The sequence below is a fragment of the uncultured Tateyamaria sp. genome (genome assembly GCF_947503465.1).
Lineage (GTDB): Bacteria > Pseudomonadota > Alphaproteobacteria > Rhodobacterales > Rhodobacteraceae > Tateyamaria.
The window spans coordinates 1,624,107-2,065,000 of sequence record NZ_CANNDN010000001.1; the positions used below are offsets into that span (position 1 = coordinate 1,624,107).

Here is a 440,894-nt window from a genome sequence, read left to right on the forward strand (position 1 = left end):
CCCCCACCAACGACGCCTTCGCAGCCTTGCCTGCAGGCACCGTCGACAATCTGCTGTTGCCCGAAAACCGCGACCAACTGGTCAATATCCTGACCTACCACGTCGTACCGGGCCAGATCACGGCGGGCGACGTGCTGGGCACGCGCCAGAACGTGACCACCGTTCAGGGTGGCACGCTGGATGTGAACGGAATCGTGGGCAAGTTCGGCTCGGGCGTGAAGGTGAACGACGCCAATGTCATCCAGGCCGATATCTTTGCCTCGAACGGCGTGATCCACGCCATTGATCAGGTCCTTCTGCCCTAAATTAACATAATCTGTCCCCGCGGGGACAGATTATGTTAAATCACCACATGGTCCGGGCCGCGCGCTCGGGCCATGCGTCGTCATAGGGTTTGCCACCCTCTTCGCCTTGCGACACCTCGGCCAATATCTCGCCCGGTGTCGGCAGGCCATCGGCATCATTGCGCGACCACAGATCGGCCCGGATCAACGCGCGGGCGCATTGGGTGTAAACCTCGCCCACCTTGATCACGATCACCGTACCGGGGTGACGGCCCTTTTGCTCGAACCGGGCCCGCACATCCGCGTCCGCCGTCAAACGTGCCTGCCCGTTCACCCGCACCACGGTGTTCGATCCCGGCACCATGAACATCAACGACACCCGCCCGTCCGACACGATGTTGCGCAAACTGTCGAGACGCTGGTTGCCCCGCCAGTCGGGCATCGCGAGGGTCTTGGGATCAAGCTGCAACACAACGGGGCCATCATCACCGCGCGGGCTGCCGTCGGTGCCGTCAGGGCCCACGGTTGTCAGCACCACAAAGCGCGAGGCGGCGATCCACTTGGAATAGAGCGGGGTCAGATGATCCGCGACCTTGCGGATCGATGCGGCCCCCGGCGTGCCGTAAAGCGCTTCAAGCGCTGGAATATCTTCAATGAACTCCATCGGGATCAAACCCTCCTTCACGCATCAGCGCATCCGAGCGTGTTTCGACCCGGTCTTCGAGTTGGGCCAGAAATGTCTCTTTGTCCAATCCATCCGGCATGGCTGACAGAAACTCGACAATCGCGGTCCCCGGCTTGCGCAAGATGCCCGTCCGCGGCCAGAACACACCCACATTGGTGGCCACGGGCACACAGGGTTGCCCCAATTGTTCATACAGGACCGCCGTGCCGACCTTGTAGGGCTTCCTGACGCCGGGGGCCACACGCGTGCCCTGGGAATAGATGATCAACTGGCCGGGTGTGGCGCGGCCTGCTTCCACATCCTCGACCATCTTGGCAATGGCCGCGCCGCGCTTGCCGCGATCGACGGGCACGCATTCCAGCCGCTTGGCATAAAGCCCGATGATCGGCGTCCACAGGATTGACCGTTTCATGATGAATTTGGCCGAGGGCAGCGCCGTGAAGATCATCATGATGTCGAGGAAGGACTGATGCTTGGCTGCGATCAGCACCTCGCCCTCGGGCACGTGCCCGCGCACTTCGGCCTTCAACCCCACCATCCAGCGCATCGACCAGAATACATAGCGGCTATAGCTTTTGCAGGCCGACCGCGCGCCATGTTTGCTGACGATGGCGTAAGGCGCCCAAAGCAGCCCGATCACCAGCATCATAACATAGATATGGCCGACAAAGACCAGGGAACGCAGGTATTGGATCATGTGAGGGTCCTCAGGGCGCGGCTGGCGGCATAGGCGGTGGCAAAAAGCGCAACGGCCCCGCAGATGAGCGGCACCAGCAGAGGCACCAGCCACCCGGCGCCCTGAAAACCAAGCCCGGTCAAAAAGCCGGGCGTGTCCCCGCCCGACGGCATCAGCCACACGGCCACCAAGCCGATACTCACACCCGCCGCAGATCCCGCAAGCGCGCGCAAGGTGAACCGGCGCACAAAGGCGTTGGCGATGTAACTGTCGGTGGCCCCCACAAGGCGCAGCACCGCGATCACCTGCGCATTGGCGGCAAGCGCCGCATTGGCCGCCAGCGTCACCATGGCGGCGACCGCCCCCGTGATCAGCAGGGCGACCGTCCAGCCCAGCAGGCGCAAACGGTTTGCCGCTGACACCAAGGGCGCGCGCCACCGCCCGTGATCATCCAGAACGGCCCCCGGCACTTCGGCCGCAAGGCGCAGGCGCAGGCCCGTGGCGTCAAATCCCTGTTCCGTGGCCTCGATCTCGATCAGGCGCGGGACGGGCAGGCTGTTCAACGGCAGGTCCTGCCCGAACCACGGCGCCAGCAGCGCCTGCTGTTCCTCATCCGTCAGTGCCCGGGCCGCGGCGATCCCCGGTGTCGTGGACAACACTTGCAACGCGGCGGTGGTCTGGAGTGCGCGTTGATCTTCGGGGGCAACGATGCGGATGGTTGCGGTACGCGCCAATTCGGCGCCCCACCGATCCGCCAGCCGCCCCGCCGCCAGGGACAAGGCCAGCGCAAAAACCGCCAAAAAGGCCATCGCACCCGACACGAACAAGGTCAGTTGCGCGGTGAATCCGGTGGGTGGCACCACCCGGTCCGCGTGGCGGTCGCCTGCCAGCAGGGCGCGCAGGGTCTGCATGTCGAAGGTCACAGATCGGCCCCCGCAAGCTGCACACGTCTGTTGGAAATGCGCAGGACACGGGCCTGCACCTGCGCCTTGGCCGCACGGATCAGCGACAGGTCATGCGTGGCGATCAGCACGGTCTTGCCCATCTTGTTCAGTTCCACCAGCAGCGTCAGCAGGCGCTGGGACATGTCCCAATCCACGTTGCCCGTGGGTTCATCCGCCAGCACCACATCGGGTGACATGATGACGGCGCGGGCCAGTGCAGCACGCTGGCGTTCCCCGCCCGACAGTTCGGGCGGCATAGCCTGCGCGCGGTTGGTCAGCCCGACCCAGGCCAATAGTTCGGTCAGATCGCCATTTGCCGCCTCGGCCTGTCGTCCAGACACGGTCAGGGGCAACGCCACGTTGTCCGACACATCGAGGTGATCAAGAAACTGCACATCCTGATGCACGACACCCACGCGGCGGCGCACCTTGGCCACATCATCGCGCTCCAGCGACCGCACGTCCCGATCAAAGACCCGGATATGGCCCGCTGTCGGCAGCAAGGCCCCATAGCACAGCTTGAGAAAAGTGGTTTTGCCCGCACCCGACGGGCCGGTCAGGAAATGGAACGATCCCGGCGCCAGCTTGACTGAAATATCGGACAAAAGCTCGCCCCCGCCATAGCTGTAGGCTACATTTTCCAGCTCGATCACGTGTGTCCCCGCCCCTTTGGCACCTGTTGTGCCTCAGCACCATGCCGGATTCAATGTGTATGCGTTCGGCAGGGCGCACGCACTTATGTCTTTTCTGCGCCACGCCTACAACATATGGTGAAACGCAAAACCGAGGCAGGACCCGACATGCGGCTGATATGTCCCAATTGCGATGCGCAATACGAGGTTGTGGATGACGTGATCCCGACCGAAGGGCGCGACGTGCAGTGTTCCAACTGCGGCCAGACCTGGTTTCAGCACCATCCAGACCACGCCCCGGCCGACCCCGAAGAGGTGGACGGGCCCGAGGATCTGGCCCCGGTTGAAGATACGCCCGGCCCCGACGAAGAACGTGCCCCCGCCCCCGAACCACAGCGCCGCGAACTGGATCCGTCCGTGGCTGACATCCTGCGCGAAGAGGCAGAGATCGAAGCCCAGGCGCGCGCCGCGGACGCAGACGTGCTGGAAAGCCAGCCGGATCTGGGCCTTGAAAGCGGCGAAACCGATGCCGACCGTCGCGCGCGCGAGGCCCGCGATCGCATGGCCCGGATGCGTGGCGAAAGCGCCGAACCGCCCGAACAGGTGTCCGAAGCCGTCGCCACCGCAGCCGCCATCGGATCGCGCCGCGATCTGTTGCCCGATATCGAGGAAATCAACTCGACCCTGCGATCCACCGGCGATCGCCAGTCCGGGCCCGGCAATGAGACCTCGGTTGACGCGACCGAGGCGGCCCCGCGCAAGTCGGGGTTCCGCCGGGGCTTTACCCTGATGGTGCTGTTGGCGGTGATCCTGGGGGCGATCTATGTCTTTGCGCCCGATATCGCCCGCTCGGTACCGCAGGCCGATCCGTTCCTAAGCGCTTATGTGGCGCAGGTCGACGCGGCACGGCTGTGGCTGGATGGACAGGTGGCGGCAGGGCTGACCTGGCTGGACAACCTGACAGCCCCGGAAGGCGAATAGGTCCTAGAACCGGTCCAGCAGCCGCTTGAGATAATCCAGTTCCACATCGGGGCGTTCCCCCTCGCCCGAACGGCGGCGGATTTCGTCCAGCAGGTCACGCGCCCTGCGGTACACATCTTCGCCCTGCAACAGCCCTTCTTCGGTGCCGACCGATCCGTTCGAGCCCGGATCGCGCCCCAGCGGATCGCGGGCGTCGGCCCGGCGGTCGCTTTCCGAGGTGCCCTGCCCCTGCTGGGCATTCTGCTGCTCCTGCTGCATCGCCTCGCCCAGCGCGCGCATGCCCTCGCGCAGCGCTTCCATGGCCTGTGACTGGTTGTCGATGGCCTCGGCAAAGTCTTCCTGCCGCAACGCCTCTTCGGCGCCATCCATGGCCCGGCCCGCACGGTCCAGCGCATCACGGGCGGCGTCGCCTTCGGGTGTACCTGCCCCGGGCAGGCTGCCCTGCTGGCGGCGCAGTTCGTCGCGCAGCGCCTGTTGGCGGTCGGCCAATGACCCATTGCCTTCGCCCGCGTTTTGATCGCTGCCGTCGCCACCGCCCTCGTCGGTGCTCTGCTCGCCCTGACCATCGCCGCCCTGGCTGTGCTGGTTGCCGCGTCCCTGGCCGCCGTCCCGGCCTTCGTTGCCCTGGCTTTCACCGGCCTGCGCATTGGGATTGAACTGTTCCTGCAGGTCGCGGAAGGCCTGATCGCTCAGCCCCTGCTGTTCCCGCAAGGTCTCGGCCAGACCTTCCATGGCCTGTTCCCCGGGGCTTTGGCCGTCGCCGCCCTCCCCTTGGGTGACCTGCATGTTTTCCAGCATCTCCTGCAACTGGCGCAGGGCGTCTTCGGCCTCGGCCATGCGGCCCTGTTCCATCAGTTCCTGAATGCGGTCCATCATGCGCTGGATGTCATCCTGCGTCATCTGCATCTGGTTCTGGTTTTGCTGGTTGCGCGGGTTTTCGTCGTTTTCCTGGCGGTCCAGTTCGGCCTGCCGCGACAGTTGGCGCATGTAATCATCCGTGGCGCGGCGCAATTCCTGCATCAGTTCTTCGATCTCGGCAGGGCTGGCCCCGTCCCGCATGGCCTGTTCCAGACGTTCGCGCGCCCGGCGCAGGCGTTCCAGCGCATCCGACAGGTCGCCTTCCTCGATCCCGAGGGCCAGGTCCCACATATCGCGTGAGATATCTTCGCGCTGCTCATCCGTCAGGCCATAGCTGGCCAGCGTCTCAAGCTTGGTGATCACCCGTTTGAGGCGCAGCTGATCCACTTCTCGGCGGAACACGTCATCCGGGCGGTGCGCCACCGCCCGCAGGATTTGGGCGACACGCGTGCTGTTGTCCTTGGACCACAGGATGTCACGGCGTTGTTCGATGATCGACGCCGCCAGCGGGTCAAAGAACCGTCGCCCCGGCAGGATCATCCGGAACGGTTCGGTTTCCGACTGCTGTTCTGCCGCGTCCAGCGCGGTCATGACAACCGTGACGGGCAGGTTGGCCCACGGGTGTTCGGAAAAATCCTCGACCAGCGCCTCTTGAAACTCGGTCCGGTCGCCGGTGAACGGCATGGGCAGCGCAGCGGTGATGTCGGGGCGTGGTTCCGGCGCAATGGCAAGGCCGTGACGGCGGTCCACCTCGCTCAGATCAAGGGCAAAGCGTGCCTCGCCCGCCTCGACGCCGTAATCGTCCGAGGCGGCGTAGGGCAACGTCATCTCACCCAAGGCCGTCGCTTCGGGGCCATCCAGCACTTCGATACTGGGCGCCTCGTCCGGCAACACGGCAACGGTCCATCTCCGGCCACCGGGGCCGTTGATCGCGATTTCACCCGACTGGACAACGGTGAAATCCTGTTCCGAGGCCGAGGCCGGGGGCACATCACCCGTGCGGCCCGATACGGTTTCGGCCACGGTCAGGGCGCCCACTTCGCCATAGATGCGCAGCGTTATCAGCGATCCGGCGGGCACTTCCAGCGGCCCTTCGGCGATGTCGTTCAAATAGATCGTGGGCCGCCCGGTATAGCGGGGGCTTTCGGCCCAGCCTTCCCACACGGGTCCCGTGGCAAGGCCATCGCCCGCACCCGGCGCCATCTCGGCCACCGAACCGACGCGCCAGATCGATCCAAAGATCAGGGCCACGGCAAACACCAGCACCGCGACATAGCGCAGCGCATAAGGGTCGCGGCGCGCGATACGCAGGTCTGCAGGCACGGGCGTGGCCCGTGCCGCCCGTTCGGCCATGCGCGCCTGGTGCGCGCGCCACACCGCGGTGGATGCCGCATCGTCATCGCCGATCGCCTGTTCATCCATCAGCGCCTGAATGGGCCGCCCTGGCAAGGTTTCATCCAGCCGGACCAGCGCCGCCTCGCGCGTGGGAATACGGAATGTGCGCAGCGCATAGACCAGCGCGCCGACGGCTGCACCAAAGGCAACAACGCCCAGACCCCACACCAGTTCAACCATCACGCTGTCCTGAAGGCCCAGCATCAGCACCGCCAGCACCGCCAGAACGACGGTCGCAAGCGGCCAGGTCGCCTGCCAGAACGCTTCGGCAAACATGCCCGCACGGGTCATTGCCAGCGGCCAGCGCAATGCCTTCAGCCCACGTCGCACGTCATGTCTGGAAAAACTGGCCATTCGTCGCGTCCCTTGCCGGTGGCGCGGCGCACCATAGCGCCTGTAACCCATATAGGCGCTGAACGGGTCAGAGCCACCTTGGAATGGTATCGCGATTTATGATTTCGTCAAAGGTGGGCCGTGCGCGGATCACCGCGTATTGATCGCCATTGACCAGAACTTCGGGGATCAGGGGGCGGGTGTTGTATTCACTGCTCATCACCGCGCCATAGGCGCCCGCAGACCGGAAGGCGACAAGATCCCCGGCACGTAGCGGCGGCATCATGCGCTGCTTGGCAAATGTGTCCCCGGATTCGCAGACGGGCCCGACGATATCATAGGGTGCCTGGTCCGTGCCCGGGGCCGGTTCGATGACGGGAATGATGTCGTGATAGGCCTCGTACATGGCGGGCCGGATCAGGTCGTTCATCGCCCCGTCGAGGATCAGAAAATCGCGGCCCTCTCCCGATTTGACATAGATGACCTCGGATACCATCAGACCGGCATTGCCAGCGATCAGGCGCCCCGGTTCAATCTCGACCTCACAGCCCAGATGTCCGACCGTGCGTTTGATCAGCGCGCCATAGTCCGTTGGCAGCGGCGGCGCCTCGTTCGACCGGGCATAGGGAATGCCAAGGCCGCCGCCCAGATCAAGGCGGCGAATGTCGTGGCCGTCCTCGCGCAGTTGCAAGGTCAGTTCCGCAACCTTCTGGTAAGCAAGCTCGAACGGGGCCAATTCCGTCAGTTGCGATCCGATATGCACGTCGATGCCGATCACATCGATATGTTCCATCGCGCCCGCCATGGCATAGACCTCGCGCGCCCGCGCGATGGGAATGCCGAACTTGTTCTCGGACTTGCCGGTGGCGATCTTGGCGTGGGTCTTGGCGTCCACATCCGGGTTGACACGGATGGTGATGGGGGCGCGGGCACCCACCTCACCTGCGACGCGGTTCAGGACTTCCATCTCGGGTTCGGATTCGACGTTGAACTGGCGGATGCCGCCGGTCAGCGCCATGCGGATTTCATCCGCCGTTTTGCCCACGCCCGAGAACACGATCCTGTCGCCGGGCACGCCTGCGGCCTTGGCGCGCGCGTATTCTCCGCCCGACACCACATCCATACCAGCACCGGCCCGGGCCAGTGTCTTGAGGATCGCCTGATTGCTGGCTGCCTTCATGGCGTAGCAGACAAGATGGTCCATCCCCTCAAGTGCTTCGTCAAAAAGGGTAAAGTGGCGCAGCAGCGTTGCCGTCGAATAAACATAGAACGGCGTGCCCACGGTGGCGGCAATGTCAGCCACCGGCACATCCTCGGCGTGCAGAACGCCGTCGCGGTACAGAAAATGATCCATGAGCGCCTGCCTAAATCAGCAGGCGCTCACCTTCAATGCGTCAGATCACTGTTTGCGATCCTTGATGCGCTCGCGGGCCAGCTGGTTGCGTTCATCGCTGATCTTTTTCGAATAGGCAGCGGCGGCGTCAAAGCGCGGCATGTGGTCCGGGTTCATTACACCCCGGCCCGTGGCAAGCTGGTAGAGCATGTGGAACGGGTTGGCGTTGCATTCGATGACCAGCGGGCCGTCCTTGCCCATGGCGATGTCCCAGCCGATGACCCCGAAGTCGGGGAACAGCATATGGGTGTCCGATGCCAGTTTCAGCACCTCGTCCCAATGCGGGATCTGTGCGCCCACGATGGGCTTTTCGCTGACCGGATGTGTGTCGATCCACTCGGCGGCCAGGCCGGTGCCGCGCTTGCAGCGGGTCACGACGCCGTCCGCGCCGATTTCTGCAATCATGGACCCCGCCTGCCAGAAATTGTCCGACATGGCCGAGGGGGACGGCAGCTTCCACACATGGTACAGCGGCGCCGCACCGTTTTCGTCGCGCAGCGTTACCACGCGCAGCGTGCCGACGGCCGGACCCGTGATCGAGGACAGCGCCGCGTGCTGGTCCACGGCGGATTGCAGGATGAACCCTTCGGGATAATCCTCGATCAGCTCGTGGGCGAAGCCCATCAGGTCCACCTCGCGCCCGTTGCCAAGCGTCAACATGTCGCCGCTGCACCCGGTGATCAGGGCCGACCCCACGCTTTGCGACCCTTCGCAGGGTTTGCCAAAGACGGGATAGACCGCGTCATGCGTCATGAAATCGGCAATGGCCTGCGGGTCGCGCAGAACCGGCAGCGTGCCGAAGGTGCGGTTGTCATGCACCACGGCCTGTGTCCGTGTCGTGGGCACGCCCAGACTGTCCAGAAGGGCGGAATACATCACCTTGTCGCGCACAAAGGTACGAATGGTTGTCAGGGCCTTGGGCGACAGCCGGTTGTTCAGCTTATAGCTGCCCGTACGCCCCACGAATTCCAGCTTGGCGGTCATCGGCAGGTCCGGGTTGAACACCCCCGTCGCATGATATTCGTCGCTGCGGATCTTGCCCGTGCTCCGGCGCAGTGTCCACATTTCGCGCAGCTGCCGGAACGGACTGACGCCATGGGCCTTGGCCACATCGACAATAGCCTGAGCCGCCGGAGGGATCGGATGTGCGGGTGGGGCCAGAAGGGCCTTGGGGGCTGTCTGTTCCATGAAAATATCTTTCCTCTGCTCGAACGCATTGTGCCTGCACGCGAAACAATACAAAGGAATGGGGCGAAATTAGGGCCTCGACCGCTGCAATTTTAGGTAACGGGCCGTGACCGCAGGAACAGGTACAGGGGCAGACCGCAACTGACCCCGATGCAGAACGTGGCCGGGATCGCAATCAGGGCGGACCAGTTCCGCCGCACCGACACTTCGGAGATGATCCAGACGGTCAACGCCACGGCCGCAATGGTCAGGTCCCAGACCAGCCCGCTGGTCGCGGTGTTCACGTGCCACGCATCGACCATCGCCATGATGTCCCACGTGTTCGCCTGAAACCAGCTGATGAAATAGTACATAGGGTGGATGGCGCCCCAAATGGCCAGCGCCAGAAAGATCATGCGAACCGGCGCCATATCTCAGAACAGGCTCACACCGACAGACAACGGTCCCCGGCTGACGCCGACCGTACCGCCCGCATGGACACCACCCGACCCGACGCCGATGTTCACACCGGCATGGGGCTGCACAGGCTCACCATCTGCACCGCAGGCCACCAGGGCCAGCAACGACAAGACACTCAAGATGCGGGTCATGCGATCACCTCTCTCCACCGGGCGACCTGCGCGCGCACCTGGGCGGGCGCGGTCCCTCCGTAACTTGTACGCGATGCAACGGAATTTTCCACGCTCAAAACGGTGAAAACATCCGCGGTTATGCCGTCATGCGCCGTTTTCATCTGGTCCAGGGTCAGATCCGGCAGGTCTTTGCCTTCCGCTTCGGCCAGCGCCACAAGGCTTCCGGTGATGTGGTGCGCATCGCGGAAGGGCAGGCCCAGCACCCGCACCAGCCAATCGGCCAGATCGGTCGCCGTGCTGAAACCTGACCCGGCCGCTGCGGCAAGGCTGTCGCGATTGGCCGTCATGTCGCGCACCATCCCGTCCATTGCCGCCAGCGCCATCATCCAGTTGTCGGCAGCGTCGAACACCTGTTCCTTGTCTTCCTGCATGTCCTTTGAATAGGCCAGTGGCAGCCCCTTCATCACCATCATCAACGCCGTGTTTGCCCCAAAGATGCGGCCCACCTTGGCCCGGATCAGTTCGGCGGCATCCGGGTTCTTTTTCTGCGGCATGATCGACGACCCGGTCGAGAACCGGTCCGACAGGGTGACAAAGCGGAACTGGGCCGAGGACCAGATCACCAACTCTTCGGCAAAGCGGCTCAGGTGCACCGCGCAAATGCTGGCCGTGCTCAGAAACTCCAACGCAAAGTCGCGGTCGCTGACCGCATCCAGCGAGTTGGCGGCGGGCCGGTCAAAGCCCAACGCCTTGGCCGTCATCTGCCGGTCGATGGGGAAAGATGTGCCTGCCAGTGCCGCAGCGCCCAGCGGGCTTTCATTCATCCGCGCCCGCGCATCGCGCACGCGCGACAGGTCGCGGCCAAACATTTCGACATAGGCCATCATGTGATGCCCCCAGGTCACGGGCTGGGCGGTCTGCAGATGGGTGAAACCGGGCATGACCCAACCGGCCCCCACCTCTGCCTGATCCAGAAGGGCCGCGATCAGCGACAACAGCGCGCCCTCGGCTGCATCGAACTGGTCACGCACCCACAGCTTGAAATCGGTCGCCACCTGATCGTTTCGGCTGCGCCCCGTGTGCAGACGCCCGGCAGGTGCGCCAATGACCTCTTTCAACCGCGCCTCCACATTCATGTGGATGTCTTCAAGTGCCGTCGAAAACTGAAACGTGCCCGCTTCGATTTCTGACAAGACCGTGAGCAGCCCTTCCCGGATCGCCTCCACATCCTTATCACTCAGGATGCCGGTGGCGCCCAACATGGCGGCATGGGCCCGCGAGCCTGCTATATCTTGGGACGCCATGCGCTGGTCAAATCCGATCGAGGCATTAATTGCCTCCATGATCGCATCGGGACCTGCCGCAAACCGGCCCCCCCACATTTCATTCGCGGTTTTGTCGGACATGAACGTGCCACCTTGAGGAAGATGATGAAAAAGCTTGTTACCGCAGCCCTCTACATGGCCCTGAGCGTGGGCGCAATTCCTGCCCTCGCCGACACGTCGGCAGCCGAAGCCCTGCGCGACGGCGACATGAAGAAACTGATCTTCCACAGCACGCCCGAAGCAGTGTCGAAGCAATCCTTCGACCTGGCAGACGGCGCAGGCACAGCCACGCTGGCCGACTACGAAGGCAAGCATATCCTGGTGAACTTCTGGGCCACATGGTGCGCGCCCTGCCGTCACGAGATGCCGATGCTGGCCGAACTGCAAGCAGAATTTGGCGGCGACGATTTCGAGGTGGTCACCATCGCCACGGGCCGCAACAACCCCGCCGCCATCCAGAAATTCCTGGCCGAGATTGACGCCACGAACCTGCCCCGCCACCAGGATCCCAAGCAGAAGCTGGCCGCCCAGATGGGCATCTTCGGCCTGCCCATCACGGTGATCATCGACCCCGAAGGCCGCGAGATCGCCCGCCTGCGCGGCGATGCGGATTGGTCGTCGGACAGCGCCAAGGCGATTATCGCAACGCTGATCGGGGCCGAAAGCAGCTAGGCTCAGGACCCGTCTTGTGAAGGGGCGATGCGGCAGCTACCCTTGTCCGCACTGCCTTTTGTCCTGTCCAATGCGCAAGTCCGACATATGCCAGTCTGGTATCGCCCTGTCCCGGGCCAGCCCCTGTTTCACGTGATCTATTCCGGTCACATCACATTGAATGACGTTCTGGGGTTCTTTGACACGTTCGAGATGGATTTCCGGCGTCATCCCGACTTTGACGAATTGTGTGATGTGGGACAGGTCACCACGATCGATTTCGAAGATCGTGACGTGCAATCCCTGTTCGCACTGGTGGTCGGCATCTATCGGCGCAACGCCTGCCGCAAGCGGATTGCCTTCGTTGGCGGCAATGACAGTGTGCGCCCGGTGTTGGATCAGATGATCAGGCGCTTTGACATAGACTATCCAAATGTGCGGGGCCGGCTGTTCGATACGCCGGAACAGGCTCACGACTATCTTGGTCTGCCTGCTGCCTTTGTGCCAACCAAAGGGTTGCATTAGAGGCAAAGCCGCCCGCGCGTACTGTGCATTTCCTGAAATTTAACGAATTTTAACAAAGCCTTGCGGTTACCCATGGGTAACCCCACGCGCCCCACCGTGCGCTCTGGCTGACGCCACGCAACACTTGACCTTGGCCCGCGCAGTCCGCTGAATTGCAAGCAGGGAGGATCAGGCCGTGCCATTGCACATCCTGTTGATTTTGGTTGCGGGCGGTATCGCGGGCATCGCGCTCGCGCTGCACCTGCTGGGCCTGTCGCAGGCACCGGCATTCACCCGTTCAACGGCCCGTGCTGCATGGCTGCGGGCCCGCCCGGACGACACCGTCTTGGATGTGGTGCTGACGCGCGACGGCCGCGCGGCCAGGATCACCACGGATCATGGCGCGGGCCTGCTCTGGCAGATGGGGGCCGACAGTTGCGCCCGGCTGCTGACGGGCCAGGAAACGCTGCGCATCAAGGACCGGCACGCGACCCTCCTCCTGGGGGATTATGCGGCCCCCCGGGTGCGCCTCTCCCTGTCGCCTGAAGACGCGAAAGACTGGCAGGATTGGATTGCAAGGACATGATGGCTGACCTCACCTACCCCGACGTCGTGCAACTCGCCGTCCCCTTCTTCATCGCCGCGATCGCCATCGAACTCGCCTGGATCGTGATCAAGGGGCGCGGCGGGCGGTATGAAACCCGCGACGCCGTCACCTCGCTGATCATGGGCGCGGGCAATGTCGCCTCCGGCATCCTCTTGGGGTTCATCGCCTGGGGCTTTTTCATGTGGCTCTGGACCATCACTCCGATTGATCTGGGCACAAGCATCTGGATTGTTCTGCTCTGCTTTGTGCTCGATGACCTGCGCTACTACTGGGTGCACCGGTTCGGGCACCGCATCCGCTGGGTCTGGGCCAGCCACGTGAACCACCACTCGTCCCAGCACTACAACCTGACCACGGCACTGCGACAGACCTGGACCGGCTCCTTCACCTTCATGATGGTGGTGCGGGCACCTCTGATCCTGCTGGGCTTTCACCCGGCCATGGTGCTGTTCGTCGGTGGCCTGAACCTGATCTACCAGTTCTGGATCCACACCGAAGCCATCGGCAAGCTGCCCCGCTGGGTCGAGGCTGTGATGAACACCCCCAGCCATCACCGCGTGCACCACGGGCGAAACGCGCGGTACCTGGATGCCAACTACGCCGGCGTGTTCATCATCTGGGACAGGATGTTCGGCACCTTCGTGCCCGAACTCGACAGCGAAAAACCGGATTACGGGCTGGTTCAGAACCTGGGCACCTTCAACCCGATCCGCGTGGCGTTCCATGAATGGGTCGGCATCTGGAAGGACATCACGCAAAAAGGCCTGACTCTCAAGGACCGGGTGCTTTACGCCGTGGCCCCACCGGGTTGGAGCCATGACGGCTCACGCGATACGTCCGAACAGATCAAGGCCAAACACCTCGTCCGCACGCCCGAGGACAAAGGCACCGCCGGGTTCACTTGAGCCTGTTCTTCTGGCCGAAAATACTTCGGGGTGTTTGAGGGGCAGAGCCCCTCATTCCCAAAAATGAATCGTGTCGCGCGCACGCGCGTCCGTCGGATCACGCCACGTGATTGAGGATCGCCGCCTCGCTCGAGCTCAGGTTCCGTCGGGCATAGCTGCCATAGGTGTGCGGATCCAACTCGAGGTTCGGCATCGCCGCAACCAGCCGCGCCCGGTCATTGTCGTTCAGCATCGACAGCGCCGTGCTGGCGGGATGGAAACTCTCGGTCTCGACACCGTTGGCCCGCAGCACTTCGTGGCGCGGCAACAGCAGGTGCACATAGGTGACAGACCGGGCCTTCAGATCGACGGTGATGTTCGAGCCGTTCACCAGATCCTTTGCCGCCACCAGCACTTCGGGTGTGTTAAAGAGATCGCGGGCCACGTCGCCCCGGACCAGCATCCGATGTTCGGGCGACACCAGCAACTCCTGATCGGGGCGTTCCACCCCCAAAGCGCCGGTGGCGATCCGGATCGGGCGCAACCGCGGCAATGCAAAGAGCCGTGCGCCGGTCATGCGACGGCTGCCCGTCCACAAGATCTCCTGAGCGCCATTGTCCTGTGTCTGGACCTTGTCGCCTTCGCGCAATTCCTCGATCAGGCGCGGGCCGTCCGGCGTGTCGATGCGGGTGCCGGGTGTAAAGCAGATCACGCCGCCCCCACCGTCCGGCGTCGGATCGCCCTGTGCGGTGTTGATGGTGTGATGCACCACCCAAAGATCTGTTTTGCGCGGCGGGATGTCATCCAGAAACATCAGCAAAGGCGGCGCACCGCGCCCCACTTCGATCAGGGTGACGGTGTAGCTTTTGGCCCCGTCGGTCACCACAAAACTGCTGTCGGTCATCAGCGCGTCCGGCTCTGCCGTATCAGGTGCCAAGGGGGTGTTGTCGACCGCTGCGCCAACCAGCCTGTGCACCATGCGCGCCGCGCGGCGCCGAATTGCATCTTCTCCGTTTGCCCTGTCCAAGCGCAATACATCTTGCGGACCATCGACCCGTACGGCGTCCCCACGCCAGGCCCATGCTGCACCCACCGTCAGCGACGGCAAGGGCGCGGCCTCGAGACCGTCCACTTCTGTTTGCGACCAGGAGATGACAAACGTGCCTCGAAAGCCCGTTTCCATTGCCTGTATGCCTGCCTTGTCTTTTTTTATTAACGATAGGTTAACAAGCGATTTCTCGCCTGTGAAGTCCGGAATTGTATCAGATTCCAGTGTGTTGCATGTCGAACATCACGTAAATTGAGACATTTGCCTGACGTAAGACGATTCAACGTAAACTAGAAGGGAACGCGCCAACGGATCGCGCCGACGATTTGGCCTTCGTCCTGACCGTCGAATTCCTCGCCCAGATAGGTGAGCCCGTAAAAGCCGGTGATCCCGGTTTCGCTGCGCCACATGACGCCGGCCCGCACACGTTCGCGGGTGTCCTCATGGGTGATGCCCCGCTCGGCCGGCAGGAATTCACTGTCCGTCACACGGGCGATGTCAGCCCCCAGAACAAAGCTGAAGCCGGTCCAGTCGCCCTGCACCACGCGGTAGCGTTGCCCGCTGACCCCGTCCCGCACAAGCAATTCCCCCCGGCCCAATGCGCCGTAGGTAAAGTCGACGCCCGCGCGCACCATGGTCTCGACCCCGGCGCGTGCCTCGACAAAGGGGCGGATCGACGACGCCTTGCCGATGTCAAAACTGCGGCCCGCCTCGACCACCACGTTGGGCAAGATATCGTTTTCGATCTGCGCATCGCGCACCGCGTCGGACGGGCGCACGATGTTGAACGTGTCGTGGAAGGCATCCTGGAATTCATCCAGCCGCGTTTGCGGCCCCAGGAACACGATGTCACCGCCCACGGAGTATTCCATCGGGCCGCGCGTGAAATGGGTGTGCAGGCCCACGGACAGCGCACCCGCATAGGGCCTGTCACCCGGTGCCGGGGTGCGGATGTCGTCGGGTGCAATGATCTCTGCCGCCAGACGCAATTCCAGCAGCTGGCCGAACCCGGTGGGCGCCACGCCGTCCCAGTCCGGACCCCAGACACGCGAGGACTGGAACCCGCCCGTGCGCCACCTGTCTTCGCCGTCGCCGAAGAAGTCATTGGTGATCAGACGGCCATAGCCCAGGCGTTGACGGTCCTGCGCATCCGCAAGATCCGCGAGGCAAAACGTTGCGCAAAGCGCAACGGCCAGTGTTTTCAGCATCAGGATGCCCCGATAAGTGTGCCCCCCCGGGCTGGTCCGGCATATCGCAACCAGCGGTGGTTTGCCTAGTGCCGTTTGGCCACACTGTGTGAAACTTGACCATCGCGTGTGCCTCATTTCTGCCCTACTTGACGGGCTGATGCGCCAGCGCTGCGACTTGGGGCGTGGTTCTGAAATTTTGCCGGTACTCTGCCGGCGACACCTTGATCCCGCGCCAGAAGGCCCTGCGCATGCGGTCTTCGTCCCCGAACCCGCACCGGTCGGCCACCTGTTTCAAGCTTTGATCCGTTGTCTCAAGCAGATCCTGCGCCATTTCTACGCGCATCGCTTCGACGGCCTTGGCCGGGGTCAGGCCCATGGTTCTGGTATAGACACGCGCAAAATTGCGCGCGCTCATCCGTGCCTGTTCCGCCAATGTGTCTACCGTCAGGTTGCGACGCAGATTGTGCGACATCCAGGTGTGCAGCGCATCGAATTGCCCGGCACCGTCCTGCGCCTGACGGTTGAGCACGGGGCTGAACTGCGATTGCCCGCCCGATCGCACCATCTGTGCCACCATGGATCGCGCCACGGCCATGGCCGACGTCCGCCCCAGATCCTCGGCCACGATGGCCAGTGCCATGTCGATGCCCGCCGTGATCCCCGCCGAGGTCCAGACCGGTCCGTCCTTGATAAAGATCGGGTCCATTTCGACCTGCACCTGCGGAAACTCGTCCGCCAGCATCTTGCAATCGTCCCAATGCGTCACGGCCCGCCGCCCGTCCAGCCATCCGGTCGCGGCCAGGATCAGCGCGCCAGAGCAGACCGAACAGACACGCTGCGCCGTGCCTGCCAGCGTTTTTGCCGCCGCGACCAGCGCGGCGTCCTTTCTGCCCGGGATGGCCCCATCGCCCCCCACGACCACCAGCGTGTGAATATCCCGGTCCACCACATCGCCAACGGCGACCGTCGGGATCGTCAGCACGGTATTTGTCAGCGTCGCCGCACCGGCGACCGAAGCCACGAGGCAGGTGTATCCCGGCCCGCCTGCCCGGGCATCCGGCGCGTGGCTGAACACCTGCAACGGTCCGACAAGGTCCAGCAAGACGATGTCGGGGTAGACCAGAAACACCACAAGCCTTTGCCCGGTGTCTGTTTTGGCAGTTTTTACAGTCATATTGGCATTTCTGCCAGATCATCCCACGCTAATCTAGCGGCATGTGATGAAAGGAGCGTGTGATGCTTGTTCTGAAACCCAATTGCGAATGCTGCGACAAGGATTTGCCACCCACCGCGCTGGATGCGCGCATCTGCACCTATGAATGTACCTTTTGCGTCAGCTGTGTGGAAACGCGGCTGGGTCATATCTGCCCTAATTGCGGCGGCAATTTCGTACAGCGTCCCATCCGGCCAGAACCGATGTTGCGCAAGGACCCCGCCTCGACCCGCCGTGTGACGAAACCGCACGCCGTCTGTGCACAGTGAAGACCGGAGCCACAGCATGACTGACCTGCCCCATATCCTGAATTGGCGCCGGATCACCCCGCGCATCACCACTTCTGGTCAGCCTAGCGCGCGTGAACTGGCCGAGATCCGCGCTCTGGGCGTGACCCACATCATTAATCTGGGCATTCACAACACGGAAGGCGCGTTGCCGGACGAGGCCGGGACCGTTGCGGACCTCGGGATGACCTATGTCCATATCCCGGTCGACTTCGTGGCACCAACGGATCAGGATTTCGAGGATTTCGCAGCCGCGCTTGCGGCGCTGCCGGACACAAAGATCCATGTCCATTGCATTTACAATGCCCGGGTCAGCGCGTTTTTCTATCGCCACGCGCAGGACGATGCGCGCGCAGCCGCCTTTGACACCATGGACAGCATCTGGAGGCCCGGGGACGATTGGGCCGATTTCATTGGTGACCCGAAGGCCAAAGGTCAGCCCAACCGCTATGCCGGAGACGACTACTGACCCCGTGCTGAACCATCCGCCCCACCAAGCGCGGCTTTTTTTTTCACCGCAATGCCGCATTTTTGGGCGGAAACCCGCCTGAAGCTGGGCCACAGTGGTGTTGCCCGGCCCTCTTGTCTTTCTTTCGGTTCGCCAAGTCGCATTCTGTTTTTCCATGTGATGCCAAACCACAGGGGAGACGTCTTTCATGCAAAAACTTGCGCTTACAACGGCCTTGGCCGTATTGCCCTTTGCCGCCATGGCACAGGACCTGACACCGGTCACATTCGGCACCAACTGGCTGGCCCAGGCGGAACATGGCGGGTTCTATCAATCCGTTGCCGATGGCACCTATGCCGCGTGCGGGCTGGACGTCACCATCGTGTCGGGCGGTCCACAGGTGAACAATCGGGCCCTTCTGCTGGCCGACCGCATCCAGTTCCACATGGGCGGCGACATGTTGCAGGCCTTCAATGCCGTTGCCGAAGAGATTCCGGTGGTGGCCGTGGCCGCCATCTTCCAGAAACACCCGCAGGTCATCGTGGCGCATCCGGATGTCACCAGCTGGGACGCATTGAAGGACAAGACCCTACTGATCGGCGACAATGGCTATTCCAGCTATTACCAGTGGATGATTGCCGAACACGGGTTCACGGCCGAACAGCGCCAGCCCTACACCTTCAACCCTGCGCCGTTCATCGCCAACACCGACACTGCCATGCAAGGCTACCTGTCATCAGAACCGTACCTGGTTGAGAAGGAGGCCGGGTTCAAACCCAACGTCTTCCTGATCGCCGACAATGGCTATTCGTCCTATGCCACCACGATCGAGGTGATGCAGGCCACGATCGACGAGACCCCCGAGCAGGTCGAATGCTTTGTCGATGCGTCGCTGACCGGCTGGTACAACTACCTTTACGGCGACAGTGCCGCGGCGGACGCCCTGATCCTTGAGGCCAACGCCGACATGACCCAGGACAAGATCGACTTTGCCAAGAACATGATGCGCGACGAAGGCATCGTGGACAGCGGCAAGACGCTGGAGCTGGGCATAGGCGCGATGTCGGATGAGGTCATCGGTGACTTTTACCAGAAGATGGTCGATGCTGGCGTGATCGGCGCCGATCTTGATTGGAAAGCGGCCTATACGCTCGACTTTACCAACAAGAAGGTCGGGATCGACATCAAACCCTGATCCGCAACACCGTTCGGAAAGAGCGTCCCCGGGTTTGCGGACCCGGGGCAACCGGAGTGTGAGATGGCGCAAATCGCCCCCTTTGCCGCGCGCGATGAGTTGATGCGTGTGAATGCCGTGGACAAGGTGTTTCCCGGTGACGTGCAGGCGCTGCGTGCCATGTCGCTGACCGTCCGCGAGGGCGATTTCATCTCGCTTTTGGGGCCGTCGGGCTGTGGCAAGTCCACCGCGTTGCGCCTGATCGCCGGCCTGTCCGAGCCAACGGCGGGCCGTATCGAATGGGCCAGGCCACGGGCGCAAGGCGATCTGGGTGTGGTGTTTCAGGAACCCACGCTGATGCCCTGGGCCACGGTGGCGCAGAACGTCTTCCTGCCCTTCCGGCTTGAGGGGAAAACCTATGCCACGGTGAAGGACGATATTCTTGAGGTGTTGAAACTGGTAGGGCTGGAGAAGTTCCAGAACGCCTATCCAAGGGAACTGTCCGGCGGCATGAAGATGCGCGTGTCCATTGCCCGCGCCATGGTCACGCAACCCAAGCTGATCCTGATGGACGAGCCGTTCGCCGCGCTGGATGAGATCACCCGCTTCAAACTGAACAACGACCTTCTGGAGATGCAGGCGCGCATCGGGTGCACGGTGATCTTCGTCACCCACTCGGTCTTTGAAAGTGTGTTCCTGTCGGATCGCGTCGTCGTCATGGCCGCCCGTCCCGGACGCGTGATCGAGGAGTTGCACGTGGACGAACCCTATCCCCGGGGCGAGGTGTTCCGCACCTCGGCAGAGTACGTTGCGCATTGCCGGGCCGCGTCGCAGGCGTTGGAGCAGGCGTTGGAGGCCGCCGCATGAGCGTGACAGGCCTGGACCAACCGGCCACCGCAACGGTCGACGCGGAAGAGGCACGCCGTGCCCGTGCCCGCCGCATTGAAAAGACCGCGCGCTGGCTGCTGCCCTTGCTGGTCATGGCGCTGATGATCTGGATCTGGGACCGCATCGTGGTCTGGAACGAGATCCCGCATTTCATCCTGCCCAGCCCTGCCCGTGTCTGGGGCAGCCTGACAGGGGATTGGGCGATCCTGTGGGACAGCGCGCTGTTGACAGGTCGCATCACGCTGATGGCGTTGGTCATTGCCGTTGTCGGCGGCGCGGGCCTTGCCATCCTGTTCAATCAGAACCGCATGTTGGAACTGTCGCTGTATCCCTACGCCGTGATCCTGCAAGTGACACCCGTGGTCGCGATTGCGCCGCTGATCTTTATCTATGTGGAAAGCAAGACGGTCGGCATGTTGTTGTGCGCCTGGCTTGTGGCGTTCTTTCCGGTGCTCAGTTCCACGACTTTGGGCCTGAATTCGGTTGATCACAACCTGCGCGACCTGTTCCGCATTTACGGGGCAACCCGGTGGCAGCGGTTGTGGATGCTGCAATTGCCATCGGCCCTGCCCTATTTCCTGGGCGGGTTGAAGATTGCCGGTGGTCTGTCGCTGATCGGGGCCGTGGTGGCCGAATTGGTGGCGGGCACGGGCGGTGTGGGCACGGGCCTTGCCTTTCGCATTCAGGAAGCGGGATATCGGTTGAACATCGCCCGCATGTTTGCCGCGTTGGCCATTGTGGCCGCCATGGGCGTGTTCATCTTTGCCGCCCTGTCGTTGCTGTCCCATATGCTGCTGCGCAAGTGGCACGAGAGCGCCATCAAACGGGAGTATTAATGGACTTTCGCGCCCTGCCCAGCGGACCCATAACCCTTGCAAATGTCACCGTGCCTGCCTGCCTTGTCGGGCAGGAGGGCGATCTGATCCTTACAGACCTGCATGTCGCCGAGGGACGGTTGACAGACATACCGGGCGCCCGCGTCGACATGGCCCGCGCCATGGTCCTGCCCTGTTTCACTGACATGCATGTACATCTGGACAAGGGGCACATCTGGCCCCGTGCCGCCAACCCCGACGGGTCTTTCCCCGGGGCCCTTACCACGGTGCGCGCCGATCATGCCAACTGGTCCGCGAAGGATCTGCACGCGCGGATGGAGTTCGGCCTGGCCTGCGCCTATGCCCATGGCACCCGCGCCGTGCGCACGCATCTGGACAGCATTCCGCCGCAGCCACAGATCACGTGGCCCGTTTTTGCCGCGTTGCGGGACGAGTGGGCAGGACGCGTCGACGTGCAGGGGGTTTGCCTGATCGGGTGCGACCACTTCTCGGAAGATGGTGATTTCCGTGTGACCGCCGATCTGGTGGCAGAGCATGGCGGCGTGCTGGGCATGGTCACCTACCCGGTGCCGGACCTGCGCGACCGGCTCGAAGGGTTTTTTCGGCTTGCCGCTGCGCGTGGTCTGAACGTCGATTTCCACGTGGACGAGACGATGGACGCGTCATCGGAAACCCTGCGTCTGATCGCAGAAGTTGCGATGCAAACCGGCTTTGACGGCCGGATCGTCGTAGGCCATTGCTGTTCGCTGTCCACCCAAAATGAGGCGCGCGCCATGGACACGCTGGATCTGGTGGCACGCGCAGGCATCCATGTGGTCAGCCTGCCGATGTGCAATCTTTACCTGCAAGACCGCCACGCGCACCGCACTCCACGGGGACGCGGTGTCACGCTGGTGCACGAGATGAAGGCACGCGGCATCCCCATTTCCTTTGCGTCTGACAACACGCGCGATCCGTTCTATGCCTATGGCGATCTTGATATGCTCGAAGTCATGCGGCAGGCGACGCGCATCGCGCATCTGGATCATTCAAGCACCGATTGGGTCACCTCCTTTACCACACAGCCGACCGACACGTGCGGGTTTGACGCACAGGGGTTGAGCCCCGGCGACCCTGCCGATCTGGTGATCTTCAAGGCCCGTGAATGGACCGAACTTTATGCCCGACCCCAATCTGACCGCATCGTACTGCGGAATGGCACCGCCATCGACCGCACGTTGCCCGACTATGCAACCCTCGACCACCTGTGGGAGACATCATGAACCTTGACGCCGCCAAAGCCGCCCTTGCCCATCTGGACATTGATGAGAAGGAAACGAGTATCCGCGCCGCCTCGCGCGATTTCTTCTGGTACTCGCCTGTGCTCAAGGATCGGCTCGACCATGTGGTGGCGGATTTTGTGGTGCGCCCAAGGAACGAGGCCGAGGTGATCGAAATCCTCAGGGTCTGTTACCAACACGACGTACCTGTCACCACGCGCGGCGCGGGCACGGGCAACTACGGACAGGCCATGCCGCTTGAGGGTGGGTGCGTGATGCACCTGCGCTGGATGGATCAGGTCAAGGAGGTGCATCCGGGCCGTGTGATCGTCGAGCCGGGCTGTCTGCTTAAGGATCTTGATTCGGTGTGCAAGGAACAGTCAGGGCAGGAAATTCGCATGTTTTCCAGCACATGGGCGACCGCGACCATCGGTGGCTTTATCGCCGGTGGATCGGGCGGCGTGGGCTCGTGCACATGGGGATCCTTGCGCGATCTGGGCAACATCATCCGCCTGCGCGTGGTCACGATGGAGGAAGAGCCGCGCGTCCTTGAGTTCCGCGGCGAGGAACTGGCCCGCGTCAGTCACGCCTATGGCACCAACGGGATCATCACCGAAATCGAAATGCCGCTGGCCCCCGCTTATGACTGGGTCGAGATGTTCGTGAAGACCACCGACTTCATGGCTGCCGCGCGTTTTGCCGAGGATCTGGCGAATGAGGACGGCATCCTGATCAAGCTGGCCACCGTGTTCGAAGCGCCGATCGCCAAGGACTATTTCCAGCGCGTCGCGCGCCATGTGGAGGCGACCGACAACCTGATCGGCCTGATGGTCGCGCCCCATTCCATGGACGGGTTCGAGACGTTTCTGGGCCGCAGGCCGGAGATGGACCTGATTTACCGCAGCGATGATCACACCTGGGACCGTGCGCCCGGCATGGTCTTTGAGTATGGCTGGAACCACACGACGCTACGCGCGCTCAAGGTCGATCCGTCGATCACCTATTTGCAAGTGCGCTATGGCTACCCCCAACATCTCGCCCTGATCGAGAAGATGCGCGATGCCTTGTCACCAGAGGTGTTGCAACACCTTGAAGTGTTGAAGGAGGGCGGCAAGGTCATGTTTGCGGGGTTGTCCCTTGTCAAGTTCACCACCGAAGAGCGGCTGGACGAGATCGTGAAGATGCACGAGGACGCAGGCGCGATGATCTTCAACCCGCACCGCTACACGTTGGAGGAAGGCGGGCGGCAGACCGTGGATGACCGGCAATTGCGATTCAAGCAGGAGGCGGACCCCAAGGGCTTGCTGAACCCCGGCAAGATGATCGCATGGGATGATCCCGATTTCGATTTCGCCAAGATGTATGCCTATCCCAAGATGCAGATCGCCGAATGACACGCGCGCCGACCGTCCCGGCAGAGCCGCAGCACGCGCTTGTCCTTGCCGCGCACCCAGTGCCGGACAGCTTCAACGCGGCCCTGCATGCGCAGGTGGTTCAGTCATTGCGTGGCCGCGGTTGGACAGTGGATGATTGCGATCTTTATGCCGAAGGGTTTGATCCGGTGATGTCCGAAGCCGACAGGCGCGGGTATCACGACGTGCCGGGCAATACCGGCCCGGTTCAGAACTATGTCGACCGTCTGCGCGCCGCCGACGCGTTGATCATGGTCTTTCCCGTTTGGAACTTCGGCTATCCTGCGATCCTGAAAGGGTTTCTGGACCGGGTGTTTTTGCCAGGCGTGTCGTTCCGGTTGGACGATGGCAAGGTCGTTCCGAACCTGACACGTATCCGGCGTCTTGCGGCGGTGACCACCTATGGCGGCACGCGTCTGCGGGCGATGCTGTGCGGTGATCCGCCTCGTAAATGCGTGACGCGCGCCGTCTGGCATGTGTGCCGCCCGCGCACCACCAAATACCTTGCCCTATACGACATGAACCGGGCCAGCGATGCAAAACGCCGTCAATTCCTGGCCCATGTCGGAGATCAACTAAGGACCTTCTGATGCGTGCGCTTATTGTTTTTTGCCACCCGAAAGAGGACAGTTTCAACGCCGCCGTGCTGAGCACGGTCACAACCCAGCTGGACAAGGCAGGCGTCGAATATCGCCTGCGGGACCTTTACCGGTCGAATTTCATGCCCGTGCTGACGGCGCATGAATTGGACTGTTATCTTGACGAGACCTGCAATGCCGATCCTGTCGCGCAGGACGTGGCAGACGTGCAATGGGCGGATGCGCTGATCTTTGTCTATCCGACATGGTGGTACGGGTTGCCCGCGATGCTCAAGGGGTGGCTGGACCGAGTGTTGTTGCCCGGCGTGGCCTTTATCATGCCGCAGGGTGACGGCGACAACATTCGCCCGGGCCTGACCCACATCAAACGACTGGGGGTGTTCACCACCTGCGGCGCGTCCTGGTGGTTGACCACGCTGATCGGGTCGCCGGGCCGCAAGATGCTGACGCGCGGCGTGCGGGCCATTTGCGCCAAACGCTGCCGCACTGTCTTTGCAGCGCATTACCTCATGGACAGCTCGACAGATGCGTCCCGTGCACGCTATCTCAGACAGGTGGCGGCACGGATGGAGAGGCTGACGGCATGATACCCGTTCTGGACTGGACAGAGGTGCGCAACGACCGCCCCGCCTTTACGGCCAAGCTGGGCCAGGCGGTACGCGAAACCGGTTTCTTCCTGCTGTCCAATGCCGATGTCCCTGCTGATTTGCGGTCAGACGTTCTGCGGCTGGCTGATCAGTTCTTTGACCAGCCCCGCGCGGAAAAGGCCAAACTGTCGATCCTCGACACCCCGCATTTTCGCGGATGGGGCAAACCGGGCGACGAGTCGCTGGATGAAACGCGGCCTGAGGTGGATACGAAGGAAACCTTTAACATCGGGTACGATCTGGCCCCTGACGATCCGCGCGTCCTTGCCAACGAACCCTTTCGTGGCGTGAACCGCTGGCCCGAGATCGCGGGCTTCAGTGCCACGATGCTGGCCTATTACGATGCGTGCCAAGCGCAGGCCTCTGCCCTGCTGAGCATAATGGCAGATGACCTGGGCCTGCATGTCGATCACTTTTCCGACCTGTTTACCGAACCGCTGTCCGCCATGCGCCTTTTGCATTACCCACCCGCGACAGGGGCGGAGAACGAGATCGGGGCCGGGGCGCATACGGATTACGGTGCGATCACATTGCTGATGACCGACGGTGAACCTGGCCTTCAGGTGCGCCCGCGCGGAGGCGACTGGATTGATGTGCCGCATGTGCCCGGCGCCTATGTCGTCAATATCGGAGACTGCCTGATGCGGTGGACAAACGACATCTATGTGTCGACCCCGCACCGTGTTCTGCCCCCCAAACGCCAACGCCGATCCGTCGCGTTTTTCTGCGAAGCCAATCCCGATGCGCTGGTCGCCGCCCTGCCCGGCACGGGCCCGGCCAAGTACCCGCCGATCCGCGCCGCCGACTACCTGGCCTCGCGGCTCGCGGCCACCTATGCCCCGAAGGATACCGAATGAGCGCACGCGATTGGGCCGACCTGAGGATGCCCGAGTTCGAGAATTTGAACCCTGACCGGACAATTGTGATCCTGCCCACGGCCGCCATCGAACAGCACGGGCCGCATCTGCCGGTTGGCACGGACACGCTGATTGCCGAGGGGATGCTGGACGCGCTGCGCGCCGCATGCCCCGCTGATCTGGATCTGCTGATCCTGCCCGTGCAGGCCGTCGGCAAGTCCAACGAACATCTGTGGGCCGCCGGGACCTGCACCTTGACCGCCGAAACCGCCCTGCGGGCCTGGACCGAAATTGGCATTTCCGTCGCCCGCGCAGGTCTGAAAAAGCTGATGATCATCAACTCGCATGGCGGCAACCTGGATCTGATTTCCATTCTCAGCCGCGAGTTGCGGGTGCAGGCCGGGATGCTTGCCGTCAAGGCGCAGTGGGGATCGTTTGGGGCGCCGGAGGGCCTGTTCAGCGATCAGGAAAACCGGTTTGGCATCCATGGCGGCGACAGCGAAACCTCCCTCATGCTCGCCTTCCGCCCTGACACCGTGGACATGGATGCTGCGCGTAATTTTCGATCCAGCGCGGAAACATCTGCCATTTCGCCGATCGGGCCGATTTCCTATGGCTGGATCGCGTCCGATCTGTCCGGCAGCGGTGTCGTGGGCGAAGCGCATCTTGCAACGGCCGAAAAAGGTCATGCGCTGGCCGCGCATCAGGCGGCGGGATGTGTGGCGCTGGCCCGCCAAATGGTAGAGACGCCTGTGCCTGCAGCACCGGCCGTGCGGCCCGTGATACATCCACCCTCGCATTCGTCTTGAACGTCTGATGGCGACCATCCGGACCAAGCAACCGGGTCTGGCGCAAAGCCGAAGGATGCACCCGCGGCACATGGCACGCGTTCAAGCCCGAGCGGTGACCCAGCCAGCCAGGCACACCGGCTGCCGGCAGCGTGCCCGGACCAGAACCGTCACGCGGCAAGGACAGGACTAAACCTTGCGACGGACGTCGCGCATGATGTTGTCCTCAAGGACAGGGTGAGGTTTGATCAGCCCGTTATCGTTTTGGACACGTTGTTCCCGGACACGACGATTTCCTGCGCGTTCAGGGGTGTCATTATCAGGCCTGAGGACCGGGCGCGCCTTGCGATCCGGATCTTCGACATCGGCAATGGAGTCGTCCTTCAGAAATTTGATCGCATTGAACGATGCGTATTTCGCAGGATTGAGACGCGACAGTTCGCCTGCGAGGCACCGCGCGACCTGCGGCGCGGCGACGCTTGTCCCACCCATCGCCACCTGTCCGCCGTTGCGGGTGGCTGCCCCCAGAATACCCTGCAAAACCCCCGATGTCTCAGATGGGGCGAGAAAATGCGGCGCGCTGAGTGTGTCGTCGTTGCCCGCCGCACTGTAGATCGCCGCCCTGTCGCTGTCCCATAGCGCACCGCCGACGGACAGAAGTGGGGTGTCCGGACCGACCGTGTTGGTTGCAATGCCAGACACGGTTCCATCGCGTTTGACGATGCTTTCGGGTCGGCCCGCATCCCTGACCACCACATCGCCGAACCTGTCAAAGCGATTGTTCTCATAGGCGGTATCGTCGAAATAGGCCTGCCTTCCACGCGTTCCGAAACCGCCGACTGCTTCATCCCGCTGGATCCAGGCCCGGACAGGCCCGTTGCCGTGCGTATCGCCTTTGCACGCTACCTTCCAGATGCCGTGTGGGCATGCGGGTTGGTTCGCACCCAGACACGTGCTGGGTCCAAGCGCAAGCAGGACCCGCCAGAAAGGCGTGCAATCTTCTGTGGCGGGATGCTGGTGTGCGTGCCCCGCCCCAGCCGGTTTCTCGTTGGGTCGGTCGATGGAAATTCGCGCAATGACTGTACCCTCTTCAAACCCTGCGCCGCCATCTTGTTTCGGTTCGGCCAATACATAGTCATTGGCCAGCGAAACACTGCTGTCATATGGACCTGAAATGTCGAACGAAAATGTCTTCGACACAGCGCCCGGCGGTGTCACCGTCACTTCGATAAGCTTTGTTTTGGCGCTGAACCAGATTTCTACAAAGCTGGCACTACGATCATCCGGTTGAACGCGCATGTCAAAATCAAGAACCGGCGCACGATCCGCCTGTCCCGCGGGTCCTGTCGCGTGTGTTTTCGACAAATGCCCATTGCCCGCAGGTAGGGCAATCTCGGCTGGGGCCGAAATACCAGGATACGGTGTGTCTGCGATTTTGGCCGTTTCCTTTCGGTACTCCTCGGCCATCGCGCGCAATGTACGCTCGACGATGTGTTTCCCATTTTTGGGGCCGCCGCCAAAACCATAGCTGAAGTTCACCACGACCGGTATCGGGACTTTGTTGGCATCACTCATCTCAAGCGCACGATCGAAGATGTACCGCGCTGCCGCGATGATCGACGTCATCAGGGATGCACCCGACGTGTCCTGCGACGCGAAGGTTGGCAGTTGAACCGCGATTATTCTGTGATTGATGGCTTTTTCGTCATCAGGATCGTAGCCCGCTGCCAAATCAGCCACATGGGTGCCATGAGAGCCGCGCAGCTTGAGCGACGTGGGCAAATATGGCCGATCCGTTGTGGCGATCAGGTCCAGCTGTCGCATCAGCGCATCATCATCATCCGGATGCAGCTGAATGGCCTGGGACGTTACCTCGGAGGTGAATTCACGGCCGAAGGGCACGCTGTTCTGTCCTTCCCACTGTGCATCGTGGATCCAGGCAAAGTCGACGCGGCTTTTTCCATCCGCGTCGCGAAATCTGCGGTGGCCGATGTTGATGGAATCGTCAATCAACCCCGAGATGACGAGTTTATCGGCGCTTGCGGCTTCGGGCAAAGGGGGGACACCACTGCCGAGTACCCTGACACTCCCCGGTGCGATGTCGGGGCCAGCGCTGGCTTCCCGTATCGGGAGACGACCAAAGAACACATCCTCGATCGGAACGGATTCGGAATCAGACGATGAGAGAAAAGGCGGATCGGTGAAGTCAAACCGTTCAGAGAAAAAGTCGACCCTTTCGTCACGCTCAATAACGATCAGGGCAAAGTCAAAGTCAGTTTCGGCCACCTTGGGGATTTCCTCGGTATATGCGAACTGTGCGCCGTGTCGTGCGATCCACTGGGAATAGGCGTCGACAACCCGGACCCTGCCTTTTTTGGCGCCGTCGCCAGGCGTGTCACGCGGAAGGGACACCTTTTTTTCGGACAGATAGGTCACCTTGTCCGGAAACCACGCGCGGGCCTGTGCCATGACCGCCCCCCTTACCGTTTCTTCCATTCAAGAACGGATTTGTCCCACAAGAACTTCAATGGCGCGCTCACCAGCATCGGCGAAGCCGGTATCGGGCTGTCCATATTGGTGACAATGCCGTCGTGTTCAGGTGCACGTACCAACGGATCAGCATGTTCACGCAGGTAGTTTTCCGTTTTGAAATCAACAGTCACGGACGGGCCGTCTTCGGCTTCCGGTGACGTCACCACCTTTGTGCCGTCAAACTGGACGGGATACAGACATCCCGCTCCGGTTGCGCGGGCCACCAGATATTGACCGATCACCAGCCCAAGCATCGCGCCAGCCATCGAGTCAGCTGGAAAGTGTACGCCGGCCACTGTTCTGTTGATCGCGATGCGGGCGGCTTGTCGCATCAGTTGATCGACATACAGGTCGTCTGGGGCGCCCTGGCCCCGTTCGATCTCGATCAACCGGGACAGGACAACGGCCATGGCGAAGGCTTCGGTCGCATGTCCGCTGGGCAATGTGCCATGACCGGGCGTGGGTATCACGGGCTGCACCTGAGGCGAAAAAGCATCTGGGCGATGGCAAGCCAAGGCTTGCTTTGTTGCGAGCACGATGTGGGTCGCAAAGACCTGTGTGATGCCCAGAAGCTCGTGTGTGAATTGTTTGCGGCCCGGGTGAAGATCTGCAATCGCAGTCATGTAAGGCACTGGATATCCCGCCTGAGACAGGATTTCCGGCAACCGATCCGCTCTGAGGTCGGCGTAGTCTCTGACCAGTTCGAGTTGCGCAACGAATTGATCGTGCCCAGGACGTGTGAAGGCCGCCAATCGCTGGGCCTTGATCTTGAACGTGTCTGCCATCGCAGTTGTATCGGATGAGCGGCTGAAGTGGTAAAACGACACCTCGGGCGTGCAGCCTTCGGTGCCGAACGCCACACCGCTGTTCGTCAACAGATCCTGGAGCACGACCATCGTGCGCACCATTTGCGACCAGTCTTCCAGATTTGCCGGTTCATTCAGGCTCCGCTCGGTCGGGTTCAGCGTGGCACCGGCCCACTGACCGACAATGCCATCCCGTGCGAACAACAGGCCGGCGGCGGTGGTCGCGTCATAGTTGCCCGCCGCAGCGGCGTTGCCTGACATTGCCGTCATCGCAGTCATGGCGGTCGAACCACTCATTGCCGTCATCGCTGTCATGGCGGTCATGGCCGTCATTGCTGTCATGGCGGTCCCGGTAGCTTGGCTTGACATGAGTTCGTTCTCCCGATGTTTGGATTTACCGAGCAGGTACGCCCGCGTCTCGTAGGGCGTCGGCCCATTTTCTTGTCATGGGACGGTCGCCGGCCGGATGATTTCTGAGGTAACCTTCGATTGTCAGACCGGGTTCGAGGCGTTTCAGCAGATTGGCCGCTGCGGCGGCCTCCCGATCTCGGCCCATCAAGGATAGCGCGATAACCCGGACCCGGTGCGAAGACGTATGTCGGGGATTGGCGTCGATGGACTTGTTCGCGAGATCCAGCGCATCGACATAGTTTTCGCAAATCGAAAGGGCGCTGGCCCTGATAATATCGAAAAAGTATCCATAGGGATCAATGGGGGACAATACGCAGGCCCGTTCTGCGAAACGCAACGCCAATTCGCCGTTTCCGTCGAACATATGCAGTCGCGAATACATCAGCCATGCCAACGAATTGTTTGGGTCGATCTCGACCGCGCGATCAAATTGCGCTTCGGCCTTTGACAGATTTGCCAGATCGCTGGATCGGATCATGCCATCAAATGTCAGCGACAATGGGCAATGCGGGTTCCGGTCCAAAGCGCGTTTTGTGCTGTCGATCGCGTTTCGACTGTCGGATTTGGGGTCGCTGCTCCAGCCTTGCGCGATGGACAGTACGTACCACTTTCCAAGCCAGGCATGCAGTTCCGAATTGCCGGGCGTGCGCGAAATCAGTTCTTCCAACTGGCTACGTGCACGGGCGAAACCGGCAAGCCGATGTTGATGCATGTTCGAAACGGCAGACATCAGCAGAACATGGCTTGCAACATCGCCGGGTGCCCGCCCCCGCGCCATTTCGACCGAGGCAGACAATATGCCGTGCCCGATCTGCGAACACAGGTCCAGCAAGTCATGTGCATCGTTGAGCAGATCGGCCAAGCGGCCAGAAATCTGCCGCGTCAATTCGATATGGCCGTTTGCCGTTTGGACCAGCTCTGCGTCGATCCGGTAGCGGCCGTCATGCAACCCAACGGTTCCGTAGACGATGTAATCGACGTCCAGCATGTCGCGTATCTTCAAGATGTCCAGAAGCGTCCCATCCACGCGGCGACTGGAGAGGTGCGAGATGACGCGAATGAGCCGCGAACGGGACAGGGAACGCGACACCTCTTGGGCGACCAGATCGCTGAGGTGCAGCTCATCTTTCGCCATATGTCGAGTCGCGAACGGCACAATCGCGATCTTGGGCGCGATGCGACTGTGCGGGGACCGGGATGACAGCAAAAAGTCGTTGTTCAGCAGTTTGCGCTTCTGACCGACCCACTGAACAAATCCTTCTTCGTGGATCTTGATGCCTTCCGCGAATTCTCCATCCAGATGGTTTCCGACCAATTCGAACGCATCTGGATCAAGCTGGATGTCGGCATTGGTCGTTTTGAAAATGCGCTCAAAATCGTCCCCAAAGATCTTGCGCAAGTCCGACAGCGACCGGCGCAGGCTGGCGCGCCCATGCTCTTCACCGGCTCTGCGCCACAGTGTGTCCTGTATCCAGCTGCGCGTGTGTGTACCATTCGGGGCTGTCGCGAGAAGGGCAATGAGGGCGCGATGCTTTGCCCCGCGCACCTCGACCACCTGACCGGTGTTCCAGCGGCAGGAAAAACTGCCGTACAGTCGTATCTGAAGCGTCCGAATAGCCAAAACTGCGCAATCAAATAAGTGAGGTATCAATGAATAATGAGCAGAATAGCAGAGATTGATAGGCCGCTCACATTTTTTTCACGCGACCCGTGCGATCCGCGAAAGGCATATTGGAAGGTGCAGCGTGACAGTTTGAAATTCTTCGTTGGGACAACGACTTGAGCAATCCAGATGACACCGACACCGAAATCTCTGGCCAGAGCGTACGGGACCTGAGCGATTTCTGTGAAGCATGGCCCGAATTGAGACAATCGGTTTTGCATCACATTCAGCGCGATGCGCTGAGAGACCCTGAATTGAAAGCGACCTTGAAATGGATGTGTCTATTGTCTGACCGAATTTGCGCACAGGCGTCGGATTTCGAACTTTGACCAAAACAGACCCAAGTTCTCGGCGGATTAGTCAAATCCGTCGTTCGCGGTCACACTTGCAATGAACAACCTTGTTCGTCGTGCGGAAGCGTGAGCCAAGGCGCGCAATGGAAACACACCTTTATCTCAACCGGTCACGGCGCAAGCTCCGTTCAGCCTAGCCGCATTTGGAAAAACCGCACGACGCGCACGTCATGCAACCTTCGATCATGCGCATTTCGTAGCTGCCGCAGCTTGAGCAGGCTTTGCCTCGTGGCGCGCCCAGGCCCACAACTTCGGCCTGCGGATCGGATTTGAGGCCCATGCCTTCACCTTCGATGAACCCGGTGGCGATCATGTGCTTTTCAATGACACCCCCGATGGCGGCAAGGATCGACGGGATGTACTTGCCCTGCATCCACGCACCACCGCGCGGGTCAAACACCGCCTTCAGCTCTTCGACCACAAAGGACACATCCCCACCCCGGCGGAACACGGCAGAGATCATGCGCGTCAGCGCCACGGTCCACGCGAAATGTTCCATGTTCTTTGAGTTGATGAACACCTCGAACGGACGACGGTGGCCGCCGATGACCAGATCGTTGATTGTGATGTAAAGCGCATGTTCACTGTCGGGCCACTTGACCTTGTAAGTGTTGCCCTCCAGCGCGTTGGGCCGATCGAGTGGCTCGGCCATATAGATGACGTCACCATGGGGTTGCAGCGGTTCGGCGTCGTCGTTGGCGAGGACGGGTGCGTCTTTCGGCTTCTCCTCTGCCACGGTCAGTACCGACCCGGTGACCGCGTTGGGCCGATAGGTCGTGCACCCTTTGCAGCCAGTATCCCACGCTTGCATGTAGACGTCCTTGAAGTCATCAAAGCTGATGTCTTCTGGGCAATTGATCGTCTTGGAGATGGACGAATCCACCCATTTTTGCGCGGCTGCCTGCATCTTCACGTGATCAGACGGGGTCAACGTCTGGGCATTGACGAAATAGTCGGGCAATTCGGCATCCCCGAACGTGTCGCGCCACATCTGCACGGCGTAATCCACGACTTCCTCTTCGGTCCGGGTGCCGTCCTTCTGCAAGACCTTGCGGGTGTAGGCATAGGCGAACACCGGTTCGATCCCCGACGACACGTTCCCGGCATAAAGGCTGATGGTGCCCGTGGGTGCGATGGACGTCAGCAGCGCGTTGCGGATACCATGTTCCGCGATGGCGTCCCGCACGTCCGCATCCATGGCCTGCATTGTGCCACTGGCCAGATAGCCGTCGGCGTCAAAAAGCGGAAAGGCCCCTTTTTCTTTCGCGAGGTCGACCGAGGCCAGATAGGAGGCGCGGGCAATCGCCTTCAACCACGTTTCCGTCCGGTGCGCCGCCTCGTCCGAGCCATAGCGCAGGCCCAGCATCAAGAGCGCATCGGCCAGACCGGTCACGCCAAGGCCAATGCGGCGCTTGGCGGCCGCTTCCCGCGCTTGTTCCTCAAGCGGGAAGCGAGAGGCATCTACGACATTGTCCATCATGCGTACGGCCGTCGTGACCAGATCGGCCAAGGCGGCTTCGTTCAATTCGGCCGTTTCTTCGAACGGGTCGCTGACCAGACGGGCCAGGTTGATCGACCCCAACAGGCATGCCCCATAGGGTGGCAGCGGCTGTTCACCGCACGGATTGGTGGCGGCAATGGTCTCGCAATAGTTCAGGTTGTTCGCGGCGTTGATGCGGTCAATGAAGATCACGCCGGGTTCCGCGTAGTCAAACGTCGACTTCATTATGCCGTTCCACAAGTCACGCGCCTGCACGGATTTATAAACCGTGCCATCAAACACGAGGTCCCAGGACCCGTCGGCCTTGACCGCTTCCATAAAGGCGTCCGTCACCAATACAGACACATTGAACATGCGCAGGCGGGCGGCATCGGATTTTGCGGTGATGAAATCCTCGATATCCGGGTGATCGCAGCGCATCGTCGCCATCATCGCGCCCCGACGGCTGCCAGCGGACATGATCGTGCGGCACATCGCATCCCAGACATCCATAAAGGACAAAGGCCCCGATGCGTCCGCAGCCACCCCTTTGACCCCAGCCCCCTTGGGCCGGATCGTAGAGAAATCATAGCCGATGCCGCCGCCTTGCTGCATGGTCAGCGCAGCCTCTTTCAACATGTCAAAAATGCCTGCCATGCTGTCCGGGATCGTGCCCATGACAAAGCAGTTGAACAAAGTCACCGACCGCGCAGTCCCGGCCCCGGCGGTAATCCGGCCCGCTGGCAGGAACTTGAAGTCCTCAAGCGCCTCGTAAAACGTGTCTTCCCACTGCGCTGGGTCTTGTTCGACTTTCGCCAGATCGCGCGCGATGCGCCGCCAGCTATCTTCGACCGTTGCGTCGATGGGGGTGCCGTCCGCCTCTTTGAAACGGTACTTCATATCCCAAATCTGTTCGGCAATCGGCGCTGCGAAACGTGTCATCAAAGCATCCCCTTGGCGGCTGTCGAATCTTTTGGTCGGCGGAAGATCACCACCGTACCACACCCCAACAGATTGCAGAAGCAGAGATACACGCTACAATATAGAGTGTGGCTTGGGGACGACTCTGTGGATAAGTTTATCAACCTGATCAAACTGTCAGTGGGCAGCGACAGCTATGACGATCTCGTCGCATGGCAGCAGACCAAGCGTGCCCAAACCGCAGATGGTTATCCCCGACATGTGACGCGCATGTGGCCCAAACGCGAAGCCGAGATCCTGAACGGCGGATCGATCTTTTGGGTTGTCAAAGGTGTTCTGACCTGTCGCCAGCGGATCATCCGCCTGGATGAGGTGATCGGCAGTGACGGCATCCGCCGCTGCGCCATCGTGTCGGATCCAGAGCTTGTCCGTGTTCAGTCGGCCTTGAAACGCCCGTTTCAGGGCTGGCGGTATCTGAAACCCGAAGACACGCCGCCGGACCTGCCCAAGGGGCGCGACCGCGAAGAACCGCTGCCTGTCGAACTGAACCGCGCGCTTGCCGAGATCGGGGTTCTTTAACGCGCGTTCAGCCGGTCCAGAAGCGTGTTCAGCGTGGCCTGTTCGTCGCCTGTCATCTCTGCCACGCGGCTGCGCCACAGCGTTGCCTGACTGGCCAGGATCAATCCGTCGTCCAAGACCTTGAGGTGATTGGCGCGCAGCGTCTCACCGGACGAGGTGATGTCGGCAATGGCCTCTGCCGTTTCGTTCGCGACCGTGCCTTCGGTCGCGCCTTGGCTGTCCACAAGCGCATAGTCGGCAACGCCTGCATCGCGCAGGAAATCCCGCACAAGGCGGTGGTACTTTGTGGCGATCCGCAGCCGAAAACCATGCGTGGCCCGGAAGGCGGCGGCCGCCGCGTCCAAATCGTCCGTCAGGTCCACATCCGTCCACGCCTTCGGCACGGCGATGATCAGATCGGCATGGCCGAACCCCATCTCGGCCATCGGTTCGACCTGTTGTTCCCAGAGGGGGAGTTTTTCGTGGATGAGATCGGTGCCAGTGACACCCAGATGAATGCGCCCGGCGGCAAGCTCGCGTGGGACCTCTCCTGCCGACAGAAGAACCAGCGAAACGCCATCGATCCCATCGACCGCGCCCGCGTATTCCCGGTCCGACCCGGTGCGGGTCAGCGTAATGCCGCGCTTGTCAAACCACTGGAATGTCTTTTCCATCAGCCGCCCCTTGGACGGTACACCCAGCTTGATCATGCGGCGGCCTCCAGTTCGACCAGCAGACCGGGTCGGATGACCGCGCCCACCGCCGGGATTTCCTGGCCTGCGCCAAGACGGCGGGTCAACGCGTCATAGCGCCCGCCTGAGGCGACAGGCGGCAGGTCGGGGCGTCTCTCGGCATAGAAACCAAACACAAACCCGTCGTAATACTCCATCGACGTGCGGCCAAAGCTGGCCTCGAATTCCAATGTGTCAACGTCGATGCCGCGTTTGGTCAGGGCCTCTGCCCGCGCGTCCACCCGTTCCACCGCCGTGCGGATCGCGGGCAGGTCGACACACAGGTTGTGCATCTGCGCCAGCGCGAATGGCAGCGTTTCGCGCACGTTCAACAGCGCATCCAGACATTCCATTTGCGCGCCAGACAGGGGTGGTTCGGCCGCGTCGTCGTGCAGCGCCCTGATCCGTGCGTCGATCTCGGCCTGGCTGCGCATGCCGGTCAGGGGTGCGTCAGTCTGCACCTTGCCGGCCAGCAAGGCCGCGCGCGTTTCGGGCACTGGGCTGCGCCCGGAGAAACGGTCAAGCAGGGCGCGGAAGCGGCGCGGGCGCCAGATGTGACGCCGCAGGGCCGCCTTGCGCCGGTCGCTCGTGTCCAGACCGTCCACAGCGGCCATCAGAACCCCAATGTCACCGGTGGCCGCCCGCAAGGCGACCCCCTTCGTGGCGTCCGCAATCAGCGCAAACACCTCGGCATCTGCCGCGGCCGGGCCTGCGCGGTCAAACACTTCGTAACCTACTTGCAGGTATTCGCTCGCGCGGTCAGGGTCTTCTTCCTGCCTGCGAAACACCTCGCCAGCATAGGTATAGCGGGCGGGTTCTGCACCACAGTCCATGTGCATCTGCACCACGGGCACCGTGAAATCCGGGCGCAGCATCTGCTCCCCGCGCATGGCGTCGGACGTCACATAGGCGCGGGCGCGAATGTCTTCGCCATAAAGATCAAGAAGCAGGTCCGCCGGTTGCAGGATCGGCGGCTCGACCACCTGCGCGCCCTGTGCCACAAAACTGTCCCGCAGGGCGTAGGCCCGCTGGCGCGCATGGGTCATTGGTTCAGGATCTCTTTGACCTTGGCGAGCATCTGGTCACGCGGCACTTCAAACTGGCTGGGGCGGTCTTTCCATTCCTCAACGCTGGCTGTTTCGGCGATCTTGGCCCCCAGAACAAGGTCCTTGATCTGCACGACACCACGCTCTTTCTCGTCTGCGCCTTCGATGATGGCGATGGGGGAGTTCCGCTTGTCCGCGTATTTGAGCTGGTTGCCAAAGTTCTTCGGGTTGCCCAGGTAAACTTCGGCCCGGATGCCCGCGCCGCGCAGGTCAGCGACCATGGCCTGATAATCAGCCATGCGGTCGCGGTCCATGACCGTGACGACAACGGGCCCCTGTTCGGCGGTGCCGATGCGGTTCGTGGCGCGGAGCGCGGCCAGCAAGCGGTCGACACCGATGGAGACGCCCGTGGCAGGCACTTCCTGCCCGGTGAAACGCTTGACGAGGTCATCATAGCGCCCCCCACCCGCGACAGATCCGAACTGGACCGTCTGGCCCTTTTCGTTCTGGACGTCGAAGGTGAGTTCGGCCTCGTAGACGGGGCCAGTGTAGTAGCCGAGGCCCCGGACCACGGACGGATCGATGACGATGCGGTCGGAGCCGTAGCCTGCAGCGTCGAGAAGCGCGGCGATCTCTTCGAGTTCCGCAACACCTTTGGCCCCGATGTCAGAGCCTTGAACCAGGTCGTTCAGGCGCGCGACTGTATCGGGACCTGTGTCGCGCTTTGCATCCATAAAGCCCATGATGATTTCCGCCTCAGCATCGGCCAGGCCCGCACCTTTGGTGAAGTCGCCACTTTCGTCCTTGCGCCCCTCGCCCAACAACGCACGGACGCCATCCGGGCCGAGACGATCCAGCTTGTCGATTGCGCGCAAAACGATGCCCCGTTCGGCGTCCTTGTCATCTCCTGCAAGGCCCGCCACCTCCATCACCCCATTCAGCACTTTTCGGTTGTTGATGCGGATCACATAGTCGCCGCGCTGGATCCCCACGGCTTCGAGCGTATCGGACAGCATCGCGCAAATCTCGGCGTCCGCAGCCATGCTTGCCGTGCCCACCGTGTCTGCATCGCATTGATAAAACTGCCGAAACCGGCCTGGCCCAGGCTTTTCATTGCGCCAGACAGGCCCCACCGTATAACGGCGATAGGGGGTGGGCAGATCGTTGCGGTGCTGAGCGTAAACGCGCGCCAGCGGCGCCGTCATATCGTAGCGCAATGCCAGCCAGTCACCATCTTCCTCCTGCCAGGCGAACACCCCTTCGTTCGGGCGATCCACATCAGGCAGGAACTTGCCCAGCGCCTCGACCGTTTCCACGGCACTGGATTCGAGCGCGTCAAACCCGTAGCGATGATACACCCCGGCGATCTTTTGCAGCATCTCGGCCCGGTCGGTGACATCCGTGCCAAAATAGTCGCGAAACCCCTTTGGCGTCTGGGCCTTGGGGCGGGGAGTTTTCTTGGGCTTGGCCATGCTGGCGCTCCGACTGCGGGTTCGGGCGCGTCACTACCTCAGGCATGGGGGCTGGGCAAGCGCAGCCTGAGATGGCAGGAGGGGGGCATGAACAAGCTGGAAGAACAAATCGCACATCTTGAACGGACGGTGGATGACCTGTCTGACGTGGTCGCACGGCAAGAGACCGAGATCGCGCTGCTGACGCGACGGGTGCAGATGCTGATGGAACGCGAGGCGCAGCGCGACGCAGACGGCGGCGGCGGAGTCGTAATCGGAGATGAACGTCCACCGCACTACTGAAGCGGTTGATCTAGGTGGCACATCCGCCGCGAAGGACCGTTTCCCGCTGCCGCCCAGCGTCAGGGCGCTTTGAGGGCGGCCGCAAGCACGCTGCCGTCATGCAAGAGCATATCCGCCCAGCGCCCGTTGTCGGTGAACTTTTCATACGCACTGATGAACGTCGTGTTTCGTGACAAGCGATCAATGCGGTCCCCGCACGGCGTATTGCGCCCGACATTGCACACCTTGCGCTTCAGCTTTTCATAGGCTTCGTCCGTGGTCGAATAGGGGTATTCCTCTGCCGGCAACCCGTACCGCAGCTGTTCATGAAAGGCCGGGTCACCGAACAGGGCAAGCGCAGCCGTGAACTGACGTGGGCAATTGTCGGCAAACCCGGTGACATAGAAGGTCCGAGGTTGCGTGCTTTCGGGTGCCGTATCGTACAGAACATATCCCCGGCCCTTGCGCGCGGCCTTGTCCACGACCTTGCCCAGACCCGCAGGCTTGGCCGTGCAATTGCGGGCGATCTGCCCAAATGGAACACTCATTCCGGGCGCGACATCCACCGCATCGGGGCCATTTCTTGTTTCGGCACGTGGCGCGCCAAACAATCCACGCCGCTTTTCAGGTTCCACGAGATCCGGAGACGCAGATACCGGCAGCGCTGCAACGGTCGTCTCGGCCTCATCCTCGATGGCTGGGGCCGGCAGCGCTGTTTGGGCGTCCGCTGCGTCATCGGGCTGTGCCGCTTGACGCAGCCATGCCAGAACGCCGCCGCGCGCCCTTGGTGCTGGTGCACCGGTTTTGGCGTCGCTGATACGTGGGGCCTCTGTCGCCAATGCCCCATCATGTGCGCCAACCACCTGTGCGCTGGCCAGGGTGTCGGTGTCTTCTGGTTGCGTTGGCACCTGGTCCGGGGTTCCGGCCCGCTGTTCATCGTCAACGCGTGTCTCCGCATGGGCCTGCGGCGCAAAAAGCTCCGCGAGGATGCTGCCCTCGCGCGCCAGTTCCTCCTCGGTCGGCAACGCGCGTGTGCCCGGCTCGGCTGGCAGTACGGCCCCTTCGGAGACGCGGCCGATCCCTTCCAACGGGTCGCCACAAGCGCTCAGACCAAGCAGCAGCACATATGCCAATGCAAGTCGCGTCACGCGCCTGTCCTCCCAAACCGTTAAAAGTGTCCCAAAGCCGTACCTAGCCGGAACAGCCGCTTTGGTCCAGTCGGGCGCGCGGTTGACCGCCTAGATGTCCTGAACCTCGACCACGCCGGACAGCGATTTGATGGCGCCCTTGATCTGGGGCGTAACCGGGAATTCGGCGCCCAGGTCCATTTCGACCTCACCCGGCAGGCTGTCATCCATCAGGCATACGGTGATCGGTCCGCGCCCGGCGCCCCTGGCAGTCTTTGCGGCACCTTCCAGAACGGTGGCGACCGACGCCAGCGCCGTGGGCGCTTCGACGAATATCCGCAGTCCCATGCCCCCGACATCGGCGACAACACTGTCAATCGGCGCAACCGACCGGCCCAGCAGTTTCAACTGGTCCGACTCCATCGTCGCTTCGACCGTCACTATCACCTTGGCGCCTGTCACCAGGGTATCCTGCGCCTTTTCAAGGCTTTCCGAAAACAGCGTGACCTCGTACGCGCCCGTCGTGTCCGACATCTGGCAGAAGGCAAATCGGTTGCCCTTGGCCGATTTACGCACCTGCAAACCGGACACGACGCCCGCCAGCTTTGCAACCAGGGGCTGGCTTTCGGCCTTGGTCGTCACCTCGTCCAACGTGATGACGCCCTTGCGTTTCAATGGACCCATGTAGTCGTCAAGCGGGTGACCGGAAAGGTAGAAACCGACAGCCTTGTGTTCTTCGCCCAGCCGTTCGGCAGGCAACCAATCGTCCAGCGGCAAAAGCCGTGGTTCGGGAAGGTCGTCACCCGCTTCACCAAACAAAGACACCTGGTTGGAGTTCTTTTGATCATGTACCGCAGCGGAGTAGGCAGACAGCGCATCCAACGCGTCAAACACGCGGCGCCGGTTGGGATCGAGTTGATCGAAGGCCCCGGCGCGCGCCAACATCTCAAGCGGCCGCTTTCCGACCTTCTTCAGGTCGACCCGACGCGCAAAGTCGAACAGGTTGACAAAGGGCTTGCTGTCGCGCGCCTCTTGCACCAACCGCATCGCTTCGACGCCGACATTCTTCAGCGCACCCAGCGCATAGACCAGGGCGCCGTCCACCACTTTGAACGTGGCATCCGAGCGGTTCACGCATGGTGGCACCCATGGCAAATCCAACCCCTTGCGCACTTCCTCGAAATACACGGCCAGCTTGTCCGTCAGGTGGATATCGCAATTCATCACCCCGGCCATGAATTCGACCGGGTGGTTCGCCTTCAGCCATGCCGTCTGGTAGCTGACCACGGCATAGGCCGCGGCGTGGGACTTGTTGAAGCCGTAGTTCGCGAACTTGTCGAGAAGATGCCAGACCTCCAACGCCTTGTCCTCGTCCACGCCGTTTTCCTTGGCCCCGGCAAGGAACTTGGGCCGCTCGGCGTCCATGGCCTCCTGGATTTTCTTGCCCATCGCGCGGCGCAGCAGGTCGGCACCGCCAAGCGAGTAGCCCGCCATTTCCTGCGCGATCTGCATCACCTGTTCCTGGTACACGATGATACCCTGCGTTTCGTCCAGGATATGATCAATCGAAGGGTGCAGCGTGTCCCTGTCGCTCAGCCCGTTCTTGACCTCGCAAAACTTCGGGATGTTTTCCATGGGCCCGGGACGGTAGAGGGCGACGAGCGCGATGATGTCCTCGATACAGTCGGGCTTCATCCGCTTGAGCGCGTCGATCATGCCCGAGCTTTCCACCTGGAACACGGCGACCGTCTTGCCCGCAGCATAAAGCTTGTAAGACGCCTCATCATCCAGAGGGATGCCGCCGATGTCATTCTCCATCCCGTCCGCGGGCGTGTAGAGTTCGGTGCCGTCCGCAGCGATGTGCAATGCGCGCCCGGACGCCAGGATCTGATCCACCGCGTTCTGGATCACCGTCAGGGTTTTCAGGCCAAGAAAGTCGAATTTGACAAGGCCCGCCTGTTCCACCCATTTCATATTGAACTGGGTCGCCGGCATGTCGGATCGCGGATCCTGATACAGCGGGACCAGCGCATCCAGTGGCCTGTCCCCAATCACCACGCCAGCGGCGTGGGTCGAGGCGTTGCGCAGCAGCCCCTCGACCTGTTGGCCGTAGGTGAGCAGGCGGTCCACAACCTCTTCATTGCGCGCCTCTTCGCGCAGCCGCGGTTCGTCCGTCAGCGCCTTTTCGATGCTGACAGGTTTCACACCTTCGACCGGGATCAGCTTGGACAATCGATCGACCTGGCCATAGGGCATCTGCAGGACACGCCCGATATCGCGCACGGCGGCCTTCGACAGAAGCGCACCAAAGGTGATGATCTGGCCCACCTTGTCGCGGCCATACTTCTCCTGCACGTAGCGGATCACTTCCTCGCGCCGATCCATGCAAAAGTCGATGTCGAAGTCGGGCATGGAAACCCGCTCGGGATTAAGGAACCGTTCGAACAGCAAGGCGTATCGCAAGGGGTCAAGGTCGGTAACGGTCAGCGCGTAGGCCACGAGGCTGCCCGCGCCCGAGCCCCGGCCGGGACCCACCGGGATGTTATGATCCTTCGCCCATTTGATGAAATCGGCGACAATCAGAAAGTAGCCGGGAAAGCCCATGCCTTCGATGATGTCGAGTTCGAAATCGAGCCGTTTCTGGTATTCCTCCACGCTGGTGGCGTGCGGAATGACCTTCAGCCGTTCTTGCAAGCCATCGTTGGCCTGACGCCTCAGTTCTTCAACTTCGTCGTCCGCAAACTTGGGCAGGATCGGATCACGGCGATACGCCATGAAGGCACAGCGCCGTGCAATTTCCACCGTGTTTTCTATGGCTTCCGGCAGATCGGCAAACAGCGTCACCATTTCGGCCTGGCTCTTGAAATAGTGCTGCGCGGTCAAACGACGGCGCGGTTCCTGCTGGTCGACATAGGCACCTTCGGCGATGCAGATCAGCGCGTCATGGCTTTCATACATGTCCGGCTTCGGAAAATAGACGTCGTTCGTGGCGACCAGCGGCACATCCATAGCATAGGCCATTTCAATCAGCGGCCGTTCCGTCAGACGCTCGGCCTCGGGCTGCCCCCCCTCGCCCGGATGCCGCTGCAATTCGACGTAGAGCCGGTCGGCAAAGATGTCCCTGAGCCGATCCATCAGCGCTTGCGCAGCAGGCACCTGACCGGTTTGCAACAGCATCCCGACAGGTCCGCCCGGCCCGCCGGTCAGGCAGATGACGTCTGCGGAATGGCCCGCCAGCTCCTCCACCGTGACATGGGGCAATTCGGACGCCTCGCGCAGATAAAGGCACGAGTTGAGCTTCATCAGGTTTTCATAGCCCGCCTCGGTCTGTGCCAACAGGACCAGCGGGGCCGGGTCACGCAGGCGTTCGCCGGGGCGCGGTGCGACATATTGCAGGTCAACCTGGCAACCGATGATGGGCTGCACACCCGCCCCCGCCATGCCCACAGAAAACTCCAGCGCGGCGAACATGTTGTTCGTATCGGTCAGTGCAATGGCAGGCATACCTGCATCCCGCACCAGGCCGGGCAGCTTTTTGAGGCGCATCGCCCCTTCCAGCAGCGAGTATTCGGAATGCGTGCGCAGGTGAATGAATCGGGGGGCGTCGGTCATCCGCCCACGATATGTCGTAGCGGGCCCGTCGGAAAGCCCCATGGAGTGTTATCCACAGCCTAATGGTAAGCGAACACGCTAAGTATCTTGACGTGACTCGCCACAGCGTGATACTTAGCAACATGGCTAACAAACTGGACAGCTTTTTCAGCGCCCTGTCGGACCCGACGCGCCGCGCGGTGGTGGAACACCTGATCCACGGCCCCGCCACGGTCAGCACGCTGCACGGCGCGCATGACATGGCGCTGCCAACGTTCTTGCGCCACCTCAAGGTGCTTGAAGACAGCGGATTGGTCACAAGCAGCAAGACGGGGCGCGTGCGCACCGTTGAAATGCAACCCGACGCCCTGCGCACCGGCGCGGAATGGCTCGATGCGCACAGAACCATGTGGGAGGGCCGTATGGCACGGCTGTCCCGTCTGGCCACCCAGATGGAAAGGACACGATCATGAGCACCGATACCGGACATTTTGACCTTACCCGCACCATGCCGCTGACGCCGGACCGGCTGTGGCATCTGCTGACGGATGCCCGGATGCGCGAAACCTGGGGCGCGCCAGAAGAAGGCATGGTGCTGACCATGGAACAGTCCGACCTGCGCGTTGGCGGCTTCGAAACGCACCGATGCGGGCCCGCTGACAATCCCGAGTTTACGGTGGACACACGGTGGTACCGTCTTGACGGCCCGCACGACGCCGCCTTTACCGAAACGGTGCACGTGGGCGGTTCGACCATCGCAACAACGCTTGTCACGTATCGGGTCACCGCAGAAGGTGCGGGCTCACGACTGGATGTTGCCGTGGCCGTGTCCTCTTTCACCGGGCCGGATGCCGACAACGAATTCAGGGCCGGGTGGGAGGCCGGATTGTCCAACCTCGCGGCACTGGCCACGAAAATGGCTGCCTGAACAGGCCGGACAACTTGCCATTGCCTGTCTGACTGCCCTACGCTATCGGCCGACAGCCCGCCCTTCGGTCTACGCCGCATCGACCGAGGGGCCGCACAGGGGCGTTGGTACCGCGGCGGGCACAAGAAAACATGCGCACGACCTTTCTTCTGAATGGAAGCGAGATCACGGCTGAGACTTCTCCGACAACGACATTGCTGGACTGGCTGCGGGACCGCCCCGGCCTGACGGGCACCAAGGAAGGCTGCAACGAAGGCGATTGTGGCGCCTGTTCGGTGATGGTGACGGACGAGATCGGCGCGCGGGCACTGAATGCCTGCATCCTGTTCGTGCCGCAGATTGCGGGCAAGGCGGTACGCACAGTTGAAGGGATCGCCGCCCCTGACGGCACATTGCACCCCGTCCAGCAAGCCATGATCGATCATCACGGAAGCCAGTGCGGCTTTTGCACGCCCGGGTTTGTCACCACGATGGCAACGGCGCATCTGAATGGTGAGACGGACCATGACACGGCGTTGGCGGGCAACCTCTGCCGGTGTACCGGGTATGCGCCCATCGTTCGAGCCGCCGAAGCGGCCCAACATGCGCCGGTCCCGGATCATGTGAACGACGCCCCCCTTCTTCTGGCCCGAAATACTTCGGGGGAGGCTCCGCAGGAGCCGGGGGCAGAGCCCCCAACGACGCCCGATGCCCTCGCGAAATGGATGCATGAAAACCCTGGCGGCACGCTCGTGGCCGGCGCGACGGATGTGGGCCTGTGGGTGACCAAGGACCTTCGCGATCTGGGTCCGGTGGCGTTTCTCAACCGGATTCCAGAATTGGCAGGCGTCACGGTCACAGACGAACACATCCGTATCGGCGCGGCCACGACCTTGACAGATCTGCATGGGATCATGGGCGATCACCACCCGGCCTTTGCCGAATTGATCCGTCGCTACGGATCCGTCCAGGTGCGCAACGCCGCGACAATCGGCGGCAATGTCGCAAACGGCTCGCCCATCGGCGACGGCTCACCTGCACTGATTGCGCTGGGGGCAACAGTCCATCTGCGCTCCGTGGACGGTGTCCGGGCTCGACCGATCGAGGAATTCTTCATCGACTACGGCAAGCAAGACCGCGCACCAAACGAGTTTGTCGAGGCGATCACCATTCCACGGCAGGACGATCACCTGCGGTGTTACAAACTGTCCAAACGGTTCGATCAGGACATTTCGGCCGTATGTGGCTGTTTCTGGATCGACGTACGCGACGGCGAAGTGGCCAACATACGTCTGGCCTTCGGCGGTATGGCGGGCACGCCCAAACGGGCCGTACATGCCGAGGCGGCGCTACGCGGCATGCCATGGACAGACGCGACAGTGGCCTCGGCGATGCAAGCCATGACCCGGGATTTCACGCCGCTCAGCGACATGCGCGCCTCTGCCGGTTACCGCATGGAGGCGGCACAGAACATGCTACTGCGGGCGTGGCTGGAAGATCAGGGTCAGGCCGCCAACGTGTTGGAGGTCACCCCATGAGCGTCGCCAGGCCGCTGCCCCACGATGCCGCGCACCTGCATGTGACGGGCGCCGCCCGCTACGTGGATGACATGCCGACGCCTGTAGGCGCATTGCACCTGGCCTTTGGCACCAGCAGTGTTGCGAAGGGTCGGATCACGCAGATGGACCTGTCTGCCGTGCGCGACGCACCGGACGTCATCGCGGTCCTGACCGCGGATGACCTGCCCTTTGCGAACGATGTTTCGCCGTCCGCCCATGACGAGCCGCTTTTGTCCGATGGCGCGGTGCATTACGTGGGCCAGCCGCTGTTTCTGGTCGTGGCGCGGTCGCATCTGGCAGCGCGACACGCGGCACGGCTTGGCAGGATTGATGTTGCGGAAGAAACGCCGGTCCTGACGATCGACGCGGCTTTGGCGGCGGGCAGTCGGTTCGAGGATGGTCCACGCATCTATGCCCGCGGCGGTGCCGCCCTGGGCCTGGACGGGGCACAGCACCGCCTGACCGGGTCGGTCCATATTGGCGGACAGGAACACTTTTACCTCGAAGGGCAGGCCGCGCTGGTTCTGCCGGGCGAAGACGGCGACATGCATGTCATCTCGTCCACCCAGCATCCGACCGAAATCCAGCACAAGGTGGCCGATGCCATTGGCAAACCCATGCACGCGGTTCGCGTCGAAACGCGGCGCATGGGCGGCGGGTTCGGAGGCAAGGAAAGCCAGGGCAATGCGCTGGCCGTGGCCTGCGCGGTGGCCGCGCGGCTGACCGGCGTGCCCTGCAAGATGCGCTATGATCGCGATGACGACATGGTCATTACCGGCAAGCGGCATGATTTCCGCATCGACTATGACGTGGGGTTTGACGCGTCGGGCAAAATCACCGCGCTGGACGTCCGCCAATATGCCCGCTGCGGTTGGGCGATGGACCTGTCGCTGCCCGTCGCCGACCGGGCCATGCTGCACGCCGACAACGCCTATTGGCTGCCCAATGTGCGGATCGAAAGCCACCGGCTGCGCACCAACACCCAATCGGCCACCGCCTTTCGGGGGTTTGGCGGACCGCAAGGCATGCTTGGGATGGAACGGATCGTCGACCATGTCGCACACCATCTGCGCCTTGATCCGCTTGAGGTGCGGAGTGCCAATTTTTATGCCTCCGGCGGTCGTATTTCGGGTCGGAAGAAGCAAACAACGCCCTATGGGCAAGAGGTCGACGACTTCATCGCGGACGCGATCGTGGCACAAGTGCGCAAGACCTCGGACTATGATGCGCGGCGCGCGGCTGTTGCCGCATGGAATGCCGCCAACCCGGTGCTGAAAAAGGGCATCGCGCTGACGCCGGTCAAGTTCGGGATCAGTTTCACCCTCACGCATCTGAACCAGGCCGGGGCGCTTGTTCATGTCTATGCCGACGGGTCAATCCACCTGAACCACGGCGGGACCGAGATGGGTCAGGGCTTGTTTCAGAAAGTCGCGCAAGTCGCGGCAAGCCGATTTGGCGTGCCGCTCGACGCGGTCAAGATCACCGCAACGGACACGGCCAAAGTACCCAACACGTCGGCCACGGCCGCATCATCCGGCAGCGATCTGAACGGCATGGCCGTCAAGGCAGCGTGTGACACCATCCGCACACGGATGGCAGAACACCTGTCGCAACTGCACCAATGCCGCCCGGATGACGTCGTCTTTGCCGACGGCCGGGTCCGTGCCGGATCCGGGGACTACAGTTTTACCGACGTGGCGACGCTGGCCTACAATGCGCGGATCAGCCTGTCGGCCACCGGGTTCTACAAGACGCCCGATATCGAATGGGACCGTATCAAGGGTCAGGGCCGCCCGTTCTTCTACTTTGCCTATGGCGCGGCGGTCACCGAGGTGGTCATTGATACGTTGACCGGAGAAAACCGCATTCTGCGGGCCGACATTCTGCATGATGCCGGTGCCTCCTTGAATCCGGCGCTGGATATCGGACAGATCGAAGGCGGCTATGTCCAGGGTGCGGGATGGCTGACGACCGAGGAACTGGTCTGGGACGACGCCGGACGGCTGCGGACACATGCCCCGTCGACCTACAAGATACCGGCATGTGGCGACCGGCCCGATATTTTCAACGTCGCCTTGTGGGATGGCGAGAACCGGGCCGATACGATCTACAAATCGAAAGCGGTCGGAGAGCCGCCCCTGATGCTGGGCATTTCGGCCTTTCTGGCGCTCAACGACGCAGCAGCAAGCTGTGGACCACACTATCCGGACCTGCACGCCCCGGCCACGGCCGAAGCCGTCTTGAGGGCGGTGCACACTGCACGTGGCGATGTTTGATCGCGCGGGCCTTATTGCTGCCTGCAACGCCCACGGGCGGGTGGTACGGGTGGTTGTGGCCCATGTGCAGGGATCGGCCCCGCGCGAAGCGGGGGCAGCCATGCTGGTCTGGGACGGCGGGCAATCCGGCACCATCGGCGGCGGGGCGCTGGAATACGAACTGGCCGCAACCGCACGGACGTTGCGACACGACACACGGTCCCGCCATGCGCTTGGTCCCGACCTGGGCCAATGCTGTGGCGGTGCAGTCGACATTCTGTGCGAGGTCTATGATACAAACCGCGCCCGCGCCCTGCCCCACGATCTGGTCGCGCGGGGGCCGGACCCCATGCCGCTGTCCATCAAACGGATGATGAAGGCGGCGCGCAATCAGGGACGACCGCCACCGGCGCAGATGAAGGACGGGTGGATGATCGAACCGGTCCAACCGCCCGATCAGGCGGTGTGGATCTGGGGGGCGGGCCATGTGGGCCGCGCGCTGGTGAACATCCTTCATCACATGCCGGGCTACCGGCTGACCTGGGCCGATACAGCAGCCACACGGTTCCCTGACGACGTTCCGGGCACCGTCACCTCGATACCGGCGGCGGATTTGCCAACGCTGGCCGGGCATGCGCCCCAGGATGCGCACCACCTGATCCTGACCTATGCCCACGATATCGACCTGGGGCTGTGCCATGCGCTGCTTGGGCGCGGGTTCGCATCCTGCGGGCTGATCGGATCCGCCACGAAATGGGCGCGCTTTCGGAAGCGGCTGGCCGAACTGGGCCACCTGGCAACTGATATTGACCGTATCACATGCCCCATTGGCGATCCGTCCTTGGGCAAGGATCCGCATTTGATTGCGATTGGGGTCGCCTATCGGCTAGCACAGTCCACGGAAACCATACCGCAACGACTGGAGACGCGTGCGTGAGCCCCCTTTTGTCCCTGACCGGATTGACCAAGGCCTATCCCGGTGTGGTGGCGAATGACGATGTGTCGCTGGCCATCGCACCTGGTGAAATTCACGCGCTTCTAGGCGAAAATGGTGCGGGCAAGTCGACGCTGGTCAAGATGATCTATGGTCTGGTCAAACCGGATGCAGGTCGGATGCAGATGAACGGCGCCGACTTTGCGCCGGTTGATCCACGGGCGGCCCGTGCGGCTGGCGTTGGCATGGTGTTTCAACACTTTTCGCTGTTTGACGCGCTGAGCGTGGCCGAGAACATCGCGCTGGGAATGGAAACACCACCCCCCATGCGGACCTTGGCGGCCCGGATCAGCGAGGTGTCCGAGACCTACGGCCTGCCTCTGGCCCCGGATCGCATTGTCGGCGACCTGTCAGCGGGCGAGCGCCAGAGGGTCGAGATCATTCGATGCCTTCTACAGGACCCCCGGCTTCTTATCATGGATGAACCAACTTCGGTCCTCACCCCGCAAGAGGTTGATATCCTGTTCGAAACCCTGCGCAAGTTGAGCGCGGAAGGCACCGCCATCCTGTACATTTCGCACAAGCTCGAGGAGATCCGGGCGCTTTGCGATGCGGCCACGATCCTGCGGGGCGGCAAGGTTGTGGGCAGTTGCGTACCCCGCGACACCTCGGCGCGCGACATGGCCGAGATGATGGTGGGCAGCACGCTTGCCACACCCAAGGCAGCAGCCCACAGCGCGGGGGATGTGCTGTTGTCGGTGACCGGCTTGTCCGTTGCATCGCCTTCGGCATTTGGCATGGCGCTCAAAGACATTTCTTTCGATGTGCGCGCAGGCGAAGTGCTGGGCATAGGGGGGGTTGCAGGGAACGGACAGGACGAATTGCTGGCGGTCCTGTCGGGCGAGTTGCCCTGTCAGGTCGGCATGGTGCGGTTTCGCGCACGCGATCTGGCCAAGGACGGTCCGGAAGCGCGCCGCGGGCTGGGCGTGCTGGCCGCGCCCGAGGAACGGTTGGGACATGCGGCGGCGCCCAACATGTCCCTAATCGAAAATGCCATGCTCACGGGGTCCGCCCGCGAGGGGCTGGTGCATCGGGGCCTGTTGAACTGGACCAAGACGCGCGCCTTTGCAGAGCGGATCATCGCGGGCTTTGATGTGCGCACGCCGGGGCCCGAAAACGCGGCACGGTCGCTGTCCGGGGGGAACCTGCAGAAATTCGTGATCGGACGCGAGGTGTTGCAACGGCCCGAAGTTCTGGTCGTGAACCAACCCACCTGGGGTGTGGACGCGGCGGCCGCGGCCGCGATCCGTCAGGCCTTGCTGGATCTGGCCGCAAACGGGTCAGCCGTTGTGGCAATTTCGCAGGACCTTGACGAGTTGATGGAAATCTCGGACCGGTTTGCCGCCCTGAACGAAGGGCGCCTGAGCGATCCACAACCGACCGCCGGTCTGAATGTGGAACACATCGGTCTCATGCTTGGCGGTGCCCACGGAATGGAGGTTGCACATGTTTGATATGGGCCCTCCGGGGGTCGTATTTTGGGTCGGAAGAAACATGCAGGTGTGCCCGTGATCCGCCTTGAGGCGCGGCCGCAACCGTCGGCCATGATGGCCTATGCGACACCGGTTCTGGCGGTTGTGTTGACCATGATTTTTGGCGGTGTCCTGTTTGCCGTTCTGGGAAAGGACCCGTTTCAGGCCATCACCACGATCTTCTGGGATCCGATCTTTGGCGAGTTCGCCTTTTTCTATCGCCCCCAACTGCTGATCAAGGGCGCGCCACTTGTTCTGATCGCCATTGGCCTCGCGCTTGGGTTTCGCGCGGGCATCTGGAACATCGGGGCCGAGGGGCAATACATCATCGGGGCCATCTGCGGCGCGGGCGCGGGGCTGGCGTTTTATCCGACCGAGAGCGTTCTGATCTTTCCGCTGATGGTGCTGGCCGGCGCCTTGGGCGGTTGGGCCTGGGCCATGATCCCGGCCGTTTTGAGGGTCAAGTTCGGCACCAACGAGATTTTGGTCTCGCTCATGCTGGTCTATGTGGCCGAGCAGCTTCTCGCCTCCATGTCCTTGGGTTTGTTGAAAAACCCCGAAGGGTTCGGCTTTCCCGGGTCACGCAATTTGCAGCAATACCCATCAGCCCATAATGCCGAGATCATCGCAGGCACGGGCATGCATTGGGGCGTCGTGGCGGCGCTGATCGCGGTGATCTTTGCCTATGTTCTGCTGACGCGGCACCGGTTGGGCTTTGCCATCCGGGTGACGGGCGAGGCACCGCGCGCGGCCAAGTTCGGCGGTGTGAACCCCGGTCGGCTGGTGCTCTTTTGTCTGGGCATGTCGGGTCTGCTGGCCGGGCTTGCGGGCATGTTCGAAGTGGCAGGACCGTCGGGCCAGATCAGCATCGACTTCAATGTGGGCTATGGGTTTACGGCGATCATCGTGGCGTTTCTCGGGCGGCTCAATCCGCTGGGGATCGTGGCGGCAGGGCTGTTGATGGCGCTGACTTACATTGGCGGGGACATCGCGCAGTCGCAGCTGGGTCTGCCCGCCGCAGCCATTCAGGTCTTCCAGGGGATGCTGTTGTTCTTCCTGCTGGCGCTGGATGTTCTGACGAATTACCGCGTGCGGTTTGGCGGGGCGGAGGTGGCGTGATGCGTCAAATCCATCTGCTCATATCCGCATTCTTCTTAGGGTGTTTTGTTTTGCCCTTTTGCCTGTGGGCGGCCGATCAAGCGGTAGTGATATTGGCACCCGCTATGTTTGGTTTTTTCACGGTCCCAGCAATTGCGGTACTCACCTTCCTTGGTGCACAACGGGGCTTGGGCCGTGTGGCTCGCTTCAGCCAATATGCAGGCGTGACCTTGGCCGGCACACTTTTCCCAAGCGGCCTCCTGCTTCTTGCGTTGGCTATGAGAGGCTAAGAATGGACCTTTCTGCCATCAACCCCATCCTCCTGATCGCTGCCATGATCGCCGCAGCCACACCCATCCTACTGGCCGCCATAGGCGAGCTTGTCGTCGAACGCGCAGGTGTGCTGAACCTCGGGGTCGAAGGAATGATGATCACAGGCGCGGTCTGCGGTTTCATCATTGCCGTCAACACCGGCTCCCCCACAGTTGGCTTCATCGCCGCCGCCATAGGGGGCGCGGTGCTCAGCCTGCTCTTTGCCTTTCTCACCCAAATCGCGCTGGCCAATCAGGTGGCCTCGGGCCTCGCGCTTACGCTGTTCGGCCTAGGGCTGTCGTCGCTCATGGGCCAGAGTTATGTCGGGATCAAACCCCCTCGGGCCGAGGCGACGCCATTGGGGCTGCTGGCCGATCTTCCGGTCATCGGGCCGATCATCTTTGGTCATGATTTGATGGTGTATCTGGGTCTCGGCATCCTTGCCGCGACTTGGGCCGTGCTCAAGTTCACACGCATGGGGCTGGTCCTGCGCGCTGTCGGGGAAAACCACGACGCGGCGCATGCACTTGGGTACAAGGTCAAGCGGATCCGCACCCTTGCCATCCTGTTTGGCGGGGCCTGTGCGGGCTTGGGCGGCGCTTACATCAGCCTGATCCGCGTACCGCAATGGACCGAAGGGATGACGGCCGGGGTCGGGTGGATCGCACTCGCGCTGGTTGTCTTTGCCAGTTGGAAGCCGTGGCGCGTCCTGCTGGGTGCCTATCTTTTTGGCGGGATCACCCAGCTGCAGTTGAACCTGCAAGGGGCAGGCGTTGCCATTCCGGTCGAGTATTTGGCAATGTCACCCTACATCGTGACGATCATCGTTCTGGTGATTCTAAGCGCGGACAAATCTCGCGCCCCCGGCTCACTGGGGCGCACATTCCACGCCTCGGGATAAGGGGCGCACCAAAATGGGGAGAAACCTGAGATGAAATTTACGACACTTTTGGCCAGTGCGGCCATGGTGCTGGGCCTTGGTGGCGCGGTGCTGGCTGACGGTCATGAAAAGACCAAGGTCGGCTTTGTCTATGTCGGGCCCGTGGGCGACGGCGGCTGGACCTACGAACACGACCAGGGCCGCCTCGCGGTCGAGGCTGAGTTCGGCGACGCGGTCGAAACCGTGTTTGTCGAAAACGTGGCCGAAGGGCCCGACAGCGAACGCGTTATGACACAGATGGCGCTCGATGGCGCAGACCTGATCTTTACCACATCCTTTGGCTACATGGACCCGACCAACAATGTGGCGGCCAAGTTCCCGGACGTGAAATTCGAACACGCAACGGGCTACAAGCGCCTGCACCCGAACGTGTCGACCTACTCGGCCCGTTTCTACGAAGGGCGCGCCATTCAGGGCCACATCGCGGGCAACATGACCAAGTCGAACATCATCGGCTATATCGGCTCCTTCCCGATCCCCGAAGTGATCCGCGGCATCAACTCGGCCTATATCCATGCCAAGAAGGTGAACCCGGATGTCGAGTTCAAGATCATCTGGGTCTACACCTGGTTTGACCCCGCCAAGGAAGCGGATGCCGCCAAGACCCTGATCGACCAGGGCGCGGACGTGGTTCTGCAACACACCGACTCCACCGCCCCGCAAGCGGCGGCACAGGAAGCAGGCGGCGTTGTGACCTTTGGCCAGGCGTCGGACATGGGTCAGTACGGCCCCTTCCCGCGCGTCTCGTCCATCATTGACGACTGGGCCCCCTACTACATCGCGCGCACCCGCGCCGTGATGGAGGGCACATGGGAACAGCAGGACACATGGGACGGCATCGGCCCGGGCATGGTCAAGATCGGCGAAATCTCTGACGCCGTGCCAGAGAACGTGAAGGCCGAAGCGCTTGCCATGAAGGCGGCCCTGGCTGACGGGTCCTACCATGCGTTCACCGGCCCGCTGAACAAGCAGGACGGCACGCCGTGGCTGGCCGAAGGCGAGACAGCCGATGATGGCACGCTCGCGGGCATGAACTTCTATGTCGAAGGCATCGAAGGCGACATTCCGCAGTAAGCGGCACGCAAAAGGCGGGGATGTCCCGCGCCCATTGGAACCCCCCGGCCCTGTGTCGGGGGTTTTTCGGTGCACAGGGCGTTTCGACACATGCCCCGTGCCCGCACCTCCGCCCCGTCACACGCCCGCGCTACCGCGCGAAAATCCGCACCATTTGCGCGTCAAAATGCGCCCAGGTCATCGTCGCCTTGTTCCCCGCATAGCCATGGTAATGCGACTTCCCGGTGTCATTGGGCAGACCCGCCCAGATCTTGGCCAGATTGTTCATGAACGCATCGCGCGGCATGTTTCCGGACAGGAAGGACTCCAAACCGGCATCAGCCAACAGGATATCTGCCAACCGATCCTGCACCTCCGGCGAAAAGCGCTGCCTTGGGTCAAGCCCCGCCTGGCGCACCAGTCGGCGCAGCGTCGGCGGGATGAATTGATAGCGGCCAATGGCGTGGGGCTGGCCGGGCGTCTCATCGATCCAGTCATAAATCTGCTGAATGGTCATCTGGGTCGGGGCCGCGTCGGGTTTGATCGTGGCCCCGTACTGTACCGCGTCATAGCCCTTGGCGCCGGCCTCGGCTTGCGCGATCAACGTGCGCAGCCGGGCAACCCGGCCACCAACCGGATAATTGCGCAGCTTTTCAACCTCGGTCGGGTCCGGTGGGGCAAACAGGCCGGTCATGGATCGGCCCGCAAACAGACTGGCACCGGTATGGCGGATCATCGGCTGCCGGGTCTCGAACAACGGGGCCGCCTTGGTCAACAGGCTGGCGCGGGTCGCCATTGGCAACGCCTCGCCCCAGGCAATGGCCGCCTGCACCACCAAAGCCACACACGCCAAAAGGCACCATATCCACCGCATCGCAATCCCATTCTGAAATTATCGCGTGCGGGCGTTTTGGGGCGCGACACCTAAACACCGGGTTGCCGCGCCGCCGGGATATGATCGGGATTTAGTTCAAATGCGACGGATCAAGTCCACCCGTTTCAGGTGTTCAGTCGGTCATAGATCTGATCCTTCAGCGCCATCCGCTGCTTGCGCAAATCCTGCATGAACAGATCCGAGACGGGTTCCACGTCCGTTTCCGCCCGGTGCACGGCGCGGTTCAGGCTGTGATACGTCTCAACCAATCGCGCAAAATGCGCGTCACGACCGCGCAATTCGGAAATGCGTGCGGCATGTTCGGGAAAGTCATTGGCCAGTTCGTGCGGCGTGTTCGACATCGTAACCTCGGGGTTCAGCTTTTGCGGGAGTGCGGGTGACGTGACGCCGCCAGAATGTGCCCGGCCTCGTGAACGGACGTATCGGCATGCTGCACGATCAATGGATCAGGCGGCGTTACCACGCTCAGATCCTTGCCGGGGTAGTCCAGGCTCGCCAGAAAATGCTTCATACAGTTGATGCGGGCACGTTTCTTGTCATTGGACTTGATGACTGTCCACGGCGCATCGGCCGTATCCGTGTAGAAAAACATCGCCTCCTTCGCCTCTGTGTAATCGTCCCACTTGTCCAGGCTGGCCCGATCGATGGGCGACAGTTTCCATTGCTTCAGCGGGTCGGTTTCACGCGCTTCAAAGCGGCGGCGCTGTTCGTCCTGGGTCACCGAGAACCAGTACTTGAACAGATGAATGCCCGACCGCACCAACATGCGTTCGAACTCGGGCGTCTGCCGCATGAATTCCAGGTACGCGTTGGCCGCGCAAAAGGACATCACCCGTTCCACCCCGGCACGGTTGTACCACGACCTGTCATACAGAACGATCTCGCCAGCGGTCGGCAGATGCTTGATGTAGCGTTGGAAAAACCACTGCCCCCGCTCGGCGTCCGACGGTTTGTTCAGGGCGACCACACGGGCCGCGCGCGGGTTCAGATGTTCCATGAACCGCTTGATCGTGCCGCCCTTTCCGGCAGCATCGCGGCCCTCGAACAAAAGCACGAATTTCTGGCCGGTCTCCTGCACCCACAGCTGCACTTTCAACAACTCGACCTGCAAGGCCGCCTTCTCCGCCTCGTAGTCGGCGCGGCTCATCCTTTCAGGATAGGGGTATTGCCTCGTGTCAAAGGCCTGCGCGGCGGATGGGTTGGCATCTACGGTTTGAAGGGGCTGTGCCACGTGACGTCTCCTGCTGTTTCCAGGCAGAATCAAACACCCAATGGCGCGCGGCGTCCTTGATATGCGTCAACTTCACAGATGTTTATCGAATACGGTCCAGACCGGCATCAATTCGTTGATCCGCGACACCGTGGCCTTCAGCAGACCGGTGTCGCGCCAATCGTCCGGCAGGGGCCCGGAAATGGCCAGGGCCTTGCGTTTCAGCAGGTCGGCATGGCGATGGTCCTGATCATAGGGTTTCGGGACGCGTTTCAATGGCTCGGGCCCCCAATCGCTGATCTGCGCGCCCTGCGATGCGATCTGATCCAGCGCGTCCTGCAGGCTGTCACCCCAGGTGTCGACAAACGCGCGGTACCGGGTCAGATGTTCGCCCTGCAATCCCATCACGCCCATGCCCAGGATGAAATAGTCCTGCGCCAGCCCCCAGAACCATGACGGCGCCAGCGGGTCCTTGTCCGCAGGCGTCCACATGATGTGCAGATGCGTGTTCAAGGGCGTCTTGTCCTTGGAAAACCGCACATCGCGGTAAATGCGAAATACCTTTGGGCTGTGGGGTGTGCCGGTTATGCGGGCAATGTCCTCGGACATCAGGTCCGCAAAGAACCCGGCTGGCCCGGCAATGGCATCCTTGTAATGCGCCTTGTGCGGCTCGAACCACGCCTTGGAATTGTTCTTCTCCAACTTGGCGAAAAAGGTCAGCGCCTCGTCCACCATCGCTTCAAACCCGTCAGCCATGCCCTTGCCCCCCATGTCGCACCCTCCTGAACCTATCGCGCCCGTGGGCACAGTCCACCGCATCCAACTGACAGTTTTCGGCAGCGGCAGACGTTTACGCCTTGGTAACGAACGCACCGCACGCCCCGTTAACCATGGATTTGGGGCACAGTCAGTGCACAGGTTGTGCACAGTATGTGTACAGGTTGTGACCCCGCCATATGCCTGTGTTAACGGGCTTTGCGCCGCAAATTGGCGCGGACGATGTTAACCGTTGCGCGTACGGTGCCTTAATGGCACGACTTGACCCATGATTACGTCCCTCAATGGCACCCCGCTTTCCCCCCTGACCTTCGGCACGATGCAGTTCGGCGGTACCGCAGATGCACAGGAAAGCCGCGCGATGTTCGACGCCGCCCGCGCGGCAGGTATCACCCATTTCGACACGGCTTTCGTCTATACTGGCGGCGCGTCCGAGACCCTGCTGGGCGACATGGCACAGGCCGACCGCGAGGGGCTGATCATCGCAACCAAGGCCGCATATGAGGGCGGTTCGGGGCGCGCCAACATCCTCACCGGATTTGCAACCTCGCAACAGCGCCTGAAAATGGATGTGGTCGATATCCTCTACCTGCACCGCTTTGACGACAACACACCGCTGCAAGAAAGCTTCGATGCGCTCGCCACCCTCAAGCACGAAGGGCGCATTCGCCATATCGGCGTGTCCAACTTTGCAGCCTGGCAAGTGATGAAAGCGCAGGCCGTCGCCGCGCAATTCGGGATCAGGATCGACATGATCCAACCCATGCACAGCCTTGTCAAACGACAGGCCGAGGTCGAGATTTTCCCAATGGCCGTTGATCAAGCCATTGAAGTCGTGCCCTATTCGCCATTGGGTGGTGGATTGTTGACGGGCAAATACGCGCAGGGCGGATCCGGTCGCCTGACCGAAGACCACCGGTATGCCGCGCGCTACAATGTGGGCTGGATGCATGATGCGGCGGCCAAACTGTCTGCGCTTTCCGCGGATCAGGGCACCGACCCTGCCACGCTCGCCGTGGCCTGGGCCATGGCACATCCCGCGCGTCCACGCCCCATCGTCTCTGCCAGGTCCGCCGCACAGTTGGCACCGTCGCTGGACGCGCTGAAGTTTGAAATGACGCCGGACCTCTATGATCGGATCACGGCATTCAGTGTCACCCCTCCTCCCGCCACGGACCGGATCGAAGAGGCATGACAGACATCATCGTGATCGGCGGTGGCATCGCCGGGGTGTCAGCCGCCGCGCGATTGTCCGAAGGGGCCAGGGTTACTCTGGTGGAAGGGGAAAGCGCGCTTGGCTACCACGCATCCGGGCGGTCCGCGGCGTTGTTCGAACAGAACTACGGCCTGCCCCCGGTCATCGCGCTGAACAAGGCAAGTGCCGCTTATCACCAACCCTATCTCAGCCCCCGCGGTTTCCTGCTCGTGGCCCGCGCGGGCGAGGATGACGGGTTCGAGGCTGATGCCAAAACCCTGAAATGTCCGGAAATTTCTGTGGCCGAGGCGCGATCGCATGTTCCGATCCTGAACGATCACATCATCCGCGCCGCCTACCACGCCGACGCGTGGGACATCGACACCGACCGCATGATTCAGGATTTCGCAAAGACTGTGCGCGCAAATGGGGGACAGGTGTTGACCGGTCACAAGGTCACCGCGATCACGCGCGGCAAGGCTTGGACCGTACGGTGCGGCGACGTGGTGCTTTCAGCTGATACTCTGGTCAACGCTGCGGGCGCATGGGCTGATCAGGTTGCAACGATGGCAGGTGTCCATCCCATCGGAATAACGCCGCATCGGCGGTCCATGGCGCGCCTGCCTGCACCGGCAGGACATGATGTCAGCGCCTGGCCCATCTTTTTCGGTGTGGGCGAGGCATGGTACGCCAAGCCGGACGCGGGCAAACTGCTCGTTTCCCCCGCTGACGAAGACGCGGTTGAACCCCACGATGCCTGGGCTGATGATCTGGTGCTGGCCGAAGGGTTGGATCGTTACAGCCAACACGTGACATCGCCCGTGGCACGCGTCGAAACCAGTTGGGCCGGCCTGCGCAGCTTTGCTCCGGACCGATGCCTTGTGCTGGGGCGCGATGCCCAAGTGCCTGACTTTGTCTGGTGTGCGGGACAGGGGGGCTATGGGTTTCAGACGGCACCGGCAGCCAGCCAACTTCTTGCGGATCTCGTGCTGGGCGCAGCGCCCGAGATTGAGGCCGCCACCCTCGAATCCCTGTCGCCAGCCCGCTTCTAAGCCGCTAGGCTCGTTTCATGTTGACCCGTATCCTGATCGCCGCACTGGTCCTGTTGACCGCCTGCGCCCCCGCCCCCGCGCCCTTTACTGGCCCCATGATCATTGGCGACACCGACCCGGTCAGGTTCGCCGGTCGCCAACCCGGCACCTTTCCCGTGCGTGGCATGGACGCGGCCCGGTTCCAGACCTCTGTCGATTGGACACGGGCCAAGGCCGTCGGCATCGAATTCGTGTTTCTCAAGGCGACCGAGGGCGGCGATCTGGCCGACCCGAAGTTCCAGGACCATTGGCGGGGCGCAGGTCGGGCCGGCATCAAGCGCGGCGCGTACCACTTCTACTATTTCTGCACCGCTCCCGAAGTACAGGCCCAGTTTTTCATCCGCACGGCCCCCAAGACCCGCGGCAGCCTGCCGCCCGTCCTGGATATGGAATGGAACCCGTTTTCGCCCACCTGCCGACGCCGCCCGGACGCGGCCACTGTGCAGGACGAAATGCGCCGCTGGCTGGACCTCGTGACCGCCCACTACGGCCAACGGCCCATCATCTACACAACCCCCGGTTTCTACGAGGACGCCCAGCTCAACACCTTCAAAGGCTACGAATTCTGGCTCCGTACGACAGCGAAAACCCCGGCCCAGGCCTATCCCGGCCAGCCCTGGCGCTTCTGGCAATACACAGCCACGGGCACGCTGCCCAACACCGCCGGTTCGGTCGACATCAACGCCTTCAACGGATCGACGACCGAGTGGGAGACGTGGCTCGCCCGCCGCACAATCCGCTAAAACCATTTCTTCCGGCCAAAAATATCCCGGGGTCTGGGGCAGAGCCCCAGTCGGTCGCCGCAGCGCACGCGCGGCGAAATCACTCAGCCGTCCTTGCGGATGACCTCGTTCTTGGGATCGTAGGGGCTGTCCTCGACAACCTCTGCATCCCAAAGCTGATCAAACATCTTCACCTTCAACCTGGTGCCCGGCACGGCCAGGTGCGGCGACACGTACCCCATTCCGATGGACGTGCCGAAGGCCACGGAATAGCCGCCCGAGGTCAGGCGACCAACACGGGTGTCGCCGTGGTACAGCACTTCGCGTCCCCAGGGGTCCGCATCCCCGGGCCCATCGACAAGCAGCGTGACGCATTTTGACCGCACACCGATCTTCTCCATCGCCGCTTTGCCATGGAACGCCTTGGACAGGTCCACAAAGCGCGGCAAATCGGCCTCGATCGGCGTGGCGTCCCGGCCCAGTTCGGTCCCGAAAGCACGGTAGGATTTCTCCTGCCGCAACCAGTTCTGCGCCCGGGCTCCCACCAGCTTCATCCCGTGCGCTTCACCTGCGGCAACCAGTTGATCCCACAGGTAATTCTGCATCTCGATGGGATGATGCAATTCCCAACCCAACTCGCCAGTATAGGCCACGCGGATCGCACGTACCGGACACATGCCCAGTTCGATGTCGCGAAAGCTGAGCCACGGGAACCGCTTGTTCGACAGCACGGTCGACGGATCGGCATCCCTCACCAACGCGTTCAGAACATCGCGCGACTTCGGCCCGGCAATTGCAAACACACCCCACCGGGTTGTCACATCCTCTTCGTTGATGCGCCCGAACTCCGGCTCCTTCTCCATGATCGCCTTGTACAGGTAATCCTGATCATAGGCATGCCAGGCCCCCGCCGACACCAGGTAATAATCATCCTCGGCCACGCGCACGATGGTGTATTCCGTGCGCGTCGTCCCTGCCGCTGTCAGCGCATAGGTCAGGTTGATACGCCCCACCTTGGGCAGCTTGTTGGTCGTGATCCAATCCAGAAACGCGGTCGCCCCCGGCCCGGAAATCCGGTGCTTGGTAAAGGCCGTAGCGTCGATCAGCCCGACACCTTCGCGGATCGCCTTGGCTTCTTCGACAGCATACTGCCACCAGCCGCCACGCCGGAAGGACCGCGCATCATGATCAAACGCGTCAGGCGCGTCCAATGGTCCGTAGTAATTGGGCCGCTCAAACCCGTTCACACAGCCAAACTGGGCGCCAGCCGCCTTCTGCCGGTCATAGGCGGGCCCGGTGCGCAGGGGGCGGCACGCCTCCCGCTCCTCATCCGGGTGGTGCAGGATATAGACGTGTTCGTAGCATTCCTCGTTCTTGCGGGCGGCATATTCGGTCGTCATCCAGTCGCCATAGCGCTTGGGATCAAGCGATGCCATGTCGATCTCCGCTTCGCCGTCGACCATCATCTGGGCCAGGTAATACCCCGTCCCCCCCGCCGCCGTGATGCCAAAGGAAAACCCTTCCGCCAGCCACATGTTGTGTAAACCCGGTGCCGGACCAACCAGCGGATTGCCATCGGGCGTATAGCAGATCGGGCCGTTGAAATCGTCCTTCAACCCACTGTTCTCGCAGGATGGCACACGGTGAATCATCGCCATGTATTGCTCTTCGATCCGCTCCAGATCCAACTGGAACAGATCAGCGCGGAAACTGTCGGGCACACCGTGTTCAAACCGTGCAGGCGCGCCGTGCTCATAGACACCAAGGATCCAGCCGCCCCGTTCCTCGCGCACATAGGACTGCGCATCTGCATCGCGGATAACCGGGTGCTCCACATTCCCCTCGGCGCGGAACTTCACCAGTTCCGGGTCCTGCTCCATCACGATGAACTGGTGCTCGACCGGGATGGCAGGCATCTTGATACCCAGCATCTTCGCCGTGCGCTGCGCGTGGTTGCCGGAGGCTGTCACCACGTGCTCGGCCGTGATCACAACCTGCTCGTCCGACGGGACAAGATTGCCGCCCTTCTCGACCATCTTCGTCGCCGTGACCTCCCAGGCCTCACCGGTCCAGTGAAAGGCATCCGCCTGCCACTTCCGCTCAATCATTACACCACGCTGCCGCGCCCCCTTGGCCATCGCCATGGTGACATCGGCGGGGTTAATGTATCCGTCCGTCTGGTGATAAAGCGCGCCTTTCAGGTCTTCTGTCCGGATCAATGGCCACTTGGCCTTGATCTCATCCGGCGTCATGAACTCATAGGGTACGCCACAGGTTTCGGCCGTCGAGGCATAGAGCATGTATTCATCCATGCGTTCATCTGTTTGCGCCATCCGCAAGTTGCCGACCACGGCAAACCCCGCGTTCAGGCCCGTCTCTTCCTCCAGCGTCTTGTAGAACTTGATGGAATAGTCGTGGATGTGGGTCGTCGCGTAGGACATGTTGAAATAGGGCAGCAAACCGGCGGCGTGCCAGGTCGATCCGGACGTCAACTCGTCCCGCTCCAACAGCATCACATCGTCCCAGCCAGCGCGCGCCAGATGGTAGGCAATCGACGTGCCAACCGCACCGCCACCTACGACAAGTGCTTTCACATGGGTTTTCATGTCCCGACTCCCTCGCAAACCGTCCATGACGTTCTAGGCAAAGCGCAATTTCCCCGCGTCAACAGGCCGACCGGTCACGGCGGAAAAACGACGCCGATACGTTCTGGCGCTTCTCTGTCTCAAAAAATCATGGGGGCGCCGATGGCGAGAGCAGAGCCGCTGAAACATGTCGCCGCGCAGCGTCGTCAGACCTGACGGCGCGGGCCAAAGATCTTGCCCGGGTTCATGATGTTCAGTGGGTCAAGCGCGGTCTTGATGGCCGCCATGTACTCTACTGTCGGGCCAAGCTCCTTGACCAGATAGGGCATCTTGCCCTGCCCGATCCCGTGCTCGCCCGTGCACGTGCCATCCATGCGGATGGCCTCTTCGGCCAGAAAGGCAGTGAACGCTTCGGCCCGCTGAACCTCTTCATCGTTCTCCATGTCTATCAGGACAAGCGAATGGAAATTGCCATCCCCCACATGCCCGACAATGGGCGCAAGCAAATCCAGTTCCGCGGCCTTCGCCTGTGCCCCGGTCACAGCCTCTGCAAGGCGGGAAATGGGCACACATACATCCGTCGAAATCCCTTGCGCGCCTGGTCGAAGTTGCAGCGTGGCCCAGTACAGATCATGCCGCGCTTTCCACAGCCTGTTGCGTTCCTCTGCCGTGGCCGTGGTCGCAAAATCGGTGCCGCCCGCGTCCTCGGCGATGGACCCGAACATTTCCGCCTGTTCGATCACCCCACGGTCCGACCCGTGGAATTCCAGCAGCAACAGCGGCGTTTCTGGCAGATCCAGGCCGGCATAGGCATTGGCCGCCTTCACGTTCAATTCGTCCATCAATTCAATCCGGGCCACGGGAATACCGTACTGGATCGTTGTCATCACTGCCTGACAGGCCGCTTCAATCGACGGAAAGGACATACGCGCCGCCGAGATCGCCTCGGGGATGCCTTGCAGTTTCAACGTGATCTCCGTGATCAGGCCGAGCGTGCCTTCGGACCCGACCAGAAGACGGGTCATATCATACCCGGCCGAGGTTTTCTTGGCCCGCTGCGCTGTCCGAATGATGCGCCCATCGGCCATCACGGCCTCAAGGCTCAACACATTGTCCTTCATCGTGCCATAGCGCACCGCATTGGTCCCCGACGCACGGGTCGAGGCCATCCCGCCCAGAGACGCATTGGCACCGGGATCTATGGGAAAGAACAGTCCGCGATCGCGCAAGTAGGTGTTTAACTGCTCGCGCGTCACGCCCGGCTGGACGACGCAATCCAGATCTTCGGAATTGACCGCAATGATCTGATCCATCTGGGTCAGATCAACGGAAATGCCTCCGGCGGGTGCATTCACATGGCCTTCCAGCGATGTGCCCGTTCCGAAGGGGATGACCGGCACATGATGGGTGGCGCAGACCTTGATGATGTCCGACACCTCCTTGGTCGAAGTGGGAAAGACAACCGCATCGGGGGCCTGTGCCCTGATCCAGGTGGTGGTGTGCGCATGCTGGTCCCGCATGGCCTGCCCGGTGTGGAACCGGTCGCCGAACTGTTGCTTGAGGATGCCCAGCGCCGTGGCGATGCCATCCTCGTTCCGTGGCAGATCAATGGCCTGCGGCATTTGCTGTCTCTCCCTGTGTGCGCGGGCGTCAGTCGCCCAACGCAATCCCTTCGCGGCGCGGATCGGCGCCGCCCTGCAATCTGTCACCAATCTCGATCGCGTGCAGACCGGAATTCAACCCACGAATATTCACTTCAAAGCCAAGCGCCTCAAGCGCCGGAGCCAGATCAGCCGCGGATGTGCCTTCTTCGAAGTCATAGGTGCCAAAGCGGTTGACGGCATGGGGCAGGCTGACCGCCTGCTGCACATCCATGCCCCAATCCAGCCACGCAATGATGGACTTGGCGGTATAGCCGATGATCCGGCTGCCGCCCGGCGAACCAATGGCCAGGACCGGTGCGCCATCCTTCATCACGATGGTCGGCGACATGGACGACCGTGGCCGCTTGCCCGGCGCCAGCGCGTTGGCAATCGGCACACCGTCCACATGGGTGCGAAAGCTGAAATCGGTCAGTTCATTGTTCAGAAGAAACCCGTGAACCATCAACCGCGACCCAAAGGCGTTTTCAATCGTCGTGGTCATCGACGCCACATTGCCATAGCTGTCCACGATCGAGATGTGCGAGGTCGAGGGCAATTCGAGGCTTTGGTCATCCGCCCAGTTGCGGCTGTGATCGAACCCGGGACTGCCCGGTGTTGCGTCTGACAAAGCGGTGTCACCGTCCAATTGCGTGGCCCGTTCGGCCAGGTATGCCGGATCGACCAGCCCCGCCGTCGGCATCGGAACATAGTCACTGTCGGCCATGAACCGGCCCCTGTCTGCAAACGCCAGGCGCGACGCATCACCGATCAAACGCCAGCTTTCGGGGTTGTCGGCCCCAAGTGCGGCAAGGTCGTAACTGTCGAGCATCCCCAGGATCTGTCCGACGGTCAGCGCACCCGAAGACGGCGGCCCCATTCCGCAGACGTCATGCGCGCGGTAGGTCACACACACAGGCGGGCGTTCCTTCACCTGGTACACGGCCAGATCCAGTTCCGACAGCACACCCGGGTTGTCCGGGGCAAACCGGACCGTTGCCATGATGTCTTGCGCAATCTTGCCGGTATAAAATGCATCGGCACCCTCAGCGGCCAACGCACGCAGCGTATTGGCGTACGCGGGGTTCTTCAGAACGGTTCCCACTGACAGGGGCGCACCGCCGGGAAGAAAATAGTCAGCGGTCACCGGAAAGGTCCCAAGGCGCTCTGCGTCCCGTTCGATCAGCCCTGCAAGGCGTGGCGACACCTCGAAACCGTTGTCCGCCAGCCCCATCCCCGCATCGAACAAGTCGGACCAGATCCGATTGCCCCAACGCCGGTGCACCTCTTCCAACAGCGCAGGCGTACCCGGTGTTCCAACGGAACGCCCCCCGACAACGGCATCGAAGAAACCCATCGGCTCGCCGTCTTCAGTCTGGAACAGCTGCGGCGTGGCGGCCAGTGGCGCGGTCTCGCGCCCATCCAGCGTGGTCAACTCGCCGCTCTCTGCGTCGTACCAGACAAGAAATGCTCCGCCACCAAGACCTGATGATTGCGGCTCGACCAGACCCAAGACCACCTGAACGGCCACAAGCGCATCTGCCGCCGTTCCACCCTCCGCCAGCACCTCGACCCCGGCCTGCACGGCCAGCGGGTTGGCTGCAGCAACCATGTAGGATTGCGCGTCAACCGGTTGGCCCGCGTCCTTGGCCGCCTGCGCGGCGGCGACCGCTTCGGATGTTGCGGCTGCGGCGCCATCGACACCGGTTTCCGGTTGCACCGCATCAGCCGTTTGCTGCGCAAGCGCAGCGTTCGCGATTAGGGTGAAGGCAACAGTCAGGCAAAAGCGCATGGGGTCCTCCTTTGGCGCGGCAGTCAATTCTGGTCTTGGCCCCGAGGCAGCACTGCCGCCCCACGGTGTCACAGCATGGATGGCACAACCTGGTCGGGTGGCCTGTGCCCATCGTTGAAAGTCTTGATGTTGATGATGACTTTCTCGCCCATCTCGATCCGGCTTTCGCGGGTGGCCGACCCCATATGCGGGAGCAGCACAACATTGGTCAGTTCCCGCAGGCGCGGGTTCACTTCGGTCCCGTTTTCATAAACATCAAGTCCCGCCCCAGCGATCTCGCCCGCGCGCAACATCCGGGTCAGCGCGTTTTCGTCAATCACTTCGCCGCGCGAGGTATTCACGATCACAGCGTCCGGTTTCATCAGCTTCAATCGGCGGGCGTTCATCAGGTGGAAGGTCGATGGCGTATGGGGGCAATTGACGCTCAGCACGTCCATGCGTGCGACCATCTGGTCCAGGCTTTCCCACCAGGTCGCTTCAAGCGCGTCCTCGATTTCGGATCGCAGCCGTCGGCGGTTGTGATAATGCACCTGCATGCCAAACGCAGCGGCCCTGCGGGCAACCGCCTGCCCGATCCGGCCCATGCCAAGGATGCCCAGACGACGCCCCGCCACGCGACCGCCCAGAAATGCGGTCGGCGCCCAACCGTCCCAGTCACCAGACTGCATCGCGGCCAATCCTTCCGGTAGCCGACGTGTCACGGCAAGGATCAGGCCCATGGTCATGTCGGCGGTGTCATCGGTCAGCACACCGGGCGTGTTCGACACCAGGATCCCGCGCTGACGGGCAGTCGCCACATCGATGTTGTCGACACCGGCACCGTAATTGGCAATCAGCTTGAGCCGCTCACCGGCTTGCCCGATCATCGCGCCATCCACGGTGTCTGTGATCGTCGGCACCAGGACATCCGCATTTTTCATGGCGTCCACGATGTCCGTCCGCGACATGGGCGCATCATCTTCGCGCAGGCGCACGTCGAACAGTTCGCTCAACCGGGTCTCAACTTCGGCGGGCAACCGTCGCGTAACGACAACACTCAGACGTTCCTTTGGCATTGCGTCCTCCCCGGCGCTTGGCCTTGCGGCCCTTCTTTGGCATGGTGGCGGATGTGAGCACGAGGCACAAGAACCTCGGCCATATCAAGAGGCGAGTGATGAGCGGAAATTTCCCGATGCGTGCGGTATTGCGGTTCATGCTGTCGATGCTTTTGGTGCTGGGCCTGACCCTGCCCCTGATGGCACGCGATACCGGGCCTGTCACAAACCTGCCCCTGCCCCGCTACGTGTCGATGAAAGCCTCGGAAGGCAATGTGCGCCGGGGGCCGTCCTTGACGCACAGGATCGACTGGGTGTTCAAACGGCGCGACATGCCCCTGCGGATCACCGCCGAACACGGACATTGGCGCCGGGTCGAGGACCGCGATGGCCTGGGCGGCTGGGTTCACTATTCCCTTCTGTCCGGCACCCGCACCGTGATTGTCGAACAGGATATGCTGACCTTGCGCACCAAACCCGATGCGGGTGCGCCCGTGACGGCCGCGCTTGAAGCCGGCGTCGTCGCCCGCCTTGGCAAATGCGGTCCTGAATGGTGTCACCTCAGTTCCGGCGGTTTTCGGGGTTGGGCCCCCAAGGCCCGACTGTGGGGCGTGGCCATGAACGAATTGCGCGACTAGCGCAGCGCCGCCACCACCCGGATCTCGACAACCGCGCCGTGCCGGCGCAAACCGGCCACTTCGACCGCTGTCCATGCCGGATAGGGATCGGCCAGATGCAAGCGGCGGACGCGATCAAACAGATCGAAATGCCCGCGCAAGCCAACGTGGTAGCTGGTCATTTCGACCACCGCATCAAGACCCAGATCCGCCTCGGCCAGCACGGCCGCGATCTTTTCAAAACAGGCGTTGAACTGCGCTTCGTCAGTGTCGGGCATGGCTCCGTCCGGTCCTGCACCCGTGACGCCCGTCAGAAAAACGTGGTTGTGCGACACAACGCCTGGCGACATCCCCGCCTGCGCGCAGGCCGCGCGCAACGCCGGTGGGACAAGAACCTGTCGGGTCATCGGAACTCTCCTTGCTCTTGCAGGGAACTTGGGTAGCATCCACGCCACCGCCTGCGGGCCGACTTGAAGAAGACCATCCTGATGAAATGTATTCAATACGCCCAATTCGGTCCTGCCGCAGATGTCCTTGCGCTGACAGACCGTCCAACCCCCAATCCCGCAGCGGGCGAAGTGCTGGTGGAACTCAGCCATTCGGGCGTTAACCCGTCGGACGTCAAGGCCCGATCGGGATCACGGCCCGGTGTCACGAAACCACCCTTTGACCAGATCATTCCGCACAGCGACGGCGCGGGGCGCATCGTGGCCGTCGGTGACGGGGTGCCCAGAACACGTGTCGGAGAGCGGGTGTGGGTTTGGAACGGACAATGGCAAAGGGCCGCGGGCACGGCTGCCACGCACATCTGTCTTCCCGCCGCGCAAGCCGTGCCGTTGCCTGACGACATAAGCGCTGAAACCGGCGCGGTTCTGGGCATACCCGGCCTGACAGCGGCCCACGCGATCTTTGGCGGTGGGGATGTGGCGGGACAAACCCTTCTTGTTCAGGGCGGGGCCGGTACCGTCGGCCTGCTGGCGGTACAGCTTGCCAAATGGGGTGGGGCCAAGGTCGTCGCGACGGCGCGCGGCGACGGGCTGGCGGCCGCGGAAAAGGCCGGCGCGGATGTCGTTCTGAACTATGCAGACCCCGACTTGGCAGAGCATATCCTTGCCGCGAATGACGGCGCTCCGATTGAGCGTATTGTCGAGGTGGAGTTCGGCCTGAACGTCGCCACGAATGCAGAGGTGATTGCACCCAACGGCACCATGGCCGTCTACGGGTCTGCCCGCGACATGGCGCCCTCACTGCCCTTTGGCCCGCTTCTGTTCAAGGCAGTGACCATCGACATCTTGTTGATCTACCTGTTGCCCCAGGCACAACGCGATGCCGCCATCACGCGGCTGCATGCGGCGCTGTCGACGGGCGGGCTGCACTGCCCCGTTGCCCAGGTGTTTTCGCTGTCAGAAACCGCGCTCGCGCACGAGGCAGTCGAGGCGGGCGGGCGAAACGGCGCAATTCTTGTGGATGTGCAGGCATGATCCGCGCGCTTGCCCTTTTCCTGTGCCTGTGGGCGCTGCCGGTCGCTGCGCAGGATACAAGCCAGCCCCAGGGCACGATCACGGTCCAGGACAGCGCCGATCAGGACGCCGCCATCGCCGTGCGTATTCGCGGCATTCTGGGCGAACTCGAAGGTTTTGACGGTGTGACCGTCTCTGTCTCTTCGGGCATCGTGACACTGCGCGGCACGACGGTCGATACCGCCACGGCCGACCGTCTGAACGAATTGGTCGGTCGGGTCGAAGGTGTCGTCGCAATCGAAAACGAGGTGTCTGAAACGACAGATGTGGTCGCGCGGCTGAACCCGGCGGTCGAGCGGTTCCAGGACCGGCTAAGCCAGGGCGTCGCGCTGTTGCCGCTGTTGGCTGTGGCCCTGCTTGTCTTTGTGCTGGTGCTGTCACTGGGCCTGCTTTTGGCCCGGGCGCGCTATCCCTGGGACCGGATTGCCCCCAACGCCTTCATTGCCAACATCTACCGCCAGGTCGTCCGTATCCTGTTCTTTGTGGCTGGTGTCGTCATTGCCCTGGACATTCTGGGGGCGACCGCGTTGCTGGGCACGATCCTGGGCGCCGCGGGGATCGTGGGTTTGGCCATCGGCTTTGCGGTCCGCGACACGGTCGAGAACTTTATCGCTTCGATCATGCTGTCCATCCGGCAGCCCTTTCGCCCAAATGACGTGGTCGAGATCGAAGGCGACATCGGCAAGGTGATACGCCTGACGAGCCGCGCAACGATCCTCCTCAGCTTTGATGGCAATCATATCCGTATTCCCAATGCGACCGTTTTCAAAAGCCGCATCGTCAATTATTCCACCAACACTGAACGCCGCTTTGACTTTGAAATAGGGGTGGCATCCGATGCGGACCTGGCGGATGTGCGCCAGATGACCGAAGACACCGTGGCGGGCCTGCCCTTTGTCCTGTCCGAGCCGGCGCCGATGTCATGGATCGAACGGATCGGCGACGGCGCGATTTTCCTGTCCGTGACCGGGTGGATTGATCAGGAGGCCACATCGCTTGTTCGCGCCAAGGGCGAAGCGCTGCGACTGGTCAAAGCGCGGATCGAAAGCGCGGGCATCGAAGTGCCGGACACAACCTACCGCGTGCAACTGTTGGGTGGGGCGCAGGCTGGCGCCGAAGCGGCGCGCCTGGCCCCCGCGCCGATGGCACCCGTCCCGCACACTGTCACCAACGTTGATGCAGCAGATGTGACAGACGCGTCCGAGGCAGGCCTCGACAAGCTGGTCGATGCCGAACGCAACGACCCGGACGCCCCGGATTTGTTGACCGAAGCCGCTCCCAAGGAATAGTCCGATTTTTGGCGCAAAGGGGCTTGCGCGCGCGCCAACGCCGCTCTAATTAGCGCGGCACGTTGGGATGTAGCTCAATTGGTAGAGCACCGGTTTTTGGTACCGTAGGTTGTAGGTTCGAGTCCTACCATCCCAGCCATCTTTTCAGGTTCGGCACACAGATCGCCAAGCACGCGCATGTCGCGCGATTCCGTTGGGCTGTTGCGGCTGCACCTGCTACGCCTCGGGTATGAAACACCTTGCCCACACTGACGCTCGGGTTGCAGCCGTCCTTGCCGGTCTTCCAGACATCCCGTGGCCCAGTGCCGACGCCTCACATCCCGCTGACCTGCTGATGCGGTGCCCCGCCGCAGCGCCGACACCGCTGGTACAGTCCCGGGCCTTGGCCCGGATCGCAGGCGTGTCCGAGGTTCACGTAAAGGACGAGCGTGGGCGGATGGGCCTGGGCAGCTTCAAGGCACTTGGCGCGGCCTACGTCATTGCGTGTGACGCCGCAAATGGTCTGGCAGCCGGACGTACCTATGTCACGGCAAGTGCGGGCAATCATGGTCTGTCCGTGGCCGCGGGCGCACAGGCCTTTGGGGCGAAATCCGTTGTCTACCTTGCCGATACGGTCCCCGAGGCGTTTGCAGACCGCCTGCGCAGTCACGGCGCAGAGGTGTGCCGCCAGGGTGCAGTCTACGAGGACAGCATGGCCGAGGCAGCGCGGGTCGCGCAAACGAACGGGTGGGCCTTGTTGTCCGACAGTTCGTGGCCGGGCTATGTCGATGTGCCACATCGGCTGATGGAAGGGTACACCGTCCTGATGCAGGAGGCTGTCGCGGCCATGCCTGCCCCCACCCATATCTTTCTGCAGGCCGGTGTCGGCGGCTTGGCCGCGGCATGTGCCGCCTATGCGCGCAAGGCGTGGGGCGGCGCGCCCCGGATCGTTGTCGTCGAGCCCGACGCGGCACCCGCGCTGTTTGCGTCGGTCGCGGCCGGAGCGGCGCAAGTGACCGAAGGGCCGAGGTCCGACATGGGGCGCCTTGATTGCAAGGAACCATCGTTGATCGCACTCAAGGGGTTGGCGCGTGACGCCAGTGACTATGTCCTGATATCGGAAGAGGACGGCGCATATGGTGCGTCCGCTGCGGCGCAGGCAGGTTTTCCAACGACACCCTCCGGGGCCGCCGGACTGTCCGGTCTGCTGGCTTGCGCTGCAAACGGTGCGGATGTGGGTTTGAACGCCGCCGCGCGCGTGCTGGTCATCCTGAGCGAAGAGGCATCTGAATGAGCAACACCTTGCGCGGGTTCGCGCCCCAGGAATTCATGGACCGTACGGCGCGCGCCCAGTCCATGATGGCCACGGTCGATCTGGACGCGCTGCTTCTGACGACCGAGCCGGAAGTCCGGTACTACACCGGTTTCCTCACCCGCTTTTGGGAAAGCCCGACACGGCCCTGGTTTGTGGTTCTTCCGGCACAGGGCATGCCGATTGCGGTGATCCCGTCCATCGGGGCGCATCTGATGCGGCAGACCTGGATCACGGACATCCGGACCTGGCAGGCCCCGAACTACAGTGATGACGGCGTTGGACTGCTTGCCGATACCCTTCGCGAGATCGTGCCACGGGGCGGTCGCATCGGATTGGCCGACACGATGGAAAGCCATGTGCGAATGCCGCTGGCGGACCTGCACGCACTTCAGGCCGCACTGGCGCCCTGCCAGATCGTAAGCGACACCCAGATCACCCGAAAGTTGCGGACGATCAAATCGGACAGCGAAATCGCCAAGATCCGCGCGGCAGCTCAGGTTGCCGACCGCGCGTTCGACCGCGTGGGTGACATTGCCCGACCGGGCGTCCCGCTTAGCGCAGTGTTCCGTGACTTTCAAGCGCTGTGCCTGTCCGAGGGCGCCGATTGGGTGCCCTACCTTGCTGGTGCGGCGGGTGCCGGCGGCTATGGTGATGTCATTTCGCCCGCCACCGATGCGCCTGTGCAGCCCGGTGATGTTCTGATGCTTGATACCGGTTTGGTGCGCGACGGCTATTTCTGTGATTTTGACCGCAATTACAGCGTGGGCACGCCCAGCGTATCGGTTTCCGGCGCACACGCCCGGCTTGTCGACGCCACCCGCGCGGCGTTCGACATTGCCAGACCGGGCAGCATCATATCGGACCTGTTTCACGCGATGGACCGGGTGGCAAATCCCGGCGGCTCCACTCTGGAAGCCGGACGACTGGGGCACGGGCTGGGCATGCAGTTGACGGAATGGCCGTCAATTGTCGCAACCGATCACACTCCGCTGGTGCCCGGCATGGTCCTGACACTTGAGCCGTCCGTGCTCCTGGGTGAGGATCGGATCATGGTGCACGAGGAAAACATCGTCATCACCAAAGACGGCGCCGCGTGGTTGTCGACACCGCAGGCGCGCGACATTCGGGTGCTGACATGACGCTTCCTTTCGATCTGGAAGACGACCGCCCATTGCAGATGGGCCTCGTGGCGCTTCAATCCGACGAAACCGTCGAACGCGACCTGCGGCGACTGCTGCCGGACACGGTCGAATACATGATCAGCCGCGTACCATCGGCGGCAACGGTATCGCCCGATACGCTGCGCCAAATGGCAGACGACCTCACCACTGCGGCGGCCTTGTTTCCGCGCGGCGCCAACATGGCCTGTGTCGGATATGGGTGCACCTCCGGCACGGCTGAAATCGGGGCGGACAAGATCGCCCACCTGATCACAATGGGCGTCCCGACCCCGCATGTGACAAATCCGGTGACCGCCTTGATCGCTGCCTGCCGCCACCTGCACATCACGCGCCTGGGTCTGATCAGCCCCTATATCGCAAGCGTGTCGGACAGGTTGCGCCATGTCCTGGCATTGGCCGGAATCGAAGTCACCGCCTTCGCCAGCTTTGATGAACCGCTTGAAGAACGTGTGGTGCGGATCTCGACCGGTTCCATCGTCCAAGCGGCGTGCGGCCTGGGCGACGCGGATCAGTTTGATGCAGTCTTTCTGTCGTGCACCAATCTGCGTACCCTGCCCGCCATTCCTGAGATCGAGGCGGCGCTGAGACTCCCGGTCTTGTCCAGCAACCTTGTGCTTGCCTGGCATATGGCTGCGCTGGCAGGACCCGGCCTGCGGCCCGGTCTGCCCTACCGACTTGGCAGGGCACCACAGGATGGTCCAATGCACAAATCCTAAAGTTTCCGCACAGATGCGCGTTCGCTGCCAAGTCGGGCGCATATCTGCCCTCCACCCCCTGTGGTCGTATGGACTTGGACAGGCAACCTCTGGTTTACTGCCCCCAAGACTCGGTCGGAACCATACTGTTGCGACCCGTGCGGCTGGATCGTGGTGTCCACGGATGGCCAAAATTGGGAATATGCACATGAAATTTTTGGCACTGGCGGGTTTTTTCGCTGCGATCACATTCGGCAGCGCTGTATTGGCGCAACAAGGCCCGCCTACGGTCACAGTGGCCAGCCCGGTGGTCAAAACAATCGTCGAAGATGATGAATTTGTCGGCAGGTTCGAGGCGCAGTCCGAAGTCGACGTTCGGTCGCGCGTGTCGGGATACCTTGAAGCTGTGCATTTTCAGGACGGCAGCCTGGTGGGAAAGGACCAGTTGCTGTTCACCATCGACCAGCGGCAGTTCCGGACCGCGCTGCGGCAGGCGCAGGCCCAGATCGACGTCGCGACCGCCACCTTTGACTTTGCCGAAGAACAGCTGGAACGCGCACAGGCCCTGATCGGCAACGGCACCATTCCCCAAAGCGTGCTGGACGAACGCCGCGAGGCATATCTGTCGGCCCAGGGGGCGCTGGAACAGGCGCGCGCGGCCCTGGAACTGGCCGAACTTGATATCGAATTTTCGGAAATCCGCGCGCCGATGGCCGGACGCATCGACAGGTCGCAAATTGATCCCGGTAACCTCGTGTCTGCGGATCAGACCGAACTGACCACCATCGTTTCGAACGATCCGATCTATTTCCTTTTTGACATCGACGAACGGTACTTCCTTGCCTACGCCCGCGACGCGCGGGCCCGGGGCACGTCCCTGCAGGAAGGGGGCGGCGCACTCGAGGTGAAGGTGACGCTGTCCGACAGCCGCATTCCGGCGCAAAGCGGATATCTCGATTTTTCCGAAAACAAGATCGACGCAGACACAGGTACCATGCGCGTGCGCGCTGTGCTGCCCAACCCCGACGAGCTTCTGACACCGGGTCTCTTTGGTCGGGTCAATGTGCCCGGCTCGCTTCCTTATGAAGGCATATTGGTGCCGGACCGTGCCATTGTCGCGGACCAGAACCGCAGGCTGGTGATGACAGTGGACGACACCGGGCTTGTGACCCCGCTGCCGGTACGGCCGGGCCCGCGGATCGACGGGTACCGGGTGATCCGCGAGGGCATGGATGGCAGCGAAACCATCGTGATCGACGGGCTGGTCGCCGCGCGGCCGGGCACTACGGTGAACCCCGACCGGATGGAACTGCCCCTGATCGCGGAAAACTGAGATGGGCCGTTTCTTTGTAAGCCGCCCGATCTTTGCCATCGTCGTGTCGGTCATCATGACGATTGTGGGCCTGATCTCGTATTACCAGCTGCCCATCGAGCAATACCCCGAAATCGCGCCACCCTCGATCGTTGTGCGTGCGGCCTATCCCGGGGCGGACGCCGAAACCATCGCCAACACCGTTGCGACCCCGCTTGAGCAGGAAATCAACGGGGTAGAGGACATGCTCTACCTGTCGTCCTACTCGACCGCCGACGGGTCGATGAGCCTGACAATCACCTTCGAATTGGGTACCGACCTGGATACCGCACAGGTGCTGGTGCAAAACAGGGTCGCCATCGCCGAACCGCGCCTGCCACAAGAGGTGCGCGCCCTTGGCGTCACTACTACAAAATCCTCGCCCGACCTGATGATGGTCGTGCACATGCTGTCGCCTGACGAAACCTTCGATCAGCTGTATGTGTCCAATTACGCGCGGGCGCGGGTGCGGGACAGGCTGGTGCGCATTGACGGGGTCGGCGACCTCATCATCTTTGGAGAGCGTGAGTTTTCCGCTCGGGTCTGGATTGACCCGGACAAGTTGACGTCGCTTGGTCTGACGGCGGGCGATGTCGTTGCTGCCTTGCGCGAACAGAACGTCCAGGTGTCCGGCGGATCACTCGGGGCGCCCCCCAACACGGCTGCCAATGCATTCCAGGTCTCGATCACGACCCAGGGGCGGCTTGAAGATCCGCGCGAATTTGGCCGTGTGATCGTCAAGGCATCCGATGACGGGCGCGTCGTGCGGGTGCGTGATGTTGCGCGGGTGGAAATCGGGGCCCGGTCTTATGTGACGAATTCCTATCTCGACAATAAACCAGCGGTTGCCCTGGGCGTCTTCCAGCGGCCGGGATCCAACGCGCTGGCCACCGCGGCCGAAGTGCGCGCCACCATGGACGCACTGGCCGGGGATTTTCCCCAGGGCCTCGAATACCGCGTCGTCTATAACCCGACCGAGTTCATCAGTGCTTCAATCGACGCCGTCTATACCACCTTGTTCGAGGCGGTGCTGCTGGTGGTGATCGTCATTCTGGTGTTCCTGCAAAGCTGGCGCACCGCGATCATTCCCCTGCTTGCGGTGCCCGTGTCCCTGATCGGCACGTTCGCGATCATGCTGGCCTTGGGCTACACGCTCAACTTGCTGACGCTGTTCGGCTTGATCCTTGCCATCGGGATCGTGGTCGATGACGCCATTGTGGTGGTCGAAAATGTGGAACGGAACATCGACAACGGCATGACCCCGCGCGAAGCGTCCGCGCGCACCATGGACGAGGTGCAAAGCGCCATCATCGGTACGTCGCTGGTTCTGATTGCGGTCTTTGTGCCAGCGGCCCTGGTGCCGGGCATCACCGGTCAATTCTACAAACAGTTTGCCGTGACAATTGCCGTGGCAACCGTGATTTCCAGTATCAACTCGCTCAGCCTGTCGCCAGCATTGGCCGCCGTCCTTTTGAAGCAGCGCAGCGATACACCGTCACGCAATCCGCTGGTGCGGATCGGCGGTGTCTTTGCCAACGGGTTCAATCGCGGTTTTGACGCGATGACCCGCGGCTACGCCGCCATTGTCCGTATCCTTGTCGGGACATGGGGTATGATCCTGGTCACCTTTGTGGTCTTTGCCGGTTTGATTGGCGCGGCGTGGTGGATCAACGAACAGGTGCCGACAGGCTTCATTCCGGACGCCGACCAGGGCTACGCCATCGTGGTTGTGCAATTGCCGGAAGGGGCGGCGCTGGATCGCACCGACGCGGTGATGAAACAGGCAACCGAAATCGCACGCGCAACCCCCGGGGTCGTGAACGCAGTTGCCTTTGCCGGTTTTTCGGGCGCGACCTTTACCAATGCCAGCAACCAGGGCGTCATCTTCACCACGTTCGAGCCGTTCGAGGATCGTATCGAAAGCGGGCTGAACGCCAATGCCATTGTCGGTCAGCTTTTTGGCCGGATGCAAGTGATCCGCGAGGCGTTCATCATCGCCATCGCGCCGCCCGCAGTGCGCGGTGTGGGCACCGGTGGCGGGTTCAAGATGCAATTGCAGGACACCGAAACGTCCGACATGGGGCGGGTCCTGAACACGGCCTACGCGATCATGGGCGCATCACAGCAATCCGACAAGGTTGCGGGCGTGTTCACCACCTTCTCGGCCAGTTCACCGCAGGTGTTCCTCGAAATCGACCGGGTGCGTGCGCAGATGCTGAATGTCCCGATCGGAGAGATTTTCGAGACATTGTCGATCAACCTCGGCTCGGCCTACGTGAACGACTTCAACGCCTTTGGGCGCCTGTTCCAGGTGCGCGCGCAGGCGGACCAGCAATTCCGGTTGGAAGAGGACGACATCCGGTCGTTGCGCGTGCGCACGGCCACCGGGGCGCTTGTTCCGTTGGGCACCCTCGTCTCGGTCGTCGACACCGCAGGCCCGGCCCTTGTCCAACGCTATAACCAGCTGGTGTCGGTGCCTATTCAGGGCAATGCCACACCGGGTGTGTCCACGGGCGAGGCATTGATCGCGATGGAGGAACTGGCGGCCCAACTTATGCCGCCCGGCGTGAATTTCGAGTGGACCGAACTGGCCCTGCAAGAGCGCAACCAGGGGGATGCAGCCAGCTACATCTTTGCGTTCTCGGTTCTTTTCGCCTTCCTGTTCCTTGCGGCGCTTTACGAAAGCTGGGTCTTGCCACTGGCCATTATCCTTGTGGTGCCCTTGGCAGTTCTGTCGGCCCTGTCCGGCGTGATGCTGCGTGGCATGGACAACAACATCCTGACCCAGGTCGGCCTGATCGTCCTCGTGGGACTATCCGCCAAGAACGCTATCCTGATCGTCGAGTTTGCGAAACAGGCGCAAGAGGAAAAAGGCTTGTCGCCCGCCGAGGCGGCGGTTGAGTCCTGCCGACTGAGGCTGCGCCCCATCCTGATGACGGCCTTTGCCTTTATCCTTGGTGTGGTGCCCCTGATGATCGCCACCGGTCCGGGGTCCGAGATGCGGCAGGCCCTGGGTACAGCCGTGTTCTTCGGCATGTCCGGCGTGACCTTCCTTGGCTTGTTCTTTACCCCGGTGTTCTACGTGGCGCTCAGACGGATCTTTCCTGTCACAACGACGGCCCCAGACGGACCAGCAGCCGAACCGGAACCGGACAAGGCCACGGCAAGCTAGTCACAGACCGCTTTGGCGCACCGCCTGCGGGCTGGCACCAAACGCGGCCCGGAACGCACGGGTCATCGCACTCGCATTGTCGTACCCGCACCGTCCCGCAATCTCGGCCACCGGCACATCACTGTGCCGCACCAGACGCAGGGCCGCGTTCAGCCTCTGACGGCGATATACGGCAGCGGGCGTCGCAGCCATGGCCGCACGCATGCGTTGTTCCAGCGTCCTCTGGGTGCACCCGACCCGGCGGGCAATCTCCGGGATGGTCAGGGGCGTTTCAACGTGGTCCTGCATAAGCGCCACGGCACGCCGCACAGTCCGACCCGCAAGCGTCGCACCCGTCATCGGCGTCGCATCCCGCGACATGAAAAGCTGTGCCACCTCCATCGCCACGGTCGGGCCGTGCGCCTCGGCAATCAGATGTGCCACGACGTCGAATGCCGCCATTGCGCCGGAACAGGTTACGCGGTCGCGGTCGATCACATATCTTTTTCGCATCACATCAACATGCGGGAAACGTTCGGCAAAACCGTCCAGCATGTCCCAATGAATTGTGGCGGCATAGCCATCCAGCAATCCCGCCCGCGCCAGCAACCAGGACCCGGTGTCGAAACCGCCCAAGACCTGGGCCCGCCCTGCGGCCCGAACAACGGCACGAACGACATCCGGTCGGTCCAACGTGCGGATACCGTAGGATGGCATCAGAAACAGCGCACGCCCGGTCGCGTCCCCCAACGCCCCGTGCGGTGCAATCTGCAATCCGCTGGAACTGTGTACCGGCGCCCCATCCAACGTCACAAATCGCCAGTGATACGGCTGCCCCCGAACAATCCCGTTTGTTGCACGCAAGGGTTCCACAAAATTGGCAAGGCAATGGTTCGAAAACTGGTCAAACAGCAGAATGTCGACATGCTGCAGCGCGTCGTGGATATTTGGCCAATTGTGCATGATCAACATCTAAACCCGCACAGCGCCGCTGCACAAGCTGCGCTCAGATCGCACCGTTGAACAGGGGACGTTTCACATGCAGTTTGGCCTGACCGAAGAACAGGACATGATCGTGTCCACCGTGCGCAGCTTTGTCGAAAACGAAATTTACCCGCACGAAGCCGAAGTGGAACGCACCGGCCACGTGCCGCACGACCTTGGGCAAGAGATCAAGCGCAAGGTCATCGACATGGGCTTTTACGCCTGCAACTTTCCCGAAGAGGTGGGCGGCGCAGGGCTCAGCCACCTGGATTTCACACTGGTCGAACGCGAGTTGGGACGCGGTTCAATGGCGCTGACCCATTTCTTTGGTCGCCCGCAGAACATCCTGATGGCCTGCAACGACGAACAGCGCGAACGCTATCTTTTGCCCGCAGTCCGCGGCGACAGAATGGATGCGCTTGCCATGACGGAACCCGATGCAGGGTCGGACGTGCGCGGCATGAAATGCAATGCCGTGCGGGACGGCGGCGATTGGGTGATCAACGGATCCAAGCATTTCATATCGGGTGCCGAACACGCCGACTTTTTCATCGTGTTCATTGCGACCGGCGTCGATGAGACACCCAAGGGCCCCAAGAAACGGATCACCACCTTCCTTGTGGATCGGGGCACACCCGGGTTCGAGGTGCGCGATGGATACACCTCGGTCAGCCACAAGGGGTACAAGAACTGCATCCTCTATTTTGACGACTGCAGGTTGCCGGACGCCCAGGTGCTGGGCGAGGTGGATGGCGGTTTCGCCGTCATGAACGAATGGCTCTATGCCACGCGTCTGACCGTCGCGGCCTTCAGCGTCGGACGCGCGCGCCGTTGTTTTGACTATGCTTTGAACTACGCCGCGGAACGCAAGCAGTTCGGCCAACCCATTGGTAAATTCCAGGGCGTCGGGTTCCAGATTGCCGACATGATCACCGAAATCGATGCCGCTGACTGGCTGACACTGGCCGCGGCATGGCGTCTGGACCAGAGCCTGCCGTCGAACCGAGAGATCGCGTCGGCCAAGCTCTATGCCTCCGAGGCGTTGGCGCGGGTCACGGACACAACCTTGCAGATCTATGGCGGTATGGGGTTGATGGACGATTTCCCGATTGAACGGTTTTGGCGCGACGCCCGGGTCGAGCGCATTTGGGACGGCACCAGCGAAATCCAGCGCCACATCATCAGCCGCGATTTACTACGGCCTCTGGGCGCCTGACATGGGGTCCACATCCGAAACGGACAAAGGGGCCGCCCCACGGACCGGGCGCATGTTCGGCAGCCCATCACAGCGACCCGGCACGCCGCGGAACCCTGTTGAAACAGGAAACCGGGATCTGTCCCGACTGTTGCGACCCAAGTCCATCGCCGTCGTCGGGGGCGGGGTCTGGTGCAGGTCGGTTGTGGAACAGGCGGAAAGATTTGGCTTTGACGGTGCCATCTGGCCGGTTCATCCGACCAGGCCAGCCATCGCCGGGCATGGGGCCTTTCCGTCGATTGCGGACCTGCCATACGCGCCTGATGCCGCCTTTGTCGGCGTGAACCGAACAGCAAGCGTGGACGTCGTGGCGGATTTGGCGCGCATCGGCGCGGGCGGTGCCGTGTGCTTTGCCTCGGGCTTTTCCGAGGCGGGGGCAGAAGACGGCCATGCCGCGACCTTGCAAGCGTCCTTGGTGTCTGCGGCTGGCGACATGCCAATCCTTGGACCCAATTGCTATGGGTTCATCAATGCCGTTGATCAGGCACTGCTGTGGCCTGACCAGCACGGGTGCACTCCGGTGGCACGTGGTGTTGCCATCCTGACCCAGAGTTCCAACATCGCGATCAACCTGACGATGCAACAACGGGCGCTGCCCATCGCCTATGCCATCACCTGTGGCAACATGGCCCAGACCGGCCAGGCCGAACTGGCCCTGGCGCTGCTGGACGACCCCCGCGTGACCGCCATCGGGCTCCACATCGAGGGTTTTCAGGACCTGCGCGCCTGGGAAACCCTGGCCGCGAAGGCCCATGACCATGGCGTGCCGCTGGTTGCGCTCAAGGTCGGCGCCTCGGACCAGGCCCGGCACGCGGCTGTGTCGCACACGGCCTCGCTTGCCGGGTCCGACATTGGCGCGCAGGCCTTTCTCAAACGCCTGGGCATTGCGCGGGTCGGTGCGTTGCCGGACTTCCTGGAAACGCTGAAACTGTTGCACATGCACGGCCCGGTGCGCGGACCCGGTATCGCCTCGATCAGCTGTTCAGGGGGCGAAGCAAGCCTTGTTGCCGACATGGCACTGGGCACCGGGTTGCACTTCCCTGCGCTGACCGCCCCCCAGGAACAGGCCTTGCGCGAGGCGCTTGGCCCCATGGTCGCACTTGCCAACCCTCTGGATTATCACACTTATATCTGGGGTGACACGAACCGGATGGCCCGCGCGTGGGCGGCGATGACCGGAGATGCCATCGGGATGACCCTTGCAATCGTCGATTACCCCACCACCGACGCAACCGACTGGGCCTGCACCGTTCAGGCGGCGCTGACCGCACACGACACGACCAAGGCTCCTTTTGGGGTGGTGGCGTCCTTGCCCGAACTTATGCCCCGGGACACCGCGCAAACACTCGCCCAAGGGGGCGTGATCCCCTTCTTCGGATTGCGCGAAGCGTTGGCCGCAATCGATGCTGCCCGCACCGTAGGTCCGCCGCATCCCGAACCTGTGTGTTTGCCCGGAACAGGGGACGACAACGTAGCGCTGACCGAAGCATCCGCAAAGGCACAGCTTGCGGCACATGGTCTGACGGTGCCGAAGAATTGTACGGTCGAACGCGACAGGGTTGGCACGGCAGCGGCGGCGTTTTCCGCACCTCTCGCGTTGAAAGGGGTCGGATTGACCCACAAGACCGACAGCGGCGCGGTGTGCCTGAATGTCGATCCCGATCACGCGCAAGACACCGCCCAAAGTATTGGGACGGACGGTATTCTGATCGAAGAGATGATAACGGACGGTGTGGCCGAACTGTTGATCGGGGTGGTGCGCGATCCGGCCCACGGGTTCGTGCTGACCCTTGGTGCCGGTGGCACCCTGACCGAACTCCTGCAGGACACTGCGTCAATGTTATTGCCCGCGACGGATCAGGACATTGTTGTGGCGTTGGGCAAATTGCGCTGCGCGCCGGTGCTGGCAGGGTACCGCGGCGCCGCCTCTGTCGACAGATCTGCCCTGATCGACGCAATTCTGGCGGTCCAGGCCTATGTTCTTGCGAACGCCGATGCCGTCAGCGAGGTTGAAGTGAACCCGCTAATCTGCACCCCCACCCGCGCCGTCGCCGTTGACGCGCTGATACGAAAGGCCTGACCGCATGACCCCCATCAAAACGCATCGCGACGGTGCGATTCTCGAAGTCACCCTAAACCGCCCCAAGGCCAATGCCATCGACCTGGCCACGAGCCGGATCATGGGCGAGACTTTCAAGGCCTTTCGCGACGACCCCGACCTGCGTGTCGCGATCATTACCGGCGCTGGCGACAAGTTCTTCTCGCCCGGGTGGGACCTCAAGGCGGCGGCGGACGGGGACGCGGTTGATGGCGACTACGGGGTCGGCGGATTTGGCGGATTGCAGGAATTGCCAGGGCTCAACAAGCCGGTGATCGCGGCGGTCAACGGAATTGCCTGTGGTGGCGGATTGGAACTTGCATTGAGCGCCGACATGATCCTAGCGGCCGACCACGCGACCTTTGCCCTGCCCGAAATCCGGTCGGGCACGGTGGCGGATGCGGCCAGCATCAAACTGCCCAAACGCATACCATATCACATCGCGATGGAACTTCTGCTCACGGGGCGCTGGTTCGACGCCGAGGAAGCGCACCGTTGGGGCCTTGTGAACGAAGTTGTCCCCGCGGGGACACTTTTGGACCGGGCACGTGACGTGGCCCGACTGATCGCCTCTGGCCCGCCACTGGTTTACGCAGCAATCAAGGAAGTTGTCCGGGATGCCGAGGACGCGAAGTTTCAGGATGCGCTGAACCGCATCACGACCAGCCAATTGCCCACGATCGAACGCCTCTATAACTCGGAAGACCAGCTGGAGGGCGCGCGCGCATTTGCAGAAAAACGCGATCCGGTCTGGAAAGGTCGCTAGGGATCGATCCGGGGATCCACCGGCAGGCCGCTGGGCACCGACGCGGGGACGCCCAACCGGTCCTGCTGCGCCGTTTCGCCCGTGAGCGCGTGCAGAAACGCAACAATCTGATCGACTTCCGCATCGCTCAGCGTCGTTGGCCGGATCCGCACCGCAGCGCGTTGCCGTGCCATTTCGCGGCTGTCCTGCCACGCCATGAAGTCAATCGCTTCCAACCATGGCGCGGCGGGCAACGCCGCAATGTCCGGCGTCCAGCGTTCCAGCGATGCCAGAGGGTCCAGGTGATGCCGCACAATACCTTCGAGGGTCGGGAACGCCCCGTTGTGTCCATACGGACCCGTCAAGGCCACATTGCGCAGCATCGGCGTTTTGAATGCGTATGCGTCTTCGAGCGCATCGCTTTCCCCCATACGGCCCACATCCCGCACCATCGGGTCAAAACGGCGGGTGCGCCCAGGCCCGAACGGCGGCAGGCCGAGCGCGTGAAAGGCCTGATCCGTCATCAATGGTCCGCTATGACACGTGCCGCATGCAGCCTTGCCATAGAACAAGTCCATCCCCTGTTTCTGAGAAGCGCTTAACGCCTGGCTATCGCCTGCCAGATAGGCGTCGAACGGGCTGTCGGTGCTGGTCCATTCCCAGATCATGAAGGCGCTCAGCGCATTTGCGATGTCCGCAATGGTGATATCCTTGGCCGTGTCGATATGGTCAAACGCGCCTGCGAACCCTTCGGCATAGGCCGGAATGTGGCGAATGCGGTCCGCAAGGATCGGCCAGGCATAGTCCATACGCTGATGAATGGCGCCGGCAACTTCGTTTTCCTTCGGGTTGCCCGCCATTTCGAACTGGGCCACCAGCGGAAAGATGGCTTGGGCGGCCAACAGATTGTCGAGGCCATCAGGCAACCATTCTTCGGCCGGCGAGTTGAAGCCGTTTTCGTACGTGTCGGCGATACTCAGGCGTCCATCGTGAAAAATGGTGTGCAGGTCCTTGGCACCCAGATTCCACAACCCCGGCGCATTGCGTGGAATGCGCTTACGGATGCGCGACTCCCCCGTCCCCGCGGTCCGCTGCGGGCCCAGCCCGTCGCCGCCCTCGCCGATGCCCAGGCTCAACCCGTCACCTGTGCCAAGATCGGGATGATGGCAGGTTGAACAGGCGATATTGCGGTTGCCCGACAAGATGCGATCATAGAACAGAAGTTGGCCAAGCTTGGCTTGCGCCGGGTCCGCCGCGATGAAATCATCCGGAACCAGAGGCCGCGGCGGAGCATCGGCAAAGACCGGAGACGCGGCCAGGAGGATGACATGCGAAAACTTGCCATAGCCCTTTGTTTTCTGGCCATGCCCGCCCTTGCCGAGATCGAGGAAGCGCGCGACCTGATGGAGGCCGGAGCGTATGAAGCCGCCTATGACGCCCTGTGGCCTGCCGCGCGATCGGGCAACGCCGATGCCGAAGAACTGATTGGCGTGATGTATGCTTTGGGACTGGGCGTTGACCGCGATGATGAACGCGCGTTCGAGTGGTACCTGCGGTCGTCCATGAAGGGGCACCCGGGTGCGCAAAGCGGTGTCGGCTGGTATTACGAGGTCGGGCGCGGCATGCCCGCCCCGGATCTTGTGCGTGCCTATATGTGGTACACCCTCAGCGCCATTGGCGGCGATCCTGACGCCGCGATTTCGCTGGAAGAGGTGGTCAAGAAGATGACGCAGGACGAGATTGATCGGGCGCATATTCTGGTCGCTGACTACAAGGTGTGGATGTATCCATTTCGCTGAGTTTGGCACCGGCATGCGCAGTTGGGAAGGGCAAAGACGGCCCTGCCCAACCCGTGGTTGCCGCCTAACTTGCGGCGGCGGCGGTAAACCCATCGCCAAGCTGTTGCATCGCGTTTGCGAACGGACCCGGCCCGTAGCTTGCGCGGGCCACCCCAAGCGCTGCAACCGCGGACACGGAGGCAAGCTTGCCCCGCATCATCACGTTGACGGGCAAGGACACCTGATCACAGATCCGCGCGATCAAGTCGTGATCCGTGAGGCCCGGAATGAAAAACCCGCTGGCGCCGGCCTCTGTATATGCGGTGGCGCGGTCCATAGCCTCGTCCACAAGACCCGCGTGCATATCCGGTTTCGATTTCAGAAACAGGTCCGTGCGCGCGTTGATGAAAAGCGGCACGTTCGCGGCATCTGCGGCGGCTCGAATGGCTTTGATCCGTGCCACTTGAATGTCGACCGGGTGCAGACCACTGCCCCCGACGATCTGATCCTCGAAATTCAGGCCAACCGCCCCCGTCCCGATCAACCGTTCGATGTTTGCGGCCAACGCCGCAGGGCCGACGGCATACCCCCCTTCAAAGTCAATGCTGACCGGCAGGTCGGTTGACGCAACGATGCGGTCAGCCGTGGCCAACAGGATATCAAGAGGGAGCTTTTCACCATCTGCAAATCCCTGTGCTTCGGCCACGGACCAACTGCCGGTCGCGACGGCCCTTGCACCCGCATCCGTAACGGCCCGGGCCGAACCCGCATCCCAGATGTTGTAAAGAACGACCGGCGTACCGGGCACGTGCAGCGCTGCGAACGCTGCGGCTTTGTCTGCTTGGGTCATGTGACACCTCTGATGCAAATTTGCGGCGGTCCCAGCTTTGCCCCGTAGCGGTTGAACCGCAAGGGCATGCGGGCCATCAATCACGGATAGTTTTTGCGCAGGTCCGCGTGTTCGGCCCGTGGTGTGCCGAGGCGCCGGAACGTCCCGTCACTCTCGCATGATGCGGCGAAACTGCCCCGGCGTTGCCCCAACCCGTTTGCGGAATACGTCCGTCATGTGCGCCTGACTGGAAAACCCGATATCATAGGCGATGTCCGCAATCGAATCCTCGCTGTCCTGCAACAGGCTCTTGGCCCGCGCCACGCGCCGTTCGATCACGTATTGATGCGGATTAAAGCCGGTTTCGGCCTTGAACGCGCGCATGAAACGGAATTGACTGATGCCACACATCTCTGCCAGATCAGCCAGGGTGATCCGCGTTGCGATCTTGGCCTCAATGAAATCCACGACACGGCTCATTTGTGCGGGGTTCAAAGAGGACCGTGCCCGACCCACCAGCGCATCGTCCTCAAGCCGGGTCACGTAGCGCAGCAACGCCATCCCGATATCCACCGTCCACTCGTCAAACTCGATTGCCGATGGGCTTGGGGCGTCGCGAATCAGCGCGATGCTGTCGGCGAGTGTCCGGGTAAACTCGGCCTCTCGGCAGCCAAATTCGACAGGGACGACGGCGTTATGTGCCGGCCGTGAATCGATGTCATTCACCAGATCCTGCAGCGTACTCACCGGCAGGTAGAGGTGGGAATAATTCAATTGCCCGTCGCTGTTGAACACGGCCTCGTCTTCGGCCGCCTGCAGAAATGCCATGCCGGGGGTCAGGACGGACTCCATGTCGCTGCGGCGGACAGAGGCTCCGGATTCGTGAAAGCAGATCGTGTGATAATCGTCGCGCGGCGATGTGTGCACCTCGCGCAATTGGCCGCTCCAATGCGCATATTTCACGGTCTTGGCAGAATCGCCGCCCCGAAAATCGACCAATGGCATGCCATTCCGCTCGCGCGCCATTTCAACATGGTGTGGCACCAATCTGTGTTCGATCACATCGTGCATTTGTTCCCACGCGCTTGCCCGCGCTACGCCTTGGCCAATTCGCTGATGCAGATCACCCGCTTGCCCACGGTCCGCATCCATTGCACCAAAGCGTGTGTGCGCCACTGTTACGCGACCCTGGCACCCTGCCCGGACCACCATTTCTTGTCCGTTTTGTTGTGTCACAGCGCTTTGGGAACCGATTCCACATTCTTGCCTGCGTTTCGGGCCGCTGACTGGGGTTTTGTCAGTTCCGGCACCGCGCGATCCGGGACCGTATCGCAGCGACGAAACGTGATATCTGGGGCTATCAAGTCGGGCACAAAAAATGGCCGCCCCGCAACGGGACGGCCACATCGTCAGACGCGGGGTCTGATCAGTTCAGGTCAGCAGCACGCGATGCATTCACATCGGCCTCAGCCGCCGCAACGGCTTCGGTCAACGCGGCAAGGATTTCATCGCCACGGGCGACGTTTGCCACGAACCAGTCGCTGACAGGTGCTGCGGCTTCGGCGAATGCAGCCTTCTGTTCGGGTGTCGGCACATACAGGTCACCGCCACCGGCCACAAAGTCTTCGTAGGCCTGGATCGACTTGCGCTTGGGCGATGCAAATGTCGCTTGTTGCAGCGCATAGAAGCCGTCCACAACAACGCGGCGCATGTCTTCTGGCATGCCCAGGAACTTTTCGTTGTTCATCCACCACAGCGCGCCCATGTAGGCATGCCCGTCCAGCGTGACATATTGCAGACCTGCATCGGGGAATTTCATGCCCATGATGTCGGTGATGCCGTTTTTCGACCCTTCAACAACGCCCGTCTGGAACGAGGTAAACAGCTCGGGCCACGGGATCGGGGTTGGCGAAGCGCCCAGCGCCTTGACCAGTTCCTGCGGCAGGTCGGCAACCACGGTACGGATTTTCAACCCATCCATGTCCGACGGTTCGGCCACGCGGCGCTGCGTGTTCGCAAAGTTGCGCCAGCCGCCAGTGTTGCCCACGGTCATCAGGCGGATCGCGCCACCGGAATCTTCCAGCGCCATGTCGCGCATGGTACGCACAAAGTCACCTTGCAGCACATGTTCAGCAATGCGGTCATCTGCCATCAGGTACGGCAGATCAAGAACCTGCACATACGGGAAGATGCCCGAGGCACCGCCCGAGGTGGAGATGTACACATCGATCGAGCCATCGGCCACGCCTTGCAGGCATTCTGCACCGTTCGAGCACAGCTGTGTTCCGATGAACAGCTCGACCGCGATGGCACCGTTCGAGGCTGCCTCGACGTAGTTTTTGAACACGACCAGACCGTCATAATCTTCGTCGTTGGTGTTCGAGTTGGCGGTCGCACGGATCGTGTAATCCTGCGCTTGTGCCATGATCGCAGACCCCGCGACAAGCGCGGCAGCGGTCAGGGTTTTGAGGGTTGTTTTGAGCATTATGGTAGGTCCTCCCGGTTCAAAGCTCTGGATTAGTTTGCAAACCCCGTCAGGCGGGGAATGGTCATGGAAATGGCGGGCACATAGGTGATCAGGAAGATCACCGCGACTTCGATGGCAAGGAAGGGCAGGATCGCCCTGGCGATGGTTTCGACCTTCTCGCGACTGACGGCGGCCGCCACGAAAAGGACAAGCCCCATGGGGGGCGTTGCCAGCCCCACGGTCAGGTTCACCGACATGATGATGGCAAAGTGGATCGGATCAACACCCAGATCGACAAAGATGGGTCCCAGGATCGGCCCCAGGATGATGATGGCCGGCCCCGCATCCAGGAACATGCCCACGATGAACAAAAGGATGTTGATCAGGAACAGCAGCACCAGGGGGTTTTCCGACAGCGTCAGGATGAAATCGGCAAGGATCTGCGGCGCATAGCTGAGCGATACAACCGTCTTGAACGCCAGCGCCGCACCCACCAACAGCAGGACCACGGCAGAGGTCAGCCCCGCTCGGCTGAGGATTTCGGGCAGGTCCGCAAGCCGCATGGTGCGCAGGACAAAGAAGGCGACAAACACGGCATAGGCCACGGCAACCGCCGCCGCCTCTGTCGGGGTGAACACGCCGCCCAGGATGCCACCAAGGATCAGAACCGGCGTTTGCAGCGGCACGATGGCCCGTTTGCAGATGGTGCGGAATTCATTGCTGACTAGCGTTCTGAGGGCCAGCATAAGGGCGTGCGCCACCACAACCGCACCCGCAAACGTGCCCCACGTGATCAGCGCGGATGTGTCGCCCAATGGCAGGAACGCCCAGATCAGCAGGCCGATGTTCAGCCGCACCAGCGCCCAGGACACCCAGCGTTCTGTCGGGCTCAGCTCGACTCCGTCGAACTTGACCTTGTGCGCGGCGGGCAGGTCGTAACGGTCTGCCGTGACCCGGATCATCACCATCAGGCCAATGCCCACCAACACGCCGGGCACGATGCCGGCAAGGAACAGGGCGGCAACGCTTTCGCCCATCACATACGCATAGATAATCATGATGCCCGAGGGCGGGATGATCGGTCCGATGACAGAACTCGCCGCCGTGATCGCAGCAGCGTAGCGGCGGGTATATCCCTCTTTCTCCATCGCGGGGACAAGCATGGAGCCCAGAGCGGATGTGTCGGCCACGGCCGAGCCCGACAGGCCCGCGAACAGGATCGACGACAGGACGTTCACCTGCGCAAGTCCGCCGCGCAAGTGGCCCATGAGCGCTTGGGAAAACTGGACAAGGCGGATCGTGATCCCGCCCTTGTTCATCAATTCGCCCGCCAGCATGAAGAACGGGATTGCCATCAGCGGAAAGCTGTCCATCCCGTTGTAAACATTGCGGTACAGCAGCGTGATGTCGCGTTCCTGGCCGTTCAGATACAGCAGGATACCGGGCGCGGCGAGCAGACCAAAAAAGACCGGCAGGCCGATCATCAGGAACAGCAGGAACAGCGGAAGGAACCAGATCAGCATATCATTCGCTCCCCGCGGCCATGTCGCCCAGATCGAGATCCGGCAAGCGGTCCCCGCCGCCCATCAATTCGATCAGCTTGCGTAGGATCAGTTCGATATTGACCATCAGCAGAAGGATGACGCCCACCAACAGTGACAGCATCATCCAACTGCGCGGCACACGGAACCAGCCATCAAAGGTAGGCAGATAAAGAGACGCGGTCGCAAAGCGGCCGCCAAAGCCGGTCACTTCCGAGATACCGATAGGCAAAGCAACCAGCAGGATCGAAATGGAAATCAGCAGCAGGACCAGCCCGAGGATTGCGGCCATGGCCCGCGGCAAAACGCCGGAGATCATATCAAGCGCCACAAACCCGCCGCGCCGAAAGGCCGTAGGGGCCATCAGCCCCGTCATCCACAGCATGCAGAAGCGCGCGGCCTCGTCCGGCCAGGGCAGAGCATTGTTGAATAGATAGCGGGCCACGACCTGAATCAGGATCGCAATGACCATCGCCGCAATCGCAGCGATGCCAATGGCACGCCCTATCTTGAGCAGAGCGCCATTCACCCAGCTGATCGGCGCAAGCACCGTCAGTAATAGACCCATGAAGGGCCCTCCCTTTGCGGTCGCCCGGCGGTTAGTCCACCGTGGCCCATTTTCCGCTTTAACCCCGCGGGCGGGTCTTGGCCTGCCCTAGTCGCGCAGGCTGCCGTACTGGCCGGCAAAGAACGTGAGCGGCTGGCCGTCGCGCATTTCGGTGCGCTGGACCTGGCCCACGATAATGACGTGGTCACCCGCATCATGTGCTGCCACCTTGCGGCATTCGAACCGCGCAAGGCAATGATCAATCAACGGAACTCCGTCCGCGTTCAGCAGATGGGGGTGATCGTTCAGCATGTGCGCGTCACGCGCAGCAAGTGTGCAGACATCCTGCTGTTCAGCGGCCAGCACATGGATGGCATAATGATCAGCCGCCTCGAAATATGGAAAGCGGCGGGCGCTTCGGTCCACGGACCACAACACAAGGGCCGGATCCAGCGACACGGACGAAAAGCTATTGGCCACAATGGCGACCGGGCCGTCGACGCTTGGGGCGGTGATCACGGTGATGCCGGTGGCAAACTTTCCAAACGCGTCGCGCAGTTGGCGGCTGCTGTCTGCGTCGGGCGAAAACGTTGTGGGTTGGTTCGGGCTTTGCATTGTCATCAGGCTACCTCGTGTCCTAGGGCCGCCTCGTACAGACGGAACCATGTGGGTCGGTCGAGCGATACCTTGGTGGCAGCACCGATGTTCTTGATCCGGTCGATGTTGTTGGTGCCCATGACCGGGATGATGCGTGCGGGGTGCGCCAGCAGGAACGCCGTCGCGATCGCCGCGCGGTCCACACCGTGGGCTTTTGCCAATTCGTCCATGACGCTGTGCAGCTTGTCATTGCCTGTCATCAGGCCCCCGCCACCCAGGGGCGACCATGCCATCAACGGCTGGCCGTGTTTCTGGTGGAAGGCCAGATCGCCATTGGTGAAGGGGTTGATTTCGCTTAAGGAAATTTCGATCTGGTTGGTGACCAGCTCGGTCTTCATACCCGATTGCAGCAGTTCCCAGTCCCAGGGACGGAAGTTCGACACGCCCACAGCGCCTACCTTGCCCGACGCAACCGCCTCGTCCAGCGCAGCCCCGGTTTCATGGTGATCCATGAGCGGATCGGGCCGATGGATCAGCAGAAGGTCGATATGGTCAATCGCCATGTCCCGGAGCGAGTTCTCGATGCTCTGCATGATGTGCGCGCGGGAGGTGTCGTAATACTTGACCGGTGCATCGGCATAGCGCCCCACCGGGGCCACGATGTCGCATTTGGTCACGATCTCCATCTTTGACCGCAGGCCGGTGTCGGCCTTCAGGGCCTCGCCCAGCACCGCTTCGGCCACGTAACCGCCGTAGATGTCAGCCTGGTCAAAGGTGGTTATCCCCTGATCAAGGCAGGCGTGGATCTTGGCCTGCACATGCGTGGTGGACGTGTCGCTGTCATCGGCCAGACGCCACATGCCGTAGACAATGCGAGAAAAATTCAGGGTATCGGATAGGTGGACGCGATCCATTAGCGGCGCTCTCCTGCGGCGAGTGGGGTTGCAGGTGTCCCCGCGGGGACACGTCCGTAAGCATGGGGCAACGAACAGGTTTTCAAGTGCGGCATGACGCGCGCACCAAAGTGTTTCGCCTCGTCGATATGGGGGTAGCCAGAGAAGATGAAGGCGCGAATGCCCATGTTCTGGTACTCTTCGATCTTCGACATGACCTGATCCGTCGACCCAACAAGGGCTGCCCCACAGCCCGACCGCGCCCGGCCCACACCGGTCCAGAGATTGGGTTCAACATAACCGAACTTGTCGGCCAATTCGCGGGCCTTGGCCTGATGCGACACGCCCAGCGATGTGGAATCAAGCGCGCGGTCTCGGATCAACTGTCCATATTCATCATCCAGCTTCGACACGATGAAATCAGCGTATTCACGGGCCTCGGCTTCGGTATCGCGCACGATCATGTGGACGCGCAGGCCATAGTCCAGCGTGCGGTCATATTTCTCGGCCACCGCATTCACATCGCGCATCCGCCCCTTCAGGTTCTCCACGGGTTCGGGCCACATGAGGTAGACGTCGCAATGCTGGCCGCACAGCTCGAGGGCTGACGGCGAGTAGCCCCCGAAATAAAGAAGCGGGCCGCCCGTCTGGTAGGGGCGCACCGGATCGGTGGTGAGCCCTTTGAAGTTATAGACCTCGCCCTCGTAGTTGATTTCGTCCCGCGTCCACGCTTGTTTCAGGATTTCAACGACCTCGCGCGAACGTTGGTACCGATAGTCACTCTCGGCTTTCTCGCCCGGGAAATCGGACGAAATGATGTTCACCGTCAGTCGCCCCTCAAGCATGTGGTCGAGCGTGGCAATGGTGCGGGCCAGCATGATCGGCTGCATCTCGCCACAGCGCACCGCCGCCAGCAGGTTGATCTTGGACGTGATGGGGGCACAGCCCGCCACGAAAGACAGCGTGTCCTGACCCACTTGGTAGGACGAGGGGCACAGGATGTTGCGAAACCCCTGCGTCTCGGCCTCTTTCACGATGTCCGAGCAATGCGCCCAGCTTGACCGCAAGTCGCCATCCGGCACACCAAGGAACTGGTAGTCGTCCGAACAAAGAGCGGAAAACCAGGACACCTCGGCCGCATCAAGGTCGGGGGAGGTGATCGGAACGACGGTCATCTGCGGTCTTTCATCTGAGTAACTTGGCACTTGCGTAACATTGTCATTGATGTAGATCAATGGTGTATCAATTTCCACATCCATCTGTTCTGACGCCACGTGACACGCGCCCAACAATCCCCCCACTCTCTGCCGATCTACGTGCAGATCGCCGAGCTTCTGACCCGCGACATCGTGGCCGGCCGGCTGATTGATGGGGAACGGCTGCCGCCCGAACGCGACATGGCATCAGAGCTGGGCATAAGTGTGGGCACATTGCGCAAGGCCCTGCGGGACATGGGCGAAAAGGGCCTGATCGAAAGTGTTCAGGGCTCGGGCAACTACATCCGGGCCAGTGGCGATACGGGTACCGTCTATGCGATGTTTCGCCTGGAATTGCTCGAAGGTGGCGGCCTGCCGCGGGCCCAGGTGCTGTCTGTGGACCTGATGGACAAGGCACCTGACCTGCCTGACTTCGGCACCTCTGGTCAGGCCACCCGGATCCGCAGGTTGCGGTCCCTGAATGACACAATCATGGGCGTGGAAGAAATCTGGCTGGATGCGGATGCGGGAATCGTGTCCCAAGCCACCATGTCCGAATCCCTTTACGCCACCTATCGCAAGGAATTGGGTCTGTGGATCCAGCGGGCCGAAGACCGTGTGTCACTGGGCCCCGTGCCTGATTGGGCACCGGACGCCTACGCCCCCCGTCCCGGCGATACCGTTGGCTACATCGAACGCCTGAGCTGGTCAGACGCTGCGGCCCCCATTGAATTTTCCCGCACATGGTACGACCCGGCACGGGCCGTCTATGTGCAACGACTGAAATAAAGGAACACCGCTTGGAACAGGTACGCTACGGCATCATCGGATGCGGCATGATGGGGCAGGAACACATGCGCAATATCGCACTGCTGCCCGAGGCAAGCGTCGCCGCGTACTTTGAACCCGATGACGGGATGGCGGCGCTGGCGGGCGCGATTGCCCCGGCGGCCAGACGGGTTGCCTCGGTGGCCGACCTGTTGGCGGTGGACGAACTGGACTGTTTGCTGATCGTCAGTCCCAACTTCTGCCACGTGGCGCAAATGGAAGAGATCGCGGCGATCCGCCCCTTACCCTTGCTGGTGGAAAAGCCGCTGTTCACGGATCCGGATGATACGATCAAACTGGCGACCTTCCGCGATGCCTACCCGGCGCCGATCTGGGTGGCGATGGAATATCGCTACATGCCGGTGATCTCGGAATTCCTGTCAAAAGCTGACGCTGCCACCGGCGGCGTCAAACAACTCAGCATCCGCGAGCACCGCTTTCCTTTCCTGGAAAAGGTCGGCGACTGGAACCGCTTCAACCGCTTCACAGGCGGCACCTTTGTCGAAAAATGCTGCCACTTCTTTGATCTGATGCGCCTGACAATGGGTGCGGAGCCGGTGCGCATCATGGCATCGGCCAGCCAGTCCGTGAACCACCTGACCGAAGCCTATGACGGCGAAGTGCCCGACATCATCGACAGCGGCTATGCCTTGGTTGATTTCGACAATGGCACGCGGGCGATGCTGGAATTGTGCATGTTCGCCGAAGGCAGCGCCTATCAGGAAGAACTGTCTGCCGTGGGGCCATCCGGCAAGATCGAAGCCTTTGTACCTGGCCCCGGCCGGTTCTGGCCGGACCATCTGGGCCCGGCTCCCGTGGCCAAGCTGGTCACATCGCCCCGCCATCCGCAGGGGCCCGAAACGCACGATATCCCGGTGGACCCGACGTTGCTGGAAGCGGGCGACCACAACGGATCAACCTTCTATCAGCACCAGAAATTCGTTTCGATCGTCCGCGGCACTGGCACGCCGGATGTCACACTTATCGATGGTTGGGCTGCGGTGGCGATGGGTATCGCCGCACAGGAAAGCGCCAGAACGGGTCAGGCGGTCGACCCAATGCGCTGGATGCCCCCGTCCTCCGGCTAAGACTAACGCAGGGTGTTTGCAGGAATTGTCATGGGCGCGAGTGAACCGGGTAACGTCCCTTTGTTCAAAATATGAATCGCGCGGCAAAGCCTCCCCTTCCGGTATCGTCCCGGTCAGCGCAGCATCTTCTGAAACGCATGCCATGATGCCTTGGGGGTCCGTTCCAGCGTGTCGAAATCGACATGGACCATGCCAAAGCGTTTCTCATAGCCCAGCGCCCATTCGTAATTGTCCATCAGCGACCACGCCATGTAACCCTTAACCGGGACGCCCTTGGCGATGGCATCGCGGACAGCTTGCAGGTGGCTTTGGAAATACGCGATGCGGGCATCATCCCGTACCGCACCCTCGACGATCACATCTGCATTCGACATGCCGTTTTCGGTGACGAACAGGGGCAGATCGCCCGTGTATTGCTCTGCCGTGCGCACAAGAAAATCGTGCAAGCCCTGGGGATAGACCTCCCACCCCATCTGCGTTTTTTCCAATGGTCCTTCGACCGCATGGTGATGCGGCCACGGACCGTCGTTCGGGGCCAGGATCGATCGTGTGTAGTAGTTGATGCCGGCCCAATCGAGCGGGGCGCTGATCGTGGCCATGTCGTCCTGCCACCCGGCGGGAAAATGCGGCCCCAGGGCAGTGACCAGGCGTTCGGGATAGCAGCCCTTGAACGCGCCAGAGACAAAGAAATGGTTGTAGTAATCGTCATACAGCGCCGCCGCCTCGACCGCGCCCGCGCTGTCATCGGCGGGCGCCGCCCATTCCATATTGAAGACGGCGCCAAGATTGCCGATCCCCATGCCGCGCATCCGCTCTACAGAGGTGCCATGCGCCAACAGCACATGGTGCATCGCCCGCGCCGTGGCGCGAATGTCACGCAAACCCGGCGCGTGATGCCCGATGAAATGCGACAGCCACGACACGCACCAGAATTCGTTGATGGTCGCGACCGAATAGGTCCGGTCGCCGATCCGTCCCATCACCGCCTCGGTAAAGTCCCCGAACCACCCCGCGATGTCCCGGTTGCGCCAGCCACCAAGATCCGCGAGCGCTGATGGCAATTCCCAGTGATAGAGTGTGACACAGGGTTTGAGGTTCCGCGCCAGCATGCCGTCAACCAACCGGTCATAGAAATCGAGGCCGTCCGGGTTCACCGTCCGCCCATCCGGCATCACCCGCGCCCAGCTGGTCGAAAAGCGATACGCGTCAAAGCCCCCGTCGCGCAACAGGTCCAGGTCCGCCTCGTACCGGTGATAGTGATCGCAGGCGCGCGCGCCATCCTCGGCCCGGACAACATTGCCCGGCGTGGCAGCGAAATCGTCCCACATGGTGCGACCTGCATCGCCATATTGGTGGCCCTCAATCTGGTAGGCAGAGGTTGCAGCCCCGAAAAGGAACCCTTCGGGAAAGTCAGAGCGTTTGTGCGTGAACATGGTCAGTCCCTGGAATGATCCGGCGCGGGGCCGGTTGAGGTGCCCGAGACAAACTCGGCCTCCCACAATTCGGTTTCGTGCGGCGCATGTGGCATGCGAATTCTGTTGATCAACATCTTGGCCAGTGCAGCCCCCGCCGCCCGCACCGATGATTGCCATGCCGTGAACACGGGCGTGTCACCGCCATTGCCAAAATAGCTGAGGCAGTCGTCAAAGGTGACGATGGATACGTCTTTGCCCACGCGCAGTCCTCGTTCATCCAGGGCCCGGCGAACGCCAGCCGCACAAATGATCGAGGCGGCCAGAAACGCCGTGGGCGGCTGGTCGAAATCCAGCATCAGGTTTGCCTGCGCATAGCCATAGGCTTCGGTCATTTCGCCCGTGCTCATCAAATCAGGCACAATGGGCAGCCCTGCAAAACGCAAAGAGGATTCGTAGCCCGATCGGCGGCGAATGGCGAAATCCATGGTTTCCTGCCCATTGATCAACGCAATCCGGCGATGACCAAGGCTGGCCAGGTAGGACGTCGCCTCGGAAAAGGCGCGCGTGTTATTGACGTCCAACCAGGAATAAGGCGCCTTGATCCCCGTCGACCGGCCATGCACCACATATGGGAGCCCGATCTTGTCCAGTAGGGCAAGGCGCGAATCGTTGCGGCGCGGCGCGTGCACCACCACTCCGTCGACGGCGCCCCGCGCCTTGAGATTGCGATACGTGTCCGCCTCGTCCTGGGCGCCCACACGCGTCACCATCATGTCATAGCCGTGCGCGGCATAGCTTTCACCGGCGCCGGCCATGAAGTCGCCAAAGATCGGATTCACCATTTCCGCCGAATCGCTGACAGAAATGACGTGTCCGATGCACTTTGCATGGCCCGTGGCCAACCCCTGCGCCCGCGTGTTGGGGCTGTAGGCATGCGCCTGGGCCGCCTGAACGACGCGGGCACGGGTTTTTTCCGACACCTCGGGATAGCCGTTCAGCGCCCGGCTTACCGTTGTCTGGCTGAGACCCAGCAAAGATGACAGTTCCTTAAGATTCACAGGGCGATCCGTTCCAAAGCGCTTTCAAAGTCGCAGGCTAGCGGTTGGTTGCGCTAACGTCAAAACTTCTGATGGCTCTCGTTTTACGTGTTAAACTAATTTGCATCGACAGACCGAGACCATTTGACAGGACGTGAAAATTCGGCAACGGTCGCGGCATTCCAAAGCGCTTTGGCAATCTTGAAAGCGTACATGATCCGCGCATCAGCCGGGTCGGATTGGACACGAATGGGAGGACGACCAGAATGACCACCAAACTTCTGGCCAGCGCCGCGGCGTTGGCTATCACTGCTGCTACAGCACATGCAGACGGCCACCTGGCCTTTGCCCCGGGCGAAGGCCCGTTTAGCTGGGACAGCTACAACGCATGGGCCGAGGGTGCCCCTGACCTGAGCGGTCAGACCATCACCGTGTTCGGCCCCTGGCTGACACCCGAAGATGGCTATCTGAACAACGCTCTGGCCTATTTCGAAGCTGCCACAGGCGCCGACGTGATCTACACCGGGTCCGACAGCTTCGAGCAACAGATCGTCATTGATGCCGAAGCGGGCTCTGCACCGAACATCGCCGTCTTCCCACAGCCTGGCCTTGCCGCCGTCATGGCAAGCAAGGGCCAGCTGCACCCCCTGCCCGCGGGCATGGGCGACTGGGTCAAGAACAACTATGCCGCCGGTCAATCCTGGGTTGACCTGGGCACGTATGCCGACGCAGATGGCAACGACCAGGTATTTGGCTTTTTCTACAACGTGAACGTCAAATCGCTTGTCTGGTACAACCCCGAGAACTTCGAGGATGCCGGGTACGAAATCCCCGAAAGCATGGAAGAACTGAAGGCTCTCACGGATCAGATCGTTGCTGACGGTGAAACACCATGGTGCATCGGTCTGGGTTCAGGCGCGGCCACTGGCTGGCCCGCGACCGACTGGGTCGAGGACATGATGCTGCGCACGGTCGAGCCTGCGGTCTATGACCAATGGACTTCGAACGAAATTCCGTTCGATGACGAGCGTGTCGTGGCAGCCATCGAAGAGTTCGGCTGGTTCGCCCGTGACGACGCCAAGGTGGCCGGTGGGTCCGGTGCGGTTGCATCGACCGACTTCCGCGACTCGCCCAAGGGCCTCTTCTCGAGCCCGCCGCAGTGCTACATGCACCGCCAGGCGTCGTTTGTGCCTGCCTTCTTCCCCGAGGATGTGGAATTCGGTGTCGACACCAACTTCTTCTACTTCCCGTCCTACGCGGACAAGGACCTGGGTGACCCGGTTCTGGGTGGCGGTACGCTGATGGCGATCACTGATCCCTCGGATGGCGCAAATGCCCTGATGGAGTTCTTCCAGGAGCCGATCAGCCACGAGATCATGATGGCGCAAACCGGCTTCCTCACACCGCATAACGGTGTGAACCTGGACGCCTACAAGGATGACACGCTGCGTGCGTTGGGTGAAGTTCTGCTGGGTGCGACCACCTTCCGTTTCGACGGTTCGGACCTGATGCCCGGTGGCGTTGGTGCCGGTACGTTCTGGACCGGCATGGTTGACTATGCAGGTGGCAAGGACGCGGCCACCGTGGCGGGCGAAATCCAGGACAGCTGGGACGCATTGAAGTAAGGCCACAAGCCACTCACAACACAGACCAGCCCGCGTATTTGCGGGCTGGTCAACCAGACCGGCCAACGCCGCCGGTCCGCGAGAGACCCGACAAAACCGGGCCTCGCCAAAGGGAGGAAGCGTGATGAACCCTGCACTGTTGGGATTGATGACCATTGCACTCGGTGTGGGTGGATGCGTCCTGTACTTCTGGGGGTCGAACCAGATCCTCGACAAGGTGATCTTTCCGGCGAAGGGGCCCCAAGCCGGTCAGAACATCAACCGGGCCAACCAGGTGCGGCCCTGGCTGTTCCTCTTTCCCGCCATTTTCGCACTGGGCCTGTACCTCGCCTACCCCGTGTTCGAAACCCTGCGCCTGTCTGTGACTGACCGTGACCTTGGGGGCGCATTTGTGGGCCTTGCCAATTACAACCAGATGATGGCCGAGCCCAAATTCTGGGAAGCGCTGCGCAACAACATGCTTTGGCTGATTGTGGTGCCCGCGGCCTCGACCGCCTTTGGCCTTCTGGCCGCCCAACTGACGGACCGGATCAAATGGGGCGCCGCTGCCAAATCACTCATCTTCATGCCGATGGCGATTTCCTTTGTCGGCGCAGGCGTGATCTTTAAACTCGTCTACGAAGCGCGCCCCGCAGACCAAAGCCAGATCGGCATTCTGAACGCGGTGTGGCTGCAATTCGAAGGCGGTATCGGATCATTCCTGTTCCTGCAGGCGCTGCCGGGTCTGATGCTGTTGGCATTCGCCGCCATCGTAGCCTATGTCGGCTGGATTTTCGTTCGCCCGATCGCGGAAAGTCGCCAAAACGGCGGAGGTGCCGGATATGTCCCGTTGCGTCTGTTCGTGGCGGTCGCGGCGCTCTACCTGGTCTATCTGTCGCTGTCCTCGCTGATCGGTATTTTCACCTTTGACTATCCATATGGCGAACCGCAGACGTGGCTGACCATTCCGTTCTGGAACAGCTTCCTGCTGATGGTTGTCCTGATCTGGATCCAGACGGGTTTTGCCATGGTGATCCTGTCGGCCGCCCTGCGCGGCATCCCCGAGGAAACGATCGAAGCAGCGATCATTGACGGCGCCAACCCGTTCCAGATCTTCTTCAAGATCAAGGTGCCGCAGATCATGGGCACCATTGTGGTGGTCTGGACCACCATCACCATCGTCGTTCTCAAGGTCTTTGACATCGTGTTCGCGATGACCAACGGCCAGTGGGAGACGCAGGTTCTGGCCAACTACATGTACGACAAGATGTTCCGCGCCAACGATTGGGGGGTCGGGTCCGCCTCGGCCATCGTGATCATGCTGCTGGTGACACCGATCCTTGTCTGGAACGTCTACAACGCCCGTAAGGAGATGAAATAATGGACAATATTGCAGGTTCCAAATCGTCCCTTGGGTGGGCTGTCAACATTTCGGTCGTGCTGCTTGTTGCACTCTGGGTGTTCCCGACCTTTGGACTTCTCGTGTCGTCCTTCCGGACGGCGGACCAGATCGTCGGATCGGGCTGGTGGGCGTCGATGTTCCCATCCGAACAGACCGAGCGTTTCCGCGCATCGGACCCGGACGGTAACCGGGTTCAGCGCGGTGATCTATTCGTGGTCGAAGGCAATATTTTCGAAGAAAATGGCGGCGGCGGTGACATCCAAAGCTGGGGCACCTCGTCCCGTGCGGTCGATGCCTACCAACCCGGCGACGTGGCTGACCTCGGCGATGGCGAGACATTCACTGTGGACGCCGACGGCAACTATGCCTGGTCCGGGAACGAAGAGCAGATCAGCGGACGGGGCCAACGCGCCTTTGTCACGGCCGTGTCTCCGCCAGAGTTCACGACGGAAAACTACGTGAACATCATGACCAGCGGCAATGACACCGACAACATGGCCAAGGCGTTCTTCAACACGCTGACGGTGACCATTCCCGCCACCATCATCCCCATCGTCGTGGCAGCCTTTGCAGCCTATGCGCTGGCATGGATGGACTTCCCCGGTCGGGCGATCCTGATCGCCTGCGTCGTGGGCCTGCTGGTCGTGCCCCTGCAACTCGCGTTGATTCCGCTGCTCAAGCTGCATGTCGGTATCGGCATCGGCAAAGGGTATCTAGGGGTGTGGCTGGCCCATACCGGCTTTGGCCTTCCACTCGCGATATACCTCTTGCGAAATTACATGGTTGGCCTGCCCCGCGACATCATCGAAAACGCAAAGGTGGACGGCGCGACGGATTTTCAGATCTTTACCAAGATCATCCTCCCTCTGTCGTTCCCCGCCCTGGCGTCCTTTGCGATCTTCCAGTTCCTGTGGACCTGGAACGATCTGCTGGTGGCCAAGGTGTTCCTGATTGACGCCACGGGGCAAACGACAGTGATGACCGACCAGATCGTGAACTTGCTGGGCACCCGGGGGGGCAACTGGGAAATCCTTGCCACGGCGGCCTTTGTATCGATTGCAGTGCCGCTGTGCGTCTTCTTCGCAATGCAAAAATACCTGGTGCGCGGTTTGCTGGCCGGGTCGGTGAAATAGGACCTCTCATCAATGAACAAGAAAGCGGAATTCGACATGGCGCGAACTCTGGTGACGGACAAGGACTGGTGGCGCGGGGCAGTAATATACCAGATCTATCCGCGCAGCTTCCAGGACAGCAACGGCGACGGCATCGGTGACCTGAACGGGATCACCAGCCGCCTGCCCTATGTTGCCTCGCTGGGTGTCGATGCGATCTGGATCTCGCCGTTCTTCACGTCCCCGATGAAGGACTTCGGATATGACGTCAGCGACTATCGCGGCGTGGACCCGATGTTCGGGACGCTGGCGGATTTCGACGCGCTGGTGGAAACGGCCCACGCCTTGGGGCTGCGCGTGATGATCGACCTGGTTTTGTCGCATACGTCGGACCAGCATCCATGGTTTGCAGAAAGCCACGTGGACCGGACCAACGGCAAGTCAGACTGGTATGTCTGGGCGGACCCCAAGCCGGACGGCACGCCGCCCAACAACTGGCTCTCTATTTTTGGCGGCCCGGCCTGGACGTGGGAGCCGCGGCGCGAACAGTACTATCTGCACAACTTCCTCACGACGCAGCCTGATCTGAACTTCCACAACCGGGATGTGCAGGATGCGCTGCTGGATGTGACCCGGTTCTGGCTGGACCGGGGGGTGGATGGTTTCCGCCTCGACACCATCAACTTCTACTATGCCGACAAGGAACTGCGCGACAACCCGGCCCTTCCCAAGGACCGGCGCAACGCGAACATCGCACCGTCGGTCAACCCGTATAATCACCAGGAACACCTGTATTCCAAGAACCAGCCAGAGAACCTCGAGTTCCTCGCGCGTTTCCGGTCGCTGCTGGATGAATACCCCGGCTCTGCCGCGGTTGGCGAAGTGGGTGATGCGCAGCGCGGGCTGGAAATCATGGGCGAATATACTGCCGGGGACGACCGCGCGCACATGTGCTACGCGTTCGAATTTCTGGCCAAGGACCCGCTGACGGCCACCCGCGTGGCCGAGGTCCTGAAAAAGGTCGACGATGTGGCCGCCGATGGCTGGGCGTGCTGGGCGTTTTCCAACCACGACGTCATGCGTCATGCCAGCCGCTGGGACTTGACGCCTGCCGCGATACGCGCCTACGCAACACTGATCCTGTGCCTGCGCGGGTCGGTCTGTCTCTACCAGGGCGAAGAACTGGGTCTGCCCGAAGCCGATGTGGCATTCGAAGACCTGCAAGACCCATACGGCATCGAATTCTGGCCCGAATTCAAGGGACGCGACGGGTGCCGCACACCCATGGTGTGGGAACCATCGAACAGCAATGGGGGCTTCACCGGTGGTGAGCCGTGGTTGCCAGTCAGTCGCGAACACCTGCACAGTTCGGTATCCACGCAAGAAGACGACCCGACCGCGCTGTTGCACCATTATCGCAAGGCGGTCGCCCTGCGTCACACGCACAAGGCACTGTCAAAGGGCGATCACAGCGGCGTCACGGCAACGGGTGACGTTGTGCACTTTACCCGCCATCACGACGACCAGACGATTTTCTGTGCCATCAACCTAAGCGACGAACCGGCCACGCTGGACCTGCCCGATGGGGCGTGGGTCACCATCGGGTCGGAATTGGGCAGCACCGCCCCGAGCCCGGATGGGCATGTCCATCTTGGACCCTGGCAGGTGGCGCTGGCTTTGAAGACATAAACGAGGAAACGGGGGGCGGGTCACCGCCACCCCGAAGGGAGGGACCAACCATGGCCGACTTGAAACTGACAGATGTCGAAAAGACATATGGCGGCACGGTCAACGTGCTCAACAACATCAACCTCGACATCGAAAAGGGCGAACTGATCGTCTTTGTCGGCCCCTCGGGTTGCGGCAAGTCCACGCTGTTGCGCATGATCGCAGGGCTGGAGAAGATCACCGGCGGCACCCTGGAAATCGACGGGACCGTCGTGAACGACGTCCCCCCCGCCCAGCGCGGCATCGCGATGGTGTTCCAATCCTACGCCCTGTATCCGCACATGACCGTGCGGGACAACATGACCTTTGCCCTGAAACTGGCAAAGAAATCCCAGTCCGAAATTGACGAAGCGGTGAACCGCGCCGCCCGCATCCTGCAACTTGAACCCTATCTGGACCGTCTGCCCAAGGCCCTGTCCGGTGGTCAACGCCAGCGGGTTGCCATTGGCCGGTCCATCGTGCGCGATCCCAAGGTATACCTCTTTGACGAACCGCTCTCGAACCTGGACGCCGCCCTGCGCGTTGCGACCCGGATCGAGATTGCGCAGCTCAAGGAATCCATGCCCGACAGCACCATGATCTATGTGACCCACGACCAGGTCGAGGCGATGACCCTGGCCAGCCGTATCGTGGTGCTTGCCAACAAGGGCATCGCGCAGGTGGGCAGCCCCCTTGAGCTTTATGAACGCCCGCAGAACGAATTTGTGGCGCAATTCATCGGATCGCCCTCAATGAACCTGCTGCCCGGCGAAATCGTCGAAACCGGCACGCAGACCAAGGTGAAGATGGGCAACGGGTCCATCATCACATCGGCTGTCCCGACACAGGACGGCGACATGGGGATGCAGGTCAACGTGGGCGTCCGCCCCGAAGACATGATTGCCACCGAAGGTGACGCCGTGTTCGAAGGCAAGGTGGACTTCACCGAAGCGTTGGGCGAGGTTACCATCCTGTACTTCGAAGCACCCGAAGGCGAACAGGCCGTGCTGGCGAAAATGCCCGGCATCCACAAGGATCTGCGCGGCCAATCCGTCAAGGTGACGGCGGAACCGGGCAAGGTGCAACTCTTCGCGAACGGAGAGTCGCTCTACTACCGCTAGGGCTCAGCCCTGCTCGAACATGGCGGCAGAGCGATCGAGCAGAAACTGCCCAATGACCGGCCCCGCGGCAGCACCGATGCCGCGGGCATTTGCGCCGATTTGACCCGCAACAGTTTCCGGGCGGATCAGCCCCCGCATATCCTTTGTCGCAAGCGCCGCGCGCGTCGCGTCGACCAGGCGCGCACGGATCGCGGGCGGCATGGCGCCGTCGATCACCACGGCCTCCACGTCGATGACAGCACAGCTGGCAACGCTCGCGATGGCAAGCGCGTCCGCGGTCTGCGCAATCCACGGCGCAACGTGTTGTTCCAGATGGGACCAATCCTGCGGCTGCTGCCACAACTGGCGCGGATTTTCAGCAGCGTCGATCAGGCGCAATTCCAGCGTGCGGATCGATGCCAGATCAATCAGGTGCCCCGGATTGCCCTGCAAGTCGGGCACCGGCATCGTCCCGAATGCGCCCGCATTTTTCTGATTACCCTCGAATACGGCATGGTCCAGCACCACGCCGCCTCCGACAAAGGCGCCGATGAAAAAGTAGATGTAGTCGCGATATTCCCGCCCGATCCCGAATACATGTTCCGCCCGGCAGGCAGCCGTCGCATCATTGACAAGGCGCACAGGCAAGTCGGTGATGCGGGCCACCTCGGCCACAAAATCGGCATCTTTCCAGGCCTCGAACTCATCGGCGGGCGCATCCAGCAACTCATGCCAGCTCCACAACTCGAACGGCGTGGCGATGCCGACACCGCACAATCGCCCGCGCATCGCGTCATCCATATCCGCGTTCAGCCGGGCAAATCCACCTCGCAGAAAGCTGAACACGTTACCGGGCAACGGATAGTCATAGGTATGGCGCAACTGGTGACGCACCTGCCCCATTGCATCCAGCACCAAAAGATCGGCACTGCGGCGTCCGATCTTGAGGCCCACGGAAAACACGCCATCAGGGTTCAGCAGGAAAGGCACCGATGGCTTGCCCACCTTCCCCTTGACCGGCCGACCCTTCAACAGCAACCCATCCTGTTCCAGCTTGCGCAGGATCACCGACGCCGTTTGCGGCGACAGCCCCGTCCGCCGCGCAAGGTCGCTGCCCGGCAGCCCGCCATTGCGCTGCAAGATCGACAGGATAAGCCGCTCGTTATAGGCCCGCACGCCGGTCTGGTTGATCCCACCAGACAAGGTGCGCACGTGGTCCAGTGTCATCAAGCCATTCCTCCCATTGCGATCTTTGCGCGCGTCAATTAATAAATCAAGTTGAATTATTAATTTGACAGCGCTGCAGAATCACGCTTCCCTTGGGGCAGTTCGGATTGCGGGTCCCGTGGTCCGACAAGTTCTGGGAGGACACCATGAAAAAACTACTACTCGGCACCGCATGTGCCCTGACAACCATGGCTGGCGCCGCATTGGCCGATGGGCATGCTGTTTCGGCCTGCTTGATCACCAAAACGGATACGAACCCCTTCTTCGTGAAGATGCGCGAAGGTGCCACCGCCAAGGCAGAAGAGCTTGGCATCAACCTCAGTTCCTTTGCGGGCAAGGTCGACGGCGACCATGAAACGCAGGTGCAAGCCATCGAAACCTGCATCGCCAACGGCGCCAAGGGCATCCTGCTGACCGCCTCGGACACGGCAAGCATTGTGCCGGTTGTCCAGCAGGCGCGTGACGCGGGTCTTCTGGTCATCGCGCTGGACACGCCGCTCGAACCGATCGACGCAGCCGACATGACATTCGCCACCGACAACTTCCTCGCCGGTGAACTGATCGGCGCATGGGCCGCCGCCACATTGGGTGACGAGGCCGCCAACGCCAAGATCGGCATGCTGGACCTCGCCATCAGCCAACCCACCGTGGGTGTGTTGCGCGACCAGGGCTTCCTGACCGGTTTCGGCATCGACATTGGTGATCCGAACAAGTGGGGCGACGAAACCGATCCCCGCATCGTCGGCAACGACGTGACCGCCGGCAACGAGGAAGGCGGCCGCCGCGCGATGGAAAACCTGCTGGCCAAGGACCCGTCCATCAACGTGGTCTACACCATCAACGAACCTGCCGCTGCCGGAGCCTACGAGGCGCTCAAGGCCATTGGTCGCGAAAACGACGTGCTGATCGTGTCCGTCGATGGCGGTTGCCCCGGCGTCCAGAACGTGGCCGACGGCGTGATCGGCGCCACGTCGCAGCAATACCCGCTGTTGATGGCATCGCTGGGGATCGAGGCGATTGCCGCCTGGGCCGCAGATGGCACCAAACCGGAAGCGACGGATGGCAAAGCGTTCTTTGACACCGGCGTGGCGTTGGTGACGGACCAGCCCGCGGACGGGGTCGAGAGTATCTCGGTTGCCGAAGGCAAGGACCTGTGCTGGGGCTGATCTGCAGACGCAGTTGAGACAAGGAGCGTCCGTGTCGCACGGACCTCCCCTTTTTTCACGGAAACACGTTATACTTGGGGCGGGCATCGCGCCTGCCCCTTTTCCTGGCCCAAGGATGGGACCCCCATGACCCAATCTGACAACTACGAGGCCGCCGTCTCCTCTGCTGACGCCACTGTCGCAGAGTTCGACGACCACCGCCGCGGCATCATCGGACGCATCCAGCATACGCTGCACCAGACCCCATCGCTGGTGCCGCTGATCGTGCTGATCTTCTCCATCGCCCTGTTCGGCATCCTGCTGGGCTCACGCTTTTTCTCGCCCTTCGCCCTGACGCTGATCCTGCAACAGGTGCAGATCGTGGGCGTGCTGGCGGCGGCGCAAACGCTGATCATCCTGACCGCGGGCATCGACCTGAGCGTCGGCGCCATCGCTGTCCTGTGCACCGTGGTGATGGGCAAGGCATCTTTCAGCTACGGCGTACCGCCCGCCGTGTCCGTCGCGATCGGCCTGACGGTCGGCACGGCCCTCGGCGCCATATCGGGCTGGCTGGTCAGCCGCATGAAACTGCCGCCCTTCATCGTCACCCTTGGCATGTGGCAAATCGTGCTGGCCGCGAACTATCTCTACTCTGCAAACGAAACCATCCGGTCCCAGGATATCGAGGCAGAGGCGTCATTCCTCCAGTTCCTCGGCACCAAGATCCAGTTTGGTGGCGCAACCTTCACGCTTGGGGTGCTGGGCATGATCGGGCTTTTTGTGGTGCTGGCCTATGCGCTGCGATCCACCGCCTGGGGCCGGCATGTTTACGCTGTCGGGGATGATCCCGAAGCGGCAGAGCTGTCCGGCGTCAATGTCCACAAGACCTACATGTCCGTCTATATGGCAGCCGGGTTCATCTGCGCATTGGCCGGCTGGGTCATGATCGGGCGCTTCGGCTCCATCTCGCCCTCGGCCACCACGGGCGTCATCGGCAACATCCAATCCATCACCGCCGTGGTGATCGGGGGTATCTCGCTCTTTGGCGGACGCGGCTCGATCGCCGGCGCCCTCTTTGGTGCGCTGATCGTGGGCGTGTTCGAACTGGGCCTGCGGATGGCCGGGGCGGACCCGCAATGGACCTTCATGCTGATCGGTCTGCTCATCATCGCGGCCGTGGCCGTCGACCAATGGATCAGAAAGGTAAGCGCATGACCGAGCCAATTCTCAAAGCCCGCAATCTGGTCAAGCGCTACGGCAAGGTCACAGCGCTCGACCACGCTGACTTCGACCTGATGCCGGGCGAGATTCTTGCCGTCATCGGCGACAACGGCGCGGGCAAATCCTCGATGATCAAGGCCGTATCCGGGGCCGTTGTTCCCGATCAGGGTCAGGTCTGGCTCGAAGGGAAAGAGGTCAAATTCCGCTCTCCGATCGAAGCGCGCGAGGAAGGGATCGAAACAGTCTATCAACAGCTTGCCATGTCCCCGGCGCTGTCCATTGCCGACAACATGTTCATGGGGCGCGAATTGCGCAAACCGGGGATCATGGGCAAGGTTTTCCGGCGGCTCGACAAACCGGCGATGGAAAAATTTGCCCGCGAAAAGCTGAGCGAACTGGGCCTCGCAACGATCCAGAACATCAACCAGGCAGTCGAATCGCTGTCGGGTGGCCAGCGCCAGGGTGTCGCCGTGGCCCGCGCCGCGGCCTTCGGGTCCAAGGTGGTCATCCTGGACGAACCAACCGCCGCACTCGGGGTCAAGGAAAGCCGCAAGGTGCTTGAGTTGATCCAGGACGTGCGGTCGCGCGGCATCCCGATCATCCTGATCAGCCACAACATGCCGCACGTGTTCGAAGTGGCCGATCGCATCCATGTACACCGCCTCGGCAAAAGGCTTTGCGTGATCGATCCCAAGGATCATTCGATGTCTGACGCCGTTGCCTACATGACCGGCGCGGCTGTCCCGGAGATGGCCGCCTGACATGACGCTCGACCAGATCTGTGCGCAGATCCTAGACAAACCGCCGGCACCCTATCGCCGGCTGGTGGCCATCGTCGGCCCACCCGCCAGCGGCAAAAGCACGCTGGCCGCCCGGGTGGCACGGCGGCTCACAGCGCAAGGCGAACCCGCTTCGGTCGTGCCGATGGACGGCTTTCATCTGGATGACCGGCTGTTGCAAGAGGATGGCACGCAGGCCCGCAAGGGCGCACCGCATACGTTCGACGCAGACGGTTTTGTGCGGATGATCGAGGCGCTGCAATCCGAGGCCCCCGTCATCTACCCCGTCTTTGACCGCAGCCGCGAAATTGCGATCGCAGGCGCGGGCCGCGTGCCCGCATCCTGCAAGACCGTCGTCGTCGAAGGAAACTACCTGCTGTTGAACACCCCGCCCTGGACACGGTTGCACGACCTTTGGACTTTCACCATTGCATTGCACCTGCCGATGGACGCACTGATCCAGCGGCTCAGGGATCGCTGGGCCGAGCACGGCAAACCAGATGCGCAAGCATGGATAGACACCAATGACGTGCCGAACATCACTACGGTGCGCACTCAATCGGCCCCGGCCGACGTAGTCTGGACGGAGACACAAACATGATCCTTTGTGCGGGCGAAGCCTTGATCGACATGATCCCGAACGCGGATGGCGCATACGTTCCGCATGTGGGGGGCGCAGTGCTGAACACCGCCGTGGCGTTGGGGCGTCTGGGCGTGGACGTGGGGCTGATCACCGGGCTGTCCTCTGACCCCTTTGGTACCATGATTGCGGATCACATGTCGGCCAGCCATGTCGCGACTGCATATGCCGTGCGCAGCGACCGCAATACGACGCTGGCCTTTGTGCATCTCGATCAGGGCAACGCGACGTACACGTTCTATGACGACGCAACAGCAACGCGCGCTATCCAACCCATTGATATTGCTTCTGTCCCCGCGGGGACAAACGCCATGTTCTTCGGTGGAATATCGTTGTGCAACCCACCCGTGGCCGACAGTTTGCTTGATCTGGCCCTGTCCCAGTCCGCCGACCGGCTGGTGATGGCAGACCCCAATATCCGCCCCGGTTTCGTGTCGGATCACGCGGGCTACCGCGCGCGGTTGACCAAGTTGATTGCACGCGCCGATATCGTGAAATTGTCGGACGATGACATCGCCTGGATGGTCCCCGACGGTGATCTGGCAGCCAAGGCGCGCGCGATCCTCGACTTGGGCTGCAAGATGCTGCTCCTGACCGAGGGCGGCGACGGCGCCACGGCGCATCTTGCCAACGGCGCACAGGTCCGCGTGGCTGCGGAAAAGGCACAGGTGGTCGATACGGTCGGCGCGGGTGACACGTTCAACGCAGGCTGCCTTGCCGCGCTGGACCGCGCCGGGGCCCTGTCGCCCGCAGCGATCCAGGCATTGGACAAACCGACAATCACCGACATGCTCAGCCTCGCCGCACGTGCCGCGGCCGTTACCGTTTCTCGCGCCGGGGCAAACCCGCCGTGGCAATCCGAACTGGAGTGATCCAATGAAACGATCCCGCGTGAATGATATCCTTGCCAGCGGCGCCGACTTCTTTGCCCGGCACGGCTGGACCGTGCCGCCCTTCGGCACCTGGACCCCGGACGAGATGCGCAGTGACAAGGCGGCCCATATCCGCGACCGGCGTCTTGGCTGGGACATCACCGATTACGGACAGGGCAGGTTCGACGAGATGGGCCTGTTCCTTTTCACCATGCGCAACGGCGACCTGACCGAAATGGGCCAGCAGGGCGCGATGCTCTACGCGGAAAAGCTGATGATCTCGCGGCAGGATCAACTGTCTCCGATGCACCGTCACGTGCTCAAGACCGAAGACATTATCAACCGCGGTGGTGCCACGCTGGTGCTGGAGCTGTTCACCTGCGACGCCGAGGGACAGATTGACCGCAAGGCGGACGTGAACGTTTTAACCGACGGTGTACCGGTGACCCTGCCCGCAGGCGGTCACCTGAAACTGCCGGTGGGTGCGTCCGTGACGCTGACGCCCACCACGTGGCACGCGTTCTGGGGCGACGGGGGCGATTGCCTGATCCACGAGGTCTCGACCGTCAATGACGACCTGACCGACAACATCTTTGCCGACCCCATCGGGCGCTTTTCAGATATCGATGAAGACGCCACGCCATCGCATTTGCTGGTCAGCGACTACTAGCCCGCTCAAGCGCTGCATCCGCGTCCGGTTTATGCCGGGCGACCGCGTCCGCTTTGACCGGGCCGTAGCCGCGAAATTCAAGCGGTGCGGCAAGAAATTCGTGCGCTGATGCGCGATCAGCGATGCCGTTGCTCAAGCGCGCCAAGCCGTCGACATACCAGTCAATCAACGCCCGCTCTTCCCGCCGTTCGGCCATGTAACCAAAGGGGTCCGCCCACGTACCGCGCAGGCGCTTGCCCCGTGCCAGGACCCGCATCATGGCGTGCATCCAAGGGCCGAAGACCCGTTTGACCGGCCGCCCCCGCGCATCCTTCTTGCGCGACAGGACAGGTGGCGCGAGGTGGTGGCGTACCCGGAAATCACCGTCGAACTGACTGTCCAGACCGCGAATAAAACCGGTCTGCGTATGCAGGCGCGCGACCTCGTACTCGTCCTTGTAGGCCATCAGCTTGTACAGCGCCCGGGCCGCAAGCACACGGCTTGCCTCATCAAAGCCGCGGGTAAACTCAAGCACGTCGCGGTAGCGCGCGGCATAGGCCCTGTCCTGATACGCGGTCAGCAACTCTGCCCGGTGCGCAATGATCTCATCCATCGTCGCCGGCGTCTTTGCCGCGGACGGCACCTCAAGCAGATCGGGATTTTGCGCCCATATCCGACCGATATCGAACGCGCGCGCATTTCGGTCAACCGCCACACCGTTCAACTGGATCGCCTGTTTCAGCGCCATCTCGCTGACAGGTACCAACCCTTTCTGCCACGCAGCACCCAGCAACATGACATTTGCGAACACGCTGTCCCCCAACAGCCGTTCGGCCAATGCGTTGGCGTCCAGCGACCAAAGGTTATCGGACCCGATCACCCCGGCAATCGCCGCTTCACGGTCATCCACGCGCAGGCTGGCGTCACGGTGCAGCACCAGATCGCCCGTCGGCATTTCTGCCCGGTTCAGCACCATGCGCGTGCCGCTGTGATAATGGGCGGACGCCTTGGGTGCCGACGACACAACCACATCGCAGCCGATCACCGCATTCGCAGCGGCGTCTTCGATGCGCACCTGATGCAACGCGTCCGGCGTCTGTCCCAATCGGATGTAACTGAGAACGGTACCGAACTTCTGCGCAAAGCCGGTGAAATCCAGAACGGACGCCCCGCGCCCCTCAAGATGCGCGGCCATGGTGGCAAGCGCGCCCACCGTGACCACGCCGGTTCCGCCGACGCCTGTCACCAGCAAGTCAAAAGGTGCTTCAAGCGTGGGCAGATCAGGAAGAGGCAGATCGCCAAGATGCTGTGCCACGTCAAAGGCTTGCGCCTTGGGCGCTTTGCGCACCGCCCCTTCGACGGTGACAAAGCTGGGACAGAACCCCTTGAGGCAGGACATGTCCGCATTGCAGGTCGACTGGTTGATCTTCCGCTTGCGCCCCAGCGGGGTCTCCAACGGCTCGACGCTCAGGCAATTGCTTTCGACCGAGCAGTCACCGCATCCCTCGCACACCTCGGGATTGATGACGGCAAAGGTTGTGACCGGCGGCAGGCTGCCCCGCTTGCGGCGGCGCCGCTTTTCGGTGGCGCAGGTCTGTTCAAAGATCAGGACGGTGACGCCGGGAACATCGCGCAAAGTGCGCTGTACCGCATCCAGATCATCACGGTCATGGAAACTGGTCCCCGGCGGGAACGCTGCGGTTTTGAACTTGCGCACGTCATCCGACACCAGCGCAATGCGGTCGACCCCTTCAGCGCGGGCGGACCACGCAATTGCCTCGACACTCACCGGCCCATCCACAGGTTGCCCGCCGGTCATGGCCACCGCGTCATTGAACAGCACCTTGTAGGTGATGTTGGTCCCCGCAGCGACCGCCTGCCGGATGGCGAGGCTGCCCGAATGATACCATGTCCCTTCACCGAGGTTCTGGAACACATGTTTGCCGCCGTTGAACTTTGATGCTGCCGCCCAAGGCACGCCCTCGCCGCCCATCTGGGCATAACCGCCCGTATCCCGGTCCATCCAGGCGGCCATGACATGGCAGCCGATGCCCGACGCGGCGCGCGACCCATCGGGAACCTTGGTCGAGGTGTTGTGCGGGCAGCCCGAGCAGAAATAAGGGGTGCGCTTGGCGCCTTGAATGTTCAGCAGCTTGGGCGGGCTTTGCAGCGCCTTGGCCCGCGCGGGCAAGTCCAGATCGGGCACAAAACCGTGCAACCGCTGCGCGATCAACGGCGCCAGCAGTTTCGGCGACAGCTCTCCGGTCCACGGCACCAGCGGCGCACCTGTTTCATCATGTTTGCCCACCATACGCTCTGGTATGTCATGGGACAGGTCAAACAGCGCTTCCTTGAGCTGGCTCTCGATGATCCCGCGCTTTTCCTCGATCACCATCACCTCGCGCTTGCCCCGCGCAAAGGCGCGCGCATCACCCAAGGCAAGCGGCCACACCATGCCGATCTTGTAGATGTCGATGCCACGTGCCTTGCACGTCGCCGCATCAAGGCCAAGCAGCCGCAGCGCCTCCATCAGGTCCAGGTGCGCCTTGCCGGTGGTGACAAACCCAAAGGGCGCGTCGGCCACGTCATAGATCCGCCGGTCAATCGGGTTGGCCCGGGCAAAGGCCTGCACGGCGTCCAGCTTGTGGCCGATCCGCAACTCGATCTCGGGGCTGGGCAGGTCCGAGGGGCGGATATGCAGGCCACCCGGCGGCGCAACATAGTCCGGTTGGGCAAAGACGGGATCGGGCGGCAGAACCAGGGACGCCCCGCTTTCCACGGTTTCCGAGATGGCCTTGAACCCCACCCAGGTCCCTGAAAAACGGCTGAGCGCGATGCCCCACGCGCCGAACTCCAGATACTCGGCCACCGATGCGGGGTTCAGCGTTGGCATGAACCATGCCATGAAGGCCACGTCGGACTGGTGCGGCATCGAGGACGACACGCATCCATGATCATCGCCCGCCACAACCAGCACCCCGCCCAGGGGCGATGACCCGTATGCGTTTCCATGCCTGAGCGCATCCCCGGACCGGTCCACGCCGGGGCCTTTGCCATACCACATGGAAAACACGCCCTCGTACCGGCAATCAGGGTCCAGAACCGCCTGCTGCGCGCCCAGCACGGCCGTGGCGCCAAGATCCTCGTTCACGGCGGGCATGAAGGTGATATCGGCACCGTCCGTCCGATCCCGTGCCCGCCACAGTTCCAGATCAAGCCCCCCCAGGGGCGACCCCCGGTAACCCGATATGAACCCCGCCGTGTTGCGCCCCGCATCGCGGTCACGGCGGGCCTGATCCAACATGATGCGCACCAACGCCTGGGTCCCGGTCAGGAACACGCGCCCCTTGGTCCGGTCATAGCGATCGGTCAGCGCATAGGTGTCAAAGCGGTGGTGTGGGTCAGACATGCGGTTCCTCCTGCCCACAATATGGGGGCTCTGGCGTGACGGGAGATTTCAGATTTTCGCCGCAGCCTGATACCTTTGGATAATCCGGTCGCTAAATTGGTTAATTTTGAGTAAACATTCCTGATGACACTCGACCATCGCGATCACATCCTTTTGCGACAACTGCAAGTGGATAGCCGTATCTCGAATGCGGACCTGGCCGAAATGGCGGGCATGTCGCCCTCTGCCTGTTGGCGCAGGGTCAAGGCGCTGGAAGAGGTCGGGATCATTGACCGCTATGGTGCCATCGTCAATCCACAGGCGGCGGGGTTTCAGTTTCAGGCCATCGTGCATGTGCAATTGGCCCGCCATTCGGAGGACGATCTGTCATCGTTTATCCGCGCGGTCGAGACACGCCGCGAGGTGGTGGAGTGTTACGCGACGACGGGGCAATCGGATTATCAGATGCGTGTCCTGTGTGCCGATCTGGATGCGTATAACGCGTTCCTTGAAACCTTCCTGTTTCGGTTGCCTGCCGTGGCCAGCGCACAAACCAACGTGGTCCTGCGCGAGATCAAACGGAACACCGGCATCGGGTTCTAGCGCAGACGGGCGCGTAAAAAGTCGATCACGGCCCGTACCTTGGCGGGCAGATAGGCACGGCTTGGGTACAGCAACCAGGCGCCCGTGTCAAAAGTTGTGGCCGTCACCTGATGGTCGGGGAACAGGTCGACCAGGCGGCCATCCTTCAGGTCGCGCTGCGTCATCCAATCCGCCAGAAGCGCCGGGCCCAGCCCGTTCCGGGCCGCCGCCCGCAGGGCCAGTGCGTTCGAAATGAGGATGGGGCCTGTGACGCCGACCACTGTTTCCGCCTGCTGCTGGCGAAACCGCCACTCTGTGCGATATTCGGGCAATGTCATGCGCAGGCACTGGTGCGCGGACAGCCCCGCTGGCGTATCCGGCGCGCCGTGGGTCTGGACATAGGCGGGGGCCGCGACAACCCTGTACCGGGTCGCGCAAAGCCGCGCACTGATCAGATCACCCTTGGGCGCGGGTGCCAGCCTGATCGCCAGATCGATCTGCCCCCCGACCAAGTCGACGGTCTGATCGCTCAGGATCAGTTCCAGCGCAATCTCGGGCAAGGCGCTGCGCAGATCCGACAGCAACGGCACGATCATATCGTGCCCGAACGCAACGGACGCCGTCAGACGGACCCGACCCGAGGGGCGCGTGCTGATCTCTGCAGCGGCATCCCGTGCCAGATCCAGGTCGTCCAACAGCGGCCCGATCCGGTCGAGGTACAGCGCACCCGCTTCCGTCAGTGTCAGGGTGCGGGTGGAGCGTTGAAACAGTCGCAACCCCAGCTGCGCTTCGATCCCCGCCACCGTGCGGCTGACCGAGCTGGGATCAACATCCAGCACGCGCGCAACGGCGGCAAAGCTGTGATGCTGCGCGACAAGTTGCACGGTCCGAAGGGCGGCGATGTCCATTCATGCAGTTTATTCACTAATGCCATGCATGCAAGCCGGTTTCTTGCGCAACGCACGGCATCTACATCGTTGGCACACGCAACCCAATTGGAGAGCCTCCATGTTCCGCACCCTGCCCCTTGCCGCCCTTTTGATGGGCACCCTGCCCGCGCATGCCGCCCCGACCGAATGGACCCTGGATCTGGGTCACGCGCATATCGGATGGGAAATCAATCACATGGGCCTAAGCCGCACAGTTGGCCGGTTCAATTCCTACGATGGCACCTTCCTGATCGACGAAGAGAATCCCGCGAATTCGCAAATCACCTTCACCATCGATGCCGCCAGCATCGACAGCAACCATGCGGATCGCGATGGGCACTTGCGCCACGCGGACTATCTGCACGCTGACACCCATGCGCAGATCACCTTTGTCTCGACCGACATCCTGATGTTGACACCAAGTTCGGGCAAGTTGACCGGTGACTTGACCATGCGCGGCCAGACAGCCCCCGTGACGCTTGACTTCACGATGGTGCGCGACCGGGTCTATCCCGATTTCATCCCCAATTATGACGAGGTGCGCGTGGTCGGCTTTGAAGCCACCGGAGAAATCCTGCGGCTGGATCACGGCATGGACTTCATCGCGTTTCTGGACAGCCCGACGGGTTTGAGCGTGGACGTGGACCTGCATTTCGACCTTGTTCAATGTGCAGACGCGCCGGACACCAATATCCCCTGCACCTGGGGACGCTGAGCGATGGAGCATGTGACAGGCAAGACAGTTGTCATCACCGGCGCCAGCAAGGGGATCGGCGCGGCAACCGCCCGGGTCCTTGCGCGGCTTGGCGCGCGCGTGGTGCTTGCAGCGCGGTCAGCGGAGGCATTGGCGGACCTTGCGACCGACATCGGCGGGATGGCCGTGCCTTGCGATGTCAGCGATTGGGCGCAGGTCCAATCCCTGATGTCTCAGGTCGGCGACGTGGATGTTCTGGTGAACAATGCCGGGCTGATAGACCCAATCGCCCGCTTGGCAGACAGCGATCCCGACGCCTGGGGCAGCGTTGTCGATGTGAATGTGAAGGGCGTCTATCACGGCATGCGCGCGGCATTGCCGGGCATGATTGCCCGCGGGTCGGGCACGATCATCAACATCTCGTCCGGCGCAGCCACCGGTGCACTGGAAGGTTGGAGCCATTATTGCGCGACCAAGGCCGCCGTGTTGTCGTTGACCCGCGTCGCCGACAAGGAAGCGCGCGGCGCCGGTGTGCGGGTATTGGGCCTGTCCCCCGGGACCGTCGCCACCGACATGCAGCGCGACATCGCCGCGTCGGGCATCAATCCGGTCAGTCAATTGCCATGGGACGCGCACATCCCGCCCGAATGGGTCGGCCAGACCATTGCGGTTTTGATGGGACCATTGGGCGATGACTATCGCGGGGTGGATTTTTCCCTGAAGACAGAGGAAGGCCGCGCCGCAGCGGGCCTGCCGCCGCTGTAATCGCCGGAAGTCGCGTCGGCCTTTCGATTGGATGACCGCGCTAGACGAAGGGCAAGTAGAAGTCGCGCACCTCGTCCACTGACCTGTCCTTCAGTCGCTTCCATTCATCCTGCTTGAGGAAGATGACTGCATCACAGATCGCTTCCCCTACGGCCGTGCGCAAAGCGGTATCCGCGTCAAGCGCGGCCAATGCCTTGTCCAGCGACGACGGCACGTGGCGCGTCGCGCGGACATTGTCCAAGCCGTCCAGGTCTTCGGCAGGGGCCAACGCATGGCCGTTTTCCATCCCAAGGCGGGCGGCCTGCAATACGGCCGTTACCGCAAGATACGGATTGGTCGCGCAATCCGCCATGCGGTGTTCCAGCCGGGCGGATCGGGGCGACGTCACGCATGACCGGGTCGTGACCAATCGGTGATCGTCGGCCCAGTTCGCCCAGTATCCGGCCATCGACGCAGGCCCCAGACGGTCATAGCTGTTGACCGTCATCGCCAGCAGCCCGGCCAGCCCTTCGTGGTGGTGGATCAGCCCCGCTATGCAAGCGTTGGCGATGTCCGACAACTGCCCGTCAGGCGCAATCACGTTGGCACCCTGCGCATCCGCAAAGCTGAAATTCACGTGCAGGCCGGACCCGCCACGATCCGGAATCGGCTTTGGCAGAAAGGTCAGCAACAGCCCCATCTCGGCCGCCACGTCCCGCGCCATGCTGCGGAACAAAAATGCGTTGTCGCAGGCGGCGAGGGCCCCCTCGAACTTGAGTGTCAGCTCGAATTGGCCGTTGTCATATTCGCCGTTCATGGATTCGATGGGCAAGCCCACGGCATGGGCCGTCGACCAAAGCGCATCCATCAGGCCCGCGGGATCGTTCTGCGGGCCTGTCCCGTAAACGAAGGCCCCCGGCGTATCATAAGGCGTCCAGATCCCGTCGGCATCCTGCTGAAAGACATAAGCTTCCATTTCAAGGCCGACCATCGGGCTCAGTCCCCTGGCCTCCCACGCGGCAATGGCCGCCTGCAAACGCCCGCGGGCACACAACCCGAACGGCGCGCCATCCGCGTGCAACATGCCCAGCGCGATGTCGCTGTTGCCCAGCCAATCGGCGCGCCGATCCCGGTCCAGCACCAGTTCCATGTCCGGGATGCCGTCGAACACACCGGCCCCCGGCACCGGGATCAGGTCGCGGTCGAAAGTGGTGCCAAACACGCCCCGCGCAAAACCGATCTTGCCCCCAGCGGCCACATCCGGCGGCACGAACTTGCCGCGCGGCAGGTTCAGCAGATCACAGAACAAGGTACGCGTGCGGTTCGTCATGTCGGTCACTTCAGGCTTGGGCGGACGGTCAGGGATTTGACCCCGCAAATAAAGTTTGAACGGGTCCAGGTGGGGCTGTCCACAGCCCTGAGTGCGGTGATGCGGCCCGCCAGTTCCTGCAACACGCATTTCAGTTCCAGCTTGGCCAGCCACATGCCCAGACACACGTGCGGGCCGCCCTGTCCGAAGGCCAGATGCCGGTTCGGGCTGCGGTCCAGGTGGGCGGTGTGCGGGTCATCAAACACCGCCTCATCCCGGCTGCCCGATACGAACCACATCAGCACCTTGTCCCCTGCCCGGATCGTTTTACCGTGCATCTGGACATCCCGTGTGGCTGTGCGCCGGAAATGCAATGTGGGGGACGCAAGGCGAATGAACTCATCCGCACAGCTCTCCCATACGCCACCGCCTTGCAAGGTCTCCAGCAGACCTTTCTGCTGTGTCAGCAGATGCAAGGCCATCGCGATGGAATAGCGCGTCGTGTCATTGCCTGCCGCCACCAGAAGGCAAAAGAAATTCTTGAAATCCTGCCCCCGGATCGCGCCATCCTCTGCCCTCAGGACACGGGCCAGAATGCCCGCGTCGTCCACGTGCCGTCTGCCGCTCAGGATCTCTTGGGCATAATCATACAACTCGACTCCCGCGGGCGACCGGAAGGGCATCATGCGATAGGCGTCGGTATCGACCTTGTCGATGACAGTGTCGGTAAAGTCGGGATCGGTGTTGCCGATCAACGCATCGCCCCGGTCCACCAGCCAATCCAGGTCCGCATCGGACACGCCAAGGATGCGCCCCAGCATCAACATCGGCAGCCGCTTGGCGATCTTGTCCACGGCATCGAATTCCACGTGATCCAATGCCTCTGCCACGATATCACGTGCAAGGTCGCGGATCAGGGGTTCGAACTGTGCCACCACGGGTTTGGCAAAAGCCGGGTTCACCGCGCGCCGGGTTGCTGAATGCTCCGGTGGGTCCGTTTCCTGAAAGGTGCGCCGCGCCAGATACTCGGCGCGGCTCTGGTCCTCGATCCGAATGCCCTGCGCGCTGGAAAACACACCCGTATCCTTCTGTGCGGCCATGATGTCGGCATAGCGGGTCAGTGACCAGAATCCCTTGTCCGCTCCATACGCATCCGTCCAGTGCAGGGGATGCGCCGCGCGCATCTGGGTAAAGGTGTCATGCGGCACGCCGTCCACAAAACTGTCGTGATCGGCAAGGTTTTTCATGGCGTGCCCCCGAAAAACCGCGTGACCCAATCGGCCATCAAAGGCCCGTCATTGGTGCGGTTCAACGTGGCTTCGGCCTCCGCCACCTCTTCCGCGCTCAGATGCGGCTTGGTGTAATCCAGCACACAGCGCATGAACGGATCGGAAAACTCGGGATGCGCCTGCGTGGTAAAGATGTGATTGTCCCTGGCAAATCCGGCAATCGCGCATTTCGGAGAGGTGGCATAAGCCACGCACCCGTCGGGCAGCACCGTCACCGCGTCGTGGTGAAACTGGTACAGACCAAGCGACGGCGCGGGCGGCTGCATCCATGGCATGGCCCGTGTCACGCGCACATGATCAATGCCGATGTTCCAGTCCTGCCGCGCCACTTGCCCGCCCAAGGCAACCGCAATGGCCTGATGCCCGAAACACGCCCCGAACAGCGGTTTACGCGCCATATCGCAGGCCCGGATAAAGTCATAAAGCGCTGGCAGGAAGGACAAATCATCCAGTACGCTTAACGGCGAACCGGTGATCAGGTACGCATCCTGTTCATGCAGGTCGCGCGGCACCTCGCCCCCGATGGTCATGTAGACGCGGTAGTTGAAGCGTTGGGCCTGCGCGTCGAACAGGTCCCGGAATCGGTGCGCGTCGTCGGGAAAGGCATCGCCCACCTCGGCCGACCGGTCATGGTTCACTTGAAGGATGCCAAGGTTCAGGCGCGTCATGGATTTTCCTTTGGGAAAGGGGGGCGGCCACGGCCACCCCCGCTGGGGTCAGCGGCCCAGGATCTCGTTGATCTCCGCTGATTTGGCGCGGTCCGCTTCGATGCGTGCCTGCGCCTCTGCCTGACCCTGCCAGTAGACGGCGGCACCGGTCTCGGCCATCAGCTTTTGCGCCGCGTCCGAGGCCATGGTCTTGGCTGCAACTTCGGCAATCGTGTCGATCACCTCCTGCGGCGTACCCTTGGTCACGAACAGGCCATTCCACAACTCGACATCGTTGACGCCTGCCTGCGCGGCAATGGTTTCAACGCCGTCCAGCTTGGCAATCGGGTTCGCGCCGATATTGCCCAGCACGTTGATGTCACCCAGGCAGGGTTCGATCAGGGCCAGCGTGGTGTTGATCACATCCGCATCGCCCGAAGACAGCGTGTTGCAGTCCAGAAGGTCAAAGGCAGAGTCGTCCGCGAATTCAAAGCCCATCTTGGCCGCCGCCGCCATGGACACGGCGGTGGGCGTCAGGCCGGCACCGAAGTGGCCCAGCACGACGTCGTTTTCTTTCGCGTATTCAGCCAGGTCCGCCATGTTGGAATAGGGCGCGTCGCCTGAAGCGGCCAGCACAAAGGGATAGGTCAGAAAGATGCCGATAGGGACAAAGCTGTCTTCTTCGATGCCGATATCGATCTTGGGGCCAACGACCGGCACACCGATCACAAACGACCCGATGACGGACCCGTCATTTGGTGCGTTCAGCACTTCCAGCGCACCGGGGAACGGACCGTCACCGCCACCGGGCCGGTTCACGACAGACGCAGGTTGCCCTGTCGCTTCGGCCATGTCCGCGGCGATCATGCGGGTCAGGATGTCCTCGAAATCTCCGGGGGGCCACGGCACGATGAACTGCACCGGACCGGTGGGATATTCGGCCAAGGCGGGACCGGTAAGGGCAGCCAGCGCAAGGGCGGCCGAGGTCAAAAGCTTTTTCATGTGTACTCTCCCTGAGTGTGTTTTGCTTTTGCGATTAATGTTCAAACCTCTTCGTGCGGAGGCTTTGCGCGATCGTGACACCAATCACGATCAGGATGACACCAAAAAGTGTGCCCGATACAGGCCGGTTGACCAGGTCAAAGACCGTTCTGATCTGCCCCGACCCGGCTGTCAGCTTCTCGATCATGATGGACCCCAGCACGAGGCCCAGCACAATCGGCACCAGCGGCCAGTCAAGGCGGCGCAGGATGAACCCCAGATAACCGAACCCGGCAGCAAACATGCAATCGGCGAACGAGTTGCGGATCGAAAACACGCCGACGAATGCGAGGATCAGAATGAAAGCACCCAACAGGCGGTTGGGGACATAGATGATCTTGGCAATCCATTTCGTGGACACCAGCAGCGTCAGGATCACCAGCAGGTTGATGATCAAAAGCGCGATGAAAAGCGAGAACAGGAAATCCGGATTGTTGTCGAAAATGTCCGGTCCGGGTTTGATGCCGGCATCAAAAAACACAACCATCATCATCGCCGTCAGCGCTTCGCCCGGCACGCCCAGCGCCAAGAGCGGCACCATGGCCGCGGCAGGCACCGCGTTATTGCTGGCCTCGGACGCGATCAGCCCGTCGGGCGCACCCCGTCCAAAGCGCCCTGGGTCGCGCGACATCGCCCGCGCGGTCGAGTAGCTGAAGAATTGCGCCACGAACTCGCCCACGCCGGGGATGATGCCCATGATGGTGCCATAGCCTGCGCTGATGGTGGCCACGGCAGGGTGCTTTTTCAACTCACCGAACCCGCGCAGAAGCCCGCCGTGAAGCCGCGCCTCGGGCGGGTCCGCGTCCTTTCCCGTCAGCAGGAACAGCGCTTGGCTGATGGCGAAGATGCCCACGATCACGACGATCAGGTTGAAACCTGGATAGAGGTATTCGACCCCGAACGTATATCGGTCAATCTGCTTCAGCGATTGCCGTCCGACCAGCGCGATGAGGGCCCCAAGTCCAAAGAGCAGCGCCGCAATCCCCATCGTCTTGCGATGCGCCGCGATCAGCAGAACAGCCCCCAGGGCGGCCGCCATGAAGATGTCCCGCTGTCCGAACAGCGCCCCCAGATCGCGCAGGTAAGGGCCGAACAGCATCAGCGCGCCAAGCCCCAGCAGGATCGAAAAGCACCCGCCAAAGAACGACGCGGAGTAGGCCAGCGACAGGCCGCGCGCCGCCTCGCCCCGCCGCGTCATGGCATAGCCGTCATAGGTGGTCAGCGCATTCACAGGCGTGCCGGGCGTGTTGATCAGGATCGCGGGGATTGCACCGCCATACATGGACGAGCCATAGACGCCCAGCAGCAGGACCAGCGACACCAGATCATCGAGGAACACGGTGGCGGGCAGCAAGATCGCGATGGCGATGGCAGGCCCAATCCCCGGCACGGCCCCGATGGCCAACCCGCCCACCGACCCGATCAGGATCGCAACCAGCACGGGCACGCTGGCAAGGTTATCAAGGCCGGTCCAGAAAGCCTCCATCAGAACCACACCTGCATGAACGTCTCCAGACGTTGCGGCAGTTGGTCATACAGCCAGATATTCACCGGTGTCCTGATCTGCAGGCCCGTGCGGAACACCAGAACGATGGCAAGGCTGGCGGCAAGGCAGATGCCCATCCAGCGCAGCCCGCGATACCCCAGCCGCCAGGGCAGCAAAGTCCCCAGCAGCAGCGTGGACACCAGATAGCCCAGCACTGGCACCAACAGCGTATAGGCCACGAACCATGCGACGTATTCCAGCGCGCGCAACCATTGTATTACCTCGTGACCCATGGCCGTGGGCTGACGGAACCGCTTGCGCCACGCCTGCGCCCGCCACGCACCGCGCAGGTTCCACAGGGCCGCCGGCACCAGCACGCAAAGGCAGATCAACGGTGCGACCCAGCTTTGCTTGAGGATACGGCCCAGCCGCGCCGTTCGCCCGTCCGGTTCCGTCACGCCAAACTGGTCCATCCAGTACCGCGCCATGTTCTGCGGCAACTTGCGATCCTCCCACCCGGTCTGGGAGAAAAAGAACACAAGGAAAAACAACGCCAAGGCCGCCATGAACACGGAAAACACCAAATCCCCCCGCCCGCGGCGGAAATCGGTGATGTCGGTCACGTTGATCTTGGCATCCGCCGGGCAGGCACTGCGAAAGGCACGGGCATGCGGTGTGGACGCGATGGGCCGCGCCGTCGTCGCGCTGCGCAGCGCGGGAGACGTGGCCCGAGAGGTCACGCCGCCTCGGCCATGGCCTTGAGGCCGGTTTCGGTGGCGGACAGGATTTTCTGCACGTGGCCCGCGTCCAAGACAAGGGGCGGCGAGAAGATGGCATTGTTGCCGGACACCCGGATCATCACCCCGTCAGCGTAAGCTGCCTTCTGGAACACCAGCGGCAGCGCCTTGCCGATGGGCGTCTTTTTGGCCCGGTCACTCACCAGTTCAATCGCGCACATCAGCCCCTCACCGCGCACATCGCCGATCACATCGAACCGCGCCTGCAACGCCTCAAGCCCCGCCTTCAACTCAGGCCCCCGGGCGCGCGCAGCGTCCCATGGCCTGATGCGCATCGTCTCTTCCACCGCGGCAACAGCCGCCGCTGCCCCGACGGGATGGCCGGAATAGGTATAGCCGGAATCAACCGACCCCACGCCGCTTTCATCCTCTTCGAACACCGCCGCCACATGGTCTGCAATCATCACGGCGCCAAAAGGGAAATACCCATTTGTGATCGCCTTTGCCGTACACATCAGGTCAGGCCGCACACCCCAATGGCGCGACCCTGTTTCTGTCCCGGCCCGCCCAAAGGCCGTGATTACCTCATCCGCGATCAACAGCACGCCGTGCTTGTCACAAATGTCCCGCACCATCGGCATGAAGCTGGGATGCGGCGGGATGACCCCGCCTGCGCCCTGCACCGGTTCCATCACAAAGGCTGCAATGGTGTTGGCGCCCTGAAACGCTATCTCGCGCTCCAGCATCCCTGCACTGAGCCGGGCCAGTTCCGCGGGATCATCCGTGCCAAACGGATTGCGATACAAGTAGGGCCCCGGAATGTGAAAGCACCCGGCCATAAGTGGCTCGTAGGTATTGCGAAACTTGGCGTTGCCGTTGACCGACGCGCCGCCGAAATGCGTCCCGTGATAGCCCTTGTCCAGACTGATGAACTTGGTCCGCGCACTGTCCCCGCGAATGCGGTGGTACTGCCGCGCCAGTTTCAACGCGATCTCGATACTGTCGGACCCGCCGGAGGTGAAAAAGCTGCGGGTCATCCCGTCGGGGCCAAAGAACTCCGCCAGCAGATAGGCCAGCTCGATCGCCTTGTCGTTCGACGTGCCGCGAAAGGTCGAATAGTAGGGCAGCGCTTCAAGTTGCGCAGAAATGGCGTCCTTCACCGGTTGGCAGGAATAGCCGAGGTTCACGTTCCACAGCCCGCCCACCGCGTCGATACTGCGGTGGCCGTCGACATCGGTGATGTATACCCCCTCACCCCCCGTCAGGATCGTTGGCGGGTGCGCCATGCTGTCTGCGGGATGCGCCATGGGATGCCAGAACTGGCGCGCATTGTGTTCCTTCAGAAAATTGCTGTCCTTCATGACGCGGCCCTTTCGCGGCTCGGGATCCAGAGGTCGAGGATGTGCGGGGGCACGCTGCCACCCATGGCTTGGCTGATCTCTTCACCGCGTTGCATCAGCAGGCGCGCAAGGTGCGCCTCGGTCGCCTTGCCGCCGCGCCCTGTGGGATAGGCGATGGAGCATGTGGCAAAGGCCCGGCTGGCCGCATCAAAGATGGGAATCGCCACCGATGACACGCCCAATCGCAGGGTATCCCGGTTACGGGCAAAGCCTCGCTGCGCCACCAGCTTCAACTCGGCCTCGACCTCCATCCGGTTGGGCGCGGGCGCCCCCGGCAGCCGGGTGCGCGGATCGGCCAGAGCCAGATCCAGCAACCCACCCGGCGAAAACGCCAGATACGCCTTGCCCGACGCAGTCGCAAACAGGGGCGGCAGACCATAGGCGTCAAAACTGACGCGCACCGGATGGTCGTGTTGCTCGGCATGGTGGACATGGACCAGATCAAACCCCTGCAGGCGACTGACATGCACCAGCTCGCCCGCCTCGCGGCTCAGCGCATCAATGACCGCCCGCAGCATCTCGACCTCGGGCACCGTACGCACCCGCATGCCCGCAAGCCGTGTCAGGGCGGGCCCAAGGCGGTAGGCGCGCGTGCCGCTGTCCTGCTCCAAAAACCCGGCCCGTTCAAGCGCCACAAGGTGTCGATGCACCGTCGCCTTGTCCCGTCCGGTCAGGCGCTGCACATCCGACAAGCCCAGCACCGGCTGCGCCGTGCTGAACAGGTCCAACAAACCAAGAGCCTTTGCAATGGTCGACATGGGACAAAGCTTGACGCACCTGAAATCGCCTTGCAATATATTTTTGCATCCACCGGTTCAATATATGAACCAATGCAAGGAAGATCGGCATGTCGGCGCTCGACGAAAACATCGCAAAACTCGCCCCGCACCTCGCCCGCATAGGCAAAAGCGGCATCCTCAATCACATTGCAGGCAAACCTGTCCCTGCGGCCGCTGGCGCATGGTTCGACACGACCTCGCCCATTGACGACAGCCACATCGCCCGTGTCGCGCGCAGCGACGCAAGCGACATCGACGCAGCGGCCCAGGCCGCCAAGGCGGCGTTCCCGGCCTGGCGCGACATGCCCGCCGCCGAACGCAAACGCATCCTGCACGCCATCGCGGACGGCATCGAAGCCCGCGCCGAGGAAATCGCACTATGTGAATGCCACGACACCGGCCAGGCGCTGCGTTTCATGTCCAAGGCCGCCCTGCGCGGCGCCGCCAACTTCCGCTTCTTTGCCGACCGTGCGCCGTCGGCCCGCGATGGTCAGGCGCTGCCATCACCCACGCTGATGAACATCACCACCCGCGTGCCCATCGGCCCCGTGGGCATCATCACCCCGTGGAACACGCCCTTCATGCTGTCGACGTGGAAAATCGCCCCGGCCCTGGCCGCAGGCTGCACAGTCGTGCACAAACCCGCCGAACTCAGCCCCTGGACCGCCCGCATCCTGATCGACATCGCCGAAGACGCAGGCCTGCCACCCGGGGTCTGGAACCTCGTCAACGGCATGGGCGAAGACGCAGGACGCGCCCTGACCGAACACCCCGACATCAGGGCCATCGCCTTTGTCGGCGAATCCAAAACCGGCTCCGCGATCATGGCACAGGGGGCACCCACCCTGAAACGCGTCCATTTCGAACTGGGCGGCAAGAACCCGGTCATTGTCTTCGACGATGCGGACCTCGACAGCGCGCTCGACGCGGTCCTCTTCATGATCTACTCGCTGAACGGCGAACGGTGCACCTCGTCGTCGCGCCTGCTGGTGCAGGATACGATCGCCGACGACTTCGAAACCCAACTCGCCGCCCGTGCCAAGGCGATCAGGGTCGGCCATCCGCTTGATCCCGCAACCGAAGTCGGCCCCCTGATCCACGAGGCGCACCGCAAGAAGGTGATGGCCAGCTTTGACACGGCGCGGACCGAAGGGGCCACCATCGCCGCAGGCGGCACGCGCGTGGGCGACACCGGCCAATTCGTGGCCCCGACGCTCTTCACCCACGCCACGAACGACATGACCATCGCCCGGGACGAAATCTTCGGCCCCGTCCTCACCTCCATCCGCTTTTCGACCGAGGAACAAGCGCTGAACATCGCCAACGACACGGCTTATGGCCTCACCGGCTATGTCTGGACCGCGGATGTGACACGCGCAATGCGCTTCACAGAGCAGCTCGAGGCAGGCATGATCTGGGTCAATTCCGCCAATGTGCGCCACCTGCCCACGCCGTTTGGCGGCATGAAAGCCAGCGGCATAGGACGCGACGGCGGCGACTGGTCATTCGAATTCTACATGGAGCAAAAACACATCGGCATCGCCACCGGGGACCCCAAAATCCCCAGACTCGGAACATAACCCTTCTTCTGGCCAAAATACTTCAGGGAGTTTGAGGGACAGCGTCCCTCATCAACAAGTCAAATCGCGTGCGGCGCAGCCGCCCCATTCAGGACCAGCCATGCCGATCCCCCCGCCCGAGCTTTACCCCCCGTTCAACATCGTCCGGCTCAGCCATGTGGAATACCGGGTGACGGACCTCGCCGCATCGCGCGCCTTCTACGTGGACACGCTGGGCCTTCAGGTCACGCATGAAGACGACGGCACGATCTATCTCCGGGCGATGGAAGAACGTGGCCACCATTGCATGATCCTGCGCCAGGCGGACGCGGCCAATGTCGCGCGGCTCGGCTTCAAGCTCTATGACCAGCCCGACCTCGACAAGGCGGCGCACTGGTTCGCCGAACAAGGCCGCCCCGTCGCATGGGGTGACCGCCCCTTCATGGGCCGCGTCCTGCACACAACTGACCCCTGGGGTGTGCCCCTGGAATTTTACGTCCAGATGGACCGGCTCCCGACCATTGCCCAGACATACGCCCTCTACCGTGGCGTCAAACCGCTGCGCATCGACCATTTCAACCTGTTCTCGACGGATGTGGACAGCGCCGTCGCCTTCTACACGCAGATGGGTTTCCGCACGACCGAATACACCGAAGATACCGAAACCGGCAAAACCTGGGCCGCATGGATGCACCGCAAGGGCGGCGTGCATGACATCGCCTTCACCAATGGCACCGGCCCCCGACTGCATCATTCCGCCTTCTGGGTGCCAACGCCGCTGAACATCATCGACCTTCTCGATCTGATGAGCACGACAGGCTACCGCGAAAACATCGAACGCGGGCCCGGTCGGCACGGCATCTCCAACGCGTTCTTCCTCTACATCCGCGACCCGGACGGCCACCGCATCGAAATCTACTGTTCGGATTACCAAACCGTCGATCCCGATCATGAACCGATCAAATGGGACCTCAAGGACCCGCAGCGCCAGACCCTCTGGGGCGCCCCCGCCCCACGCAGCTGGTTCGAAGAGGGCAGCGTGTTCGACGGCGTTGCAACGTCCGAGCCCCTTCTCAAAGCCCAGCCCATCGTGGCACCGTGACATTGGCGGAGGACATCTCCGCCTGACCCGTAGGGTGCGCATTCATTGCGCACCATCACCCAAAGGACACACCATGAGCTGGGATGATTTTGCAAAACACGCCAGGGACGCAGCCGACTGGGGTGCCGCCTACCACAAGTCCATCCGCGACCGTCCCGTCCGCGCCCAGACCAAACCCGGCGACATCGCGGCGCAGCTGGCCGAAGCGCCGCCAGAGGACGGCACCGCCCTGACCGCCATCATGGCTGACTTCGAACGCATCGTGATGCCCGGTATCACCCACTGGCAGCACCCCCGCTTCTTTGCCTATTTCAACTCGAACGCCGCCCCCGCCTCGGTGCTGGCTGAATTCCTCGTCTCGATCATCGCGCCGCAATGCATGCTCTGGCAGACCTCTCCGGCGGCCACGGAAATGGAAACGCGGATGATGGACTGGCTGCGCCAGGGCCTCGGCCTGCCCGATGGCTACCAGGGCGTCATCCAGGACAGCGCGTCTTCGGCCACACTTGCCGCCGTGCTGACCATGCGGGAACGTGCACTCGAGTACCGCGGCAATATCGAAGGGCTGCATGGACAACCGCAGCTGCGCATCTATTGCTCGGATCAGGTGCACAGTTCCATCGACCGCGCCATCTGGGTCGCGGGCATCGGCCAGGACAACCTGGTCAAGATCCGCACCACCGGCGATCTGCGCCACATGGACCCGCTCGACCTAGAGGCGGCCATTTCCGAGGACCGACAGGCGGGCCGCATCCCTGCAGGCATCATCGCGGTCACCGGCGCCACCGGCATGGGGGCATGCGATGATCTTGAATCCGTGGCGGCCGTCGCAGAAAAACACGGGCTTTATACCCATCTCGACGCCGCATGGGCGGGCACAGCCATGATCTGCCCCGAATTCCGCACGCTTTGGACGGGCGCGGACCGATTTGACAGCATCGTTTTCAATCCGCACAAGTGGCTTGGCGCCCAATTTGACTGCGCCGCCCATTTCCTGCGCGACCCCGACCTGCTGCGCCAGACCCTTGCCATCCGGCCCGAGTACCTGAAAACCCACGGGGCAGAGGACATCATCGACTATTCCGAATGGTCAATTCCGCTGGGCCGCCGCTTCCGCGCGCTCAAGCTGTGGTTCCTGATGCGGCACTACGGGATGGAAGGGCTGCGCGCCCGTCTCCGCAATCACGTGGCCTGGAGCCAGGCCCTGTGCGAGCGCCTGCGTGCAGAAGACGATTTCGAGATCGTTACCGAGCCCATCCTGTCGCTGTGGACCTTCAAGGTGGCGGGTGCCTCGGATGAGGACACGCAACGGCTAGTTGATGCCATCAATGACGACGGGCGCATCTACCTGACCCAGACCCTGGTCGACGGGCAAAAGGTGATCCGCTTCCAGGCCGGTCAATTCGACTGCGAGGAACAGGACTTTGCCACAGCGTTTGACACCCTGACCGAGATTGCGAGGCGGTCATGAAGTTTGCCACCTACACCACGGACGGGGCCACATATTATGGCGCTGTCACAGACGACGGCATGATCCCCCTGTCCCCCAACTTCGCGCAATGGCCGACCTTGCGGGACGTTGTTGCACATGACGGTCTGCACGCGCTGGCCAAGGCGGCGCAGGGGCGCACGGCGACGCATACTGGCGTCACCTACCAGATACCCGTCCCCAACCCGGACAAGATCATCTGCGTCGGTGTCAACTTTCCCGACCGCAACGCGGAATACAAGGACGGGCAAGAGGCGCCGCCCAACATGTCCCTCTTTCCCCGCTTTGCCCGAAGTTTCACCGGCCACAACCAGCCCGTCCTTCGCCCACCAGAAAGCGAAAAGCTGGACTACGAAGGCGAAATCGCAATCGTCATCGGCAAGGGCGGCCGCCGCATCGCCGAGGCAGACGCCTATGACCACATCGCAGCGCTCACCCTGTGCAACGAAGGCACGATCCGCGACTGGGTCCGCCACGCCAAGTTCAACGTGACGCAGGGCAAGAACTGGGATGCGTCGGGGGCGATGGGGCCGTGGCTTGTGCCCTTCACCCACGCCGCACAGCTTGACGACATCCGCCTCACGACCCACGTGAACGGCGCATTGCGCCAGGATGACCGCACGTCCCGCATGCTGTTCCCCATCCGCCGCCAGATCGCCTATATCTCGACCTTCACGACACTGGTGCCCGGCGACATCATCGTGACGGGCACGCCCACCGGCGCAGGTGCGCGCTTTGATCCGCCAAGGTTCCTGAAACCGGGCAACGTGATCGAGGTGACGGCAGATGGCATCGGAACCCTGCGCAGCGAGGTCGCCGATGAGAGCTGAGGATCACAAGGCGGCGGCCCACGCGTTGCTCGACGCGGAACGCAGCGGGCGACAAATCGGCCTTCTGTCCGTCGCACACCCCGACATCACCATGGACGACGCCTATGCCATCCAGGACCAGTTCGTCGCGGCCAAGGTCGCGGTAGGCGATCCGGTGATCGGCTGGAAAATCGGGCTGACCAGCCGGGCCATGCAGATGGCGCTGAATATCGACATCCCCGACAGTGGTGTCCTGACCCGGTCCATGAAGTTCGACACCGGTGCCACCATCCCCGCTGGCCGCTTTATCCAGCCGCGGATCGAGGCGGAAATCGCGTTTATCATGAAGGCCGACATCGGCGGCGACGGCGTCACCCGCGACGACGTGCTGGCGGCCACGGCACATGTCGCCCCCGCCCTCGAAATCCTCGACACCCGCATTCTGCGCGCGGACCCGAACACAGGCCAGCCGCGCAAGGTCTTCGATACAATCGCCGACAATGCCGCCAATGCCGGGATTGTCATGGGCCCCGAGCGGCACCCGCCCGAAAACCTGCGCTGGGTCGGTGCGATCATCACCCGCGACGGCACCGTCGAGGAAACCGGGCTGGGGGCCGGTGTCCTGAACGATCCGGTGGAAAGCGTGGTCTGGCTCGCGCGGCGCATGGCGATCTATGGCAACACGATCAAGTCCGGTCAGGTGATCCTGTCGGGCAGCTTCATCCGGCCCATCGAATGCCCTGCAAACACCGACATCCACGCCGACTTCGGCAACTTTGGCTCTGTCGATCTGCGGTTTTCCTAAGGCGCACTTCATCGCGCCCGGGCAAAAGGCACCTCCGCCTTACGCCACACCCACCGACAGGTAACGCGCACAGCCATACAGCGCGGAAAAGTCATCTGTCAGCAGATAAGTCGGAATGCGGGCCATACGACCATCAAACCCGCCGTCCTGCGTCAACGGGGCAAGGGCGCGCGCTTCGGTGCTGTTATTCAGCAAGGTCCGCGCAAGGCTGCCGTTGAAATAGATGCCGCCTTCGGGAAGGTAGATATAGGCCAGCTCCCGCACAAAGGCCCCCAGGGCATCGGCCATGATGTCCAGGGTCTCGGGTCCGCCCACCGTGCCGCCTACATCCTCGGGCTTGCAGTCGATCCCGGTGCGGGCCTTGTGAAACTTGGCAAGACCACGACCGGACAGCAAATGTTCGACCGTGTCGAAGGCGCGCGCATCATCAACCGCACCTTCGATGATCGTGGCGACGGGATGTGGCAGGCGGGCATGGCCCATTTCCGCAGCATACACCACGCCCGACGGGCGATGGGCAACACTCACGTTGAAACCGGTACCCAGGCCCACGACCATCGCCTGCGGCTCATCCTCGATCGGTTCTCCCGACAGATGCCGCAGCGACCCTTCGCCCAGCACGCAGATGGCATGGCCAAGCGCTTCGAGATCGTTGAGCAAATGGACGCTGTCCAGCGACAGGTCCTGCGCCAAAGCATCTGCATCAAAGTGCCAGTCGCGGTTGGTCAGGCGGCCCTCGCCCTTGCCCACGGGCCCGGCAATGGCAATCGCGGCTGACGTCACACCCGGATGCGCGGCGATATAGCCACGCGCGACCTCGGCAAAACTGCCATAGGCGTCATTGGCAAAGCGGCGCACGGTGTCGCTGCGCACGCCGCCTGCATCGGCCAGGGCCAAACGGCAGTTTGTACCGCCAACATCTGCAACAAGGTGGAGCATCTCCGCCTGGTCCCTCATTTCTACTCGGCCTCTCCGGGCGCCTTGCCCAGAATGATCATTCCCAGCAGGTCATCGTCGGTAACGTCGGCAACGTCAACCGTGCCCACCAGCTTTCCGTTCTTCATGACGGATGCCCTGTCGCACAGGTCCATGACATCGTGGATGTCGTGGCTGATCAGGAAAATGCCGATGCCTTCGGCCTTCAATTGCTGGATCAGTTCGGACACCATCTGCGTCTCGTGTGGACCCAGGGCGGCGGTGGGTTCGTCCATGATCAGGATGCGCGCGTTGAAATACACGGCACGCGCAATTGCCACGGACTGACGCTGACCGCCGGACAGGGCCGACACGGGATCCTTGAACTTTTGAAAGTTCGGGTTCAGCCGCGCCATGATCTTGCGGGTCTCGGCCTCCATCGCGTCATCGTCGACAAAGCCCATGCCGTTGACCAATTCGCGCCCCAGAAACAGGTTCGACGCGGCATCCAGATTGTCGGCCAGCGCAAGCGTCTGGTAGATCGTCTCGATGTTGTAGGTCCGCGCATCCCGCGGGTTGTTGATCGTGGCCTTTTCACCGTTGATCCGGATCTCGCCCGCGTCCATGGCATAGGCACCCGACAGGATCTTGATCAGCGTGGACTTGCCCGCACCATTGTGGCCCAGAAGGCCCACGACTTCGCCCGGCTTGAGGTCAACCGACACGTGGTCGACCGCCTTGATCCCGCCAAAGCTGATCGAGATGTCTTTCATTTCGACAAGAGGTGTCGTCATTTCCAGGTCCTCCCTCAGACGCCAGCACGGCGGCGGTATACGATGTCGACCCAAACGGCGAACACCAGCACAAAGCCGACGACGATGTTCTGCAACGGCGCGTCAACCCCGACCGAGGCCATACCCGATTGCAGCGATTGCATGATTAGCGCGCCAATGACGGCACCATAGATCGTGCCTGCGCCACCCGACAGGGCCGTGCCCCCGATAACGGCGGCGGCAATCACGCGCAGTTCGTCCAACGTACCCAGACCCACGTCCACCGCATTCAGACGGGCCGAGGCGATGATCGACGCGATACCGGTCAGCGCGCCCATCAGGGCAAAGACCTTGACCGTCAGCAGGCGCGTATCGATGCCCGACAGGGACGCCGCCTCGGGGTTGCCGCCCGTGGCATAGACATAGCGGCCAAAGCGCGTGCGCGTGGCAATTACAGTCATAAAGATGGTCACGGCCAACAGGATCACAACCGGAATGGCGACGCCGTGGTTCCAGACCATGCCATCGGTATATTCGATCCCGCGCGCTTCGGTCATGCGGCGCATGGCACCGCGCGGAATGGGATAGCTGTTCATGATCCAGACAAAGGCGATGATCAGGCCGGCGGCCATGGCCATCAGGATGCCCTCGGCCCAGACCGGTTTGACGGTAAAGCCGTGCGTGGACTTGCGACGACGGCTCAGCAGCATGATGCCAACTGCGACCAGCGCGGCAATGGTGCCGAACACCCAGCTCAGCGTTTCGCCCAGCGTGCCCTCGGCCCCACCGCCCAGAAGGCGAAAGACCGGGTCAAGCGGGGCCTGCGTCTGGCCCTTGGTGACCCACCACATCGCCCCGCGATAGATCAGGAAACCGCCCAGCGTCACGATGAAGGCGGGCACGGTCAGGTAGCCGATGACCCAGCCCTGCATCGCACCCAGGATCGCCCCCATCAGGATGGCCGCGATGACTGCGATGACCCAGATCATCGGGTGACCAAGGCCCAGTACGGATGGCAGCCACTGCACCTGCAAGGCCGCGACCGTCATGCCGATGAATCCCAAAAGCGAGCCCACGGACAGGTCGATGTTCCGTGTCACGATCACGAACACCATGCCCGTCGCCATCACGGCAACCGACGCGGTCTGAACGCTCACGTTGAAGAAGTTGCGGGGCGACAGGAACCGCCAGTCGGTGAAAAAGCCGAACACGACCCAGATGACGACAAGCGCCCCGATCATCCCCAAAAGCCGGGCATCCAGACCCAGCTTGTCCATCATTGATTTGGCCTGGTCGTCCATGTGCCCTGCCCTTTGTTCCGGTTGCGGTGGCACAAAGCGTCCGTTGGCTGGCATGTGCCCGCCCGAAATGTGCCTGAATGTCTGATGAATTTTGTGTGGCCCGCCCCGGCGCGGTGGTGCGCCGGGGCGGGGTAACAGGTGGCCTTACTGGCAGACAGCCAGTGACGAGCCCGCGCACAGCGCGTCTTTTTCGATCCAGCCTGCGTCCAGAACGACGTTCAGGTTGTCGGCCGTGACCGGCACGGGGGCCAGGAAGATCGAGTTCATGGTGGTGCCGCCGGGCGACGTCCACTCGGCTGCGCCGTCAACGTCTTCACCCTTGGCCAGGGACACCGCGATCTCGCCCGCGGCCTTGCCCAATGCACGCGCGTCTTTCCAGACGGACACGGTCTGTGTGCCGGTGGCAACGCGGTTCAGCGCGGCGTGGTCACCATCCTGGCCGGAGACAGCGATGCCTTCCATGCCTTGCGCGGTCAGCGCAGCCACAACACCACCCGCGGTGCCGTCATTCGAGGCGACAACGGCGTCGACCTTGTTGTCGTTGGTGGTCAGGATCTGTTCCATGTTGCGCTGCGCGTTCGCAGGCACCCAGCCATCGGTGTAGGCTTCGCCGACGATGGTGATGTCACCGGCGTCGATCGCCGCTTGCAACACCTCTTGCTGACCGCCACGCAGGAAGTCGGCGTTGGGGTCGGTGGGCGAACCCTTGATCATCACGTAGTTGCCCGTGGGCTGTGCTTCCAGCACGGCACGGGCCTGCATCCGGCCCACTTCGACGTTGTCGAACGTCAGGTAGAAGGCGCGCGCGTCTTCGATCAGACGGTCATAGGCGACGACCGGAATGTCTTCGTCGGCTGCGGCCTGGACAGCCGGACCAACGGACGAGGCGTCCTGCGCCAGGATGATCAGCGCGTCCGCGCCCTGGGCGATCAGCGATTCGATGTCTGCCAGCTGCTTGGCCGAGGACGATTGCGCGTCGGCGGAAATGTAGGTGGCGCCGGCGGCGTCCAGCGCGGCCTTGATCGCGGCCTCGTCGGTTTTCCAGCGCTCTTCCTGGAAGTTGGACCAGCTCACACCCACGGTCACCGCGTGACCGTCGGCCAGAACCGGCGAAGTAAGCATGGTGGCAGCCGCGAGGGCGCCCAAAAGCGTGCGTCGTTTCATAAGTGTCCTCCCAAAGACATGCCCGCCGTCATGGTTCGTGCAGCGGGTGTCCCATTGTTAGCGACTTAAATTCGAAAAGCAAATTAAATTGGACAGCTTTCAAAAAAACCGCCATCATCACGATGTCGGGGCGCAGGTACTGCGGCGCGGCGGGAGGAAAAAAGAGAATAAAATCATGGCATTCGGTCACCAAAAGGTCGAAAGCAGGCGGCTGCTTCTGCGCGAGATTTCCCAACGCGGACCGGTTCCGCGCATCGATCTGGCAGAGCGGACTGGCATCAGCCGGGCCACGGTCACCTCGGTCACGGCGGACCTCCTGCGTGGCGGACTGATCGAAGAGGTGCCACGCGAATCACGCAGCGACGAATCGGCCCGGGGGCGCCCGAGGGTCGATTTGAAGGTGGCGGGCGACGCCCACCTGATTGCCGGGCTCAAGGTCTCGAACAGCTCGATCTCGCTGGTGCTGATGGATTTCGACGGCGTCGACGTGGCCGACCACGAAGCGGCAATACCCGCAGGGCGGCTGGCGCCCCAGGACCTGGCACTGCACATTCGTAACGGGCTGTCTGACCTGGCAAGCAAGGCGGGCCGGACGGTGGCCGACATTTCGGCTGCGGGCGTTGGTCTTGCGGGCGTCGTCGATGCCGATCACGGGCTGGTCTACTGGTCGCCATCGCTGGACCAGCGCAACGTGGCCTTCGGGGACGTGCTGCGCGACGCATTGGGGATCGAGGTCTATCTCGACAATGATGCAAACCTGGTGGCCATTGCCGAATTGACCTTCGGCATGGGCAAATCCCATTCCGATTTCATCGTGATCACAATTGAAAGCGGTGTCGGCATGGGCATGGTCCTGGGGGGGCAGCTCTATCGCGGCACCCGCGGGTGCGGGGCCGAATTCGGGCACACCAAAGTGCACCTGGACGGCGCATTGTGCCGCTGTGGCCAGCGCGGATGCCTCGAGGCCTACGTGGCCGACTATGCGCTTGTGCGCGAAGCATCAAGCGTCGGTGGCATGAACCTGACCACCCCGACGAACCAGGCGGTATCCGCGGTGCTGACCGCAGCCAAGGCAGGCGATCCGACGGCGCGCACCGTGGTGGACCGCGCGGGCAAGATGTTTGCCATGGGGCTCGCGAACCTCGTCAATATCTTTGACCCGGAACTGGTGATCCTTGCGGGCGAGCAGATGCAGTTCGACCACCTCTATGCCGACACCGTCATAGAGCAGATGCGCAAAAGTATCGTGGAAATCGACAAGCCTGCCCCGGAGGTGGTTGTGCACAAATGGGACAACCTGATGTGGGCGCGGGGGGGCGCGGCCCATGCGTTGGAATTTGTCCAGGACACTGCCGTGGAGGCACTGGAAGATGCGTGACGCACACAGATCATTCAAACTCCCCGACCTGGGGCGGGGCCTCGTCGCGCTGCTCCTCGGGATCGCGCACCCGGCCCTGGCGGGGACGCCGTCCTTCACACCCGTGGACGTGCCTCTGCACATCTATGATGGCGGATGGGAACATTTCGTGGGCGGCGGTCTGGCCGTGCTTGATTGCAACGGCGATGCCCGCCCCGATCTGGTGGCCGCGGGCGGCACCAATCCTCCGCTTCTGCTTCGGAACGTGTCCGAAGATACGGTGGCATTTGAACCGGTGGCCGATACCGGCTTGGATATACGGGGCACGACGGGGGCCTATCCGCTTGATATCGACAATGACGGGCATCTTGATCTGGTGATGCTGCGCGTTGGCCCCGATCAGATCCTGCGCGGACGCGGCGATTGCACGTTCGAGCCGTTGCCCTACCGCTTTGACAACCGGTGGAGCACGGCGTTTTCCGCCACCTGGGAGAGGGGCGCGTCCGCCCCCACCCTCGCCTTTGGTCACTATGTGGACCGCAGCGACCCCGATGGCCCGTTCGAGGCGTGTGACATCAACCATCTGTGGCGTCCCGACGGGCCGACCTATGCCGTCACCGAACTGGTGCCGGGGCATTGTGCCCTGTCATTGCTGTTCACCGATTGGGCGCGCAACGGGCGGGCTGACCTGCGCGTGTCCAATGACCGGCACTATTATGTGCGCGACGGAGAAGAGCAGATGTGGGCGATGGACCCTGTGCCACGGCTTTACACCGAAGCGGATGGATGGGCGCGGCACACGCTGTGGGGCATGGGTATCGCAACCCGCGATCTGGATCGCGACGGGCGGGACGAAGTGTACCTGTCTTCCATGGGCGACCAGCGGCTGATGAGGCAGATCGGCGATGGCCCCGGTTTTCAGGACGTCCCCTTCGACATGGGTACGGCGGCGCATCGGCCCTATCTGGGCGATGATGGCCGCCCGTCCACGGGCTGGCACATCGCCTTTGGCGACGTGAACAATGACGGGCGGGACGATGCCTTCATTGCCAAGGGCAATGTTCAGCAAATGCCCGGCAATGCGATGGAGGACCCGAACAACCTGTTGATCGCGCAGGCCGATGGCAGCTTTGCCGAGGCAGGTGACATCGCGGGCGTTGCGTCGCTGCATCGGGGGCGCGGGGCCGCGCTGGTGGACTTCAACGGCGATGGGTTGCTGGATCTGGCGGTCGTCAACCGGCGCGCCCCGTTGGAGATCTGGCAGAACGTGACCCGAACGGACGGAAACTGGCTGTCTGTTTCCCTGTCGCAGCCTGCCCCGAACACGCAGGCCGTGGGCGCGTGGATCGAGGTGGATGACGGGGGTGCCGTTCAGTCCCGCGAAGTGACCGTTGGGGGCGGGCATGCGGGCGGCGTTGCCGGGCCGCAGCACTTTGGGTTGGGCGCGGCGCAAACGGTGCGTCTGCGCGTGCGGTGGCCGCATGCGGCGTGGAGCGGTTGGCAAGATGTGGCAGCCGGTGCACCCGTTGTCTTGCGGCGGTAGGGGCGCTGCCCCTCGGCGCATGCGCGCCTCACCCCGTCGTATTTCTGGTCAGAAGAAGCGCACTCATTTGTCGATCGGCAGCCCGCTGGGCACCGCGGACGGAATGCCCAGCGCGCCGCGGATGCTTTGTGGATCGGTCAGCGCGTTGAGAAAGGCGAGAATGTCGTCCACCTCGTTCTCCGACAGCGCGGTCGGGGCCAGGTCGTTGGCAGCGGCGATGGCGTTCAGCTCGTCCTCATCGCTCAGCACCCGCATGTCGTCGGCCTGAAACCCGGGCATCACGGCCTGACCGATGTCGTAATTGCGCAAGCTGGCAACCGGATCAAGGTGGTGCTGCACCACGCCTTTCAGCGTGGCATAGGCCCCGCTGTGACCGTACGGCGCCGTCTGCGCGACATTGCGCAGGGGCGGCGTGCGAAACGCATAGGCGTCTTCTGGGTCTCCGGTGACCCGCATCCGCCCCGTGTCCTGTGCATGGCTTTCAAACCGGGCGGCCTTGCCCGGTCCGATCTGCGGCATGGCAATGGCATGAAAGCCGTGGTCGGTCTGGAACCGGCCCGAATGGCAATCGGCGCACCCCGCCTTGCCGTAAAACAGGTCCATACCGCGCATGGCCGCCGGATCCATTTCGGTTCCGTTGCGCAGATAAAGGTCAAACGGGCTGGCCACACCGCGCCATTCGAAATCGAGGAAGGCGGCCACCGCGTCGGAAATGTCCGTGAAATGGATGGGGTCGTCCCCGATCACGCTGTCAAACCGCGCGCGGTAGTCCGGGATTGCCGCGATCCGTCGCGACAGCAGGTCCCACGCGCCGCCGGTGCCGGTGATCAGCCCCTGCCGCACGGCCTGGGCAATCTCGTTTTCGCTGTAGTGCCCCGCCATTTCGTCCGCCGACAGCACCGGGAACATGGATTGCGCCGACAGGGCCGAGGCAAAGCCCGCCTCCATCTCCGCGCCCAGGGGCGTGCGGATGCCCGACGGGCGGCTTGCGTCCACCTCCAACCGGCCATCGTGGAAGAACACGGTGAATTCTGTCGCGCCCAGATTGAACAGCGGCGGCGCGTTGCGCGGAATGCGCTGTTCCGGCAGGTTCTCGGGATCGGCCACGCGGTCCGGCCCCAGGCCCGTCGCGCCATCGCCCAGACCCAGCGACACCCCGTCGCCTGTCGCGAACCTCGGATGGTGACAGGTCGCACAGCTAACCGTCTTCGACCCAGACAGGATCGGATCATAGAACAGCAACCGGCCCAATTCGACCTGCGCGCTGTTCACGTCTGGAAACACGGGCTCTTCGAACGGCAAATCGGCGGCCCACACCGGGGCCGCCATCACCGCCAAAACAAGCGCCTTACACAAAACGCGAAACATAGTTCTCCAAAATCTCCTGCCGGCCCGAATGGGGCTGCGGCGCGATCCCCTCGGCAATGACACGATCCGAAATCGTCGCAAGATCGCTCTTCAGCATGGCCTGCGCCTCGGCGGTCCCCCACCCGGCATAGCGGGCCGCCAAGGCGTCGTCCAATCCACCATCCTCGATCATCGCCGCCGCAGCTTTCAACCCCCGCGCACAGATGTCCATGGCGCCCACATGGGCGGCGATCAAATCCTCGGCATCCAACGACTGGCGGCGCAGCTTGGCGTCGAAATTCGTACCACCCAGGCCAAGCCCCCCGGCCTTCAGGATGTGGTAGTAACACAGCGCCACCTCGGGCACATTGTTGGGGAACTGGTCCGTGTCCCACCCCGACTGGTAGTCGTTGCGGTTCATGTCGATGGACCCCAGCATCCCTTCCGATGCGGCCACCGCAATCTCGTGCTCGAACGAATGTCCGGCCAGAATGGCATGGCCCTGCTCCAGGTTCAGCTTCACCTCGCCCTCAAGGCCATATTTGCGCAAAAATCCGACACAGGTCGCCGCATCGAAATCATACTGATGCTTGCTGGGCTCCTGCGGCTTCGGCTCGACAAGGATCTGGCCCTCAAACCCGATCTTGTGCTTGTACTCGACCACCATGGACAGGAACCGGCCCATATGGTCCAGCTCCCGGCCCATGTCGGTGTTCAGCAAGGTCTCGTACCCCTCGCGCCCGCCCCACAGGACATAGTTCTGGCCGCCCAGCTTCCGGGTCGCATCCATGCACCCTTTCACGGTGGCGGCAGCATAGGCAAAGACATCCGGGTCCGGGTTGGTTGACGCGCCCGCCATCCAGCGACGGTGGCTGAACATGTTGGCGGTCCCCCACAAACACCCCACCCCGGTCGCTTCCATCTTGGGCCCGAAGTAATCGGTGATCTCGTTCAGCCGATCCAGGCTTTCTGCAAACGTCGCCCCCTCCGGCCGGATATCCGCATCATGCCAACAAAAGAACGGCACACCCAACCGCTCGAACATCTCGAAGGCGACATCGGCCTTCATCTTGGCCCGCCCCATATCGTCCTGCGGATGCCAGGGGCGAATGAACGTCTGCCCGCCAAACGGATCACCCCCCTCCCAAGCAAGGGAATGCCAATAGGCGACGGCAAAGCGCAGATGATCCTCCATGCGCTTGCCCATCACCACCGCGTCGGAGTTGTAGTGGCGGAAGGCCATCGGGTTGGTGCTGTCCGGTCCCTCGAAGGTGGCGGGCGGGACGGCGTCAAAGAATCCAGTGGTCATGGCATGGCTTTCAGTTTGGAGTAAGCGCCTGCAAAGGCAGAATAGGCGTCGTCATAGGCGGCAATCAGGTCCGCCTGCGGGGTTATCACATCAACGACCGGGGGTTTTGTCATCACGGTGCCGGGGTCCGCGCCCGTGTCACCGCACATCGCGATGCGCGCAGCGCCCAGGGCGGCGCCAAAGGCACCCTCGTCCGGGCGTTCCAGCGGAATGTTCAGGGTCGTGGCCAGCATGCGCGTCCAGTACTCCGACCGGCTGCCACCCCCGATGGCAAGGGCCGATGACAGCTGCGCACCGGTGGCTTTCAGGGCCTCGAAACTGTCACGCAAGGCAAAGCTGACACCGGCCATGACAGCCCGGGTCAGGTCCTGCGGGCCCGTGGCGACATCCAGCCCCGTCAGCCCGCCCCGCACAGCGGCATCATTATGGGGCGTCCGTTCGCCCGACAGGTAGGGATAGAATTTCACATCCCCCGGCGCATGCAGCGTATCACCCAACGCAGCGGACAAATCGCCTGCGCCTTGCCCCGTGACCCGGCTCAACCAGTTCAGGCTGTCTGTCGCGGCCAACACCACACCCATCTGGTACCACCGCCCGGGCACGGCGTGGCAAAAGGTGTGAACAGCCGTTGCCGCATCCGGCGCATAGCGATCGCGCCCTGCCAGCACGACGCCCGACGTCCCGAGGGACACGAAACCATCGCCTTCGCCCAACGCGCCCACGCCGCACGCGGCCACCGCATTGTCCGCGCCCCCGGCCACCACCTTGCACCCCGCAGGCAGGCCCAGATCGGCACGGGCCGGCTGCACCTCGCCCACGACGTCGGTGCCCTCCAGAAGGTCCGGCATCTGGTCCCGGCGCAGTCCGCCCAGCGCCAAAAGGTCCTCCGACCAATCCCGCGCGCCCACATCCAGCCACGCAGTGCCCGCCGCATCCGACATCTCCGTGGCAAAGCGGCCTGTCAGCCACCACAACAGGTAATCCTTGGGCAACATGACCCGCGCCACCCGGGCAAAGATCTCGGGCTCATGCACTGCGACCCAGGCCAGTTTGGGCGCGGTAAATCCCGGGAACACGATATTGCCGCTGATGGCGCGCGCCACCGGGTCGGCATCCATGGCGGATGCCTCGGCATGGCTGCGCGTGTCATTCCACAGAATGCAGGGGCGCAGCACAGCGCCATCTGCGTCAACCATGACCGCCCCGTGCATGTGACCCGAAAAGGACAGGGCGCGCACAGCACCATACGCAGCCGGATGCCTGGCCCGCAGCGCGGCCAACGCGGTGCCTACGCCCCGCACCCAGTCGTCAGGGTCCTGCTCGCTCCAACCCGCGGCCGGGTTCGACACGTCATAGGTGGCATCGGCACCGCCGACCGCATGCCCGTCGCCATCGACCAGCAGCGCTTTCACACCCGACGTGCCCAGATCAAGTCCGAGATACATCGACATCCTCCCTGATCCCCACCCTTGCGCCCATTAATTCAATTGTCAAACTAATTATGATGTACGCCCCTCAGAAACCGCCCGGACCTCACGCGCGAAACGGCACATCTTCATTGTTCCTCAAATATGCCCGCCGGAGGCACCTGCCCTTTCCGCCATCCCGGACAGATAGTATAGGGGCCGGACACCAGACAAAGGACAGCGCCCATGCCCTTCGACCGCTCGATCAAGATCGCCCCCTCCATCCTCGCCGCTGACTTCGCCAATTTCGGCGCGGAATGCGCCGCTGCCTGCGACCAGGGCGCGGACTGGATCCATGTCGATGTCATGGACGGCCATTTCGTGCCGAACATAACCTTCGGTCCAGCCACCTGCGCGGCGATCCGCCCCCATATCAAGGGCGTGATGGATGTCCATCTGATGATCGCGCCCGTCGATCCCTATATCGATGCCTTTGCGGATGCAGGCGCTGACGTGCTCACCGCCCATGTCGAGGCCGGGCCCCACATCCACCGCACGCTGCAAGCCATCCGGGGCGCGGGCATGAAAGCGGGTGTGGCCCTCAACCCCGGCACCCCCGCCGCGGCGGTGGAAGAGGTGATGGACATGGTCGACCTGGTCTGCGTGATGACGGTGAACCCCGGCTTCGGCGGTCAGAAGTTCATCGATATGTCGAACAAGATCAAAGCGTTGCGCGCCATGATCGGCGACCGCCCTGTGCATGTCGAAATCGACGGCGGCGTGGACCCGACAACTGCGCCGATCGTGGCCAGGGCAGGCGCAGACGTGCTGGTCGCAGGCTCCGCCGTCTTCCGGGGCGGCTCCGTCAGCGATCCTGCCCCTTACGGTGACAACATCCGCAACATCCGCGCCGCAGCGGAGGGGGTCTGGACGTAACAGCGTTCCTGAACAGAAAGCGGACCGGGACACGCGCCGCGCGCCTGTGCGTCAGACCAACTGCTCCGCAAAGGTCTCGATCAGCTTGTGCTTGAGGATCTTGCCGGTTGGCGCCGCAGGCAAGTGCGAAGCCAACACGTAGCGCGCAGGCCGCTTGTACCCGGCCAGCCGTCCCTTGACGAAGTCGCGCAGGTCATTCTCCATCAATACGCTTCCGTCCGGAACCTGAACAAAGGCCAGCACCTCTTCGTCCCCCCCCACGGCGCGCCCGACCACAGCCGCCTGCACGACGTCCGGATGGTCGTTGAGCGCAGCCTCCACCTCGGGCGGGAATACGTTGAACCCCCCGTGAATGATCAACTCTTTTGCGCGCCCCAGAATGTGCAGCTTGCCAGCCTCATCAATCTGCCCGAGGTCCCCTGTGCGCAACCAGCCATCATCGCTCAGCACCTTCGCGGTCTCATCGGGATTTCGAAAATACCCTTTCATCACATGCGGTCCGCGGGTCAGGACTTCACCCCCCGGAACACGCTCATCAATGGCGATCTCGATCCCCGGCAACGCAGGTCCGACGGACGTGTCGGGGTCCCCAAGCACGTTCCGCGTCGCCGCAGTTCCTGCGGTGCTCTCGGTCATGCCATAGCCGTTCTGGATCGCGACGCCATAAAACGCCTCGGCCTCGCGTTTCCAAGTTGGGTCCAGTGGTGCAGCACCCGAGGACACGTAGCGAAGCGTTCTGGAACCGAGTGCTGTCTCGCCAAGCGCCTTGGCGTGGGCCATCAGAAGCGCGTGCATTTGCGGCACGGCGGAGAAGAGGGTGATGCCGTCGCGGAGCGCGTCGAAAACATCCGCCACGACAAAGCGCGGCACCAGACGCACGGGCGCACCGGCGTGGATGGCAGCGACGACGACCGAACACAACCCGAACACGTGCGTGGTGGGCAGCACGCCATAGATGAGGTCGTCGTGGGTCATGCCGCGCAACTCGGCGCTGGTCTTGCCGCCGAAGCGGACGTTGGCATGGGTGAGCATGACGCCCTTGGGATCGCCCGTGGTGCCGGTGGTATAAAGGAGGACGGCAACGTCGCTGTCCCTGGGGAAACTGTCCCCGCGGGGACAGTGTAGCGATATCTCTCCCCATATGCCGGATATGGTGCTGGCGTCTAAATCTGCGATTTTTTTCTGTGCGGTGATGCTGTGCTTTTTCGCGTCTGGCGAGATCTGTGTGGTGAAGAACACTGCCTTGGGCGCGGCATGGGCATCGACGCGGTCGATTTCGGCGGCGGTCTGGCGGGCATTCACCGGAACGGCGATGGCCCCCAAGGCCCATGTGGCAAAGAGGGCCGCGACCTTGGCGGCGCAATTCTCGGACACGATCATGACGCGGTCGCCTTGTTCGATGCCCTTGGTTTTCAGCACTTCGGCAATCTCGCCTGCGGCGGTGCTCAGGTCTGCATAGGTCAGGCGCGCGCCTGTGACATCTTCCAAGGCCAGCGCATCGGGCCGGGTTGCCACCTGATGGGCAAGGAGGTCATAGACGCTATCCACCCCGGACCCGCTTGTAGACGCCCGTGGACGTGGCAAGGACGGTGCCGCTTTCGTCCTCAAGCCGCCCTTCGGTAAAGATGGTGCTGCGTCCGCCGCCTGCGACCTCGCCCGTGGCGACCACCACTCCGCCACTGGCGGGGGCGAGGTAGTTGGTCGTCATTGTCAGGGTCGCCACCTTGCTGCTGCCATCGTCATTGCCGGTCCGCGCGGCGGCAAAGCCCATGGCGTTGTCGAGCATCGCGGACATGATGCCCCCATGCAGCCCGCCGTGGCGGTTGCCATGCTGCGCGCCGATGTCGAGCCAGCAGCGCGACACGCCGTCCGCTTCGCGGATGTCCACGACATAGCCCAGCAGCGTTTGCGCACCCGTCTCGTCGCGGATGATCCCCGGCCCTTCAGGCGGCAGAGAGGGCAATGAACCGCTCCAGGTGGTAGTCAGTGTCGCCGAACCGGTGGTCGGCCATGACGATGCGCTTGGCGATATGGGCCAGTTCGTATTCCTGCGTCATGGCGATGCCGCCATGCATCTGGATCGCTTCCTCGGCCACCAGACGGCCGATGCGACCAATCAGGTTTTTCGAGGCCGACAGATGCATGTCCGCGCGCGCGTCGTCGATATAGCCGGCGGCGTTGATCACGGCAGAGCGCGCCTGTTCCAGCTCGATCAACAGATCCGCCATGCGGTGGGCAAGCGCCTGGAAGGTGCCGATGGGCCGCCCGAATTGCTTGCGCGTCATCAGATAGTCCTTGGTGAGCGCGGTGGCGGTTTCCATGGCACCCAGCGCTTCGGCGCATTGTGCGATAAGGGCGAGGCGGTTGGCGGCCTCATAGTCGGTGAGCGTCAGGCCAAGCGGCTCGCCGGGCGTGTTGTCCAGCGTGACCTCGGCGGCGCGGCCCCCGGCAAGGAGGGGGTAGCCCTGGATGTCCAGACCTGTCGCATCCTTGTTCACGAGGTAAAGCGCGATTGTATCGCCGTCCTTGGCCGAAACGATCAGGTGATCGGCGGCTTCGGCGTTCATCACGACGGCCTTGCGGCCTGTGAGTGCGTTGTCATTCGCGGTGGTGTTCACGTGGTCGAGGTCATAGCGGCTGTCGGGTTCGCCGTGGGCGACGGCAAGGTGCAGCGCACCGCCAATCACCTGTTCGACGAGGTCCGTCTTGCCCGCCGCTGCGAGGAGGCGACCGCCGAAAAGTGCGCTGTCGAGGATGGGTTCGACGACGCCTGCCCGGCCCAGTTCCTCGAACACCACGGCGATGTCGAACCCTGCGCCGCCAAAGCCGCCCATGTCCTCGGTGAACAGCGCGCCGAGGACGCCGAGGTCCGCCAGTTCCACCCAGATGTCGGGCGAGAACCCGGTGTCCGAGGCGAGGATTTCGTTCCGCCGTGCGGTGCCGTACTGTTCCCGCAGGTAGCGCCGCAACGTGTCTTGCAGCATCTGCCGTTCTTCGGTGAGGTTGAAGTCCATCATGCGCCTCCGCTCATGGTCACTTTGGCGATGATGCCGCGTTGGATTTCGTTGGAGCCACCGAAGATCGAGAGCTTGCGATTGTTGAAGTATTGCCCTGCAACGGGCCCCGCGTCGAGCGGGTCGGGAATGCGGTCATTGGCCCCTTCCACCGCTTCGGAGGCGAAGGGCATGGCATAGGGGCCGACGGCGCGACGCGCCAGGTCGTTGATTTCCTGTCGGATAATGGACCCTTTGACCTTGAGCATGGACGCTTCCAGCCCCGGTGCCTCGCCCGCTGCAGCCTGCGAGATGATGCGCAGATTTGTGGTGGCCATGGCGTGCAGGTCAATTTCCACCTGTGCGACGCGCGCGGCAAAATGGGGGTTTTCGATCAGCGGTTTGCCGTTGTGATTGGCGGCCTTGGCGATGCGTTTGACCGTCTTGAGACCCGCCTGGGAGAACCCGACGCCGCCAAGGCCGGTGCGTTCGTGGGTGAGCAGGTACTTGGCATAGGTCCAGCCCTTGTTTTCCTCGCCCACGAGGTTGGAGGCGGGAACCCGCACATCCGTGAACCAGACCTCGTTCACCTCGTGACAGCCGTCGAGCAGGATGATGGGCCGCACCTCGACCCCGGGTGTGTCCATGTCGATGAGCAGGAAGCTGATCCCTTCCTGCTGTTTGGCATCCGGGTCCGTACGGACAAGGCAGAAGATCATGTTGGCGAATTGCCCCAGCGTCGTCCATGTCTTCTGGCCGTTGACGATATAGTGGTCGCCGTCCCGCACCGCCCTGGTTTTCAGCGAGGCGAGGTCGGAGCCTGCGCCGGGTTCGGAATAGCCCTGGCACCACCAGTCGGTGCCGTCGAGGATACGGGGCAGCCAGTGGTCTTGTTGCTCTTTCGATCCGAATTTTTGCAGGACGGGGCCGAGCATCGAGAGACCGAACGGCACGATGCGGGGGGCGTTGGCGTCGGCGGCTTCGGTGTCGTAGATATGTCGTTGGACCGCAGACCATTCGGCGCCGCCAAATGCCTTGGGCCAGTTCTGCGCCAGCCAGCCACGATTGTTCAGGATCGCGTGCCAGCGTTCCATGTCGTCCTTGGTCAGGTCCGTGTCCAGGCGGACCTTTTCGGCGATGTCTGCGGGCAGTTCGTCAGCCAGGAATTGCCGCACTTCGTTTTGGAAGGCGTGTTCGTCGGGGGAGTAGCTCAGGTCCATATCTCAGCCCTTTTTGTTCAGGTCATCGAAGGTTTTGTCCGCCGCCACCAGTTGTTCCAAGAGGGGCGCGGGGGCCCAGAAGTCGGGGTCTTCGGTGGCGTAGGATTTGATGTCGTTCAGCAGCGGTTCGAGGCCGACGATGTCCGCCCATTTGAGCGGGCCACCCCGGTAGCGCGGGAAGCCGTAGCCGAAGAGCAGTGTCATATCGACGTCGAGCGGGCGGCGCGCGATGCCTTCGCCGACGACCTTTGCGCTTTCGTTCACCATGGCGGCCATGTAGCGGCGCACGATTTCCTCGTGCGTGAAGGCGCGTGGCGTGATGCCCAGCCGTGCGCGGTCGGCTTCGATCATCGGCAACACGTCTGGGTTGGGCACGCGGGCCTTGTTGCCTGCGGCATAGTCGTAGTACCCCTTGCCCGTCTTCTGGCCGAAATGGCCCTGTTCGCAGAGCGTGTCGGCATAAGTTGCGTCGCGTTTGGGGGCGTGCCCCTCGGCGCGTTTGCGTTTGCGCACGGCCCAGCCGATGTCGAGCCCGGCAAGGTCGGCCACCGCGAAGGGGCCCATGGCAAAGCCGAATTCTTCGAGGGCCGCGTCGATGTCGTAGGGGGACGCGCCGTCGAGGATCATCTGGTCGGCGGCCTGCCGGTAGGTGGCAAGGATACGGTTGCCGATGAAGCCGTCGCAGACGCCCGCGCGGACGCTGATTTTCTTCAGCATCTTGCCCAGCGCAAAGCCGGTCGCCGTGACCTCGGGCGCGGTTTTGTCGCCGACCACCACCTCAAGCAGCTTCATGACGTGGGCGGGAGAGAAGAAGTGCAGGCCCAGCACATCGCCGGGGCGCGAGGTGGTCGCCGCGATGGCGTCGATGTCCAAGTAGGAGGTGTTGGAGGCAAGGATCGCGCCCGGCTTGCAGACGCGGTCAAGCTGGGCAAAGACCTGTTTCTTGACGTCCATGTCCTCGAACACGGCCTCGATCACCAGGTCAGCATCGCTCAGCCTGTCATAGTTGGTCACGACGACCAGCGTGTGGGTCAGGATCTGATCGTGCTGGGTGGGGGTGATCTTGCCGCGCTTGACGGCACCCGACAGGTTGCGTTCGATGCGGTCGCGGGCGGCTTGGCCGGCCTCGGCGCTCATTTCCAGCAGGGTGACCTCGAGCCCGGCGAGCAAGGCCGCCGTGGCAATCCCTGCCCCCATGGTGCCGCCGCCGATAACGCCGATATGCTGCACGGCGCGGGGTTTGACGTCCTTCAACTCGGGCAGGGTGCTGACGGCCCGTTCGGAAAAGAACGCGTGGATCATGCCCTGGCGCTGATCGGTCTGCATGAGGTCGTAGAATATCTGGCGCTCGGCTTTCAGCCCCTCGGCAAAGGGTTTTTCGACCGATGCCTGCACCGCACGCACACACCAGGCAGGGGAAATCTGGCCGCGCCCCCTGGCCAGGATCGCCTCAAACGCGGCATCCCAATCGATGGCGGCGGGTGGCGCCATCTCGGACACGGGGCGGCGCGACGCGCCCTGATCCAGCAGCTTCTGCGTGTAGGCCAGGCCGTTGTGCACCTGGTCGCCATCCCTGACGACATCAATGATGCCCAGATCATGTGCCTTGCCCGCACCGATGTGGCGGCCCGTGGTCATCACATCCAGCGCCGCCTCGACCCCCGTCAGACGTGGCAGACGCTGTGTGCCTCCGGCCCCCGGGATCAGCCCAAGATGCACTTCGGGCAGGCCCACCTTGGCGGAGGGCACGGCAATTCGGTAATGACAGCCCAACGCCACCTCAAGCCCGCCGCCCAGCGACACACCGTGCATCGACGCCACCACCAGCAGCGGCGACGCCTCGATCCGGTTGATCAGGTCGGGCAGATGCGGCTCGAGCGGCGGCTTGCCAAATTCGGTGATGTCGGCGCCTGCAAAGAAGGCGCGCCCGTCGCCCACGATCAGGACAGCGCGGACGCCGTCGTTGGCCTCGGCCTGGTCCATGCGGTCCCACAGGCCCTGGCGCACGGCATGGCTCAACGCATTCACAGGCGGATTTTGAACGGTCAGAACGGCGATATCGCCCTCGCGTGAATAGGCAATCTTGTCGCTCATGGTCCCTCCGCCCGTGCATGACATCCGCGCAGGCTCCTCCACCTGGCGCAGGGTTCAGCCTAGGCGTGCACAGAAAAAGGGCAAGCACTTCGACATGCGCCGCAACGTCACTTGGGCGCTGATCCGCTCTTCATCTTGCCGAATAAACTCTCCCCGAAGGGTCGATTTCAGCCAGGCCGGTCGCCGGTCAAACGTCGCGGCGATAGATGAAGCAGCGCCCATGCACCGCACCGTCGGGCAGAGCCTGTTCGACCAGGTGGTCGAAATACATCTTGTCCGAAGACACCATCAGACCGCCCACCGCCAACAGCGGTTCGATCACGGGCGATACGTTTTGCGCAAAGATATCGTTCTTTTTCCGGTTGTGGCCGCCCAGATCGGCATGGATCAGAACAGCCGTAGGGCCAAAACGCCGCTGCGCCTCGGGCAGCGTGTCAAAAACATCGCCCAGCAGAACCCTGTCGTCCGGCGGCGTGCTGTCGGGATGCGAGGCAACGGCCCGTTCAAACACGTAAATGTCACGTTCAGGCATGATATGACACATATGATGATATGTCCGCCCGTTGCCCAAGCCCAGTTCAAAGACCGGTCCCGGCATATCCGCGATCAGCGCAGCCGCGTGATCCAGGCACGCACGCTGGGACACCATGCGGTCGACAAACAGGTCAAGGCGGCTTTGTTGCATGATCGTTTCCTTTGTTTTTACCCTAGATGGGGCAAAACGTGATGGAACGACAGCACATTTCCGCGACTTTCCCGTGTATGGACGTGACAAAGGAAATCGGGTTGAGTGGTATCAGCCTGTGCGCGCTAACAAAGGACCTTGAATGGCCCCGCTTCTGGACGTGAAAGACCTGTCGATCGGGTTTGGCAAAGCCCCGCCTGTTGTGGCGGGTGTCAATTTTTCCGTCGACAGTGGTGAAACGCTGGCCCTTGTCGGCGAAAGCGGGTCAGGCAAGACGCTGACCTGCCGGTCGGTTCTGCGCATCCTGCCCAAGACGGCGCAGCTGCGTCAGGGCGAGGTCATCTTTGGCACCGGTGCGTCGCGCAAGGATTTGCTGACCCTGCCGCATCGCCAGATCCGCGACATTCGGGGGGACCGGATTTCGATGATCTTTCAGGAGCCGATGCGATCCCTGTCGCCGTTGCACCGCATCGGCAATCAGGTGTCCGAAGTTCTGACCCTGCACCGGGACATGACCGCCGCCGAAGCCAAGCGCGACGTGCTTGCCACGTTCGAGCGTGTCGGTTTTGCCGATCCCGAGCGTGCCTTTCGCGCCTACCCGTTCGAGATGTCGGGCGGCATGCGCCAGCGCGCCATGATCGCGATGGCGATGGTGGCCAAGCCCGATCTGCTGATCGCCGATGAACCGACGACGGCGCTGGATGTGACCACGCAGGCGCAGGTGCTGGGCCTGATGAAGGACCTGCAACGCGACACCGGCATGGCAATGATCCTTGTCACCCATGATCTGGGTGTTGTTGCCAACATGGCCGACAGTGTCGTGGTGATGAACAAGGGCCACGTCATGGAAAGCGGACCTGCCCCTGCCGTTCTGGGAGAGCCCGGCCACGGCTATACCCAAAAGCTGTTTGCCGCCGCCCCGATGATTCCCAAGGACCCGAAACCGGTCGATCCGATACCGCAGGAGGATCTGATCCTGGAACTGAACGGCGTGTCCAAGACCTATACCGTGCGCGCCGGTGGCTGGCGGGCCAAGAAACAGGTGCATGCCTGTGTTGACGTCACCCTGAAACTGCCCCGTGGCAAGACATTGGCCGTGGTCGGTGAAAGCGGGTCGGGCAAGACGACCTGCGCGCGCATTGCGTTGGGGGCCGAGGTTCCCGACGCCGGGTCCGAGGTGCTGTTTCGTGCCGACCCGAGGGCCGATCCCGTCTGCATCAACCAGTTGAGCCGCGCCCAGAAGGTCGCCTTTCAGCGGCAGGCCCAGATGGTGTTTCAGGACCCCTATTCGTCGCTGTCCCCGCGCATGCGCGTGCAGGAGGCGTTGACCGAGCCGATGGAAATTCACCGTATCGGCAGCAAGATGGCGCGCCGCGACAAGGCCGCCGAGATGTTGCGATGGGTCGGCCTTGATCCCGATATGCTCAAGCGGTATCCGCACGCCTTTTCCGGCGGTCAGCGCCAGCGTCTGTCCATTGCCCGCGCCCTGACACTGGACCCGGTTCTGCTGGTCTGTGACGAGCCGACATCCGCCCTGGATGTGTCGGTGCAAGAGCAGATCCTGTCCCTGCTGGAGCGCATTCGCGACGGGATGGGGTTGAGTTACCTGTTCATCAGCCACGATCTGGCCGTCGTTGCCCGGATCGCGGATGAGGTGGCGGTGATGCGGCAGGGTGTGGTGGTCGAACAGGCCCCCCCGCAGACCTTGTTTTACAATCCGCGCCACCCATATACCAAGGCCCTGATCGCGGCCCAACCGGAACCGGATGTGCGCCGCCCCATTGATCTGGCCCAGGTGGCCCAGGGTGCGGGATCCTCCGGTTCCTGGCCGGACATGTTTCGCTTCGAGGGCGTGGATGCCCCCGACCTCATTCAGATCGAACCCGGACACAAGGTGCGCTGCCATGTCTAGAGTGACCCGATTGACTGCCCTGTTCGTGGCGGGGCTGATGGCCCTGCCCGTTTTTGCCCAACCCATTGTTCAGGAAAGTGAATTCTGGGCCCCGGAGGTGAAGAAGGGCCAGATGGACGCGGCGGTTGACCGTATCCCCGATACACCGCTGGTTGTCGATCTTGAGGCCAAGGGCCGCCAGTTCGGCACCCAGGGCGGCACATTGCGCACCATGGTCACGCGCACCAAGGACGTGCGCCAGATGGTCGTGTACGGCTACGCCCGGCTGGTGGGCTATGACCATGAGTACGAGTTGCAACCCGACATCCTGCGCGATGTGGAGGTGGAGGCGGGCCGCATCTTTACCCTGCATCTGCGCCCCGGGCACCGCTGGTCCGATGGCGCGCCCTTTACCTCGGCCGATTTTCAGTACTGGTGGGATCATGTGGCCCAGAACGCGGAACTGAGCCCGAATGGCCCGCCCGAGGTCATGCGCATGGGGGACGACATCGCCACCATGACCTTTCCCGACGACGTGACCGTTGTTGTCGAATTTCCCCGCGCGAACCCGAATTTCCTGCAATCGCTGGCCCAGGCCAGCCCGCCCTTCATCTATCGCCCGGCGCATTACCTCAAGCAGTTCCATGTCGACTTCAACACCATGGAGCAGATGGAAGAGATGATCGACGCCAAGCGCGTGCGCGGCTGGGCCCCGTTGCACAACAAGCTTGATAACATGTACAAGTTCGACAACCACGAACTGCCCACCTTGCAACCGTGGAAGCCCGCCTCGACCGGGGCGGCGATGCGGCATCTGTTCGTGCGCAACCCCTATTTCCATCGCATCGACGCGCGCGGCACGCACCTGCCCTATATCGACGTGGTCGAGATGGACATCGTGGGTTCGGGCCTGGTCGCGGCCAAGGCGAATGCGGGCGAAAGCGACCTGCAGGCCCGCGGCCTTGATTTCCGCGACACATCCATCCTGAAAAAGGGCGAGGCCGATGGTGCGCCTTACCGCACCTACCTGTGGTCCAACGGGGCCGCCAGCCAGATCGCCATCTATCCCAACCTCAACTTTGCCGATCCGGTCTGGCGCGAGGTCATGCGCGACGCCCGCTTCCGCCGCGCCCTGTCGCTGGGCATCGACCGGCGCATGATCAACCGGGCCCTCTATTTCGGGCTGGGCAAGGAAGGCGGCATGACCGCCCTGGCCAAGAGCCCGCTGTTTGACCCCGCAAATCTGACGCAGTGGGCCATTTACGATCCCGATACCGCGAACCTGATGCTGGACCAGATGGGCCTGGACAGGCGCGATGCCTCGGGCACACGCCTGCTGCCGGATGGCCGCCCGATGGAATTCGTGATCGAGACTGCGGGCGAACGGCAAGAGGTCGAGAACGCGCTTGCCATCATCACCGATACGTGGCGGGACATCGGCATCAAGCTGATCATGCGGCCGCTGGATCGTGACATCCTGCGCAACCGCGTTTTTTCCGGGGTGACCATGGCCTCGGTCTGGTACGGCTGGGACAACGGCATTCCCGGCCCCAACACGCCGCCCACCTATCTGGCCCCGACGGACCAGGTGTTCTTTGCCTGGCCGAAATGGGGACAGCATTACCAGACCCACGGATCGGCGGGAGAACCCATCGACATGCCCGAGGCCGAGCGCCTGATGGAGCTGAGCAAGGCCTGGCAACGCACCGATGACCGGCAGGAGCGTACCGCCATCTGGCGTGAAATGCTTGAGATTCACGCCGACAACCAGTTCGGCATCGGCATCCTGAGCGAGGCACCGCAGCCCGTCGTCGTGTCGGACCGCCTGCGCAACGTGCCGGAACAGGGCAAGTGGGCCTGGGACCCCGGCGCGCATTTCGGCGTGCACCGGGTCGACGAATTCTTCTTCTCGGATGACGAACAGATCGCGCAGGTGCGCGAATGATGTTCATCCGCTATGCAGCCTACCGGCTGCTGACGATGATCCTGACCTTGATCGTGGTGTCGATGCTGATCTTCATCATCATCAACCTGCCGCCGGGTGACTACCTGTCGAACCAGATTGCAGAACTGCGCGCCACCGGTCAGGCCGAAGGCGTCGCCAAGGCCGAGTTCCTGCGGACCGAATACGCCCTCGACCGACCCTTGTGGCAGCAATACCTGATCTGGGTCGGCGTTGCCCCCGGCCCGCAGGGGTTTTCCGGCCTGTTGCAGGGCGATTTCGGATGGTCCTTTGAATTTGACGCCCCTGTTGCCGATATTGTGGGCGACGCGCTGTGGCTGACGGTTCTGGTGAACCTGGCGGCGGTCCTGTTTGTCTACATGGTCGCCCTGCCCCTTGGCGTGCTGGCCGCGGCCCGGTCGGCCACATGGGTTGACTACACCACGGCCTTTATCGGCTATCTGGGCCTTGCAACGCCCAACTTCCTTTTGGCGTTGATGCTGTTCTACTACGGCCACAAGTATCTGGGCCTGCCCATCGGCGGGCTGATGGCGCCCGAGTTCGAGGGGGAGCCCATGAGCCTTGCCAAGGTGCAAAGTGTTCTGGTCCACCTGATCGTGCCGACCTTTGTCATCGGCACATCCGGTGCGGCCGCCATGATGCAGCGCCTGCGCGCCAACATGCTGGACGAATTGTCAAAACCCTACGTCGAGACGGGTATGGCCAAGGGATTGGCCCCTTCGCGGCTGCTGACCAAGTATCCGCTGCGCATGGCGTTCAACCCGTTTGTGGCCGATATCGGCAACCTGCTGCCCGCCATGGTGTCGGGGTCGGTCCTGGTGTCGGTGGTGCTGGGCTTGCAAACCATCGGGCCTGCGCTTTTGACGGCGCTCAAGTCGCAGGATCAGTTCCTGGCCGCCTTCGTTCTGATGTTCGTGGCGCTGCTGACGCTGATCGGCACGATGGTCTCGGACCTCTTGCTGGTCCTGCTGGATCCGCGCATCCGCTACGGCGCACGGGAAGGATAAGACCATGAGCACCCTGCCCGACGGCCGCTATATCGATGACGCGCCCTATGACCCGAATGTGGACCTGTCCGCGCCCGAGCGGTCGGACATGGATGCGCCCAACTGGATTCTGGTCTGGCGCAAGTTCCGCAAGCACAGGCTGGGCCTGATCTCGGGCATCTTCCTGCTGTTGGCGTATATGGCGATCCCATTCGCCGGGTTCATCTCGCCCTATACGCCCAATGAACGCAGCGCCGATCATCTGTACCACCCGCCCCAGGCCATCAAGTTCTGGCACGAGGGCGATTTCATCGGTCCGTTTGTCTATCCGACAACCGGGCAGGCCGATCTGGAGAACTTTCAGTGGGTGTACGAAACCGACACCTCCCGCCCGATGCCGTTGCAGTTCTTTTGTGAGCGGACGGAATACAAGCTGTTCTTTCTGATCCCTGCCGACCGCCACCTGTTCTGCGCGCCCGAAGGGGCGACGGTGTTCATCTTTGGGTCGGACCGCCTGGGGCGTGACGTGTTTTCACGCATTTCCTATGGCGCGCAACTGTCGCTGACCGTGGGCCTGATCGGCATCACCGTGTCGTTTGTTCTTGGTATCGGGTTTGGCGCCATTGCCGGTTACTTTGGCGGTTGGGTTGACTGGGTGGTCAACCGCGCCATCGAAATCCTGCGGTCGTTGCCGGAACTGCCCCTTTGGCTGGCGCTGTCCGCTGCGGTGCCATCGAATTGGGGGCCGGTGTCCGTCTTTTTCATCATCTCCATCATCCTCGGCCTTCTGGATTGGCCGGGCCTGGCGCGGGCGGTCCGAAGTAAGTTCCTCTCGTTGAGAGAGGAGGAATATGTGCGCGCGGCAGAGATGATGGGGGCAAGACCGTCCCGCGTGATCCGGCGGCATTTGTTGCCGAATTTCATGTCACACCTGATTGCCTCGGCCACATTGTCGATCCCCGCGATGATCCTGGGCGAGACGGCGCTGTCGTTCCTGGGCCTGGGCCTGCGGGCGCCTGCGGTGTCCTGGGGCGTGATGCTGAACGACGCGCAGAACCTGGCATCCATCGAGATCTATCCGTGGACTGCCATCCCGATGCTGCCGATCATCATCGTGGTGCTGGCGTTCAACTTTCTGGGCGATGGCCTGCGCGATAGTCTGGATCCCTACACGTCCTGAACCGGTTTACGCTTTGCGTCGGGGTGGCTGACCGCCACCCTGCGCCGCGGCGCGCCGGGCCTTGTTCTTCTTGCTGCTGAACTTGCCGGCCTTCGGGGCACCACTGGTCGGCTTGCCCTTGCCGCTGGCCTTGTGGCGCGGCTTTTTCGGTGTCGTCACACTGCCGTCCTTGATCGCCTTTTCGAGGGTGGAGGGCGCCTTGGCGTGTCGCGGTTTGCCCTTGGGCGCGTCACCCGGTTTGGGTTTGCGCGGGCGGGGCGCGGGGTCATCGTTCCAATCGACGGGCTTGGTGTCACCCCTTGGTTTCGCGGGGCGCATGTCGTCCCGGACCCGTTTGCCCGAAGGTTTCGGGGCAAAGCGTGGTTTCGGCTGGCTTGCCGCCGCGGGCACGTGATCGAGCCGGGTCACCGTTGCGCCACCCTCGACCTGCATCCCCGCGCCCAGCGCGCGCACGAAGCCATCGGCGCTGTCGGCCTTCAGCTCCACAAAGGAGGTGTCGCCGGTGATGCGGATCGCGCCGATATCGTCCTTGGTGATGTCACCCGCATTGCACAGGATGGGCAGAAGACGCCGCACCTCGACCCCCTGATCGCGCCCGCCCGTGACCGAGAACCAGACACTGGGCCCGAAGGGCGCGCGCGCCTTGGGGGCCGTGTCGCCCGTCACCGGCGACAGGTGCTCTGGCGCTGAATGGCGCAGACCGTGGATGCGCAGCAGGGCGGCGGCAAGCTGGTCCGCCGAGAATTGCGCGGAGAGCTTTGCGACCATGTCCGCCTCGCCCTCGGTCACCGGATCGGTCCAGATCGGATCGCTCAATAACCGCACTTCGTCCTGCGCGCGCACGGCATCGGCCGACGGTGCGTCGATCCATTCGGCTTCCAGTTTCGCGCCCTTGAGGATGCGCAGCGCCTTGGACCGCACCTTGGCCGTGACGATCAGGGCGCTGGTGCCCTTGCGCCCCGCGCGGCCTGTCCGGCCCGAACGGTGCAACAGCGTTTCGTGGTTCGAAGGCAGTTCGGCATGTACCACCAGATCGAGGTTCGGCAGGTCGATCCCGCGTGCTGCCACGTCGGTTGCCACGCAGACCCGCGCGCGCCCGTCGCGCATGGCCTGCAGCGCATTGGTGCGTTCGGACTGGGTCAACTCGCCCGACAGGGCCACAACCGGAAATCCACGGTTCGAAAGCCGCGTGGTGACGCGGTTGACCATGGCGCGCGTATTGCAGAACACGATGGCATTGGGGGCCTCGTGAAAGCGCAGGATGTTGATGATCGCGTTTTCGGCGTCGTGATTGGCCACCGTCATCGCCTGATAGGTAATATCGGCATGCTGGCTTTCGCCCGTGGTGGTCGTGATGCGCACGGCGTCACGCTGGTAGGTTTTGGCCAGCCGTGCGATCTGCGCGGGCACGGTGGCCGAGAACATCAACGTGCGGCGGCTGTCGGGGCATTCGCCCAGTATGAACTCCAGGTCCTCGCGAAAGCCGAGGTCCAGCATCTCGTCCGCCTCGTCGAGAACCACGCCACGGATGGCGGTCAGATCGATGGATCCGCGCATGATATGGTCGCGCAAGCGGCCCGGCGTGGCCACGACGATATGGGCACCGCGGGCCAGCGCGCGGCGTTCATCGCGCATGTCCATCCCGCCGACGCAGGATGCCATGACCACACCCGTCTCGGCGTAGAGCCAGCCAAGTTCGCGCTTGACCTGCATTGCCAGTTCGCGCGTCGGCGCGATGATCAGGGCCAGGGGCGCATCCGCCAGCTCAAACAGCGGCTCGTCGCCCAGCAAGGTGGGGCCGAGGGCCAGACCGAAACCAACGGTCTTGCCCGATCCGGTCTGGGCCGACACCAGCAGGTCCGCGCCGGCAAGGTCGGGGTCGGTCACGGCAGTCTGCACGGGCGTCAGGTCGGTATAGCCGCGCGCGGTCAGCGCGGCCTGAAGGGGAGCGATCACGGGATGTGTCCTGTCATTGGGGCGGTGCGGTCACCAAGCCTGCGCGCCTATGCTCTTTCGCGACGGGTGTCGAGAGGCATTATCGGTCGTCCGCGAAGTCCGCCGCGTCTTCCAGCATGTCTTCCTCCAGCGAGGCCTGCGCCGCCGCGGTGATCGCCTTGCGGTCCTCATCCGTCAAATCCTGGGCTTTCTGACCGTCTGCAAGGCGCACCGTCACCTCGCGGTGAGCGAATTTGATGCCCTCGCGTTCAAAGAGCGCGCGTATCTCCTCGTAGACCTTCTTGCGCACCAGCCACTGATCCCCCGGCTTGGTCATGAACTTGACCCGGATGATCATGGCGCTGTCCTGCATTTCGATCACGCCCTGCGACTTCAGGGGCTGGATGAAGTTTTCACCGATGACGGGATCATCCAGCAGGTCCACACCCAAGGTCTTGATCAGTTTGCGCACCTTTTCCACATCCGTGTCGTAGGTCACGCGCAGGGGCAGCTTCATGATGACCCAGTCGCGGGAATAGTTGGTCAGCACCTGGATCTCGCCGAAGGGGATCGTGTGCAGCGCGCCCAGGTGGTGGCGCAGCTGAAAGCTGCGGACGCTGATGTTTTCCACCGTCCCCTTCACGCCGCCCACATCGATGTATTCACCCTTGCGGAACGCATCATCGAACAGGAAGAAGGCCCCGGAAAAGATGTCGCGCACCAGCGATTGCGAGCCAAAGCCAACGGCCACACCTACGATGCCCGCACCGGCAAAGAGCGGTCCCACATTGATCCCCAATTGCATCAGCATGATCAGAAGCATCGTCACCACGATGACAATCAGGACAAAATTACGAAAGAGCGGCAGCAGCGTCGCAAGGCGCGAGGCCGAGGACCCACCACCTTCATCACCCAGTTCGACCTCTTGCATGTCGCCCTGTTCTTCGCGGATCTTGTCGTCGATCCAGATCCGGAACGTGTTGTAGATGATGTATCCGATGAACAGGATCACGATGATGTCGAGCAGACGATCGGTCCAGCTTTCGCCCATCACCGGGGTTTGCGGGCTCCAGATCGTGACAAATGCATAGATCCCCGCGACAAAGGCAAGGATGCCCGCAACCCGTTGCGCCAGACCTTCGAATGTTGTGATCCGTGGACCGGAATGGACCTGCGGGGGCTCCGGGTCGGGGTCCAGTTCGGCATCGACCACCACGTTGTGCTCGCGCACCAGGCGCGCGCGGGCAAAGCTGCGTTCGATGAAGAAATTGATCACGCCGTAGACAACGATGATTGTGGTCAGAATGCCCCACGCGGCGGCCAGCAGCGGCACACCCAACGGATCGCCAATGACCAGGTGGTAGGTCTGTTCGCCCCACGCAAACAGGAAGTACAGCACCGCCAGAGGCGCCCAGACCCGCGCCAGGCTGCGCAGCACCCAGGTCGCGTCGGCGGCGGATTTGCCATTCAGGATCGCACCGGTGATCGCGCGACCGTTCACCGTGACCAGAACGATGTTGAGGAACATCACGAACAGGCTGAGCAGCGAAAAGAGGAACACATAGACTTCGTTGTTCAGGCCCAGCTCTTCGATCCAGACGCCAAACAGGATGGCAAAGAAGCTGAACGCCGCCACACCCGACAGCCACAGATGCAACCGCCGCGCATCCCGGTCATTCAGCAGCGGGATGCGATATTGCGGCAGGTATGGTGACAGGATCATCCGCCACACCCCGGCCACGACACGTGCCAGGAAATAGCCGATATTGATCAGCGTGACGGTGAATTGCATGGCGGAGTCTTCGAGCGGGCCGAAGATGAGAAAACCCAGCACATAGGCCACCGCCATCGACACCAGCGTGCCCACCACCCCAAGAACAAAGCGAAACACCAAAAAGGGCATCTTTTCGACATAGCCTTCCGGGTTCTGCTGAATGCGGGCCACCACAAATCGCTTGGCGATCCGCTTGCCGAAGATCTGGGATTCAAACACCATCCCGGCCGCAAACAGTGCCAGACTGATGAACAAGGCCTGCACATAGGCAAAGATCGTGCCGTCGGGGCTGGTGGCCCGCAGGATGTAGATCACCTCGTTAAAGGCCGTGGGCAGGTTCAAGAGTCGGTCCACCAGCGCCGTGCGGAACGCCACCGCATCGTCCTGAATGGCCATCAGCGTTGTTCCACTGCCGGGCTCTGATTGCGGTGCAGACGATGACCCGGCTTGTGTGATCACCCGGCCATCGCTGTCGATCACAATGACACTGACACCGTTTTGCGCAGCGGATTCCACCGCCTGGGACAGGTCGTTTTCACTGGTGGTCGCCCCGCCGCCGGGCAGCAGGCTGCCCAATCCCTGGGCGTGCACCGCCCCTGGCAGACAAAGCGCACAGCAGAGGAAAAGCGCCGCCAGACGGTGAAATAGGGAATGTGTCATAATGCGAAACCGCAGCACTGTCAGAGTCAGATGACGCTACGCCACCCGGCCCGGCATGACAATTGTAACCACCTGGAATTGAATGCGCGCGATCAACGGCTTTCGCGTGCCTTTTACAAACTGCCCGAATTTTGCGATAGCGGTAACACGTGCCATGGGTTTTGCACGGAAACGCGGCTCTTGTGAGGTTGGGTCGTGCAAACTCTGTGCTATACGGCTTTGAGGGATTCTGAGCGCGCCAGGGGTGGTACTGTCCGCAAGGGCAGGGGTAAGAGACGACGAATATGGGCAAAAACGCACCTTCTTCGCCAATGTCGCTGGGCGCACGCCCCGGCCGTGTCGTGCTGTACAGCCATGACACATTCGGCCTGGGCCATCTGCGCCGCAGCCGCGCCCTGGCATCTGCCTTGACCCAATCGGGTGTGGCCGAAAGCGCCATCATCCTGACCGGCAGCCCCGTGGCGGGCCGCTTTACCTTTCCGCCCGCCGTGGACCATGTGCGCCTGCCCGGCGTCAAGAAGCTGGCCGATGGCACCTATGTCAGTCAGACCAGCGGCATGGATATCGACGCCACCACGTCGTTGCGGTCCGCCCTGATCGCCTCGACCATCGCGCACTACGAGCCGGATTTGCTGATCGTGGACAAGGAGCCCACCGGCTTTCGCGGCGAATTGTCCGAGACCTTGCAGCGCTTGCGTGCCCGCACTCAGACCCGGCTGGTTCTGGGCCTGCGCGATGTGCTGGACGAACCCGATGTGTTGGCCGCCGAGTGGGCCCGCAAGGGTGCGGTCGAAGCGACGGAGGCCTTTTACGACGAGATCTGGGTCTATGGGCCGCGGTCCGTCTATGACCCGACGCAGGGCTTGCCCCTGTCCGATCAGGCGCGCGACCGCACCGTCTGGACCGGCTATTTGCGCCGCAGCATCGTGGATCCTGCAGATGTGCCCGACACGCCCTATATCCTGGTGACCCCGGGCGGGGGCGGTGATGGGGCGGCCATGGTTGATCTGGTTCTGTCCGCATACGAGCATGATCCCGATCTTGGCCCGCATGCCGTGCTGGTCTACGGCCCGTTCCTGTCGGGCGAAGTGCGCGAGAAGTTCGAGACGCGCGTCGACGCCCTTGGCGGCCGCGTCACATCCACCGGCTTTGACAGCAAGATCGAGCCCCTGTTCGCCGCGGCCCAGGGTGTGATCTGCATGGGTGGCTACAACACGTTTTGCGAGCTGTTGTCGTTTGACCAGCGCGCCGTGATTGTCCCCCGGACCGAACCACGTCTGGAGCAGTGGATTCGCGCCCACCGGGCCGAGGAACTGGGATTGGTCCGCAATCTGGACCGGTTCCGGGACGGGCTGACAACCGAAGCCATGGTGGACGCCATTCGCGCCCTGCCGCATCAGCAGCGCCCGTCCGAAGCCGGTGCGGATGGGTTGCTGGACGGGCTGGACGTGGTCATTTCCCGCGCCCGCGCCCTGATGCAGCAACCGCTGACCGACGCCGCAGAATGACGTCCACGCCTCCTCGGCTTGCCATTGCGGTCAAGGGCTGGCCCCGTTTGTCCGAGACGTTCATCGCCCAGGAACTGGTGGCTTTGGAAGAGGCCGGTTTGGATTTCGCCATCTGGTCCCTGCGCCATCCCACGGACACCAAGACCCATCCCCTGCATGACCGCCTGGCCGCGCAGGTGCACTACTTGCCCGAGTACCTGCGCGATGAACCCGTGCGTGTCGTCCGGGCCGTGCTGTCCACGATGGGCGGGGCCGGGTTCTGGCGGGCGATGGCGCAGTTCCTGCGCGATCTGGCCCGCGACCGGACCCGCAACCGGGTGCGCCGTTTCGGGCAGGCCTGTGTGATGGCCCGTGAATTGCCCGCAGGCACCACCGCGCTTTACGCTCATTTCCTGCACACGCCGTCCTCGGTCGCGCGTTATGCGGCGATGATACGCGGTCTACCGTGGTCTTTTTCCGCCCATGCCAAGGATATCTGGACCTCGCCCGAGTGGGAGTTGCGTGAAAAGCTGGATGCCGCGACGGCGGGGGCCGCCTTTGGCGCGACCTGCACCGCATTCGGGGCGACGCACCTGAACGATCTGGCGCAGGACACGCCGGTCGACCTTGTCTATCACGGATTGGACCTTGGGCGTTTTCCCCCTGCCCCCGACCGCGCGCCGCGCGGACCCGCGGACCCGTTCCAAATGGTGTCGGTGGGCAGGCTGGTGGAAAAGAAAGGCTTTGACCGGCTGCTTGAGGCGCTGGCACTGCTGCCGCTGGACCTGGATTGGCACTGGACCCATATCGGCGGCGGCGCGTTGAAACGGCAGATGCAGGACCATGCCGCCCGACTGAGCGTGTCGGACCGGATCACCTGGCGCGGGGCCTGCGACCAGCCCGAGGTGATCGAGGCGATGCGCGCCGCGCACCTGTTTGTTCTGCCCAGCCGCATCGCGGCAGATGGGGACCGCGACGGCCTGCCGAACGTGTTGATGGAAGCCGCAAGTCAGAAGCTGCCGATCCTCAGCACGCCGGTGTCCGCCATCCCCGAATTCATCGACGACGGCGTGCACGGGATGCTGCGCGACGATGCGCCAGAGCACCTGGCCCAAGCGATGATCGACATTGCACGCGACCCCGCCCTTGGCCCGCGTCTGGCCGAGGCCGCCCACACAAGACTGCATGCCGACTTCACGATGCAGCCCGGCATCACCCATCTGGCGAAACGCCTGCGCGGCATCATGGGGCCCGCGTGACTGTCGCGTTCTACGCCCCCCTCAAGGCCCCCGACCACCCGGTCCCTTCGGGGGACCGCACCATGGCGCGTGCGTTGATCGCCGCCCTTGAACATGCCGGATACACGGCCTGTATCGCGTCGGACCTGCGCATCTATGATGGCGTCGGCGACAGGCAGGTCCAGGATGACCTGATGCGCCGGTCTCAGGCAGAGGTCGACCGCATCCTGGCGCGCCCGGACAGCAAGAACTGGCGCTGCTGGCTGACATATCACAACTATTACAAAGGCCCGGACCTGATCGGGCCAGCGGTCTGCAACGCCTTGGGCCTTCCCTACCTTCAGGTGGAAAGCACCCGCGCGGCCAAGCGTCTGACCGGCCCCTGGGCCCGCTTTGCCGAAGCCGCCGAAGCGGCCAGCGATCAGGCCCATACCATCCTTTTCGTGACCCACCGCGATGCCGAAACCCTGCGCCGCGACGCACCGGACCAACAGGTCCTGACCCATCTGCGCCCGTTCCTGCAGCGTGCTGACCTGCCCGAACAGTCCGACCACAGCGGTGCCATGCTGAGCGTGGGGATGATGCGCCCCGGAGACAAGCTCGCGTCCTACCAGTTGATCGCAGAGACCCTTGCCCGCCTTGATCCGGATATCGCGTGGCACCTTGATATTGCCGGCGACGGGCCAGCGCAGGCCGGGGTGACGCGGCTGATGGCCCCTTTCGGTGACCGGGTCCGGCTGCTGGGCGCGTTGACATCTGACGCGCTGAACGAACGCTATGCCACGGCACGGCTGTTGTTCTGGCCAGGTGTGAACGAGGCGTTTGGCTATGCCTATCTCGAGGCGCAAGCGGCGGGCCTGCCCGTTGTGGCGCAGGACAGGCCGGGGGTGCGCGATGTGGTGTCGGGCATTCAGCCCGCCGTGCCCGATGGAGCGGACGCCATGGCCGCGCGCCTGACTGCGTATCTGCAAGATCCTGCTTTGGTCGAAACAGCGGGGGCGGAAGCGCGCGACATGGTCAGTGCGCAGCACCTTTTGCCAACCGCTGCCACGGTCCTGCGTCAGGCCATCGAGGCCGCGACATGATCCGGCTGGCCCTTTTGCGTCATGGTCACACGTCATGGAACCGCACCGGGCGGTTGCAGGGGCGCAGCGACATTCCGCTGGACGAGGACGCGTATGATGCGTTGTCCAAATTGCGTCTTCCCGCCGCTTGGAACGGCGCGGATCTGGTGTCGAGCCCGCTGCGCCGCGCCGTTGAGACCGCCCAGCTGATCAGCGGCCGCGCGCCCGACATCGAACCTGCGTTGATCGAGATGAACTGGGGCGCTTGGGAAGGTCAGCATGGCGCGACACTCGCCGCCGATGACACCAGCGGGTTCCGCCACATCGAGGATTGGGGCTGGGCGTATTGCCCGCCCCAAGGCGAACCCCCCGCCGCCCTGCGCGACCGGTTGCAACCCTGGGTGACCGGCCTGCGCCGGGACACGGTTGCTGTCTGCCACATCGGGACGATGCGCGTGCTGCTTGCCATGGCGACAGGCTGGAATTTTGACGGCCCCGCCCCCTTTCAGATCAAGCGCAACCGCCTGTTTGTACTGCACATCAAGGAGTCCTCGCTGACCCTGGACCCGGCACCGGTGCGGTTGGAGCTGCGCTGATGCGGGTTGTGATTGTCGTCACACATCTGCTGGGCACGGGGCATCTGGCCCGCGCGCTGACACTGGGCCGTGCCTTTGCCGCCGCGGGGGATGGCGTAACCATCCTGAGCGGGGGTGGCCCGGTGCCGCATTTCGATACGGATGGCATGACTTTTGTCCAGCTGCCGCCCCTGCGATCAAACGGTGTGGACTTTTCCAACCTGTTAATCGGGGACGGAACGACGGCAGACGCGCCCTATCTTGACCGGCGGGCGGCGGAGTTGATCCGGCACGCCATGGCCGCTGATCCTGACGTTCTGATCACCGAATTGTTCCCCTTTGGGCGTCGGTCCCTCAAGCGGGAATTTCAGGCGCTGTTGGAAGCCATGTCTGCCCGGCCGACGCCGCCCTTGGTGGTATCCTCGGTCCGGGACATTCTGGCGCCGCCGTCGAAACCGGCCAAGGTAGCCTTTGCAGACGCTCTTGTCGCCGGTTTCTACGACCGTGTTCTGGTGCATTCGGATGCAGAGGTTGTGCCCCTGGACGCCAGCTGGCCCGTGTCCGACATGCTGCGTGCCAAGTTGGAGTACACCGGGTTTGTGGCCCCTGCCCCCCCGACACCTGCCACGAGGCGAGGCGACGACATCCTTGTCAGCGCCGGGGGGGGATCGGTTGGCGATGCGGTGTTTGACGCGGCCTGCGCGGCGGCGTCCCATGACCCGTCCCGACCCTGGCGGTTGCTTGTGGGTGGGGCGCAGGCGCGACGGGACAGGTATGCCCGACAGGCGCCTGCGCATGTGACGGTTGAAGGCCCGCGCCCTGATTTCCGCGACCTGCTGGCCCGCGCGCACGCGTCGGTGTCGATGTGCGGGTACAACACGGCGCTGGATGTCTTGCAGACCGGCGTGCCCGCCGTGCTGGTCCCCTTTGACGACGGGGGCGAGGTGGAACAGGGGTTGCGTGCCCGCGCCCTCGCAACGCTGCCCGGTATTGCCGTATTGAAGCAGTCGGACCTGTCCGGCGCGGCGCTGGCCGATGCCGTGGCCGCGTTGGCACAGGCCCCCCGCCGCGCGCCACGCGTCGCTGGAATGGACGGCGCCGCCCGCACGGTGGACATTGTGCATCGCCTGCGCGAAGGGAGCGGCGATGCAGATTGACTGGACCCCCTTGCGGACCGAATTGGCCGCCTGCCGACGCGACGCGGTGGTTGTGCCGTTCTGGTGGCGCGACGATGATGCCATCGCGCCGACAGAACCGCTGGACCATCTTGAGACGATCGCGCAGCGGGTTGGACTGTCCGTGCATATGGCCGTGATCCCGGCCCACGCCACGCCTGCCCTTGCCGACCGTATGGACGGGCAGCGGTTGATCCCGCTGGTACATGGCTGGGCCCATCATGATCACAGCGGGCCGCGCGAAAAGAAGAACGAGTTTTTGACCGAACGGCCCGGTCTGGCGCAGGACAGCGCCCGCGCGCTGGACCGCATGTTGGCCCTGTTTGGTGCGGGCGTGCGGCCGATGTTCGTGCCCCCCTGGAACCGCATACAGCCCGCGCTGCTGTCTGGTCTGGCGGACCAGGGATACACCGCTGTATCGACGTTCGGCCCACGTGCCCGTGCCGAGGCGGCACCGGGCCTTGCGCAGATCAACACCCATATCGACCCGATCTGGTGGAAGGGCACCCGCGACCTGGTGGAGCCGGATGCAGTGATCGCGACGGCCTGTGCGCATCTGTCCGCACGGCGACACGGAGCCGAGGACGCCACGGAACCGTTCGGGCTTTTGACACACCACCTGGTTCACACCCCTGCGATCTGGGCTTTTACAACAGGTTTTCTACACGAAATGCTGTCTGGCGGCGCACGGCCGTGGACGATGGAGACGACATAAGATGAGCAGACTGGAATCCATGCGACGCCGATTGACCGCACAGATCGACGGGATCAACTGGGCGGCGGCCAAGGTGGCCGACCTGGACGGCGATGTCCTTGAGATGGGATTGGGGAACGGGCGGACCTATGATCACCTGCGCCAGGAATTGCCCGACCGGCGTATCTGGGTCATCGACCGCATCCTGAAATGCCACCCAAGCTGCGTGCCGCCCGAACAGGATTTTCTCGAAGGCGAGGCGGAACCGATGCTGCAGAGGATGGCTGCAGCCAACCGCAGGATCATTCTGGCCCATTACGACTTTGGCTTTGGCATCAAGGAGAAGGACGTTGAAGAGGGCAAGCGGCTGAGCCCTCTGATCGCGGCGGTGATGCAACCCGGCGGCCTGATCCTGTCGCAACAACCGCTGGTCGGGTTCGACCAGATCACCGGGCCGGATACGATCGCACCGGATCGGTATCTCTTCTACCGAAAGGTGTAGTTTGATCACATTTCCCGACTGTCCTGTTGTCACCGGCTGGCACTGCCACGTACACTCGCGGTGATTCAACGACCGCGCCACAAGCGGTCGGGTCCAACGGGAGTATATGATGAAGATGTTGAAGACGGCCGCTTTGGCCGCCACGGCGCTTGTGCTGGCAACAGCCACCTTCGCCGCCCCCCTGAAACTGACCCCAGCCAATCCGCAACCTTCGGGTTTGAAACCCGGATTGGCTGTCAAATACGCCTACCCGCCAGATGTCAAAAGCCTGAACCAGGCCAACCGCGCCCTGAAACGGGCCACGGCCGGGCCGGCGCTCAAGGGCCTCGACTATCGCGATACGTCGGACGGGGACAAAACGCTGACATCCAAGCAAGCGCACCACGTGGTGGCGGGCATCTCCGGCTATGTCAAATTCGATGCCGCCGGCACCTATAACATCGACTTTCTGACCAATGACGGCCTGGATGCCAAGGTGGGTGGCCAGACGGTCGGGTATTTCGACGGGCGGCAAAAATGCTTTGAAACGCGTGCCGTACAGGTCGAGGTGCCGCAAGCGGGCTGGTACCCGGTCGACATCACTTACTTCCAGCGTGTGGGCACGGCATGCCTGCATATGCGTGCGGGCCAGGGTGCACCCGACTGGATGCCCAACTCGGCCTTCGGGCACTAGGGGTTCTGTCCGAGGTGGGACAGATGGCGCGGCGGCAGCAATGCCCCGCGCCTTTTGCTTGTGGCAGGTCTTGTGAAAAAGCCGGCACACTGAACGCCGAACACAGCGCCGTGGTGGCGGCCATGGGGTACGGTGCCAAGCCCGTCGCCCCGGTGCGCATCGGCGCGGCGACACCCCGTGCCGATGTTGGTCTGTTGCGCGGTGAAGTGTCCTAGACAAGCGAAAGGCGCCAGGTGCGCGAACCGAAATCCGTGCCGTGCCCGAGGACACACCCTGACGCCTCGTTGAACCTCATCATCCCCCCAGAGGGCGACATTTGGCCCAGCTTGCAGGTGGCGTTACCGCCAACCGCCAAGGCAATCCGACTTGCGCCAAACCGCCCCCCGCATCGACCCTGCTGATACCGCCCGTTCGCCACGCCCCTTTCGAAGCCACACGATCCGACCTGCATCCAGTAACCCGTTGATGCGAAACCTAAATCTTGCGATCCATCTTTCGCGTCCCGTGGCCACCGGGGCCTTTGCGTCCACCGCTTTGTTCAAGGAACTCTGCGCCGGTGACCCAAGGTTGGGCGACAACGACCGCTTCAGGCAAACAAAAAATGCCTCAACAGCAAAGTTTTCTGGGGATAAGCTGTTGATTTCACGTGAGGATTCCTTGGGGATAAGTGGGGGAAAAGCCCGAAAAACCGTGCAACGCCCAAAGGTTAACACGGGTCAGATTCGGTGACCTGTAACGGATTTGTAAAAATCGGGTTCAAACGGCGCACGTGGCGTTCACCCGGGCCTGACCGGAACCGTTTAGACAGAGAATCGTACCAATTGCCGCCCGTTTCGTACGAGTCCAGACCGCTGATTCCAGCCCGTTTCGGGACGAATCCACAGGGTCGTACAAAACAGGCGCCGTTTCGTACACACCCCGACACCGACCAAAGGGCGCGACATCATGGCCACCGAAATTCGCAAAATTTCGTATTCCGACTTCCGAAAGCACCTGGGGACAGAAATGAAATTCGTCCACGAAGAGATGGGCCACCTGTGGCTGTTCCAGCACGGGCACCCGCGCGGCGTGGTGATCCCGATGCGCGACGAAGCGGTGCTGCACCGCGCCGTGGGGCTGAACCCGGTCGAGAGCTTTCACCGGGCGATGGTTGCCTGCGACCGGACAATTGCGGCCATCAATGAACGGTCGCGCTGGGTTTCGACCGAGGTGATGACGCAGCCGGGGCACATGTGGCCGGCGCTGGGGATGACGGATGAGAGCTATGCCCAGTGGCGGGCCATGGATCGGAGCCGGGGTTGACCGGTGTGCACACGAGTGGTGGACCATGACAATAACGGTCGCTTGCTCGATCCATTCGGGTCCGTCTGGAAGCGCAGCAATGTCGCCAAGAACCTTTGCCTGCGCCCCCGGCGGCACCGGCGCACTCTGCCACACCCCGGCCTGGATGACCGGATCGGTCAGGGTGTTCCGGTGGCGGGACAGATAGACGGCCACCCGGTCGCGCCTTGCGTCATAGACGGCGTTCGATGCGGCAGCGCCGATGGCACGGGCTGGCAGGGTGAGCGGGTTGCCAAGGTGGCCGGTGTCGCAGGCGACGAGGACCGGGAGGAGGCGTGCCAATCCGTCGGGTGGAGTTTCGGCTTGCCGATGTGGTTGGACATGCAATGGTGGGGTGAACCCGGTGAAGCATGGGGTTGTGGAATAGCCCGAGGCGCAGCTGTTTTCAAGTGTGCATTGGGATGTGTGGTTTCGGGTGGGGGATGGGTTTGGGGGCGCAGGGCGGGGTTTCACCCCGCCAGTGCCGTGCCGATCGGTGGAGTGAAATAGCGCCCTTTGCTCTATTACCTGGTTGGAATTGAAAATTTGCAATTCCCCCAAAGCTCTTCCGCGCAGACTTTTGCATAATCCACGCAATCACCCCCTATATCAAAGCTTGCCCCATTCACCCAACAATAAAGATCTTGAACTACCTGAATAGATACTTTCAACAGATGTTTTTCGTCACCATATTTCATTTTCGGGACGATAGAACTTTGCTCCCTTCTAGTATGAGTTAAGTGGTGCGCCAAGTGATCACGAAGGTTCTTGATTGAGTTTGTTTGCTCTCGGTCAATAATTTCTCTCGATTCTTTGAGCGCACCCGCGAGTCCAGCATGTGCTTTATTTGCTTGATCCTCCGCTATTTTATTTTGAGTGCGAATTGTCGCCTCATCAATTGCTTTTTGAATACCGGGATCATTGCTGGGGTTTAAAGAGCGTGGCTTGAGCGCCATATATGCTGACCGTGTCTCGTCCACAAGCGCAGAAAGTACGCCAGTATCATCAATCAACTCGACCACAGTTGGTATGGAAATCACGTTGTCATCAGCTCGATCCCATAACGCGATGCACTTAATTACTTCAGAAGTATACATTGCATTCTGAAATACCGCGAACGCGCTTGCGGCGTATGATTTTGGGACTTGCTTAGCTAGCTTGTCGCTGAATACGATGATTTTGTTGGCTTCGTGAAGGTCAATCACGTCTAGCACTCTGTAAGTCAGTTCTTTAGTGATTGATTTTGCCCGCTCTATCCTGTCAGAGACAGGCAAATTTCTGATTCTTTCTGAGTACGGTTTTCTTCCCATCCACCTTAAACCCCAAAAGCGCGACACCCCAACCCGGTGCCGCTACGCGCATCGCTGCGCGATACGACTTTCGCGCACTGCTTCCATTTCCGCCCGATATGGACTATCCGGGGCTCCGCCCGTTCGCACCTCAAACGCTCCACTGGAGCGTTTGCCGGGCTAACGCCCGGACAGGCGCTCACCCATCCATCTTCAGTGCCGAAATAAACGCCTCTTGCGGGATATCCACCTTCCCGAACTGACGCATCTTCTTCTTCCCCGCCTTCTGCTTGTCCAGCAGCTTGCGCTTCCGCGTCGCATCCCCGCCGTAGCATTTGGCCGTCACGTCCTTGCGCATCGCGGATAGCGTCTCGCGCGCGATGACCTTGCCGCCGATCGCCGCCTGGATCGGGATCTTGAACATGTGGCGGGGGATCAGGTCCTTCAGCTTTTCGACCATGGCGCGCCCGCGCATCTCGGCCCGGTCGCGGTGGACCATGATCGACAGCGCATCGACCGGTTCGTCGTTCACGAGGATCGACATCTTGACCAGATTGTCCTGCCGATAGCCCGTCAGTTGGTAGTCGAAGGACGCATAGCCCTTGGTCACCGATTTCAGCCGGTCGTAGAAGTCGAACACCACCTCGTTCAGCGGCAGGTCATAGACGACCATCGCGCGGGTGCCGGCATAGGTCAGATCCTCCTGTATCCCGCGCCGGTCCTGGCAGAGTTTCAGCACATCGCCCAGGTAGTCGTCGGGCACGAGGATCGTGGCCTTGATCCGCGGTTCCTGCATGTGGTCCACGACCGACAGGTCGGGCATGTCGGCGGGGTTGTGCAGTTCCATCATCGTGCCGTCGCGCATGTGGACGTGGTAGATGACCGACGGCGCGGTGGTGATCAATTCGATGCCGTATTCCCGCTCGATCCGGTCGCGGATCACTTCGAGGTGCAGCAGGCCGAGGAAGCCGCAGCGGAAGCCGAAACCGAGGGCGGCGGAGGTTTCCATTTCGAACGAGAACGACGCGTCGTTCAGGGCCAGCTTGTCGATGGCGTCGCGGAGGTCTTCGAACTCGGCGCTGTCGACGGGGAAAAGACCGCAGAAAACAACCGGTTGCGCGGGCTTGAAGCCGGGGAGCGGTTCGACGTCCTTGCGTTCATGCGTGATGGTGTCGCCGACGCGGGTGTCGCGGACCTGCTTGATCGAGGCGGTGAGGAACCCGATCTCGCCGGGGCCGAGGCTGTCCACCATTTCCATCTGCGGGCGGAAGACGCCGACGCGGTCCACGTGGTGGACGGTCTTGTTGGACAGGAATTTGATCCTCTCGCCCTTCTTGAGCCGCCCGTCGATGACGCGGATCAGGACGATGACGCCGAGATAGCTGTCGTACCAGCTGTCGACCAGCATGGCCTTGAGATCGGCGTCCGGATTGCCCTTGGGCGCGGGCAGTTGGGTGACGATGGCCTCGAGCGTTTCGGCGATGCCCTGGCCCGTCTTGGCCGACACGGCGATGGCGCCCGAGGCGTCGATGCCGATGACATCCTCGACCTGTTCGGCGACGCGGTCGATATCGCTGGCAGGCAGGTCGATCTTGTTGAAAACGGGGACAATTTCGTGGTCCGCGTCGATGGCCTGGTAGACGTTGGCCAGCGTCTGCGCCTCGACCCCTTGCGTTGAATCCACCACCAGAAGCGAGCCTTCGACGGCGCGCATGGAGCGGCTGACCTCGTAGGCGAAGTCGACGTGGCCGGGGGTGTCGATCAGGTTCAGCACGTACTGCTCGCCATCCTGCGCGGTGTAGTCGATGCGGACGGTGTTGGCCTTGATGGTGATGCCGCGTTCGCGTTCGATATCCATGCTGTCGAGCAGCTGTTCCTTCATGTCCCGGTCGGCCACGGTGTTAGTGGACTGGATCAGCCGGTCGGCGAGGGTCGATTTCCCGTGGTCGATATGGGCGACGATGGAGAAATTGCGGATATGTGAGAGCGGTGTCATGGGTGGGATATGTAGGGGATTTCGGGGTTGGTCAATGGGCCTGAGAGCCGCGCCGCGCAACGCGCGGTGGGGTGTTGCGCGGTGACGTGGGGAATCGAGGGTTAACGCCCGTGTTTCATGGAGAAACGGGGGTGCACAGGGCGTGCACATGCTGTGCACCGTCCGTACACCGGTTGTGCACGGGAGGGCGGGTTAACGGAGCGTGCGGTGTGGTTTGTTACGGTTGGGTTAATGGGGGGTGGGTTCGCGGCCAACACGGAATGTGCGTTTGCGGATGTGGCAGGGCGATGCCATGGTTGGCCGTGGATGGCAGGGCCTGTGGAAATGTTGATTTTTGTGCGAATGAATTTGCTACATGGCTGACGTTGATTTTTCCGATCTTGCAGCGGCCGCGGCTTGGTTCGAACAACAAACGTCGGAAAAGCGCTGTCTTATGTCCGGCCGGGCCGCTTTGCGCGTAATGGCGACCATCGGCTTGTTGGGAGCTGAAGTGAAGGAAAGGCTTGCCCTGGCCGCGCTGCGCGCAACTCTCTCATCCGCGGGACGCGGCGTGGGACGACCCGCAGATGTGGAGGACTTAAGGCGTACCGCCGCCCACTCCGCTCACTCCGCCGCCCGCTCCGCCGCCTACTTTGCAGACTCCGCCGCCCGCTCCGCCGACTCCGCCGCCCACTCCGCCGCCCACTCTGCCGGCTCCGCCACCCACTCTGCCGACTCCGCCGCCCGCTCTGCCGACTCCGCCGCCCGCTCCGCCACCCACTCTGCCGACTCCGCCGCCTACTTTGCAGACTCCGCCGCCCGCTTCACTGCTCACTCCGCCGCCGCAGCTGACGCTGATCTTTCAGAAAAGCAGTTGCTTGAGCGCCCGGTCTGGTCAGGTGTGGATATTCCATCGGCACTGATTTCGGCACACGACATCTGGCTGACCTTTCTGAGCAGCGATGCCGATTGGGCGTTCTGGCACCGCTGGTACAGTCAGATGTGGGAGGGCACGTTCCGCGACTGGGACCTTGCGATTGAAGTGGCGAAGCTGCCGGATGAGCTTTGGGAGGGCGAAGGTGCGTTGGCGAAGGTTGCCGAGGCGATCCGGGAGATTGAGGCGCGCCAAGCCGAAAACATGTCTGACATCGAACCAGAACACGTACCGGTCGACAATGTTCTTCCACTCTTCGACCGCGCGCGTTTTGTTCAAGCGAGTATGACCGCAATGTCCGAAGCGGTTTCCCTGCGTCTTGAGGCATTTTCGTCGATGGCTCGACCGAACGAGCGTATTCAGTTCGTTGAATCACTCAGCAACATGCCTGAAACGGCACAACGTATTTATGACATCCTCGAAAAGGGGCCATCAGTTCCAAATGCTGATACCGCCCTCGCGTTGGAAGTTGGACGGCTTCGGGCAGAAAACGAACAGCTTAAGCGGGATTTGAAATCGGCCCTCGCAAACATAGAGGAACTTCGCAAGAAGCCTTGGTATGGAAAATCAGGCGCATTGTTCGCCGGGGGTATTTTGTCCGCAATCGGTTTGGCGCTGATGACGGTTTCCGATGACGAATTCAGTTTGGAGCAGCGCTGGAAGGACAGCGTTGAAGAGTTGGAGTTCTTGGTGTCTCAGTTTCAGGGTGATGATCAAGTGATTGTCCCTGACGAGTTCCGTTTACGTTTTCCAGACCTTGAAGATGAATAAATCGAGTGAAGACGCCTCAAATGGTCTTCATATTGACTAGCCGCGCATCGGCAGGCCCTAGGCTGTCGATCCAACCTTTGTGCAGCAGCGCTTTATGGCTGCCAAGTACATCTTCCGTTTCACCTGTGTGCCAGGATCGGCCAAATCGACAGGCCGCGGGAGGGCCTGTCGATGCGCGGCGGCCTGCGGCCTTGATTCCGCGCCGGGGTGTGTAGAATGGCGGTTGGATCGGGTTATCGAATTTACACGGCGGGGTGGAACCCCACCCTACGGTCACATCTGCCGCGCGGGTCAGCGTTTCGGCGTTGATTGACAGCATTGCGGTGCGCAGTGAATGCGCACCCTACGGCCTGGGCGTTGGGGCGCGCGCCTTGACCAGGGCGGCGGGGGAACCTGCGCCTTTCCCTCTCGTGCATCGGCTGCGCCGATACCCTGTCGGGGGGGACGCGCGCCGCCTATGGCGGCACGCTCAGATCGCCCGATCCACCGCGTCTGCGGCGCGGGTGATGTCGCGGCCGAAGCCTTTGGCCGTTTCGCAAGCGGTCAGAGCCGTGGCGGCAAGGACGGCCATCAAGATCAGGCGGGTGCGGGTCATGTCTGCTCTCCGATCATTTTGCACAAGGTCATAGCCAGACGGGCGCGACTGGTCAAATGTCGGGGCGGTGGATCGGCGGTGTAGCGCATTTTCCGACGCTGGCCCCTCTCGCGCATCGGCTACCCCGATACTCTGCCGGGGCGACGCGCGCAGCCCCTTTGGGGCCGCGCGCTGGTTCGTGAATTGCCCTTGTGCCCGGTTTCCGGCATATTACCTGCACATCAGAGCGGGCAAACCCGCCAGAGCAGAGGCGAGCGGAGATATGACATTCTCTAAGACATTGATTGCCGGGGCGGCGGCGCTGGGGCTGACCGCATGTGGCGGCGGGACGTCCTATTCAAGCCAGCGGGCCGTGGCGGCCGCACCGGTCCTGTTTGCGACCGGTCCCATCTATTCCGCGTGCCGCGGCGCGGGCCGGTCACAGGCCAGCCGGGCGCGCTGTGGCTGTGTGCAGGCGGTGGCGAACCAGTCGCTGACCAGCAGTGACCAGAACCGGGGCGCAGGGTTCTTCAGCAACCCGCAGCAGGCCCAGGAGGTGCGCCAGTCCGACCGCGCCATCGACGAACGGTTCTGGACCCGCTGGAAGGACTACAGCGACAGCGCAGCCCGGCAATGCACCTGAGCTAGAGGTCCTTGATCCAGAATTGCAGGGGCTTTTCCGTCTCGGCCCCCTGGTCGACATCCTTCCAGGAGAAATGCGCGATCACGCCCGGCATGCGTTTGTATCCGCGTCCTTCCCAGAACGGTTCGAGCGACCGGTAGGCCGTCGGGCGCATCGGATGATCCGGCGGGCGCACCACCGAGGCAAAGCACATCTGGGTGTAGCCAAGCGACCAGGCGTGCGCCTCGCGCGCGTCGAAGAAGGCGTGTCCGACCCCCTGCCCCCGGAACCGGGGCAACAGGACGCTTTCGCCGCAGTAAAAGCACGTATCGATGTTGATCGTCGTGCCCGCGAAGGCCGCAAAGAACGCATCCGCGTGTTCCGAGAGCGGCGCCGCGGTTGCGGCCCCCACCATCCAGTCGCCGTCATAGACGGCCGCGATGATGGCCCGGCTGCTTTGTTCGTAGACTTCGAGGTAGCGCCGTTCGTAGTTGAAATCGCCCTCGTACAGATAGGGCCAATCCCGAAACACCGCCAGCCGCAGCCTGGCCACATCATCCAACGCATCCGTGATGTCCGGGCCAGTCAGCAGGTCGACCTTCATCGGCGAACCTGTCTGATCCAGTCGGCGAGGTTGTAATAGGTCGTCACCCGCGCGATTTTCCCGTCCCGGATGTCAAAGAAGGAGCCGGCGGGCAGGCGGTATGTCTGCCCCGAGGCATCGGGCAATCCTGCGTCGGTTTCCAGGTAGGTGCCGTTCACGATGTATTCGGCGGCGGCGCGCTGTGCGTCCTGGGACACCAGAACAACCATATCCGTCAGCGCTTCGGCATAGCAGCGGTTCATATGCGTGCAAAAGGCCCGGAACTGGTCCTTGCCCCTGCGTATGCCGCCCTCGTTCACATGGTGGGCCACATCGTCGGTCAGGCAGGCCAGCATCCCGTCCACATCGCCGGTGTTGAAGGCCTCGAAATACGCGGTCACGATCTGCATCAGGCGGTGTCCCTGGCGGCGCCCCACCTGTCGGTAAGGCGGGTGATGATCTGGTCGCGCGCGGCGCGGTAGCTTTCCAGCTTGGCCTCGCGGGTTTCGCCCAGCCCCGTTGGATCAAGGATGGGCCAGTATTCCACCTCAAGGTGATAATAGCGGGTCAACTCGAGCGCGCGGCGCTGGCTGGCGGGGCTGAGCGCCACCACCAGGTCAAAGGACGACAGGTCGTCCCCCCACTCCTCCATCTCGTCAAAGCTGCGCGAGCGGTGGCGGCTCAGCTCGACGCCCAGTTCCTGGCAGACCGCGATGGAAAAGCCGTCGATCTCCATGTCGTTCTTGACGCCCACGGACTGGACATAGGTGCCGGTGCCGTAGAACTTCTTCATGATCCCTTCGGCCATGGGGGACCGCACCGCGTTGTGATCGCAGCAAAACAGGATGGATTGCGGCAGCGCTTGCGTCATCTATCCCCCGAAATGCAGCACACAGATCAAGGTAAAGAGGCGGCGGGCGGTGTCGGTGTCGACCTCGGCCTTGCCCTCCAGCCGCTCTTGCAGCACCCGGCTGCCCTCGTTGTGGATGCCGCGGCGGGCCATGTCGATGGTTTCGATCTGGCTGGGCGGCAGCTTCTTGACCGCTTCGAAATAGCTTTCGCAGATCTGGAAATAGTCCTTCACCACCTGACGGAAGGGCCCAAGGGACAGATGAAACTCGGCGGCCTTTTCGTCCGCCTCGGTCGCAACATCAAACACAAGGCGCTTGTCGCGGATCGACAGGCCCACGTGATAGGGCCCCGCAGGCACGGGGCGGTCGTCGCGCGACGGCAGGACAAAGGTGTTGTCCTCAAGCAGGTCAAACATCGCCACCTTGCGCTCCTGCTCGATCTCGGGCGTGGGCGGGGGCAGGTTGGCATCGTCCAGGGTGATGCGGGCAATACGGGTCATGGCAACAAGGGCCTTTGGCAACGAAACAATGTTGCGCAATGCTTAGGGGCTGGCGCAGGGCAACACAATGCTGCGCGCCGGTTTTCTGGGCGCAGGCGCCCCCATTTCTTCCGGCCGGAAATATCCCGGGGGTCCGGGGGCTGGCCCCCGGTCCTACCCGTTCAGCTTGCGCAGACGGGCGGTCACGGACAGGCCGTGTGCCTCGAGGCTTTCGGACGCGGCCAGCCGTTCGGCCCCGGGCCCGATGGCGCGCAGGGCATCCGGGGTCATCCGGGCCAAGGTCGTGCGCTTCACGAAATCCATGACCGACAGGCCGGAGGAGAACCGGGCCGAGCGGGCGGTGGGCAGGACATGATTGGGGCCGCCGATATAGTCGCCAATCGCTTCGGGCGTCCACGGCCCGAGAAAGATCGCGCCCGCGTGGGTGATCCGCTCGGACAGGCGCACGGGATCGGCGACGCACAGTTCCAGATGTTCGGGTGCGATGCGGTCCGTCAGGGTCGCGGCGACGTCCAGATCCGGCACCGTGATGATCGCACCGAAGTCACGCCAGCTGGCCCCGGCGATGGCACGCCGTTCGAGGGTTTCGAGGCGCGCCTCCACCGCCTGTGCCACGGCGCGGCCAAAGGCGGGATCGGTGGTGATCAGCAGCGATTGCGCGCTTTTGTCATGTTCGGCCTGGCTGAGCAGGTCAAGGGCGATCCAATCCGGGTCGTTGTCCGCATCGGCGATGACCAGGATTTCGGACGGACCGGCAATCATGTCGATGCCCACCTTGCCAAAGACGCGCCGTTTCGCGGCCGCGACAAAGGCGTTGCCGGGGCCGGTGATCTTGTCCACCGGCCGGATCGTATCCGTGCCATAGGCCAGCGCCGCCACCGCTTGCGCCCCGCCGATGCGGTAGATTTCGTCGACGCCCGAGATTTGAGCCGCCAACAGCACCAGCGGGTTGATCACCCCGTCCGGGGTGGGCACGGTGATGGCAAGACGGCCAACGCCCGCGACCTTGGCTGGAATTGCATTCATCAGCACCGAGGACGGATAGCTGGCCAGCCCGCCCGGCACATAGAGCCCCGCCGCAGACACCGGCGTCCAGCGCCAGCCCAGCGTCGCGCCCGCATCATCCGTCCATTGCGCATCTTCCGGCAACTGCCGCGTGTGATAGGCGCGGATGCGCGCCGCGGCCAGTTCAAGGGCTGCGCGGTCCTCGGCGCTGACCTTGGTGGTGGCTTGCGCGACTTCGTCGGCAGTGATGCGCAACGTGTCCGGGGTCAAACTGATCCGGTCGAACCTCTTGGTCAGGTCGATGACCGCCGCGTCCCCCCGTGCCCGCACATCGGCGATGATCTCGGCCACGGCGGCATCCACATCCGGGCTGTCTTCGCGCTTGGCAGTCAGCAGGGCCGCGAATTGGGCTTCGAAATCGGCGTCGGAATGGTCGAGGAACTGGGGCATTGGCATTTCTCCGTCTGTCGGGGACATAGCGGGCCGGCGAGGGGGTCTCAAGGCGGCGATGCACAAGGTGCAGTTCTGTGCGCGCCGCCTGCGTCAGGGCGTTGCAAGGATGCGGATCATGATCAGGTCATCCTCGAACCCGTCGGCACCGGCAATCGCGTTGGGTATCTTTCCGGCCAGTTCAAATCCGTGGCGCGTGTACAGGGCGATCGCGGGCGCGTTTTCCACGTAGACCGACAGTTCCAGTTGCCAGATGCCCAGCCCTTGCGCGGCGTCCAGAACCGCCATCAGCAGCCTGTCCGCAATCCCTTGACCGCGGGCGCCGGGCACCACGTAGAGCGGTCCGATTTCTCCGCGATGCGCGGCGCGCGGCACGCCATGGCGGTTCAGGCCGATCAGGCCAACAGGGACGTCGTCCAGATAGGCCAGAAACCGGTCGCCATTGGACAGCCGCACGGCATCCTCTTCGACGGGCACTGCCGCCGCTTCCTCGGCCGAGACGATAAAGGCCTGCGGATGCCGCATGATCCCATCCATCCGCAAAGCGCGCCAGATATGGACATCGTCCGGCGTCGCCGCGCGGATCAGCGGGTCAGTCATCGTGCTTTGGCACGGATTTCGAAGGGGCCACGTAGGGTTTCGTCACGTCCTTGAGCGTCGCCTCGATCGCCTCGACCGACAGGCGGATCGCGCCGTCGCCTGCCAGCGTCAGCAGGATGTCCCCTGCCCCGTCCGCGCCCGCCTCGAACGTGACGGACAAGAGCGACAGGATCACGTCCCTGTCGGACCGGTCCACGCCCTGCGTCGCGACCGCGAGCACCGTGTCAAAGGCGAGTACGGCCTGCACCCGTTCCGGCGCGTGGCGGCCCTTGCCCCCGTCTTCCCATCGAAAGCGGTTCAGCAGGAGGCCAAAGCGGCGCGCCTTGCGGTCCCAGGTCATTTCCGTGACCGGGAACACCGCATCCTGTACCAGCGACGAGATGATTTGCAGGTCATCGCCGTCCAATGCACCCAGATTCAGCGGCGCCTCGCGCCCGTCTTCAAACCGTGCGTCTTCCATCAATCCCCCGCGATCCGTTCGATATTGGCACCCACGCCCGACAGCTTGCGCACCACATGTTCATACCCGCGGTCCAGATGATAGACCCGTGCAACGCGCGTTTCGCCCGTCGCCGCCAGACCGGCAAGGATCAGGCTGACACTGGCGCGCAGGTCCGTCGCCATCACGGGCGCCCCTTTCAGCGTGTCAACACCTGTGACCGTTGCGGTACCGCCGTGCACTTCGATCTCGGCCCCCATGCGGACCAGTTCGGGCGCGTGCATGAACCGGTTTTCAAAGATTTTCTCTTCCAGCACCGAGGTGCCTTCGGCGGTGCAGAGCAGCGCCATCATCTGGGCCTGCAGGTCCGTGGGAAACCCCGGGAACGGTTCGGTTGTGACGTCCACCGCCCGGATCCGCCCGTTCTTGCGCGCGACCTTGAGGCCGTTTTCCGTTTCCGCGACGCTGATGCCGGCGGCGTCCAGCTTTTCGCAGAACGCGCCCACGAGGTCGATCCTGCCGCCCAGCAACTCGACCTCGCCGCCGCAGATGGCAGGGGCCAGCATATAGGTGCCCAATTCGATCCGGTCCGTGACCACCCGGTGGGTGGCGCCGTGCAGCCTGTCCACACCCTGGATGGTGATGGACGGCGTGCCATCGCCCTCGATCTGTGCGCCCATGGCCCGCAGGCACGTGGCAAGGTCCACGATCTCGGGTTCGCGCGCGGCGTTGTTGATGACGGTCGTGCCCTTGGCAAGCGTCGCAGCCATCATGATGTTTTCGGTCGCCCCCACAGAGGCGAAGGGGAAATCGATCACCGCACCCTTCAGCGTGCCGCCGATCGCCCTGGCGTGCAGGTACCCGTCGCGCAGGTCGATCTCTGCCCCCATCTTGGCCAGCCCGTCGGTGTGGATATCCATGGGTCGCGCGCCGATGGCGCAGCCGCCGGGCAACGACACTTCGGCGTGCCCTTCGCGCGCGAGCAGGGGCCCGAGCACGAGGTTCGAGGCCCGCATCTTGCGCACAATGTCATAGTCAGCGCGGGTGTTGATGTCGCCGTGGGTCGACATCGCCAGCACCTTGCCGTCCTGCAACGACGTGACCTCGGCGCCCAGCGAGGCCAGCAGCTGTGTCATCGTCTTGATATCCGACAAACGCGGCGCATTGGTCAGCGTGAGCGGTTCATCACTGAGCAAGGTCGCCGGCATCAGCGTCAGGCACGCGTTCTTGGCCCCCGCAATCGGGATCTGTCCGTTGAGCGGTCCGCCGCCCTTGACCAGAATGCTATCCATCGTCCTGCCCTTTCGGTTTTTCTGCCCCTCCGCGCGCGCGGGCCTGGGCCTTGCGCTTGGCCATATTGGCCTTCAGCGCAGCTTTCAACCGCGCCTCCCGGTCTTCGGCGGCTTTCGATTTGGATGGGGGTTTCTCTGCCATGGCGCTTCTGTAGCGCAGGGCGCATTTGGCGTCCAGAATGGGCTTGCATGGGGGTGCATTTGGGTCTATCCCGCCGCGCACGGCGCTGCTGTAGCTCAGAGGTAGAGCACTCCCTTGGTAAGGGAGAGGTCGAGAGTTCAATTCTCTCCAGCAGCACCACCTTTGCACTGCCCGAAAAACCCACGCTCCCCTGGCCAGCGCCTAGTCTCGACTGACGCGCGCCCCTCGCGGGCCACGCTGAGTGCGAGAGGTCAATTCTCTCCAGCAGCACCACCTTTGCACTGCCCGAAAAAAACCCGCACTCCCGCTGGCCAACACCGGGTCTCGACTGACGCGCGCCCCTTACGGGCCACGCCGCGTGCGAGAGGTCAATTCTCTCCGGCAGCACTACATGGTCCCGTTGATGTGTCGATGCACGTTTGGTGCAGCGGACGTGCGGTGCGCCACCTGACCCGGCGCAGCACCGGCTACGCGACGTGTGGCAGCCAATTCGACGCAGCAGCGGAACAGCGTCGGGTGCCGTCCGACCGTGCGAAGCAGCAATCGCCGCCTCGGTCGGGGGCATAGTGCATCACGTCAGACCGACCGCGCACCATGCCCAGACAGACACGCGTTTTGTGTTGCACCGCAGGCACGGGGTGCTGAGCGGGTGGCGGGTTACCGACCGCCTTCGCCGCCCAGGATCAGCTTGCGCCGCAACAGGCCCGACACCCAGTCCATGAACACCACCATGATGATGATCAGCACGATGTAATACGAGACCTCTTCCCAGTCCTTCTGGGTGATGATGGCCTGTGTCAGCAACAAGCCGATGCCGCCGCCGGTGATCGCGCCGATAACGGTGGCGGACCGGGTGTTCGATTCGAGGAAGTACAGAACCTGGGAGATCAGCACCGGGGTGATCTGCGGGATGACCCCGAAGCGGTACCTCTGCAACGGTTTGGCCCCGGTCGATTGGACTCCTTCGATCTGTTTCTTGTCGACGTTTTCCAATGCCTCGGAAAACAGTTTGCCGAACGTACCGGTGTCCGTGATCAGGATCGCCAGAGCGCCGGTCAGCGGACCAAGACCGAAGGCGCGCGACAGGATGATCGTCCAGATCAGGGCATCCACCCCGCGGATGAAATCGAACAGCCGCCGGGTCGCCATGCGCACAGCCACCAAGGGGGCAAAGTTGCGCGCGGCCAGGAAGGCCAGCGGCAACGCGACAATGGCCCCGCCCATCGTGCCCAGAAAGGCCATCAGGATCGTTTCGAATATGGCCCAGGCCACGTCGCCGTGCCGCCACATCTTGTTGGTCCAGAAGTCCTGTGCGATGGCCTGGGCTTCGCCGCCGAATGCGCGGGCCAGCACCTCGCCAACCCCCATGCCGTGATAGGGGCTGTCGAGGGTGAAAAAGAACAGCTCCCACCCGACGAAGTACCGAAACACCTCTGTGCGGTTCCGGGTGATCGACAGGCGACCGGCATCCGTCGTGATCGCCACACGGTTTTTCGAGGCATTGATCCATTCGGGGATCTCGTCGCTAGGGTAGTTCTGGATGACGCCTTGACTGCGCGACACCTCGAAGGTCATCAGCCCATAGCCCGGCACGTCATAGGTCACGCCATTGTTGTCGGGCAGGTAGGTCACGACGTGCCCATCCCCCAGATCGATGACCGTCCGGTCGCCCAGGGTGACCCAGTCCGGGCTTTCCCCGTCGGGATAGCTGCCCTTGTTCTCGCCTTCGATGGCGACGCTGACGTCGCCCGAGCGGTTGTCGCGCGTCACGTGCACCTTGTGGCTGTACGTGTCGGCCACAAGGGCGCGCGCGTTGTCGCCGCTGGCCTTTTGCAGCAGTTCGGGCACGCCGAACGCAAAGAACACGTATGTCAGGTAGGCGAGCACGAGGGCGGGCAGGACAAAGCTCATCATCCGCTTGCGCGACATGATCCGGTCGGCGCTGCCCTTGAGGTCGGCGGTGTCGAGCATGGTCATTGGCGGCGCTCCGATTTGGACCCGTGGGTCAGGCGATCGCGGTAATGGCTTGAGGTCTGGTCGATCACCACGATGGTGATGAAGAGCAGAAGGAAGATCGCCGCCGCCTCGTCATAGCGGCCCTGGCCCCAACTGATGGCGTTCTTGAGTTCGTAGCCCAGGCCGCCCGCGCCGACGAAGCCGAGGATGGCCGAGGCGCGCACGTTGATCTCGAACCTGAGCAGCGCGTAGCTGAGCCAGTTGGGCGCGACCTGCGGCACGATGCCAAGGGCCATTTTCTGCCCCCACGTGGCCCCGACAGACGCAAGGCCGTCGAGCGGTTTGAGGTCTGCGTTCTCGTTCACTTCCGAAAACAGCTTGCCCAGGGCACCGGCGGTGTGGATGGCGATGGCGATCATTGCGGGCACCGGGCCACCGCCGAGTATGAAGATCAGAACCAGCGCCACGACGATTTCGGGAATCGCGCGGCTGATGTCCATGAGGCGGCGAAAGACGGGGATCAGGGCCGGGAACCGCGCCATCCCGCGCGTCGACAGCAGGGACAGGAAAATCGCGGCCAGAGCGCCCAGCAACGTCGCCGCGGCGGCGATGTTCACCGTCTCGATCAAGGCGGGAAAGAAGCTTACGAAATGGCCGGGAAACTCGGCCAGCTTGCCGCTGGCTTCGATCACCAGTTCCGACGGGTAGTCAAAGAAATTGTCGATCCCGCTCCAGAACGAGCCGGCGTTGCGGTCACCCGCAACGGAAAAGCCGGCCACCATAAGCGCGATGAAAAGGATGAGAAGCACAAGGGAATACAGCCGCTTTTGCCGTGTCAGCGCCATGTATTCTTCGTGAATACCGCCCAGATCGCGCGGACCCGCCGTTGTTTCTGCCATGCCCCTACCCCCAATAAATGACCGGGCCCCCTGAGACAGGGGACCCGGCAGATGCGTGCTGAAATCAGTTGGATTTGGCTTTGCGCGCTTCGATCACGGACACGTACGCCTCGTGGGTGATCGGGTCGAAGCCCAGCGATTCACCGGCCGAGATGGAGTAGGTGCAGTCCTTGTCGGTGTCGAACATGTTGTCGACCAGCGCGATCATGGTGTCCTTGACGTCCTGCGGCAGGTCCTTGCGCAGCACGATGGGGCCTTCGGGGATGGGCTTGGATTTCCAGATCTGGACCAGGTCGTTCATGTCCACCAGGCCCGCATCCACGGCCTTGCGCAGTGCGCCCGAGTTGTAGCCGTCTTCCCAGTTGCCCTGGCCGTCGGCCCAGGTCACACCGGCGTCGATGTCGCCGTTATTGACCGCGACGATGGTTTGTTCGTGGCCGCCGGTGAATTTCACTTCGCCGAAATAGTCACCGGAGTCCATGGTGATCTCGTCCGATTCCTGCGGGATCTCGATGGAGGGGATCAGGTAGCCGGATGTCGAGTTCGGGTCACCGAAGCCGAACACCTTGCCTTCCATCTCGTCGAGGTTGGTGATGCCGCTGTCGGCGCGGGCAAAGCCGATCGAGTGGTAGCCGTAGGAGCCATCGAGGTTGATCTTGACCAGAACGGGCTCGACCGCGTCGGGGTTCTGCAGGTAGGTCGCCGCGTAGGACGAGGCACCCAGCCACGCCATGTCCAGCGTGCCGCCCACGAGGCCCTGGATCACACCGGCATAGTCGGCGGGGGCGAACAGCTTGGTTTCAACACCCAGCGCTTCCTCGGTATAGGCGCGCAGGCACTCGTTCGAGTTCAGGCGGTCCTGGGCGTTTTCGCCGCCCAGCAGGCCGATGCGGAACTCGGTGATCGCGTGGCCGTCCGCCATGGCGGCAGTGGTGAGCGCGGTTGTTGCCAAAGCGGCAGCGATGATCTTTTTCATGTGTCTCTCCGTTGGAACGAAAGAACCCCGCCTCGATCGGACGGGGCGTGAAAGGTCAGACGTAGGCCTCGGCCTCCATCTTGGCTTTTTCCTGGGCGTCCAGTGTCTCGATCTCGGTCGAGGTGGCGCTTTCGGAAAACTCTTCGCCCGCGCCATAGATCTCGCGGGCCATGTCTGTCGTGAGCTTGTCGGGGGTCGCGTCGAACACGATGCGCCCCGCGCGCATGCCGATCACCCGGTCGCAATAGCGGCGCGCGGTGTCGAGCGTGTGCAGGTTGCAGATGACCATGCGGCCATCTTCCTCGTGGATGCGGCGCAGCGCCTGCATCACCACTTGGGCGTTCATCGGGTCAAGCGATGCGATGGGTTCATCCGCCAGGATGATCTTGGGATCCTGCATCAGGGCGCGCGCGATGGCGACGCGCTGCTGCTGTCCGCCCGACAGCGCCTCGGCCCGTTTGGGGGCGTGTTCGGCGATGCCGAGCCGGTCCAGGATGTCGATGGCGCGGTGGATGTCGTCGGTCGGGTACAGGTTGAACAGCGTCGCCAAGGTCGACCGGCGATTGAGGGTGCCGTGCAGCACGTTGCTGACAACATCCATGCGCGGCACCAGGTTGAATTGCTGGAAAATCATGGCGCATTGGCTTTGCCACGCGCGCTTGTCGGCCCCTTTCAGCGCCGTGATCTCCTGCCCTTCGAAATGGATGGCGCCCGAACTGTGATCGGTCAGCCGGTTCAGCATGCGCAACAGCGTCGACTTGCCTGCGCCAGAGCGTCCGATAATGCCGATCATCTGCGGCTTTTCGATGTCCAGCGTTGCCGCGTCCACGGCAACGTTCTGGCCAAACGCTTTGGTCAGCTTATCGATCCTGAGCATCCTGTCCCCCGGCATGTTCGGGCGTTGTATGCGCAGCGCAGGAATCGGAAATGTATCATTCTGGCGAAGGTTTTGTGACGGTCCGGCATGGCGGCCGCCGCGCGTGGTAGGACCGTCTCTTCACCATCCCGCATCTTCGGAACTGTTCAGTCAGGTCAGACACTTGGCCAAAGAGGCAGCGATGAAACCGCCTGTTCGCGGCCCGGCACCGTTACTCTGCAGCCACCGACATCGGTGTGCGCAGGTCGCACACACGGCTGGCAAGCGTGCCGCACAGATGGGTCCAACACCCCGCCACCATCGTGCCTTCGACCTGACGCGTGTCTGCATTGATGATCGCCAGGTCCGCGCGCTTTCCGATATCAAGGCTGCCCCGGTCGCCCAGCCCCATGATCTGTGCGGGTCGGGTCGAGATAATCTGCCACGCGGCCGGCAAATCCATCAGCCTTTTGTCCGACAGGGCAAAGGCCGCTTCGGCCAGCGCCGGATAGTAGTAGTCCGAGACCAGTGCATCGCAGGCCCCTTCGGCAATCAGGACCAGCGCCGAGACATTGCCCGACTGGCTGCCGCCCCGGACCACATTGGGCGCGCCCATCAGGATCGGATCACCCCAGGTCCGTGCCACAACCGCGGCCTTCATCGAGGTCGGGAATTCACACACCTTTGCGCCGATCATCGAATACCGTTCACGCGTGGCCGCATCGTGGTCGTCGTGACTGCCGTAGGTCACGCCCAATCTGTCAAAGGTCGAGGCCAGGTTGCACAGATAGCGCGGCACGTCCTTGTCGCGCGCCTTGGCCGCCTGCACGCGCGCCATATGTTCGTCCGCGCTGCGTCCCGATTTCTGCGCCCAGAACACGAACTGTTCCGGACGTTCCGCCGCCAGTTCAGCGGCCTCGTCCAGGTGGTTGTTGAAGATCACATAGTCGATTCCATACGCACGGATGGCAGCGATCAGACGCTCCTCAAGGTCGCTGGTATGGGTCTCGCACCGGATCTGAACACGCAGGTCCGTCTGCATCCGGGGGCGGAACGCCGCATGGGCCGCCAGAAACCCTTCGGCATAGTCGGGACCGCGATGCCCACCTTCCCAGCTCCAGCTTTGCGCCATCCAGGCGGTTGTCACGCCGTTGGCGGCTGCATCCCGATCGGTGCCGACAAGGCCTGTCAGGAAGGGAAACGGAGCCGACGGGCGGGGCGCCATGTGATGTTCGAACGCGTCGCCATGCAGGTCGATGATCCCCGGCATGACCAGGTACCCCGACAGATCAAGCTGGGTTGCGGCCGCATCCACGATCTTGCCGTTTGCCACGGACAGGGGGCTGCCTGTCATCGCCCCGTCTTGCAATGTGCGGGCGCCAATCATGCAGAGTTCAGGTATGGGTGATGCCATCTGTGTGCTCGAACCAGTACGCGCCAAAGTTGTTTTGTTTGGTGACGGTAGCCTGTGGATATGTCACCGCCGTGACATCACAAATGTTTCACACATCTTCGGCCAGGGTCAGGGTCACGCGGTCGCCGGCAAACCATGTCCGTCCCAGTTCTACGGGCCGCCCGTCGGCATCCACATTCAGGCCCACGCTGCGCAATATCGGCGCGCCTTCGGCAATGCGCAGGTGCAGCGCTTGTGTCGCGGTGGCAGACTTGGCCGTCAACCGGGTCCAGGCCCGCGTATAATCGGACACGCCCTCGGCCCGCAGCGCGGCGGTGACGGACGCGGACGCTGCCAGCGCGGCGGGCAGCGTCGGAAAGGGCTCCGCCGGAAAGACCGAGCGAAAGAGCGCGATGGGGTATTCGTCGGCTAAGCTGAGCCCGTCATAGGCATGGACCTGTGCGGTGGCATCGAGCGCCAGCGCGTCACGTTCGTCGGGGCTGGCCAGGCGGGTCGTGACCGACAGTACCTGTTTGGCTGGCGTGCGCCCCGCCGCGCGCAGGTTCTGGTGAAACCGCACACGCTTGCCAATTGGATAGTCGGTGGGGGTTTGCGCCACAAAGGCCCCCGCCCCGCGCCGCGTGTGAATGGTGCCCGTTTCGACCAGTGCCGACAGCGCGTGTCGGACGGTGTGGCGATTGACGCCAAAGCGCGCGGCCAACTGCGCCTCGGTCGGCAGCTTGTCACCGGGGCGATAATGGCCGTCGGCAATCTCTCCCGACAGCGTGTCGGCTATGGACCTCCAGATCGGCGTGCGTGCCATGATGCTGGCCTCCGTCACGAAACTTTCACAACACACAGATGGACGCGCCGCACCGACTCGCCTATTATTTGTCTAGTTGTATAGTAATCTCGACAACTTCACAAGGTGTATAGATGGACGGATCAACAGACCCGAATGCGGCGCGCAAGGCCTGGCTGTCGGTGCTGGCAAAGGCACCCGCCGACGCTGTTGCCGACCTGTGGACACGGGCCGGTTATGCCCCGGATCACACTGTGCTGCGCGCACCCGAAATCGGGGCCGTCATGGTGCGGGGGCGCGCCGGGGCCGTCGGCGCGCCGTTCAATCTGGGGGAAATGACGGTCACGCGCTGTTCTGTTCGCCTGACATCGGGCGAGGTCGGGCACGGGTATGTGCAAGGCCGGAGCAAGGATCATGCCCTGCACGCGGCGTTGACCGATGCGCTGATGCAGACCGACCGGGCAGCGGCCGTCAATGACGCCATCATTGCCCCGCTGCGGGATGCCCACGACACCCGCAAGGCCGTGCGCGCCGCCAAGGCGGCCGCGACAAAAGTCGACTTTTTCACCATGGTACGCGGAGAGGACTGATGGATCACACACCCCTGGGCGGTGGATTTGCAGATCCGCCCCATCAAAGTGCCGAAGCGTTCCGCAGCATCATGCAGGCGATGGCGCGGCCCGGGCGCATCCTCGAAACCGGTGGCGCCATCGCCCCCGCACCGCTGTCGGTCGCGGCCAGCACGGTGATTGCCACCCTGTGCGACCCCGATACGGGCATTCACCTCGCTGGCGGGCATGACACCGACGCCGTGCGCGACTGGATCGCCTTCCATACCGGTGCCCGGCTGGTCGGGGCGGGTGACGCCCATTTCGTTCTGGGCCCATGGGACGCCATCGACCTTGCCCCCTTGCCGCTGGGAACGGCCGAATATCCCGACCGTTCGGCCACCGTGATTGTCGAAATGGAGACCCTGCACACCGCGGGCGCAACCCTGACCGGCCCCGGGATCAAGGACACCGCCGCGCTTAACCTGCCGGACCGAGTGCTGTTTCAGCGCAACGCCGCGCGGTTTCCGCTTGGCCTTGATTTTCTGTTCACATGCGGGACGCGGATTGCGGCCCTGCCCCGCAGCACAAAGGTGACCTGAGATGTATGTAGCGGTGAAAGGTGGGGAAAAGGCCATTGATGCGGCCCATGCCTGGCTGGCCGAGGAACGGCGCGGACCCACGGATGTGGCAGAGATGTCGGTGGATCAGATCAAGGGGCAGTTGACGCTGGCGGTGAACCGCGTGATGGCGGAAGGGTCGCTCTATGATCCGGATCTGGCGGCGCTTGCCATCAAGCAGGCGCGTGGTGATCTGATCGAGGCCGTCTTTCTGGTGCGGGCCTATCGCACCACGCTGCCGCGTTTTGGCGGATCGAGGCCGCTTGACACCGGTGCCATGGCCTGTGACAGGCGCGTTTCGGCAACGTTCAAGGACGCCCCGGGCGGTCAGGTTCTGGGGCCCACATTCGACTACACGCACCGTCTTCTGGACTTCAAACTGGCCGCCGATGGCGAGGTGCCCGCCGCGCCCTCACGCGATGATGCGCCGGCCCCCAAACCGCATATCATGTCGTTTCTGGACCGCGAGGACCTGATCCAGCCCGAACCCGAAGGCGCGGATGTACCGCCGGATCTGACCCGCGAACCGCTTGAATTGCCGGCGGAACGGTCCCTGCGCCTGCAATCGCTGACACGCGGGGACGAGGGGTTCATACTTGGCATGGCTTATTCGACCCAGCGCGGGTACGCGCGCAACCACGCCTTTGTTGCCGAGTTGCGCATCGGGACCTGTGCGGTCGAGATGGATATTCCCGAGCTTGGTTTCGCCATCGACCTGGGCGAGGTCGAGCTGACGGAGTGCGAAACCGTGAACCAGTTCCAGGGCTCGAAAACCGAACCGCCGCAATTCACGCGGGGCTATGGTCTGGTGTTTGGCATGTCGGAGCGCAAGGCGATTTCGATGGCGCTGGTTGATCGGGCGCTGCGCTGGGAAGAACTGGGCGAAGACAATGTGGGCGCACCGGCGCAGGACGCGGAATTTGTACTGTATCACGCGGACAACATCCAGGCGACAGGCTTCCTCGAACATATCAAACTGCCGCACTATGTCGATTTCCAGTCGGAACTGGAACTGATCCGCAAGCTGCGCCGCGAGGCGATGGGACATGCGCAACAGGAGGCAGCGGAATGACCTTAGTCGCCACCATCGCCGTCGCAGTCCCAGAAGCCGCCGTCGCCACTGCCACCGGAGCCGCCGTCTTTGCTGTGCAGGACCTGGTTGATCCAGTGCGATGCGGGCAGGCACGTGGCGGCCATTTCCCGCAGGACGGCAAAGACGACGATCGCGCCGATGATGGAATACGTCAGGATTTGGTTCGCGTCGCTCATGGTCGCGACCGTTACGCAAACAATGGGGCAAGAGCATGACCGACTACAACTTTGCCTATCTGGATGAACAGACCAAGAGGATGATCCGCCGCGCGATCCTGAAAGGGTTGGCCATTCCGGGCTACCAGGTGCCCTTTGCCAGCCGCGAGATGCCGATGCCTTATGGCTGGGGGACAGGTGGCGTCCAGGTGTCGGCGGCGGTGATGACCGCGGATGACGTGTTCAAGGTGATTGACCAGGGCGCGGATGATACCACCAACGCGGTGTCCATCCGCCGCTTTTTCGAGCGCACCGCGGGGGTCGAGACAACCGAGGCAACCAGCGCGGCGACGGTGATCCAGACCCGCCACCGCATCCCCGAGGAACCGCTGACGGACGATCAGATCCTTGTCTATCAGGTGCCGATCCCCGAACCGCTGCGCTTTCTTGAACCGTCCGAGGTCGAGACCCGCAAGATGCACGCGCTGGAAGACTATGGGCTGATGCATGTGAAACTGTACGAAGACATCAGCGCACATGGGGCGATCGCGACATCCTACGCCTATCCGGTCAAGGTCGAGGGGCGCTATGTCATGGACCCGTCCCCGATCCCGAAATTCGACAACCCCAAGCTGGGAATGGCCGCCATCCAGCTGTTTGGTGCCGGGCGCGAACAGCGCATCTATGCGTTGCCGCCCTACACGCAGGTCGTCAGCCTGGATTTCGAGGATTATCCTTTCGAGGCCACCAAGGCCGACCACGCCTGCGGGCTGTGTGGCGCCACGGACAGTTACCTGGACGAATTGATCGTCGATGACGCGGGCGGGCGCATGTTCATGTGTTCGGACACCGATTACTGCCAGTCCCGGCGCGCGGCAGGTCACGTGGGCGCGCAAGGAACCCCATCGGAGGAGGACGCGGCATGAGCCCGCTGTTGAAGGTCGAGGGGCTGTCGAAGTTCTACGGGCAGCGCATCGGCTGCGCCGATGTGAGCTTTGACCTCTACCCGGGCGAGGTGATGGGCATTGTCGGCGAAAGCGGATCGGGCAAGTCCACGTTGCTGAACTGCATGGCCGGGCACCAGCCCTGCGACACGGGCCGCGTCATGTTCAACACCCGCGCGGATGGCCTGCGCGACACCGTCACCATGAGCGAACCGGAACGGCGCATGCTGGGACGGACCGACTGGGCCTTTGTGCACCAGCATGCACGCGACGGGCTGCGCATGAATGTCAGCGCAGGCGGCAATGTGGGCGAACGGCTGATGGCCGTGGGCGCGCGGCGCTATGGCGATATCCGGGAACAGGCGATCACCTGGCTGGACCGCGTCGAGATCGCGGCCGACCGCATTGATGACCGCCCCAGCCAGTTTTCCGGCGGTATGCAGCAGCGTCTGCAGATTGCGCGCAACCTGGTGACGGGTCCGCGGCTTGTGTTCATGGACGAACCCACCGGCGGGCTGGACGTGTCGGTGCAGGCGCGGCTGCTTGACCTGCTGCGCGGACTGGTGCGCGAGATGGGTCTGAGTGCCATCATCGTCACCCATGATCTGGCCGTGGTGCGCCTGCTGGCGGATCGGTTGATGGTGATGAAAGATGGGTACGTGGTCGAGGCGGGTTTGACCGATCAGGTGCTGGACGATCCGCAACACGCCTATTCCCAATTGCTGGTGTCGAGTGTGTTGCAAGCGTGAGCCCTGGGGGCCAGCCCCCAGACCCCCGTCGTATTTTTGGTCAGAAGAAGATCTGAACATGATTGAAGTCAGTGAAGTTGCAAAATCCTTTGTCCTGCACAATCAGGGCAGTGCCGTGATCCCCGTGATGCGGGGCGCGCACCTGCGCGTGGCACCGGGTGAATGCGTGGCCCTTGTGGGCGCATCGGGGGCCGGCAAGTCGACCCTGATGCGGATGATCTACGGCAATTACACGGCGCAGGCCGGTCGGATCCTGGTGGGCGATGTCGATGTCGCGTCGGCGGCACCGCGCGACATCCTCGGCCTGCGCCGCGACACGCTGGGATATGTCAGCCAATTCCTGCGCGTGGTGCCGCGTGTGCCGACGCTGGATGTCGTGGCAGAGCCGCTGCGCGCCATCGGGGTCGACGCCCCCCGGGCCGAGGCGCGGGCCCGTACGCTGCTGGCCGAACTGAACATTCCCGAGCGGTTGTGGACGCTGAGCCCCACGACGTTTTCCGGTGGCGAGCAACAGCGCGTGAACATCGCGCGCGGATTTGCCCATGATTATCCCGCCCTGCTGCTGGACGAACCCACTGCCAGCCTGGATGCCACCAACCGCGCGGTTGTGCTGTCCCTGATCGAGCAGGCCAAGGCCCGGGGCGCGGCGATTGTCGGCATCTTCCATGACGCCGAGGCCCGGGCACAGGTCTGCGACCGCGAGGTTGACGTCAGCGCCTTCACGCCAAGGCATGCCGCATGACCGGGCGATTGATCGCGGTGGTGGGGCCGTCCGGTGTCGGCAAGGACACGGTGATGGAGGCGATGGCCGCAGCCGAGCCGCGCCTTGCCCTTGTCCGGCGGGTGATCACCCGCCCTGCGACCTCGGGCGGCGAGGTGTTTGACGCCGTCACCCCGTCCGAATTCGAAACCCTGCACCGAAACGGCGCGTTTGCGCTGTCATGGTCCGCGCATGGGCTGTCCTACGGTGTTCCCAAGGCTGTCCACACCTCGTTGGATGCGGGTCAGGACATGCTGGCCAACCTGTCGCGCAAGGTGCTGTCGCTGGCGCAGGCCCGTTTCCCGGGTATGGCCGTGATTTCCCTGACCGCGGACGCTGACATATTGGCCGGTCGGCTGACCGCGCGGGGTCGCGAAACCCGGGCCGATATCGCACGCCGCCTTGCACGCGCCGACACGGACCTGCCCCAAGGGCTTGCCGTCACGCGGATCGACAATTCCGGCGCATTGGCAGACACGGTGCACGCGGCGCTGGCTGCGCTTTACCCGGTCAGGGCATAGCGATGGATCTGATGGAACATGCCCGCGTGATCCTCGCCCAACAAGGTCAAACCGGTGATCCGGTACGGCGCCAGATCAAGCCGCGCCAGCATCGGGGTCAGCGCCGTCTCTGCCTGTGCAGCGGTGCCGGGGTCCAGCTTGCCCGACAGCGTCAGGTGGAACCGGAACTGGTCGAGGACATAAGGATAGCCCCAGCGCAGCAGATGTGCGTCCTGCGCAGGCGACAAACGCGCGGCACGGCGCTTGGTCAACTCTGCATCGGAGGGGGGCGCACGGAACCCGTCCAGCTCCTGAACCGCGCGCGCGGCGAGAGTGCCCAGCGCGCTTGGGTCGCCCGCGGGAACAAGCGCAAGAAAGCGGCCCAGCCGGGCCAGGTGCAAGCCGTCCAGCACCACGGGCGCGGACCGGGCACACAGATTCGCCAGCGCATCGTGCAACGCGTCCACGTCCTGTCCCTGTGCCAGGCGGAAGGGCGGCTTGATGGTGCCGTGAAAGCCGTATTTGCGGGGCGTCTGCGTGATTTCGCCGATCGGCAGGTCCGGCACCTCAGGGTGCGCGCAGACAGAACCGCTGGCGCTGTCCCAGCCCAGCCAGGCCGCGCCGAACCGGGCCAAGGGCGTGCCCGTTTCGGGCGTGTAGTAGACAGCGTAGCGCGTGAACATCGTCCACCCCTTTCCAGTCCGAGATGACAAGCACATGACACAAGACACGATCCTCGCCAACGCCCAGCTTGTCCTGCCGGATGAGGTGCGCATAGGTCACATTGTCCTGAGGGACGGGCATATCGCCGACATCGGGCACGGCCGCACGGTTCCGCCTGGTGCGCTTGATTGTGGGGGTGACTATGTCGCGCCGGGCCTGATCGAACTGCACACCGACAACCTTGAACGGCACATCTCGCCCCGACCAAAGGTGCCGTGGCCCCATGGGCCGGCGATCCTGGCGCATGACCGCGAATTGGCGGGCACGGGGATCACGACCGTGTTCGACGCGATGCGGGTTGGATCGATCCCATCGGGCAAGGGGCGGTACGTGAAATACGCGCGCGCCCTGTCATCGGAACTGTTGGCGATGCGGGCGCAGGGTGTGCTGAAGATCAGCCATTTCCTGCACCTGCGGGCCGAAATCTGTTCGGAAACGCTTATCGAAGAGCTGGCCGAATTCACACCGGAAGACCGCGTGGGCATCGTCAGCCTGATGGATCACACGCCAGGGCAAAGACAGTTTCGGGACATTACGAAGATGAAGGCCTACGTGATGGGCAAGAACAACCTGACCGAACAGGAATTCGCGGATCACGTGGTCAAGTTGCAGGGCTTGCAGGACCGTTTGGGCGCTCGGCACGAAGCGGCCGCCGTGGCCGAGGCCGGTCGGTTGGGGGCTGTGCTGGCCAGCCATGACGACACGACCGCCCCCCAGGTGCGGGTGTCGTCCGGTCACGGGGTTGCGGTGGCCGAATTCCCGACAACGATCGAGGCAGCCGAGGTGTGCCGCGCCGAAGGTATCGCCATTATCATGGGTGCCCCCAACCTGGTGCGCGGCGGGTCGCATTCCGGCAATGTCGCCGCGCAGGACCTGGCAGAGCGGGATCTTCTGGACATCCTGTCCTCGGACTATGTGCCTGCGGCGTTGCTGATGTCTGCGGTGCAGTTGGGCGCGCTCTGGGGCGATATGGCGCGCGGTCTTGCAACGGTCACTCGCACGCCGGCGCGGGCCGTTGGCCTTGGGGATCGGGGCGAGATCGCAGTGGGACAGCGCGCCGATCTTGTGCGGTTTTCGCATGCTGACGGCGTTGTCGCGGCCCGCGAGGTGTTCAGCCTGGGGCGTCAGGTGGCCTGACGGGCGGGGTCCGCGCCGTCACCGACCAATCGCATAGGCCTGCATCAGACGCGGCGTCGCCGCCGCCCGCATCACACCGTCCGATTGGTGTCGTGCCGCACTCAGGCGTCCGACGGTCCAGGGTTCGGCCACTTCCAAGCCGTGCCCCTGCGCGCGCAATGCATCACGCGTGGATTTGGGGAAATGCGGCTCGACCATCAGGTGACCGGGCCGCAGGTCGCGCGGATAAAAGCTGCCTTGCAGATGCGCCGTGTGGAACAGCGGTGCGTCGATGGCCTCTTGCAGATTCAGGCCATGATGCACATGGCGCAGGAAGAAAACCAATTGCCACTGGTCCTGCTGGTCACCGCCCGGCGTGCCAAAGGCCAGCGCATCGCCGTCCGTGTGCACGGCCAGCGACGGGGAAAGCGTGGTGCGGGGACGCCGACCGGGGGCCAGCGTCGTGGGCAGGCCCTCGTCCAGCCAGAACATCTGGGCCCGCGTGTTCAGCGGCACACCCAAGTCCGGCACAACCGGGTTGGACTGCAACCAGCCGCCGGATGGGGTGGCGGACACCATGTTGCCCCAGCGGTCCACCACATCGATGTGCACTGTATCGCCCTTGCGGTTCGCAAGATGCGCCATGGTCGGTTCGCCCCCTCCGACCCCGGCCGACGCCACGGCACCCCGCGCGATCCGCGCATGATAGGCAGCCACCTGCCCTTCGAACCCTGCAATGACACCGGGGCGGTCATTCAGCGACGCGGTTTCGCCGATATCCGCCCTGTGGGCATCGGCATGCGCCTCGGACAGCAAGCGGTCCAGCGGCACATCGGCATGCAGCGGATCACCAAGATAGGTATCGCGATCTGCAAAGGCGCGTTTCAACGCTTCGGTGGCAAGGTGAACAAACTCGGGGCCAACCGGATCCATCTCTGCAATCGGATCATTGCGCAGCATCTGGAGACATTGCAAAAGAACGGGCCCCTGGCTCCAGGCGCCGCATTTGAATACGTCCCATCCGTGGTGCGATACGGACACCGGCGGCTCGTAACTGGCGCGCCACGTTGCCATGTCATGACCGGTCAACACGCCCTTGCGGCGCGCGCCGGCCCCGTCCATCAGACAGGCGTCCGCCAGGAAACGGTCGATGGCCTCGGCCACGAATCCGCTGGAAAAGGCGCGCCGGGCGGCCTCGATCTGGGCCACGCGGCCGGTTTCGGTCTCTGCCGTCTGCAGCAGACGCGACCAGAAGTCGGCCAGCGCCGGATTGCGGAACAGGGCACCGGGCTGCGGGGCGCGCCCACCGGGGGTCCACACCGCGGCCGAGCTGGGCCATTCCTGCGCAAAAAAGGCGGCCTGGGCTGCAATTGTGGCCGCAACGCGGGGCAACAGGGGATGCCCATGGCGGGCATAGTGAATGGCCGGTTCCAACACGGCCCGCAATGGCAGACGCCCATGGTCGCGCAACATCAGCATCCAGGCGTCGAACGCCCCCGGCACAACGGTGGCCAGCAGGCCGGAACCGGGGATCATCTCAAGCCCCTGGTCACGGTAGTGGCTGACGGTGGCCCCTGCGGGCGCAACACCCTGCCCGCACAGGGCGGTCGGCGCCTCGCCCGCCACACGGATCAGGGCGGGCATGTCCCCCAGCGGCCCGTTCAGGTGCGGCTCGACCACATTCAGCGTAAAACCCATCCCAGCCGCGGCATCAAAGGCAGAGCCGCCCGCTTCCAGCAGCTTCATACCCACGGCGGATGCAATCCAGTGGGTCGAGGCGACCATGCCGAACGTGCCGGTCAATTCGGGACGGGTTGTGAATGTCATGGCTGGGCCTTTTTCTGCGATGCACCCCGCCAGCATCGCGCGCAAGGCAGCGCTTTGCAAAAGCAAACGGCGGCCCCGGTCAGAAACCGAAGCCACCGCGCCTGATGACTCACCGTCTTGCGGAAACGGCGGATCATCAACCCTGAAAAACTGGGGGGAAGATCAGGGAATAAGGACCCGATCAATCACGTGGATCACACCGTTCGACGCCAGAATGTCGGCCTGGATCACGTTGGATTTTTCGACTTTCACACCATTGCGGCCGTCAATGTGCACATTAGCACCGTTCACGGTCGCGACGCTCAGGCGCTGGCCTGCAAGGTCCGATGACAGGGTCTGTCCGGGCAGCACGTGATAGGTCAGGATGCTGACCAGTTGATCCTTGTTTTCCGGCTTCAGCAGGTTTTCGACGGTGCCCGCAGGCAGCGCGGCAAAGGCGTCATCCGTGGGGGCGAAGACGGTGAAGGGACCCGGGCTTTTCAGCGTATCGACCAGATCGGCGGCCTGAACGGCGGCGACAAGGGTGTTGAACGACCCGGCGGCGATTGCTGTGTCGACGATGTCGGGCTGCGTGTTCATCTCGGCGCAGGCACCAAGCGTGGCAAGGGCCGCGCCGACGGCGGTCATCTTCATAAAGGAACGGCGTTTCATCATGTGTCTCCTGAAAGTACGGCGCGGGGCCTTTTCGTTGTGTGGGAATATTTCCCACGGATGACGAAGTGACGCAGCACCGGCAAAAATCAAGGATTTGCGTGGAAAAAAATTCCACGCGCAGTATCCTCTGAGCATGGCAAGAGGCGAGCAGTCCAGCGCATCAGACGCATTTTTGCGTGTTCTCAGGGGGTTATTGCGCCCTCTGGTGCGCACGATGATCGCCCGTGGGCTGACGGCACCCGTCATCTACAGCCTGCTGAAACGGGTCTATGTCGAAGTGGCCGAAGACTTGTTTCGCCTTGATGACAAACCTTTGACTGACAGCCGCATTGCCATGTTGACGGGCGTGCACCGCAAGGACATCCGCACCTTCCGTGCGGAAGACGACGGTTCGCGGCAGACCCGCCGGAAAAGCACCTTGCTGGCCACGGTCATCGGTCAATGGACGTCCGCGCCGGACTTCACGGATGGAACTGCGCCCATTCCACTGCCTCGGCAATCGGACACGGGGCCGGATTTCGAATCCCTCGTCCGGTCGGTCAGCCGCGATGTGCGCCCCCGCACCGTCCTTGATGAACTGCTGAATGCCGGGCTGGTGTCCGAAACATCCGATGGTGTGCTGGAACTGCGGCCCGAAGCGGTGGTGGGCACCGGCGACACTGGAGGCAAGGAGGCGTTCTTTGCCGCCAATGTGGGGGATCACCTGGCCGCGGCAACCGAAAACCTGCTGGCCGACACGCCGCCCTTCTTTGAACGCGCGGTGTTTTACAACCAACTCCCACCCGAGGCGTTGGACCAGATCGAGGCTGCAGCCCGCACCAAGGCACAAACCCTGCTTGAGGATCTGAACCGACAGTCCAGCGCGCTGCACCGTGACAATGCGGATACGGATGGTCCTCGACAACGCTACCGGCTGGGCATCTATTTCTATCGCGAAGACACCGCTGCCGATGCAAAGACAGAAGAAGAGGCCCCGGACACGTGACACAGCTGACCAAACGGCACATGCTTGGGCTCTTGGGCGGCACCGCTTTGACGGCATGTGCCCCGGCCATTCCGTCTGCGCAACTGGGCGATGACCCGTTCGAAGGTGGAATAGGCGGGACCGGCATCGTGGGTCTGATGACCGGCAGCGGCAGCGTTCTGATCAACGGCCTGCGGGTCGAGGTGACGCCTGCAACCCGCATCTTTGCAGCCAATAACCGGGTCAGCGACAGTGTGCTGGTGCCGGGGCGCACCCTGACCCTGTTGGCCCGCGCGCGGCTGGGCCGGTTCGAGGCGCGGCGGATCGACATCGATGATCCACTGACCGGCGTTCTTCTGCGGCAGGGGCCCGGATACTCGGTCAACAGCACGCCCGTTCCGGGCCTGTCAGATGCGGCCGCCCGCCGTGTGGGTGAACGGGTGACCGTCAGTGGCCTGTGGCAGGCGGATGGCACGGTGCGCAACAGCCTCTTGCAATCGGCGGTGTCTGATGTGGATGTCGTGTCGGGCGTTCTTGCAGGATCAAGCGCAGACGGATGGCGTGTCGGCCGGACACCGATCACGCCCCCAAATGGACAAAGCCTGATCGCAGGCCAGTTCGTGGTCGCCAAGGGGCAGTTCACCCATGGCACGTTGCAGGTCACCACATTGCGCTTCGGGCGGTTCCGCGAGGGGGGCAATACCCTGCGGCAGCTTGCGGTTGAAGGATATCTTGAAACCGTGGACACCGCACCCGGCTTCCGCCTGGCCGGTTTGGGCCACAGTTTTGACCAGCGCCTGCAACTGGGCGGTTTCGCACAGGACCGCGCCATCTATTTCGGGCCCTACACCGGACGCTTTGTGGCCCGCCGCGCCGTGCTGGTGCCCGACGCCCAGGGCCAGCGCGCGTCGCTCTTGCGCCCGGCAGACGGGAAAAACAGCGCCGCAGCCCTGTCCGGGGATCGCGCCCGCACCGTCCCGACGCGGTAACGCTCAGGACGTGAACATCGGCCGCCGCGCCACGATCCAGTCGCAAATGAAATCGACAAAGGCTCGCACCCGCGCGCTGTGGCGCAGATCACCGTGCAACAAAATCCAGATGCCGCGGCCCGGCCCCACGGGCACATCGGGCACGCGCACAAGTTTCGGATGCGTGTCCGCAAGAAAGGCAGGCACCCACGCCATGCCAAGGCCCGCAGCCGCCGCTTCGGCCTGCATGAAAATCTCGGGCAGGGTGTGGCGCGGCGTGGCCTTGGGCAGGGGCGTTTGCGCAATCCAGGTGTCGTCTCCACCCCACCCGATCCAATGGGCACCCGCCCCTTGCGACGCGGTCAGATCGGGATGGTCGGCAATGTAATCCGGCGTGGCAAACGCCGCGTTGACGTAATCCACGACCCGGCGGCCCACCAGATCCTCGTCAATGCTGTTGGCCGCGCGCACGGACACATCCGCCTCCTGCCGCGACAGGTCCGAAATCCGGTTCGTCGCCACCACATCGATGCGAATGTCTGGGTAGAGTGCCGTGAACTCCGCCAGCACCGCCACAAAGAACCGGTGCCCGAAGGACGGCGGCAGGCTGACACGCACCGTCCCGCTGGGGACAGAGTCGAGCCCCGTCAACCGGCGCTGCACCTCCAGCATCCGGCGCTCCATCTCTTCGGCATGGGGCAACAGCAGCTCGCCGGGTTGGGTCAGGGTCAACCCCCGCGCAGACCGGTCGAACAGGCGCGTGCCCAGGCTCTGCTCTGCCCCCTGTAACGCACGCGCCACTGTTGCATGGTTCACGCGCAGATCGCTGGCCGCCCCCCGCAGGCTGCCCGCCCGATGGATCGCCAACAGAATGCGCATCTGGTCCCAGTTCATCGACGCCCCCATACCACGGATCGTTTGCGATCCACCTTGTCTGACTATTCGCTGCATCGCACCAATTTTCGGCGCGCTACACTTTCGCGTGTGCCCCTGTGGTCTGACCCTGTTCCGAACCCACATCGTTAGGGGCGCACATGCCATCTTGGTCCTCGTCCCGCCCCAAGGAGATTTCCCCCCATGCCTGCCCTTTCCGCCTCCCTCGCGCCAAACGAGGCCCTGGACCTGTTTTCACGCACCCGCGCGCGCACCAATGCGCTTGCCGCCCCGTTGTCGGCCGAAGACATGATGCTGCAAAGCATGGAAGACGCCTCGCCCGCGAAATGGCACCTCGCGCACACCACCTGGTTTTTCGAGGAATTCATCCTGAAACCCCGTGTGCCGGACTATGCCTCCCCGGATGACAGGTTCGCGGTCCTGTTCAACTCGTATTACGTGCAAGCCGGGCCGCGGCACGCGCGGGACAAACGCGGGCTCGTATCGCGGCCCGGCGTGGATGATGTGTCTGCCTACCGCGCCCATGTCGAAGACAGCCTTGCCGATCTGCTGACCGCCAACCGCGACGACAGCGACGACATCGCAGGCCTCGTCGAACTGGGGTGCCATCACGAGATGCAGCACCAGGAACTGCTGGTCACGGACCTCCTGCACGGGCTCAGCTTCAATCCGCTGCTGCCTGTCTACAAGGACCCCGAACCGCTGCCTGTCACGGCCCAGGTCCCCCTGACCTACAGCCGCCACGACGGTGGGCTGGTCGAGATCGGGCATGATGATCCGGGCTTTGCATATGATTGCGAAGGGCCGCGGCACAAGACCTATCTCAACCCTTTCGACATTGCCGACCGGCCCGTGACCAACCGCGACTGGATCGAATTCATGAATGACGGCGGCTATGGCGACACGCGGCTCTGGCTGATGGAAGGACATGCCGTCGCACAGCGCGAAGACTGGGCGCATCCACTTTATTGGTGGCAACAGGACGGACAGTGGTGGACCTATACGCTGCGTGGACCGCAACCTGTCGCGCTCGATGCGCCCGTGGTGCATGTCAGCTATTACGAGGCGGACGCCTTTGCCCGCTGGGCCGGGGGCCGCCTGCCGACCGAGGCGGAACACGAGCTTGCCTTTCGGGACACGGCGATCCGTGGCAACCTGATGGGGGACGCACAGAACACCGGCGCGCTGCGTCCCCTGCCCGGCCCCGGCATCTGGGGAGACGTTTGGGAATGGACCGCGTCCGACTTTGCCCCCTATCCCGGCTTTCGCCCCCCCGAGGGGGCCTTGGGCGAATACAATGGCAAGTTCATGGTGAACCAGCGGGTGCTGCGGGGCGGATCCTGCGCAACCCCGCGCGAACAGATGCGCGCGACGTACCGAACCTTCTTCTACCCGCACCAACGCTGGCAGATGCTGGGGCTGCGCCTGGCGCGGGACGTGTCGTGATGGATGGCACCCTGCAACTGCCCGCCACATCGCCATCGGACACCGATGCGCTGATTGCCGATGCGCTGGCGGGACTGACGCAACCGGAAAAGTCGCTCAGCCCGAAATGGCTCTATGATCATCGCGGCAGCGCCTTGTTTGAACAGATCACGACGCTGCCCGAATACTACCCCACCCGGACCGAGGCAGGCATCCTGCGCGACAATGCAGCCGCGCTTGCCGCTTTGGTCCCGCAGGGCGGTGCCCTGGTCGAACTGGGCTCGGGCGCGTCGGTCAAGACACGCACGGTGCTGGACGCCGGTGCCCATTTCGGTGCGTATGTGCCCATCGACATCTCGCGCGACTTTCTGTTCGAGACGTCAGACGATTTGCGCCTGCGCTATCCGACACTCGACATCCTGCCGGTGGTGGCGGACTTCACCCGACCTGTGGACCTCCCGACCAGCCTGGAGCAGACGGCCAAGGTCGCATTTTTTCCCGGCTCGACCATTGGCAACCTCGTGCCCGAACGGGCGCAGGCGCTGCTGGCCGGGGTCCGGGCATGGACGGACACACGCGCCTTCATCCTTGGCGTCGACCTGGTCAAGGACACGCGCGATCTGGTTGCCGCCTACGACGATGCACAGGGCGTCACGGCAACCTTCATCACCAACATCCTTGAACGTCTGAACCGCGAGGCGGGGGCGGATTTCGATCTGGATGCATTCGCCTATCGGGCCAGTTGGGACCCCGATCTGGCCCGGATCGACATGCACCTTGTCTCCCGCCGCGCGCAATCCGTGTCGCTGGGCGGACAGGTGGTCGCCTTTGCAGCAGGCGAACCCATCCACATCAGTGCTGCGCGCAAATATACGGCCGACAGTCTTGCGACCATGGCGGCGCAGGCGGGCTGGTCCGTGGCGACCCGGTTCACGGATGGGCAAGAACGGTTTGCCGTTGCCGTCCTGACCCCGGATCCGGCGGCCTAGTTCAAGACGGACACCGCCCGCAACCGGTCCTTGGCGAAATCGACAAAGGCGCGCACCTTCGCGGGTGCGCGACGCCCTTCCACATGCACCAGGTGGATGGGCAGCGGGTCGGGCTCGAACTCTTCCAGGACGGTCTGCAATGTCCCGTCCACCAGGTCCGGACCCACCTGATAGGACAGCACACGCACCAGCCCCCAACCTTGCCTGGCCACTGCGATCGCGGCGGCCACGCTGCTCATGCTCAGCCGCGGGCGCACCCGGACCGCGTGTTGCTGGTCGCGACCAAACCGCCAATCCGTGACCGGACTGACCCGACCGGCCGAAACGATGCGATGACCCTTTAGGTCCGCCGGGACCTGCGGCGTGCCTGCCCGCGCAAGATAGCCAGGCGTGGCGCACACGATCCGGCGCACCTGCCCAACGCGCACCGCAGACAGGCCCGACGACGGCAACGCGCCCAGCCGAACAGCCACATCAAACCCTTCTTCGACCATGTTCACGATGCGGTCGACCATCACCACATCGGCCCGCACATCCGGATAGGTATCAAGGAATTCAGTCAACACCGGCGCCACGTAGATTCGCCCGAATTCATTGGAACAGGTGATACGCAACTGTCCCACCGGGGTGATCGCTGCACCGGCCGCCGCCTCGTCCGCGGCCTGCAATTGGGCCAGCACGTGGCGCGCGTCTTCAAGATAGGTCTGCCCGACATCGGTCAGGCGCACACGCCGTGTGGTCCGCGTGAACAGGCGCGCGCCCAGCCGGTCCTCCAGCGCATTCACACCGCGCGTTGCAGACGGCGCGCTCAGCCCCACCGCGCGCGCACCGGCGGCAAAGCTCTCGGCCTCGGCGACGGCAACGAAGACCTGCAGGCTTTGCAACCTGTCCATCGCACCTATTACCTCCAATTTTCAAAATAATAACTTTTACATTCAGCATATTCATTCGTTTTGCAAGGCAATCTAAGTCTTCCCTACAAGGAAAATTCGGACCGCAAGAAGGCCAAGCCATGACTGATACCGACCAACGCCCGCCCCTGCCGCCCTTCACCGCCGACACCGCAGCAACCAAGGTGCGTCTGGCCGAAGATGGCTGGAACAGCCGCGATCCGACGCGGGTCGCGTTGGCTTACACACCCGACAGCCGATGGCGCAACCGTGCCGAATTCATCACGGGTCGGGCCGAGATCGCGGCCTTTCTGACCCGCAAGTGGGCCCGGGAACTCGACTACCGCCTGATCAAGGACATGTGGGCCTTTGACGGTGCCCGCATCGCCGTCCGTTATGCCTATGAATACCACGACGACAGCGGCACCTGGTACCGCGCCTATGGCAACGAAAACTGGGAATTCGATGCAGACGGTCTGATGGCCCACCGCCACGCCAGCATCAACGAACACCCCATTGCCGAGGCAGACCGCAAGTTCCACTGGCCCCTGGGCCGCCGCCCCGACGATCACCCCTCGCTCAGCGACTTCGGCTTTTGACCTCAAGAAAGGACCACGCCAATGACTGCCCCCATCAAACTTTACCGCAACCCGAAATCCGGCCACTGCCACCGGGTCGAACTCATGATGTCGTTTCTGGACGTGCCCTATGAAACAGTTGATCTGGACATGGCGAACGGCGCGCACAAGGCCCCGGACTACCTCAAGCTCAGCCCGCTGGGCCAGGTGCCTGCCATCGACGACAACGGCACCGTTCTGTCGGATTCGAATGGCATCCTTGCCTACCTCGTCGGCACCTATGGCGATGACGCCAAGTGGACCGGCAAGACACCGGTTGAGAAGGCGCACATCCAGCGCTGGCTGTCCATCGCCGCGGGCGAGATCGCGTCCGGCCCGGCGGCCGCGCGGCTGGTCACGGTGTTTGGCGCAGGCCTCGACCATGCAGCGGCACAGGCCCGGGCACACGCCCTGTTCAAGGTCATGGATACCGCGTTGCAGGATCGCACATACCTGGTCGGGGAGCGCCTCACCGTCGCCGACGTCGCGGCCTACAGCTACACGGCGCACGCACCCGAAGGCGGGGTCAGCCTGGCGCCCTACCCGCGCATCCGGACCTGGATCACCCGGATCGAAGGTCAGCCGAATTTTGTCGGCATGGCTCGGTCCCCTGTCCCCGACGCCGCCTGAACCGGCCCCCACGCAAAAGGACACCCCGATGCCAGACGCAGCTTCCCCCTTTCACGCAGGCGAGATTAAGGCGCAGCGGCGCGCGGGAAAGCCTGATGTGCCCACATGGGCATCGGGGTTCATTCGGCCTTTCATGCCCGACCAGCACCGCGCCTTTTTCGAACAGCTTCCCTTTCTGGTGCTGGCCGGGGCGGATGCCGATGGATGGCCATGGGCGACCCTGCTGGACGGCCCCGACGGATTTGTGCAGTCCCCGGACCCCGGCACCCTGACAGTAAGCGCGGCACCCGACGATCAGGATCCCCTGGCGGATGCCTTCGCCGCGGGAACCGACATCGGCATGCTGGGCATCGAACTGGAAACGCGCCGTCGCAATCGCATGAACGGTTATCTCCGCAGACGCGGCGCAGGCCTTGTCATCGAGGTCAGCCAGAGCTTTGGCAATTGCCCCCAATACATCCACGAACGCACCTGGCAGCGTGTCCCCGCGGGGACAACCATGCGGGCAACACGCACGAAAACGCTGAATGATGCGCAGATCGCGCGTATTCGGGCGGCAGATACGATGTTTGTCAGCACCGGACACCATGACGGGACCAGAAACGCATCGAATGGCCATGATGCGTCACACCGGGGTGGCGCACCCGGTTTTGTACAGGTCGTGGACGCCGCCCATCTGCGTATTCCGGATTATGCAGGCAACAATTTCTTCAACACCATCGGCAACCTGATGGAAAATCCGCGCATCGGACTTGTCTTTGTCGACTTTGACACGGGTGGCCTCTTGCATCTGACAGGACGGGCATCCATCGACTGGACGCCCATCCGTGGCGACGACCCAAATGCCTTGCGCATGATCAATGTCGCGGTCGAAGCGGTGCTGGAACGGCCCGCTGCCCTGTCCCTGCGATGGCACACGGACAAAAGTGCCGATCTGGACCTGATCGTGACGGACAAGATCGCGGAAAGCGCTGACATCACATCATTCCACCTGGCCGCGCCCGACGGCAGGCCGCTGCCTCGGTTCGAGCCGGGCCAGCACCTGCCCGTCCTGCTGGACATTCCCGGCCAGTCTGACGTGACACGCCGCAGTTATTCGCTGTCTGGTGCACCCGGTGCGGATCACTACCGCCTCAGCATCAAGCGCGAGGGGCTGGGCCTTGCATCCCGGCACCTGCACGACACCGTCCAGGTCGGCGACAGCGTACGTGCCCGTTCGCCATCGGGCAACTTTGTCATGCCCCGCAGCACTTGCCCCCTTGTCCTCGTCAGCGCTGGCGTGGGTCTGACGCCGATGGTGGCCGCGCTGCATGCGTTGGCCACAGACGGCTCTGACCGGCCGGTCTGGTTTGTACATGGCGCACGGAATCGCGCCCAACACGCCCTGGCATCAGAGGTGAACACATTGGTGCGCAATCGCCCCAACCTGACGCGGCGCATCCTGTACAGCCAGCCCGGTCCCACGGACATACGAGGCACTGATTTTGACGGCACAGGTCGCATCACGACCGACACGCTGATGGACCTGAATGCAGGAAGCGATGCGCATTACATGCTTTGCGGGCCTGCGCCCTTTCTGTCGGATCTGCGCACAGGGTTGGAGGCCGCGGGCGTACCCGACGCACATATCCATTTCGAGACCTTCGGGCCCACGGGCTGACCCGCGCGCACAGGGTCAGGGCGGGTTGGATGCGCTGAGATAGGCGTGCAGTTCCGTCAGCACTTCTGCCCCTGCAAGCGGCATCTCGGGGAACAGGCTGCGCAAGTTACGGGCGCCCCGCATCTCGGCCAACGTGAGCGCGGGCTTGTTTGCACGGCCCCGACCGCTCCAGTCCAGGCCAAGGACATGGTGCAGGACAAAGGCCAGCGGGTCAGGCGCTTGCACCGCCGCCAGTTGGGCGGGCGTGATATCGCCAAATGCGCGTTCGTACAGGGCGACAAGCGCGCCGCCTGTTGCAGGGGCGGCAACTGCGCCGCCTTCCAGTCCGAATTGCGCGCCGGAATGGGGCGTGGGAGGCGGCGGGCGTGCCTTTTGCAGGGCGGTGGCAATTTTGGGAAACGGATGGGTCACGCGGGCCCCGATGACATGCGCACGCGGGCCCGGCGTGTCGGCATCGCCCGGCGGCCCCGCAGTCAAGACAAGGCTGGGCGCGCCCGACTTCTGATCAGTTTGTACCTGTGTTTTGACAGACTGGTGGGCCGAGCTTTTCAGGTGCACCTCGCCCATCAGGCTGGCGCTTGTCTTGCTGCCCGTTGGCACGCTTTTGGACAGGCGGCCCAGATCGCCCTTGGGGTACACAACCTGCAAGGTCACGGCCCGGCAGACCAGCAGCTTTTGCACGGTGCCGACATTGGCGCCAAGCCCGTGGCCGCCGCCCACCGGGATCTGGAAATGGTAGCCACGCGGCACGTTCAATGCCTGATTGGTCGCGGCCTGCACAATGGGATGTTCAAAATACCAGCCGGTTGTCGTGTCGGGGTCCGCCTGGGCAAACGGGGTCGCGGCAACGGTGATCTCAGCGGGGCCATGATAGATGATCTTGACCTCTGCCCTGTCGCCTGAACCGTCATGGGCAAAGAGGTCGCGCGCCGCACCCTTGTTCGGGGCCACCGACACCACCCCGGCCGGGACGGATGCCGCTGGCTTGCCTGCCATGTTCACAACCGTCTGTCCTTTCGCGGTGCGCTTGGCGGAAAAGGTCACCTCGATCGTTGCCGATGATGACAATTGACTGCGGATGTCTTCGACCGGGGGCGAGACGGCAAAGCTGTGCCGCACGACGGTGTTGCCGGTGCGGTCCACCGTGTACATGCCGCTGTGATTTGCGACATCCGGGGCTTGGGTGTTGGCCGCCGCGTCCCGGATGGACCGCGACAGGTTCCACAGCCTGTCGATCTGGCGTGCCCAGTCCTGTTCATGGCCCAGCGCCGCCTTGAGCGTGGGCAAAAAGGTCTGCTGTGCATTGGTCGGCGCGTGCGCAAACAAGGACGCCAGCGGGCCTGACCGAATTTCCGAGGCGGTGAGTGGCGGCAGACCGGCGGCTTCGCGCCCGCTCCAGCGGAAGGCGATCTGGTAGTCAACCACGTAAGTCAGGTTGCTGACGGTCGACGCGCCCAGCGCTGTGGCCGCGGTTTGCTTGTCTGCCGGGCTAATCGGGGCGAACATCGACTGGTAGGTGTTGATCAGTTGCCCCTGCGCCATGCGGGCGGCAATCAGGTGCTTGTTCACATCGGCCTGATCCTTGTCCGTCCAAAGATACGCGGTGGCGCTGATGATGTTGAAGTACCAGGTGGTGAACCCGGCGGTCAGCCGAATGGCCCCACGACTGGTTTTCGATGCAATGGTGTTCAGGAAATTCCACGTCTCGGCGTTGAACGTCCCGAGGTTGTTCCACTCCCACGGAAAATCCCCGACCCCCGAGGTGTCGAGCGGCACGTAATCCACCGGATCAACCTGTGTGGTCTGGCCGGATGGCCCACTGACAGGTGCCAGTTTGCGCGCGGCCTGGGCCGACAGGCGCAAGGACGACACAAGGTCCCGCCTGAAAGCGCCATAGGGGTCTTGCATGTGCCCACCTCGCGTTTTCGTCCCGTGTGCCACCCCAGCATAGCAAAACCCACCCGGCAATCACCTCAGGATCGCCGGGTGGGCCAGGTACTGGTTACCTTACTTGGCGCCGGGCCATGCGCAATCGGCACCGATCACATAGGCCTGGGATGTCATGATGTTGCCCGGAATGACAGCAGGCGGAGGTGTCATGGTCACCGTAACGGTGCCTGCGGTCTTGTCGTACTTGTAGACCGAGCTTTCGTAGCTTTGCGATCCACCACCCAGCGGGATGCCAAGGAAGCTGACGCTCCAGTGCGATTCCTGCGAGAAGTGGGACTGGAACGACTGTTCATCCGCGTTGTGGAACACCATGGTGATCGTCGGCAGGTCACAGATCGCCAGTACGTCCAGCACCCCAAAGTCACCGTTTTCGGCAAAGTTGTAGTTCTGGGGTGTGGTGAAGCCCACGCCGCTGACATTCGGATCGTGGTTGGCCGCCGCCTTGATCAGCGAAGGGTTCCACCAGCCGGTGCCTGTACCGATGTCATAGGCGCTGGCCGACAGTTGCGGGGTGAACTTGGTCACGCCCTTGAAGGACAGGCTGATGTCCACCTGCGTGACGTTGCTGTCGAACGAGAACGCGTTGTAGCTGGCGCTGGCACCGGCCCCGATGTGGAACCAGTCGATCCAGCCGGACACGCCCGCGCCACCTTCGACCGACACTTTGGACGTCGATTGGTCCACCTTGGTCACGGACATCGCGATGTCGAAGCCCTGGCTGCCGTTCAGGCCGTTCTGGATGGTGCTGGTCGCCTCTGCAATATCGAGATACGGCAGGATCGACGTCGCGCCCGTCACGTCAGCGGCGGACATCCAGCCCTTTTTCACTTGTGCCGGTGTCGGGCTCAGGTTCTTGGCGCTTTGCTTGATCTGACCGTTGTAGCTGTTGACCGCGTTCTGAACCGATGCGGCGGCATCCGTTTGCGACAGGTAGGTCATGAAATCGCTGATAAGCTTGGCCGATCCAAGCGGCGCGTTGGGCAACAGCGATGTCGGGTTGGTCGAGGTGCGGAACGTGGCTAGCGTCAGGCCCTGATCACCCCAGGACATGATCTGCTCTGTCACGTAAAGCAGCTTGGCCCCGGCGGTTCCGCTATTGGCCGCGGGGATGGCGCCAAACATCGATGTGTAGTCGCCCACAACTGTGTTCAGAATGCCCGCAGCATTGGTGTTGGCCTTGTTCAGGGCCGCCTGATCTGCCGCGGTCAGTTCGTACGCCATGGCAAGGTACAGGTTGAACAACGCGGTATTCAGCGCAGTGCCGTCGGTTGTCTGCAAATAGCCGTCCGGATTGTACTGCATCACGTTGTTGAACTGGTTCCACGTATCCGTGTTGAAGATGGCCGCGTTGTTCCAGTACCAGAACAGATCGCCCATGCCGGCGCTGTCGACAGGCGACCAGTTTTGGATGTTCAGTGCCTTTTGAACCGGGCCGTCCGCCTTCTTGGCAAGGCTGTCATAATAGGCCTTTTTGATTTGTGCGATGTCTTGGGTCATTTTGATGTCCTCTAAGCTCTGTCAAAAATGATGCTCGTGTCCGAGCGGTTCCCCCCAGGAAAATTCCTTTGGGTGGCAGAAGCGCCAAGGACAGGCTGGCAGGACAGGCGGATCGAAGTCCTGAAACATTCCCGAAATAGTTGTGATTTCTGGCTCACGCGACATTTCGGAAATATTTCGGAAAAGTTTCAGGCCTTTGGCCGTGCACCTTTTGCAGACTGTATCTCGTGCGGCCCAAGTGCGGGCCCGCATGCAAGACACGTGAAAGGCTCGGAACGACGTGACCATGATAACTGCGCGAAACGAGACGATCCGAGAGATCCGAGTGTTTCCATACTACCGGGGTGTACCGCTTGAAGTGGATGCGGTGGGCAAGGCCAGCTCAGGCAAATACGAGGCCGGTTTCTTTGCCGGTCAAACCTACTACACGCTCGAACTTGATGACTGGAACGAATTCCGGGAGGTGCATGTCGGAGCAACCTATACCTGCACGGCGATTTCGAAGGACGGGCGCCCCCTGAAAACCCACTGGATGTTCTGTACGTCCGTGGCAGGCCGGCCCACGTTTTCCATCAGCCGCCACTGGACCAACCCGACCAACTTCGCCCCTGTTCTGCCGCTGTGCGATACCAGCCTCGTTCATCTTGAGGAATTGACGGACATGGTTGCGTCCCTGCCCCGTGCCGTCGGTGACGACAGCCTTGTCCAGGCACAGATCGGTACATCCGGATGGCTGGTCATGACGCGGATCGGATGCCCGCACATGATCGGCATCATGATTGACGACGCGGTGCTGCCCAGCCATATGTGCCAGGGTGCCAGCGATCTTGTCATCACTGCCCGCTCGGTGCGCACGACCCAATCCATCACGCTGGAAAAACTAAGCTGCGTCAGCACCAAAGACAAATCCCTGTTCTTACGGCTGCACGAGGGATGATTGTGCTATGCCGAACCTCTGTTGATCACTACTATAGGTCGCGTAACCAGTCGTGGCCGTTGCCTCGGACGCGCGTATCGGGCGATCTTGCGCCAATGCGCGGGGTTTTGTGCGCGCATGCGGTAGGCAAGCGCACACAGGACCATACGGTGGGTGTGGGTGCGGCTGGCGACACCAGGGGGAAGGCGCCGACGGCACTGAAAATGAACGGTTTTGCGGCTGCGCATATTCGATTGGGCGACGCGCTTTATGACGTGGCCACGGATCGCATTGTCACGTCATGTGGCGAAGATATCCTGTTGCGGTCCCAGTCCGCACTGGTTTTGAAGTATCTCGTGGGGGCCCTTGGCACACTCGCAACACGAGAAGAGTTGATCGCCGAGGTCTGGCCTGACGTTTCGGTCACGGATGACAGCCTGACGCAATGTATCCTCGACATTCGGCGCGCCATTGGCGACGCGGATCGCGTCATTCTCAAGACCGTGCCCAAGCGTGGATTTGTTTTGACCGGGACCCCCGTGCCGGAGGTCATTGAACCGGAAACGGCACGATCCGCACCGCTGCCAGCGTCACCGCTGCACCCTGACAATACGCCTGCGCAGACAGGCATCATCGTGCCCGAGCTTGACCCGCGCGACGTGCTGCCGACCCTGGCGGTGTTGCCTTTCCGAACACAGCCCGACAACGGCCATGGCACACTGATCAGCGCGTTTGTCGGAGACGAGATCGCAGCCGCCATCAGCAGGTCCGAAGACATGAACGTCATTTCGCGCCTGTCGACGCTTAACCTGTCTGGCGGCCCCAATTCGTTGCAGAACGTGGGGTCGATGCTGAACGCGGATTTCATCATCTCCGGCAGCGTGTTCGAACGCGACAACAAGGTGCTGCTGCTGATCGAATTCGCGGAAACGGACCGCCAGACTGTGCTGTGGTCGGACCGGATGGCCCTTGATTCGGTTGAATGGATGCATGACACGGACACGATCGACCGGATTGTGACCCACATCCGCCGCGCCATCATGATCAACGAAGTCCGGCGCACCCGGTCAACACCTTTGACGGACCTCAAGCTGTTCAGTGTCCTGCACGGTGCGGTTGGCCTGATGCACCGGTTTTCGCCCGGCGATTTCAACCGGGCGCAGAACTACCTTGAATATGTGACCGAAAAAGCCCCCGAGCATCCCACACCGCTGGCGTGGCTGGCGCGCTGGCATGTGTTGCGCACCGTGCAGGGATGGGCAGAAGATCCCCGCCACGAAGCGCGCGCCGCGCTGGATTTTACCGCCCGCGCGCTGGATATCGAACCCGATCACACCATGGCCCTGGTGTGCGAAGGGCAGGTGCTGGCGCATCTGCAACATCGTCTGGACGAGGCGCAAGCCCGCTATGACGCTGCACTGGCGCTGAACCCCAATGATGCGCAGGGGCTGGCCTTGCGGGGCATGTTCTCTGCCTTTCGTGACATGGGCGCCGAAGGCAAGCGCGACACGGAACGCGCCCTGCACCTGTCACCGTTCCATCCCCATCGCTTTTTCTTTCTGGCCCAAGCAGCGGCGGCAAACATCGCCGCCAAGGACTTTGGCCGGGCCGTAACACTTGCCAAGGAATCCCGGCGTCTCAACAGAACACATGTGTCCACGTTGCGAACACTTGCGATTGCACAGGTTGGCGCGGGTCAATTGGAAGATGCCCGCGACACCGGCAAGGAACTGTTGCGCCTGCATCCGAACATGCGTGTCAGCAGTTGGCTCAGGAACTCGCCCAGTTCCGGCTACGAACTGGGGCGTTCGGCCGCCGAAAAACTGCGCAGCATCGGGATTCCGGATTAGTGCCGGGACATTCATTAAAGGGAGTATGAAGAATGAGCATTGGACCAGAGAACGCATTGAATGCCTTGAATGCGCTGAATGCACTCAACGCGTTAAACGCCTTGAACGCACTGGGCAGCAACAACGCGCTGGCCGCAGGCGGAAACGAGGGCCCTTTGCTGGGCGAGGCGCTGATCACCAACCGCGACGGCATTGTCGGCACGCAGATCGACCACATCACACCGCCGGCGGCTGGTGTCGTGGACAGCCCGGAAAACCTGCCCCGCCTGGCCAAAAGCGTGCGCGCCGCCATTTTCCAGGCCGAACTGGCGCCAAGCGTGGACCTGACCGTCGATACCGACGGCACGCTGCCGGTGACGACCTTGTGGCGCCGCACATCCGAACGGGATGGCCGTCGACGCAAGGTCACCTACAGCGAAATGGTGGAAATGACCGCACCCACGGTCGAGCAACTGTCCACGCAGCTTAGTCTCGTATCCGGGTATGCGCGCATTCGCCCGGATCGTGCGGCCGAAATCCTGTCTCAGATCGGCGTTCCCACCGCCTTCTTCGGGTCCGTGAATTTCCTGAATGCCGAGCGGACGCCGCACACGATCGAATTGCTGTACACGGCGCTGACATTCGCGTTGCCCGTTATCCAGCGCACCAAATACGCGCTGGCCGTCAAGCGGCCCATTGAATTCTCGCCGCAGGTCCAGCCCATGATTCCAACGCCAACGCATGGAACACTGCCCAGCGGCCACGCGACCGAGGCGTTCCTGATGGCCCGCATCCTGTGGAAGCTGCTGATCGAAAGCGACGCGCCGCAATACAACGACAAGGCCTATTGGGGCAGCATGCTGATGCGGCAGGCCGCGCGCATCGCCACCAACCGCACCGTTGCCGGCGTGCATTTTCCGATCGACAGTGTGGCGGGCGCGACATTGGGCCTGACCCTGGCCGATCATGTCCACGCGATGTGCCATGGCGGTGGCTGGACGTCCGCCACGCTCGACACGCCCAATTTCGACCCCGAGCAGGATTTCGACTGGCACCAGATCTACAGCGCTGAAGGCAACGCGATGGCGGACGAGGCTGTGTCGGATCGCGGTGTGTGGCTGCGCACCCACCATCACAGCGCCCCCGATTGCGAAGGCCCCGCGCCCGCCCTGACCTGGCTGTGGAACAAAGCGCTGGACGAGTGGCGCGACCTGGGCGGCGGGGCATAGGGGCGGACCATGGCACGCTGGATCCCCAACCCCGAACCGGACGCCGCGGACATCATCGATCACATCACCTATTTCCGGCTGTCGCGCGAAGGTCACCACTTTGCCGATGACCGGGAGGACGTGTGGTGGTCGGTCCTGGTCGAGCTGGAAGGCATCAGCATCGACCAGTTCGAACTGCTGTTGCAGGCGTTCGCGGATGACCTGCTGATCCCCGCGGCCTATGATGCAACCGACCGCAGCGCGGTACGCCCGCTGCAGCCCGTGGCCATTTATGCCCGCACCCGGCTGGCCGATCACCTCAATGACCGGGCCAGTGACCTGAACATTGCCTCGGTACTGCTGGGCGCGTCGGTGCCTGCGCGGTTTCTTGACCGGGGTGCCCGCGCCCGCGACCTGCCAGAGGTGATCGTCGACGATGATGCCGTGATCCAGGCCGTCGTCGATGACGGTATCGGAATTGCGCACGAGCTGTTCCGCAGCGGCGCAACAGCGACCCGCATCCACCATGCACGCATCTTCGAAGCCGAACCGCTGCCCGGCGGCGGCACCAGCATCGGGCGCGACCTGACCAAGGACAAGATCGATACGCTTTTGGCCGATTGCACGTTTGACGGCGTGCTGGACGAGGATCTGTTCTATCAGAAATCCGGGCAACTCGACTTTGCCAGGGGTGTATTTTCCACCGTGGCCCTGCGCCGGTCGCATGGCACGCACGTGATGGCGCTGGCGGCGGGTCGCACCATGGCCGAAGACGCCCAGACCCATCCGATCATCTGCGCGGCCCTGCCATCGCGGATCGTGGCGGACACAACCGGACTGGACAGCGTGCCGGTGCTTTACCTTGCCTTCCATATCCTGGTGAAACAGGCGCGCCGGTTTCGCACCCGGACGGGCGCACCGGTGCCCGTGGTGTTCAACTTTTCCTATGGCAATACCGGCGGGCCGCATGATGGCACCGGCATCTTCGCATCCATGTTCAACCATTACTTTGGGCAAGAGGGCGTTCGGGACAGCGCGTTGCTGCATGAAACCGACGAAAACACGCTCCAGCGTGCGGCGTCCCTGACCGACGGTGGATCACAAAAGGCGTGGCTGATACTGCCTGCGGGCAATGCCAACCTCGAACGGCTGCACGCCATCGACGACGGCGAAACCGACCATGACGGGGCGACAACGCTTGATCTGACGGTACAGCCGGATGACCGGACGCCGACCCACACGCAGATCTGGCTGCCGGTCAGCGCACAGGACGCGCAACCGAATTTTGCCACCATCACCGTGCAGGCCCCGTTCGACATGGACGTCGGTGTCATCGAAACCCGGCCCGGCGAACATGCGGCACTGGTCAACAAACAGGGACAGCGAATTGCATGGTTGGCCTATCAATATGTGGGCGGGCACACCCAGCGCGGGCTGGTGACACTGTCCAGCAACCCAACCGCCAACCTGTCGGAGACATCTGACCTGGCCCCCGCAGGGACATGGAAGATCACGATCAAACGGCATGCCGAGGCACCAAGGGACCCGATCCACGTCTGGGTGCGGCGGGATGAAACCCTGCCCGGGCAGATCACCGGCGGGCGGCAGGCCTTTCTGTCGAACCCCGACTACAAGCGCTTTGATCGGTTCGGGGCGCCCTTGGCCGTTGATCCGCCCCACAGCAAAAGCCCGGTGCGCCGCGCCGGGACCCTCAGCGGGTTTGCCTGCGGCGCATCACCGGTGGTCGTCGCCGCCTATACCGAACAGGAGGCGATCGTTTCAGATTACTCTGCCGCCGGACCGCTCAACCCATCGCCGAACGGCCCGGTGCCAGCCCGGGACGGGCCGGACCTGACGGCCAAGGGTGACGACAGCCTTGTGCGCCGTGGCGTGATCTCGGCCGGGTCGCGCAGCGGGTCCTGGGTGCGTCAGGCAGGCACCAGCGTTGCGTCGCCACAGGTGGCCCGCCTGGCGGGCCAGGCGATCCATGACCAGTCGGGCACAGCACGCGATTGGACGGCGCAGGCCGTCCGGGACCACCCGTTTGCGTTGCATGGGCATCCATCCCCCACGCGCGTGGGACATGGTGCCATTCGCCTGCCAAGGGACGACGTCATCGGCTAGTTCCGGAGGGGGGCGGCGCGAAATCGGTTGCTGCCACCCCCGTCTCAACTATTGTCAGCCCATGCAGCTGCCCGGCGACATCGACACAAAGACCCTGATCGCCTGCCCGAAATGCGATGCGCTGTATCGGGTTGGCACGGTGCGCAAGGGCGATCAGGCCCGTTGCACCCGGTGTCACACGCGCTTGTTCACCCGGCGGCGCGATGCGGGACTGATCATCATCAGCTCTGCGCTGGCGTCCACCATCCTGGTGATCGCGGCCCTTTTTCTGCCGTTCATCGAAATCCGGCGGCTGGGGTTCAGCAACGCCGCCACCATCGTGGATGCGGCTCTGGCCTTTTACGGCGGTCCGCTGTTTGCCCTGTCGCTTGCGGTTGTTGCCCTGATCATCGCGCTGCCACTCGCCCGGCTCGTTCTGACGCTGTACACGCTGACCCCGCTGGTCCTTGATCGCCCCCCATGGCCCGGGGCCAGACACCTGTTCCGCCTGAGCGAGGCCATGCGCCCCTGGTCCATGGCCGAAATCTTTCTGGTCGGCTGTGCGGTGTCCCTGATCAAGCTGACGGACCTGGCGCGGGTCGAATTGGGCCCCGCGTTCTGGATGTTTGTCGCGGTGGTGGTGCTGATGGCGGTGCAGAACATGGTGATGTGCCGCTGGTCGGTGTGGAAGGCACTGGAACGATGACCGTAACCGCGCGGGACAAGGGGCTGGTGTGCTGCCGGGAATGCGCGCGGGTCTGGCCCTCGGGCCAGTCCCATTGCGGCACCTGCGGCAACACGCTGCGATCCCGCGATGACCAAAGCCTGCACAAGGTCTGGGCCTGGTGGGCGGCCGGTGTGATCGCCTACATCCCCGCCAACATCTATCCCATGCTGAAAACCCGCACCCTGCTGCACACCTCCGAAGACACGATCATCGCTGGCGCGCTTGAGATTGCGGCACATGGGTCATTTGGCGTGGCCCTGATCATCCTTCTGGCATCGGTCGTGATCCCGCTGGGCAAGTTCTTTGCCATCGCGTATCTCGCGCTTGCGGTGCGGCGCCGGGCGCGCTGGCCCGCGCGGCGCCAATACATCCTCTACGAGGTTGTCGAATATATCGGGCGCTGGTCCATGATTGACGTGTTTGTGGTGGCGATCCTGTGTTCGTTGGTGCAATTGAACGTCGCGGCGTCGATCACGCCGGGTGTGGCGGCGCTGACTTTTGCGTTGTCGGTTATTTTTACGATGCTGTCGGCCCAAAGCTTTGATCCCCGTCTGATCTGGGACCGCATCGACACGCAACAGAAGGCAAGTCCGGTTTGAGTTCCGATATCCCCGACATTCAATCCGAACAGCACACCCCGCGCCGCCCTTGGGGTGGGGCGCAATGGGTATGGCTGGTGCCTGTGGCGGCCCTGCTCACGGCCGTTTGGGTGGGCCTTCAATCCTACAATGATCAAGGTCCCTTGGTGCAGATCGTCTTTGACGACGCGGCCGGTATCCTGCCGGACGAAACCGAAGTCCGGTTTCGCAATGTGCCCGTGGGCCTGGTCGAGGATATCGGCTTTAACCAGGACCTGTCGCAGGTGCTGGTCGAGGTGCGGCTGGACAAGACCGTGGCCCCCTTTGTCGATGATGGCGCCGCCTTCTGGATCGTCCGGCCCGAGGTGACCACCAGCGGCGTGACCGGCCTGGAGACCGTGCTGTCGGGCGTCTACATCGAAGGGACGTGGGACACGGATCCGGGCGGCCTTGTCACGGAACACATGGCGAGCGACCGGGCGCCGCTTGTCACCACGTACCGCGCCGGGACGCTGATCGAACTGCGGTCGACCCGGGCGGCGGGCCTGTCGGAAAACACCCCCATCCTGTTCAAGGGGATCGAGGTGGGACGGCTGGGTGCCACGACAATCTCGGTCAACGGCCAGTGGGTCACGGCCCAGGCGATCATCTATGAACCCCATGACCAGCTGGTCACAACGGCGACCCGGTTCTGGGACACCTCCGGCTTCAGCCTGTCGGTCGGTGCCTCGGGCGCGTCGCTTGACTTCTCCTCTGTCGCCTCGCTCATTTCCGGCGGGATCACCTTTGGCACGCTGGTATCGGGCGGGCAGCCCGTGCGCGAAGGGCTTGTCTACGAAGTACACCCGGACGAGGCGGCCGCGCGCAACTCCGTCTTCGAAGGCAGCAGCGGCCAGGCCCTGCGGCTGACCATGATGTTTGACGACAATGTCAGCGGGCTGACGGCAGATGCCGACGTAGAGTGGCGCGGCGTGCGCATCGGGCGGGTCGCGAACGTGTCCGGCATCGTGGATCCCGACCGTTTCGGGGACGCCCGGGTGCGCCTGTTGTCCACGGTCGAAATCAACACATCGCGCTTTGGCCTCGACGCCGATCTCGACCGGGCGCAGGCGCTGGATTTCCTGGACGCCCGCGTGGCCGAGGGGCTGCGGGCCCGTCTTGTGACCGCATCGATCCTTGCCGGGGGCCTCAAGATCGAATTGCTGACCGACCCGGATGCCGTGGCGGCGACGATCGACCGCACAGGCGATCCGTTCCCGATCTTTCCTGTCACCGAAGGCGAAGTGGCGGATGTGTCCGTCACTGCCGAAGGCGTGTTCGAACGCGTCAACGCCCTGCCCATCGAAGAATTGCTCGACAGTGCCATCCGCTTTCTGGACAACGCGACGCTGCTGGTCGCCAGCGAAGAGGTGCGCGAAACGCCCGCCGAAATCCTCGGCCTTCTGTCGGATGCGCGGGGCGTGATCAGTTCGGACGAGGTGCAGGCGCTGCCTGAAGACCTGCGCGCGATCATGGCCGACGTGCAGGCCGCGAGCGGCGATCTGCGCGGGCTGTTGGCGGACATACGCGACGCGCAGACCGTCGACCGGCTGTTGGCGGCTGTGGATCAGGTGGGGGCCGCTGCGGCAGAGGCGGACGCAGCACTCGCCGGGCTGCCGGACCTGACCTCGCGCATCGCGGACTTCGTGGACCGGGCCAATGCCCTGCCCCTGGACGTTCTTGTCGATCGGGCCAGCAGCTTCGCGCGCGAGGCGGAAACGCTGCTCGCCTCGGACCAGATGCGCGCCATGCCCGCCTCTGTCACGCAGGCCTTTGACGAATTGACAACGGTCCTGACCAACCTGACCGAGGCCGACACCGCCGATCTGCTCAGCACCGCACTTGTGGACACCAGCGAGGCGGCCACCGCCGTCGAAGATGCCGTGTCGGGCCTGCCGTCCGTTGTGGAACGGCTGGACCGGATCGCCGCCCAGGCAGAGAACGTCGAGCTCGACACGCTCGCCCGTGAACTCGAAGCAGTGCTTGCCTCGGCCCGGCAGCTTCTTGGCGACACCAGCGACGCGCAATTGCCCACCGCACTCGCCAGCGCCTTGAACGAGGCAGAGGCCGCGCTGGCAGAACTGCGGGCGGGTGGCGTCATCGAGAACACGAACGCCACGCTGTCTTCGGCCCGCCAGGCGGCGGCGGCCATCGAAAGCGCGGCAGGCGAATTGCCCGCACTTGCCGACCGCCTCAACAGCACGCTGTCCCAGGCGCAAGGCACGTTGCGCGACTACGGCGAAGGTTCGGCCTTTTCCCGCGAAACCCTGACGGCCCTGCGCGAGATCGAACGGGCAGCAAAGGCACTGACCGACCTTGCCCGCACCATCGAACGCAATCCCAATTCCCTTCTGCTAGGACGATAGACATGCGACACGCCCTTGGCCTTCTGGCCCTTTGCATTGCAACGGCCTGCAGCAGCCCCGACCAGTTCATCGCCTCGCCCAAACTGGTGGCGCAGGACCGTATCCCGACCCGGTTTTCCAGCATCGAAGTGTCGGAGGTATCGCTGCCCGCCTACGCTGCCCGAAACGAGGTGACGTCATCGGACGCCGGCGTCCTGGTGCTGTCGGACACTTTGTGGGCGGACGAACCAACGCGCGCGATGACGTTGGCGCTGTCGCGGCACTTGGCCGAAATCACCGGCGCGCGGGTCGCGTCCGATCCATGGCCATTCGACGGCTTCCCCGCCGCACGGGTCGAGGTGCGGGTCGAAGACCTGATCGTAGGCGCCGGGGCATTGCGGTTGTCGGGGCAGTATTTCGTAGTGGACCTTGACGGACGCAGACGCGATCACGCGCATCTGTTCGATCTGACCACGCCCCTGCCCGAGGGCGACCCGTCGGCGGTTGCGCAAGCGCGCGCCCAAACGGTGCTGGACCTTGCCACACTGATCGCGCGGGACGCGCTGTAGGCTGGTAGCAAGGGGCAAAGGTGCGGGCCACCCCATCACTCCAAGCGGCCCAAACCGGCGTCATTCCTTTCGGCAAAGATGCAAAACGACAAACGGCGGCATGTTGTTGTGCGGCACTGCTTCGGGCGCATCCACGCCAGCATCTTCTGCAGGCAAGCGCAGCGCCCACTGCGAAATGGACGTACTTCTGATCGTTTGTTCCTTGAGCAATCGCAGCAGGCCATCGCCTGTCACTGCGTCGCTTGTGTCCGACCGCACCACCAAGGGGCCGACCGGAACCATGTCCCGGGTCAGGATCACTTGCTCGGCGCCGCCCTTTTCGGACAGTTGGCGCGCGCTTAGGAATTCTTCGTTCTCGTCAAAATTCCCTCGCCCAGACCCCACAATCACGCGCCCTGATCCCTCTCGAAAGGTGCTCCAGCCGCTGGGACATCCTCTCGGCGTATCGAAAGCTGCAACAAGACCGGTAGGCACCAGAACCGAGGCGCGACGCTGCGCCTGCACAATTTCGGTTTTCAGTTCACTGATCACCGACTGCAGAGATTGGATGGTTCGAGTCTGCCGCTCTTCGAGCGCCTGCATACACTCGATGATATCGCTTGCCCGTGACGTAGTCGCCAGATCGGATGCGCAAGTGCCCTGCGCGTGACTTGCAAATGGCAAGGCACAAAGTGTCAATGCTACCCAAAAATGTCTCAAGGTTGGCCTCCACTTGGGAAGATTTCATCCAATGTGTCACCGGTTCCCGGTTGGGGTTGGGGTTGTGGCAAACTTGGTTGGATCCGCTCGGCTTGGGCAAGTTGCAATTTGATTTCCTCCAGATCCCGAACGATCTGGATCAACTGACCACCAACACCGACCCCGCCCTGCGTTGCGTTCACGCGGCTTAACGCTTCGTCGACTTGCGCCAGCAATGTCCGCACTTCCACGCGCGTATCGTCGACAAGCGTCGCCGAATTGCCGATCTGTTGGCGCAAATCTTCAAATTTTTCAGCCGTTTCATTGAGCTTTTGCTCTGCGGCACTCACCTTTTCGACAGCGGTTGCAACAGATGCACTTGCGGCACGGCCCGCGGTCGCTTCGATGTTTTCGTAAGCGAGACCTCCAAGCGCCAGAATGGAAACCCCACCCAACGCACCGATCAGTTGTAGGCGACCGCGTCGCTCGGTATCGCGTTTCGCAAGCTCGGCTTCGACTTCCTCCTTTATCGCCAGCTTTTGCTGCGACACAAAGCCTTCATCGCGTCGCTCCAGATACTTCTCTATTTCTTCGCGTGTCTGTTGATCCAATTAAACAACCTCGCAAATGCCAAAAATTTGTCAGAAAATAATGGTGGATTGTGCAACAGGAACGTACGCGCAGCCAGAACTTTGTGATGACTGGCAAAGCCTGGCGATCCCTGAAGGACTCGAACCCTCAACCTGCTGATTAGAAGTCAGCTGCTCTATCCAGTTGAGCTAAGGGACCGCTGGCCCTGTCATGCCGCAGCGCGGGGCACAGGGCAAGGGTTCAGAGCGTACGGGTCATGAAAACGCTCAGCGGATCGACCGTGTAATTCCCGAAAGGCGGGCATGTGGCAAAGCCGTGGGCCGCATAGAGCGCACGGGCCGGCGCAAAAAGGTCCGCCGTGCCCGTTTCAAGACTGAGCCGCGTCACGCCATGATCACGCGCATGGTCCATCAGCGCCTGCAAAATGGCGCGGGCCACGCCGCGCCCCCGCGCCTCGGCGGCGGTGTGCATGGACTTCAACTCTCCATGCTGGGGTCCGATCAAGGTCAGCGCGCCAACGCCCAACAGGGTTTGCCCGTCCCGCGCGGCGTAAAGGACAGCCTCACGCTCAAGAAGCGCGCCCGGTTCCATGACATGGCAGCTTTCGGCCGGTGAAGATGACCGCATCAGTTCGAAATGACGCCCAAGCAGCGCCACGATATCCGCTTGATCAAGCGTGGCGCGGGCAACGGACAGCACAGCGCTCACAGGGGTGGCCCCGCAAAGGTGACATCGAATTCGGCACCCAGTGCGGCTATGTCGGCAGGGTCGGACTGCGGGCCCAGACCGCGGTCGGTCGCCGCCACGAACAGGCCTTCCCCGCCACCAGGCGACAAGGTGATCAGGGCAACCGATCCTTCGGGTGCCGCGCCCTTGAACGCGTGAACCGTGCCCATGGGGATCACAACGGTGTCACCCGCATCGGCATGGAATTGATGCCCGTCCGCTTCGAACAGCAAACGCCCCCGCAGCACGACAAACACTTCGGCGGCGTTGGTGTGGATGTGACGCGGCGGGCCTGCGCCCTCGGGAATGTCCTCTTCCCAGACCGACGGAATGTGGGCATTGCCCTGAACATGGATGCGGCGTGACAACCCGAAGGCATCATTTGGTGCGCCGCCGCCCGCAGGCGTGTGCACCGCACCCGCCATCAGTGGGTCCACGCCCCACGGCGGTTCGTGGCAAAATTCTCGCCATACCCGCCGGCGCGGATATTGGTCTTGCGCCGGTTCGGCTCCTGGACGTGCGCGTCGATGCCGTGTTCCTTGGCATAGTCCAGCGCCGCCTCCTTGGTGTCAAAGGACATGCGGACCTGGGCCTGCGTGTCCGAGGACGACGTCCACCCCATCAGCGGATCCACCGACCGGGCCGAGGCCGGGGCAAATTCCAGCACCCAATGCTTGGTCTTGGCGGTCCCCGACGACATCGCGGTCTTGGCAGGCTGATAGATGCGTGCACGCATGGCATGGCTCCTGATCTGGCTGTGCTCTGTATCGGGAATTCCGCGCGCCCTCGCAAGATGCGAATTGTCTCAACCCGGTCACAGCTTGTTTGCGCACCGGGGCCATCCTAACGTCGCGCAGATGACGGATGACAGACGCACACCGGACCGCGACCGCCCGCCAAACGCCACGTTGCAGGTGTCTGGCCTGCTGATCCTTGGCGTGTTTTTCAGCACATTCCTTGTCGACAAGTCGCAGAACCTCGGTCAGTGGATCGGATGTGCGCTTGACAGCTGCGACAGCAAGACGGCCACCGCCTTTGTCACAGCCCGGGTCGGGGGGCTGGCGATTGGTGGCTTTTTCGCGATCGGGATCACCGCCTATGCGATCGGGCGGGGCACCGTGTCGCTGCGCGACGGGATGGGGGCCGCCATCGGGGTGCTGGCCGGGGCACTGTTCTCGATCCTCGAACTCAGCGTCGGCGACCGTTACGTACCGGTGCCCAAGGCCGTCCTGACCGAACTTTACATCTGGGGCGTGGTCGCGGTGCTGATGCTGGGGCCCATTCTGGCCAAGGGCAGCGCCGTATCGGCCCGCAACATCAGCATGATCTATGGGCGCATGGTGGCCATAGGCCTGACCGGTCTTGTGGCGGCCCTCGGCCTCGAGGCGGCTTATGACACCCTCAGCACGGACACAGACCCGCCCTACATTCTCAAGGCGTATTCGGTTGTGACGCTGCCGCCCATGTGGGCTGCGATGCTTGCCATCCCCTGGATGCCCGAAAGCCGCCATGCCTGGTCGCGGTTCGGGCGTATCCGGTGGGGGGCGGCCATGTGTGTCATGACACTGCTGCTGGCGGGCGGCTACGGGTTGACCGAAAGCATTTTGGGCAAGCCCGGCGTGAACAGTGACCGTGCGACGGGTATCATGACGTCGCTCAGCCTGCTTCTGGTTCCGGTGCTGGCCTGCCTGTTCGGGGTCATCCTGGCGCTCAGGAACCAACACCGGCATTGGCCCATCCTGGCGATTGTTGCCGCATCCTGCGCGGGCGGATCGGCCTATGTGCTGACCGTGCACCACCTGTCGTGGCCCACGTCGCGCGGGCTGAACTATGCCATGGTGCATGGCATGTCGGTGGTCCTCGCCGTGGGGCTGAGCGTGTGGATCGACACGGGGCTGGACGTCTGCAAACAGCGCTGGAACCGGTTTCGCGGGCATCCGGCCACCTGAAGACCCGCACGCCCGAATTGCAACAACGCCCGACCGCGCCATATCGTGCGCTATGACATGGCACGCGCAACCGCATATCGACTGGGTCCTGACCGAAGGGCGGTACATGCCGGACATCAACGCCATGTTTCAGGCCCTCGGCACGCGTCTGCACGAAGGTGGTGCACCGCTTCAGCGGGTCAGGTTCGCCATGCGCACCGTACATCCGCTGGTCACCGCCATCAGTACGATCTGGGACGCTGATCCCGACAACATCGTTGCGGTCCAGACAGCCCATGGCATGGAACAGCGCAGCGGCTATATCGGCAGCCCGCTTGCCACGATCAGAACCACGCAAGAGCCGCTGCGCCTGCGTCTGGATGGTCCGCTGGACACGGATGCGCACCGCGTCCTGCACGAGATGAAGGCCCAAGGCATCGTCGAATATTTTGGCCTGCCGATCACCTTCGCGCACGCGCCTATGGGTGGGGTCGTGGCCTATGGCACGGCACATCCCAAGGGGTTCACCGATCACGACATTGCCCAGATGACCCGCCTTGCCGATGCCTTGGCCCCGGTCATCGAATCCTATGCCCAGCACTACAAGGCCACCGCCATTGCCAAAAGCTATCTGGGTCCGCGCACGGGGCAACGGGTGCTGGACGGGCAAATCACCCGCGGCGACATCGAAACAATCGAGGCGGCAATCCTGTTCTCGGACATCCGCGGCTGGACGGCGCTGAATGCAACGGAACCACCGGACCAGGTGCTGGACATCGCCAACAGGTATTTCGAAGTCATGTCCGACGCCATCGACAACAATGGCGGAGAAATCCTCAAATTCCTGGGTGACGGGGTGCTGGCGCTGTTCCCCTCGGATGGCAGCCCGGACGGCAAGGTCGAAGCGTGCAGGCAGGCCATCAGCGCGGCGCATGCGGCGCTGGGGATCGCGGCACTGGCCGAATTGCAGGTCCCCTTCGGCACGGGCATTCACTATGGCGCGCTGCTTTATGGCAATGTCGGCGCGCGCGAACGGCTGGACTTCACCGTGTTGGGGCAATCGGTCAACATCGCATCGCGGGTCGAAGCCTTTTGCGGACGGCTGAACGAACCCGTCCTGATATCGGACCCGGTCGCCCGGATCGCCGGGCTGCCCACGCGCCGGGTCAGCACCGAGGTGCTAAAGGGGCTGGACACCCCCATGGACCTGCACGCACCCACAGCCATGTAAGCGTCATGCATCCGTTACGTCCTGGGTTCACCCTATACGCGTATTTTCAGCAGAGAGGGCAGGATTGTGCCAGGAACATCATTCACCGCCAAAGTGGACCGCGTCGTGGACGGCGACACCGTCCGCGTTTTTCTGAACGACGGGGACGACAAAAGCGAAAGCTTGCGGATCCTCAGCCTAGACACCGAAGAGGTGAACGCCGGGACAAAGCCCGTCACGCCGCTGGGCCATGCCGCGTCGGACCGGGCAAAGGAACTGATCACGCCCGGCGACACCGTCACCGTGATCCTGCCCGGCAACGAAGACCGGGACGACGCCATCGCCAAGTACCGTGGCAATTTCGGGCGTTTGCTGTGCTACCTCCAGCTTGAGGACGGCACCGACTTTCAGGAACTGATGATCCGCGAAGGCCTGTCGCCCTATTTCCAGAAATACGGGTACGCGCAGTTTTCGACGCTCCACACCCGCTATGCCGCCGCCGAACGCGCGGCGCAGGCCCACAAACTGGGGATCTGGGACCAGATCGCAAACAACGGCTCGGTCCTGCGCGATTACGCGGCCCTTGGCACGTGGTGGGACCTGCGCGCGCGCATCATCGAAGGGTACCGCGAGATCAAGCGCCGCGCGCCCGAGGTCAACCTGTTCAACACACGCCTCGACTATGATCGGCTGGTCGAAATAGCCAAGGCGCGCGGCGAAACCACCGTGTTCATGGAATTACGCGATTTCTCGCCCGTGTCGGGCGATCACGTCGTCTTTCGCACCGGCAGTCTGGCACAGCCGTACCAGCTGTTCATTCCCAACGGGAACTCCGATCAGGCGCAGGACATCATGAACCTGATCCTGACCCGGTACCGCCCGGATGGCGAGGGCACGCCGCGCCGGTCCTATGCCTATGTCACCGGGCCGACCAAGATGTTTCCCGACAATGACACAGGCCGCCCGGAAATCGTCGTGACGGACCCCGATCAGATCACCGACTGGCCTGCGTCGGCTTTGGAACGATCGGGCCTGATCACGGCGTAAGGCCCCGCTCCTGCCACGCACTGACAGCAGCCCCCCTTGCATCACGGGGCACACGCAACAGATAACGAGGCATGGCCTACGCACATACCGATTCCTCCGAACCCGTCACCTACCTCGCCAACCCGGCCGAGGATGTCCGCACCCGGCTGAAGCTGGAAGGCGGCAAGCAACTGGTGATGAACACCGAATTCCAACCGGCGGGTGACCAGCCCACGGCGATCAGGGAACTGGCCCAGGGGGTTCTGGACGGCGATCGCGACCAGGTCCTGCTGGGCGCCACCGGCACGGGCAAGACCTACACCATGGCCAAGGTGATCGAGGAAACCCAGCGCCCGGCCATCATCCTTGCCCCCAACAAGACGCTCGCCGCGCAGCTCTATGGCGAATTCAAGGGCTTCTTCCCCGACAACGCCGTCGAATACTTCGTCAGCTACTACGACTACTACCAGCCCGAAGCCTATGTCGCCCGGTCCGACACCTACATCGAGAAAGAAAGCCAGATCAACGAACAGATCGACCGCATGCGCCACTCCGCCACGCGGGCGCTGCTGGAACGTGACGACGTGATCATCGTCGCCTCCGTCTCGTGCATCTACGGCATCGGGTCGGTCGAAACCTACGGGGCCATGACGCAGGACCTCAAGACCGGCAAGGAATACGACCAGCGCCAGGTCATCGCGGACCTCGTCGCCCAGCAATACAAGCGCAACGACCACGCCTTCCAGCGCGGCTCCTTCCGCGTGCGCGGCGACTCGCTCGAAATCTTCCCCGCCCACCTCGAAGACCGCGCCTGGAAGCTGTCCTTCTTCGGCGAGGAACTGGAATCCATCACCGAATTTGACCCGCTCACGGGTGAAAAATGCGACACGCTCGACCACATCCGCGTCTACGCCAACTCGCACTACGTCACACCCAAGCCCACGATGAACCAGGCCATCATCGGCATCAAGAAAGAGCTGAAAATCCGCCTCGACCAACTGGTGGGCGAGGGCAAGCTGCTCGAAGCGCAACGGCTCGAACAGCGCACCAATTTCGACCTCGAAATGCTCGAAGCCACCGGCGTCTGCAACGGCATCGAAAACTATTCCCGCTACCTCACGGGCCGCGCCCCGGGGGAGCCACCCCCCACCCTGTTCGAATTCATCCCCGACAACGCCATCGTCTTTGCGGATGAATCCCACGTCTCCGTCCCCCAGATCGGCGGCATGTACAAGGGCGACTACCGGCGCAAGTTCACGCTGGCCGAACACGGCTTCCGGCTCCCAAGCTGCATGGACAACCGCCCCCTGAAATTCGAGGAATGGGACGCCATGCGCCCGCAATCCGTCTTCGTCTCCGCCACGCCAGCGGCATGGGAAATCGAACAGACCGGCGGCGTCTTCACCGAACAGGTCATCCGCCCCACCGGCCTTCTGGACCCGCCCGTCGAAATCCGCCCGGTCGAGATGCAGGTCGATGACCTGCTGGACGAGGTCCAAAAGGTCGCCAAACAGGGCATGCGCACGCTCTGCACCACGCTCACGAAACGGATGGCCGAAGACCTCACCGAATACATGCACGAACAGGGCATCCGCGTCCGCTACATGCACTCCGACATCGACACGCTGGAACGGATCGAAATCCTGCGCGACCTGCGCTTGGGCGCCTTCGACGTGCTGATCGGCATCAACCTGCTGCGCGAGGGGCTCGACATCCCCGAATGCGGCCTTGTCGCGATCCTCGACGCGGATAAGGAAGGGTTCCTGCGGTCCGAGACGTCCCTCGTCCAGACCATCGGACGGGCGGCAAGAAACGCCGATGGCCGCGTGATCATGTATGCCGACAAGATCACAGGCTCCATGGAACGCGCATTGGCCGAAACCAACCGCCGCCGCGCCAAGCAGATGGCCTATAACGAGGAACACGGGATCACGCCCGAGACGGTGAAAAAGAATGTCGAGGACGTGCTGGCGGGCCTCTACAAGGGCGACGTCGACATGAACCGCGTCACTGCCCAGATCGACGCCCCATTGGCGGGCGGCAACCTGCAAGCCGTCCTCGACGGCCTGCGCGCCGACATGCGCAAGGCGGCCGAGAACCTCGAGTTCGAGGAAGCCGCGCGGTTGCGGGATGAGGTCAAACGGCTGGAAACGGTCGATCTGGTCGTCGCGGATGATCCGCTGGCGCGGCAATATGCGCTCGAGAAGGCCGTGGATGATGCGCAGAAGGCATCGGGGCGCTCAACGGCAGGGCGGGCCGGGCAACGCGGTGGGAATGTGAAGCGGCGGAAGCGGTAGATGGAACGCCAACCCTAGACTTGCGTTAGAAAGCCTTGATAGGCCGACAAAAGACCTGCGACAAATAGAGCTAAGCCGGTGGCGGCAATCAACACAGAAAGAACGTGAAAGGCAAACCCAACTTTTTCTAACCGTTTTGAGTTCGAGTCATACAGCAATTGAGCAAGATAAGCGAAACCTGCGACTAGTGATGCAGCAACAACTCCAAAGGCAAAAAGTAGCAATGCCTTCGTCAGAAGTCTGAATAACTCATCTCCCTGCTCAGTGTAGCTACCCAAAAAGGTAAGCACGGCAATCGCGGCAGCTCCATTTACCAATACTAAGGTTCTGATCGCTCCTTGGCCGAAGGTAATCACAGCTCGCATCATCTCCAGCCGAGCTTCTTTCCAGAGTTCCATCCTACGATTGTATTTGCGCCATACATGCTCTTTTGAGGCGTCTGAGTTTGATACGATCCTATCTAACTCAGCGGACAACCTGAGCGGATCAATTGTAGCGTCTTTATCACTGGCCAATTCGCGCACGTCGTCACGAAGCAACTCAAGATCTTCTCTAAGCGCCATCTGCAAAACCTACATAATCGTAGGGTGGGCAATGTGCCCACCTGTCATTCGGATCGGTCATATCCCAACGCTTGCAATCTGCCCACCCTCCCCCATAACCAATCGCGCCATACGGTGGGCAGATTGCCCACCCTGCAAAACACCTCACAACCTGTTCCGCAGCCCGGCCCACACCGTCTTTCACCGACCCCACCGCACGCACAAAGCGCACATCGCGCAACCCATCCCATGTGTGTCCCCGACCGGCCCCCACATGATCTGCCACAACTTAACCATTTGATAACAAACAAGGTTTCGCGCGCGAAACCCCGCGAAACGCAAAACGCGGCCCTCTTTCGAGCGCCGCGCCAAATCTCAAACCGTCAGGCGGGGCTCACCCCGCCACCCGCTCACACCAGGGCGATGTTGACCGCGCTTTCGCGCCCGTCACGACCGGCTTCCAGGTCAAACGTGACCTTCTGGTTGTCCGCCAGACCCGTCAGGCCCGAACGCTCAACGGACGAGATGTGCACAAACACGTCCTTGCTGCCGCCCTCGGGGGCGATGAAACCGAAACCTTTGGTGGCGTTGAACCATTTCACTGTGCCATTGGCCATGTGATGTCTTCCTTCAGAAAATACCGCTCGCGACATGCAGCGGTCCGGCCTAGTCGTCATGATCGAGAGACTGGTCGCCGTGAGGAAAATCAGAACATCGAGTAGAATAGCTATGCGAGGCTGGCCTGACAGCTTCCGGCACAAAGCACAAGCATATTCGCACAAGGCGTGTACCCGGACACAAACAGCACTACCATCCCGGCATGCGTATTTTGACCCTTCTTGCCCTTGTCGCCGCCCCCGCCCACGCGTGGGAATTCACCCCGACCCCCGTCTGCACCCTGGCCCACAGCGAGGCCCGGGCCGAGGTCGCGGTGACCTATGACCACGCTACGGCACTTTATGCGATTGCGATCACCAACGCCGATGGCTGGCCCAGCGCACCCGCGTTCTCGATCCGCTTTGACGGCGCGCAGCCCAACACGATCTCGACCACGCGGCACAGCATGGACGCACAAACGCTGACGGTCACAGATGCAGGGTTCGGCAACGTCCTGGACGGGATCGAATTCAACAGCACCGCCACCGCTTTCACCCAAACCGCCGCCGTCACACTGTCGCTCGATGGCGCAGCGCCAGAGGTACAGAAGTTCCGCGCCTGCGCCACCGCCCCCATCGCATGACAGACCCATTCCGGACACCGGATGACGACGCCCGCGCCACGGCGCGGCAGCTTGTTGATGATGCGACCTTTGCGGCGCTGGCCGTCACGGATCCGCAAACAGGTCATCCTTCGGTCACACGCATTGCGCTGGCAACCGACACGGACGGAACACCTGTGTCGCTGATCTCCGATCTGTCGACCCATACGGCGGCACTGGTCAACCAACCCGCCTGCGCCCTGCTGGTGGGCGAGCCCGCCGACAAGGGCGATCCGCTGACCCACCCGCGGCTGACACTGCACTGCACCGCCAGGTTCATCCCACACGCACAAGACGCTCAATTGCGCGCGCACTATCTTGCCGCGCGACCCAAGGCCACGCTTTATGCCGGGTTCACCGATTTCCGTTTTGTCAGGTTCACCGTCGATACCGGCCTCTTGAACGGGGGCTTCGGCAAGGCATTCAAACTGGGGCCGGGCGACCTCTAGAAATCAAAGATATCGCCCAGCAGATCGCCCATCCCCTTTTTCTTCTTCCGGCGTGGATCATGCCCGCGTTCATCATAGCCGCGCTGGGGTTGCGCGGTCGCTTGAGGCGGCGGGGGCGGCGGGCTGTAGGCCGCTGCACGCTCGATGATCTTGTCCAGCTCACCCCGGTCCAGCCACACCCCGCGACATTGCGGGCAATAGTCAATCTCGACCCCGCTGCGGTCGGTGATGACAAGGGGCGTTCCGTCAATGGGGCATTGCATGGGCATCTCTCCGTTAATGGCTCCCCCCAGATATAGGCGTGCCATTCGCCGCCCGCAGGGGCGCGTGGCAAAAAGTCCTGCACCACCCGCGCACTAATCAATTGTTAACCAAGATCAGCCCATGGTCATGCCTCGTTAACCCCTGTCAGGACCCGTGCGATGCGCACCGCCATGATGATCGTCTGCATGTTCTGGGCACAGGTTACCCACGCGGGGGCATGGTTGAAGCCGCACAAGGAAGGGTTCCTGTCCCAAAGCGCCGTCTATGACGACGCAGGCCAGCTCGATGGGACGCTCTTTTTCGAATATGGCGTGCGACCGAAACTGACGCTGGGGGCCAAGGTCGATGTGGACATGACCTCCGGACAGATCGGCGACGGCACCGCATTCGTCTTTGCCCGCAAACCCATCCCAACAAAAGATCGGGAATACAAACTGGCCTACACGTTGGGGATCGGCGGCACCTTCGGGGGCGAAATGGAGCCTCTGTTGCTGACCGGGCTCAGCTATGGGCGCGGGATCAAGGCATGGGACCGGTACGGATGGCTGGCCCTCGACGGCGCGGTCGAATGGGCCATAGATGACGGCCCCGACACCTACAAGCTGGACACAACCGTCGGCCTGACGCTGAACGATCGTTTCAAGGTGATGATGCAGGTGTTTGTCAGCGAAACGGACGGGACGGTGACAACAAAACTGGCCCCTTCGCTGATCTGGCAGCCCAAGCCCAAAGCGCCCAGCTTCCTGATCGGGATCGAGGGCGAAGATGGAACCTTCGCCCTCAAGATTGGCGTGTGGCGGTCGTTCTAGACGCCTTGGATCAATCCTTGTCCATCCGGACAAATGCCCGGACGGACCCGCGCATATCCTCGCTGAACTCCAGCGAAAATGAATCCTCGTTGGGACCAATCCGACCACGACCCACAGGGGCCTCGTACCGGCGCTGGTTCGCGTTGTTGCGCAGATCGCCCGTCAACATGACGGAATCCACAAACTGGCAGAAGCCTTCAAAGGGCAGCTTCTTGGCGGTGCCAACGGTCCACGTGCGGGTGTTGGTCGCCTGGCTATGCTCCACCAGCAGCGGGTTCTCGGCATGCTCGCTCACATTGTGATACGAATTGCCCTTGTACCACACAGACCGGTTCCGGTTGTAATCCAGATCGGCAAAGCTGGTGTCGACGCGCTCGGCCCGGTCGATGCTGCCGTTGATGGACCGGAACCGGTTGCCGGTCACGGTGATGCCGTTCAGGAAATGGCCGGACCCGTGCGGCTTGACCACCAGATAGCTGAACCAGGGGGCCACGTCGCCCGACAGGAACACGTTGTCGGTCAGGCTGAAGGAACTGAAGGAAAACCCGGTCGTGAACTGGGGCGTGGGGTCCCGTTCGTTGGTCCATTCGACAAAGCAGTTGTCGATATAGTTCCCGGTCACCACGCTGGCGGTATAACTGTCCTGCAGGACAATGCCCGCTGTACGGAACCCGTCGGCCACACCGTCGCCCTGGAAAAAGTGATTGCCCTTGATCAGGTGGTTCTGCCCGGCCAGCAGCATGAAGTGGCGGAATTGCGTGGCACGGCAATCGCGGATCTTGGCGTCATTCGAATTCACGTTGAACCCGATGGACGTGCGATCAGCGACGTTTTCGGCCTCTTCGGCGGACAGGAACTGACAGCGGTCGATCAGGATACCCTGGCACCCACCACCGATGGACGTCAGACCACGATCCTTGGGACGGCTGATAAAACATTCCTGCAATTCAAAGGTCGGACCGGCCGGGGCCAGCATGATGCCCGAACACTTGTCGTTACACTGGAACTCGATGTTCGACATGTTGAACTTCGACAACTTGGAAAAGCCGCTCAGGTCGATCAGATAGTCAAAACGGCGGAACGTGTAGGTCTGCGTGCCGTCAGCGTCGAACGGCGGGGCGTTCAATTCGATGGTGCCCGCACCCACATTCTTGCTGCGGACATAGATCTCGCGGCCCACACCATTGGCAGTGACATGCGCACCCACCGGGACGTTTGCGATGTTGGTGACATTGGTCAACGTCCGGCCATTGGACGCCGAATAGGTAGCCTGGCTGGTGACGGTCTGCGTATTCCAGTTGTCGCCCTGCGCCTCGAACTGACCATTGCGGATGACGCGGCGGGTGTTGAACTGGTCGCGGTTGGGCACGGCGGCCTGCATGTCGATGGGCTCGAACACCGCGATGCGGCGGCCACCCAGATCAAGGCTCTCGTGGTCCGAACTGTTCAGCAATGCCTGAAACGCCTTCTTGAAGGCCAGAACCTCGTCGCCAAAGGCCTCGATATAGGTCGGCAGATCATAGCTCTTGCGCAGCAGCAGCATCTTGTCGTCGGGCATGCTGATCGTGCCTTCGAACTTCACCAGTTCCTCAAACGCGACATCCTTGTTCAGGCGGAACACGCCCTCGGGCACCAGGATGGTGCGGCCATTGGCGGCTGCATTGGCCGCGTCAAAGGCGTCGCTGTCATCGGTGGTGCCATCCCCGACTGCACCAAAGTCGCGCACATCGACAACGGCCAGCAGGTCGCGCAAAAAGACGGATGTGATGTCTTCGATGACAATGTCATCGATACGCACGATGCCGCCATTGGGACCGGTCAGGTCCAGGCCGAAATGCGCGTATGCCGCGCCGGTTCCCCAAACCAGGTCCACACCCGACCGGTTGCCGGCACCGATGATGGCGGACACTTCGACGACGTCGCCGTAACTTGTCAGGGTCACGCTGTCCGCAGCGGTATCGACACCGGAAACGGCCTGCCCGTTTGCGCGCGCGGCAAAACCGGCAATGCGGACAGACGGAAAACTGCCGCTGATCGCCTTGATGCGCACGGTCACGCGGACATAGCAGCCAGGCAACAGGGGTGTTTCGCCCATGTAACGGACGCGCGTCGTGTTTGACGTCTTTTGCAGCTCAAGGCAGCTACCAAAATCCTGATCCGCAAACACAACCGCTGCATTGGGCGCGTTCTGATAGGTGTCGGACCCCGGCGTACCGTCCCCGCTTGACCAGACGTTCAAACCCTCCGCAAAGGCGGGGGGCATCAGCACAACACCTTCAGTAATTGCCTTGTTCATCCATTCATCCCTTCTCAAAGGGGCCACTTCAGCCCGTCTTTCGCAGTCAATCCGAACGGGCCCTGGGGGCCGGTCGTCGCGGGCAAGGGAAGTATCAACAAGGGGTTAACGGGGGCCGACAGGACCGTGCGGCGCACATGGCGGGGGCGCAACGGACCGCCAAATGTTACAGCCGTTCACGTCCTTTGACCCGAATGTGGAATAATCGATGGGCCGCACCGACCTATGCTATGTGCAAACGCAGCATATCCTTTGCAACCGCAGCGAGGTCGCCCATGTCAAAGGTCAAGCAAACCCGCCCCAAGGTCGTCATCATCGGCGCAGGCTTCGGTGGCCTTGCCGCCGCCCGCGCGCTGAAAAACGCGCCCGTGGACATCAAGGTGATCGACCGGCGCAACTACCACCTGTTTCAGCCGCTGCTGTATCAGGTTGCCACCGCTGACCTGTCGCCTGCTGACGTCGCCTGGCCCATCCGGGGCATCTTCTCGAACCAGCAGAACGTGACGGTGGCCCTGACCGAAGTGCTGGACGTGGACAAGACCGCGCAAAAGGTCATCACCGAAGAAGGGCAGTTCGACTATGACCACCTGATCGTGGCCTCCGGCGCGCACCACTCCTACTTCGGGCGGGACGAATGGGAAAAGCACGCCCCCGGCCTCAAGCGCATCATCGACGCAACCGAGATCCGCAAACAGGTGCTCATGGCCTTCGAACGGGCCGAAATCTCGAACTCCGACGCCGAACAGCGCCGCCAGCTGACATTTGTCGTGGTCGGTGGCGGCCCCACCGGGGTGGAGATGGCAGGCGCCATCGCCGAACTTGCCAACCACGCGCTCGCGGCGGACTTCCACCGGATCAACTCCCGCGACGCCCGCGTCATCCTGATCGAAGCGGGCGACCGCCTGCTCAAGGCGTTCCCCGAGAAACTGTCGACCAAGGCCCAGAAATCACTGGAAAAGCTGGGCGTCGAGGTGATGGTCGACACGCGGGTCGAAGACATCTGCGAAGACGGCGTTCAACTGCCCGACCAGTTCATCCCCTGCGCCACCAAGGTCTGGGGCGCGGGCGTGGCCGTCAAGAATGTGGGCCGCTGGCTCGACGCCGCCACCGACCGCACGGGCCGCGTGCCGGTGAACCCGGACCTCAGCCTGCCGGATGCGCCCAATGTCTACGTGATCGGCGACGCGGCGCAGGTGCCGTGGAAAGACGGGCTTGATGTGCCCGGCATCGCGCCCGCAGCCAAGCAAGGCGGCAAGTTCGTGGGCAAGCGCATCGCGGCACTGACCGCCGGGCGCAAACATACCAAACCCTTCCGCTACCGCCATGCAGGCAACCTTGCCACCATCGGACGGCACGCCGCCGTCATCGACTTCGGCAGCATCCGCCTGTCGGGCTTTGTGGCATGGTGGCTTTGGGGCGTCGCGCACATCTACTTCCTGATCGGCGTACGCAACCCGGTCTTCGTCGCGATGAACTGGTTCTGGTCGTACCTGACCTTCTCCAAGGGCGCGCGGCTGATCACAGGCCTGCGCCCCCTGCACGAAGATCACGACACCGAACCCAAACCGAAGGTGCACGCGGCGGAATAGGGGTCAGGCGAACACGGCCTGCATGGCACGGTCCAGCTTGTCCACTAGTTCGCCCACCTGTGCGTCCTCCAGGATGAAAGGCGGGGCCAGCAACACGTGGTCGCCCTGGGTGCCGTCCACGGTTCCGCCCATCGGATAACAGATCAGCCCGGCCTCGAATGCCGCGGCCTTCAGGCGGGCATGCACCTTGTCAGCCGGGTCAAAGGGCGCTTTTGTCCCCCGGTCCCGCACCAGTTCGATGGCGCGAAACAGGCCCACGCCCCGGATGTCACCCACATGCGCATGCTGCCCGAACCGATCGGCCAGCGCATCGTGCAGCGCCTCGCCCACAGGCGTGACCCGATCCAGAACGCGATCATCCAGCAACCGCTCCAGCACGGCCAGGGCGGCCGCACAGGCCACCGGATGGCCCAGATAGGTATGCCCATGCTGGAAAAAGCCCGACCCGTCCCGGATCGTGTCGTGAATGCGCGCCGAACACATCATCGCACCAATGGGCTGGTACCCCGCGCCCAACCCCTTCGCGATGGCACAGATGTCGGGCACGGCCCCGTAATGCTCGGCGGCAAACATTGTGCCCGTGCGGCCCATCCCGCACATCACCTCGTCAAAGATCAGCAGGATACCATGCCGGTCACAGACCTCGCGCACCCGGGCAAAGTAATCCGCGACAGGTGGCACCGCCCCCAGCGTCGCACCCACGACAGGCTCGGCGACAAAGGCCAGAACCGTCTCCGGACCCAGCGCGTCAATCTCGGCCTCCAGCTCGGCAATCAGCCGGTCGACATAGACCGCATCGGGCTCCCCCTCCGCCTGCCCGCGATAGGCATAACAAGGCGACACATGGCTCACCTCCATCAGCAGCGGATCAAATGGCGCACGCCGCGCCGCGTTCCCGCCGGTGGCCAACGCACCCAACGTGTTGCCGTGATAACTCTGGCGGCGGGCAATCACGCGGGTCCGTGTCGGTTGCCCACTCTCGATCACGTATTGGCGCGCCAACTTCAGGGCCGACTCCATCGCCTCTGACCCGCCGGACACGACATACACCCGGTCCAACCCCTCCGGGGCCGCCGCCACCAACCGCTCCGCCAACCGTTCCGCAGGGTCCGAGGTAAAGAACCCCGTGTGGGCAAAGGCCACCTGATCCAGCTGTGCCGTGATGGCGCCGGTCACATGAGGATCCCCATGACCCAGACAGGACACCGCCGCATCACCACAATTGAGATAGGATTTTCCCGTCGTGTCATACAGATACGGCCCCTGACCGCGCGCCACCATCGGTGGCGGGGCCTTTGAATTGCGGGGGAAAACATGGCTCATGGTCCGGTCATCCTTGCAGGCGCGGACACAGGCCGCGCGCCACAGCAGAATGTCGCGATTTTTCAGCCCGGAAAAGCCCCCGCGCGCGCCGTGCGTCTCATTTTTGGCGCGCAAAGGTTGCACCCGCCCGGATTCTTGCACAGGGTGTATGCACCAAACCAAGTGCCCGGACACCAACCGGGCCACGTCACACCAAAAATTTGGGAGAAACCATCTATGTTTGCAAAACTAAAACTGGGTGCCGCGGTTGTCGCGGGCGCGCTGATGACAGCGCCCATCGCCACCGCGCAGGAATTCATCTCGATCGGCACCGGCGGCGTGACCGGCGTGTACTACCCCACGGGCGGTGCAATCTGCCGTCTGGTGAACCGGGACCGCAAGGAACACGGCATCCGCTGCGCCGTGGAATCGACGGGCGGTTCGGTCTACAACATCAACACGATCAAGGCGGGCGAACTTGAGTTCGGCGTGGCCCAGTCCGACTGGCAGCACCACGCGTTCAACGGCACCTCGAAATTCGAGGGCGACGCGGCCTTCCCCGATATCCGCGCCGTGATGTCGGTCCACCCCGAACCCTTCACGCTTGTCGTGCGCAGTGACAGCGGCATCGACAGCTTCGAAGGCCTGAAGGGCAAGCGCGTCAATGTCGGCAACGCAGGCTCCGGTCAGCGCGCCACGATGGAGGTTGTCATGGCAGCCTTCGGCATGGGCATGGACGACTTCGCTCTGGCGACCGAGTTCAAGGGCTCCGAAATGGCCAAGGAGATTTGCGACGGCAACATCGACGCGATGATCTACACCATCGGTCACCCTGCCGCAGCGATCAAGGAAGCGTCGACAACCTGTGACGTGAAACTTGTCTCCGTCACCGGCGCGCCCATCGACCAGCTTGTCGCGGACAACCCGTTCTATCGCGTGGCGACGATTCCCGGCGGCATGTATGCGGGCACGGACGGCGACACGACCACCTTCGGTGTGGGTGCCACCTTTGTCACCTCTGCCAGCGTGCCCGAAGACACGGTGTACGTCGTCGCCAAGGCGGTCATGGAAAACATTGACGATTTCCGCGGCCTGCACCCGGCATTTGCCAATCTGGACCCGGCCCAGATGGTTCAGGACGGCCTGAGCGCACCACTGCACCCCGGTGCGGAACGCGCTTACAAAGAACTGGGTCTGATGGACTAATCCAGACCTTGCAAACGCCCGGAGCCATCGCTTCGGGCGTTTCACATTTCATGACGACAGACAGCAGACGGGTGCATAAAGCCCGCGCGGGGGACCCATCATGACCGATCAGAACACAGCCGCACCATCCGCCGACGATCTGGTGGCCGAGGCCGACACCGGCGCACGCACCCCCTCTGCCGCATGGCAGGCCAAGCTGATCATCGGCACATGCATCGCATGGTCCCTGTTCCAGCTTTACATCGCGTCCCAGGTCCCCGGCATCGTGGCGCAGGCCACCGGCGTGGGCATCTTCGCCAATATCGTAGCCCAGGCCCGCTTCGTGCACCTCGCCTTCGCCATCATGCTGGCAACGCTCGCCTTTCCGCTGTTCAAATCCTCCCCCCGCGACCGCATCCCGCTTTATGACTGGGCGCTGATCATACTCGGGGTCAGTTCCTGCCTGTATCTTGTCGTCTTCCGGTTCGAGATTGCAGATCGCCCCGGCCTCTGGAGCACATCCGACATCGTCATGTCCTCCATCGGCATGATCGTCCTGTTGGTCGCCGTCTACCGGTCCCTCGGTCTGCCCCTCGTCATCATCGCGTCCGCCTTCATCGCGTTTGCCTTCTTCGGCGGCTATTCCGAATGGGCACGCGAAATCACGAACTATGGCGGCGCATCCCTGTCAAAGGCCCTCGGCCACTACTGGATGCAGACCGAAGGCGTGTTCGGCGTCGCCTTGGGCGTCTCCACGTCCATGATCTTCCTTTTTGTCCTCTTCGGCGCACTACTCGACCGCGCAGGCGGCGGGTCATGGTTCATCAAGGTGGCCATCGCCCTTCTGGGTGCCCTGCGCGGCGGCCCGGCCAAGGCATCGGTGCTGTCGTCGATGCTCACCGGCATGATCTCCGGCTCGTCCATCTCGAACACCGTGACCACGGGCACCTTCACCATCCCGCTGATGAAGCGCATCGGCTTCCCGGCGGAAAAGGCCGGCGCGGTCGAGGTGGCGTCGTCCACCAACGGCCAGCTGACGCCGCCCGTGATGGGGGCGGCCGCCTTCCTCATGGTCGAATATGTCAACATCCCCTACATCGACGTGGTCAAGCACGCCTTCCTGCCTGCGGTCATCAGCTACATCGCGCTGCTCTACATCGTGCACCTCGAAGCGTTGAAGATGCAGATGCAGGGCCTGAAAAAGGCAGGCCGCCACATCGGCCCGGTCCTCATCCTGATCCTCTTCCTGTCCGGGTTCATCTTTCTTGGGGCCTGCACCTTCCTGATGATCGGCCTGCGCAACGTGCTCGACACCTTCATGACCGAAAGCGTCTACGGCGCAATTGTCGTCGTTGCCCTCCTCTACCTCGCGCTCGTCTACTTCGCCTCCCGCTACCCGGATGTGGCGATGGACGATCCGGACGGTGAACTCGAAGCCCCCAGGCTCACACCCACACTCCTCGGCGGTGCCTACTTCTCTCTCCCGATCTTCATCCTCGTGTGGAACCTCATGGTGCGCACCGACAGCCTCGACCGGCTGTCGCCGTCGCTCTCGGCCTTCTGGGCCACGATCTTCATGATCATCGTCGCACTCACCCACCGCCCGCTCAAGGCGCTGTTCCGGGGCGAGGCATTCAGCCACGCCACCGTCGCAGGCTGGCGCGACTTTATCGAGGGGCTGATCCTCGGCGCGCGCAACATGATCGGCATCGGCGTCGCGACGGGCGCTGCAGGCGTCATCGTCGGCACGATCAGCCTGACGGGTGCGCACCAGGTCATCGGCCAGGTGGTCGAGGTGATCGCAGGCGGCAACATCTGGATCCTCCTGATCCTCGTCGCCATCATGTCGCTGATCCTCGGCATGGGCCTGCCCACCACGGCCAACTACATCGTCGTGTCCTCGCTCATGGCCCCGGTGATCCTCACCGTGGGCGCGTCCGCGGGCTACATCTTCCCCCTGATCGCGGTGCACCTGTTCGTGTTCTACTTCGGCATCCTCGCGGATGACACGCCCCCGGTCGGCCTTGCCGCCTACGCGGCGGCGGCCATCTCACGCGGCGACCCGATCAAGACAGGGGTCCAGGGCTTTGCCTACGACATCCGCACGGCGCTCCTGCCGTTCCTCTTCATCTTCAACACCGACCTGCTGCTGATCGACGTGGGCTTTGCCAAGGCAATCCTCGTGTTCTTCATATCCCTCATTGCCATGCTGCTCTTCGCGGCGGCAACCCAGGGCTACTTCATCGCCAAAAGCAAAGCCTGGGAAACGGTGGCGCTGCTGGTGATCGCCTTCATGCTGTTCCGGCCCGACTACCTGCTCGACCAGGTCAGCGAGAAATACCAAACCGCCTCCGGTCCCGCCGCACTCGAACTCATGGCCAATGCCGAGACGGACAGGGAACTGCGGATCGTGGTCGAGGGCCCGGACTTCGACAGCGGCCAACTCAGGCCCACCACCATCACCCTGCCCGCCATCAACGGTGACGCAACCGGGGCGCTGGACGCACAGGGGCTGGCCCTCCTGCAAGACGGCGACATCCTCGCTATGGACGAACCCTTCCCCGGCACACCCTTCTTCGAAAGCCTCGGGAACGAATACGACTTCTACGGCGACAGCCCGGTGCAGATCACCCAGGTGCAGATCGAAAACGACCGGCTGCCCAAGGAACTCTTCTTCATCCCGGCGCTGCTGCTCTTGGGCGGGCTGGTCCTGATCCAACGCCGCCGCGCCACCCAACCGGCCTTCTAAGGGGACCCACGATGTTCAAAACGCTCCTCCTGGCGGTCGACGTCAACGCACCCGAAGGCTCCGCCCGCAGCGCCCAGGCCGCCATCGCCATGGCCCGCGCCGAAGCGGCCACGCTGCACCTGCTGAACGTTGTGCCGGACACAGGCATGGCGATCGTCGGCGCGTCCATGGCCGCGGACAGCATGCAGAATGCGCTGGCCGCCGCGCGGGCGGAACTGGAACGCTGGGCCAGCACAACCATCCCGGCCGAAGTCGCACATCAGATCCACGTGGCCGAAGGCACGGTCTACGACCAGATCATCCGCACGGCCAACCGCCTGGACATCGACGCCATCGTGGTGGGCGCCCACCGGCCCGAACTGAAGGACTACCTGATCGGACCCAACGCCGCCCGCGTGGCGCGCCATGCCACGCAATCTGTGTTCGTGATCCGGTAAACCCGCACAATCGTCTACATGTTTTCGTGAACGTGGTGCGACATTCTGTCAATACGCCCTAGGTTAAAGCGCGCAAACCTACGCGCTTGGATCACCTCATGGACACCTTCATTTCTTTGCTCATCATCTTGAACATCACACTCGCCATCGCGATTGTCGTCGCGAAAATGGCCCGGCTGGACCGCGCTTATGCCAAACAGGTGCGGGCAGACCAAAAGTGGAAATCCCACTTCCGCCGCGACTAGAGCAGCGCTGCACCAGCCAAGCCTGCGCCGGACCTGATACATGCCGGGTCCGAGCGCAGTTCCAGATAATCTCCGCTCCGCGGCTAGGGTCGGCTTTGAGCCCTCTTCGACTGATGCTGCGCGGTGCGCAAATGTCAGCTTCCACGAGACATCATCGAACGGGCGGCCTATGATCCGTGCATGCGCATTGCTTTTATCGGTACGTCCCACGTTCACACGCCTGACTATCTATCGGTTTGCCGGGACTTGCCTTGGGTTGAGATGGTTGGCGTGGCTCGTGTCGACGTTGAGACACTCAATCTCCTGACAGATTTGCCGCCTATCTTTGATAGGCAGGAGGAGCTTCCGCCACATGACCTGGCCGTTGTACTGACCGATATCCAATCTCACGACGAGGTGTGCGCGCGTCTCTCATCACCAGCGGTTTTCATTGAAAAGCCACTTGGGTTAGACGGTGATCGCGCTGACGGCATTGGCCAAATGCTCAGCAGTGCGGGCAAGCGCGTCGAAGTCGGCTTTTTCCTACGCCACTCCACTGCGCTCAAAACACTCGTTGATGCCAGCAAAAGCCCTGAAATTGGCAACATCCGCTTTGCTCGCTTCGCTTTTGCGCATCCGGGTTTATCAGAGGGTTGGTTACGACACTGGCCAGCTCATATTGCTATTGAGCGTATGGGTGGTGGCGCCTTCACCGACCTCGCGATCCATCTGGTCGACGCAGCGCTTGCAATCTTAGGGCCGCTCCGTGCTACGTCGTGTGTACTGGATAAGGTTGGACCAGGGTATGGCGGCCTCAATCAAAATTTCGATAGCCAAGGGCAGGCAACGCTTACATCGGCGCATGGCGCTCTCGTTCACGTATGGGCCAGCGCAGAAGCACCCGAAGTTATGCTGACAGCGCAACTTATTTGCGAACATGGAGAGATTAGTCTCAATGGCGGGCGGGTTTTGCTTCGTTACCCGCCTGATAATGTGACCGTCCTCCACGATGGTCAGATGCCAACACCCGCAGACGGCTTCCGGGCGGCCTTAGAGGCGCTGCGAAACCGAGAAAACCCAATACTGGAGATTGCCGATGCCGTCTCGGTTAGCCAGATTATGGATAGTATACTTGAAAAGTCTGAAACACGTAGCCTGCGCTGAGCGGTTGTTATTACCAGCCATTGCCGCTCCTGCTTCGAATTCACGGTTTGTCCGCAAACCAGACATCCCACACCCCCAGCAAACACCCAGACCAACAGGCCCCGGCGACGTCCCTCGCAATGAGGTTGCCTCACAAGGCAGACGCACAATAAATTCTAGGTCCGGCGGCCCCGCGATCCCTGCACGCCGCCCGTTCTCATCACGCCCTCATGCGCTGACACCGGGCGCTTCCAAAATCTGCACCCCGCCGATCTTCCAGCCATCGGCCGTCTCGATCATCGCATAGGCCAGGAAATGCACCCCGCCTTGCGCGTCTTCAATCCGCACCGTCTGCACAAACCGCCCCGCCTCTTCGCGCAGGTCCAGATAGGTCACGTCCGCAGGCCGCCACACCATCGGATAGCCTTGGGTGACCATGCGACCAAAATTCTCGGGCGTGCCGAAAATTCCGCGGATGTTGGGCGCGGCATAGGTAAAGGCCTGCGCAAAATCATCCATCTTGAAGGCTTCGATCTGGCTGCCGATCACATCTTCGATCTCGGTCTCCTGCGCCATCGCGGCACCGGCCAGGCCCAGGGCCAAAACGGCCCCCATCATCCATTTGCGCATCTGTGTCCTCCTTGTCGCTGCGAAACAAGCTAGCGCATCGGGGAAAACCGGCAAACGCCACCGACCGGGCACCACCGGAACACGCGGCTGGACCCGCGATCCCGGGCGCGCGGATCGTCGCTTCTCCGGTTCACCCGGAACCTCCCCGCAGGGCAGATTTTCCAGGGAATACATCGCCGCCTGCCTTCGCGCACCAGTTTGCCGGATGGACGGTTAAATTTCCCTGACCCCACCGTGCAAGCGCCAAGCGGTTGATCCCGCTTGGCTTTCACAAAGTGATGAATTTTCAGTGACCTGCCAGAGCAGGCTGTCCCCGCGGGGACAGATCAGTCCACAAGCTCTCCGGCAAGGGCCTGTTCGATCAACGCGGTCGTCTCGGCCACGCCATAAAGCGCGATGAACCCGCCAAACCGGGGACCTTGCGAGGCCCCCAGAAGCACTTCGTACAGCGCCGTGAACCAGCCGCGCAACGGATCAAACCGATCCCGCCCGACGGCATAGACAACCGACTGCAATGCCTCGTCCTCGATTGGTCCGTCATAGGCGTCCAGTTCGGCCTTCAACGCCTCCAGCGCCTCGCGTTCGGCGTCCGTGGGCAGGCGGTACACCTTGGCCGGCTTGACGAAGTCGTTGTAGTACCGCACCGCGTGCCCCACCGCCGTGTCCATGCCCGGATGCGTCTCGGGTCCCGTGTCGGGCGCGTAGCGGCGGATGAAGCCCCAGAGCTTGTCCTTGTCCTCGGCCTGGCTGACCGAGGCGAGGTTGAGGAGCATCGCAAAGGCCACGACCATATCGCTTTCCGGCACGTCGCCCGCATGGATGTGCCAGACCGGGTTGGCCGCCTTGCCCGTGTCGTCCTGACCGGGATAGGCGCGCAGTTGCTGGTGATACTCGTCCACGGCCCTGGGGATGACGTCGAAGAACATGCGTTTCGCCGTCTTGGGCTTCTGGTACATGAAATACGACAGCGATTCCGTGCTGGCATAGGTCAGCCATTCATCAATGCTGACCCCGTTGCCGGATGACTTCGAAATCTTCTGCCCCTGATCATCGAGAAACAGCTCGTAGCTGAAGTGATTGGGCGGCTGCGCCCCCAGCGCCCGACAGATCGCGTCATAGATCTTTTCGTTGGTGGCGTGTTCCTTGCCATACATCTCGAAGTCGACACCCAGCGCCGCCCAGCGCGCCCCAAAGTCGGGCTTCCACTGCAATTTCACGTTGCCGCCGGTGACAGGCAGGGTCATCTCGCCCCCATCGGGATCGTCAAAGGTGACCGTGCCGTTCGCCGCATCCACATGTTTCATGGGCACGTACAGAACGCGGCCGGTGTCGGGATGGATCGGCAGGAAGATCGAGTAGGTCTGCTGGCGTTCCTCGCGCAACGACTTCAGCATGATCTTCATCAGATCATCGTATTTCTCCGCACAGCGCAGCAGGATCTCATCGAACTTTCCGGTGCGATAGAAGTCGCGGGCCGAGATGAACTCGTATTCGAACCCGAACGTATCGAGGAACCGGCGCAGCATGGCGTTGTTGTGATGGCCGAAACTTTCATGGGTTTCGAACGGATCGGGCACCGATGTCAGCGGCATCTGCAGGTATTCCTGAAGCGTGTCGGGGTTCGGCACGTTGCCGGGCACCTTGCGCATGCCATCCAGATCATCCGAGAAACAGATCAGCTTGGTCGGGATGTCCGAGATCGCCTCGAACGCGCGGCGCACCATGGTGGTGCGGGCCACCTCTCCGAACGTGCCGATATGGGGCAGGCCCGAGGGGCCATAGCCCGTCTCGAACAGGACATAACCCTTTTCCGGCGGCGCCTTTTCATAGCGTTTGAGCAAGCGGCGCGCCTCTTCGAACGGCCAGGCTTTGCTCGTCATCGCGGCGTCACGGAAACTCGACATCTCGTATGGTCCCAAGTGGTGGCCTGCGCCCAATGCGCGGCCCTGTGGCGCTGTCCCCGCGGGGACAATCCCGGCGCTACCTATTGCGGGCTGCCTTTGCCGTCAATATTGAGGAGTGAAGCACCCCATAAGGATGACCGACATGGCAGACACGAACCTTTCCCTGACCGCACAGGACGCGCTGGTCGCAATGATGATCGCCGTGTCCGCCTCGGACGAGGACATCCGCACCGCCGAACTGGTCAAGATCAACTCGGCCGTGAACAACCTGCCCGTCTTTGCGGGCTACGATCTGGACCGGCTGAACCGCATGGCGCAGATGGTGTTTGACCTGTTCGAACAGGAAGACGGGCTGGACGCCCTGTTTGGCCTGATCCGCGAGGCCCTGCCCGAGCGGCTGTTCGAGACGGCCTATGCGCTGGCCTGTGACGTGGCCGCGGCGGACGGAACCTTGGAAGAGGCGGAACTGCGTCTGCTGGAGGAAATCCGGTACGAGCTGAACATCGACCGTTTGCACGCAGCGGCCATCGAACGCGGTGCGCGGGCGCGACATCTGACGTTGTAGCCCGCCATGTCGGACCTCCCGCACCATACGCCAGCGTTTGTTTTCCGTGTGATCCCGGTCGGCGCGTCCGACGGCTTTCTGGTGCAGGAGGTGACGGGCCTGGCCACGGCGCTGGACGTTCAGACCGTGCAGGAAGGCGGTGAAAACCGCTTTGACCATCAGCTGCCCAGGACAGCGGAACAGGCGAATGTCGTGATAAGGCGCGGTGTCCTGCCACGCTCGGATCCTACGGCGGTCTGGATACGCGACGTCCTTGAGGACAGCCTGGGCAAGCCCATCACCCCCGGAAACGTCGCCATCGACCTGATCGACCCCGAGGGCCAGACGCGTGCGTCGTGGTTGCTGACCCATGCCTATCCGGTCAAATTGTCGGTTGGCACCTTCGAGACCGAGAAGGACGAGCTGGCGATCGAAGCCCTTGAGATCGCCTATGGCAGTTTGACACGCAGGCTGTAGCCGTGGCGCCGCCATTGCGGTGCAGGCAGGCGCGTCGAAATTCTTGATCCGATGGCAAGGGTTGACCTATGGTCAACGGGTCCGCCGTCCTTGGCCGGCGACAGTGTTTTGACCTGTGCGCGTTTTTTGCCGTAAGCTATTTATCTGCAACCGATTTTTGGTGTCTCCGGCGACGGAGCGTTTCGCGGCGCAGACACCCAATCGTAGACATAAAGTGGGACTATCTTTCATGCACCATTCGATCCGGACCGCCCTTGCCATCGCCCTGGGCCTGGCCCCCGCCCTGGCGGGCGCCCAATCCGAGCAGACGGGCGACGCGATGGACCTGTCCTTTGCGTCGGCGCCATCCCTGTCGACCCGGTCCAGCGGACGCAGCGACATTCCCGGCAGCTTTGCGGTGGCGGCCCCCGACGTGGTCAAGCTGGGGTGGGGATGGAGCGAGCAGCGCGGCGAGGCGATCCCGACGGAGTGCATCCTGTTTTCGGAAGGCAGCGGTGGTGCGCAGACCAGCAACATCACCATCCGCGAAGTGTCGGACAGCTATACGTTGGCGAAGGCAATGGACGTGTCGGCATCCACAACCGTCCGTGCCTTTGGCGCCAAGGTGGATGGCAAGGCGTCGATCTCGAAAAACTCGAAGATCACGTCGATGAGCGTCACCTATGTGGTGCGCGCCGAGGTGTTGAACGACAGCGTGTACGTGGCCCCGCCCGATCTGGTGACCGACACCGCGCCCGCCGAGACGCAGGTGACAGGGGCCCCCGCCCCCGAGGCCGTCGGCCCCGCCGTCAGCCTGACAGATCAGGCCGCGGCGCTGGCGGCATCGGACCCCGACGCGTTCCGGCGCATATGCGGCGACGGATACGTGTCCGCCGCGGTCAGCGGCGCGCGGGCCTATCTGGTGTCTGTCGTCAAAACCTCGAGCAAGGAAGAGCGCGAGACCATGCGCGCCTCGGTCACGGGCGAGGGCTGGGGGCAGAAAGCGTCGGTCGCGGCGGGATCGGACCAGACCGCGTCATCCAGCAGCTATGAGCGCGATCTGACGTTTTTCCAGGAGGGGGGATCAGCCACGCAGTCCACGCCCGTGCCGGTCAACGCCGGAACCGACGAAGAAGACCAACCGGCGGTTGCCCCCGATCCGCTGGCCGACAGCGACCTGCCCGCCGACGCCGATCAGGCCATCGCCCGCATCCGCAAACTTGCCACCGCAGCGCGCGACGCGGGCAAGCTGTTCGAAATCTCGATCAGCCCGTATGAGGCATTGGCAAACTACCCCGCCGCCGACGCCCGCCAATCGGATCTGGACGAACACGAGGATCTTGCGGCCCTGATGGGGGCGTACGAGACATTGTACGACGACCTGACCGTCGCACTGGCCGACCGCGGCGGATACGCGGCGCCGGTACGTGTCTGCGCCGAAACCTGTGCCGTCGAACTGGTCGCGTTGACCGACGCGGCAGCCTTTCGGCAGGTCGAGGATGCCCAGGATGTCGCATTGGTTGCGCTGGACCAACTGGAGCAACTGGCCCAGGCCTGCTTTGCCGCGGGAGACACGTGCGACATTGACCTGCGCGCGGTGCGATCCCCCTATGCGGCCTTTGTCAATGCGCCCATTCCCGTTGGCGCCGACAGTTCCCTGCCGTCCCTGGACGACCACGCCACCATCTTCATGCGCGACCGGTCCGCCGCGCGGTGCCAGTTGGGCGCACGCACGCCCGGGTGCATCACCAACGCGATGATCCGCGCGTGGCAGGACCGGCAGGGCATGAAAAGCGTGCCTGTCGCCGATGTGGCCGAGGCCGTGGGCACGATTGCCGAATGCGAGACCCTCGTGGACAACCGTGTGTACCGAGGTGATGCGAATGACCCGGACAGTTCCCTTGTCTGGGTCAACCCGGCCATGGACTTTGACCGGTTCGGCAACGTGGTGTGCCCGCCAGCGTGACAGAAAGATGACAGCCGGACACGACGTCGTGCGGCCTGTGACAAACCCTTTGCGCGACTCGGGCGTGTTTCCTATGTGAAGCCCAGTCGCAGAGGTCGACATGGGAGAGAGCGGGCCGCGTGCCCGCCGCCGAAGGAGCAACGCCCCGGAAACTCTCAGGCACCACGAACCGTGCCGGCCGCGTCCAACCCGGGATCACCCGGGACGACACATGCGACGATCTGGAGAGTGGTCGGACCTCATGGCATCCGGCCCACCGAAGGAGAAAGCGGCCCCCTAAGGACAGGGCCGTGAAGCTCTCAGGTCTCGCGACAGATGGGGATGCAGGCCCGCGTGGTGCGGGACTGTATCCGTATCATCGCCGTGATCGTGGGAGGACCCCCGAATGACCCATATTGCCGTGATCGGTGCCGGTATCACCGGCATCACAACCGCTTATGCCCTGGCCCGCCGCGGCTATGCCGTCAGCGTGTTTGACCGCAACCGCTATGCCGCGATGGAGACGTCCTTTGCCAATGGCGGGCAGTTGTCGGCCAGCAACGCCGAGGTGTGGACCCGCTGGGGCACCATCTTCAAGGGGTTGAAGTGGATGATGAAATCCGACGCCCCGTTGCTCGTGAACCCCGCGCCCAGCTGGCACAAGCTGTCCTGGATGGCCGAGTTCATGGGCAACATTCCCGATTACGAGCGCAACACCATCGAGACGGCGCGCCTGGCCATTGCGGCGCGCGAACACCTGTTGGCGTTTGCCCGCGAAGTGGGTGCCGATTTCGACATGGAACAGCGCGGCATCCTGCATGTGTACCGCAAGCAGTCCGAGTTCGATCATGCCCGCCGCGTGAACGCCCTGCTGGAGCGGGCGGGTCTGGAGCGGCGCGAGGTGTCGGCGGATGAGGTGCAGCGGCTGGAGCCTGCGCTGAAGGCCGACACCCTCGGCGGTTTTTACACCGAGAGCGATTTCACCGGCGACATCCACCGCTATACCCGCGCGCTGAGCGATGGCTGTGCCCGGATGGGGACCGCGTTTCATTACAAGAGCAACGTGACCGACATCACCCATACCGGTGCAGGCGTGCGCCTGACCTGGGACGATGCGGGGGTTTCGGAAAGCCAGGCGTTCGACGGTATTGTCGTGTGTGCCGGTGTCGGCAGCCGCGCCATTGCGTCCGAACTGGGCGACCGGGTGAACATCTATCCGGTCAAGGGCTATTCCATCACCGTGACCCTGGATGACGCCCAAAGCCAGGCCGCAGCACCTTGGGTGAGCCTTTTGGATGACGAGGCGAAGATCGTGACCTCGCGGCTGGGCAAGGGGCGGTTCCGCATTGCGGGGACGGCAGAGTTCAACGGCTTCAACCTGGATATCCGCGATGACCGGATCCGGCCCCTGCGGGAATGGTGCGAGGCGTTCTTTCCCGACGTCTCGACCGAACATTGCGTGCCCTGGGCGGGCCTGCGGCCGATGTTGCCGTCGATGATGCCCAAGGTGGGTCCGGGTGCCAAGCCGGGGGTCTATTACAACACCGGGCATGGGCATCTGGGCTGGACCCTGTCGGCGGCGACCGCGCAGGCAACGGCCGACATCATTGATCTGAGCCGGATGAAGAACGCGGCCTGATCTTCTTCCGACTGAAAATACGACGGGGTCTGGGGCAGCGCCCCAGCCTAGCTGCCGTAGACCGCGCCCCAGCGTTCGATCAGTTTCTGCTGCATTGCCTTGGCGCGCCGGTTCCAGCTGCGCGCGCCCTGGGGGCGTTCGCGTTCCGCACGCGAAATGCGGCTGCGTGTCGCCTCGTCCGCGGCGAAGATGGCAAAGGCCAATTCGGTGCCGTCCCGTGCCGTCATGTAACCCGCCAGTCCCGATACGAAGTTCAGGGTGCCCGTCTTGGCGTGCACCTCGATGGGGTGGTTCTTGATCGCGCGGCGGTTCGCATCCAGCATGGGGATCGGTTTCAGGATCGGGCGCAACACGTTGCTTTGCCGGGCTTTGACCAGCGCCGCCACCATGTCGTCGGCTGTCATCTCGCTGGACCCGCCAAGGCCCGAATGATCGACCAGCCGCATGTTCGGCGTGCCCAGCGCCGCCTTGGCCCAGCGGTTCATCTCGGACGCCGAAGCGCGCAGGGAGGACGGGCGCCCCGCCCGTTTGGCGGTCGCGGCCATGCCCACCATTTCCGCCGTGATATTGGTGGAAAAGCGCAACATGGCCCGCAGGATCGTGCGCAGGTCATCGCTTTGATGTTGTACCAGCGTGGTGCCTTGGGGCGTGCGGCTGACGACCGTCGGGTTCTTCAGTACGATGCCCTGCGACCGGGCGAGCGTCTGGAACACGTCGCCCGCATACAGCCCCGGCTTGCGCACCGGCAGCCAGCGGGCGCCGCCATTGCCCAGCGCGCCACGCGCAACGGTCCAGGTGTCGGTGCGGCCCCCGTCGGAATAGGTGTAGGTCGGCGCGCGCCGTTCCGTGACCTGCATCCGTGCCATCGCCACCGCCGGGCGGTACCGTTCCGTGCGGGCATCCATTGTCACGGCATAGCGCCCGCCCTGCCGTTTCCATTCGAAATGCACGCGGTTGAAGTTCAGCGCGATGCCCGACAGCGCGGGGCTGTAGCCCACGTGGTCGGGCTGGTCCTTGTCGATCGTGGGCACCTGCGGGAACATGCCATCGGCCACCTTGAAGGCCCCGCGCACCTCGCGGATGCCGCGGGCCTTGAGCGCGGCCGCCATGTCCGCCAGCGCATTGGTGTCAAGCGTCGGGTCGCCACCGCCCACCAGCACAAGATCCCCCTGCACAACGCCGCCCGACACGCCGCCTGTCGCGATGATCCGCGTTGCAAACCTGTGCGTCGGCCCCAGGATGTCGAGCGCGTAGAGCGCCGTGACCGCCTTGGCCACGGACGCGGGTGGCGCGCCGACCCTGGCATTCCCGCCTTCCAGCTTGGCCCCCGTCCTGGCGTCGGCCACCGCATAGCTGACCTGCCCGCCCAGCTTGGCCTGTGCAACGATGGCCTGCGGGTCGGCCACCGCCTTCTTGAAATGGTCGCCGCCACGGACCTGTGGCCGCAACGACGCCGCGGGCGGCGCCGCAAGGGCCGATGTGGCTGTCGTACCTGCAAGAGCAGCAAGAAAGTAACGTCTGGAAATCGTGCGCAACATGGCGGCATGTAAGCGCAGCTTTGGCGGGCAAACAAGCCGCTTCAGATCACAAATCCGAAGACGTGCGCCATCTGCCCTGTGCCCGGATCGCGGTCGAGGATTGCGCCGTCATCGCGACATTCACAAAACACCACGCAGGCGGATCGGCACGGCCAAGCAGCTGGCTTGCCCGCCCCGAGATCCGGTGATGCCGATAGAGCCGTGCCGCCGGGCTCATCCGGGCCGAAATGCGGTCACCGGGGCGGGCCAGAACACCCACGGGCACGTTTTCCATGATCCACGTCCAATCCTGCCAGCGGTGGAACTGCGCGAGGTTGTCGGCCCCCATCAGCCAGACAAACCGCACGCCGGGGCACCGTTGCATCAAAAGGCTGAGCGTTTCGGCGGTATAGCGCGTGCCAAGCCGCGCCTCGACATCCGTGACCGTCACGCGGGGGTGCTGCATGAGCGTGCGGGCACGGTCCATGCGCGTTGCCAGCGGGGCGGGGCCCTTGGCCTTCAGCGGATTGCCCGGCGACACCAGCCACCACACATGGGTCAGTCCGAACCGTTTCATCGCCTCGCGCGTGATATGCACATGGCCGTCATGGGCCGGATCGAAGGACCCGCCCAGAAGGCCGATGATCTGGCCCGGTCGTGCCATGGGGAAGGGTGTGTGCGTCACAAGCTGGTCCGGTTGTGTCAGGTCGGGGGACGGGACGCCAAAGCGGGCCCCTTGTCAATCAAGTGGCGTCACGGCATCGCCCAGGGCGACGGCACCGGGTGTCACCACGTCGGCGCACCATCCGCCATGGCCCCGCATCGCCGCATAGCCCCCGTGGCCCATCAGCCGTTCCATCAGGCTGCAGGGCGCGCAGATCGTTGTCACCTGCAGGACGGCGCTGCCGACCTGCACCGTGCGTCCCTTGAGACCATTGAGGTTGAGCCCCCGCACCATGATGTTGCGCCGCAGCAGGGTGGGGTCGATGCGGTCCCGTCCAAGGCAGGAGGCAATGGCGGGCAGGTGTTCGGCCTGGATCAGCGTGACGGCGCGTTTGCCCTTGCGCCCCCTGTCGCCGTCGATGCCGCTTTCGGTGATGTCGGCCCGGTCCAGGACCTGGATGTCGGCCGCCCGCGCAGGTCGGACCCCGATCCAGTCCACGACGCCGGGCTGCGCCCAGCGCGCCATCATGTCATGCAGGTCGCTCATCTTTCGTCGCGGCGGGCCGCCCGGGCCTCGAGCCCGATATCGGCAAGGTTGGGCAACCGTTCGAGCGGGTAGTTCGGGTGCAGCACCCAGACACCATCGCCGTCCTGATCCAGCGGGCGCAATGTCCCGCCCGGAAAGGCACGTGTGCGCAAGGCCAGCACCACATCCGACAGGACCGCCGGATTGTCCCGGAAATAGGCGTGCCCAAATCCGCCCCGCACCTGTTCGACCCGAATGAAATGCACCAACGCCTCTTTGCGCAACCGTTCGAGTTCACCTTCGCGGAAATCCTCGTTCTGGAGCGCGCCCAGCCGGGTGGACCGTGTCAGGTAGGCCGACAGGCGCAAGGCCCCGTCATTCGGGTTGATGTAGAGATTGATCTGTTCGAAGGATTCCGAGAACCGTTCGGCTTGCAGCCGTTGCCGCACGATGTCGACGTCAAGGTCCGGCGCCGCCATGATCAGCGTCCCGGTCTTGAGCATCAGTTTCGGGTGTATCCCGGCACCGCGTGCTTCGATCATCAATTCGCGCAGGGCGGTTGTCACCACATCCGTGCCGCGCGAGTGGGCAATGATGTCGATGCTATCGACCTCGGGCATCTGCGCCAGCATGCGCAGGAATTCCTTGGTATGGTGGACCGAAAACACGCCCGCATCGCGGTCGCGGAAGTACCCCAGCGGGCCGATCCCGTTGCCTGCGGGCCAGGTGAAGGAAATGGGCACGGATTCACGCCCCGCGAAATGCCACATGTTGGCAAGCGTCGTCAGGCTGTCCTCGAACTCGCTGTTGAAGCCGTGCACAAAGACAAGGACACTTCGATTGCCGGTCTGGCGGATTTCGTCCGCGATGATCGCCTGGAACCTTGCGGTTTGTTCTCCATAGACTTCAAGCGCCTCGGGCAGATGCCGCAGCGCGCCGTCAAAACGGGAATAGGGCAGTGGTGTCGCTTCGAAGCGTACGACTTCTTCGAATTCGGGCACCCACAGGGTCGAAATGTTCTGATCGGAATCCGCGCGTGTACGTTCGAGCAGCTCTGGCCAGTCCAGGTCGCGCCCGAATTTGACCGTCGCGGCGCCGAAGGCCATCGAATCCGATCGCGCCGCACCATAGTTGGCGTCGTTCGGCAGACGGTCGGTCATATAGAAAATCTTGGGCTCGGCGGTGCGCCAGACCTCGGGCACCAGATCATCGGGGTAATTCAGCCCCCCCCGGTAGAGGTTCGGTGGCGGGGCAAGGCCGATGCCGACCGCACAGCCGCCGAGGATGAAACAAGCTGCAAGCAGGATAAACCGCCGCATGTCAGACACTTCCGTAGGTTTCGTCTGTCACCGCTAACACGAGTCCGGCCGCATCACCAAATGGCATTTCCGAGAGCGGCGGCGCATTGCCCTTTGGCCCTGCGCCTTGTAGACGAACCTGCACAGTTTTTTCCGGGAGGATGCCATGGCGGCCTATCAATATGTCTATCACATGTCGGGTGTGTCCAAGACCTATCCCGGGGGCAAGAAATGCTTTGAGAATATCCACCTGAATTTCCTGCCCGGTGTGAAGATCGGTGTGGTCGGCGTGAACGGCGCGGGCAAGTCCACGCTGATGAAGATCATGGCCGGCATGGACAAGGATTTCACCGGCGAGGCGTGGGCCGCCGAGGGCGCCAAGGTCGGCTATCTGCCGCAGGAGCCGCAGCTTGATCCCGCCTTGACCGTGCGCGAGAACGTGATGCTGGGCGTGGCCGAGAAGAAGGCCATTCTGGACCGCTACAACGATCTGGCCATGAACTATTCCGACGAGACGGCGGATGAGATGGCCGCGCTGCAGGACCAGATCGATGCAGAGAACCTGTGGGACCTGGACAGCCAGATCGACGTGTCGATGGAGGCGCTGCGGTGCCCGCCCGATGATGCGGATGTGACGACCCTGTCGGGGGGTGAGGCCCGCCGTGTGGCGCTGTGCAAGCTGCTTTTGGAAGCGCCCGAGATGCTGCTGCTCGACGAGCCGACCAACCACCTGGATGCCGAGACCATCGCGTGGCTGCAACAGCACCTCATCGACTACAAGGGTACGATCCTGATCGTGACCCACGACCGGTATTTCCTGGATGACATCACCGGGTGGATTCTGGAACTGGATCGCGGCCGCGGCATTCCCTACGAGGGGAATTATTCGGCCTGGCTGGAGCAGAAGGCCAAGCGGCTGGAGCAGGAAGCGCGCGAGGACAAGAGCCGCCAGAAGACGCTGGAGCGCGAGTTGGAATGGATGCGCCAGGGCGCCAAGGCGCGGCAGGCCAAGTCCAAGGCCCGGATCAACGCCTATAACGAGATGGCCGAACAGTCCGAGCGCGAGAAGCTGACGCGCGCCCAGATCGTCATCCCGAACGGGCAGCGCCTTGGGTCCAAGGTGATCGACGTGTCGGGCCTGACCAAGGCGATGGGCGACAAGCTGCTGGTCGAGGGGCTGGAGTTTTCGCTGCCGCCCGGCGCGATTGTGGGGGTCATCGGCCCCAACGGCGCGGGCAAGTCGACCCTGTTCAAGATGCTGACCGGGCAGGAAACGCCCGACGCCGGGACCATTGAGTTGGGGGACACGGTGCACCTGTCCTATGTCGACCAGTCGCGCGACGATCTGGCGGCTGGGGATACGGTCTGGGAAGCGATTTCCGGCGGCGCCGAGGTGATCGAGTTGGGCGACGCGCAGGTGAATTCGCGCGCCTATTGCTCGTCCTTCAACTTCAAGGGTGGCGACCAGCAAAAGAAGGTGTCGCTGCTGTCAGGTGGGGAACGCAACCGCGTGCACATGGCGCGGCTGTTGAAAGAGGGTGGCAATGTGCTCCTGCTGGACGAGCCGACCAACGACCTGGACGTGGAGACGCTGCGGGCGCTGGAAGACGCCTTGGTGGATTTTGCCGGGTGCGCGGTTGTGATTTCGCACGACCGGTTTTTCCTGGACCGGATCTGCACGCATATCCTGGCGTTCGAAGGGGACGCGCATGTGGAGTGGTTCGAGGGGAATTTCGAGGACTACGAGGAAGACAAGAAGCGGCGGCTTGGGCCGGATGCCCTTGAACCCAAAAGGCTCAAGCACAAGAAATTCGTCCGCTAAGCGGACGAATTTCTTGTGCAGGCTTTTGGGTTCAAGGCGTGCGCGAAAGAGTGTTTGCACAGCAAACGCGCGTAGCGGCACCCGGTTGGAGTAGTTTTTATAGTTCGACGGGCGGCCAGTTTGTCTGTTTGTTGTTGGTATTGAGCATCAATACGCAACAATTGGTACAAGTCTTACCAGAGAAAGAACCAACTGTGCTTCACGACAGCAGCGCGCAAAGTTTTGCTAATTTTTTGCGGCTGTGGACAAGTGTGAGCACATATTGTGAACATCCCTACTTTATCCACAACATTTTGACCGTCGCACAACAACTGTGGCAAAAAGGACTCTTGATAACTGTCGTGTCAAGAGTCATTTTAACAACACACGACTTCAAGACACGCTGTGTCGAGAACGAAAAGCCCCTGCCGATTGTCGGTGGGGGTTTTTTGTATTAGTCAGTGTGAAAGTGGGGGGATATTGGGGTGATACACCGTAGATAGCGGTAGCGTTCATTGTTCGATCAAAATCTAGTTGACATGCCTCCGGCAGCGAGTCAGGCTGCCGACAGCAGGGGCGTGTCTTGAAGTCGTGTTTGGGATCGCTCTTGCTATAACTGAAACTTAGCAAGGAGAAGCTCAATGCTTACTCAGAACAAAACACGTGCACCCATTGGAACAACAGCCCGCACTGGCGAAAAATGCCCTGAAAGTGGCGTGTGGAAGGCAATGTCAACGCCCTCCACCACGGCACCGATTGCGAAGGGCAACGTGATGCCGCCGTACAACCGGCAGGCGGTCACGTGGAAGTTGATCCAACACGCGTGAACTGAGGGGGCGGGCCATCGGTCCGCCCTTTTTCGTTCCCACATCTACAGAGGCAAAAAACATGCCATACGTAAACTCGTCAGCGATTTCCCAAATCGACTGGTCCAACGGAACTCTATCGATTTGGTTTCGCCAAAGCGGACGATACGACTACTTCGGAGTGCCAAAAGCTATCTATGAAGCCTTTCTTGCAGCACCATCCAAAGGCGGCTTCTTCAACGACTACATCCGTGATCGCTTTTGAATCCCAAGACCGCGGGTCGGAGGCCGTCTGGCAAACGCTCCAGTGGAGCGTTTGAGGCCGCAGAGGGCGCAAGCCCCGGGGGTGACAACGTCGCCCCCGCCCATGGGGGCGGTCGGGGGCGGCACAGACGCGGGGCGTCTGCGCAGGGCACAAAAAAGGCCGCCTAAACAGCGGCCCTTCCAAATTAAAGGTCGCTCAGATCAAAGCAAATACGCCCAAACCAGCACCACCGGCAGCCCAAACGCGAACGCGATCATAAACAGCTTGGCCGCGTGGCTCACCTTGCCGAACAGCCCATCACCCAGCGACCCTTCGCCATAGTTCATCGCCGCTGACATCACCACGTAGCCGCTCTTTTCCCGCGCCACCTTCTCGCGCTGGATCGACGCCATCGCGGCCTGGTACCGCGCGTCCAGGCGCTCTTGCTCTTCGAGGTTTGGTTGCAGATTTTCCATACGTGTCATGTGGTGCGCACTCCCTGATTTGGCAACAAGATGGGGCGAAACCCGCGCATATCCAGCATATGCGACAAAAAAGGCCAGCCCAAAGGCTGGCCCGTACCGATCCGGTAAAAACCGTTTTTAATTCAGCGCCTTGTCCGTGATCTGGTGCGTCCAGGCGCCTGTCGGCGCGGCAGAGATCACCGGGTCCGACCCGCCCGACAACAGCGACGCCACCGTGCGTTCGTAATCCGCAGGCTCCAGCGCGCCGTTGGACCCGGCGGTCAGCTTCGCGACCTCGCCCATCATCCGCTTCTGGTGCTTTTCGGTCTGGGCACCGGTTTCGTCATATTCCAGCACGATTTCGGCGGCTTCGTCCGGGTTCTCCTCGGCGTATTTCCAGCCTTTCATCGAGGCGCGGACAAAACGGACCATCTTGTCCTCGAACGCCGGGTCTTCGAGGTTTTCTTCCAGCACGTAAAGCCCGTCTTCGAGCGTGGCGACGCCGTTGTCCTCGTATTTGAACACGGTCAGGTCCTCGGGTGTCAGGCCCGCATCGATGACCTGCCAGTATTCATTATAGGTCATCGTGGACACGCAGGCCGCCTGCCCGTTCAGGATCGGATCGACGTTGAAACCCTGTTTCAGCACTTCGACGCCTGCGTCCGATCCGTCGGTGGGGATCTCGAGCTGGCTCATCCACGACAGGAACGGGAATTCGTTGCCGAAGAACCAGACGCCCAGCGTCTTGCCGGGGAAGTCGTCGGTCGTTTCAACGCCCGCATCCTTTCGGCAGGTCAGCATCATGCCGGAGGACTTGAAGGGTTGCGCGATGTTGACCATCGGCAGGCCCTTTTCCCGGGCGGCAAGGGCCGCGGGCATCCATTCGACCGTGACGTCGGCTCCGCCGCCGGCCAGGACCTGCGTGGGCGCGATATCGGGGCCGCCGGGCTTGATGGTGACGTTCAGGTCCTCTTCGTCGTAGAACCCCTTTTCCAGCGCGACGTAGTAGCCCGCGAACTGCGCCTGCGTGACCCATTTCAGTTGCAGTGTGACGTCATCCGCCGCCCATGCGCCCGTTGCGGTCAGCGACAGTGCTGCCAGAGTTGCTTTGATCTTCATGATACCCTCCGAGGTTGGTTTTGTTATCCGCGTTGTGATGGGTGCCAAAAAGTCACCCGTTTTTCGATCCATGCCACGATGCCATAGAATGCCGTTCCCGCCAAAGCGGCCACGGCGATCTCAGCCCAGACAAGGTCGATGCTCAAGCTTCCCACGCCGGTCGAGATGCGGAATCCCATCCCGCGCGTGGGAGAGCCGAAATATTCGGCAACGATGGCCCCGATCAGCGCCAGCGTGGTTGCAATTTTCAGGCCGTTGAAGACAAACGGCATGGCCGCGGGCAGGCGCAGACGGAGCAGGGTTTGCCAGTAGCTCGCCGCATAGGTGCGCATCAGGTCGCGCTGCATGGCACTTGCCTCGTTCAACCCCTGCACCGTGTTCACGAGGATGGGGAAGAACACCATGACCACGACCACGGCCGCCTTGGACTGCCAGTCAAAGCCGAACCAGTTCACCATGATCGGTGCAATGCCCACGATGGGAAGCGCCGCCACGAAATTGCCGATGGGCAAAAGGCCGCGTGTCAGGAATCGGGATCGGTCGATCAGGATCGCCGCGACGAAGGCCGCACTGGCCCCGATAGCAAAGCCGCGCAGCGCGCCCTTGACCACGGTCTGCTGGAAATCGATCCACAGCAGATCGGTCGACGCGGCAAAGGTTTGCACAACAACCGACGGCGCGGGCAGGATCACGGGTGAGACGCCAAAGCCGCGCACCAGCGCCTCCCACACCGACAACAGCGTCAGACCGAAAACGACCGGCACAATGATGCGGATCGCGCGGCTGTCGCGGCGGCCGGCCAACCAGACGTTCAGGGCCCAACCGCCCAACCAGACCAGAAGTGCAAGGGCCAGCCACATCATTGCGCCATCCCCATGCGCCTGAGCGTGACGCGCTGGATCAGGTCAAGCAGGGTGACCAGCGCCCCGGCCAGAACGGCGGCGGCGAACAGCGCCGACCAGATGGCCAGCGGCGTCCCGAACTGGTCGCCGATCAGAATGCGCGCGCCAAGCCCCGAAATGGCCCCTGTTGGCAATTCACCCACGATGGTGCCGACAAGTGCCGCAGCGATGCCCACCTTGAGCGATGTGAAGAGGTACGGCACGGACGCAGGCAGGCGCAGACGCAGAAAGCTTTGCAGTCCCGTCGCGTTATAGGTCCGCAGCAGGTCAAGCTGCGCAGGCTGCGGCGCGCGCAACCCTTTCACCATCCCGACCAGCACCGGAAAGAAACACAAGTAGGCCGAGATGATCGCCTTGGGCACCCCCCGCTCTTCTATGCCGACCTGGCTGGACAGCACGATGATCATGGGGGCCAGTGCAACGATGGGAATGGTCTGGCTTATGATGGCCCAGGGCATCAGGCTAAGCTGTGCGGTGCGCGAATAGACAATCGCCACTGCCCCGACAATGCCCAGCGCGGTGCCCAGCGCAAAGCCCCACAAGGTGGACTGCAAGGTGATCCACCCGTGATAGATCAGCCCCCGCTTGGAAAAGGGCCGCCCCTTTTGCACCATCTCTCCGGTGGTCTTCCACACCTCCCGACCCACCTGCCCCGGTGTCGGCAAGCGCGGACGCTCCAGCGCATAGCCCAGACCCACATGATCCGAATTGTCGATCATCAGCCGCCAGACGGACACCCCGCGCCGCGGCACCGACCCTTCGGGCACCACGACCTCACCGGCCCGCTCCGCCTGATCCAACGCGACCCTGACATTCATGGGGGCGACGGCCAGATACCAGATGCCGACAATCACGGCCAAGACGGTCAGAACTGGCAGGACCGACCGCATCATGCGCACCTACGTGTTTCATTGTTCCACAAATATGCAAACGCAACGCCCGTGATCCGGCGCAGGTTTTTGCATATTTTAAGAACAATGAAAGGAATTTGGTGTGGTCTGTCGACACGGTACAGGCAGGCATGCCGATGACCGTGAACGATGAAGACGGGGGTGGCCGCGCCCTCAACCTCAATGCGGTTCGGTAGCGGGAGGTGGTTCATGAGCGCCTCCCGCGCCGGTGAAGGCATTGCGTCAGTCATAGGCATGCCCTGCCCGCAGCCCGTCGCGCACCCGGTGCGCGATCTCAAGGAATTCGGGGCTTTCTCGGATGTCGAGTGGCCGCTCGCGGGGCAGCGTGCTTTCGATCACATCCGTGATGCGGCCCGGACGTGGGGACATGACGACGATGCGCGTCGACAGGTACACTGCCTCGGGGATCGAGTGGGTGACAAAGGCGATTGTCTTCTCCGTACGCGCCCAGAGCTGCAAAAGCTGCTCGTTCAGGTGGTCGCGCACAATCTCGTCCAGCGCGCCAAAGGGTTCGTCCATCAGCAAAATGTCGGCATCAAAGGCCAAGGCGCGGGCAATGGAGGCGCGCTGCTGCATACCTCCCGACAACTGCCAAGGAAACTTCTTCTCGAATCCCGACAGCTCCACCAGTTCCAGCGTCCGCGCCACGCGCTCAGCCTGTTCGGACTTCGAATATCCCATGATCTCCAGCGGCAGTGCGATGTTGCCACCGATGGTCCGCCATGGGTAAAGGCCCGCCGCCTGAAATACATAACCATAGGCGCGGGCCTTCCGGGCCTCCTCCGGGCTGGTGCCGTTCACGGTGATGGTACCGCCTGTAGGTGTTTCCAGATCCGCCATGCAGCGCAGGAACGTCGTCTTGCCACAACCGGAAGGGCCGATGAACGACACGAAATCCCCCTTCTCGATGTCCAGAGACACGCCCTTGAGGGCGTGCACCGGGCCGTCGTTTGTTTCGAAGGTCAGGTCCAAATTGGTAGCGCCAACTACCGGGGAATCGCTTTTTTTCCGCACGCTTAAGGCTCGTCTGAATTGTTGTATGTGCGATCCCAATCGAGGTCCCGATCAACCCAAACGCCGGAAAGGTGACCCAAGAAGTAAAGGATTGGAGCGCAAACCCACACTTGCCAAAGTGGTGCCCACCAACCTCCGGCAAGAATCGCTGTGACCAGAACAGCTACCGCAGCAAATCCACGCCTCATTCCTTTGAGTTGTTTGCTGTAATTGACCTGTCGTTGGTCCACTTAAATCCCCGCCGGAATGTTCAACGGATCGCGTTCGATCATCTTGGGCGCCGTCAGCGCCTTCCACTTCGACAGCGCCACCGAGGCGCTCGCAAACGCAGGCCGCGGCACGAACTTGCCCCGACCGGGCGCGGGCTGCGAATTCTGACCCCAGGCCCAGATCACCTCACCCCGGCTCAACGTGTAGCGCGACTGCGCCCGCACCTCGAACCCTTCGAACACGTTGTAATCCAGCACCGAATGGTGGTTCGCGGGCGAAATCGTCTTCGTGATCTTCGGATCCCACACCACGATGTCCGCATCCGCCCCTTCCACCAGCGCACCCTTCTTCGGATATATGTTCAGGATCTTCGCCACATTGGTCGAGGTGACGGCAACAAATTCGTTCGGCGTCAGCCGCCCCGTCTCCACCCCTTCGGTCCACAGCACGGCAAGCCGTTCCTCCAACCCGTTGGACCCGTTGGGGATGATGCGGAAATCATCCCGGCCCGCGCGCTTCTGGTCGGTGTTGAAGGCCGCATGATCCGTCGCCACCACCTGCAACGACCCGGCCTGCAACCCGGCCCAAAGCGAGTCCTGGTGATCCTTCGACCGGAAGGGCGGCGACATCACCCGGCGCGCCGCGTGGTCCCAATCTTTGTTGAAATACTCGCCCTCATCCAGCGTCAGGAACTGGATCAGCGGCTCGCCATAGACGCGCATGCCCTTCTGCCGCGCCCGCCGGATCGCCTCATGCGCCTGCTCGCAGGACACGTGCACGATATAAAGGGGCACGCCGGCCGCATCCGCGATTGTGATGGCGCGGTTCGCCGCCTCGCCCTCGAACTCGGGCGGACGGCTATAGGCATGACCCTCCGGCCCCGTGATCCCCTGATCGAAATACTTCTGCTGCATCTCGGCCACCAGGTCGCCGTTTTCGGCATGGACCATGGGCAGCGCACCCAACTCGGCACAGCGCTTGAAGGACGCGAACATCTCGTCGTCCTCGATCATCAGGGCCCCCTTGTAGGCCATGAAATGCTTGAAGGAATTGACGCCCATGTCGACGGCATCCTTCATCTCGTCAAAGATATTCTCGTCCCAGCCGGTGATGGCCATGTGATAGCCGACATCGGAACAGATCTGCGGCGCGGATTTGCGATGCCATTCGTTGATCGCGTTCTTGATGGACCCGTCAGCCCCCGGCAGGCAGAAATCCACGATCATCGTGGTGCCCCCCACGGCGGCGGCCCAGGTGCCGGACTCGAATGTCTCCGCGGCGGTCGTCCCCATGAACGGCATCTCCAGATGCGTGTGCGGGTCGATCCCGCCAGGGATCACGTATGCGCCCTCCGCGTCGATATACTCGTCGCCCGACAAATCCTCGCCAATCTGCTTGATGGTCTCGCCCTCGACCAGCACGTCCGCTTTCCACGTCCGATCCGCCGTGCAGACCATCCCGCCCTTGATCACCTTGGTCATGTCATCTCTCCTGTCTCAGCCTCTTCTTTCGGCTAGAAATATCCCGGGGTCTGGGGCAGAGCCCCAGTCAAACAGATGCAAAACACCCCAACGCCGGCCCATGCACGCCAATGTCCAAAGGCCCGAAATCACTCTCCACGCACAGCGAAAAATACCCCGCGCGGGGCAAGTATACCACGCGATAGGCGCCATCGCTGCGCGTCACGGTCCAGCAGCGTTGCGTGATGCCGCCGCTGAAATTGACGGTTGTCTCAAAGGGCTGCACCAGCGCGTCCTCGAACGCCTGCACGATCGCCCGCTCGGCTTCGGTGCCGCGCGGCGCATCCAGCGCTTCGGTCGCGACAAGGTCGGCGATGCGATCGGCCAGGCTCAGGTCCGGATCAATCACATCCGCCACCCGCAGCGCGATTTTTCCGACAATCGCCACCGGTTTTTCATCAGGGAAAACCTCACCCGACGATCTCCGCCGTCTCGACCACCGCGTGCATCAGCACATCGGCCCCCGCCGCGGCCCACTCCTTCGAAATCTCCTCGGCCTCGTTGTGGCTCAGCCCGTCGACGCAGGGGCACATCACCATCGCCGTCGGCGCCACCTGGTTGATCCAGCACGCATCGTGGCCCGCGCCCGAAATGATGTTCTGATGCGAGTATCCCAACCGCTCCGCCGCCGACCGCACCGCACTCACGCAGCCCTCGTCAAAGGCGACCGGATCGAACCCGCCCACCTTCTCGAAGCTGATGGCCAGCCCCATCTCGTCCGCGATCTTCTGCCCTTCGCTGCGCAACCGCGCTTCCATGTCCTCGATCACGCTCAGATCCGGCGACCGCAGATCGACGGTGAACACCACCTTGCCCGGGATCACGTTGCGCGAGTTCGGGTAGACGTCGATATGCCCCGCCGCGCCCACGGCGTGGGGGGCGTGGGACCACGCGATCTCGTCGACCTTTTCCAGCACCCGCGCCATGCCCAGACCCGCATTCTTGCGCATGGGCATGGGGGTCGAGCCGGTGTGGCTGTCCTTGCCCTCAATCGTCACCTGCGTCCACGACAGGCCCTGCCCGTGGGTGACGACGCCGATATCCTTGCCCTCGGCCTCCAGGATCGGACCCTGTTCGATGTGCAACTCGAAAAATGCGTGCATCTTGCGCGCGCCCACCTCCTCGTCCCCGCGCCAGCCGATGCGCGCCAACTCGTCGCCGAAGGTCTTGCCCTCCGCGTCGACGCGGTCATAGGCCCAGTCCTGCGTATGAATACCCGCGAATACGCCCGACGACAGCATGGCCGGGGCGTAGCGTGTGCCTTCCTCGTTGGTGAAGTTGGTCACTACGATCGGATGCTTTGTCTTCACATCCAGGTCGTTCAGCGTGCGAATGATCTCCAGCCCGCCAAGCACACCCAGAACCCCATCATATTTTCCCCCGGTGGGTTGGGTATCCAAATGCGATCCGACATATACGGGCAGCGCATCGGGGTCGGTCCCTTCGCGCCGGGCAAACATGTTGCCCATCTGGTCAAGGCCCATGGTGCAGCCTGCCGCCTCGCACCAGGACTGGAACAGCGCGCGGCCCTCGGCATCTTCATCCGTCAGCGTCTGGCGGTTGTTTCCGCCTGCCACACCGGGGCCGATCCTGGCCATCTCCATCAGGCTGTCCCACAACCGCTCGCCGTTGATCCGCAGGTTTTCCCCCGGTGCCGCCATGTGATGTCCCCTCTTGCCGATGGCCGTTCACTTTTTGACCAATTGGTAAAGCCACGATTGCCAGCCAACCCATTTCTGTCAAGAACTGCTTTGAACAGAATTGCCCAAGCGACACGCATCTGCCTAGACTTGCAGCAGACCCAAAGGACCGATCCCATGCCCGATGGCACCGAGAAAAAGCCAAGCCGTATTCAGCTGCGCAACCGCAGCCTGATCCTGGATGCCGCGCTGGACGTGTTTTCGGCCCATGGCTATCGCGGGGCGACGCTGGACCAGATCGCCGAGGCGGCAGGCCTTTCGAAACCCAACATCCTTTACTATTTCGGCGGCAAGGAAGAGATCCACGTGACCTTGCTCAACCAGTTGATGGAAACGTGGCTGGACCCGCTGGTCGAAATGGATGCCGCGGGTGATCCGCTTACCGAATTGCTGGATTATGTGCAGCGCAAGCTGGACATGGCCCGCGAACTGCCCCGCCAAAGCCGCCTGTTTGCAGGCGAGATCATCCAGGGCGCGCCGCGCATGCTGCCCCATCTCGAGGCCGACCTGAAACCGCTGTTCGATGAAAAATGCGCCGTCATTCAGGCCTGGATGGACGCAGGCAAGCTGGCGCCGGTCGATCCGCGCCACCTGATCTTCTCGATCTGGGCCACCACGCAGCACTATGCGGATTTCGCGGTCCAGGTCGGTGTCCTGATGCGCAGTGACGAGGCCGCCCCCGGTGCGGACGCCTTTTTGCAGGACCTGTTTACCAAACTGCTCACACCTGCACCGCGTTAACACCTTGGCAACCGGCGTTACCGGTTGAACCTGGCTGTTAACGCCCTGTTCAGCTTTGCCCGTCAGAACCCTCTGCGGGTGAGGGCGCAAGCCTATGAGTGGAACATGAGTATCTTATCGATCATCGGTGGCGGCGGAGGCAGCGCGCAACCGGTTCAACAATCAAGCAATCGGACACAACCGGACGACAGCGCCGCGCAAACCAATGCCAACGAAAGTCAGGACAGCACCGCCGCGCAGTCCGGCAACGCAACCCAGACACAGGACACAGCCGCACCGGCCCCGGCAACCGGCGCGGGCGACATACCCGCCAGTGCCGCGGCACCGCCAAGCAATCCAGAGACAGAGGCGGCCAGGGTCGCCCTGCAAGGCGAAGGATCGACGGCGCAATCCGTCGTGCAGGCCGCAGTGGCCGAAACGCCGGACCAGATCGAGGCGGATGCCCGTCGCATGGCCGAAGCCGCGCAGCAACAGCAGAGGCTGGAATTGCTGATCGAAGCGGTGAACACGCCCGTTGAACACACCACCCTGTCCGCACCAACTGCGCAACAGGAACAGGCGGGCCCGGTCGAAACCGAAGGCACGCCTGTCTAACCCCCTACTCGGCGGCGGTGGCGGCCGGGTTGTTCGGGTGCGTGGTCCAGTTGGCATAGTCCGGATCAACCACCTTGCCCGTGCGCGGGTCGGTCTGGCCGGCCGCCATCTCTTCCATCGTGATGCAGTTTTCAACCGGGCACACGTTCACACACAGGTTGCAGGCCACGCATTCCGCATCGATCACCTCGAACACACGGTCGTCGGACATGGAAATCGCCTGATGCGAGGTGTCCTCGCAGGCCGCGAAACAGCGCCCGCAGGAAATACACAGGTCCTGGTTGATCTTGGCCTTGGCCACGTAGTTCAGGTTCAGGTACTGCCAGTCCGTCACGTTCGGGACCGCGGCGCCCCTGAAATCATCAATGCACGCGTGGCCCTTCTGATCCATCCAGTCCGACAGCCCGCTGATCATCTCCTGCACGATCTTGAAGCCATAGGTCATCGCCGCCGTACACACCTGCACGTTGCCACAGCCCAGCGTGATGAACTCTGCCGCGTCACGCCACGTCGTGATGCCGCCGATGCCCGAGATGGGCAGGCCATGCGTCTCGGGGTTGCGCGCAATCTCGGACACCATCGACATCGCAATCGGCTTGACCGCAGGGCCGCAATAGCCGCCATGCGACCCCTGCCCATCGATCGACGGTTCGGGCGACATCGTGTCAAGGTTCACAGAGGTGATCGAATTGATCGTGTTGATCAGGCTGACCGCATCCGCCCCACCCGCATGCGCCGCCGCCGCCGGCTTGCGAATGTCGGTGATGTTGGGCGTCAACTTCACGATGACAGGCTTGGAATAGTATTGCTTGCACCAGCGGGTGACCATTTCGATGTATTCGGGCACCTGCCCCACGGCCGACCCCATGCCCCGTTCGCTCATCCCGTGGGGACAGCCAAAGTTCAGTTCGATCCCGTCGGCCCCGGTATCCTCCACCAGCGGCAGGATGGCTTTCCACGCCTCCTCCTCGCAGGGCACCATGATCGACACGATGACGGCGCGGTCCGGATAGTCGGCCTTGACGCGCCTGATCTCTTCGAGATTGGTGTAAAGGTCGCGGTCGGTGATCAATTCGATGTTGTTGAGGCCCAGCAGACGGCGGTCCGCGCCATAGATCGCGCCATAGCGCGGGCCGTTCACGTTGACGACGGGCGGGCCTTCGGACCCCAGCGTCTTCCAGACGACACCGCCCCACCCGGCCTCGAACGCGCGGCGCACATTGTATTCCTTGTCCGTGGGCGGGGCCGAAGCGAGCCAGAACGGATTGGGGGATTTGATCCCGACGAAGTCACTTTGCAGGTTTGCCATCGTTCTCTCCCTATGCTCAGCCCATCAGGCTTGCATGAATGTCCATGGCCGCGTCGCGCCCCTCGGCCACGGCCGTCACGGTCAGATCATCGCCGCCCGCGGCGCAATCGCCCCCGGCCCAGACACCCGCGACGGATGTCCGCCCGGCCCCTGTCACCGCAATCTTGCCGCCATCCAGATCAGGCAGCGCTGCGCCATCCAGTGTCTGACCAATGGCGCGCAAGACCTGGTCGGCCGGGATGCGCACCGTCTCGCCCGTGCCGGTCATGTCCGGGTTTACATACTCGAATTCGATCTCGCGCACCGCACCGTTGCCATGCAGCGCCCTGGGCACCACGTTCGTCATGATCCGCACACCCCTGGACGCGGCGAGGTCCTGCTCGAATACGCTGGCATTCATGCGGTCGCGGCCCCGACGATAGGCCAGCGTCACGTTCAACGCCCCCAGCAGCCTGGATTGCACCGCCGCATCCACCGCCGTCATGCCGCCGCCGATCACCACGACGTCACGCCCCACGGGCAATGCCCGCATGTCATCGGCCTGCCGGAGGTCCGCGATGAAATCGACAGCATCACGCACGCCATCCTTGTCACCCCCATCCACGGAGAGCGCATTCACACCGCCAAGCCCCATACCAAGGAAAACCGCATCGAAATCGGCCTTGAGCTGATCAAGGGTCACGTCAATGCCCAGCGCGGTCCCGTGTTCAATCGTGATGCCACCGATCTGCATCAGCCAATCCACCTCGGCCTGCGCGAAGCCGTCGGGCGTCTTGTAGGCCGCAATCCCGTATTCGTTCAGACCGCCGGGCTTGGGCCGGGCATCATAGACGGTGACATCGTGGCCCAGCATCGCCAGCCGGTGGGCACAGGACAAGCCCGCAGGCCCGGCCCCCACCACGGCCACTGTCTTACCAGTGACCGCAGCACGGGAGAACGGGTGCACACCCTGCTGCTGCAGGTGATCGGTTGCGTAGCGTTGCAATTGCCCGATCTTGACCGGCTTGCCTTCCGCCATTTCGCGCACGCAGGCTTCTTCGCACAGGGTCTCTGTCGGGCAGACACGGGCGCACATGCCGCCCATGATATTCTGGCTGAGGATCGTCTTGGCCGCTGCATCCGGCGTGCCGGTTGCGATCTGGCGGATGAACAGCGGAATGTCGATATCGGTCGGACATGCGGTCACGCAGGGCGCGTCATGGCAGAAATAGCAGCGATCCGCCGCAACCAGCGCTTCGTGGGGGTCAAGCGCCGGGTGCAGGTCCGAAAAATTCTCCGCCAGCGCATCCGCATCCAGGCGGCCCGCCGCGACACCCGGTGAGAAAGGAGATTGCGTCATGTCCGCTCCATCGCAACAATCATTCGCCTGAAACGGTCTCACAGGTACAAAATTTTATCAACTGGTAAAAAAGTGTTTGCCCGTGAGAATACCGTCACCTGCACAAAGAAGCGGCAGGCCGCCGGAATCGGGAAAAGCACCCTTAAAACCTTGCAATGAAGCGAAACAATGCCATATCTCGCCCTGCTACCTCATCTATCGACCCACTGCTCCTTTCGGCTCAGTCACTTCGATCTTATGACAGCGCCAAGGCTGCCGCATGCCGCGGGCAGCACATTTTAGGAGTACCGACGATGGCAAACGGCACCGTCAAATGGTTCAACACCACCAAAGGCTACGGCTTTATCGCCCCGGAATCGGGCGGCAAGGACATTTTTGTTCACATCTCGGCAGTCGAGCGTTCGGGCCTTACAGGCCTGGCCGACAACCAGAAGGTCACATTTGACCTCGAAGCCGGCCGTGACGGACGCGAAAGCGCCGTGAACATCGCGCTGGCCTAAGCCACCAGCGATATCCAGTTTCGGGGCGGTGCACTTCACGGTGCGCCGCCCTTTCCTTTTGCACCCGCCACAGCCTCCGGCGGGGGCTGGTTGAAACACAGAAGACTGGGCGCCGCATCGCGACAGGGGCGCCGGACTGCCCTGGCTTCTTCCGACCCGAAATACGACGGGGAGTCGCGACAGCGACGGGGCAGAGCCCCTGAAAAATGGTGTCGCTGACAAGCGGCATTTGGGTCACGGGCCGTCCCAGTTCACACCGGTTGCCTCTTCGATCTGCAACCGTCCCTTCGGCCAGGGCACCATCAGCGCCTTTGCGGCGTCAAGATCATCGCCCATCCATGTCCCGAGATCGCCGGCCTCAAGCAAGACGCCCATCCGGTGGTGGATGGGTTTCACGTCCGCGTTCGGCGCGCACGTCACCGCCGCCACTTGCGGGACGGTCAATCCGCCCGGCGCCGTCCACACATCCGTGATCGCCGCAAAGTACAGGAACCCGCCGCCCCTGGGCGCGATCCGCCAGGCCGTCTTCTTGCGTGTCTCGCCGGTCCATTCGTACCAGCCATTGACCGGGATCACGGCGCGGCCCACGCCGTCGAACGCGGTCTTGTCGAACACCGTTTCGGACCGGGCATTGATGATCTGTTCCATGACCGGCCTGCCCCGCGCGTTCACCCGTCCCACGGGCACAATGCCCCAGCGCATGCGCGTCAATGCGCCGTCAAACACGATGATCTCCTGCCCGGGTGCGATGTTCTGGCGGGCCGGTTCGTTGCCCACTGTCCCCGCGGGGACACCCAGCGCCCCGGTCAGGTCCGACAGCGGGTCTGTAAAGAAGAACCGCCCCGGCACCGCTAGTCGACCCGCGCAATCAGCGCCTCGACGCTGGGGCCAAGGCCCTCGACGATACGCGCCACGCCATCGGCGTTGGGATGGATGCCATCGGCCTGCATGAACGCCCGCACCGCTGCGGGGTCCGTGCCCGGACCGCCAAGGCCCGCAAAGAAACTGTCGAGGTAGAGCGTCCCATAGGCCTCGGCGATTTCGGGATACATCGCATCAAAAGCCTGCTTGTAGTCCGGGCCGTAATTGCCGGGGGCCTGCATACCCACGACCAACACCTCGACACCCGCATCGGTCGCGGCTTGCACGATCCCTTCCAGATTGGCGCGGCTGACCTCCGGGCCAATCCCCCGCAGCAGGTCGTTGCCGCCCAGCGTCACGATCAATGCGTCCACCTCGGGCGTCAGGGTCCAGCCCACCCGGCTGAGCCCGCCCTGGGTCGTGTCGCCCGACACACCGGCGTTGATGATGTCCACATCGTGGCCCCGGCCTTCCATCCACCCTTCAAGCTGCGGGACGAACCCCTGCTCGATCGGCAGACCGAAGCCCTGGGTCAGGCTGTCGCCCAGCGCGGCAATGGTCACCGTCTCGGCAGACGCAACACCCGACCACAGGGAAAAGACAATTGCACCTGTTACCTTGCCCATGCTGATCCGATCTCCATATGACCTCGTAGACGACAATAAAGGCGCGCCGCGATGTCCGATCCAGTCCTGTCCCTGAATAATGCGGCACTCAGCCTCGATGGCAATGCCGGGCGGGTCGATATCCTGCACGGGATTACCCTGGATGTGGCAAAGGGCGAGACCGTGGGCCTTGTCGGCCCGTCCGGGTCGGGCAAATCCTCGTTGCTGATGGTCATGGGCGGGCTGGAACGTGCAACAGGTGGCACGGTTGCGGCCCTGGGCCAGGACCTGACCGCGATGAACGAAGACGCCCTGGCCCGTTTTCGGCGCGGGCATATGGGCGTGGTGTTCCAGAGCTTTCACCTGATCCCGACCATGACGGCGCTGGAAAATGTGGCGACGCCACTGGAACTGGCCGGGGCGCGCGATGCCTTTGACAGGGCGGGCGCAGAGTTGGAGGCCGTGGGTCTGGCCCATCGCGCAGGACATTACCCCAGCCAGATGTCGGGCGGCGAACAGCAGCGTGTGGCGCTGGCGCGCGCATTGGTCACGCGGCCCGAGATCCTGTTGGCCGATGAACCCACCGGCAACCTTGATGGTGCCAATGGGCAGGCGATCATGGACTTGCTTTTCGCCCTGCGCGACAGGCACGGGGCCACGCTGGTCCTGGTCACCCATGCCCCCGATCTGGCCGCGCGGTGTGACCGCGTGATCCGTCTGGCCGATGGCCGGATCCAGCCGCCCGCACGGGCCGCCGCAGAATGACCCTTGCCACCTCTGCCCGTTTTGCCCGACGTGAATTGCGTGGCGGTCTGCGCGGGTTTCGCATCTTTCTGGCCTGTCTCGCCCTGGGCGTCGCCGCCATTGCCACCGTTGGGTCGGTCCGCTCCGCCATCGAGGCCGGACTGGCGCGCGAGGGGGCGGCCTTGCTTGGCGGCGATGCCGAGCTTGATTTCACCTACCGCTTTGCCAGCGAGGACGAGCGGGCGTGGATGGGCAGCGTCGCCGGGGCCGTGTCCGAGATTGCCGATTTCCGGTCCATGGCGGTGGTCACCCGCAACGAAGAAACCGAGCGCGGCCTGACCCAGATCAAGGCCGTCGACAGCGCGTACCCTTTGATCGGCGCGGTTGAACTGTCGCCCGATGTACCGCTGCCCGACGCCCTGTCGGGTCGTGATGGCCTGCCGGGCGCCGTGATGGAGCGCGCGTTGATCGACCGGCTGGGCCTGTCGGTGGGCGACACCTTCCGCCTTGGCACGCAGGACTTTGTTCTCATGGCAACACTGGTGCGCGAACCTGACAGCGCGGCGGGTGGCTTTGGCCTTGGGCCCCGCACGATCGTCCTGCGCACGGCGCTTGAAAACGCGCAGCTGTTGGCGCCCGGCACGCTGTTCAACTCGAAATACCGGCTTGATCTGCCCGAAGGCGTTGACCTGGCCACGCTTGAAACCCGGGCGCGCGACCGGTTCGAGGCGACCGGCATGCGCTGGACCGATGCGCGCAACGGCGCGCCGGGTGTGGCGGAATTCGTGGACCGTCTGGGCGCCTTTCTGGTGCTTGTGGGTCTGTCGGGTCTGGCCGTCGGCGGCGTCGGCGTGTCGGCTGCGGTCCGCGCCTATCTTGCGGGCAAGACCAGCGTCATCGCCACCCTGCGCACCTTGGGTGCCGAGCGAAGCACGATTTTCCAGACCTATTTCATCCAGATCGGGGTCCTGTCCCTGGTGGGCATTGCCCTTGGCCTGGCCCTGGGTGCGGTCGCCCCGCTGGCCCTCGCGCCCATCATCGAAGCGCGCCTGCCCATTCCCGCCAGTTTCACGATCTATTCCGCCCCGCTGATCGAGGCCGCGATCTACGGCCTGCTGACCGCCTTTGTGTTTACGCTGTGGCCGCTGGCCCGGGCCGAAGACGTGCGGGCCGCCACCCTGTTCCGCGATGCGCTGGACAAGGCCCGGCTGTTGCCGCGGATCGGGTATCTTTTCTGGATCGGCCTGGGGCTGGTTGCACTGATCGGCCTTGCGGGGCTGTTCTCGGGTACATGGTGGCTGACACTTTGGACGTCGGGCGGGATCGCCTTTGCCCTTGGACTGCTGGCCCTGGCCGCCACGCTGATCCGGTGGGTGTCGCGCCACGCGGCCCCCCGCGCGCGCGGCCGCCCCGCCCTGCGGTGGGCGCTCGGGGCCATATCCGGCACCCGCGAGGGCGCCGCATCCGTGGTCCTTTCCCTGGGTCTGGGCCTGTCGGTGCTGGCCGCCGTGGGCCAGATCGACGGCAACCTGCGCAACGCCATCACCGGCAACCTGCCGGACATCGCGCCCAGCTATTTCTTTGTCGATATCCAGCGCGACCAGATGCAGGGCTATGCCGAGCGGTTGGAAAACGACCCCGCCGTCAGCCGCGTCGACAGTGCGCCGATGCTGCGCGGCATCATCACCCAAATCAACGGCCAGCGGGCCGCCGACGTGGCAGGCGACCATTGGGTCCTGTCCGGAGACCGGGGCATCACCTACTCCGAGAGGCCCTCGGAAAACACCCGCATCACCGAAGGCAACTGGTGGCCCGCAGACTATGCCGGTCCGCCCCAGATCAGCTTTGCCGCGGAAGAGGCAGAAGAGATGGGGCTGTCCATCGGCGACAGCATGACGATCAATATCCTGGGCCGTGACATCACCGGCACCATCACATCCTTCCGCGAGGTCGATTTTTCGACGGCAGGCATCGGGTTCATCCTGTCCATGAACCCGTCGGCTCTGGCGGGGGCGCCGCATACCTTCATCTCGACCGTCTATGCGACGGAAGGGGCAGAAACACAGATCCTGCGCGACATCGCCAACGCCTATCCCAACGTGACCGCCATCCGTGTGCGCGACGCCATCGACCGGGTCAGCGAGGTGCTTGCGGGTCTGGCCGCCGCCACCTCCTATGGTGCGGCTGCGACCCTGTTGACCGGGTTCCTTGTCCTGATCGGCGCGGCAGCGGCAGGCACCCAGGCCCGCACCTATGAAGCGGCGGTGCTGAAAACGCTGGGGGCCACCCGCAGGCGCATCCTGATCAGCTTTGCCACCCGCTCGGCCCTGTTGGGCCTTGGGGCGGGGGCCGTCGCGCTGGCGGCGGGTATCGCGGGCGGATGGGCCGTCAGCTATTACATCATGGACACGGATTTCACGGTTATCTGGCCGTCGGCCCTGGCCATCGTGATTGGCGGCGTGACGGCGACCTTGCTGGCGGGCCTTGCCTTTGCCTGGGGTCCGTTGGCCGCCCGGCCCGCGCAGGTGCTGCGGGGGCGCGAATAAGTCCCGTTGCGGCAGTGCAGCAAGGCATGGCAGACCTGTGGCAAGCAATGGAATCAAGGATCCCGCGATGACCACCCAGTTGCCTATGCCCGTCACGGCGCCCCTGACGCAGGCCCAGAAAACCCAGATCATCAACCTGATCCGCCGCGCCGCGCGGGCAGAGATCATGCCACGCTTTCGCCGCCTCGACGCAGGCGAGATTGATCAGAAGAAAGATGAAAACGATCTAGTGACCCAAGCGGACATCGCCGCCGAGGCGATGATCACACGCGGGCTGCAAATGGCCTTTCCCCACGCGCTGGTGATCGGGGAAGAAGCCGTGTCCGCCAAACCGGACCTGCTGGACGGCGTGGGCGAGGCCGAACTGTCCTTCATCATCGATCCGGTCGACGGCACATGGAACTTTGCCAAGGGCATGCCCCTGTTTGGGACGATGGTGTCCGTATGCCGGTTCGGGCAGCCGGTCTTTGGCCTGATCTATGACCCGGTGGGCGACGATCTGGTGATGGCCGACAACACCAGCCCGGCCACCTGGCACACCCAAACGGGCCGGACACGCCGCATTCACACGGCCCCGGACAAGCCGCTCGATGCGCTGGCGGGATACGCCCATATCAGGTTGATGCCGCCCGCCGACCGCGCCCTGATGTGGACCAAGGTCGGCGCAGTGGCCTATGTGGGCAGCTTGCGCTGTTCGGCCCATGAATACCGGATGCTGGCAACCGGCGCGGTGGACTTTGTCCTGTCCGGTCACCTCAACAGCTGGGACCATGCGGCCGGTGTGCTGATCTGCCAGCAGGCGGGTGGCAAGGCCGCGATGCTGGACGGGTCGGACTATACCGCAACGGTCAGCACCGGCTATCTGCTGGCCGCCGCATCCGACGCCGTTTGGGACACCGCCGCCACGCATTTTGCCGATTTGCTGTCGGACACATGACGCCCTGGTTCTTTGGGTATGGCAGCCTCGTCAACCGCGCCACCCATACCTATCCCCATGCGCAACCCGCCACACTGAACGGTTGGCGCCGGGTCTGGGTCCGCACGGCCCTGCGCGATGTCGTGTTCCTGTCGGTACACGAGGCGCCGGGGCACAGCATTGACGGCCTGATCGCGTCGGTGCCGGGCGCGGACTGGGCCGCGCTGGACCTGCGCGAAACCGGGTACACCCGGATCAGCGCCACAGACGCGGTGGCACACAGCGCGGACGCCGCGGACATCGCGGTCTACCAGGTGCCGCACACGGCGCAGCGCCCGGGCGGCGATTACCGCATCCTGCTGAGTTACCTCGACGTGGTGGTGCAGGGGTTTGTCCGCGAATTCGGACAGGCCGGGGCAGAACATTTCTTTGACACGACAGACGGGTGGGACACACCGGTGCACGATGACCGTGGCGCGCCGCTCTACCCGCGTGCGCAACGGCTTTCGCCGCAGGAACAGGCACTGACGGATCGCCTACTTGCGCAGGTTCAATAGGGACAGAAGCCGCCCTTCACGATCAAACCTGTCGCGGGTGACGGCCCCGCCTTCGGCTCCAATGACGCGCAGGGCCAGCACCCACGACAAACAGCCGAACACGACGCCCGCCAGCGCCTGACCGATCAGGACGCCGGGCGCGCCAAACAGCTGTGCACCGATCCAGACCAACGGGATCATGGCGACCGTGTTGCGGCCCCAATTCATACCTGTGGAATAGAACGGGTGGCCCAGGTTGTTGAATGCCGCGTTTGCGACAAACAGCACTCCGTTGAAGAAAAAGAGCAGCGCAAGCGGCCCGCAAAACAGAAACACCAGGTCGCGGGTCAACCCGGTGGCCGCGAAAAGGTCGGCGATGGGCCCCCGCAGTACAAAAAGCGCTCCTGCGATCACGAAGATCACTGTTCCCGCAAAGATCAGCGCGGCATTGAAGCCCGCGCGCACGCGGTCGTGGCGGCCCGCGCCAAAGTTCTGGCCAAGGATTGGGCCAACGGCGCCCGAGAGCGCAAAGATCACGGCAAAGGACAGCGGCATGAGCCGCCCGACAATGGCCATGCCCGCCACCGCCTCAAGCCCGTATTGCGCCATGGAACGCGTGACGATGGCCTGACCGACCGGCGTTGCGAACTGGGTCAGGATGGCCGGAAACCCGATGGTCACCAGGGGCCGCAGATCGCCCAGCATGCCCCGAAGATCCGGGCGCGGCAGGCCACCGTGATGCCGCAGGATCGGCAACAGCGCGGTGGTTGCGATGGCAACGCGCGCGGCAACCGAAGCCAGCGCCGCCCCGGTCAGGTCCAGCCCCAGCCCAAAGATCAGGATCGGGTCCAGCACCGCGTTCACGCCGCCCCCCCAGATGGTCGCCATCATGGCCCGGCGCGCATCCCCATGGGCACGCAGAATGCCGCTGCCCATCATGCCAACCACCAGAAACGGCAGGGACGGGATGATGATGGCAAGATAGCCCTCGGCCAACGCCGCCGTCTCTCCCTGCGCCCCGATCCAGCGCACAAAGGTCGGAATGTTCCACCAGACAAAGGCAGAAAACAGCACGCCAAACCCGATGCCGTAGGCCAGCCCATGCGCACTGCGCACCCGCGCGCGATCGGACTCCCCCGCGCCCAGATCGCGCGCCACCAATGCGCCCACGGCGATCGCCATCCCGATGGAAAAGGACGTCGTGAAGAACAGGATCGCCCCGGCATAGCCCACGGCCGCGGCGAGTTCGGCCTTTCCCAGCATCGAGATGAACACCATGTCGATGAAATCGACCAGAAACACCGCCATCAACCCGACGGTCGAGGTCAGCGACATCACCGTCACATGGCGCAAGAGCGACCCCGACAGAAACTTCGCCTGCGCCTCAGCCATCACCGGCTCTCTTCATCTTGCCAGAAAAACTCCCCCCGGAGGGCCGCCCTGCACAAGCGCCCCCCGCCGACATCAGGGGCGCGCCTTCACAACCTGCAAAAGCGGCATCAGTGACGCCATGTCGGGCCCGTGCCGTTGCCCCGTCAGCGCCAGCCGCAGCGGCATGAACAACCCCCGCCCCTTGCGCCCCGTCGCCGCTTTCACGGCTCCGGTCCAGGTGGCCCAGGTCTCTGCATCAAAGGGCGCGTCAGGCAGCATCGCCATGGCTTCGGCCACGAAGGCCGCGTCGTCATCCTCGATCACCGGATCCGCCCCGTCGCGGCACAGCTCCCACCACGTGGCGATGTCGGCGCGGGTGTGGATGTTTTCACGAATGACGGACCAGAACGCCTCTTGCTGATCAGCGGGCACACCGGCGGCATCCAGATCGGATTGAACAGAGGCCACCGGCAGCGCCTGTAGATAGCGGGCCGTCAACGGGTCGATATCGGCCGCGTCGAACTTGGTCGGCGCGGTGCCGAAGCGACCCACCTCAAAGCCGTCGATCAGGCTTTCCATGTCCATGCGCAATTCCACCGGGTCGGACGACCCCAACCGCGCCAGCAGGCTCAGCACCGCCATCGGTTCGACCCCGTTCTCGCGCAAATCGCGCAGGGCCAGCGTGCCCAGACGTTTGGACAAGGCCTCGCCCTGTGGGCCGGTCAGCAGGGAATGGTGGGCAAAATGGGGGGCTGTGCCGCCCAATGCCGCGATGATCTGGATCTGGGTCGCGGTGTTGGTCACGTGATCGGACCCGCGCACGACATGCGTCACGCCCATTTCCGTGTCGTCCACAACCGAGGCGATGGTGTACAGCACCTGTCCGTCGCCGCGGATCAGGACCGGGTCGGACACGCTGGCGGCATCGATGCTGACATCGCCAATGATGCCATCGGTCCACTCGATCCGCGTGTGATCCAGCTTGAACCGCCAGACCCCTTGTCCGCGTTCGGCCCGCAGCGCGGCCTTTTCTGCATCGCTCAGCGCAAGCGCAGCGCGGTCATAGACCGGCGGCTTGCCCATGTTCAGCTGCTTCTTGCGCTTCAGATCCAGCTCGGTCGGCGTCTCGAACGCCTCGTAGAACCGGCCGATCTCGCGCAGCTTGTCGGCCGCGGCGGCATACCGGTCCAGACGGTCAGACTGCCGCTCGACCCGGTCCCAATGCAGGCCCAGCCATTCCAGGTCCTGCTTGATCGCGTCAACATATTCTTCCTTCGACCGCTCGGGGTCGGTGTCGTCAATGCGCAGGATAAAGGTGCCGCCCGCCTTGCGGGCAATCAGGTAATTCATCAGCGCGGTGCGCAGGTTGCCGACATGGATATAGCCCGTGGGCGATGGGGCAAAGCGGGTGGTGGTCATGGGTGTCTCCGAAGGTTGCGCCTGCCTTGTCACAGGGGCCGCAACTTGTCCAGTTATGCGCGGTCCCGCACGGGCCAACGGGTGGCCAGATCGTGCAGGCCCGCGACGACAAGTTCCCCCAGAACGGACATGTCCACACGCGCCAATCGGGTGATGTAAAGACAGGACTTGCCCTTGGCATGCGGCCCCAACCGGTCAAGGATCGGCCCGAAATCCGTGTAACCGGGCATGATATAGATGCTCAGCTTCGCCTTGCGCGGGGCAAATCCGGTCGCCATCCAGGTGCCCGACCGACCCGACGCATAGGTGTAGTCATAGGCACCATAGCCCACGATGCCACCGGTCCAGACCTGCGGATCGTACCCCGTCACCTCACGGAACAGTGCGTCCAGCATCCGGGCCTCGGTGCGGCGCGTGTCCGGGTCCACACTGTCGACCCAGACGGAAAACGGGGTATCGGACACCTGGGTTTTTGCTTCTGCCATCGCACCTCTCGCAAAAATGAACATGTGCCCGTGCATTGTGACGCGTGACACTGCGCACAGCGCGCTATGTCATGGTTCTCTGACAGGAAGGATAGCACCCATGTCCACATCCCCCAAATTCAACCGCCGCACCGCCCTGATGGGCGCGGCTGCCCTGCCCCTCGCGGCAGCAACTGCCACCCAGACGCGGGCCGCTGCGCCCATGCTGGGTGTGGCCCAGGCCCCGTATCGCAGGGTCAAGGTCGGCACGTTCGAAGTCACGACCCTGCTGGCCGGAACCCGGTCCGTCGAAGGCCCCCACAGCATCTTCGGGCTGAACGTGGATGCCGACACCTTCAACACCGTATCGGCCGAGGCAGGCCTGTCCACCGACGCCGCACAGTTTTTCTTCACCCCGACGCTGGTCAACAACGGCACGGAGCTGGTCCTGTTTGACACCGGCCTGTCCGGCGCAGGCACCGTCGCCGCGATCGAGGCGGCAGGCTACACCGCTGATCAGGTGGACAAGGTCGTCATCACGCACATGCACGGCGATCACATCGGCGGGCTGTCGACCGATGGCACGCCCACCTTCGCAAATGCGGCCTATATGACCGGCGCGGCAGAATTCGATGCCTGGTCCGGCACCGGAAATGAAAACTTTGACGGCAAGGTCGCGCCCCTGGCCGAACAGATGACCATGCTGGACGATGGCGGGTCCGCCGCATCGGGCATCACGGCCATGGCCGCCTTCGGCCACACGCCCGGCCACATGGTCTACATGGTCGAGGATGGTGGCACGCAACTGGTGATCGGCGCGGATTTTGCCAACCACTATGTCTGGTCCCTGGCCCACCCCGATTGGGAGGTTCGGTTCGACATGGACAAAGAGGCCGCCGCCGCCACACGCAAGCGTTTGCTGGACATGATGGCAACCGACCGCACCGCGTTCATCGGATACCACATGCCGTGGCCCGGCATCGGCTATGTCGTCAGCAACGGCGAAGGCGGCTATCGCTACGAGGCACACAGCTACCAACTGATGTGATCACCCGGCAGATGGGCCAAGGACACCTCTGCCCTGCGACTGATCGAAACCGGGGCGGGCCATGCGGTCCGCCCTATACCTTTCCGGCCGCCGCCAGCCGATCCCAGGCATAGCCCAGAAAGCTGCGCCGGAACGAATGCCCCCCGGGAAACGTGCAGAACTCAAGCACATCGCCTGCGGCGTTTGCCTGACGCGCACACTCCAAATCCTCCAGCGCGCGGGCCGGTTCGGAGGGGCCGTACGCGCCCAGCGCCCGGTACATCCTCAGCACCTCGGTCACATCGCCCTGCCGGGTCGATGCAATGGCACGCCCGGCCAGGGGCACGGTCCGGTCCTCGGTTCCGTGGATGTGAATGACACTGGCGGGGGCGACGCAGGTGTCGGGCGGGCCCTGCCAGAAGGTCCCCGATACTGGCGCGAAACCTGCAAACAGATCGGGGCGGTTGCAGGCCAGTTCCCATGTCACCATCCCCCCGGCCGAAAAGCCGGACATCATGATCCGGTCCGGATCAATGGCAAACCGTGTGGTGGCATCCGCGATCACCGCATCAAAATACGCCATCTCGGCCTTGCCGGTGCTGGTGACATTGCTGGGCACACCGGGGATGTCCCAATCGGGACCGGCCGATTTCACCGCGACAAAGGCAAGACCCATATCCGACACCATTCTGCGCATGTTCCTGTTGCGCATCGCGCCACTGGCCGACCCGCGATAGCCATGGGCAAACACGATGGCCCCCACGGGCGTGACGCCATCATGCCCCTCTGGCATGGCGATACGGTAATGCCGGTCGCCCAAGGGGCAGTTGGTGTCGGGGCCACAGGCCAACGCAGGCGACGCAAGCCCCAGCGCAGCAAGCAACAGGGATATTCGAAGGAACATGGTGCACTTTCCCAAAGGTCATCTGTGCGGTCAGGATGCGCAGCGAAGGCGTCGGCGCAATTCACATGGCCGTGTACGGCTTCACGCCGCGTAGAAGAAACTGGGCGGGGTTTGCGTCGGATCCACCGCATTCAGCCCCAGCCACTTGCGGATCAGCGGCGCATCCCGTTTCCGCACGGCCCGCCGCGCCATCTTTTGTGCGCGGCGGTGCGGGAATCGGCCGCCAAAACTGGCTTCGAACTGCTGAAAGGCGCTGCTGGACATCACGCCGCGCATGTCGTCCCCCAAAAGCAGGCTTTCGCTGTCAACGCCCTGGGCGGTGATCACCTCGTGCCGTTCAAACAGCAGATGAAAATAGGTCACGACCCGTTGGGTGCGCTTTTGAACAGTTTGCCCGTCGACAAGATGCGCGGCGGGTATCAACACCTCAGGCGCACCAAAATGCGACTCGCATCGGGGATCGCGGATCAGAATGCGGTGCTGCGGCGACACGGTCACAGGGGCCTCTGCCCCCAGAAACCCCTCCGCCAGGGTCACGGGCGCCGCCCGGCCCAGTCCCGGCACGGACGACGAAGCAACCCACAACACAGGCTCCGGTCCGCCATCGCGGGTGGGCACAAGGTCACCCGGCACAATCCGGTCCACGGGGACGGGCCCGTCCACCGTGTCGATCAAGGTGCCACTGGCAAAACAGGCAAAGCTGTAATCCTCTTCCACACGGTCATAGGTGTAGAAGCCCGGCGACTGGCCGTTGTTGAAATTGTTGAAATACCATTGCTCAAGATCGAAATTGGGCGACCACACCACCTGCACGACCTCGCCCTGGGGGTTCAGACCCTCGAACACGATCGCGCCTTCATTGCCGCTCAGCGGATCACTTCGGATCACGGTCGCATTTTCGATCGACGTGCCCCCGTTGCCCATGAAGGACAACGAATACACCTCACCCACTTCAAACAGGCGCGGGTCGTCATCATCCGCGCTGGACGTTATGACCAGATTGCGGGTCGACGTGGGCGGATAATCGAACGTGCTAGTGCCGTTGCCAGAATTGACGTTGTTGCCGGTAGAGGCGGCAAACTCATTGTTTTCGGCATAAAACGTAAATGGCATCGGGCGCGGATCCTTTCCCGCGCACCAAAGCCTCGACGGTGCTTAGCTTTCATTAAGCACTCCGTCAGCGCCGCCAAAATCTGCCGACAATTCGCCGAAAATCAGCTTGGATCACGCCACCGGTTCACGATGGGATAGCGGCGGTCCAGCCAGAAGGCGCGCTTGGTCAGGCGCGCACCGGGGGCCGATTGAAAGCGTTTGTATTCGCTCAGATAAATCAACCGCTCGACCTTGCGCGCGACATCGGCGTCAAACCCGGCGGCCACGCAATCGGCAATGGACCCGTCCTGATCCACCAGAATATCCAGCAACGCATCAAGGTCCGGATAATCCGGCAGGCTATCGCTGTCCTTCTGGTCGTCGCGCAGCTCGGCCGAAGGCGGCTTGGTGATGATCCGGTCCGGGATCACCTCGCCCGGATTGCCCATCATCCAGTCGCGGTGATTGGCGTTGCGCCAGCGGCAGGTTTCAAACACGCGGGTCTTGTACAGATCCTTGATCGGATTGTAGCCACCCGCCATGTCGCCATAGATCGTGGCATAGCCCACCGCGACCTCGGACTTGTTGCCGGTGGTCAGCAGCATCTCGCCAAACTTGTTGGACAGCGCCATCAGCAGCAGACTGCGAATGCGGCTTTGGATGTTCTCTTCGGTCAGCCCCTCGTCCAGCCCCTCGAACAGCGGCGCCAGGGTCGATGTCACGGCCGCCCGCGTTTCGGCAATGGGAACATAGTCATAGTGACAGCCCAGGGCCTTTGCGCAGGCCTCGGCATCCTCCAGCGAATGGGACGACGTGTACTCGGACGGCAGCATGACACAGCGCACATTCTCGGGGCCCAAGGCGTCGGCTGCAATTGTCGCCACCAGCGCCGAATCCACGCCCCCCGACATGCCCAGCAACACCTTCCTGAACCCGGTCTTGCCGCAATAATCGCGCAGGGACGTGACCATGACGCGGTAATCCTGCTCCCAGGCGTCGGGATGAAGGGCCTTCTCGCCGGCGACCACGCGCCAGCCCTCCCGGCCGCGTTGCAGATCCACGTGGGCCACCATCTCGTCAAATACGGGCAGTTTCAGGGCCAGCGCCCCACCAGGGTTCAGGGCGAAACTGCCGCCATCGAACACCTGATCATCCTGCCCGCCGACCATGTTCAGATAGATCAGCGGCAGACCCGTCTCGACCACACGGGCGACCATATGGTTCAGCCGCGTCTCGAACTTGTCCCGGTAATAGGGCGATCCGTTGGGCACGAGCAGGAACTCGGCCCCCGTCTCCTGCAATGTCTCGGACACTTCGGGGTGCCAGGCATCTTCGCAGATCGGGCTGCCCACACGCGTGTTGCCCACGGAATAGGGGCCGCCCAGGGGACCGGCATCGAAAATGCGGACTTCGTCAAAAACGGTCTCGTTGGGCAGGTTGTGCTTCAGCAGACGGCTGACGATCTTGCCACCGCGACAGATCAGGTAGGCGTTGTAAAGCGCGGCACCCTCGGTCCAGGGGCACCCGATGGCAAGGGTCGGCCCCGCGGCACAGTCAGCGGCCAGCGCCTCGACCGCTTTCATGGCCGCGGTATGAAAGGCGGGCTTCATGACCAGGTCCTGGGCATTGTAGCCGGTGATGAACATCTCGGGCAGAGCGACGATATCGGCCCCGGCGTCCCGCCCCGCCGCCCAGGCGGCACGCGCCTTGTCCGCATTGCCTGAAATGTCACCCACAACCGGGTTCAACTGGCCCAGGGTAATGCGAAATCGTTCGGCCATATGGCAGCTCCTTCAACGTCCCGGCTGATGTAGCAGAAAGCAGGTCAGAGGGAACCCACCCGCGACATCGGCACCACGCCCCCCTTCTTCTGGCCGGAAATACTTCGGGGGTTTGGGGGCTGGCCCCCAATCGATCATGTCGTCGCGGCACGCGGCCTTTGGATCACGGCCCCTTGAACCCCATTGCCCCCCGCCGCCCCCTGTCCTACGCTCTGGGCGCCTGCGATGGATGGGGCAGGCCAACGAATCTGAGAGGTGAGCCATGTCCGTGCGCGGATTGATCTTCTGCCTATGCCTTGCACCGGCGGCTGTGCTGGCCCAGTCGGGCAACGTGCTGACCAAGCAATATGACGATGGCGGCGTGTACGAGGGCACCTTTCGCGGGGGGCTTCAGCACGGGACCGGCACCTACCGGCTGCCCAACGGCTATGAATATTCCGGCGAATGGGTAGACGGAGAGATCAAGGGGACCGGCACCGCACGCTTTCCCAACGGCTCAATCTATGAAGGCACGTTTGCCAAGGGCAAACCCGACGGCTTTGGCAAGATCACCTTCGCCGATGGCGGCACCTATGAAGGTGATTGGCAGGGTGGCGCGATCCTTGGAACAGGTGTCGCCCTCTATGCCAACGGGGTCCGGTACGAAGGCCAGTTTCGCAATGCCAAGCACCATGGCAAGGGGGTCATGCAATCGCCCGGCGGCTACGAATACAAGGGCGACTGGATCGACGGCATCAAACAGGGCATGGGGGTCATCACCTATCCCGACGGCTCGGTCTATGACGGCCAGATCGAGGCGGGCAAACGCCAGGGAGAGGGCAAGCTGACCACACCTGACGGGCTGGTCTATGTGGGCCTCTGGGCCGATGGGCAGATCGACGGCACCGGCACGCTGACCCAACCCAATGGCGACGTGTACGAGGGCGACCTCGTGTCGGGCAAACGCGAGGGCAAGGGGCGCGTCACCTATGCCAACGGCGACGTCTACGAAGGACAGTTCACCGATGACCGCCGGCAGGGTCAGGGCACCTTCATCGGCAATGACGGCTATACCTATATCGGCGAATGGGCCGAGGGCCAGATCGAGGGCACGGGCCGCGTCACTTATCCCGATGGCTCGGTCTACGAAGGACAGTTCGTGGATGACTTGCCACAGGGAACCGGCAAGATCACCTATACCGACGGCTCCGTCTACGAAGGCGCGTGGATCGCCGGTGTGATCGAAGGCCAGGGCAAGATTACCTATCCCAACGGCATCGTCTACGAGGGCGGGTTCCGGAATGCCCGCAATCACGGCACTGGCGTGATGACCTATGCCGACGGCTATCGCTATGAAGGGGCATGGGTCGACGGCAAACGCCAAGGCACCGGCACGGCCACATATCCCGATGGCACGATCTATACCGGAGAGTTCCTGAACGGGCAGCGTCACGGCCAGGGCAAGATCGTTATGGCCGATGGGTTCACCTATGAAGGCGCCTGGGAAAACGGCGAAATCAATGGCCAGGGGATTGCCACCTACGCCAGCGGTGACGTCTACGAGGGCAACTTCCAGAACGGCAAGCGCCAGGGTGTGGGCACCATGCGCTACGCCACCGGCGAAGAGGCCACCGGCGAATGGAACAGCGGGGCGCTGAATGAAGACAGCTGAGGCGACCGGCGTCGTCCTGTGCCTGCTGGCCACCACGGCAAAGGCGGATTGGCATTTTGTCGAGGACTGGACCGACCCGGTCAACGGGTTCGAGGCCAAGGCGGCGGTCAGCACCGCTGACGATGGCACAGCGCTGCATCTCTACCGCAATCCGATTGGACGGGTATATGCCCTGATCACCCTTCCCGACGGCACACCCGACATCGTCCGCGAAGGCATGGTGGCGTCCCTTGCGCCCGAAGGGTTCGACCCCAAGCAGATCGAGGCGCGCACCGAACAGGGGCGCGTCATCGAATTTGCGACCAGCACGGGCCGGGCCCTGCGCGACAGGCTGTGGCATGGCGAAGGGTCGGCCCCTGCCTTCGGCACCCTGCACGACATCGTCGAAGCCCCCAGCCTCACCGCAACCCTGTCGCTGGTCGACGGGACCCAGCACAGCGCCACGTGGTCCATGGACGGTGCCGGTGCGCCCATCGCGCAGGCCATCGGCATCACCATCGAAGGGGCCGCCGCGGGCGACGCATGGGACGATGCCGCGGCCCAGGCCCTCCTGGCGGCCATGACGATTTGCCAGTTCCCCAAGCTTGACGTGACCTGCGTGCAAAAGGTCACCGCCTGTTCGGACAAGATCAGCGTCGACCGCGACATCGACGGTTTTGACGCCTGCATCGCACAATAAGCCCCGCGCGCCTGCACCGGCATGCAACCCCTGACCCGCCACCTGTGCGCGCAGGATCACAGGCCCGGCGCATCGGCGCCAGACTCATAAATTTTACGATTTATTCACACTCATGACACCATCCGTCTTGGTAAGGTTACCCCGGAAAACGCCGCAGACGGCACATAGTGGGGGAACGCGATGCGTGTCACGACACAGAACCTGACAGGGTCGGCCACCGGGTACAAACCGATGACCGCCCATGATCTGAGGGACTTCCAAAAACGCTGGGCCGCGTTCCATCCCATCGCCAAATCCATGTACGGTCTGCCGGACCTGTCTCAGGATCAGGCCGAAACGCTTTATTGGCTGATCGAACTGTCCAACCAGGCGTGCACGGATACCCGCCAGCCCCTGCCGCCCTGTCCGGTCGCAGCCTTCGACCTGGCACCGCCCAGGCTATCAGCCACGCACAGCCGCCCCGACGGCTGATGTGGTGATCCGGTTTCGGGGCGTTTCCTTCCAGTACGCCCCGAGATGGCCGGACATGCACCCGCGTATCCTTGAGGTCACCCGCGTTTCGTTCTGGTGACACCGGTGCACGTCCGGCCATCCCAACACATCGCGGGTCAATGCCCGCTAGACCACCTTGCCCGCCGACATCCGGTCCAGAAACGCCTCGGCCTCCGCCAAAACGGTGGCACGCCGGTCTTCATCCATCCGGTCCCACGTCCGGTACATGTTCCCCATCCGCGCGTTGTTCGAAAACCGGTCCCGGTGCCGGTCCAGAAAATGCCAGTAAAGCAGGTTGAACGGACACGCCCCCTCGCCCGTCTTCACGCTCACCTTGTAATGACACCCCTTGCAGTAATCCGACATCCGGTTGATGTAGGCGCCCGACGACACATAGGGCTTCGACGCAATCACACCCCCGTCGGCAAACAGCGACATGCCCACCACATTGGGTGCCTCCACCCACTCGAACGCATCGGCATAGACGGCCAGGTACCACTCCGACACCTCGGCAGGGTCCAGCCCCGCAAGCAGGGCAAAGTTCCCCGTCACCATCAACCGCTGGATATGATGGGCATAGGCTTCGGCCCCGGTCTGCGCCACCGCTTTGGACACGCACCGCATACGCGTCTCGGCACCCCAGTAGAACGCGGGCAACTTGCGCTGATGATTCAAGACATTGCGGCGGGGATACTCCGGCCCCTCATGGAAATAGATGCCGCGCACATATTCCCGCCAGCCGATGATCTGGCGAATAAACCCTTCGGCGGCATTGATGGGGGCATCGCCGTCCTTCCACGCCTGTTCGACGGCGCGGCACACCTCCAAAGGGTCCAGCAGGCCCACATTGATGTAAAGGCCCACGACCGCGTGATACAAGAACCGGTTCTCGGCCAGCATCGCATCCTGAAAGTCGCCAAATTTCGGCAGCGCGTGCGACACGAAATGGGTCAACGCGCGCCGCGCCTGCCCCTGATCGGTGGCAAACCAGAACGGGCGCAGATCGCCAAAATGGTCGCCAAAGCGGCGCTCGACCATCGCCAGCACGTCCTCCACCACCGCATCCGGCGTGAACTGCATCGGCCCACCAAAATCGACATCATCGGGTGCCGGCTTGCGATTGTCGTGATCGTAATTCCACTTGTCCCCGGCAGGCTGGTCGCCCTCCATCAACAAGCCGGTCTTGCGGCGCATCTCGCGATAGAAATATTCCATGCGCAGCGCCTTGCGTCCCTCGGCCCAGGCCTCGAACGCGGCATGGGATGCAATGAACCGGTCATCCTCCAACAGCGTGACCGTCAGCGGGCAGTCCTCAAGGGCCGCAATCAACCGGTACTCCCCGGGCCGCGTCGCAATCACCTCGGACACGCCATGCTGGTCCGCCCGGCGCAACAGCTCGCCCGCAATCGACTGGCTGTTGTCGGTATCATCCAACTCGGAATAGGCCACCTGCCAGCCCGCATCGCGCAAGCGCGCTGCAAACTTGCGCATGGCGGCCAGAATGAACGCGATCTTCTTGGGATGATGGGGCACATAAGACCCCTCCTCCGCGACCTCGGCCATCACGACGATGTCGCGGTCCTTGTCGGCAGCCTTCAACGCCGCCACACCCTCACTCAATTGGTCCCCAAGGACCAGGATCAACCGGCTCACCACGGCACCTCCGCGCCCGAATAGTCAAGGAACCGGCCGGTCTGCTCCGGCCCCAACCCATCCATGACATCCATCAATTCACCCGCGGCCTGACCCGGTTCCACCGCCGGGTGCCGCCCCAGGTATTTCCGTGTAAAGGCCGTCTTCACCGTGCCAGGATGCAACGCGACCACGGCGGCCTGCTTATGCGTCCGCGCCAGCTCGATGGAGGCGGTGCGCACCACCTGGTTCACCGCCGCCTTGGCGGACCGGTAGGACATCCAGCCCCCGATCCTGTTGTCGCCAATGGACCCCACGCGCGCCGACAAGACCGCAAAAACGGACGGCGCATCCCGGTCCAACAGGTCATGCGCATGGCTCAACACCAGCGCAGGACCCACGGCATTCAACGCAAACTGGTCCAGCATCGCGGCAGGATCGAGGCCCTTGATGGTCTTTTCCGGCACAGCCCCATCAATCTCCAACGCCCCCGTCGCCATCACGACGCAGGAAAAGGGCCCACGCCCCGCCAGATGCCGCGCGACCGACCCCGCGTCCGTCACATCAAACCCGTCAACCGACCGCGACAGCCGGTCCACCTGTGCCCCGCGCGCCTCGAACCCGGCCGCCAACGCCGACCCGATCCCGCCCGAAGCCCCTAAAATCAAAACCTTTTCCATACACACGCAGCTAGATCACCGGGCGCGCCCTTCCACCTTCATTGTTCCCCAAATATGCACTGCAACGCTGGTGGAAATCCGGACTTCCCATTTTGAGCGCAACGCGTATTATCCGGGTCATGATCAACGCCACGCATATCCCGAACGCACGCCGCTCCGGCGCGCCCTTGCGTGGCCTCCTGCTCCTAATCCGCCTCTGAGCGCAGCCCAGGCGCGACCGCTCAGAGGACGCCTTTCGCGCCAAGGCCTTAGGACAGAAAAAGAGAATTCACATGACCCAAGATCAGACCTCTCAGGACCGCGTTGTCATCTTCGACACCACCCTGCGCGACGGCGAACAATCGCCCGGTGCCACCATGACCCATGCCGAAAAGCTCGAGATTGCCGGGCTTCTGGATGACATGGGCGTCGACATCATCGAAGCGGGCTTTCCCATCGCCTCAGACGGCGATTTCAACGCAGTCAGCGAGATCGCGAAAAACGCGACCAATTCGGTCATCTGCGGCCTCGCCCGCGCCCAGATCGGCGACATCGACCGCTGTTGGGAGGCGGTGAAACACGCACGTCAACCGCGCATCCACACCTTCATCGGCACCTCGCCGCTGCACCGCGCCATCCCGAACCTGACCATGGACGAAATGGCCGAACGGATCGAACAGACGGTCACCCACGCCCGCAACCTGTGCGACAACGTGCAATGGTCGCCCATGGACGCCACGCGCACCGAACTCGACTACCTTTACCGCGTGGTCGAAATCGCGATCAAGGCCGGGGCCACGACCATCAACATCCCCGACACGGTCGGCTACACCGCCCCGCGCGAAAGCGCGGACCTGATCGCCAAGCTGCTCGAAAACGTGCCCGGCGCGGATGAGATTGTGTTCGCCACCCACTGCCACAACGATCTGGGCATGGCGACGGCCAATTCTCTGGCGGCCGTCGAAGCAGGCGCACGCCAGATCGAATGCACGATCAACGGTCTGGGCGAACGCGCAGGCAACACCGCGCTCGAAGAAGTGGTGATGGCGCTCAAGGTCCGCAACGACATCATGCCCTACCAGACCGGCATCGACAGCACCAAGATCATGAACATCTCCCGCCGCGTGGCGGCCGTGTCGGGCTTCCCCGTCCAGTTCAACAAGGCGATCGTGGGCAAGAACGCCTTTGCGCATGAAAGCGGCATCCACCAGGACGGCATGCTCAAGAACGCCGAGACGTTCGAGATCATGCGCCCCGAGGACGTGGGCCTGTCCGAGACAAACCTCGTCATGGGCAAGCACTCGGGCCGTGCGGCGCTGCGCGACAAGCTCGAACAGCTGGGCTTCGAGGTGGGCGACAACCAGCTCAAGGACGTCTTCGTGCGGTTCAAGGCGCTGGCCGACCGCAAGAAGGAAATCTTCGACGACGACCTGATCGCACTCATGCGCACTTCGTCGGACCCCGAGGACGAACGGCTGAAAATCGAAAAGCTCGCGGTGCGCTGCGGCACCGAAGGCCCGCAAGTGGCCGATCTGGTGATGGAAATCGACGGCGAACGGCACATGACCACCCAAACCGGAGACGGCCCGGTCGACGCCACCTTCAACGCGGTCAAGGCGCTCTTCCCGCACGAGGCCCGGTTGCAACTCTACCAGGTCCACGCCGTGACCGAAGGCACCGACGCCCAGGCCACCGTCAGCGTCCGCATGGAGGAAGCGGGCCGCATCGTCACCGGCCAGTCGGCGGACACTGACACGGTGGTGGCATCGGCCAAGGCCTATGTCCACGCCCTCAACCGCCTGCTGGTGCGCCGTGGAAAATCCGGGACCGACAAGGCCGAGATCAGCTATAAAGACGTCAGTTGATTTCGTAGGGTGCGCGGTCTCCGCGCACCTTCTATGCTGGCTCCATGCAATACCACCTCAACGGCTTCCGCCCCGGCGATCCGGCGCACCATCCGGCGACCGATACCAAATCGGACACCGACGTCCTGATCGTCGGCACCGGCCCCGCCGGGCTCACACTCGCGGCCTACCTCGCGCAATTCCCCCACATCCGCACACGCATCATCGAACGGCGCGACGGCCCGCTGGTCATGGGCCAGGCCGATGGCATCGCCTGCCGCACGATGGAAATGTTCCAGGCCTTCGGCTTCGCCCACCGCGTCGCGCACGAAGCCTACCATGTGAACGAAACCACCTTCTGGAACCCGGACGACACCGGCCAGATCACGCGCACGGGCCGCATCGACGACGTCGAAGAGGGGCTCAGCGAACAGCCCCACGTCATCCTCAGCCAGGCGCGGGTGCACGACTTCTACCTCGACCTGATGCGCAAGGCGCCGACCCGGCTCGAACCGGAATACGGCACCGAAATCACCGGGCTGACCATCGCGGACACGGTCACGGCGCACACAAACAACGGCGACATCGAAACCCGATACGTCATCGGCTGCGACGGTGCGCGCAGCGCGGTGCGCCGCGCCCTGAACATCCCGCTGCAGGGTGCGGCGGAAAACGCCGCCTGGGGCGTCATGGACATCCTCGCCACCACCGATTTTCCCGACATTCGGCTCAAATCCGCAATCCAGTCCCGCGATCAGGGCAGCCTTCTGATCATCCCGCGCGAAGGCGGCTACATGGTCCGCTTCTACATCGAACTGGCCAAGCTGAACCCGGATGAACGGGTCGCAGACCGCGACCTGACGGCGGATGACCTGATCGCGGCGGCGCGGCGCATCCTTGCGCCCCACACGCTCGACGTCAAAGAGGTGGTCTGGTGGTCCGTCTACGAAATCGGGCAACGGGTGACGGACCGGTTCGCCAACACCGCCCCCGGGGACACGACACCACCACAAGTCTTCATCGCCGGTGACGCCTGCCACACCCACAGCCCCAAGGCGGGGCAGGGCATGAACGTGTCGATGCAGGACGCGTTCAACCTCGGCTGGAAACTCCAAGGCGTGATCGAAGGACGGGCACCGGCATCCCTCCTGCACAGCTACTCCGCCGAACGACAGGCGGTCGCACAGGACCTCATCGACTTTGACAGGGATTTCGCCCGCGCCTTTGCGGCCAAAGGCAAGGACCCCAAGGCCTTCCAAAGTCACTTCCAGAAACACGCGCGCTACACTGCGGGGGTCGAAACCCGGTACGCACCCAGCCAGCTCACCGGGCCTGCCGACCACCAATCGCTGGCCACCGGATACACCATCGGCAAACGGTTCCATTCGGCCCCGGTGATCCGCTGGGCGGACGCGCACAAGATGCAGCTTGGGCACACGATCACCGCAAATGGACGTTGGCGGCTGTTCCACTTTGTGGGGGACACCGACCACACCGGGGCGCTCGGCACGCTTATCGCCACCTACACACCCGCAAATGCAGACCCCGACGCCATCATCGACCTGCGCACCATCGTGCAAACGCCCCACCGCATGACAACGGCAGGTACCACGCACGCACCCGTCAAGGGCACGCTTGGCCTGCAAGACATGGAAAAACTGTTCTGCCCCGACCCATCGGCGGACATCTTCGACACCCGGGGCATCGACAGAAAAATCGGGGCGCTCGTCCTGGTGCGCCCCGATCAGTACGTGTCACATGTCCTGCCACCGGGGCAGCAGGACGTACTCGTTAACTGGCTGAACCAAATCCTTGGCAGCGGGCCCTAGCCGCTGGCACCGTCCGCATCGAACATCAGGCGCAATGTGACAGGCACGGCGCGCACAATGTTGGGCAGGCTGGCAAGCTCCATCAGCGTGTCGATGCCCGGATCAATCTCGGCGTCGGCTGTGGACAGGAACATCATGCTGTCGGTGGTGACCATGACCTTGTCTTCGGTCAGGCGCATCACGAACATGTCGCCATAAAGCGGCACTTCAACACCCAGGAGGTCAAGGTCACCTTCGACCTCCATCACCTTGCTCTGGCCGACCGCCAGACCTTCCATCGCCGCCATGTCGATCTGCGCAGACACCGTGGCGCGAGGGGCATACTTGAACACATGCTCGACCATACGTTCGTTGCGAATGTCGATATTCGTCTCAACCGATGACAGATCGATGCCCAGGGTCACCGCACCATCTGCGGCCACCTTCCCGTCAATCGAGGTAAAGCTGTGCGCCTCGCCCGTGTCGTTGAACTTGATCGACCCGAACGCCAGGTTCGATGCGCCCGCATCCAGTGTCCAGCTGTCCGCCGATGCGGTTGTCGCTGCCAGGGCCAGGCCAAGGCCCAGTGCGGCCATCCGAAATGTCATAAGGTATCCTCCCGATATGTGATCAAACGCGGGCGGAGCGGCCCGATCACACCGTCAACACGGCAGTTCCCGATTTTATTCGGCCCCGGTCGAAAAAAACTTTCCAAGGCCCTGCCACAGGTTGGCAGGACCCCGCCGATCACCCCTTGTTTTCGGGCCTTTCGCCCACCCGCACGCACTCGTATAAAGCGTTCGGCCCGCGCCTCACCCTGAGTCGCGGACCCAACATCATTGGGGCCATGCAAAGGCAAGGGTGACGGGCATGTCAGTATTCGGAAATCTCGGGGGTCTCTTCTCGTCAGATATGGCGATTGACCTCGGCACCGCCAACACGCTGGTCTACGTCAAGGGGCGCGGCGTGATCCTGTCGGAACCGTCCGTGGTGGCCTACCATGTCAAGGACGGCGTCAAGAAAGTGCTGGCCGTGGGCGAAGACGCCAAGCTGATGCTGGGCCGGACGCCCGGCAGCATCGAGGCCATCCGCCCCATGCGCGAAGGGGTCATTGCCGACTTCGACACCGCCGAAGAGATGATCAAGCACTTCATCCGCAAGGTGCACAAGCGCTCGACCTTCTCCAAACCCAAGATCATCGTCTGCGTGCCCCACGGCGCGACACCGGTTGAAAAACGCGCGATCCGCCAGTCGGTTCTGTCCGCCGGCGCGCGCCGCGCGGGCCTGATTGCCGAACCGATTGCGGCAGCCATCGGCGCGGGCATGCCCATCACCGATCCCACCGGCAACATGGTCGTGGACATCGGCGGCGGCACGACCGAGGTGGCGGTGCTGTCGCTGGGCGATATCGTCTATGCCCGGTCGGTCCGCGTGGGCGGCGACCGCATGGACGAGGCGATCATCAGCTACCTGCGCCGCCAGCAGAACCTGCTGGTGGGCGAAACCACCGCCGAGCGGATCAAGACCAGCATCGGCACCGCCCGCATGCCCGATGACGGGCGCGGCACCTCGATGCAGATCCGGGGCCGCGACCTGCTGAACGGCGTGCCCAAGGAAATCGAAGTCACGCAGGCCCAGATTGCCGAAGCGCTGGCCGAACCCGTGCAGCAAATCTGCGAAGCGGTGATGACCGCGCTTGAAACCACCCCGCCCGACCTTGCGGCGGACATCGTGGACCGCGGCGTGATGCTGACGGGCGGCGGCGCGCTGCTGGGCGATCTCGACCTGGCCTTGCGCGAACAGACCGGGCTGGCGGTTTCCATCGCTGACGAAAGCTTGAACTGCGTGGCCCTTGGCACCGGCAAGGCGCTGGAATACGAAAAACAACTGCGCCACGCCATCGACTACGATAGTTAATGCATGTTAACTTTTGCTCAAACCTAAGTATCTGATAAGGTTGGTCAAAAGGGAAGTGTCCCCGCGGGGACAGATTTGGCCGCTTGCCTCCCTCTGGCAAATGTCGGACCATCCACGGAACGGACCAAACCTTGAGGTGACATAAGCCTTGGCCAAGGACCGCGCACAGATAGACTACGGTGGCCCGCTCCGGCGGCTCGTCTTGGCTGTGCTGGTGTTGGTGCTGGCGGGCACGTTCCTGTTGTGGCGGATCGACAGCCCTCGGGTGGAACGGTTCCGCGCCCAGGTCACGGATCGGATCGTGCCCAACATGGACTGGGCGATGGCGCCGGTGACGGGCACCATCAACCTCTTCCGCGATTTCCAAAGCTATCGGCGCATTGCCGAACAGAACACCGAACTGCGGCGCGAACTGCGCCAGATGCAGGCCTGGAAAGAGGCCGCGCTTCAGCTCGAACAGGAAAACGCGCGGCTGCTGGACCTCAACAATGTCCGGCTCGACCCGCGGCTGACCTACATCACCGGCGTGGTGCTGGCGGACTCGGGCTCGCCCTTCCGCCAGTCCGTCCTTCTGAACGTGGGCGCCCGCGATGGCATCGTCGAAGGCTGGGCCACCATGGACGGCATCGGCCTCGTCGGTCGCATCTCGGGCGTGGCGCAGAATACGGCGCGGGTGATCATGGTAACCGATGCCTCCAGCCGCGTGCCCGCCATCATCCAGCCCTCGGGCCAGCGCGCCATCGTGGCGGGCGACAACTCCGCAGCGCCCCCGATCGACTTTCTGGAAAACCCCGATCTCGTGCGCCCCGGCGACCGGGTCATCAGTTCGGGTGATGGCGGTGTGTTCCCCGCGGGGCTGCTGATTGGCCAGGTCGCGGCCGACCCCGGTGGACGTCTGCGGGTGCGGCTGGCGGCCGATTACGAACGGCTCGAATTCCTGCGGGTGCTGCGCCACTATGGCAACGAACCCGTCACGGACGACAGCAACGTGCTGGCCCCCGGCGGCGCAGCCCTGCTTGAGACAGAGGCGACGGAATGAGCGACATCGCCCCCTCCTCGCGTCTGTGGACCATGCGCATCGCGTTTTCGGCGCTGGTCATGGTGATTGTGTTTCTGCACCTCCTGCCCCTGCAAACCGCGACGGGCGGGCTGATCTGGCCGGACTTCCTGCTGCTCTTTGCGCTTGCGTGGTCCGTGCGGCGGCCCGACTATGTGCCTGCCACGCTGCTGGCCGTGCTGTTCCTGATGGCGGACCTTCTGCTGCAAAGGCCGCCCGGGCTTTGGGCTTTGCTGGCCCTGATCGCGTGCGAGCAGATGAAAATGCAATCCCGCAGCCTGCGAGACGCCAGCCTCGCGTCCGAGATCGTTTCGGCCGTGCTGTGGATCGTGGGCATCGGCATCGCCTACCGCCTGGTCCTTGCGATCATGCTGATCGGCGTGCCCCCGCTGGGACCGGCGCTGATCCAGATCGTGGTGACAGCCGTTGCCTATCCACTGGCCATTGCGATCACCCATATGCTGATGGGCGTGCGCAAACCCACACCGGGTGACATCGACGGCAAGGGGGTGCGGTCATGAAACGGCCCCGCGTCGATCTTGAGGCCAACCACCGGCTGCTGACACGTCGGGCCGCGATCCTCGGTGGCGTGCAACTGGCCTTTATCGGTGCGCTGGGTGCGCGGATGCAGTTCCTGCAGGTCGATCAGGCCGATCAGTTCCGCCTGTTGGCCGAGGAAAACCGGATCAACATCCGCCTGATCCCCCCCTCGCGGGGCGAAATCTTTGACCGCAACGGGGTCCCGCTGGCGCGCAATGTGCCCAGCTACCGCATCGTTGTCGTGCGCGAGGATGCGGGCGATATCGAAGAAACCATTGCAAAGCTTGGAAAAATTGTCCCCCTGGACCCCGACGAGGTGGAGCGGGCGATGGCCGAGATGAAACGCTCGGCCCCGTTCCTGCCCATCACCTTTGCGGATGAAGTCCGTTGGGACGACCTGAGCCGGGTGAGCGTCAATGCCCCTGCCCTGCCCGGGGTCACGCCCGAGGTGGGCCTGAGCCGCGTCTACCCGTTGGGGTCGGACTATGCCCACGTGCTGGGCTATGTCGGCCCCGTCAGCGACTTTGATCTGGAACGGATCGAAGACCCGGACCAGTTGCTGCGCATCCCGCGCTTCCAGATCGGCAAGGTCGGCGTTGAAACCAAGCTGGAAGAGAGTTTGCGCGGCAAGGCGGGTGCGCGCCGGGTCGAGGTCAACGCCGCGGGCCGCGTCATGCGCGAACTGGACCGCAAGGAAGGCGTCGCGGGGGCGGACCTGCAACTGACCATCGACAGCAAGCTGCAAAGCTATGTGCAGGCGCGGCTGAATGGTGAAAGCGCCAGCGCCGTGATCATGGATGCGCAGTCTGGCGATCTGCTGGCGATATCCTCGGCACCGACCTATGACCCGAACCTGTTCGTGCGCGGGATTTCCAGTCGCGATTACAGGGCCCTGACCGAAAACAAATACCGGCCGCTGGCCTCGAAATCCGTGCAGGGCACCTATCCGCCGGGATCGACCTTCAAGATGATCACGGCCATGGCCGCGCTTGAGGAAGGGCTGATTGGCCCGGACGAGACGGTGTATTGCCCCGGCCACCTGGAAGTGGCGGGCCGCAGGTTCCACTGCTGGAAACGGGCCGGGCATGGCTGGGTCGATCTGCAAAACTCGCTCAAGCAGTCCTGCGACGTCTACTACTACGATCTGGCCGTCAAGGTCGGGATCGAGAAGATCACCGCCATGGCGAACCGCTTTGGTCTGGGCGAACGGCACGACATTCCCATGTCGGCCGTCGCCGAAGGCCTGACGCCCACCATGGATTGGAAACAGCGGGTGCACGGGCAGTCGTGGGTCGTGGGCGACACGGTCAACGCGTCCATCGGCCAAGGCTTTATGCTGGCCTCGCCCCTGCAACTGGCGGTGATGACGGCGCGCCTGGCGTCGGGCAACGCGGTGCGCCCGCGCCTGATCAAGACCATCGACGGGATCGAGCAGCCCTCGGGCCGGGGCGAGAGCCTAGGCATGAACGAAAACAACCTGCGCAAGATGCGCCGGGCGATGTACGAGGTCGTGAACGACCGGCGCGGCACGGCCTATGGCAGTCGCATCATCGAGGATGCGGTGCGTATGGCGGGCAAGACCGGCACCAGCCAGGTGCGCAACATCACCGCCGCCGAACGCGCGCGCGGCGTGACCCGGAACGAGGATTTGCCGTGGGAGCGCAGGGACCATGCGCTGTTCGTGAACTTTGCCCCCTATGACGACCCCAGGATCGCGGTTGCCGTGATCGTGGAACATGGCGGTGGCGGGTCCAAGGCCGCTGCGCCCATCGCCCGCGACGTGACCCTTCAGGCGCTCTATGGGGGCGAGCCGCCGCTGGACGCCTATCCCACCAAGGACCGGGACCGCATCAAGACCCAGCAACAGGTGCTGCGCGGCATCCAGCCCATCGCCAACATTGCGGGACGCGATCAGGCATGAGTTATCTTGAGTATACGGTCAAACATGTCCCCGCAGGGCCCCGCAAGATCCTGTATTTGAACTGGCCGCTGGCCGTGCTGCTGGCGGCGGTTGCCGGTGTCGGGTTCCTGATGCTGTATTCCGTGGCGGGCGGATCGTTCTCGCCCTGGGCCGAACCGCAGATGAAGCGGTTTGCCATGGGCTTTGTCCTGATGATGATTGTGGCGATGGTGCCGATCTGGTTCTGGCGCAACATGGCGGGCCTTGCCTTTGCGGGCACATTGGTGCTGCTGTTGGGGGTCGAATTCTTTGGCTCTGTCGGCAAGGGTGCGCAGCGGTGGATCGATCTGGGGTTCATGCGGTTGCAGCCATCGGAACTGGCCAAGGTCACCCTGGTCATGATCCTGGCCGCCTATTACGACTGGCTGCCCAGCCACAAGAAATCGCGCCCGTTCTGGGTGCTGGTTCCGGTTGTGCTGATCCTGCTGCCCGTCGCGCTGGTCTTGCGCCAGCCCGATCTGGGCACGTCCATCCTGTTGTTGGCCGCCGGGGGTGGAATGATGTTCGTGGCGGGGGTGCACTGGGCCTATTTTGCCGCCGTGATCGGGGCCGGTGTCGGCCTGATCACCGCCGTGTTCCAGTTTCGCGGGACCGAGTGGCAGTTGCTGAAGGACTATCAATACCGCCGGATCGATACGTTTCTGGACCCGGCGTCCGACCCTTTGGGCGCGGGGTATCACATCACCCAGTCCAAGATCGCATTGGGTTCGGGCGGCTGGACGGGCCGCGGGTTCATGCAGGGCACGCAAAGCCGCCTGAACTTTCTGCCCGAAAAGCATACCGATTTCATCTTTACCACGCTGGCCGAGGAGTTCGGGTTCATCGGGGCGTTTTCGTTGCTGGCGCTGTATGCGCTGATCATCCTGTTCTGCGTGGTGTCTGCGCTGGCCAACAAGGACCGGTTTGCGTCGCTGTTGACCCTGGGCATCGCCTTGAACTTTTTCCTGTTCTTTGCCGTCAACATGTCGATGGTCATGGGGCTGGCCCCGGTTGTGGGTGTCCCCCTGCCGCTGGTCAGCTATGGCGGGTCGGCGATGCTGGTTCTGATGCTGGCCTTTGGACTGGCCCAGAGCGCGCATGTGCACAGGCCGCGCCAGAGCTATTGATCGCGGGCGTTGACGCGGCCCATCACGGATCGCCGTTTTGCAATCGAGCATGGGCACGGTACACCCCCGGTGACAGACAATGACCGGAGGTGCCCCATGGCCTTGTTTCACCTTGCCTTCAACGTGTCCGACCTGGATGCGACACGTGCGTTTTATGGCGGCCTTCTGGGCTGTGCCGAGGGGCGCAGCACCGACACGTGGGTCGATTTCGATTTCTTCGGGCACCAGTTGAGTTGCCATTTGGGCAAGCCCTTTGACAGCGCGCCCACGGGCAAGGTGGGCAAGTGCGCGGTACCCATGCCGCATTTCGGGGCCGTGCTGCCGATGGCCGCGTGGCGGGCGCTGGCAGACAAGCTGGTGGCTGCGGGCGTGGATTTTGTCCTGGAGCCGCAGGTGCGGTTCGAGGGGGAGCCAGGCGAGCAGTCGACCATGTTCTTTATGGATCCGGCGGGCAATCCGATCGAGATCAAGGGCATGGCCGATCTGGACGGGGCGTTCGCCACATGAGCGTGAATGTCCTGTTCGCGGCGACCGAGGACCGGTGGGCCGAGTACGAAGACCCCCTGCGCAGGGAGATTGCCGCCGTGGGCGTCGACGCCCGTATCGCCACCGACATTCCGGCGGCCGAGGTCGATTACATTGTCTATGCCCCGAATTCCCAGGTGAAGGATTTCACCCCCTTCACCCGCGCCCGGGCCGTGTTGAACCTGTGGGCGGGCGTCGAGGCCATTGTGGGCAACCCGACCCTGCACCTGCCGCTGGCCCGCATGGTGGACCCTGCCCTTACCCAAGGGATGATCGAGTGGGTGACGGGCCACATCCTGCGTCTGCATCTGGGCATGGACGCGCATATCGGCGCGCCTGCGGGGACATGGGCGCCGGTGGCGCCGCCGCTGGCCTTTGACCGGCGCGTGACGGTGCTGGGTCTGGGGGAATTGGGCGCGGCTTGTGCCGTGGCCTTGGCAGCGCTGGGGTTTCAGGTGACGGGTTGGAGCCGGTCGCAAAAGGACATTGCCGGCATCTGCTGCCTGTCGGGCGACAACGGACTGGAGCAGGCCCTGCGCGTGGCGGAGTATTGCGTGCTGTTGCTGCCCAAGACACCCGCGACGGAAAACATTCTGAACGCCCGGACGCTGGCCTTGATGCCAGGCGGCGCGCGCGTTCTGAACCCGGGGCGCGGACAATTGATCGATGACGACGCGCTGCTGGCGGCCCTGGATGCGGGACATATCGATCATGCAACGCTGGATGTGTTCCGGGTCGAGCCATTGCCGACCGATCATCCCTATTGGACCCATCCGCGCGTGACCGTCACGCCGCATGTCGCGTCAGAAACCCGTGCCGCCTATTCCAGCAAGACCATTGCCGAAAACATCCGGCGCGGAGAGGCCGGAGAACCCTTTTTGCACCTGGTCGACCGCACCACAGGCTACTGAGACGCATTGTTTCAATCGCGTCACGCCCTGTTGTTTTGAACCATACGGTTCCAATCCCCATCTGTGGGTCAATCGAACGCTGCCACACACAGCCTGACCTATCGGAGTAACCGACGTGACCCATCTTGTGACGCGCAAGCTGCATGCGCTGATTGACTATCCCGTGGCCCTTGGCCTGATTGCCGCCCCCTTTTTGCTGGGCATAGGCATGGACAATGCCATCGCCTTTACCCTGTCGATCGCGACGGGAATTGCCGCCCTGTTGATGACCGCCATGACCGACCATGAAGCCGGTCTGCTGCCGGTCCTGAGCTACCGGGCGCATCTGGCCATTGACGGTCTGGTCGGGGCCAGTTTTGTCATGGCGCCGCTTGTCTTTGGATTTGTCGGGATCGACCTGGCCTATTACCTGATCGTTGGCGCGACCGTGCTGGCCGTTGTTGCCGCACATAAAGAGGACGACGTGCCCGTCGCCCATCCCGCCGAGTAACGACCTGCCCGGATTGGCCGCCGCCTAGGCGGCCAATCCCCGTCCCTTAAGCAGCGCCTCAACACCGGGCAAGCGGCCCCGGAACGCTGTATAAAGTTCCGCCGCATCCACACTGCCGCCCGTGCTGAGGATATGTTCCTCGAGCGCGGCGGCCTTTTGGGTGTCAAAGGGCCCGTCAGCTTCCTCGAACGCGGCGAAGGCGTCGGCATCCATCACTTCGGACCACATGTAGCTGTAATAGCCCGACGAATAGCCGTCGCCTGCAAACACATGCGCAAAATGCGGCGTGGCGTGGCGCATCCCGATGGCACGCGGCATGCCAAGGCTTTCGAGCACTTCGGCCTGTTTCTGCATCGGATCGGCGGGGGCCGGACCGTCGTGGAATTCGAGGTCCACGAGGGCAGAGGCCACATATTCGACCGTGGCAAACCCCATGTCGTAGGTTGCTGCCGCCAGCACGTTGTCAAGCATGGCTTGCGGGATCGCCTCGCCCGTCTCGGAATGCACCGCGAATTCGTGCAGCACCTGCGGCACTTCGAGCCAATGTTCGTACAGTTGGCTGGGCAGTTCCACAAAGTCGCGGGCCACGGACGTGCCGCTGATCGACTCGTATGTCACATTGGACAGCATCTGGTGCAGGGCGTGGCCAAATTCGTGAAAAAGCGTGCGCGCATCGTCATAGGACAGCAGCGCCGGGTCACCCTTGGCAAAATTGCACACATTGATGACGATCGGCGTTTGCGGTTTCGGAAACTTGGCCTGCGCCCGCATCGCGGAACACCACGCGCCCGAGCGTTTGGAGCCGCGCGCAAAATAGTCCCCGATGAACACCGCCACATGGGCACCGCCGCGCGTCACCTCCCACGCGCGGCAATCGGGATGATAGAGCGGAATGTCCAGGGGCTTGAATTCAAGGCCAAAAAGCCTGGTCGCGCAATCGAATGACGCGGCGATCATCCGGTCCAGCTGGAAATAGGGTTTGACCTCTGCCTCGTCCAGATCGTGCAGGTCCTTGCGGCGGCGTTCTGCATAAAAGCGCCAGTCCCACGGTTCGAGCGGGCCGTCGATGCCATCCGCCTTGAGCATCTGTTCCAGAGCCCAGGCATCCGCGTTGGCCTGGGATTTTGCGGGTTCCCACACGGCCATCAGCAGGTCACGCACGGCCGCCGGCGTTTTTGCCATCTCGGTTTCCAGCTTGTAGGCGGCGAAAGTGTCGTAGCCCAGCAGCTTGGCCCGTTCTTCGCGCAGCTTGAGGATTTCCGCGGCGATGGCGCGGTTGTCCGTGTCGCCCCCGTTGGCCCCACGGGCGGTCCAGGCGCGGTACGCCTTTTCGCGCAGGTCACGGCGGGTGGAGAATTGCAGGAAGGGAACGATGATGGACCGTGACAGCGTGACAACGGGGCCGTCTGCATCCTTTTCCGCGCCCGCAGTCCGGGCCGCGTCGACGACGAAGGCGGGCAGGCCTGCCAGGTCGCCCTCGGCCAGCGGCATGAACCAGTCCCGTTCATCCGCGAGCAGGTTCTGGGTGAAGGCGGTCCCGAGCTCGGCAAGCCGCCCCTTGATCTTTTTCATCCGCGCCTCTTCCGCGCCGTCGAGGGCGGCGCCGGAGCGGACATAGCCGCGATGCGTCAGCATGAGCACACGCTGCTGTTCGTCCGTCAGGTCCAGATCATCGCGCGCGTCCCAGATCGTTGCGATCCGGGCAAACAGCGCCTTGTTGCTGGAGATATCGGCGAAATGCGCGGCCAGCCTGGGCGAAAAGTCGCGTTGCAGCCCTTCGCGCACCGGGTTGCTGTCGGCCCCTGCAACGGTGAAGAACGTGCCTAGGACCTTGTCCAGCCCGTCGCCTGCGGCTTCCAGTGCTTCGATCGTGTTGGCGAAGGTGGGCGCGTCATCGGCGTTGGCGATGGCGTCAATCTCGGCCTTGTGCGCCTTGAGCGCTGTGTCCAGCGCCGGGGCGAAATCGTCATCGGTGATGGCGTCAAAGGGGGCGATCTGGAACGGCGTGTTCCAGTCTTGCAGCAGCACGTTGGTCATGGGCAAATCTCCTTTGAACATGATGTAGGGTGGGGTTCACCCCGCCGCTATGTCTTTGCAGATGTCACAGTCGTTTCGACGGGCCAGCGCGATCTTGCGGCTTTCGCCATAGAGTGCGTCGTAGATCACCATTTCGCCGCGCAGGGGCGTGCCTGCGCCGGTGATCAGCTTGATCGCCTCGACCGCCATCATTGATCCCACAACCCCCGGCAGCGGGCCGATCACGCCTGCCTCGGCACAGTTTGGCGCAAGTTCGGGTGCGGGGGCTTCCGGAAAAATGCACTTGTAGCAGGGGGCATCATGGGCGGGATCGAAGACGCTGACCTGCCCTTCCCACTGTGTGAGCGCGCCCGAGATCAGAGGGATGCCCGCCCGCACCGCAGCCGCATTCACGCGGTAGCGTGTGTCGAAATTGTCGGTGCCGTCGATCACCAGATCATATTCCGCCACCAGATCGTTCGCGATGTCGTCCGTCAGGCGGCGATGATAGGGGCGCACGGTGACAAAGGGGTTCTGCGCTTCCATCGCGCCTTGTGCCGAGAACACCTTGGGCATGCCGATGCGCGCGTCGGTGTGGATGACCTGGCGCTGCAGGTTGGTGTTTTCGACCGTGTCGTCATCGACCACCCCGATGGTGCCGACACCGGCTGCCGCCAGGTATTGCAGCACCGGTGCGCCCAGACCGCCCGCGCCGATCACCAGCACCGATGCGTCCTTGAGCCGCTTCTGGCCCACGCCGCCGACCTCGCGCAGCACGATGTGGCGGGCGTAGCGGTTCAATTCGGTGTCCGTGAACGGACCCTGAGGCGCTGGCGCGACCCTGGCCTCTGCCTCCTCGGCGCGGCCTTTCAGCTTGCGCAGGATGGCCCGGTAGCCAACCGCGAGGGCCGCAAAGCCGCCGATGATCAGCCACAACGCCGGGCTTTCGCCGGTGGCCATCCGGAACGGGTGCCCGTCCGGCAGCGCAACCTGGAGCGCCAGCACCAACACGTAAAGCAGGCCAATCATCAGCCAGCGGGCCCGATACGGCGCCTTCATGGCGTGGCCTATGCCCCAAAGAAGTCCCGCAAGCACCAGAACCAGAAGCATCAGCCGCGCCCCGTGGACCCAAAGCCGCCCGCGCCGCGGGCCGTGTCATCCAGCGTTTCGACCTGTTGGAACGTCGCCTGGACCACCGGGGCCACCACCATCTGCGCGATCCGCATGCCGTGGGTGATGTCGAACGCCTGGTCGGAGGTGTTGAGCATGATCACCCCCACCTGCCCGCGATAGTCGCCGTCGATCGTGCCCGGGCTGTTGACCAATGCGATGCCATGTTTGAGGGCCAAGCCGGAACGCGGGCGCACCTGCACCTCGAAGCCATGCGGGATTGACAGTGCCAACCCGGTGGGGATCAGCGCGCGCATGGCGGGGGCCAGCGTGACCCCCTGCCGGTCGGGAAAGTTCGCCCGCAGGTCCGCGCCCGCCGCACCATCCGTTTCATAACGGGGCAGGGCAATGGCGGGATCGGACCCGGCGACACGCATGATTTTCAGGGCGATTGTATCCATCTTCACCTTGCCAAATAAACTTGAATCCCGCGACGGCCAGACGCGATCCGCCTAGCCCAGCGCGTTCGCGATCCTCTGGGCGAGCCGTGTCGCCACATCTGCCTTGGACATGCGCGGCCACGGATCAGACCCCTGGTCGGTGATCAGGATCACGGCATTCTCGGGTCCGCCCATGATCCCCGTCTCGGGCGAGACATCATTCGCCACGATCCAGTCACACCCCTTGCGCGCGCGCTTGGCCGTCGCGTGCGCCACCACGTCATGTGTTTCTGCCGCAAAACCCACAACAAGTCCCGGACGGCCCGTGGCCAACTGCGACACGCCGGCAAGGATGTCGGGATTTTCCGCAAATGTGAGAACCGGCAGGCCATCCTTTGATTTCTTCAGCTTCTGATCACTGGCCGAGGCCACGCGCCAATCGGCGACGGCGGCGGCAAAGATGGCGGCATCCGCAGGCAGGGCCGCGTCGACCGCATCCTTCATCTCGTGGGCGGTTTCGACGGCCACGATTTTGACGTCGGCGGGCGGTGCAACATCCGCTGGGCCGGTTACGAAGGTCACATCCGCCCCCAGCGCGACAAGGGCGCGGGCCAGCGCCGTGCCCTGCGCGCCGGAAGAGCGGTTGGCGATGTAGCGCACCGGGTCAATGGGTTCATGGGTAGGGCCAGACGTCACGATGACATGTTTGCCTGTCAGGGGCCTGGGGCCGAAATGCCCTTCGACCGCGGCCACGATCTCAAGCGGTTCAGACATACGCCCCGGGCCAAATTCGCCGCAGGCCATATCGCCGTCATTGGGGCCCACGACAGCCACGCCGTCGCCCGCAATCCGGGTCAGATTGCGCTGGGTTGCAGGATGGTCCCACATGCGCACGTTCATGGCAGGCGCGATCATCACCGGCGTGTCCGTGGCCAGCAGGAGGGTCGAGGCCAGATCATCCGCCCGGCCCTGTGCCATCTTGGCGATGATGTCTGCCGTAGCGGGCGCCACCAGGATCAGATCGGCCGAGCGCGACAACTGGATATGCCCCATCTCGGCCTCGTCCGTCAGGTCAAAAAGATCACGATAGACCTTTTCCCCGGCCAGCGCCGCCACCGACAGCGGCGTCACGAACTGTTCTGCCGCGCGGGTCAGGACAGGGGTCACCGCCGCCCCGCGTTCGCGCAGGCGCCGGATCAGGTCGAGCCCTTTGTAGGCCGCGATCCCTCCGGTCAGGATCAGCAGAATACGTTTGTCTTGCAGCATGTTGGCGCGTCCGGCTGACTGTGGTTGGTGCGACCATAGGCGCAGACCGGCGCGAGGGCCAGAGGGGGGGGACAGCGCCCAGCCCCCGCGGCCCGCAACCGCGCCCCCGGGATATGTCAGAAACAGAGCATGGGAACCGTCCGTGCAATTCTGTGGGGCGCGGGTTCACGTCCTACCGGCGGAACCGCGCACCGGGCCGGGCACGCTGCCGGATACGCTTTGGCGCAAGGCGCGGGGCGTCACATCCCCAAATCAGCGCCCTGCTTCCGGTTCAGACCGGCGCGGGCGCTATTGCCGGAACACGGCGCACGGGTCATCCCGATCCGGGCTGGGCGCGCCGTTCAGTGTCCATGAAAACACCCCGTCCGGCGGTTCCTGCCGTTCGCCCTGGCCCACGCTGGTGATCGCGAGGGCGGGCCGGGCACGCGACAGGTAGAGCGGTACGCCCCAGTCCATGCGGGCATGCCCATTGCCGGTGATCAGCAGAACGGGGCGGCCATAGGTGTCGAGGGCCTCGATCACAGTGCGGGCAAAGGCCGCGTCGCGCAGGCGTTGTGCCTCGACCATGCCGCCCATCATCTCAAGCGGCATCGCCTCGCAATGGGCGTCGAACTGGTTCAGTTCCCGGATCGCCTGTTCGTCTTCGGGCAGTGCCTGGTCAAGGCCGTAGGTGGCGGCACCGTCGCCAAACACGACCGCCGCACCGTCTGTAAACGCGTCACGCATGTCGGCGCGGGGCAGAGCGGCCCCGACGATCACGGGACTGGCCGACAGAATGCCGGCATAGTCCGAAATGTTCGACCAGTGAAACCCTTGCGTGGCAGCAACCATGCTGTCCGGGTCGCGTGGTGTTTCGCGAAGTGCTTCGGCCTCTTCCGGGGTCAGCATTTCGAACACGACCGCCTTGGGCATGATGATGCGGGTGGCCTTGGCCTGTTCCGCGTGATGCGCGGGGTTGTCGTGGACTTCCCCCAGGATCAGCACGTCCCCGGAGAAATCAGACCAGTCGGTCGCGCCAAACAAAACTGCCGCCGGCGACAGGGTCGCGACGGCGGCAAGCAATGTGGTTCTGATCCATGTCCTCATACGAGGAAATGATGGACCTCGCGGCTTTGGTTTTCCAGAGCCTTGCGCATCTTTGTGAACGCCGCTGCTTCAAGCTGGCGCACACGTTCCTTGGACAGGCTCAGTTCCTGGCCCAGGCTTTCCAACGTGCGGGGGTCTTCGCGCAGCTTGCGTTCACGGACGATGAACCGTTCGCGTTCGTTCAGGCCATTGAGGGCAAGAAGCAGCCATTCCCGCAGCTGTTCGGTGTCATGCGCATGTTCGACCGCCTCGGCCGCCTGTTCGCTGTCATCCTCCAGCGCATCAATCCATTCGCGTCCTTCGTCATCGACGGATTGCGTGGCATTGAGCGAATAGTCGGACCCCGACAGGCGCCCTTCCATCATCTCGACATCATGCAGGGGCACGCCAATCTCGGTCGAGATCATCTGGCGCAGCTGGTGCTTGTCGAGCGTTTCGCCCGCCGCTGCGCTTTCACGTTCCAGCCGGGCCTGCACGCGGCGCATGTTGAAGAACAGCGATTTCTGGCTGCTGGTCGAACCTGTGCGCACCATGGACCAGTTCCGCATGACATAATCCTGGATCGACGCCTTGATCCACCACACCGCATAGGTCGAGAACCGGACCCCGCGGTCGGGATCGAATTTGTCCGCCGCTTTCATCAGGCCAAGGCCCGCTTCCTGGATCAGGTCATTCATGGGCGCACCATAGCGCTTGAACTTGGACGCCATCGAAATCGCCAACCGCATATAGGCCGTGATCAGGCGGTGCAACGCCGCCTCGTCGCGGTCATCCCGCCATGCATAGGCGAGCCTGAGTTCCGTTTCCGCGTCAAGCAGTTCAGCCTTCATGGCCGTGCGGGACAGGGACATGTCGCGGGCAGTATCCAATGGCATTTGGTCATCCCCCTGGATGGTTATGCTTGTTTTGCGCACTTGATCTCTTTACGCGTGAGCGCCGCAATTGGTTCACTTGGAAGATGAAAAAATGTTGCCTGACCTTACCCTCGTGCTAGGTGGCGCTGCTTCGGGCAAGTCACAGTGGGCAGAATCTCTCATTCTTAACAGCAGGTTAAATCCGATCTACCTGGCGACATCACGAATTTGGGATCAAGAGATGCAAGCCAAGGTTGATCTGCACAAGGCGCGCCGTGGCGCGGAATGGGTGACGTTGGACGCATCTGCCGGAGTTTCGGGCGGGCTGGGCGCCGTAACTGTGGACCAATGCGTGCTTCTGGATTGCGCCACGATGTGGCTGACGAACCTGATGATGGACGAGACCGACATTGATGCGGCGCAGGCCCGGTTGCTGGACGACCTGCGCCGCTGCGCGGCACCCGTTGTCGTCGTGTCGAACGAGGTGGGTCAGGGGATTGTGCCCGACAACGCCCTTGCACGCCGGTTTCGCGAAGCGCAGGGGCGGTTGAACATTGCGTTGGCGGCACAGGCGAATGCGGTGTGGCACGTGCTGGCGGGCCTGCCCCAATTGCGCAAGGGGGACAGCTCGTGACAACCTGGCATTGGGTGCGGCATGGGCCCACCCATCAAAAGGCCTTTACCGGGTGGCGCGATGTGGGTGCGGATCTGGGTGACACCAGCGCCATTGCCCGGTTGGCGGCGTATCTGCCCCGGGACGCGCTTGTCATATCCTCTGATCTGACGCGGTCGGTGGAGACCGCGACCGCCCTTCAGCAAGACCGCCATCGTCTGTCCCATGACCCGGCCCTGCGCGAGTTTCATTTTGGCGTCTGGGATGGCGTTCATTTCTCCACCGTCGCCGAATGGCATCCAGAGGTCAGCCGCGCCTATTGGGAAACCCCGGGGGACGTGACACCGCCCGGCGGCGAAAGCTGGAACACCTCTGCCGCGCGTGTCGCGATGGCAGTCCGCAGGATCGAAGCGGCCCATCCGGGTCGCGATATTATCGCGGTGGCACATTTCGGGGTCATCCTGACCCAGGTTCAGGCGGTGCTGGGCATCACGGCCCAAGACGTGCTGGCCCACACCATCGACCCCCTATCGGTCACCAGGCTGAACCGGGCGACCGGGCAGGCAGAGGTCATAAATCACCGCCCGTGATGCCTGTCCTCACAAATCAGCGTTGGGCAAAGGACGCGCCGAGCGCCTAGCCTGCGGGCCATGACCTATGACCTCTATATCGGCGACCGCACCTTCTCGAGCTGGTCGCTTCGTGGCTGGCTGATGCTTGAGAAGTTCGGCCTGCCTTTTCGCAACCATATGATTGGGCTGTATTCCGGGACCATGGCGGACGACATGACGCCGCTGGCCCCTGCGAGGCTGGTGCCCGCCTTGCAATTGCCCGATGGCACCGTGGTGGGCGAAAGCCTTGCCATGGCGGAAACGCTGGCCGAGCAGAACCCGAAAGCAGGGATGTGGCCCGCTGACCCCGCCGCCCGCGCCACGGCCCGGTGGCTGTGCGCCGAAATGGTGGCCGGGTTCACCGCGCTGCGCGGCGCCTGCCCGATGCAGTTGCAACATGTGAACGAAGGGTTCGAGGTGACGGATGACGTGCGGGCCGATCTGGACCGTATCGAAACGCTCTGGACCCATGCGGCCGGGTTCCGGACCGATGGCCCATGGCTGTTTGGCGCCTATTCCTTGGCGGACGCGTTCTATGCCCCGGTCTGCGCGCGGATGATCGGGTACGATCTGCCAGTGTCCGACATGGCCCGCACCTATTGCCGGACCACGATTCAGGACGTCGCATTTCAGACCTGGCGCGCCGAAGGGCAAAAGATCACCTATGATCCGTTCCCCTATGACATGGGATTGAACACGCGGCCGTGGCCTGCCTAGCGGCGCCTTCAGACGCCACTCGTCCAAGAAACACAAGACGCGGCAGTGCACCCCCAAGGCCCGTTAACCAATCGTAAACCGTGCGGCGCTAGCCATTAACCATCTTGGAAGAGGTGGTGATATGGTCGCACGGGCCTATACGGTGGCATTTCAGGGCGTCGATGCGCGCGAGGTCGAGGTGCAATGCGCCATGACGCCGGGGTTGCCTGCCTTTTCCATCGTGGGACTGCCGGACAAGGCCGTATCCGAGGCGCGCGACCGGGTGCGCGCGGCGCTGACCGCGATGTCCATCGCGCTGCCGTCCAAGCGGATCACGATCAACCTGTCGCCCGCGGACCTGCCCAAGGAAGGGTCGCATTTCGACCTGCCCATCGCCCTGGCCCTTCTGGCCGCCCTTGGCATCCTGCCCGAAGACACGGTGGAAGGCACCGTGGCCCTGGGGGAGTTGTCCCTTGACGGCACGCTTGTCCCTGTCCTTGGCGCGCTGCCTGCGGCAATGGCCGCCGCCGAACAGGATCGCGGATTGCTGTGCCCGGCCGGATCAGGGGCCGAGGCGGCCTGGGTCGATGCCACCCGGGTCATTGCGGCCGCGTCCCTGGGTGACGTGGTGCGACATTACACCGGGCAGGTGCCGCTGGAGCCCGCCAAGGCGGGACAGATCGCCAGTGGCACCGGCCTGCCCGATCTGCGTGATGTCAAAGGACAGGAACGGGCCAAGCGGGCGATGGAAGTGGCCGCCGCCGGTCGACATCATTTACTGATGGTGGGCACGCCCGGATCGGGCAAGTCCATGCTGGCCGCACGTCTGCCGGGCATCCTGCCGCCGCTGTCGGCGATGGAGGCCCTTGAGACGTCGATGATCCACTCGTTGGCCGGACTGCTGGATGCAGGCGGGATTTCGATGGATCGCCCGTTTCGCGAACCGCATCACACGGCGTCCATGGCTGCCATCATCGGCGGCGGGCGCGGTGCAAAGCCCGGAGAGGTGTCATTGGCCCATAACGGCGTTTTGTTCATGGACGAGTTTCCCGAATTTCCACGCACGGTCCTGGAAACGCTGCGCCAACCGATCGAGACGGGCGAAGTGATGGTGGCGCGCGCCAACAACCACGTGAAGTACCCCTGCCGGTTCATGCTGGTCGCCGCCGCAAACCCTTGCAAATGCGGCTACCTGTCTGATCCAAGCCGGGCCTGCGGACGCGCCCCGGCCTGCGGAGACGACTACATGGGCCGCATTTCGGGCCCGCTTATGGACCGCTTTGATCTGCGCGTGGATGTGCCGCCGGTGACCTATACGGACCTTGACCTGCCTGCGACAGGCGACAGTTCGGCCACGGTCGCGGCGCGCGTGGACGCGGCGCGCAAGGTGCAGGCCGGGCGGCTGGAGGGAACCGGGATGCGAAGCAATGCGGATCTGTCCGGCGCAGCCCTTGATACATTTGCCGCCCCAGACGCCGAAGGTCGCGACCTGCTGACCAAGGTGGCCGACCGGTTCGGGCTGTCGGCGCGCGGCTATCACCGCGTTCTGCGGGTGGCGCGGACCATTGCCGACCTTGATGGGTCGGATGCGGTCCGCAAACCGCATGTGGCCGAAGCGGTCAGCTACCGTGTGGGTGCCCTGGCCCCTGTCTGAGCCCTGATCCATGTGGCCAGTGCGGACAGCGTCGCGCGCGCCTCGGGCAGCGTGTTTTGGAAGATGGGCCAGACATGGGGCAGGTCACGCTCTTCCACATAGGTCGTGTCGACGCCCTGGCCCTGCAACCGCGCGGCCATGCGGCGGCTGTCGTCCACCAAAAGCTCGGTATCGCCGGCCGTGATCCAGACCGGTGGCGCGCCGGTGAAATCGGCAAAAAGCGGGCTGGCGCGTGGGTCATCCCGGGCCGCACCGCCAAGATACATGTTTGCCATGTCATCGACCCGCTCGACCGGCAGTTCGACCTCGGATTGTGCATTGTCGCGGATGCTGGCCCCCGAGAAGGTCAGATCGGTCAGCGGGGACAGGGCAAAGACAGCGCAAGGCAAAGGCGCCCCGTCGGCCAGCAGCGTGGCAAGCAGCGACAGGGCCAGCCCCCCGCCCGCGCTGTCGCCACCGATGACAAGGGCCCCGTCCCTGGCGCGGCAGGCGTCATATGCGGCGCGCGCATGATGCAGGGCCGCGGGAAACGGATGTTCGGGGGCCAAAGGATAGCGCGGCAGAACGGCCTGGGCCCCGGCGTGCCGCGCCAGGGCCGCGAGCATCGCGCCATGGGTGCGCGGTGAGCCGAACACGTAGCCACCGCCGTGGAAATAGAGGATCGTCAGGTCGCTTGGCTGGCGGCGCGGCGTGGCCCACAACGCCTCTGCATCGGCCAGCCTGTCCCAGGTCAGCTGCATGGACCAGGGCGCGTGAAAAAAGAGGCGCGCCTTGGTTTCAAAGCTGCGGCGCAAAACCTCCGGGCTGGCGGCGCGGCGAAGATGCGGCTTTTCCGTCAGACGCAGGTACTGGTTTAGAAGGGGGCGCAGCAGGCTCAAGCGATCTTGGCCTCGATCGCCTGCCAGATCTTTTCGGCAATGTTGACCCCGTCAAAGCGCTCGAGTTCCTGAATGCCGGTGGGCGAGGTCACATTGATTTCGGTCAGGTAGTCGCCGATCACGTCGATACCGACAAAAACCTGGCCCTTTTCCTTCAAAAGCGGTCCGATGGCGGTGCAAATCTCAAGGTCGCGATCCGACAGGCCGATCTTTTCCGGGCGCCCGCCGACATGCATGTTGGACCGCGTCTCGCCTTCGGCCGGAACGCGGTTGATTGCGCCGACCGCCTCACCGTCCACCAGGATGACGCGTTTGTCGCCATTTGACACGTCGGGCAGGAATTTCTGCACAATCAGTGGCTCGCGGCTGAACCCGGTAAACAGCTCGTGCAGCGAGGTGAGGTTGCGGTCATTGGCGTCCAGGCGGAACACACCGGCGCCGCCATTGCCATAAAGCGGCTTCAGGATGACATCGCCATGCCTGGCCTTGAACGCCTTGATCGTGTCCAGGTCGCGGGCGATGGTCGTGGGCGGGGTGAGGTCCGGGAAATCGAGGACCAGCAATTTTTCGGGATAGTTGCGGACCCAAAAGGGGTCATTGACCACCAGCGCCTGCCCCTTCAGACGATCGAGCAGGTGGGTCGAGGTGATGTAGTGCATGTCGAACGGCGGGTCCTGGCGCAGCCAGATCACGTCGAACTCTGCCAGATCGACCTCTGTAAAGGGCCCCAGATGCGCATGGTCGCCTTGCACACGCTGGACCGTGAAGTCGTGGCCGCGCGCGGTGATCCGTCCCTCTTGATAGGCCAGTTGATCGGGCGAGTAGAAAAACAGGGAATGGCCCCGTGCCTGCGCCTCTTCGGCAAGGCGGAAACTGCTGTCCGCATTGATGTCCACGGCCCCGATCGGGTCCATCTGAAAGGCAATCTTCATGGCGCAACTCCGCAAGTCTGTGCGCCCTAGATGGCGCAGCGGGCGCGGTCACGCAATGGCAAGGCGATGTGCAGGTGCGCAGAACAGGGTGCGCGGCCCCTGGGGTCAGGCGGCGAAGGCGTTTTCCAGAATGTCCAGTGCGCCCGTTTGATCAACGAGCGCGACATCGAAACGGACATCTGTCAGCGCCCCATTGGGCGTGGTTGCCAGATATTCTTCGGCAGTCGCGTATAACCGCGTGATCTGGGCCGGGGTCAGATGTGCGGCGGCCGATGCAAAGCTTTTGCTGGCTTTGACCTCGACCATCACAACGCCGACGGCGGTCGAAAAGATCAGGTCGATTTCACCGCGCCGACCGCGCCAGCGGTCCGCGACAAGGCGATAGCCTGCGGCCACATAGGCGCGCGCAACGATATCTTCGGCTGCAAGGCCGGCATGATAGGCAGTGTGACCGCGTGCGACGCGTGTCCCGACCGGTTGTGCGGAGTCAAAACCGCGTTCGTGGCGCGCCATGGCGATCCCCTGCCTTGTGTTTACATGTCGCGGGCCAGTTCAAGCGCCCGCTGATAGACACGCCGCCGTGGCACATTCAGGCTTTCCGCCACGAAAGACGCCGCATCCTTGACCGACATATCAGTCAGGGCCGAGCTTAGCGCCTGATCAATGTCTTTTTCGTTAACGGCCGACTTGTCGGCCCGGCCGATCAGAACGACGATCTCTCCCTTGACCCGTTGGTCTGCGTAGTGATCCGCCAGTTCTCCCAGTGGGCCCGACCGCACTTCTTCGAACCGTTTGGTCAGCTCGCGGCACACGGTCGCGGCGCGGTCAGTCCCGAGGACAGCCGCCGCATCCGCCAAGAGAGCCCCGAGCCGCTTGGGCGATTCGTACAGAACCAGCGTGGCTGCCAGACCGCCCAACCCCTGCAGCGCCTTTGTCCGCGCGCTGCGTGTCGCTGGCAGGAAGCCGCCAAAATGGAAGGCATCCGTCGGCAATCCCCCGACCACCAGCGCCGTCAAAACCGCCGAAGGACCCGGCGCGCATGTCACCGGAACGCCCGCTGCGCGCGCCGCCCGCCCCAACTCGAATCCCGGATCAGCGATCAGCGGCATGCCTGCTTCAGACGCGTAGGCCACGCTTTTTTCCACGGCCTGTGCCACCAGCCGGGCCACCTGACTGCCCTTGGAATGCTCATGCAGCGCTTCGATGCGGCGCCCGTTCAGCGGCACCGCGTGGATGTCCATCAGCTTGCGCAGGCTGCGCGTATCCTCGGCCACCAGCACATCTGCCGACGCCAACACATCCAGCGCCCGCAAGGTGATGTCACGGGCGGTGCCAATGGGCACCCCAACGAACCACACCCCCGGTGCAAGGGGAATTTTGACATGATTCAAAGCTGGACCCGCCTAACCTTACGTCTATTATCCGCCCGAAATGACCGGGCAGGCCAATGTCATGCCCTGCAATGTTGGGAGTGACAGTTCATGTTTGCGTTTTTCAATAGGCTGCGCAAGGCAGCGCGGCGGGCGGTGTTGCCTGTTGCAGCCCTGGCCTTGGCCGCATGCGACCCCGCGGCCCTCGGAGGCCTGGGCGGTGTTGCAGGCGGTGGTGGTGGTCCCCGCATCGATACGGCCAAGCCGGTGCCCGTGGCCCTGCTTGTTCCGCGTGGCTCGGGCCAACCCAGTGACGAGCTGCTGGCCAACAACCTGGAAAACGCGGCCCGGCTGGCGATGCGTGATCTGAATGGTGTGCAAATCGACCTGCGCGTCTATGGCACCGCGGGCAACGCCCAAACAGCGGCAAGTCAGGCCGCGCAGGCCGTGAATGACGGCGCGCAGATCATCGTTGGTCCGCTCTATGCCGAGGCCGCCAATGCCGCAGGTGTCGCCGTGGCCCCGCAAAACGTGAATGTGCTGGCCTTCTCCAACAACACGACCATCGCGGGCGGCAACGTCTTTGTCCTTGGATCAACCTTTGCCAACACGGCCAACCGGCTGGTCAGTTACGCCGCGAGCCAGGGCAAGGACCGGGTCGTGGTGGTACATGCACAGGACGTCGCGGGCCAGTTGGGCCGCAATGCCATCCAACAGGCCATTTCGCGCAGCGGAGCCACGCTGGTCGGAACCGTTGACTATCCGCTGTCCCAACAGGGCGTTGTGTCCGCCGTCCCGCGCGTCAAGGCCGCCGTAGATGGTGCCGCCGCCAACGCGGTGTTCATGACCGCGACCACTTCGGCCGGTCTGCCGCTGTTGTCACAGCTCTTGCCCGAAGCAGGCGTCACCCCGGCCACGACCCAGTTCGTGGGCATCACACGTTGGGACATCCCCCCCCAAACGCTTGAGTTGCCGGGCGTGCAGGGAGGGTGGTTCGCGCTGCCTGACCCGAACCGTGCGGGGGCCTTCAGATCGCAATACCAGGCAGCCTATGGCAGCGCCCCGCACCCGCTGGCGGGCCTTGCCTTTGACGGTATCGCCGCCATCGGCGCCCTGGTTGCCCAAGGCAATGCGGGGGCCTTGACCGGGTCTGCGTTGACGCAGGGATCGGGATTTCAGGGTGCATCGGGCATCTTTCGTCTGCGCCCTGACGGCACCAACGAACGCGGTCTGGCCGTGGCCACGGTGCGCGACAACCAGGTCATCGTGATTGACCCGGCTCCGCGGGCCTTCGGGGGCGCGGGCTTCTGAGGATGCCCAAACGGAGACCGATTTGAGCGACACCGCCCTGCAGGCGCCCCGTACGCCTGACCAGCATCTGATCTGCACCGCTGCCGAGATTTTCGACAGCGGTGCATTTGACCTGTTGATGAGGACCCGCCCGGATCGTGCCGCCGTTGTCAGCCACCTCAAGGCCGCACAGAAAGCAGGCCGCGACACGATTGCCTCCGCCTTTCGCGCGTCCCCTTTCGCCTCGCGGGCCACGACGCAGGCCTATGCGTATCTGACGGATTGCCTGGTGCATGCTGCGCTGCATACGGCGCAGACCCTGATGCATCCAAACCCGACACCGACCCGCAGCGAGCGGCTGGCCGTGCTGGCCGTGGGCGGGTATGGCCGGGGCGAAATGGCCCCGTTTTCCGACGTGGACCTGTTGTTTCTGACCCCCTACAAGATCACCCCCTGGGCCGAGAGCGTGATCGAAACAACCCTCTATATCCTGTGGGACCTGAAGCTGAAGGTCGGTCATTCCAGCCGTACCGTGCGCGACTGCCTGCGCCTTGGGGCCGAAGACTTCACCATTCGCACCGCGATGCTCGAGCATAGGTTCCTGTTCGGTGACGCCCCCCTGGCCGCCGAGTTGGACAGCAAGTTGCGCAGCGACCTGTTCCAGGGCACGGAACGCGAGTTCATCGAGGCCAAGCTGGCCGAACGTGACGCCCGCCATGTGCGACAGGGCCAACGCTATGTGGTTGAACCCAACGTCAAGGAGGGCAAGGGCGGCTTGCGCGATCTGCAATCGCTGTTCTGGATCGGCAAGTATATTCACAAAGTCCAGGACGCCGCCGAACTGGTCCCCTTGGGCCTGTTTACCGAGGACGAGTTTGACAATTTCGTCGCGGCCGAGGATTTCCTGTGGGCCACGCGCTGTCATATGCATCTGATTACGGGCCGGGCCACGGATCAGCTGACCTTTGACATGCAGGTCGCCGTGGCCGAGGACATGGGCTATGAAGATCAGGCCGGGCGCCGTGGGGTGGAACAGTTCATGCAGGACTATTTCCTGCATGCCACTGCCGTGGGCGATCTGACCCGTATCTTCTTGACCAAGCTTGAAGCTGTCCACCTCAAGGCCGAACCCCTGTTGGAACGGTTGTTCAAACGCAAACCCCGCACGCGCGCGGGGTACGAGGTGATCCACAACCGCCTTGCCATCGCGGACGAGACCGCCTTTTTGTCCGACAAGCTGAACCTGCTGTGCATTTTCGAGGAAGCACTGCGCACCGGCATGCTGATCCACCCGGATGCCATGCGCACGATCAAGTCGAACCTGCATCTGATCGACGATGACATGCGCACCACGCCCGAGGCGCAACGCATCTTTCTTGACCTGCTGTTGAAACACGGCAACCCCGAACGGGCCTTGCGGCGGATGAATGAATTGGGGGTCCTGTCGGCCTTCATCCCCGAGTTTGAGCCCATCGTCGCGATGATGCAGTTCAACATGTACCACTCCTACACGGTGGACGAACACATCATCCAATGCGTGGCCCAACTGGCCATGATCGAGCGCGATGAACTGGAAGAAGACCTGCCTGTCGCCTCTTCGATCCTCAGGGAAGGGGTGAACCGCAAGGTGCTGTACGTGGCGCTGCTGTTGCACGACATCGGCAAGGGGCGACCCGAAGATCATTCCATCCTGGGCGCGCAGATCGTGCGCAAGGTGGCCCCCCGGCTGGGTCTGAAACAGGACGAGGTCGACACGGTCGAATGGTTGGTGCGCTATCACCTGCTGATGTCCGATATGGCCCAGAAACGCGACATCGCCGATCCGCGCACCGTGCGGGACTTTGCCAAGGCGGTGCAGACTGTGAAGCGGCTGGATCTGCTTTGTGTGCTGACGGTGTGCGACATTCGCGGCGTTGGTCCAAATGTCTGGAACAACTGGAAGGCCGTGCTGATCCGCGCCCTGTACCGCCAGACCCGCCGTGCGCTTGAAGACGGGATGGAGGCGCTGAACCGCGACAATCGCGGCACCGAAGCGAAAAAGGCGCTGCGGGCCGAACTGGCCGACTGGCCGCGCAAGGAGCTTCAGGCCGAAACGGCGCGGCACTACGATCCCTATTGGCAGGGCCTGCATGTCACCGCCCATGTCGTCTTTGCCCGCCTGTTGCGCGACATCGGCGAGAACGAGATCGCGGTGGACCTGCACCCGGACGAAGACCGCGACGCGACCCGCGCCTGTTTCGTCATGCCGGATCACCCGGGCATCTTCGCCCGGCTGACCGGGGCGTTGGCCCTTGTGGGGGCGAACGTCGTGGATGCGCGCAGCTACACCACCTCGGACGGATTCGTGACGGATGCGTTCTGGATCCAGGACGCCGACGGCAACCCCTATGACGCCGCGCGCCTGCCGCGCCTGCGCAAGATGATCGAACGCACGCTGGCGGGCGAGGTGGTGACCCGCGACGCCATGAAGGACCGCGACAAGGTCAAGAAGCGCGAAAAGGCGTTCAAGGTGCCCACGCACATCACCTTCGATAATGACGGGTCAGACATCTACACCATCATCGAAGTGGACACGCGCGACCGCCCCGGGCTGTTGCACGATCTGACGCGCACGCTGGCGGCCTCGAACGTCTATATCGCGAATGCGGTCATCGCGACCTATGGCGAACAGGTGGTGGACACGTTCTATGTGAAGGACATGTTCGGGTTGAAATACTATTCCGACGCCAAGCAGAAGACGCTGGAAAAGCGCCTGCGCGACGCGATCACCGAAGGGGTCGAACGCGCCGCGCGGTGATCAGGTGATGACGTCCGGGCCATTGCGACCGGTGCGCACCTTGATCTCGGCCAGCGAACTGGCGGCCGCGATAATGCCCGACAGCGCGTCTTGCGGGTCGCGGTGCAGCGCGGCGGGGTCGGTTTCCAGCTGTTCAAGATACACACGCAGCGTCGCCCCATCGGTGCCAGTCCCCGACAGGCGGAAAACGGCGCGCCCGCCCCCTTCGAAATAGATGCGAATACCCTGTCCCGACGACGTCGCGCCATCCACCGGATCGTCATAGGAAAACTCGTCCGCCGCAGATACGATCATACTCCCGGCGGTTTGCCCCGGCAGATCGTCCAGCCGCCCGCGCAGGTGGTCCATCAGATCGTTGGCCGCCGTTGCATCCACGGCCTCGTAATCGTGCCGGGAATAGTAGTTGCGGCCATAACGCGCCCAGTGATCCGCCATCAGGTCGGACACGGATTTGCCCGTGGCGGCCAGGATGTTCAGCCACAGCAGAACCGCCCAAAGCCCATCCTTTTCCCGCACATGGTTCGACCCGGTGCCCGCGCTTTCCTCGCCGCACAGCGTGACCTTGCCGGCGTCAAGCAGGTTGCCAAAGAACTTCCAGCCCGTGGGTGTTTCGAAATGCGCCATGCCCTTGGCGTCCGCCACGCGGTCGGCGGCGGCGGATGTGGGCATGGACCGCGCCACACCGGCCAAGCCACTGGCATAACCGGGGGCCAGTTCGGCCTTGTCAGCCAGAAGGGCCAGACTGTCAGACGGGCTGACGTAGCACTGCGCACCCACAATCATGTTGCGGTCGCCGTCGCCATCCGACGCGGCGCCGAAATCGGGCGCGTCATCGGCATACATCACATCCATCAATGCCTTGGCCCAGACCGGGTTCGGGTCGGGGTGCCCCCCGCCGAAATCGGGACTGGGGATCCCATTCATGACGGTGCCTGCAGGTGCGCCCAACCGGTCCTCAAGGATCGCAATTGCATAAGGTCCGGTGACCGCATGCATCGCGTCAAAGGCCATGCGGAACCCGCCCTTGAACAGGGCCGCAATGGCGTCGAAATCAAAGAGGGTGCCCATCAATTCGGCATAATCGGCAACAGGGTCCACAATCTCGACCTGCATGTCGCCAAGGCTGCTGGTGCCCAGCGCATCCAGATCGACATCCCCACCGTCCAGAATGCGGTACGCGTCAATCTCAAGTGTCCGGGCAAAGATCTTTTCCGTCACTCCTTCGGTGGCGGGGCCCCCGTTCGGACCGTTATATTTCAGACCGAAATCCGCGTTCGGGCCGCCGGGATTGTGGCTGGCCGACAGAATCAGGCCGCCGTCCGCACCGCGTTTGCGGATCAGGTGCGAGGCGGCCGGCGTGGACAACAACCCACCCTGCCCCACGATGCACTTGGCCGCACCGTTTGCTGCCGCCATGCGCAGGATGGTCCCGATGGCCACGTCATTGAAGTAACGCCCGTCACCCCCGACGATCAGGGTCTTGCCCGCAACACCGCCGATCCCGTCAAAGATGGATTGGGTATAGTTCTCAAGGTACCCCGGTTGCATGAAGACCGCCGTCTTCTTGCGCAGTCCGCTTGTTCCGGGCTTCTGCCCGCTGATCGGTGTGGTTGCGACGGTCTGAACTGTCATGCGTTGACCTTTCTGTCTTGCGCGGCCTGTCCACTCTTGGACGTGCCGCCAATCGGGCAGAGCTCAAGGGCGACAACGCTGTTGGGTGCAACGGACACTTCGCCTGTCTTCGCCGCCTCGGCTGGCTGGCCCGAGGTGTCGATGACCCGTTGCCAGCGATGGCCCGGCAGGGTTTCGGGAAGTGTCGCGCCGGTCTTGGCCCCTGCGTTGAACAGGATATAGATGGCGCCAAGGCGCGGCTCGTAGGCGGGTGTGCCGCGCGCCATGCGCATCTCGACGCCAAGGAATTTCAGTTCGGGATTGCCCCAATCCTCTTCCGACATGGCTGTGCCGTCTGCCTTGCGCCAGAACACGTCCGGCTTGCCATCAACCGCCCGCTTGCCCGCATGCAGGAACCGCTTTTGGCGCAGGATGGGGCTGGATTTGCGGAAGGCGATGATGTGGCTGCAAAAGGCAAGGAAATCCGGGTCCGCCTCGTCCCAGTTGACCCACCCAATCTCGTTGTCCTGGCAATAGGCGTTGTTGTTTCCCTGCTGGCTGTTGCCCAATTCGTCACCTGCCAGGATCATGGGCGTCCCTTGGCTAAGCATCAGCGTCGCCAGCATGTTGCGGCGTCGTTGCGCGCGCAGTGCCACGATCTCTGGATCATTTGTGGGCCCCTCGACCCCGCAATTGTCAGAGCAATTGTGGTCATGCCCGTCACGGTTGCCTTCGCCATTGGCGGCGTTGTGCTTTTGGTTGTAGCTGACGGTGTCCATCAACGTGAATCCGTCATGGGCGGTGATCAGGTTGATCGAAGACGTCGCAGGCCGCCCGTCATGATCAAAGCGCAAGGCGCTGCCGGTCACATGACCCGCCAGCTTGCGGGTGATGCAGGCATCGCCGCGCCAGAACTTGCGCACGTTGTCGCGGTACTTGTCGTTCCATTCGGTGAAAGGCGACGGGAACGCGCCCAGCTGATAGCCGCCCGGGCCAACGTCCCATGGCTCGGCAATCATCTTGACCTTGTTCAGCACCGGATCCTGTCGGATCGCGCGGCAGAACGGCCCGTCGCGGTCAAAGCCACCCGACGTACGCGCGAGGCTTGAGGCCAGATCGAACCGGAAGCCATCCACGTGCATGATTTCGACCCAGTAGCGCAAGCTGTCCATCACCATGCGCAACACGAACGGATGGTCCAGATCCAGCGTGTTGCCGCAGCCCGTATCATCCACGTAATAGCGCGGATCATCCGCCAGACGGTAGTAGCTGGCGTTGTCAAACCCGCGAAAACACAAGGTCGGCCCGCGTTGGTCGCCCTCGGCGGTGTGGTTATAGACCACGTCCATGATCACCTCGATCCCGGCAGCGTGGAACCGGGCCACCATCTGCTGGAATTCGGAAATGTCATGATTGCTCAGGTATTTGGGGTCAGGTGCAAAGAACCCGTAGGTCATGTAGCCCCAGTAGTTGCTAAGCCCCTTGTCGACCAGAAACCGGTCGTCCACGGCGGCTTGTGCCGGCAGCAATTCGATGGCGGTCACACCGAGGTTCGTCAGATGCTCCAGCATCTGATCGGACGCCAGCCCAAGGAACTTGCCCGCATGCGGCACGTCCTTGCGCTGCGCCGTCAACCCTTTGACATGTGCCTCGTACAGGATCGTGTCAGACCACGGCGTGTCCAGGCCCACCCGCTCGGCCCGGCCCCAGGTAAAGGCAGGGTCCACCACGACGGACCGGGGCATGTATGGGGCGCTGTCGCGGGTGTCGACACTCAGGTCCTTGTCCTTGTGCCCGATCTCGTAGCCGTACAGCGCGTCGTGCCATTCCACCTGTCCTGACAGGCGCTTGGCGTAGGGGTCCATGAGCAGCTTGTAGGGATTGAACCGGTGCCCTGCGGCCGGGGCATATGGCCCATGCACCCGGTAGCCATATTGCTGCCCGGGCCGCAGCCCGGCGATATAGCCGTGCCAGATGTGCCCTTCCCGCTCGGCCAGGTCGACAAGGTACACCTCGCGCCCCTGGTCGTCGCACAGGCACAGGACCACCCGTGTCGCATGTTGCGAGAACACGGCAAAGTTCACGCCCTCGCCATCGAACGTCGCGCCCAGGGGATGCGGCCTGCCCGCAGTCAGTTGGAATGGTGTCATCCAGAAGCCTTCAGGTCCGAGTACAGCGCAGCATAGGCCGCCGCCGATGGTGCCCATCCAACCGGATGCGCCATGGCGTTTCGCTGCATCTTTGACCACATCTTGGGACGCTCGAAAAGATCGCACAGCTGTGTCAGCGCATTTGAGAGCGCATCGGCGGTGATGGGGTGAAATTGCAGGCCCGTGGCAACCTCCTTGGCCAGTGTCGCGGGGGTCGCGGGCACCACCGTGTCGGCCAGCCCCCCTGTCAGGGCAACCACCGGCAATGTGCCGTATTGCAGCCCGTAAAGCTGCGTGAGCCCGCACGGTTCAAACCGAGACGGCACCAGGATCGCATCCCCGCCCGCCATCATGCGGTGTGACAGCGCCTCGTCATACCCGATGCGCGCGGCCACATGTGGATGGTCATAGTCGGCAAATGCAGCCTCCAACCCCGGGTCGCCGGACCCAAGCAGCGCCAGTTGCCCGCCCCGATCCAGCAGCGCAGGCAACGCCTCCAGAAGCAGATCAAGACCTTTTTGCGATGTCAGCCGGGATACCACCACGCAGAGCGGCCCGTCAGCAGACGGCAGGCCGAATTCCTCGCGCAGGGCGGCCTTGTTCGCCACTTTTCCGCGCGGGGTCTTGTAGGATCGGATGTGGCTGTCCACCGATGGCGACCACACGTCCAGATCGATACCGTTCAGGATACCCGACAGATCGGCGCGCCGGGCACGCAGTACACCGTCAAGGCCCATGCCGAAATCCGGCGTCATCAGCTCGCGGGCATAGGTCGGTGACACGGTTGTCAGGTGATCGGCATAGATCAACCCGGCCTTCAGCGCCGAAATCTGTCCCCAATATTCGACCCCTTCGCGTGTCAGATCAGCTTGGGCGATCCCCAGGGCCTTGGCCCGGTCCATGGGCACCAGCCCCTGAAAGGCGATATTGTGAATGGTCAACAGGCTTGGCACCGGTACCGCGTCGCGCCTGAGGTAGTAAGGCACCAACCCGGCCTGCCAGTCATGGCAATGCACAAGGTCAGGACGCCAATCGCCCACAGCACCGGCAGCAATATCCGCGGCAACCCGGCACAACGCGGCAAAGCGTTCGGGGTTGTCGGGCCAGTCCACGCCATCTGCATTCAGATATATACCAGCATCCCGGTCAAACAGATGTGGCGCGTCCAGAACCAACAGATCAAGGTCTACCGCCCTACCGGACACCACCCGTGCCGCACCGCCGAAACAGTCAAATGACGCGACCACCTGCTCCGCCTCCAGCGCGGACATCACCGCCGGATACCCGGGCAACAGCGTCCGCATCTCGACCCCCAGGGGCGCCAGAGCGGCAGGCAATGCGCCCGCCACATCCGCCAGACCGCCGGTTTTCACAAGCGGCGCACATTCCGAGGCTACGGACAGAACACGTGTCATTGGGCGGCCTTCCACGCCTCCACCATCGGTTTGGTGATCAGGGTCGTACCCTTTTCCGACACACGGAAGAACTTGGCGTCTTCGGTCGGATCCTCACCGACAACAAGGCCGGTTGGTATCTCTACCCCCCGGTCGATCACGCATTTGCGCAACCGGGCTGACCGGTGAATGGTCACATTGGGCAGCACCACGGAATGATCCAGCACCGCATAGGAATTGGTGTGCACGTCCGTGAACAGCAGTGAATTGCGCACCTCGGTCCCCGAGATGATGCACCCGCCCGACACCATGGACGAAATGGCGACGCCGCGCCGGTCCTTTTCGTCATGGATGAATTTGGCGGGCGGCACGCTTTCCGAATAGGTCCAGATTGGCCAGCTTTGGTCCCAAAGGTCCAGTTCGGGGGTAAAGTCGGTGAGGTCGATATTCGCCTCCCAAAAGGCATCGATCGTGCCCACGTCGCGCCAATAGCTGGGCGCGCCATCGGCCCGGACACAACTGTCGTCGAACCGGTGGGCGACGGCCTTGCCGTTCTTGACGATCTCGGGGATCAGGTCGTGACCGAAATCGTGGCTCGAATTGGGATCCTCGGCATCCTTCACCAGCAGTTCGCGCAGGAATTTCCAGCTGAAGACATAGATGCCCATCGACGCCAGCGCCTTGGTGTCATCCTCGGGCGTGCCGGGCGGATCGGCGGGTTTTTCCAGGAACGACGTGATGCGGCTGTTGGTATCTACGGCCATGACACCAAAGGCTGACGCCTCCGCGCGTGGTACGGTCAGACACCCCACGGTCACATCCGCGCCCTGTTCGACATGCTGGCGCAGCATGACCTCGTAATCCATCTTGTAGATGTGGTCGCCCGCAAGGATCACGATGTATTCGACGCCGTAACTGTCAACGATATCAATATTTTGCGTAACCGCATCGGCGGTTCCACGATACCACATCTCCTCGGACACACGCTGCGAGGCAGGCAGGATATCCAGAAATTCATTCCGCTCCGCCCGGAAAAAGTTCCAGCCGCGTTGGCAGTGGCGGATCAGGGAATGCGCCTTGTACTGCGTGGCCACAGCCATGCGCCGAATGCCGGAATTGACCGCGTTGGACAGGGCGAAATCGACAATCCGCGTCTTGCCGCCAAAGAACACGGCGGGCTTTACACGCCGGTCCGTCAGTTCCTTCAGCCGCGACCCGCGCCCGCCCGCCAGCACAAATGCCATGGACCGTTGCGCCAACCGTGTGGTGTCCGCCATATCGTTTCCTCCCTAAAGTTTCAGTCGGAACATCACCGTCGCCAATGGCGGCACGACAATATCCACGTGGTTGGGCAGGTCGTCCCAGTCGCCGCTGTGGCTTTGGACGTCTCCCCCGTTGCCCCGATCGCCACCGCCATAAACGGCCGCGTCCGAATTCAGGACCTCCTCCCAAAGGCCCGGAACCGGCACACCGATGCGCCATTGACGCATCACAGGGGTAAAGTTGCAGACCACGATCACGGGTGCATTGCCCTCTTCGCCGAAACGGGCGAAGGCGGTCAGTGACTGATCAGGGTCATTTGCGATCCAGCGAAAGCCCGACGGATCGCAATCGCGCCGATGGAGCGCAGGCGTTGCGCGATAAAGTTGGTTCAGATCACGCACCAGCGTCTGCACACCCTTTTGCTGGTCCCCGTGCAGCGCATCCCAATCCAGGGGCACGTCGTGGTTCCATTCGGACCATTGACCAAACTCGCAGCCCATGAACAGCAGCTTCTTGCCGGGGTGCCCCCACATGAACCCGTAGTAGGCGCGCAGGTTGGCAAACTTTTCCCACTCATTCCCCGGCATCTTGTCGATCATCGACCCCTTGCCGTGCACCACCTCGTCATGGCTGATCGGCAGGATGAAGTTTTCCGAGAAGGAATAGTCAATCGGGAAGGTCATCAGGTGGTGATCGTATTTGCGGTGAATGGGGTCCTTTTCGATGTAGCGCAGGGTGTCGTTCATCCAGCCCATGTTCCACTTGTAGCCAAAGCCAAGGCCACCCGCGTCCACGGGCGACGACACGCCGGGAAAGGCCGTGCTTTCCTCGGCCACGGTCATGATGCCCTCGACCTCACCGTAGGCAACGGTGTTCATTTCCTTCAGAAAATCAATGGCCTCGTAATTCTCGCGCCCGCCATCCCTGTTCGGTATCCACGCGTCGCCATCACGCGAATAATCGCGGTACAGCATCGATGCGACCGCATCCACGCGCAGCCCGTCGATGTGATATTCCTTGAACCAGTAAAGGGCATTTGCCGTCAGGTGATTGCGCACCTCGTTCCGGCCATAGTTGTAGATCAGCGTGTTCCAGTCCTGATGAAACCCCTCGCGCGGATCGGCGTGTTCATACAGATGCGTGCCATCGAACTGCGCCAGCCCATGGGCATCCGACGGGAAGTGCCCGGGCACCCAGTCCAGGATCACGCCCAACCCCGCCTTGTGCGCCGCTTCCACCAGATCGCGGAATTCATGCGGCGGACCGAACCGGATGGTGGGCGCATAAAGGCCCAAGGGCTGATAGCCCCACGACCCGTCAAAGGGAAACTCGCTGATCGGCAGGAATTCCAGATGGGTGAAGCCCATCCAGACGGCATAATCCACAAGCTCGGTCGCCAGTTCCTTGTAGCTCAGCCGCCGCCCGTCCGGCGTATGCCGCCACGACCCCAGGTGCACTTCGTAGACGGAAATGGGTTTGTCCCGGCTTTGCAGGGCGGCTCGCGACGCCATCCAGTCCGCGTCATCCCAGCCATAGCCCGTGATGTCGCGCACGACCGAAGACGTCTCGGGCGGATGCTGCGACCCAAGCCCCATGGGGTCCGCTTTCAGGAACGGCGCGCCGTGGCGCGGCGCGATCTCATATTTGTAAAGGTCCCCATCCGCGATCCCGGGCAGGAAAATCTCCCATACCCCTGTTGATCCCACCCGGCGCATCGGATGACGGCGGCCGTCCCAGACGTTGAAGTCTCCGACAACGGATACCCGCGCCGCATTGGGGGCCCACACCGCAAAATGCGTCCCGGCCACGCCATCGACGCAGGTCACATGCGCGCCCAGCGCCTGCCACAACTGCCTGTGGGTGCCCTCGGCGATCAGGTACTGGTCCAGATCGGTCAGAACAGGCCCGAAACGATAGGGATCGTCGAAGGACCATTCGGTGCCGTCCGAAAACGTGGCCGTCAGCGTATGCGTGAATTTCGAATTGGGAACTTTCGCAGCAAACAGCGGCCCTTCGATGCGGTCCAGAACGACTGTCTTGCGTCCCACAGTCGCCACGACCTGCACCGCATCCGGCACCAGGGCCACGCACCACGCGGCACGGCCCGTCTTGTGCACGCCCAGCACATCAAATGGCCGGTCATGGCGCGCCTCAAGCAGCGCGGCCACGTCCGCGCCGGTCATATGTGGCGGCAAGGCCGTGGTATCCGCCGCGTTCATCAGGCCAACTGTCCGATCAGAAACCCGCTGCCGCCCAAGGTCACCCGGCCCCCATTCATGTCTGCCGCTTGCGACAGCGCGGGCGTCACCATCCCCGGCAGGTCAACGGCCACGGGATTGGGGGACAGGTTGTAGATGCACATCATGTTATCTCCACGCGTGAACCCTAGCACGGGTTCCGGCAGATCAAGAAATTCAGTTTTGCCACGGCGCAATGCATCCGAGCCACGCCGCAGGGCCAGCATCTCGCGGTAGAACGCCAGAACGCTGTTGTCGCCCTGTTCGGACACCGCACGTGCTTGCTGTGGCGCCTTGACAGGCAGCCAGGTGCGGTTGGCTTTTGAAAACCCGCCATTGGCCGATCCGGCCTCCCACACCATCGGGGTGCGGCACCCATCGCGGCCCTTTTTCTCGGGCCAGAAGTTGATGCCTTCGGGATCGGTCAATTCGTCGAACCGCAGTTCGGTGTCGACTTGCCCCAACTCTTCCCCCTGGTAGAGACAGACGGACCCCTCAAACGCCAACAGCATCGCGGCCGCTTGCTTGGCCAGCGCATCCTGATCCGCCCCGTGCTCCAACCAGCGACCCACATGGCGGGGCACATCGTGGTTGGAAAAGGCCCAGCACGGCCAGCCTGCGGGCGCGTCGCGAAAGAACGCCTCGATCCGCTCGCGGAAGTGTTTGGGCGAGAAATCCGGCCCCAGCATTTCAAAGCTGTAGGCCATGTGCAGGCGCTGACCGGAGGTGTACTCGCCCATGATCTCGATGGAATGATGACTGTCCCCGACCTCACCCACCATGGTCCGGTTGTCATATTCATCCAGCAGCGCGCGCAGCTTCTCCAGGAACGCGATGTTCTCGGGCCGGTTCTTGGAAAACAGCGTGTACTGCATCTCGAACGGGCGGACGGCATCCTGCGCCCAATCGGACGGGTTGGCGGCATTGTCGCGCAGCAGGTGATCGTGGACATAGAAGTTCACGGTGTCGAGCCGAAAGCCATCCACACCCCGGTCCAGCCAGAAGCGCACGCAGTCCAGCAGATAGGTCTGCACATCAGGATTGTGGAAATTCCAGTCCGGCTGCTCTTTCAGGAAGTTGTGCATGTAGTATTGGCGGCGGCGCGCATCCCAGGTCCAGGCCGGACCACCAAAGATCGAAAGCCAGTTGTTCGGCGGCGTGCCATCAGGCCTGGGATTGGCCCAGACAAACCAGTCGGCATGGGGGTTGTCCCGGCTCTGACGGCTCTTTTCAAACAGGGCGTGCTGGTCCGATGCGTGGCTAAGCACCTGATCGATAATGACCTTCAGACCCAGATCATGGGCCTTCTCCACCATCGCATCGAATTCGGCCAAGCTGCCAAAAGTCGGGTCGATGTCGCAATACTCCGATACGTCATAGCCCATATCGGCCATGGGCGACGGGAACACCGGGCTCAGCCAGATGGCATCGACACCCAGGGACGCCACATGATCCAGACGGTCGATGATGCCCTTGATGTCACCAATGCCATCGCCATCCGCATCCATAAAGGACCGGGGGTAGATCTGATAAGTCACCGACCCGCGCCACCAATCTTGTCCATCTGCCATCTTGAAATCCCTTGTCCAAGGAGTGTTAGCCCTAACATTCAAAGCGCTTTGATATGCGCCAAACGGGTGGAAAGCAAATGATTCAGGGCGTGGTCGTGCGCAGACGCAGCATAAAGTGTCGGCCCGTCCACGCAGTAACAGGTTTTGGTCAGAAGTGGCTTGGAAATGCAGGAAGCGTTTCGCCTGTGTCTTGGGGATGGCTGGTGTGCGGACAAAACTGCCTTTTATTACAACTAGGCCAATGTCAGTTTTTGAGAGACATCGACGTTACAGTGTGTAACGTGTAGCGGTCTCCGCTGAAGTTTGGGTTTCTCAGTTGCCTAGGAATATGGGGAGAAAACCAGGACAGGTGCCGACAGCAAACGGATTCTGTCTTAATTTTTGTTGTTTGAGTCGAGCATGGGAGCTACTGATGAAAAAAATCCTTCTTTTGATCAGCATGGCATTAGTGGGACCAACTGCTACAGCACAAGAATCCTTTGATGAAACAAAGATTGATATAGTTCTTAAAAACACTCTGCCCGATCCTTTGTTTGGAGGGGCAAACCTTTTTTTTGATCTAAATAATTATTCCTCTTACGTAGGAGATGTTTTGTTCTGGATTGAACAAGACGGACGAGAGTTTTGCGTTCATGTCACAGATGTTGCAGCTCAGGCTGGCTACAACATGAAAATGAAGTGTGGAGAACTTCGTAGTGGCAATTTCCGCATTCTCTACACGCACCCAGCAACCCGACCTCGTTTGGCTAGGCGAGCGAAGCGGAGCTAACAGTCCAGGTTATCATTTAAAGTGCGCGTGCCTGAATTTGTCTATACGTGAACCATCTCACCAAGCATCACTCGCTGCTGACGCGCACGTCTAAAATCTGTTGAACGCAAATACTCTGGTTACCTTCTTTGACTTAAAGCCATTGATGACCAATAAAACCTTTTGATATCAAAGCGCAGTAGAACTGTGTCTATTTTAGCGTGCATTTTTGACCGCACGCAGAAGAGCGGACATTAGGGTGCAGAGCAGCATCCGCCACTCCGGGCTCATAGCAGACACCTATCGATCTTAGATGCCTGCTTCCTGCGTCCCGTCGATGCCATAGTACTGTGTCGCTCCAATCCGCGCCTGCCAAGCCAACACCAACATAGCCCCATTGCGCGCGGCGCGGCCAGCCGCTACCCCATTTGCAATGAAACCGGTCCGCCTTATCAGCGGCTTCCTGACCGTGGGCGTCTGGACGCTGCTTTCCCGCATCTTGGGCTTCGTGCGCGAGATAATGATCCTGTCGCTGATCGGTCCCGGCCCGCTGATGGATGCCTTTGTCGCCGCGTTCCGCCTGCCCAACATGTTCCGCCGCTTCTTTGCCGAGGGCGCGTTCAACGCCGCATTTGTCCCGATGTTCTCGTCCAAGCTGGAGGGGAAAGAGGACGCCGCGCGGTTTGGGCAGGATGCGCTGAACGGTCTGGCGCTGGTGACCCTGATCCTGACAGCGCTTGCCATGATCTTCATGCCTGGGCTGGTCTGGGCCACGGCGGGCGGCTTTGGGGCTGAACGGTTTGACCTGGCCGTGGGCTTTGGCCGGATCGTCTTTCCCTATATCTTCTTCATGTCGCTGTCGGCCCTGTTTTCTGGCGTTTTGAACGCCACGGGCCGGTTCGCGGCGGCAGCTGCCGCGCCTGTCCTGCTGAACGTCATGGTGGTCGCCGCCATGGCCCTGGCCTGGGCCACAAGGGGCGAGGCGATCACATGGCTGATCTGGACCATCCCGCTGGCCGGGGTCGCGCAGCTTGGGCTGACGTGGGGGGCCGCGGCGCAGGCGGGGTTTGCCCTGCGCCCCGCGCTGCCGCGCTGGACCCCGGATATGCGCCAGATGCTCCGCACAGCGGTGCCCGCCGCGCTGGCCACGGGTGTCATGCAGATCAACCTGGTCATAGGGCAGCTTGTCGCCTCGACCTACGACAACGCGGTCAGCTGGCTGTTTGCTGCGGACCGGCTGTACCAATTGCCGCTTGGCGTCGTGGGCATCGCGGTGGGCATTGTTCTTCTGCCTGACCTGTCGCGCCGGTTGAAGGCCGGGGATACGGAAGGCGCGCGCGCCGCCTATTCGCGCGCGACCGAATTTTCCATGGCGCTCACGCTACCCAGCGCCGTGGCGTTGATGGTCATCCCGTTGCCTCTGGTGTCGGTCCTGTTCCAGCGCGGGGCCACGGGTGCAGACGATGCTGCGGCCATCGCCGTCGCGGTCGCGATCTACGGCGCAGGCCTGCCGGCCTTCGTGCTGCAAAAGGTGCTGCAACCGCAATACTTCGCACGCGGCGACACACGGCGGCCGTTTCACTACGCGCTGATCGCCATGATCATCAACGCCGCCATCGCGGTTGGCCTGTCGCCCGTGATCGGCTGGATCGCGCCCGCCGTCGCAACGACAGTGGCCGGATGGGCCATGCTGGGCCTGCTCTATTGGGGGGTAAGCGGCATGGGGGACGTGGTGCGTACCGACGACCGGTACCGCACCCGCCTGCCCCGGATCATTGCGGCATCCGTGGCAATGGGTCTGACGCTCGGCATTGTGGCGACACTTCTGAAACCCGCGCTCGGGACAGAGGGCGTGCGCTACATCGCCCTGCTGGGGCTGATCATCCTTGGGGCCGGCAGCTACTTTGGCATTGCGCATGCCATCGGCGCCATGCGCCTGTCGGACATCAAAAGCGCGGTGCGGCGTGGTTAGCGACGGCGCAAGGCGGCCAGAACCCGCACCCAACCGCCCGGCATGACAAACGCGGTGAGGGCGAACCCCGCGCAAAAGCCGGACAATTCCGCCACCCAGGCATAGCCAACCTGAAAGAACATCCCGAACAGCAGCTGCAGGCCCATCAGCACCCCGATCAGGGTAAAGGCCTGGGCCTGCGGCCCTCCGGTCGCGGCCTGTTTCTGCCAGTACAGAAACGTGAACACCCCGATCAGGCCATAGACGCTGGGATAGGCCCCGATCAGCCACGCCTGATCCGTCACAAGGGCAAAGACCAGCGCACCAATGATGCCGCACAGCACAAACATCAGGATCACGGCCCACCCGCCCATGACCTCGCCCACCAGCTTGCCCATGGCCAGCAGGATCACGCCCGCAAACACGGTCGAGGTGAAGGTGCCGTGCACAAAGGGATAGGTCACGAAACGCAGCACATGCTCGGGCAGCAATCGGCCCGTTTCCAGCATGAAATCGAACGCCTCACCGGAAAACGCGTAATCATTCAGGGCCTGCAACCGCCAGCCCACCGCGCCCGGTCCGCCGATCAGATTGGCCTCGCCCAGCGAGAACGCCAATTCCGGCAGTGCCACGGCTGCAAACAGCAGCCAAACGGCGGGCGGCAACGGGTTCACGGGACTGGGATCATACTGCTCGGACATCGGGCCTGCCTGCTTGACGCGTGTTGACCCCATGGGTAAGCCAACCCGGCATATTTGCCCAGAGGTTACCCATGTCAGACAGCCAATTCACACCCCGCGTGTTCTCGGGCATCCAGCCATCGGGCGGGCTGACGCTGGGCAACTACCTCGGGGCCATCAAACGCTTTGTGTCCATGCAGGACGCCGCGTTCGAGACGGTCTATTGCATGGTCGACCTGCACGCGATCACCGCCAAGTTCCTGGACCCCGCCACGCTGCGGCACAACACGCGCGAACTGGCGGCCGGGTTCATCGCGTCGGGCATCTCGCCTGACAAATCGATCCTCATCAACCAAAGCCAGGTGCCCGAACACGCGCAACTGGCCTGGATCTTCAACTGCGTGGCCCGCATGGGCTGGATGCAGCGCATGACGCAATTCAAGGACAAGGCCGGCAAAAACGCCGAGGCGTCTTCGCTGGGTCTCTTTGCCTACCCCGCGCTGATGGCGGCCGACATCCTCATCTACCACGCCACGCATGTGCCCGTGGGTGACGACCAGAAACAGCACCTCGAACTGACGCGCGACATCGCGACCAAGTTCAACCACGACTACGGCGTCGACTTTTTCCCGATTACAGAACCGGTGATCGAAGGGGCGGCAACACGCGTCATGTCCCTGCGCGACGGGTCCAAAAAGATGTCGAAATCCGACCCCTCGGACGCCAGCCGCATCAACATGACCGACGATGCCGACACCATCGCCAGGAAGATCCGCAAGGCCAAGACCGACCCCGACGCCCTGCCAAGCGAGGCCAAGGGGCTGGAAGACCGCCCCGAAGCGCGCAACCTCGTCAACATCTACGCCGCGCTGGCGGACATCAGCGTGGACCAGGTGCTTGCTGATCACGGCGGCGCGCAATTCGGCACGTTCAAACCGGCACTCGCGGAACTGGCGGTCGACAAACTCTCCCCCATCTCGGCCGAGATGGCGCGCCTGATGGATGACGTGACCGAGATCGACAGGATCCTCGCCCGCGGCGCCGAGCAGGCGCGCGAGATCACCGCGCCGATCTTGAAAAGGACCTATGAGATCGTGGGGATGGTGGGCAGTTAACCGATCCGAGAAAGGGTGGGTAAGGTCCGGAGTGCGGACGAAGCTGACATTACCTGACTTCTATTCTAACGTTTAGAAGCGGAGGAACAGCAATGTCAGAGCGATTGTCTGGTGGATGCAAATGTGGGTTGGTTCGCTATGAAGGAACCCGAGTGGATGTCCCAATGTTTCGATGTCATTGCCGTGATTGTCAGCAACTCACCGGCTCGGGGCATTCAGAGATGATGCCTCTCGCACGCGACAGCTTTTCGATAACAAATACCTGCAAAACATATGAGATGACGGGTGGATCAGGTCAGTCAACGTTCAGCGGATTCTGTCCGAATTGTGGATCACAGGTTACACGCAACAGCCAACGGATGAGTGATCGAATATACGTGCATGCGTCTTCCCTGGACGACCCAGGCAAGTATGAACCGGCAAAGTCGATTTGTCCGAACGCTGCTCAAGCGTGGGATGAGGCATCAATTATTCAGAGGTGATTTGGGCTCAAAGCCGCCGCCGCCCACCTCCCCAATCTCCAACCACTCCGCCCTACCCATTGGCCGCCATAAACGCCACCGCCGCCCGGGCCAGCTCCTCCCCCACGTCCTCCTGCAAGAAGTGTCCGGCCCCGTCAAAGATCACGTGATCCTGCCCAGCCGCGCCCGGCATCATGCGTTGAAACACCTTCTCCACCCCCGCCATCACCCTGTCCTGCGCGCCAAAGGCGGTCAGCACGGGCAACTCCAACCCCGCCAGCACGCGCCACGCCGCGCGGTTCGGCTCTGCCGCGGGATCGTCGGGGCTGTCCGGCACCAGCATCGGGAACATCCGCGCGCCGGCCTTGTGACTCTCATCCGGGAACGGGGCGTTGTAGGCAGCGACCTCCGCCTCCGTCAGCTTGGTCTCTGTCCCGCCAAAGACAATCCGTCCGGCATCGAACGGATCGACCGTCTGGGAAAAGTCGCGCCACGCCTTGAACGCATCGCTCATGGGCTGGTCGCCCGTGGGCAGGGCGGTATTGGCCACCACCAACCGCCTGAACCGCTCCGGCATCGCCGCCAGCAGGCGCAACCCGATCAGCCCGCCCCAGTCCTGACAGACCAGCGTGATGCCCGTCGCATCCACCTGCCGCAACCAGTCGCTCATCCAGTCCACATGCCGCTGATAGGTGTAGTCCGACTGCGCCACCGGCTTGTCCGACCGTCCAAAGCCCACCAGGTCCGGGGCCAGCACCCGGTGGCCCGCAGCGACAAAGACAGGGATCATGTGGCGATAGAGGTACGACCACGTCGGCTCGCCATGCATCACCAACACCACCTCGCCGTCGCGCGGCCCCTCGTCCAAAAAATGCACCCGCAGGGTTCTCCCTTCGGTGTCATCGACCTCGACATAGTGCGGGGCGAAATCGAAATCCGGCAGCCCGTCAAAGCGGGCGTCATCAGTGCGCAGCACGTCCATGTGATCCTCCTGTGGCAGGCATCCAGCCTAAGGCGCGCTTCGTGCGCCTGTCTACCAATCCTGTGCGCCCATGCGCATGGGCAAGCCTGACATGACCTCCTACAGTCGCGGGCAAAGGAGAGCACGACATGACAGCACAGGTTCCGGCCGCAACGTGCGTTGGCCACATCCATCTCAAGGTCACGGACCTTGAACGCTCCATCACCTTCTACCGCGACGTGTTGGGCTTTGCCCTCGTCCAAAGCTACGGGATGCAGGCGGCGTTCCTGTCGGCGGGCGGCTATCACCACCATATCGGGCTGAACACATGGCACTCGCGTGGGGCGGGGCCCGCACCGGAACGGGCGGCGGGGCTCTATCACGCGGCGTTCCTCTTTCCTGACCGCGCGTCGCTGGGCGCGGCACTCCGGCGTGTCCTCGACCACGGCACCCCGCTCGACGGGGCCGCAGATCATGGCGTGTCCGAGGCGGTCTATTTCCGCGACCCCGACGGCAACGGGATCGAACTGTACCGCGACCGGGCGCAGGCCGACTGGCCACGCGGCGCGGACGGCGCACTGGCCATGGTCAATGACCCGCTCGATGTCCAGGCACTTCTGGCCGACGCGCGTTAACCCTTTGGTCATGTTTCACAGCGCACGCCCCGTTAACCACGGGTTCGGCGCACACGCGGTGTACGGGGTGTGCACAGGGTGTGCACGCGTGGTGTATCGCCCAAACACCTTGTTTTGCGGGCGTTAACCCTGATTCGCGGCGCCATGGCGGATCGGCCCACCGTACGTTGCGCCTGGCCCCGTTTTCCGCCACGGTGCCGCTCGAACGCAGGAGGGGCAGATGAGCACCGGATTCTACTGGGACGAACGCACCATGTGGCATGGCGGTGGCAACTACGCCTTCACCGTGCCCTTGGGTGGCTTGGTGCAGCCTCTCGCCGCCGGTGGCCTGCCCGAAAGCCCCGAAACCAAGCGGCGCATGAAGAACCTGATGGATGTCACCGGGCTGACCCGGGACCTGCACGTCACCTCGGCGGATGTCGCAACCACCGAACAGCTCTTGCGGGTGCATCCACAGGAATACCTGAATGAATTCAAATCGCTATCCGATGCAAACGGGGGCGAGATCGGCCACCACGCCCCCTTCGCGAAGGGGGGATACGACATCGCGGCACTGGCAGCGGGTCTGACCGTGGCCGCGGTCGAGGCGGTGCTGGCAGGCACATATGACAACGCCTATGCCCTCGCACGCCCGCCCGGCCACCATTGCAAAGCCGCAACCCCCATGGGCTTCTGCCTCATGGCCAACATCGCCATCGCGGTCGAGGCGGCCAAGGCCACCCGCCCCGACCTGCGCGTGGCCGTTCTGGATTGGGATGTGCACCACGGCAACGGCACGGAATCCATCTTCTATGACCGCGCCGACGTGCTGACCATCTCGCTTCACCAGGAGGGGAATTATCCCCTGGATACCGGGTACTTAGCCGACCGCGGCACGGGTGTCGGAGAAGGTGCGAACCTGAACCTTCCCCTGCCCGCCGGCGCCGGTCACACCGCCTATCTTCATGCCATGGACAGGGTCGTCACCCCAGCCATCGACGCTTTCAATCCCGATCTGATCATCGTCGCCTGCGGCTTTGACGCAGCCGCCGTCGACCCCCTCGCCCGCATGCTTGCCACGGCCGAGACGTTCCGCGAAATGACGCTCAAAATCAAAGCGTTAGCCGAACGCATCTGCGACGGAAAACTCGTCCTCAGCCACGAGGGCGGGTACTCGGAAATCTATGTCCCCTTCTGCGGCCATGCCACGCTTGAGGCGCTGTCCGGCAGCGCAATCACCGCGGCAGACCCGATGGCCCGCGCCCTGAACACCCGCCAACCGGGGCCAAGGTTCGATGCGTTCCTGCGCGCCGAAATTGACCATATGGCACAACAACTTGGCCTCTAACCCCTTGACGTCGCAGCCCTTCGCCACGACATGACCTTCAACATGTAAAAAGGCGTAACATATGCCCGCACGCAACCAAGCCGCCCTTGACTTTCTGCTCAGCCGCCGGTCCCGCCCGGCCAAGACACTGTGCGAACCGGTGCCTGACCGCGCGACCCTCGAACAGCTTCTGATCGCTGCTGCGCGCACGCCGGATCATGGCAAGCTTGAACCATGGCGCTTTGTGGTGCTGGGCAAGGGCGCGATGCCGCGACTGGCCCAAATCGCAGAACAACGTGGTCATGCACTTGGTCTGGATACGGAACAAATCGCAAAGGGACGCAGTCAATTTGATCAGGGGCATCTGGCCGTTGCCGTCATCGAAATCAACCGTCAGGTCGAAAAAATCCCAACACTTGAAATGACTTACTCGGCAGGCGCCGTCTGTCTCTCGCTCCTGAATGCTGCCTTGGCGGCAGGATGGGGGGCAAACTGGCTGAGCGGTTGGCCCAGCCACGATCGCGGCTTCATGGTCGACGCGCTGGGTCTTGCAAACCACGAACGCATCGCGGGCTTCATCCATATTGGCACCGAAACCTCGGCCCCACCAGAACGGCCACGTCCGGATGTCCCCGCCATCACCACATGGGTCGACGCATGATCCTGACCTCTTTCTTCGCGGCCCTTGGACAGATCAGCGACCCGCGTTTTCGGCGCGTTCTCTTGCTGGGTATCGCGCTTACCATCGCGTTGCTGATTGCGGCGACGTCAGGTTTTGTGTGGTTTATCGGATGGCTGACCGCGGACGGGGTATCTGTTCCATGGATCGGAACGATCACCTGGCTGGGTGATATCATCACCTGGAGTTCGTTCTTCCTGTTCCTTGTCCTTTCGGTCTTTCTGATGATGCCGGTGGCATCCGCGATCACCTCGATGTTCCTGGAAGAAGTCGCGCAAGCGGTTGAAGACAAACACTATCCCCATCTGCCGCCCGCACACAGCATCCCTTTCGGCGATGCGGTCGTGGATACGGTGAACTTTCTTGGTGTCTTGATCGGCGCCAACATTCTGGCGCTGATCCTGTATGTCTTCTTCGCCCCGGCGGCGCCTTTCATCTTCTGGGCGCTGAACGGGTTCCTTTTGGGGCGGGAATATTTCACGCTGGCCGCCATGCGCCGCGTGGGCCGTGCACAGGCCAAAGAGCTGCGTCGCGCGCACAACGGCACCATCTGGCTGGCCGGAACGCTAATGGCGATCCCCCTGTCCGTGCCCCTGGTGAACTTGCTGATCCCCATCATCGGGGCCGCAACCTTCACCCATATCTTTCACTCGGTCACAGCGGCTCAAGCGCCCGGTCAAAGAAGTTCATATCGTCCAGACTGATCCATCCCGACAGGATGATCCCGGCGATGACAATCCACAACACCAGGGCAACCCATGTCACAATCCACGCCTTGCGACGGGTGTGGTGGTGTTCGGGCGCACCGGCATGGGTGCCCGGCTCGACCGCGCCCAGATCACCTTGGGTCTGCACCTTGATCGGCAGGGCAATCAGAAAACACAGCCACCAGATGACCGCATAAAGAACAAGGGCTGATGTGATCCCCATCAGACCTGCTCGAGCTCGGTCAACGTGCCGTTCATGTCCTTGGGATGCAGGAACAGGACCGGTTTGCCGTGGGCCCCGATCTTGGGTTCCCCATCCCCCAGAACGCGCAGGCCGCTGGCCTTCAGGTGGTCGCGGGCAGCGATGATATCTTCGACCTCGTAGCAGACGTGGTGGATACCGCCCGACGGGTTCTTGTCGAGAAACCCCTGGATGGGGCTGTTGTCGCCCAAGGGGTACAGCAATTCGATCTTGGTGTTTGGCAATTCAATAAAAATGACCGTCACGCCGTGATCGGGTTCGTCCTGCGGCTCCCCCACATTTGCGCCCAGCGCGCTGCGATATTGTGCGGCGGCGGCGTCTAGGTCGGGGACAGCGATGGCGACGTGGTTCAGGCGACCGATCATGATTCAGGGCTCCGTTGACGTGTATTTGTGCCCTTATCCCCAACGGACGGGCGACGCGCAATGTGACGTTAACGCGCTGTTAGGCATGGCGACGTAACGATGAGTCGCAAGAGATTTTGGAGGATCTGATGGACACGACGGACCCGTTCAAGCCAACATACCCAGCCCCGACGCCTTTGCGCCCCTTGCTTGGGCTCACAGTGCTGGTGATCGAAGACAGCCGATTTGCCTGCGAAGCGATGCGCCTGCTGTGCCTGCGCAGCGGCGCGCGCATCCGGCGGGCCGACACGATGCGTGCGGCACGACGGCATCTGCAGGTCTACCGCCCCTCGGTGGCTATCGTCGATCTGGGGCTGCCAGATGGCAACGGCGCGGATCTGATCCACGATCTGGCCAATGCCGCGCAACGACCGGACGTGATCCTGGGTATCTCGGGGGATGCAGACAGCGAACATCGCGCGCTTGACGCCGGCGCGGACGGGTTCCTGGAAAAACCGGTTGTTTCACTGGCACAGTTTCAGGAAGCGATCCTGACCCACCTGCCGGAAGACCGGCAACCTCTTGGCCCACGCGCCCTGCCGGATGGAGAGGTCCAGCCGGACCCGATCGCCTATCGCGACGACATGGTGCATGTGGCGGACGTGCTGGAAGATGCGCAAGACGCCCGCGCACTGGATTACGTTGTGCAATTCCTGGGCGGCGTTGCACGCAGCGCACGGGACACCGAACTGTTGCAGGCCACGGATGCCCTGGCGGCCAAACGCGCCCGTGGGGATGCCGCAGCATCGGAAACCGCAGTGATTGCAGGGTTGGTACAGGATCGTCTGGCGGAAAAGATTGCGATCTAGACCGTTGTCTTAGCCGTCGGTCGCAATCAATGGGTCATCGGCAACACGAACCAGCCGGGTCAGATCCGACAATCGTTCCTTCTGATTGCCGTCTGCGTCAAAGTTGCTGTCGGACAGCCATGCGCCAAATGCCTCTTGCAAGGCGGGCCATTCGGCATCGATGGCGGCAAACCACGCGGTGTCGCGGTTCCGCCCCTTGACCACTGTCGCTTGGCGAAACACGCCTTCATAGCTCAGCCCAAGGCGCTGTGCTGCGCGCCGCGACCTGGTGTTGAGCGCATCGCATTTCCACTCGAACCGCCGATACCCGGCTTCAAACGCCCAGGCCATCATGAGGTACAGCGCCTCGGTGGCCGCGCGGGTCTTTTGTAATGCAGGGCTGAAGTTGATGTGCCCGACCTCGATGCTGCCTGATTGCGGCGCAATCCGCAGGAAACTGGCAACCCCCTCGCATTGGCCACTCGCCACGTTGAAGATCGCGTAGAATTGCAACGCGGGATCATGCTCCATATCCCGCACCCACCGGTGATACTGGGCCGAGGATGAAAACGGCCCGTATGGCAGGAAATCCCAAACGGTGTCGTGATCCACATAGGACCGAAACAGCAGCGCGGCATGGACATCTGCGCGCAGCGGTTCCAGCCGGGCATGCACGCCCGTCAGAACAGTTGTCGCATCGGGTACCGCGGGCGGTGTCCAGTTCGGCACAGGGGTCGCGTTCAGGGTGTACATCGCAGTCATGCGCGGACGTTAGGCAAGGAACCGCCCAAGGCCAAGGGGGCATTGGCCCATAGCTACAGCATAACGCCGGGATCGGAGCCCATATCCAGACCGGGGAACACGGCACCTTCCAGAACATGGCGGTCAAGGCCCGTCAGGCTGCGCATGATCCAGGCGGCATGCGCGCGCACATCGCCCGTCGGCATCAGATCGCGGTCCTGATAAAGGTCGCCGTCGCCCAATCTGGGCCACTGCCCGAAAACCCGCCCGCCCTTGATGGCGCCACCGGCAAGGATCATCAAACCGCCGGTCCCGTGATCCGTCCCGCCCGACCCGTTCTGGCGCGCAGTGCGGCCGAACTCCGTCATGGCGACGACAGCCGTCTTGTGCCAGGCATCGCCGCGCATCTTGTCCTGCAGGGTCAGCAGCGTTTCCGACAGCCGGTTCAAGGCGCGTCCCATCAACCGGTCCTGCGCGCGGTGCATATCCCACCCATTGATCGAAAACGCGGCGATCCGCGCATCCTCGGACAGACGGGCCGCAGCGAATTTGGCAATTTCAAGGTGGTCCCCTGCCGGACGTCCCTGCCTGTCGCCGGTCATTTCAGACAGGACCTGCGCCTCTGCCAGAGCAGCATGCAAGGCAGGATCGCTTTGCGTCACCAGCTCCAAAAGGCGCACGGCCTGCGGGCTCAGGTCAAAGTCCGCGTCCGGCGACCAATTCGCGACCTCTGCAGCGCCTTGCATCAGCCGCATATCCCCACGACCAATGGCATAGGCAGTCTGCCCGGTCACGCCGGGCACGGCCTGCAACATGCGGTTCAGCCACCCGTCGCGCACCCCGGCCAAGCTGGTTGTCCCTGCCTCAAGCAGGTCCTGCCCGTCAAAATGGCTGCGTTTGTCACGATAAGGCGTCGACACCGCGTGCACGAAAGACAAATGGCCCGCCTTCCACATCGGGATCAGCGGGGCAAGGCCCGGGTGCATCGCAAAGTACCCATCCAGATCATACGCCTCTTCCGACGGGTCCAGCGCAAGAGACCCGCGCAACCCGGCAAAGCCCGGGTCACCATAGGGTTGCACCACGTCCAACCCATCCATGCCTCCGCGCAGGATAATGACCACCAGCCGAGTGTCCCAGGGCGCAGAGGCGAAGCTGACCGGGGTCAGCAGCGGGCTGGCCGCAAGCGAGCAGCCGATGACACCGGAGCGGGCCAGGAAATCACGGCGGGATATGGGCTGCGGCATCGTTGCCTCCTATCGGCGTTGAAACGCGGGGGACATCAGCACAAGGCCAATCGCCTCGGGCCGGCTTTCGGCCGAAGCCGCGACAAAACGCACCGCATCATTGGCAAAACGGCCCAGCGCCGCATCCGCAAATACGCGGGGATCAGGCAAGGGCGTGATCAGCTGGAAGGGCTGGCGCATGGCCCAATCCACACGCGCGGCCATGCCCTGCGGTGTAATCCATTCCGGGTCTTCTTCGGCCCAGCCATCAGGGCCGATGGGCCGTTCCCACTGCTGGCCCATGCGCACAAGCGGTACGGCCAGAACCTTGCGCATTGCCCGCTCGTCCAGGTCGCGCAAAGCATCGCGCGGCAAGGCCAAGGCGCGCAATGCAGAGGACACGAAATCGATCGGTAGTTTCATATTGGTCAAGGTCGGAGACCATGCCGCGAAATGGGTCAACAGCACCTCATAGACTGGCAGAAGCGCGCCATCATGCCCGACATAGGCCGACTCCAACGCGTCAATCAGGGCAGGATCAGGCGTATCTGACACAAAATGCACGGCAAGCTTCCACGCCAGATGCCGCGCGGTGGACGGATGCGCTGCCAGATCGCGCAGCACGGCGCGGATCGCATTGACGTTCGGTGCGTTGCCATAGCTGACCCCCATCACGGTTTCCGCCCCCGGTTCGGCATAGTCCTTGCGAAACTTGAACCCGTTGCGCGCGTCAAAGCTGAGGCCGGTGAACAGCTCGGCCAGCTGGGTCACATCCTCTTGCGTGTACGGGCCGTCCACCCCAAGCGTGTGCAACTCCATCACCTCGCGCGCGAGGTTTTCGTTCAATCCACTGCGTTTCTTCGGTCCGCGTTTGAGTGCACGCACGCTGTTCGGGCCCATGGACGCTTGCTGGTCCAGATATCCGATCATCAGCGGGTGCATCACGGCCGATTGCAGCAGATCCTCGAACCGGCCTGCGATAAAGGGACGGATTGCATCCTCTACGTAAGGGCCAGTCGCACGGCGGGCGACACCCGCCTTGCCCATGGCGGTAAAATGATCCGCCCAAAAGGCGACGATGCGTTCCCGAAAGGCGGTTGTGGTATGCACACGGCGCTGCATCGCTTGTCCCAACCAGGTGAACATCGCAATGCGTGCCGCGCCATTCAGCTTGTTGCGTTCCTTGCGCGCCTCTTCGGCCAATTCGGTGCCACGATTCTGGCGCCGCACCTTGCGCGCCTCTTGCGCAGCCAGCATGCGCGACCGGAATGTGACGAAGGTTTCGATCGGGAATTCCGCCTGGGCAGTATCCGGGCCCACCAACCCCGATAGCATTTGTGCAGCATTTGCAGGCGCCGCCACATGGGGCGACAGGCCGTATCCAAACCGGATTTCCGCAAGCTCTGGATCAAAATCACGCACGCGCACACCCCTTGGGGTCACTGATTGTCACCCACAAGATAACACTGCTTGCCCAAGGTTTCACCGGGCAAGCAGTCACATCTGCAAATGCTTGCCTAGTCCTGCGGGATGACGCGCAGCCCCAGTTCCATCAGTTGGTCGCTTGTGGGGTCGCTTGGCGCATCCATCATCAAATCCTCGGCCCGCTGGTTCATCGGGAACAGGATCACCTCGCGGATGTTCTGTTCACCCGCCAGCAGCATCACGATCCGGTCAATGCCGGCAGCACAGCCCCCGTGGGGCGGCGCGCCATACTGGAACGCGTTGACCATTCCGCCAAAGCGCTTGCGCACCTCGGCCTCGTCATAGCCTGCGATCTCGAACGCCTTGAACATGATCTCGGGCCGGTGGTTCCGGATGGCCCCCGACACCAATTCATAGCCGTTGCAGGCAAGGTCGTATTGGAAACCAAGCACCTTGAGCGGATCACCCTGCAACGCCTCCATCCCGCCCTGGGGCATGGAAAACGGGTTGTGTTCAAAGTCGATCTTGCCGGTGTCCTCGTCCGCCTCGTAGATCGGGAAATCCACGATCCAGGCAAAGGCGAACCGGTCCTCGTCGATCAGCTTCAGTTCCTCGCCGATCACATTGCGCGCCCGACCCGCGATGGCCTCGAACGCCTTGGGCTTGCCGCCCAGGAAAAAGGCCGCGTCGCCCACCCCAAGCCCCAGTTGCTGGCGGATTGCTTCGGTGCGCTCAGGCCCGATGTTCTTGGCCAGCGGGCCTGCTCCCGCCCAAATCGTATTTGCAAGGGAGCTTTGATATTCGACGCCAGAAGTCTGCTGTGCTTCTTGAATTGCCATCAGCTTCTCATCGGCCGTATCAAATTGCTCTTCGCGCCAAAAGATATACCCCATCCCCGGCAACCCTTCCTTCTGCGCATAGGCGTTCATCCGGTCGCAGAACTTGCGGCTGCCGCCCGTGGGCGCGGGGATGGCGCGGATCTCCGTGCCCTCCTGCTCCAGCAGCTTGGCAAAGATGGCAAAGCCGGAACCAGCGAAATGTTCCGACACCACCTGCATCTTGATCGGGTTGCGCAGGTCGGGTTTGTCGCTGCCATACCACAGGGCGGCGTCGCGATAGCTGATCTGCTCCCACATCTCGGGCGCGTCGACATTCTTGCCGCCGCCGAACTCTTCGAACACACCCGCGATCACGGGGCTGATCGTATCGAACACATCCTGCTGTGTGACGAACGACATCTCCATGTCCAGCTGGTAGAAGTCGGTAGGCGACCGGTCCGCGCGCGGGTCTTCATCGCGGAAACACGGAGCGATCTGGAAATATTTGTCAAAGCCCGACACCATCAACAGCTGCTTGAACTGCTGCGGGGCCTGCGGCAGAGCATAAAATTTTCCCGGATGCAGGCGCGAGGGCACCAGAAAGTCGCGCGCGCCTTCGGGAGACGACGCCGTGATGATCGGCGTCTGGTACTCGCGAAATTCCCGGTCCCACATGCGCTTGCGGATCGACGCAACCACGTCCGACCGGAGTTTCATGTTCTCCTGCATCTTGTCGCGGCGCAGGTCGAGATAGCGGTAGGTCAGGCGCGTCTCTTCCGGATATTCCTGGTCACCAAACACCATCAACGGCAGCTCCGCCGCGTGGCCCAGCACCTCCATGTCACGGACAAACACCTCGATCTCGCCCGTCGGGATCTTGTCATTGACGAGGCTCGCATCGCGCGCCTTCACATTGCCGTCGATGCGAATGCACCATTCAGACCGCACCTTTTCCATCTCGGAAAACACCGGGCTGTCGGGGTCGCACAACACTTGCGTCACGCCGTAATGGTCGCGCAGGTCAATGAACAAGACGCCGCCGTGGTCGCGTACCCGGTGGACCCAGCCCGACAGACGCACGGTATCACCCACATTGGCCGAGGTCAGAGCGGCGCAGGAGTGAGAGCGGTAAGCATGCATGGTCGTGTCCCTTCGGGGCTGCGGATTTGATCGGCGCAGATACACCGGGCAAGGGGTGGAAAGTCAAGGCGACAACGGCCCTGACCCCATGCTATCACGGACAAAAAGGGAGGGTCCGATGGACGACAAATGGGCCAGAGGCATGGGCGTGCGCCGCACGGTGCTGGGCGACGCCCACGTGGACCGGGCGGAGGCGGTGAAAACGGCGTTCGATGCCCCGTTTCAGGAACTGATCACCGAAGGTGCCTGGGGCACCGTCTGGGCCAGCGACGCGATCAGCTTGCGGGAACGGTCAATGTTGACGCTCGCCTTGCTGGCCGCGACCGGCAATTTCGAGGAAATCCCCATGCACATTCGCGCGACCGCGCGCACAGGGGCCACACCCAGCGATGTGGCCGAAGCCTTCCAGCACGTCGCGATCTACGCCGGGGTCCCGCGCGCCAACAGGGCACTCAGGATTGCCAAAGACACCTATGCCGAGATGGAGGCAAACGGTGACTGAACCGCTTAACCGCCGGGATCGCGCCTGGCACCCTGCGCCGCATTTCCCCGACTACAAATCCAGCATCTACAGGTCCCCGCGAAAGCCGTTGGTCATGGCCCCGCCATCAGCCAGCGAAGACAGCGGTCCCGTCTTCGGCCACGATATGATTGGGCCGCTTGACAATGACCTGATCCGCAACTTTGCCGCCCCGGGCGAGATGGCGATCGGCCCGCGCCTGATCGTGCACGGCCGGGTGTTGGATGAAAACGCGCGCCCCGTGCCCGGCACCCTGATCGAAGTGTGGCAGGCCAATGCAGGCGGACGCTATCGTCACGCGAAAGAAGGATACCTTGCCCCGCTTGATCCCAATTTCGGTGGATGCGGGCGCATGATCACGGACGACAACGGCGCGTATCGTTTCACGACAATCAAGCCCGGACCCTACCCGTGGCCCAACGGGCCCAATGACTGGCGGCCGGCGCATATCCACTTCTCCGTCTTCGGGCACAGCTTTGGTCAGCGTCTGGTGACACAGATGTATTTCGAAGGTGACCCGCTGATCCCGCTGTGCCCCATCGTCCGCTCCATCGCCGATCCGGCCGCCATCGCGCAACTGACGGCGCCGCTGGATATGGCGGCAACGGCCCCGATGGACGCCCTGTCCCACCGCTTTGACATTGTGCTGCGCGGGCGCGGATCGACCCTGTTTGAAAACCGGAGAGAGGGGAATTGATGGCAAAGCGTCGGTTGAAAGAAAGCCCTTCACAGACAGCCGGGCCTTATGTGCATATCGGCTGCACGCCGAATTTTGCAGGGATCAGAGGCATTTACGACACCGATCCCGGCAACATCATGCGTACTGACACCACCCTTGGCGATCAGATCACCATCACCGGCACTGTGTTTGATGGACAGGGCACGCCCCTGACCGATGCCCTGGTCGAGATTTGGCAAGCAGATGCAGAGGGCCGGTTTGCGCCCACAAATATCGGGTTTTCGGGCTGGGGGCGATGCCCGGCAGACCAGGATACAGGCGCGTGGCGCTTTGACACGATCCGACCTGGGGCAACCAAAGACGGTGCCGGTCACGTCACCTTTTGGATCGTCGCGCGGGGAATCAATGTCGGCCTACACACGCGCATGTACTTCCCCAATGATCCATTGCTGGACAGCGATCCGTGGCTTGCACTGGTGGAAGACGCGCGTCGCAGCACGTTGATCGCAACGCAGACCGGCGACGGGCAGTTCAATTTTGACATTCATCTTCAGGGGCCAGCCGAAACCGTGTTTTTCGACGCTTGAAACGCAAAACGCGGGCCATCAAAGACCCGCGTTTCACCCATATTGCTAACGCTTACAGAAGATCGAAGCGGTCGTTGTCCATCACCTTGGTCCAAGCTGCGACAAAGTCGTTCACAAACTTTTCGGCATTGTCGTCCTGGGCGTATACTTCGGCATAGGCCCGCAGGATCGAGTTTGAACCAAAGACCAGATCGGCGCTTGTGGCGGTAAACTTGATCGCGCCCGTGGTCCGGTCCCGCAGTTCAAAGGTGCCATCGCCCGCCGGGTGCCAGCTGTAGGCCATGTCGGTTAGGTTGACGAAGAAGTCCGGTGTCAATTGTCCCACACGGTCCGTGAACACACCATGCGATGTGCCACCATAGTTGGTCCCAAGCACGCGCATACCGCCCAGCAAGACGGTCATGTCCTGCGCATTCAGACCCATCAACTGAGCGCGGTCCAGCGTCAGCTCTTCCGGGCTTATGGCCAGGTCGGGCTTGGCATAGTTGCGGAAGCCGTCGGCGTGCGGCTCGAGCACATCGAAGCTGTCAGCATCGGTTTGATCATCCGTTGCGTCGCCGCGGCCCGGTGTGAACGGCACCGACACATCGAAACCGGCGGCTTTTGCCGCAGCTTCGACGCCAACGTTGCCAGCCAGCACGATGACATCGGCGACAGATGCGCCCGTGTCCGCCGCAATGGGTTCCAGCGCGGCAAGAACCGCATCCAGACGCTCGGGCTCGTTGCCCTCCCAGGTGCGCTGGGGGGCAAGACGGATGCGGGCACCATTGGCACCACCCCGCTTGTCCGATCCACGGAAGGTGCGTGCGCTGTCCCATGCGGTGGCAATCAGATCGGCGTGGCTGACGCCGCTGGCCGCGATTTTCGCCTTCACCGCCTCTACGTCATACCCTGTGTTGCCGCCCGGGATCGGATCCTGCCAGATCAGGTCCTCGGCCGGGACATCGGGGCCGATGTAGTTGGCACGTGGGCCCATGTCACGGTGGGTCAGCTTGAACCAGGCGCGTGCAAACGTGTCGCGGAAATACGCCTCATCCGCCATGAACTTTTCACAGATCGCACGGTAGGTGGGATCCACCTTCATCGCCATGTCGGCGTCGGTCATCATTGGCATGCGACGGGTCACGCCGTCACCGGCGTCGACCGGCATGTCTTCTTCCTTGATGTCGACCGGCTGCCATTGGTGTGCACCTGCGGGCGACTTGGTCAGTTCCCATTCATAGCCGAAGAGCAACTTGAAGTAGCCCATATCGAACTTGGTCGGCTCTGTTGTCCAGGCGCCTTCGATGCCTGACGTGACAAGCGAGCTGGCGGACTCCGTCTGGTTCGGGTTCATCCATCCCATACCTTGCGACTCGATCCCTGCGCCTTCCGGCTCGGCCCCCAAAGCACCCGCATCGCCGTTGCCATGTGCCTTGCCGACGGTATGACCGCCGCAGGTCAGCGCGGCCGTTTCTTCGTCATTCATCGCCATACGCGCGAACGTCTCGCGGACATGCAGCGCGGTGCGGGCCGGATCGGGGTTGCCGTTCACACCCTCCGGGTTGACGTAGATCAGGCCCATATGCACGGCGGCCAGGGGGTTCGCCATCGTCGATGGATCATCCAGGTCTTCGTAGCGGTTTTCGGACGGCGCCAGCCACTCGGCCTCTTCGCCCCAGTTGATGTCGATGCTGGGGGCCCATGTGTCCGCACGACCAAAGCCAAAGCCGAAGGTTTTCAAACCCATTGATTCATAGGCGATATTTCCCGCCAACAGCATGAGATCGGCCCAGGACAGCGCGTTGCCGTACTTCTTCTTGATCGGCCACAGCAGACGCCGTCCCTTGTCGAGGCTTGCATTGTCCGGCCAGGAGTTCAGCGGGGCAAACCGCTGGTCACCGGCAGCGCCGCCACCGCGACCGTCCTGCATCCGGTACGTGCCCGCCGCGTGCCACGCCAGACGGATCATCAAACCGCCATAGTGGCCCCAGTCCGCAGGCCACCATGGCTGACTGTCCGTCATAAGCGCATGCAGGTCTGCTTTGACCGCGTCATAGTCGAGGCCCTTGACCGCTTCGCGATAGTCAAAGTCGGGATCCATCGGGTTGGTCCGGGCACCATGCTGGTGCAGCACCTCGACCTTGAGGGCGTTGGGCCACCAATCCTTGTTGGTACGTCCGCCGAAAGTGCTGGCAAGGCTTGCGCCGTGCATCACCGGGCATTTGCCGATGTCATTGCCGTCCATGAGTGTCTCCGTTCTTTGCTGCGTTTGGTGTCGGTGCTGGGTCAGAAGTAATGGTAGTTGAGAATCATTCTAGTCTTGAGTTCCGATTCATTTCCTAGCCTTCAGCGGACCTGCATCTTGGTGTCGATTCGCCTTGAGGCAAGCAAATCATCTATGCGCACGGTCCAAGTTTATGAGGTGGTAGGGATTGTGAAAAGTTGCATTTTGCAATCCTTGCAATAACTTTGGATTATGAATGTCACACTTCGCCAACTGCGCTACTTCAAGGCACTTGCACAGGACTTGCATTTTGGCCGTGCCGCAGACCGCTGCGCAATCTCGCAACCTGCGCTATCGGTTCAGATCCGCGAACTGGAGGACGGCCTGGGATTGCAACTCTTTGAACGCCAGCCAAGGGCGTTGCGATTGACGTCATACGGCGAGGCGTTCGAGGACAGGGTTCGCCCGATCCTGCAGTCCATTGATGAATTAGGCGATTGGGTGGCGACAACCCAGGGCGCCGGTTTCGGGCGGCTGCGGCTTGGCATCATTCCAACCATTGCGCCGTATCTGTTGCCCAACCTTATCAGCGCCTTGCACACGGCGGACCCGAACATTGACCTGCACATACGGGAAACCGTGACGCCGCGGTTGATCGATGAACTGTCCGACGGGCAGCTTGATGCAGCCATCCTGGCCTTACCCCTGGACGAGCCCGGTTTGGTCGAAACGCCTGTGTTTTCCGAGGAGATGGTGCTGGTTCGGCCGGACAAGGACACGGCTGCGCCACCCATCTCGGTCAACGATCTGGCAGCACACCGGTTGCTGTTGCTGGAGGAAGGGCATTGCTTCCGGGATCAGGCAATGTCCTTTTGCAACCTCAACCCGAACCGGCGGCGCGACGGGTTGGATGGCAGTTCGTTGAGCACCTTGGTGCAGATGGTTGGTGCGGGGATTGGCATTACCCTTATCCCCGAGATGGCTATCGAAGTCGAAACTCGGTCCGCAGCCGTGTGCATCAACCGCTTTGTCGGCGTTAAACCCACACGGTCAATTGGTGTGGTTTGGCGCGCGACGCACCCAATGGAAACCGCCTTGAACGATCTGGTGGAAACGGTGCGGTCCGTCGCAGGTCGGCCGCAACAAACGCATATCGAGTGATCTCAAACCCGCTCAATCCAAAGGGAAACGCCGTATTGCGGGTGGGTGAGATCGGTCGAAGAGACTTTCTGGTAAGTGAAATCGGAAACTGAAGACTTGAACATCTCCACCCATCGGTTTGAGCCCAGATGAAAAGGTGACCAATCTGTTTGTGCGGTCTGTCTACGCTCAACCCAGCATCCCGTGTCATGTGTGGGCCCACAACCCCACGCACTGGAGGAGGCGAATTCACAGTTTTGCGATTGGATAGACGAGCGAACGGCATTGCGCTGCCCGCTCGCCTCATCCTGTTTTACTTGGGCAAGAGAACCTTGTCGACGACGTGGATAACGCCGTTGGATTGCTTGACGTCGGCAATGGTGATTTTGGCAGCGTTGCCGTTTTCGTCGAAGATGAAGATGTTGTTGCCGCGCACCTGTGCCGACAGGGCATCACCTGACAACGTTTCGACATGGGCAAAGCCATCCGCGCTGTTTGCCGCCTTGGTCTTCAGCGCCTGAGCCGACAGATCGCCCGCGATCACGTGTGCGGTCAGGATTTTGGTCAGCTGACCCTTGTTTTCGGGCTGGAGCAGGGTGTCGACAGTACCAGCAGGCAGGGCGGCAAACGCATCGTTGACCGGCGCGAAGACGGTGAAGGGGCCTGCGCTCATCAGGGCGTCGACCAGCCCGGCGGCCTGCACGGCGGCAACAAGCGTTGTGTGATCTGCCGAGTTCACGGCGTTTTCGACGATGTTCTTGTCCGTGAACATGGGCGCGCCACCGACGTCCGGATTGGCGGCGAAAGATGCGGTTGCGGCCAGCGCGAGGCAGAGAACGGCAGCGGCGGTCTTGCGGGGGGTGAACATGAAAATTCCTTTCGTTTGCGTTCAGATGTCCCGGCGGGAACAGCAGTTCCTGCGAAAGACAGCGAACAGAACGGGGGGCGCGCTGAAAAAGTTTCAGTGCGGTGATCCGGGCGGTGCACTGAAACTCTTGGGCGGCGGCGGTCGTAGAACCCCGTGACCCAAGAAGGAGAACGCCATCATGAACGTCACGCATTCGCCTGGCTCCGGACCCCTTGTCCGCCGCCATACCATCGTCACGCGTGTCACGCATTGGATCTGGGCGGTTTGCCTATTCTTTCTGTTGCTGACGGGGCTGCAGATATTCAATGCACATCCTGTGCTGTATTGGGGCGACCAATCCGGGTTTGCCTTTGACAACTCAGTGCTGCGACCTGGCCCATTCCCAGGTTGGGCCACGATCCCGAGCAATGTTGATCTGGCAACGGGCCGCGTCATTCATTTCTTTTTCGCTTGGATCTTTGTGGCGACACTTTTGGTGTGGGCGATGGGTTCTTTGCTGTCCGGGCATCTGGTGCGCGATCTGGTCATGCGCAAGCGGGACTGGGCCGCGTTGGTATCCGATGCACGTGACCATGCGCGTCTGCGGTTCCGGCACGGGGTGCGGTACGGGCCGTTGCAGCGGTTGAGCTATGGTGTCGTGCTGTTTGTGCTGTTTCCGCTGATGGGTCTGACCGGGCTGGCGATGTCGCCGGGGGCGAATGCGGCGGTGCCGTGGTTGCCCGAAATCCTGGGAGGGCGGCAATCGGCGCGCACCCTGCATTTTGTCATTGCCGCCGGGTTGCTGGGGTTCTTTTTCGTGCACGTTGCGATGGTGTTGCTGGCAGGTCCGCTTAACGAAATGCGTGCCATCCTGACCGGGTGGTACCGCGCGGATTCCGAGGAGGCTGACGATGTCTGATCTGTTGTGGACACGCCGCGCGGTGCTGGGCGGATTGGCCGGGTCCACACTGGGCGGCTGCCAGGTGCTGGACGGGTTAAGCGCGCCCGACAACAGGGTGCGCCAGTTCATGGCGCGGGCAAATGATCTGACCATGGCTATGCAGCGGGGTGTGCTGGACCGTGACGCGCTGGCCCAGGAGTTTACCCGCGCAGACATTCGCCAGCCGATGCGTCCCAACGGCGTCATCGACCCGCAGGATGCGGACTATGTTGCGCTGAAGACGGGGGATTTTTCTGCTTACCGATTGCAAGTGGACGGCCTTGTGGAAAGGCCGTTGTCGCTGTCGCTGGACGAGATCCGGGCAATGCCGACCCGATCACAGATCACGCGGCACGATTGTGTGGAAGGCTGGAGTTGCATTGCGGAGTGGGCTGGTGTCCCACTGTCACATGTTCTGGATCTGGCAGGTGTCCGCCCGAGCGCGCGGTTTGTTCTGTTTCACTGCTTTGACACGATTGAACGCAGTCTGTCCGGGGGTGTAAAATACTACGAGACGATTGATCTGGTCGATGCGCGCCACCCGCAAACAATCCTGGCGTGGGGCATGAACGGTGGCGCGCTGCCTGTCCCCAATGGCGCGCCCTTGCGCGTCCGGGTCGAACGGCAGCTAGGCTACAAGATGGCCAAGTATATCCGCGCCATTGAGTTGGTAGACGACTTTTCCGGGGTTGGCCGTGGGCACGGCGGATACTGGGAAGACCGTGGATACGAATGGTATGCTGGGATCTGAAGTCGGTGACGCAACGGAAGCTGCAACTTGCGCGATGCGGCGCCCGTACGACCTTGTACATCCACAAGTTTCAGACACGCGCAATTCGCTCAGGCCATGAAAACACTGCTCAACCGTGCCCTTGCGGCCCTGCGATCTGGCAAGCCTCATCGCCCGGACATCGAGGCCGCAGCACCCTTGATGCACTTGCTGCAAGAGGCGGAGCCCGCACCGGACATGCTTGCCCTGATCGAAGCGCGGATTGACGGGGAACCGCGCATTTCCCGTCGCGCGCCTGTCGGCGTGGTGGTGTTCGTATTTCTGTGCGGTCTGGCAATGGGCGGGTTGGCGGTAGTAATCGGTCAGGACCGCCAGAGTATTGTGGCCCGGACCAGCGCCGGTGCGCCGTGGGTGCCCCTTGGGACGGTGACGTTGCACGGGTCAGGCTTGCGCGGGTTTGTGGAGGCAAAGTGCGACGGAAACACGCATTTCTTTATCACGATGCACGGCCGGGGCGTTGCGGACGAACCTGATGAAACGCCTGTCGATTTCCCGCTGATGCGGGAAGACGAAAAAATTCGGATGGAGTGCATCTTTTGATCTGCGAGGTCCGTAGTGCTATGAAACAGCACGATGGAAAGGACCGGATGTGGGTGTGACCAAGTTGGTGCCCAGGTCTCAGCAACATGGGGGCGCGCGGGCAAAAATGGGGACGGCGGAACAGTCCCGCTTGATTTCAGATTTGCTCATCAAATGTGCCGCGGGCGACCGCGCCGCGTTTCGCCTGTTTTACGACGCCAGCTCCAGATACGTGTTTGGCGTCGTTCTCGGTATTTTGCGGGATCGCGAGGTTGCAAGCGAAGTTGCACAGGAAACCTATGTGCGGATCTGGAAACGGGCCGGGCATTTTCAGGCGGAGTGCGGTAATCCGCTGTCGTGGATCGGGTCGATTGCCCGCAATTGCGCCATTGATCGCCTGCGGTCGGAACGGGCGCGGGGCTTCGTGCAGTTTTCCGATGACGTACCGGACATCAGCGGTGATCCGGACCCCTCAAGCGCGACGTTGGACACCATGGTGATCCGCAAGTTGCTGGAAGAATTGCGGCCCGAATATCGGCAGGCACTGCTGCTGTGCTATTTTCAGGGCTATACCTACATCGAGTTGGCCAGTGTGATGGATGTTCCGGTCGGAACAGCCAAGAGTTGGGTACGCCGCGGGATCGCGGCATTGAAGGAAGCGATGATATGAAGAAAGCCGACGCGACACATTCTGCCGAGGTTTTGGATGCGCTTTTGGGTGGCATGGGGGCGAGCCTGCCGGGCACGCGCCCAGATCTGGCGGATGAGGCGACAGTCTTTGGAGCGCATCTGTCGCCGCTGTTGACCCGTTTGCCCGAAGCCACACCGCCGGATGGTCTGTTCGATGCCATCGAGGCCGAGCTGGATGCGGTGGATGATGCCCCGTTTCAGAGTGTGCGCGCCGAGGAGGGAGTGTGGGAACAACGCTCCGACAAGGTCTGGAAAAAGGTGCTGGCTCAGGAAACGGGATCAGGTCGCACGATGTATCTGCTGCGGTGCCTGCCGGGGGCTTCGATCAAGCCGCATATCCACGAACGGGCGGAACACCTGTTCATTCTTGAGGGCGAGCTGTGGATTGACGGCAAGCTTTATTCAGCAGGGGATGCGCAGGTTGCCATGCCCGGCAGTGTACATCCCGAGATCACGATGCCCGCGGGCTGTTTGGTTCTGGTCAGCGCCTAGGCGTTGATCCGAACCACCCAAATCACCCAGAACGCCCCGGACAACCACGGGCCAAACGCGATTTTGCGCCGGCCAGTCATGACCGCGAAGGTCAGCGCACCGATAGCGGCAACGCCGACCAGCATGGGGAGGTCCTGCAGGCCCAGCCACGCACCGGCGGCTGCAAGCAGTTTTGCATCGCCGAGGCCCAGTCCATCCTGACCCGTGTGGTGATAGAATGCCGTGCCCAGACCTGCGAACGCGACATATCCAACGGTTGCGCCAAGCACGGCGGCTAACGGGGTGACGACGGGCGACAGGAAACTGAGCGCAAGGCCCGACAGCATCAACCCAAGACTTGCGGCATCGGGAATCTGAAAACGCCGGGTGTCCACGACGCAGACCCAGCCAAGGACCACCGCCAGAAAGGCTGAGGCCAGCCATGCAAAGCTGGCAGTGTGCGACAGACCGTCCGTCATCCGCTCTCTCCCCTTCCGGTTACAGAACAGTACGGGCGCACGTGCAGACTTGTTTCACAGCCTGAAACTTTTTCGGGCCGCCTGTCGTCTTGTTGGGTGCAGCACCTGAAGTCCCACCACCGCGCATTTGCGCCAGGGCTGAGTTCCGCTGTCGGACGGCTTCACACGCAAAAACAGGCGTTTTTGCGGCCGGGAATGCCGTGCGCAATTTCGATCTGAGAGGACATGATATGAAGACTCAAAAGGCATTGGCCCTAAGCACGGCTTTGCTGGCCGTACTTGCGGCGACAACCGGCCCGATTGCGGCATCATCGCACCGCGAAGCGCCTGCGATCACCGAACATCCCAAAGTGGACGGAACCGATTTCTATCTGTTTCGCAGCTACGAGCCAGGACGCGAAGGTTACGTGACCCTGCTGGCCAACTACCAACCTCTGCAGGTGAACTATGGCGGCCCCAGCTACTACACGATGGATGCAGACGGCATTTACGAGATCCATATCGACAATGACGGTGACGCCATTGAAGACCTGACCTTCCAGTTCGACTTCGAGAACCAGTTGGCCAACGATGGTGCGGGCATTGGTTTGGATATCGGAGGCGTCAACGTGGCCATCCCGCTGAAATATGCCGGGCCCATCCTGCCCAATGATCAATCGCTGCTGAACGAAAGCGAGAGCTATCAGTTGACCCTGATCGAGGGAGACCGCCGCAGTGGCACACGAAGCGCGATCACGCGCGCAGGATCAGGTCAGACCACATTCACCAAGCCATTGGATCATGTCGGGCTGAAAACCCTTCCAGACTATGACGGATACGCCAACCAGTTCATCTATGATTTCGATATGGCGGGATGTGACATGCCGGGTCGCGTGTTCGTCGGACAGCGTGCTGACGCTTTTGCGCTGAACCTTGGCGAAGTGTTCGACCTGATCAACTTTGTGCCCATCGAGGGGGACAGCGCTCCGGGTGCGGGGGACGGCGCGGGCTTTGACGGCGGGATCACCCAAAGTCGAGTCAACGACGATGTGTTTGGCAAGGTCAACGTGTCCACCCTTGCCCTCGAACTGCCGATCGCCTGCATCACCGAAGGCGATGACCCTGTCATCGGGGCTTGGACCTCATCCAGTCTTGCCCAGGCCGAGCTGGAAAACCCGTCACCAAGCTTTGAAGACACGTCCCGGGTCGGCGGTGCGCTTGTGCAACAGTCGCGCCTGTCCACGCCGCTCGTGAATGAGGTGGTGATCGGGATCACCGACAAGGACCGGTTCAACGGCTCGGAACCCATCGATGACGCCAGCTTTGCCACCTATGTCACCAACCCCACTTTCCCGCGACTGGTCGAGTTGCTGTTTGGTCCGGATCTGGGGCTGGTCGACAATATCGCCCCCAAGAACCTGCCGCGGACAGATCTGGTGGCCACATTCCTGACCGGTTTGCCCGGTCTGAATCAGCCACAGAACGTGACGGCCGCAGAGATGATGCGCCTGAATACCGCCATTCCCGCCACGCTGCGGGAGGATCAGCATTCGTTTGGTGTGGTGGCCGAAGACCTTGCCGGTTTTCCGAATGGGCGCCGTCCGGGTGATGACGTGATTGACGTGATCCTGCGCGTTGCCTTGGGTGCCCTGTGTCATCCCGTTCCCCTTGGTGCGGAACTGGGTGTGGAAGGTGCCGAAGACGGCACGCCAAGCGATCTTATTAACCTGGGCTTCTGCAATCCCGATCAAGCGCCAGTTGGCAATGTTGCCTTTACGGATGGCGCTCCGATCTCGGCTTTGGAATTGCAGAACGCGTTCCCGTATCTGAACTCTCCCATCCCCGGTTCGCCCAACGGCACCGTTGCGGTCGCCAACTGAGCGGAGGACAAAAGAGGTGAATGATATGAACAAAACGCACTTACGCCTTGCTGCCCTTGTAATTGGGTTGACCACGATTGCCGCCTGTGGTGGCGGTGGCGGCGGGGCCGGAATGGCTGCTTTGGGGTCGGTTTTTCAGCAGGCATTCGCGCAAGGTCCAAACGACACGCCACTCGATATTTCGAACGCCAATCTGATCGTGGATCTGTCACAGGATCCGTTCGAGCTTTGACGGCGCAGAAGTGAACAGGCAATTGCGCCGCCGGGACACCCCGGCGGCGTTTTTTTATTGCAAGGGGATGCTTTGGACCGCGCCGCTGTCGGGATCGCGCAACAGCCGTCGGCGCAGCGCGGCCCGTGCCACCCCCACGCTGGCATTGGCGGTCACGTCGAAGACGTCCGACGTGAACCCCGCCAGCGGCGGCAGCGGGACCCCAAGGGCCGAGAGGTCGCTGGCGTCCAAAAACCCTTTCGCAGCGCGGCGCGCGATCAGACCACGTGCCGCGGGCGGATTGCTCAATAGCGCTGCCATCAAGGGTTCTGTCACGGTGTTCAGGTTCATCGGGCCGCGAACGGGCGTCGCTGTTACGTGCGGTGCGAGGCGGTCGATATCGCCTTGCGCGATGCCAAGACGGACCAAGTCCTGTGGTGCGCGCAAGGGACCGTTTTGCGTGATGATCTGCGTAATCTGGCCAGCGAGCGTTTCCGGCAGGCCGAGGATTGTCAGCAGGGCGGCAAAAACGCGTTGTTCCGCAAGAGCAGCGGGGTGCAGCGCATTGAGGTCGAACATGCCGCGTCCGTCCACGATCGAGACGTCGTACTGGCCAAAGTCGAGGGCGATGCGTTCTTGTGCAGCGTCTGCCCAAGGTTCGCCGGGATGATCGGACAGCGGTGCAGTGCCAAAGTCACGGCGCAGCGTCACCGCAACCGACGTGATGCCGCTGCGTGCGAGGCTTTGTGCCTGTGCCACGTCATTGGCTGATGCAAGCCGTTGAAGCGCTACATCCTGGTCGCTCAGCATGACCTGCACCAGACCCGTTCCGACCGCGAGGATCGCGAGCACGTTGAGGAGGCTGACACCGGCCTGTCTGTTCCGCGTCATGGTCGGTGTCCGGCGTGCAGAGCCATCTGGCGCCAGATATCCGCTTCCGGCAGGGTCAGCATGATGGTGTCGCCGTCCGGCGACGACAGCGTGGCTGCGTCGTCAAGAACGAGTTGTTCCATCATTGGTCGATCCGCAGATGTAATCCGTCGTATCAGACCGGCCTTCGACGCCTTCCATGTGATGATTTGGCTTGCGACATGCAACTCAAGCTCAGTCCCGAAGCTTGCCCTATGAGCCTGTTCGACGTCGCGCGCCAAGATGTGAAAGGCCCGGTCCTGCAGCTTGATCTGTTCCAGCCGTCCCGTCACCCCGGCTTCGGTCCGGGTCACACTTTCCAAAAGGATTAGTCCCGCCAATCCGATCATGGCCGAAACAGCAAGAGCCACCAGCATCTCGATCAGAGTGACGCCCGCCTGTGCCGATCGGTGTTGCCTCATGCGACCGGCAGCACGTTTCCGCCGTCGATCCGCAGGATCGCCAAGTCGCGTTCGCAGGTCTTGTTCCGGTCAAACCGGGTGTTGCCTAGCAGTCCCTCGAACGCTGTGCGGCGGTTTGGATTTGCAGCCCCGTCCAGGCTGTGCGCCATCCCGACTGCGTCAACGGCAAGTGCTGCGATCACGCCCAGTTCTTCGTCCAGCTGTGCGCGAAAGAAAGACGACATCCGATCGAAGCGCACCGGGTCAGGCCCAGTGAAGCACGCCTTGTCAAGGCGTTCCAGATCTTCCTGACCAAGGCCGGACCATTGCAGTGACCCAATGGTCGTCACGCCTGTTTTCACGGCGGCTTCTGCCTGACGCAAGGCGTTTGCGCCGGTGCCGGGAACATAGACAATGTCCGGCATCGCGCCTCCGCCGGATTGACGCAGAGCGTCGGCCATATCCTTGGGTTGTGTTGCGGCGGGGATGTTGGGCAGTGGTTTCACCTTGGCTGTGCGTGCCCGCGACTGCACGGCAAGCGACGCCTGTTGGCCCAAGGTGCCGCCGGTTTCGACAACAGCCAGCGATTGCGCGCCAGTATCCTTGGCGAACCGGAGCACCGTGTTCACCGATTGTGCGGGTGTGACACCAAACACCCATGCGCCGGATGCAGCGAGTGCCGTGTCATTGGACAGCGACAAGACAGGTACAGGACCTGCAGCCTGCACAACGGCAGGGGTCTGGTCGCGAAAAAGCGGGCCCACGATGATATTGGCTCCCTGGGCCATGGCGTCACGGGCTGCTTGTGCTGCGGATTGCGTGGTTTCGCCGCTGTCCAGTACACGGGTCATTCCGGGTGTACCGCCAAAGTCTTCTACCAGCCACACCGCCTTGGCCATCTGTTGTCCCAGCCCGGCACGGGCGCCGGACAAGGGCAACAGCAACGCCACCTGCGCGCCGGGCTGCGAAGCGCCCTGCGCACCATTTCCGATTGGCCCGCGTGCACAGGCACCAACCAACGGTGTCACGGCCAGCAATGACAGGCATTTGCGACGGCTCAAACGTGGTGCGGGCAACATGGGGTTATCCTTTTGATGTGTTGCGGGTCATCCGACCAGCGTATTCAAGTTCACGATAGGCAGAAGAATGGCGAGAACCAGCAGCATCACGACCCCACCCATGCCCAGCAGGACCATAGGCTCCACCAAGCCAACCAGCGTCTTGACGCGCGCTTGGAGGTTTTGTGACTGGTCTTCGGCAAAGCGGCCGAGCAACGCGGGCAGCGCCCCCCCGGCTTCGCCGCTCGCGATCATGGTGATCATCATGGGCGGGAACCCGGGTCGGGAAGATAAAGCGCGCGAGAGGGTTTGCCCATCCCTGACCTCGCGCGATACCTCGTGCAGGGTCTCGCGTGCCGTCAGATTGCCGACCGTCTGAGTGGCTGACGACAGGGCATCGGACAGTGGCACGCCACTTTGGATCAGTGTCGCAAGCGTGCCCGAGAATTGAACAATCGTCATCTGTCGCGCCAGCCCGCTGCTCCACAACAATCTGTGCCAGTTCTTTTGCAAGGCAGGTTGTCGCGCTGCGGCGCTTGCACCCAGGATCATCGCTGCGACCCCGATGCTCAGGATTGCGGCATTGCCGATCAGAAAGTCGCTTAGGCCGATCATGATTTTCGTGAGTGGCGGCAGATCGGCGCCGCGAGCGGCAAACACCCGAACGATATCAGGCAACAGAAAGACCAGAAGACCAACAACAACGGCAATTGACACGATGATCAGGATGACGGGATAGATCAGCGCGAGCCCGACGACTTGCCGATTGCGCAGACGCCCTTCGACGTGGTCGGCAAGGTGGGTCAGCACGGTCGCTTGCCGTCCGGCCCGTTCGCCGGCCTCTATGGATGTCAAATAGAAGCGGTCAAATCCACCACCGATGTCGCGCAACGCAGTGCTCAGGCTTGCGCCGTCAAGGATGGCTTGCCGCAAGGTGCGGCATGTCGTGCTCAGCCTTGTCGATGATTGCTGGGCCAGCGTTGCAAGGGCCACTTCGACCTGAACGCCGCTGCCCAGCAAGGTAGCCATTTGCCGTGTAAACGCCGCAAGGTCTGTGGGCGACAAGGGCCGCGAACCCGTGCGCACATACGACCATAACCGGTCGATTGACCAAATAGCAGCGGGTGTAAGGGAAAGTGGCAGCAGGCCCTTTTCACGCAAGGCGGCGCGCGCGGCCTCGGCGCCATTTGCCTTGATCCGACCCGTCTGGGCCTTGCCGTCCGCATCGACGGCGCTGTAGCGAAATTCCCTCATGCAGGCCCGTCCTGCGCCGCGTCAAAGACCACCCGCGCAACTTCTTGCGGGGTGGTGCGCCCTTCCCGTATCTTTTGCACGCCATCCATGAGCAGACCGGGCACTTCACGCTGCAATACCTGTCCAAGCTCTGCTTCCGATGCGCCAGCTGTTATCGCTTGTTCCAACTCTGGCGTCACCTCGATCAGGTCATAAAGAGCGACGCGGCCGTGAAAGCCGGTGTCGTTGCAATCGTCGCACCCCAACCCTTTCAACGCCGTCTCGCCACTGGTTATTACGTAGGACAGAAGTGCCGCCTCGGTATCCGTTATCGTATGGACGGCCGCACACCGCGGGCAGGTCTGGCGCACAAGCCGTTGCGCGATCAAACCACGCAGCATGGGCGCCAGCAAAAACCGTTCCGCCCCCAAATCAATCAGGCGCGCAACGGAGCCGATGGCGGAGTTGGTGTGCAAAGTCGACAACACCAGATGCCCGGTCATAGCGCTTTCGACGGCCACCCGCGCGGTTTCGCCATCGCGGATTTCGCCGACCATGATCACGTTTGGGTCCTGGCGCAGCAAGGCCCGCAGTCCACGGGCAAAGGTCAGGTCCGTTGCGGTGTTGACCTGCATCTGCGCGATCCCCGGCAGGGCATATTCGATCGGGTCCTCGATGGTCATGATGTTGCGGTGTTGGTCGTTGAGCGCGTCAAGCCCGGCATAAAGTGTTGTGGTCTTGCCTGAACCTGTGGGACCGGTGACCAGTATCAGACCATCGGGACGCTCGAGGAGGCGTTCAAAGACGTCCTGCATGGCGCGGTTCATGCCAAGACCGTTCACGCCGGTTTGGGTCTGCCCGCGATCCAGCAAGCGCATCACCACGCGTTCGCCGTGCTGGGTGGGAATGGTGGAAATCCGTGCGTCCAAATGAAATTCCGCTACGCGCAGCGACACGCGGCCATCCTGCGGCAGCCGCTTTTCCGCGATGTCGAGGCGGCCCATCACCTTGATCCGGCTCACCAATTGCGGGGCCAGTGCGCGATTGGATGTCAGCGCTTCGCGCATGATGCCATCAACACGGAACCGGACCACCAGGCGTGCCTCTTCCACTTCGACATGAACGTCCGATGCTCTTGCACGGATGGCCTCCAGCAGAATTGCGTTGATCAGGCGAACAACAGGAGCGTCTTCCCGCTGGTCCAACAGGTCATCGACGGCGGCGGCTGTGTCGGCGAGGCTGGCCAGATCCGTTTTTCCCTGATCCGAGGCTTGCTCGGCCGCGCCTGCGGCGGCACTGGCGCTGTCGCGGTACGTGTTTTCCATGATTTCGGCCAGCACGGTGGGCGAGACGTCGCGAAGGGTCAGGCCGCGCTGCGCGACCCGCTGTGCTTCGGCCAGAGCGGAAAGGGGTGTTTTAGGCGCAAAGTGGCAATCACCCTCTGTCAGCACGAGGTCGTAGGCACGCGCAAAGGCATAGGGCAACCGGGTCACTGTGCGTCCTCCATGACGATGCGCGCCGACACCCTGCCTGGTTCCGGGCGGCGTCCTATTTCCGCGGAAAAAACCTGAACACCGTATGTCGTTGTCAGTGTCTCAAGCCAGCCGATCAGAGCCGTGAAGGCAACGTCATCCAACGATATGGACAACGCAGCGCCTTGCGGGTCGACACGGCGAATGTCGATTGCGGCCGCGCGGGCCGAGGCCGTGACGCGCTGACGCAATGGTTGGATGGGGGCGGTTTGCGGTGCATAGAGCGTGTCTGGCACCTGATCCAGTACGGACCAAAGGATATCGATCTTGCGCAACTGCGCGAAGCTGTCGCTGCGTGTGCTTAAGGACGGCTCGATGACAACGCTCCACAACGCGGCGGCTCCGATGGCCATGGCTGCTGCACCGCTGATCGTGATTTCGCGTGATGACAGTTTGCGCATCAGCCGGCCTCCGAAAGGATCAATTGCATTTCGGCACCGGTTGGGCCTGTCGTAGCCGCACCGCCGGTCACGACAATGCCGTTCGTGCGCAAGGCGTTCTCTGCTATCTGTAGGGCGGCAAGATCGGAGGCGCTGATGAGAGCGGTCAGTGTGCCTGCACTGGCGTCGTAGCGCAGATCGCGAAATTCGATGCTATTCTGACGTTTGAGCGCAATACCGGTCAGCGCCAGCAACCTGAGAAACGGGTCGGTTGTGTCGGTTGGATGTGCCCGGCGTTCGAGTTCGGATGTTAGAACGGCGGTCGGCAAGTTGAAATCCAGCGCCGCGCCGCGACCCTCTGCCGCTGCCACAAGTGCTGCGCGCCGGTCGGTGGCTAAGCGCTCCAGGGCACGTGCGTCGGTCAACAGCACTGCGGCATGGGCAAGGCTTGCGACCGCACTCAATCCAACGGCGAACCCGACCCGCTTGCGCCACACGTCACGGGTTGCCCGCTGAACCGGGCGCAGGTCCAGCTCAAATACAGATAGGGGGACGGGTTCCAATTTCGAAACGCTGCCATGCGAGTCTACCCCGGGTGGCATGATACCGTGACACACCTGGATTGGAGTGCGACCGAAGGCGCGCCACAGATCAGCGAAACCATCTTTGGCGACAACACACCCTGCGCCGTCAAAGGTGCGCAGGTAGGTCGCGTTTTGACCGAACCAGACAGACCACGTGCCTTTGGTCACCGGCAAGGGCACCGCGCACAGATCGGGCAAGATCGCAGCGGAGCCTGTCGCTGAATTTAGGTGCCGGTTCAATGTTTCAACGCTGATTGCAGCGCATATTCGGATGGTTTCATCTCTGACGGGACCTACAGACACATGGGTCTCTTCGAGTGGCGCTGCCAAAAATGGCTCCATCGCGAAGGGCGCAGCGGCGCGGCGTTTACGCCCTGAACTCAGGGGAAGGTCAACGGCATGTAAAAGTACGGCGGCACCCGGGATCACTTGGGGGGAGGGGAGGGCCAAGGCCGCCGCGGCACGTATCAAACGCGCCTTGAGGTCGGGATCGACCGCCCGGATAAAATCACTTGACGGCAGGGGGAACAACGCCGTCGAGCCTGTATCCGGACGATCGATATCACCAATGCTAACACTTTGATTTAGCATAATTTTTTACCTTTACGGCACAATTCAACGCGCCTATGTAACCGACAATACGAGCCGCATAAGGAAATAGTTTCATGCTTGATTTGAGTACTGACGCCCCTCTGAAACCGCGCAAACGGAACCCGGTGGCAGGGGTCACCCTTATTGAGATGATGGTGGTGCTGGTGATGATTTCCGTGGTGGCCGCACTGATTGTGCCCAATGTCATTGGCCGCCCTGACGAAGCGCGCGTGTCGGTCGCCGCCACGGATATGCGAGCAATCGCGGGGGCGCTGCAGCTTTACCGTCTGGACAATGGCAGTTACCCGACGACCGCCCAAGGGCTGAACGCCTTGGCGGTACGGCCTGTCACTCCGCCGTTGCCACGGACCTGGCCGCAGGACGGGTATCTGAGCGTACTTCCGCTTGATCCGTGGGGCACACCTTACGTCTATCGCTTGGAAGACGGGCGTTTCGACCTGATATCGCTGGGTGCAGATGCCGCGATTGGTGGTGAGGGGGTAAATGCCGACATCCCATTGCGTGCCACGGGGGTACAGGCAGGATTATGATACAGCCCAGAGGCCGAGATACGGGTGTTACCCTAGTGGAAATGCTCGTGGTCCTGACTGTGTTTGCTGTGGTTGCGGGTGCGGCTGCCCTATCCTTCCCGAACACCCGGCGCGCCAATACCACCGAGGCAGAAGCCCGCGCATGGGCCGCGCGTTTGGACCGGGCAGTGAGCGTTGCACTGATCACCAATGCGGGTTTTGGCATTCGCCATGACGGCACCGCAATCGGCTTTGTGGAGCGTGGCGACGACCGGCAGTGGCGTCCCCATTCCGATCCTGAGTTGGCCAAAGTGAAACTTTCTGGTCGAGGCTCTCGTATCTCAATCAATGCACAAGAGGTGTTTTCCGTGTCCGCCAATCTTATCCCTGAAAGCAGTACGCCGTTTCGAGCGATGTTTGGCAGCGGTACGGACACCTGGGTTGTAACCCTGGACGGCACGCGCGTGCGGGTCGCAGAAGGGTCATTCCCATGAAGCGCCTTGAACAAAGCGGGTTCAGCCTGATCGAAACGCTGGTGGCCATGGCGGTGCTTGCCGTCTCTGCGACAGCGATCCTGTCGGCGACGGAAACTCACACCCACACCGTCAGTGCCGTGACAGAACGAACGCTGGCACGGTGGATCGCACAGAACAGTTTGGTTGTGCTGGAGCAAGGGCGGCAGGCCGAAGCGACGGTGCAAATGGGGCGTGGCGAATGGCAGGTGCGTGTCGCACGAAGCGACACAGTCGATCCCGATCTTCAACGCGTGGACATCGCCGTTGCGCGATTGTCGGCGGCGAATGTCGTTCTTGCCAGGCTGACCGGGTTTGTGGATGTCACGCGCGAGGCAGTTGAGTGACCCGTGGCGAAACCGTCATAAGGTGCGCTTTGGCAGCCGGAGCGATGGCGTCGGTCCTTTGGGCCGCAGTTCCGGCGGCGCGGCACATGGCTGGTGTCGTTGTTTTGAGCGCACCGCACCCTGTTGCGCGCGCTGACCGACCCGCGGAAAACGCTTTGGATTTGGCCGATATCCTCGAACTGGCTCCGTTTGGTCGTCTTCCTGTCTTGGACAGCGCACCTGAGGTCGGGTCGGCGGACCAGCCAGACATTGCACTTCGCGGAATATTCGCGGCCAATGATGCCACGTCTGCCGCGCTTCTGGATGTTGGTGGCGTACCGGGCCTTTATCGCGAAATGATGGAGGTTTCGGACCGTGTGACTGTTTCGCTGATCACGCCGCATGTTGTCAAACTGACCGACGGGGCCAAAACGATCACATTGACCTTCGATGGCGATACAGAGGTGGTTGCGCCGACGGAACGCGCGGGCTCAGACGCACCAGCATCGTTGTTGGACCGCTTGCGGGGCGGGTTTGTTGTTCCCGCAACATATGAAAGGCCCAGCAAACCTGAAACCACAGCCCAGTACATCGATTACTGGCGGACCAGAGTTCGCAAGAATCCCCAGGCCGTGCTGGATGAGATCGGGCTGAAGCCGACGGACAAAGGTTACGTCATTGCCGACACTCATGACATAGGTGTCCAACTGGCAGGTCTGCGGTCCGGGGATCTGGTTCGATCCGTCAATGGACAGGCCGTCGGCGATCCCGAGGCCGACAGAAAATTCTATGACGAGATCGCGGCCGCGGGAGAAGCCCGGATTGAAGTCGAACGTGGCGGACGTGTTCTGTCCTTTTCCTTTCCGCTGAGGTGATAGATGTTTCGACAGCTTGCTATCCTGTTACTTGTCACCGCCCTTGGGCATCCTGTGTACGCGCAAGACGTTGACCCCACCTACACAATCAATCTTCGACAAACCGACATCACGATCCTGACGGAGCAGATTGCCGACATCACCAGGCGCACGTTGATTGTGCACCCTGAACTGCGCGGTGACATTACCGTCGTTTCGGCCGAGCCGTTGGACAAAGAGGGTGCTTGGGAGCTGTTCCAGTCGATCCTGCGCGCCCGTGGGTTTCATGCGATCCAAAGTGGGATGATCTGGCAAATCGTACCGCTTGAGGCTGCGCGCGCCGCGGCCCAGGTTGAGCTTGGGGACAGTACGGCCGGCAGCCAGGATTTTGTGACGCGGCTTGTCCCGCTCGACAACCTGCCTGCTGGCGAGGCGGTGCGCGTGCTGCGGCCGCTGGTTGCCGCATCGGCATCCATCGAGGCCTTGGAGAATCCGAACGCGGTGCTGATCACGGACGCGGCCGAAGGGGCTGCGCGTATCCAGCAACTTGCGCGCACGCTGGATCGCGATCAGGCGCGCACATCGCGTGTCTTGCAGTTTCGCAATACCCAGGCGGCGATCGTAGGCGCCGCCATCGCTGACGTGCTGGGGCCCAACCCGACCGGCGCGCGGTTGTCCGTTGATCCCGGGTCGAACACGTTGATCATTCGCGGCACGGTGGACGAACTGGATGAGGTGGAAATGCTTGCCTCCGCAATGGATGTGCCACCGGTCTCGAACCCGCAAGCGGCATTGAGCACGCGGGTCTTTCCCCTGCGCTACGGACAGGCAGAGCAACTGGCGGGAATTCTGACCACTGCACTGACAGGTGCTGGGGCCGCTGCCACGAACGCCGTCGCCGGAGACTTGCAACAGAATGGGCTGGCGGCGGCGGCACCTGTGCCAGATACACTGGACGTCACGGTCGCGGCGGATGAGGCCCAGAATGCCATCGTTGCGCGCGGGACCGAGGCGCAGCTGAACGAGGTCGCAGCATTGCTGCAGCAACTGGACCGAAAGCGGGCCCAGGTGCTGATCGAGGCGGCGATCGTCGAAGTGTCGGGCGAAACGGCGCAACGGTTGAGCGCGCAGCTTGGCCTGGGCGAACTGGCACCACCAGGCGGGCTGGCAGCGACGTCGTTCAGCAACGGCGGAGCAGCGCTTGGAACTTTGCTCGCGGCGCTGGGGACGCCCAACGCCGCGTTGGCCACCGCCGGGGGCAGTGCCACGATTGGAAGCGGAAATTTCGGTATTTTGTTGCAGGCATTGAATCAGTCGACAAATGCCAACCTTTTGTCGACCCCGTCGCTCATGGTGCTGGACAACCAACCTGCTTCGATTGTCGTGGGCCAGAATGTGCCCTTCCGCACAGGCACATTCGCCACTGACGGTAACACCGTGCAGCCATTTACCACCATCGAACGGCGCGACGTGGGGCTGACCATGAACGTCTTGCCGCGCATCAATGATGGCGACACGGTTCGGCTGGATATCAGTCAAGAGGTGTCGTCGCTGGTCAATGCCAATGTCGAGGGCGCAGCCGATCTGATCACCAACCGCAGGTCGATTGAAACAAGTGTTTTGGCACAAAGCGGTTCGACCATCGTCTTAGGAGGGTTGATCAGCCGAGACGATCTTAAGAGCCTCCAGAAAGTGCCGGGCGCGGGTGATGTTCCGATCCTTGGCAACCTGTTCAAATCGCGCAGCCGCAGCAGCACGCGTCGCACGCTGTTCGTGTTTCTGACGCCGACAGTGCTGCGATCCGAGCAAAGTCTGGCGCAGACCTATGATAACCGGTTGAAAGCCCTTGCAACGGCCCGTTCGGAAACAAGTACGGACAGCGGACGGAAGCAAGTAAGGCGCGCAAACAAACCAGTGCGTCTGGAATTGGGCGGGGTCTATTGAGCGATGGACAGTACCGTGACAAGCGCCGTGCCGGAGATACATGAGGAATTGGACGGGCTGATATCGCGCGTCGCAATGGCTGACCGTCGGGCCTTCGACCGCCTGTATTCGATGACGTCGGGCAAGCTTTTTGCTGTCGCCATGCGCATGATGAAGAACCGGGCAGAGGCAGAAGACGTTCTGCAAGATGCATATATGCGTATCTGGCAGCGCGCAGGCAGCTTCCGGCCCGGTGAAGGGCGGTCCATGTCTTGGCTGATCACGATCACCCGCAACCTTGCCATAGACCGCATGCGCGTGCGAGCGGCGCCCGTTGCGTCGATAGAAATGGCGCAGGACGTACCAGATGATAAGCCCACGCCCGAAACTGCGTTGGCCCAGAGCGAAAACCGCGCAAGGATTGATGCCTGCCTTGAACAGCTTGAGGCGCATCGGGCCGAAGCTGTACGTGCGGCCTATATTGAAGGATGGTCCTACCAGGAACTGGCTGACCGGTTTGATACCCCCCTTAACACCGTCCGGACTTGGTTGCGGCGCAGCCTCCTGCGGCTCCGCGCGTGTATGGAGCAGGCATCGGAATGACACGCACACCGACATACGACGAAAACGAGGTTTTGGCGGCTGAGTACGTGGTGGGCCTTTTGTCCACGGACGAACGTCGCGCTGTTGAGACACGCGCGCGCACGGATCAAGCACTGACCGCACAGATACGCGCTTGGGAGGTCTATTTATCCGGGTTGAATGAGGAGTACGGTTTCGCGCAACCCTCAGGACAAGTAAAAAAAGCGATAGACCAGAGGCTGTTCGAGACGCCACGCCCACGCCAACACTGGTGGGCCCGGGCTGGGCTGGTTGCAACGGTCCTGGCTCTTGCGCTGATCATCGGTTCGATATCCCTAGATACACGCGACGCGACCCGGATGATCGCACAGTTGGACAGTGGAGAAAGTGCCTACCGCTTTGTGGTCGAGGTTGGTGAGGCTACCGAGACAATCGATGTTTCCCTTACTGCCGGCGATCCGGCGGCGGATGGAGTCTTCGAACTTTGGCTGCTCTTGGAAGGTGGTGCACCGCAATCGCTTGGAACATTTGCCCAATCGGCACGCCTGCAATCGAGCGCCGCTTGGCAAGTGCAAGAAGGTATGGTTCTAGCCGTGAGCCTGGAACCAGTCGGCGGGTCACCGACGGGAACCCCAACCGGACCTGTCCTTGCTGTGGGGGCATTAAACGATGAGTAGGTTGGCCTGCCTTGTCATGGGAAGTCTGGTGCTGACGGGTAAGTTGTATGCTCACGAATTCTGGATCGAACCGTCAGTCCTTATGCCTGCGCTCGACGAAAAACTGAATGTACAGGTCCGTGTTGGAGAACATTTCGAAGGCGAGCTCTTTCCGTTCCAGCCGCGCGCGTATGAAGCAGCCTATTGGATTGGCCCAGAAACGGTCCTGCCGTTGCACACACAACCGCTGGCGCAAAGGGACCTATCCTTATCTGCGCAAGGCGACGGGCTGCACATATTGGCAATTGCTTCTTTTGGACGCACACTAACCTACACAAGCCTCTCCGAATTTGAAGCTTTTGCGGCAGAGGTTGGAGCAAGTGCAGTTCTGGCCGGCGTGCAGCTGCAGGCCGAACAAGACGGCACCTTGCAGGAGACCTATCGTCGTTTTTCGAAGATGCTGGTGCATTTTGGGTCCAAGTCCGGCGCTGATAAGCGGCTGGGGCTGGAGTATGAATGGGTGCAGTCTGATAAAGGTATCGCACTTTTTTCGCCACAAGGTCGCGTACCGCACCATCCCGTCGATCTGTTTTGCCGTCAGTCAAACGGACAGGTTCGTCAGCACAGATTGTATACAGATTCCACCGGGCAGGTATTACCTGACGTGGCCATGGCAGAGCGGTGTATGATCAACGCCGTTTTCTTAACCCCGTCGAAAACATCGAAGCGCTGGTCCAGTGATTGGGTTTCCATGTTTTGGGTGAACTGATCGGAGCATACGGTTCGCCAGGGCAGCCGGTTTGTCCGATTTCGAGGGCCTGGTAAACGCCAAGAAACCCGAAAAGATAGGGTCGCAGCCGCAAGACCTGTGTCGAGCATTGGGGGCGACTTGGGCTCTGGCAGATACCGGCACAGAAGTGTCGGGTTTAAACTAACGACGGACAAGGGGTAACACGGACCTGCTTCGCTGAATCCGGCCCGCCGTGCGTTGCCGAGACGGTGCCATTCTTAGTCAGTCGCACCATGCACCCGGCAGACTGCAAATGCGCGTGTGCCACCTTAGTTTTTTACCTGACGTTCCGCGACGCCTTAACGCCGGACGCTTTTTTTAGTGCGCTGCTGATCCATTGCAGCCAGCTAAATCCGTAAACATACTCATGCTCCCGGTCGGGTCCTAATGCCGCTTTGCATCTGGCCGGATCATGCAGCCACTCGGCACAGTGAACACGCCGTAGGCATCCCGCCAAAAGCATGCCCCAACATTGCCTTCAGCGCATCCAGCACCGACAGGAACGGCAGGATAACCGGCAAGGACGGATTAAACCGCATGGATGCTGCAAACGTGTTCGCGCCGTTCTGCGCCACCGCGGCCCCGGCCAAGACATTGTCCATCGACGGTAACATATCCAGCTTTGGCTGCAGCGACAGGGCCGCACTGGGCAGCGCGGGCAGGCGCAGACCAAACATGTAGTTCAGCATCGCCTGCACGCGCCCGATGCCCGCCGGGCTCATTGCGTCCGGGCCAAACGCCTCGGTGATCGCCGACAGATCCGATATCATGGTCAAGTGTTCCAACAGCTGGCTGATGTCAAAGGGCAGAGGCGGGATGCCCCCAAGACCGCTCAGCAAATCCATCGCAGCATCGCCAAAACCGGGATCCGAAATCGCTGGCAAACCCAAAGTCATTGGCGCATCCGCCAGTGGTGCAAGCGCGGCGAGGGTCATCGCGAGGTTCAACTGGGGCATGGACATTCCGAATGCCGGAAACTGCGCTGTTCCCAGACCGGCGTGCACCCCAATCGCAGCATTTAATGTGGTGTGCGGACACCCCAGGTTCATGGCATTGGAATAGCTCATATCGACCCCTGACAGCGCCATGGGGCATAGCCCTTGTGCCCGCAGGCTCAGCGTCATCCGCGCTGCCATGGTCATACTTGCCAAATGCGGCCGCGGGATCGAAAGCATCGACGTGCCGAAGGGCCACAGATATGCGCGTAGACTGCGCAATGTCCGCTTCAACTCCTCAAGCACAGCGCGCGGGTCATGCATCGGAAAGCTGCTGCCGACTGCCGACATCTGCGCGGTCATCATCATCAATGAGGGCGCTCCAAATCGTGGCACCCCGGGAAGCAGGGAGGAAAACCACGCTGTTGCATCCATTGATGGCAGTGCAGCCGACATGCTCAAATCAGCGCGGCTCGTGCCGCTCGCGTCCCCCTCGAGCCCCAAAAGGCCCAGCAGATGCCCCATCTGAGGTGGCACAGCACTGATAGACAGATTGGCAGACGGCATCAGACCCGACAGGCTTTGCGGGGTTGGAGGACATAAACAGGGCATCGTGATATCCTTTGACTGAGCACCGCCAAACACATCTTGCGCGGTTTCACGCGTGTGGCCGTACACCCATCAACGCGCTGAAAGATTTAGGTAATCGTTCCCTTTTTCTTCAGCAGCTTGATGAAGGCGTCGTATTTCAGCTTGGTGATCGGGCTCGACTTCGGCTCAAGTTTCTTGATTTGTTCGAACGCCTTTTTCGCCTTGGAGTCTTTCTTGTCGTAATGGTGCTCAACCATCTGCTTCATCAGCTTGAGGATGTCCTTGTCGTTGACGTTCTGAAATCCACAGAACACCAGCGATTTCGCATCAATCTTGACGTCGTGGTACCCGATCAGTCCGCGCTGACGCTCCACCGCGTCTACGATAACCACCGCAGGCATCTTCAGTCCGGCCTTTTTCGCAGCCTTTGTTGCGGCGGCGGCGGCGCTTTTGTTATTGCCCATATACAGTTGGACCATAATTTCCTTCACGAGCATCTGGTCGGTCAAACCCAGACGTTTCGTTGCAACGGCAATCTTGCCAAAACGGCCTTCGCAATTCTTTTCGGCATGTGGGCGGCAATGCTGATAGAAAACGCTCCCGGGCTTGTCTTTCGTCTTGTAGAAAGCGGGAATGGCCTTTTTGTCCAAATAGGTCAGACAGGCCTTTTTCAGCCCTGGCACCAATTTGTTCAAGCCAGCCGCCGCATCCTTTTGCGGACCACGCATGACGTCGTCCACGGCCTTTTGCTGCTTGCCGTCAAGCGCGATAGGTGTCTTTGCCGACTTGGACAGGAATTCTTCAAACAGTTTGTAGCCGGTGACCTTCGTGTTCGTAAGAAACCCCAGCATGGCCGCGCCAGATTTGTCGTTTCGGATCATGTACGCATTGAACATCCCGAGTACAGGCTGGTTCCGGAGCATCTCGTTCATATTGCTGGGGAAATTCAATCCTAGAATAGCAATAGGCATAGCAAATGTCCTTTCAGCTGATCGTGCCGAGCCTTGGCGACCCTTTCAGAAAGACAACAGGAAAGGTGGGGAGATTATTCAGTCCATGTTCAAATTTTTCTTCGATGGGATTCTGCGAAACCGGCGAGGCCGAAGTATCAGAAGTGCCGTCGGTGGCGTGTTGCGCGGATCCACAACATTGAGGTGCCCGACGACACGACGAACGCAAAATTTGCTCGGGTCGATCGCTACAGCGATCCCGCCAATAAGACCGAGCCCATAAGGTCGCCGATACCCGAACCGCAGGTCTTGAAGGGCGTTTGTCAGTTTTGACCCAGCCCCCTGAAATCAGGCCACTGCGGTGTTCGTAATCCGTCCAAGCAAAGGATGGACAATGAAACGCAGATTTAGTGACGAGCAGATCATTCACTGCCCGGCAGGGTATTGCGCAGCAATGTCCCGAGAGGGGCGTCGATCAAGGAATACGAGGCAGGCGTGAAAGCACAGGAGCTGTGCCGGATGCGATGGATCGGCATGGCCTGTCGGAACGTCGGGCGTGTGAGTTGGCTGATCTGCATAGGTCAGTCTTTCAATAGAAGAAACAGGATTGCGGCGATGATGCTCTGGGCAAGCGGCTGCGTGAATTGGCGAATGAACGACGCCGGTTCGGATATCGCCGCTCAGGCATTTTGCTGGCCCGAGAGGGATTTGAGGTGAACCACAAAAAGCCGTTCCGACTCTACCGCGACGAAGGGCTGGCTGTTCGGCGCAGAAGGACTCGCAAGCGAGCTTTGGGCACGCGCAGACCTATTCTCGTGCCGGATCTGGCCAGCCGGCGTTGGTCATTGGACTTCATGTCTGGCGCCTTTGAGGATGGCCAACGGTTCGGGGTGCTCTGCATCGTGGATGACTGCACCCGTGAGGCCCTGGCGACAGTGGTGGATCGTTCCTTGTCACGTGCGCGGATGATCCGTGAACTGGAGGACCTGATCCGCAGGCGCGGCCAGCCCGACATGATTGTCAGCGATAGTGGCATAGAAACAACATTTCATGCCGTGCTCTGATGGTGCCATGCTACTGGCGTCGGCTGGCACTACATTGCGCCCGGAAAACCGATGCAGAATGCCTTCGTGGAAAGCTTCACCGGCAGGCTCCGCGACGAATGCCTCAACGAACACATCTTCGGCAATCTCTCCGAAGCCCGGAAGATCATCGAAAACTGGAGGATCGATTACAACACACAACGGCCAAACGCATCGCTTGGCGGGCTGACCCCTGCTGTCTACGCCAATCTCAACCGCAGCACCCGGCCTGCCTCGCTTGAGCTCCGCAAGGCCTCCGCTCAGCAGGCCTTGAGCGCAACCATATCAACAGAAAGAAACAGGAACGGATTCTACGCCTGAACGTCCCGGATCAGGGGGCTGGGTCACTGCTTCTTCGGTGGCGGTGATCCCATGAACTTGGAAAACGTTCTTGGCCAGATCGACGCCGATGGTGGTAACTTGCATGGGGTGGCTCCTCTCACAAGCAGATTTGGACACGTGCACTATGGCGCATTGCGTTGCCGATCGATGTGTTGCCATCCACCCCATCAGCGGTGTCGCGGACGCTGTGCGGCGTATTGAGATGTCGGGGCAATTCTGCCGGAACCTCTGCTGACTCCGCCTGCATGGCAAATACTGCGTCAAGGTCGGTCCGCATGGGTCGCCTTTTGCATGGGTCGGGCCGTGGTCAAAGCTTGCCTTCGGCGATCCACTTTTCAACAAGATCCCGGCTGACTTCGAAATGCATGCTGTCCTCGCGCGAGAAACCGGCCCCCCAGTACCAACCCTCGTTGCGAAAGAAATCAGCGAGGATAGTCAAGCCAAGCTGAGTGCGCCCGTCGCCCAGCCTGTCCAGTCGACCGTCGATGTTGAGATCGAGCGACAAGCCAAATGCGTGGGTCGAGGTCCGCCCGGTTGCGCCGCGGATATGCCGCACGCAGAGCGCCCCGGCCGTGTTGATCCGGTCGTGCAGGTCGGGATCGGTAGCCTTGATCTTTTCGAACACGACGCGGAGGCTGTCTAGCGCGGGGCGCAACATGCGTACGCGCACCGGGCCGACCTGTTCAGTAGCAAGCTTGGAGGCCAGACGCTGGTTGGTCATACTTTGGCATTCGCTTGTCAGGTTTTCGCGCGGCTTGCCAAAAACACCTTCGAGATAACCAGGTGAGGCAATCCGAAGGCCGTCATTCACATTGCGCCGGCTTGCGATCAGAACAACCTGGGCATAGGCGTCGATGATCTGGTTGGGGCCGTCGCGGGGCAGTGCAGCAAGATTTTCGTCGCCGGGTACTGGCGCGGTTGCGGGTGCCGCTGAACGCAGATCGCCGACCTCTTGCCTGAGCTGTTCGATCTGCGCTTCGAGTGCCTCGATCTGGGTGCGCAGGTTCTCGATCTCGATACGGGCGCCGCTGTCGATTGCGGGGCCCGCAAATTCTGCCTCTCCGTCCGAGGCGTAGCGGATTTCCTGTGCCGGGCGGAACTGCAAGTAGATCAGCACGCCCAGGCCCACCACGATGGCCAGCATCACACCAATGATGATGGGAATGATCCGGGTATCCATGCGGTGTCGCGGCCTGCTTTCTCTCAACAAAATAACTGTGCTGCAGAGCCCGACCCAAGTCAACAAATCGGCATCATTGTTGCCTGTAATTGCGTTGTTTGGGCAGACGGGCTGGTGTACGATTTAACCGCAATAGTTTTATGGGGTCAGCAATGTTCAAACATTTTTTTCTGGGACTGGGGATTTCCATTTTGGCGGTGGGTACGTTCTCCGGTGTGGCGCTGGCGCAGTCAACAGATGCCAGCGAGTTGACCGCCGAAGAGTTGGAGCAGATCTTCCAGAAGCAGAAGACTCGCGGGCTTGTTCTGGCGCCCACGGGTGCCCAGGACAACACCGGGGCGACCGACACGGCAGCCACCGACCTGCCGGGCGCCGAAACTTACGTGGAGCTTGCGCCGGACGAACAGGTGAATATCCAGATCAGTTTCGATTTCGACAGTTCGGCTCTGCGCGCCGACCAGCAGCCAAAGTTGGCAACGATGTGCGAGGTGATGCAGGCGGTCGATATCGAAGTGTTCCGGATCGTTGGGCACACCGATGCCAGCGGATCGGCAAGCTATAACGAGCGGCTGAGCCTGCTGCGCGCGCAAGAGGTCAAACGCTTTCTCGTGGGTGACTGCGGCATCGCCGAAACCCGGTTGGAGGCTGTCGGTGTGGGCGAGGCGTTCCCGCTGAACCAGGAAGATCCGCGGGCCGATGCAAACCGGCGGGTGGAATTCCAGGCGCTGAGCTAGGGTGCGGGTCGGGTACAGGTCCGGGAGGTTGCGCGGATGAGTACGTCGCAGCCATCGGACATCTTCCAACCTGGCGATCTGCTTAACAACACCTACCGGATTGAGGCCATGCTGGGCCGGGGAGGCACCTCCGAGGTCTACAAGGCCCGGTCCGAAATTTCTGGCCGGGTGATGGCGATCAAGGCGTTGCGCGCCGAGTTTGCGTCGAACGAGGATTTCCTTGTTCTGATGACGCGCGAGGAGGACGTGCGCGAAATCCGTCACGACGCCGTGGTACGCTATTTTGATACCCAGCGGATGCCCGATGGCGTTGTCTACCTGGTCATGGACCATGTGGATGGGCCAGGTCTGGACGAAAAGCTGGCCGACGGCGGCATGCGGGCCAGTGACCTTTTGGTGGTGGGCCAGCGCGTTTGCGAGGGTCTGATCGCAGCCCATGATCGAAATATCGTTCATCGCGATCTGTCACCTGACAACATCGTCCTGCGCAACGATCAACCCGGCGAGGCCGTGATCATCGATTTCGGCATTGCCAAGGACACCAACCCCGGGGCCGAGACCATCGTGGGCAATGAATTCGCCGGAAAGTACGCCTATGCCGCGCCCGAACAGTTGAGCGGTCAGACCGATGCGCGGTCCGACATCTATTCGTTGGGTGCGCTACTGCTGTCGACCTTTCGCGGCAAGAAGCCGGACATCGGGAAAAACCCGATGGAAGTGGTCCAGAGAAAGGCGGAGCCGCTGGACGTCGAAGGCGTGCCCGATCCGTTACGCAGCTTGATTGCACGCATGTGCGATCCCAAACCGGAAAACCGGTTCCAATCCGCGCGCGATTTGCTGGCAGGGTTCCAGGACCCCGACAGTATCGCCACGGCGGTGAGTGCGCCAGACACTCCACTGGAGGATGCCACGGTGATTGCGTCGGCGAACGCGCGCCCGGCAGAGACGCCTGTGGCCGGAGCCGAGCCTATTGGTATTCCCGCTGCTGCCCGATCAGATGCAGGCGGTTCGTCGCAGGGCGGGCGCGGTATGCTGGGTCCGATACTGGCGGTCGTGATCCTGGCCGGTGCGAGTGCGGGGGCTTATTTCAGTGGTATTTTCGATGGGCTTCTGGGCCCTTCCTATCCGGTTGCCGAACCCTATGCGTTGTTGGTGGAAAAGCCTTCGGAGGGCGCGGCGCAGGCCATTGGCAATGTGCCCTCGCCCGAGGTGCAGGCAACTCTTGAAGAGGCGATGACACAGATCGGGGGCGCTGCGGATCTCACTCTGGCGTCGGGTGACATTGCCGATGGCTGGGGCGCGGGGATGTTGGACATTGTGACTGCCGCCGCGCCGCTGGACGAGTTCCGCGTCGTTCTGGATGGTAACACGGCGCGTGTGACCGGGTTGGCTGCTACGCGGGAAGAACAATCGCGCGTGCAAGCTGCCCTGACCGATATAGTCCCCGACAGTTTCGACCTGACCGTGTCCATTGACCTTGGGCCGCGATTTCTGTTGCCCGACACGCTGGCTCCGGTTTTGGACGCCCATGCCGATTGCGGCCGTCCGCGGCTGGTCAGTCCGCCGCCGATTGGCTACGCGTTGGAGGACCGTGTGATCGTCACCGGTCGCTTTGCCAGCGCCGAAACCCGCACGGCATTGGAAGGTAGTGTGGCGGCTCTGGCCGGGGACAGGCCTGTTCGGATCGAGGGTGAGGTGTTGAATGACAGCCTTTGCCACATCGACGCAGTGCTGCCGCGGGCAGCGCCTGGTGGCTACGACATCCGCCTGGGGTTTGGCGATCGCCCGGGTGAAAACCTGTCCGGTCGTTACGTGGTGGGTGACAATCCGACCATCGACGTCAAACTGCCCGAGGGAGAAACGGAAGGGTTCCTTTGGGTGTCTGTTGTGGATGTGAAAGGGGTGGTATTCCATCTTTTGCCGAACCGGACGCGGCCGGAAAACTCGCTCGCCGCATTGCGTACGGAAGCCGATGCTGACGGATATATACGCGTGGCCTACGGGTTGGACGAAGCTGAGGGCAGGCTTGCCTTTAACGTCGATGGATCGGTTCTGGGCAAGTCCAAGATCCTGGCTCTGCATTCGGACGGGCAGCTATTCGACGAACTGCGCCCAACCACCGAGAGTGCAGCCAGCTATGCGGATGCGCTGATCGCGGCGCGCAATGAAGGTGGGTTCGCGGTCGACAGCCTCGATTCTGCGATCCTGACCACCGAACAGTAGCGCGGCCCACGCCCGGTCAGAGCACGTCGATCACGATGATCGAAATGTTGTCTGCGCCGCCGCCGTCCAGAGCGATCTGCTGCAATGTGTCCGCGACGGTTTCGATCGGTTCTCGCTTGAGCACGCGTTCCAGGATGTCGAATGTTGCATATTTCGTCAGCCCGTCGGAGCAGAGCAGAAAACGGTCGCCGGGCAGGATCTCACCGCGGATCTTATCGAGCTCCAGGGCATCACCCACGCCCACCGCGCGGGTGACAGCGTTGGATTGCGGGTGTTGCTCGGCTTCGTCCCAAGTCATTTGACCGCCGAGAACAAGTGCTGCGACCATGGAATGATCGGTTGTGAGCATGTCGATTGACCCACCCTGCAGCCTGTAAAGGCGACTGTCCCCGGCCCAGAAGGCAGCGAAGTGGTGATCGGCCACCACCAATGTCACGACGGTGGCGCCGATGGTGGCGCCACGTGCGTCTGCCTCATGCTGGATCACGTCGTGTGCATGCACGATCGCGTCGCGCAGCGCTTTCATCCGGTCAGCCGGAGCAAGTCCGGGATCGATCATCGCGATGCTGTCCACCACGGTTTGGGAGGCGAAATCGCCACCGTGATGTCCACCCATTCCGTCGGAGACCACCCAGACCTGCTGGTCGCCGAGGGCCAGAATACTATCCTCGTTGATTTGGCGGCGATGTCCGACATGGGTCGTGGCCGAAAAACGGATATGTGTCATGCCGTCTGTGCCACCTGTGCCTGCGCCCAGAGCGGGGCCGAAAGATCGAACAGCCCTTGCATCTCGGCCGCGTTTGGCAGGTCGCGCGTAAGCATGAGGCGGTGGTTGCCTTGCAACATCGCGGACCACAGCGCTGAGGTGCCGTGGCTGGCCGTCAGGCTGTCTGCCGCGAGGACCTGCGCAGCGGGCAAGGCCCCAATGTACGTTCTTCCGGACACGCGGGCGTGTGCCGGTGCGACAAAAGTTACGGTATCGAGGGCGCTCATGAGCCGGTCGCGGCCGATTTCGTCATCAAGCGCCGATAACGCGATCTTCTCGAGTTGCTCGAACACGGTCCGATTGGCGAAGTGGGTCAGTGCCGGGTCGGTGTCCGGATGCGGTGTTGCGATGGTCATCGGGTATTGCCGGCCGACCCGGTCCACCGACGCCATCAGTATACCGGACATGGCCCGATCTCCGGCGATGCCCGCAGGTAGGGTAAAACGCCAGATCGGTGCCGAAAGATAGGCATCGTTCCAGCCCGTGCCCATGCGCTCGCGCAGTGCAAGCAACCCTTCCTGAAGCCAGGTGTCCCACGCCTGCACAAAGCTGGCGGGCAGATTCACCTTCAGAAAATCGCCCATGCCGGGGATCTTGCCGAACGCTCCGAAGCCGGCTGACATCAGAATGAACTAGGGCAGCTGAACTTGCTCAGCGCCGGCAGGGCAAAAGGATTCAAGACCGATCCCGATTGCAGTTGGAAAATTGCGATCCGACCACCCACCTTAAAGATGACGCGTGTGCGGTCGGACACGTTCGTGCGCCGGATTTCCGCAGCCGACAGCAGCCGGAACCAGGCCCAAGGCCCGTCGCGTGTGATGGCGTTCGACGTGTTGTTGACCACAGGTTGAAGGATAATCCGCGCCGACCCCACGGAGCCGGGCCAGGTGATCGCAGACGGTTTCGGGGCCGCGGTATGGGCAAAGACAACCTCTTGGCCATCGACATCCAGCGTCACTTCGTTCGCCTTGGGGTCCAGCGCCTCGGGTGTAATCTGGAACCGCACTGCCACCTGGTCGCCTCCGGCAAAAAACGCGTCCCGGATCTCGGCCGCGTATTGCAGTTGTTGCAACACGGCCTGGCTGATCCCGAGGTCGGCATCGTTGACACGTTTCCAAGCCCATGGCCGGGCCCGCGTGTCCACATAGTCGCGCAGGTTCTCGTTGAAGAAGCTGTCGATCAGACCATTGGGGGCAAAAAGACGGGAAAAGTCCTGTATCGCGACATCGGCCTTGGCACCGCGCTCGAAGGGATACCTGTTGGACAGCGCCTGTTCGCAGAACGGTAGCACCTGCGACTGCCATTTCGCATTGATGCCTGCGCGGGTGCCGTCGGCGGTAATCCCGGACGAGCCCTGCACGATCTGGGTGGCCCACCGCTGGATAGGACCGTCCAGGCGGTTGGCCATTTCCTGGAATCGGACGATTGCCGTGGCGTCGCCGCCCCCTGCCCCGACACCGCCGGCAAAGGACAACTTGTTCAGCTCCTGGTAGACCTCGGTCAGCCGGTTCATCAATTCGGCCAATTGTGATGGCTGACCATCGGCTTGTTCAACCAGCGTATGCAACCAACTGAACCGTTCTTCGACAAATTCGCCGGGCTGTTTCGGCGGCGGCCCCTGGTTGTTGTTCACGCCGCTGCGCAACGCCTCGATAAACAGTTGGCTGCGACTACTGAGTGACGATTGCAGTTCCAACTGGCCAATCTGGGCCGCGCCTTCGGCCAGGCCCTCGGCGCTCAGATCACTCCGCTCTTCGGTCAGTTTCGTCTCTTGGGCGATCGCCTCGAGAATGTTCTTGAGTGGCGAAGTCGGCCCGGACAGCACGTTCGTGATCTCGACAGCGTGGCTGAGGCTTTCCATCGGGATAATGTCAATGTCGCCCAACATCTGGTCATAGCGTGAGATGTAATCGGTGTAGTAGAGATCGAGCACGTCCCGGCTCATTGCGATGAGCGCAGTTTCGTTTTGCTCTGCTTCGCCGCGTGGTCCCAGCACCCAACTTTCGCTCTGGATACGGGCGGCGACGCCAAGAGCTTCGTCCAGAAAGACGTTGTTAAAGCCGTTGTAGGTAAAGATGCCCTCGATACCGTCGTTCAGCGGGCGGCCCGACGATCGGACGATCACCCGGCTGATCGCCGGGCCGCCAATGTCCGTCAGGCGCCATTCGGGCAACGCGGTGGCACGGGGCGACTTGATAATACCGTTATAGACACGTTGCGCCAAGGGCATCTCGCTAAGCAGCCCCTGGATCTGCTCCACCAGCGGGCCATTGAGGCTGATGTCGTCCATTGGATTGTCCAACAGTGTGGCCAAGTGCCCTTCGAGATCTGCGCGCAGCTCGTCCCGTGCGGCCCCCTGGAAGGCAACCGACCAGTCCAGAGTCATCCACTCGGTGACAAGTTGCTGGTTCATCGGCCCCTGCTGGCCCAGCATCAGGTAGATCTTGAGGCTTTCATAGAGGAAATCGGGGTTGTTCATGTTGGCCTGCATCTGGTCTTCGAGACGCAGAAGCAGACGGGGTAAAAAGTGTTCGTTTAGGGCGGCGCGATAGGTTTGCGCCGCCTGGTTGCCGATGACTTTTCCCTGATACAAGCCATAGGTCAGCGTTCGATCAGGCGCTGCGTCATTGACTGCCGGATTGGCGGGCATATCGCGCAGAATGTTCAGCGCAGGTACCACACTTGGCAGATCCGAATCCTGGATCGGACTGCCGGGAATTTGCGCGGCGGCAACGCGGTATGCCTGGACGGACTCTGACGCCTCGGCCAAGAAGGCGGCATTGCCCAGGTAAGACCGCACCCACAGGGTCGAAAGACCGATACCAATCAAAAAAGCTGCGGCGATGGCGGCACGTTTTGTCCAGCGATAGCGTCGCTCGACCTTGTCATCGGCGGACACCAACCCGGCTTCGGGGAAGATCACGCCTTCGAACAGCCGGGTCAGAAAGAAGGACCGCCCGGTTCCCTGCCCTGTGCCGATCGCTTGTCGTCCGATCCCGAACGTCCGGGCCATACCCATCATCAGACGGTCGATCGGCGTCCCTTCTTGGGTGCCGGATGTGAAATAGACGCCGCGCAACAAGTGGCGTCGTTCAAATCGGTTGTCCTGAAACACCTCGTCAAGAAAACCACGTGCGGTGGCGCGGACCGAGGCGACTTGACTGGGGAAGGACGAAATAAGGGCACGGCGCTGGTGGTCGGTTTCCTGCTGCATCCGTTCCAGTGACTGGGCGTTGAGCTGGCCCAGCAGCAGGCCGAATTCCTCATCGAAAGATGCAACAGGCGACACATCGGATTTGGTTTTCTTTTGCACAGGCAGGGTGAACCCCCAAACCTGTTCGCAGTCTTCCTTGCCGAGGTTGTCGTAGAATTCCGCAAAGCCAGCAATGAGGTCAGATTTGGTAAACAGGACATAGACCGGGAACCGCACACCCAGTTTTTCGCGCAACTCGTGCAGGCGCCGCCGGATCGCGGCGGCGTGAGATGCTTGCGTCGCTTCGTCCTGCAGGCTGAGGTCTGAAAGCGAAATGGCAACGATGGCACCGTTGATCGGCTGCCGCTTGCGATGCTTCTTGAGCAGGCGCAAAAAGCCCAGCCAGCCCGCATTGTCCTCACTCTCGACGCTGTCTTGCGTCGTGTAGCGGCCAGCAGTGTCGATCAGTACCGCGTGGTTGGTGAACCACCAGTCGCAATTGCGCGTGCCGCCCACGCCGCCCAAAGCGGTCTTGCCCATCGTGTCGGCCAGTGGAAATTGGAGACCGGAATTCACGATCGCGGTTGTCTTGCCCGCGCCAGGCGGTCCAATCATCACGTACCACGGTAGTTCATAGAGCGACCGCCGCCCCAGCTTGGACTTACGCAGCGCTGCCATCGCCTCCTTCAGCTTGCCCTTCAGTTCCCCAAGCTCGGCCTTGACCAACTCGTCGTCCTCGTCGGTATCCGCGTCCACGGATTCGACGATGTCCTCTTCCATATCCTTGGATTGCTTCGACCGGCGCATCACAATCAGCAGCATGGCTGTCAGTGCGAGCAGGAAAATCACCCCTATTGTGATCAACCGGGCGATGACGCTGTCCCAGGGGTGACTTTCGCCAAATCCGATCAAAGGGCCAAGGAACCAGATGGCTATGGAAAACCCAAGCGCGACCAGCAACGTGATGGTGATACCGGATCCAAAAAAACGAGTGATGGTGCGGAAAATCATGTGGCGTCTTCTTTCACCAGAACAACCTCGATACGCCGGTTCTTGGCGCGGCCTTCACGCGTGCTGTTATCTGCAATGGGTTCCTTTTCGGCCCGACCTTCGGCCTTGAGCCGAGTGTCGTCCGTCAATTGGCCGGCGAGTTTGCGCATGACACTTTCAGCCCGCGCAAGGCTGAGGTGCATGTTGGACGGAAAGCGCGACGATCGGATTGGGACGTTATCGGAATGTCCGATGACAATAACGGGCCCGCGCGCGTCGTTGAGCGCTGCAGCGACTTTCGATAGCGGTGCCTCAAAGCTTGCGTCCAGCCGATCCGAGCCTGACCCGAACATGCCAGATCCGGCAAGTCGAACGGTGATCGTCGACTGATCCTGAAACACTTCGACAATGCCCTGGTCGATCTCTTCTTCGAGAAAACCTTTGACCCGTTCAATCTGTTCATTGGGGGGCGGCGGAGGCGGGGGCGGCGGCGGTGCGCGCCGGAACAGTTCGGCCACTTGCCCGGAATCGAGTACCGACAACTGACCGAGCACCCGGTCGGTGGATCGGTTGAGCGTCCAGCTGAGTGACATGAATGCTGCAGTCAGGCAGATGGCCACAATGGCCGAGGTGATCCAGACCGGTTTCCAGACCGACAGCACCTTATGCGGCTGTTCAATGCCTTTCCAATGCGGCGACAGATCTTTTTCCACGACGCCGCGCTGTCCGCGGATGATCCGTGACAGGCCTGCGCGGATTTGCAGGTGTTTGTCGGTTCCATTTTGTTCGACCCGCAAACGCCCCTCGAACCCCAGCGACAGACACATATAGAGGAATTCGAGCAGATCGATGTTCTTGCCCGGCTCCTTTTCCAAGCGCGCCAGAAGATCATAGAACCGGTCTCCGCCCACCGTCTCCTTGTGAAAGGTGCCAACCATCGACTGCTGGGCCCAGATGGATTGCCCGCCCCACGGTGTGTTCAGGACGACGTCGTCGAGCGTGGCACATATGGCATAGCGGGCGATCTTGACGTCTTGCGCGTCGACTCCCGCCTGCAGCGCACGGTTCTCAAAAGCCCGGATCTCGGACACGACCGAACGGCGCAGTTTTTCCGGGTCCATATGCTGGGCGCGGTTGCGAATTCGCGATACAAGCGAGAACAGCGTCGCGGCAGCGGCGTTGATCTTGTTCATCCCCGTCATGCCCTGCTCGACCGAAGGTTCGGTCGGCGCGCCTTGGCTTGCACCTGTGCCGGATTGCGGAATGCCGACGGCGGCACCTTGATCTACCGGCGCCTGAGGTTCGGGTTGCGCCTGCGGCTGCGGGGTGGTGTGCAGGGTTCGGCGACCCCCGGGATTGGGCTTGATCACCGTGCGGTCGGCGTCGTCTGGTTCCGCGAATGGGTCTTCGTCTGCCATGGCTTGACCTTCTCCCCTTCGTTATGCGCTCAGCCCTGACGGATCGCCCAGAGTTCCATTTTCAGCCCCGGAAACTCGCCGGAGACATGCACCGCAATCCCGCCCGATGTCGACATCTTACCCCAATGCGGGCTGTCGGCGTCCAGTTCAAAGTAAACCACGCCCGCGTGATACGGGATTTGTCTAGGTGCCACCGGCAGCGGGCGGAGCGGGATGCCGGGAAGCGCCGAGTTGACGAGCTGCCGGATCTCCTCGACCGGTCCGATCTTAGCCTGGTTCTGAAAATGCCGCCGAATGTTTTCAGCAGGAATATCGGCCTGCACGGCCAGCACGAACCCTGCAGTGGACAACAGCTTGCGGTCGGCGATGACACCAACCGAGATACCATATTTCCTTGGATCGAGCGGAATGGAAATTGCTGTTTGTTCAAGGACGGAGGACAGGTATTGGCGCAGCGCCCGGATGACCGGGCTGAAGGTCGCCGTCAGGTTGTCGTGCGCATAGGCTGGAAATTCGGGGGCGGCCTTGTCCGCCGCCATGAACGTGGCGAGTTCGCCGGCCAGCCCTACGCAGAGCCGATAAAAGGATTCCGGGTGCAGGTTTTCGATCTGAGCCACATGCTGTACCACTGGTAGTGAGCGGTTCACGCACATCAGCAACAGGAAATCCGATATCTCGGCGACCCCCTTGGTGGTTCCACCTTCGGACAGTCGCCCCGCCAGCGCAGTTTTTCGGTGGCCCAACAGCCCGTCGAGTTCGCGCACGAAATCCCCGAGCGACCCCGCCGCGCGGCAATCTACGCAAGACGGCACGAAAGCCTTGTCGAGCACGATCTCGCGGTCCGATTTCACCTCGATGATCCGTGCGACGGGGATGCACAGCCGATCTGACAGATCGTCCACCTCAAGCGCAAATTGCAGGCGCAGCTTGCCTACACCCATCGTCACGGTCTTTTTGCCGGTCGACGTGACGTCGGAAATCTCCAGTTCGGCCGGGCGCAGCCGTGCGGCCGACAGTTCGGCGCCAGTCATGTCCACCTCAACCGCACCCTGACGCCGCTGCGGCACTGTCAGATAGACAACGCAATCCTTGATCGTATCCGGCACCTCCAGCGCGGGGGGATGATCCTCGGCGGATGGCACGCGAAAAACGGTGCCATCCTGCGTCAGACCCGAGCAGGACTTGATCGCAAACTGCCCGACCTTGAGCACTTCCTCGTCAATCTCAAGCGCGTTCACACCCCAGGCGTAGGGCGAGATACGGCGTGCGAGACCGGCAACAAGCGCTTCGGTATACCGGTCGGCCTGCTGAAAGTGATGGGGCTGCACAAACAGCCCTTCGGTCCAAAGTACTTTGCTGTCCCAGGACATTAGGCTGTCCCTTTCTTGTTATGGGTCATTTCAGTTTATGCAACTGCTCTTGGTAGGCGCGAGCGAATTCTTGGGCAAATAGCTTGTGGAAGTCGTTTTCAGCCTGATCGGAGATGTCGGAGTACATTTCTTCGTAGATTTCCCAGTATCGGGCCTTCTTGCTTTTCAATAGCCCGCCGAGGCCGCCACCAGAGGTTATCTTGTCTTCGAGAATCGCGGGGTCCAGTCGCGCAAGCACACCTTTGAGTGCGGCTTCCATCCCTGTGATCATCGCGACTTCGTGGGCCTTGATATCCTGCAGGGCCTGCGCCGTAGCTTCGGTGGCATCCAGATACCCCTTTGCCTTTGGCTTGACCATCGCCACGATCGCCTGTTCCGGACTGACAGAGAATTTCAGGGGGTTGTTGCCACCGGCCTGAATCATTGTCTGTTCGATGCGGAACTCTGATTTGATCGAGGTTCGCGTCATCAGAATTTCGCGCATTCCTTCGATCATGATCCGCAGTACGTGCCCCATGCGTGACAGCGTGGATGTTAGATCCTGCTCCTGTATCTCAACCTCGTCCGCCCCGAGCGATTTCAGGAAAGCGCGCGCGGCCGCGTCGGTGGCGGCAGCTGTGGATGACGGATCGGCTGTGGGCTCCGGCGCAGGTGCGGGCGTTGGCGCAGGTGCAGGGGCGGGTGGCTCCGGTGCTCTCGCCTCTTGGCGGGCGTCGCCTCCGAAATCGTCCGGGATAAAGGCCGGGCCACCGCCACCGCCCGCGGCGGGTTTCGCAAACGGGTCCTCCGACACCTCCGCCTGTTCGGGTGAAGATGGGGCCAGCAGATCGTCCCAGTCATCGGGAATGGCGTTGCCTGGCGCTGCGGTGCGCGGTGTCGACATGTGGTCAGACGCAGCGGGGGTGTGCATGCCCGTGCTTGCACCCTGCCCTTCGCTTGGGTCCGGTGCGGGAGGCAGGATATCATCGTCCTCTCCCAAAGGCGGCAGCAATCCGTCATCGCCAGGGTCGGCGCGGTCAACGCTGCCCGGACCGACCGGCCCTTCGCGCCCGCCCAGCAAATCGTCAAGAAAGTCTTCCCCATCTCCCGGTGCGTCAAGTAGGTCGGCAGCGCTGGGGGCTGCGTCGGCGATCCCATGGGACACCGGACCGTCAGCCAGCGGATCGGCGATCTGGTCGCGCTGGTCCGCCGACGTGATTTCCACCAGAATTTCGTATGGACCGACGGACAGGATATCGCCGTTGTTCAGCGGCGTCGGCGTCGCCCCCAGCGGCAGCTTACCATAGTTCAGAAATGTGCCATTGGTCGAAATATCGAGAACGATGACATTACCGTTGTGATCTTCAATCGCGCAGTGACGCTTGGACAAAACGCGGTCTGGATCGGGCAGGACGAGGTCATTGTCGTCGCCGCGCCCGATGGTCAGGCTGGCCCCATGCATGGCAACGGGATCCCCATTGCCGGCAATGCTGCCGGTGGATTGGAATTTCAGAACGACCGGCATGGGGTTGGGTCAGCCTCCTGTCAGCACGGTTGGCATACCGACGATAATAGTACCACCCAGCGAACACAGATCACCGATCCGGGCGGCGGGCATTTTCTGGATCAACACAGTCATTGACCCTTTTGCTATGGGATGGGGAGGAAAATTCGCCACAGGTGGCGCGATCAACCCGGTGCACAGGTCGGTGACCCGCGCCGCCGGCATTTTGCCAACAAGCACGGTTACGGCGCACGGGGGCATGATCGGCAACGGCGCGCCCAGTGTGCAAGGACCGGTATGCATGTCCGCAACACGCGCTTGGGGTGGCCCGGGCATCAGGCGTTCTCCTCATCATCTTCGTCGTCGGTCACGGGTTCGGGCGCGGGTGCGGGCGTAATCGGGTCAATCTTGCCGTTGCCGCCCCGGGCAATATCGACGGCGCGGTCAATCAGCAATTGCAGGTGTTCCAACGGCTCGGCTACCACACCCAGTGTCGTCATGTTCATACCGAACACGCAGCTTGCGACAGCGCCGGGCGGGGCTTCGATCTTTCCCAATTCGCCGGTGCCCAGATTTCCGGGCGCATACAGGGCCGCCGTCGCCGCAAGCGTGGTGTCGTCGTCAGAGTCCGCAATCTCCAGCACTGTCGCCAGTTTCTCACGGTTTGCATCATTGGGCTCAAAAACCCATGCCTCGGCGGCTTTCAGGCAAGGGGTCGGTGCGTCGACGGCGATGTCGCGGGCGGCGACACAGGCCCACCACACGGCCTCGCGCTCCGGCAGGGCTGCCGCAAGCAACCGCATCAGACAGACCCATGCGTTCTTGTCGTCGAGTTCGGCAAGCACCGCTTCGACACTTGCGTTTGCCGGCAGGTCCAGGCGCGTCTCGAGCTTGGTGGCCTTGGCGGCGAGGATGCGCGCCGCCGGTTGCGCGGGGACCTTCTTCATATTTGCAAATCGCTCTGACATCCGCTGCACCCTAGTTGATCATCGTCAAGCCGCCCTTGAGGATTAGCATCGCGTCCCCCTTGACGGTCGACATCGGTGCCTTGGCCTCAAGCATGGCGGTGGCTTGGAGCTTGATCATCAGACCCTTGATCGTAACACCAGTCTGATCAATCGTGATCGAGTTGGACCCCACTTTCATCTCGATTTTCTGCATCGCTTTCTCGGTGATCGATCCCAGGTTCGTCGACAAGGCGTAATCGCCCATTTTGATGGTTTCTTTCTGGCTGCCCATACTCACCTCACGGGTGAGATTGCCCAGCTTGATTGTCTGCTTGTAGTCCCCCTGCGTGACAGTCTGTGTGTAGTTGCCCGTGACCGTCTGGGTGGATTTGCCCTCGATGGTTTCGGTGTGGTCTTTCTTGATCTTGATGGTCTGCGTGCCGTCTTTGACGGTAAAGCTGTGATTGCCGGTGTTCAGCGTCTCGGTCTTGTGGCGGTGAATCGTCTGGGTCAGATCACCGTTGTCCTTGTGCTCTAGGCCGACGGTGACGGTGGCGTTGTTCTTGATCGTCTGGAAATAGTCGCGTTCCGACTGAATGCGGACAAATTCCTCGTTTATCTTGTCTTCGAAAACCAACTCGTTAAACGTGTTTGCGCTTCCTTGTTTCGAGGATCGCGTGACAATTCCGGACTGCGTCTTGTTGGCAGGCAATGCGAAGGGCGGCTTGTTTTCGCCGTTGTAGATCATACCTGTGCATATCGGTTTGTCGGGATCTCCTTCCTCGAACTGGATGACCACTTCGTTGCCAATCCGCGGGACCGAAATCATGCCCCAGTTCTTGCCCGTCCAGGGCATGACACAGCGCACCCAGCAGGTTGTGTTCTCGTCCTTTTGCCCATCGCGGTCCCAGTGGAACTGAACCTTTATGCGGCCGTGTTCATCGGTATAGATCTCCTCCCCCGACGGACCGGTCACCAGGGCTGTTTGCAGGCCCGGGATCTGCGGCCACGGTGTGGTCAGCGGGGCGCGAAACGGTTCTGACTTGGCAATTACGTCAAAGGTGCAGCGGTAAGTGTCTGTGTTGTCTTCGTCGACCGGGACACGGCTATCAAACAGGGGCTTTGAGGTTTCCTTGTCCTCGTAGTCAGTTTCGATCTGGAGCAAGTGCGTGGCCCTGACGACGAGATACTCGGCATTTTCGGAACTGCGCTCATGACCGGACATGGTGAAGGTGCGTCCAACCGCCATCGCACGCACGTTGCACACGCCGCGCAGCAGCCTGTGCCGGACAGCTTCGGCCTCCATGCGGACGCGCGCAAAGGTGTCCGCGCTGGTGGGTGGTCGCACGTGTCCAGGGTAGACGTATTTTTCGTAATTCTTGTGGCTGTGCTTGCCCTTGGGGATCTGCTTGACCTTTTTCTGGTCCGCCCGCGGCTTTTTGAAGTCGTAGTCATTCAGGGTCATCTTGCCAGTACGGACGCCGGTGCTGGCGACCCAATCAAAGATATGGTCCTCGGCGCGACGATAACTTTCTTCCTTGAAGAAGAACTTCAGTGGTTGCGGGGCGTCTACGACAGCGTGCGCGCTGATGCCGTCGGCCAGAACCAGCTTCTGACCTGTATCCGTGTATTCGAAAAAATAATATATCCCCTCTTCTTCCATCAAGCGACTGACAAAAGCGAAATCGGTCTCGGCGTACTGCACGCAGTAATCGCGTTTGACATAAGTGCTTGTCAGCTTGTTGGTGAAGTCTGATGAAAACCCGTAATCGCCGAAGATGTCTGTGATGATGTCGACCACGGATTTGTCCTGGTATATCCGGTTCTCCTCGGACCGGGTCAGGAACCACAGCCACGGACGCAGTTCAGCCACGCAATGGAGCTGGCCCTGGTAAAGGCCGACATATTCCACGGTCACGCAATACCCCGAGAAATGCCGCTTGCGACCGTTCTTGGTTTCCACTTCGATGCTGACATTGCGGCCCAGCACGTCCTGCAGATCTATGTCGTAGTTGGACGACAGAAATTCGACGGTGACCTCGGTCAGCGTGCTCAACCCTTCCACCACCCGGGCGTTCTTGAACTGCATCTCCTGCGTCGGCAGCGGACCTTTCATCGTAATTTGCCGATTTTTGAACTCGAGGTCGGTAGACATCTCGTCGCTCCTTTGATGCTTGTGGCGCTTACGCTTCTGTTTCGATCAGGCAGTCCGTGTCACGCAAACGCGCCACAATGTCCGGGTGAATACCCCAGTATTGAGGCAGGCTAAAACTATCACCTAAAATCCGTTTCGCGGCAAAGACACTTTCGAAGTGTACGCAAAGCACTGGCTTGGGGTATTCGCCATCTGTCAGCAACAACTGGTCGAGATACTGCTCACCCTTGTAAAGGCAAAAGGTTTTCCGTTCGAGCGATATCAGGATGATATCAGGCTCTGCGCCCCCGCCCGGTTCCTCCGGCAGATCGCCTCCCATTGCATTCATCTACAACCCCTCCAGCAGGGCGGCGAGGTCCGCGTCCATGTCGTCGGGCCCCGCATCTTCGCCATTACCGATATCATCGTCGAAACCGGCCAGAAGATCATCAAGGCTTTCGTCACCTTCGTCACCGATTTCAATATCAATATCGAGTGCCACGGTGGCATCCCCGTCACCACCGCGTTGTGTTCTTGGCGCCGGGACTTCAGATGACCAAGGGCCGGTGATTTCGTCCCCACCCAGGGACCGGAAGGACCCAAGACGCACCTCGTTTCGGCCCTTCATCCAGACGACCGGCATGTAACCGCGTGCCAGCGTCAACTGCGCCGGATCGCTGGTCAAATTGCGTTCGGTGCTGGGCAAGGCCACCTGGTCACCGTATCGGTCGGACACATAGTGAAAGGGCAGATCGCCCAAGGACATCAGGCTGCCCAGATCCATCGCCTTGCCGTCCTTTTTGCGTGTCGCTGCCAAGAGCACCGCCACCAGGACAACCGGATTGGCCCACAAAAGTGACCTCAGTCCTTCTTGTGGTGTGAATTCCTCGAACGCAAAGGGCGCAATTGGATCGGACTTGGCCCCGTAGGGTTGCCGCAGCAGGAAACGCGGCGATGCCAGCCCAATGTATGCCGCCTCTGGCAACGCGCGCAGAGTGTCCCACGTCTTGGCCACCAGGGGGTGACGGTCCTCTGCCGCTGTGTCCAGATACCCGGGTGACATCGCCGCAAAAAAGGGCGCATCGACATGCGCCGCCACCAACCCAATCCGCGCTAGCAATTCCGCATGCGGTGGCGTTTCCTCAAAGGTGTAAAGCCCGAACAAGGCGGAAAACCCGCCCGCGCCTTCCTCCGGATCCAGCACATCCGTCAGCAGACGAAAAAGACCGCTCTTCGCAAGGTCTTCCTGCGCAGCAAGATCGGCGGCCAGTTCCTCGGCAGAAACGTCGTAGAGCACGATTTGCAATGTGCTGTCCGTTTCGATCCGCCGGGCGAGTAGGTCAAGAGACCGCCACTGCGCTTCGACCGCCTGGAAATCGGGATGATGCAGGACAAGGCGCATCGCCGAACTCAAAGCCGCGTCAACGGCGGCTTTCATCGCGTCGACCCCAGCGTCCGGGGCCTTGACGATGTGCGGGCCAACGATCCGCGCGATCATATCATCAATGGGGCTTGCCGGTGTTTGCACGCCGCGCGTGTCGCCGATCAGCGCCCGGAAATCGCTGAGTTTCAAATTGGCAGGGACCGAGTTACTCGCCGATTGCTTCGGGATCTGGACGGGTGTGCCATAGGTGCCTGACCACGCCTTGAGGTTTTCGATCGCGCGGTCGGCCATGGAACCGACATTCAGCTGTTGCCGCAACCCCGCAAGCGCGTCGAAGATTTCGACATTGTCATAAAGCTCGTCGGGATGCAGATCATCCAGACCGCCGAGCTTGACATCGATGCCCCCGCCGTCCTTGCCGATGGGCAGACACAGGGTGGTCGCAAAGCCTTCAATCACATCCTCGACCGTGTCCACGTCCAGTTCGATCGGTTTTCGGTCAGCCATCGCGTCGCCAGTTTCCATAAGTCCGCGCGCGGCGCGCCCTGTGAAATCTCCAAAAAATGCTATGCGGAATGTGGGACGATGCAGGCTGTCGCGCTCAGGCCGAAGGGCCGAAAGACTCCCGAACGGCGACTGGGCCGGTGTATTCGGACCCGGCGCGCCACCGGCAGAAGCCTCCGTGTCGCCGAGGTCTTCCAACAGCGTGTCCAGGTCATCAGAGCTTTCTTCGGCGGCCACGGGCTCTGCCTCTTCCAGATCAGACAGCAATGCGTCAAGATCGCCGGTTTGCTCCGGGTCATCTCCGTCCAGATTGGACAACAGCGCGTCGAGATCATTTGACTCCGCGTCTTGCGCGGCGCCGTTTGCCGGTTCGTCTGTCTCTTTCTCCAGATCTGACAGCAGATCATCCAGATCACCCGCTGCTGCATCCACGTCGTCGGCATCCCGGGCAGCAGGCTGTTCCTCTTCGCCACCCGCAAGATCACCCAACAGCGCGCCCAAGTCGCTGTCTGCGGTGCCCTGTTTCTCTGCGGTCACGTCTGGCACGCCCAGATCGCCAAGAATCGAATCGAGATCGGATCCCACTGCCGTGTCGAGGTCGTTGGGGGCTGCCAGATCCGACAGCAAGGCGTCCAGATCGTCCCCCGCCTCAGCGTCCGAGCCAGCTTCGTTATCCGCAGGCTCCGGCATGGTCGCAAGAACGTCAGCGAGGTCATCCTCACCGTCAGGCGTATCCATCACCGTATCAATCTTGCGCAGGATATCTTCGGCGCTCGTCGTATCCTGCTCCGCCTCGAGCGGCGTTTCCAGCTCTCCCAGTATGTCATCCAGGTCGTCACCGGACACGTCAGAGTCCGGAATATTTGTATCAATCGACGCCAGCGCGTCTGAAAGGGCAGCGTCCTCTTCCGCCTTTGCGTCCGGAGCATCAAGCCCACCCAGAATGTCGTCCAGATTGACTGCCTCGTCCGGCGTCGTCGGCGCTGATGTATCGATACCGGCCAGAATATCGTCCAGCGGGTCGTCCCCACCCGCTTTCGGCTCGGATGCGGTGTCGAGGGCGCCAAGTATGTCGTCTAAGGCGTCGGTCTCGTCCGGCTCCGAAGCAACCGGTTCAAGTCCGGCAAGCACATCATTAAGCCCGTCCGTCACTGTCGCGGTCTCCGGTGCGACAGCCGGAATCCCCGACAGGATGTCATCCGCGACATCATCCACCGGGGCTTCGGGCGGGGCATCCAGCGATGCAAGGATATCCTTACTGCGGTCTTCTTCCGGGGCAGAGATGTCCGGCATGTCCAGACCTGCGAGCACGTCATCGAGGGTATCATCCGACACGGATGCTTCTGATGCGGAGGGCATGCTGGCCAGTATGTCCCCGATTGCGTCCTCTTCTGGCGCGTCCGACGGTGCTTCGGGCAAGTCCGACAGAATGTCATCTGTATCATCCTTCGGCGTGGTCACCGCGACCGGCTCAAGTCCGGCAAGGATACCAGATGTGTCATCTTGGGCTGCCGCATCATCATCGACCCGGTCAATACCGGACAAGATGTCCGATACCGCGTCTGCGTCAGTCTCTTCGATCTCCGGTGCGGCGTCGAGGCCGCTCAGCACGTCGTCCACGGTGATATCGGGTTCGGTATCGTCCGGCGCCGCTACGGCAAGATCATCCAGGACCGCGCTGAACGTATCGCCGTCTGCTTCAGCTTCGGGCGGTGCTTCCACACTGGCCAGCACGTCGTCCACAGTGGCGTCAGATGGTGCGTCCTCGGGTGAAGTGGCGGCAAGCGCCGCCAATGTGTCATCCGTGTCTTCGGCCTGCACGGGCGTGTCGGGCAGGGCCGCACGCAAGCTTTCCAATGCCTCTGACACGTCCGATTGCGCCTCTCCCGGCTGTGCCAGTGCTTGTAAGAGTTCAGGTTTCGACAACAGCGTTTCGATAAGCATTTCGGCCCCTGCCTTACCGTCCATATAGGTCATCAGATCGCTCAGCCGCCGACGTGCCTCAAGCAACGGGGCCAGCGCTTCGACCCTGGAGGCAATTGCTTCGGGGCTGAAATCGTCCATGCTTTCAAAGGTCAGATCAACCGACAGGTTGCCTTCACCAGTCAGGGTGTTGGGCACCGCAAACTGCGCCTTGGGTGCCATCGCCTGCATGCGGTCATCGAAATTGTCGGCGTCGATCTCAAGAAAGGCGCGCTGGTCAATGCTTGGCTTCTCCGCCTTGCCAGAGAGATCCGACATCACACCCATCACAAAGGGCAATTGAACCTTTTTTTCGGCACCGTACAGCTCAACATCGTATTCAATCTGCACCCGCGGCGCGCGGTTGCGTGCAATGAATTTCTGTGAGCCACTCATCCCTCGCCTCCCCGGGCCTGGCGTAATTCGTCCCGCAATGCGCGCACCTCGTCCTGAAGGGCCAGCACGTGGGCGTCCACCTGATCGGTCTCTTCCCGCACCAGGGCACGCAGCTTTTCAAATTCGGCCTCGGTGTCAGCCTCCACCGCAGACTGCATCGTGTTGACCAACAGACCGATGAACAGATTGAGCACCGAAAAGGCGGTAATGACAATGAAGGGGACAAAGAAAGCCCAGGCGTTGGGAAACTCCTCCATCACCGGGCGCACAATGCCCATGGACCAGCTTTCCAGCGTCATGATCTGAAACAGCGAATAGAGCGACCGACCCAGTGTGCCGAACCATTCGTCAAAGGCCGCGCCGTACATGATGGTCGCCATCACGCCGAAGACATAGAAAACGATCGAAATCATGATGATGACTGCACCCATGCCGGGCAACGCGTCCAGCAAAGCCTGCACAACCGCGCGCATCTGCGGAATGACCGACAGCAACCGCAACGCCCGGATCACCCGCAGGCCACGCAGGGCCGACAGATTGGCCGTCTGGGGCAACAGGCCGACACCGACGACGAACATGTCGAAAATGTTCCACGAATTGCGGAAGAAACTGAAACCGTAGGCAAAAAGCTTGAGCGCCAGTTCAATCACAAAGATCGCCAGAACGGTCTTGTCGATGATCGCAAGCGTTCCGCCCATAAACGCCTGTACCCGGTCGGACGTGGACAGACCAAGGGTGATGGCGTTGAAGATGATAATTGCCAGAATGGCGTTGTGGACCCAAGGCTGCTCCAAAAATGCCCGTAATCTGCCGCGCAGGGTGTCTGGTGGGGATGCAGCGGTGTTTTCCATGCCCTTGTCCGTTGTCCTAGCAGTGTTGGAGCGGTTCGATCACGTCAGCCTGACCGGCAACCGGCAGGGTCCTTGGTTATCTTACCGCTTCCATCAGTTCATTAAACGTTTTCATAACAACTCTGACCGTCAAATTATTCGTTCTGCTGAACAGTCTTCTTCAAATACTCGATGCTAAGCTGCCTGCCATGCCGCGATCCAAAAAAATGGGCGCTTTAGGTTCATGGTCTTCCGGAACGGTCGAAACATCGTCGCTCCAGTCATTTTCTGTCTGTAAGTCTCCGTGCGTGGTCCTTCCCGTCGCATTGCATGGCCTTTCCAGGTAGCAGACCTAGAGGATTTCACCGGCTGTCTTGAACACCTTGAGTGCAATATCCATGGCTTTCTTGACCTTGTCGGCGTGCGCCTTGAGTGTCTTGAGATCAAGCTTGCCTTTAGTGTCCTTAGCCATCTGCAAAGCCTGGTCAGCAAATTTACGGCCATTCTGTTCAGTTGTGTTGAACTCGATGATCTGCACGATCATGTCGTTGATCTGTTTTTCCTGCTTCGACGTGACTGGAACGCCCTTGTCCTTGAGTTGAAGAAGCTTCTCCAGCTTGCCCGCCATGCCCGATGCCTTCTGCCGGGTTGCCGTCAGCTTGATCTTGTACTCCTTGACAGTGTCCTCGACCTTCTTGATGTGGCTTTGGCCCGCTTTTCCGCTCTTGGTTTCCTTGGACAGTTTCTCGACTGCCTTCATCACCTGTTCGCGCACTTTGGATTCGCTGGCCAGCGCCTTCTGAACCTCCTTGGCGATGTCATAGATCGACTTGGCGATCTTGTAGTACTCGTCTACCTTGGCCCCCGCACTTGAGACGAGCGCGGCGATGCCCTTACCGATCTTGATCACGCCCCACGACACGTTGGCGACGATCTTGATCTTGTACTTGGTGTAATCCTTGTTCTCTTTCTTGATCTTCTCCCACGACGCCTTGATCCGGTTCTGCGCTTCTTTCTCGAGGTTGCCGACCAGTTTTTTCAGCTCGTCGTTGACAAGCTTCGCAAGCTTTTCGACCTCCTTCTTGTCGGTCATGCCTTCAAGCTGTTTGTCGTATTTCTGGATCGCAGGATTGATCGCTATCTTCCGGTAATCGTTCAGATACTTGAACACCGGCTCCATAATCCGCGCCAACAGCGACGGATCGGTTTCCTTACCGGAAACCTTCAGCGTGATCGTGCCGTTGGGCACTTCAAGGTTTTTTGCGCTGACTGTGATCAGGTCGAACGTCTGGTTCAATTCGCCCATGGTGATCTCCTCCTGGTTTTCGTATTCACCTGCTCCACCTCATTCGAGCAGGCATCCGGGCCAACCGGCGGGCGCCGTTACCGCACCCCTCAGCCGAAACTGTAGACGAAATCCTTGTCCGCCACATCAATGGCGACCTTTTCGATTGTATCGCCCTCCATCATCCTGTGCAGGAATTCGGCCGAAATGTCCGGCAGCATGGTATTGGTCACAATGGCATCGATCATCCGCCCACCGCTCTCCAACTCCTGACAGCGGTTTACGATTTCGTCGACAACCGCGTCCGAATACTCGAACGGCACGCCATGCGCTTCGGTCACCCGTTTCTTGATCCGGCCAAGCTGCAACTTGGTAATCTCGGCGATCATATGCGGGCTGAGCGGGTAGTAGGGGATGGTGACCAACCGCCCGAGCAGCGCAGGTGGAAACACCTTGAGCAACGGGTCGCGCAGCGCCTTGCCCATGCCTTCGGGGTCGGGCATCAGTTCCGGATCCGCACACAGGTCCATAATCAGGTCCGTGCCTGCGTTCGAGGTGAGCAGGATCAGCGTATTCTTGAAATCGATGGTCCGGCCTTCTCCATCCTCCATCACGCCCTTGTCGAAGACCTGAAAAAAGATCTCGTGCACGTCGGGGTGCGCCTTCTCCACCTCGTCCAGCAACACTACGGAATAGGGCTTTCGCCGCACTGCCTCCGTCAGCACTCCGCCTTCTCCGTATCCCACATAACCCGGAGGCGCACCCTTCAACGAACTGACAGTATGTGCCTCCTGATATTCAGACATGTTGATCGTGATGACGTTCTGTTCACCGCCGTACAGCACCTCTGCTAGCGCCAGCGCGGTTTCGGTCTTGCCGACCCCGGACGTGCCGGCCAGCATGAACACACCGATGGGTTTCGAAGGATTGTCCAGCCCGGCCCGGCTTGTCTGAATCCGCTTGGCAATCATCTTCATCGCGTGATCCTGTCCGATCACCCGCTTGGCGAGATGCTCTTCGAGATTGAGGATCGTTTCGATTTCGTCCTTCAGCATGCGCCCCACGGGAATGCCGGTCCAGTCGCCCACGACGCTGGCCACCGCCTGATGATCAACAATTGGCAGGATAAGGGGGCTGTCGCCCTGCAGCGCTTCCAGCTCTGCATTCTTTGCCTTCAACTTTTCTATGACCGCGGCACGATCCGCTTCGCTCATCGGGTCCAGCGCGCTCTCGGTTTCGGCTGCCTCCGTCGCGGCCTCGCCTTCCAGCGTTTCGGTCTCGTCCACCGGCTGACCCGCTTCACGTACCTGCGCCCGCAGATCGATGATTTCCGTCACCAGAGCCTTCTCGGCGTCCCAGTTTTTGGTCAACTCTTCCAAACGCGCCTGTTCGGCGTCCTTCTCTGCAGTCACTGTAACGCGGCGCTCGGCCACATCATATCCGGCGTTCTCGTCCCGGCCGATAATCTCAAGCTCGGTGGTCAGGGCTTCGATCCGGCGTTGGCTGTCATCGACCTGCGCTGGAACCGCATGCTGGCTGACCGCGACCCGCGCACAGGCCGTGTCTAGCAGGCTCACAGATTTGTCCGGCAGTTGCCGCGCGGGTATATACCGCGCCGACAGTGTCACCGCCGCTTCGATCCCTTCATCCAGCACCTGCACCTGATGGTGTTTCTCCAACATCGCCGCAATGCCGCGCATCATCAGGATGGCCTTGGGAATGTCGGGTTCTTCTACGTGCACAACCTGGAAGCGGCGGGTCAGGGCCGGGTCCTTCTCGATGTACTTCTTGTACTCGGCCCATGTGGTTGCACCGATGGTGCGCAGCGTGCCGCGCGCCAGCGCAGGTTTCAGCAGGTTCGCCGCGTCGCCCGTACCGGCAGCACCGCCTGCCCCGACCAACGTGTGGGTTTCGTCCACGAACATCACAATCGGCGTGGTCGAGGCCTGCACTTCGTCGATGACCTGACGCAGCCGGTTCTCGAACTCGCCCTTCATGGACGCCCCGGCTTGCAAAAGGCCCACGTCCAGCACCAGCAGTCGCACGTTTTGCAACGCAGGCGGCACATCGCCGCGCGCGATCCGCAAGGCAAACCCTTCGACCACGGCAGTCTTGCCGACGCCCGCCTCGCCGGTCAGGATCGGGTTATTCTGGCGGCGGCGCATCAGCACGTCGACAATCTGCCGGATCTCCTCGTCACGACCCACGATGGGGTCGATCTCGCCATTTCGGGCCTGTTCCGTCAGATCGGTGCAGAATTGGCTCAACGCCTCTTCCCCACCCATCGCCGCAGGCTTCATTGCGCCCGATGCTTCGCCGGGGTCTGCACCACCACCGGTCACGGACCCATCCTGAGGTTTCATCGCGTCTTCGGGCGAACCATCCGTGATCGTATGGAAATCATCGGCCAAATCATCGGGCTTGATCGACGCAAGCGTCGGCGAAATGCCAGTTAGTATGTTCTTGAGGTTGGGCGTCTCCAGCATTCCCAGGATCAGATGCCCGGTGCGCACCTGGTTCGAGGAATAGAGCAGCGATCCCCAGACCCAGGCCCGCTCCATTGCGTCTTCAAGATGGCTCGACAAGTCGCTCACCGATGAAGCGCCGCGGGGCAATGCATCCAGCGCCGCCGTCATCTCGGTGGCGATTTTTCCCGCATCCAGATCGAAATGCTTGATGACCCGGTGCACGTCGCTGTCCTGATTGTTCAGGATCTGGTGCAGCCAGTGCACAACTTCCACATAAGGGTTTCCACGCATCTTGCAGAACACCGTAGCGCCCTCGATAGCTTTGTACCCAAGGCTGTTCAGCTTGCCAAAAAGCGCAACGCGACTGATTTCGGTCATCTCATGTCCCTTCCCTCGCGGCGGCACCCGATACCTGGGCACCGGGCACCAGGTACAGATCATCCGCATCCTTGTCTGATTTTGCTGTCCCGATCCAACTTGTCTGGCCCAGCCGCATTGTGTGCCCAAGCTGAGCCTTTGGGATCTCGTCGTGGCGCAACACAAGGTTCACGTCCCAATCCAGAGCATCGCCGACGTAGTTCCGAACAATCGCGCGCAGTCGTGGCAGTGACCCGCCGCCGGGCAACAGGCGTTCATAGTCGCGCAGGCTCAGCGGCCCGATCTTCAAACGGAATTTGGCCGAGCGGGTCCAGACCCGTTCGCCGATGGACGTGGTCCGCCCCAGTGTGGCGGGCGCTCCCATGCGCCAACAATCGCCAGGCTCCAGTTCCAGCCAGCACCCAACAAATTCCTGAACCCGCACGTTGGTGCCGAAAAAGCTCGATACGATGGACTTCAGGCCCTCAGCATTTCGTGGTCCCTGCGACAGCAGCCCTGCAAAGTGACGTTTGGCCAGATCGGGCAAGTCGTCCCTGCCGCGCAGATGCGTCCCGTGATATCCGGCGATGGCCGCGATCTTGCGCTCGATCCCGTCATTGTCGCCACGGTCAAAGCTGGGCGCGGGCTGGCCCGAACGCCAAGCGCGATAAAGCAGCGTCATCAGACGGTGGGTGAGGACATTTGCAAATTCCACAAATGTCGGATCACGGTGGTGCCGGAGTCTTGCGCGGGCAAACTCGGTGAGATGCAGCGGCAGCGGGCCCATCGGACCGAACAGGCCAAAGAAACGGTTTGTGAGGCGTCCCGGTTTTTCGCCCTTGGGCGGCTCGAACCCGGCAATGGTGGAGGGGGGGAAACTCAACCCCGCCTCTTGCCCGAACCGCACCTTGTCCTGCCGGGGGCGCCGGGCATCACCGATACGCGGAGCTTCAGGAAACGCCGCTTCCAGCACGCGGAAAGCATGGAAGATGTGGTGTTTTTCCGGGGTTTTGCTCAGCCGCTCGAGATGCGTCAGAGAATCCGCCCCAGACCGGTTTCCGGGCGCCATCGGGCGATCTCCCCGCGTTGCTGGGTGACTAGCACCGTTTCTGTAAAACTGTTGATGGACACGTATTTCCGGAAAAACCGTTCCAGAACCGCCCCCATCAGATAAACGCTCGTTCCCTCGAAAAAACTTTCGTCGAAGGTCAATGAAATTTCCAGGCCGCGAACCGCCGTCGAAAGCACGTCGTCTGCCATGCGGCGCACAATTGGACGGGTCGAGACGGCAACCAGCCCTTCAAGCTGTTTTTCGAGGACCTTGTTGCCCGCCGGTGCATAGATCCCGATCAATTCGCGCAGGGCCGCGGCGCCGTCTTGAGACTGATCTTCGGCGATCGAAATGTAGTTAAGGCTCAGATGCGAAATCAGACGCCAGGCAGTGTCGCCTTGTGCCAACGATGGACGTGGGCGCGTTGGACTGACTGGCGTGCTGATGTGCAGCACGGGGCCGCCCTCCGGCAGATAGAACACATCGCGCGCGCCGGTTGGTAGCAGCAGCGGCAAGTCGCGGTTCGTCACCATCGCCTGAACCGCCAACTGGTCCAGGTTGGGCCCGTAGGGCGCCTGATTGCTGTCGACGAGCGCCACGTACAGCTCGGACCCCAGATAGGACGTGCGCACGCCTTTCAGGCGTTCGCGTTCCGCGCGCTGACGCATCTTGCGCGATTGCGTGTAATAGGATGTGTGAGGATCGCCCGCCGCGGTCAGGTCATTTGAGGAGTAAAAGGGCCGAAACGGAACATCCTTTTCCCCGTCCGACGCGATACCCGTCACGTTGTCCAACGCGAAAATCTCGAAATCCAGCGGCGCTGTACGGTCCGCGACAACGTGCTGCTCCACATCCGCCGTCGACACGTGGACCCGGTCACAGCGCTTGCTGAACAGGTTGATCGCTGGCGTTGCGTGCAGGGTAAAGGCCTCCGCGGTGACCCCGGCCGAAATGGTGCTGTTGCCTTCGCGCAGCAAAATATAGATATCAACGTCGTGGCTTTCGGCGCGTCCCAGTGCCATGGAAAGCCCCTGCAATTCCACGAAATGGAAGCGCTCAGGCATCGCGAAGTATTCCTGCAACAACCGGTACCCGTCAAAGGACCGCTGCGGGGTTGGTAACAACGCATCCGATGGGTCGTAGCCGCGCGGAACCACCCTGCCGTTCGGCAGCATGGTGATCCAGTCGCTGCGGCGATCCGTTGATCGACCGACAAGACCGGTGACCTGCGCGCACAAAAGCTCGTGCAATTCCCAGTTCTTGCCCTCCCGTCCGTTCAGAAACAGCGTAAGGTTGTCAAGCGACAGTTCTGAGATCGGCAACTGCCCATGCCGCGACAAGCGCAGACGGATGCCCGCCCGCGCGTCGGTGTCCCGCGACACGCCCGCAGCCACCAGCTCGCCGCGGCTATCGATGTATTCGGCTTCGGTGATCGTGATCGGCCACAGGGTCACGTCCTGCGCGGTTCGAAAGATGCAGGACGTGGTGTCGTCATCTCGCAATGTGCTGCGCAACTCGGAATGCCGCGGCACCAGATGACCATCCTCCAGCGCGGCATTTTCCATGTCCGGCTCAAGGGCCGCGACCATCATCGAAGGGATCGGCGCCAGGTAGTGGGGATAAACGATCTCCAGCAGGTGCGCGGTCAGGTTCGGATACTGCAGCTCCAGTTCCAGCTGGACACGAGCCGACAGGAAAGCGACCCCCTCCAGCAGTCGCTCTACGTAGGGGTCGACCACCTCGACCCCGTCCATGCCCAACCGCGCCGCGATCTTGGGATAGGCCTGCGCGAACTCGGCGCCCATGTCGCGCATGTACGCCAGTTCGCCTTCGTAGTGTTTCAGCAGACGCGTATCCATGCGACCCTCAGGCGATCCTTTCCAACTGCAACTCGCCAGTGGTCACATCCACCTCACTGCGCAGATACAGTTCCATCGGCATCGGCTGGGCCCACATATCGGCGTGAATGTCAAAAGTGACGATACTCTCGCGGTTGCCCTGCCCCACCCGGATCTGGACATCGACAGACCCCGGATGAATGCGCGGCTCAAACACCTGGATGGCGCGGACAATTGACTTACGGATCAATTCGGCCCGCTCCGCGGTCGAGTAATCTCCCGCCACCTCGCGGATACCAAAATTCAGCACTGATGTGCTTGCATTGGGATAACGGGCGGAATCAATCATGTTGGCATTGTCGGCCGTATTCAGCAGCCAGACCAGATCGCGCTGAATAATATCGCGCAATTGCCGGATATCGATCACCCGATCTTCGCGGCGCTCGGATGGCTCGGACGGCTCATGGTCCGTAAGACGATCCAGAAGGGACGGTTGCAGCCGCTCCGCAAGCGTTCGATCAGACATCCGCTCCTCCGGTATCCATCTCGAGCAGGCGCAAGTCCATGATGGCCGTGTCGCCCAGATCGGTGGTCAGCAGGCGTTGGCCCGACCCAGCAAAGGTGTCCGACCCAAGATCAATCCAATTGGTTGCGCGGGCCAGTTTTTCGGCGGTGTCACCACCGGCCACTGTCCCGGCATAGCGTGTCGGGATCAGCGCCACCATGTCGCCACCATTGACCAGCGTCAGGGTGCAGGGTGTCCAAACCGTATCACGCAGATCTGTAGGTTCCTCGAATTCCACCTTCGCAATCGCGGTGAAAGGCATCCAGTAATACTTGCCGTTGATGATGATTTCGAGCAGCGGGCCCAGACGCATGTCGGCATCCGCGATCCACTCAAAGGGTTGTCCGTCGATCCGACCCATGGCCGCCGGAGCCAAATCAAAGGCTCTGGCTCGGGTCTCGGCCGCTTCTGCGTGCTTTCCCGCAGCATTAGCCCGTAGCGCCTCGACCATCAGCGCAATCCATTCTTGCGGTTCGCCGAAAATCAGCGGGTCTTTCTCACCCGCAAACACCTTTTCCCGGTAAACTTCGCAGACAATCCCCTCGCGGTAGGTTTGGGCCATCGGGGTCGCCATCGCATCCAGCTCGGCCGACACTTTGAGTTGCGCAATTGCGCGGCTCCAGTCCCCTCGGATACACAGCAACTGAAACAGGAAGATGCGCAACGGCGCGTCAGCCGCATGAGCGCGTACCGCATCCTGCAATGCGGCCAGGGCGCCGTCGAGGTCTCCGGCCTTGAGAAGGGCTTCGGCTTGCACAACTTTTCTCCTGTGTCGCGGGACACATCAGTTGACAGGCCCCAAAAACGAGGCCTGCCACGCATTTCCGATCGTTCCGTCGTACGGTTACTTGACGGCCAGGTTGGCCTGGTTGAGCACGCGGCTCCACTCTGCGGACTTGGGCTTGTCTGCTGTCCCGTCGGATTTTTGCTGCGTGTACGTCACTTTCATCGCGCCGTACTGCATGACGACAGTTTCTTCGCAAATGTCGTCACCATCCGAACCGGACCAGCTGATGTCCTGAATCATCACCAATTTGAACTCCCACTTCAGAAAGGTCAGACCGGACTTGCCAGCAGTACCGCCCGCGCGACGCAACTCTATGACCATGTCGTCAAAGTGGTTGCCTTCGCAAAGCTTGGCGAACATCGCGCACGACGCCGTGTCTGTTTTCTTGGTGATAGTCAGTTCCTTGAATGTCGCTTTGCCGGCGCCACCGCCGGACGAAATCGAACCGATGTTGATGTTGTTCTCGGCGCCAATTTCAAAGCTCAGAATTTCGAAGGCTTTCTTGGCCTTCATGTCCTTGTCTTGGGTTTCGCCCGACACGTCGGTACCTGTGAAATAGCAGAATGCGTCAAAAGCCATGGGTTAAATATCCTTTCTTGGCTGGGGCTGGTTTAGATGAGGGATGTTAGCCCTTTTCCGTGGGTAGTTTTGAGACGAGCCGCAATGAGACCGACAAGCCCTCCAGTTGGTAATGTGGACGGAGGAAAAACTTCGACGTGTAATAGCCCGGGTTGCCCTCGACATCTTCCACGACAACCTCCGCCGCGGCGAGCGGCTGGCGGGCCTTCACCTCTTCGGGCGATGACTCCGAGTTCAGATCGACATATTGATTGATCCAGTCCTGCAGCCACGCCTGCATGTCGTCGCGACTTTTGTACGACCCGACTTTGTCTCGCACGATGCACTTCAGGTAATGGGCGAACCGGCAGGTGGCGAACAGATACGGCAGACGCGCGGCAAGATTGGCATTTGCCGTGGCATCGTCATCGTCGTATTCGGCGGGCTTGTGCAGTGACTGTGCACCGATAAAGGCAGCAACGTCCGAATTCTTGCGGTGGATAAGGGGCATCATGCCGTTCTTGGCAAGTTCCGCTTCACGCCGATCCGAAATGGCAATTTCGGTTGGGCACTTCTGATCGACACCGCCATCATCCGTTGGGAACGTGTGACTTGGCAGGTTTTCGACCGCACCACCGGATTCGATCCCGCGGATACGCGAACACCAGCCATATTCTTTGAACGACCGGTTGATGTTGACGGCCATGGCATAGGCGGCGTTCACCCAGCCATACTTGCTGCTGTCAGCGCCCTCCGTGTCCTCCTCAAAGGCAAAGGCTTCGACCGGGTCGGTTTTCGATCCATAGGGCAGACGGCCCAGGAACCGAGGCATCGCCAGACCTACATATTTGGAATCCTCGGACTCTCGCAGGCTGCGCCACGCGGCGTATTCCGGGGTCTGAAAGATCTTGGTAAGGTCGCGCGGGTTGGCCAGCTCGGACCAGCTGTCCATCTGGAACAGCTCCGGCTTGGCGCCGGTGATCAGGGGTGCGTGTGCGGCGGCCGCGATCTTGGCCATCTCGCCCAGCAGTTCCACGTCCGGCGGGGAATGGTCGAAATGGTAATCAGCTACGATGCTGCCATAGGGCTCGCCGCCGAACTGCCCGAATTCCTCTTCGTAGAACTTCTTGAACAGCGGCGACTGATCCCAAGCCGTTCCTTTGAACTTGCGCAGCGTCTTGTGCGCCTCTTTCTTCGAGATGTTCATCACGCGGATCTTGAGCATCTCGTCGGTCTCGGTGTTGTTCACAAGATAGTGCAGACCGCGCCAGGCGCTTTCGAGTTGCTGGCAATCCTCGTGGTGCAGGATCAGGTTCACTTGCTCCGTCAGCTTCTTGTCGATCTGTGCCACGATGCTTTCAATCGTGCGTAGCGCGTCGTCGCTGACAAGCGTTGCATTGGCAAGGGCCTGTTCGGCCAGCGTTTTGACCGCCTGTTCAACAGCGGTCTTCGCTTGGTCGGACTTAGGGCGGAATTCCTTTTTCAGCAGGTTCTCGAAATCCGAGGACCCGAATGCGGTGGCTTCGGCTCCACCGGCTGCTTCTGTTTCTGCTTCGGCCATATCTTACTCCTGATCTTCGCTGTCAGATTTGGGGGCGGGTTGGGCGGCAAGCGTCTTCAGCAGCGCGGGATCCTGCGTGATCTTGGCGATCAGATCCTCGGCGCCGGATTTGCCGTCCATATACGTCATAAGGTTGGACAGCTGTGTGCGCGCATCCAGCAACTCTTTCAGCGGCTCGACCTTGGCCGCGATAGCCGCCGGGCTGAAATCGTCCATCGACTCGAACGTGATATCTACGGCCATGTTACCTTCACCGGTAAGCGTGTTGGGAACGGTAAAGGCCGCGCGCGGCGCCATTGACTTCATCCGGTCGTCGAAATTGTCCACGTCGATCTCAAGGAATTTGCGGTCCGCAACACCGGGCTGCTCGACCTCGGACTTGCCGGCAAGATCGGACATAACACCCATGACAAAGGGCAACTGGACCTTCTTCTCGGCACCATAAAGTTCAACATCGTATTCGATCTGGACCCGAGGCGCGCGATTGCGCGCGATAAACTTTTGTGAACTGCCAGCCATGCGTGCTGCCTCCTTCAACCTGTAGATTTGTTCTGTGCGACCACGGAATTGCGGCCATTTTGTGTTCAGTATTCTTGTTCTTCTTCTGCGATCCCACCAATCAGATTTACATTTTCAATACCGCTCGGGGCCATATCCTTGACGATACTGAGAAAATCCGCACCCACGAGCTTTTTGGCCCGTAGCAGCAGCAGTGGCACGGGGCTCGACGGCTCCGTCCGCTCGTAATAGGCAATGATGCGATCAATAGCGTTCTGCACATCCGTAGTCGAGTTGATCGCACCGACGCCCCCACCGCCCGCGGCCACAGGAGCGGGCCGCGGGCTGGCTGCGCCATCCGCATCCGACGCATCGGCTTTCGCGTCCACTACGCCTTCTGGCTTTCCCAACGCCCCGGACAGCCGACCGTTCGCCTGCTTGAGAAGTTTGATCAGCGGGTCCAAATCTGGGCCCACCCCAGGCGTTTCTGCATCGAACTTGGCGCTGATGGCAAGAACGTCAGCGTAAGTGGCAGACACCGCCTCGGCAATCGCCCGCAACGCGTCCGCGTCCGTGTCCTGGAATGCCGCCGCAACCTGGGCCTGATCGGGCACGGTTTCCATATCTGCGGGGGGTGTGATCTCACCGTCAGCAACTGCGATATCACGCAGCGAAATCATTCCGAATGTTCGGCTTTTGGTCAGGGGCGCACGACGCACACCACGCAGAATGCGCGCAGGATCTGTCAGCGCCAGCACCGCGTTCACACGCATGGTTGGATCGCCGTCATCCTCGTCCAGTTGCGGATGGCACGTGTCCCAGTGCTGGTCCAGGCACCCCGCCACGTATGCAATCGCCTTCGCAAAGCCGGGAAAACCGTTCAGGCGCAGCTGCGCCTCGGCCATAAAAATGCCCGCCCGCAAATCGTGGCTGCTCTCCATGACGTTGGCAGCCTTGGCCGCCACGTCCTTGTAATCAGGGTCCGCGGCGGCGATGATCTCCTCGCCGACCTGACGTTCCTCGCCCGGCTGCGCCGCGATTTCCAACTCGGTAAAGACCGGGTCGTATTCGAGGTCGGCACCGCTTGGAGCATCTTCTCCATGGCTTTGAAGAAGCACGTCTAAATCCATGTTCCCCCCTGCGGGATAGTGCTTGGTTTTATGCTCGACGATCTCCGCCGCCATTAGATAACACGCAGACTACCACAGATATTCGATATGGCTAGCGAAACCAAACGCCTGGCGATCTGAGGCAGTGCGCCTGACACACTCCTTGACCGGGCTGCCCGATTTCCGTTTCATCGGCACAAATGTCAAAAGGACAGCCCCATGCCCCGCATCCTTACCCGTCAAATTTTTTCTATCTTTACGTGCATCTGCACATCAACCCTGCCCGCTCTCGCGCCGCAGACTGCGCATGCACAGGACAACCAGATGGTGGTTGAACTCAACAAATTCGACGCATCCGAAAATGGCGGCTGCAGGGCGTTCTTTTTGTTCCGCAACCAAAGCGGCAAAGCGTTCGAGGGATTCGAAATGTCCTTGGCGATTCTCGACCAGCAGGGCGTAATCGACCGATTGCTGAACGTCGATGCAGCACCGCTGCCCGTAGCACGCACTACGCTCAAGCTCTTTGAGATTCCCGAAATCGCTTGCACCGACATCTCGGAAATCCTGCTGCACGCCATCGACACCTGCAAACCGCAGAACGAAGACAACACCGATTGCTTTCCGCTGGTGTCGCTGGTCAGCCGTACCTCCGCGCCGTTGGTGAAGTAAATGAATGCGCTGCTGGCCACAACGGGTACCGGCGGGCCCGTCATCCTGATCCTAGCGATGCTGTCGCTTCTATCGATTGCACTGATCATCGCAAAATCCATTCAGTTGGCCCGCGTCCGCTCTGGGCAGGCGGCCCGTGACGCCGCTCTGTCCCGCTGGGCCAACGGCGACAAGGAAGCGGCCAGCACCCAGCTTGCCACCGGCAAGGCGCCCGCCGACCGGGTGGCGCATTACGCGCTAGATGCGACGATCAAACGGATGCCCCGCAAACCACTGGAAGCGGAACTGATGCGCCGGGGCAATGCCGAAGTCGAGACCATGTCGCGGCACATCCGCATTCTGGAACTGGTCGCGATGGTATCGCCACTTCTGGGCCTGCTGGGCACCGTTCTAGGGATGATCCAGTCCTTTCAGGAACTCGAACTCGCCCAGGGGGCGGCCAATGCCAGTGTACTTGCGGGCGGCATCTGGCAGGCGCTTCTGACCACTGCGGCCGGGCTTGTCGTGGCGATCCCCGCCGCGATCGGCGCAACGCTGCTGTCAACCCGCGTCGACGGGGCAGCCCACGACATCGAATCCACCGTCGGCCAGTTCTTCCTGCTCGAAGACACCGGTACCAAACCGTGAGTCTCACGCCCCGATATCACCCCCCGGCACCGCCATGCAGCTGACGCGCGTCAGGTCCCCGCGCCAGCTCATCTCGTTGGTGCCCATGATCGACGTCATGCTGATCCTGCTGGTCTTCTTCATGGTGACCTCCACCTATCTCAACCTCGACATGATCCCCGTGGTCGAACGGGCCGAGGACATGGCCACCTCCGATGCGGCGCAAAGCCGTGGAACCGCAAGCACCTTACTGGTGCGGATCGGGGCGGACGGCACGGCCTATATCCGAGGTCAAAGGCTTGCGCCCTCTGCCTTGTCATCGCAGTTGCAGGCGCGGCTGGCCGAAAACCCGCTGCTGTCCGTGGTGCTTCTGCCCTCGTCCCGGGCCAGTACGCAGGCACTTGTCTCGACGATGGACGCACTGACCACCGCCGGGGCTGCCCGTCTGCGACTAATGCGGCTGGAGGCGGCACAATGAGGCTTTCCCGCCCGATCCGGCGCACGCCGCCCGAAACAATCATCGCCCTGATAGACGTGGTGTTCTTCCTTCTGGTCTTTTTCATGTTGATTGGCCGGATGGACGCCAGCTCGCCGTTCGAGGTGCTGCCCGCCACGGCGATGACCGGAAGCGACATGCCGGCAGGTGGGACAACGCTGTCGATCGGTGCGGATGGCGCGCTGGCACTTGATGGCACCGCCTTGGAGCGCAGCGCGGCCCTTGCCCAACTACGGGATACACTGTCGGGCACCCCGGACCTGCTGGTGCGGATCAATGCCCACCGCGATGCCGTCATGGCCGATCTGTTGCCGTTGGTGGCGGAAATCGACGCTCTGGGGGCGCGTGATGTCATGCTTGTTGTCACGCCAAAGGCACCCTGATGCCTCGCGCGGCCACATGGGCGTTGGGGCTTGCGGGGTCCGTGCTGATCCACGCAGGGGCCGCAGGTCTTTATCTGACCACCCGGACGCTGGATGATCCGCCGCGCCAGTCGGGGCCAGAAAGCCGGTTCCAGCTGGATACCGTCACCACGGCCGCGCAACAGGCCGCGGCGCAAGACCCCCAAGCAGATCAAGCGACCGAAGGGCAGGCCGAAGGGTCCACCGTTCCCGCAGGCACCGTTCCCAGCCTACGGGCCCGCCCCCTTTCACCTCCAACCGTGAAACAGTCCGGCGCCAGCACCGCAGGCAACCGCCTGACCGCCACCGATCCCGCCGTCGCACCGATTGCTGAGGTCACAGCGTCACATACCAGCACGGTGGCCTTTGCTCCCCCGACATCTGCGACCATCACCGGCACGGCACCCCCTGCCCCGACCGTTGCACCTGTGGATCCGCGCCCTGCTCCACTCAGACCAACACCCGCACCCGATATGCAAATCGCCGCACTTTCCCCAACAGCCCAGGACGCTGCCGCCGCGGACACTTCTGGCGCCGCCGCTATAGAGACTGCCCTGCCCGCAACCTCCGCCAAAGCCGCCCTCGCCTGGCAATTCGGGGACCGCGTCGTGACCGATCCGCAAGCTCTGGCGACAATTCAGGCCTTCATGGCGCCGCAGGTGCTGAATGACGCGGACGCGGTGCGGGACGACCTTGGCGCCGTGCTGGCAAGCGTTGACTGCGCCAGATTGTCTGCGACCTTCCTGCCCGACAGCGGTGTGTTGGAGATGCGCGGTCACATTCCCGATCCCGCGCTGCGCGGCCCCATACTCGAAGCGTTGCAAGCGCAGGTTGGCGATGGCGTTCCTGTCACGGCCAATCTGCTGCACCTACCGGCCCCGCAATGCGGCGCGCTCACTGGCATCGCTGATCTGGGCCTGCCCCAATCCACCGACCAGTTCACCAACGCGCGGCTGATTGGCGAAACGGCTCACGCCCGCCAATACACGTACGCCGAAGGCCAGCGGCTCGCCTTCGACCTGACCGCGCCCGACTACGACGCCTTTGTCTACGTGGATTATTTCAACGCCGCGGGTGAGGTGATCCACCTCGTGCCCAACGAAACAATCGCGCTGGAAAGAAGCCCCGCCAAGTCGCTCTTCGGCATCGGGCAGGACCGCGGTGACAGACCCTCGCTCCGGATCACCATCGGGCCGCCCTACGGACAAGAGATCGCGGTAGCCTTCGCCGCCTCCACGCCGCTCTATGACGGGTTGCGGCCCATCGTCGAACCGGCAGAACCATATCTCGACTGGTTGCAAACCCGTGTCGCCGCCGCGCGCGCAGCAGATCCTGATTTCAAGGGCGAATGGGTCTACTTCTTCATCACCACCCGACCCGCCACGCAATAGCGGACTACTGGCAATCCCCCTGCGCCCAGGTGCGCAGGTTGCGCTTGAACGACCCACCATAAGGGTGCTGCTTTTCCAGGGCCCGTGTGGTGCTTGTCGTCAGATAGGACATGGCCTGCGTGCACAACGCGTCCCGGGTCCACTGATGACAGCTGCTGCATTGCTGATCCTTCCACAACGCTTCGGGCAAGCCGTCTATGGGCGCGAACAGCGGGCTGCCATTGGCTGCCTCCAAAATGGTCTTGCCGCGAATTTCCGCTATGCCTTCCGGCATCGGTTGATCAAAAACGACCGGTAATGGGTCCGCACGCTGGGGCGCTGGCGCAGGCGCGGTCTCAGCCGGCGGCGCGGCAGCCGCAATCTGGTTACCCGCATCGGGATCCTGCGTGGCATTGGCCTCGATGCCAGCAATCTCGATCTTCACCAGCTCTGCAAACACACCTTCGGGAAAGGCCGCCAGATAGGCTTCGTAATCCTTTTTCAGACCCGATGCTCGTGCGGTCTCCATCAACTGCATTTCCAGATCCGGCGGTGGCGCCGGGGTCACGGAAACAGGTGCTTCGGGCTTCGGTTCCGGTGCAGACTCGACCACCGGGGCCGCGCCTCCGCTCAACTCGTCCTGCAGCGCCTCCGTCAACGCCGCACGCGCGTCGGTTGCGAACATTCCGTCCGGATAGGAGCGCAGGAACAACATGATCTGAACCGGATCTGACGACTGGCTGACAGAGTTCCACAACTGCTGCTCTGCCACTTCATCAGGGGTCAGTTGGCGGCCCGCACGGAACACGAAGTCCTGGGTCAGCGACGACGTATCCCAAGGCGTCTGCGCGCCCGATGTCTTTTCCAGAACCGCCACGCGCACCTGCTTGAAGACCGCCTCGATAGGCGCCCCCTCGGTCTGGATCGCCTCTGCCAGCGCCGCGGTATAGGGGCTGTTTTCCCCTACCCCGTCAAATGCGACGGCCCCCGGCGCGGTCGCATAGGCGAGATACGTGCCCGTTGGGGCCTTCATCTCGGCAAGGCCATTGTCATTGAGGTCGGCGATATCCTCGAAAGGGTTGTTACGGCAGGCGTCCAGAATGACGATATTGGTGCGGTTCCGCGCCGACGCCATCTGGCGCAGCACGCTCGACGCCTCAAAAGCGACGAGGTCCAGATCGGCCGCATCGCTCAGGCTCGCATCCACGGGCAGCAAATAGTTCGACCCAAAGCTCTGAACCCCGTGACCGGCATAGTAGAACAGGCCAACAGTGTCGCGCCCACCCGCCCGCAAACGGCGGCCAAACTGGGCAATGGCGCGTTTCAGATCGATTTGCGTGGAATTGACCACAAGTGTCACGTCAAAGCCCACCGCACGCAGCGTCTCGCTCATGATTTCGGCATCGTTCACAGCGTTGTTCAAGGGTGCCACGCTGGAATACTGGCTGTTGCCGATGATCAGCGCGATCCGCTCTTCCGCCCACGCCGCCGGTGCAAGCCCGGCCAGTACGAAAAGCAGAAGCGACAGAATTCGCATGAACAGATTTCCCAACAAGACGCCCCAGGAACGGGCTGACCCGAAACCGATACAACACAAATACATGAACAAAAAATCGACAACCGCATGAATAAAAAATTCGCTAGGGGGTTGTTGCTTTTGAACACCGCTGACGCAATAGTTTTCGCACCTCCACCGCATTGGGAGAAGCTGATGCCCCGATTTAAACGCATATTCATTTCCGCGTTCGCCGCACTCGCCCTGGCGCTTCCGGCTTCGGCACAGACCTCCGTTTTCGGAAATGGATGGCTTCTTGACAGTGACGCCTCGTCGCTGCAGTTCCAGTCGATCAAGAACGGGTCCGCGATCGAAACATCGTCGTTCGCCAGTCTGGCGGGCGCGATTGGTCCGGACGGTAATGCAACGATCCGAATTGCGCTCGACAGCGTCGATACAAAGGTCGATTTGCGCAACGTCAGGATGCGATTTCTGTTCTTTGAAACCTTCAAGTTTCCAGATGCGAATGTGACGACGCGCATTGATCCCGCGCTTATCGCCGATCTAGCGGAGGTGCGGCGCAAAACAATAACGCTGCCCTTCACGCTGGATCTGCACGGTGTCACCAAAACGCTCGATGCCCAGCTCTCCCTCACCCTGATCGGCGAAGACCTTGTGGCCGTTTCGACCGCCGAACCGATCAATCTCGCTGTCGCTGATTTCAATCTCGACGAAGGTTTGCTCAAGCTCGAAGAGGCCGCTGGCGTCACTATCGTACCGTCCTCTTCGGTCAGTTTTGACTTCATCTTCCGCGGCAGCGGCGACACCGCTCCGAAAGTGGCCAGCACCACGCCTAATCCCGAAACCGCGCCGACACAGGCGGCAGCCACGGCGTTGGAAACCGCAGGGAATTTCTCGCTGTCCGAATGCGTTGGACGGTTCGAAATCCTGTCGCGCTCGGACAGCATATATTTCGATCCCGGCTCGGCCAAACTGCTGCCTAAATCCTTTGCCCTGCTGGATCAGGTGCAGGATATCGTTTCGCGCTGCCCTGACCTGAGCATCCAGATCGCGGGGCACACCGACAGCATCGGCAAAGCCAGCTACAACCAGCGCCTGTCTGAACGGCGGGCCGCGTCCGTGGTGAACTACCTGACCGCCAACGGCATTTCGGCCGACCGCGTAGATGCCGTTGGCTACGGCGAAGACCGACCAATCGCGGACAACGCCACCGAACGTGGCCGCTGGCGTAATCGCCGCATCGAATTTTCGGTGCCCAAGACCTGACGCACCCGCGTTTCGCGTGGTGCGCTCATGCGGTGCGCTGCGCAATCAATAGTATTTTTGACCGTTTGGACAGGTCCGCTCGCCTCGCCATAAGGCAGTTCCGTCTAACGACCGCCCGAAAAGGAGACCCCGCCATGGCCATGTCAGATCAAGATCTCGCCGAGCTCGACAAAATGATCGCAAAGGCGCGGCAAAAGCCGCTTGCCTACGGATTGTGCCTCGGCAAGAAACCTGAGGACAACGTACTTTATCTCGACCTCAAGAAAGCGCCCGAGGTGATGATGCGCAAGGCCAAGGCCGACGGTGAAACCGGCAAAGTCACCTGTGGTGAGGCCGAGGTGAAGGGCAAGATCCTGACGCTCACTGTCATGGGCAAGACGCTCCCTGGATTGGCCAAGAACATGAAGGCGTTCATGTCCAAGCAGGGCATGAAGATGAAAATCATCATTGCCGACCCGGATGGCAACGTACTGGAATCCGACGGGGATGAGGATCTTGGCGACGAAGTCGGTGTCGGTGAAGCGGCGCCTGCAGATGAAATCGCGGAACAGGACGCCGCCGAAGAACCGGTCGCGGACGATCCGATGGCGGGGCAATGGGCCAAGGTGTCGGCTGCGCTCACCCCGCTCGTGGACCGGTTTGTGGCCGCCGGGTCGGACAAGGCTGCACCCGTCTCCGCGGCCTGGCAAAAGGCTCACGATGCCGCCGCAAAGGGCGATTACAAATCCGCCCTTGCCGCGGCGGCTAAGATCAAACCGCTCGTGACCGCCGCACCTGCGCAGCAGGCCTCTACCCCTGACGATCCGAACAAGGCAAAGTGGGACGCCGTTCAGGGCCCGCTCGAGGGGCTCTACACCTCCGCCATGGACAAGAACCCCGAGAACCGGACCAAACTCCAAGCGGCCTGGGCAATGGCGCTGGAAAAGGCCGAGGCGGGCGACTACACCACCGCCCTGACCATCGCAGGCAAGCTTAAACCCCTTCTCGACGCCGCAGCATCCGCTGAGCAGTCCGGACAAGAGGCAGAAATCCCCGCAGACGTCGTCCCTTTCCAGAAATCTCGCGTCCTCTGGATCGATTCCCGCAAGAAGATGTTCGAGGAGATGAAAAAGCTGGAAAACGCCATCATCGCGACCTGCAAGGGTGACCCCGAACTCGAACCCATCGCCGCCGAAGCAAGCGACCTCACGGGTCGTCTGACGGTATTTGACGAAACGCTTCAGGACATGTTGGATCAGATCACCAACACGCCCTCCGGTCCCAACCGCGAGGGGCTGAAAAAGCAGGCCCTCGGCACGCTGAAAAGCTACGCTGCTGCGCTGAACGAACCCTTTTTCAAGGATGTCGACGGCAACAACGGCTTCGTCAACGTGTCGGTCGCTTCAACCGCGCGGGCATCGCTGGCCTCGATAGCCAAAGTGCTCGCTGCCTGACCCACTCCACCTCAAGGCCGGAACGAACCACGGCCTGCTTACATCCAGGCCATATGACCCGGCCATGCCTTTGAACGCCCTCGACCCGAACAGGGTGGTACTCTGCCGTAAGGGTCCTGTCTGACCGCCCCGGTGATGTGGTTTTCCAAGGCGATATACCGTCGATCCGAGTGATCAGATAGTTTGGGATGCAGTCGAGCGTGCCTGCAAGCCAAGCCTGCGGATCGATACCGATCAGTTTGGCGGTTTTGGTCAACGTGTAAGCAATGGCGGCTGACTTGCCGGCGATTTACGACCCGCCGGTCTGCTGGTGATCCACGTGTCTCTTTCTCGCTTGCGTAGAGTCGTGCGACGCCACCGATGGCTTGCGCGACAACGGCTGCACCTTGGGCTCGTTGGATGTCGACAAACTTGCGCCCGACATGGGCCATGCAGGCAACTGCGTGGATACCCCCGGCGGATCAGTAAGACCGTACGCTTACCCCCGCAAAATCAGAAAACGAGCGATGATCTGCGAGAGGCCAGATCAGATGTTCGGGGGCAGGAAGAGCCCACCGCTTTCGCGGCCGGCTCCCCAGGTTTTGGGTGACTGGTCCCGAAAGGCGACGTGCGTTGTGAAAGATATGTGTGGCGCGCGTGCCGGATCACATACAATTTTTTTATCGACGATCAGCCGATGTTACGCGCGTTTTGGCTGCAGCTGACATCAAGCACCTTGACCGTCATACGCGCGGTTGCATCGCCGCATAGGAACTTCGCAGCCATTGCAACGTTTTCGGGCTCGTGGTGACCAATACCAATCGGCCGGCTCGGCGCGTTCAAAGCAGATACGTCGTCTCGAACGTTCCGTGTCGGGCGGTCGCCGTTTGCGGCGGTGTTGGTCGGGCAGTTCTGGAAGTCGTTTGTCACGGTCGGGTCTCTTGTTGAGTGTGACTTGTGACCATGAGATGAGGTGCGACCCGATGAATGACTTACCCATTCCTCCACGTGATTTGTCAGATTCTGCAAAACGCCGGAGCGCCGCGGGGAATCTGCTTGTCAGCCATTTTCGAACGCTTTGAAGCGCAGTTCGAAGTCAGGATGCCATCGAGACAGAGCTGGCCTGTTTTCCGTGATGTCCTGCGACGCCCAAAGGACCCGCCGCGCGTCGATCTCGGGTGTCACTTCGTTGTCGGGGCACAAGATATAGAAATCCCCCGCTTCCGCGCGGGCAAACAGGTGGTCTACGGTCTGCTTCGATGTCCACGCCGCATCCGGTTTTTCTGGCAGAAAAGATGCGATCATGCCGGTGTAAGTGAAACCGGGCACAAAAAGATGCGCCGATATGGGTGCGCCCGCCGCGCGCAGGTCATGGGCCAGCATCTCTGTCGTTACCTTCACACCCGCCTTGGTGACATTGTAGCCGGGGTTGCCCGGGGGCGTAGTGATGCCTTGTTTCGATCCGGTGTTGATCACCGCAGCAGGGCGGTTCGCTTCGACCATGCTTGGGACAAAGGCTTGAATGCCGTTGATAACGCCGAACAGATTGACCTCGATCATGCGCCGCCAATTTTCGGCCTCTGCCCACGATTTCGTAGGCCGCGATATCCCTGCGTTGTTCATCAGGATACAGACCGGACCGATGGCAAACGCCGTTTCGGCAAGATCGGCCATGGCGGCAGGATCCGAGACGTCTGTTGGTTTGACGGTGACGGTTCCACCGCCGCGACCGCCCCTGGCGATGGTATCCGCGGCCTCGTCCAAATTCTGACCGGGTAGATCAGCCAAAACAACATCAACGCCGCGACCGTAGAATTCCCGGGCCGCTTCAAAGCCGGCGCCGCTGGCTGCCCCGGTCACCACAGCGACCCCGCCTTTTTCGATCGCGTCCCTGAACATATCCTATCTCCGCCTCCTATTGGAAAATCATTGGTGAAGTACTGGCCGGCGGTAACAATTCAACAGATTTCGACAAGCATACGGGTGTCCCTACCCGACGCCAGCAGCAAATGATCTGCACGTTTCCACCGCAATCCATCCGGTACCCGATGGCTTGGCCTTTGCCGATTACTAGACAGCGGCCTGCTTCATCGCCTTGGGTGGCACGCCGAATTTGCGCGAATACTCGCGGCGGAATCGCGACAGGCTCTCGTATCAAACTTTGAGTACAGCTTTGGTCACAGATACCAAACCGAAGGTCAGGATACGCTCGATCTCGTGCATCCGCATGTGTTTTTGATATTGCAGCGGCGTCGTGCGTGTCACCGTTTTGGAGTGCTGGTAGCATGCGGACTCGCTCAGTCCGGCTGGCGCGGCCAGAACATCACCCCTGAACGGACCTAAGCTATAGACGCTGACTCCAAGGGGAGCAGGTCAACCGTGATGGTGTCGGTCTGTCGAACGAGACGTTGCAGAGGCTATCTGAGCGCGCACTGACAATCGAATTCGATATCTACGACAGTTCAGGCGACTAGTCCCGCAAGGCTTTTCAGCCCTGTGATATTTGAGGTCTCCGGTCTGCTAAGCCTTGCTCGCCTCGCGCTCACTGGTGACACTCCGGCTTTGCCAAACCAGCGACATTTCCACTTGGTTGCAACAGCACTTCACAACGGCCCATTGCTTTTGAAATCTTAGACAGCTTTCATGGGGTCGCCCTCTCAGCGCGCCTTGCATCAGCACATCCACAGGGCCCCCAGAGATATTGCCGCGCACAGCGCCCTCGGCGCTTTTTCTGCATTTTGAGGAACTGTTTTCCGAGCTTGGTTATGTGACCATAGGCCTTCTGATTGACCTTGTTCTGCGCCTTGATCGTGGTCATCAACTCATCATGCGCTTTGCGCGAAGATTTGGACTGATACTTCAGCAGGTTTTCAATGCGCTTTTCCAACGCCGCGATACGTGTTCCCAGGTCGCCCGGCATAGTATGTCTTCCAGAGATGCTTAACTAAACTTACTTTTGAATAATGAGTGCAGAAGGTCATGGATGCCAGCTTCCGTCAACTTTCCCAGTTTTGAAAGGCTGCTTCCGGCGTCGCGTCGCTTGTTCGGCACCTCCCGAAAGATCCGGAATTTTTGGATTGAGCTCCGCCATCTGGCCAACAAGCGCACTTGCAATCTCTGACTTCCCGCCAACACGCAATCTGCGTTTTTGCAACACAACGCACCCAGGCACAACTGCACTGTGTCGCCAGATTGTTCGTGTGTAAGGCACTGCACCGTGAAACTTGCGGGGGCCGGAAAACCGCCTGCGGCGGAAGCGTCGATACTAGAAGCCGAGCGGCACAAACTCCACGCGGCGGTTCTGCCAACGTCCGCGGCGTGTCGCGTTGTCCGCGATTGGGCGGTCCTCGCCAAATCCCGTGGCGTTCAACCGCTCCGGATCAATGCCCTTGTCGGCTAGGTAGATAACGACCTCTGCCGCACGCCCGACCGAAAGCCGCTTGTTCGCCTTCGCCGAGCCAAGATTGTCCGTATGTCCTTCGATCCGCAAGTTAAGGCCAGGGCAGGACCGCATCGTATCAGCCACCGCGCTGAGCAAGGGATAGGATTTTTTCTCAAGCTGCACCGAGCCGGTTGTGAAATAGACCTGATCGCTTTGCCCAATTGTCTCGATCTGCCGTGCGCAGGCGTTAAGCGCCGCGATGTCCAGACTATCCGCACTCTGTTGCTGCGGGTTAGCCTTGAACAGCAACTCAAAGCTCACCTCTATCCGGGGCAAGATGTCGACGCGCGCAACACGCTCCAGCGTCTCAAGACCGCCCAGATAGTTGAAATCCCCAAGGTCCAGAACGATGGGCGCATCAGAGGCCACCGAGACGACGTCTTCCGCGAGCAGGATCAGATCCAATGTGGCTTCGATCTCTCGCGATTGCCCGTTCAGTTCAAGCGTGAGGGGCTGCGTCACCTTTATGCGATCTCCCGGACGCAATCCGGTTACAAGCTGTGGGTCAATGGACGCTTTCACCATCGCTTGCGGCAAGCGGAAACTTTCGAGCAACAGAAACCGAACGCGCGCATCGAGCAGGGCGTCGCCAGAGTCGATTGCGTCGAGAGAGATGGAAATCTCGGCCGTTCCATCATCCGAGATCGTGCCGCTGGTATCAGTAAAGAATGTCGTTGCAGTATCAGATCCTGCTGTCCCCGCCGAGAAGCTAAGAGATGACGCCGTCGTCTCCAAGTTCCAACCTGCACCAAAAGGGTCTGCAGCCACGGAGGTGGTGTAGACAGTCAGAACAGTGGCAAGCAAACCCAGGATGCGCCGCATGGTTTATTTTCCTTCAATTTCGAATAAAGCTCAGGTGTTGGTTGTTTCCATCACAAGGCCACGATGTGATTGCTCGAAGGGATAACAAATGAAAACTGTCGTTTATTCAAAAAAATATCTTTGGTGTTTTGCGGCCTTGGTCGCGTCCCTGCTCATGTTGCTGAGCCAGGACGCGCGGGCTGACACCGACGGGCCGCGCGTCGCACTTGTCGTTGGCAACGCGGATTATTCCCATATCGGTGCACTTGATAATCCTGAAAACGATGCGCGCCTGATCGGTGGCGTGCTCGAAGGGGCCGGGTTCGAGGTGACGTATCTGTTCAACGCCACCCAGCGCGAATTGGAAGAGGCGGTGGTCGAGCTTGGGCGGACCTTGCGCGCACGCGGTCCCGAGACCACGGGATTGTTCTATTTCGCCGGACACGGCGTGCAATCGCAAGGCAAAAACTACCTGATGCCTGTCGATGCCGCTCTGAGTGATGAGGCCGAGCTTGATCTGGTCGGTGTCCAGGCAGACGTGGTGCTGCGCCAGATGGGCACTGCCAACAACCGCACCAACATCGTGATCCTTGACGCGTGCCGCAACAACCCCTTTGCCGAGATACAGGGAATGGACGCCAATGGTCTGGCCAAGATGAACCCGTCACCCGGCACCTTCCTGTCCTATGCAACCGGACCGGGGGACGTGGCGCTTGACGGTCTGGGTCAGAACAGCCCGTTCACGGCGGCCCTTGCGGCCGAAATGCAAGAACCCGGGCAGGCCATCGAAACAGTCTTCAGAGAGGTGCGCATCCGCGTGGTCGAAGAAACGCGCGGCATCCAGACACCCTGGGACACGTCGCTGCTCACCACGGACTTCGTTTTCTCACAGGAGGACACGACGCCGGATGCCGAGACCCTGCTTTGGGCGCAAGTGCGCGATACCGACAACGTGCGCGATATCGTCCGGTTCTTGCGCAGTCATCCCAATGGGCGCCACTCTGCCGATGCACGCCTGCGCCTCGATGAGACAATCCAGGTCGCCTCGGCCGAGGCGTCACGCGCCCTTCGCTTGCAGGGCACCACGCCCGGCCAACAGGACCGCGCGCTTTTCCAACAAGCGCTGCAGTCGGGTGCGCGCGCGGATTTCGAAGCCTACCTGGCGATGTTTCCGAACGGGGTTTATGCCGAGCTTGTCCGCTTGGAACTTGACGCTCTGCAATGACTGGCAGGTCTTAAAGACACGGGCAGATGTGGCACTTGTCCAGATTGCCAGCATCGCGAGACAACCAATGATGACGGCCGCGCTTCGCAGCGCGGCCGCTTGCGTGCCTGCCAATGTGCCTGACCCGAACCATCGCATCGGCCCGCCTCCAAAAAATTCCCTGTCAAGAAAAAATCTCTCGAATAAGTTGTCAAATGTGCGTGTTGATTAGAGGATAGAGGCGTACGGAAAGCTGCGCGCTCCCAAGGAGGGATAACCATGCCGTTTGAAGATTTGTCTCCCGCACAGCAGACATTCGTTGATCGCTATCTGAAGCATAGTTTATTTTCAAAAAAGTCGGACAACAGGAAGGTCGAGCACTATGAGTTGTTCCTCCAGTTGGAACAGGACTTCATAGACCTGTATAACCTCGTGCCCGATGGCACGCCCGGACGCGCGGCGACAAACGCCCTGCGCGATGCGGCGATTGCCGCCAAAAACGAAGGCAAATTCAAAAAAGCCCACGCAGGCATAGAAAAGGCGCTTGCCGATCTGCGCGTCATTGATGCGGCATTGACCGATCGCAGGCAGACGCTCTTGCGCCAAACAAACGCGTTGGTGATGGACCCCAACGCTCAGGCCAACGACATCGCCTTCTTCAACGCGGCACAGCAGGCTGCGCGCGCGGCTCTTGCCGCTCCGCGCCCCACGCCGGCACAATTCGACACGGCCGAGGAAGAGTTCGCCAAAGCGCTGCGCATTTCGTTGCGGGCTGGCGAGCTTGGCGACCTCGCCGCACGCTTTCCCGCCGCGGCGGTCGCGGCGCAAACGTCGTTTGAAAACATGCGCGCCATCACCGGCGGCGGTGAAATTACCGACGAACGGATCGCGGCCGCAGGGCAGGCGCAAGTTGATGCCGAGACAGAAATCGCGCGTCTGGAGCTGGAAGTGGAGCGCATACGGAGGTTGGGCGGCCGCAGCCAGGCCGAAATTGCCGCGAACGACGCTCTTGCCACGCAGGCTCAACAAGGCATTGTCGCAGCACGACAGGCGCTGACAGATGCGCGCGCGCTTGAAAAGGCGCTGAAGGGCACGCGCATGCTTGAAGATGCGCTTGAAAACGGGCCTCTGTCGGGAAAAAGTGGTGCCCGCAAGATGCCAAACAACGCAATCGCGGCACTGATTGCCGGGTTCGAGGTGGACCCGGAGCTGACCTCCAAGACGATCGCCATCGCCAATGACGCCCTGGACCCGCTCGCGGTGGCCAATGCCATCCCGATGATCAGCGCCCAGATTGAAAACGGGTTTGCCGATCAACACGGCAATACGCTCGATGGGCTGAATACAGAAAGCTACGCGCTCAGCCTGTTGGAGACCGGTGGCACATGCGGGCCGGCCTACTTTGCGCGGCTGGATGACTATGTGCGGCTTGGTGGGCTGGTGGCGGCGAACCCGCTGCGCGAAGGCATGCACGACTCGAAAGTTGCGAAGGTGCAGAAACGTGCCGTGGGCGCGGCCGAAGGATTGATTGACCCCACAACCGGCCAGCTTGCAATGGGCACCGACCGGGCAAAGCTTGCCGTGGGTCAAACGCTGTTTCACCCCATGGCCACTGGTGGCCGCGGCGCGCCGGCGCACAACAAACACGTTTTGGACACGCTCGACTTCCTGTCCCGACCCGCAAATGCGCAATCGGCGAACAACATCCTGACAGGGATCAATGCGCCTCCGGCCGGCGGTGGCCAAGCCCTGGTACAGCAGTCGCTTGGCAAAACAACAGCCGTCGATGAAGAAGACGCACGGGTGGCGGTGTTGGCCTCAATGCTGCAATCAGTTGATCAGGGGCCGATCGGTTCCTGCTTTGCCACCGGTCCGGTTCGTCAGATGCGGATGCTCGACCCGATTGAGGCAATGGGAAAATATGCGCAAGTCGCATCCACTGGCGAACTCACCGATGCGTCCGGGCATCGCACTCCGGTGCTCACCAACCTTCCGCCGGACGAAGACCCGCTGATCCGTACGTTGGAATACACGTTGGCCACGGCGATCGGGCGGGAAGACACCATGTGGGTGTCCAAACCCTTGAAGAAAGGCGTGGACAAAGCCACCTGCGATTACATGGACGCATTGGACCCTGTCGTGGGTGCGACGGCGGCCAACGATCTCGCCGTTGATCTCGAAGATGCGATCAACGCCGAGTTTACGCCAATGTACGATCCCACCGTCCAATATGGCGCGACGGGCGCGGACGGCTCGTCGGATCGCGGCGGCTACGTGCTGTACGACAGTGCGGGCAACATTGTCGCCACGCGCGACGACTATCTCGACCGGGTCGAAGCGCTGGCTCTCAACACAAGCGGGTATGACCCGACCAGCGATGAGGGCAAAGCCGTGATCGCTGCGGTGCGTGGACCTCTGGCCGCCAGACTCGACGCGATGCGCCACAAGCCATGGGCGTTACCGCGCGGGGGCTATGGAGACGACGCCCGAGAGGGGCTTCATGGGGCATCCAACTGGACGACGTGCGTTGGCGAGATGACAGCACCGATTAACAGTGCGCAAGACTACACCGACCGCACGACGGACGTGGTGGGTAGCCTCATGGATAGGCGTGGAATTACGCCCGACAATCTGGTGCAGCTCGAAGTCTCTGGCATTCACACGATGACCTTGACGGCAAGTGATCCATCCTTTGTCGCACTCATGGGTGCGGCAGGTGCGACGTCAGCGGACAAGATCGAAAACTTCATCGCAGTTCCGGGCAGAGACTTTGCAGACAACGACATGACTGCCGAGGACGCACAGGCGGTATTCGACAAAGTGATTGACCCGGTACAAAAAGAGTACGAGTCAATCGCGGCCGATGACACGATGCCTTCAAAAGCGCGCAGCCGGGCAAAGTCGAAGCTGAAAAAGCTCAAGAAAAACATCAAGAAGTTCCGCCCGACGGCACCGATGCTGCCGCGCGACGTCAGTGATGCGACAGCCGATGCACTGAAGGGGATTGGCAACGCACGCTATACAAGAGACGCGGCGCAAAACGAGATGGTCCAGAAATTCTGTGACCCTCAGGTGGTGATCGCCGATACCAACTGGGGCACGGGATCAGACCACACTTATTTCGTGATCGCGGCAGATCCTCTGACGGGCGAGCCGTACATGTGGGAAAAGACGGACCCACCCGGAACCATGACTCGCGTCAAATCGAAATGGCTCAAGAAAGAATGGGCCCTCGTAACCTAAGGAGATGATGGACATGGATACTGCACAAATCACCAAAAACGCCAAAGATGGCGGACGCTCCATCCTTCTCAATGGCAGCGAGGAAATCGCCGATTTGGCCGGGCTGCTGAAACGCGCGCCGGATTTGGAGCCTGCGAAGCTTGCCAAACTGGCGCTGCAAGTCGCGCCTGCGGGCTATACGCTGATCACGGATCCTGCTGCCTACGCGGCACAGGTGCGCGCCCGGGTCGAAAGCGAAGCCCCCAATCAACCCTGGCAGGAAGGGCCACCGCGGATCCGCGATTTCGGCCTGCCGGACTTTGACGCGATCGGCGCGCCGCAACGTGACGGCGATACGGTCACGGCCCATGTGCGCGACAACTATACTGGTCTGCCTTACGTCATGACGCTGGTTCTGGGCGGTACAGCGGAGACAGCCGACTTCGAGCCAATGCCGCTCACACCATTGCCTGGCCCTCCGGTTGCCGTTCCGCCAGAGCTTGCGGACAGCGTCGCCCAGCCGGCTGTTCCCGGCAATCCAGCGGACGAAGATCCCGACAATCCGTTCGACGAAGATGCGGCGAATGCGGAGGATGACACCTGACCGGTTCCCGGCGCGAACACGCGCCCGCGGGATCATAGCCCTGCGCGGTGGCCCCGCAGACCACTTGCGCGCGGACGGATCCGGGTGCCATCTTCTCACTGACCACAATCGCAGTTTGCGCAAGGACGTCGCGAGGGACCCATGAGACTGATACTTGCCTTGGCATTACTCATGTGCGGATCACAAAACATCGCGGCCTCAACATACAAAGAATGGCTGGCCGAAGCGGTGCGGATCATCGACAGGTTCGAGACGAAGAAGCTCGATCACGTCACCGACGACTTTGATTGTCAGGGACTGAGCCTGGGGGCCCAGCAAAAGCCAATTGCCAACGGCGGCCTCGGCGACCTTGTCAAAGCGATCGACGCGGGCAGCAGCGCAGTGTCCTTCAATATCGCCCGCGACGCCGCGCGAGAAACGATGCCCCGTTTCTCCGAACCGTTCATACGGGTCCTTGATCTGGTCGAAGACGAAAAGTTCTCTGAAGCAAGGGTCGCATCCTTGCAGCTGCAAAACATCACTCATTCGGATTTGTGTTTCGGCGGGCAAACCGGGTCGGGCTTCAAGAGCAGGGCCAAGGAAGAACTGGCCGCGTGGTTGCAAAGCGACGCGTTGGTGGTGGCACAAACCATGTTGAAGCACAGGGATGCATCAAACGCACTCGACGCGGCGTTTTGCTGGACCCAATCCTACGCAGAGCAACGGCCGCTCGAATTCCGGTACTTTGTCTATCACCTGGATTTTCTGACAAATGCCGGTGGGCTCGGGATCTATGGCGGCGAGTACTACAAGATCTCGAACCTCATTCGCGCCCATGAACAATACGGGTTCGACAAATCTCAGCGCATCGCGCGCAAAACCGAAAATCTGGCGCGCTGGATGGAAACCGAATGGGTCGACCCGATCAATGCCAGCCACGAAGCCGACGCGCGGCTAAACGCGGCCATGCTCAGACGGGGTGAGGTGCAGCTTGGATACGATGAGCTCCAGCTTCTGTACGTTCGCATGATGCGCGCGCAGGTGGGAAGCACGCCCGCGCAGATGTCCTTCTTCAACCGCGGCTTTCTGCTGGTGAACGGCGTGGGCTGGTTTCAATCCGGCAAAACCGATCTGCGCGCACGCTATGATCGCATGGGCCCGTTGAGCACCAGCGACACCGAAACGATCCAGTGTGAATAAAGCGACACAGCCGTCAAGATGCGACGATACCCGCGTGACCTGTTGGGTGGCCCCCCGGGGTCGTTCGAATGTCCACGACGTCCTGATCAAGTACCTTCTGGATAGAGACAAATATGGCGCGATCTGTCCAAGCATTCGATTAGGAAGTGTCAGGTGCCGCCCATCTCCGCGATACAAACATGCGCTCAGCCGCTGGTCAGAACCTCGGCATCGAACCCGCCATTTCGCCACCGGGTCAGCGCAGCCTCAAAGCTGGGACCGGGCAAGCCGTCAACGGCGGCGCTATAGAACCCAGCAGCCTTCAGACGCTCCTGAACCGCTCGGATTGTGTCGCGTGACCACTCGTTTGTGCGCACGGTCAGCTGTTCAAGCAGAACACCGCGATCAGCGGCCGTGCCACGCAACAACATGTTGGCCGCCGCATTGGGGTTGCGCGTGACACCACGGCCCTCATCCAGCAGGATAGCGGCCGCCCTGTATCCCTGCACCTCACCGTCCCGGGCCGCCTGCTCGAAATAGCGCAGCGCATCTTCCGGTGTGTCGACCACCCCATCCTGCGCCAGGACACCCAGATTGAACACTGCACGGGCCGACCCGCCCTCGGCTGCCCGGCGCAGCAAGGCAATGGCCCGGTCTATGTCCTGCGGCACCTGCTGACCTTCAAACAGGATAACGGCCAGATTGATCATCGCGTCCGGGCTCCCGCCATCGGCCGCACGTTCATAGAGCGCCAGGGCCGCCGCGGCATCCTGTGGCACGCCATTGCCCGCTTCGGTCAATTGCGCAAGGCTCACCATGGCCCGCAGATCACCGCGATCCGACGCGCTTTTGTAAAGCTGTATGGCGCGATCCATGTCGCCGGTGGCCGCTGTCGCACGGGCCAGCAAGGCCGTGTAATGCGGCAATTCCGGCGATTGTGACACGGCCGCAGCACAGGCCTGAATGGCGGAAAAGGCGTTCTGGCGCAGCCGGTCAAAGGGCACACCCCCCGTTGCCGCCGTGGCATCGCGCGGATGTGTCGCCAGCCGTTCGCAGATTGACCCGGGCGACATGTTCTCGGCCTGCGGGATCAGATCCAGCAGGCGGGCGGCATCCGCCCGATTGGCACCATTGGGATAGCGCTCAAGATAGTATTCCAGCAACGGGCGCATCCGGCTGCGCCGCGCCAGGCTCCATAGCCGCTCGGCCTCTGCCGCTTCATCCCGGAACGTCAGCGTGCGGGTCTGGTCACCGTTCCTGAGAAAGGCCACCACGTCGTCCACATGCGCACCCTGCGGGTAGCGGTCCATGTAAAGCTGCATCAGATCGGCATCCCGCTCGTTGGCCGCAACCTGCCACAGCAGCGTTTCTTCCGACGCCGTCTCGGGGCTGTTGTCAAAGCGGAACCGCTCGGTCAGGGACGAGTTTTCCCACGGCACCTGACGCCCGCCCGTGGCCGACAACACATCGCGGCGCACATTGGTCATCATCGCCGCAATGTCCTGTCCTGGGGTGTAGATATGGTTCAGCATCGCTTCGGTGAAAAAGCTGTTTCGCCCTGTGCCGTCATAGGCCACGTTGTCGGGCTGGGTGGCGTAGACAAACATGAAATCGGCGGCGGTGCTGACGCGGGCCAGACCCTCCTCGGTGTTCAGCTCGACACCAAACGGATTGTCACGGCACGCATCCAGAAACACCAGCTTCAACCCCCGCGACCGCTGCATCGCCGACAATACATCGGTCAGCGGCATGGTCTGGTCCCCCAAATCGTCAGCGGTGCGCAAAGCCGCATCCACCGGCACCAGGTAGTTCTGCCCGCTGACCTGAAAGCCGTGACCCGCGTAATAGAACAGCACAACATCCGCCGTCTCGGCTGCCTCGGCAAAGGCCGCGATACCCTGGCGCATTTCGTCCATGGTGGCGTCACTGCCCACGATCACGCTGAACCCCAGCCCCTCCAGAGCGATGGAGATGTCCAGCGCGTCATTGATCGGATTGTCGAGCGGACTGACCGTCTCGTAGGCGGAGTTGCCGACGACAAAGGCCACCCGCTCCTCGGCCCACACGGCCACGCACCCGAACACCCACACCAGAACACTCAACAGCAGGCGGCGCATCGGTGATGTGTCTCCCCTACCCCGTTCGCTTACAGTTCGGCGACGCGCGCCAGCTTGATGCCAACTGAATCGACGGCACCCGCAACCCGGTTGACCGTGGCCCGCTGGATCGTGGCCAGTTCCGGATCGTCCGCCCGCACCAGTGCGATGGACTTGCGGATCTCGCTCGACGCCTCGGCCAGGGCCGACCGCGCCTCGTTGACGGCATCGCGGCGGATTGCCTGGCGTTCCGCATCGGAAGTCGCACCTGCCAGACGGGACTGCGCCCGCACACGCGCCTGGTCGATCTTGACCCGGGCATCTTGCACGATCCGCGCCACGTTCTGCATGCCCGGTGGCAGGTCGGCGGACAGCAGGTCCAATTCATCCGCGAACTCGTTCAGCGAATCCGACAGGCACGCCAGGTAGCGGCTGATGTCACCGCTGCTTTGCCCGCAGTTATCGGCCTTGATCTCAAGGCTTTCGGAAATGGCGTCCACCCGGGCAAGCGTTTCCTGCGCCGCGGCTGCATCCGGGCTGAAACCTGCCGTTCCGCCAAACGTCCCGTCCCCGTCGTCAATGGTGTCCGGCGGGTTGGGCAGGGGGAACCCGACGAAGACCGGCGGGATCGGGATCTCGTTCTCGATTTCCCCTTCGCCGGGGTCACTCGGAGCAATGACGGTAAAGGTGCCATCGACAAAGGTGATATCGTAGTTCTCAAGACCCTCGCCCTCCGGTTCAGAGACCACGATGTCAAACGGGCTATCGGCGGCCACAGCGTCAGCGTCCGCGCCTTCACTCGACAACAGCGCGCTATCAACGCTGTCTTCGTTGACAAGGCCGGTTACCGTGAACTCGGTTCCGCCGAATTCAAACGGATCACCCTCCAGCCGCGACTGGTCGTCGGCCGTGATGATCAAAGGCGCCGGTGTCACCGTGAACGCAGCCGCATCGTCGAACACGATCGTGTAATTCTCCAAGCCCGTACCAACGGCGTCGGACCCCAGAATGGCGAAATCGCCCACGCCTGTCGTTACGTCTGTGCCGATGCTGGTCAACGTCACACTGTCGACGCTGTCCATAAAGAACAGCGTACCGGCGACAGTGAACTCGGTGCCGGCAAAGGTAAATAGATCGCCATAGGTCCTGCTTTGATCATCGGGCAGGATTGTCAGCGATGCCGGTGTGACCTCTGCCGTACCCGGGCGATCCACCACGCGGTAGGTGACACCGTCGGCGCTGACAAGCGATGCGGTGGTCAAGGTGAAGGTCTGTGCGCCCACCGTCTCATCGCTAAAGGACAGCGCAGCGAATACGGGATCGGTATCCAGCGTATCGCCATCCTCGTCAAAGACAAAGTCGGCAGGTCCACCCGCTATGTCGCCCGTCGTGGGCGTGCTGCCCGTCAGACCGTATTGCACGGTCAACGGATCGGGGGTCGCCAAGATGACGGCCGATGTCGTGTAGTTCTCGGGATAGAACCCCGTATCCCCGGGTGCCCATGTCGTTCCGAAATCCCAGCCCTGCGCTTCTCCCAGGGTGATAAAGGTCTCGGTATCCTGGAACTGGGCGGTCGTCAGCGCCGTGCCCACAGCGCTGAAGGTCAGGCCCGATGTTTCCACGTCCCAGAAATTCGTGGCCCCTTCCGTGCCGTCGGTCAGATCCAGACCGGCAAACCCCCCGGCGACCGAGGTGGCATCCCCCGTAACAGTCACCGACCCGGTGGAATAGCTGCGGTCGATGGAACCGCCGATGATGCCCACGAAACCGCCCGCATCTACATCTACACCTGGCCCGTTTGTGCTGGTGACCGACACGTCGCCACGGGCATAGCTGTCAAGAATGGTCAACGCCTCGGATTCTGCTTCTTCGACGCCAGCGAACCCGCCCACGGCAATGTCGACATCCGCGTCCCCGTTGACAACGGACACGTCACCCAGCGCATGCGATCGTTCGATCAAACCGCTGGAATTGACGCCGACAAAGCCGCCCACGCCCAAATCGCCAAAGCTGTCAAAGTTTGTCACGGCGTTCACCGTGACATCTGTAATGCTGTCGCGGATCGTACCGCCGTTCACGCCCGCAAGGCCGCCCACGCCGTCAAAAGACCCCTGCACCGTGCCAGAGACACGCACATTCTCAACCAGCCCAAAGTTAAAGCCTGCCAATCCGCCTGAAGTGCTTCCGTTGATATCAACATCCACAAGGTCAAGATCGCGGACCGTGCCATTGGCGGTGATGGTGTCAAACAGACCCGCAGGGTCCGTCCCTTCTCCGTTAAAGGTTTCAACCGTCAAACCGGTTACTGCAAAACCTGCACCATCCAGCACACCGTCAAACGAGAATATGGGAACAAAGCCCACCGCGCCGATGGGACGGGACCAACCCGCCGTCCCACTCGCATCGATGTCGTTTGCCAGTTCCCAGTTCGCGCCATCAACTGAATCGATTCCCTGCAATCCAAAGACATCCGTGATCAGGTAAGGGGTGCCCGCGTCTCCCGTGCCGCCCAACGCCCGCAGGAAACTGCCACCGAAATCAACTTCGAAATTGCCCGCCGAAAACGCAGGCAACGGTGCGGCGACCTGAACCCAGGCACCATTGTCCAGCACAAAGGAGGCAACTTCAACGGACCCGACAGCAGTCGTGGTGATAGTGCCCTGTGCATCCAGCTCCAGACCACCGGCAGACCCGTTGATCGCACCGTTCAGCACAATGTTCCCGCCGGTTCCGCTGCTTATACCCTCGTCATCGGCCACCAGGCGTAGGGTCGTCCCAGTCGCCCAGTCGACATCGGCATTGATGGTGATGTCGCCATTCCCGCCCGTGCCGCCAACCGTGGTCAGCGTGACATCCCCTGCCCCAAGGTTGGCTTCCAGCGTGTCCTCGCCGCCCGTGCCGGGATCGATAATGATATCGCTCGGGTCCAGCAGCAAAGTGCCCCAGGCGCCATTCAGCGCGCGCCGATCCGCAAACCCGCTAAAGTTCAATTGCTGCCTTGATGACACCTCGACAAACCCGCCGTCACCGGAAGTGTCGCCGCCGCGAGTCGACAGAGTGCCCGAAACATCGGTTTGAACCTCGGACCACAGGACGATCCGACCACCGTCGCCCGTGTCCAGCGCGTCAGCCCTGATCAAGGTGGTGGCATCGTCCGACAGCGTGTCGGCGCGCAACAGGTCCCCCTGCCCCGCGAAATCCCCACCGATGCGCACCGTGCCACCGCCATCGGATCCGCTGGCGTCGATATCGGCCCCGGCCAACTCAATGCGGTTGCCGGTGATGGTCACATCACCGCCGCGCATCTGTGGCCGTCTAGAGGTTTCGACCACGGGGCCCGTCGGCTGTCGGCGGCTGCCGGTGGACACCCGACCCGATACGGTGACAGCGCCCCCGGTTCCGCCCCCCAGTATAATCTCGCCGCCGCGCACGGCGACCGAAGATGCCTCGGCGACGCCGCTCAGATTGATGGCGTGGCGCGCCGCATGGCGGGCCGTCGCGGCGCGCATCTCGATCAGGCCGCCTTCGGCGCTGACGGTGCCTGCGTTATCGATCAGCGCCTCACCATCATCCTCGCCGGTTGACGGGATGGCCACTTGCAGGAACTGGTCGCCGGACACGTCCAGCGTGACCCATTCACCGGCGGCAAAGCCTACGCGACCGTATGGCACCGTGACGATCCCGTCATTGCGCACCCTGCCGCCGATCAGTGCGGCATAGCCATCGCGACCGATGGTGACGCGCCCCGCATTGTGGACCGTCGCCGAAGTGCCAAGACCGCGGTATTGCAAACGACCTGCCATGAAATCCTCGTCCGAGATGTCGAGGGTCGAGGCAACGAAACTGCCCGCGTTAACGGTGCCGTTCGGCCCGATAAAGATGCCGTTTGGGTTGACCAGATGGACCGTCCCGTTCGCATTCAGCTGGCCGTGGATTGCACTTGTGGTGTTGCCGGTCACACGGTTCAGCATGGTGGAACTGGTCGACGGCTGGTGAATGTCCACCCGCGCTCCGCTGCCGATGGAAAAACTCTGCCAATTCACGACCGCCGAATTAGACCCCTGCGTGATGGTCAGCGACTGCGTGCCCGGCGTGCCGATGGACACATCGCCCTGCACCACGCTGCCACCCTGCGGCAGCACCGCCTGCGCCATGACCCCGCCCGGGACAGCCGCAAGAACGGACGCACTCAGCCACAACGCCCGGCGCAACCGCCGCACGGGAGCATTAGTAGCGGAAAGTTCCGGAAACCATGAACCGTGTTTCGTCCGATGTCCCATCGTCACGTTCTCCTCGTCCAAGCTCAATGCGCAAGCTGCTTGATCTGAAACTTGAATCGGTTTGTGCAAAAATATCCATGCCGATGCCGTAGGCGCGGCCTTCAGTCCGACGCTGCTCAATGGCCGTTGGTTCTTCCAGTGTCACCTGCCCGATACCGGCAAAAAGATAGGGCGACAGCAGTATCGGAACGCCGCCCAGAGTAACCCTTGTCTGCGTAGACAGCTCCGAGCGGATGACCCAGCCGCTGTCACCGCGCAGCGTACCGGAATCGAAGGTGGACAACTCCCCTGCCCCAACCATGCTGAACTGCTCGGAATTGACCAGCGCATCGCCGAAAGAGCTTTGGAAACGGCCCGCGACGGACAGCGACAGGTCCTCTGTCAGCCCCCGCCGGTGCGAGAAAAAGCCGACCAGCTTGGTGAACGTCGCATCCGATCCCGCGCGCGACAATGGAAGCCCGCTGGAAGCTGCGTCCGCGGCAGTGCGCGCGCCAAACGCATCAATGCCGCGGCTCAGGGTCAAACCACCCTCGGACACCGAATCGTTTTCGTGAAAGTAGGACACGAAACCGCCCAGCCGCAGCACCGTGATTTCGTCGCGGAAAATGGGCACCGACACGTCACCGGCCACAAAATCCTGCTCATCGTCCTGAAAATCCAGCGCCACCTGTCCCGTGATGTTGATGTCCCTCGACCGCCGGAACGGATAACTCAGGCGCAATGACTGGCGATCAAATTCTGATTCCGTGGGTACCAGCGGATTGTCCGGGGTTGTCCGGCTGTTCGTAAACTCTGCGTTGAACGACAGACCGGTAAAACCCAGAGGCACCACCACGCCACCCGCCAGAATGCGGCTGCGCGGATCATCACCAAAGAAGCTCTGCGGCGCGCCCGACGCTCTGAGATAGATGGTCTCGCCAAAGCGGAACGGGCTGTTCAGCTCGATCCCCGTGTTAAACGTGACCTCCCCCAGGTCATCGTCGTTTGGGTTGCCAAAACCCACGAACCCGGTCACCGGGCGGAACTCGGGGTCCAGCAAGATCTTTGCCCCGCCCTCGTCCTCACCCGGACCCAAGGCCGATTTCAACGCGGTGCCCGGCGTGTCGCCCGCCAACAGCAACTGGCGCTCCAGTTCCTCACGCGTCAGACCCGGCTTGCCCACCAGCGGTTCGGTCAGCCGATCAATCCGGGCGCGCGTGTTCTCGGGCACGTTCGATGTGTCGATCTCTTCGATGAAGCCATTTACCACCACGACGCGCAGCCGTCCGCCATCGCGCAACCGCTGCTGTGGCAGGATCACCCGGCTCAGGACAAACCCCTCGCGGGCATAGGCCGCTTCCAGATCCGCCGTCGCATCAAACAACTCCGACACCGGAATGCGCCCGCGCGTCAGTTGCGCCTCAAGGGCTGCGTTCTCGGCTGCCAACTGTGGCAACCCGCCCTCGAGATCGACCGCAGACAAGGTGATGCCGATGGCCTCTGATCCGGGTGGCGCCTGCGTGCCGGCCTGGCCAGTGAATACCACTGCACCGTTCAAGCGCTGCAACGGCGGCTGAAGCGTGTCCGGGGTAATCTGGCTGGCCGTCGGCGTTTGTGTCTGTGCCGCCACCTGCACCGCTCCGGCCAATCCGGCCAGTGCAAAAGCCAGGGCAAAAGTGCCCCCGCAGCTGATGAGTCGCAAAAATCGCACTACGCTCCGCCACCATGCTTTAATCAATAGCGGCAGACTAAGTGCAAATTATCCGCTTTGCACGCAATAGTTACGCTCCCAAGTTGATCTCATGCACAGCGCGGCTGCGATGTAACAGCCCGTTCAAAGACTATGGATAGCAACGCACCACGATCAAGAAAATCGGCCTTCGCTTTGACGCATGCGCTTTGCAGGTCGATCCCTCGTCTGGCGCAGGTGCTGCGCCACTCTGAATTCGATCAGCGAAACCCAAGCGGGTATCATCAGAACCCGCGCCCCGGGATCAGGACAGTATCCCTGCCCCGTGCAGCCACACCACAGCATCCTTACAAAAGGCCTGTCGCTATGTGCGCCGCAGCGGCGCCTCCTGCATCAGGTGCATCGCAATCTGCGGGTTGGAATAGAACGGCACGCGCGCAAGGTTGGCGATGGTCCGCTTGATGTCCAGCCCCGAGGGTTGCTTCTTGGCCACCGTCGCCGGGGCCTGATTTTCCGACGGTACATATCCGAACCATCAAACGCGGCCATATCCATCACAAGAAACCTGGCGTCACGGGTGAGATCCAGTTCATCAGCCAACTGTTCGAGCGCCGCGTGTGACCGCGTGTGACGCCAGGAAGCAGACCTAACAACCCTCCAATAACGCAACAGTCCCGAATGATGACCCCACTCGACCAGAAGCGACGGAAGCGCTGCGCGACCTCGTGTCAGACGTTCGGATGGTTCCCGATGACGGCAACAAACTTGGACATGTCATCGAGCTTTATGGGGAACTGGGATCGATCCTAGCTCTGGCCGATGATGGAAACGACAAACCCCGCCGTTTGACGGGCGGGGTGTCGGTACCAATGGTTGCGGGAGTAGGATTTGAACCTACGACCTTCAGGTTATGAGCCTGACGAGCTACCGGGCTGCTCCATCCCGCGCCATTTGGTTCGGGTGATGTACGCCGAGTCGCGGGGGACCGCAAGACCATCCCCCGCTTTTGCTGTCAGAAAAGCGTCATAAATCGCAGTGTTACTCCCAGAATTGCGCCTGCCATTCCAGGTTGGGCAATTCCTCAACAACTTCAAAGGCGATTGTCTCACGGTAAACGCGATCGTGGCGGTCAGTCACCGTGATTTCAACCGTGTGCGTGCCAACCGGCAGATCAGCGGGCATATCAAGCCGCCACAGGTGATGGCTGTTGTCGGTCAGCATCCAACCCTGAAACGGACCCGCTTCACCACGCCACGGGACGCCCTGCCACGTGGTGAACCCGGCAGTGTCATCCCCGCCATCCACAGACCGGGCTGCGACAGAGCCTTGCGTGGCCTGCTTGGCCAATGCCAGCGGGTCCGCATATTCAGGCCCACGCAGCTTTGCCTCGCCTGTGCCAGTTTGCGTGCGTGTCGCCTGCAATGGGTCCCCTCCGTTGATGCTGGCAAAGACAAGCGATGACGCAGACCCATTCCAGACATTGATCGTCAACCATGTGCCTTCGTCCAGATCGGCAGTGCTCAGCATCAGCATGTCGCCCAGATCACGTCGGATGACCGGGGGCTTTTGGTCAAACGATCTGGCGTAAAGCTGGCGATATGTCAGCAGGCGGTCAGCCCATTCGCGAAAACGCGGGGTGTTGAAGGATGCGTGAAACTGGTCGTCCGCATGGGTGTGAAAGGTGCGGTACGTGTCGACAAAGTCAGGACCATCAAAGGCAAGTTCGTAGAACCCACGCGGGCTGCCCAAACGTTGGGTGCTGTGCGGCACACCTTGTGCGTTCAGGTCTCCGGCCCACCAACTGCCCGACAATCCACCGGTGACAATCTGATGGAACGGCGCGGGACCAACATGCGTATGCTCTTCCCACCCTTCAAAGTGCTCGCCTTTCTCAATGTTTTCAGTGGTATGCGTGTGACCTGCCAGCCCGAGGACAGGGCGGTCGCCCAGCACTGCGACCAGTTCGTCCAGGTTGTCGGTCTGGTGTTTGGCAGCTGTGTTGTCGGTAAATGTCTGAAACGGGATATGGGCTGTCAGAACAATCAGCTTGTCTTGAGGCACGTTGGCCAGGTCATTCTCCAGCCACTCAAGCTGCCGCCCCGTGATCACACCGTTATACGTGTGATTTGCATCCGTGGCACAGAATGGATGCGGATCAACGCCGTTGCAAGGATAGCGGACGTTGTCGAGGCCCACGAAATGGACGTCCCCGATGTCGAACGAATAGTATTCAGGGCCCCATTCGCGACGGAAGGTATCAAAGCTGTCCTTGTCATCTTCGGCATCAAAGTCGATGTCGTGATTGCCACCAACGAAATACTGTGGTGTTTGCCCGACCGCGATGATCGACTTGAAGCGGGGGTAAAGGGACAGATCATCACCCATGACATCGCCTGCAAAGATCAGGCATTCTGTTTCGCTCAGGTCCGCGGTGGCCAGCATTTGACCCGCCGTGTCCCGCACGTACCCGATCTCACGGTGGGTGTAGGCTTGGGCATCTCCGAACACGAGGCAGTTGAAGGTCGCGCCGGCCACATCTTCGATCAACGGGAAATTCACAGCCTGAGGCAAGGGGCCGGTGGGGTCGATACCGCCAAACCGCAGATCAGGGGATCCTTCCTCCTTATGAATGTAGGCGAATTGCGGCACCATGTCCGCGCTGACGGGCGTAAGGTATCCTGCGGGTTTCGTGACCATCAGGTTCATGTCTGCATAAGCCGGCAATTCATATGTACCGTCTTCGGCGGTCAGCACCACTTCACGTCCGTTGGACACCTGCACACCGGGCAAACCTTGTTCACCTGCATCCAGAACAGAGTTGCGATTGGCATCGAGGAATACAGTGCCGCGCGCCATGTCCGCACCGTCTCCGTCGCCGCGCACGGTTTCTACGCTTCCAATGTAAGTTGGGTCTTTGGCCAAGCCAGCTGTTGCAAACAGACACAGGCCCGCCGTCGTCAAAATTCGTCTCATGGGAACCCCCAAATGTGTTGAGAGTTCAACCATCAGCCAGTGTTGTGACGCCATCTCAACCCGCGCGTGAATTTTACACGACGACTGTGTGACAGGCGATTCAGCGCTGATCTCGGCTAGTGGGATAAGCGGAAAAAGGGGGAAGTAGCGCCCCGGTCACGCTGTGGCAGTGCGCACAGTGCTGCAAGACACAAAAAAACCGCCCCAGGGGGCGGCATATTTTTGGAACATCGTAGGAGAGACACGTTCAGAGGGCTTTTTAGGTTTGGCAGTGACCTACTCTCCCACGCCTTAAGACGCAGTACCATCGGCGCAACAGCACTTAACGGCCGGGTTCGGGATGGGACCGGGTGTTTTGCTTGCGCTATGACCACCAAACCGAAAAAGCCCTCTGAAAATCAACAAATGTAGTCCAAGTCGCGTACGACTGTGATGTGTATGCTTTCGATCCATCGAAGTCTTGCTTCTACTGGATCAAATCAAGCCTATCGGACAATTAGTACCAGTCAACTGAACGCATTACTGCGCTTACATCTCTGGCCTATCGACGTGGTGGTCTACCACGGTCCTCAGGGATACCTTGTTTTGAGGGGGGCTTCCCGCTTAGATGCCTTCAGCGGTTATCCTGTCCGATCATAGCTACCCAGCACTGCCGTTGGCACGACAACTGGTCCACCAGTGGATCGTTCACCCCGGTCCTCTCGTACTAGGGGCAACTCCTCTCAAGTATCCTACACCCACGGAAGATAGGGACCGAACTGTCTCACGACGTTCTAAACCCAGCTCACGTACCTCTTTAAACGGCGAACAGCCGTACCCTTGGGACCTGCTCCAGCCCCAGGATGAGATGAGCCGACATCGAGGTGCCAAACACTGCCGTCGATATGGACTCTTGGGCAGTATCAGCCTGTTATCCCCGGCGTACCTTTTATCCGTTGAGCGATGGCCCTTCCACTCGGGACCACCGGATCACTATGGCCGTCTTTCGACTCTGCTCGACTTGTCAGTCTCGCAGTCAGGCTGGCTTCTGCCATTGCACTCAACGAGCGATTTCCGACCGCTCTGAGCCAACCTTCGCGCGCCTCCGTTACGCTTTAGGAGGCGACCGCCCCAGTCAAACTACCCGCCACACAGGGTCCCGGATCCGGATAACGGACCGCGGTTAGACATCAAGCAATGCAAGGGTGGTATCTCAAGGGAGGCTCCACAAAGACTAGCGTCTCTGCTTCAAAGCCCACCACCTATCCTGCACATGCATGGCCTGATGCCAATGTGAAGCTGTAGTAAAGGTGCACGGGGTCTTTCCGTCTAACCGCGGGAAACCTGCATCTTGACAGGTAATTCAATTTCGCTGAGTCGATGTTGGAGACAGCGGGGAAGTCGTTACGCCATTCGTGCAGGTCGGAACTTACCCGACAAGGAATTTCGCTACCTTAGGACCGTTATAGTTACGGCCGCCGTTTACCTGGGCTTCAATTCAAGGCTCTCACCTCTCCTTTTAACCTTCAGGCACCGGGCAGGCGTCAGACCCTATACGTCGTCTTGCGACTTCGCAGAGCCCTGTGTTTTTAATAAACAGTCGCCACCCCCTGGTTTGTGCCCCCAGCCCCTAGTTGCCTAGGAACCGGGCCTCCTTCTCGCGAACTTACGGAGGTATTTTGCCGAGTTCCTTCAACATCGTTCTCTCAAGCGCCTTGGTATGCTCTACCAGTCCACCTGTGTCGGTTTAGGGTACGATCTAATGGAGGGCTATTTCCAGGGACTGATTAGCGGCCCACCCAATCCGATAAGGGTGAACAACCTTCACAATCCGTCACATCCTCCTGGCCCAGGAATATTAACCTGGTTCCCATCGACTACGCCTTTCGGCCTCGCCTTAGGGGTCGGCTTACCCTGCTCAGATTAGCTTTAAGCAGGAACCCTTGGACTTTCGGCGAGAGTGTCTCTCACACTCTTTGTCGCTACTCATGTCATCATTCTCACTAGTGATCTCTCCACCGGATCGCTCACGCGCCGGCTTCACAGAAAGCTCCTTGTGTCCAATCCGCCCGAAGACGGTAAGGACACATGGAACTATGTCACACTACGCTCTGCTACCATGCCTTACGGCATCCTAAGCTTCGGCTCATGGCTTGAGCCCCGTTACATCTTCGCCGCAGGACAACTTATTTAGACCAGTGAGCTGTTACGCTATCTTTAAAGGATGGCTGCTTCTAAGCCAACCTCCTGGTTGTTTTGGTCGTCCCACTTGCTTTCCCACTTAGCCATGAATTGGGGGCCTTAGCTGTAGGTCAGGGTTGTTTCCCTCTCCACGACGGACGTTAGCATTCGCCGTGTGTCTGCCATCTAGTACTCCCGGGTATTCGGAGTTTGGTTAGGATCAGTAAGCCTGTGGGGCCCCATTACCCATCCAGTGCTCTACCCCCCGGGGTATTCGGATGACGCTCTACCTAAATAGATTTCGCAGAGAACCAGCTATCTCCGAGTTTGATTGGCCTTTCACCCCTAGGCACAACTCATCCCGACCTTTTTCAACAGGTGTGGGTTCGGCCCTCCAGTAAGTGTTACCTTACCTTCAGCCTGGTCATGCCTAGATCACTCGGTTTCGGGTCTGATCCACCTAACTCGACGCCCTATTAAGACTCGCTTTCGCTGCGCCTACACCTAACGGCTTAAGCTTGCTAGATAGACCAAGTCGATGACCCATTATACAAAAGGTACGCTGTCAGGCCGCAAGGGCCCTCCAACTGATTGTAGGCGTTCGGTTTCAGGTACTGTTTCACTCCCCTCGTCGGGGTGCTTTTCACCTTTCCCTCACGGTACTGGTTCACTATCGGTCAGTAAGGAGTACTTAGCCTTCGAAGGTGGTCCTCCGATCTTCAGACAGAATTTCACGTGTTCCGCCCTACTTAATACGTCCAATCATGCTTCCTATACGGGGCTGTCACCCGCTATGGCCGACCTTTCCAGGTCGTTCTAGTCACATTCATGGCTCGGCTGGTCCCCGTTCGCTCGCCGCTACTAGGGGAGTATCAATTGATTTCCTTTCCTCCGGGTACTTAGATGTTTCAGTTCCCCGGGTTTGCTCTTTAAGACCTATGTATTCAGTCCTAAAGTACCTGGTTCAGCGACATATTGATTGCTTGCGCAACAATATGAAACTGTCAGGTGGGTTGCCCCATTCAGAGATCCATGGATCAAAGCTTATTCTCAGCTCCTCATGGCTTATCGCAGAGTATCACGTCTTTCATCGCCTCTTACTGCCAAGGCATTCACCAAACGCCCTTCTCGCGCTTGATTTGATCCAGAAAAAGAAAGACTTGCGTCTTCGATGGCTCAGAAGCTGGAACAACTGGGCCGCATTTTCTGGTCAAAAGCATACTTTCCCTGATCCCTTTGATGTCGGTCGAAGGGATCGGTGCGTGCCCGTGCGGACACGCGGGTTAGTGTACTTGACTTGGACAACTCTGTTCGTTTCAGCGCGGGATACGTCAAGACGGGCGAGGAAGCACCCGATCAAGTCGCCTTCCATCTCCTTGTTGCCAAGGTCATGGAACCACACTGAGATCAGACCCACACTCGGGCGATCAAACAGTGTTGATTGTTACATTGAGATTGCTCCCAACGTAACTTGTATCTCTCTGTACGATGTCAATTCGATCGACTGTGTCGATCTATGCGTCAGCGTATCCGTAAGGATGCGCGTCTGCTCGTCCGGATCGGACGAGTAAAAGCGCTGCAGCGCTCTTACTGATCT

Annotated in this window: 393 protein-coding genes, 4 tRNA genes, 2 rRNA genes, 2 pseudogenes and 2 riboswitches (1 of these 403 only partly in view); of the genes and pseudogenes, 194 read left to right on the plus strand and 207 right to left on the minus strand. The window is 62.2% G+C overall.

Going from position 1 to position 440,894, the window contains the following annotated elements:
* Window positions 1-305, plus strand: the 3' portion of a protein-coding gene (locus Q0844_RS08290) for a fasciclin domain-containing protein (protein ID WP_299043776.1). It extends 196 nt beyond the left edge of the window; 305 of the gene's 501 nt are visible here — the last part of the coding sequence; its start codon lies beyond the left edge, outside the window; it ends in the stop codon at window positions 303-305.
* Between the two features lie 40 nt (window positions 306-345).
* Here Q0844_RS08290 and Q0844_RS08295 read toward each other — a convergent pair whose 3' ends face one another.
* Genes Q0844_RS08295 through Q0844_RS08310 form a run of 4 tightly spaced genes read right to left on the minus strand, consistent with a single transcriptional unit; the run spans window position 346 to window position 3,242 of the window.
* The gene (locus tag Q0844_RS08295; protein ID WP_299043778.1) at window positions 346-948 is read right to left on the minus strand and encodes a pyridoxamine 5'-phosphate oxidase family protein; all 603 of its coding nucleotides are present in this window, start codon (window positions 946-948) and stop codon (window positions 346-348) included.
* On the minus strand, window positions 935-1,666 hold the full coding sequence (locus Q0844_RS08300; protein ID WP_299043780.1) for a lysophospholipid acyltransferase family protein: 732 nt from the start codon (window positions 1,664-1,666) through the stop codon (window positions 935-937). Before Q0844_RS08300 ends, Q0844_RS08295 begins: the two co-directional genes overlap by 14 nt.
* Window positions 1,663-2,556 carry an FtsX-like permease family protein gene (locus tag Q0844_RS08305; RefSeq protein ID WP_299045255.1) on the minus strand — a complete coding sequence of 298 codons (894 nt, stop codon included), beginning with the start codon at window positions 2,554-2,556 and terminating at the stop codon, window positions 1,663-1,665. Before Q0844_RS08305 ends, Q0844_RS08300 begins: the two co-directional genes overlap by 4 nt.
* A gap of 8 nt (window positions 2,557-2,564) precedes the next feature.
* A complete protein-coding gene (locus Q0844_RS08310) occupies window positions 2,565-3,242 on the minus strand; it encodes an ATP-binding cassette domain-containing protein (protein WP_299043781.1) in 678 nt (225 codons plus the stop codon).
* 147 nt (window positions 3,243-3,389) lie between these two features.
* Here Q0844_RS08310 and Q0844_RS08315 point away from each other — a divergent pair, with 147 nt between their 5' ends.
* Entirely contained in the window at window positions 3,390-4,202 is an 813-nt protein-coding gene (locus tag Q0844_RS08315; protein WP_299043785.1) for a zinc-ribbon domain-containing protein, read from the plus strand.
* A 3-nt stretch (window positions 4,203-4,205) separates the two neighbouring features.
* Here Q0844_RS08315 and Q0844_RS08320 read toward each other — a convergent pair whose 3' ends face one another.
* The 6 genes from Q0844_RS08320 to argH all read right to left on the minus strand — a co-directional run bounded on the left by Q0844_RS08320 (window position 4,206) and on the right by argH (window position 11,347).
* Window positions 4,206-6,809, minus strand: a complete 2,604-nt coding sequence (locus Q0844_RS08320; RefSeq protein ID WP_299043788.1) for a TIGR02302 family protein — start codon at window positions 6,807-6,809, stop codon at window positions 4,206-4,208.
* Window positions 6,810-6,876: 67 nt separating this feature from the next.
* On the minus strand, window positions 6,877-8,142 hold the full coding sequence (gene lysA, locus Q0844_RS08325; RefSeq protein WP_299043790.1) for a diaminopimelate decarboxylase: 1,266 nt from the start codon (window positions 8,140-8,142) through the stop codon (window positions 6,877-6,879).
* A 45-nt stretch (window positions 8,143-8,187) separates the two neighbouring features.
* Window positions 8,188-9,369, minus strand: a complete 1,182-nt coding sequence (locus tag Q0844_RS08330) for a sugar-transfer associated ATP-grasp domain-containing protein (protein ID WP_299043792.1) — start codon at window positions 9,367-9,369, stop codon at window positions 8,188-8,190.
* 92 nt (window positions 9,370-9,461) lie between these two features.
* Window positions 9,462-9,779 (minus strand): DUF2834 domain-containing protein, encoded by a 318-nt coding sequence (locus Q0844_RS08335; RefSeq protein WP_299043795.1) that lies wholly within the window; start codon window positions 9,777-9,779, stop codon window positions 9,462-9,464.
* Between the two features lie 3 nt (window positions 9,780-9,782).
* A complete protein-coding gene (locus tag Q0844_RS08340) occupies window positions 9,783-9,959 on the minus strand; it encodes a hypothetical protein (protein WP_299043797.1) in 177 nt (58 codons plus the stop codon).
* A complete protein-coding gene (argH, locus tag Q0844_RS08345; RefSeq protein ID WP_299043800.1) occupies window positions 9,956-11,347 on the minus strand; it encodes an argininosuccinate lyase in 1,392 nt (463 codons plus the stop codon). Before argH ends, Q0844_RS08340 begins: the two co-directional genes overlap by 4 nt.
* Window positions 11,348-11,371: 24 nt before the next feature.
* On the opposite strand from argH, the gene Q0844_RS08350 reads away from it, so the two are divergent.
* From Q0844_RS08350 to Q0844_RS08365, 4 genes are all read left to right on the plus strand, one after another.
* Entirely contained in the window at window positions 11,372-11,938 is a 567-nt protein-coding gene (locus Q0844_RS08350) for a TlpA disulfide reductase family protein (RefSeq protein ID WP_299043802.1), read from the plus strand.
* 87 nt (window positions 11,939-12,025) lie between these two features.
* Entirely contained in the window at window positions 12,026-12,442 is a 417-nt protein-coding gene (locus Q0844_RS08355; RefSeq protein ID WP_299043805.1) for a hypothetical protein, read from the plus strand.
* Between the two features lie 175 nt (window positions 12,443-12,617).
* Window positions 12,618-13,007, plus strand: coding sequence for a hypothetical protein (locus Q0844_RS08360; protein ID WP_299043807.1), 390 nt, complete (start codon window positions 12,618-12,620; stop codon window positions 13,005-13,007).
* A complete protein-coding gene (locus Q0844_RS08365) occupies window positions 13,004-13,933 on the plus strand; it encodes a sterol desaturase family protein (RefSeq protein WP_299043810.1) in 930 nt (309 codons plus the stop codon). The genes Q0844_RS08360 and Q0844_RS08365 overlap by 4 nt, the downstream gene beginning before the upstream one ends.
* 97 nt (window positions 13,934-14,030) lie before the next feature.
* On the opposite strand, the gene Q0844_RS08370 is transcribed toward Q0844_RS08365, so the two are convergent.
* The 3 genes from Q0844_RS08370 to Q0844_RS08380 form a co-directional block, all read right to left on the minus strand.
* Window positions 14,031-15,095 carry a Hint domain-containing protein gene (locus Q0844_RS08370; protein ID WP_299043813.1) on the minus strand — a complete coding sequence of 355 codons (1,065 nt, stop codon included), beginning with the start codon at window positions 15,093-15,095 and terminating at the stop codon, window positions 14,031-14,033.
* A 155-nt stretch (window positions 15,096-15,250) separates the two neighbouring features.
* Window positions 15,251-16,168, minus strand: coding sequence for a lipid A-modifier LpxR family protein (locus Q0844_RS08375; RefSeq protein WP_299043815.1), 918 nt, complete (start codon window positions 16,166-16,168; stop codon window positions 15,251-15,253).
* 124 nt (window positions 16,169-16,292) lie between these two features.
* The gene (locus tag Q0844_RS08380; RefSeq protein ID WP_299043818.1) at window positions 16,293-17,324 is read right to left on the minus strand and encodes a helix-turn-helix domain-containing protein; all 1,032 of its coding nucleotides are present in this window, start codon (window positions 17,322-17,324) and stop codon (window positions 16,293-16,295) included.
* Window positions 17,325-17,386: 62 nt separating this feature from the next.
* Here Q0844_RS08380 and Q0844_RS08385 point away from each other — a divergent pair, with 62 nt between their 5' ends.
* The 11 genes from Q0844_RS08385 to Q0844_RS08435 all read left to right on the plus strand — a co-directional run bounded on the left by Q0844_RS08385 (window position 17,387) and on the right by Q0844_RS08435 (window position 26,579).
* Complete coding sequence (locus Q0844_RS08385) at window positions 17,387-17,632, plus strand: DUF1272 domain-containing protein (RefSeq protein ID WP_299043821.1); 246 nt, start codon at window positions 17,387-17,389, stop codon at window positions 17,630-17,632.
* A gap of 16 nt (window positions 17,633-17,648) precedes the next feature.
* The gene (locus Q0844_RS08390) at window positions 17,649-18,119 is read left to right on the plus strand and encodes a protein tyrosine phosphatase family protein (RefSeq protein ID WP_299043823.1); all 471 of its coding nucleotides are present in this window, start codon (window positions 17,649-17,651) and stop codon (window positions 18,117-18,119) included.
* Between the two features lie 187 nt (window positions 18,120-18,306).
* On the plus strand, window positions 18,307-19,293 hold the full coding sequence (locus tag Q0844_RS08395; protein WP_299043826.1) for an ABC transporter substrate-binding protein: 987 nt from the start codon (window positions 18,307-18,309) through the stop codon (window positions 19,291-19,293).
* Between the two features lie 63 nt (window positions 19,294-19,356).
* Window positions 19,357-20,139 carry an ABC transporter ATP-binding protein gene (locus Q0844_RS08400; protein ID WP_299043829.1) on the plus strand — a complete coding sequence of 261 codons (783 nt, stop codon included), beginning with the start codon at window positions 19,357-19,359 and terminating at the stop codon, window positions 20,137-20,139.
* Entirely contained in the window at window positions 20,136-20,996 is an 861-nt protein-coding gene (locus Q0844_RS08405) for an ABC transporter permease (protein WP_299043832.1), read from the plus strand. The genes Q0844_RS08400 and Q0844_RS08405 overlap by 4 nt, the downstream gene beginning before the upstream one ends.
* Window positions 20,996-22,258 (plus strand): cytosine deaminase, encoded by a 1,263-nt coding sequence (locus tag Q0844_RS08410; RefSeq protein WP_299043835.1) that lies wholly within the window; start codon window positions 20,996-20,998, stop codon window positions 22,256-22,258. The genes Q0844_RS08405 and Q0844_RS08410 overlap by 1 nt, the downstream gene beginning before the upstream one ends.
* Window positions 22,255-23,649: an FAD-binding oxidoreductase gene (locus tag Q0844_RS08415; RefSeq protein WP_299043837.1), complete on the plus strand. Its 1,395-nt coding sequence runs from the start codon at window positions 22,255-22,257 to the stop codon at window positions 23,647-23,649. The genes Q0844_RS08410 and Q0844_RS08415 overlap by 4 nt, the downstream gene beginning before the upstream one ends.
* The gene (locus tag Q0844_RS08420) at window positions 23,646-24,257 is read left to right on the plus strand and encodes an NAD(P)H-dependent oxidoreductase (protein WP_299043839.1); all 612 of its coding nucleotides are present in this window, start codon (window positions 23,646-23,648) and stop codon (window positions 24,255-24,257) included. The genes Q0844_RS08415 and Q0844_RS08420 overlap by 4 nt, the downstream gene beginning before the upstream one ends.
* Complete coding sequence (locus Q0844_RS08425; protein ID WP_299043842.1) at window positions 24,257-24,853, plus strand: NAD(P)H-dependent oxidoreductase; 597 nt, start codon at window positions 24,257-24,259, stop codon at window positions 24,851-24,853. Before Q0844_RS08420 ends, Q0844_RS08425 begins: the two co-directional genes overlap by 1 nt.
* Window positions 24,850-25,770 carry a 2-oxoglutarate and iron-dependent oxygenase domain-containing protein gene (locus tag Q0844_RS08430; protein WP_299043845.1) on the plus strand — a complete coding sequence of 307 codons (921 nt, stop codon included), beginning with the start codon at window positions 24,850-24,852 and terminating at the stop codon, window positions 25,768-25,770. Before Q0844_RS08425 ends, Q0844_RS08430 begins: the two co-directional genes overlap by 4 nt.
* Entirely contained in the window at window positions 25,767-26,579 is an 813-nt protein-coding gene (locus Q0844_RS08435) for a creatininase family protein (protein ID WP_299043848.1), read from the plus strand. Before Q0844_RS08430 ends, Q0844_RS08435 begins: the two co-directional genes overlap by 4 nt.
* A 168-nt stretch (window positions 26,580-26,747) precedes the next feature.
* Here Q0844_RS08435 and Q0844_RS08440 read toward each other — a convergent pair whose 3' ends face one another.
* The 4 genes from Q0844_RS08440 to Q0844_RS08455 form a co-directional block, all read right to left on the minus strand.
* A complete protein-coding gene (locus Q0844_RS08440) occupies window positions 26,748-28,994 on the minus strand; it encodes a hypothetical protein (RefSeq protein ID WP_299043850.1) in 2,247 nt (748 codons plus the stop codon).
* Window positions 28,995-29,038: 44 nt separating this feature from the next.
* Complete coding sequence (locus Q0844_RS08445; RefSeq protein WP_299043853.1) at window positions 29,039-30,265, minus strand: phosphatase PAP2 family protein; 1,227 nt, start codon at window positions 30,263-30,265, stop codon at window positions 29,039-29,041.
* A gap of 25 nt (window positions 30,266-30,290) precedes the next feature.
* A complete protein-coding gene (locus tag Q0844_RS08450) occupies window positions 30,291-31,928 on the minus strand; it encodes a hypothetical protein (protein WP_299043855.1) in 1,638 nt (545 codons plus the stop codon).
* 528 nt (window positions 31,929-32,456) lie between these two features.
* The gene (locus tag Q0844_RS08455; protein ID WP_299043858.1) at window positions 32,457-34,745 is read right to left on the minus strand and encodes an adenosylcobalamin-dependent ribonucleoside-diphosphate reductase; all 2,289 of its coding nucleotides are present in this window, start codon (window positions 34,743-34,745) and stop codon (window positions 32,457-32,459) included.
* A 126-nt stretch (window positions 34,746-34,871) separates the two neighbouring features.
* Between Q0844_RS08455 and Q0844_RS08460 the strand changes: the two genes are divergently transcribed.
* Complete coding sequence (locus Q0844_RS08460; RefSeq protein ID WP_299043861.1) at window positions 34,872-35,303, plus strand: DUF1489 domain-containing protein; 432 nt, start codon at window positions 34,872-34,874, stop codon at window positions 35,301-35,303.
* Here Q0844_RS08460 and hisG read toward each other — a convergent pair.
* The 3 genes from hisG to hisS are packed head-to-tail and all read right to left on the minus strand — an operon-like array spanning window position 35,300 to window position 38,531.
* Window positions 35,300-35,992, minus strand: a complete 693-nt coding sequence (gene hisG / locus Q0844_RS08465) for an ATP phosphoribosyltransferase (protein WP_299043864.1) — start codon at window positions 35,990-35,992, stop codon at window positions 35,300-35,302. The genes Q0844_RS08460 and hisG overlap by 4 nt on opposite strands.
* Window positions 35,989-37,059 carry an ATP phosphoribosyltransferase regulatory subunit gene (locus Q0844_RS08470; RefSeq protein ID WP_299043867.1) on the minus strand — a complete coding sequence of 357 codons (1,071 nt, stop codon included), beginning with the start codon at window positions 37,057-37,059 and terminating at the stop codon, window positions 35,989-35,991. The genes hisG and Q0844_RS08470 overlap by 4 nt, the downstream gene beginning before the upstream one ends.
* Entirely contained in the window at window positions 37,056-38,531 is a 1,476-nt protein-coding gene (hisS, locus tag Q0844_RS08475) for a histidine--tRNA ligase (protein ID WP_299043869.1), read from the minus strand. Before hisS ends, Q0844_RS08470 begins: the two co-directional genes overlap by 4 nt.
* Before the next feature lie 87 nt (window positions 38,532-38,618).
* Here hisS and Q0844_RS08480 point away from each other — a divergent pair, with 87 nt between their 5' ends.
* Window positions 38,619-38,813: a SlyX family protein gene (locus Q0844_RS08480; protein WP_299043872.1), complete on the plus strand. Its 195-nt coding sequence runs from the start codon at window positions 38,619-38,621 to the stop codon at window positions 38,811-38,813.
* A 59-nt stretch (window positions 38,814-38,872) separates the two neighbouring features.
* Here Q0844_RS08480 and Q0844_RS08485 read toward each other — a convergent pair whose 3' ends face one another.
* Both Q0844_RS08485 and dnaE read right to left on the minus strand, forming a co-directional pair.
* Entirely contained in the window at window positions 38,873-39,940 is a 1,068-nt protein-coding gene (locus Q0844_RS08485; RefSeq protein WP_299043874.1) for a hypothetical protein, read from the minus strand.
* Window positions 39,941-40,030: 90 nt separating this feature from the next.
* Complete coding sequence (dnaE, locus tag Q0844_RS08490; RefSeq protein WP_299043877.1) at window positions 40,031-43,531, minus strand: DNA polymerase III subunit alpha; 3,501 nt, start codon at window positions 43,529-43,531, stop codon at window positions 40,031-40,033.
* Window positions 43,532-43,653: 122 nt separating this feature from the next.
* Between dnaE and Q0844_RS08495 the strand changes: the two genes are divergently transcribed.
* The 9 genes from Q0844_RS08495 to Q0844_RS08535 all read left to right on the plus strand — a co-directional run bounded on the left by Q0844_RS08495 (window position 43,654) and on the right by Q0844_RS08535 (window position 54,121).
* On the plus strand, window positions 43,654-43,983 hold the full coding sequence (locus tag Q0844_RS08495) for a metalloregulator ArsR/SmtB family transcription factor (RefSeq protein ID WP_299043880.1): 330 nt from the start codon (window positions 43,654-43,656) through the stop codon (window positions 43,981-43,983).
* Window positions 43,980-44,438, plus strand: a complete 459-nt coding sequence (locus tag Q0844_RS08500; protein WP_299043883.1) for an SRPBCC domain-containing protein — start codon at window positions 43,980-43,982, stop codon at window positions 44,436-44,438. Before Q0844_RS08495 ends, Q0844_RS08500 begins: the two co-directional genes overlap by 4 nt.
* A gap of 131 nt (window positions 44,439-44,569) precedes the next feature.
* The gene (gene xdhA, locus Q0844_RS08505; RefSeq protein ID WP_299043886.1) at window positions 44,570-45,955 is read left to right on the plus strand and encodes a xanthine dehydrogenase small subunit; all 1,386 of its coding nucleotides are present in this window, start codon (window positions 44,570-44,572) and stop codon (window positions 45,953-45,955) included.
* Window positions 45,952-48,252: a xanthine dehydrogenase molybdopterin binding subunit gene (xdhB, locus tag Q0844_RS08510; protein WP_299043889.1), complete on the plus strand. Its 2,301-nt coding sequence runs from the start codon at window positions 45,952-45,954 to the stop codon at window positions 48,250-48,252. Before xdhA ends, xdhB begins: the two co-directional genes overlap by 4 nt.
* Window positions 48,245-49,168 (plus strand): xanthine dehydrogenase accessory protein XdhC, encoded by a 924-nt coding sequence (gene xdhC, locus Q0844_RS08515; RefSeq protein ID WP_299043892.1) that lies wholly within the window; start codon window positions 48,245-48,247, stop codon window positions 49,166-49,168. Before xdhB ends, xdhC begins: the two co-directional genes overlap by 8 nt.
* Entirely contained in the window at window positions 49,165-50,679 is a 1,515-nt protein-coding gene (locus Q0844_RS08520; RefSeq protein ID WP_299043895.1) for an ABC transporter ATP-binding protein, read from the plus strand. Before xdhC ends, Q0844_RS08520 begins: the two co-directional genes overlap by 4 nt.
* A 54-nt stretch (window positions 50,680-50,733) precedes the next feature.
* A complete protein-coding gene (locus tag Q0844_RS08525; RefSeq protein WP_299043898.1) occupies window positions 50,734-51,816 on the plus strand; it encodes an ABC transporter permease in 1,083 nt (360 codons plus the stop codon).
* Between the two features lie 271 nt (window positions 51,817-52,087).
* A complete protein-coding gene (locus tag Q0844_RS08530) occupies window positions 52,088-53,008 on the plus strand; it encodes an ABC transporter permease (protein ID WP_299043901.1) in 921 nt (306 codons plus the stop codon).
* Window positions 53,009-53,038: 30 nt separating this feature from the next.
* Window positions 53,039-54,121 (plus strand): BMP family ABC transporter substrate-binding protein, encoded by a 1,083-nt coding sequence (locus tag Q0844_RS08535; RefSeq protein ID WP_299043903.1) that lies wholly within the window; start codon window positions 53,039-53,041, stop codon window positions 54,119-54,121.
* A 130-nt stretch (window positions 54,122-54,251) separates the two neighbouring features.
* On the opposite strand, the gene Q0844_RS08540 is transcribed toward Q0844_RS08535, so the two are convergent.
* From Q0844_RS08540 to Q0844_RS08555, 4 genes are all read right to left on the minus strand, one after another.
* On the minus strand, window positions 54,252-54,944 hold the full coding sequence (locus Q0844_RS08540; protein ID WP_299043906.1) for a hypothetical protein: 693 nt from the start codon (window positions 54,942-54,944) through the stop codon (window positions 54,252-54,254).
* Between the two features lie 155 nt (window positions 54,945-55,099).
* Entirely contained in the window at window positions 55,100-55,336 is a 237-nt protein-coding gene (locus Q0844_RS08545; protein ID WP_299043908.1) for a YdcH family protein, read from the minus strand.
* Window positions 55,337-55,350: 14 nt separating this feature from the next.
* A complete protein-coding gene (gene ppk2, locus Q0844_RS08550) occupies window positions 55,351-56,226 on the minus strand; it encodes a polyphosphate kinase 2 (RefSeq protein ID WP_299043911.1) in 876 nt (291 codons plus the stop codon).
* Window positions 56,227-56,298: 72 nt separating this feature from the next.
* Window positions 56,299-56,961, minus strand: a complete 663-nt coding sequence (locus Q0844_RS08555; protein WP_299043913.1) for a DUF2461 domain-containing protein — start codon at window positions 56,959-56,961, stop codon at window positions 56,299-56,301.
* Window positions 56,962-57,250: 289 nt separating this feature from the next.
* Here Q0844_RS08555 and Q0844_RS08560 point away from each other — a divergent pair, with 289 nt between their 5' ends.
* Genes Q0844_RS08560 through Q0844_RS08570 form a run of 3 tightly spaced genes read left to right on the plus strand, consistent with a single transcriptional unit; the run spans window position 57,251 to window position 60,011 of the window.
* Window positions 57,251-58,177, plus strand: a complete 927-nt coding sequence (locus Q0844_RS08560) for an aldo/keto reductase (RefSeq protein ID WP_299043915.1) — start codon at window positions 57,251-57,253, stop codon at window positions 58,175-58,177.
* Window positions 58,174-59,229: an FAD-binding oxidoreductase gene (locus tag Q0844_RS08565; protein ID WP_299043918.1), complete on the plus strand. Its 1,056-nt coding sequence runs from the start codon at window positions 58,174-58,176 to the stop codon at window positions 59,227-59,229. The genes Q0844_RS08560 and Q0844_RS08565 overlap by 4 nt, the downstream gene beginning before the upstream one ends.
* 17 nt (window positions 59,230-59,246) lie before the next feature.
* Complete coding sequence (locus Q0844_RS08570) at window positions 59,247-60,011, plus strand: GH25 family lysozyme (RefSeq protein ID WP_299043920.1); 765 nt, start codon at window positions 59,247-59,249, stop codon at window positions 60,009-60,011.
* 83 nt (window positions 60,012-60,094) lie between these two features.
* On the opposite strand, the gene Q0844_RS08575 is transcribed toward Q0844_RS08570, so the two are convergent.
* The 4 genes from Q0844_RS08575 to Q0844_RS08590 all read right to left on the minus strand — a co-directional run bounded on the left by Q0844_RS08575 (window position 60,095) and on the right by Q0844_RS08590 (window position 67,062).
* Window positions 60,095-62,596 carry an FAD-dependent oxidoreductase gene (locus Q0844_RS08575; protein ID WP_299043921.1) on the minus strand — a complete coding sequence of 834 codons (2,502 nt, stop codon included), beginning with the start codon at window positions 62,594-62,596 and terminating at the stop codon, window positions 60,095-60,097.
* A 185-nt stretch (window positions 62,597-62,781) separates the two neighbouring features.
* Window positions 62,782-64,197, minus strand: a complete 1,416-nt coding sequence (locus tag Q0844_RS08580) for an FAD-linked oxidase C-terminal domain-containing protein (RefSeq protein WP_299043923.1) — start codon at window positions 64,195-64,197, stop codon at window positions 62,782-62,784.
* Window positions 64,198-64,225: 28 nt separating this feature from the next.
* Window positions 64,226-66,007, minus strand: a complete 1,782-nt coding sequence (ggt, locus tag Q0844_RS08585; RefSeq protein WP_299043925.1) for a gamma-glutamyltransferase — start codon at window positions 66,005-66,007, stop codon at window positions 64,226-64,228.
* Window positions 66,008-66,075: 68 nt separating this feature from the next.
* Window positions 66,076-67,062, minus strand: coding sequence for a D-glycerate dehydrogenase (locus Q0844_RS08590; protein ID WP_299043926.1), 987 nt, complete (start codon window positions 67,060-67,062; stop codon window positions 66,076-66,078).
* 146 nt (window positions 67,063-67,208) lie between these two features.
* Between Q0844_RS08590 and Q0844_RS08595 the strand changes: the two genes are divergently transcribed.
* Complete coding sequence (locus Q0844_RS08595) at window positions 67,209-67,679, plus strand: SH3 domain-containing protein (RefSeq protein WP_299045257.1); 471 nt, start codon at window positions 67,209-67,211, stop codon at window positions 67,677-67,679.
* On the opposite strand, the gene Q0844_RS08600 is transcribed toward Q0844_RS08595, so the two are convergent.
* On the minus strand, window positions 67,676-68,065 hold the full coding sequence (locus tag Q0844_RS08600) for a Rid family hydrolase (protein ID WP_299043928.1): 390 nt from the start codon (window positions 68,063-68,065) through the stop codon (window positions 67,676-67,678). The genes Q0844_RS08595 and Q0844_RS08600 overlap by 4 nt on opposite strands.
* Window positions 68,066-68,146: 81 nt before the next feature.
* Between Q0844_RS08600 and Q0844_RS08605 the strand changes: the two genes are divergently transcribed.
* From Q0844_RS08605 to Q0844_RS08640, 8 genes are all read left to right on the plus strand, one after another.
* The gene (locus tag Q0844_RS08605; RefSeq protein ID WP_299043930.1) at window positions 68,147-69,139 is read left to right on the plus strand and encodes an NADPH:quinone reductase; all 993 of its coding nucleotides are present in this window, start codon (window positions 68,147-68,149) and stop codon (window positions 69,137-69,139) included.
* The gene (locus Q0844_RS08610; RefSeq protein WP_299043932.1) at window positions 69,136-70,467 is read left to right on the plus strand and encodes a mechanosensitive ion channel family protein; all 1,332 of its coding nucleotides are present in this window, start codon (window positions 69,136-69,138) and stop codon (window positions 70,465-70,467) included. Before Q0844_RS08605 ends, Q0844_RS08610 begins: the two co-directional genes overlap by 4 nt.
* Before the next feature lie 63 nt (window positions 70,468-70,530).
* Window positions 70,531-70,606: transfer RNA gene (locus Q0844_RS08615), tRNA-Gln, on the plus strand.
* 90 nt (window positions 70,607-70,696) lie between these two features.
* Window positions 70,697-71,740 carry a pyridoxal-phosphate dependent enzyme gene (locus Q0844_RS08620; RefSeq protein WP_299043934.1) on the plus strand — a complete coding sequence of 348 codons (1,044 nt, stop codon included), beginning with the start codon at window positions 70,697-70,699 and terminating at the stop codon, window positions 71,738-71,740.
* On the plus strand, window positions 71,737-72,900 hold the full coding sequence (locus Q0844_RS08625) for a Xaa-Pro peptidase family protein (RefSeq protein WP_299043935.1): 1,164 nt from the start codon (window positions 71,737-71,739) through the stop codon (window positions 72,898-72,900). The genes Q0844_RS08620 and Q0844_RS08625 overlap by 4 nt, the downstream gene beginning before the upstream one ends.
* The gene (locus tag Q0844_RS08630) at window positions 72,897-73,658 is read left to right on the plus strand and encodes an Asp/Glu racemase (protein WP_299043937.1); all 762 of its coding nucleotides are present in this window, start codon (window positions 72,897-72,899) and stop codon (window positions 73,656-73,658) included. Before Q0844_RS08625 ends, Q0844_RS08630 begins: the two co-directional genes overlap by 4 nt.
* Window positions 73,659-73,845: 187 nt before the next feature.
* The gene (locus Q0844_RS08635; RefSeq protein ID WP_299043939.1) at window positions 73,846-74,970 is read left to right on the plus strand and encodes an efflux RND transporter periplasmic adaptor subunit; all 1,125 of its coding nucleotides are present in this window, start codon (window positions 73,846-73,848) and stop codon (window positions 74,968-74,970) included.
* A gap of 1 nt (window position 74,971) precedes the next feature.
* The gene (locus Q0844_RS08640; RefSeq protein WP_299043941.1) at window positions 74,972-78,160 is read left to right on the plus strand and encodes a multidrug efflux RND transporter permease subunit; all 3,189 of its coding nucleotides are present in this window, start codon (window positions 74,972-74,974) and stop codon (window positions 78,158-78,160) included.
* Here the strand turns inward: Q0844_RS08640 and Q0844_RS08645 are convergent, their stop codons facing one another.
* Window positions 78,161-79,102 carry a helix-turn-helix domain-containing protein gene (locus tag Q0844_RS08645; protein ID WP_299043943.1) on the minus strand — a complete coding sequence of 314 codons (942 nt, stop codon included), beginning with the start codon at window positions 79,100-79,102 and terminating at the stop codon, window positions 78,161-78,163.
* 76 nt (window positions 79,103-79,178) lie between these two features.
* On the opposite strand from Q0844_RS08645, the gene Q0844_RS08650 reads away from it, so the two are divergent.
* The 3 genes from Q0844_RS08650 to Q0844_RS08660 are packed head-to-tail and all read left to right on the plus strand — an operon-like array spanning window position 79,179 to window position 83,242.
* Complete coding sequence (locus Q0844_RS08650) at window positions 79,179-80,339, plus strand: acyl-CoA dehydrogenase family protein (protein ID WP_299043944.1); 1,161 nt, start codon at window positions 79,179-79,181, stop codon at window positions 80,337-80,339.
* Between the two features lie 52 nt (window positions 80,340-80,391).
* The gene (locus tag Q0844_RS08655; protein ID WP_299043946.1) at window positions 80,392-82,458 is read left to right on the plus strand and encodes an acetate--CoA ligase family protein; all 2,067 of its coding nucleotides are present in this window, start codon (window positions 80,392-80,394) and stop codon (window positions 82,456-82,458) included.
* 4 nt (window positions 82,459-82,462) lie between these two features.
* Complete coding sequence (locus Q0844_RS08660; protein ID WP_299043948.1) at window positions 82,463-83,242, plus strand: carnitinyl-CoA dehydratase; 780 nt, start codon at window positions 82,463-82,465, stop codon at window positions 83,240-83,242.
* Here the strand turns inward: Q0844_RS08660 and Q0844_RS08665 are convergent.
* A complete protein-coding gene (locus tag Q0844_RS08665; RefSeq protein ID WP_366523001.1) occupies window positions 83,239-84,546 on the minus strand; it encodes a cytochrome c peroxidase in 1,308 nt (435 codons plus the stop codon). The genes Q0844_RS08660 and Q0844_RS08665 overlap by 4 nt on opposite strands.
* A gap of 3 nt (window positions 84,547-84,549) precedes the next feature.
* Here Q0844_RS08665 and Q0844_RS08670 point away from each other — a divergent pair, with 3 nt between their 5' ends.
* On the plus strand, window positions 84,550-85,020 hold the full coding sequence (locus Q0844_RS08670) for a tetratricopeptide repeat protein (protein WP_299043949.1): 471 nt from the start codon (window positions 84,550-84,552) through the stop codon (window positions 85,018-85,020).
* Window positions 85,021-85,084: 64 nt separating this feature from the next.
* Here the strand turns inward: Q0844_RS08670 and Q0844_RS08675 are convergent, their stop codons facing one another.
* The 8 genes from Q0844_RS08675 to Q0844_RS08710 all read right to left on the minus strand — a co-directional run bounded on the left by Q0844_RS08675 (window position 85,085) and on the right by Q0844_RS08710 (window position 93,048).
* Window positions 85,085-85,849, minus strand: coding sequence for an isocitrate lyase/phosphoenolpyruvate mutase family protein (locus Q0844_RS08675; RefSeq protein ID WP_299043951.1), 765 nt, complete (start codon window positions 85,847-85,849; stop codon window positions 85,085-85,087).
* 147 nt (window positions 85,850-85,996) lie between these two features.
* The gene (locus tag Q0844_RS08680) at window positions 85,997-86,899 is read right to left on the minus strand and encodes an AraC family transcriptional regulator (protein ID WP_299043952.1); all 903 of its coding nucleotides are present in this window, start codon (window positions 86,897-86,899) and stop codon (window positions 85,997-85,999) included.
* Window positions 86,900-87,254: 355 nt separating this feature from the next.
* A complete protein-coding gene (gene dctP, locus Q0844_RS08685) occupies window positions 87,255-88,313 on the minus strand; it encodes a TRAP transporter substrate-binding protein DctP (protein ID WP_299043954.1) in 1,059 nt (352 codons plus the stop codon).
* A 32-nt stretch (window positions 88,314-88,345) separates the two neighbouring features.
* A complete protein-coding gene (locus tag Q0844_RS08690) occupies window positions 88,346-89,818 on the minus strand; it encodes a TRAP transporter large permease (RefSeq protein ID WP_299043955.1) in 1,473 nt (490 codons plus the stop codon).
* A 1-nt stretch (window position 89,819) separates the two neighbouring features.
* Window positions 89,820-90,404 carry a TRAP transporter small permease gene (locus tag Q0844_RS08695; protein WP_299043957.1) on the minus strand — a complete coding sequence of 195 codons (585 nt, stop codon included), beginning with the start codon at window positions 90,402-90,404 and terminating at the stop codon, window positions 89,820-89,822.
* An 87-nt stretch (window positions 90,405-90,491) separates the two neighbouring features.
* Complete coding sequence (locus tag Q0844_RS08700) at window positions 90,492-91,004, minus strand: flavin reductase family protein (RefSeq protein ID WP_366522987.1); 513 nt, start codon at window positions 91,002-91,004, stop codon at window positions 90,492-90,494.
* On the minus strand, window positions 91,004-91,894 hold the full coding sequence (locus tag Q0844_RS08705; protein WP_299043959.1) for an aldo/keto reductase: 891 nt from the start codon (window positions 91,892-91,894) through the stop codon (window positions 91,004-91,006). The genes Q0844_RS08700 and Q0844_RS08705 overlap by 1 nt, the downstream gene beginning before the upstream one ends.
* Window positions 91,894-93,048: an LLM class flavin-dependent oxidoreductase gene (locus tag Q0844_RS08710; protein WP_299043961.1), complete on the minus strand. Its 1,155-nt coding sequence runs from the start codon at window positions 93,046-93,048 to the stop codon at window positions 91,894-91,896. The genes Q0844_RS08705 and Q0844_RS08710 overlap by 1 nt, the downstream gene beginning before the upstream one ends.
* Before the next feature lie 99 nt (window positions 93,049-93,147).
* On the opposite strand from Q0844_RS08710, the gene Q0844_RS08715 reads away from it, so the two are divergent.
* Both Q0844_RS08715 and Q0844_RS08720 read left to right on the plus strand, forming a co-directional pair.
* Window positions 93,148-93,858 carry a GntR family transcriptional regulator gene (locus tag Q0844_RS08715; protein ID WP_299043962.1) on the plus strand — a complete coding sequence of 237 codons (711 nt, stop codon included), beginning with the start codon at window positions 93,148-93,150 and terminating at the stop codon, window positions 93,856-93,858.
* 11 nt (window positions 93,859-93,869) lie between these two features.
* Window positions 93,870-94,985 carry a Gfo/Idh/MocA family oxidoreductase gene (locus Q0844_RS08720; RefSeq protein WP_299043964.1) on the plus strand — a complete coding sequence of 372 codons (1,116 nt, stop codon included), beginning with the start codon at window positions 93,870-93,872 and terminating at the stop codon, window positions 94,983-94,985.
* Between the two features lie 113 nt (window positions 94,986-95,098).
* On the opposite strand, the gene Q0844_RS08725 is transcribed toward Q0844_RS08720, so the two are convergent.
* Together Q0844_RS08725 and Q0844_RS08730 are read right to left on the minus strand one after the other, a co-directional pair.
* A complete protein-coding gene (locus Q0844_RS08725; protein WP_299043966.1) occupies window positions 95,099-96,418 on the minus strand; it encodes a GH1 family beta-glucosidase in 1,320 nt (439 codons plus the stop codon).
* Window positions 96,419-96,420: 2 nt separating this feature from the next.
* Window positions 96,421-97,458: a substrate-binding domain-containing protein gene (locus Q0844_RS08730; RefSeq protein WP_299043968.1), complete on the minus strand. Its 1,038-nt coding sequence runs from the start codon at window positions 97,456-97,458 to the stop codon at window positions 96,421-96,423.
* Window positions 97,459-97,703: 245 nt separating this feature from the next.
* Between Q0844_RS08730 and Q0844_RS08735 the strand changes: the two genes are divergently transcribed.
* The 5 genes from Q0844_RS08735 (at window position 97,704) to ugpC (ending at window position 104,383) form a co-directional block, all read left to right on the plus strand.
* Window positions 97,704-99,062, plus strand: coding sequence for an ABC transporter substrate-binding protein (locus Q0844_RS08735; RefSeq protein ID WP_299043969.1), 1,359 nt, complete (start codon window positions 97,704-97,706; stop codon window positions 99,060-99,062).
* 124 nt (window positions 99,063-99,186) lie between these two features.
* On the plus strand, window positions 99,187-100,422 hold the full coding sequence (locus Q0844_RS08740) for a sugar ABC transporter permease (RefSeq protein ID WP_299043971.1): 1,236 nt from the start codon (window positions 99,187-99,189) through the stop codon (window positions 100,420-100,422).
* Entirely contained in the window at window positions 100,422-101,576 is a 1,155-nt protein-coding gene (locus Q0844_RS08745) for a carbohydrate ABC transporter permease (RefSeq protein ID WP_299043972.1), read from the plus strand. Before Q0844_RS08740 ends, Q0844_RS08745 begins: the two co-directional genes overlap by 1 nt.
* A 12-nt stretch (window positions 101,577-101,588) precedes the next feature.
* Window positions 101,589-103,244, plus strand: a complete 1,656-nt coding sequence (locus tag Q0844_RS08750) for an alpha-amylase family glycosyl hydrolase (RefSeq protein ID WP_299043973.1) — start codon at window positions 101,589-101,591, stop codon at window positions 103,242-103,244.
* 50 nt (window positions 103,245-103,294) lie between these two features.
* Entirely contained in the window at window positions 103,295-104,383 is a 1,089-nt protein-coding gene (gene ugpC / locus Q0844_RS08755) for a sn-glycerol-3-phosphate ABC transporter ATP-binding protein UgpC (RefSeq protein WP_299043974.1), read from the plus strand.
* Window positions 104,384-104,386: 3 nt separating this feature from the next.
* Here ugpC and Q0844_RS08760 read toward each other — a convergent pair whose 3' ends face one another.
* Window positions 104,387-105,589, minus strand: a complete 1,203-nt coding sequence (locus Q0844_RS08760) for an ROK family transcriptional regulator (protein WP_299043975.1) — start codon at window positions 105,587-105,589, stop codon at window positions 104,387-104,389.
* Between the two features lie 146 nt (window positions 105,590-105,735).
* On the opposite strand from Q0844_RS08760, the gene Q0844_RS08765 reads away from it, so the two are divergent.
* The 6 genes from Q0844_RS08765 to Q0844_RS08790 all read left to right on the plus strand — a co-directional run bounded on the left by Q0844_RS08765 (window position 105,736) and on the right by Q0844_RS08790 (window position 110,916).
* Complete coding sequence (locus Q0844_RS08765; RefSeq protein WP_299043977.1) at window positions 105,736-106,755, plus strand: sugar ABC transporter substrate-binding protein; 1,020 nt, start codon at window positions 105,736-105,738, stop codon at window positions 106,753-106,755.
* A 126-nt stretch (window positions 106,756-106,881) separates the two neighbouring features.
* Window positions 106,882-107,949, plus strand: a complete 1,068-nt coding sequence (locus Q0844_RS08770; RefSeq protein WP_299043979.1) for an ABC transporter permease — start codon at window positions 106,882-106,884, stop codon at window positions 107,947-107,949.
* Window positions 107,946-108,716 (plus strand): ATP-binding cassette domain-containing protein, encoded by a 771-nt coding sequence (locus Q0844_RS08775; RefSeq protein ID WP_299043981.1) that lies wholly within the window; start codon window positions 107,946-107,948, stop codon window positions 108,714-108,716. Before Q0844_RS08770 ends, Q0844_RS08775 begins: the two co-directional genes overlap by 4 nt.
* A gap of 1 nt (window position 108,717) precedes the next feature.
* The gene (locus Q0844_RS08780; protein ID WP_299043982.1) at window positions 108,718-109,335 is read left to right on the plus strand and encodes an AAA family ATPase; all 618 of its coding nucleotides are present in this window, start codon (window positions 108,718-108,720) and stop codon (window positions 109,333-109,335) included.
* Window positions 109,332-110,246, plus strand: a complete 915-nt coding sequence (locus tag Q0844_RS08785; RefSeq protein ID WP_299043984.1) for a carbohydrate kinase — start codon at window positions 109,332-109,334, stop codon at window positions 110,244-110,246. Before Q0844_RS08780 ends, Q0844_RS08785 begins: the two co-directional genes overlap by 4 nt.
* Window positions 110,247-110,250: 4 nt before the next feature.
* A complete protein-coding gene (locus tag Q0844_RS08790; protein WP_299043986.1) occupies window positions 110,251-110,916 on the plus strand; it encodes a D-lyxose/D-mannose family sugar isomerase in 666 nt (221 codons plus the stop codon).
* Here the strand turns inward: Q0844_RS08790 and Q0844_RS08795 are convergent.
* Window positions 110,903-114,304 (minus strand): indolepyruvate ferredoxin oxidoreductase family protein, encoded by a 3,402-nt coding sequence (locus Q0844_RS08795; RefSeq protein WP_299043988.1) that lies wholly within the window; start codon window positions 114,302-114,304, stop codon window positions 110,903-110,905. The genes Q0844_RS08790 and Q0844_RS08795 overlap by 14 nt on opposite strands.
* A 123-nt stretch (window positions 114,305-114,427) precedes the next feature.
* On the opposite strand from Q0844_RS08795, the gene Q0844_RS08800 reads away from it, so the two are divergent.
* Window positions 114,428-114,886 (plus strand): Lrp/AsnC family transcriptional regulator, encoded by a 459-nt coding sequence (locus tag Q0844_RS08800; RefSeq protein WP_299043990.1) that lies wholly within the window; start codon window positions 114,428-114,430, stop codon window positions 114,884-114,886.
* On the opposite strand, the gene Q0844_RS08805 is transcribed toward Q0844_RS08800, so the two are convergent.
* Window positions 114,883-115,773, minus strand: coding sequence for a LysR family transcriptional regulator (locus Q0844_RS08805; protein WP_299043992.1), 891 nt, complete (start codon window positions 115,771-115,773; stop codon window positions 114,883-114,885). The genes Q0844_RS08800 and Q0844_RS08805 overlap by 4 nt on opposite strands.
* A gap of 100 nt (window positions 115,774-115,873) precedes the next feature.
* On the opposite strand from Q0844_RS08805, the gene Q0844_RS08810 reads away from it, so the two are divergent.
* Both Q0844_RS08810 and Q0844_RS08815 read left to right on the plus strand, forming a co-directional pair.
* The gene (locus tag Q0844_RS08810) at window positions 115,874-116,509 is read left to right on the plus strand and encodes a YceI family protein (RefSeq protein WP_299043994.1); all 636 of its coding nucleotides are present in this window, start codon (window positions 115,874-115,876) and stop codon (window positions 116,507-116,509) included.
* 3 nt (window positions 116,510-116,512) lie between these two features.
* Window positions 116,513-117,253, plus strand: a complete 741-nt coding sequence (locus tag Q0844_RS08815; RefSeq protein ID WP_299043996.1) for an SDR family oxidoreductase — start codon at window positions 116,513-116,515, stop codon at window positions 117,251-117,253.
* A gap of 40 nt (window positions 117,254-117,293) precedes the next feature.
* Here the strand turns inward: Q0844_RS08815 and Q0844_RS08820 are convergent, their stop codons facing one another.
* Genes Q0844_RS08820 through Q0844_RS08855 form a run of 8 tightly spaced genes read right to left on the minus strand, consistent with a single transcriptional unit; the run spans window position 117,294 to window position 125,899 of the window.
* A complete protein-coding gene (locus Q0844_RS08820) occupies window positions 117,294-118,562 on the minus strand; it encodes a glutamine synthetase family protein (RefSeq protein ID WP_299043998.1) in 1,269 nt (422 codons plus the stop codon).
* A 5-nt stretch (window positions 118,563-118,567) separates the two neighbouring features.
* Window positions 118,568-119,788 carry a cytochrome P450 gene (locus tag Q0844_RS08825; protein ID WP_299044000.1) on the minus strand — a complete coding sequence of 407 codons (1,221 nt, stop codon included), beginning with the start codon at window positions 119,786-119,788 and terminating at the stop codon, window positions 118,568-118,570.
* On the minus strand, window positions 119,785-120,498 hold the full coding sequence (locus Q0844_RS08830; protein ID WP_299044001.1) for a type 1 glutamine amidotransferase: 714 nt from the start codon (window positions 120,496-120,498) through the stop codon (window positions 119,785-119,787). Before Q0844_RS08830 ends, Q0844_RS08825 begins: the two co-directional genes overlap by 4 nt.
* Window positions 120,499-120,546: 48 nt before the next feature.
* Window positions 120,547-121,479: a tripartite tricarboxylate transporter substrate-binding protein gene (locus Q0844_RS08835; protein ID WP_299044003.1), complete on the minus strand. Its 933-nt coding sequence runs from the start codon at window positions 121,477-121,479 to the stop codon at window positions 120,547-120,549.
* A gap of 34 nt (window positions 121,480-121,513) precedes the next feature.
* On the minus strand, window positions 121,514-123,004 hold the full coding sequence (locus Q0844_RS08840) for a tripartite tricarboxylate transporter permease (RefSeq protein ID WP_299044005.1): 1,491 nt from the start codon (window positions 123,002-123,004) through the stop codon (window positions 121,514-121,516).
* The gene (locus Q0844_RS08845; protein WP_299044006.1) at window positions 123,004-123,744 is read right to left on the minus strand and encodes a tripartite tricarboxylate transporter TctB family protein; all 741 of its coding nucleotides are present in this window, start codon (window positions 123,742-123,744) and stop codon (window positions 123,004-123,006) included. Before Q0844_RS08845 ends, Q0844_RS08840 begins: the two co-directional genes overlap by 1 nt.
* Entirely contained in the window at window positions 123,741-125,102 is a 1,362-nt protein-coding gene (locus tag Q0844_RS08850; RefSeq protein ID WP_299044008.1) for an aminotransferase class III-fold pyridoxal phosphate-dependent enzyme, read from the minus strand. The genes Q0844_RS08845 and Q0844_RS08850 overlap by 4 nt, the downstream gene beginning before the upstream one ends.
* Complete coding sequence (locus tag Q0844_RS08855) at window positions 125,099-125,899, minus strand: IclR family transcriptional regulator (RefSeq protein ID WP_299044009.1); 801 nt, start codon at window positions 125,897-125,899, stop codon at window positions 125,099-125,101. The genes Q0844_RS08850 and Q0844_RS08855 overlap by 4 nt, the downstream gene beginning before the upstream one ends.
* 89 nt (window positions 125,900-125,988) lie before the next feature.
* On the opposite strand from Q0844_RS08855, the gene hpaE reads away from it, so the two are divergent.
* The 5 genes from hpaE to hpaH all read left to right on the plus strand — a co-directional run bounded on the left by hpaE (window position 125,989) and on the right by hpaH (window position 131,684).
* Entirely contained in the window at window positions 125,989-127,500 is a 1,512-nt protein-coding gene (hpaE, locus tag Q0844_RS08860) for a 5-carboxymethyl-2-hydroxymuconate semialdehyde dehydrogenase (RefSeq protein WP_299044010.1), read from the plus strand.
* Window positions 127,501-127,600: 100 nt separating this feature from the next.
* Window positions 127,601-128,581 carry a 3,4-dihydroxyphenylacetate 2,3-dioxygenase gene (hpaD, locus tag Q0844_RS08865; RefSeq protein ID WP_299044012.1) on the plus strand — a complete coding sequence of 327 codons (981 nt, stop codon included), beginning with the start codon at window positions 127,601-127,603 and terminating at the stop codon, window positions 128,579-128,581.
* A 73-nt stretch (window positions 128,582-128,654) separates the two neighbouring features.
* The gene (locus Q0844_RS08870; RefSeq protein ID WP_299044014.1) at window positions 128,655-130,052 is read left to right on the plus strand and encodes a pyridoxal-dependent decarboxylase; all 1,398 of its coding nucleotides are present in this window, start codon (window positions 128,655-128,657) and stop codon (window positions 130,050-130,052) included.
* Window positions 130,049-130,900, plus strand: a complete 852-nt coding sequence (locus Q0844_RS08875; RefSeq protein WP_299044015.1) for a fumarylacetoacetate hydrolase family protein — start codon at window positions 130,049-130,051, stop codon at window positions 130,898-130,900. The genes Q0844_RS08870 and Q0844_RS08875 overlap by 4 nt, the downstream gene beginning before the upstream one ends.
* Window positions 130,890-131,684: a 2-oxo-hept-4-ene-1,7-dioate hydratase gene (gene hpaH, locus Q0844_RS08880; RefSeq protein ID WP_299044017.1), complete on the plus strand. Its 795-nt coding sequence runs from the start codon at window positions 130,890-130,892 to the stop codon at window positions 131,682-131,684. The genes Q0844_RS08875 and hpaH overlap by 11 nt, the downstream gene beginning before the upstream one ends.
* A 39-nt stretch (window positions 131,685-131,723) precedes the next feature.
* On the opposite strand, the gene Q0844_RS08885 is transcribed toward hpaH, so the two are convergent.
* The 4 genes from Q0844_RS08885 to xylF form a co-directional block, all read right to left on the minus strand.
* Entirely contained in the window at window positions 131,724-132,623 is a 900-nt protein-coding gene (locus Q0844_RS08885; RefSeq protein ID WP_299044019.1) for a glucokinase, read from the minus strand.
* A 20-nt stretch (window positions 132,624-132,643) separates the two neighbouring features.
* The gene (locus tag Q0844_RS08890; protein ID WP_299044021.1) at window positions 132,644-133,393 is read right to left on the minus strand and encodes an ATP-binding cassette domain-containing protein; all 750 of its coding nucleotides are present in this window, start codon (window positions 133,391-133,393) and stop codon (window positions 132,644-132,646) included.
* Window positions 133,394-133,407: 14 nt separating this feature from the next.
* Complete coding sequence (locus tag Q0844_RS08895; protein WP_299044022.1) at window positions 133,408-134,673, minus strand: sugar ABC transporter permease; 1,266 nt, start codon at window positions 134,671-134,673, stop codon at window positions 133,408-133,410.
* Between the two features lie 144 nt (window positions 134,674-134,817).
* Complete coding sequence (xylF, locus tag Q0844_RS08900) at window positions 134,818-135,795, minus strand: D-xylose ABC transporter substrate-binding protein (RefSeq protein WP_299045261.1); 978 nt, start codon at window positions 135,793-135,795, stop codon at window positions 134,818-134,820.
* A gap of 217 nt (window positions 135,796-136,012) precedes the next feature.
* Here xylF and Q0844_RS08905 point away from each other — a divergent pair, with 217 nt between their 5' ends.
* On the plus strand, window positions 136,013-137,215 hold the full coding sequence (locus Q0844_RS08905) for an ROK family transcriptional regulator (RefSeq protein ID WP_299044024.1): 1,203 nt from the start codon (window positions 136,013-136,015) through the stop codon (window positions 137,213-137,215).
* Entirely contained in the window at window positions 137,208-138,737 is a 1,530-nt protein-coding gene (locus Q0844_RS08910; RefSeq protein ID WP_299044025.1) for a CRTAC1 family protein, read from the plus strand. Before Q0844_RS08905 ends, Q0844_RS08910 begins: the two co-directional genes overlap by 8 nt.
* Window positions 138,738-138,800: 63 nt before the next feature.
* Here the strand turns inward: Q0844_RS08910 and Q0844_RS08915 are convergent, their stop codons facing one another.
* Genes Q0844_RS08915 through xylB form a run of 3 tightly spaced genes read right to left on the minus strand, consistent with a single transcriptional unit; the run spans window position 138,801 to window position 142,838 of the window.
* Window positions 138,801-140,066, minus strand: a complete 1,266-nt coding sequence (locus Q0844_RS08915) for a cytochrome c peroxidase (RefSeq protein WP_299044027.1) — start codon at window positions 140,064-140,066, stop codon at window positions 138,801-138,803.
* Between the two features lie 19 nt (window positions 140,067-140,085).
* On the minus strand, window positions 140,086-141,393 hold the full coding sequence (xylA, locus tag Q0844_RS08920; protein WP_299044029.1) for a xylose isomerase: 1,308 nt from the start codon (window positions 141,391-141,393) through the stop codon (window positions 140,086-140,088).
* On the minus strand, window positions 141,390-142,838 hold the full coding sequence (gene xylB / locus Q0844_RS08925; protein ID WP_299044030.1) for a xylulokinase: 1,449 nt from the start codon (window positions 142,836-142,838) through the stop codon (window positions 141,390-141,392). Before xylB ends, xylA begins: the two co-directional genes overlap by 4 nt.
* Window positions 142,839-143,045: 207 nt before the next feature.
* Here xylB and rpe point away from each other — a divergent pair, with 207 nt between their 5' ends.
* Window positions 143,046-143,735, plus strand: coding sequence for a ribulose-phosphate 3-epimerase (rpe, locus tag Q0844_RS08930; protein ID WP_299044032.1), 690 nt, complete (start codon window positions 143,046-143,048; stop codon window positions 143,733-143,735).
* 51 nt (window positions 143,736-143,786) lie between these two features.
* On the opposite strand, the gene Q0844_RS08935 is transcribed toward rpe, so the two are convergent.
* The 6 genes from Q0844_RS08935 to Q0844_RS08960 form a co-directional block, all read right to left on the minus strand.
* Window positions 143,787-145,283, minus strand: a complete 1,497-nt coding sequence (locus Q0844_RS08935) for a class I adenylate-forming enzyme family protein (protein WP_299044034.1) — start codon at window positions 145,281-145,283, stop codon at window positions 143,787-143,789.
* On the minus strand, window positions 145,276-145,698 hold the full coding sequence (locus tag Q0844_RS08940) for a PaaI family thioesterase (RefSeq protein WP_299044036.1): 423 nt from the start codon (window positions 145,696-145,698) through the stop codon (window positions 145,276-145,278). The genes Q0844_RS08935 and Q0844_RS08940 overlap by 8 nt, the downstream gene beginning before the upstream one ends.
* The gene (locus Q0844_RS08945; protein WP_299044038.1) at window positions 145,679-146,749 is read right to left on the minus strand and encodes an acyl-CoA dehydrogenase; all 1,071 of its coding nucleotides are present in this window, start codon (window positions 146,747-146,749) and stop codon (window positions 145,679-145,681) included. The genes Q0844_RS08940 and Q0844_RS08945 overlap by 20 nt, the downstream gene beginning before the upstream one ends.
* The gene (locus Q0844_RS08950; RefSeq protein WP_299044039.1) at window positions 146,749-147,948 is read right to left on the minus strand and encodes an acyl-CoA dehydrogenase family protein; all 1,200 of its coding nucleotides are present in this window, start codon (window positions 147,946-147,948) and stop codon (window positions 146,749-146,751) included. The genes Q0844_RS08945 and Q0844_RS08950 overlap by 1 nt, the downstream gene beginning before the upstream one ends.
* A 3-nt stretch (window positions 147,949-147,951) precedes the next feature.
* Complete coding sequence (locus Q0844_RS08955; protein ID WP_299044041.1) at window positions 147,952-150,042, minus strand: 3-hydroxyacyl-CoA dehydrogenase NAD-binding domain-containing protein; 2,091 nt, start codon at window positions 150,040-150,042, stop codon at window positions 147,952-147,954.
* 187 nt (window positions 150,043-150,229) lie between these two features.
* Window positions 150,230-150,727: a class I SAM-dependent methyltransferase gene (locus Q0844_RS08960; protein WP_299044042.1), complete on the minus strand. Its 498-nt coding sequence runs from the start codon at window positions 150,725-150,727 to the stop codon at window positions 150,230-150,232.
* A 142-nt stretch (window positions 150,728-150,869) separates the two neighbouring features.
* On the opposite strand from Q0844_RS08960, the gene Q0844_RS08965 reads away from it, so the two are divergent.
* From Q0844_RS08965 to Q0844_RS08980, 4 genes are read left to right on the plus strand one after another with little or no spacing between them, the layout of a single operon-like run.
* On the plus strand, window positions 150,870-152,639 hold the full coding sequence (locus Q0844_RS08965; protein ID WP_299044044.1) for an ABC transporter ATP-binding protein: 1,770 nt from the start codon (window positions 150,870-150,872) through the stop codon (window positions 152,637-152,639).
* A gap of 37 nt (window positions 152,640-152,676) precedes the next feature.
* Complete coding sequence (locus Q0844_RS08970; RefSeq protein WP_299045263.1) at window positions 152,677-154,563, plus strand: ABC transporter substrate-binding protein; 1,887 nt, start codon at window positions 152,677-152,679, stop codon at window positions 154,561-154,563.
* On the plus strand, window positions 154,560-155,588 hold the full coding sequence (locus Q0844_RS08975) for an ABC transporter permease (RefSeq protein WP_299044046.1): 1,029 nt from the start codon (window positions 154,560-154,562) through the stop codon (window positions 155,586-155,588). The genes Q0844_RS08970 and Q0844_RS08975 overlap by 4 nt, the downstream gene beginning before the upstream one ends.
* A gap of 4 nt (window positions 155,589-155,592) precedes the next feature.
* Window positions 155,593-156,747, plus strand: a complete 1,155-nt coding sequence (locus Q0844_RS08980) for an ABC transporter permease (RefSeq protein WP_299044047.1) — start codon at window positions 155,593-155,595, stop codon at window positions 156,745-156,747.
* A 6-nt stretch (window positions 156,748-156,753) separates the two neighbouring features.
* Here the strand turns inward: Q0844_RS08980 and Q0844_RS08985 are convergent, their stop codons facing one another.
* Window positions 156,754-158,703: a DEAD/DEAH box helicase gene (locus tag Q0844_RS08985; protein WP_299044049.1), complete on the minus strand. Its 1,950-nt coding sequence runs from the start codon at window positions 158,701-158,703 to the stop codon at window positions 156,754-156,756.
* A gap of 79 nt (window positions 158,704-158,782) precedes the next feature.
* Window positions 158,783-161,116 (minus strand): mechanosensitive ion channel domain-containing protein, encoded by a 2,334-nt coding sequence (locus tag Q0844_RS08990; RefSeq protein WP_299044050.1) that lies wholly within the window; start codon window positions 161,114-161,116, stop codon window positions 158,783-158,785.
* A gap of 311 nt (window positions 161,117-161,427) precedes the next feature.
* On the opposite strand from Q0844_RS08990, the gene Q0844_RS08995 reads away from it, so the two are divergent.
* The 9 genes from Q0844_RS08995 to Q0844_RS09035 all read left to right on the plus strand — a co-directional run bounded on the left by Q0844_RS08995 (window position 161,428) and on the right by Q0844_RS09035 (window position 169,826).
* Window positions 161,428-162,624 (plus strand): glycosyltransferase, encoded by a 1,197-nt coding sequence (locus tag Q0844_RS08995; RefSeq protein ID WP_299044052.1) that lies wholly within the window; start codon window positions 161,428-161,430, stop codon window positions 162,622-162,624.
* Entirely contained in the window at window positions 162,621-163,862 is a 1,242-nt protein-coding gene (locus Q0844_RS09000; RefSeq protein WP_299044054.1) for a glycosyltransferase, read from the plus strand. The genes Q0844_RS08995 and Q0844_RS09000 overlap by 4 nt, the downstream gene beginning before the upstream one ends.
* Complete coding sequence (locus tag Q0844_RS09005) at window positions 163,859-164,926, plus strand: glycosyltransferase family 4 protein (protein ID WP_366522988.1); 1,068 nt, start codon at window positions 163,859-163,861, stop codon at window positions 164,924-164,926. Before Q0844_RS09000 ends, Q0844_RS09005 begins: the two co-directional genes overlap by 4 nt.
* Window positions 164,923-165,501: a histidine phosphatase family protein gene (locus Q0844_RS09010; RefSeq protein ID WP_299044056.1), complete on the plus strand. Its 579-nt coding sequence runs from the start codon at window positions 164,923-164,925 to the stop codon at window positions 165,499-165,501. The genes Q0844_RS09005 and Q0844_RS09010 overlap by 4 nt, the downstream gene beginning before the upstream one ends.
* Window positions 165,501-166,637 carry a glycosyltransferase gene (locus Q0844_RS09015; protein ID WP_299044058.1) on the plus strand — a complete coding sequence of 379 codons (1,137 nt, stop codon included), beginning with the start codon at window positions 165,501-165,503 and terminating at the stop codon, window positions 166,635-166,637. Before Q0844_RS09010 ends, Q0844_RS09015 begins: the two co-directional genes overlap by 1 nt.
* On the plus strand, window positions 166,627-167,370 hold the full coding sequence (locus Q0844_RS09020; protein ID WP_299044059.1) for a polysaccharide deacetylase: 744 nt from the start codon (window positions 166,627-166,629) through the stop codon (window positions 167,368-167,370). The genes Q0844_RS09015 and Q0844_RS09020 overlap by 11 nt, the downstream gene beginning before the upstream one ends.
* Before the next feature lies 1 nt (window position 167,371).
* A complete protein-coding gene (locus tag Q0844_RS09025; protein WP_299044061.1) occupies window positions 167,372-167,851 on the plus strand; it encodes a class I SAM-dependent methyltransferase in 480 nt (159 codons plus the stop codon).
* A 109-nt stretch (window positions 167,852-167,960) separates the two neighbouring features.
* Entirely contained in the window at window positions 167,961-168,524 is a 564-nt protein-coding gene (locus Q0844_RS09030) for a PA14 domain-containing protein (RefSeq protein ID WP_299044078.1), read from the plus strand.
* Window positions 168,525-169,469: 945 nt separating this feature from the next.
* Window positions 169,470-169,826 carry a hypothetical protein gene (locus Q0844_RS09035; protein ID WP_299044079.1) on the plus strand — a complete coding sequence of 119 codons (357 nt, stop codon included), beginning with the start codon at window positions 169,470-169,472 and terminating at the stop codon, window positions 169,824-169,826.
* A gap of 542 nt (window positions 169,827-170,368) precedes the next feature.
* Here Q0844_RS09035 and Q0844_RS09040 read toward each other — a convergent pair.
* Both Q0844_RS09040 and lepA read right to left on the minus strand, forming a co-directional pair.
* Window positions 170,369-171,049, minus strand: a complete 681-nt coding sequence (locus tag Q0844_RS09040; RefSeq protein WP_299044081.1) for a hypothetical protein — start codon at window positions 171,047-171,049, stop codon at window positions 170,369-170,371.
* Window positions 171,050-171,332: 283 nt separating this feature from the next.
* Window positions 171,333-173,129, minus strand: a complete 1,797-nt coding sequence (gene lepA / locus Q0844_RS09045; RefSeq protein ID WP_299044083.1) for a translation elongation factor 4 — start codon at window positions 173,127-173,129, stop codon at window positions 171,333-171,335.
* A 355-nt stretch (window positions 173,130-173,484) separates the two neighbouring features.
* On the opposite strand from lepA, the gene Q0844_RS09050 reads away from it, so the two are divergent.
* Window positions 173,485-174,813: a hypothetical protein gene (locus Q0844_RS09050; RefSeq protein ID WP_299044084.1), complete on the plus strand. Its 1,329-nt coding sequence runs from the start codon at window positions 173,485-173,487 to the stop codon at window positions 174,811-174,813.
* Window positions 174,814-175,282: 469 nt separating this feature from the next.
* Here Q0844_RS09050 and Q0844_RS09055 read toward each other — a convergent pair whose 3' ends face one another.
* A complete protein-coding gene (locus tag Q0844_RS09055) occupies window positions 175,283-175,408 on the minus strand; it encodes an entericidin A (protein WP_299044086.1) in 126 nt (41 codons plus the stop codon).
* A 262-nt stretch (window positions 175,409-175,670) separates the two neighbouring features.
* Here Q0844_RS09055 and Q0844_RS09060 point away from each other — a divergent pair, with 262 nt between their 5' ends.
* Window positions 175,671-176,030 carry a hypothetical protein gene (locus tag Q0844_RS09060; protein WP_299044088.1) on the plus strand — a complete coding sequence of 120 codons (360 nt, stop codon included), beginning with the start codon at window positions 175,671-175,673 and terminating at the stop codon, window positions 176,028-176,030.
* A gap of 1 nt (window position 176,031) precedes the next feature.
* Here Q0844_RS09060 and Q0844_RS09065 read toward each other — a convergent pair whose 3' ends face one another.
* From Q0844_RS09065 to Q0844_RS09105, 9 genes are all read right to left on the minus strand, one after another.
* Window positions 176,032-176,613 (minus strand): GNAT family N-acetyltransferase, encoded by a 582-nt coding sequence (locus Q0844_RS09065; RefSeq protein WP_299044090.1) that lies wholly within the window; start codon window positions 176,611-176,613, stop codon window positions 176,032-176,034.
* Complete coding sequence (locus Q0844_RS09070) at window positions 176,610-177,005, minus strand: ketosteroid isomerase-related protein (RefSeq protein ID WP_299045265.1); 396 nt, start codon at window positions 177,003-177,005, stop codon at window positions 176,610-176,612. The genes Q0844_RS09065 and Q0844_RS09070 overlap by 4 nt, the downstream gene beginning before the upstream one ends.
* Window positions 177,002-177,463 carry a low molecular weight phosphatase family protein gene (locus Q0844_RS09075; RefSeq protein WP_299044092.1) on the minus strand — a complete coding sequence of 154 codons (462 nt, stop codon included), beginning with the start codon at window positions 177,461-177,463 and terminating at the stop codon, window positions 177,002-177,004. The genes Q0844_RS09070 and Q0844_RS09075 overlap by 4 nt, the downstream gene beginning before the upstream one ends.
* Window positions 177,464-177,943: a UPF0262 family protein gene (locus Q0844_RS09080; RefSeq protein WP_299044094.1), complete on the minus strand. Its 480-nt coding sequence runs from the start codon at window positions 177,941-177,943 to the stop codon at window positions 177,464-177,466.
* A 153-nt stretch (window positions 177,944-178,096) separates the two neighbouring features.
* Entirely contained in the window at window positions 178,097-179,398 is a 1,302-nt protein-coding gene (gene hisD, locus Q0844_RS09085) for a histidinol dehydrogenase (protein ID WP_299044095.1), read from the minus strand.
* A 93-nt stretch (window positions 179,399-179,491) separates the two neighbouring features.
* Window positions 179,492-179,998, minus strand: coding sequence for a GNAT family N-acetyltransferase (locus tag Q0844_RS09090; RefSeq protein WP_299044097.1), 507 nt, complete (start codon window positions 179,996-179,998; stop codon window positions 179,492-179,494).
* Window positions 179,991-180,458: a DUF2948 family protein gene (locus Q0844_RS09095; RefSeq protein ID WP_299044099.1), complete on the minus strand. Its 468-nt coding sequence runs from the start codon at window positions 180,456-180,458 to the stop codon at window positions 179,991-179,993. Before Q0844_RS09095 ends, Q0844_RS09090 begins: the two co-directional genes overlap by 8 nt.
* Window positions 180,458-181,729, minus strand: coding sequence for a UDP-N-acetylglucosamine 1-carboxyvinyltransferase (murA, locus tag Q0844_RS09100; RefSeq protein ID WP_299044101.1), 1,272 nt, complete (start codon window positions 181,727-181,729; stop codon window positions 180,458-180,460). Before murA ends, Q0844_RS09095 begins: the two co-directional genes overlap by 1 nt.
* On the minus strand, window positions 181,722-181,871 hold the full coding sequence (locus tag Q0844_RS09105; RefSeq protein ID WP_299044103.1) for a hypothetical protein: 150 nt from the start codon (window positions 181,869-181,871) through the stop codon (window positions 181,722-181,724). Before Q0844_RS09105 ends, murA begins: the two co-directional genes overlap by 8 nt.
* 84 nt (window positions 181,872-181,955) lie before the next feature.
* Here Q0844_RS09105 and Q0844_RS09110 point away from each other — a divergent pair.
* Window positions 181,956-182,030, plus strand: a tRNA-Thr gene (locus Q0844_RS09110).
* 498 nt (window positions 182,031-182,528) lie between these two features.
* Here the strand turns inward: Q0844_RS09110 and phnE (Q0844_RS09115) are convergent.
* The 6 genes from phnE (Q0844_RS09115) to phnF all read right to left on the minus strand — a co-directional run bounded on the left by phnE (Q0844_RS09115) (window position 182,529) and on the right by phnF (window position 188,774).
* Window positions 182,529-183,848: a phosphonate ABC transporter, permease protein PhnE gene (phnE, locus tag Q0844_RS09115; protein ID WP_299044105.1), complete on the minus strand. Its 1,320-nt coding sequence runs from the start codon at window positions 183,846-183,848 to the stop codon at window positions 182,529-182,531.
* Window positions 183,845-184,726, minus strand: coding sequence for a phosphonate ABC transporter, permease protein PhnE (phnE, locus tag Q0844_RS09120; RefSeq protein WP_299044106.1), 882 nt, complete (start codon window positions 184,724-184,726; stop codon window positions 183,845-183,847). Before phnE (Q0844_RS09120) ends, phnE (Q0844_RS09115) begins: the two co-directional genes overlap by 4 nt.
* A gap of 64 nt (window positions 184,727-184,790) precedes the next feature.
* Window positions 184,791-185,702 (minus strand): phosphonate ABC transporter substrate-binding protein, encoded by a 912-nt coding sequence (gene phnD, locus Q0844_RS09125; protein WP_299044108.1) that lies wholly within the window; start codon window positions 185,700-185,702, stop codon window positions 184,791-184,793.
* Window positions 185,703-185,757: 55 nt separating this feature from the next.
* Complete coding sequence (gene phnC / locus Q0844_RS09130) at window positions 185,758-186,579, minus strand: phosphonate ABC transporter ATP-binding protein (protein ID WP_299044109.1); 822 nt, start codon at window positions 186,577-186,579, stop codon at window positions 185,758-185,760.
* Window positions 186,580-186,790: 211 nt separating this feature from the next.
* A complete protein-coding gene (locus Q0844_RS09135) occupies window positions 186,791-187,972 on the minus strand; it encodes an alpha-D-ribose 1-methylphosphonate 5-triphosphate diphosphatase (protein ID WP_299044110.1) in 1,182 nt (393 codons plus the stop codon).
* Between the two features lie 88 nt (window positions 187,973-188,060).
* Window positions 188,061-188,774, minus strand: a complete 714-nt coding sequence (gene phnF, locus Q0844_RS09140; RefSeq protein ID WP_299044112.1) for a phosphonate metabolism transcriptional regulator PhnF — start codon at window positions 188,772-188,774, stop codon at window positions 188,061-188,063.
* Between the two features lie 113 nt (window positions 188,775-188,887).
* Between phnF and phnG the strand changes: the two genes are divergently transcribed.
* Genes phnG through Q0844_RS09155 form a run of 3 tightly spaced genes read left to right on the plus strand, consistent with a single transcriptional unit; the run spans window position 188,888 to window position 190,993 of the window.
* A complete protein-coding gene (gene phnG, locus Q0844_RS09145; protein ID WP_299044114.1) occupies window positions 188,888-189,343 on the plus strand; it encodes a phosphonate C-P lyase system protein PhnG in 456 nt (151 codons plus the stop codon).
* Window positions 189,343-189,903, plus strand: coding sequence for a phosphonate C-P lyase system protein PhnH (gene phnH / locus Q0844_RS09150; protein WP_299044115.1), 561 nt, complete (start codon window positions 189,343-189,345; stop codon window positions 189,901-189,903). The genes phnG and phnH overlap by 1 nt, the downstream gene beginning before the upstream one ends.
* Before the next feature lies 1 nt (window position 189,904).
* The gene (locus Q0844_RS09155; RefSeq protein WP_299044118.1) at window positions 189,905-190,993 is read left to right on the plus strand and encodes a carbon-phosphorus lyase complex subunit PhnI; all 1,089 of its coding nucleotides are present in this window, start codon (window positions 189,905-189,907) and stop codon (window positions 190,991-190,993) included.
* Window positions 190,994-190,995: 2 nt separating this feature from the next.
* On the opposite strand, the gene Q0844_RS09160 is transcribed toward Q0844_RS09155, so the two are convergent.
* Complete coding sequence (locus tag Q0844_RS09160; protein WP_299044119.1) at window positions 190,996-191,190, minus strand: hypothetical protein; 195 nt, start codon at window positions 191,188-191,190, stop codon at window positions 190,996-190,998.
* Window positions 191,191-191,225: 35 nt separating this feature from the next.
* On the opposite strand from Q0844_RS09160, the gene Q0844_RS09165 reads away from it, so the two are divergent.
* From Q0844_RS09165 to phnN, 4 genes are read left to right on the plus strand one after another with little or no spacing between them, the layout of a single operon-like run.
* Window positions 191,226-192,095 (plus strand): alpha-D-ribose 1-methylphosphonate 5-phosphate C-P-lyase PhnJ, encoded by an 870-nt coding sequence (locus tag Q0844_RS09165; RefSeq protein WP_299044121.1) that lies wholly within the window; start codon window positions 191,226-191,228, stop codon window positions 192,093-192,095.
* Window positions 192,092-192,862: a phosphonate C-P lyase system protein PhnK gene (gene phnK, locus Q0844_RS09170; protein ID WP_299044123.1), complete on the plus strand. Its 771-nt coding sequence runs from the start codon at window positions 192,092-192,094 to the stop codon at window positions 192,860-192,862. The genes Q0844_RS09165 and phnK overlap by 4 nt, the downstream gene beginning before the upstream one ends.
* A 58-nt stretch (window positions 192,863-192,920) precedes the next feature.
* On the plus strand, window positions 192,921-193,604 hold the full coding sequence (phnL, locus tag Q0844_RS09175; RefSeq protein WP_299044124.1) for a phosphonate C-P lyase system protein PhnL: 684 nt from the start codon (window positions 192,921-192,923) through the stop codon (window positions 193,602-193,604).
* A complete protein-coding gene (gene phnN / locus Q0844_RS09180) occupies window positions 193,601-194,143 on the plus strand; it encodes a phosphonate metabolism protein/1,5-bisphosphokinase (PRPP-forming) PhnN (RefSeq protein ID WP_299044126.1) in 543 nt (180 codons plus the stop codon). Before phnL ends, phnN begins: the two co-directional genes overlap by 4 nt.
* On the opposite strand, the gene Q0844_RS09185 is transcribed toward phnN, so the two are convergent.
* On the minus strand, window positions 194,125-194,805 hold the full coding sequence (locus Q0844_RS09185; protein WP_299044128.1) for a DUF1045 domain-containing protein: 681 nt from the start codon (window positions 194,803-194,805) through the stop codon (window positions 194,125-194,127). The genes phnN and Q0844_RS09185 overlap by 19 nt on opposite strands.
* Window positions 194,806-194,839: 34 nt before the next feature.
* Here Q0844_RS09185 and Q0844_RS09190 point away from each other — a divergent pair, with 34 nt between their 5' ends.
* Entirely contained in the window at window positions 194,840-195,982 is a 1,143-nt protein-coding gene (locus Q0844_RS09190) for an alpha-D-ribose 1-methylphosphonate 5-triphosphate diphosphatase (protein ID WP_299044130.1), read from the plus strand.
* A gap of 18 nt (window positions 195,983-196,000) precedes the next feature.
* On the opposite strand, the gene Q0844_RS09195 is transcribed toward Q0844_RS09190, so the two are convergent.
* The gene (locus tag Q0844_RS09195) at window positions 196,001-197,788 is read right to left on the minus strand and encodes a gamma-glutamyltransferase family protein (protein ID WP_299044132.1); all 1,788 of its coding nucleotides are present in this window, start codon (window positions 197,786-197,788) and stop codon (window positions 196,001-196,003) included.
* A gap of 162 nt (window positions 197,789-197,950) precedes the next feature.
* A complete protein-coding gene (locus Q0844_RS09200) occupies window positions 197,951-198,439 on the minus strand; it encodes a fasciclin domain-containing protein (RefSeq protein WP_299044134.1) in 489 nt (162 codons plus the stop codon).
* A gap of 136 nt (window positions 198,440-198,575) precedes the next feature.
* On the opposite strand from Q0844_RS09200, the gene Q0844_RS09205 reads away from it, so the two are divergent.
* Together Q0844_RS09205 and Q0844_RS09210 are read left to right on the plus strand one after the other, a co-directional pair.
* Window positions 198,576-199,427: a DUF6502 family protein gene (locus Q0844_RS09205; RefSeq protein ID WP_299044135.1), complete on the plus strand. Its 852-nt coding sequence runs from the start codon at window positions 198,576-198,578 to the stop codon at window positions 199,425-199,427.
* Window positions 199,424-200,395, plus strand: coding sequence for a hypothetical protein (locus Q0844_RS09210; RefSeq protein ID WP_299044137.1), 972 nt, complete (start codon window positions 199,424-199,426; stop codon window positions 200,393-200,395). The genes Q0844_RS09205 and Q0844_RS09210 overlap by 4 nt, the downstream gene beginning before the upstream one ends.
* A 3-nt stretch (window positions 200,396-200,398) precedes the next feature.
* Here Q0844_RS09210 and Q0844_RS09215 read toward each other — a convergent pair whose 3' ends face one another.
* Entirely contained in the window at window positions 200,399-201,268 is an 870-nt protein-coding gene (locus tag Q0844_RS09215) for a LysR family transcriptional regulator (RefSeq protein ID WP_299044138.1), read from the minus strand.
* A gap of 183 nt (window positions 201,269-201,451) precedes the next feature.
* Here Q0844_RS09215 and egtB point away from each other — a divergent pair, with 183 nt between their 5' ends.
* On the plus strand, window positions 201,452-202,714 hold the full coding sequence (gene egtB / locus Q0844_RS09220; RefSeq protein ID WP_299044140.1) for an ergothioneine biosynthesis protein EgtB: 1,263 nt from the start codon (window positions 201,452-201,454) through the stop codon (window positions 202,712-202,714).
* Window positions 202,714-203,682 (plus strand): L-histidine N(alpha)-methyltransferase, encoded by a 969-nt coding sequence (gene egtD / locus Q0844_RS09225; RefSeq protein WP_299044142.1) that lies wholly within the window; start codon window positions 202,714-202,716, stop codon window positions 203,680-203,682. Before egtB ends, egtD begins: the two co-directional genes overlap by 1 nt.
* On the opposite strand, the gene Q0844_RS09230 is transcribed toward egtD, so the two are convergent.
* Window positions 203,679-204,575 (minus strand): LysR substrate-binding domain-containing protein, encoded by an 897-nt coding sequence (locus Q0844_RS09230; protein ID WP_299044143.1) that lies wholly within the window; start codon window positions 204,573-204,575, stop codon window positions 203,679-203,681. The two genes, egtD and Q0844_RS09230, sit on opposite strands and share 4 nt — an antisense overlap.
* Before the next feature lie 119 nt (window positions 204,576-204,694).
* Here Q0844_RS09230 and Q0844_RS09235 point away from each other — a divergent pair, with 119 nt between their 5' ends.
* The 3 genes from Q0844_RS09235 to Q0844_RS09245 are packed head-to-tail and all read left to right on the plus strand — an operon-like array spanning window position 204,695 to window position 207,479.
* The gene (locus Q0844_RS09235) at window positions 204,695-205,171 is read left to right on the plus strand and encodes a nuclear transport factor 2 family protein (RefSeq protein WP_299044144.1); all 477 of its coding nucleotides are present in this window, start codon (window positions 204,695-204,697) and stop codon (window positions 205,169-205,171) included.
* A gap of 21 nt (window positions 205,172-205,192) precedes the next feature.
* Window positions 205,193-205,819: a glutathione S-transferase family protein gene (locus Q0844_RS09240; protein WP_299044146.1), complete on the plus strand. Its 627-nt coding sequence runs from the start codon at window positions 205,193-205,195 to the stop codon at window positions 205,817-205,819.
* Window positions 205,820-205,847: 28 nt separating this feature from the next.
* Entirely contained in the window at window positions 205,848-207,479 is a 1,632-nt protein-coding gene (locus Q0844_RS09245) for a pyridoxamine 5'-phosphate oxidase family protein (RefSeq protein WP_299044147.1), read from the plus strand.
* 15 nt (window positions 207,480-207,494) lie between these two features.
* Here the strand turns inward: Q0844_RS09245 and Q0844_RS09250 are convergent, their stop codons facing one another.
* Window positions 207,495-209,387 carry a hypothetical protein gene (locus tag Q0844_RS09250; RefSeq protein ID WP_299044149.1) on the minus strand — a complete coding sequence of 631 codons (1,893 nt, stop codon included), beginning with the start codon at window positions 209,385-209,387 and terminating at the stop codon, window positions 207,495-207,497.
* Between the two features lie 99 nt (window positions 209,388-209,486).
* Window positions 209,487-210,926: a hypothetical protein gene (locus Q0844_RS09255; protein WP_299044151.1), complete on the minus strand. Its 1,440-nt coding sequence runs from the start codon at window positions 210,924-210,926 to the stop codon at window positions 209,487-209,489.
* Between the two features lie 286 nt (window positions 210,927-211,212).
* On the opposite strand from Q0844_RS09255, the gene Q0844_RS09260 reads away from it, so the two are divergent.
* The 8 genes from Q0844_RS09260 to Q0844_RS09295 all read left to right on the plus strand — a co-directional run bounded on the left by Q0844_RS09260 (window position 211,213) and on the right by Q0844_RS09295 (window position 221,240).
* Complete coding sequence (locus Q0844_RS09260; RefSeq protein ID WP_299044153.1) at window positions 211,213-211,863, plus strand: hypothetical protein; 651 nt, start codon at window positions 211,213-211,215, stop codon at window positions 211,861-211,863.
* Window positions 211,864-212,066: 203 nt separating this feature from the next.
* Window positions 212,067-213,692: a winged helix-turn-helix domain-containing protein gene (locus tag Q0844_RS09265; protein ID WP_299044154.1), complete on the plus strand. Its 1,626-nt coding sequence runs from the start codon at window positions 212,067-212,069 to the stop codon at window positions 213,690-213,692.
* Between the two features lie 32 nt (window positions 213,693-213,724).
* Window positions 213,725-214,900, plus strand: a complete 1,176-nt coding sequence (locus tag Q0844_RS09270) for a phosphatase PAP2 family protein (RefSeq protein WP_299044156.1) — start codon at window positions 213,725-213,727, stop codon at window positions 214,898-214,900.
* A 9-nt stretch (window positions 214,901-214,909) separates the two neighbouring features.
* Complete coding sequence (locus tag Q0844_RS09275) at window positions 214,910-217,003, plus strand: S8 family serine peptidase (RefSeq protein WP_299044157.1); 2,094 nt, start codon at window positions 214,910-214,912, stop codon at window positions 217,001-217,003.
* A gap of 61 nt (window positions 217,004-217,064) precedes the next feature.
* Window positions 217,065-217,688 carry a paraquat-inducible protein A gene (locus Q0844_RS09280; RefSeq protein ID WP_299044159.1) on the plus strand — a complete coding sequence of 208 codons (624 nt, stop codon included), beginning with the start codon at window positions 217,065-217,067 and terminating at the stop codon, window positions 217,686-217,688.
* On the plus strand, window positions 217,685-218,308 hold the full coding sequence (locus Q0844_RS09285; RefSeq protein ID WP_299044161.1) for a paraquat-inducible protein A: 624 nt from the start codon (window positions 217,685-217,687) through the stop codon (window positions 218,306-218,308). The genes Q0844_RS09280 and Q0844_RS09285 overlap by 4 nt, the downstream gene beginning before the upstream one ends.
* Window positions 218,305-220,692: an MlaD family protein gene (locus Q0844_RS09290; protein ID WP_299044162.1), complete on the plus strand. Its 2,388-nt coding sequence runs from the start codon at window positions 218,305-218,307 to the stop codon at window positions 220,690-220,692. Before Q0844_RS09285 ends, Q0844_RS09290 begins: the two co-directional genes overlap by 4 nt.
* A 2-nt stretch (window positions 220,693-220,694) precedes the next feature.
* A complete protein-coding gene (locus Q0844_RS09295; RefSeq protein WP_299044164.1) occupies window positions 220,695-221,240 on the plus strand; it encodes an ABC-type transport auxiliary lipoprotein family protein in 546 nt (181 codons plus the stop codon).
* A 60-nt stretch (window positions 221,241-221,300) separates the two neighbouring features.
* Here the strand turns inward: Q0844_RS09295 and Q0844_RS09300 are convergent, their stop codons facing one another.
* From Q0844_RS09300 to Q0844_RS09325, 6 genes are all read right to left on the minus strand, one after another.
* Complete coding sequence (locus tag Q0844_RS09300; RefSeq protein ID WP_299044165.1) at window positions 221,301-221,822, minus strand: hypothetical protein; 522 nt, start codon at window positions 221,820-221,822, stop codon at window positions 221,301-221,303.
* 113 nt (window positions 221,823-221,935) lie between these two features.
* Window positions 221,936-222,529, minus strand: coding sequence for a hypothetical protein (locus Q0844_RS09305; RefSeq protein WP_299044167.1), 594 nt, complete (start codon window positions 222,527-222,529; stop codon window positions 221,936-221,938).
* Window positions 222,530-222,630: 101 nt separating this feature from the next.
* Window positions 222,631-222,707, minus strand: a tRNA-Arg gene (locus Q0844_RS09310).
* 42 nt (window positions 222,708-222,749) lie between these two features.
* On the minus strand, window positions 222,750-223,217 hold the full coding sequence (locus Q0844_RS09315) for a GNAT family N-acetyltransferase (protein WP_299044168.1): 468 nt from the start codon (window positions 223,215-223,217) through the stop codon (window positions 222,750-222,752).
* The gene (locus Q0844_RS09320) at window positions 223,214-223,672 is read right to left on the minus strand and encodes a cupin domain-containing protein (RefSeq protein ID WP_299044170.1); all 459 of its coding nucleotides are present in this window, start codon (window positions 223,670-223,672) and stop codon (window positions 223,214-223,216) included. Before Q0844_RS09320 ends, Q0844_RS09315 begins: the two co-directional genes overlap by 4 nt.
* Complete coding sequence (locus tag Q0844_RS09325; RefSeq protein WP_299044171.1) at window positions 223,660-223,971, minus strand: ETC complex I subunit; 312 nt, start codon at window positions 223,969-223,971, stop codon at window positions 223,660-223,662. The genes Q0844_RS09320 and Q0844_RS09325 overlap by 13 nt, the downstream gene beginning before the upstream one ends.
* Window positions 223,972-224,092: 121 nt before the next feature.
* On the opposite strand from Q0844_RS09325, the gene Q0844_RS09330 reads away from it, so the two are divergent.
* From Q0844_RS09330 to uvrB, 4 genes are all read left to right on the plus strand, one after another.
* A complete protein-coding gene (locus Q0844_RS09330; RefSeq protein ID WP_299044173.1) occupies window positions 224,093-225,184 on the plus strand; it encodes a hypothetical protein in 1,092 nt (363 codons plus the stop codon).
* A 52-nt stretch (window positions 225,185-225,236) separates the two neighbouring features.
* Complete coding sequence (locus tag Q0844_RS09335) at window positions 225,237-226,394, plus strand: adenylate/guanylate cyclase domain-containing protein (protein ID WP_299044174.1); 1,158 nt, start codon at window positions 225,237-225,239, stop codon at window positions 226,392-226,394.
* A gap of 66 nt (window positions 226,395-226,460) precedes the next feature.
* Window positions 226,461-227,420, plus strand: coding sequence for a thermonuclease family protein (locus Q0844_RS09340; RefSeq protein ID WP_299044176.1), 960 nt, complete (start codon window positions 226,461-226,463; stop codon window positions 227,418-227,420).
* A 71-nt stretch (window positions 227,421-227,491) separates the two neighbouring features.
* Window positions 227,492-229,696, plus strand: a complete 2,205-nt coding sequence (uvrB, locus tag Q0844_RS09345; protein WP_299044178.1) for an excinuclease ABC subunit UvrB — start codon at window positions 227,492-227,494, stop codon at window positions 229,694-229,696.
* 14 nt (window positions 229,697-229,710) lie between these two features.
* Here the strand turns inward: uvrB and Q0844_RS09350 are convergent, their stop codons facing one another.
* Entirely contained in the window at window positions 229,711-230,259 is a 549-nt protein-coding gene (locus Q0844_RS09350) for a hypothetical protein (RefSeq protein WP_299044179.1), read from the minus strand.
* Window positions 230,260-230,648: 389 nt separating this feature from the next.
* Window positions 230,649-230,855, minus strand: coding sequence for a cold-shock protein (locus Q0844_RS09355; protein ID WP_299044181.1), 207 nt, complete (start codon window positions 230,853-230,855; stop codon window positions 230,649-230,651).
* A gap of 203 nt (window positions 230,856-231,058) precedes the next feature.
* Between Q0844_RS09355 and Q0844_RS09360 the strand changes: the two genes are divergently transcribed.
* Both Q0844_RS09360 and Q0844_RS09365 read left to right on the plus strand, forming a co-directional pair.
* A complete protein-coding gene (locus Q0844_RS09360) occupies window positions 231,059-231,478 on the plus strand; it encodes a hypothetical protein (protein ID WP_299044183.1) in 420 nt (139 codons plus the stop codon).
* Window positions 231,475-231,945, plus strand: a complete 471-nt coding sequence (locus Q0844_RS09365) for a pyridoxamine 5'-phosphate oxidase family protein (protein WP_299044185.1) — start codon at window positions 231,475-231,477, stop codon at window positions 231,943-231,945. The genes Q0844_RS09360 and Q0844_RS09365 overlap by 4 nt, the downstream gene beginning before the upstream one ends.
* Here the strand turns inward: Q0844_RS09365 and Q0844_RS09370 are convergent.
* Window positions 231,942-232,208, minus strand: a complete 267-nt coding sequence (locus Q0844_RS09370) for a zf-TFIIB domain-containing protein (RefSeq protein ID WP_299045266.1) — start codon at window positions 232,206-232,208, stop codon at window positions 231,942-231,944. The genes Q0844_RS09365 and Q0844_RS09370 overlap by 4 nt on opposite strands.
* 159 nt (window positions 232,209-232,367) lie before the next feature.
* Here Q0844_RS09370 and Q0844_RS09375 point away from each other — a divergent pair, with 159 nt between their 5' ends.
* On the plus strand, window positions 232,368-233,018 hold the full coding sequence (locus tag Q0844_RS09375; protein ID WP_299044187.1) for a hypothetical protein: 651 nt from the start codon (window positions 232,368-232,370) through the stop codon (window positions 233,016-233,018).
* A gap of 10 nt (window positions 233,019-233,028) precedes the next feature.
* Here the strand turns inward: Q0844_RS09375 and Q0844_RS09380 are convergent, their stop codons facing one another.
* Window positions 233,029-235,314 (minus strand): glycosyl hydrolase family 28-related protein, encoded by a 2,286-nt coding sequence (locus Q0844_RS09380; protein WP_299044188.1) that lies wholly within the window; start codon window positions 235,312-235,314, stop codon window positions 233,029-233,031.
* 275 nt (window positions 235,315-235,589) lie between these two features.
* Between Q0844_RS09380 and Q0844_RS09385 the strand changes: the two genes are divergently transcribed.
* Window positions 235,590-236,903 carry an NAD(P)/FAD-dependent oxidoreductase gene (locus Q0844_RS09385; RefSeq protein ID WP_299044190.1) on the plus strand — a complete coding sequence of 438 codons (1,314 nt, stop codon included), beginning with the start codon at window positions 235,590-235,592 and terminating at the stop codon, window positions 236,901-236,903.
* Window positions 236,904-236,906: 3 nt separating this feature from the next.
* Here the strand turns inward: Q0844_RS09385 and Q0844_RS09390 are convergent, their stop codons facing one another.
* On the minus strand, window positions 236,907-238,226 hold the full coding sequence (locus Q0844_RS09390) for an aspartate aminotransferase family protein (protein ID WP_299044192.1): 1,320 nt from the start codon (window positions 238,224-238,226) through the stop codon (window positions 236,907-236,909).
* A gap of 216 nt (window positions 238,227-238,442) precedes the next feature.
* On the opposite strand from Q0844_RS09390, the gene Q0844_RS09395 reads away from it, so the two are divergent.
* From Q0844_RS09395 to Q0844_RS09410, 4 genes are all read left to right on the plus strand, one after another.
* Window positions 238,443-239,411: a TAXI family TRAP transporter solute-binding subunit gene (locus Q0844_RS09395; protein ID WP_299044194.1), complete on the plus strand. Its 969-nt coding sequence runs from the start codon at window positions 238,443-238,445 to the stop codon at window positions 239,409-239,411.
* Window positions 239,412-239,511: 100 nt separating this feature from the next.
* Entirely contained in the window at window positions 239,512-242,139 is a 2,628-nt protein-coding gene (locus tag Q0844_RS09400) for a TRAP transporter permease (protein ID WP_299044196.1), read from the plus strand.
* Window positions 242,140-242,150: 11 nt separating this feature from the next.
* Window positions 242,151-242,576 (plus strand): universal stress protein, encoded by a 426-nt coding sequence (locus Q0844_RS09405; protein ID WP_299044197.1) that lies wholly within the window; start codon window positions 242,151-242,153, stop codon window positions 242,574-242,576.
* Window positions 242,577-243,001: 425 nt separating this feature from the next.
* Window positions 243,002-243,964: a Gfo/Idh/MocA family oxidoreductase gene (locus tag Q0844_RS09410; RefSeq protein WP_299044198.1), complete on the plus strand. Its 963-nt coding sequence runs from the start codon at window positions 243,002-243,004 to the stop codon at window positions 243,962-243,964.
* Between the two features lie 207 nt (window positions 243,965-244,171).
* Here Q0844_RS09410 and Q0844_RS09415 read toward each other — a convergent pair whose 3' ends face one another.
* Window positions 244,172-244,573 carry a DUF4864 domain-containing protein gene (locus Q0844_RS09415; RefSeq protein WP_299044200.1) on the minus strand — a complete coding sequence of 134 codons (402 nt, stop codon included), beginning with the start codon at window positions 244,571-244,573 and terminating at the stop codon, window positions 244,172-244,174.
* Window positions 244,574-244,899: 326 nt separating this feature from the next.
* Window positions 244,900-246,477: a lysine--tRNA ligase gene (locus tag Q0844_RS09420; protein ID WP_299044201.1), complete on the minus strand. Its 1,578-nt coding sequence runs from the start codon at window positions 246,475-246,477 to the stop codon at window positions 244,900-244,902.
* 142 nt (window positions 246,478-246,619) lie between these two features.
* Between Q0844_RS09420 and Q0844_RS09425 the strand changes: the two genes are divergently transcribed.
* From Q0844_RS09425 to Q0844_RS09440, 4 genes are all read left to right on the plus strand, one after another.
* On the plus strand, window positions 246,620-247,042 hold the full coding sequence (locus Q0844_RS09425) for a tellurite resistance TerB family protein (protein WP_299044203.1): 423 nt from the start codon (window positions 246,620-246,622) through the stop codon (window positions 247,040-247,042).
* A 6-nt stretch (window positions 247,043-247,048) separates the two neighbouring features.
* Window positions 247,049-247,498 (plus strand): phage tail protein, encoded by a 450-nt coding sequence (locus Q0844_RS09430; protein ID WP_299044204.1) that lies wholly within the window; start codon window positions 247,049-247,051, stop codon window positions 247,496-247,498.
* Window positions 247,499-247,727: 229 nt separating this feature from the next.
* A complete protein-coding gene (locus tag Q0844_RS09435; protein ID WP_299044205.1) occupies window positions 247,728-249,443 on the plus strand; it encodes a hypothetical protein in 1,716 nt (571 codons plus the stop codon).
* Between the two features lie 91 nt (window positions 249,444-249,534).
* A riboswitch (glycine riboswitch) is annotated at window positions 249,535-249,625 on the plus strand.
* Window positions 249,626-249,654: 29 nt separating this feature from the next.
* Window positions 249,655-249,768: riboswitch (glycine riboswitch) on the plus strand.
* A gap of 60 nt (window positions 249,769-249,828) precedes the next feature.
* Window positions 249,829-251,061 (plus strand): D-amino acid dehydrogenase, encoded by a 1,233-nt coding sequence (locus tag Q0844_RS09440; RefSeq protein ID WP_299044206.1) that lies wholly within the window; start codon window positions 249,829-249,831, stop codon window positions 251,059-251,061.
* A 47-nt stretch (window positions 251,062-251,108) separates the two neighbouring features.
* Here the strand turns inward: Q0844_RS09440 and dacB are convergent, their stop codons facing one another.
* From dacB to Q0844_RS09460, 4 genes are all read right to left on the minus strand, one after another.
* Entirely contained in the window at window positions 251,109-252,599 is a 1,491-nt protein-coding gene (gene dacB / locus Q0844_RS09445) for a D-alanyl-D-alanine carboxypeptidase/D-alanyl-D-alanine-endopeptidase (RefSeq protein ID WP_299044208.1), read from the minus strand.
* 46 nt (window positions 252,600-252,645) lie between these two features.
* A complete protein-coding gene (locus Q0844_RS09450; RefSeq protein WP_299044210.1) occupies window positions 252,646-253,242 on the minus strand; it encodes a nicotinate-nucleotide adenylyltransferase in 597 nt (198 codons plus the stop codon).
* 75 nt (window positions 253,243-253,317) lie between these two features.
* Window positions 253,318-253,788 (minus strand): MOSC domain-containing protein, encoded by a 471-nt coding sequence (locus Q0844_RS09455; protein ID WP_299044211.1) that lies wholly within the window; start codon window positions 253,786-253,788, stop codon window positions 253,318-253,320.
* Window positions 253,785-255,086 carry an alpha/beta hydrolase gene (locus Q0844_RS09460; protein WP_299044213.1) on the minus strand — a complete coding sequence of 434 codons (1,302 nt, stop codon included), beginning with the start codon at window positions 255,084-255,086 and terminating at the stop codon, window positions 253,785-253,787. The genes Q0844_RS09455 and Q0844_RS09460 overlap by 4 nt, the downstream gene beginning before the upstream one ends.
* Window positions 255,087-255,231: 145 nt before the next feature.
* On the opposite strand from Q0844_RS09460, the gene ettA reads away from it, so the two are divergent.
* Both ettA and Q0844_RS20885 read left to right on the plus strand, forming a co-directional pair.
* Complete coding sequence (ettA, locus tag Q0844_RS09465) at window positions 255,232-256,887, plus strand: energy-dependent translational throttle protein EttA (protein ID WP_299044214.1); 1,656 nt, start codon at window positions 255,232-255,234, stop codon at window positions 256,885-256,887.
* An 867-nt stretch (window positions 256,888-257,754) separates the two neighbouring features.
* Window positions 257,755-257,937 (plus strand): KTSC domain-containing protein, encoded by a 183-nt coding sequence (locus tag Q0844_RS20885; RefSeq protein ID WP_366522989.1) that lies wholly within the window; start codon window positions 257,755-257,757, stop codon window positions 257,935-257,937.
* A 200-nt stretch (window positions 257,938-258,137) separates the two neighbouring features.
* Here the strand turns inward: Q0844_RS20885 and Q0844_RS09470 are convergent, their stop codons facing one another.
* The 8 genes from Q0844_RS09470 to Q0844_RS09505 all read right to left on the minus strand — a co-directional run bounded on the left by Q0844_RS09470 (window position 258,138) and on the right by Q0844_RS09505 (window position 265,717).
* Window positions 258,138-258,401, minus strand: a complete 264-nt coding sequence (locus Q0844_RS09470) for a hypothetical protein (protein ID WP_299044215.1) — start codon at window positions 258,399-258,401, stop codon at window positions 258,138-258,140.
* Between the two features lie 117 nt (window positions 258,402-258,518).
* Window positions 258,519-259,499 (minus strand): ABC transporter substrate-binding protein, encoded by a 981-nt coding sequence (locus Q0844_RS09475; RefSeq protein ID WP_299044216.1) that lies wholly within the window; start codon window positions 259,497-259,499, stop codon window positions 258,519-258,521.
* A 23-nt stretch (window positions 259,500-259,522) separates the two neighbouring features.
* On the minus strand, window positions 259,523-260,362 hold the full coding sequence (locus Q0844_RS09480; protein WP_299044218.1) for an ABC transporter permease: 840 nt from the start codon (window positions 260,360-260,362) through the stop codon (window positions 259,523-259,525).
* Window positions 260,359-261,291: an ABC transporter permease subunit gene (locus Q0844_RS09485; RefSeq protein WP_299045268.1), complete on the minus strand. Its 933-nt coding sequence runs from the start codon at window positions 261,289-261,291 to the stop codon at window positions 260,359-260,361. Before Q0844_RS09485 ends, Q0844_RS09480 begins: the two co-directional genes overlap by 4 nt.
* Before the next feature lie 243 nt (window positions 261,292-261,534).
* Window positions 261,535-262,284: an ABC transporter ATP-binding protein gene (locus Q0844_RS09490; protein WP_299044219.1), complete on the minus strand. Its 750-nt coding sequence runs from the start codon at window positions 262,282-262,284 to the stop codon at window positions 261,535-261,537.
* Window positions 262,285-262,556: 272 nt separating this feature from the next.
* Window positions 262,557-264,017, minus strand: a complete 1,461-nt coding sequence (hydA, locus tag Q0844_RS09495) for a dihydropyrimidinase (RefSeq protein ID WP_299044220.1) — start codon at window positions 264,015-264,017, stop codon at window positions 262,557-262,559.
* 67 nt (window positions 264,018-264,084) lie between these two features.
* Window positions 264,085-264,444 carry a hypothetical protein gene (locus tag Q0844_RS09500; protein WP_299044222.1) on the minus strand — a complete coding sequence of 120 codons (360 nt, stop codon included), beginning with the start codon at window positions 264,442-264,444 and terminating at the stop codon, window positions 264,085-264,087.
* Between the two features lie 22 nt (window positions 264,445-264,466).
* The gene (locus Q0844_RS09505; protein WP_299044223.1) at window positions 264,467-265,717 is read right to left on the minus strand and encodes a Zn-dependent hydrolase; all 1,251 of its coding nucleotides are present in this window, start codon (window positions 265,715-265,717) and stop codon (window positions 264,467-264,469) included.
* Window positions 265,718-265,873: 156 nt separating this feature from the next.
* Between Q0844_RS09505 and Q0844_RS09510 the strand changes: the two genes are divergently transcribed.
* Window positions 265,874-266,497 (plus strand): TetR family transcriptional regulator C-terminal domain-containing protein, encoded by a 624-nt coding sequence (locus Q0844_RS09510; protein ID WP_299044225.1) that lies wholly within the window; start codon window positions 265,874-265,876, stop codon window positions 266,495-266,497.
* Between the two features lie 105 nt (window positions 266,498-266,602).
* Window positions 266,603-267,091: a hypothetical protein gene (locus Q0844_RS09515; RefSeq protein WP_299044226.1), complete on the plus strand. Its 489-nt coding sequence runs from the start codon at window positions 266,603-266,605 to the stop codon at window positions 267,089-267,091.
* Window positions 267,092-267,095: 4 nt separating this feature from the next.
* Here Q0844_RS09515 and preA read toward each other — a convergent pair whose 3' ends face one another.
* Window positions 267,096-268,400, minus strand: a complete 1,305-nt coding sequence (preA, locus tag Q0844_RS09520) for an NAD-dependent dihydropyrimidine dehydrogenase subunit PreA (RefSeq protein WP_299044228.1) — start codon at window positions 268,398-268,400, stop codon at window positions 267,096-267,098.
* Window positions 268,401-268,416: 16 nt separating this feature from the next.
* Window positions 268,417-269,739: an NAD(P)-dependent oxidoreductase gene (locus Q0844_RS09525; RefSeq protein WP_299044230.1), complete on the minus strand. Its 1,323-nt coding sequence runs from the start codon at window positions 269,737-269,739 to the stop codon at window positions 268,417-268,419.
* Window positions 269,740-270,032: 293 nt separating this feature from the next.
* Here Q0844_RS09525 and Q0844_RS09530 point away from each other — a divergent pair, with 293 nt between their 5' ends.
* Window positions 270,033-270,239 (plus strand): cold-shock protein, encoded by a 207-nt coding sequence (locus Q0844_RS09530; protein WP_299044232.1) that lies wholly within the window; start codon window positions 270,033-270,035, stop codon window positions 270,237-270,239.
* A gap of 234 nt (window positions 270,240-270,473) precedes the next feature.
* On the opposite strand, the gene Q0844_RS09535 is transcribed toward Q0844_RS09530, so the two are convergent.
* Window positions 270,474-271,088: an SOS response-associated peptidase gene (locus Q0844_RS09535; protein ID WP_299044235.1), complete on the minus strand. Its 615-nt coding sequence runs from the start codon at window positions 271,086-271,088 to the stop codon at window positions 270,474-270,476.
* A gap of 2 nt (window positions 271,089-271,090) precedes the next feature.
* Window positions 271,091-271,726: an arylesterase gene (locus Q0844_RS09540; protein ID WP_299044236.1), complete on the minus strand. Its 636-nt coding sequence runs from the start codon at window positions 271,724-271,726 to the stop codon at window positions 271,091-271,093.
* 51 nt (window positions 271,727-271,777) lie between these two features.
* Between Q0844_RS09540 and Q0844_RS09545 the strand changes: the two genes are divergently transcribed.
* The 4 genes from Q0844_RS09545 to Q0844_RS09560 all read left to right on the plus strand — a co-directional run bounded on the left by Q0844_RS09545 (window position 271,778) and on the right by Q0844_RS09560 (window position 276,468).
* On the plus strand, window positions 271,778-272,470 hold the full coding sequence (locus Q0844_RS09545; protein WP_299044238.1) for an ABC transporter ATP-binding protein: 693 nt from the start codon (window positions 271,778-271,780) through the stop codon (window positions 272,468-272,470).
* Window positions 272,467-274,995, plus strand: a complete 2,529-nt coding sequence (locus Q0844_RS09550) for an FtsX-like permease family protein (protein WP_299044240.1) — start codon at window positions 272,467-272,469, stop codon at window positions 274,993-274,995. Before Q0844_RS09545 ends, Q0844_RS09550 begins: the two co-directional genes overlap by 4 nt.
* Window positions 274,996-275,062: 67 nt before the next feature.
* On the plus strand, window positions 275,063-275,932 hold the full coding sequence (locus Q0844_RS09555; protein ID WP_299044241.1) for an inositol monophosphatase: 870 nt from the start codon (window positions 275,063-275,065) through the stop codon (window positions 275,930-275,932).
* Entirely contained in the window at window positions 275,929-276,468 is a 540-nt protein-coding gene (locus Q0844_RS09560) for a gamma-glutamylcyclotransferase family protein (protein ID WP_299044243.1), read from the plus strand. Before Q0844_RS09555 ends, Q0844_RS09560 begins: the two co-directional genes overlap by 4 nt.
* Here the strand turns inward: Q0844_RS09560 and Q0844_RS09565 are convergent.
* The 3 genes from Q0844_RS09565 to Q0844_RS09575 form a co-directional block, all read right to left on the minus strand.
* Complete coding sequence (locus Q0844_RS09565) at window positions 276,448-277,839, minus strand: MATE family efflux transporter (RefSeq protein WP_299044244.1); 1,392 nt, start codon at window positions 277,837-277,839, stop codon at window positions 276,448-276,450. The genes Q0844_RS09560 and Q0844_RS09565 overlap by 21 nt on opposite strands.
* 72 nt (window positions 277,840-277,911) lie before the next feature.
* Window positions 277,912-279,237 carry a glutamate--tRNA ligase gene (gene gltX, locus Q0844_RS09570; RefSeq protein ID WP_299044246.1) on the minus strand — a complete coding sequence of 442 codons (1,326 nt, stop codon included), beginning with the start codon at window positions 279,235-279,237 and terminating at the stop codon, window positions 277,912-277,914.
* Window positions 279,238-279,290: 53 nt separating this feature from the next.
* Entirely contained in the window at window positions 279,291-279,722 is a 432-nt protein-coding gene (locus tag Q0844_RS09575) for a DUF1801 domain-containing protein (protein WP_299044248.1), read from the minus strand.
* Between the two features lie 100 nt (window positions 279,723-279,822).
* Here Q0844_RS09575 and Q0844_RS09580 point away from each other — a divergent pair, with 100 nt between their 5' ends.
* Complete coding sequence (locus Q0844_RS09580; protein WP_299044250.1) at window positions 279,823-280,749, plus strand: MBL fold metallo-hydrolase; 927 nt, start codon at window positions 279,823-279,825, stop codon at window positions 280,747-280,749.
* A gap of 73 nt (window positions 280,750-280,822) precedes the next feature.
* On the opposite strand, the gene Q0844_RS09585 is transcribed toward Q0844_RS09580, so the two are convergent.
* The 3 genes from Q0844_RS09585 to Q0844_RS09595 all read right to left on the minus strand — a co-directional run bounded on the left by Q0844_RS09585 (window position 280,823) and on the right by Q0844_RS09595 (window position 284,505).
* Window positions 280,823-281,632, minus strand: a complete 810-nt coding sequence (locus Q0844_RS09585; RefSeq protein ID WP_299044253.1) for a prolyl oligopeptidase family serine peptidase — start codon at window positions 281,630-281,632, stop codon at window positions 280,823-280,825.
* An 81-nt stretch (window positions 281,633-281,713) separates the two neighbouring features.
* Complete coding sequence (locus Q0844_RS09590; RefSeq protein ID WP_299044254.1) at window positions 281,714-282,745, minus strand: Hint domain-containing protein; 1,032 nt, start codon at window positions 282,743-282,745, stop codon at window positions 281,714-281,716.
* A gap of 101 nt (window positions 282,746-282,846) precedes the next feature.
* Window positions 282,847-284,505 (minus strand): NAD+ synthase, encoded by a 1,659-nt coding sequence (locus tag Q0844_RS09595; protein WP_299044256.1) that lies wholly within the window; start codon window positions 284,503-284,505, stop codon window positions 282,847-282,849.
* A 262-nt stretch (window positions 284,506-284,767) separates the two neighbouring features.
* Between Q0844_RS09595 and Q0844_RS09600 the strand changes: the two genes are divergently transcribed.
* The 3 genes from Q0844_RS09600 to Q0844_RS09610 all read left to right on the plus strand — a co-directional run bounded on the left by Q0844_RS09600 (window position 284,768) and on the right by Q0844_RS09610 (window position 287,306).
* A complete protein-coding gene (locus Q0844_RS09600) occupies window positions 284,768-286,156 on the plus strand; it encodes a 2-isopropylmalate synthase (protein WP_299044258.1) in 1,389 nt (462 codons plus the stop codon).
* Window positions 286,143-286,835, plus strand: coding sequence for a hypothetical protein (locus tag Q0844_RS09605; protein ID WP_299044260.1), 693 nt, complete (start codon window positions 286,143-286,145; stop codon window positions 286,833-286,835). The genes Q0844_RS09600 and Q0844_RS09605 overlap by 14 nt, the downstream gene beginning before the upstream one ends.
* A gap of 180 nt (window positions 286,836-287,015) precedes the next feature.
* A complete protein-coding gene (locus Q0844_RS09610) occupies window positions 287,016-287,306 on the plus strand; it encodes a hypothetical protein (protein WP_299044262.1) in 291 nt (96 codons plus the stop codon).
* Window positions 287,307-287,453: 147 nt separating this feature from the next.
* Here the strand turns inward: Q0844_RS09610 and Q0844_RS09615 are convergent, their stop codons facing one another.
* Together Q0844_RS09615 and Q0844_RS09620 are read right to left on the minus strand one after the other, a co-directional pair.
* Window positions 287,454-288,980, minus strand: a complete 1,527-nt coding sequence (locus Q0844_RS09615) for a cryptochrome/photolyase family protein (protein ID WP_299044263.1) — start codon at window positions 288,978-288,980, stop codon at window positions 287,454-287,456.
* A complete protein-coding gene (locus Q0844_RS09620; RefSeq protein ID WP_299044265.1) occupies window positions 288,977-289,639 on the minus strand; it encodes an SDR family NAD(P)-dependent oxidoreductase in 663 nt (220 codons plus the stop codon). Before Q0844_RS09620 ends, Q0844_RS09615 begins: the two co-directional genes overlap by 4 nt.
* A 272-nt stretch (window positions 289,640-289,911) precedes the next feature.
* On the opposite strand from Q0844_RS09620, the gene Q0844_RS09625 reads away from it, so the two are divergent.
* Window positions 289,912-291,483, plus strand: coding sequence for a 2-isopropylmalate synthase (locus Q0844_RS09625; RefSeq protein WP_299044267.1), 1,572 nt, complete (start codon window positions 289,912-289,914; stop codon window positions 291,481-291,483).
* Between the two features lie 44 nt (window positions 291,484-291,527).
* On the plus strand, window positions 291,528-293,291 hold the full coding sequence (locus Q0844_RS09630) for an FAD-dependent monooxygenase (protein WP_299044269.1): 1,764 nt from the start codon (window positions 291,528-291,530) through the stop codon (window positions 293,289-293,291).
* Here the strand turns inward: Q0844_RS09630 and Q0844_RS09635 are convergent.
* Window positions 293,288-293,878: a YceI family protein gene (locus Q0844_RS09635; protein WP_299044271.1), complete on the minus strand. Its 591-nt coding sequence runs from the start codon at window positions 293,876-293,878 to the stop codon at window positions 293,288-293,290. The two genes, Q0844_RS09630 and Q0844_RS09635, sit on opposite strands and share 4 nt — an antisense overlap.
* A gap of 262 nt (window positions 293,879-294,140) precedes the next feature.
* Between Q0844_RS09635 and Q0844_RS09640 the strand changes: the two genes are divergently transcribed.
* The 8 genes from Q0844_RS09640 (at window position 294,141) to Q0844_RS09675 (ending at window position 301,776) form a co-directional block, all read left to right on the plus strand.
* Window positions 294,141-295,187 carry a rod shape-determining protein gene (locus Q0844_RS09640; RefSeq protein WP_076629964.1) on the plus strand — a complete coding sequence of 349 codons (1,047 nt, stop codon included), beginning with the start codon at window positions 294,141-294,143 and terminating at the stop codon, window positions 295,185-295,187.
* Between the two features lie 148 nt (window positions 295,188-295,335).
* Window positions 295,336-296,226 (plus strand): rod shape-determining protein MreC, encoded by an 891-nt coding sequence (gene mreC, locus Q0844_RS09645; RefSeq protein WP_299044274.1) that lies wholly within the window; start codon window positions 295,336-295,338, stop codon window positions 296,224-296,226.
* A complete protein-coding gene (locus Q0844_RS09650) occupies window positions 296,223-296,765 on the plus strand; it encodes a rod shape-determining protein MreD (RefSeq protein WP_299044275.1) in 543 nt (180 codons plus the stop codon). Before mreC ends, Q0844_RS09650 begins: the two co-directional genes overlap by 4 nt.
* Window positions 296,762-298,705 carry a penicillin-binding protein 2 gene (mrdA, locus tag Q0844_RS09655; protein ID WP_299044277.1) on the plus strand — a complete coding sequence of 648 codons (1,944 nt, stop codon included), beginning with the start codon at window positions 296,762-296,764 and terminating at the stop codon, window positions 298,703-298,705. The genes Q0844_RS09650 and mrdA overlap by 4 nt, the downstream gene beginning before the upstream one ends.
* Entirely contained in the window at window positions 298,702-299,850 is a 1,149-nt protein-coding gene (gene rodA, locus Q0844_RS09660) for a rod shape-determining protein RodA (RefSeq protein ID WP_299044278.1), read from the plus strand. Before mrdA ends, rodA begins: the two co-directional genes overlap by 4 nt.
* 96 nt (window positions 299,851-299,946) lie before the next feature.
* Window positions 299,947-300,357, plus strand: coding sequence for a VOC family protein (locus tag Q0844_RS09665; RefSeq protein WP_299044280.1), 411 nt, complete (start codon window positions 299,947-299,949; stop codon window positions 300,355-300,357).
* Complete coding sequence (locus Q0844_RS09670) at window positions 300,354-301,286, plus strand: NAD(P)-dependent oxidoreductase (protein ID WP_299044282.1); 933 nt, start codon at window positions 300,354-300,356, stop codon at window positions 301,284-301,286. Before Q0844_RS09665 ends, Q0844_RS09670 begins: the two co-directional genes overlap by 4 nt.
* Before the next feature lie 115 nt (window positions 301,287-301,401).
* Window positions 301,402-301,776 (plus strand): hypothetical protein, encoded by a 375-nt coding sequence (locus Q0844_RS09675; RefSeq protein WP_299044284.1) that lies wholly within the window; start codon window positions 301,402-301,404, stop codon window positions 301,774-301,776.
* A gap of 24 nt (window positions 301,777-301,800) precedes the next feature.
* Here Q0844_RS09675 and Q0844_RS09680 read toward each other — a convergent pair whose 3' ends face one another.
* From Q0844_RS09680 to Q0844_RS09705, 6 genes are all read right to left on the minus strand, one after another.
* On the minus strand, window positions 301,801-303,813 hold the full coding sequence (locus tag Q0844_RS09680; protein ID WP_299044286.1) for a M3 family metallopeptidase: 2,013 nt from the start codon (window positions 303,811-303,813) through the stop codon (window positions 301,801-301,803).
* Between the two features lie 36 nt (window positions 303,814-303,849).
* Window positions 303,850-304,902: a molybdopterin-synthase adenylyltransferase MoeB gene (moeB, locus tag Q0844_RS09685; RefSeq protein ID WP_299044287.1), complete on the minus strand. Its 1,053-nt coding sequence runs from the start codon at window positions 304,900-304,902 to the stop codon at window positions 303,850-303,852.
* Window positions 304,902-305,363 carry a dUTP diphosphatase gene (gene dut, locus Q0844_RS09690; RefSeq protein WP_299044289.1) on the minus strand — a complete coding sequence of 154 codons (462 nt, stop codon included), beginning with the start codon at window positions 305,361-305,363 and terminating at the stop codon, window positions 304,902-304,904. The genes moeB and dut overlap by 1 nt, the downstream gene beginning before the upstream one ends.
* Window positions 305,364-305,414: 51 nt before the next feature.
* On the minus strand, window positions 305,415-306,608 hold the full coding sequence (gene coaBC / locus Q0844_RS09695) for a bifunctional phosphopantothenoylcysteine decarboxylase/phosphopantothenate--cysteine ligase CoaBC (RefSeq protein WP_299044291.1): 1,194 nt from the start codon (window positions 306,606-306,608) through the stop codon (window positions 305,415-305,417).
* Window positions 306,609-306,896: 288 nt separating this feature from the next.
* A complete protein-coding gene (locus tag Q0844_RS09700; protein ID WP_299044293.1) occupies window positions 306,897-307,694 on the minus strand; it encodes a ChaN family lipoprotein in 798 nt (265 codons plus the stop codon).
* Complete coding sequence (locus Q0844_RS09705; protein WP_299044295.1) at window positions 307,691-308,569, minus strand: RNA polymerase factor sigma-32; 879 nt, start codon at window positions 308,567-308,569, stop codon at window positions 307,691-307,693. The genes Q0844_RS09700 and Q0844_RS09705 overlap by 4 nt, the downstream gene beginning before the upstream one ends.
* 91 nt (window positions 308,570-308,660) lie before the next feature.
* Here Q0844_RS09705 and cobU point away from each other — a divergent pair, with 91 nt between their 5' ends.
* From cobU to Q0844_RS09725, 4 genes are all read left to right on the plus strand, one after another.
* Window positions 308,661-309,182, plus strand: coding sequence for a bifunctional adenosylcobinamide kinase/adenosylcobinamide-phosphate guanylyltransferase (cobU, locus tag Q0844_RS09710; protein WP_299045270.1), 522 nt, complete (start codon window positions 308,661-308,663; stop codon window positions 309,180-309,182).
* Window positions 309,179-309,751, plus strand: coding sequence for a histidine phosphatase family protein (locus Q0844_RS09715; protein WP_299044297.1), 573 nt, complete (start codon window positions 309,179-309,181; stop codon window positions 309,749-309,751). The genes cobU and Q0844_RS09715 overlap by 4 nt, the downstream gene beginning before the upstream one ends.
* 60 nt (window positions 309,752-309,811) lie before the next feature.
* Window positions 309,812-310,489 carry a glutathione S-transferase gene (locus tag Q0844_RS09720; protein WP_299044298.1) on the plus strand — a complete coding sequence of 226 codons (678 nt, stop codon included), beginning with the start codon at window positions 309,812-309,814 and terminating at the stop codon, window positions 310,487-310,489.
* 121 nt (window positions 310,490-310,610) lie between these two features.
* Window positions 310,611-312,122 (plus strand): YifB family Mg chelatase-like AAA ATPase, encoded by a 1,512-nt coding sequence (locus Q0844_RS09725; protein WP_299044300.1) that lies wholly within the window; start codon window positions 310,611-310,613, stop codon window positions 312,120-312,122.
* On the opposite strand, the gene Q0844_RS09730 is transcribed toward Q0844_RS09725, so the two are convergent.
* The 4 genes from Q0844_RS09730 to rsmI form a co-directional block, all read right to left on the minus strand.
* A complete protein-coding gene (locus Q0844_RS09730; protein ID WP_299044302.1) occupies window positions 312,092-313,000 on the minus strand; it encodes an alpha/beta hydrolase in 909 nt (302 codons plus the stop codon). The two genes, Q0844_RS09725 and Q0844_RS09730, sit on opposite strands and share 31 nt — an antisense overlap.
* Complete coding sequence (gene gshB / locus Q0844_RS09735) at window positions 312,997-313,932, minus strand: glutathione synthase (protein ID WP_299044304.1); 936 nt, start codon at window positions 313,930-313,932, stop codon at window positions 312,997-312,999. Before gshB ends, Q0844_RS09730 begins: the two co-directional genes overlap by 4 nt.
* Window positions 313,933-314,037: 105 nt before the next feature.
* On the minus strand, window positions 314,038-314,445 hold the full coding sequence (locus tag Q0844_RS09740) for a YraN family protein (protein ID WP_299044305.1): 408 nt from the start codon (window positions 314,443-314,445) through the stop codon (window positions 314,038-314,040).
* 20 nt (window positions 314,446-314,465) lie between these two features.
* On the minus strand, window positions 314,466-315,323 hold the full coding sequence (rsmI, locus tag Q0844_RS09745; protein WP_299044307.1) for a 16S rRNA (cytidine(1402)-2'-O)-methyltransferase: 858 nt from the start codon (window positions 315,321-315,323) through the stop codon (window positions 314,466-314,468).
* A gap of 90 nt (window positions 315,324-315,413) precedes the next feature.
* On the opposite strand from rsmI, the gene Q0844_RS09750 reads away from it, so the two are divergent.
* The gene (locus Q0844_RS09750) at window positions 315,414-316,613 is read left to right on the plus strand and encodes a penicillin-binding protein activator (RefSeq protein ID WP_299044308.1); all 1,200 of its coding nucleotides are present in this window, start codon (window positions 315,414-315,416) and stop codon (window positions 316,611-316,613) included.
* 118 nt (window positions 316,614-316,731) lie between these two features.
* On the plus strand, window positions 316,732-319,389 hold the full coding sequence (locus Q0844_RS09755) for a [protein-PII] uridylyltransferase (protein ID WP_299045272.1): 2,658 nt from the start codon (window positions 316,732-316,734) through the stop codon (window positions 319,387-319,389).
* On the opposite strand, the gene Q0844_RS09760 is transcribed toward Q0844_RS09755, so the two are convergent.
* Genes Q0844_RS09760 through Q0844_RS09785 form a run of 6 tightly spaced genes read right to left on the minus strand, consistent with a single transcriptional unit; the run spans window position 319,390 to window position 329,615 of the window.
* Window positions 319,390-321,021 (minus strand): alpha-D-glucose phosphate-specific phosphoglucomutase, encoded by a 1,632-nt coding sequence (locus Q0844_RS09760; protein WP_299044310.1) that lies wholly within the window; start codon window positions 321,019-321,021, stop codon window positions 319,390-319,392.
* A complete protein-coding gene (glgX, locus tag Q0844_RS09765) occupies window positions 321,018-323,150 on the minus strand; it encodes a glycogen debranching protein GlgX (RefSeq protein WP_299044312.1) in 2,133 nt (710 codons plus the stop codon). Before glgX ends, Q0844_RS09760 begins: the two co-directional genes overlap by 4 nt.
* Window positions 323,147-324,565, minus strand: coding sequence for a glycogen synthase GlgA (gene glgA / locus Q0844_RS09770; protein ID WP_299044314.1), 1,419 nt, complete (start codon window positions 324,563-324,565; stop codon window positions 323,147-323,149). The genes glgX and glgA overlap by 4 nt, the downstream gene beginning before the upstream one ends.
* Window positions 324,562-325,821 (minus strand): glucose-1-phosphate adenylyltransferase, encoded by a 1,260-nt coding sequence (gene glgC, locus Q0844_RS09775; protein WP_299044316.1) that lies wholly within the window; start codon window positions 325,819-325,821, stop codon window positions 324,562-324,564. The genes glgA and glgC overlap by 4 nt, the downstream gene beginning before the upstream one ends.
* Window positions 325,822-325,833: 12 nt before the next feature.
* A complete protein-coding gene (glgB, locus tag Q0844_RS09780) occupies window positions 325,834-327,990 on the minus strand; it encodes a 1,4-alpha-glucan branching protein GlgB (RefSeq protein WP_299044318.1) in 2,157 nt (718 codons plus the stop codon).
* 35 nt (window positions 327,991-328,025) lie between these two features.
* Window positions 328,026-329,615: an alpha-glucosidase gene (locus tag Q0844_RS09785; protein WP_299044319.1), complete on the minus strand. Its 1,590-nt coding sequence runs from the start codon at window positions 329,613-329,615 to the stop codon at window positions 328,026-328,028.
* Window positions 329,616-330,027: 412 nt separating this feature from the next.
* Here Q0844_RS09785 and Q0844_RS09790 point away from each other — a divergent pair, with 412 nt between their 5' ends.
* A complete protein-coding gene (locus tag Q0844_RS09790; protein ID WP_299044321.1) occupies window positions 330,028-330,384 on the plus strand; it encodes a hypothetical protein in 357 nt (118 codons plus the stop codon).
* 412 nt (window positions 330,385-330,796) lie between these two features.
* The gene (gene murJ / locus Q0844_RS09795) at window positions 330,797-332,335 is read left to right on the plus strand and encodes a murein biosynthesis integral membrane protein MurJ (RefSeq protein ID WP_299044323.1); all 1,539 of its coding nucleotides are present in this window, start codon (window positions 330,797-330,799) and stop codon (window positions 332,333-332,335) included.
* Here the strand turns inward: murJ and Q0844_RS09800 are convergent.
* Complete coding sequence (locus Q0844_RS09800; protein ID WP_299044325.1) at window positions 332,332-333,015, minus strand: rhomboid family intramembrane serine protease; 684 nt, start codon at window positions 333,013-333,015, stop codon at window positions 332,332-332,334. The two genes, murJ and Q0844_RS09800, sit on opposite strands and share 4 nt — an antisense overlap.
* A 71-nt stretch (window positions 333,016-333,086) precedes the next feature.
* Here Q0844_RS09800 and trpS point away from each other — a divergent pair, with 71 nt between their 5' ends.
* Window positions 333,087-334,109: a tryptophan--tRNA ligase gene (trpS, locus tag Q0844_RS09805; RefSeq protein WP_299044327.1), complete on the plus strand. Its 1,023-nt coding sequence runs from the start codon at window positions 333,087-333,089 to the stop codon at window positions 334,107-334,109.
* Window positions 334,110-334,273: 164 nt separating this feature from the next.
* Window positions 334,274-334,591 carry a GFA family protein gene (locus Q0844_RS20890; protein WP_366523002.1) on the plus strand — a complete coding sequence of 106 codons (318 nt, stop codon included), beginning with the start codon at window positions 334,274-334,276 and terminating at the stop codon, window positions 334,589-334,591.
* Between the two features lie 52 nt (window positions 334,592-334,643).
* Here Q0844_RS20890 and Q0844_RS09810 read toward each other — a convergent pair whose 3' ends face one another.
* Window positions 334,644-335,552, minus strand: a complete 909-nt coding sequence (locus tag Q0844_RS09810; protein ID WP_299044328.1) for a haloalkane dehalogenase — start codon at window positions 335,550-335,552, stop codon at window positions 334,644-334,646.
* Between the two features lie 128 nt (window positions 335,553-335,680).
* On the opposite strand from Q0844_RS09810, the gene Q0844_RS09815 reads away from it, so the two are divergent.
* From Q0844_RS09815 to Q0844_RS09830, 4 genes are all read left to right on the plus strand, one after another.
* On the plus strand, window positions 335,681-336,166 hold the full coding sequence (locus Q0844_RS09815) for a VOC family protein (RefSeq protein ID WP_299044330.1): 486 nt from the start codon (window positions 335,681-335,683) through the stop codon (window positions 336,164-336,166).
* A 220-nt stretch (window positions 336,167-336,386) separates the two neighbouring features.
* Complete coding sequence (locus Q0844_RS09820) at window positions 336,387-337,493, plus strand: class II histone deacetylase (RefSeq protein ID WP_299044332.1); 1,107 nt, start codon at window positions 336,387-336,389, stop codon at window positions 337,491-337,493.
* Between the two features lie 61 nt (window positions 337,494-337,554).
* On the plus strand, window positions 337,555-338,133 hold the full coding sequence (locus Q0844_RS09825) for a nitroreductase family protein (protein WP_299044334.1): 579 nt from the start codon (window positions 337,555-337,557) through the stop codon (window positions 338,131-338,133).
* The gene (locus Q0844_RS09830) at window positions 338,130-338,855 is read left to right on the plus strand and encodes an EI24 domain-containing protein (RefSeq protein WP_299044336.1); all 726 of its coding nucleotides are present in this window, start codon (window positions 338,130-338,132) and stop codon (window positions 338,853-338,855) included. Before Q0844_RS09825 ends, Q0844_RS09830 begins: the two co-directional genes overlap by 4 nt.
* On the opposite strand, the gene Q0844_RS09835 is transcribed toward Q0844_RS09830, so the two are convergent.
* Together Q0844_RS09835 and mce are read right to left on the minus strand one after the other, a co-directional pair.
* A complete protein-coding gene (locus Q0844_RS09835) occupies window positions 338,806-339,081 on the minus strand; it encodes a DUF1467 family protein (protein WP_299044337.1) in 276 nt (91 codons plus the stop codon). The genes Q0844_RS09830 and Q0844_RS09835 overlap by 50 nt on opposite strands.
* Window positions 339,081-339,485 carry a methylmalonyl-CoA epimerase gene (gene mce, locus Q0844_RS09840; RefSeq protein WP_299044339.1) on the minus strand — a complete coding sequence of 135 codons (405 nt, stop codon included), beginning with the start codon at window positions 339,483-339,485 and terminating at the stop codon, window positions 339,081-339,083. The genes Q0844_RS09835 and mce overlap by 1 nt, the downstream gene beginning before the upstream one ends.
* Before the next feature lie 128 nt (window positions 339,486-339,613).
* Here mce and Q0844_RS09845 point away from each other — a divergent pair, with 128 nt between their 5' ends.
* Window positions 339,614-340,333, plus strand: coding sequence for a response regulator (locus Q0844_RS09845; protein WP_299044341.1), 720 nt, complete (start codon window positions 339,614-339,616; stop codon window positions 340,331-340,333).
* Between the two features lie 9 nt (window positions 340,334-340,342).
* On the opposite strand, the gene Q0844_RS09850 is transcribed toward Q0844_RS09845, so the two are convergent.
* From Q0844_RS09850 to aspS, 4 genes are all read right to left on the minus strand, one after another.
* Window positions 340,343-341,074: a GNAT family protein gene (locus tag Q0844_RS09850; protein WP_299044343.1), complete on the minus strand. Its 732-nt coding sequence runs from the start codon at window positions 341,072-341,074 to the stop codon at window positions 340,343-340,345.
* A 53-nt stretch (window positions 341,075-341,127) separates the two neighbouring features.
* The gene (locus Q0844_RS09855; protein WP_299044345.1) at window positions 341,128-342,300 is read right to left on the minus strand and encodes a DUF1501 domain-containing protein; all 1,173 of its coding nucleotides are present in this window, start codon (window positions 342,298-342,300) and stop codon (window positions 341,128-341,130) included.
* 9 nt (window positions 342,301-342,309) lie between these two features.
* On the minus strand, window positions 342,310-343,701 hold the full coding sequence (locus Q0844_RS09860; RefSeq protein WP_299044347.1) for a DUF1800 domain-containing protein: 1,392 nt from the start codon (window positions 343,699-343,701) through the stop codon (window positions 342,310-342,312).
* 95 nt (window positions 343,702-343,796) lie between these two features.
* A complete protein-coding gene (gene aspS / locus Q0844_RS09865) occupies window positions 343,797-345,662 on the minus strand; it encodes an aspartate--tRNA ligase (protein ID WP_299044348.1) in 1,866 nt (621 codons plus the stop codon).
* Between the two features lie 118 nt (window positions 345,663-345,780).
* On the opposite strand from aspS, the gene pcaC reads away from it, so the two are divergent.
* The 3 genes from pcaC to pcaG are packed head-to-tail and all read left to right on the plus strand — an operon-like array spanning window position 345,781 to window position 347,448.
* Window positions 345,781-346,164, plus strand: a complete 384-nt coding sequence (gene pcaC / locus Q0844_RS09870; RefSeq protein WP_299044350.1) for a 4-carboxymuconolactone decarboxylase — start codon at window positions 345,781-345,783, stop codon at window positions 346,162-346,164.
* Window positions 346,157-346,879 (plus strand): protocatechuate 3,4-dioxygenase subunit beta, encoded by a 723-nt coding sequence (gene pcaH / locus Q0844_RS09875; RefSeq protein ID WP_299044352.1) that lies wholly within the window; start codon window positions 346,157-346,159, stop codon window positions 346,877-346,879. The genes pcaC and pcaH overlap by 8 nt, the downstream gene beginning before the upstream one ends.
* Window positions 346,879-347,448 carry a protocatechuate 3,4-dioxygenase subunit alpha gene (pcaG, locus tag Q0844_RS09880; protein ID WP_299044354.1) on the plus strand — a complete coding sequence of 190 codons (570 nt, stop codon included), beginning with the start codon at window positions 346,879-346,881 and terminating at the stop codon, window positions 347,446-347,448. Before pcaH ends, pcaG begins: the two co-directional genes overlap by 1 nt.
* Window positions 347,449-347,500: 52 nt before the next feature.
* On the opposite strand, the gene katG is transcribed toward pcaG, so the two are convergent.
* A complete protein-coding gene (katG, locus tag Q0844_RS09885; RefSeq protein WP_299044356.1) occupies window positions 347,501-349,675 on the minus strand; it encodes a catalase/peroxidase HPI in 2,175 nt (724 codons plus the stop codon).
* Between the two features lie 228 nt (window positions 349,676-349,903).
* On the opposite strand from katG, the gene Q0844_RS09890 reads away from it, so the two are divergent.
* Entirely contained in the window at window positions 349,904-350,815 is a 912-nt protein-coding gene (locus tag Q0844_RS09890) for a hydrogen peroxide-inducible genes activator (protein ID WP_299045275.1), read from the plus strand.
* 292 nt (window positions 350,816-351,107) lie between these two features.
* Here Q0844_RS09890 and Q0844_RS09895 read toward each other — a convergent pair whose 3' ends face one another.
* On the minus strand, window positions 351,108-351,662 hold the full coding sequence (locus Q0844_RS09895; protein ID WP_299044357.1) for a fasciclin domain-containing protein: 555 nt from the start codon (window positions 351,660-351,662) through the stop codon (window positions 351,108-351,110).
* A gap of 178 nt (window positions 351,663-351,840) precedes the next feature.
* Between Q0844_RS09895 and Q0844_RS09900 the strand changes: the two genes are divergently transcribed.
* The 5 genes from Q0844_RS09900 to Q0844_RS09920 all read left to right on the plus strand — a co-directional run bounded on the left by Q0844_RS09900 (window position 351,841) and on the right by Q0844_RS09920 (window position 355,072).
* Entirely contained in the window at window positions 351,841-352,560 is a 720-nt protein-coding gene (locus Q0844_RS09900) for a cytochrome b/b6 domain-containing protein (RefSeq protein ID WP_299044358.1), read from the plus strand.
* Complete coding sequence (locus Q0844_RS09905; RefSeq protein WP_299044360.1) at window positions 352,553-353,332, plus strand: molybdopterin-binding protein; 780 nt, start codon at window positions 352,553-352,555, stop codon at window positions 353,330-353,332. The genes Q0844_RS09900 and Q0844_RS09905 overlap by 8 nt, the downstream gene beginning before the upstream one ends.
* Window positions 353,333-353,428: 96 nt before the next feature.
* Window positions 353,429-353,911, plus strand: coding sequence for a hypothetical protein (locus Q0844_RS09910; protein ID WP_299044362.1), 483 nt, complete (start codon window positions 353,429-353,431; stop codon window positions 353,909-353,911).
* A gap of 142 nt (window positions 353,912-354,053) precedes the next feature.
* Window positions 354,054-354,560, plus strand: a complete 507-nt coding sequence (locus Q0844_RS09915) for an RNA polymerase sigma factor (RefSeq protein ID WP_299044364.1) — start codon at window positions 354,054-354,056, stop codon at window positions 354,558-354,560.
* A complete protein-coding gene (locus Q0844_RS09920) occupies window positions 354,557-355,072 on the plus strand; it encodes a cupin domain-containing protein (protein ID WP_299044366.1) in 516 nt (171 codons plus the stop codon). The genes Q0844_RS09915 and Q0844_RS09920 overlap by 4 nt, the downstream gene beginning before the upstream one ends.
* Here Q0844_RS09920 and Q0844_RS09925 read toward each other — a convergent pair.
* Window positions 355,069-355,530: an A24 family peptidase gene (locus tag Q0844_RS09925; protein WP_299044367.1), complete on the minus strand. Its 462-nt coding sequence runs from the start codon at window positions 355,528-355,530 to the stop codon at window positions 355,069-355,071. The two genes, Q0844_RS09920 and Q0844_RS09925, sit on opposite strands and share 4 nt — an antisense overlap.
* Window positions 355,531-355,760: 230 nt before the next feature.
* On the opposite strand from Q0844_RS09925, the gene Q0844_RS09930 reads away from it, so the two are divergent.
* Both Q0844_RS09930 and Q0844_RS09935 read left to right on the plus strand, forming a co-directional pair.
* Window positions 355,761-357,389, plus strand: a complete 1,629-nt coding sequence (locus Q0844_RS09930; RefSeq protein ID WP_299044369.1) for a DUF4331 domain-containing protein — start codon at window positions 355,761-355,763, stop codon at window positions 357,387-357,389.
* A 25-nt stretch (window positions 357,390-357,414) separates the two neighbouring features.
* Window positions 357,415-357,621: a hypothetical protein gene (locus Q0844_RS09935; protein WP_299044371.1), complete on the plus strand. Its 207-nt coding sequence runs from the start codon at window positions 357,415-357,417 to the stop codon at window positions 357,619-357,621.
* 54 nt (window positions 357,622-357,675) lie between these two features.
* On the opposite strand, the gene Q0844_RS09940 is transcribed toward Q0844_RS09935, so the two are convergent.
* From Q0844_RS09940 to gspL, 7 genes are read right to left on the minus strand one after another with little or no spacing between them, the layout of a single operon-like run.
* A complete protein-coding gene (locus Q0844_RS09940) occupies window positions 357,676-358,491 on the minus strand; it encodes a type II secretion system protein GspK (RefSeq protein ID WP_299044373.1) in 816 nt (271 codons plus the stop codon).
* On the minus strand, window positions 358,488-358,931 hold the full coding sequence (locus tag Q0844_RS09945; protein WP_299044375.1) for a prepilin-type N-terminal cleavage/methylation domain-containing protein: 444 nt from the start codon (window positions 358,929-358,931) through the stop codon (window positions 358,488-358,490). The genes Q0844_RS09940 and Q0844_RS09945 overlap by 4 nt, the downstream gene beginning before the upstream one ends.
* Window positions 358,928-359,989: a penicillin-binding protein activator gene (locus tag Q0844_RS09950; protein ID WP_299044377.1), complete on the minus strand. Its 1,062-nt coding sequence runs from the start codon at window positions 359,987-359,989 to the stop codon at window positions 358,928-358,930. The genes Q0844_RS09945 and Q0844_RS09950 overlap by 4 nt, the downstream gene beginning before the upstream one ends.
* Before the next feature lie 27 nt (window positions 359,990-360,016).
* Window positions 360,017-361,222: a type II secretion system F family protein gene (locus Q0844_RS09955; protein ID WP_299044378.1), complete on the minus strand. Its 1,206-nt coding sequence runs from the start codon at window positions 361,220-361,222 to the stop codon at window positions 360,017-360,019.
* Window positions 361,219-362,694, minus strand: a complete 1,476-nt coding sequence (locus Q0844_RS09960) for a GspE/PulE family protein (protein WP_299044380.1) — start codon at window positions 362,692-362,694, stop codon at window positions 361,219-361,221. Before Q0844_RS09960 ends, Q0844_RS09955 begins: the two co-directional genes overlap by 4 nt.
* A complete protein-coding gene (gene gspM, locus Q0844_RS09965; RefSeq protein WP_299044382.1) occupies window positions 362,691-363,134 on the minus strand; it encodes a type II secretion system protein GspM in 444 nt (147 codons plus the stop codon). Before gspM ends, Q0844_RS09960 begins: the two co-directional genes overlap by 4 nt.
* Window positions 363,134-364,288, minus strand: coding sequence for a type II secretion system protein GspL (gspL, locus tag Q0844_RS09970; RefSeq protein ID WP_299044384.1), 1,155 nt, complete (start codon window positions 364,286-364,288; stop codon window positions 363,134-363,136). Before gspL ends, gspM begins: the two co-directional genes overlap by 1 nt.
* 74 nt (window positions 364,289-364,362) lie before the next feature.
* On the opposite strand from gspL, the gene gspG reads away from it, so the two are divergent.
* From gspG to Q0844_RS10010, 8 genes are all read left to right on the plus strand, one after another.
* Window positions 364,363-364,839, plus strand: a complete 477-nt coding sequence (gene gspG, locus Q0844_RS09975; RefSeq protein ID WP_299044385.1) for a type II secretion system major pseudopilin GspG — start codon at window positions 364,363-364,365, stop codon at window positions 364,837-364,839.
* Complete coding sequence (locus Q0844_RS09980; protein ID WP_299044387.1) at window positions 364,836-365,312, plus strand: prepilin-type N-terminal cleavage/methylation domain-containing protein; 477 nt, start codon at window positions 364,836-364,838, stop codon at window positions 365,310-365,312. Before gspG ends, Q0844_RS09980 begins: the two co-directional genes overlap by 4 nt.
* Entirely contained in the window at window positions 365,309-365,677 is a 369-nt protein-coding gene (gene gspI / locus Q0844_RS09985; protein WP_299044389.1) for a type II secretion system minor pseudopilin GspI, read from the plus strand. Before Q0844_RS09980 ends, gspI begins: the two co-directional genes overlap by 4 nt.
* Complete coding sequence (locus Q0844_RS09990; protein WP_299044390.1) at window positions 365,674-366,531, plus strand: type II secretion system protein N; 858 nt, start codon at window positions 365,674-365,676, stop codon at window positions 366,529-366,531. The genes gspI and Q0844_RS09990 overlap by 4 nt, the downstream gene beginning before the upstream one ends.
* A gap of 3 nt (window positions 366,532-366,534) precedes the next feature.
* Window positions 366,535-368,454 (plus strand): type II secretion system secretin GspD, encoded by a 1,920-nt coding sequence (gene gspD / locus Q0844_RS09995; RefSeq protein WP_299044392.1) that lies wholly within the window; start codon window positions 366,535-366,537, stop codon window positions 368,452-368,454.
* Between the two features lie 75 nt (window positions 368,455-368,529).
* On the plus strand, window positions 368,530-369,036 hold the full coding sequence (locus Q0844_RS10000) for a sigma-70 family RNA polymerase sigma factor (protein WP_299044394.1): 507 nt from the start codon (window positions 368,530-368,532) through the stop codon (window positions 369,034-369,036).
* Window positions 369,033-369,692 (plus strand): anti-sigma factor, encoded by a 660-nt coding sequence (locus Q0844_RS10005; protein WP_299044396.1) that lies wholly within the window; start codon window positions 369,033-369,035, stop codon window positions 369,690-369,692. The genes Q0844_RS10000 and Q0844_RS10005 overlap by 4 nt, the downstream gene beginning before the upstream one ends.
* Window positions 369,685-370,440 carry a DUF4198 domain-containing protein gene (locus Q0844_RS10010; RefSeq protein WP_299044397.1) on the plus strand — a complete coding sequence of 252 codons (756 nt, stop codon included), beginning with the start codon at window positions 369,685-369,687 and terminating at the stop codon, window positions 370,438-370,440. The genes Q0844_RS10005 and Q0844_RS10010 overlap by 8 nt, the downstream gene beginning before the upstream one ends.
* A 431-nt stretch (window positions 370,441-370,871) precedes the next feature.
* Here Q0844_RS10010 and Q0844_RS10015 read toward each other — a convergent pair whose 3' ends face one another.
* Both Q0844_RS10015 and Q0844_RS10020 read right to left on the minus strand, forming a co-directional pair.
* Window positions 370,872-371,765 carry a hypothetical protein gene (locus Q0844_RS10015; protein ID WP_299044398.1) on the minus strand — a complete coding sequence of 298 codons (894 nt, stop codon included), beginning with the start codon at window positions 371,763-371,765 and terminating at the stop codon, window positions 370,872-370,874.
* A gap of 329 nt (window positions 371,766-372,094) precedes the next feature.
* Window positions 372,095-372,919, minus strand: coding sequence for a hypothetical protein (locus Q0844_RS10020; RefSeq protein ID WP_299044400.1), 825 nt, complete (start codon window positions 372,917-372,919; stop codon window positions 372,095-372,097).
* A 641-nt stretch (window positions 372,920-373,560) separates the two neighbouring features.
* On the opposite strand from Q0844_RS10020, the pseudogene Q0844_RS10025 reads away from it, so the two are divergent.
* Window positions 373,561-374,340: pseudogene (locus tag Q0844_RS10025) on the plus strand (IS3 family transposase); the annotation flags it as partial.
* A 328-nt stretch (window positions 374,341-374,668) separates the two neighbouring features.
* On the opposite strand, the gene Q0844_RS10030 reads toward Q0844_RS10025, so the two are convergent.
* Entirely contained in the window at window positions 374,669-375,541 is an 873-nt protein-coding gene (locus Q0844_RS10030) for a M15 family metallopeptidase (protein WP_299044402.1), read from the minus strand.
* A gap of 152 nt (window positions 375,542-375,693) precedes the next feature.
* Here Q0844_RS10030 and Q0844_RS10035 point away from each other — a divergent pair, with 152 nt between their 5' ends.
* Both Q0844_RS10035 and Q0844_RS10040 read left to right on the plus strand, forming a co-directional pair.
* Window positions 375,694-376,275, plus strand: a complete 582-nt coding sequence (locus Q0844_RS10035) for an OmpA family protein (protein WP_299044404.1) — start codon at window positions 375,694-375,696, stop codon at window positions 376,273-376,275.
* A gap of 36 nt (window positions 376,276-376,311) precedes the next feature.
* Window positions 376,312-378,498: a serine/threonine-protein kinase gene (locus Q0844_RS10040; RefSeq protein WP_299044406.1), complete on the plus strand. Its 2,187-nt coding sequence runs from the start codon at window positions 376,312-376,314 to the stop codon at window positions 378,496-378,498.
* Window positions 378,499-378,514: 16 nt separating this feature from the next.
* Here Q0844_RS10040 and Q0844_RS10045 read toward each other — a convergent pair whose 3' ends face one another.
* From Q0844_RS10045 to tssA, 22 genes are all read right to left on the minus strand, one after another.
* Window positions 378,515-379,225 (minus strand): protein phosphatase 2C domain-containing protein, encoded by a 711-nt coding sequence (locus Q0844_RS10045; protein WP_299044408.1) that lies wholly within the window; start codon window positions 379,223-379,225, stop codon window positions 378,515-378,517.
* Window positions 379,222-379,887 (minus strand): type VI secretion system-associated protein TagF, encoded by a 666-nt coding sequence (tagF, locus tag Q0844_RS10050; protein WP_299044410.1) that lies wholly within the window; start codon window positions 379,885-379,887, stop codon window positions 379,222-379,224. The genes Q0844_RS10045 and tagF overlap by 4 nt, the downstream gene beginning before the upstream one ends.
* A complete protein-coding gene (gene tssM, locus Q0844_RS10055) occupies window positions 379,887-383,468 on the minus strand; it encodes a type VI secretion system membrane subunit TssM (RefSeq protein WP_299044412.1) in 3,582 nt (1,193 codons plus the stop codon). The genes tagF and tssM overlap by 1 nt, the downstream gene beginning before the upstream one ends.
* The gene (gene icmH, locus Q0844_RS10060; protein WP_299044413.1) at window positions 383,465-384,865 is read right to left on the minus strand and encodes a type IVB secretion system protein IcmH/DotU; all 1,401 of its coding nucleotides are present in this window, start codon (window positions 384,863-384,865) and stop codon (window positions 383,465-383,467) included. Before icmH ends, tssM begins: the two co-directional genes overlap by 4 nt.
* 29 nt (window positions 384,866-384,894) lie before the next feature.
* Window positions 384,895-386,235, minus strand: a complete 1,341-nt coding sequence (gene tssK, locus Q0844_RS10065) for a type VI secretion system baseplate subunit TssK (protein WP_299044415.1) — start codon at window positions 386,233-386,235, stop codon at window positions 384,895-384,897.
* 25 nt (window positions 386,236-386,260) lie between these two features.
* Window positions 386,261-387,739: a type VI secretion system-associated FHA domain protein TagH gene (tagH, locus tag Q0844_RS10070; RefSeq protein WP_299044416.1), complete on the minus strand. Its 1,479-nt coding sequence runs from the start codon at window positions 387,737-387,739 to the stop codon at window positions 386,261-386,263.
* Between the two features lie 9 nt (window positions 387,740-387,748).
* Entirely contained in the window at window positions 387,749-388,054 is a 306-nt protein-coding gene (locus Q0844_RS10075) for a PAAR domain-containing protein (protein ID WP_366522990.1), read from the minus strand.
* Window positions 388,054-388,665, minus strand: coding sequence for a hypothetical protein (locus tag Q0844_RS10080; RefSeq protein ID WP_299044419.1), 612 nt, complete (start codon window positions 388,663-388,665; stop codon window positions 388,054-388,056). Before Q0844_RS10080 ends, Q0844_RS10075 begins: the two co-directional genes overlap by 1 nt.
* A gap of 31 nt (window positions 388,666-388,696) precedes the next feature.
* Window positions 388,697-390,820 carry a type VI secretion system tip protein TssI/VgrG gene (tssI, locus tag Q0844_RS10085; RefSeq protein ID WP_299044421.1) on the minus strand — a complete coding sequence of 708 codons (2,124 nt, stop codon included), beginning with the start codon at window positions 390,818-390,820 and terminating at the stop codon, window positions 388,697-388,699.
* Window positions 390,821-390,848: 28 nt separating this feature from the next.
* Window positions 390,849-391,148, minus strand: coding sequence for a hypothetical protein (locus Q0844_RS10090; protein ID WP_299044422.1), 300 nt, complete (start codon window positions 391,146-391,148; stop codon window positions 390,849-390,851).
* Window positions 391,149-395,045 carry a type VI secretion system contractile sheath small subunit gene (tssB, locus tag Q0844_RS20895; protein WP_366522991.1) on the minus strand — a complete coding sequence of 1,299 codons (3,897 nt, stop codon included), beginning with the start codon at window positions 395,043-395,045 and terminating at the stop codon, window positions 391,149-391,151. It lies immediately after the preceding gene.
* Window positions 395,042-395,896 (minus strand): ion transporter, encoded by an 855-nt coding sequence (locus Q0844_RS10105; RefSeq protein ID WP_299044424.1) that lies wholly within the window; start codon window positions 395,894-395,896, stop codon window positions 395,042-395,044. The genes tssB (Q0844_RS20895) and Q0844_RS10105 overlap by 4 nt, the downstream gene beginning before the upstream one ends.
* Window positions 395,897-396,227: 331 nt before the next feature.
* A complete protein-coding gene (locus Q0844_RS10110) occupies window positions 396,228-397,181 on the minus strand; it encodes a hypothetical protein (protein ID WP_299044426.1) in 954 nt (317 codons plus the stop codon).
* 89 nt (window positions 397,182-397,270) lie between these two features.
* The gene (tssH, locus tag Q0844_RS10115) at window positions 397,271-400,006 is read right to left on the minus strand and encodes a type VI secretion system ATPase TssH (RefSeq protein ID WP_299044427.1); all 2,736 of its coding nucleotides are present in this window, start codon (window positions 400,004-400,006) and stop codon (window positions 397,271-397,273) included.
* Between the two features lies 1 nt (window position 400,007).
* Complete coding sequence (gene tssG, locus Q0844_RS10120; protein ID WP_299044429.1) at window positions 400,008-401,054, minus strand: type VI secretion system baseplate subunit TssG; 1,047 nt, start codon at window positions 401,052-401,054, stop codon at window positions 400,008-400,010.
* Window positions 401,018-402,895: a type VI secretion system baseplate subunit TssF gene (tssF, locus tag Q0844_RS10125; RefSeq protein WP_299044430.1), complete on the minus strand. Its 1,878-nt coding sequence runs from the start codon at window positions 402,893-402,895 to the stop codon at window positions 401,018-401,020. Before tssF ends, tssG begins: the two co-directional genes overlap by 37 nt.
* Before the next feature lie 7 nt (window positions 402,896-402,902).
* Window positions 402,903-403,400 carry a type VI secretion system baseplate subunit TssE gene (gene tssE / locus Q0844_RS10130; RefSeq protein ID WP_299044432.1) on the minus strand — a complete coding sequence of 166 codons (498 nt, stop codon included), beginning with the start codon at window positions 403,398-403,400 and terminating at the stop codon, window positions 402,903-402,905.
* Complete coding sequence (locus Q0844_RS10135; RefSeq protein WP_299044434.1) at window positions 403,393-404,196, minus strand: type VI secretion system accessory protein TagJ; 804 nt, start codon at window positions 404,194-404,196, stop codon at window positions 403,393-403,395. The genes tssE and Q0844_RS10135 overlap by 8 nt, the downstream gene beginning before the upstream one ends.
* An 87-nt stretch (window positions 404,197-404,283) precedes the next feature.
* Window positions 404,284-404,805, minus strand: a complete 522-nt coding sequence (locus tag Q0844_RS10140; RefSeq protein ID WP_299044436.1) for a type VI secretion system tube protein Hcp — start codon at window positions 404,803-404,805, stop codon at window positions 404,284-404,286.
* A 46-nt stretch (window positions 404,806-404,851) separates the two neighbouring features.
* Window positions 404,852-406,345, minus strand: a complete 1,494-nt coding sequence (gene tssC, locus Q0844_RS10145) for a type VI secretion system contractile sheath large subunit (RefSeq protein ID WP_299044438.1) — start codon at window positions 406,343-406,345, stop codon at window positions 404,852-404,854.
* A 3-nt stretch (window positions 406,346-406,348) separates the two neighbouring features.
* The gene (tssB, locus tag Q0844_RS10150) at window positions 406,349-406,864 is read right to left on the minus strand and encodes a type VI secretion system contractile sheath small subunit (protein ID WP_299044440.1); all 516 of its coding nucleotides are present in this window, start codon (window positions 406,862-406,864) and stop codon (window positions 406,349-406,351) included.
* Window positions 406,865-406,929: 65 nt separating this feature from the next.
* A complete protein-coding gene (gene tssA / locus Q0844_RS10155; protein WP_299044441.1) occupies window positions 406,930-407,973 on the minus strand; it encodes a type VI secretion system protein TssA in 1,044 nt (347 codons plus the stop codon).
* Window positions 407,974-408,276: 303 nt separating this feature from the next.
* Between tssA and Q0844_RS10160 the strand changes: the two genes are divergently transcribed.
* Genes Q0844_RS10160 through Q0844_RS10180 form a run of 5 tightly spaced genes read left to right on the plus strand, consistent with a single transcriptional unit; the run spans window position 408,277 to window position 411,515 of the window.
* A complete protein-coding gene (locus Q0844_RS10160) occupies window positions 408,277-408,621 on the plus strand; it encodes a hypothetical protein (protein ID WP_299045278.1) in 345 nt (114 codons plus the stop codon).
* Window positions 408,622-409,248 (plus strand): MotA/TolQ/ExbB proton channel family protein, encoded by a 627-nt coding sequence (locus Q0844_RS10165; protein ID WP_299044442.1) that lies wholly within the window; start codon window positions 408,622-408,624, stop codon window positions 409,246-409,248.
* Window positions 409,249-409,282: 34 nt separating this feature from the next.
* Complete coding sequence (locus tag Q0844_RS10170; RefSeq protein ID WP_299044444.1) at window positions 409,283-409,705, plus strand: biopolymer transporter ExbD; 423 nt, start codon at window positions 409,283-409,285, stop codon at window positions 409,703-409,705.
* A complete protein-coding gene (locus Q0844_RS10175) occupies window positions 409,702-410,106 on the plus strand; it encodes a biopolymer transporter ExbD (RefSeq protein WP_299044446.1) in 405 nt (134 codons plus the stop codon). The genes Q0844_RS10170 and Q0844_RS10175 overlap by 4 nt, the downstream gene beginning before the upstream one ends.
* The gene (locus Q0844_RS10180; RefSeq protein WP_299044447.1) at window positions 410,106-411,515 is read left to right on the plus strand and encodes a DUF4384 domain-containing protein; all 1,410 of its coding nucleotides are present in this window, start codon (window positions 410,106-410,108) and stop codon (window positions 411,513-411,515) included. Before Q0844_RS10175 ends, Q0844_RS10180 begins: the two co-directional genes overlap by 1 nt.
* A gap of 4 nt (window positions 411,516-411,519) precedes the next feature.
* On the opposite strand, the gene Q0844_RS10185 is transcribed toward Q0844_RS10180, so the two are convergent.
* Entirely contained in the window at window positions 411,520-413,031 is a 1,512-nt protein-coding gene (locus tag Q0844_RS10185) for a caspase family protein (protein ID WP_299044449.1), read from the minus strand.
* 87 nt (window positions 413,032-413,118) lie between these two features.
* On the opposite strand from Q0844_RS10185, the gene Q0844_RS10190 reads away from it, so the two are divergent.
* On the plus strand, window positions 413,119-414,276 hold the full coding sequence (locus tag Q0844_RS10190; protein ID WP_299044451.1) for an OmpA family protein: 1,158 nt from the start codon (window positions 413,119-413,121) through the stop codon (window positions 414,274-414,276).
* 140 nt (window positions 414,277-414,416) lie between these two features.
* Complete coding sequence (locus Q0844_RS10195; RefSeq protein WP_299044453.1) at window positions 414,417-415,709, plus strand: hypothetical protein; 1,293 nt, start codon at window positions 414,417-414,419, stop codon at window positions 415,707-415,709.
* Here Q0844_RS10195 and Q0844_RS20900 read toward each other — a convergent pair.
* The 6 genes and pseudogenes from Q0844_RS20900 to Q0844_RS10215 all read right to left on the minus strand — a co-directional run bounded on the left by Q0844_RS20900 (window position 415,642) and on the right by Q0844_RS10215 (window position 419,952).
* Window positions 415,642-415,965, minus strand: coding sequence for a transposase domain-containing protein (locus tag Q0844_RS20900; protein ID WP_366522992.1), 324 nt, complete (start codon window positions 415,963-415,965; stop codon window positions 415,642-415,644). The genes Q0844_RS10195 and Q0844_RS20900 overlap by 68 nt on opposite strands.
* Before the next feature lie 16 nt (window positions 415,966-415,981).
* A pseudogene (locus Q0844_RS20905) lies at window positions 415,982-416,158 on the minus strand (transposase); the annotation flags it as partial.
* A gap of 220 nt (window positions 416,159-416,378) precedes the next feature.
* On the minus strand, window positions 416,379-416,618 hold the full coding sequence (locus Q0844_RS10200) for a hypothetical protein (RefSeq protein WP_299044454.1): 240 nt from the start codon (window positions 416,616-416,618) through the stop codon (window positions 416,379-416,381).
* A gap of 129 nt (window positions 416,619-416,747) precedes the next feature.
* Window positions 416,748-417,587 (minus strand): SDR family NAD(P)-dependent oxidoreductase, encoded by an 840-nt coding sequence (locus Q0844_RS10205; protein ID WP_299044456.1) that lies wholly within the window; start codon window positions 417,585-417,587, stop codon window positions 416,748-416,750.
* A gap of 742 nt (window positions 417,588-418,329) precedes the next feature.
* On the minus strand, window positions 418,330-418,608 hold the full coding sequence (locus Q0844_RS10210) for a hypothetical protein (RefSeq protein WP_299044458.1): 279 nt from the start codon (window positions 418,606-418,608) through the stop codon (window positions 418,330-418,332).
* Between the two features lie 345 nt (window positions 418,609-418,953).
* Window positions 418,954-419,952: an OmpA family protein gene (locus Q0844_RS10215; RefSeq protein ID WP_299044459.1), complete on the minus strand. Its 999-nt coding sequence runs from the start codon at window positions 419,950-419,952 to the stop codon at window positions 418,954-418,956.
* A gap of 88 nt (window positions 419,953-420,040) precedes the next feature.
* Here Q0844_RS10215 and Q0844_RS10220 point away from each other — a divergent pair, with 88 nt between their 5' ends.
* The 4 genes from Q0844_RS10220 to Q0844_RS10235 all read left to right on the plus strand — a co-directional run bounded on the left by Q0844_RS10220 (window position 420,041) and on the right by Q0844_RS10235 (window position 426,140).
* The gene (locus tag Q0844_RS10220) at window positions 420,041-421,156 is read left to right on the plus strand and encodes a caspase family protein (protein WP_299044461.1); all 1,116 of its coding nucleotides are present in this window, start codon (window positions 420,041-420,043) and stop codon (window positions 421,154-421,156) included.
* A 258-nt stretch (window positions 421,157-421,414) separates the two neighbouring features.
* A complete protein-coding gene (locus tag Q0844_RS10225) occupies window positions 421,415-424,378 on the plus strand; it encodes a hypothetical protein (protein ID WP_299044463.1) in 2,964 nt (987 codons plus the stop codon).
* Between the two features lie 13 nt (window positions 424,379-424,391).
* Complete coding sequence (locus Q0844_RS10230) at window positions 424,392-424,961, plus strand: hypothetical protein (protein ID WP_299044464.1); 570 nt, start codon at window positions 424,392-424,394, stop codon at window positions 424,959-424,961.
* A gap of 141 nt (window positions 424,962-425,102) precedes the next feature.
* Window positions 425,103-426,140 carry a hypothetical protein gene (locus tag Q0844_RS10235; RefSeq protein WP_299044467.1) on the plus strand — a complete coding sequence of 346 codons (1,038 nt, stop codon included), beginning with the start codon at window positions 425,103-425,105 and terminating at the stop codon, window positions 426,138-426,140.
* Between the two features lie 185 nt (window positions 426,141-426,325).
* On the opposite strand, the gene Q0844_RS10240 is transcribed toward Q0844_RS10235, so the two are convergent.
* The 8 genes from Q0844_RS10240 to Q0844_RS10275 form a co-directional block, all read right to left on the minus strand.
* Window positions 426,326-428,236 (minus strand): caspase family protein, encoded by a 1,911-nt coding sequence (locus Q0844_RS10240; protein WP_299044468.1) that lies wholly within the window; start codon window positions 428,234-428,236, stop codon window positions 426,326-426,328.
* Between the two features lie 29 nt (window positions 428,237-428,265).
* A complete protein-coding gene (locus tag Q0844_RS10245) occupies window positions 428,266-432,435 on the minus strand; it encodes a filamentous hemagglutinin N-terminal domain-containing protein (protein ID WP_299044470.1) in 4,170 nt (1,389 codons plus the stop codon).
* A gap of 7 nt (window positions 432,436-432,442) precedes the next feature.
* Complete coding sequence (locus Q0844_RS10250; protein ID WP_299044472.1) at window positions 432,443-434,176, minus strand: ShlB/FhaC/HecB family hemolysin secretion/activation protein; 1,734 nt, start codon at window positions 434,174-434,176, stop codon at window positions 432,443-432,445.
* A gap of 352 nt (window positions 434,177-434,528) precedes the next feature.
* Window positions 434,529-434,657: a hypothetical protein gene (locus tag Q0844_RS10255; protein ID WP_299044473.1), complete on the minus strand. Its 129-nt coding sequence runs from the start codon at window positions 434,655-434,657 to the stop codon at window positions 434,529-434,531.
* 377 nt (window positions 434,658-435,034) lie between these two features.
* Window positions 435,035-435,111: transfer RNA gene (locus Q0844_RS10260), tRNA-Met, on the minus strand.
* A gap of 91 nt (window positions 435,112-435,202) precedes the next feature.
* A complete protein-coding gene (locus tag Q0844_RS10265; RefSeq protein ID WP_299044475.1) occupies window positions 435,203-437,086 on the minus strand; it encodes a calcineurin-like phosphoesterase C-terminal domain-containing protein in 1,884 nt (627 codons plus the stop codon).
* Between the two features lie 314 nt (window positions 437,087-437,400).
* Window positions 437,401-437,515, minus strand: a 5S ribosomal RNA gene (rrf, locus tag Q0844_RS10270).
* Between the two features lie 97 nt (window positions 437,516-437,612).
* A 23S ribosomal RNA gene (locus Q0844_RS10275) occupies window positions 437,613-440,437 on the minus strand.
* Window positions 440,438-440,894: the final 457 nt, after the last annotated feature.

Bases quoted from the DNA above. Each gene is read 5' to 3' on its own strand.
- Q0844_RS10210 (WP_299044458.1), bottom strand. From the start codon at position 418,608: ATGCCGGGCGACCTGGGAACACGTATCGCGGCGTTGGAAAAGCGCATT.
- Q0844_RS09945 (WP_299044375.1), bottom strand. From the start codon at position 358,931: ATGAGGCAACACCGATCGGCACAGGCGGGCGTCACTCTGATCGAGATG.
- glgX (WP_299044312.1), bottom strand. From the start codon at position 323,150: ATGACACCATTCCAACTGACTGCGGGCAGGCCGCATCCCCTGGGCGCG.
- Q0844_RS10225 (WP_299044463.1), top strand. From the start codon at position 421,415: ATGCCGTTTGAAGATTTGTCTCCCGCACAGCAGACATTCGTTGATCGC.
- gspI (WP_299044389.1), top strand. From the start codon at position 365,309: ATGAAGCGCCTTGAACAAAGCGGGTTCAGCCTGATCGAAACGCTGGTG.
- Q0844_RS10160 (WP_299045278.1), top strand. From the start codon at position 408,277: ATGGTGGTTGAACTCAACAAATTCGACGCATCCGAAAATGGCGGCTGC.
- xylB (WP_299044030.1), bottom strand. From the start codon at position 142,838: ATGTATCTCGGACTTGATCTGGGCACGTCGGGTGTGAAAGCGCTGCTG.
- Q0844_RS09050 (WP_299044084.1), top strand. From the start codon at position 173,485: ATGGCTGACGTTGATTTTTCCGATCTTGCAGCGGCCGCGGCTTGGTTC.
- Q0844_RS09185 (WP_299044128.1), bottom strand. From the start codon at position 194,805: ATGTTCACGCGCTACGCTGTCTACTACACGCCCGAAACGGGCACGCCC.
- Q0844_RS08915 (WP_299044027.1), bottom strand. From the start codon at position 140,066: ATGGCGGCCCCGGTGTGGGCCGCCGATTTGCCGTTCGAAGAGCCCGTG.
- Q0844_RS08750 (WP_299043973.1), top strand. From the start codon at position 101,589: ATGAACAAGAAAGCGGAATTCGACATGGCGCGAACTCTGGTGACGGAC.
- mrdA (WP_299044277.1), top strand. From the start codon at position 296,762: ATGAAACGGCCCCGCGTCGATCTTGAGGCCAACCACCGGCTGCTGACA.
- Q0844_RS09400 (WP_299044196.1), top strand. From the start codon at position 239,512: ATGACCGATCAGAACACAGCCGCACCATCCGCCGACGATCTGGTGGCC.
- Q0844_RS10185 (WP_299044449.1), bottom strand. From the start codon at position 413,031: ATGCGAATTCTGTCGCTTCTGCTTTTCGTACTGGCCGGGCTTGCACCG.
- Q0844_RS09090 (WP_299044097.1), bottom strand. From the start codon at position 179,998: ATGACTGACCCGCTGATCCGCGCGGCGACGCCGGACGATGTCCATATC.
- Q0844_RS09215 (WP_299044138.1), bottom strand. From the start codon at position 201,268: ATGAACTGGGACCAGATGCGCATTCTGTTGGCGATCCATCGGGCGGGC.
- glgA (WP_299044314.1), bottom strand. From the start codon at position 324,565: ATGACACGTGTTCTGTCCGTAGCCTCGGAATGTGCGCCGCTTGTGAAA.
- Q0844_RS09080 (WP_299044094.1), bottom strand. From the start codon at position 177,943: ATGACCCGTATTGCCCGCATCACCCTGGACGATGCCAACCTGCCCCCG.
- Q0844_RS09515 (WP_299044226.1), top strand. From the start codon at position 266,603: ATGAGTATCTTATCGATCATCGGTGGCGGCGGAGGCAGCGCGCAACCG.
- pcaC (WP_299044350.1), top strand. From the start codon at position 345,781: ATGGACGACAAATGGGCCAGAGGCATGGGCGTGCGCCGCACGGTGCTG.
- Q0844_RS10020 (WP_299044400.1), bottom strand. From the start codon at position 372,919: ATGAACGAGATGCTCCGGAACCAGCCTGTACTCGGGATGTTCAATGCG.
- Q0844_RS09330 (WP_299044173.1), top strand. From the start codon at position 224,093: ATGACGGATGACAGACGCACACCGGACCGCGACCGCCCGCCAAACGCC.
- Q0844_RS08830 (WP_299044001.1), bottom strand. From the start codon at position 120,498: ATGACGCGCCTGAACCTTGGCATCCTTCAAGTGAACCATGACCGGTCG.
- Q0844_RS08560 (WP_299043915.1), top strand. From the start codon at position 57,251: ATGATTACGTCCCTCAATGGCACCCCGCTTTCCCCCCTGACCTTCGGC.
- Q0844_RS10035 (WP_299044404.1), top strand. From the start codon at position 375,694: ATGTTCAAACATTTTTTTCTGGGACTGGGGATTTCCATTTTGGCGGTG.
- Q0844_RS09955 (WP_299044378.1), bottom strand. From the start codon at position 361,222: ATGAGGGAATTTCGCTACAGCGCCGTCGATGCGGACGGCAAGGCCCAG.
- Q0844_RS08605 (WP_299043930.1), top strand. From the start codon at position 68,147: ATGAAATGTATTCAATACGCCCAATTCGGTCCTGCCGCAGATGTCCTT.
- Q0844_RS10170 (WP_299044444.1), top strand. From the start codon at position 409,283: ATGCAGCTGACGCGCGTCAGGTCCCCGCGCCAGCTCATCTCGTTGGTG.
- Q0844_RS09580 (WP_299044250.1), top strand. From the start codon at position 279,823: ATGTCCACATCCCCCAAATTCAACCGCCGCACCGCCCTGATGGGCGCG.
- Q0844_RS09950 (WP_299044377.1), bottom strand. From the start codon at position 359,989: ATGTTGCCCGCACCACGTTTGAGCCGTCGCAAATGCCTGTCATTGCTG.
- murA (WP_299044101.1), bottom strand. From the start codon at position 181,729: ATGGATAGCATTCTGGTCAAGGGCGGCGGACCGCTCAACGGACAGATC.
- Q0844_RS09065 (WP_299044090.1), bottom strand. From the start codon at position 176,613: ATGAAGGTCGACCTGCTGACTGGCCCGGACATCACGGATGCGTTGGAT.
- Q0844_RS09610 (WP_299044262.1), top strand. From the start codon at position 287,016: ATGCGTGTCACGACACAGAACCTGACAGGGTCGGCCACCGGGTACAAA.
- Q0844_RS10015 (WP_299044398.1), bottom strand. From the start codon at position 371,765: ATGATGATGACCGCGCAGATGTCGGCAGTCGGCAGCAGCTTTCCGATG.
- Q0844_RS09060 (WP_299044088.1), top strand. From the start codon at position 175,671: ATGACATTCTCTAAGACATTGATTGCCGGGGCGGCGGCGCTGGGGCTG.
- Q0844_RS09600 (WP_299044258.1), top strand. From the start codon at position 284,768: ATGTCCGTGCGCGGATTGATCTTCTGCCTATGCCTTGCACCGGCGGCT.
- Q0844_RS10105 (WP_299044424.1), bottom strand. From the start codon at position 395,896: ATGGAAAACACCGCTGCATCCCCACCAGACACCCTGCGCGGCAGATTA.
- egtB (WP_299044140.1), top strand. From the start codon at position 201,452: ATGCCTGCCCTTTCCGCCTCCCTCGCGCCAAACGAGGCCCTGGACCTG.
- xdhA (WP_299043886.1), top strand. From the start codon at position 44,570: ATGCGCACGACCTTTCTTCTGAATGGAAGCGAGATCACGGCTGAGACT.
- Q0844_RS08955 (WP_299044041.1), bottom strand. From the start codon at position 150,042: ATGAGCGACAAGATTGCCTATTCACGCGAGGGCGATATCGCCGTTCTG.
- Q0844_RS08725 (WP_299043966.1), bottom strand. From the start codon at position 96,418: ATGTTCACGCACAAACGCTCTGACTTTCCCGAAGGGTTCCTTTTCGGG.
- Q0844_RS10140 (WP_299044436.1), bottom strand. From the start codon at position 404,805: ATGGCTTTTGACGCATTCTGCTATTTCACAGGTACCGACGTGTCGGGC.
- Q0844_RS08785 (WP_299043984.1), top strand. From the start codon at position 109,332: ATGATCCTTTGTGCGGGCGAAGCCTTGATCGACATGATCCCGAACGCG.
- Q0844_RS08675 (WP_299043951.1), bottom strand. From the start codon at position 85,849: ATGACCCAAGCAGACAAAGCCGCAGCGTTCGCAGCGCTGCACGTGCCC.
- Q0844_RS09240 (WP_299044146.1), top strand. From the start codon at position 205,193: ATGACTGCCCCCATCAAACTTTACCGCAACCCGAAATCCGGCCACTGC.
- Q0844_RS09055 (WP_299044086.1), bottom strand. From the start codon at position 175,408: ATGACCCGCACCCGCCTGATCTTGATGGCCGTCCTTGCCGCCACGGCT.
- Q0844_RS08635 (WP_299043939.1), top strand. From the start codon at position 73,846: ATGAAATTTTTGGCACTGGCGGGTTTTTTCGCTGCGATCACATTCGGC.
- Q0844_RS08620 (WP_299043934.1), top strand. From the start codon at position 70,697: ATGAAACACCTTGCCCACACTGACGCTCGGGTTGCAGCCGTCCTTGCC.
- Q0844_RS10040 (WP_299044406.1), top strand. From the start codon at position 376,312: ATGAGTACGTCGCAGCCATCGGACATCTTCCAACCTGGCGATCTGCTT.
- Q0844_RS08500 (WP_299043883.1), top strand. From the start codon at position 43,980: ATGAGCACCGATACCGGACATTTTGACCTTACCCGCACCATGCCGCTG.
- Q0844_RS08375 (WP_299043815.1), bottom strand. From the start codon at position 16,168: ATGCTGAAAACACTGGCCGTTGCGCTTTGCGCAACGTTTTGCCTCGCG.
- Q0844_RS09855 (WP_299044345.1), bottom strand. From the start codon at position 342,300: ATGCCGCAGCCCATATCCCGCCGTGATTTCCTGGCCCGCTCCGGTGTC.
- Q0844_RS08600 (WP_299043928.1), bottom strand. From the start codon at position 68,065: ATGACCCGACAGGTTCTTGTCCCACCGGCGTTGCGCGCGGCCTGCGCG.
- Q0844_RS10235 (WP_299044467.1), top strand. From the start codon at position 425,103: ATGAGACTGATACTTGCCTTGGCATTACTCATGTGCGGATCACAAAAC.
- tssK (WP_299044415.1), bottom strand. From the start codon at position 386,235: ATGTCCTGGGACAGCAAAGTACTTTGGACCGAAGGGCTGTTTGTGCAG.
- Q0844_RS09815 (WP_299044330.1), top strand. From the start codon at position 335,681: ATGACAGCACAGGTTCCGGCCGCAACGTGCGTTGGCCACATCCATCTC.
- Q0844_RS09555 (WP_299044241.1), top strand. From the start codon at position 275,063: ATGACCACCCAGTTGCCTATGCCCGTCACGGCGCCCCTGACGCAGGCC.
- Q0844_RS08480 (WP_299043872.1), top strand. From the start codon at position 38,619: ATGAACAAGCTGGAAGAACAAATCGCACATCTTGAACGGACGGTGGAT.
- Q0844_RS08695 (WP_299043957.1), bottom strand. From the start codon at position 90,404: ATGGGTCTATTACTGACGGTGCTTGCGCCGATCAGCTGGGTGAATGGC.
- Q0844_RS08470 (WP_299043867.1), bottom strand. From the start codon at position 37,059: ATGACCCATGCGCGCCAGCGGGCCTACGCCCTGCGGGACAGTTTTGTG.
- gltX (WP_299044246.1), bottom strand. From the start codon at position 279,237: ATGACCACCACCCGCTTTGCCCCATCGCCCACGGGCTATATCCATGTC.
- dacB (WP_299044208.1), bottom strand. From the start codon at position 252,599: ATGTTGCGCACGATTTCCAGACGTTACTTTCTTGCTGCTCTTGCAGGT.
- Q0844_RS09920 (WP_299044366.1), top strand. From the start codon at position 354,557: ATGAAGAAAGCCGACGCGACACATTCTGCCGAGGTTTTGGATGCGCTT.
- Q0844_RS09455 (WP_299044211.1), bottom strand. From the start codon at position 253,788: ATGAGCGACCTGCATGACATGATGGCGCGCTGGGCGCAGCCCGGCGTC.
- Q0844_RS08380 (WP_299043818.1), bottom strand. From the start codon at position 17,324: ATGACTGTAAAAACTGCCAAAACAGACACCGGGCAAAGGCTTGTGGTG.
- Q0844_RS09335 (WP_299044174.1), top strand. From the start codon at position 225,237: ATGACATGGCACGCGCAACCGCATATCGACTGGGTCCTGACCGAAGGG.
- Q0844_RS08875 (WP_299044015.1), top strand. From the start codon at position 130,049: ATGAAGTTTGCCACCTACACCACGGACGGGGCCACATATTATGGCGCT.
- Q0844_RS09325 (WP_299044171.1), bottom strand. From the start codon at position 223,971: ATGCGTGCACGCATCTATCAGCCTGCCAAGACCGCGATGTCGTCGGGG.
- Q0844_RS09425 (WP_299044203.1), top strand. From the start codon at position 246,620: ATGGCAGACACGAACCTTTCCCTGACCGCACAGGACGCGCTGGTCGCA.
- Q0844_RS09760 (WP_299044310.1), bottom strand. From the start codon at position 321,021: ATGACAGTTCAGACCGTCGCAACCACACCGATCAGCGGGCAGAAGCCC.
- hisS (WP_299043869.1), bottom strand. From the start codon at position 38,531: ATGGCCAAGCCCAAGAAAACTCCCCGCCCCAAGGCCCAGACGCCAAAG.
- Q0844_RS20890 (WP_366523002.1), top strand. From the start codon at position 334,274: ATGTTTCGATGTCATTGCCGTGATTGTCAGCAACTCACCGGCTCGGGG.
- ugpC (WP_299043974.1), top strand. From the start codon at position 103,295: ATGGCCGACTTGAAACTGACAGATGTCGAAAAGACATATGGCGGCACG.
- glgC (WP_299044316.1), bottom strand. From the start codon at position 325,821: ATGGCGGACACCACACGGTTGGCGCAACGGTCCATGGCATTTGTGCTG.
- Q0844_RS09285 (WP_299044161.1), top strand. From the start codon at position 217,685: ATGACCGTAACCGCGCGGGACAAGGGGCTGGTGTGCTGCCGGGAATGC.
- Q0844_RS09700 (WP_299044293.1), bottom strand. From the start codon at position 307,694: ATGAGGACATGGATCAGAACCACATTGCTTGCCGCCGTCGCGACCCTG.
- Q0844_RS08570 (WP_299043920.1), top strand. From the start codon at position 59,247: ATGTTGACCCGTATCCTGATCGCCGCACTGGTCCTGTTGACCGCCTGC.
- Q0844_RS09925 (WP_299044367.1), bottom strand. From the start codon at position 355,530: ATGACGGACGGTCTGTCGCACACTGCCAGCTTTGCATGGCTGGCCTCA.
- hydA (WP_299044220.1), bottom strand. From the start codon at position 264,017: ATGACCAAGGTGATCAAGGGCGGGATGGTCTGCACGGCGGATCGGACG.
- phnH (WP_299044115.1), top strand. From the start codon at position 189,343: ATGGATCACACACCCCTGGGCGGTGGATTTGCAGATCCGCCCCATCAA.
- hisD (WP_299044095.1), bottom strand. From the start codon at position 179,398: ATGCCCCAGTTCCTCGACCATTCCGACGCCGATTTCGAAGCCCAATTC.
- gspM (WP_299044382.1), bottom strand. From the start codon at position 363,134: ATGCGCAAACTGTCATCACGCGAAATCACGATCAGCGGTGCAGCAGCC.
- tssA (WP_299044441.1), bottom strand. From the start codon at position 407,973: ATGGATTTAGACGTGCTTCTTCAAAGCCATGGAGAAGATGCTCCAAGC.
- Q0844_RS09505 (WP_299044223.1), bottom strand. From the start codon at position 265,717: ATGGCGGCACCGGGGGAAAACCTGCGGATCAACGGCGAGCGGTTGTGG.
- Q0844_RS08840 (WP_299044005.1), bottom strand. From the start codon at position 123,004: ATGGAGGCTTTCTGGACCGGCCTTGATAACCTTGCCAGCGTGCCCGTG.
- phnE (WP_299044105.1), bottom strand. From the start codon at position 183,848: ATGACCATGCTCGACACCGCCGACCTCAAGGGCAGCGCCGACCGGATC.
- tssB (WP_366522991.1), bottom strand. From the start codon at position 395,045: ATGAGTGGCTCACAGAAATTCATTGCACGCAACCGCGCGCCGCGGGTG.
- hpaD (WP_299044012.1), top strand. From the start codon at position 127,601: ATGCCGATCCCCCCGCCCGAGCTTTACCCCCCGTTCAACATCGTCCGG.
- Q0844_RS08435 (WP_299043848.1), top strand. From the start codon at position 25,767: ATGAGCGCACGCGATTGGGCCGACCTGAGGATGCCCGAGTTCGAGAAT.
- Q0844_RS08815 (WP_299043996.1), top strand. From the start codon at position 116,513: ATGGAGCATGTGACAGGCAAGACAGTTGTCATCACCGGCGCCAGCAAG.
- Q0844_RS08335 (WP_299043795.1), bottom strand. From the start codon at position 9,779: ATGGCGCCGGTTCGCATGATCTTTCTGGCGCTGGCCATTTGGGGCGCC.
- Q0844_RS10110 (WP_299044426.1), bottom strand. From the start codon at position 397,181: ATGGGCGAATTGAACCAGACGTTCGACCTGATCACAGTCAGCGCAAAA.
- Q0844_RS08710 (WP_299043961.1), bottom strand. From the start codon at position 93,048: ATGACCGTCGTTCCGATCACCTCCCCCGACCTTGATGCGGCCGAGGTG.
- Q0844_RS08690 (WP_299043955.1), bottom strand. From the start codon at position 89,818: ATGCTGATCTGGTTCCTTCCGCTGTTCCTGCTGTTCCTGATGATCGGC.
- Q0844_RS10075 (WP_366522990.1), bottom strand. From the start codon at position 388,054: ATGCCCGGGCCACCCCAAGCGCGTGTTGCGGACATGCATACCGGTCCT.
- Q0844_RS08415 (WP_299043837.1), top strand. From the start codon at position 22,255: ATGAACCTTGACGCCGCCAAAGCCGCCCTTGCCCATCTGGACATTGAT.
- phnG (WP_299044114.1), top strand. From the start codon at position 188,888: ATGGACGGATCAACAGACCCGAATGCGGCGCGCAAGGCCTGGCTGTCG.
- Q0844_RS10220 (WP_299044461.1), top strand. From the start codon at position 420,041: ATGAAAACTGTCGTTTATTCAAAAAAATATCTTTGGTGTTTTGCGGCC.
- Q0844_RS09485 (WP_299045268.1), bottom strand. From the start codon at position 261,291: ATGCGGTCGGTCCTGCCAGTTCTGACCGTCTTGGCCGTGATTGTCGGC.
- Q0844_RS09545 (WP_299044238.1), top strand. From the start codon at position 271,778: ATGTCCGATCCAGTCCTGTCCCTGAATAATGCGGCACTCAGCCTCGAT.
- Q0844_RS08735 (WP_299043969.1), top strand. From the start codon at position 97,704: ATGACCACCAAACTTCTGGCCAGCGCCGCGGCGTTGGCTATCACTGCT.
- Q0844_RS09740 (WP_299044305.1), bottom strand. From the start codon at position 314,445: ATGGCGCGCCACGAACGCGGTTTTGACTCCGCACAACCGGTCGGGACA.
- egtD (WP_299044142.1), top strand. From the start codon at position 202,714: ATGGATGGCACCCTGCAACTGCCCGCCACATCGCCATCGGACACCGAT.
- Q0844_RS10005 (WP_299044396.1), top strand. From the start codon at position 369,033: ATGACACGCACACCGACATACGACGAAAACGAGGTTTTGGCGGCTGAG.
- preA (WP_299044228.1), bottom strand. From the start codon at position 268,400: ATGGCAAACCTGCAAAGTGACTTCGTCGGGATCAAATCCCCCAATCCG.
- Q0844_RS09420 (WP_299044201.1), bottom strand. From the start codon at position 246,477: ATGTCGAGTTTCCGTGACGCCGCGATGACGAGCAAAGCCTGGCCGTTC.
- xdhC (WP_299043892.1), top strand. From the start codon at position 48,245: ATGTTTGATCGCGCGGGCCTTATTGCTGCCTGCAACGCCCACGGGCGG.
- Q0844_RS09650 (WP_299044275.1), top strand. From the start codon at position 296,223: ATGAGCGACATCGCCCCCTCCTCGCGTCTGTGGACCATGCGCATCGCG.
- Q0844_RS09590 (WP_299044254.1), bottom strand. From the start codon at position 282,745: ATGCCATTTACGTTTTATGCCGAAAACAATGAGTTTGCCGCCTCTACC.
- tssE (WP_299044432.1), bottom strand. From the start codon at position 403,400: ATGTCTGATCGAACGCTTGCGGAGCGGCTGCAACCGTCCCTTCTGGAT.
- Q0844_RS09605 (WP_299044260.1), top strand. From the start codon at position 286,143: ATGAAGACAGCTGAGGCGACCGGCGTCGTCCTGTGCCTGCTGGCCACC.
- Q0844_RS09845 (WP_299044341.1), top strand. From the start codon at position 339,614: ATGGACACGACGGACCCGTTCAAGCCAACATACCCAGCCCCGACGCCT.
- phnF (WP_299044112.1), bottom strand. From the start codon at position 188,774: ATGGCACGCACGCCGATCTGGAGGTCCATAGCCGACACGCTGTCGGGA.
- Q0844_RS08905 (WP_299044024.1), top strand. From the start codon at position 136,013: ATGGCATTCGGTCACCAAAAGGTCGAAAGCAGGCGGCTGCTTCTGCGC.
- Q0844_RS08320 (WP_299043788.1), bottom strand. From the start codon at position 6,809: ATGGCCAGTTTTTCCAGACATGACGTGCGACGTGGGCTGAAGGCATTG.
- Q0844_RS09450 (WP_299044210.1), bottom strand. From the start codon at position 253,242: ATGGCACGACCGGGCCAGATCATCGGCCTTCTGGGCGGGTCCTTCGAT.
- ggt (WP_299043925.1), bottom strand. From the start codon at position 66,007: ATGCGCTTTTGCCTGACTGTTGCCTTCACCCTAATCGCGAACGCTGCG.
- tssC (WP_299044438.1), bottom strand. From the start codon at position 406,345: ATGGCCGAAGCAGAAACAGAAGCAGCCGGTGGAGCCGAAGCCACCGCA.
- Q0844_RS09265 (WP_299044154.1), top strand. From the start codon at position 212,067: ATGAACGGTTTTGCGGCTGCGCATATTCGATTGGGCGACGCGCTTTAT.
- rpe (WP_299044032.1), top strand. From the start codon at position 143,046: ATGCCCTTCGACCGCTCGATCAAGATCGCCCCCTCCATCCTCGCCGCT.
- Q0844_RS08305 (WP_299045255.1), bottom strand. From the start codon at position 2,556: ATGCAGACCCTGCGCGCCCTGCTGGCAGGCGACCGCCACGCGGACCGG.
- Q0844_RS08780 (WP_299043982.1), top strand. From the start codon at position 108,718: ATGACGCTCGACCAGATCTGTGCGCAGATCCTAGACAAACCGCCGGCA.
- Q0844_RS08795 (WP_299043988.1), bottom strand. From the start codon at position 114,304: ATGTCTGACCCACACCACCGCTTTGACACCTATGCGCTGACCGATCGC.
- phnD (WP_299044108.1), bottom strand. From the start codon at position 185,702: ATGAAAAAGATCATCGCTGCCGCTTTGGCAACAACCGCGCTCACCACT.
- Q0844_RS09270 (WP_299044156.1), top strand. From the start codon at position 213,725: ATGAGCATTGGACCAGAGAACGCATTGAATGCCTTGAATGCGCTGAAT.
- Q0844_RS09010 (WP_299044056.1), top strand. From the start codon at position 164,923: ATGATCCGGCTGGCCCTTTTGCGTCATGGTCACACGTCATGGAACCGC.
- Q0844_RS08835 (WP_299044003.1), bottom strand. From the start codon at position 121,479: ATGAAAAAGCTTTTGACCTCGGCCGCCCTTGCGCTGGCTGCCCTTACC.
- dut (WP_299044289.1), bottom strand. From the start codon at position 305,363: ATGGATACAATCGCCCTGAAAATCATGCGTGTCGCCGGGTCCGATCCC.
- Q0844_RS08970 (WP_299045263.1), top strand. From the start codon at position 152,677: ATGGCCCTGCCCGTTTTTGCCCAACCCATTGTTCAGGAAAGTGAATTC.
- hisG (WP_299043864.1), bottom strand. From the start codon at position 35,992: ATGATCAAGCTGGGTGTACCGTCCAAGGGGCGGCTGATGGAAAAGACA.
- ettA (WP_299044214.1), top strand. From the start codon at position 255,232: ATGGCGGCCTATCAATATGTCTATCACATGTCGGGTGTGTCCAAGACC.
- Q0844_RS08640 (WP_299043941.1), top strand. From the start codon at position 74,972: ATGGGCCGTTTCTTTGTAAGCCGCCCGATCTTTGCCATCGTCGTGTCG.
- Q0844_RS09785 (WP_299044319.1), bottom strand. From the start codon at position 329,615: ATGGCAGATGGACAAGATTGGTGGCGCGGGTCGGTGACTTATCAGATC.
- Q0844_RS09530 (WP_299044232.1), top strand. From the start codon at position 270,033: ATGGCAAACGGCACCGTCAAATGGTTCAACACCACCAAAGGCTACGGC.
- dnaE (WP_299043877.1), bottom strand. From the start codon at position 43,531: ATGACCGACGCCCCCCGATTCATTCACCTGCGCACGCATTCCGAATAC.
- Q0844_RS08385 (WP_299043821.1), top strand. From the start codon at position 17,387: ATGCTTGTTCTGAAACCCAATTGCGAATGCTGCGACAAGGATTTGCCA.
- Q0844_RS09435 (WP_299044205.1), top strand. From the start codon at position 247,728: ATGCACCATTCGATCCGGACCGCCCTTGCCATCGCCCTGGGCCTGGCC.
- Q0844_RS08995 (WP_299044052.1), top strand. From the start codon at position 161,428: ATGTCGCTGGGCGCACGCCCCGGCCGTGTCGTGCTGTACAGCCATGAC.
- Q0844_RS08790 (WP_299043986.1), top strand. From the start codon at position 110,251: ATGAAACGATCCCGCGTGAATGATATCCTTGCCAGCGGCGCCGACTTC.
- Q0844_RS08975 (WP_299044046.1), top strand. From the start codon at position 154,560: ATGATGTTCATCCGCTATGCAGCCTACCGGCTGCTGACGATGATCCTG.
- Q0844_RS08365 (WP_299043810.1), top strand. From the start codon at position 13,004: ATGATGGCTGACCTCACCTACCCCGACGTCGTGCAACTCGCCGTCCCC.
- Q0844_RS08855 (WP_299044009.1), bottom strand. From the start codon at position 125,899: ATGTCGACCATTGCAAAGGCTCTTGGTTTGTTGGACCTGTTCAGCACG.
- Q0844_RS10190 (WP_299044451.1), top strand. From the start codon at position 413,119: ATGAATAAAAAATTCGCTAGGGGGTTGTTGCTTTTGAACACCGCTGAC.
- tssM (WP_299044412.1), bottom strand. From the start codon at position 383,468: ATGATTTTCCGCACCATCACTCGTTTTTTTGGATCCGGTATCACCATC.
- Q0844_RS10195 (WP_299044453.1), top strand. From the start codon at position 414,417: ATGTCAGATCAAGATCTCGCCGAGCTCGACAAAATGATCGCAAAGGCG.
- Q0844_RS10090 (WP_299044422.1), bottom strand. From the start codon at position 391,148: ATGAATGCAATGGGAGGCGATCTGCCGGAGGAACCGGGCGGGGGCGCA.
- lysA (WP_299043790.1), bottom strand. From the start codon at position 8,142: ATGGATCATTTTCTGTACCGCGACGGCGTTCTGCACGCCGAGGATGTG.
- Q0844_RS08670 (WP_299043949.1), top strand. From the start codon at position 84,550: ATGCGAAAACTTGCCATAGCCCTTTGTTTTCTGGCCATGCCCGCCCTT.
- Q0844_RS10175 (WP_299044446.1), top strand. From the start codon at position 409,702: ATGAGGCTTTCCCGCCCGATCCGGCGCACGCCGCCCGAAACAATCATC.
- Q0844_RS09680 (WP_299044286.1), bottom strand. From the start codon at position 303,813: ATGACCAACGTGCTGCTGCAAGACTGGAACACGCCGTTCCAGATCGCC.
- Q0844_RS09245 (WP_299044147.1), top strand. From the start codon at position 205,848: ATGCCAGACGCAGCTTCCCCCTTTCACGCAGGCGAGATTAAGGCGCAG.
- Q0844_RS09830 (WP_299044336.1), top strand. From the start codon at position 338,130: ATGATCCTGACCTCTTTCTTCGCGGCCCTTGGACAGATCAGCGACCCG.
- Q0844_RS09790 (WP_299044321.1), top strand. From the start codon at position 330,028: ATGAAAAAAATCCTTCTTTTGATCAGCATGGCATTAGTGGGACCAACT.
- Q0844_RS09470 (WP_299044215.1), bottom strand. From the start codon at position 258,401: ATGACACGTATGGAAAATCTGCAACCAAACCTCGAAGAGCAAGAGCGC.
- Q0844_RS08295 (WP_299043778.1), bottom strand. From the start codon at position 948: ATGGAGTTCATTGAAGATATTCCAGCGCTTGAAGCGCTTTACGGCACG.
- Q0844_RS10010 (WP_299044397.1), top strand. From the start codon at position 369,685: ATGAGTAGGTTGGCCTGCCTTGTCATGGGAAGTCTGGTGCTGACGGGT.
- Q0844_RS09035 (WP_299044079.1), top strand. From the start codon at position 169,470: ATGGCCACCGAAATTCGCAAAATTTCGTATTCCGACTTCCGAAAGCAC.
- Q0844_RS09030 (WP_299044078.1), top strand. From the start codon at position 167,961: ATGAAGATGTTGAAGACGGCCGCTTTGGCCGCCACGGCGCTTGTGCTG.
- Q0844_RS08395 (WP_299043826.1), top strand. From the start codon at position 18,307: ATGCAAAAACTTGCGCTTACAACGGCCTTGGCCGTATTGCCCTTTGCC.
- Q0844_RS08545 (WP_299043908.1), bottom strand. From the start codon at position 55,336: ATGTCGAACACGCCGCACGAACTGGCCAATGACTTTCCCGAACATGCC.
- Q0844_RS09750 (WP_299044308.1), top strand. From the start codon at position 315,414: ATGTTTGCGTTTTTCAATAGGCTGCGCAAGGCAGCGCGGCGGGCGGTG.
- Q0844_RS08660 (WP_299043948.1), top strand. From the start codon at position 82,463: ATGACCCCCATCAAAACGCATCGCGACGGTGCGATTCTCGAAGTCACC.
- Q0844_RS08885 (WP_299044019.1), bottom strand. From the start codon at position 132,623: ATGCTCCACCTTGTTGCAGATGTTGGCGGTACAAACTGCCGTTTGGCC.
- phnN (WP_299044126.1), top strand. From the start codon at position 193,601: ATGACCGGGCGATTGATCGCGGTGGTGGGGCCGTCCGGTGTCGGCAAG.
- Q0844_RS09075 (WP_299044092.1), bottom strand. From the start codon at position 177,463: ATGACGCAAGCGCTGCCGCAATCCATCCTGTTTTGCTGCGATCACAAC.
- glgB (WP_299044318.1), bottom strand. From the start codon at position 327,990: ATGACCGGCGCGGACGTGGCCGCGCTGCTTGAGGCGCGCCATGACCGG.
- Q0844_RS08405 (WP_299043832.1), top strand. From the start codon at position 20,136: ATGAGCGTGACAGGCCTGGACCAACCGGCCACCGCAACGGTCGACGCG.
- Q0844_RS09560 (WP_299044243.1), top strand. From the start codon at position 275,929: ATGACGCCCTGGTTCTTTGGGTATGGCAGCCTCGTCAACCGCGCCACC.
- Q0844_RS09810 (WP_299044328.1), bottom strand. From the start codon at position 335,552: ATGGACGTGCTGCGCACTGATGACGCCCGCTTTGACGGGCTGCCGGAT.
- moeB (WP_299044287.1), bottom strand. From the start codon at position 304,902: ATGCTTCTGGTTCTGGTGCTTGCGGGACTTCTTTGGGGCATAGGCCAC.
- Q0844_RS09195 (WP_299044132.1), bottom strand. From the start codon at position 197,788: ATGACATTCACAACCCGTCCCGAATTGACCGGCACGTTCGGCATGGTC.
- Q0844_RS09165 (WP_299044121.1), top strand. From the start codon at position 191,226: ATGACCGACTACAACTTTGCCTATCTGGATGAACAGACCAAGAGGATG.
- phnL (WP_299044124.1), top strand. From the start codon at position 192,921: ATGATTGAAGTCAGTGAAGTTGCAAAATCCTTTGTCCTGCACAATCAG.
- Q0844_RS08350 (WP_299043802.1), top strand. From the start codon at position 11,372: ATGAAAAAGCTTGTTACCGCAGCCCTCTACATGGCCCTGAGCGTGGGC.
- gspL (WP_299044384.1), bottom strand. From the start codon at position 364,288: ATGCTAAATCAAAGTGTTAGCATTGGTGATATCGATCGTCCGGATACA.
- Q0844_RS09405 (WP_299044197.1), top strand. From the start codon at position 242,151: ATGTTCAAAACGCTCCTCCTGGCGGTCGACGTCAACGCACCCGAAGGC.
- Q0844_RS08330 (WP_299043792.1), bottom strand. From the start codon at position 9,369: ATGGAACAGACAGCCCCCAAGGCCCTTCTGGCCCCACCCGCACATCCG.
- Q0844_RS08625 (WP_299043935.1), top strand. From the start codon at position 71,737: ATGAGCAACACCTTGCGCGGGTTCGCGCCCCAGGAATTCATGGACCGT.
- Q0844_RS08650 (WP_299043944.1), top strand. From the start codon at position 79,179: ATGCAGTTTGGCCTGACCGAAGAACAGGACATGATCGTGTCCACCGTG.
- Q0844_RS09190 (WP_299044130.1), top strand. From the start codon at position 194,840: ATGACACAAGACACGATCCTCGCCAACGCCCAGCTTGTCCTGCCGGAT.
- phnE (WP_299044106.1), bottom strand. From the start codon at position 184,726: ATGGCAGAAACAACGGCGGGTCCGCGCGATCTGGGCGGTATTCACGAA.
- Q0844_RS09360 (WP_299044183.1), top strand. From the start codon at position 231,059: ATGCGTATTTTGACCCTTCTTGCCCTTGTCGCCGCCCCCGCCCACGCG.
- Q0844_RS09825 (WP_299044334.1), top strand. From the start codon at position 337,555: ATGCCCGCACGCAACCAAGCCGCCCTTGACTTTCTGCTCAGCCGCCGG.
- Q0844_RS09630 (WP_299044269.1), top strand. From the start codon at position 291,528: ATGCAATACCACCTCAACGGCTTCCGCCCCGGCGATCCGGCGCACCAT.
- Q0844_RS08315 (WP_299043785.1), top strand. From the start codon at position 3,390: ATGCGGCTGATATGTCCCAATTGCGATGCGCAATACGAGGTTGTGGAT.
- Q0844_RS08810 (WP_299043994.1), top strand. From the start codon at position 115,874: ATGTTCCGCACCCTGCCCCTTGCCGCCCTTTTGATGGGCACCCTGCCC.
- Q0844_RS09670 (WP_299044282.1), top strand. From the start codon at position 300,354: ATGAGCGTGAATGTCCTGTTCGCGGCGACCGAGGACCGGTGGGCCGAG.
- Q0844_RS08950 (WP_299044039.1), bottom strand. From the start codon at position 147,948: ATGGACCTGAGCTACTCCCCCGACGAACACGCCTTCCAAAACGAAGTG.
- Q0844_RS10205 (WP_299044456.1), bottom strand. From the start codon at position 417,587: ATGTTCAGGGACGCGATCGAAAAAGGCGGGGTCGCTGTGGTGACCGGG.
- Q0844_RS09250 (WP_299044149.1), bottom strand. From the start codon at position 209,387: ATGCAAGACCCCTATGGCGCTTTCAGGCGGGACCTTGTGTCGTCCTTG.
- Q0844_RS08400 (WP_299043829.1), top strand. From the start codon at position 19,357: ATGGCGCAAATCGCCCCCTTTGCCGCGCGCGATGAGTTGATGCGTGTG.
- tssF (WP_299044430.1), bottom strand. From the start codon at position 402,895: ATGGATACGCGTCTGCTGAAACACTACGAAGGCGAACTGGCGTACATG.
- argH (WP_299043800.1), bottom strand. From the start codon at position 11,347: ATGTCCGACAAAACCGCGAATGAAATGTGGGGGGGCCGGTTTGCGGCA.
- Q0844_RS09380 (WP_299044188.1), bottom strand. From the start codon at position 235,314: ATGAACAAGGCAATTACTGAAGGTGTTGTGCTGATGCCCCCCGCCTTT.
- Q0844_RS08825 (WP_299044000.1), bottom strand. From the start codon at position 119,788: ATGAAAAACCTTGCCGATCACGACAGTTTTGTGGACGGCGTGCCGCAT.
- Q0844_RS09300 (WP_299044165.1), bottom strand. From the start codon at position 221,822: ATGCAGGCGCTCGAAGAGCGGCAGACTCGAACCATCCAATCTCTGCAG.
- Q0844_RS09105 (WP_299044103.1), bottom strand. From the start codon at position 181,871: ATGGCAGAGAAACCCCCATCCAAATCGAAAGCCGCCGAAGACCGGGAG.
- Q0844_RS09585 (WP_299044253.1), bottom strand. From the start codon at position 281,632: ATGTTCCTTCGAATATCCCTGTTGCTTGCTGCGCTGGGGCTTGCGTCG.
- Q0844_RS08390 (WP_299043823.1), top strand. From the start codon at position 17,649: ATGACTGACCTGCCCCATATCCTGAATTGGCGCCGGATCACCCCGCGC.
- Q0844_RS10215 (WP_299044459.1), bottom strand. From the start codon at position 419,952: ATGCGGCGCATCCTGGGTTTGCTTGCCACTGTTCTGACTGTCTACACC.
- Q0844_RS10045 (WP_299044408.1), bottom strand. From the start codon at position 379,225: ATGACACATATCCGTTTTTCGGCCACGACCCATGTCGGACATCGCCGC.
- Q0844_RS09200 (WP_299044134.1), bottom strand. From the start codon at position 198,439: ATGAAACGCCGTTCCTTTATGAAGATGACCGCCGTCGGCGCGGCCCTT.
- Q0844_RS09640 (WP_076629964.1), top strand. From the start codon at position 294,141: ATGTCAGTATTCGGAAATCTCGGGGGTCTCTTCTCGTCAGATATGGCG.
- Q0844_RS09935 (WP_299044371.1), top strand. From the start codon at position 357,415: ATGAACAAAACGCACTTACGCCTTGCTGCCCTTGTAATTGGGTTGACC.
- dctP (WP_299043954.1), bottom strand. From the start codon at position 88,313: ATGCTCAAAACAACCCTCAAAACCCTGACCGCTGCCGCGCTTGTCGCG.
- Q0844_RS08870 (WP_299044014.1), top strand. From the start codon at position 128,655: ATGAGCTGGGATGATTTTGCAAAACACGCCAGGGACGCAGCCGACTGG.
- Q0844_RS08680 (WP_299043952.1), bottom strand. From the start codon at position 86,899: ATGCACGATGTGATCGAACACAGATTGGTGCCACACCATGTTGAAATG.
- Q0844_RS09480 (WP_299044218.1), bottom strand. From the start codon at position 260,362: ATGATGTGGCTGGCCCTTGCACTTCTGGTCTGGTTGGGCGGTTGGGCC.
- Q0844_RS09260 (WP_299044153.1), top strand. From the start codon at position 211,213: ATGATAACTGCGCGAAACGAGACGATCCGAGAGATCCGAGTGTTTCCA.
- Q0844_RS10165 (WP_299044442.1), top strand. From the start codon at position 408,622: ATGAATGCGCTGCTGGCCACAACGGGTACCGGCGGGCCCGTCATCCTG.
- Q0844_RS09235 (WP_299044144.1), top strand. From the start codon at position 204,695: ATGACTGATACCGACCAACGCCCGCCCCTGCCGCCCTTCACCGCCGAC.
- Q0844_RS09895 (WP_299044357.1), bottom strand. From the start codon at position 351,662: ATGTTCACCCCCCGCAAGACCGCCGCTGCCGTTCTCTGCCTCGCGCTG.
- Q0844_RS08445 (WP_299043853.1), bottom strand. From the start codon at position 30,265: ATGTCAAGCCAAGCTACCGGGACCGCCATGACAGCAATGACGGCCATG.
- hpaE (WP_299044010.1), top strand. From the start codon at position 125,989: ATGTCGGCGCTCGACGAAAACATCGCAAAACTCGCCCCGCACCTCGCC.
- gshB (WP_299044304.1), bottom strand. From the start codon at position 313,932: ATGAAGATTGCCTTTCAGATGGACCCGATCGGGGCCGTGGACATCAAT.
- Q0844_RS09460 (WP_299044213.1), bottom strand. From the start codon at position 255,086: ATGCGGCGGTTTATCCTGCTTGCAGCTTGTTTCATCCTCGGCGGCTGT.
- Q0844_RS08945 (WP_299044038.1), bottom strand. From the start codon at position 146,749: ATGGACTTCAACCTCACCGAAGAACGGCAGATGCTGCAAGACACGTTG.
- Q0844_RS09155 (WP_299044118.1), top strand. From the start codon at position 189,905: ATGTATGTAGCGGTGAAAGGTGGGGAAAAGGCCATTGATGCGGCCCAT.
- Q0844_RS08700 (WP_366522987.1), bottom strand. From the start codon at position 91,004: ATGACAATGCAAAGCCCGAACCAACCCACAACGTTTTCGCCCGACGCA.
- xylF (WP_299045261.1), bottom strand. From the start codon at position 135,795: ATGCTTACTTCGCCGGTTCTGGCCGACGGTCACGCGGTGACCGTGGGT.
- lepA (WP_299044083.1), bottom strand. From the start codon at position 173,129: ATGACACCGCTCTCACATATCCGCAATTTCTCCATCGTCGCCCATATC.
- Q0844_RS09135 (WP_299044110.1), bottom strand. From the start codon at position 187,972: ATGGCATCACCCATACCTGAACTCTGCATGATTGGCGCCCGCACATTG.
- Q0844_RS08910 (WP_299044025.1), top strand. From the start codon at position 137,208: ATGCGTGACGCACACAGATCATTCAAACTCCCCGACCTGGGGCGGGGC.
- Q0844_RS09620 (WP_299044265.1), bottom strand. From the start codon at position 289,639: ATGGAAAAGGTTTTGATTTTAGGGGCTTCGGGCGGGATCGGGTCGGCG.
- Q0844_RS10000 (WP_299044394.1), top strand. From the start codon at position 368,530: ATGGCTGACCGTCGGGCCTTCGACCGCCTGTATTCGATGACGTCGGGC.
- Q0844_RS09355 (WP_299044181.1), bottom strand. From the start codon at position 230,855: ATGGCCAATGGCACAGTGAAATGGTTCAACGCCACCAAAGGTTTCGGT.
- gspG (WP_299044385.1), top strand. From the start codon at position 364,363: ATGCTTGATTTGAGTACTGACGCCCCTCTGAAACCGCGCAAACGGAAC.
- Q0844_RS08890 (WP_299044021.1), bottom strand. From the start codon at position 133,393: ATGACGACACCTCTTGTCGAAATGAAAGACATCTCGATCAGCTTTGGC.
- Q0844_RS08580 (WP_299043923.1), bottom strand. From the start codon at position 64,197: ATGCCGCAGGCCATTGATCTGCCACGGAACGAGGATGGCATCGCCACG.
- Q0844_RS09850 (WP_299044343.1), bottom strand. From the start codon at position 341,074: ATGACTGCGATGTACACCCTGAACGCGACCCCTGTGCCGAACTGGACA.
- aspS (WP_299044348.1), bottom strand. From the start codon at position 345,662: ATGCATGCTTACCGCTCTCACTCCTGCGCCGCTCTGACCTCGGCCAAT.
- tagH (WP_299044416.1), bottom strand. From the start codon at position 387,739: ATGCCGGTCGTTCTGAAATTCCAATCCACCGGCAGCATTGCCGGCAAT.
- Q0844_RS09020 (WP_299044059.1), top strand. From the start codon at position 166,627: ATGCAGATTGACTGGACCCCCTTGCGGACCGAATTGGCCGCCTGCCGA.
- Q0844_RS08765 (WP_299043977.1), top strand. From the start codon at position 105,736: ATGAAAAAACTACTACTCGGCACCGCATGTGCCCTGACAACCATGGCT.
- Q0844_RS09705 (WP_299044295.1), bottom strand. From the start codon at position 308,569: ATGCCATTGGATACTGCCCGCGACATGTCCCTGTCCCGCACGGCCATG.
- Q0844_RS09295 (WP_299044164.1), top strand. From the start codon at position 220,695: ATGCGACACGCCCTTGGCCTTCTGGCCCTTTGCATTGCAACGGCCTGC.
- Q0844_RS09755 (WP_299045272.1), top strand. From the start codon at position 316,732: ATGAGGACCCGCCCGGATCGTGCCGCCGTTGTCAGCCACCTCAAGGCC.
- coaBC (WP_299044291.1), bottom strand. From the start codon at position 306,608: ATGCTGCAAGACAAACGTATTCTGCTGATCCTGACCGGAGGGATCGCG.
- Q0844_RS09475 (WP_299044216.1), bottom strand. From the start codon at position 259,499: ATGAAGATCAAAGCAACTCTGGCAGCACTGTCGCTGACCGCAACGGGC.
- Q0844_RS09575 (WP_299044248.1), bottom strand. From the start codon at position 279,722: ATGGCAGAAGCAAAAACCCAGGTGTCCGATACCCCGTTTTCCGTCTGG.
- Q0844_RS09720 (WP_299044298.1), top strand. From the start codon at position 309,812: ATGACCTATGACCTCTATATCGGCGACCGCACCTTCTCGAGCTGGTCG.
- tssG (WP_299044429.1), bottom strand. From the start codon at position 401,054: ATGGCGCCCGGAAACCGGTCTGGGGCGGATTCTCTGACGCATCTCGAG.
- katG (WP_299044356.1), bottom strand. From the start codon at position 349,675: ATGGACGGCAATGACATCGGCAAATGCCCGGTGATGCACGGCGCAAGC.
- Q0844_RS08495 (WP_299043880.1), top strand. From the start codon at position 43,654: ATGGCTAACAAACTGGACAGCTTTTTCAGCGCCCTGTCGGACCCGACG.
- tagF (WP_299044410.1), bottom strand. From the start codon at position 379,887: ATGTCAGCCGGCTTCGGAGCGTTCGGCAAGATCCCCGGCATGGGCGAT.
- Q0844_RS09835 (WP_299044337.1), bottom strand. From the start codon at position 339,081: ATGGGGATCACATCAGCCCTTGTTCTTTATGCGGTCATCTGGTGGCTG.
- Q0844_RS08630 (WP_299043937.1), top strand. From the start codon at position 72,897: ATGACGCTTCCTTTCGATCTGGAAGACGACCGCCCATTGCAGATGGGC.
- Q0844_RS08555 (WP_299043913.1), bottom strand. From the start codon at position 56,961: ATGGCTGACGGGTTTGAAGCGATGGTGGACGAGGCGCTGACCTTTTTC.
- Q0844_RS09725 (WP_299044300.1), top strand. From the start codon at position 310,611: ATGGTCGCACGGGCCTATACGGTGGCATTTCAGGGCGTCGATGCGCGC.
- Q0844_RS08370 (WP_299043813.1), bottom strand. From the start codon at position 15,095: ATGGAAACGGGCTTTCGAGGCACGTTTGTCATCTCCTGGTCGCAAACA.
- Q0844_RS08410 (WP_299043835.1), top strand. From the start codon at position 20,996: ATGGACTTTCGCGCCCTGCCCAGCGGACCCATAACCCTTGCAAATGTC.
- Q0844_RS08575 (WP_299043921.1), bottom strand. From the start codon at position 62,596: ATGAAAACCCATGTGAAAGCACTTGTCGTAGGTGGCGGTGCGGTTGGC.
- Q0844_RS08705 (WP_299043959.1), bottom strand. From the start codon at position 91,894: ATGGATCGCGTCCACCTATCCGATACCCTGAATTTTTCTCGCATTGTC.
- Q0844_RS09565 (WP_299044244.1), bottom strand. From the start codon at position 277,839: ATGGCTGAGGCGCAGGCGAAGTTTCTGTCGGGGTCGCTCTTGCGCCAT.
- Q0844_RS10180 (WP_299044447.1), top strand. From the start codon at position 410,106: ATGCCTCGCGCGGCCACATGGGCGTTGGGGCTTGCGGGGTCCGTGCTG.
- Q0844_RS08770 (WP_299043979.1), top strand. From the start codon at position 106,882: ATGACCCAATCTGACAACTACGAGGCCGCCGTCTCCTCTGCTGACGCC.
- Q0844_RS08960 (WP_299044042.1), bottom strand. From the start codon at position 150,727: ATGCAACAAAGCCGCCTTGACCTGTTTGTCGACCGCATGGTGTCCCAG.
- Q0844_RS08340 (WP_299043797.1), bottom strand. From the start codon at position 9,959: ATGACCCGCATCTTGAGTGTCTTGTCGTTGCTGGCCCTGGTGGCCTGC.
- Q0844_RS09230 (WP_299044143.1), bottom strand. From the start codon at position 204,575: ATGGACAGGTTGCAAAGCCTGCAGGTCTTCGTTGCCGTCGCCGAGGCC.
- gspD (WP_299044392.1), top strand. From the start codon at position 366,535: ATGTTTCGACAGCTTGCTATCCTGTTACTTGTCACCGCCCTTGGGCAT.
- Q0844_RS09350 (WP_299044179.1), bottom strand. From the start codon at position 230,259: ATGGCGCTTAGAGAAGATCTTGAGTTGCTTCGTGACGACGTGCGCGAA.
- xylA (WP_299044029.1), bottom strand. From the start codon at position 141,393: ATGACCACTGGATTCTTTGACGCCGTCCCGCCCGCCACCTTCGAGGGA.
- Q0844_RS08420 (WP_299043839.1), top strand. From the start codon at position 23,646: ATGACACGCGCGCCGACCGTCCCGGCAGAGCCGCAGCACGCGCTTGTC.
- Q0844_RS09160 (WP_299044119.1), bottom strand. From the start codon at position 191,190: ATGAGCGACGCGAACCAAATCCTGACGTATTCCATCATCGGCGCGATC.
- Q0844_RS09525 (WP_299044230.1), bottom strand. From the start codon at position 269,739: ATGACGCAATCTCCTTTCTCACCGGGTGTCGCGGCGGGCCGCCTGGAT.
- Q0844_RS09410 (WP_299044198.1), top strand. From the start codon at position 243,002: ATGCGCATTGCTTTTATCGGTACGTCCCACGTTCACACGCCTGACTAT.
- Q0844_RS09370 (WP_299045266.1), bottom strand. From the start codon at position 232,208: ATGCAATGCCCCATTGACGGAACGCCCCTTGTCATCACCGACCGCAGC.
- phnC (WP_299044109.1), bottom strand. From the start codon at position 186,579: ATGCTCAGGATCGATAAGCTGACCAAAGCGTTTGGCCAGAACGTTGCC.
- Q0844_RS09665 (WP_299044280.1), top strand. From the start codon at position 299,947: ATGGCCTTGTTTCACCTTGCCTTCAACGTGTCCGACCTGGATGCGACA.
- Q0844_RS09595 (WP_299044256.1), bottom strand. From the start codon at position 284,505: ATGGCCGAACGATTTCGCATTACCCTGGGCCAGTTGAACCCGGTTGTG.
- Q0844_RS09385 (WP_299044190.1), top strand. From the start codon at position 235,590: ATGTCAAAGGTCAAGCAAACCCGCCCCAAGGTCGTCATCATCGGCGCA.
- Q0844_RS08655 (WP_299043946.1), top strand. From the start codon at position 80,392: ATGTTCGGCAGCCCATCACAGCGACCCGGCACGCCGCGGAACCCTGTT.
- Q0844_RS09025 (WP_299044061.1), top strand. From the start codon at position 167,372: ATGAGCAGACTGGAATCCATGCGACGCCGATTGACCGCACAGATCGAC.
- Q0844_RS08535 (WP_299043903.1), top strand. From the start codon at position 53,039: ATGAAATTTACGACACTTTTGGCCAGTGCGGCCATGGTGCTGGGCCTT.
- Q0844_RS08645 (WP_299043943.1), bottom strand. From the start codon at position 79,102: ATGCACAATTGGCCAAATATCCACGACGCGCTGCAGCATGTCGACATT.
- Q0844_RS09625 (WP_299044267.1), top strand. From the start codon at position 289,912: ATGACCCAAGATCAGACCTCTCAGGACCGCGTTGTCATCTTCGACACC.
- Q0844_RS09280 (WP_299044159.1), top strand. From the start codon at position 217,065: ATGCAGCTGCCCGGCGACATCGACACAAAGACCCTGATCGCCTGCCCG.
- Q0844_RS09275 (WP_299044157.1), top strand. From the start codon at position 214,910: ATGGCACGCTGGATCCCCAACCCCGAACCGGACGCCGCGGACATCATC.
- Q0844_RS09205 (WP_299044135.1), top strand. From the start codon at position 198,576: ATGGCAAGAGGCGAGCAGTCCAGCGCATCAGACGCATTTTTGCGTGTT.
- murJ (WP_299044323.1), top strand. From the start codon at position 330,797: ATGAAACCGGTCCGCCTTATCAGCGGCTTCCTGACCGTGGGCGTCTGG.
- Q0844_RS08990 (WP_299044050.1), bottom strand. From the start codon at position 161,116: ATGACACATTCCCTATTTCACCGTCTGGCGGCGCTTTTCCTCTGCTGT.
- Q0844_RS08980 (WP_299044047.1), top strand. From the start codon at position 155,593: ATGAGCACCCTGCCCGACGGCCGCTATATCGATGACGCGCCCTATGAC.
- tssI (WP_299044421.1), bottom strand. From the start codon at position 390,820: ATGTCTACCGACCTCGAGTTCAAAAATCGGCAAATTACGATGAAAGGT.
- Q0844_RS08895 (WP_299044022.1), bottom strand. From the start codon at position 134,673: ATGGACGACCAGGCCAAATCAATGATGGACAAGCTGGGTCTGGATGCC.
- Q0844_RS08430 (WP_299043845.1), top strand. From the start codon at position 24,850: ATGATACCCGTTCTGGACTGGACAGAGGTGCGCAACGACCGCCCCGCC.
- Q0844_RS09255 (WP_299044151.1), bottom strand. From the start codon at position 210,926: ATGACCCAAGACATCGCACAAATCAAAAAGGCCTATTATGACAGCCTT.
- Q0844_RS09095 (WP_299044099.1), bottom strand. From the start codon at position 180,458: ATGGAAGACGCACGGTTTGAAGACGGGCGCGAGGCGCCGCTGAATCTG.
- Q0844_RS09930 (WP_299044369.1), top strand. From the start codon at position 355,761: ATGAAGACTCAAAAGGCATTGGCCCTAAGCACGGCTTTGCTGGCCGTA.
- Q0844_RS09015 (WP_299044058.1), top strand. From the start codon at position 165,501: ATGCGGGTTGTGATTGTCGTCACACATCTGCTGGGCACGGGGCATCTG.
- Q0844_RS09550 (WP_299044240.1), top strand. From the start codon at position 272,467: ATGACCCTTGCCACCTCTGCCCGTTTTGCCCGACGTGAATTGCGTGGC.
- Q0844_RS08590 (WP_299043926.1), bottom strand. From the start codon at position 67,062: ATGCCAAAGGAACGTCTGAGTGTTGTCGTTACGCGACGGTTGCCCGCC.
- pcaG (WP_299044354.1), top strand. From the start codon at position 346,879: ATGGCAAAGCGTCGGTTGAAAGAAAGCCCTTCACAGACAGCCGGGCCT.
- Q0844_RS08740 (WP_299043971.1), top strand. From the start codon at position 99,187: ATGAACCCTGCACTGTTGGGATTGATGACCATTGCACTCGGTGTGGGT.
- Q0844_RS09000 (WP_299044054.1), top strand. From the start codon at position 162,621: ATGACGTCCACGCCTCCTCGGCTTGCCATTGCGGTCAAGGGCTGGCCC.
- Q0844_RS08595 (WP_299045257.1), top strand. From the start codon at position 67,209: ATGCTTTTGGTGCTGGGCCTGACCCTGCCCCTGATGGCACGCGATACC.
- Q0844_RS08300 (WP_299043780.1), bottom strand. From the start codon at position 1,666: ATGATCCAATACCTGCGTTCCCTGGTCTTTGTCGGCCATATCTATGTT.
- Q0844_RS09365 (WP_299044185.1), top strand. From the start codon at position 231,475: ATGACAGACCCATTCCGGACACCGGATGACGACGCCCGCGCCACGGCG.
- Q0844_RS09395 (WP_299044194.1), top strand. From the start codon at position 238,443: ATGTTTGCAAAACTAAAACTGGGTGCCGCGGTTGTCGCGGGCGCGCTG.
- Q0844_RS08565 (WP_299043918.1), top strand. From the start codon at position 58,174: ATGACAGACATCATCGTGATCGGCGGTGGCATCGCCGGGGTGTCAGCC.
- xdhB (WP_299043889.1), top strand. From the start codon at position 45,952: ATGAGCGTCGCCAGGCCGCTGCCCCACGATGCCGCGCACCTGCATGTG.
- Q0844_RS10240 (WP_299044468.1), bottom strand. From the start codon at position 428,236: ATGCGCCGCCTGCTGTTGAGTGTTCTGGTGTGGGTGTTCGGGTGCGTG.
- Q0844_RS09820 (WP_299044332.1), top strand. From the start codon at position 336,387: ATGAGCACCGGATTCTACTGGGACGAACGCACCATGTGGCATGGCGGT.
- Q0844_RS09375 (WP_299044187.1), top strand. From the start codon at position 232,368: ATGCGCACCGCCATGATGATCGTCTGCATGTTCTGGGCACAGGTTACC.
- Q0844_RS08805 (WP_299043992.1), bottom strand. From the start codon at position 115,773: ATGGACATCGCCGCCCTTCGGACCGTGCAACTTGTCGCGCAGCATCAC.
- hpaH (WP_299044017.1), top strand. From the start codon at position 130,890: ATGAGAGCTGAGGATCACAAGGCGGCGGCCCACGCGTTGCTCGACGCG.
- Q0844_RS09980 (WP_299044387.1), top strand. From the start codon at position 364,836: ATGATACAGCCCAGAGGCCGAGATACGGGTGTTACCCTAGTGGAAATG.
- Q0844_RS09390 (WP_299044192.1), bottom strand. From the start codon at position 238,226: ATGAGCCATGTTTTCCCCCGCAATTCAAAGGCCCCGCCACCGATGGTG.
- Q0844_RS09510 (WP_299044225.1), top strand. From the start codon at position 265,874: ATGCCCGATGGCACCGAGAAAAAGCCAAGCCGTATTCAGCTGCGCAAC.
- mce (WP_299044339.1), bottom strand. From the start codon at position 339,485: ATGATCGGTCGCCTGAACCACGTCGCCATCGCTGTCCCCGACCTAGAC.
- icmH (WP_299044413.1), bottom strand. From the start codon at position 384,865: ATGGCAGACGAAGACCCATTCGCGGAACCAGACGACGCCGACCGCACG.
- Q0844_RS08775 (WP_299043981.1), top strand. From the start codon at position 107,946: ATGACCGAGCCAATTCTCAAAGCCCGCAATCTGGTCAAGCGCTACGGC.
- Q0844_RS08800 (WP_299043990.1), top strand. From the start codon at position 114,428: ATGACACTCGACCATCGCGATCACATCCTTTTGCGACAACTGCAAGTG.
- cobU (WP_299045270.1), top strand. From the start codon at position 308,661: ATGTTGCCTGACCTTACCCTCGTGCTAGGTGGCGCTGCTTCGGGCAAG.
- Q0844_RS09430 (WP_299044204.1), top strand. From the start codon at position 247,049: ATGTCGGACCTCCCGCACCATACGCCAGCGTTTGTTTTCCGTGTGATC.
- Q0844_RS10080 (WP_299044419.1), bottom strand. From the start codon at position 388,665: ATGAAGAAGGTCCCCGCGCAACCGGCGGCGCGCATCCTCGCCGCCAAG.
- Q0844_RS09635 (WP_299044271.1), bottom strand. From the start codon at position 293,878: ATGACATTTCGGATGGCCGCACTGGGCCTTGGCCTGGCCCTGGCAGCG.
- Q0844_RS20885 (WP_366522989.1), top strand. From the start codon at position 257,755: ATGCCATACGTAAACTCGTCAGCGATTTCCCAAATCGACTGGTCCAAC.
- trpS (WP_299044327.1), top strand. From the start codon at position 333,087: ATGTCAGACAGCCAATTCACACCCCGCGTGTTCTCGGGCATCCAGCCA.
- Q0844_RS09905 (WP_299044360.1), top strand. From the start codon at position 352,553: ATGTCTGATCTGTTGTGGACACGCCGCGCGGTGCTGGGCGGATTGGCC.
- Q0844_RS08610 (WP_299043932.1), top strand. From the start codon at position 69,136: ATGATCCGCGCGCTTGCCCTTTTCCTGTGCCTGTGGGCGCTGCCGGTC.
- Q0844_RS10230 (WP_299044464.1), top strand. From the start codon at position 424,392: ATGGATACTGCACAAATCACCAAAAACGCCAAAGATGGCGGACGCTCC.
- Q0844_RS08820 (WP_299043998.1), bottom strand. From the start codon at position 118,562: ATGACGAACCGCACGCGTACCTTGTTCTGTGATCTGCTGAACCTGCCG.
- Q0844_RS08355 (WP_299043805.1), top strand. From the start codon at position 12,026: ATGCCAGTCTGGTATCGCCCTGTCCCGGGCCAGCCCCTGTTTCACGTG.
- Q0844_RS09910 (WP_299044362.1), top strand. From the start codon at position 353,429: ATGAAAACACTGCTCAACCGTGCCCTTGCGGCCCTGCGATCTGGCAAG.
- tssH (WP_299044427.1), bottom strand. From the start codon at position 400,006: ATGACCGAAATCAGTCGCGTTGCGCTTTTTGGCAAGCTGAACAGCCTT.
- Q0844_RS08760 (WP_299043975.1), bottom strand. From the start codon at position 105,589: ATGACACTGGACCACGTGCGCACCTTGTCTGGTGGGATCAACCAGACC.
- Q0844_RS09940 (WP_299044373.1), bottom strand. From the start codon at position 358,491: ATGACGCGGAACAGACAGGCCGGTGTCAGCCTCCTCAACGTGCTCGCG.
- Q0844_RS09900 (WP_299044358.1), top strand. From the start codon at position 351,841: ATGAACGTCACGCATTCGCCTGGCTCCGGACCCCTTGTCCGCCGCCAT.
- Q0844_RS08745 (WP_299043972.1), top strand. From the start codon at position 100,422: ATGGACAATATTGCAGGTTCCAAATCGTCCCTTGGGTGGGCTGTCAAC.
- Q0844_RS08850 (WP_299044008.1), bottom strand. From the start codon at position 125,102: ATGAAGGACAGCAATTTTCTGAAGGAACACAATGCGCGCCAGTTCTGG.
- Q0844_RS08425 (WP_299043842.1), top strand. From the start codon at position 24,257: ATGCGTGCGCTTATTGTTTTTTGCCACCCGAAAGAGGACAGTTTCAAC.
- Q0844_RS08530 (WP_299043901.1), top strand. From the start codon at position 52,088: ATGGACCTTTCTGCCATCAACCCCATCCTCCTGATCGCTGCCATGATC.
- Q0844_RS08455 (WP_299043858.1), bottom strand. From the start codon at position 34,745: ATGACACGTTTCGCAGCGCCGATTGCCGAACAGATTTGGGATATGAAG.
- rodA (WP_299044278.1), top strand. From the start codon at position 298,702: ATGAGTTATCTTGAGTATACGGTCAAACATGTCCCCGCAGGGCCCCGC.
- Q0844_RS09800 (WP_299044325.1), bottom strand. From the start codon at position 333,015: ATGTCCGAGCAGTATGATCCCAGTCCCGTGAACCCGTTGCCGCCCGCC.
- Q0844_RS09540 (WP_299044236.1), bottom strand. From the start codon at position 271,726: ATGGGCAAGGTAACAGGTGCAATTGTCTTTTCCCTGTGGTCGGGTGTT.
- Q0844_RS08965 (WP_299044044.1), top strand. From the start codon at position 150,870: ATGGCCCCGCTTCTGGACGTGAAAGACCTGTCGATCGGGTTTGGCAAA.
- uvrB (WP_299044178.1), top strand. From the start codon at position 227,492: ATGGCCTACGCACATACCGATTCCTCCGAACCCGTCACCTACCTCGCC.
- phnK (WP_299044123.1), top strand. From the start codon at position 192,092: ATGAGCCCGCTGTTGAAGGTCGAGGGGCTGTCGAAGTTCTACGGGCAG.
- Q0844_RS09440 (WP_299044206.1), top strand. From the start codon at position 249,829: ATGACCCATATTGCCGTGATCGGTGCCGGTATCACCGGCATCACAACC.
- tssB (WP_299044440.1), bottom strand. From the start codon at position 406,864: ATGGCTGGCAGTTCACAAAAGTTTATCGCGCGCAATCGCGCGCCTCGG.
- Q0844_RS10030 (WP_299044402.1), bottom strand. From the start codon at position 375,541: ATGGATACCCGGATCATTCCCATCATCATTGGTGTGATGCTGGCCATC.
- Q0844_RS09415 (WP_299044200.1), bottom strand. From the start codon at position 244,573: ATGCGCAAATGGATGATGGGGGCCGTTTTGGCCCTGGGCCTGGCCGGT.